This is a genomic window from Cellulomonas sp. Marseille-Q8402, from assembly GCF_965119525.1.
Window position 1 is genome coordinate 1,708,616 of record NZ_CBCPLX010000001.1, and the last position, 454,303, is coordinate 2,162,918.

Consider the following 454,303-nt stretch of genomic DNA (forward strand, 5'->3'; position numbering starts at 1 on the left):
CCGCTGCCCTCGGTGAACGCGTCGAGGACGGCGAACGAGTCGTCCTCGTCCGCGGTCCAGCCGAACACGTTGCCGCCCAGGTTGAGCGGCAGCACGTCCAGGTCGGTGGTGCCGATGCGAGCCATGGTCCTCCTCCGTCGGTGGGCACCGGCCGGGAGGACGGCGCCGCGGGTCGCGCACGGCGGTCGCGCCGTCGGGCCGCCTCCGTCCGTCCTATCCCACCGCGCGCCGCCGCGCACGGCGGGACCGGCGGGGCGGGGCCGGGCCGGCGGGGCGGGGCGGGGCGGGGCCGGCGGGCGGGCGGGACCGGCGGCGCCGGGGTCAGAGCGGGTACGCGGCGTACAGGTTCGCGATGTCGGCAGCGGGCCCGGTCACCCGGAACACGGTGGTGCCGTTGCTCCAGGCGGCGACGCCCGTGCCGTCGCCGGCGTCGACGACCGTGACGGTGCCGGTGGGCTGCCCGTCGACGAGGACCTCGCCCTGCACCAGCACGGCGGGCGCCCCGGCGGATGCCGTCGGGCCGGCGGTCGGCTCGGCGGTGGCCGCGTCCGGCGCGGGCGCCGCCGGCAGGCCCGCGGTCACCGCCGCGAGCACCGCGGCGGCCTCCTCCGGCGTCTCCCACTGGCCCGCCTGGACGGTGACGGTCCCGTCGGCGCCGTCCGAGTACGTCTCGGCGTACGCCTCGACCGCGTTCTGCGCGATCCACTCCGGGTCGTCGGCGGACGCGGACAGCGCGTACTGCAGGACGGTCGCGGGCAGCGCCGTGGCGAAGGGCGTCGTCGCCGCGCGGGCGACCGGCGCGGCGGTCGCCGTCGGGGACGGCAGCACGACGTCCGGCGGAGCAGCGGCGGTACCGCCGTCGTCGCGCGTCGCCCACCAGGCCGCACCGGCGCCGCCGAGCACCAGCACGGCGGCGATCACGGCGGCGAGGACCACGGTCCGGCGGCGCCCGCGGGCCGGCGGCGGAGATCCCGCGTCGGGTTCCGCGCCCTCGGCGGTGCCGGTCGGCTCGGGGTCCGGGGCGGCGGCGGCCAGCGCAGCCTCGGCGCGCTCGAGCGCCGAGGTGCGGGCGTCGGCGTCCCCGGCGGCGAGCGCCGCCTCCGCCCGGGCGAGGGCCGCGGCACGGGCCTGCGTGTCGACGGGCTCCACCGGGGCGTCCGGCGCGGACCCGTCGGCGGCGGCGTAGCGCCGGCTGCGGCGGTCCGGCAGCGGAGGCGTCGGGGGTGCGGCGGGCGTCGGGGGCGCGGCGGGCGTCGGGGGTGCGACGGGCGTCGAGGGCGCGGCGGGCGTCGAGGGTGCGGCGGGCGTCGGGGGCGCGGCGAGCGTCGGGGGCGCGGCGCGCTCGGGGCTCACGGGAGCCGCCTCGGTCGGCGACGTCGGCTCGCTGCGCAGGGTCGGCCACTGCGGCCGCTCGCTGCCGAACCGCCCGGTGTCACTCATGCACGAACTCCCCTGCCGACTGCGTGGTCCGGGCCGCGCGGCAGTCCCGCACGGTCCCGGAGGTTCCGCGGCAGCCTACTGGCCGCAGCGCCGACGACGGTGGACCCCGCACGTCGCGCCTCCACCCTAGCCCCCGCCCCCCGCCCCGCCCCCACCCGCGAGGTCGTCATTCCTGCCCGAGGTCGTCATTCCTGCGGGACGACCTCGTGCGCGGATGACGACCTCGCGGGGCAGGCGGGCGGCGCAGCCGGGCGGCCCAGCGAGGCAGGCGGGCGGGGCGGGCCCGGTCAGTCGTGGGGGGTGGGGGTGGGGCGGACCGTGTCGGCGCGGGTGAGGCGGACCGCCTCGCCGAGGTCGGCGGCCTGCGCGACCCGCATGCCCTCCGGCGCCTGCCCGGGCTCGAGCGAGCCCGCCGGCACGACCGCGTGGGTGAACCCGAGCCGGGCGGCCTCCGCCAGCCGGCGCACGGTGCCGGTGACGGGCCGGATCTCCCCCGCCAGCCCGACCTCCCCGATCGCGACGAGCCGCGGCGGCAGCGCGACGTTCTCCCGGCTGCTCACCGTGGCGAGCGCGAGCGCGAGGTCGGCGCCCGGCTCGACCACCCGGGCGCCGCCGACGGTCGAGACGTACACGTCCTGGTCGCCGACCTTCAGCCCGGCCCGCCGCTGCAGCACGGCGAGGACCATCGCGAGCCGGCTGCCGTCGACGCCGCTGGTCGTCCGTCGGGGGTTGGACAGCATGCTGGGCGCGACCAGCGCCTGCACCTCGGTGGCGAGGGGACGCCGCCCCTCGAGCGTCACCGTGACGCAGGTCCCCGGCACGTGGTGCCGCTCGTGCGAGACGAACAGCCCGGACGGGTCCGCGAGCCCGACGATGCCCGACTCGGTGAGGTCGAAGCAGCCGACCTCGTCCGTCGGGCCGAACCGGTTCTTGGTGGCGCGCAGCAGACGCAGGCGCGAGTGCCGGTCGCCCTCGAACTGGCACACGACGTCGACGAGGTGCTCGAGCGTCCGGGGTCCGGCCACGGAGCCGTCCTTGGTGACGTGCCCGACGAGGACCACGGGGAGCCCGCGCTCCTTCGCCGCCGCGATGAGCGAGGCCGCGACCTCACGCACCTGCGCCACGCCGCCGGGCGACCCCTCGACTGCGGACGACGCCACCGTCTGCACCGAGTCGAGCACCAGCAGGTCCGGCTCGGTCTGCGCGAGGTGGCCGAGGATCGTCCCGAGGTCGGTCTCCGCCGTCAGCAGCAGGGTGTCCGCGAGCGCGCCGATCCGCTCGGCGCGCAGCCTCACCTGCCCCGCCGACTCCTCGCCCGTCACGTAGAGCACGGTCCGGCCGCCGGTGGCGACGCGCGCCGCGACGTCGAGCAGCAGCGTGGACTTGCCGACGCCCGGCTCCCCCGCGAGCAGCACGACGGCGCCCGGCACGAGCCCGCCGCCGAGCACCCGGTCCAGCTCCCCGACGCCGGTCGGCCGGGACCGGGCGATCTCGACGTCGATCTCCGCGATCGGCCGGGCCGCACCGCGCAGCGGGACCATCACGGCGGTCCGCGGCGCCGCGCCGCCGGGGCCGGTGTCCTCGGTGACCGAGCCCCACGTCTGGCACTCCCCGCACCGGCCGACCCACTTGGAGGTGGTCCACCCGCACTCGGAGCAGCGGAAGGCGGGGCGCGTGGCCCGGGCGGAGGGGGTGGTCGTCACGCCGGCCACGCTAGCCGCCGGCACCCACACGACCGTGACCGCATCGCAACGTCCGCTGCGCGCGTGCGGACCGACGCGCGGGGGCCGGTCCCCGTAGGATCGCGCCGTGCCCACCACCACGCCGCCCGACGACCTGCTGCGGCACACGCTGGCCGCGGTCGCGCCCGGCACCGAGCTGCGCGACGGCCTCGAGCGCATCCTCCGCGGCCGCACCGGCGCGCTCATCGTGCTGGGCCTGGACGCGACGGTCGAGAGCATCTGCTCGGGCGGGTTCGAGCTCGACGTCGAGTTCTCCGCCACCCGGCTGCGCGAGCTCGCGAAGATGGACGGCGCGATCGTCATGGACCCGGCCAGCCGCCGCATCGTGCGCGCCGCCGTGCAGCTGCTGCCGGACCCGACCATCTCGACCTCGGAGTCCGGCACCCGGCACCGCACCGCCGAGCGGGTCGCCAAGCAGACCGGCCTGCCCGTCATCTCGGTGTCGGCCTCCATGCGGATCATCGCCCTGTACGTCGGCGACCAGCGGCACGTGCTGGAGAACGCCGACGCGATCATGTCCCGCGCCAACCAGGCGCTCGCCACGCTCGAGCGGTACAAGTCCCGGCTCGACGAGGTCAGCGGCACGCTGTCGGCGCTCGAGATCGAGGACCTGGTCACCGTCCGCGACGTGTGCGTCGTCGTGCAGCGCCAGGAGATGGTGCGCCGGATCTCCGAGGAGATCGCGGGCTACGTGGTCGAGCTCGGCACCGACGGCCGCCTGCTGTCCCTGCAGCTCGACGAGCTCACCGGCGGCATCGGCTCCGACAGCGAGCTGGTCATCCGCGACTACCTCGACTCCTCGCGGCGCGACGCCGACACGATCCAGACCTCGCTGGCGGCGCTCGACTCCACGGAGCTGCTCGACCTGGCGCTCATCGCGCGCGAGCTCGGCCTGCCCGGCGGCGTGGAGATGCTCGACGCCGCCACCGGCCCGCGCGGCTACCGGCTGATGTCGAAGGTCCCGCGCCTGCCCGCCGCGATCGTCGACCGCCTGGTCGGGCACTTCAGCGGCCTGCAGAAGCTGCTCGCGGCCAACATCGACGACCTCATGGCCGTGGACGGCGTCGGCGAGCAGCGCGCGCGGGCGGTGCGCGAGGGGCTGTCACGGCTCGCGGAGTCCAGCATCCTCGAGCGGTACGTCTGAGGCGCCGGCCTCACTCCAGCCCGAACACCACCGGCTCGGTGCTGACCCCGGCCAGCGTGAGCACCGCCTGGTACGTGCCCGGCAGCGCCTCGGCCTGGCCGGTGGCGCAGCCCTCGGCGGAGCGCACGCGGTCCCACTGCACCTGACGCTCGTCGGCCTGGTCCGGCGCCAGGAGCAGCTGCAGCGGGTCGGCGGCCGCGCAGTCGGTGCTCGCCCAGATCCGGTCGCTGCCCGACGTCACGAGGATCTGCCGCTGCGCCTCGCCGGCGTCGACCAGGCAGGCGGCGTCGCCGGTGTTGGTCAGGGTGAGCGTGAAGGTGGGCAGCGCGCCCGCGGGGTACGTCGTGGCGTCCGCGGCCAGGGCGACCGACAGCGACGCGGGGTCGCAGGCCGGCGTCCCCGTGCTGGTGTCCTCGTCCTCGGGCGCGGGGGTCTCGGAGGTGGTCGGCGGGGGTGCCGCGTCGCCGTCCTCGTCGCCGCTCGGCAGCAGGGCCCGCACGCCCAGAACCAGGAGCACGACGACCGCCGCCGCGACGACCAGGACCACGGTGCGCCGGATCCAGTACACGCGCGGGGGCAGCGAGCCCTCCGGCCGCAGCACGCCCATGTGGTCCGTCCCTCCGCTCGATCGCCGGGGCCACCGTAGCCCGCGGCCCCTGCGCCGGGAGGGAGCCGCGCCGCCGGGATTCGGCGGGGCCCCGGCCACCGGGTGAGGATGGGCGCCGTGCTGCCCTCCGACCCCCTGCCCGTGCGCGACGACGTGCGCGACACCGTCGTCGCGTGGTTCGGCGAGCACGCCCGCGACCTGCCGTGGCGGGCGCCGGACCGGACGCCGTGGGGCGTGCTGGTCAGCGAGGTCATGCTGCAGCAGACGCCGGTGGTCCGGGTCGAGCCGGCGTGGCGGGCCTGGCTGGCGCGCTGGCCGCAGCCGGCCGACCTGGCCGCCGCGAGCCCGGCGGACGTGCTGCGCGCCTGGGACCGGCTGGGCTACCCGCGCCGTGCGCTGCGGCTGCAGGAGTGCGCGCGCGCCGTCGTCGAGCGGCACGGCGGGGTCGTGCCGAGCGACGAGGACGCCCTGCTGGCGCTGCCGGGCATCGGGTCGTACACGGCGGCGGCGGTCCGGGCGTTCGCGTTCGGGCTGCGCTCGGTGGTCCTCGACACGAACGTGCGTCGCGTCCTCGCCCGGGTCGCGGAGGGGGTCGCGCTGCCCGCGCCCGCGCTGACGGTCGGCGAGCGGCGGCTGGCCGAGACGTTCGTGCCGCCCGACGACGCGGGCGCGGCCCGGTGGGCGGCGGCGTCGATGGAGCTCGGTGCCCTGGTGTGCACCGCCCGGGCGCCGCGCTGCGAGGCGTGCCCCGTCGCCGACGCGTGCGCCTGGCGGCAGGCGGGCTCGCCGCCGGACGTGCACGCGCTGCGACGGCGGACCCAGGCGTGGGCCGGCACCGACCGGCAGGTCCGCGGCCGGATCATGGCGCTGCTCCGCGAGGCGCTCGAGCCGGCGCCGGCGGACGCCGTCGCCGCGGTGTGGGCCGACGACGGGCAGCGGGACCGGTGCCTGGCCTCGCTGCTCGCGGACGGCCTCGTGGAGCAGGTGCCCGGCGACGACGTCCCGCGCTACCGGCTCCCCGCCTGACGGGTCAGGCGAGGTCGACGATCATCCGCGTGTTGCCGAGCGTGTTCGGCTTCACGCGCGCGAGGTCGAGGAACTCCGCCACGCCGTCGTCGTGCGAGCGCAGCAGCTCCGCGTAGACCTCCGGCGGGACGGCGGCGCCCTCGATCTGCCCCCAGCCGTGCGCGGCGAAGAAGTCGACCTCGAAGGTCAGGCAGAACAGCCGGCTGAGCCGGAGCTCACGGGCGCGCTCCGTCAGCGACTCGAGCAGCGCGTGCCCGACGCCGCGGCCGCGCCACTGCCGTGCGACGGCCAGCGTGCGGATCTCCGCCAGGTCCTGCCACATCACGTGCAGAGCGCCGCAGCCGATCAGGCTGCCGTCCTCGGCCTCCGCGACGTGGAACTCCTGCACCGACTCGTAGTAGCCCACCCACTCCTTGGCGAGCAGGATGCGCTCGTCCGCGTACGGCTGCACCAGGTCGCGGATCCCGCGGACGTCGGCGGGCAGCGCGGGGCGGACGCGGTAGGACAGGGACGACGGTGCGGCGGGGTCGGTCACGACGTCAACCTACGTCGTGCACCTGCGCCGACGCCCCGCGGGCCCGGTCGCCGGACAGCGCGGCGGCCGGGGCGTCGTCGAGCACCTCCCCGAGCACGCGCGGGTGCGGGACCAGCTCCGCCCCGTCCGCACGCGCCCGGTCCAGCGCGGCGCCGGCCAGGCCGAGCACGCGCAGCGCGGCGTCGGCGACCAGCGGGGCGAGCTCCTGCACCGCGGCCGTCCCGCCGGTGCGGCGCGCGGTGATCACGCTCTCCACCAACCCGAACACCAGGGTGGCTTCCGCCGGCGGGTCGGTGTCGGGCCGGCCGAGGACGGCAGCGACCAGGGCGTCGTAGCGCGCACGCAGCTGCGCGCGCTCCGTCCGGAACTCGACGAACGCGTCCCCCTCGACCTCGGGCAGCTGCATGAGGCCGCCGATGTTGACCGGCCCGTCGGCGAGCCAGCGCGCGTCCGCGTCGCAGAGCGCCCAGAGCCGCGCGGCGGGGTCGCCGGGCGCGTCGAGGAGCATGTCGGCCAGGTCGAGCGACGGCCGGACGGTCTCCAGCAGCAGGGTGCGCAGCAGCACGTCCTTGCCCCGGAAGTGGTGGTAGATCGACGCCTGCTTGACGCCGGCGCGCTCCGCGATCGCGTACGTCGACGTCGCGGTGTAGCCCACGCTGCTGAACAGGGCCGCCGCCGCGGACAGGACGTCGCCGCGGGTGTCGCGGTCCGCGCCGGCGCGGGGGCGTCCGGGTCGCGTCGTCGCGCGTCCAGAAGGAGCCGTCATGCGCGCGGACGCTAGCAGCCGCAGGTCACCGGCTCGTTTCGCGCTGCGCGATCTCCAGCAGCCGCACCGCGGTGCGCTCGTCGACCACGAGGTCGGTCATGGTCCCCGCCCGCAGCGCGGCGAGCAGCGGGACCGCCTTGTTGTCCCCGGCGACCGCGCACAGCCGCCGGGGGATGCGCCGCAGCTGGTCGGGCGACGGCCCGGTCGCGCGCGCGTTCAGCGGCACGTCCCGCCAGGAGCCGTCGGCGCGCAGGAACACGGTGCACACGTCGCCCACGACCGCCTGGTCGTGCAGCAGCTCGACGTCGTCGTCGTCCAGGTACCCCGCGGAGTAGACGTGGCTGGGGACCGAGCCGGTGACCGAGCCGACCGAGAACAGCGCGATGTCGACGCGGGCCTGCTCGTCGAGGACGCGGCGCACGGACCGCTCGCGCCACATCGCCTGCTTGGTCTCGGGGTAGTCGAAGAAGGCCGGCACCGGGAAGTGCCGCACGGTGGCGCCGAACGCGGTGCCGAAGGACGCGATGAGGTCGCTCGCGTACTCGATCCCCGAGGTGCGCGTGTTGGCGGCCCCGTTGAGCTGCACGACCACGCTGCCGTGCGTGACCTTCGGCTGCAGCCGGCGCGACACCGCCGCCAGCGTGGTGCCCCACGCGACGCCCAGGATCATGTCGGAGTCGAACCACGAGGCCAGCAGCCGGGCGGTGGCCCGGGCGACCTGGTCGAGGGTGTCGACCTGCTCCCCCGAGTCGGGCACCGGGACGACGTAGGTGTCGATGCCGAACGCCGCGGAGATGGACCGGCCCAGGCTCGGCGCGCGGGTGCTCGACGGGCGCAGCGTGATCTCGACGAGTCCCGTCTCGCGCGCACGCTTCAGCAGCCGCGACACGGTGGAGCGCGACGTGTGCAGGTGCCGCGCGATGACCTCCATCTTCACGTCCTGCAGGTAGTACATGGACGCCGCGCGCAGCACGTCCTGCTCCCGGTCTGCCATCAGCCGCGACCTCCTCGTCGTCCGGCCCCCTGGGACCACAGTCCTGCACATTCGTGCACTGCGGTTGCGCGTTCGTTCGCGTGGTGGAGACGATAGCGGACAGACAGGACCGAGGTCCCAGTCTGCGGCGATCAACGGTGGCCGGGACAGGGGCACCGGCCGAGCCGCGAGACCGCGATGGAGCTGGACATGAGGACCGCAGCACTGACCCCCCGACTGCGTGACGACGCGCTGGCCACCCTGAAGGCGACCACGGACGGCGGGCCCGAGCTCGACGTCCTGGTCATCGGTGGCGGCGTCACCGGTGCGGGCATCGCGCTCGACGCCGTGACCCGCGGCCTCTCCACCGCCGTCGTCGACGCGCAGGACTGGGCCTCCGGCACCTCGAGCCGGTCCAGCAAGCTGGTGCACGGCGGCCTGCGCTACCTGCAGATGCTCGACTTCCACCTGGTCCGCGAGGCGCTCACCGAGCGCGACCTGCTGATCAGCAGCCTGGCCCCGCACCTGGTCAAGCCCGTCCCGTTCCTCTACCCGCTCGAGAAGCGGGTGTTCGAGCGGGCCTACGTCGGCGCCGGCATCGCGCTCTACGACACGCTCGCCAGCGTCGGCGGCCGCAAGCGCGCCATGCCGCTGCACCAGCACGTGACCCGCAAGGGACTCGAGCGCAAGTTCCCCGACCTGCGCCACGACGCCGCCGTCGGCGCGGTCCAGTACTGGGACGCCAACGTCGACGACGCCCGCCTGGTGTCGACCCTGATCCGCACGGCCGCCTCCTACGGCGCGCACGCCGCGTCGCGGACCCAGGTCGTCGGCCTGACCACCACCTCGGGCGGCGCGGTCACCGGCGCCGAGCTGCGCGACCTCGAGACCGGCGAGCAGTTCACCGTCCGCGCGCGGTCCGTCATCAACGCCACCGGCGTCTGGACCGAGCAGACCGAGGCGCTCGCGGGCACCGAGGGCGGCCTGCGCGTGCTCGCGTCCAAGGGCATCCACATCGTCGTGCCGCGCGACCGGATCGCCGGCAACGTCGGCCTGATCCTGCAGACCGAGAAGTCGGTGCTGTTCGTCATCCCGTGGTCCCGCTACTGGGTGATCGGCACCACCGACACCCCGTACGAGCAGGACCTGACGCACCCCGTCGCGACGAGCGAGGACATCGACTACGTCATCGACCACGCCAACGCCGTGCTGTCCCGGCCGATCTCCCGCGAGGACATCATCGGCACCTGGGCGGGCCTGCGCCCGCTGCTGCAGCCGGGCACCAAGGAGGGCACCTCGTCCTCGAAGGTCTCGCGCGAGCACACCGTCGCCTCCCCGACCCCGGGCCTGACGGTGATCGCCGGCGGCAAGCTCACGACCTACCGCGTCATGGCCAAGGACGCCGTCGACTTCGCGATCGGCTCCCGCGCCACCACGCTGCCGTCGATCACCGAGCGCATCCCGCTGGTCGGCGCCGAGGGCCTCGAGGTCCTGCAGCGCCAGGCCCGCGACATCGGCAGCCGGTACGGCTGGGACCGCGGCCGCATGGACCACCTGCTGCACCGCTACGGGTCCCTGCTGGGCGAGCTGCTCGAGCTGGTCGACGCCGAGCCGGGCCTCGGGCAGCCGCTGGCCGGCGCCCCCGCCTACATCGGCGCCGAGATCGCGTACGCCGTGACGCACGAAGGCGCCCTGCACATCGACGACGTGCTCATGCACCGCACCCGCCTGAACTACGAGCAGGCGGACAAGGGCGTGGGCGCGCTGGACGAGATCGCCGACATCGTCGCGCCGCGGCTCGGGTGGGACGACGCGACCCGCGCCCGCGAGATCGACGCCTACCGGCAGCGTGCCGAGGCCGAGGCCGCCGCCGCCCGGCAGCCCGACGACGCCGCCGCGCAGGCCGCGCGCGACGCCGCCGAGGACCTCGCGCCGCTCGTCCCCCTCGGCACGGCGCCCGTCCGTGCCGGTCACAAGCCTGGTTCCTCGCACCAGACCCCTGCCGCCAACCCGCCGGCAGGGACATGATCGGGTAGTGACGCGGTCCCCCGACCGCGCTCCGGTCCGCCGGAGACCCAGCGAGACATGACAACGACGTCCGTCTAAGTGAAAGAGGTCGACCGTGGAGTCCATCTCAATCGGAGAAGCAGTCCTCTCCGAGTTCCTCGGCACCGCCACCCTGCTGCTCCTGGGTGCCGGTGTGGTCGCCAACGTGATCCTCCCCAGGACGAAGGGGAACGGCGGCGGCTGGCTGCTGATCAACTTCGGGTGGGGCCTCGCGGTGTTCACCGCGGTCTACGTGGCCTTCAAGTCCGGCGCGCACCTGAACCCCGCCGTCACCCTCGGCATCTGGGCCGCGGGCAAGGACGAGTTCGCCCCCGGCATCGAGGTCACCGCCGCCAACGGGTTCCTGTACATCGCGGCGCAGTTCGCCGGCGCCGCGGTCGGCGCGACGATCGCGTACCTCACCTACAAGAAGCACTTCGACGAGGACGCGGACCCGGGCATCAAGCTCGCCGTCTTCTCCACCGGTCCCGAGCTGCGCTCCTACGGGTGGAACTTCCTCACCGAGGTCGTGGGCACCTTCGTGCTGGTCTTCTGGGTGGTCATCAGCGGCAACACGCCCGCCCAGATCGGCCCGCTCGGGGTCGCCCTCGTCGTGGTGGCGATCGGCGCCAGCCTCGGTGGCCCCACCGGGTACGCCATCAACCCCGCCCGTGACCTCGGCCCCCGCATCGCGCACGCGCTGCTCCCGATCCGGGGCAAGGGCTCCTCGGACTGGAGCTACGCCTGGGTGCCCGTCCTCGGCCCGGCCGTCGGCGGCATCCTCGGCGGCCTGCTGGCGATGGCCATCGGCTGGGTCGCCTGACCGCCTGACCCGGGTGCCCGCCCCCTTCCCCTGCGGGGGCGGGCACCCCACCACCCGCGGCGCCCGGCGCCGCACCGGATCTCCTCGCGGCCGCGTGCCGCACCGTCCTTGGCAGCGCCGCCCCCGCGGTGCCGCACCCCGCCCTCCGGCGGGACCGTTCGACGCGAAGGAAGACTCATGTCCGAGCAGTACGTCATGGCGATCGACCAGGGCACGACCTCGACCCGGGCGATCATCTTCGACCACGGCGGTCAGATCGTCGCCACCGGCCAGACGGAGCACCAGCAGATCTTCCCCCGGGCGGGCTGGGTCGAGCACGACCCGAACGAGATCTGGACGAACACCCGCGAGGTCGTCAGCCTCGCCCTGTCGCGGGCCAACAAGACCTACTCCGACATCGTCGCCGTCGGCATCACCAACCAGCGCGAGACCGCCGTGGTCTGGGACCGGACCACCGGCCAGCCCGTCTACAACGCGATCGTCTGGCAGGACACCCGCACCCAGAAGATCTGCGACGACCTCGCGGCCCTCGGCGGCGGCGCCGAGCGCTACAAGGAGCGCGTGGGCCTGCCGCTCGCCACCTACTTCTCCGGCCCCAAGATCCGCTGGATCCTCGACAACGTCGAGGGGGCCCGCGAGAAGGCCGAGCGCGGCGACCTCGCGTTCGGCAACACCGACTCCTGGGTGCTGTGGAACATGACCGGCGGCGTCGACGGCGGCGTCCACATCACCGACGTCACCAACGCGTCGCGCACGATGCTCATGAACGTCGACTCCCTCACCTGGAACGAGGAGATCGCGGCGGAGATGGGCGTGCCGCTGTCGATGCTCCCCGAGATCCGCTCCTCCTCCGAGGTCTACGGCCACGGACGCCAGGGCGGCTTCGTCCCGGGCGTGCCGATCGCCGGCATCCTCGGCGACCAGCAGGCGGCCACCTTCGGCCAGGCCTGCTTCGAGGTCGGCACCGCGAAGAACACCTACGGCACCGGCAACTTCATGCTGCTGAACACCGGCACCGAGCCCGTCCAGTCCAAGAACGGCCTGCTCACCACCGTCGCCTACAAGATCGGCGACAAGCCGCAGGTGTACGCGCTCGAGGGCTCGATCGCCGTGACCGGCTCCCTGGTGCAGTGGCTGCGCGACAACCTGGGCATGTTCACCGACGCCCCGGACATCGAGTACCTGGCGAGCAAGGTCGACGACAACGGCGGCGCGTACTTCGTGCCGGCGTTCTCCGGCCTGTTCGCCCCGCACTGGCGCTCGGACGCCCGCGGCGCGCTGGTCGGTCTCACCCGGTTCGTCAACCGCAACCACATCGCCCGCGCGGCGCTGGAGGCCACCGCCTTCCAGACCCGCGAGGTGCTCGACGCCATGAACGCGGACTCCGGCGTCGACCTGACCGAGCTCAAGGTGGACGGTGGCATGACCGCCAACAACCTGCTCATGCAGTTCCAGGCCGACATCCTCGACGTCCCGGTCATCCGCCCGAAGGTCGCCGAGACGACCGCGCTCGGCGCCGCGTACGCCGCCGGCATCGCGGTGGGCTTCTGGGAGGGCGAGCAGGACGTCATCGACAACTGGGCCGAGGGCGCCCGCTGGACCCCGGACCTCGGGGCCGACGAGCGCGACCGGCAGTACCGGCTGTGGAAGAAGGCCGTGACGAAGACCCTCGACTGGGTCGACGACGACGTGCGCTGACCTCGCGCGCGCCGCACGGCCCCTGCACGACGACGGCCCCGTCCCTCCCGCACGGAGGGACGGGGCCGTCGTCGTGCGGCGCGGGCCGGCTCAGCGGTCGACGCGCGCGCTCCCGCCGCCCGCCAGCTTCAACACCTCGGCCTTCGACGCCATCGTCGTGTCCCCCGGGGTGGTCATGGCGAGCGCGCCGTGCGCCGCCCCGTACTCGACGGCGGTCTGCAGCGGCTGCCCGTCGAGCAGCCCGTAGACCAGCCCGGACGCGAACGAGTCGCCGCCGCCGACCCGGTCGAGGATCTCCAGCCCGGGCCGGTGCGTCGCCTGCACGAACCCGGACTCCCGGGACCAGGCGATGGCGCCCCAGTCGTTGACCGTCGCGGACCGGACGGTGCGCAGGGTGGTCGCGATGACCTGGAAGTTGTCGAACTCGGCCGCCACCCGGTCGATCATCGCCGCGAACGAGTCCACCTCGATCGCCGAGATGTCCTCGTCGACGCCCTCGACCTCGAAGCCGAGCGAGGCGGTGAAGTCCTCCTCGTTGCCGATCATCACGTCGACGTGCCGGGCGATCTCCCGGTTGACCTCCTGCGCGCGCGCCCGTCCGCCGACCGACCGCCAGAGGCTCGGCCGGTAGTTGAGGTCGTAGGACACGACCGTGCCGTGCCGCTTCGCCGCGGTGACGGCCTCCAGGACGGTGGCCGCCGCGGTGTCCGACAGGGCCGCGTAGATGCCACCGGTGTGCAGCCAGCGGACGCCCAGGTCGCCGAACAGGTGGTCCCAGTCCACGTCGCCCGGAGCGAGCTGCGACGCCGCGGTGTGCCCGCGGTCCGAGACGCCGACCGCGCCGCGCACACCGAAGCCGCGCTCGGTGAAGTTGAGCCCGTTGCGCACCTCGCGGCCGATGCCGTCGTAGGGCACCCAGCGGATGTACGCCGTGTCGACGCCGCCCTGCAGCACGAGGTCCTCGACCAGCCGGCCGATCTCGTTGTCCGCGAGCGCCGTGACCACCGCGGTGCGCAGCCCGAAGGCGCGGCGGAGGCCGCGGGCGACGTTGTACTCGCCGCCGCCCTCCCAGGCGCGGAACTGGCGGGCGGTGCGGATCCGGCCCTCGCCGGGGTCGAGCCGGAGCATCACCTCGCCGAGCGAGACGGCGTCGTACCGGACGTCGGCGGCGGGGCGGTCAGGGACGCAGGCGGGTCGCCAGGGCGACGGCGTCGGCGACGAGCGCGCGGACACCCGCGAGGTCACCCGCCCGGACCCGGTCGCGGGGCACCATCCACGAGCCGCCGACCGCGGCGACGCACCCCAGGGCCAGGTACTCGTCGAGGTTCCCCGGGCCCACTCCCCCGGTGGGCACGAAGCGCAGGTCCCCGAACGGCGCGGCGAGCGCCGCGATGGCCTTGCTGCCCCCGGAGGTGCCGGCGGGGAAGAACTTCACGGTGCCGAGGCCGAGCTCGAGCGCCGCCTGCACCTCGGTGGCGGTCACCGCGCCGGGCAGCACGGGCACGCCGTGCTCCTGGGCCCGTTCCACGACCGCGCGCGCGGTCCCGGGCGACACCAGGTACTGCGCGCCGGCGGCGACGGCCTGGTCGACCTGCTGCGGGGTGACCACCGTGCCCGCGCCCACGAGGACGTCGCCACGGTCGGCCATCGCGCGGATGGCGTCCGGCGCCGCGGCGGTGCGGAAGGTGATCTCGGCGACGGGCAGACCGCCGTCCACCAGCGCCTGCGCCAGGGGCCCGGCGTCGGCCGGCTCGTCGAGCACGACCACCGGGACGAGCCGGTGCGTGGCCAGCCGGGTGAGGACGTCGGACATCGGTGGACTCCTTCGTTCCGCTGTGCGCAACGCCTGCTGCGCTCTCCGCAACGCATCGTGGCACGACGAGGTCCAGGCGGGCAACACGCAGACGCGCGGCGACCCGGGCCGGGACCACCGGGCGGGCGCCCGCCGTCGGGCCGGGAGGCCTCAGGTCCGGCCCGGCGCCGGGCCCTGGTGCGGTGTCAGGCCGGCGGGAGCGTCAGCCCGGCGGGCAGCAGCGCGGGGACGACCGCGCGCACGCGGGCGTGCAGCTCGGCCCGGTGCCGCGGGGTCATCCGGTCGGCCGGGGCGGTGACGCTGAGCGCCGCCACCGGCCGGCTGCCCCGCAGCAGCGGCACCGCGAGGCACGCGATGCCGGGCTCGTTCTCCTCGACCTCGATCGCGTAGCCCCGGTCCCGGGCGTCCGCGAGCTCGGCAGCGACGTGGTCGGCGTCCACCCGTCCCGGGGGCTGCACGGCCGCGACGTACCCGTCGAGCGTGGCGCGCGGCGTGCCCGCGAACGCGAGCATCGCGCGGCCCAGCGCCGTGGTCGCCGCCCAGTTCCGGCGACCGACGGCGGACCAGACGCGGACCGGGCGCTCGGGCTCGACCTTGTCGAGGTACACCACCTGGACGCCGCTGAGGACGCCGAGGTGCACCAGCTCGTCCGCCGCGGCGCACAGCGCGACCAGCGCGCCGTGCAGCCGGGCGGGCAGGTCGTCCTCGGCGAAGTAGCGGTCGCCGAGCCCGACGGCCGCCGGGCCGAGCCCGTACCGGCCGGTCACCGGGTCCTGCACCACGTAGTCCCGGTGCCGCAGCGCAGCGAGCGAGCGGTGCACGGTCGTCTTGTGCACCCCGAGCGCGGCCGACAGGTCCGCGAGCATCACGCCCCCCGGGCCGGCACCGGCCACCGCGTCGAGGGTGCGGAGGGCGCGGTCCACGCTCTCGACCGGGGAGGTCGCCGCCGTCTCGTCCGCCACGGCGCCCACCCTACGGCGCAGCCGTCAGCCCCCGAGCGCGGAGATGAGCACCTTGGCCACCTCGAAGTAGATGATCAGGCCCGTCCCGTCGACGATCGTGGTGATCATCGGCGCCGACACGACGGCCGGGTCGATGCCCACCCGCCGCAGCACGAGCGGCAGCACGGACGCGACGAGCGCCGACCACAGCACGATCGCGGCGACCGTGACGGCGACGGTCAGCGACACCTCGGCTCCCACGCCGAGCGTCCACGCCCGCACCCAGCCGATCGCCGCGATGGTGGCGGCGACGAGCATGCCCGTGGAGACCTCCGTGCGCAGGACCCGGCCGACATCGCGGAGCCGCACCTCACCGACGGCCATCGCCCGGATCAGGGTCGTCGTGATCTGGGTGCCGACGTTGCCGCCCGTGCCGATCAGCAGCGGGATGAACGCCGCGAGCGCGATCACGCTCTCCAGCTCGTCCTCGAACGCCCGCAGGACCGACCCGGTGTACGCCTCGGCGACGAACAGCACGAGCAGCCAGCCGACGCGCTTGCGCCACAGCAGCCACGGGGACGCCCGGAGGTACGGCACGTCGAGCGGCTCCGCGCCGCCCTGCCGCACCGCGTCCTCGGTGGCCTCGCGCTCGACGATGTCGGCGACGTCGTCCGGGGCGAGCACGCCGAGCAGCCGCCCGTCGGCGACGACGGGGAGAGCCGCGAGCCGGTGGTCGTGCAGCAGCCGCGCGGCCTCCTCCTGGTCGGCGTCCGGCGCCACCTGCGCCACGTCGTCCCGGAGCAGCGTCGCCACCGGACGGTCCGGGGCGGCCAGGACGAGGTCCCGGAACGACACGACGCCGAGCAGCGCGCTCCCGGCGCCGTCGGCCGGCTCGGCGGTCACGTAGACCTCGCCGGTCCGCGCCGCCGACGCCGACTGCGCCCGCACCGCGTCGACCGCCTCCCGGACCGACATCCCCGGGCGGACGGTGACGACGTCCGGGTTCATCCGGGCAGCGGCCGACCCGGCCGGCCAGGCGAGCAGGCCGCGGACCACGGCCGACCGCGCGACGGGCATCGCGACGAGCACCTGGGCGCGCTCGTCGTCGGCGAGGACGCGCAGCAGCACAGCGGCCTCGTCCGGGTCCATGCTGCCGACGAGGCCCGCCGCCACCGCGGGCGCGACCACGTGCAGGACCTCGGCCGCCTCGTGCGGGCCGAGCGACCCGAGCAGGTCGGCGGCAGTGGCCGGGTCGAGCAGCCCGACGAGGGCGCGGACCTGGCCGTCGGACAGCTCGGCGAGCTGGTCCGCCCGCTCCCGCTGGTCCGGGGTGGCGTGCAGCCACGCCTGGACGGCGCGCCGGGTGCCGGCGGCGACGACGTCGTGCAGGTCGAGGTCGGCGAGGTCGGCGGCGGGGATGACGCCCTCGGGGCGCCGGCGCAGGGGGAGGGCAGTGGTTCGACGGGTCATGACGCACTCCTGACGGGGCGGGCCACGTGGGGCGTGACGTCTCCACGGCACGGCACGGCGCACCGGCGCGGCGGGCCCGGCCCGGGTGGTGCGGCACCGTCGGCGGCACGCGACCGCGGCGTGCCGGCGGCACGGGCGGCGCGCGCCGGGGCGGCACGGCACGGATCGGGCGGGCTGGTCACGACCGGACGCGACCCCGGGCGCGCACACGGCAGGCGGGGAGGCGGTGCGGGGACGTCACGAGCACGACGGCCGGTGACGGGGTGACAGGTGGGTGCGCCGCCGGGGGGCGGCGCCGGTGCTCCGTCGACGCCGCGACGTCCGGCTCGCGCGGGCCCGTCGCCCGGTGCCGGGCGGCTCAGGCCCGCGCGCGCAGCACGACGGGCGTCGACGGATGCCGACTGCTGGCGGTGTCGTCCATCGCGTCCACCTCCTCGACGTCGTGCCGGTCCGGGCCGGTCGGCCCGCCGGGAACCCTAGACCCGGCGGAGGCGCCTGCCAACCCCGCGTCCCGGCGTCGGACGAGGGGCCGTGCGCCTGTGGACGACGCCTGAGGGGTCGGTGGCCGCGGCTAGGGTGGACGGCGTGACGCAGGCATGGGACGACGAGTGGCCGCTGCCCGACGAGCCGCCGTACGACCCGGCCGAGGAGCCGCCGTACGAGCCCGGCCCGGGCGTCCCGCGAGCGGTGGACCGCCCCGGTGCCGCCGCGACGGGACCGGGGGTCGGTGACGCCCGCGACGCGGCGGCGCACGGCGACCCCGCCGCCGCCCGGCCCGTCGCCCACCCCGCGCACGACACCACCACCGGCCGCGCGCCCCTCGACGTGCTGCGCGAGGTCTGGGGCTACGACGCGTTCCGCGGCGAGCAGGCCGAGATCATCGACACGGTCGTCGCCGGCGGGGACGCCCTCGTCCTCATGCCGACCGGCGGCGGCAAGTCGCTCTGCTACCAGGTGCCCGCGCTGGTCCGCGAGGGCACCGGCGTGGTGGTGTCGCCCCTGATCGCGCTCATGCAGGACCAGGTCGACGCGCTGTCCGCGCTCGGCGTGCGGGCCGGCTTCCTCAACTCCACGCAGGACCTCGGCCAGCGCCGGGCCGTCGAGCGCGCGCTGCTCGACGGGGAGCTCGACCTGCTCTACCTGGCCCCCGAGCGGCTCCGCGTCCCCGAGACCCTGGCGCTGCTCGACCGCGCGCGCATCAGCCTGTTCGCGATCGACGAGGCGCACTGCGTGTCCCAGTGGGGCCACGACTTCCGTCCCGACTACCTCGGCCTCTCGGTCGTGCACGAGCGCTGGCCCGGCGTGCCGCGGATCGCCCTGACCGCGACCGCGACCGCCGCGACCCGCACGGAGATCGCCGATCGGCTCGAGCTCACCGGCGCCCGGCAGTTCGTCGCCTCGTTCGACCGGCCCAACATCCAGTACCGGATCGCCCCGAAGGCCAGTCCCCGCCAGCAGCTGCTCGACCTGGTCCGCGCCGAGCACGCCGGCGACTCGGGCATCGTCTACTGCCTGTCCCGGAACTCCGTCGAGCAGACGGCCGAGTTCCTGTCCGCCCAGGGCGTGCCCGCGCTCCCGTACCACGCGGGGCTCGACCGCCAGGTGCGTGCGCGCAACCAGTCCCGGTTCCTCCGCGAGGAGGGGCTCGTCATGGTGGCCACCATCGCGTTCGGCATGGGCATCGACAAGCCCGACGTCCGGTTCGTGGCGCACCTCGACCTGCCGAAGTCCGTGGAGGGCTACTACCAGGAGACCGGCCGCGCCGGTCGTGACGGGCAGCCGTCGACCGCGTGGCTCGCGTACGGCCTCCAGGACGTCGTGCAGCAGCGCCGGATGATCGACACCTCCGAGGGCGACGCCACCCACAAGCGGCGGCTGTCCCAGCACCTCGACGCGATGCTCGCCCTCTGCGAGACCGTGACCTGCCGGCGCGTGCAGCTGCTCGCCTACTTCGGGCAGGAGGCGGAGCCCTGCGGCAACTGCGACACCTGCCTCGACCCGCCGCAGACCTGGGACGGGACCGTCGCCGCGCAGAAGCTGCTGTCGACGGTGGTCCGCCTGGAGCGCGAGCGGAACCAGCACTACGGCGCCGGGCACCTCGTCGACATCCTGCTCGGCAAGCGGACGTCGCGGATCGAGCAGCTCGGGCACACCGAGCTGTCGACGTTCGGGCTCGGCTCCGACCTGACGGACGCCCAGTGGCGCGGGGTGGTCCGGCAGGTGCTGGCGCAGGGTCTGCTCGGGGTCGACGCCGACGGGTACGGCACGCTGCGGCTGACCGAGGAGAGCGCCGCGGTCCTCCGGGGCGACCGGCCCGTACCGCTGCGCCAGGAGACCCGCGCGCCCGGCCGCAGCCGCTCCTCCGGCTCCGGCTCGACCCGCCGCGGTTCCAGCGCCGCGGCGGCCGCGACGACCGAGCTCGGCGACGACGCGGCCGCGCTGTTCCAGCGGCTGCGCGCGTGGCGCGCGACGACCGCGAAGGAGCAGGGCGTGCCCGCCTACGTCGTGTTCCACGACGCGACCCTGCGCGACATCGCCACCGCCCGGCCCACCGACCTCGACGCCCTGTCGCAGGTCAGCGGCATCGGCGCGGCCAAGCTCGAGCGCTACGGACCCGGCGTCGTCGCGACCGTCGAGGGCCGGCCGGTGCCGGCGCCCGACGACGCCGCGGCCGACGCGGTGGCGGGCGGCACCGACGCCTGATGCTCGCCGTCCTGTCCGCGCTCGGCACGATCGCCGTCGTCGTCGGTGCGGGCTGGTTCGTCGGGCGCACCGGCGTCCTCGGCGACGGCGCGCAGCGCGTGCTCGCCGCGACCGCCTTCACCGTCGCGACACCCGCGCTGCTCATCGACACCCTGGGCCGCGCCGACCTCGGCCTGCTCGTCTCCCGCTCCGCCCTGGTCACGGTCGCCACCACGACCGTCGTCGCCCTGGTCGCCGCCGCGGTGCTCGGCCTGGTGCGGCGGCGCCCCGCCGGCGACGTGGTGGTCGGCGTCCTCGCGTCGTCCTACGTCAACGCCGGGAACATCGGCATCCCGCTGACCGCGTACCTGCTCGGCAGCATCGTCAGCGTCGTGCCGCCGACGCTCTACCAGCAGCTGGTGCTCGGGCCGATCGCGATGATCGTGCTCGACGCCCGGCGGCGCGCGCAGGACACCTCCGTCGCCGACCCGCTCGCACCCAGCCGGTTCCGCACGCTGCGCACGGTGCTGCGCCGCACCCTGCGCAACCCGGTGATCATCGGCACGCTGACCGGGCTCGTGCTCGCAGCCCTGCCGTGGACGCTGCCCGAGGTCGTCTTCCAGCCGCTCGAGCTGCTGGGCGCGGCCGCTCCCCCGCTGGCCCTGCTGACGTTCGGCATGTCGCTCGCGGTCCCGCGGGTCCGGGCCGAGCAGGCACCGCGCGGCGACGTCGCCCTCGTCGCCGTGCTCCGCGCCGTCGTGCACCCGGCGCTCGCCATCGGGCTCGGCACCCTGCTCGGGCTGGAGGGCGACGCGCTGCTCGCCGTCGCCGTGGTCTCGGCGCTGCCGACCGCGCAGAACGTGCTGGTCTACGCCATCCAGTACCGGCAGGGCACGGCGCTCGCCCGGGACGCGGGCCTCGTCACCACGGTGCTGGCGGTCCCGGCGCTGCTCGTCGTCGCCGCCGTCCTCGGCTGACCCCCGCGACCTGGGACGCGCACCCTCCCCGGCCCGCGCGCGGCTGGCATCCGGTCCCCGCACGTCGGCCCCTGCGCGTCAGCCCCTGCGCGTCGAGATCGGTGGTTCCCGTCGAGATCGGGCCCTGGAACCACCGATCTCGCCGGAAGGCACCGATCTCGGCGCTGGCGGGGCGGGACACCAGGCCGCTGAGGTGCGGGCGCGCCGCGCCGGGGCGCGGGGTCAGCGGCGGGCGTCGGCGGCGGCCACCGCGGCGTCGAGCGCGGCCAGGTACGCCGCCGGCGCCTCACGTCGGATGTTGTGCCCGACGCCGGGCACCGGGACGTGCGTCAGCAGGTCTCCGAGCAGCTCCCCCGCCCGGGTCGCCTGCCGGGGGCTGACGACGCCGTGTCCCGGCTCGGCGGTGAGCAGCGTGACCGGCACCTGGACCTCCGCGAGCGCCTCGACCCAGTCGCGGCCGGCCCAGTCGTGCGGCACGTCGGCCAGGCGCGGGTCGAGCCGGCTCTTCGCGTCGGCCCAGCCGCGGATCTCGTCGTCGGACCAACCGGGGTTCTCGACGCGGCCGCGCGCGGCGATCTCGTCCACCGTGCGTCCCGCGACGGCGGCGATCGCGGGGCCGAGCCAGGCAGGTCGGCCGCCGGGCGGGTCGTCGCCCTCGGCCGGTTCCGCCGCCACGCCCACGAGCGACGCGTCGTCGGCGGCGAGCCGTCCGGAGTCGCGCCAGGCGGGGTCCTCGAGCACGAGCCCGGCGACGAGCTCGGGCGCCGTGAGCGCGAGCTCCTCGGCGGTGACGCCGCCCATCGAGTGCCCGACGAGCAGCGCCGGCCCGAGGTCGAGCGCCCGCAGCGCCTCGGCGGCGTCGGCCGCGAGCGCCGCGATCGTGAACGGCTGCTCGGGCAGCGGGGTGCCACCGTGTCCCCGGGCGTCGAGCGCCACGACCGGCCGGGTGCCGGCGTACCGGGGCAGGAGCGTCGGCCAGCAGGACGAGGAGTCGGTGAGGCCGTGCAGCAGGACGACCGGCACGCCCGCGCCCGTCGTCACCGGCGCGCGGTCCCGTCGACGGCGTGCGGCTCGATCGCGGCGATCTCGTCCTCCGTGAGCGGCGCGGAGGTCAGCGCGGCCACGTTGTCCTCGAGCTGGGCGACGGACGAGGCGCCGATGATCGCCGAGGTGACCCGCTGGTCCCGGAGCACCCAGGTCAGCGCGAGCTGCGCGAGCGTCTGGCCGCGGCTCTCCGCGATCGCGTTCAGCGCCCGGGCGCGGCTCAGGTAGGTGTCGTCGATCGTGTCCGCGGACAGGAAGTGGCTGGTCGCGGCGCGCGAGCCGGCGGGCACCTCGCCGGAGAGGTACCGGCCGGTCAGCAGCCCCTGCTGCAGCGGGGAGAAGACGATCATGCCGACGCCCAGGTCGCCCACGGCGTCCAGCAGCGACTCGGACTCGCCCTCGGCCACCTGCTCGACGTGCCGGTTGAACATCGAGTACGAGGGCTGGTGGATCAGCAGCGGGGTGCCCAGCTCGGCCAGGATGCGCGCGGCCTCGCGGGTGCGGGACGGCGAGTAGTTCGAGACGCCCGCGTACAGCGCCTTGCCGCTGGTGACGGCGGTGTGCAGCGCGCCCATGGTCTCCTCGAGCGGCACGGACGGGTCCGGCCGGTGCGAGTAGAAGACGTCGACGTAGTCGAGGCCGAGGCGGGTCAGGGACTGGTCGAGCGAGGACAGCAGGTACTTGCGCGAGCCGCCGTCGCCGTACGGCCCGGGCCACATGTCGTACCCGGCCTTGGACGAGATCACGAGCTCGTCGCGGTACGGCCTGAGGTCCTGCGCGAGGTGCCGGCCGAAGTTCGCCTCGGCGGAGCCGTAGGGCGGGCCGTAGTTGTTCGCGAGGTCGAAGTGCGTGATCCCGAGGTCGAACGCGCGGCGGATGACGGCGCGCTGCGTCTCCATCGGCGTGGTGTCGCCGAAGTTGTGCCACAGGCCCAGCGAGAGCGCGGGCAGGTCCAGGCCGCTGCGGCCGGTCCTGCGGTAGGGCATGGCCTCGTACCGGTCGGCTGCGGCGCGGTACTCGGGGCTCGTCGGCATCGTCGTCCTCTCGCGGGTGGCGGGCCCCCTCGGACCCACCGCAGAGGTTATCCCCCGCCGCCGACGTCGGCGCAGGTGGCGAGGCCGCGGGCGGAGACGACGCGCGTGCGGTGAGAGGATCGCCGGGTGCTGCACGTCGTCTTCTTCGAGCCCCGCATCCCAGGCAACACCGGCAACGCGATCCGCCTGGCGGCCGCCACGGGGGCGACGCTGCACCTCGTGGAGCCGCTCGGCTTCGTGATGGACGAGCCGCGCCTCAAGCGGGCGGGCCTGGACTACCACGACCTCGCGCACGTCGTCGTGCACCCGGACCTGGACACCGCGATGGCGGCGCTCCCGGGCCGGGTGTTCGCGTTCACCACGCACACGGAGCAGCGGTTCACCGAGGTCGCCTACCAGGACGGGGACGCGCTGCTGTTCGGGCCGGAGCCGACCGGGCTGCCGCCCGAGGCGCTCGACCACCCGGGCGTCACGGCGCGGCTGCGCATCCCGATGCTGCCGGGCCGTCGCTCGCTCAACCTCACCAACGCGGCCTCCACCGCTGTCTACGAGGCGTGGCGGCAGCTAGGCTTCCCGGGCGGGATCTGACAGCTCGTCGGGTCGGGTCCCACATGCCGGAACCCGACGTGCAGCGTGGCGCGTCCTTCGGCATTGTCGCGCGGGTCTCACCGTCGACCGAGGGAGCTCCCCGGTGCCCATCACCCAGCGCAGCGTGCTGCGTCGCAAGTCCGTCGAGCACGCGCTCGCGACCACCGACGACCCGGACCGGTCGCTCAGACGCGACCTGACCGCGTGGGACCTCGCGGTCCTGGGCGTGGCGGTCGCGGTCGGAGCGGGGATCTTCTCGGTCGGCGCGACCGCCGCCGCGAACTACGCCGGGCCGGGCGTGATCATCTCGTTCCTGATCGCGTCCGTCGTGTGCGCGCTGGCGATCATGTGCTACGCCGAGTTCGCCTCGACGCTGCCCGTCGCCGGGTCCGCGTACACGTTCTCGTACGCCACGGCCGGTGAGCTCGTCGCGTGGATCATCGGGTGGGACCTGATCCTCGAGATGCTGCTGGCGGCGGCCGTGATCGCCAAGTTCTGGGGCGTGTACCTGGCCGACGCGTTCTCGCTGTTCGGCATCGACATCCCCACCACGCTGGAGCTCGGCCCGGTCGACCTCGAGTGGGGCCCGGTGCTCGTGGTCGCGGTCTTCACGACGCTCCTGGCCGTCGGCACGAAGCTCAGCACGCGCATCAACAGCGTCTTCACGATCATCAAGGTCGGCATCACGCTGTTCGTCATCGTCGCCGGGTTCTTCTACGTGCGCGCCGAGAACTACACGCCGTTCATCCCGCCGTCGCAGCCGGCGGAGTCGACGTCGGGCCTGCACCAGCCGCTGTTCTCGTTCCTGTCCGGGTTCGACCCCTCGACGTACGGCGTGATGGGCATCCTGTCCGGCGCGGCCCTGGTGTTCTTCGCGTTCATCGGCTTCGACGTCGTCGCGACCACCGCGGAGGAGACCAAGAACCCGCAGCGCGCCGTGCCGCGCGGCATCCTCGGCGGCCTGGCCATCGTCACCGTGCTCTACATCCTGGTCACGGTCGTCGTCACCGGCATGGTGTCCTACACCGACCTGGCCGCCGCCGAGTCGCCGTCCCTGACCACGGCGTTCGTCCTGGTCGGTGCCGACTGGGCCGGCAAGGTCATCTCGATCGGCATCCTCGTCGGTCTGACCTCCGTGATCATGGTGCTGCTGCTGGGCCTGACCCGCATCGTGTTCGCGATGAGCCGCGACGGCCTGCTGCCCCGTGGCATCTCCCGCACCTCGCACAGGTACAAGACCCCGATCCGCCTGCAGGTCGGCACCGGCATCGTCGTCGCCCTGATCGCCGGGCTGTCGCAGGTCGAGCTGCTCGAGGAGATGATCAACATCGGCACGCTGTCGGCGTTCGTGCTGGTCAGCTTCGGCATCCCGATCCTGCGCCGCACCCGCCCCGACCTCGAGCGCGGGTTCAAGGTGCCGTGGTCGCCCGCGCTGCCGATCTTCTCCGGCGTCGCGTGCCTCTGGCTGATGTCGAACCTGACGACGCTGACCTGGCTGCGGTTCGCGGCCTGGCTCGCCGTCGGCCTGATCATCTACGCGGTCTACTCCTACCGGCACTCCCGGGTCGGCCGCGGCGAGACCCCCGACCCCGCCGAGGACCTGCCGGCCCCCGCCGGCGGGCACTGACCGACGGCGCACGCGGGTGGGCACCGGCGGGCCGCTGACGGACCGGCCACGGTTCCACGCCGAGTCGGTACCCGAGTGGCGGGCCTGGCTCGCCGCGCACCACGCCACGTCCACCGGGATCTGGCTGGTCCGGTGGAAGCCGGGCTCGGGCCGGCCCACGTTCGGCTACGAGGAGATGATGCTCGAGGCCCTGGCCGTCGGGTGGATCGACGGCCAGGCCTGGGCGCCCGACCCGGGCACGACGATGCAGTGGTTCACCCCGCGACGCCCGCGCAGCGGCTGGTCCGGGCCGAACAAGGAGCGGGTCGCACGGCTGGAGGCCGCCGGGCTGATGCAGCCCGCCGGTGCCGCGGCCGTCGCCGCCGCCCGCGCCGACGGGTCGTGGACGCTGCTCGACGACGTCGAGGCGCTGGTCGTCCCGGAGGACCTGGCGGCGGCGCTCGACGCCCTGCCCGGCGCCCGCGCGCACTGGGACTCCTCCAGCCGCAGCGCCCGGACGGCGGTGCTGCGACGCCTGGTCGACGCGCGGCGCGACGCGACCCGGGCGGCGCGGGTGGCCGAGGCGGCGCGGCAGGCGGCGGAGGGCGCGCGGGACCCGCGGTGACGTCGGGCCCTCAGGCGCGCGGCGGCTCGGGGTCCGGGCGGGACGGGGCCGCCGCGAGGTCCGCCGCCACCCGCGCGCGCAGCTCCGCGACGATGCGGGCCTCGGCGTCGTAGTACGCGAGCCCCCAGTCGGCCACCATCGCGGGGTACCGGACCTCGTCCCGGTCCCCGAGCAGGTCCCGCACCCCGGCGAGGTCCCCCCGCCGGTCCGCGAGCGCCGCCAGGTAGTCGTCGAGCATCGCGCCGACCGTCGCGGGGTCGGTGAGGTGGCCCATCAGCAGACGCAGCGCGACCGGGTGCTTGAGCACCGGGAAGTCGGCCGGCGTCGCGGTGAGCCACTCGCGCAGCACGCGGTCCCCCGCGTCCGTGATCGCGTACCGGGTGGTGCGCCGGCCGGGCGGCCCCGCGAGGTCGGGCAGCGCCGCGACCAGACCGGCGGTCACGAGCCGGTTCACCTCGGAGTACACCTGGCTCATCGCCGGCGCGACCCAGTAGTACCGCAGCGTCCGGTCGGCCCGCTGCTTCAGCTCGTACGCCGTCACCGCCGTGTCGGTGCGTCCTGCGAACATCAGCAGACCGAGCAGCGCGTACCCCGTCGGGCTCAGCGCGTGCGACGGTTCCGGGAGGTCCCCGGATCCGTCGGACGAACCCGTTGCCGTCGCCATGTCCGTCAACCTACGCTGAGACGCGTTGTTCCTACTAGGAATAGCGGCTCGCCCCTCGTCGGGCGACCTGGTCCTCGTGCCACCGCCGGCCGAGCAGCGCACCATCGCCACCGCTCCACCTCGCCCCACCCGGTGCCGTGCGGCGCCGGTCCCCGACGAGAGGCAGGCACCATGACGACCGCGATCGAGACCGAGGGCCTGGTCAAGCTGTTCAAGGACACCCGGGCCGTGGACGGCATCGACCTCCAGGTCGCCGCCGGCGGCGTCCACGGCTTCCTCGGGCCGAACGGGGCCGGGAAGACCACCACGATCCGGATGCTCGCCACGCTGCTGCGCCCCGACGCCGGCTCGGCGCGCGTGCTCGGCCGGGACGTCGTCCGCGACGCCGGCGAGGTCCGCAGCCGCGTCGCCCTGACCGGGCAGTTCGCGTCCGTCGACGAGGACCTCACCGGGCTGGAGAACCTGGTGCTGGTCGCCCGGCTCTACGGGTTCTCGCGGCCGGGTGCGCGCGCCCGGGCCGGCGAGCTGCTCGACGCGTTCGGGCTGGCCGACGCCGCGGACCGGCAGGTGAAGAAGTACTCGGGCGGCATGCGCCGGCGCATCGACATCGCCGCGAGCATCGTCGTGACGCCCGAGCTGATCTTCCTGGACGAGCCGACGACCGGGCTCGACCCGCGCAGCCGCAACCAGGTGTGGGACATCGTGCGCGCGATGGTGTCCGCGGGGACGACGGTGCTGCTGACCACGCAGTACCTCGACGAGGCGGACCAGCTGGCCGACCGGATCTCCGTGATCGACGCGGGCAAGGTGATCGCCGAGGGCACGCCCGGCCAGCTGAAGTCGTCCGTCGGCGCCAGCGCCCTGCACGTGCGGCTGCTCGACCCCGACGACCGGCCGCGGGCGCGCGCGGTGCTGGAGCGCGCGCTGGGGACCGCCGTGGTCGAGGACCCGGACCCCGCCGCCCTGACCGCCAGCGTCGACTCCTCGGCCCCGGCCATGCGCGGGATCGCGGCGCTCGAGGCCACGGACGTGCCGGTCGCGCAGTTCTCGCTCGGGCAGCCGTCGCTGGACGAGGTGTTCCTCGCACTGACCGGTCACCCGGCCGAGACCACCGGCACCGACGACGACGCGGACGCCCGCGACGCGACCTCGAGGGGGGCGGCATGAGCATCGACGAGACCCGGACCGCGACCACCACCGTCGGCACCGACGCCGTCGCGGCCGACGCCGTCCGCGGGGTCCTGGCGTCCGGCGCCCGCCCGGCACGACCGGCGGGGTGGACCACCTCGCTGACCTTCGGCTGGCGGGCCCTGCTGAAGATCAAGCACGTCCCGGAGCAGCTCTTCGACGTCACGGTCTTCCCCGTGATGATCACGCTGCTGTTCACCTACCTGTTCGGCGGGGCGATCGCGGGCAGCGTGGACGACTACATCCAGTTCCTGCTGCCGGGCATCCTGGTCCAGGGCGTCGTGATGATCACCATGTACACCGGCGTCACGCTCAACACGGACATCCAGAAGGGCGTGTTCGACCGGTTCCGCTCGCTGCCGATCTGGCGGCCGTCCGCGCTGGTCGGGATGCTGCTCGGTGACGCCGTGCGCTTCACCATCGCGTCGGTGGTGATCCTCACGCTCGGCCTGGTGATCGGGTTCCGGCCGGCCGGCGGCCCGCAGGGCGTCGTCGCCGGGGTCGCGCTGCTGCTGCTGTTCGCCTTCTCGTTCGGCTGGATCTGGACGTTCTTCGCGCTCGTGCTGCGGACGCCGAACGCCGTGATGGGCGCGAGCATGCTGGTGATCACGCCGCTGACGTTCGGCTCGAACATCTTCGTGGACCCGGCCACGATGCCGGACTGGTTGCAGGCTTTCGTCGAGGTCAACCCGGTGTCCGACCTGGTGACGGCGGTCCGCGGGCTGATGGGTGACGTCCCGGCCGGTGCCGAGGTGCTGACCGTGGTGGCGTGGAGCGTGGGCCTGGTCGCCGTGTTCGGGCCGCTGACCATGCGGCGGTACGCGCGCTGAGGCTCCCCCGGCGGCGACGTACGGTGGGCGACGCCCCCGCAGCGCCGCCCCGAGGAGTCGCCCGTGTTCACCACCCGTCCTGAGCTGCTCGGCACGCACGGCATGGTCGCGTCGACGCACTGGCTGGCCAGCGCCGTCGGGCAGTCCGTCCTGGAGGCCGGCGGCAACGCGTTCGACGCCGCTGCCGCGGCCGGGTTCACGCTGCAGGTGGTCGAGCCGCACCTGAACGGGCCGGGCGGCGACGCCCCGATCATCGGGCACCGGGCCGCGGACGGGCACACGTTCGTCCTGGCCGGACAGGGGACGGCACCCGCCGCCGCGACCATCGCGGCGTACACCGACCAGGGCCTGGACGTCGTGCCCGGCACCGGGCACCTGGCCGCCGTCGTCCCGGGCGCCTTCGGGGCGTGGCTCGACCTGCTCGCGCGGTACGGCACCCTGCCGCTGGCCGACGTCCTGGGCCCGGCCATCGGGTACGCGCGGGACGGCTACCCCCTGCTGCCGTCCGCGGTGCGCACCATCGCCACCGTGGAGCGCCTGTTCGCGGAGCACTGGCCCACCTCCGCGGAGGTCTACCTGCCGGGCGGCCGCGTCCCGGGGGCCGGCGCCCGGTTCCGGAACCCCGCGCTGGCCGGCACGTACGCCCGCGTGCTCGCCGAGGCCGCGGCCGCCGGCACGGACCGGCTGGCGCAGATCGAGGCAGCCCGGCGCGCGTTCTACGAGGGCTTCGTCGCCGAGGCGATGACCGACTACGTCCGCACGCCGGTGCTCGACTCGTCCGGGGAGGCGCACGCCGGGCTGCTGACGGCCGACGACCTCGCCGCCTGGCGCGTCGCCGAGGAGCCCACCGTCGCCGTCGACTTCGCGGGCGTGCAGGTGCACAAGACCGGTGCGTGGGGGCAGGGGCCGGTGCTGCTGCAGCAGCTGCGGCTGCTCGAGGCGCTCGGCGTCGCCGACGCGGACCTCGGCTCGGCGGACCTCGTGCACACGGCGCTCGAGGTCACGAACCTCGCGTTCGCGGACCGCGAGGCCTGGTACGGCGACCCGGCCGACGGCGACGTGCCCCTGGACGCGCTGCTGTCCGACGCGTACACCGCCGAGCGCGCGCGGCTGGTCGGGCCGACCGCCGCCGACGGCGTGCGCCCCGGCTCCCCCGCCGGCCGCGCCCCGCGGCTCGCGCGGGTGTTCGGCGAGCCCGCGCCCGGCGGCGCGCCCGTGTGGCCCGGCCGCTACGAGGACGACCTCCCCGCCGGCGCGCGGGCGGCGGGGACGGGCGAGCCGACCCGGGGGCCCGCGATCGACGTCCGGCCGACCGGCGAGACCCGCGGCGACACGTGCCACGTCGACGTCGTCGACCGCTGGGGCAACCTGGTGTCCGCGACGCCGTCGGGCGGCTGGCTGCAGAGCTCCCCGGTCGTCCCCGGCCTCGGGTTCGGGCTGCCGACCCGCGCGCAGATGTTCTGGCTCGAGCCCGGGCTGCCGTCCTCGCTCGCGCCCGGGCGCCGGCCGCGGACCACGCTGAGCCCCGGCCTGGTGCTGCGGGACGGCGGCGGGTTCGCGTTCGGCACGCCCGGCGGGGACCAGCAGGACCAGTGGACGATCCCGTTCCTGCTGCACCACCTGATCGGCGGGCTCGACCTGCAGGCCGCCATCGACGCCCCGGGCTGGCACTCCACGCACGTGCCGTCGTCGTTCCACCCGCGCACCAGCACCCGGCACGGTGCCGAGGTCGAGTCCCGGCTCGGCGCGGACGTCCTGGCCGAGCTCGCCCGGCGCGGGCACGCGGTGCACGACGCCGGGCCGTGGGCGCTCGGCCGGGTCAGCGCGGCGGGCGTCCGCCCCGACGGCCTCCTCCACGCGGCCGCCAACCCCCGCGGCATGCAGGGCTACGCCGCCGGCCGCTGACGCCCCGGCCAGGCTGCCCGACTGCCCGCCGGGTGGAGAGCTCTGCCCGACACGCCCCGGCGTGTCCGGCAGAGTCCTCCACCCGGCGCCCCGCGGGGCCCGGCAGCGCGCGGCGATCCCCGTGATCGTCGTCACGTCCAGCACGGAACAAGTTGCCCCACGCAACCGTTGTGATAGTTTGCCTGCTGCAACCAACGAAAGAGGACCCCGTGCCGAGCACCCCCGCGTACCGCGCGCTGATCGATGCGATCGCGCGTCTGCAGCGCGTGCAGCGCGAGGTCGCCACCGAGATGGCGCGCGACCTCGACTGCCCGCGCGCCGCCCTGAGCCTGCTCTGGCTGCTGGACAAGAAGGGCGAGATGGGCACCGGCGACGTGGCGCAGCACCTGCACGTCGACATCTCCGTCGCCAGCCGCCAGATCACGGCGCTGGTCGACTCCGGGTACGCCGAGCGCAGCACGCCCGACGCCCCGGGCACCGACCGCCGGGTCCGCACGGTCCGGCTCACCGAGCGCGGCAACGCGTTCACCGCGGAGACCAAGCAGGCGCTCGACCAGCGGGCCGCCGCCATGTTCGGTGGCTGGGGGGTCGACGAGCTGGTCGCCGCCGCCGCGCAGATCGAGCGCGTGGCCGACACGGTCGCCGGGTTCGACGCGACACCGACCCCCGACGAGCGGACGCTGGAACCCGAGCTCGCCGCCACGACCACCTGACGGGCCCTGCCGGCCCCCGCACCCGCGAGGCCCGGCCCACGCACCCGCGTCCGACCCGGACGCACCGCACCACCTTCACGTCCGCCGACGGCGCCGGGCACCCGCACCACCGGTCGAAAGCAGAGAACACCCATGAGCAGCACCACCCGGGCCGAGAGCCCGAACCCGACGGCGAGCACCGCCGCCGCAGGCCCCGCGCCTGCGATGAACCACCGGCAGGTGATGGAGGCCCTCTCCGGCATCCTGCTCGGCATGTTCGTGTCCATCCTGGCCACGAGCGTCGTGTCGAGCTCCCTGCCCAAGATCGTCAGCGACCTGAACGGGTCGCAGTCGTCCTACACCTGGGTCGTCACCGCGACCCTGCTGACGACGACCATCACCACGCCGATCTGGGGCAAGCTGGCCGACCTGCTCGACCGCAAGCTGCTCATCCAGCTCGCGCTGGTCATCTCCGTGCTGTCCTCCGCGGCCGCCGGCTTCTCGCAGAGCGTCGGCTTCCTCATCGGGATGCGCGCGCTCCAGGGCATCGGCGCCGGCGGTCTCACCGCCCTGGCCACGGTCCTGCTCGCTGACATCCTCAGCCCGCGCGAGCGCGGCAAGTACATGGGCCTCATGGGCGGCATCATGGGCATCGGCATGGTCGGTGGCCCGCTGCTCGGCGGCGTCATCACCGACAGCCTGAGCTGGCACTGGAACTTCTTCGTCGGCCTGCCGTTCGCGGTCGCCGCGATCATCGTGCTGCAGCGCACGCTGCACCTGCCCAAGCGCGCCCGCAAGGTCGTCACGATCGACTACTGGGGCGCCGCGCTGATCTCGGTCGGGATCGCCACCCTGCTGCTCTGGGTCACCTTCGCCGGCAACAACTTCGACTGGATCTCCTGGCAGACCGCCGTCATGGTGATCGGCGCCCTGGTCGTCCTGGCCGTCGCGGTGGTCGTCGAGACCAAGGTCGCCGACCCGATCATCCCGATGCACCTGTTCAAGAACCGCACCGTCGTGATGTCGGTCGTCGCGTCCGTCGCGGTCGGCGTGGGCATGTTCGGCACGTCGGTCTTCCTCAGCCAGTACATGCAGGTGGCCCGCGGCAAGACGCCGACGGAGTCCGGTCTGCTCACCATCCCGATGATCCTCGGCCTGTTCATCTCCTCGACGATCAGCGGCCGCCTCATCACCAAGTACGGCCGCTACAAGGGCTTCATGATCGCCGGCGCGATCGCGCTGACGGCGGGCCTGGCGCTGATGGGCACCATCCGGTTCGACACGAGCTTCGTGCTGGTCAGCCTGTACATGTTCGTCATGGGCGCGGGCGTGGGCATGCTCATGCAGAACCTCGTGCTGTCCGTGCAGAACATCCTGGACGTCTCCGAGGTCGGCTCCGGCACGGCGACCATCGCGTTCTTCCGCACCCTCGGCGGCGCGATCGGCGTCTCGGCGCTCGGCGCGGTGCTGGGCAACCGGATCACGTCCTACCTCATGGACGGCCTGGTCGCGGCGGGCATCGACCCGGCCGCGCTGGGCGGCGGCACCACCTCGGTGCCGGACGTGTCGACGCTCCCCGAGCCGATCAAGGGCATCGTGGAGTCGTCCTACGGCCACGGCATCGCCGACCTGTTCCTCATCGCGGCGCCGCTCGGCATCATCGCCCTGATCGCCGTGCTGTTCCTCAAGGAGGTGCCGCTCGGCCAGCGGTCCGGCGTCGAGCAGCTGCTCGACCAGGACCAGACCGACGACACGGTCGTGGCGGAGGCCGGCACCCCCGGCGCGCAGCAGGCGATCGGCCAGCAGGCCGAGTCCGAGCGGTCCGAGCGCACCGAGGCCGGGCACCGCGCCTGACCCCGCCCCGCACCACCCGCACGACACGCGAGAGGCGCCCGACGGTCACGGACCGCCGGGCGCCTCTGCCGTCGGTGGACAATGGACGCCGTGAGCACAGCGGACACCCCGAACGACCCCGTCGCCCGCGTCGAGTCCGAGCTGGGTCTCCTGCTCCGGCGTGCGCGCGCCTCGGCCGAGCGCCTGGCCCGCCTCGTGCACCCCGACCTGGAGCCGTCGGCGTACCCGCTGCTGGTGCGCATCGAGCGGGAGCCCGACGTGCGGGCCAGCGAGCTGGCGGAGCACATCGGCGTCGGACGCGGCACGATGTCGCGCCAGCTGGGCCGGCTGGAGCAGCTCCGCCTGATCGAGCGCCGCCCGGACCCCGAGGACTCCCGCGGGCAGCTGATCCGGGTGACGGACGAGGGCGCGCGCCGCGTCGACGCCGCCCGGCAGGCCCGTCGCGGCTACCTGGGGACCGCGCTCGGCGCGTGGTCGGACGACGAGCAGGCCCTGCTGGCGGACCAGCTGCACCGGCTCAACGACGCCCTCGCGGCGGCGAGCACGCAGGCGCGCGCCCTGGAGAGCCCGGCCGGCTAACCGGCTAGGCCCAGGTCAGGGCCCAGGTGCTCCGGCGGCGGGCGATCGCGGCGACGGCGTCCACGCGGCCCGGCGTCCAGCGCGCGGGCATCGCGGTGAACACGTCGGGCACCGACTCGTCGGCGAGGACGAGCGCGTCGTAGGGCGCCGGCTCGCGCACGACGACGGTGCCGGGCACGACGAGCACGCCGCGGACCGACACGGGGGTCCCGACGGCGGCCCGCAGCAGCGAGCCGGCGCGCGCGGCGGTGAGGCGGACGTCGCGCAGGTCGACGACGCCCTGCCCGTCCGCGGACAGGTGCCGCCCGTCCAGCACGTAGCGCTCGGGGCCGGCGAGGCCCGCGGGCCGCTCGGCGACGGCGAACGCCCCGGGCGGGCCGACCAGCAGGTGGGCGACGACGGTGCCCTGGCGGCCGACGGGGACGTCGTGAAGCACGTGCCAGCCCGCGAGGATCAGGCGGTCCAGCCGGTCGCACAGGGTCTCGTGGGCGCCCCGGGGCTCGGCGTCCTCGCGGGGGCTGACCAGGTCGTCGGCGCGGTGCCTGCCGCGCGGCGCGGGTGCCTCGGCGGGCTCGGGCGCCGGGGCGACCGCGGGGGCGGCCTCGTCCGGGTCGCGCCGGGCACGCCGGCCACGGGGGCGGGCGGGGTCGTCCGCGGGGCCGACGGCCGGCCCCTCGGCGGGCAGCACGGCCGAGGCCGGCAGCACGAGCTCGGGCAGGTCGGCCCGCAGGTAGGCCTGCGCGGCGCCGCGCACCGCCTCCTCGAGGCCGCTGCCCTCGAGGGCGGCAGCGTCGGCCTCCAGGGCCACCTCGCCGGTGGCCAGGTCGACGCTGCCGAGGGGGGCTCCGGTGTCGGCCGTGACGTAGAGCCGGTCGGCGCCGTAACGGCGCCACCGGCGGACGATCAGAGCCTGCTCCACGTCCGGGTTATCGGCACGCCGGGCCCGTCCCTGAAGCATCCGCGCTCCCCTCCCCCACATGGGGGTCAGCCTACGGCGGGGGCGAAGCTCAGCGAGACCGAGTTCATGCAGAACCTGTCACCCGTCGGGGTCTGCGGCGCGTCGTCGAAGACGTGCCCCAGGTGCGAGCCGCAGCGGGCGCAGCGCACCTCGGTGCGGACCATGCCCAGGGTGCGGTCCTCGATCAGCTCGACCTTGTCGCCGGCCAGGGGCGAGAAGAAGCTCGGCCACCCGCAGTGGGAGTCGAACTTGGTCTCGGAGCGGAACAGCTCGTTGCCGCAGGCGCGACAGCTGTAGACGCCCTCGCGCTGCTCGTCGAGCAGCTCACCGGTCCAGGGACGCTCGGTCCCGGCCAGCCGCAGCACCTGGAACTCGGCCGGGTTCAGCTCGACCTTCCACTGCTCCTCGTCCTTGCTGACCTCGTAGGTCCTCTGCTCCGTCATCGCGGCACTCCTCTCACGCGGGGCGCCCCGGCCGGTCGGCCGCGGCACACTCCCGCGACACCGAGAACGCAGGCGGGGGGCGCCGTGTTCCTCACCCCCGACCATGCCGCCGGAGCCGGGGCGGCGCGACCTCGCGCCGCCGCGGCTCCGGGAGCGGGCAGGGTCCTACTGGCCCGCGCGTGCCCCGGCCGAGCGACCACGGCCACCGCGGTGCCGGCGCCGGCCGTCGGCGCCACCGGCCGCGCCGGCGCCGCCCGAGCGGGCACCGCCGCCGCTGCGCTGGCCGCCGGTCGACGCGCCGCCCGCGGCGGAGCCGCCGCCGGACGGGGCGTCGCCGCCGGAGCTCCACCGGACCATCGAGCCGCCCAGCGCGGGCACGCCCTGGCCACGGCCGCGACCGCCGCCGGAGCCCGAGCGCCCGCGCCCGCCGCCCTCGGCGGGACGGCCGCCCTGCTCGGCACGGCCACCGGCCGACCCGGCGCCACCGCGGCGGCGAGCGCCACCGCCGGCACCCGCGCCGCCGCGCGCCGCGCCCGCGGACCCGGTGCCACGGGAGCCGGCCGGGCGCTGCCGCGACGGGCTCTGCACGGCGGGGGCCGCGGACGGTGCGACGCGGGCGGCGACCTCGCCGACCAGGGCCGCGACGACCGGCGACCCGGCCGCGACGCGCTGCGGCGTGACGGTGATCTTGGCCTTGCGGGTCAGGTCGCGGACGTCGCCGGCCTGCTCGGGCAGCTGCACGGTGACGACGTCGCCGCCGGAGCCCGCGCGGGCCGTGCGGCCGGAGCGGTGCAGGTACGCCTTGTGCTCGGCCGGCGGGTCGACGTGCACGACGAGCTCGATGTCGTCGACGTGGATGCCGCGCGCCGCGATGTCGGTGGCGACGAGCACCCGGACCTCGCCGGACGTGAACAGCGCGAGGTTGCGCTCACGCGCGCCCTGGCCGAGGTTGCCCTGCAGGTCGACGGCGGGGATGCCGTCCTGCGTCAGCTGCTTGGCGAGCTTCTTGGCCTGGTGCTTGGTGCGGGTGAACAGCACGCGGCGCCCGGCGCCGGAGGCGAGCTCGGTGACGACGGCCTTCTTGACGTCCGCGTCGGGGACGACGAGCACGTGGTGCGTCATCGTGGAGACGGCGGCGGCGTCGGGGTCGACCGAGTGCGTCGTCGGCTTGTCGAGGTAGCGCTTGACCAGGGTGTCGACGCCGTTGTCCAGCGTGGCGGAGAACAGCAGGCGCTGGCCGCCGCGCGGCGTCTTGTCGAGCAGGCGCTTCACGACCGGCAGGAAGCCGAGGTCGGCCATGTGGTCGGCCTCATCGAGCACGGTGATCTCGACGGAGTCGAGCGAGCACAGGCCCTGCTTGATGAGGTCCTCGAGGCGGCCCGGGCAGGCGACGAGGACGTCGATGCCGCCGTTGAGCGCGCTGACCTGGCGGCTCTGCGCGACGCCGCCGAACACGGTGGTCGACGTCAGGCCGGCGACGGTCGCCAGCGGCTCGACGGTCGCGTGGATCTGGGTGGCGAGCTCACGCGTCGGCGCGAGGATCAGGGCGCGCGGGCGGGCCTTGGCGCGCTGCGCCTTGGAGTCCGACAGGCGGGCGACGACCGGCAGCGCGAACGCCACGGTCTTGCCGGAGCCGGTGCGGCCGCGGCCGAGCACGTCGCGGCCGGCGAGGGTGTCGGGCAGCGTGGCGGCCTGGATCGGGAAGGGGTCGGTGATCCCCCGCTGGGCGAGGGACTTCGCGAGCGAGGACGGCACACCGAGATCGGTGAAGCTGGGCATGGCTGAGGCGCCTTTCCGGCGTTGGGTCGTGGTCCTGCCGTCGTTGCGCGAGGGCGGCGACCGGCGCCGGCGGCTCAGTCAGGCGAGCTTCTGCTGGCGGCGCAGGGCGCCCTGCGTGCGCAGGACGTAGGAGAACAGCTCGTCCGTCTCCCGCGGGGAGGTCTCGACGAACTGGCAGCCGTAGTGCGTCCCACTCCGTGATGGCTGGGCGCGGACGACGACCGCCTGCAGCCAGAACGCAGCCGACAGCTCGGGGAAGACGAACCTCACCGTGCTGCCGGGGGGCAGCTCGGTCTGACTCATCATACGCATCCCGTGCGCGGAGACGTCGAGCACCGTGAACTTGAACGGGAACTCGTCGCCCTCGACGGTCGCCTCGGCGGGCTCGTCGGCGGGCTCGTCACCCGCGCCGTCCTCGTCCTCGACCGGCTCGGCGCGCCGCGCGAAGCCCTCGCACTCGACGGTGACCGCCACCCGCGCGACGGCCCGCTTCTGCAGCGTGGACAGCAGCTCGACGCCGGTGAACGCCACGGTGTCGGCGGTGATCCGGGCGACGTCCCCCAGGTACACGCACTCCCCGCGGGCGTCGTCGAGGACACGCAGCGTGTACGTCTCCCCCTCCGCGACGCCGCGCACGATGCCCTCGGTGCCCGCCCAGAGCACCCCGTCCTCGAACGTGCGGACGTAGCCGCTCAGGACGGTGTGCCCGTCGTGCTCGACGGAGCAGAGGGCGAGCTCGTGCATGGGGGTCCATCCTGGAGAGGGGCAGGCCGGGGGCGGGTGGAGGTTATCCCGCAGACCGACGCCCCGACGTGAGCCGAACGGGTACGCGCACCGTGTCGGGCGACTTCTCACCCGGCCCGCTGACCAGCCAGTTGAAATCAGACGAAACGCCGCAACGCGGATCTTCTCGCCATATCGGTCATCACGCCCCTACTCTCTGCCCAGGCCGTCCGGACCGCGGCGGCCGGACCTGCGAGCACTCGAGGCCCCGAGCTGCCGACCGCACGCCGCCGCTGGCCGCTGACGCGCTACTTCGCCGTCGTCAGTGTCGTCGCCATGCTCGCGCTCGGCGTCACCCTCGTGCTCGTGACGTCCAACGTCATGCAGGACCAGGCCCGCCGCGACGGCATCACCCTCGCGCGCAGCATCGAGTCGTACGCCACGGCGAGCGTCCCCGACGAGGCGTTCACCGTCGGCGTGCTCGGCCCGCAGGAGGCGGACGGCGTCACGGACCAGGTCGACGGGTTCCGCGAGCTGCGGCGCCTGCGCCTGTGGACGGTCGACGGCACGCTGCTGTACGACTCCCTCGCCGACAGCACCGGCTTCCCCGACGGCGACCGGCTCGACGCCGCGACCCGGCAGCGCGAGCCCGTGGCGCAGGTCGTGACCGAGGTGCGCGGCGCGGACTTCGGCGGCACCGAGACCACGCTGCTGGACGTGTACGTGCCCGTCCAGCACGGCGGGGTCGTCGTCGGCGCGGCCGAGGTCATGCTCGACTACCAGGGCACCTCCGACGCCGTGGCCTCGGCGACCCGCACGGTCACCCTCGTGGTCGTCGGCGGCCTGATCCTGCTGTGGCTGCTGCTGTTCCGCACCGTGTGGAACGCCTCGCGCCGGCTGCAGACGTCCGCCCTGGAGAACGCCCGGCTGGCCCTGCTCGACTCCCTCACCGGCCTGCCGAACCGCCGCATGCTCGCCGACCGGCTCGAGCGCGCGATCGACGGCCACCAGCAGACCGGCACCACCGTCGCTCTGGCGCTGCTCGACATCGACCGGTTCAAGGACATCAACGACTCCCTCGGCCACGACCGCGGCGACGAGCTGCTGCAGCAGGTCGCCGAGCGGCTGCGCGGATCGCTGCGCGAGGACGACGTGGTCGCGCGGCTCGGCGGCGACGAGTTCGCCATCCTGCTGCCCGACGTCGTGTCCGTCGCCGACGCCGACGCGGCCGCCCGCCGGGTGCGCGCGCTGTTCGTCCCGCCGTTCCCGCTCGGCGACCTCGCGCTGCACGTCGACACCTCGATCGGCGTGGCGTGCCTGCCGGACCACGCCGACGACGCGTCGTCGCTGATGCGGATGGCCGACGTCGCCATGTACACCGCCAAGACGCACCGGCTCGGCGTCGCGGTGTACTCCCCGGAGGAGGACGACTCCTCCCCCGCGCGGCTGGTGCTGCTCGGCGACCTGCACCGCGCGCTGGGCGTGGACGACGAGCTGCGGCTGCACTACCAGCCCAAGATCGACCTGCGCACCGGCCGCACCGTGGGCCTCGAGGCGCTCATGCGCTGGCAGCACCCCACGCGCGGGATGCTGCCGCCGGACCTGTTCATCCCGCTCGCGGAACAGTCCGGCCTCATCCACGACCTCACGCGGTACGCGCTGCGCGAGTGCATCGCCCAGCTCGCCGCCTGGAACGCCGACGGCGAGCCGGTGCCGGTCGCGGTGAACCTCTCCGCGCACGACGTCACCTCGCACGCCGTCGCCGAGGTCATCGAGGAGCTGCTGGCCCAGCACGGCGTGCCGCCCGAGCTGCTCGAGGTGGAGATCACCGAGACCGCCCTGGTCAGCGACCCCTCGCGCGTGGTGCCCGTGCTGCAGCGGCTCGGCGACGCCGGGGTGCGGGTGTCGATCGACGACTTCGGCATCGGCAACACGTCGATCTCCCAGCTGCGGGACCTGCCCGTGCACGGCCTGAAGATCGACCGGCTGTTCGTCGCGGACATGGCCGGCACGGGCCGCGAGGGCTCCGAGGTCATCGTCAAGGCGATGGTCGACCTCGCGCACTCGTTCGGCCTGCAGGTGGTCGCGGAGGGCGTCGAGGACGCCGCCACCGCCGAGGCGCTGCGCCGGCTGACCGTCGACCAGGCGCAGGGCTACCTGTACTCGCCGGCCGTCGCGGCGAGCCGGCTGCGCGCCGAGGACCTGCCCCGTGACCGGGCGTCGCGACACGCCGTCACGTGATTCACTCCAGAAACGGGCAGATCACCTCAAGGTGCGCGACCATCTGACCGATAGCCACCCGTACGACCACTTTTCCGCTCACCCGTGAGGATGACGAACCGGCGATGGACGAGCTGCTCCGCGAGATGATCACCCCGCCGCCGCCGCGGCGCGACCCCGCCCGCCAGCGGCGGCTGATCGCGACCGTGTCGATCCTCGGCCTGGCCGGGCTCGGGATGACCTCGCTCGTGACCTCCGCGATCTTCACGGACAACGACGACACCGGCCGCTCCGGCATCATCACCGGCTCCGTCGACATCGAGGCCGGCGAGGACGCCGCGTTCACGCTGCCGTCCGGCAACCTGGCCCCCGGCGACGAGATCTACAGCCCTGTCACGGTCTCCAACGCCGGCTCGCTCGCCCTCGTGTACGGCGTGCAGTACTCCGCGACCGACGCCGACCCCGCCGGGCTCGCGTCCGCGCTGTCACTCGACGTGTTCGCCGTGCCCGCCGCCTCGTGCTCCGAGGCGGGCCTCGCCGGCGCCGCCACGATCGGCACCGGCGGCCCCGGGCTCGCGTCCGCGTTCACGGACATCGTCGCCGGCACCCGGCCGCTGAGCGCCGCCGGGACCGAGGACCTGTGCGTGCGGGTCTCGCTGCCGCTGGAGCTGGGCGACGCCTTCCAGAACACCCGCACCGACCTGGCGCTGCGGTTCGTCGCCCAGCAGGACCCGGACGACCCGCACCGCTCCTGAGACCGCGTGAGGCGCTGACACCGACGATGACCACGAGGCCGGCCCCGGCGGTCGAGCGACGGGCACCGCACCCCGAGCGGCCCCGGCACGCGACGCCGACCACCGCGCGCCGGCGCGTCCTGCGCACGGCGCTGTGGACCGTCATCGTCGTCTGCGGTCTCGCGTACGCCGGGTCGCTGGCCGTGCCGCTGTGGTTCCAGGCCAACGGCCAGCGGCTGCTCATCGTCACGTCCGGGTCGATGTCGGGGCCGGAGCAGGGCTCGTTCGACGCCGGCGACGCCGTGGTGATGCGCCGGATCGACGACCCGTCGCAGCTGCGGGTCGGCCAGGTCGCGACGTTCTGGCCCGCGGGCAGCGACCAGCTGGTCACGCACCGGATCATCGCGCTGCGGAACCTGCCGGTCATGCAGCAGGACGCGGCCACGGGGAAGATGGTGCAGACCGTCGACCCCGCGTCCGGCGAGCCGCTGACCCGGCCGTACATCTTCACCAAGGGCGACGCGAACGCCGAGCCCGACAAGAACGCCACCCCGCTGTCCCAGGTGCGCGGCATCATCCTGCACGTCTACCCGCGCTGGGGCTGGGTGCTCGACTGGGCCGGGTCCGCCCAGGGCCGCGCGACGATGCTCGCGCCGCCGCTCGCCGCCCTCGCCACGCTCGAGGTCCTGTCCCTGCTGGACGACCGCCGCGCCCGCCGGGCCGCCGGCGAGCGTCGCACCGCCCGCGAACGGCACGACGATGCGCTCCTCCTCGGCTGACCGCCGCGCCGGCGGCGACGGGCCGGTGCTGGGGCGCTGGGGCCGCCTCGTGCTCGGCGCGCTGCTGGTCGGCGCCGCGCTGCTCGGGCCTGCGGTCGGCTTCGCGTCCGCGCAGTTCGGCGACAGCGCCGACGTGACGATCACGATCTCGGTCTCCCCCACCGACACGCCCGCGTCCCCCGCGTCCCCCGCCCCCACGGCCACCCTCGACGCACCCGCCGACCTCCCCTGACGACCCCGCGCCGGGACCGCCCGTCGGGAGCACTCGTCGAGATGGCACTTCCCGCCTGCGCGCACCGCCGCCGGCTCAGGCAGGAGCCTGCCATCTCGGTGCGGGACCGTGCGGGTGCGGGCGGGACCGGGCGGGTGCGGGCGGGCGCGGCGCGGGTAGCGTCGGGAGGACGATGCCGGGCAGGGAGCCGTTCGCCGACCGGGCGCAGGCGGGAGCCGCGCTCGCGGGGCGGCTCGCGGCCTACGCGAACCGGCACCACGGGGAGCGGGGACACCGGCCCGCGCCCACCGTCGTGCTCGCGCTGCCCCGCGGCGGGGTGCCCGTCGCGGCGCCCGTGGCCGCGGCCCTGGACGCGCCGCTCGACGTCCTGGTCGTGCGCAAGCCTGGGCCTCCCGGGACAGCCGGAGCTCGCGATGGGCGCGCTGGCGGGGATCGACGGCACGGTCGACGTGGTGCTGAACCAGCGGGTGCTGGCGGCCGCGCAGGTGCCGGCCGACGCGTTCGACGCGGTGCGCGCTGCCGAGCTGGTGCGCCTGCGGCGGCGCGAGGCGGCCTTCCGCCGCGACCTGCCTGCGCTGCCGGTGACGGGCCGGACGGTGGTGGTCGTCGACGACGGCGCGGCGACGGGGTCGACGGTGCGGGCGGCCGTCGCGGCGCTGCGCCGGCGGCATCCTGCGCACGTGGTGGTCGCGCTGCCGGTGTGCCCGCCGGACACCGCCGCCGCCGAGCCTGGCGCAGGAGGCGGACGAGCCTGGTGTGCCTGCGCGTGCCCGTGCGGTTCCGCGCGGTCGGGCTGGAGTACCGGGACTTCGACCCGCCGTCGGACGCGGAGGTCGTCGCGCTGCTCCGCGCGGGCGCGTCGGCCGAACCCGATCGCCCGCTGCGCCACGCGGTACGCCAGCACCGATACGCGGCGCCCCGCCCGGCCCGGCAGGTTGGACAGGCCTGCCCGAGCACCGTCCAGCGCACCTTCCGGTACAGCCAGAAGTCCTGCTGCCGCAGGCTCCGACCACAGCCGGTCGCGCTCGGCCAGCGACTCGCGCGTCCCGGCGCGGATCAGCAGGATCGATGACACGGTGCAGATCAGCCCGACGTAGTGCAGCCGGTACGCCCGCAGCCGCCGGTCCGTGACCCGCACCTGGGAGACGTGGTCGAGCATGAGCCGGTTGACCCGCGCCTGCTGGTCCATCCGGCGCAGCATGACGGCCTCCTGCACCGACTGGTCCGCCCGGCCGATGAAGTACCGGTACAGGTCGACGTCCAGGTAGTGCAGCGTCCGGACGTGCGCGAGCGGCACGAGGGCGTAGAGGTTGTCGACGTAGAACGTGTGCGCGGGCAGCCGCAGCCCGGCGGCCCGCAGCACCGCGGTCCGGTAGGTCAGCGCGTGCATCATCAGGTACTGGCGCTTGCCGAAGCCCCGGGTGGCGGACCAGCCCACCGTGCGATCCGCCGGCAGCGCACCGCGGTACCGGACCACGGTCTTGGTGCGCTTGCCGACCTTCTCGTAGACGAAGTTCGAGACCAGCAGGTCGACCTCGCGGCCCTCGGCGACGAACCCGCGCAACGTCGCCAGCACCTGGTCGAGGGCGTCGGGGTCGAGCCAGTCGTCGGCGTCCACGACCTTGAGGTAGGTACCCCGGGCGTGCTCCAGGCCGGTGTTGATCGCCGACCCGTGACCGCCGTTGGGCTGCCGGACCAGCCGGACCAGCCCGGGGTGGGCGTCGACGTACTCCTGCGCCACCGCGGCGGTGCCGTCGGTCGACCCGTCGTCGACGACGACCACCTCGACGTCCGGGTGCACGCCGGCCAGCGGGTCCAGCGCCCGGCGGAGGTACGCCTCCGCGTCGTACGCGGGGACGACGACCGACAGCACCGGGCTCGCGGACGGGCTCACGCCGAGCGGACCTCCGTGCGCTCTGCCCCCTGGGCCGCGGGGGCCTCGGGGGTCTGCTTGAAGATGACCTTGAAGATCGGGAAGAACACCCAGAACGAGATCGCCGCGTTGATGATCATCGTGACGACGTCCGCGAGGGTCTCGCCGGTGCCGCCCAGGCCCCAGGTGTCGATGAACAGGTCGTAGATCGGCGCCTTGTACAGGCCCTGCAGCGCCGCCGCCACGAGGGTGATGACCACGTACGCGATGGCGTACCAGGTCGCCGCCTTGGCGATGGAGCCTGGTGGACTTGAACGTGATGGTGCGCTGGGCGAAGAAGTTGATGATCTGGGCGATCAGCAGGGTGATCTGGACCGCCAGGAAGTATGCCAGCCCGCCGCCGCCGGCCGGGAGCGCGCCCGCGGCGTAGTCGAACACGAAGTACTGCGAGCCGTCCGGGTTGGACCCGACGGGCCAGACCTGGAACGTGGTGTCGACCAGCGAGGTCATGCCGAACACCCACTTGAGCAGCGGCATCAGCGCGAGCCTGCAGCACGGTGATGCCGTTGCTCAGGACGAAGAACACGACGAACTGCGCGAGACCGGGGCGGTTCTGCGCGAACCGGCGCCACGCGTCCTTCAGGCGGGTGAGCATGCGAGGGATCTCTCTTCCGTGGTGCTGGGGTCAGGCGTCGCCGCGGAGCGCGCGGGCGGTGCGGCGGTCGGCGCGGCGGTTGCGGACGAACCCGCAGATCGTGGCGCCGGCGCCGGCGAGGAACTGGCCGTTGACGATCCGGACGATGCCGTCGACCATCTCGGCGCTGACCGCGCCGCCGGTCATCTTCCCGATCGCGCGGAACGGCATGTTGAGCAGGAACAGGATGTTCAGGTCCGGCTTGCCCCGACGGTCGGCCCGGTCGCGCAGGAACGCGAGCACCCGGTACGCGAGCCGGGCCAGCGGGGAGCGGGCGGTCTGCATCCGGCCCAGGGCGTCGTTCACCCCGAGCGGACCGGACCACGCGGCGGTCGGGACCGGCCGGCCGAGCAGGGCCGCGAAGTCGGCCTCCGGCACGTCCCGCACGTCGCCGGTCCGGTACCGCGCGGGCGCCGGGTCGTCGGTGACGGCCGGGATGGTCCCGGTCACGGCGACCGTGGCGGACAGCGGCAAATCGTCCACGTGCGCGCCGGCCAGCACGGCGAACTCGCCCTGCTCCACCTGCCAGGCGCCCGTGCGCACGTCCCAGTGCCGGAACGCGCGGTCACCCAGCGGCACCGTGACCGTGGTGGACTCCCCCGGCGCGCGGCTCGACCCGGGCGAACCCGGCCAGCGTGCGGTCCGGACGGTGCACGCCCGGGCTGAGCCGGCGCACGTAGACCTGGACGACGTCCGCGCCGGCGACCGGGCCGGTGTTGGTCACGGTGACGGTCGCGGCGTCCGGGGTGGCGACCAGACCGCTGTACGCGAACGTCGTGTACGACAGGCCGAACCCGAACGGGAACGTCACCGGCACGCCCGCGGTCGTGTAGTACCGGTACCCGACGAACAGGCCCTCGCGGTACTCCGCGGTGCGCTGCCGACCGGGGAACGTGTCCGCGGTCGGGGTGTCCGCCAGCCGCACCGGGACCGTCTCGGCCAGTCGGCCCGAGGGGTTCACCACCCCCGTCAGCACGTCGAGCAGCGCCCCCGCCCCGGACTGCCCCGCCAGGTACCCGTGCACCACGGCGCGCGCCGAGCCGAGCCACGGCATCTCCACCACCCCGCCCGCGCTCAGCACCACCACGACGTTCGGGTTCACCGCGGCGACGGCCTCGAGCACCTCGGTCTGCGCGGCGTGCAGGGTCAGGGTCGACCGGTCCAGGCCCTCGGACTCGGCGATCTCGTCCAGCCCGAGGAGCAGCAGCACCACGTCGGCGCCGCGGGCGGCCTCGACAGCCGCGTCCCGGAGCGCCGCGTCGGGGGTGCCGTCCCGGCGGAAGCCGGCGGCGAAGGCGGTCAGGCTCCAGCCCGGACTCCCCGATCACGTCGAGCACGGAGTCGAGGCGCGTCGGGTTCACCGCGGACGAGCCGGCGCCCTGGTAGCGCGGCGTGCGGGCGAAGTCGCCGATCACCGCGACGCGGGCGCCGGCGGCCAGCGGCAGCAGCGACCGGTCGTTCTTCAGCAGCACCGCCGACCGGCCGGCGACCCGGCGCGCGAGCGCGTGGTGGGCGTCGAGGTCCACGGCGGGCGCGGTGCCGGGCTCGCGCGCGTCGGCGACCAGGCGCAGCACCTCGGCGGCCCGGGCGTCGACGTCGGCCTCGGACAGCCGGCCCGTGCGGACGGCCTCGACGATCTGGCGCACCGAGTCCAGGCCGGCCGCCGGCATCTCCAGGGTGCCGCCGGCGCGCACGGCCTCGACGACGTCGTTGGAGCCGCCCCAGTCCGAGACGACCAGCCCGTCGAAGCCCCACTCCTCGCGCAGCACCGTGCCCAGCAGGAACGGGTCCTCGTGCGCGTAGGTGCCGTTGACCCGGTTGTACGCCGACATGATCGTGCGCGGACGGGCCTCCTCGACCACGATCCCGAACGCCGTCAGGTAGATCTCCCGCAGCGTGCGCTCGTCGACCACCGAGTCCGACGCCATCCGCCGCAGGCTCCTGGGAGTTGGCCGCGTAGTGCTTGGGGCTGGCCGCGACGCCCTGCGACTGGATGCCGCGGACGTACCCGGCGGCCATCCGACCCGCCAGCAGCGGGTCCTCCGAGAAGTACTCGAAGTTCCGCCCGCCCAACGGCGACCGCTTGATGTTCAGGCCCGGACCCAGCAGCACGTCCACGTCCTGCGCCGCGGCCTCCGCACCCAGCGCCCGCCCGACCTCCTCGGCCAGCACCGGGTCCCAGGTGCTCGCGACCGCCGCGGCGGTCGGGAAGCAGGTGGCGGGCTGGGACTCCGCGATCCCGAGGTGGTCGGCCGCACCGGTCTGCTTGCGCACCCCGTGCGGGCCGTCCGCCAGCCACAACGACCGCACCCCGCGCCGCGGCAGGTCGTGCGTCTCCCACACCGACTTCCCCGTCAGCAGGGCAGCCTTCTCCAGCAGGGTCAGGTTCTCGATCATGACTTCCTCGACGGTCGGGCACGGTGGTGCAGGTGCGCGTGCACCGGGATTGCGGGTCGGAGCCGTCGGGCCGGCAGCGGTGGGCGCTGCCGGCCCGACGGGTCGCCGCGACGGGCGTTCAGCGGCGGTCAGTGCCCCGCGGAGACCGCCGGGGCGTCGGCGGAGAGGGCGTCCGGCTCGTCGGTGGCCTTCCGGTGCCGGAGCACCCGCCGGGTCACCAGCAGCCCGCCGGCCAGCACGAGCAGGCCGATCAGGACCGTCGCGCCGATCTGGATGTAGACCCACGTGGGCGGCGTGTAGGTGACGGTCGCGCCCGGCGCCAGCCCGTTCATCGCGTTCGAGTTGGCCACCGTGAACAGGATGTTGTGGGTCGCCTCCCGGATGTCGCTGACCGCCTTCGCCGAGTCGGTGTCACCCAGCGACTTCGACGGCTGGAAGGTCAGGGTCAGGTCCGTCCCCGCGCTGATGCTCTGGTTCGGGTTCATGTACGGGTACAGGTTGAAGTCCGAGATGGCGAAGCCCTCGAAGCCCCACTCGCCGCGCAGCACGTCCGTCATCAGCGCTTCGGAGCCGCCGGCCCAGGTGGCGCCGATGCGGTTGAACGAGCTCATGATCGCGGTGGCGCCGACCGTGGTCTCCTCGACCGTGCCGTCCGTGCCGGCCACGTACTGGACGTCCATCGAGATGTTCTTGACGGCGATCTCGAACGGCTTGAGGTAGAGCTCGCGGATCGTCTGCTCGGTCGCCCAGGTCGCGATGCCGTTGTTGACCCGGTTGGTCTCCTGGTCGTTCATCGCGAAGTGCTTGAGCGTCGTGTAGACGCCCTTCGTGGCCGCCCCGTTCGCCACCGACGTCGCCAGCACGCCGGACAGGAGCGGGTCCTCGGAGTAGTACTCGAAGTTGCGCCCGGCGAACGGCGAGCGGTGCAGGTTCATCGCCGGGGCGTACCAGCCGTTGATGTCCTTGAACATCGCCTCGTTCCCGAGCATCTCGCCCATCGCCGCCCCCAGGTCGACGTCCCAGGTCTGCGCGATGAGGAACTCCGACGGGTAGGCCACGCCGTTGATGGAGGAGTTGATGAACGAGCTGAAGCCGGCGGGGCCGTCGGGCTCGGTGGTCTGCGGCTTGCCGATCGAGCCGATCGCCGCCGTCTGGTAGGCGCCGTTCAGCAGCATGTCGGTCATGTCGCCGACGGACAGCGAGTCGAGCAGCTCGTCCCACTGCGGGTCGTCCTTGGGCAGCCCGCGCAGGTCGATCAGCGACAGGTCCGTGCCGGCCCCGGTCGTGGGCATGTCGCCCTCGAAGGCCTCGGCCGCCGCCGCCACGTCCCAGGCGGCGAAGCCGTCGGCGACCGCGTCGCTCGCGACGAGCTGGTCGGCGGTGGGCGCCGTCGGGAACGTGCCCGCGAAGTCCGCCCGGGACATCGCGAGGACCTTGCCGTCCTGCGGCTCGGTGCTGAACTGCGCCGAGACGTCGTCGAACTGGTTGGTCACCTCGGTCAGGTCGGTCGACCGGTGGTTGTCGCCGGAGTACACGACGTCGGAGTCGACGGTGTAGGTGATCGGCTCGGTGCCCGGGGCGGGGGTGTGCGAGTCGGTGCGCACGGAGAGGCTGTAGTCGCCGGCCTCGAGGACGTAGGCCGCGGCGTCGGCGTAGTCGTAGGACGCCATGTCCTCGACGGCCAGCTCCAGCGTGACGGACTCGGTGGCGCCCGGCTCGATGACGCCGGTCTTGGCGAAGTCGCCCAGGACGACCTCGGCCTTCTCGATGCCGCCGTCGGTGTACGGCGCGGTGTAGTACAGCTCCACGACGTCCTTGCCGGCGCTGTCGCCGGTGTTGGTGACCTCCACGGTGACCGCGACGGTCCCGTCCACGTCACCGGCCTCGGTGCCGGTCACCGCCCAGCTGAAGTCCGTGTAGCTCAGGCCGTAGCCGAACGGGTAGACGACCGCGTCGTCGTAGTCGAGGAAGCCCTCGGCCGCGGCGGTCTCGTAGTAGCGGTAGCCGACGTAGATGCCCTCGGCGTAGTTCACGAACGGCGCGTCCGACGTCACCGTGGCGTTGGACGTCGCCGTCTCGATGGAGGAGACCGGGTACGACGCCTCGATGTTCTCGTAGAGGAAGCTGCCGAAGTTCACGTAGGTGGGGTCGGCGGTGAAGTCCGCGGCCCACAGGTCGGCGGTGCGGCCGGAGGGGTTCACGTCACCGCTGAGGATGCCGCCCAGCGCGTTCAGGCCCGTGGCGCCCGGCGAGCCGGCCAGCAGGATCGCGTCGACGTCGGGGTCGTCCTGCAGCGCGCCCATCTCGAGGGTCGTCGAGGCGTTGACCACGACGACGACGGTCTCGAAGCTGGCCTCGGCCAGCGCGACGAGGTCCTTCTCGTCCTGGTTGAGCTCGAGCTGGTGCTGGCCCTCGACCGCGTTCTCGTCCCAGTCGGACATGTCCTGCGTGAGGTCGCCGCCCTCGCCGCCCGGGCGGCCGATGTAGATCACCGCGGCGTCGGCGTAGTCGGCGAACGACGCGGACTGGGCCTCGTAGCCGGCGACCGGCATCTCGCCGATCGTGTAGGTGGAGATGTCGGGACGGTCCATCTCGATGAACCCGCGCGGGTTCTCGGCCGCGAAGGCCTCGATCGCGCCGAACACCTGGTCGTTGACCTCGAACCCGGCGTTCTCCAGGCCGGCGCGGGCGGTGACCGCGGAGGTCGTGTCGACCGAGCCGGAGCCGGCGCCGCCGAAGACGGGGTCCGCGGCCGCACGGCCGAGCATGGTGACCTTCGCGCCCGCGGCCAGGGGCAGCGCGTCGGCCTCGTTCTTGGCCAGGACGATGCCGGCGCCGGAGATCTCCTCGACGAGCGCCTTCGCCGCCTCGTCGACCTCCTCGATGCTGCCGAAGTCCGACGTGTAGTACTCGGTGTCCCAGTCGGCCGACTCCTCGGCGTTCGTGAACTCGTAGGTGCCCGACCCGAACTGGGAGGCGACCCAGCCGCCGGCGACGACGAGCGCGACGTTCGCGACCACGGTCAGCACCGTCACCACGGACAGCACGGGGACCCAGACCCACAGGTACTTCTTGTTCGACATCGGCTTCTTCGCCCTGGCGTTCACTGCATTCCTCCTCGAGTGCTGATCGGCGATCAGGCTAGGTGCGCGATCGGGGCCGTCCGGCGCGGCCGGACGATCGGTCGGTTCTGCGGCACGGACTGTCGAGCGCCCGCCTCGTGCACGGCAGCGAGGCGGGCGCTCCGGACGGTCCTGCTACTCCGTCACCTCGGTGATGGTGCCGTCCTGGTCGATCTGCCAGGTCTGGCCGGTAGCCGCCGAGTCGCCCTCGATCGTGTAGCTGCCGCCGTCGATGTCGATGGTCCCCTGGATGCGGGACGCGGCGTCCGAGAAGGTGTAGGGCACCACCAGCAGGCCGTACTTCACGGTCGGCGCCGTCACGTCGCTCGCCAGCATGACCTGGGCCCAGCTGTCGTCCTCGGCCAGCGCGTCGGCCACGGCCGTGCGGGCGTTCTCGAGGTCCTCGGCGATGTCGACGTCCTGCGTCTGGCTCTCGGCGGCGTCGCCGCCCGAGCCGGTGTCGTCGCTGCTGCAGGCCGTCAGGCCGAAGGCGCCGGTGAGGGCGACGAGCACCCCGAGGCCGGTGGTCAGAACCTTGCGCTTCACTTCTTCGCTCCTTGGTGAGATCTGGCCCCGGGCCCACCCCGCGGCCGGTGCCCGCGGGTGGCCGGCGACGGGGAGCCGCCGGCCACCTGCGGGAGGGACTAGCCGGCGATCGGCCCCGCGTAGCCCAGGCCGAAGCCGAAGGTGTACGTGCTGCCCGCCGAGTCCACGTACGGCTCGGTGTCCTCCTGGACGTCCTCGAGCTGCTTCTCGACCGCGTCCATCGAGGCCGGGAAGGCGATCGGCAGGCGGCCCTGCGGCTCGGAGAGGCCGATGGCGGTCTCGATGAGCGCCTGGTCGCTGACGCCGAAGCCGACGAGGATCGCGTCCGAGTCCGCCTCGAACTCGGACGGGACGGTCGGGTTGGTCGCCTTGAGGACGGTGATGACCGGGATGTCCTTGCCGGACGCCTCGACGGCGGCCACGGCGCGCTCGAACGCGTCGAGGTCCGACTCGTTCGCGGTCCGCGACGTGCTGCCGAAGTAGGACCGGTTCTCCTGGGTACCGTCCGGGAGGAGGTCGCCCGAGATCGAGACCTGGCGGACGTGCTCGCCGTCCGCGGTGTACGGCCGGTACTGCAGCGACAGCGGGTACCACTCGCCGGTCTCGGTGTCGTGGCCGGAGTTGGCGAAGACGGCGCCGCTCTTCGGGCTGCTCATGCCGACCAGCACCAGGTCCACGTCGGACAGGTCGGGAGCCGTGTAGCTCGTGACCTTGCCGTCCGCGTCCTCGACCGCCTCGTCCGTGAGGACCGTGCCGAAGTACTGCTCGGCGATCTCGACGGTCAGGCCCGGGCCCTCGGTGTACTCGCCGGGACCGAACAGGCCGGTGAACCCGGTGTTGTAGGACCGCGGGATGTAGACGGTCTTGTCCTTCCAGGACTCCGCGTCGGAGGCGGCGACCGTCTCGCCGTCGTTCTTCAGCATCACGACCGAGTCGAGCTGGGCCTGGTAGCCGGCGTCCAGCTTGTCCTGGCTCGCGACGATCTCCTGGGACTGCTCGAGGTCCAGGTAGGCGTTCTCGTACAGCCCCGGCTGGAACAGCATGGTCAGCACGCGGGTGCCGGTCTCCTGGAAGCGCGTGTCGGCGTCGACCTCCTGCTCGCCGGCCTCGTAGGCCGCCTGCCACATGTCGTACGCCGCGAGCACGGGCTCGACCGCGTTGTTGCCGCCGAACATGTCGACGCCGTTCTGCAGGATCGCGTAGTGCCGCTCCTCGACCGTCAGGTCGTCGGCGCCCCACGCGGTGCCGATCATCGCGTCGGGGTCGGTGCTGCCGCCGGCGGTCACGCCCCAGTCGGTGACGACCACGCCGGTGAAGTTCTCCCGCAGCATGCCGGTGCGGAACGAGTCGTACGCGCTGCCCGTGCGGTCGCCGCCGTTCAGCGGCTCGCCGTTCGCGTCCAGCGCGATCGAGTACGCCGTCATGACCGCCGCGGAGTCCATCGCGCCGAGGAAGACCTCGGCGTGCGCGTCGTAGTTGTCACCCGGGTACACGCCGTACTTGCCGGCCTCGGTGTGCGCCTCGCGGCCGCCCTCGCCCGGTCCGTCGCCGGCCCAGTGCTTGATCATCGCGTTGACCGACTCGGTGCCCCAGCCCTCCTCGCCCGGCGTCGCCTGGAAGCCGTCGACGTACGCCGCGGCCATCTGGGTGGCGAGCTCGACGTTCTCGCCGAACGTGCCGTCGACGCGCAGCCAGCGCGGCTCGGTCGCCAGGTCGATCTGCGGGCTCAGCGCCGTCCCGATGCCGAGGGCCCGGTACTCCGCCGACACCATGGTGGCGAACTCGTTCATCGTCTCGACGTCGAACGTCGCGGCCAGGCCCAGGTTCGAGGGCCAGCGCGAGATGTCGCCCGAGGCGTTGTAGTTGCCGCCGCTCTCCGCGGTCGACCGGGGGTCCGAGCTGAAGTTCACCGGCACGTACGGCTCGTCCTCGGTCGCGAGCGACTCGGCGTACTCCTGCAGCTGGTTGGACCAGGTGACGTTCGCCTCGACGTCGTTCGGGCCCGCGTTGAGCACGTTCCGGAGCCGCGACTCCGCCATGTACTCCTTCTGGGCGTCGGTCAGGCCGTCGGCGGGCGAGCGCTCGTGCGAGCTGAACAGCATGAGGCCGGCGATCTGCTCGACCGAGAGCTGCTGCGCCAGGTCCGCGGCGCGGTCCTCGGCGGCCTCGCGCCAGTCCTCCCAGACGTCGATCTCGCCGTTCGCGTTCATGTCCTTGAACGCGTACTCCTGGCCGTCGACCTCCTCGGTGAGCAGCTCGACGCCGCTGTCCTTGCCGTAGGAGAGCACGGGGCCGTCGCCCGGGTTGGTGACGACGACGAAGTCGGTCGTGCCGTCCGAGACCTCGCGGGTGGTGAAGGTGTCGCCCGCCGAGCTGTCCTCGTCCGAGGCGTCGGGCGAGCAGGCCGTGAGTGCGAACAGAGCCAGGCCCGCCACCGCAGCGGCACCCTTGACGTACATCGCCTTGCCGTCGCGCCGTCGCGACGTGGTGGTTGTCTTCATCGACCTTCCCTAGTCATCTAGCGGCCCTGCGTGCGCGCCGCCGGCGCCCGTCGTCGGGCGGGTCGGCGGTCCGTGCGCGACGCAGCGCACCTGCGAACCGATCGCGACCCGTGACGCGTGACGTCCTCGTCCTGCAGCCGCGCCGCCAAGTTAGCGACGCGCCCGGAGCCGCCGAGGGGCTCGTGCACGGACTGTCGGTTCGGGTCCACAAACGGTCCCGGAGGTCACGGACGGGTCACGCCGCACGCCGTGGCGGAGCACGATCTGTCGGTTCCGGAGCACGTTCTGTCGTGGTCGTCGGCCGTCGCCCACGGGGCTCCGCGCGGGTCCTACACTCGGGGCGCTCACCTCGCCACAGGCCGCTCGGCCCTGCCCCGGAAGGGCTCTCGCATGGACCTGCTCGTCGTCGGCGCCGGGCTGTTCGGCCTCACGGTGGCCGAGCGCGCGGCCCAGGCCGGCCTGTCCGTGACCGTGGTCGACCGGCGGCAGCACCTCGGCGGGAACGCGCACAGCAGCGTCGACCCCGAGACCGGCATCGAGGTGCACCGGTACGGGTCGCACATCTTCCACACGTCGAACGAGCGCGTCTGGCAGTACGCCCGCCGGTTCACGGACTTCACCGGGTACCGGCACCGCGTGTACTCCACGCACGCCGGCACCGTGTACCCGCTGCCGATCAACCTCGGCACGCTCAACCAGTTCTTCGGCACCGCGATGGGGCCGGACGCCGCGCGGGCGATGGTCGCCGCCCAGGCCGCCGAGGTCGACGGCGACACGGCGACCAACCTCGAGGACAAGGCCGTCTCGCTCATCGGCCGCCCGCTCTACGAGGCGTTCATCCGCGACTACACCGCGAAGCAGTGGCAGACCGACCCGCGCGAGCTGCCCGCCTCCGTCATCGCGCGGCTGCCGGTCCGCTACACCTACGACAACCGGTACTTCGCCGACACCTACGAGGGTCTGCCCGCGCACGGCTACGGGCCGTGGTTCGAGGCGATGGCGTCGCACCCGCGGATCGACGTGCAGCTGGGCACCGACTTCTTCGACACCACGCACGGGCTCAGCAAGGCCGCCGCGCGGGGGCAGCTGCCGATCGTGTACACCGGCCCGGTCGACCGGTACTTCGACCACGACGCCGGGCCGCTCGCGTGGCGCACCCTCGACCTGGAGACCGAGACCCTTCCGGTCCGGGACTTCCAGGGCACGAGCGTGATGAACTACGCCGACCTCGACGTGCCGTGGACCCGGGTCCACGAGTTCCGCCACTACCACCCCGAGCGCGAGGACCGGCACGCCCAGGACCGCACCGTCGTCATGCGCGAGCGGTCGCGGTTCGCCCTCCCCGGGGACGAGCCCTACTACCCGGTCGCCACTCCCCAGGACCGCGAGCGGCTGCGCGCCTACCGCGACCTGGCCGCCGACGAGCCCGACGTGCACTTCGGCGGCCGGCTCGGGTCGTACCTCTACCTGGACATGCACATGGCGATCGCGTCGGCGCTGTCCTGGTGGGACAGCGACGCGGCACCCGGGCGCGTCCGCTCGGTCGCCACCGCCTGACCCGGGTCAGCGCCGCGCGAGCTCCGCACCCCGGTGGTCCGGCATCGGCAGCAGGATGCGGAGCACGAACCAGTGGTCCTCGGCGTTCACGGTCATCGAGCCGCCGTACTTCTCGGCCGTGTAGCGGATCGACTTCAGGCCGTACCCGTGGCGGTCGCGGTCGGACCGCCGGGTCACGATGTGGCCGTCCTCGGTGCGCAGCTCCCCCGTGAAGTAGTTCTCGAACGTCACCATGACGAACCGGTCGCGCGCGTACAGGGCGACCTTGATCAGCCGCTTCTCGGAGTCCGGCACCGCCATGACGCCGTCGATGGCGTTGTCCAGCGCGTTGCCGAACACCGCCGAGACGTCCATCGCGGACATGAAGTCGAGCGCCGCGCCGTCGGCGACGTACGTGAGGTCGATGCCGCGCTCGGCGCACTCCAGGCTCTTGGTCGTGAGGATGACGTCCAGCACGCCGTTGCCGGTGTCCGCCTGCGCCGCGTACCCCGAGACGCTCGCCTCCAGGCTGTCCAGGTAGTCCGCGCGCAGCGCCGGGTCGCCCTCGGCCCGGATCACGCCGATCTGGTGCTTGAGGTCGTGGTACTTGCGGTTGACGATCTCGATGCTGCGCTTGGACTGCAGGTACTGGCCGTGCTGCCGGCGCAGCATCTCGTCGATCGCCTTCACCTCGGCGCGCGCCCGGTGCTGCAGCCGCTGCCCCTGCTGCGCGTAGAGCGCGACGAACCCGCACAGGTCGACGAGCGTGCGGATGTAGAAGATCTCCAGACCCAGCCGGCCGCTGAACGGCGTGTTCGCGTTGAGGAAGCTGATGTTGCTCATGAAGAACGTCACCAGCGCGATCGCGATCGCCGACGCCAGCTCCCCGTGCGTGACGTCGAGCGGCTGCGCCGGCCGGAAGTGCCGCGCCTCGATGAGGTACGCCCCGACGAACGCCACCACGTACGCGCCCACCCCGAACGCCACCTGCCACCCGGTGCCCGGCCGCCCCTCGGCCAGGAAGAAGAAGCAGTGGATCTGCCAGTGCGCCGCGGCGACCAGCTCGGCCAGCACCAGCGCCCGCGCCGCGAAGTAGCCCGCGTCCCGCGCCGAGACCCGGGCCGCCGTGACGATGAAGCCGAACATGGCGGCCACCGCCGCGGCCATGCCCAGCGACCACAGCGCCAGCGGCAGCCGGTCCGCCAGCTCCTGGACGCCCACCAGCACGACCAGCGCCACGCCCGCCACCAGCACCAGCCGGGCGACGGGCAGCCGCTGCCGCCGCAGCAGCACGTAGACCAGGCAGGCCGCCCACTCCGCCAGCCCGGTGAGCACCCGGGGGATGTCCGGCAGCGTCTCGATGATCACGCGCTCCGCGCCCCGAGGTAGTCGGTGAGCGCGGCGAGGAACGCCTTCTTGCGGGGCCGGCTGATCAGCAGGTCGTGCCCGCCGACCATGAGCGCGCTGCTGCCCTGCACCCCGAGGACGTGCCGCAGGTTGACCAGGTAGCCGCTGTTGCTGCGGAAGAACGACTTGCCCTCGAGCTCGGCCTCCAGCCCCTTGAGCGGGCCGACCACCGAGTACTTCCCGTCGACGGTGTGCACCGTGGTGCGGTGCTTCGCGCTCTCGAGGAACACGATGTCGTCGGTCGCCACCCGGGCCAGTCCGCCGTCGACGGCGAGCAGCAGGTAGTCCGCCGAGCGGCGGCGCAACCGGGCCACCGACTTCTTGATCTCCTGCGAGAACGCGAAGTACGGCACCGGCTTGAGCACGTAGCTCAGCGCGTCGACCTCGTAGCCGCGGATCGCGTACTGGGTCATGTTGGTGATGAAGACGATGACGACGTCGCGGTCCACCTGGCGGATCCGCTGCGCGGCGCTGAACCCGTCCAGCTCGGGCATCTCGACGTCGAGCAGCAGGATGTCGAAGTCCGGGCGGTAGCCGGCGACCACCCGCGCACCGTCGGAGAACGTGCTGACGGCGAACGTCTCGCCGTGCTCCCGCTCGTACCTGCGGAGGTAGTCCACCAGGAGCGCCGAGCTCGCTCCGTCGTCCTCGACGATGCCGATCCTGATCACGATGTGCGTTCCCCGGGGTCTGCGTCCCCGCGGGCGCGGGGCACGTCGTCCGCGCCGGAGCGGTGCCACGGCCGCGCGATCCCCTGGTCGCGGCCGCGTCTCCGGCGGGTCGCGCCGATGCTAGGCGATGCGCGCCTGACGTGTCATCCGCCCTGTCCGAGCCCGCCGCAGGCCGTCAGGCCGGCCAGGCCGCGAGCAGGTCCTCGGCCGTCCACGCAGCGGCGAGGCCGGCGCCGGGCTCGACGCCGCCCGGGCACACCGCCACGAGCGACGTGCCGGCACCGACCCCGGGGACGACCACGGCATCCTGCTCCAGCGCGGCGACCTCGCTCGCGCGCACGGGTGCGTGCGTCCGCCACTTCACGGTGCCGACGAGCCGGACCGGCCCGGGTGCCCCTGCGGTGCCGACCAGGTCGATCTCCGGCGCGTTGCTCCGAGGCCACCAGCCACCGACCGTGGTCACGTCGGGCCACCCTGCATCCGGCAGCAGCCGCTGGAGGGCCTCCCGGACGACGGGCTCGACCGCACGGCCCCGCCATGCGCCATAGCCGCGCTCCACCCGGGCCAGCGCCGGCGCGGGCTGCGCACGGTCGACCTCCCCCAGCGCCGGCTCGACGAACGCCAGCCAGAACCGGAGCGCGGGGTCGGCGATCCGGTACCGCCGGTTCCGGGGAGCGCTCGCCGTCGACAGCGGCTCGTCCACCGCGACGACCCGCTTGTCGCCGAGCATGCGCAGCGCGGAGCTGAGGCTCGCCGCGTTGAGCGGGGCGCCGCGGGCTGCACCCTGGATGCCGCTGAACGTCCGCTCGCCCCTGCCGCCGATCGCCGTGAGCACCTGCCGCGCCAGCGACCCCTCGCCGAACTCGGCATCCAGCACCCGGGTCCCGGACACCACGAGGGCACTGGTCGACGACGCGAACGACTCGCGCAGGAACTCCGTCGAAGTCGCTCCATAGTGAAGTGCGCCATAGTGAAGCTCGCCCTGGTGCGCCTCACGTCGGGACGGCCATCGCCTCCTCCGCCTCGACCTCGCCGTCCACCGCGCGGACGATGGCCGCGGCCAGGTCGTCCGGACGGCTCAGCTGGGGCCAGTGACCGGTCGGCAGCTCGACGATCGTCACGTCCCGCACCCGCGCCAGCTCGCGCACGTAGGGGTGGTCCTTGGCCATGAGGTCGCGCAGCACCTGCTCCGGCATCGTCGAGGTGATGAGCGTGACCGGGACGTCGTACCGGCGCTCGTCGTGCAGCCGCTGCGCACCGTTCGCGACCAGCGGCGGCACGGAGACGGCGCGGGCGCGGAAGTCGGCGCGGATCTCGTCGGTGAGGCCCTCCAGCTCCTCCTCCTCGAAGACGCCCCAGTCGGGCAGCGGGACGACGCCGTCGACCAGCGGCAGCTCGTCGTTGACGACGCCGCCGTCGGCCAGCGGGCCGCTGTCCACGTAGATCACCTGCTCGACCCGGTCCGGCCGGGCGTCCGCCACGGCGTGCGCGACCGCGCCCCCGCCGCTGTGCCCGACGACCACGAACGGGCCGTCCATGCCGTCGACCAGCTCCACCACCGCGGCCGCCTGGTCCGCGAGGGTGATGCCGGCCACCTCCGCCGCCGCGCCGCCGGCACCCAGGGGCGTCACGGGGTGCGGGGTGTGCCCGGCGGCCGTGAGGGCCGCGGAGACCGGCGCCCAGGAGGACGCGTCGAGCCAGAAGCCAGGGATGAGGACGACGTTCATGGTCCGACCGTAGACGTGACCTGTGACACACGCGAGAGTCGGCGGCTCCGGTAGGTCGCGGGCGTCCGACCCGACCGGCGCGGTCGGCGGCACCCGCGCGTGCTCCTCGCGCCCGCGCCGCGCGGCGCGTACCTGGAGGTCCCGCTGCCCGCGGTGGACGTCCACCCGTTCCTGCTGGCCGGGGCGATCACCCACGACGCCGAGCACCCGGCGGCAGGGCGGGAGATCGCGGACGGCTCGGCGCGCACCCGGCTGCTGGACCGACGGCGGCCGGTCGGCTGATCGAAACGCGACCGATTGGTAGTTGACACTTCAAGCGTATGGTGGAGGCATCTACCACGCACCCGGGGGTCGTCCCGGAGGAAGAAGCCACAGCCATAAAGGCCCTGCAGTACCGCGAGATCGGATCCCGTCCCGAGCTGGTCGAGGTCGACCGGCCCACCCCCGGACCCTCGGAGGTGCTGCTGCGCGTCACCGCCGCCGGCGCCTGCCACTCCGACGAGTTCATCATGGGCACCTCCGCGGAGGACTACTACTTCAAGCCGGTGCCGCTCACCCTCGGGCACGAGGTCGCGGGCGTCGTGGCGGAGGTCGGCGCGGGCGTGCACGGCGTCGAGGTCGGCGAGAGCGTCCTGGTGTACGGCCCGTGGGGCTGCGGCCGCTGCTACGCGTGCGCGTCGGGCGAGGAGCAGAACTGCGAGCAGGGCATGCGCGCACCCGGCATCTTCAGCGACGGCGGCATGGCCGAGTACATGATCGTCGACGACGCCCGGCACCTCGTGCCGCTCGGCGACCTCGACCCGGTGCAGAACGTCTCCCTCACCGACGCCGGGCTCACCCCGTACCGCGCCGTGAAGTCCGCGCTCCCCCGCCTGACCCCGGGCACCACCGCCGTCGTCATCGGGTCCGGCGGCCTCGGCCACGTCGCCATCCAGATCCTCAAGGCGCTGACCCAGAGCACCGTCGTCGTGCTGGACGTCGCGGAGGACAAGCTGGCCTTCGCGCGCGAGGTCGGCGCCGACCACGCCTTCCTGTCGAACCCGGACGCGATCGAGTCCGTCAAGGGCCTGACCCGCGGGCTCGGCGCCGACGTGGTCTTCGACTTCGTCGGCATCCAGCCGACCGCGGACCTGGCCGGCGGGATGGTCCGCGTCGGCGGCGACGTCGTGGTCGTCGGCGTCGCGTCCGGCGCCGTGCGCATCGGGCAGACCACCGTGCCGCTCGACGTGAACGGCCGCGCCATCAACTGGGGCTCGCGCACCGAGCTCATGGAGGTCGTCGAGCTCGCCCGGCGCGGCGCGATCACCATCCACGTCGAGGAGTTCCCGCTCGACCGGGCGACCGAGGCCTACGAGCGCCTGCACGCGGGCACGATCCGCGGCCGCGCCGTGGTGGTCCCGGGGCGCTGACCCGCCCCACCCGCCGCGCCACCGCCCGCCGAGCACGCAGCCGGCACGTCGAGCGCGCCCTCCCCGGGGTCCGCGCTCGACGTGCCGCGCTCGGCGCGGACGTCAGCCCGCGATCGTGAAGCCGGCGGCGCCGTCGGGCTCGGCGGCGTGCTCGTCGACGCGCTCCACCCCGGCGAAGCGGGGGCCGCGCCGCGCCCAGGCGGTCAGCGCCGCGACCGCGTCGTCGGGGCCGGACACCAGGGCCTCCACGGTGCCGTCGCCGCGGTTGCGCACCCAGCCCACGACGCCGAGCCGCTCGGCCTCCGCCGCCATCGAGGCGCGGAACCCCACCCCTGGACGGACCCGTGGACGACGAGGCGGCGCGCGGTCATCGCCCCAGTGTGGCGCTCGCGTCCCGGCGCCGCAGCGGACACGATGGCCGGGTGACCCGACCCGATCCGCACCTCGAGCGCCCCGTCCGCCCGCTCGGCCGGGGCGCCGCCGTCGTGGCGACGGCGTTCGCGGTGTCGGGCGTGGTGCACCTGGTGCGGCCGCAGGTGTTCGAGCCGATCGTGCCGCGCGCCCTGCCGCACCCGCGCGACCTCGTGCTCGTGTCCGGGGTCGCGGAGCTGGCGTGCGCCGCGGGCCTGGTGCTGCCCGGCACCCGCCGCGCCGCCGGTGCCGCGAGCGCCGCGCTCCTCGTCGCCGTGTTCCCCGCCAACGTGCAGATGGCGGTCGACGCCGTCCGCGGGGCGACCGCCGACCGGTCCGGACCCCGTCTGGCACGCGCGGCCGTGACCCTGGCGCGGCTGCCGCTCCAGTGGCCGCTGGTCCGCTGGGCGTGGGCCGCGGGGCGCTGACCGGGCCCGGGCGGGCCGGACGCGTCCGGTGGTCCCGCCGTGCGGGCGGGCCGGTCCATCCCCCTGCGCGGGACCGGCCCACCCCTCTCGTCAACCGGCGACCGGCCGGTTGCTGCGGATCAGGCCGCGCGGGTCGACCGCCGCCTTGATCGCCCGGAGCCGCTCGAGCGCGGCGGCCGGGTAGGCCCGCCGGATCGACTCGTCCCGGTCCAGGAACGTGAGCGGCGCCGTCCCCGTGCTCCACGGCGCGAACGTGGTGAACAGCTGGTCCAGGGCCGCGTTCACGACGGGCGCGAGCTCCGGCACCGGGACGATCGAGAGGCCGGTCAGCAGGTACGGCTCCGGGGCGGCGCCCGCGACGGACGGCACCCGCTCGCGCGCGAGCGCGCCGCCGGTGTGCCGGACCTGCACCTGCATCAGCGCGGTGCCGCTCCCGGCGCCCGCGACCGCGATCAGGGTGTCGACCGCGGCGTCGTCGAACGCGTGCAGCCGGACGCCCGCGAGCACCGCCGGCACCGGGTCGACAGGCTCTTCCGCGAGCAGGCCGACCTCCCCCGGGGCGAGCGGGCGGAACGTGTCCCGCACGACGGGTCCGGCCGCACGGACGGGGGCGAGCAGGCGCTCGGCCTCGGCGGCGTCGCCCAGGTACGTCGCCATCACGAGCACGAGCGACAGCCCGCGGAGCTCGGCCGGGATGAACGGCGCGTCCGGCAGGTGCATGATGCTCGCCCAGGTGGTGAGCTCGTCGGGCGCGTCGGCCGTGATCTCGCGGAACGCCCCCAGCACGGGCCGGGCGACCTCGGCCGGGAACGCCAGCAGGCCGCCGTAGATCTGCGGTGCGGGCAGCAGCTCGAGCTCCATCGCGGTCACCAGCGCGAAGTCGCCGCCCCCGCCGCGCAGGGCCCACAGCAGGTCCGCGTCCTCGGGCCGGTCGCCGCTCACCCAGCGGTGGTCGCCCGCCGCGTCCACGACCTCGACGGCGCGGACGGACGCCGCCCCGGGCCCGAAGGCGCGGCTGAACCAGGACAGGCCGCCGCCGAGGCAGTAGCCGACCACGGTGACGTCGCCGTTGGACCCGATCAGGCCGGTCAGCCCCGTGCCGTCGAGCGCGGTCTGCAGGTCGCCCCACCGCACGCCGGCCCCGACGCGCGCGACACGGGCGTCCGCGTCCACCCAGATGTCGTCGAGCGCCGCCGTACGGACGACGACCGTGCCGTCGAGCGAGCTGCTGGCGCCGTGCCCGTTCGGCTGCGCGCTCACGGGGACGCCGTGCGCGGCGGCCCAGCGGACGGTGGCCGCGACGTCGTGGGCGTCCGCGGCCACGACGAGGGCGGCGGGCTGCTGGTCGACCAGGCGGTTCCAGGGCAGCCGCGCGGTGTCCCACCCGGGGTCGGCGGGGCCGAGCACGGTGCCGCGGACGGCACCGCGGAGCTCGTCGAGGACCGCGGCGTCGAGGGCTTCGGAGGGTCGGATCTCAGTGGTCATGCCGACGAGCGTCCTCGCGCTCCCGGGCACCGGGTATCCCACGAATGTGGTGGGCCGCGTCCCGCAGCACGTGGGGGCAGATATCACCACAAAATGGGGGTTACGGGACAGCCCCCGGAGCGGGACCATCAGGAGCATGGGGACCCTGCGGACCGAACCGGTGCAGCGCGGGCTCGACGCGCTCGCCCGGTCGGGGCTCGACTGGCGCGAGTTCGTGCACGGTGCCATCGACCTGCTCGGCGCGGCCGTCCCGCACGACGCCGCGTGCATCGGCCCCGTCGACCCCGAGACCGGGCTGCTGACCGGCTCGGTCAAGCAGAACATCGGCGACGAGCTCGACGCCGAGTTCCTGCAGCACGAGTACGTCACCGACGAGGTCAACCTGTTCCGGGCGCTGTCCCGCCGCGAGCACCCGGTCGGCATCCTGGCGGACGACACGGGCGGCGACCCGCGACGCAGCAGCCGGCACCGGGACATGTTCGTCCCGCACTGGTCCCTCGACCACGAGATGCGCGCCTCCGGGCTGGTCGACGGGCGCGCCTGGTCCGCCATCGCCCTCTACCGCAGCGGCGAGAGCAGCGGGTTCAGCCCGGCCGAGGCCGACTTCCTGGCGCGCGTGGCCCGGACCATCGCCGTCGGGGTGCGCGCGGGCCTGGTCACGGCCGCCGCGGCGCAGCCCCGCCCGCCGGTCACCGGGCCCGCCGTGCTCGTCATCGAGCCGGACAACACGGTCAGCCGGCTCAGCCCCGCGGCGGAGGCGCGCGTCGCGGAGCTCGGCGGCACCGGCTGGGACGCGCTGCCGACGCCCGTCGCCGCGATCACCGCCGCCGCCCGGGCGCTCGCGGACGGCCGGTTCGACTCCGTGCCGCGGCTCCGGGTCCGCACCCCGGCCGGCCAGTGGCTGGTCGTGCACGCCGCACCGCTGGCCGGGCGCGACGGGTCGGACCGGCAGGTCGTCGTCACCCTCGAGGAGGCGCGCCCGCCGGAGATCGTGCCGCTGGTCGTCGCCGCCTTCGGGCTCACCGGGCGGGAGCGGGACGTCGTCGCCGGCGTGCTCCAGGGCGAGAGCACGCAGGAGATCGCCCGGGCGCTGCACCTGTCGCCCTACACGGTGCAGGACCACCTCAAGGCGGTCTTCGACAAGGCCGGCGTCAGCAGCCGGCGCGAGCTGGTGGCGCGGGTCTACTTCGACCACTACGCACCGCGGTTCGCCACCGACCTCGCGCCGAGCGGGTGGTACGTCCCGGCGTGAGCCTCAGGCGTCGTCGCGGCGCAGCGGCACGCCGAGGATCGTCGGGTGCGGGGCGGGCAGCGTGTCCAGACCGTCCGGCACCGGCGGGATCCCGCCCTCCGGCTCGGGCCCGACCCACACCCGCCACGTCGCGCCGTCGAGCAGCAGCAGGCCGGGGGCGACCAGCCGCGCACGCCGCCCGGCCGCCGCACGCCGGGCACGGAGCGGCGGCGCGTGCTCCTCGGGGACGAACCCGACCAGCTGGTTGCGGCAGAGGACGACCAGCGCGTCACCGCGGCCGGCGTCCACGACGAGGTCGACCGGGACGGTCCGGCCCGTCGCCCGCTCGGCGGCGGCGAGCACGCCGACCAGCGCGGTCTGCAGCGCCCGGGCCTCCGCGGCGTGGAACCCCGCCGTGACCTCGGCGGCGACGTGCGGGGTGCGGAACGGGTTCACCACGCCAGCGTGCCACGCCCGCGCGCGTCGGGTCGTCAGTCCGGCACCAGCCCCAGGCGCCGCGCCGCCGGCACCGCCCGCAGCACTGCGCGCGCCGCAGGCCCGCCGGTCGCCACGAGCAGGTCCACGTGGTCGCGGGAGTCCGGGAAGATCCGCGCGCCCGTCGCGTAGCGGGAGTCGAAGGCGGGGTCGAAGAAGGGCGCGTCCGTGGTCGCGAACAGGTAGGTCATGCTCGCGATCCGGCCGACCGAGCCGGGGCTGAAGCGCCGGTGCCGCTCGGCGTAGGCGTCGAGGAAGCCGAAGTACGCCGACCCCGAGCGCAGCGCGTAGCCCATCCACAGCGTCTCGCCGCCCGCCGCGAGCCGGACCAGCAGCAGGTCCTTGTCGCGCCGGAACCGCGCGGTCACGTCGCGGAACCACCGCTCGGCGACCGGGTCCAGCGCGAGGGCCGCACCGCCCTGGCCGGCGTCGCCCTTCCAGCCCGCGGCCTGCAGCGCGATGAACGCGTCGTCCCCCGCGGGGTCGGCGCTGACGTCGTGCAGCTCGAGCGGCCCGCCCGCCTCGCGCGCCAGCCCGCGGACGCCGCGGCGCATGTTCCGGCGCTCGTCGGTCGCCATGTGGTCCCACGACAGCGGCGGGTCGACGACCGGACCCGGCCCCTCGGGGACGGGCAGCACCGTGACGCGCTCCCGCGGGGCGAACGCGCTGACGGCGCGACGGCGCTCGAGGACGGCGACCCCAGTGGTCGCGACGACCTCGTCGAGCGCGCGCGCCACCGGGCCGTCGGCCGGCACGTGCTGCAGCTGGAGCAGGCCCGGCAGCCCCAGCGACGTCATCCCGCGCAGCAGCGCGGTCAGCGCCTCGACCTCGCGGCCGGCCCGGACCAGCGGGTGGTGCCGGTCGGCGTGCCAGGTCATGAACGCGGAGCCGGTGGTCACGGCGCGCAGGGGCAGCCGGCCGGCGAGCGGCCGGGTGGTGATCGCGAGCGCCGCCAGCCACACCTCCCCCTCCTGCACGACGACGAGGCGCAGGTCGGCCGCCTCGTCCCCGCGGTCGCGGGCGGGGACGAGGAACCGCGGGTCCAGGTACATGTTGGGCTCGACGGCGTGCACGGCCAGCGCGTGCCAGCGTCTCGCGTCCTCGTCGGTCACCTCGGCCAGCGTGAGCAGTCTGATCTGCACGTCGTCCTCCCCTGGGCGCCACGGCCTGACGTCGCTCGATGCCGGGAACGCTAGGGGCGGACGGTGTCCGATTTGTCCCACTTCGGGGGTGAACCGCATCCCGACCGGCCGGCCGGGTCGCCGGATCGGCGCGCACCCTCCGCGTCGGCGCTGATCACCGGCGTACGGGCCGGCCCGCGAGACGGCCCGCAGTGGGGGCGCGCCGCGCGGGTTCCCCCGATCGGCGGTCACCCGGACGGCCCAGCGACCGCCACGGCTACAGCGACATCTCCGACACCCGCTCCGCCAGGATGATCCGCGCCGCCGCCTCGATCAGCGCCAGGTGCGAGAAGGCCTGCGGCACGTTCCCGAGGTGCCGCGACGTCTCGACGTCGAACTCCTCCGCGTACAGCCCGAACGGTGACGCGACCCGCAGCAGCCGCTCCATCAGGTCGGACGCCCGCTGCTCCTCGCCCACCACCATGAGGGCGGACACGAGCCAGAACGAGCAGATGACGAAGGTGCCCTCGCGCCCCGCCAGCCCGTCGTCGGTCTCGTCCGTGCGGTAGCGGAGCACGAAGCCGTCCTCGCTCAGCTCGTCCGCGATCGCGAGCACGGTCGCGTGGAGACGCTCGTCCGACCCGGGCAGCAGGCCGAAGTGCGCGGCGAGCAGGGACGAGGCGTCGAGCGCGTCCGTGTCGTAGTGCTGACGGAGCACGCCGCGGTCGCTCACCCCGCGCGCGAGGATGTCCGCCTTGATCTCGGCGGCCGTCTCGGCCCAGCGCTGCTGCAGCCGCGGCTCCCCCCAGACGGCGGCGAGCTGGGCGGCGCGATCCATCGCCACCCAGCACATGATCTTGGACGACACGTAGTGCTGCGGGGCGCCCCGGGCCTCCCAGATGCCCTGATCCGGCTCCTGCCAGACCGCGGTGGCCCGCTCGGCCTGCGCCTCGACGACCGGCCAGAGCCGCGCGGGCAGCCGCTGGCTGCGCCGGGTGTGCAGCAGGATCGAGTCGAGGACCGAGCCGTAGACGTCGTTCTGCCGCTGGTCGAACGCGCCGTTGCCCACACGCACCGGGTGCGCGTTCTGGTAGCCGCTGAGCTCGTCCCGCGTCGACTCGGTGAGGTCCCGCCGGCCGTCGATGCCGTACATGATCTGCAGACCGCCGTCGGCGTTCGGCTCGACGTCGGCGATGAACTGCATGAACTCGTCGGCCTCCCAGTCGAGCAGCAGGTAGTGCAGCGCCTGCAGCGTGAACGTGGAGTCGCGGACCCAGGTGTAGCGGTAGTCCCAGTTGCGCTCGCCGCCGGGCGTCTCCGGCAGCGACGTGGTGAGCGCGGCGACCGTCGCCCCGGTCGGCATGTACGTCAGGCCCTTGATCACCAGGGCGGACCGCTCGACGTACGGGCGCAGCCGGTGGTCCGGGATCCGGGCGCGGCCGAGCCAGCGCCGCCAGAACTCACGCGTCGCGGCGATCCGCGCCGTGGCGTCGGCGGCGTCCACGGGACCGTCGAGCGTCGCCGCCCAGGACAGCGCGCAGTAGACCGTCTCGCCGGCGACCAGCGCGTGCCGCCCGCGCACCGCCGCGCCCTCCAGCCCCAGCGCCAGGTCGGTCCGCAGCCGCAGCGCGGTGCCGGGTCCCGCGGCGTCGGCTGCCGCCCCCGACTCCTCGACCGTCCACGGCACGCGCGTCCGGCCGTAGTCGAACACGGGCTCGCACACCAGCTCGACCTCCACGGACCCGTCCAGGCAGGTCGCCGTCCGGACGAGCAGGTGCTCGGCGTCGTCGTCGGCGGGCGGCCGGGTGTGCGGGGTCGTGTCGTCCGGGCCGGTGCGCGGCGCCATCGTGAGCGCGTCGCGGACCTCCAGCCAGCCGCTCGGGGTGTGCCACGTCGTGACCAGCACGTTCGTGCCGGGGTCGTAGGCCCGCGACGTCGGCACGTTGATGCCGTACGGCGCGAACCGGAAGTACCCGGCGCCGCGGTCCAGCAGGCTGCCGAAGACGCTCGGGCTGTCGAACCGCGGCGCGCACAGCCAGTCGACCGATCCGTCCGGGGCGACCAGCGCGCCGGTGTGGCAGTCGGAGAGGAACGCGTACTCGGCGATGGGCGGGAACGGCGATGCCAGCGACTCGTCCACGAGGACCCCCGGTGCGACGGGCGGCCGCGGGCCGGCTGCCTCCTGACCGAGCCTCCCGGCGCGGGGGCGGGGACCACCTCACCCGGGCGGGGTAGCCGGGTCCCCGGTCTCACCAGACCGTGCGTGACGGCGCGCCGAGGTGGTCGAGCAGCGTGGCGATGTCGTCGTCTCAGCCGAGCACCGTCCGCCGCCACGCCCGGTGGTACCGCGCCTCGCGCGGGCCGTCGGCGTCGCCGAGCTCGACCGCCGCGTGCCGCGCCCAGTGCGGGTCCCGCAGCATGCCGCGGCCGAGCAGCACCGCGTCCGCCTCGCCGCGGCGGAGCACGTCCTCGGCGTGGGCGGGGTCGTCGATCAGCCCGACCGCCGCGGTCGGCACCCCGGCGGCGCGCACGGCCGCCGACCCCGGCACCTGGTAGCCGGGTGCCGGGCGGTAGTCCGCGCCGGGGACGAGCCCGCCGGACGAGCAGTCGACCAGGTCGGCCCCGGCCTCGACGAGCCGCACGGCCAGGTCGGCGGAGTCGGAGGCCTCGAGACCGCCGGGGGCGACGTCGGAGACCGACAGCCGGACCAGCAGCGGCATGCCGTCGGGCAGCACGGCCCGCACGGCGTGGACGGTCGTCAGGAGCAGCGCCTCGCGGGCCGTGGCCGACCCGCCCCACGCGCCGCCGCGGTCGTTGGTCACCGGGGACAGCAGCTCGTGCAGCAGGTAGCCGTGGGCGCCGTGCAGCTCGACGACGTCGAACCCGGCCGCGACCGCCCGGCGGGCGGCGTCGGCGAAGGCCCGGACGACGGCGCGCAGGTCCGCGTCGGAGGCGGCGCGCGGCGCGGCGTAGTCGCCGAACGGCTCGTCGCTCGCGCCGACCGTGACCCAGCCGCCGTCCTCGACCGGCACGGAGCCGGCCGGGTCGGTGTCGCCCGGCAGGCCGCGGTAGTGCCCGGCCTTGCGACCGGCGTGCGCGAGCTGGACGCCGATCACGCCGCCGCACGCGTGCACGGCGTCGGTGACGGTCCGCCAGGGGGCGACGTGGTCGTCGGACCAGAGGCCGGCGTCCTGCGGGGTGACCCGCCCCTCGGGGAGGACGGCGGTCGCCTCGGTGAGCACCAGGCCGGCGCCGCCGAGCGCGAACTGGGCGTAGTGCGCGACGTGCCAGGAGCCGACGACCCCGGGGGCGGCCGGGTCCTCGCAGGCGTACATGCACATCGGCGACACCCACGCGCGGTTGCGCAGGGTGAGGTCCCGCAGGGTCAGCGGGGTGAACAGGTGGCTCATGCGCGCCTCTCGCGGATCAGGACGGTGACGGACCCCAGCAGCAGGACGCCGCCGAGCGCGGCGATCCAGGCGCCGAGCGTCGCGATGCCCCCGTCGGGGCCGTGCCCCGCGTCCAGGGCGCTCGCCACCACGACGGACGCCAGGGCGGCGCCGATGTACTGGGCGGTGCGGTACAGGCCGCTGGCGATGCCGGCGTGCTGCTCGGCGACCGCCTCGTGCAGGACGAGCTGGTTGCCCAGGTTGTTGAACCCGTTCGGCACTCCCATGAGCACGCCGAGCAGGACGATCAGCCAGACCGGGGCGCCGGCGTCGACCGCGGTGAGGGCCACCAGGCCGGCGGCCACCATCGCCGCGGCGCCGACCACCAGCAGCACCCGGGGCCGCAGCCGCGCGCCCAGCCGGGTGGCGGCGATCGTCGACAGCACGCCGACGCCGAACACGGGGAACATCAGCAGCCCCGCCTGCGCCGGGTCCATCCCCCGCTCGCGCTCGAGCCACTGCGGCAGGCCGTAGAAGATCGCGTAGAACGAGACGAAGGTCAGCACGGCCCGGACGCAGGTGCGCCACACCCCCGGGCTGCGCGCCAGCAGCCGCACGTCGAGGAACGGCCGGTCCGACCGGGCGGACCACGCCACCAGCAGCGCCAGCAGCGCGGCGGCCCCGACGAACCACCACCACTGCGGGCTGCCGTCGAGCGACAGCAGGCCGACCATCAGCGGGACGAGGGTGCCGACGAACAGCAGCAGGCCGACCGGGTCGAGCGAGCGCAGCACCGCGCGGGCGCCGGTGCGCGGCAGCGGCGGGTCGGCGGGGACGACGCGCAGGACCCAGAACGCGGCGTTGGCCACGATCGGGACGTTGACCCAGAAGATCCCCTCCCAGCCCCACAGCGCCACGATCGGGCCGCCCACGGTCGGCCCGAGCGCCGCGGTGGTCTGCCCGCACAGGGCGACGACGCCCAGCGCCGACGCCGGCTGCGCCGCGAGCCGGCGGGCCTCGCGGCGGATGACGGCCATCGCCGTCGGGAACTGCATCGCCGTGCCGATGCCCAGCAGGACGCGGTCGGCGATCAGCCAGCCGACGGACGGCACGAACGGCCCGGCGACCGAGGCGACCAGCGCGATCACCAGGCCGGTGACGTAGACGCGGCGCGGCCCGAACAGGTCGGCCAGCCGGCCGCCGGTGGGCGACGCGACCGCCGCCGACAGGTACAGCGCGGAGACCACCCAGGCCAGCGCGCCCGGGCCGGCGCCCAGGTCGCGGCCGATGGACACCAGCGCGACCGCGAGCACGGCCGAGTTCAGGCCCTGCAGGATCGTGCCGGAGCCCAGCGCCCAGCCCAGCGAGGGCGGCAGCGGCCGGGCGGCCTCCACGGTGGTCATCGCAGCGCCGGCACGTCGCCCGGCAGCACCAGCAGCACGTCCGGGTGCCCGGCGAGGTGCTGCAGCACCCGCTCGGCCACGTCGGCGAAGCACGCCTGCCCCAGCACCCAGCCGAACCAGCTCAGGCCGAGGTACCGGGCGCCGACCACGTCGGCGTCGGCGACCAGCGCGTCGACGGTGTCGAGGAGCAGCCGCTCGTAGTCGCCGAACGGCAGGCCACGGGCGTAGAGCGCGAACACGTCCTCGGTCTCCAGCGAGAACGGCACCGCGGTCAGCCCGGCCGCGGCGTCCACCAGGGACAGCGGCCGCTCGTCGACCGGCCAGTCGCCGAACCAGGTCAGCCCGGCGTCGCGCAGCACGGCCGTCGTGCGCGGGGTCGTCCCGCGCTCCGGGGAGAACCAGCCGGTGACGGGCCGGCCCGTCGCACCGGCCACGGCGGCCACCGACGACCGGACGTACTCGCGCTCCTCCGCCTCCGTCATCGCCGGGTCCAGGACGATGTTCGCCGCCCGGCCCCGCGCGACGACCTCGCCGGCGCGCTCGGCGACCAGCGCCGCGAGCCCGGGCCGGGTCGCGACGCCCGCGGCGTCCAGCGCGACCGCGACGGGCACGCCCGCGTCGGCGGCGATGTCGAGCAGCCGCCAGATCCCGACGGTCTGCCCGAAGTCCCACTGGGACAGCCGCGCCACCTGCCCGTGCCGGGGCTCGCCGGTCTCGCGGCCGACGCCGCCCTGCATCGCGAGCGGCTTGTGCGCGCCCTCCGGCACGACGTCCACGTAGGTCGGCGCGTGCAGCAGCACGCTGACCGCGAGCTTCTTGCCGTCCGGCAGCGCCCACGGCGCGCGGAGGTGGTCGCCGGTGCGGGCCAGCGTGGGGGCGAACACGGTCGCCCCCGTGTTGTCGACGATCATCGGGTGGCCTCCCCCGCCAGCTGCTGCGCGTGCGCGAGCTGCGCGTCGTAGTGGTGCTCGAGGTAGTGGTCGGCGATGTCGCCGGCGCGGGTCACCCAGAGCCGGTCGTCACCGCGCACGACCTCGAAGATCTCCGCGAGCGCGCGCTGCATGTGCGGCTGCCCGGACAGGAACGGGTGCGTCGCGATGCACGCGACGCGCGCCTGGCCGTCGCGCTCGGCGTCCCGGACCAGGCGGCCGATCTGCGCCTTCACCATGTCGACGAAGTACGACGGCGGGTAGTGCTTCGCGTGCAGCAGCGGGACGTCGTTGAGCATGTAGGAGTACGGCATCGACACCAGCCGCCCGCCGGAGCGGGTGCGCAGCGGGCGCGGCTGCTCGTCGTGGATCCAGTCAGCGTGGTAGGTCATGCCGTGCTCGGCCATCAGGTCGGCCGTGAGGTCGGTGCCGGAGATCTTCGGCCCGAGCATCCCCTTCAGCGACGCGCCGTAGTACGTGCGGGTCAGCTCCTGCGACTGCGCCAGGAACGCCGACTCCGCGGCCTCGTCCAGGTCGTAGACCGGCCGCAGGTTGGAGATGCCGTGGCTCATCACCTCCCAGTCGCGCTCCCGCATGGCGTCCCGGATCTCCGGGTCGTCCTCCAGGAGGGTCAGGCTGAGCGACACCGTCGACGGCATCGCGTAGGCGTCGACGGTCCGCAGCATCCGCCAGAACGCGACGCGGTTGCCGTAGTCCCGGTGCATGTAGTGCTGCACGTCCGGCGCGGCCACCCGGCCGGCGGGGCTGCCGCCGCCCGGGGGCACGTAGTCGTAGTGCTCGACGTTCGGCGCGTGCCAGACGGCGACCAGCTTCCCGTCGGGCCAGGTGACCTGCGGGCGACCCGGCAGCGGGGCGTAGACGAGCCGCCCGTCGGTGCCGAGGGCCGTCATCGGGCGAGCTCGGCGAACCGGCCGAGCATGTGGTCCAGGGACACGACGTCGCCGAACCGGTCCTGCATGTCCCACAGGCTGGCCTCGCGGGACAGCACCCGGAAGTCGTCGCAGCACTCCTCGACGACGCTCACCCGGTAGGACCGGTACGCGGCGTCCACGACGGTCGCGCGCACGCAGCCGCTGGTCGAGGTGCCGATGACCACCAGCTCGTCGACGTCGAGCTCCTCGAGCAGCCCGTCCAGCTTCGTCTTGTAGAACCCCGAGGCGACCGTCTTCTCGACGACGTGGTCCGTCGGCGCCGCGGGGACCGCGCTGCTGATCTCGGTCCACGGGTCGCCCCGGCGGCACCGCTCGGTGAGCGAGGACCGCACGCGCTGCGCGAGCATCCGGTCGTCGAGGTCGTCCAGGACCATCACCAGGTAGATGACGGGCACCCCGGCGGCGCGGGCGGCCTCCAGGAGCGTCTGCGCGTGGGCCAGCGTCACCGCGGTCTCCGGGCCGATGTGCTCGTGCTCGGTGAAGGCGCGCTGGAAGTCGACCACCACGACGGCGGGCCGCTCGCCGTGGCCGACCTTGGTCCGGTCGGCCCGCAGGGTGCGGACGCGCTCGACCTCGGCGTTCCAGTCGGTCATGTCATTCCTCTCGTCGGGGGCCGGCGGGCGCGGTCGGGCGCGGGCCGGCGCACGCCGTGGCGGGGACACCACGGCGGGGTGGATCGGGTCGGGGGTCAGCCGCCGAGGTAGGCGGCGCGGACGCGCTCGTCGGTCGCGAGCTCGGCACCCGTGCCCTCGAGCACGACGGAGCCGGACTCCATGACGTAGCCGCGGTCGGCGAACTCCAGCACGTGCGAGGCGTTCTGCTCGACGATGAGGATGCTGACGCCGCGGTCGCGGATCGCCTCCACGGCACCGAACACGTCGGCGGTGAGCTTGGGCGACAGGCCGGTGGACGGCTCGTCGAGCATCAGCAGCTCCGGGGCGCCCATGAGCGCGCGGGCGATCGCGAGCATCTGCTGCTGGCCGCCGGACATCGTCTCGGCCAGCTGGGTGCGCCGCTCCCGCAGGATCGGGAACAGGTCGAGCACCCACTCCTTCTCGAACCCCGGCCGGCCGAGCCGGGCGCGGGCGCCCATCGCGAGGTTGTCCTCGACCGTCAGGGAGCCGAACAGCGCCCGGTGCTCGGGCACCAGCATCAGGCCGCGGCGGGCCAGCTCGTGCGAGCGGCCGTAGCCGACCTTCTCCCCCTTGAAGGTCACGGACCCGCCCTGCAGCTTGATCTCGCCGACGGCGCTCTTGAGGGTGGTGGACTTGCCGGCGCCGTTGGCGCCGACCAGGGCGACGACCTCCGCCACGCCCACGGTGAGGCCGACCCCGTGCAGGATCTCCAGCCCGTGGTAGCCGCTGCGGACGTCCGTGATCTCGAGCATGGGCTCAGGCACTGCGGGTCTCCTTCCCGAGGTACGCCTCGACGACCTTCGGGTCGGACAGCACGGTGTCCGCGTCCCCGCGGGCCAGCACGGCGCCCTGGTCCATCATCACGACGTGGTCGGACAGCCGGCGGACGGCGGCCATGATGTGCTCGATGAACACCATGGTCGTGCCCTCCTCCCGGCGCACGGTCTCCAGCAGGTCGAGCACCGGCGCCCGCTCGGCGGGCACCAGCCCCGCGAGCACCTCGTCCAGCAGCAGCACGCGCGGCCGCATGGCGAGCGCCCGGGCCAGCTCGAGGCGCTTCTGCATGCCGGCGGGCAGCGAGCCCGACCGGCGCGCGGACCACTCGGTGAGGCCGGTGCGCTCGACGGCCCGCGCGGCGTCCCGGTGCACGTCCGCGCCGCGGGCCCCGCGGCTCATCGCCGCGATCTCGACGTTCTCCTGCACGGTCATCGTCGCGAACGGCCGCATCAGCTGGAACGTGCGGACCATGCCGCGCCGGGCCAGCTGGTGGGCGGGCAGCCCGGTGATGTCCTGCCCGTCGAGGCGCACGGTGCCGGACGTGGGAGGGAACGCGCCGGTGATGCAGTTGAACAGCGTGGTCTTGCCCGCGCCGTTCGCGCCGATGATGCCGAGGATCTGCCCCTCGTCGACGCTGATGTCCACCCCGCGCAGGGCCTGCAGCCCGCGGAACGACTTGGTGACGGCCGTGGCCTCGAGGACGGTCACTGCTTCCTCCTGCGGCTGACGATCGTCCCGACGATGCCCTTGGGCAGCAGCGTGACGACGAGGACGAGGATGACGGCGTACAGGATGATGTCGAGCCCGCCGTGGCCCGCGATCCAGTCGAGCGCCGGCGGCGGGTTGCGCAGGAACCCGGCGACCAGGTCGGACAGCGGCGCCATCACGACGGCGCCCACCACCGGGCCCCAGATGGTCCCGGTGCCGCCGACGACCGCGGTGATGATCGCGTCGTTGGAGGTGTGCGCCCCGAAGGCGATCGAGGGGTCGACGAACATGTAGTACTGCACGTAGAACATGCCGGCGACGGACGTGATCGCGGCCGAGATCGCGACGGCGACCAGCTTGTGCCGCAGGACGTCGATGCCGAGCGCCGCGGCGGCCATGTCGTCGTCGCGGACCGCGAGCGTGAACCGCCCGGTCCGGCTCTGCACGAACACGATCGTCACCAGCACGCACGCCACCAGCAGCAGCAGGCCGATCCAGTAGTACCAGGGCGACCCGGCCGGGAACTGGAAGCCCGCGAACGAGCTGCCCTGCTGCACCGGGATCGTGAAGCCGACCGTGCGGTGCAGCGGCTCCGAGCCCTGCACGAACAGGCGCAGCGCCTCGGCGAACGCGAACGTCGACATCGTGTAGTAGGCGCCGGTCAGCTTGTACCTCAGGGCCAGGTAGGAGATCCCGACGCCCGCGGCGGCGGCCAGCACCATGCCGAGCAGCAGGCCGATCCACGGGCTGATCCCGAGGACGACGACGCAGTACGAGGTCGCGTAGGCGCCGATGCCGAAGTAGGCGGCGTGGCCGAACGAGAACATCCCGCCGAACCCGGCCATGACGTTCCAGCCGACGCCCATGATCGCGAAGATCAGGACCCGGTTGGCGATCGCCATGTGCGAGGTGGTGAGGAAGAACGGCAGCGCGGCGCCGAGGACGAGCAGCGCGAGCAGCAGGACGTAGTCCAGGCGGCCGCCGCCGAGCGGACGGCGGCGCGGCGCCGTGACGTCACCGGTCAGCGCGGGGGCCTGGGTGGCCGTGGTGGTCATGCGGACCTCCCGAACACGCCTCGGGGCCGCACGAACAGCACGACCAGGAACACGACGAACACGGCGAGCAGCGGGCTCTGGCTCGGCAGGATCAGCCCGGCCAGCTGCTCGGTGAGTCCGACGACCAGGCCGCCGACCAGCGCACCGGGCACGTTGCCCATGCCGCCGAGCACCACGACCACGAACGCCGTGAGGTTGAAGATCGCGCCGGTGGTCGGCTCGATGGTGGTGAACGGCGCGACCAGCACGCCCGCGGCGCCGGCGGCCATCGCCCCGAGCCCGAAGGTCAGGACGTAGATCCAGCGGATGTCGATGCCGACCAGCCGCGCGCCCTCCGGGTTCGCGGCGACGGCGCGGATCTCGGTGCCGACGCGGGACCGCTGCAGCAGCAGGGCCAGCAGGGCCACGATCACCAGCGCGCCGACGAACGCGTAGATCCGGGACAGCTCGACCGTCGCGCCCAGCACCCGCACGCCGGTGTTGCCCGGCAGGGCCACCGACCGCGGGTTGGGCCCGAACACCATCAGCAGCACGTTCTCGATCGCCAGCGCCAGGCCGATCGTGATGAGCAGCTGGATCTGGATCGGCGCCTTCATCACCGGGTTCAGCAGGCCGGCCTGCAGCAGCGCGCCCAGCAGGAACATCGCGGGCATGACCACGACGAGCGCCACGTACGGGTGCATCCCGAGGTCCTGCACGCAGACCATCGCCAGGTACAGCGCGAGCGCGACGAGCGCGCCGTTCGCGAAGTTGATGATGTGCAGCACGCCGTAGATGAGCGTCAGGCCCATCGCGACCAGGCTGTAGATGCCGCCGGTGAGGACCCCCGTGACCAGGGCCTGCGTGAGGACGGCGCCGGAGCCGGCACGGACGCCGGCGACGACGGCCACCACGAGCAGGACGGCGGCGGTGACCAGGAGGACGCGGGACTTCTCGGACAGCCGGACGCGGCGCTTCGCGTCGGCGGACGTGCCCGGGGGCGACGTGTCCGTCGCAGGCAGCGTGGTGGTCATGAGGCTCCCTGGGTGGAGTCGGTGGTGCGGTGCGGGGGCGGCGGGCCCGGGGCGAGACGGCGCCCCGGGCCCTGCCGCCGGTCGGGTCAGGAGCCGGCGGGCGCGGCCGGGAACCGGTACGCGGCCTCGGCGAGGTCGTTCGGGAACACCTGCTTGATCGCGGCGTCCTGCACCTGCATCACGGCGATGCCGGCGTTGGTGTTCTGCCCGGTCTCGTCGAACTCGACGGGGCCGGTGGAGACGGTCAGCGGCTGGTAGTCGCTCGCCGCGATCGCGTCGCGGACGGCCGTCGGGTCGGCCGAGCCGGCCTCCTCCAGGGCGCCGGCGATCACCATGACGGCGTCGTAGGTGAGCACCGCCGACGTGCGGATCGGCTCGCCGTAGGTCTCCTCGTACAGCTCGGCCAGCTCGACCGCGTCGGGGTTCGTGACGTCCCAGTGGTAGTTGGCGTCGAAGTAGCCCTCGCCGCCGCCCGGGGCGTCCGTGGTGAACGCCGGCTGGTCGTACGCGCCGTTGGCCACGCCGAACACGGCCTGCAGGTCGGGCTTCACCGTGTCCACCGCCTGGGCGACGAGCAGGCTGTCGCGGTAGTAGCCGGCGACGGCGAGCACGTCGGCGCCCGAGGCGGCGACCTGGCTGATCTGCGTCGTCATGTCGCTGACCGACGCGGCGTCGTAGCTGATCACCGGGTCGACGGTCAGGCCGGCGGCCTCCGCCTCCGCGAGGAAGCCCTCGTAGACCGCGGCGCCGTAGTTGCCCTGCTCGTACAGGAAGGCGACCTTCTCGACCGGCGTGCCGGAGTCCTCGGCCAGGGCCGCGAGGGACTCGGCGCCCCGCTCGCCCATCAGGCTCGCGTTCGGCTGCATGCGGAACGAGTACTGGTAGCCCTGCTCGAGGATCTCGTCGAGCGCGGACACGTCCATCACGAACGGCACCTGGTTGCGCTCGGCCACCGAGGCGACGTTGGCGCTGGTCCCGCTCTGGAACGTGCCGACCAGCGCGACGGCGCCGTCCTCGATCAGGCGGGTGGCCTCGCTCTGCCCGGTCTCGGGCGTGCCCTGCGTGTCGGCGGCCTCGAGCACCAGCTCGGCGCCGCCGAGCGACTCGATGCCGCCCGCCTCGTTGATCGCGTCGACCGCGAGCTGCGCGGCGTTCGACATCTGCTGGCCGTCCGCCGCGTTGGCGCCCGTGAGCGGGTGGAGGGCGCCGATCAGGACCTCGTCCACGGCCTCCCCCGTCGCCGTCTCGCCGCCCCCGGCGGCGCTGACCGCCGAGCCGGAGCAGGCGGCCAGCGTGAGGGCGAGACCGGCGATCCCGGCGCCGGACCAGGCGCGCATCCTGTGGTTCACGTCGACTCCCGAAGACTTGGGTTCCGTTCACCGGAACAGGGTCGCGGCAGTGGGTGGCTGCCGCTCGATGCGATGAACCTAGGCAGGAAGCGGTGCAGGAGGGTTGCGAGCACGTTAACTCTGTGTTGCGCAGGCTCAGGATGCGCGAGGGGCGTTCCGTTCACCGGAACAAGTCGCTACGCTCGGCAGCACCCGATGGAGAGGAACGCGGCGTGGACCTGCAGGATCCCCGGTCGTCGACGACCCAGCGCGTCGCGCACGTGCTGCTCGCACTCGGCGGCGACGACCCCTGGCTGGGCGTGACCGACCTGGCCCGGCGGCTCGACCTCAGCAAGGCGGTGGTGCACCGCATCCTGCAGTCGCTGCTCGACACCGGGCTCGTGCGCTACGACGAGGAAGGCCGACGGTACGCGCTCGGCCCGGCCGCCGTGTCCCTCGGCCGCACCGCGGGACGGCGCACCGAGATCGTCGAGGCCGCCGGACCGCTGCTCGCCCACCTCAGCCAGGTCACCGGCGAGACCACCACCCTCGCCGCGCGCGTGGGACACGGCCGCGTCTACGTCGACCAGGTCGAGTCCACCCAGCACATCCGGATCGCCATCCGCATCGGCGAGCACCAGGCGCTGACCAACGGCGCGAGCGGGCTGAGCATCCTCGCGTACCTGCCCGAGGCCGACGTCGACCTGGCGCTCTCCGTGCCGCTCCCCCGGTTCACCGCGCGCACCGTCGTCGACCCCGACGCGATCCGCGAGCGCCTCGCCGAGATCCGCGCGCGCGGCTGGGCGTCGACGTCGTCCGAGCGCGTCCCGCACTCGAGCAGCATCGCGGCACCCGTGCTCGACGCCGCCGGCGAGGCCGTCGGGTCCCTGTCCGTGGCGTACCTCGACTCCCGGTTCCCGGACGAGGACGTGCCCGAGGTGGCGCGGCTGGTCACCGACGCGGCGCGGCGCGCGGGTGAACGGCTGCAGGCGCTGCACCGGGGCTGAGCCGACGCCGCTACCGTGCGTGCGGACCCCGACGACCGAGCAGGAGCCCGCCGTGCACCACCCCGCCGACGACCGTGACGAGCTGACCTTCCTGCGCCTCGACCCCGAGGCGGCCGGGCGCCCGGCCGGGACGTGGCGTCGCTCGGCCGGCGTGCTCGCCCCCGCGCGCACGACGTGGCGGCAGCGCCCGGTCCGTGCCGGCCGCGGCGCGGGCGTCGCGCTGGAGAGCCGCGAGCACGGCGTCGACCTGTCGCTCTCCCGGGCGGGGTTCCGGTACGTCGCGGTGCCCCTGGTCGACCTGCGCACGTCGTCCTCCCAGCCGTCCGCGCTGCTGCGCGCGCTCGCCGACGACCTCGGGCGGTCCGGCACGCACGATGCGCCGAAGGTCGCCGAGACCCTGCTCGCGCACGCCCGGTTCCTCGACTACGACGACCACGGCCTGCGGGCCTCGCCGCTCGGCGTCCACGCGGGGCGACCGGGCCGGTCGCGGGGCGGCGCCCTCCTGGACCTGCTCGGCTGGTTCTGACCGAGTCCGCGAGCCCACGACCGCGCGGTCGGACCACCCAAACCCCCACCCCACCGCACAGGTCACGCCTAGAGTCGGGGCAGCCCACCCGTCCGACCGGCCGCAGCCGTGCGCGCCGGCCCGCCCGAGGAGTCCCATGGAGCTCGCAGGAACCGCCGTCATCGTCGCCGTGGCCGTCGTCGTGGTGGTGCTCGTCGCGATCGTCGGCGCGATCTACGCCAAGGTCCGGTTCAAGATCGCGACGCCCGACGAGGCGCTGATCATCACCGGCCGCAAGAGCGGCAAGCCCGTCATCAACCCGGAGACCGGCGACGAGACCACCGACCTGTCCGGCCAGCGCGTCGTGATCGGCGGCGGCACGTTCGTCAAGCCGATCTTCGAGCAGGTCGTGCGGCTGTCGCTGGCCTCGCAGAGCTTCTCGGTCGCGGCCGAGGACGCCACGACCAAGAGCGGTGTCGGCGTGACGCTGCGGTCCATCGCCGTGGTCAAGGTCGGGGGCACGGAGCGCATGGTCCGCGCGGCGGCCCAGCGGTTCGCCGGGCGCAGCCAGGAGCAGGTCATCGAGCAGCAGACGTCCGAGGTGCTGGTCGGTGTGCTCCGGACGATCGCGGGCACGCTGACGGTCGAGTCGATCCTGTACGAGCGCCAGGACTTCTCCAAGGAGGTCAAGGACATCGCCGTGCCGATGCTGGCCGAGCGCGGCCTGATCCTGGAGAACTTCGAGATCCAGACCGTCGAGGACTCCGGCGAGTACATCCGGAACCTCGGCCGTCCGCGCGCCGCCGCCGTCGCCCGCGACGCGGAGATCGCCGAGGCGCAGGCCCGTCAGGAGAGCACCGAGCGCTCCAACGAGGCCGCGGTGCAGATCGCCGAGTCGAACAAGGCGCTGTCGCTGCGCAACGCGCAGATCGCGCAGGAGACGGCGACCGCCCAGGCCGAGGCCGAGGCCGCCAAGGAGCGCGCCGAGGCCGAGGCGCAGCAGGAGGTCCTGGTCCAGCAGGAGCAGGTGGCGCTGCGGCGTGCCGCGCTGCGCGAGCAGGAGCTGCAGACCGAGGTCCGCAAGCCGGCCGAGGCCCGCAAGTACGAGGCCGCGCAGGAGGCCGACGCGCGCAAGTACGCGTCCGAGCAGGAGGCCGAGGCTGCGAAGACCACGGCGATCCGCAAGGCCGAGGCCGAGGCGCAGCGGACCACCGCGCAGGCCGAGGCCGAGGCGTCCGCCGCCCGGTCCCGTGCCGAGGCCGCCCTGATCGAGCAGCAGCGTCGCGCCGAGGGTGCGCTCGCGCTCGCCAAGGCCGACGCCGACGGCATCCAGGCCCGCGGCGAGGCCCAGGCCGCCGCCGAGCGCGCCCAGGGCGAGGCCCGCGCCGCCGCCATCAAGGCCGAGTCGGACGCCTACCAGGCGTTCCCCGAGTCGGCGCGGCTGCAGATGGTGCTCGACGCGCTGCCGAAGGTCGCCCAGCCGTACGCCGACGCGCTCGGCAGCATCGACGGCATCACGATCATCGACAAGGACGGTGCCGGGCGGCTGCCCGGGCAGGTGTCGACCGGCATCCAGGAGCTGACGACGATGCTCAAGGCGCAGACCGGCGTCGACCTGCTCGAGCTGCTCCGCGGCGTCGGCGGGAACGCCCCGGCGGCGCGCGGGGGGCACGACGTGCCCACCCCGAGCCACGCACCGGCGGCCGTCGACTCCACCGACGGCCGCACGAGCTGAGCTCCCGGCCCCCAGCCGACCGCCGAGACTGCAGCAGGTGCGGGGTTCCCGGGTCGGGAACCCCGCAACCGCTGCAGTCTCGGCGCCGTCAACCGGGCGGCTCGCGGTCAGTGCAGGGCCTTGAGCCCCACGACCCCGCCGACGATCATCGCGAGGAACACGATCTTGAGCAGCGAGACCGGCTCGGTGCCGGTGACCATCGCGTAGACGACGGTCAGCACCGCGCCGATCCCGACCCACACCGCGTAGGCGGTGCCGACGGGTAGGTCACGCATCGCGTAGGCGAGACCGCCCATGCTCGCGACCAGCGCGACGCCGAACACGATGGTCGGCCCGAGGCGGTGGAACCCCTCGGACTTGCCGAGGGCGGTGGCCCACACGGCCTCGAGGACACCGGAGAGGACGAGGACGATCCAGGACATGACGGACTCCCACGGGCCGTCTTGTCGCGCACCGGGTACGGCACCCCTCGTCCGGGAGCCCGGCTGCCGGGCTCGACGTCCAGGCTCTCACCGGGCGGCGGCGGGGGCAACGCCCGGCCGTGGTGACCTCGGGCACCACCGCCGGCGGTCAGCTGCGACGGCCGGCGGCCGCGGCCCGGCGGCCGATGAGCTCGGCCGCACCCGCACCGGTGGCCGCTCCCGGGAGGCGGTCAGCCCTGGGGCGTCCCGGCGACGTCCAGCAGCCCGCGCATCCGGCACGCCAGGTGCAGGCCGAGGCGCGCCTCGGGGTCCCGCAGGTCCACGCCCAGCACCTCGGTGAGCCGCTGGACCCGGTAGGTCACCGCGTTCGGGTGCAGGTGCAGCGCGGCGCCGGCGTGCTTCGGCGAGCACTGGTGGTCCAGGTACGCGGTGAGGGTCCGGACGGCGGTGGCGGCGCGCGCCGGGCCGAGGGCGTCCACGGGGGCGAGCAGCTCGTCCATCACGCGGCGGCTGAGCGGGGAGGCGTGCAGGTCGGCCAGCACGCGCCGCAGCCCGGTGGTGTCGATGACCGTGAGCACGCCGGGGCGGCCCGTGCGCAGCGCGAGCTCGGCGGCGGAGCGGGCCTCGACCGAGGACTGCCGGATCCCGCCGAGGCCGCGCTGGTCCGTCCCCATGCCGACGTGCACCACGGCGTGCTCGTCGGCGACGAGGCGCGCGACCGCCGCCTCGACGTCGGCCCGGGCGGCACGGACCAGCACCCGGCCGTCGCCGCCGTCGTCGTCGCTGGCGAGGAGCAGCAGGCTGCCGCCGACCCGGACCACGTGCCACCAGGTGTCGGAGGGGTGCATCAGCTCGAGGCAGATCATCTCGGCGCTGGACAGCAGCCGGCGGCGCTCGGCGATGGGCGGGTCGCCCTCCCCGTCGTGCCGGGGGCGCAGGTCGAGCCAGAACGCGACGTGCGTGCTGTCGACGGGCAGGCCGATGCTGCGGGCCTGCTCCGTCAGCCCGACGAGGTGCGTGGGCTCGGCGACCACGATCTGCGCCAGCAGCTCGGCGCGGGTCTGCGACGGCGCGAACCGCCGCTCGAGCGTGCGCCGCACCAGCCGGCCGACCGCCGCGGCCACGGACGGGAGGACCAGGTCGGCCGCCCGGTCGGCGCCGACGCACCGCAGGGTGCCGACCACCCGGTCGCCGACCAGGACCGCGCCGGGGTCGGCGGGCCCCGTGTCGCCCGGCCGGGTCGCGGGGCCGTCGTGCAGCTCGACCGCGCGGCCGAGCGCGTCCCCGACGGCCGACAGCAGCGCGCCCACCCCGCCGTCGTCGTCGGCCGACCCGTCGTCGCCCGCCTGCACGCGCGCCAGCACGTCGAGCACGGCCTCCGCGCGCGCGACCGTGTCCGAGGTGCCGCCCCGCACCGTGCGGTTCAGCCAGACGATCAGCCCGTTGACGTCCGCGGTGCCGGGCACGGCCAGCAGGGGCAGCCCGGCGCGCTCCGCGATCCGCGCCGCCGTCACGGGCACCCGCTCCGCGCCGACCAGGACCAGTCCGGCGTGCGCGCGCTGGGCCGAGCGCCGGACGGCGACGTCGAGCTCGTACGGCTCGATGTGGCTCAGGGCGCTCGCCATCAGCACCACGAGCGCGCCGGGCCCGGGTCCGGCGACGGACGCCAGGTCGCCGACGGTCGCCACCTCGCGGACCTCGGGCGCGCCGTCCCCACCGCCACCGCCACCACCGAGCACCCGCAGCCCGTGATGTGCGCCACGCGCCACCAGCTCCTCCACCGTCGTCACGGGTCGAATTGTGTCCTGATCACAAGTTCCGCTCAAGACCTGTGATGAGACGACATTGAGGTGCTCAGGGCGCCATCGCAGACTTCGATCCGTGAGCGTGTTCTCCCCCATCCAGACCATCGACGCGGAGTCGGTCGGCGCCCTCGGGCGCGGCTGCGCCGTGCTCAGCACCGGCGGAGGCGGCGGCGTCGAGACCGGCCTGCTGGCCGCCGGCCACGCCCTCGAGCAGCACGGCCCCGTCGAGGTGGTCCAGCTCGGCGACGTCGCCCCGGACGCCCTCGTCGTCCCGCTGTCGGGCATCGGCGCCCCCACCGTGTCGGCCGAGATGATCCCCGACGCGGACGACGTGCTGCGCCTGCGGGACGCCGTCGAGGAGCTGACCGGCCGCGAGGTCGCCGCCGTGATGTCCTCCGAGATCGGCGGCTCCAACGGCGTGCAGCCGGTCGCCTGGGCCGCACGCCTCGGCGTGCCGCTGGTGGACGCCGACGGCATGGGCCGCGCGTTCCCCGAGGTCCAGATGATCTCGATGTACGTCGCGGGCCTGCCCGTGAACTCGATCGTGCTCGCCGACACCCTCGGCAACGTCACGACGATGAAGCCGGTCGACGGCCTCTGGGCGGAGCGGCTGGCCCGCGCGGTCGCCGTCGCAGCCGGCTCGCACGCCCTGATGGCCGACTACCTGCTGGACGGCGCGCAGCTCGACGGCGCCGTGATCCCCGGGACCGTGAGCCAGGCGGTCCGCCTGGGCCACGCCACCGAGGGCGCCGAGGACCCGCTGGCCGCCCTGGTGGAGGCGCTGGGCGCCCGGGTGCTGGTCACCGGCAAGATCATCGACATCGAGCGCCGCACCGGCGGCGGGTTCGTCCGGGGCTCCGTCGTGATCGACGGCCTCGGCGACGACCGCGGCCGCCTGGTCCGTGTCGAGATCCAGAACGAGAACCTCGTCGTCCTGGACGAGGGCACCCTGCTCGCCTCCGTGCCGGACCTGATCACGGTCGTCGACACCGCGAGCGCCCGCGCCATCCAGACCGAGAACCTGCGCTACGGCCAGCGCGTCAGCGTCCTGGCCTGGGCGTGCCACCCGCTGTGGCGGTCGGAGCGCGGGCTCGAGGTCGTGGGCCCGCGGGCCTTCGGCTACGACCTGGACTACGTCCCCGTCGAGGAGATCGGAGCCGTCCGTGGCTGACCTGCGGCAGCGCCCCCTGCGCATCGGCATCGACGTCGGCGGCACCAACACCGACGCCGTCGTGCTCGACGAGCACGGCACCGTCCTCGCCTGGACCAAGCAGGCGACCACCCGCGACGTGACGTCCGGCCTGCAGGCCGCGGTCGGCGCGGTGCTCGAGCAGATCGGCGGGGACCGCGAGCGCGTCGGCCGCGTCATGCTCGGCACGACGCACGCGACCAACGCGATCCTGGAGCGCCGCGGCCTCGGCCGGGTCGGCGTGATCCGGATCGGCGCCCCGGCGACGACGGCCGTGCCGCCGTTGCACGCCTGGCCGAAGGAGCTGCGCGACGCCGCCCTGGTGGACGCCGTCGTGGTCCGCGGCGGGCACCTGATCGACGGCTACCCGATCGCGCCGCTCGACACCGAGGCGATCCGCGCATTCGTCCGGAAGCACCGCGAGGCCGCCGACGCGTTCGCCGTCACCGGCGTGTTCAGCCCGGCGTTCCGGGACCAGGAGCTCGAGGTCGCGCAGATCGTCGCGGCCGAGGCCGGCGCGGACGTGCCGGTGTCGCTCAGCCACGAGATCGGCTCGCTCGGCCTGGTCGAGCGGGAGAACGCGACCGCGCTGAACGCCGCGCTGTACGGCGTGGCCCGGGACGTGACCGACGCCCTCGACCACGTGGTCCGCGCGCACGGCCTGGACGTCGTGACGTACTTCGCGCAGAACGACGGCACCCTGATGGCGCCCGACTACGCCGCCCGGTACCCCGTGCTCACCATCGGCTCCGGCCCGGCCAACTCGCTGCGCGGCGCCGCGTACCTGTCCCGCGTGCAGGACGCCGTGGTGATCGACGTCGGCGGCACGTCAAGCGACCTCGGCGTCCTGCTGAAGGGCTTCCCCCGCGAGTCGGCGCTGGCCGTGGACATCGGCGGCGTGCGGACGAACTTCCGGATGCCCGACATCCTCGGCATCGCGGTCGGCGGCGGCACCCGCGTGCGCGGCACCGCCGACGAGGTGCGGATCGGCCCGGACTCCGTCGGCTACGCGCTGCCGCAGCACGGGCTGGCGTTCGGGGGTGGCACCCCCACGCTGACGGACGGCGGCCTGGTGGCCGGGCGGACCACGATCGACATCGCGGACGCCGCGCGCGTCGGCGACGACGACCGCGCGCTGCTCGCCGCCGGCCTGGCCGCCGCGGACGAGGCGATCGCCGAGGCCGTGGACATGGTGACCATGGGCCGCTCCGAGCAGCCGCTGGTGGCGGTCGGCGGCGGCGCGTTCCTGGTCCCGGACGACGTGCCCGGCGTGGCGGCGGTGCTCCGCCCGGAGTTCGGCCAGGTCGCGAACGCGGTCGGTGCCGCCATCGCGCTCGCGTCCGGCCGCTGGGAGGCGATCGTCCCCGCCGGCGCCGGCCGCACCGAGGCGCTCGACGAGGCCAAGTCCGTCGCGTGCCGCCGGGCGATCCAGGCCGGTGCCGACCCCGAGCACGTCGAGGTGGTCGAGCTGACCGAGGTCCCGCTGTCCTACCTCCCCGAGCCCGCGGTCCGCGTCCAGGTCAAGGCCGCCGGCCCGCTCGGCCAGCTCTAGCCCCCTCCCCTCCCCCGAAGAACGGAGCACCCTCCCGTGCGACGCATCCTGACCGCCACCGGCGCGGTCGCCGTCCTCGCCCTGGTCGCCGCGTGCGGCGGCGGGCAGACCCGCGGCGGCGGCGAGACCGCCGCGGCCTCGGCCTCCGACGACACGTTCACGTTCGTCACCAACACCGAGATCGTCACCGAGTGGGACCCCGCGCTGTCCTACTCCAACGAGATCCGGTCGATGGAGAACGTCTACGAGTCGCTGACCCGCTACGACGCCGCGACCGAGACCGTCGAGCCCCTGCTCGCCACGGACTGGACCTCCTCCGAGGACGGCACCACCTGGACGTTCACGCTGCGCGACGACGTCACCTTCCACACCGGCCGCGCGCTCGACGCGACCGCCGCGAAGCAGGCGATCGACCGCACGATCGAGAAGGCCGGCGGCGCCGCGTACATCTGGGACGCGGTGGACTCCGTCGAGGCGTCGGACGCGACCACGCTGGTGTTCCACCTGGCCTACGCCGCGCCGATCGACCTGATCGCGTCCTCCGCGTACGCCGCGTACATCTACGACACCGAGGCGGCGGGCGACGACCCCGCCGCGCTCGACGCGTGGTTCGCCGAGGGCAACGACGCCGGCACCGGCCCGTACACCGTCGGCGAGTGGGCCAGCGGCCAGGAGTACGAGCTCACGCTGACGGCCGACGACGACTACTGGGGCGGCTGGGAGGACGGGCAGTACACGACGGTCGAGTACCGCGTGACCCCGCAGACCACCACCGCGTGGCAGCTGCTGCAGAACGGCGAGGTCGACTTCGTCGAGACGCTGAACCCGGAGATCTTCGCCCAGGCGGAGTCGACCGACGGCGTCGCCACCTCGGAGACCGGCTCGTTCCAGAACCTGCTGGCCCTCTACAACACCGCCGACGGCCCGATGGCCGACGTGCGGGTGCGCCAGGCCGTGCAGCTCGCCACCGACACCGCCGGCCTGGTCGACGCGCTGGACGGCGCGGGCGTGGCGGCCCAGGGCGTCGTCCCGGACGGTCTGATCGGGTCCGGCGCGGGCATCAGCACGGAGCAGGACCTCGACGCGGCGCGCGACCTGCTCACCGAGGCCGGGTACGGCGACGGCGACCCGCTGACGCTGACCCTGACCTACGCGCAGGGCGACGACAACCAGCAGCTCTACGTCACGCTGCTGACCTCGGCCCTCGCCGAGATCGGCGTCACCCTCGACGCGCAGCCGCTGCAGTGGAACGCGCAGTGGGACCAGGCGCGGACCGGCGACCGCCAGGACGTCTTCGTCATGTACTGGTACCCGGACTACGCCGACGCGTACTCGTGGTTCGTCAACGTGTTCCGCTCCTCCGCCGAGCCGTACTTCAACCTGTCCTACCTGGCCGACCCCGAGGTCGACGCGATGATCGACGCGCTCCCCTCGCTCACCGCCACGGACACCGACGCCGCGCAGGCCGCCTACGAGCAGCTGCAGCAGCGCATCGAGGTCGAGGACGCCGCCGTCACCACGCTGTGGACCGACACCTACCAGCGCGCGTTCCGCGACGACGTGCAGGGCTACACCGACAACCCGGCGTACCCGAACGTCGTCTTCGTGCACGAGCTGAGCCACTGACCGTGACGGCCCGTCACCTGGTGCGCCGCCTGGCGCAGTCCGCCGTCGTCGTGCTCGGCGTGGTGGTCGTGAGCTTCCTCGTCGCGCGGGCGGTCCCGGGTGACGCGGCCGTCTCGGCGACCGGCGCGCGGGCCAGCGCGTCGGAGCTCGCCGCCGCCCGGGAGCGGCTGGGCCTGGACCAGCCGCTCCCGGTGCAGCTGTTCCGCTACCTCGGCGACCTGGTCCGCGGCGACCTCGGCACCAGCCTGCACACCCGGCAGCCGGTCGCGTCCGACCTCGGGTCGGCGCTGCCGGCGTCGCTGGAGCTGGTCGGCGCCGCGATGCTGCTGGCCGTGCTGCTCGGGATCCCGCTCGGCGTCCTCGCCGCGCGGTACCGCGGTGGCAGCCGGGCCGGCGGGGTCGACGTGTCGGTCCGCGTCGGCTCGGTGCTCGCCGTGTCCGCACCGGTGTTCCTGCTGGCGCTCGTGCTGCAGCTCGTGTTCGCGACCCGGCTCGGCTGGTTCCCGACGGCGGGCGAGTACACGCGCTCGCTGGACACCACCAGCCCGCTGAGCGTCTGGACCGACATCACCGTCGTCGACGCCCTCATCACCGGGAACTGGGCGATGCTCGGCAGCGTGCTGCACCACCTGGTGCTGCCGGCGCTGGCGCTCGCGGCCTACCCGACCGGCGTCATCGCGCAGATGACCCGCGCCGCGCTGCTCGAGGAGGCCGCGCAGGACCACGCGCGCATGGAGCGGGCGCTCGGCTTCGGCCGGCTCGCCGTGCTGGTCCGGTTCTCGCTGCGGGCCGCGTCGGCCCCCGTGCTGCAGCTGATCGCGCTGGTGTTCGCCTACGCGCTGGTCAACAGCTTCCTGGTCGAGTCCATCTTCAACTGGCCCGGCCTCGGCTCGTACACGGCGACCGCCATCTCCTCGGTCGACACCCCCGCCATCGCGGGCGTCACGCTCACCGTGGCCCTGGTCTACGTGGTCCTCAACCTCGCCGTCGACCTCGCGCAGACGGCGCTCGACCCCCGGGTGCGTGTCGCATGAGCCTGCACCCCGCCCCCGTCGTCGAGACCGCTCCGTCCCCGGCCACGCCCGCGTCGCGGGTGCCCGGCTCCGGCGCCCTCGCCACCCGCCTGGGCCGCCTCGTCGGCCGCGACCGGCTCGCCGCCGCGAGCGCCGTCGTGCTGGTGGTCGTCGTGCTGCTGGCCGTGCTGGCCCCGTGGGTCGCGCCGTTCCCCGGCGACGGCACCACGGCCACGCACCCCGCCGACCGGCTGCTCGCGCCCGGTGCCACGCACTGGTTCGGCACCGACCAGGTGGGCCGCGACGTGCTCAGCCGCGTGCTCTACGGCGCGCGCACCTCGCTCGGCATCGCCGCGGCGGTGCTCGCGATCTCGGCGGTGGTCGGCGTGACCCTCGGCGTCGTCGCGGGCTTCGCCGGCGGCTGGCTGCGCGACGTCATCATGCGGGTGACCGACGTGTTCCTCGCGTTCCCCGCCCTGCTGCTGTCGCTCGCGCTCGCCGCGATCCTGCGCCCGAGCGTGCCGACCACGATCATCGCCATCGCCGCCACCTGGTGGCCCTGGTACGCCCGGCTGGCGGCGTCGGTGGCGCAGTCCGTGCGCACCCGGCCCTACGTCGACGCGGCCCGTTGCCTCGGCGTCCACCCGGTGCGGATCGTCTGGCGGCACGTGCTGCCCAACTCGCTGACCCCCGTGCTGGTGCAGCTGTCGCTGGACGCCGGCGGCATCATCCTGACCGCCGCCTCGCTGTCCTACCTGGGCCTCGGCGCGACCGAGCCGACCAGCGAGTGGGGGCTCATGGTGCAGTCCGGCCAGTCGCTGTTCACGACGCACTGGTGGGTGGCGGCGTTCCCCGGCCTGGCGATCCTCGTGACCGCGTTCTGCTTCAACATGCTCGGCGAGGGCCTGCGCGACGCGCTCGACCCGCGCTCGGACGGAGGCCGCCCGTGACCGCCGCAACCGCTCCCGTGGTCAGCGTCCGGGACCTCGTCGTGCGCTACGGCGACCGCGTCGTGTCGGCCGTGCCCGCGCTCGACGTGCACCCCGGCCAGTGCGTCGCCGTCGTCGGTGAGTCGGGCTCCGGCAAGTCGACCCTCCTGCTCGCCGCGCTGGGGCTGCTGTCCGGGACCGCCGCCCGCGTCGACGGGTCGGTCCTCGTCGGCGGCACCGACGTCCTCCGGGCCTCCGAGCGCGTGCTGCGCGACCTGCGCGGCTCCGCGATCTCCCTGGTGCTGCAGAGCCCGCAGGGCTCGCTCAACCCCACGATGCGGCTCGGCCGGCTGCTCCGGCACGCCCTGCGCCGGCACGGCATCCGGGGCGCCGAGGCCGCGCGCCGCACCACCGAGGCGCTCGAGGCCGTCCGGCTCCCCGCCGACATCGTGGACCGGTACCCGCACGAGGTGTCCGGCGGCCAGGCGCAGCGGTTCGCGATCGCCACCGCCGTGGCCCTCGGCGCGCCCGTCATCGCGGCCGACGAGCCGACCAGCGCCCTCGACGTCACCGTCCAGGCCGAGATCATGGCCGTGCTCGACCGGCTGCGCCGGGAGCAGGGCACCGCCGTGCTGCTCGTCTCCCACGACCTCGCGCTGGTCTCGACCGTCGCCGACCACGTCGTCGTCATGCAGGACGGCGCCGTGGTGGACGCCGGCGACGTCGACCACGTCCTGCACCGGTCGACCGTGCCCTACACCCGCGCGCTGCTGGACGCCGTGCCCCGGCTCGGCCACGCCCGCCCCACCCCCGCAGACGAGGCCGCCGATGTCTGAGCACCCCCTGATCGAGCTCGCCGGCGCCGACCTGGCGTACGGGAGGCGCACCGTCGTGCACGGCCTCGACCTCGCCGTGGCCCCCGGCGCGTCCGTCGCCCTGATCGGCGAGAGCGGCTCCGGCAAGTCCACCGCCGCCCGCGCCGCGCTGGGCCTCCTGACGCCCGTCGCCGGCGAGGTCCGGTACCGGGGCACCCCGCTGGGCCGGCTCGACGCCGCCGGGCGGCGGGACTACCGCGCCGCCGTGCAGCCCGTGTTCCAGGACGGCCCCGAGACGCTCGACCCGCGGCAGCGCGTCGGGTCGGCCGTCGCCGAGGGCCTGGGGGTGCCCCGCGCAGAGCGGGCGCGCGCCGTCGCCGGCCTGCTGGCCGACGTCGGCCTCGACCCTGCCCTCGCCGCCCGCCGGCCGCACGAGCTCTCCGGCGGGCAGCGGCAGCGCGTCGGCATCGCCCGCGCCCTGGCCGCCGAGCCCCGGCTGCTCGTGCTCGACGAGCCCACCTCGGCGCTCGACGTCACCGTGCAGGCCCGGATCCTCGACCTGCTCGAGCGGCTCCGGGCCGAGCGGGGGCTCGCCCTGCTGCTCATCACGCACAACCTCGCGGTCGTGGACCGGCTGTGCGACGACGCCGTCGTCCTGGAGGCGGGGCGGGTCGTCGAGCGCGGGCCGGCGCGCCAGGTGCTCGAGGCGCCGGCCCACCCGTACACGGCGCGGCTGCGGGCCGCGGTGCCGGAGCTCGGGGGGACGCTGCCCGCGGCCTGACGACCGTGCCGGCGCGCTCGCTACCCTGAGGGCCGCGACGAAACCGCCGATCCCGGTGGACGCGCGGCGAGAGGCGGTGGTCGGATGGCGGGCGCGACGCGGCCGGCGCACCCGTCCCCCGCGTCGCTCGGCCTGGTGATGCTCGGTGGCGCCGCAGGAGCCGCGAGCCGCTACGGCCTGACGCTCGCGGTCGGCGCGTCCGCGTGGCCGTGGGCGACGTGGCTGGTGAACCTGAGCGGGGCGTACCTGCTGGCCCTGCTGACCGGGGTCCTCACCGCGCGCGGCGCGGACGCCGGGCGCCGGGCGGCGATCCGCCTCCTGCTGGGGACCGGCTTCCTCGGTGCGTACACGACGTACAGCGCCCTGGCCGTCGACACCGAGCGGCTCGCGGCGGAGGGCCGGTGGGCCGCGGCGGTCGCCTACGCCCTGTCGACGGTGCTGCTGGGCCTCGCGGCGTCGTTCGCGGGGCTGCGGACGGCCGCTGCGCTCGCCGACCGGAGCCGTGCCCGCGCGGGGCAGGGGGTCGCCTCGTGATGGTGGTGGCAGTCGCCCTGATGGGCGGGCTCGGCGCCGTGACCCGGTACCTGGTGGACGGCATGCTGCGCGCCCGGTCCCGCACCGCGGTGCCCCTCGGCACGATGGTGGTCAACCTGTCCGGGGCCTTCGCGCTCGGGGTGATCACCGGGCTCGTCGCCCACGGTGCCGCCGCGGCGCTGGCGACGGTCGCCGGCACCGGGTTCCTGGGCGGCTACACGACGTTCAGCACGACGTCCCTGGAGACGGCGCGGCTGCTGGAGGACCGCCGCTGGCTCGCGGCGTTCGTCAACGCGGCGGGGATGCTGGTGGCGGCCGTCGCGCTGGCGGCCGCCGGCTTCGCCCTGGGCCACGCGCTCTAGCCGACCGCGCAGACGGGTGGCCCTCGACGAGCCGCGGGATCTTTTCCGCCGGATGCCCCGTTGAGCACGATATCCACCCATACGCTGGGCACCAGGCGCTCGACCGTCCTCCGGTCGACCACGAGGAAGAGGACGCGCATGACCCAGGACCCGTCGGCCGCGCAGGGTGTCGCCCCGCTCGCACCCCCCGCCCCGCTGGCCGCGCCGGTCACGCTCACGGCGCCGGACCCGGTCGCCCCGGTCGCCGCCACCGCCGCGCCGAAGCTCGCGCCGGCCGTGGACCCCGCGCTGCTGCCCGGCCTGGACGCCAAGGTCGACGGCTACCTGACCAGCCTGGTCGCCGCCCCGGCGGCGTCGCCCGCGTTCGCGGCGCAGGCGGCCGACGTGCGCACGATGGGCGACGCGGAGATCCGGCACGCCGCGAACTCCTCCAACCGCCTGCTGCAGACGCCGGTCCGGGCGATCACGGAGGGCGGGCTCGCCTCCGGCTCCAAGGTCGGGAACACGCTGCTCGACCTGCGGCGCACCGTCGAGGACCTGGACCCGTCGGGCCTCAAGGGCGCGCGCAAGCTGCTCGGGTTCATCCCGCTGGGCGACAAGGCGGTCGACTACTTCCGCAAGTACCAGTCGGCGGAGCAGCACCTGAACGCGATCCTGCACGCGCTGCGGGACGGCCAGGACGAGCTCCGCAAGGACAACCAGGCGCTGAACATGGAGAAGGCCGAGCTGTGGGCCACCATGGGCAAGCTCAACCAGTACGTGTACGTGGCCGAGCGGCTCGACGCGCGGCTGTCCGCGCAGATCGCCGACCTCGAGGCGACCGACCCCGAGCGCGCCCGCGCGCTGCGGGACGACGTGCTGTTCTACGTCCGCCAGAAGCACCAGGACCTGCTGACCCAGCTGGCGGTGTCGATCCAGGGCTACCTGTCGATCGACATCCTGCTGCGGTCGAACCTCGAGCTGATCAAGGGCGTCGACCGCTCGGCCACCACGACGGTCGACGCGCTGCGGACGGCCGTGATCGTGTCGCAGGCGCTGTCCAACCAGCAGCTCGTGCTGAACCAGATCACCGCGCTGAACAGCACCACCTCAGGGCTGATCGAGCGCACGTCGCAGATGCTGCGGGACAACGCCGGCCGCATCCAGGAGCAGGCGGCGTCCGCGACGATCGGGCTGCCGCAGCTGCAGGCGGCGTTCACGAACATCTACGCGACGCTCGACTCGATCGACACGTTCAAGGCGCAGGCGCTCGACTCGATGGCGGCGACCGTCGGCACGCTGCAGACCGAGGTCGACAAGGCGCAGGGCTACCTGGCGCGGGTGCAGCAGCACGACGAGCGCGCGGCGGCGGGCGGGGTCCTCGACCTCGGTCAGTCCGGCCGGTGACCGCACGGGGCCGGTGCCCGGGAGCGGGCAGGAAGGGGCGGGCGTGGGGCTGAGCGGCTTCTTCGAGCGCCTGACCGGCCGCGCGCCCGAGCAGCCGACCACGCCGGCGCTGCCGCCCGCGCCCACGGCGGACGACCTGCTGGCGGCCCTGGACCGGGTCGAGGCGATGGTGGCGGCCGGGGCCGCGCCCGCGCCGGTCGCGTCGCGGGTGCACCGCGTCGTGCGGGTGGTCCGGGACACGGTGCCGCGCCTGGACCGGCTCGGCGCCGGGTCGGAGGAGGCGTACCACGTGATGGCGACGGCCACCGACTACCTGCCGGACGCCGTGGGGCACTACCTGCGCCTGCCGCGCGAGTGGGCGAACTCCCGCCCGGTGGAGAACGGCCGGTCGTCGCTGATGGTGCTGATCGACCAGCTGGACCTGCTGGGCCGCACGATGGACCAGGTGCTGGACGCGGTGAACCGGTCGGACGCCGTCGCGCTGGTGGCGCACGGGCGGTTCCTCGCGGAGAAGTTCGGCCCGCGCTCGGACGGCGGCGCGCTGGACCTGACCCCGGGGGCGATCGCGTGACCGCGCCGCTGCGCGAGGCGCTGGCCGCCGTCGGCGCGGTCGCCGTGCGGGCCGGGCTCGACCCGGAGCCCTCCCTCGCCGAGGCCCGCGCGCTGGCCGCCGCGGTGGCCGAGGCCTCCCCCGGCGCGAGCGCCGACTGGCTCGCCGCCACGGGCGGCGACGGCGGCACGCAGGCGTTCTTCGACGCGGCGTCCCGCGCCCGCCGCTGGCGTGCCGCGCCGACGACGGTCCTCGGCGCGCTGGTCGCGGCGGGCTCGGACCACGCCGGCGCGTACGCCCGGGCGCTGGTCGACGTGGCCACGGCCGCGGGCACGCTCGGCCGGCCGACCGCCTCGGTCGTCGGCCGCGCGACGCTGACGGGCGCCGCCCAGCTCGCGGCCGCCGGGGTGGTCCCGGGACCGCCGGTGCCCCAGCCGGCCGCGCCCGGGGGGCCGCGCGCCGAACCCGCCCGGCCCGCCGAGCCCGCCACCCCTGCCGCCGGGAGATCCGTCGAGGAGCTGCTCGCGGAGCTCGACGCCCTGGTCGGCCTGGCCACCGTCAAGCAGGAGGTCCACCGGCAGGCGGCGGTGCTGCGCGTGGAGAAGCTGCGCACCGCGGCCGGGATGCGCGCGCCGACGATGTCCCGGCACCTGGTGTTCGTCGGCAACCCGGGCACCGGCAAGACCGTCGTCGCCCGGTCCGTGGCCGGGATCTACGCCGCGCTCGGGCTGCTGGCCGAGGGGCACCTGGTCGAGGTGGACCGGGACGACCTGGTCGGCGGCTACCTCGGCCAGACCGCGATCAAGACGACCGAGGTCGTCGAGCGCGCGCGCGGCGGCGTGCTGTTCGTCGACGAGGCGTACACCCTCGCCCGCGACGACTACGGGCGCGAGGCGATCGACACGCTGCTCAAGGCCATGGAGGACGACCGCGGCGAGCTGGTCGTCATCGTGGCGGGCTACCCGCGCCCGATGGCCGGGCTGCTCGACTCCAACCCGGGGCTGCGCTCCCGGTTCCGGACGACCCTCGCGTTCGACGACTACACCGACGACGAGCTGGTGGCGATCTTCACGCGCATGGCGGCCGCCGCCGACTTCGAGGTCGACGACGCGACCCGCGACGCCCTGCGCGGCCTGCTCGCCGCGGCCGCCCGCGACGAGGGATTCGGGAACGCGCGGTTCGTCCGCAACGTCCTGGAGGACGCGATCGGCCGCCACGCCTGGCGGCTGCGCGACGTCGCCGACCCCACCCCGGAGCAGCTGCGGCTGCTCGACGCCGCCGACCTCAGCCCCGAGCGTGCCCCCGAAGGAGACCCCGCGTGACCACCACGGTCCCCACGACGGCGCCACCGCCGACCGTCCCCGGGGCGCTGACCGCCCCCGGCACCGCCGTCGCGCCGGCGGCGCCGCACGTCGTCGCGCCCACGAGCCCCGAGGAGCTCGCCGCGGCGACCGCGGCCCGCCACGGTCGCAGCACGCCCGCGCAGATGGGGCTGGTCGCGGTCGCCCTGGTCGTGCTCGGGCTGCTGGTCTCGCTCGGCGCGGGCTGGGCGTTCCGGACGGCCGACGGCGCCCTCGGCCGGGCCGACGCGAACGCCGCGCAGCTGATCCGGCTGCAGGAGCTGCAGACCCGCCTGGTGCGGGCGGACGCCGACGCCACCAACGCGTTCCTCGTCGGCGGGCTGGAGCCGGCCGAGCTGCGCACGGACTACGACGAGGCGATGCGCACCGCGACGGCGCTGGTCGCCGAGGCGGCGCGGGCCCAGCCCGCGGACGGCACGGTCCTGGCGCAGCTGAACACCGCGGTGCTCGACTACGCGAACGACGTGGAGCGCGCCCGCTCGGCCAACCGGCAGGGCCTGCCCGTCGGGTCGCAGTACCTGCGGAACGCCTCCGCCGGCCTGCGCGCCGACGCGCTGCCCGCGCTCGACGCGCTGATCGACGCGAACTCCGCCCGCGTGGAGCACGAGCTCGCCGCGGCCCGCACCACGTGGCTGCTCGCGGTCGGCAGCGGCGTCGCCGGGCTGGCCGGGGTCGTCGTCGCGTCCGTGTGGCTCGCGCGCCGCACCCACCGCCGGGTCAACCCGCCGCTGGCGGCCGCCGGCCTCGTCCTGCTCGTGCTGACCGTCGGCTCCGGGATCGTCCTGCTCTCCGTGTCGTCCCAGGTCCGCGACGTCAGCGACACCGACTACGCCGCGGCCGACGCGCTGTCGACGGCGCGGCTCGGGGCGTACGACGCCAAGGCCAACGAGTCGCTGACGCTGATCGCCCGCGGCAGCGGCGCGGCGTTCGAGGAGGCGTGGGTCGCCTCGGCGGACCAGGTCGACGCCGCCCTGGACGCGGCGACCGGGTCGGGCGTCGTCGGCCAGGAGGTGCCGACCGCGTGGGCGGCCTACGCCGACCAGCACGCGGGGATCCGGCAGCTCGACGACGACGGCGACTGGGAGGCCGCCGTCGCCGCCGCGACCGACCGGGCGGAGGGGTCGTCGAACGCCGCCTTCGCCGCGTTCGACGACGCGTCCGCCGCCGCGCTGGACCGGGCGGGCGACGCCACGTCCGACGCGCTCGACCGCACGGGCCGCGGGCTGGTCCTGGGGCTCTGGCTGTCCGTCGCCGCGGGCCTGGCCGTGGCCGTCCTGTCCTGGAGCGGGATCTCCCGCCGGATCGAGGAGTACCGGTGAGCCGCACCCTCCGCCCCGCCCGCCGGCCCCGCGCCGGCCTGCTCGCCCTCGCGCTCTCGGCGCTGGTCCTGTCCGGGTGCACCGGTGGCGGCGTCTACGCCGAGACCACCGTGCCCGCGCCGTCGGCCCCGGCCGAGGACGCCGCCCCCGCGGCACCCGCCCCGGCCCCCGCCGAGTGCGCGGACCCGCTGGCGTCGTACGCGCCGACCGGGCCGGCGTCCCCCGCCACGATCCCGGCGGGGTCGACGATGGCCGAGATCCGCGACCGTGGCCGCCTCGTGGTCGGCGTCTCGGCGGACTCGCTCCTGCTCGGCGCGCGCAACCCCGTCAGCGGGCAGGTCGAGGGCTTCGACATCGACATGGCCCGCACGGTCGCCGCCGCGATCTTCGGCGATCCGTCGCGGATCGAGCTGCGCGTCATCACCGCCGCGGACCGCATCCCGTCGCTCGAGGACGGCAGCGTCGACCTGGTCGCCCGCAACATGACGATCACCTGCGACCGGTGGACGCAGATCGCGTTCTCCGCCGAGTACTACCGGTCCGGCCAGAAGGTGCTGGTCCCGCTGGCGTCCGACGCCACGTCGCTCGCGGACCTGGCCGGCGCGCGGGTGTGCGCGCCTGCCGCGACGTCGAGCCTGGCCAAGCTGGCGGACTTCCCCGAGGTCGAGGCCGTCCCGGCGTCCACGCACACGGACTGCCTGGTGAAGTTCCAGCAGGGGGAGGTCGACGCCATCACCGGCGACGACACCGTGCTCGCCGGGCTCGCCGCGCAGGACCCGTACGCGAAGGTCGTCGGCTCTGCCTTCACGGCCGAGCCGTACGGGCTCGGGATGAACGCCGAGGACGTCGACCTGGTGCGGTTCGTGAACGCCGCGCTGGAGCAGGCGAAGGCCGACGGGTCGTGGGCCGCGTCGTACGACACCTGGTTCGCCCCGTCGCTCGGCGCGGCCCCCGCGCCGCCGGCCCCGGTCTACGGCCGGTGACCTCCACCGTGGCCGGCGCCGCCGTGGCCGCCCCCGACGCCCCGGCCGGCTGGGGCCGCCCCGTCACGCCCGAGGCGATGGCGCGGTACCTGGACGAGATGGCCGTGTGGCGCAACCAGCGCCGCCGCGAGCTCGACGTGCTGGACGAGGCGGCGCTGACCGTCGCCGACCCGGCCGTGACCGGCGACGTCACGCTGGCGATGGCGATGTGGCAGTCGGCGGCCACCCGCGTCGAGGAGCTGGTGCGGGTCTGGGACGGCGGGCGGGTCGGCGCCGTCGAGCTCGCGCGGCTGTCCACGATGGTCTGGGGCCGGACCTCCGCCGAGGGCGGCGTGTCCCTCCCCGAGGCGTGCCGGCTGTCCGACGCCGTGACCGCGCAGCTGCGGCACCGGCTGGCCCTGACCACCGGGGCGGCCGACGTCACCGCCCGCCTGACGGACCTGCGGGCCGGCGTCGAGCGGATCCGCGACCTGCTGGCCGGTGCGCGAGGTGCCGCGGCCCTCGCGGACGCGGCACGGCTCGAGCGCCTGGACCGGCGCCTGACCGACGTGGTCGAGCGCGCCCGCCGCGGCGCGGACGTCGGCGGCCTGCTGGGCCCGCTCGGCACGGACGTCGCGACGTGCGAGCGCGACCTCATCGTGGCCGCCGCCCGGGCCCGGGACGACGCGCGCGACCACGCCCGGGCGGTGCAGTGGCGCGGCGAGCTCGCCGGCCGGGCCGCGCAGGTGCGGGCCCTGGTCGCGGAGTGCGTGGCGCAGGTGACGCCGGCCCCGGTGCTGGGCGTGCCCGACGTCGACGCCCTCGGGCCGGTCCCCGACGACCCGCAGGCCGTGGACGCGTACCTCGAGCGGCTCGGCACCGTCGAGCGCGCGCTGGCGCACGTCGCCGACGTCTACGGGGCCCCGGTCGCCGAGCTGGCCGGCCTGCGCGGGCTGCTCGAGGCGTCCGACGCCCAGGCCGCGGCCCGGGGCGCCGCGGCCCTGCCGGAGGTCACGGCGCTCGCGCGGGTCGGTGCCCAGGTGGCCGGCACACCGCCGGTGGACCTGGTCCGCCTGCGCGGCATCGTCAGCGCCTACCGGGTGCTGATCGAGACGCCCCGGCCGGCGCGGCCCGCGCCGGAGACCAGTGCGATCCCGGTGCGCGCGGTCCCAGCGGCACCCCCGTCGTCCCCGTCGTCCCCGTCGTCCCCGAACGTCCCTGGACGGAGCTCATGAACTGCACCCAGCCCGGCTGCCCGGGAACGATCGTCGACGGCTACTGCGACGTCTGCGGGACGCCCGGAGGCGAGGCCGCGGGCGCCACGGGTGCCGGGGGCGCCGCCGGCACAGCGGGCGTGGACGAGGCCGTGTCCACCCGGACCTCCAGCCAGCGCCTCGGCTCCACCGCCATCGGCTCCGCCCGCACGGGCCGCACCGGCTCGACCCGCCGGGTCGGGACGTCGTCCACGCGGCTGCGCTCCGCGCGCCTGGGCGCGGGCCTCACCACGGTCGCACCCGCCCCCGCCGTCGACGCGGCCACCGCGATCCTGGTGGACCCCGAGGTCGCGGAGCACAAGCGGTTCTGCCCGTCGTGCGGTGCGGCCGTCGGACGGTCCGTCGCCGGGCGCCCGGGCCGCACCGAGGGCTTCTGCCCGAAGTGCCGCAACCCGTACTCGTTCGCCCCCAAGCTGCAGGCCGGGGACCTGGTCGGCGGCCAGTACGAGGTGGCGGGCGCGCTGGCGCACGGCGGCCTCGGCTGGATCTACCTGGCCCGCGACAAGAACGTGTCCGACCGCTGGGTCGTGCTCAAGGGCCTGCTGAACTCCGGGGACGCCGACGCGATGGCCGCGGCGATCGCGGAGCGGCAGTTCCTCGCGCAGGTCGAGCACCCGCGCATCGTCGAGATCTACAACTTCGTCTCGCACGAGGGCGCCGGCTACACGGTCATGGAGTACGTCGGCGGTCACTCGCTGAAGTCGCTGCTCAAGGACCGGATGGAGGCCGCCGGGGCGTACGACCCGTTCCCGCTCGACCAGGCCATCGCCTACGTCCTGGAGATCCTGCCCGCGTTCGAGTACCTGCACGACCTCGGCCTGGTCTACTGCGACTTCAAGCCGGACAACCTGATCCAGATCGGCGACGACGTGAAGCTGATCGACATGGGCGGCGTGCGGCGGCTGGACGACGAGGACTCCGCGATCTACGGCACGGTCGGCTACCAGGCGCCCGAGGTCGCCGAGGTGGGGACGTCCGTCGCCTCCGACGTCTACACGCTCGGCCGGACGCTGCTGGTGCTGGCGATGGAGTTCCGCGGCTACCAGTCGACCTACGTCGCCTCGCTGCCCCCGGTCTCGGAGACGCCGCTGTTCCAGGCGTACGACTCCTTCTACCGGCTGGTCGCCAAGGCGTGCGCGCCCGACCCCGACGACCGGTTCGGGTCCGTCGCGGAGCTCCGGGTCCAGCTGCTCGGGGTGCTGCGCGAGGTCGTCGCGACGTCGGCCGGCGTGACCGCCGCGCGCGACGCCGTGCCGTCGCTGCTGTTCACCGCGCCCGACACGGCCGCGGCGGCGCTCACCTGGCGCGAGCTGCCCGACCTGCGGCCGGACGTCACCGACCCGCAGCTGCCGTGGCTGTCGACGGTGGACATCGACGACCCGGCGCGGCGCCTGGCCCACCTGGACGCGCACGCGGAGCGCACCCCGGAGGTGCTGCTCGCGATCGCCCGGGCGGGGCTGGACGCCGAGTCGTACGACGCCGTGGCCGCCGCCACCGACGAGCTGCTCGCCGCCGACCCGTGGGACTGGCGCGCGGTGTGGCTGCAGGGCCTCGCGCACCTGGCCCGCGGCGAGGGCGACGCGGCCCGGTCCGCGTTCAACGCCGTCTACGGGCAGGTGCCCGGCGAGCTCGCACCGAAGCTGGCCCTCGCGCTGGCGTGCGAGGCGTCGGGCGAGCCGGAGATCGCCGAGTCCCTGTACGCGACGTGCGCCCGCACGGACGGCGCCTACGTGCCCGCCGGCGCGTTCGCGGTCGCGCGGCTGCGGGCCGGGCGCGGCGACGTCCGCGGCGCGGTCGCGGCCCTCGACCTGGTACCGGCGACGTCCCGCGCCTACCCCGACGCGCGGCTGCTGCGGGCCCGGCTCCTGGCGGCGTCCGGCGACGGGCTGCCCGCGCTCGCCGAGGCGCTGGCCTCGCTCGACGGCGTCGGGGTCGACCCCGGCGACCGCTCGTGGCTGACCGTCCGCACGCTGACCGCCGCCCTGGAGCAGGTGGCGGCGCACGGCGAGCAGCAGGCGGTCGCGCTCGGGCCGTGGACCGCGACGGAGGACTCGCTGCGGGACGGGCTCGAGCACACGTACCGGTCCCTCGCGCAGGCGACCAGCAGCGCGGCGGAGAAGGTCGTCCTGGTCGACGCCGCGAACGGCGTGCGCCGGTGGACGTCGCGGTGAGCGCCGTCGGGACGGATCGCGCGTGCCTGGCGTGCCGGACCCCGGCGGCCGCGGACGCGACCTTCTGCGAGGAGTGCGGCGCGGAGCTGCCGCAGGCGCCCACGGAGGACGCCGGCGCCGCCGCGCACGTCCCCGTCGCGACCGGGACCTCCGCGACGGTGCCGCTGCGCGCGGTGGCGGCGGCGCACGCCGCGGTCGCCCAGGTGCAGCAGACGTGCGCCGACCCCGCCTGCGGCGGCCCGGTCCAGGACGGGTACTGCACCGTCTGCGGCACCCCGGCCCGGCGGCCGCGCGACCACATGACGGCGCAGCCCGCGCCGTGGGTGGCAGCGGTGTCCGACCGCGGGGTCCGGCACCACCGCAACGAGGACGCGATGGCGCTGGCCGCCGACGCCCGGCCCGGGTCGTGGGCGGCGCTGGTCGTCTGCGACGGGGTGTCGTCCTCCGAGAGCTCCGACGTGGCGTCGCTCGCCGCCGCCTCCGCGGCCCGCGACGTGCTGGCGCGCGAGCGCAGCACCGGGCTCGCCTCCGGCCGTGCCCTGGCCACGCTGTCGCAGGCGCGGCTCACTGCCGCCGGCGCCGCGGCGGCGAAGGCCGTCGCCACCGCGACGCCGCACGACCACGGGGAGTCGCCGCCGTCGTGCACGTTCGTGGCGGCGCTGGTCGAGGGCACGACCGTCACCGTCGGCAACGTCGGGGACTCGCGCGCGTACTGGCTGCCCGACGACGGTGAGCCGGAGGGCCTGACCGTCGACGACTCCGTCGCAGCCGAGCAGGTCGCGGACGGCGTCCCGCGCGAGCAGGCGGAGAACGGGCCGATGGCGCACGCCATCACCCGGTGGCTCGGCGTGGACGCGCACGACCAGGCACCGACGCTCACCCGCGTCGAGGTCGCCGGGCCCGGCTGGCTGCTGCTGTGCTCCGACGGCCTGTGGAACTACTGCTCCGCGGCCGGCGACCTGGCACGGCTGGTCGGCGAGGTCGTCGCGGCGACCGGCCCGGGTCCCGCCGCGGTGGCGGCGGCTCTGGTGAACTGGGCGAACGAGCAGGGCGGCAAGGACAACACCACGGTGGCGCTGGCGCGGCTGGCCGTCACGACCGACGAAGGAGAACCCGCATGAGCCCCAGCTTCACCGCTGCGGTCTACCAGAACGAGTACCTGGCAGACGGGTCCACGGACGTCCACGCCATCGTCACCGTCGAGTGCTCCGGAGCCGGCCAGGCCGGCCAGTCCGGGGGCGAGGCCGCCGAGGCGGTCATCGTCGACTGCTCCGGCTCCATGGGTGACGACGGCATCCGCGCCGCCCAGCAGGCCGCGGCCGCCGCGCTGGACCACGTCACCGACGGCACCTGGTTCGCGATCATCGCGGGCAGCCACGTCGCGCAGCTGCTGTACCCCGACCCGCGCGAGGCCCTGCTGGTCCGGATGTCCGACCGCACCCGCGCGCAGGCGAAGCAGGCGCTCGGCCTGCTGCGCGCCGAGGGCGGCACCGCGATGGGCACCTGGATCGAGCTCGCGGGGCGCGTGCTCACGTCCGTGCCGAGCGTGGGTCAGCGGCACGCGGTGCTGCTGACCGACGGCAAGAACCAGCACGAGACCCCGGCCGAGCTGGACGCCCGGCTGCGCGGCGCAGTCGGCCTGTTCCAGGCCGACTGCCGCGGCGTCGGCGCCAGCTGGGAGGTCGGCGAGCTGCGCCGCATCGCGCAGGCGCTGATGGGGACCGTCGACCTCATCCCGCAGCCCGACCAGATGGCCGCCGAGTTCGCCACGATCATGCAGGCGTCGATGGCCCGCGGCGTCGCAGCGGCGGACCTGCGGGTGTGGGCGCCGCAGGGCGGGCAGGTGCTGTTCGTCCGGCAGGTCGCCCCGACCGTCGAGGACCTCACCCCCCGGCGCACCGAGGTGAACCCCCTCACCGGCGCCTACCCGACGGGGTCGTGGGGCGACGAGTCGCGCGACTTCCACGTCGCCGTCCGGCTGCCCGCCTCCCGCGGGCTGGGCCAGGAGCAGCTCGCCGCGCGCGTCCAGCTGGTGATCGGCGACGAGATCCAGGCCCAGGGGCTGGTCAAGGCCAAGTGGACCGACGACAGCGCCCTCTCCGCGAAGATCAACCCGGAGGTCGCGCACTACACCGGGCAGACCGAGCTCGCGCAGGCGATCCAGGACGGCCTCGCCGCCAAGGCCGCGGGCGACGACCGCACCGCGACCGCCAAGCTCGGCCGGGCCGCCCAGCTGGCCGCCGAGACCGGCAACGAGGAGGCGACCTCGAAGCTGCGCAAGGTGGTCGAGATCGACGAGCCCGCCACCGGCAAGGTCCGGCTGAAGAAGGCGGTCGACAAGCTGGACGAGATGGCCCTGGACACCGCGTCCACCAAGACCACGCGGGTGAAGCGGTGAGCGCCACCTGCCCCCAGGGGCACGCCTCGGAGTCCACCGACTACTGCGACGTGTGCGGGGCACCGATGGGCGCGGCCCCGGCCGCCGCTGCGCCGTCGCCCGCTGCCACGCCCGGCGCGGCACCCGCCGGCGCGGCACCCGCCGGCGCCGAGCTGCCGTGCCCGAACTGCGCGCTGCCCAACGCGCCCGGCGCGCTGTTCTGCGAGGCCTGCGGCTACGACTTCACCACCGGCGTCCTCCCCCGCACCGCCGCGCCGGCGCCGGGCGACCGGGCGCCGGAGGTGAACGCGGCGGCCCCCGACCCGGCGATCAGCGGCGGCCCGTCCGTGGCGCCGGCCGTCCCGCTGGAGTGGGTGGCCGAGATCTGGGTCGACCCCGACTGGTACGCCGAGCAGGACGCCGCCGAGCCGTGCCCGTCCCCGGGCCTGCCGGTCGTGGTGCCGCTGACCGTCCGCTCGCTGCTGATCGGGCGCGCGTCCCGGTCCCGCGGCATCCACCCGGAGGTCGACTGCGACGGCGACGACGCGGTGAGCCGCCGGCAGGCCCAGCTGACCACCGACGGGAGCCGCTGGTTCGTCGAGGACCTGTCGTCGTCCAACGGCACCTACGTCGGCACCGCGTCCGGCCCGATGCCGACCCAGCCGCTCCCGCCGGGCCAGCGCCGGGAGCTCGCGGAGGACGACCGGGTCTACGTCGGCGCGTGGACGCGCATCGTCGTCCGCCGCGCCACCCCGGAGGAGCGCGCCTGACCCGTCGACGTGCGTCGAGGGTGCAGGAACCAGCGGGCAGAACGCCCCGATCGGCTGGGTTCCTGCACCCTCGACGCACCCCAGCGAAGCGGGCAGGTCAGTCCAGCCAGACGACGATGCCCGTGACCCCGCCCAGGACCGAGCCGACCCCGGCGCGGACCGCGGCCGCGGCGCGCTCGGGCGTGAACGTCGACGCGTCGTACGTGGACGCGCTGCCGAGCCCCTCGCCGCGGTAGGACGCCCCCGTCCAGTCGACGGCCGTGACGTTGGCGGTGGGTTCCGCGATCTCCGCGCCGACCACCAGGAACTGCTGGTCGAGGTGGCTCGGCGTGACCACGGCGAGGGGGTCCACCAGGTCGTCGCCCGCGCTGATCACCAGGTCGGCGCCCAGCCCCGCGGCCTCGTCGACGGCGGGCACCAGGTCGGCGGGCGTCTCGGGCTCGATGACCCGCAGGTCGACGTCCTCGGCGTCCGCCCACTCCCGCACCGCCGTGGCGAGCGTGCGGGTCGGCTCGTCGTCCCCGCGGGTCAGCATCACGACGCGGTAGCCGTCGCGCGGGCCGATCGTGTCCCACGACCCGGCCTCGGGAGCGATCGTCGCCTCCGGGGTCGGCGTCTCCCCGGGTGCGAGGAACCCGGAGGTGAGCTCCCCGACCGCCACCGGGCCGTCGTGCGGCTGCGACCAGTCGGCGCCGCCGCAGCCCGCGAGCAGCCCCGCGGCGAGCACCGCCGGCACGGCCGGGAGCAGCGGGCGGAGCGGGCGGGGACGGCGCACGGGACGACCTCCGGGGGCGGGTGACGACGGGGAGCGGGGCGGTTCTTCCTACCTCACGCACCGGCGCGGACCACGGGCCGGGAGCCACTGGGCGCCGATCGTTCCGCGGCTGTTCGCCCGCCGGGCGACGCCCGTTCACGCGGCACGGACAGATTGCCCGAGCCAACGACCGAGGAGCCGTCCTGATGCCACGCCCCGCCCGCCCGTCCCCGTCCTCCCGGCGCGCCCGGCGCCCGCTGGCGGCCCTCGCGCTGCTCGCCGCCGCCGTGGCCACCGCCGCGCCCGCGTCGGCGCACGGGTTCACCTCCGTCGTCTTCGCGGACGTCACCTCGCCCGAGCAGGGCGTCGTGCGCACCGAGCTCGGGCTCGAGTACGACCTGCTGGTGGTGTCCGCCGCGGACGCCGAGCAGGACGACCCGCTGTTCCAGGACGGCACACCGGCGTTCGAGGGCGGCGACCCCGAGGAGCAGGCCGCCGCGCTCGAGGCGCACGCGGACACCGTGCTCGCCTACGTCGGCGGCCGGTTCACCGTCGCGGACGCCACGGGCGCCACCTGTGAGCCGGGCTGGGACGGCGAGGTCCGCATCGAGCAGCGGGAGGGCGTGCCGTACGCGTTCCTGGCGGTCGACCACGCCTGCGCCGGCGCAGGCCCGCACGAGGTGACCAGCACGCTGTTCGCCGACGACGAGGGCTACGTCACCGGCACGACGACCGTCGTGACGTACGAGCTGGACACCGCCTCCGGCAGCGCCGCGCTGGACGCCGGCACCCCGTCGTTCTCCACTGCGCAGACCTGGACCGAGCGGTTCTCCGAGTTCTTCGTGCTGGGCGCCGAGCACCTGCTGTTCGGGCTGGACCACATCCTGTTCCTGCTCGCGGTGATCGTCGGCTCCCGGCGCCTGCGGGAGATCGTCCTGACGGCCACCGCGTTCACCGTCGCGCACTCGATCACGTTCGTGCTGGCGGCGACCGGGCTGGTGCACGTGAGCGGCGCCGTGGTCGAACCCGTGATCGCGCTCTCCATCGCCGTCGTCGCCGGCTGGCACCTGTGGCGGATCCGCGACCGCGGCGACCACGCGGGCGACCTCGTCCCGGGCGCCGGACCCCTGGGGCTGGACCGGTCCGGGTGGGTGCGCGTCGCCGTGGTGCTGGTCTTCGGCCTGGTGCACGGGCTCGGGTTCGCCGGGGCGCTCGGGATCGACGAGCCCTGGTCGTGGACGCTGCTCTGGTCGCTGCTGGTGTTCAACGTGGGCATCGAGGCCGTCCAGCTGGCGATCATCGCCGTGGTGTTCCCCGTGCTGGCGCTGCTGCGGCGCCGCGCGCCCGCGGCCGGCACCTGGGTGACGGGCGCGGTGGCGGCCGGGGTCGCGGGCATGGGCCTGATCTGGTTCGTGCAGCGGGTCCTCGGCGTCTGACCGGCCCCTGACGAGTCGGTTGCCTGCACTGACCAGGTGTTCCGGCCGGTGCCACGCCCCGGCCGGCTCCCGTTCACCCGGCCGTCACCCGTCAGGAGCAGATTCGCCGTCGCCTCCCCCGGTTGACCGATTTCTCCCACTTCGGATCACAGAGAACGGACGACTCATGTCCCCCAGCACGACAGCACCTCACGCGCGCGCCCGGCGCGCGTCGGTGCGCCTCGCGGCGGTGGCGCTCGGCGCGGCCGTCGCCCTCGGCGGCTTCGCGGCGGTCCCGGCGTCCGCCGCGGACACCACCTACTCGGGCCTCGTCCTCGGTGTCGGCGCCGACGAGACCCAGCGCATGGTCACCTGGTACACCTCGGACGACAGCAACCAGGTCGTCCAGCTCGCGCCGACCTCGAGCGTCGTCGCCGGCGAGCTCCCGGCCGGCTCCCCGACGTTCGCGGCCACCGGCACGGCGAACATCGCGAGCAGCGGCGGGTTCAACCGGCACGCCACGATCACCGGCCTGAAGGAGAACACCGCGTACTCCTACCGGGTCGGCTCGGAGGGCGCCTGGTCGCAGGCCTACTCCTTCCGCACCCAGTCCTTCGAGGGCGACTACGACTTCCTGTTCCTCGGCGACCCGCAGATCGGCTCGTCCGGCGACGTCGCGAAGGACCAGGCCGGCTGGCAGGACACGCTCGACGTCGCGCTCGCCGCGAACCCGCAGGCGGAGATCCTCGTCTCCGGCGGCGACCAGGTGGAGACCGCCAACACCGAGACGCAGTGGGACGCGTTCCTCGCGCCCGACCAGCTGCGGCAGGTGCCCTTCGCCGCGACCATCGGCAACCACGACGTCGGCGGCAAGGCCTACGAGCAGCACCTGACCACGCCGAACACCGACCGCTCCGCCGCGTACTACGCCAACGGGCAGCCGACGTCGAACACCTCCGGCGGCGACTACTGGTACATCTACAAGGACGTCCTGTTCATCGACCTGAACAGCAACTCCTACGCGACCTCGCAGGGCGGCGGCGGCGACGCGGCGCACGTGCAGTACGTGACCGACGTCGTCGACCAGCACGGTGCCGACGCCAAGTACACCGTGCTCGTCTACCACCACTCGATCTACTCGGCCGCGGCGCACGCCAAGGACGCCGACAACAAGGTGCGCCGGGTGGACTTCCCGACCACGTTCTCCGAGCTCGGCGTCGACCTGGTGCTGCAGGGCCACGACCACGTCTACACCCGCAGCTACCTGATCAAGAACGGCGAGAAGGCCGACGCGACCGAGCAGCCCGGGCAGGACGAGGTGTTCGCGGGCCCCGGCGGCGTCCTCTACGTGACCGCCAACTCGGCCTCGGGCTCCAAGTACTACGACATCACCGCGCCGGACAGCAGCGGCACCTCCGGCGCCGGCAACGGGGCGGACCCGCTCGACCCCGACAGCTACTGGTACAACTCGGTGCAGAACCAGGAGCACGTGCGCTCCTACGTCAAGGTCCAGGTGCGCAGCGACGAGCTGGTCGTCGAGAACCTGCGCAGCGGCACCTGCGACGCGCCGAACGCGGCCGTCGAGCGCGGCAACGTCGCGTGGTGCGGCCCGGACAGCGGCGCCACCGCGGCGCAGCCGGTCGGCTCCGTCGTCGACGCCGTGACCGTGCACCCGTACCAGGGCGAGGGCCAGGAGATCCAGGTCGCCGTGCCCGACGCCGTCCCCGGCGAGTTCGGCTGGACGATCGACGGCTACAACGGCCTGGTGGACCTCGGCACCGCGGTCGACAACGCCGGCGAGTACTTCGAGGCGACCGGCGCGATCAACCCGATCGCCGTCACCGACACCCGCCGGTCGCAGTCGCCGTGGTCGATCTCGGCCTCGGTCGGCGACTTCCACGACGGCGACAAGACCTTCAGCGGCTCGGCCCTCGGCTGGACCCCGAAGGTCGTCGAGGCCGGGGCCGGTGCCCGCGCCGGCGCCCCGGTGGCCTCCGGGTTCGACGGCGGCACCGGCCTGTCCGTCTCCCGCGCCCTCGGTGCGGCCGACCAGGGTCACGAGAACGGCACCGCGAAGCTCGGCGCCGACCTGGACCTGAAGATCCCCGGCGACGTCGCGAAGGGCACGTACCGCGCGACGCTCACCATCACGGCCCCGAGCAGCTGACCTGAGCCCAGGTGCGTCCCGGTGGGGGCGGGTGCCGTCCGGCGCCCGCCCCCGCCACCTCCCCCGCTCCCGACCCGAGGTCCCCATGTCCGCACACCGCCGCCCGCTGGTCCGCGCCGCGCTCGGCGCACTGCTCGTCCTCCCGGCCGTCGCCCTGACGACCGCGGGCCCGGCTGCCGCCGCCGACGACGACGTCACGTGGACCGTCCGCACCGCGTCCAACGACTTCGGCTCCGACCGCACCGGCTTCACCTACGCCGTCGAGCCCGGCGCCTCCGTGGACGACGCGCTCGTCGTCGCCAACCACGGGGACGAGCCCCTCGACCTCGCCGTCTACGCCGCGGACGGCTACACCACCGACGCCGGCCAGTTCGACGTGCTGACGGCCGGCACCGACTCGGCCCACCTCGGCACCTGGCTGCAGACCGCTGCCGACTCCGTGACGATCGAGCCGGGCGCCACCGCCGAGCTGCCGTTCACGGTCGCCGTGCCCGCGGACGCCACCCCCGGCGACTACGCCGGCGCGGTCGTGACGTCCCTGACCCAGCCCGACGAGGCCGACGGCATCTCCGTCGACCGGCGCCTCGGCATCCGCGTCGACCTGCGCGTCGGCGGCGAGCTCGCGCCCGCCCTGGCCGTCGAGGACCCCCGCGTGACGTACACCGGTACGCCGAACCCCGCCGGCACCGGCGACGCCACCGTGACCTACACGCTGCACAACACCGGCAACACGGTGATCTCGGCGCAGCAGACCGTCGCCGTCAGCGGGCCGTTCGGCTGGTTCCGCGCCGCCGCGGCGGACGTCCCGACGACGCCGGAGCTGCTGCCCGGCGACCGCTGGGAGGTCAGCGTGCCCGTCGACGGCGTCGTCCCGTCCGTCCGGCTCGGGGCCGACGTCACCGTCGTCCCCGTGATGACGGACGCCGCGGGCTCCACCTCGGCGATCGCGGCCGTCGACGCGGCGGCACGCACCTGGGCGGTGCCGTGGGCGGCGCTCGTGCTGCTGCTGCTCCTCGTCGGCGCGGTCGTCCTGGCACGCCGGCTGGCCGTCCGGCGGCGGCGGACGCGCGCGGCCCGGGAGGAGCAGCGGGTCGAGGAGCGCGTCGCCGCGGCGTTGCGCGAGCGCGAGGACGCCGGCACCCGGTCGGGCGCCTGAGCCGGAGGTCGCGTGAGATGCTGCCCGGGCCGGGGACGAGCCGCTGGGCGGCCGGACGACGAGGAGACGCACCGATGGCCGGGCACCGCATCTTCGCGACGAGCTTCGCGAGCATCTACCCGCACTACGTCGCCAAGGCGGAGCGCAAGGGCCGCAGCAAGGCGGAGGTGGACCAGGTCATCACCTGGCTCACCGGCTACGACGACGCCGCGCTCGAGAGGGTGCTCGACGACGGCACCGACCTCCAGACGTTCTTCGGGGAGGCACCGGGGATGAACCCGAACGCCACCCTCATCACCGGGGTGATCTGCGGTGTGCGGGTCGAGGAGATCGAGGACCCCCTGATGCAGCAGATCCGGTACATGGACAAGCTGGTCGACGAGGTCGCGCGCGGCAAGAAGATGACGTCGATCCTGCGCGCCTGACCCCACCCGCCGCCGTCCGCTGCGGCCGGGTGACACCACGTCGCGCACCGGTGACGCCGGGCGACACCACGGGGGGTTGCGGTGACACCATCGATGGTGTCATGATGGCGTCATGGACCTCACGCGCTACGTCGACGACCTGCAGCACCGCCTGGCCACCGCGGCCGACGCCGCCGGGGACGACGCCCGGCAGCTCGCCCAGCGGCTGACCGCGCCGCTGGACGCCGCCGTCCGCCTGGTCCTGCTCGACGCCCTGTCGGCGGCGGCCGGCGAGATCTCCGCCGACCTCGCCCCGGGCTCCGTGGACGTCCGCCTCCGCGGCGGCGACCCCGAGTTCGTGGTCGACGCCCCCGCCGTCCGCGAGGCCCCGGCCGCTCCTGCAGCAGCCGCCGCACCCGCCCCCGCGCCGGTCCCGGGCTTCCCGGTCGCCGACGCCGACGAGGGCACCACCACCCGCACCACGCTGCGCCTGCCCGACAGCCTCAAGGCGCAGGTCGAGGTCGCCGCCGCCCGCGACGGCCTCTCCGTGAACTCCTGGCTCGTGCGGGCGGTCGCCGCCGCGCTCGAGCCGACCGCCGACCGGCCGGCCCTCCAGGCCCGCCCCGAGCAGCGCGGCACCCGCCTCACCGGCTGGGTGCGCTAGCCCGCACGCCGCACCTCCCGCACCACGTCGCACGGCGCCCCACGACGCCGTGACACCACCCACGACACCACTGCCCTGGAGCCGTCATGCCCACGTTCGCCGCACCCACCCCTGTCCCGGTCGTCGTCGACCTGCTCGTCGGCAACCTGCACGTCGTCGCCGGGGAGCGGGACGACGTCGTCGTCACCGTCCTGCCCGCCGACCCCACCAAGCAGCGTGACGTCCGCGCCGCCGAGGAGGTCCGCGTCGACCGCGTCGGCGACCAGATCACGATCACCGGCCCGCGCTGGAAGCAGTACCTGCCGTTCAACGCCGGGACGCCCGCCGTCACGGTCGAGCTGCCCGCGCGGTCGGACCTCACCGGGACCGCCGGCTCGCTGTACGCCGAGGGCCCGCTCGGCGCGGTCTCCCTGACGGTGAACGCCGGCAACGCCCGGGTCGACGAGGCCACCCGCCTCGACCTCAAGGCCTCGGCCGGCTCGGTCACCGTCGGGCGGACCACCGGCGCGACGACGGTCAAGGCCAGCGCGGGCTCCGTGCGGATCGCCGAGATCACCGGCGACGCCACGGTCCGGGCCAGCAACGGCACCACCACGGTCGGCGTCGTCACCGGGACGCTGCACGTCGCCGGGGCGCACGCCGACGTCGCGATCGGCAGCGTCCGCGGCACCCTCACCGCCAAGGCCGCCTCCGGCGGCATCCGCGTGGAGCGGGTCGAGTCGGGGACCGTCGCGCTCACCACGTCGTACGGCTCGATCGAGGTCGGCGTGCGCGAGGGCACCGCGGCCTGGCTCGACGTCGCGTCGGACCACGGCACGGTCCGCAACGAGCTCCGCCCGACGGAGGGACCCGTCGTCGACGAGGCCACCGCCGAGATCACGGCCAGCACCGGCTACGGCGACGTCCTCGTCCGCCGGCCCTGACCAGCACGCCCACCCACCCGAAGAGATCGTGAGAGGACCACCCCATGACCAGCGACCTCGCCGTCGACGTCCGCGGCCTGCGCAAGTCCTACGGCGACCAGATCGTCCTCGACGGCGTCGACCTCGCCGTCCGGGCGGGCACCGTCACCGCCCTGCTCGGCCCCAACGGCGCCGGCAAGACCACGACCGTGGGCATCCTGTCCACGCTGCTGCGACCCGACGGCGGCACCGCCCGCGTCGCCGGGCACGACGTCGCCACGGAGCCGGACGCGGTCCGGGCCGCGATCGGCGTCACCGGCCAGATGTCCGCCGTCGACGACCTGCTGACGGGCGTCGAGAACCTGCGGCTGATGGCCTCCCTGCACCACCTCGGCCGGCACGCCGGGCGCGAGCGCGCCGACGCGCTGCTGGCGCAGTTCGGCCTGGTCGAGGCGGCCCGCAAGCCGGTCTCGACGTGGTCGGGCGGCATGCGCCGCAAGCTCGACCTGGCGATGACGCTGGTCGGGTCGCCCGCGGTCGTGTTCCTCGACGAACCCACCACCGGCCTGGACCCGCGCAGCCGCCGGACCCTTTGGGACGAGGTGCGCGCGCTCGTCGCGGCCGGCACCACGATCCTGCTCACCACGCAGTACCTCGAGGAGGCCGACCGGCTGGCCGACCGCGTCGCCGTGCTGGACGGCGGCCGCATCGTCGCCGAGGGCACCTCCGAGGAGCTCAAGTCCGCGCACGACGCCGGGTCCCTCGACGACGTCTTCCTCCGCCTCACGGAGCCCAGCACCGACACCAGCGAACCCACCGGCACCACCGACACGAAGGAGGTGGCCTGATGACCACCGCGACGATCACCCGCCCCGCCGCCACCACCACCGGCGGCCGCCCGCTGGCCGACACGCTGACCATGCTGCGCCGCAACCTCCTCCGGGCCGTGCGGTACCCCGGGCTGACCGGCTTCACGGTCGCCATCCCGATCGCGCTGCTGCTGCTGTTCGTCTTCGTGTTCGGCGGGGCGTTCGGCGCCGGCGTGGCCGACGGCGTCACCCCCGGCGCGGACGGGCGGGCGGCGTACCTGGACTACATCACCCCGGCGATCCTGCTGTTCGCCGTCGTCGGCGCGGCGCAGAGCGTCGCGATCACCTCGGCGATGGACGCCACCAGCGGCATCATGGCCCGGTTCAAGACCATGGCCATCTCCCCCGGCTCGGTCCTCGGCGGCCCGGTGCTCGGGACCGTCGTCCAGGGGATCGTCGCCACGGCGATCGTCCTCGGCCTGGCCGTGGCGCTCGGGTTCCGCCCGGACGCCGGGCCGCTGGGGTGGCTCGCCCTGGTGGCGCTGCTCGTGCTGGTCACGTTCGCGATGAGCTGGCTGTGCGTCGCGATGGGCCTGTCCGCGCCGTCCGTCGAGACGGCGTCGAACACCCCGATGCTGCTGACCGTGCTGCCGTTCCTGGGCAGCGGGTTCGTGCCGGTCGACACCATGCCGACCGCGGTGCAGTGGTTCGCGGAGTACCAGCCGTTCACGCCGATCATCGAGACGACGCGCAGCCTGCTCGCGGGCACGGCGCCGGAGACCTCGACGACGCTGCTGGCCCTCGGCTGGACCGCGGTGATCGCGGTCGGCGGCTACGCCTGGTCCCGGTCGCTGTACCGCCGCGAGCGCCGCTGACCCGCGGCTCCGACCACCACGACGACCCCGGCCCCCACGGGCCGGGGTCGTCGGCGCGTCAGCGCGCGAGGTCGCGGCGGCGGAAGCCCGCGAACCCGACGGCGAGGAGCGCCGCGGTCACCAGGGTGATCCACCCGAGCCCGGACCAGTCCGGGTCACCGCCCGTGATCGTCGGCACGTGCCAGAACGGGCTGATGCCCAGCACCCGGTCGTCGAGGCCGAACGTCGGCCCGAGCAGGGTGAGCACGAACGAGACCAGCACGCCGGCCCACGCCACGAGGCCGACGACGGGCCGGGCACCGACGACGGCCGCGGCCACGGCGACGACCGTCCACACGGCCGGTGCGGTCGCGAGGGCCTGGCCGAGCGCGTCGGAGAACGTCACGCCGATGTCGGCCGAGGCGGCCGTCGCGGCGACGAGCGTGCCGGCGACGACCACGCAGAGCGTCGACGTCGTGAGGGCGAGGACGACGTTGCTCGCGAAGTGGCGCGGGCGTGCGACGGCGGCGGCCAGGACGGGCTCGACGCGGTCCGCCAGCTCCTCGGCGCGGAGCCGGAGCAGCACCTGGACGCCCGGGACCGTGGCGAGGATGCCCACCAGGCCGATGACGGTCCGCACGAACGCAGCGGTCAGCTGCTCGGGACCGACGGCACCGGCGGCGAGGACCTGCTGCACGCCGGAGTCGCCGGCGAGCAGGTCGTCGACCGAGGTCACGAAGTACCCGAACACGATGCCGAGGCCGAGGAACGCGATGGTCCAGGTGAGGACCGGCCCGCGGTTCATCCGGACGGTCAGGCCCCAGGTGGTGCGCGTCGTGCCGCGCGCGGGCCCGGGGCGCTGGGCGACGGAGCCCTGGCCGAAGTCGCGCCGGCCCTGCAGGACGAACGCCACCGCCACGACGAGGACCGTGAAGGCGACGGCGAGCAGCAACGGGAGCCAGTGGTCGCCGCCGGCGGGACGGGTCTGGAGCGTCCAGCCGAGCGGATTGAGCCACAGGGTCCAGGCCGGGGCGTCGAGCGAGGCGCACAAGCCGCGCAGCAGGAACAGCACCCCGAGGGCGCCCACGGCCAGCGAGCTCGCGGTGCGGGCGTCCGAGCCGAGCTGCGCGGTCACGGCGGCGACGGCGGCGAACATCCAGCCGCTGGCGGTGAAGGTCGCGCCGAGCAGCATCGAAGCCGCCCAGCCGCCGCCGCACAGGCCGGTGACCACGCCGGCGACCAGGCCCGCGACCAGCGAGCCGATCACGGCGACGCCGACGCCGGACATCAGCCGGGTGGCGCGGCCCATCACCCCGGAGGCGAGCAGCTCGGCCTGGCCCGAGTCCTCCTGCGCGCGGGTGGCACGGGTCACGGCGAAGACCGCGCCGAGCGCGACCAGGAACCCGCCGAGCGCCAGGCTGCGCCAGGCGTTGAAGCCGTCGACGGTGGTCAGGTCGTACGCGGGGCCGAAGATCAGACCGAGCGCCGGGTTGGCGCCGATCGCCCCGGACAGGGCCTGGCGGTCGGCCTGCGCCGGGAACACCACCGGGTAGATCAGGACCGACGACGCGGACAGGGCGGTGACGATCAGGACCCAGGGGGCGAACAGCCGCCCGTCGTGCTTCAGGGAGGTGCGCAGCAGCGGCGCGGTGCCGGTCAGCGCGGTGGCCGCGCTCACCGCTCGGCCTCGGCGTACAGGCTGAGGAACAGGCTCTCCAGGGACGGCGGGGCGACCGTGAGCGAGGTGATCCCGGCCGGGCTCAGCGTGTCCATCGCCTCGCCGATCCGGCCGGACTCCACGGTGGCGGAGAACCGGTCGCCGTCGACGTGCACGTCGGCGAACAACCCGTCCGCGGGCAGCGTGGGCGCGCGGTCGAGGGTGGCGTGGATCGTCGTGCGGGTCCTCCCGCGCAGGTCGGCGAGCGTGCCGGACCGCACGACGCGCCCCTCCCGGATGATGCTCAGCCGGTCCGCCAGCGTCTCGACCTCGGCCAGGACGTGGCTGGACAGCAGCACCGTGGTGCCGCGCTGCTTGGCCTCGGCGACCACCTCCTGGAACACGTTCTCCATCAGCGGGTCCAGGCCGGAGGTGGGCTCGTCGAGGACCAGCAGCTCCACGTCCGAGGCCAGCGCCGCGACGATCGCGACCTTCTGCCGGTTGCCCTTGGAGTACTGCCGGCCGCGCTTGGTGGGATCGAGCTCGAACCGCTCGACCAGCTCGGCGCGGCGCCGCTCGTCCAGGCCGCCGCGCAGCGCGCCCAGCAGGTCGATCGCCTCCCCGCCGGTCATCCCGGGCCAGAGGGAGACGTCGCCCGGCACGTAGGCGAGCCGGCGGTGCAGCGCGACGACGTCGGTCCACGGGTCGCCGCCGAGCAGCCGCACCGTGCCGCCGTCGGCCTTGAGCAGGCCGAGCAGCACCCGGATGGTCGTCGACTTCCCGGCGCCGTTCGGCCCGAGGAACCCGTGGACCTGGCCACGCTCCACCCGCAGGTCCAGGCCCGTGAGGGCGGAGAACGTCCCGTAGGACTTGGTCAGGCCCTCGATGTCGATCACTGCCGTCGTCATGGGGCTTCCTCACGTCACGGGCACCCGGCCGTCGGGCTCTCCCCAGTTAACTCCTCACGTGAGGAAATCCACAAGCGTGGAGTAACCTGGCCCGATGGCGACGGACTCCCCCCGGCAGCGGCCCACCGGCCGGCGCGCGGGCGACAGCGGCACGCGGGACGCGATCCTGGACGCGGCGTCGGCCCTGTTCGCGGACCGCGGCTACGACGGCGCCTCCCTGCGCGCCATCGCCGCCGCGGCCGGCGTCGACCCCGCGCTGATCCGGCACTTCTTCGGCGAGAAGGAGACGCTGTTCGCCGCCGTCGTCGCCGACCGCACCACGATCCCGGAGCGGATCGGCGCGGCCGTCGCCGGCGACCCGTCCACCGCGGGCCGGGCCGTCACGGACACCTACCTGCGGCTCTGGGAGGAGCCGGGCACCGGGGCGATCCTGCGCGCGCTCGTGCGGTCGGCCACGACGTCCGACGGGGCCGCGCGCATGCTGCGCGAGGTGCTGCTGGGCCGCGTCCTCGGGCAGGCGGGGGTGAGCCCCGAGCAGCTGACCCAGGTCGCCCTGGCCGGCTCGCACCTGCTCGGCGTCGCCGTCGCGCGGCATGTCGTCGCCCTGCCGCCGATCACGGCGCTGAGCCACGAGGAGCTCGTCGACCAGGTCGCCCCGACGATCCAGCGGTACCTGACCGGCACGCACGGGGCGACCTCGGCCTCCCTCAGCCCAGCCGGTCCAGCGCGAGGTTGAGCTCCAGCACGTTCACCCCCGCCTGCCCGAGGTAGCCGAGGTCCGGACCCGTCGTGGCGGCGCGGACCAGGGCGCGGACCTCGTCGGCGGGCAGGCCGCGCTCGCGGGCGACCCGCGGGACCTGCAGCTCCGCGTACGCCGGGCTGATGTGCGGGTCGAGGCCCGACCCGGAGGCGGTCAGCGCGTCGACCGGCACGTCCGCCGGGTCGACGCCCTCGAGCGCGGCGACGGCGGCGCGGCGGTCCTCGACCGCCGCGACCAGGTCCGGGTTCTCCGGGCCGAGGTTCGACCCGGACGACGCGGCGGCGTCGTACCCGTCCCCGGCCGCCGAGGGCCGGGGCTGCACGTACTGCGGCAGCGGGGCGCCGTCGGCGTCGCTGAACGACTGCCCGATCAGGGACGACCCGACGACCGTGCCGCCGGCGTCCGAGACGAGCGAGCCGTCGGCCCGCGCCGGCAGCAGCCGGCCCAGGCCCGTGACGAGCAGCGGGTACGCGATCCCGAGGACCACGGTGAGGACGAGCAGGGCGCGCAGGGCGACGAGCGCGTGCGGCCAGGTGGTACGAGGCGAGCTCATGGTGTCCTTCTCGGTGTCAGAATCCGGGCAGCAGGCTGACGACCAGGTCGATCAGCTTGATCCCGAGGAACGGGGCGACGACGCCGCCCAGGCCGTAGACCAGGAGGTTGCGGCCGAGGATGCTCGTCGCGGCGGCGGCGCGGTACCGCACGCCGCGCAGCGACAGCGGGATGAGCACGACGATCACCAGCGCGTTGAAGATGATCGCCGAGAGGATCGCCGAGGCCGGCGAGCTCAGCTGCATGAGGTTCAGCGTCGCGAGGCCCGGGAAGACCCCGGCGAACAGCGCCGGGATGATCGCGAAGTACTTGGCCACGTCGTTCGCGATGGAGAACGTGGTCAGCGCGCCGCGGGTGATGAGCAGCTGCTTGCCGATCCGGACGATGTCGATCAGCTTGGTCGGGTCCGAGTCGAGGTCGACCATGTTCCCGGCCTCCTTGGCGGCCGAGGTGCCGGTGTTCATCGCGACGCCCACGTCGGCCTGCGCGAGCGCCGGGGCGTCGTTGGTGCCGTCGCCGGTCATCGCGACCAGGTGCCCGCCCTCCTGCTCGCGCTTGATGAGCGCGAGCTTGTCCTCCGGCGTGGCCTCGGCGAGGAAGTCGTCGACCCCCGCCTCGGCCGCGATCGCCCGCGCGGTGAGCGGGTTGTCACCGGTGACCATCACCGTGCGGATGCCCATGGCACGCAGCTCGGCGAACCGGTCGGCGAGGCCGTCCTTCACGACGTCCTTGAGGTGGACGACGCCGAGCGCCCGGCCAGTGCCCGACCCGTCCCGGGTGGCGACCACCAGCGGCGTGCCGCCGTCGGACGAGATCCGCTCGACGTGCGCGTCCAGCTCGCGGCGGGTGCCGTCGGGCAGGGCGCCGCCCTCCTCGAGCCACGCGACCACCGCGCTGCCGGCGCCCTTGCGGATCTGCGTGCCGTCCGGGAGGTCGACGCCGCTCATCCGGGTCTGGGCGGTGAAGGGCACCACCTCGGCGCCGGGGGGCAGTGCCGCGACGTCGTCCGCCACGTCGCGCCCCGCCGCGAGCTCGACCACCGACCTGCCCTCCGGCGTGGGGTCGGCCGCCGACGCCCGGGCCGCCGCGCGGACCAGGTCGTGCGCGCCGACCCCGGTCAGGGGCAGCAGGTCGACGGCCCGCCGGTTGCCGTAGGTGATGGTGCCGGTCTTGTCGAGCAGCAGGGTGGTCACGTCGCCGGCGGCCTCGACCGCGCGGCCCGACATCGCCAGCACGTTGCGCTGCACCAGCCGGTCCATGCCGGCGATGCCGATGGCGGACAGCAGCGCCCCGATCGTCGTCGGGATCAGGCAGACCAGCAGCGCGACCAGCACCGGCACGCTCACCGACGCCCCGGCGTACCCGGCGATCGGGTCCAGCGTGAGCGCGACCACGACGAACACGATCGACAGCGACGCCAGCAGGATGTCGAGCGCGACCTCGTTCGGCGTCTTCTGCCGGGCCGCTCCCTCGACCAGGGCGATCATCCGGTCGACGAACGTCTCGCCGGGCTTGGACGTGATCCGGACGACGACCCGGTCGGACAGGACCCGGGTGCCGCCGGTGACCGCGGACCGGTCGCCGCCCGACTCGCGGACCACGGGCGCGGACTCCCCGGTGATGGCCGACTCGTCGACCGACGCGATGCCCCAGACGATGTCGCCGTCGCCGGGGACCAGCTCCCCCGCCGTCACGACGACCACGTCGCCGAGGGCGAGGTCGGGCGAGGCGACGGACCGGGTCCGGGCGCGCTCGGCGCCGGGGTCGCCGGCCGGGTCGTAGCCGTCGACGACCGTGGCGGTGGTGCTGGACCGGGTCTGGCGGAGGCTGTCGGCCTGCGCCTTGCCGCGGCCCTCGGCGACGGCCTCGGCCAGGTTGGCGAACAGCACGGTGAGCCACAGCCACACCGCGATCGCCGCGGTGAACGTGACGGGGGTGGCCGTGCCGCCGGACGGCTCGGGGCCGCCGGTGAACGGCTCGACGACGGCGAGCACCGTCGTCAGCGCGGCGCCGACCTCGACGACGAACATCACGGGGTTGTGCCACATCAGGCGCGGGTCGAGCTTGCGGAACGCGCCGGGCAGCGCGTCGCGGACCTGCGCGACGCCGAACGGGCGCGTCGTGGATGCGGTGGCGGGTGCGTCGGCGACGGGCGCCGGCAGGGTGGTGGTGCTCATCTCAGGTTCACAGACCTTCCGCCAGGGGACCCAGCGCGAGAACGGGGAAGTAGGTCAGGGCGGTCACGACGACGCAGACGCCCACGAGGAGGCCGACGAACTGCGGCCGCGCCGTCGGGAGCGTCCCGGCGGTGGCCGGCACCGTGCCCTGCGCGGCGAGCGAGCCGGCGAGGGCGAGGACCAGCACGATCGGCACGAACCGGCCCAGCAGCATCGCGACGCCGAGCGCCGTGTTGAACCACGGCGTGTTCGCGGTGAGCCCGGCGAACGCCGAGCCGTTGTTGTTCGCCGCGGACGTGAAGGCGTACAGCACCTCGGAGAAGCCGTGCACGCCGGGGTTCCAGATCGAGGTGGCCTCGACGTCGGCGCGCACACCGGGGACGGCGAACGACAGCGCGGTGCCGGCCAGCACGAGGACGGGCGTCACGAGGATGTACAGCGAGGCGAGCTTGATCTCGCGCGGGCCGATCTTCTTGCCCAGGTACTCGGGGGTCCGGCCGACCATCAGGCCGCCGACGAACACCGCGAGGACGGCGAGCACGAGCATGCCGTAGAGCCCGGACCCGACGCCCCCGGGGGCGACCTCGCCGAGCATCATGTTGAGCATCGGGAACAGCCCGCCGAGCGCGGTGAACGAGTCGTGCATGCCGTTGACGGCGCCGGTCGAGGTCAGCGTGCTGACGCTGCCGAACAGCGTGGTCGCGGCGATGCCGAACCGCTGCTCCTTGCCCTCCATCGCGCCGCCCGCCAGCTGCGGGGCGGTGCCCGCGCCACCGGCCTCGACCACCGTGAGCAGCGTGAGGCTGACCAGGAAGATCGCGGCCATCGCCCCGAGGATCGCGTAGCCCTGGCGGGCGCTGCCGACCATGCGGCCGAACGTGCGCGGCAGGCTGAACGGGATCGCCAGCATCAGGACGACCTGGAACATGCTGGTCCACGGCGCGGGGTTCTCGAACGGGTGCGCGGAGTTGGCGTTGAAGAACCCGCCGCCGTTGGTCCCGAGCAGCTTGATCGCCTCCTGGGAGGCGACCGGCCCGCCGGGGATCGACTGCGTGCCACCCGCGAGGGTGGTCACCTCGGTGAAGCCGGCCCAGTTCTGGATCACGCCGCCCGCGATCAGGACGACCGCGGCGAGCACGGACAGCGGCAGCAGGACCCGGAACGTGCCGCGGGTCAGGTCCACCCAGAAGTTGCCGATGGTCCCGGCCCTCCGCCGGGCGAACCCGCGCACGAGGGCGACGGCGACGCCCGTGCCGACCGCCGCCGAGACGAAGTTCTGCACCGCGAGCCCGGCCGCCTGCACGGTGTACCCGAGGGTCACGTCCGGCGAGTACGACTGCCAGTTGGTGTTGGTCACGAACGAGACGGCCGTGTTGAACGCCAGGTCCGCCCCGACGGCGGGCATGCCCAGGTCCCAGGGCAGCCAGGTCTGCGCCCGCTGCAGCAGGTAGAGGAGCAGCACGCCGACCGCGGAGAACGCGAGCAGGCTGCGGACGTACGAGCGCCAGGACTGCTCCGCGCGCGGGTCGACGCCCATCAGCCGGTACAGCCCGCGCTCGACGCGCCAGTCCGTCGCGGACGTGTAGACGTGGGCCAGGTAGTCGCCGAGGGGCCGGTAGAGCGCCGCCAGCACGGCGACGACCGTCAGCACCTGGGCGACGGCCATCCAGGCGGCCATCAGAACCGCTCCGGCCGGACGAGCGCCCACACGAGGTACGCGACGGCCGCGACGCCGAGGACCGCGGCCAGGAGGTCGAGGACGATCACAGCTTCCCGACCCCCGTGGCGAGCGCGCTCACGAGCGCGAACAGGGCGAGGACGCCCAGGACGAACACCAGGTCCAGCACCAGCAGACTCCCGACGTGGGACGTGCCGCGCCGGCCGGGCGGTCGGGGCGGCGACCCCCGCTCAGGAGGGCCGCTGCCCATCACAGCCCCGCCTGCGGGCGGCGGCGACGATCCTCACGGTTCCCATACGCCCCGGCGCGCGTTCCCTACGGATCCCGTGCGCCCGCGCGCCGTGCGCCGCGCCCGCGCCCTGCGCCGGGCCCGCCGCCGTGCGCCGGGCCCGCCGAGGTTGCAGAAGTCCGCGGACAAATCGCCCGAACCGCCGTGGTTTCTGCACCCTCGACGCCACACGACGCGCGGGGGCGCGGGTGCGCGGGAGCGCGGGGCGCGGAGCGCGGGCGCGGGGGTCAGCAGCTCAGCGCGGCGGCGTCCGGCTCGACCTCGACGGGGTGCAGCTCGGGGCGTGCGCGCAGGAACTGGGCCGGCCGGGCCAGCGCTCCGCCCGACCAGGGGACGTCGGCCGAGACCTCGACGACGAGCGGGGCGATCTTGGTCGCGATGGCGGAGGTGACGCCCCCGGGGGCGCCGACCGGCCGGATCTGCCGCCCGAGCGCGAGGCCCGCGGCCAGCCCGAGGGAGCGCGACCGGCCCACCGGGACGAGCTCGCCCGCGACCGGCAGCGCCAGCAGCAGCGCGCCGGGCTGGCTCGCCGACCCCGTCACCGCCGTCGCCACGAGGTCCACCGCGGAGCGGTGCTTGACCTTGCGCCAGTCGCGCGTGCCCGGACGGTAGAGCTGCTCCAGCCCCTTGGCCACCAGCCCGTCGGCGCCCGCCCCGGCGAGGTCCCGGAACCAGCGCGCCGCGACGTCGACGTCGCCGGTGAGGGGCGAGGTCGACAGCGGCCCGGTCCAGCGGTCGGCGACCTGGTCCAGCGCCATGCGGCGCTCGATGAACGGGTAGCCGCGCAGGTCCACGTGCTCGCGCTGGATGAGGTCGAACGCGATGAACCCCGCCGGCACGTGCGCGGCCAGCGCCGCGGGCGCCGGCGACCCGACCCGCCGCTGCAGGGCGCCGAAGTCCACGCGGCCGTCGCGCCAGACGACCAGCTCCCCGTCCAGCACCGTGCCCGGCGGGACCTGGGCGGCCACGGCGGTCGCCACCTCGGGGAACGCGGTCGTGAGGTCGACGCCCTGCCGCGAGCGGAGCATCGTCCGCGGGCCGTCGGCCAGCGCGAGCATCCGCATGCCGTCCCACTTGGGCTCCCACGCGGTCCCGCCGGGCAGGCCGACGGTCTCCTGCAGGTCGTGGGCGACGCGTGCCAGGGCGAGGCCGCTGGGATCCTCCGGCGTACGGGGCACGGCGGTGACCTTACGCCCGTTTTTGTCCGAAACGCCCTGGTTTGCCGTTTTTCCTTCGACCGAGTGGTCCACGGCCGCGCCGGCGGCCGCTCACCCCGCCGGGATGACGTCCGCCGGGCACCACCCGACCTACCGTCACGGCAGTGCGCCGCCCGGCTCCGGGCCCGCCGCGAGGAGGTCGGATGAGCGAGCCGGAGGCGGGGCAGGAGGCGGGGCAGGAGACGCCGCGGCGGACGCGGCTCCGGGACGTCACCGCGCTCGCCGTGCTCACCGTCACCGCCGTGCTCACGGCGTGGAGCGGGTTCGAGTCCAGCAAGTGGGGCGGGGAGATGTCGATCGCTTTCTCGCGCGCCTCGTCCCAGCGGATCGAGGCGACGCGCTGGAGCGCGACGGCGGACGCCGCGCGGGGCTACGACCTCCAGACCTTCGCCCTCTGGCTGGAGGCGGTGGCGCAGGAGGACGACGAGCTCGCCACGTTCGTCGAGCAGCGGTTCGCCGAGCGGTTCCGCCCCGCCTTCGACGAGTGGGTCGCCGCGCGGCCGCTGCTGGACCCGGACGCCCCGCCGAGCCCGTTCGCGCTGGAGTCGTACCAGCCGCCCGGGACCGCGGAGGCGGCGGCGGCCGACGCCCGGGCCGACGAGTACTTCGCCCAGGCGCTGCGGAACAACCAGCGCGGCGACGACTACACGCTGCTCACGGTGCTGTTCGCGCTGGTCCTGTTCTTCGCCGCCATGTCCGAGCGGGCGCGCCGGGCGCTGTCCCGGCACGTGCTGCTGGGGCTCGCGGGCGTCCTGTTCCTGCTCGGCGTCGTCCTGCTGGCGACGTTCCCCAAGATCGTCTGAGGTCCCCGTGCCCCGCAGCCGGCTCTACCCCTCCCTGTCGGGCTACCGGCGCGCCTGGCTCGGCACGGACCTGCTCGCGGGCCTCACCGTCTGGGCCGTGCTGGTCCCGGAGTCGCTGGCCTACGCCACGATCGCGGGCGTCGACCCGGTGGTCGGGCTCTACGCCGCGGTCCCGTCGCTCCTGCTGTACGCGGCCGCGGGCAGCTCCCGGCACCTGGTCGTCGCGCCGATGTCGGCGACGGCAGCGCTGTCCGCGGGCGTCGTCGCCGCGTTCCGGCCCGGGGACGACGCGGCCTTCTGGGCGCTGACCACGGCCACCGCCCTGGTGACGGGTGTGCTCTGCGTGCTCGCCGGGGCGCTGCGCGCCGGCTTCCTGGCGTCGTTCATCTCGGAGCCGGTCCTCAAGGGCTTCATCGTCGGGCTGGCGCTGGTCATCATCGTGGGCCAGGTCCCCGCGCTGCTCGGCGTGCCCAAGGGCGAGGGGAGCTTCGTCGAGAAGGCGGTCGACGTGGTGCGGCGGCTGCCGGACACGGACCCCGTGACCGCGGTCCTCGGGGCGGCGTGCCTGGCGATCCTGCTGCTGGTGCGCCGGTTCGCCCCCCGGGTGCCCGGGGCGCTGGTCGTGGTCGCGCTCGGGATCGTGGCCGTGCTGACCCTGGGTCTGCAGGACGGCGGCGTCGCGGTGGTCGGCCCGATCGAGGCGGGGCTGCCGCCGCTCGGCCTGCCCGACGTGGACCTCAGCACCTACGGCGACCTGGTCGGCCCGGCCGCCGGCGTGATGCTCGTGGGGTTCGCGGAGGCGCTCGGCGCGGCCAAGACCTACGCCGCCCGCGCGGGCTACGACGTCGACGCGAACCGCGAGCTGCTCGGCATGGGGCTGGCCAACCTCGGCTCCGGGCTGGCGTCCGGCATGGTCGTCAACGGCAGCCTGTCCAAGACCGCGGTGAACGGCGGGGCCGGTGCCCGCAGCCAGCTGTCCGGGATGTCGGCGGCGGTGCTCACCCTCGCGACGCTGCTGTTCCTGACCCCGGTGTTCGAGTCGCTGCCCGAGGCGACGCTCGCGGCGGTCGTCATCGCGGCCGTCGTCGAGCTGGTCGACGTCCGGACCCTGCGCCGGCTGTGGGGGCTGGCGGGGGCGTCCGGCCGGCGGCTGTACGGCAACGTCGCCCGGTTCGACGCCTACGCCGCGCTCGCCGCGCTGGTCGGGGTGCTGGTGCTCGACACCCTGCCCGGGCTGGTGGTCGGGGTGGTCATCTCGCTCGTGCTGCTGCTGGCGCGGGCCTCGCGACCGCACGTCGCCACGCTCGTCAAGTCGCCCGACGGCACCTGGGTGGACGAGGAGCGCCGCTCCGTCCGCGGCAAGGCGCCCGGCAGCTCCGTGCCCGGCGTCCTGGTGGTCCGGGTGGAGTCGGGCCTGTTCTTCGCCAACGCCGACACGGTGCGCGCGGTCGTGCGCACCCTCGCCGCGGACCGGCAGGCGCGCCTGGTGGTGCTCGACGCGCGGACCGTGCCGTTCGTGGACAGCGCGGCCGCCGGCATGCTCGGGCTGCTGCGACGGGACCTCGACCGCGCGGGCGCGCGGCTGGTCGTCGCCGAGGACGTGGGCCAGGTCCGCGACGTCCTGCGGGCGGTCGCCGACGACGAGGACGGCCCGCTCCCCCGCTACGACACCGTCGACGCCGCGATCGCGGCGCACCTGCGGGAGCCCTGAGCCCGCGGACCTCATCCCTCCCGAGTGATGTCCGCCGACGTCGCCGTCGTGACGCTGGGACCAGCCGTCGCGCCCGCGCGGCACCCCGCACCCAGGAGAGCCGGCCATGCCCGTCCACCCCACCGTCGCCGCCCAGCACGCCGAGCAGCTCGGCACGCTCCCGTTCGCGGACACGCGTGACCTGGCCGACGCCGACCGCGGGTTCCTGGGGACGATCGACCCGCCGGTGGTCCGGGACGCCGACGGCCGGGTCGTCTGGGACGCGGCCTCGTACGACTTCGTCACCGGCGACGCGCCGGAGTCGGTGCACCCGAGCCTCTGGCGGCAGAGCGCGCTGGTCCGCCGGCACGGCCTCTACGAGGTGGTGCCCGGGATCTACCAGGTCCGCGGGTTCGACCTGTCCAACATCACGTTCGTCGAGGGCGAGCGCGGCGTCCTGGTGATCGACCCGCTCATCTCCACCGAGACCGCTGCGGCTGCGCTGGCGCTGTACCGCCGCCACCGCGGGGACCGGCCCGTCACCGGGCTGCTGTACACGCACAGCCACGTGGACCACTTCGGCGGAGCCCGGGGCGTCACGACCCAGGAGGCCGTGGACGCGGGCGAGGTCGTCGTCCTGGCTCCCGAGGGGTTCGTCGAGAACGCCGTGGCCGAGAACGTGTACGCCGGCACCGCCATGGGCCGGCGCGCGGGCTACATGTACGGGACGGCCCTGGACCGCGGGCCGGAGGGCGGCGTGGGCGCCGGCCTCGGGCAGGCCACCTCGACCGGCACGGTCTCGCTGATCGTCCCCACCCTGACGGTCACGCGGACGGGCGAGCAGCACACCGTCGACGGGATCACGATGGAGTTCCAGATGGCGCCCGGCTCCGAGGCGCCGGCGGAGATGCACGTGCACTTCCCGGACCGGTCCGCCCTCTGCATGGCGGAGAACGCGACCCACACGATGCACAACCTGCTGACCCTGCGCGGGGCCCTGGTCCGCGACCCGCGGTCGTGGTCGCGCTACCTCACGGAGGCGATGGCGCTGTTCGGCGACCGCTCGGACGTGGTGTTCGCCTCCCACCATTGGCCGACGTGGGGACGTGAGCAGGCGCTCGAGTTCATCGGGCTGCAGCGGGACCTGTACGCCTACCTGCACGACCAGACCCTGCGGCTGCTGAACCGCGGGCTGACCGGCCCGCAGATCGCCGAGGCCGTCCGGCTGCCTCCCGCGCTGGAGCAGGCCTGGCACGCGCACGGCTACTACGGGTCGACCAGCCACAACGTGAAGGCGGTCTACCAGCGCTACATGGGCTGGTACGACGGCAACCCCGCCCACCTGTGGTCGCTGCCCGTGCCCGAGTCGAGCCGCCGCTACGTCGCGTGGATGGGCGGGGCGGACGAGGTCGTCGCGCGGGCCCGCACCGCGTACGACGACGGCGACCTGCGGTGGGTGGTCGAGGTGCTCGACCACGTCGTCCAGTCGGAGCCGGACCACGCGGACGCCCGCGCCCTGCTCGCGGACGCGCACGAGCAGCTCGGGTTCGGCGCCGAGAACGGCACCTGGCGGTCCGAGTACCTCGCGGCGGCGTACGAGCTGCGGCACGGGTCGTTCGGCACCCCGACGGAGACCGGGTCGGCGGACCTGGTGGGCCGGCTCACCGTCGCGCAGCTGCTCGACAGCCTGGCGATCCGGGTGGACGGCCCCCGGTGCTGGGGCGAGCGGATCGAGCTGGACCTGGACCTCGGCGACGACGAGCCCCTGCGCGTGAGCCTGCACCACGGCGTCCTCGTGCACGGCGGCCGGCGGGGCGCCGCACCCGACGCGACGATCCACCTGACGCCGGCGCAGCTGACGCAGGTCGCGCTCGGGCTGCTGCCTCCCGACGGCCTCGCGGCCGCCGGGGTGCGGACGGACGGGGACGGCACCGCGCTGCCCCGGCTGCTCCGCGCGCTGCAGTCACCGGACCCCGACTTCCCGATCGTCACGCCCGCCACCTCGCGATGACGTCCACCCCCACCGATCTGCCGAGCAGGAGCCGACGATGATCATCTTCCTGATCCGGGTCGCGATCTTCCTGGGGTCCGCCGCCCTCGGGCTCTGGGTGACCTCCCTGGTCCTCGACGGGTTCCACCTCACCGTGAGCGGGTTCCTCGCCGCGGTCGTGGTCTTCACCGTCGCCCAGTCGGTGCTGGCGCCGTTCATCGCGTCGGTCGCCAAGCGGTACGCCGGCGCGTTCCTGGGCGGGGTCGGCCTGGTCTCGACCTACGTCGCGCTCCTGATCGCCACGACCTTCACCGGCGGGATCGAGATCACCGGCGGCGCGGCGACGTGGATCGCGGCGGTCGTCCTCGTGTGGCTGATCACCGCGCTGGCGACCTGGCTGCTGCCGCTGGCCTTCCTGCGCAAGCGGCTGCAGGCCCGGGGCGCCGGGAGCTGACGGCGCCGCCGGTCAGACGCGGACGACCGGGGGCAGCCGGTAGCTGCCGTCGAGCACCGCCGGCCCGGGGACATACATGCGCAGCACGGGACGGAACGCACCCGAGGGTGCCGGCAGCCAGTTCGCGACGTCGGCGGGCCGGGCGCGGCTCATGGTGAGGGTGACGCCGCCGTCGGGGTCGCGCACCAGCCCGGGGGTCCTGTCGCCGACGGAGTACCGGTCGATCTCGTTGCCGACCAGGAAGAAGTCGGGGACGTCGTACATGGTCACCGACCAGAACCCGTCGACGGGCGGCGGCGGCGACAACGTCAGCGTGTACGTCAGCTCGCCCGACAGCGGCTCCCCCCGGTCGTCGACGTAGGTCATCACGTACGCGGCCTCGTAGGCGTGGTTCCCCCACAGGCCGCCCAGCGCCGCCGCAGCGCGCTCGACGACGCGGAGCCGGGGGTCGTCGATGATGAAGGCCGGGTCGTCGACCGCGCCCACCTCGAAGAAGTCGGCGTTGTAGTCGAAGGCGTGCAGGGTCAGGTGCCAGCCGTTCACCACCGGGCTGTGCCCGGAGGTCAGCGTCGAGGCGACCAGGGCCCGCCCGGCGTCGTGGCCCTTGCGGAGCGCGTCCCGCAGCTCGGGGTCGAGCTCACCCACGGGGACGTCACCGGTCAGCCCGAGCGGCGCCAGGGCCTCCTGCCGGCCGCGGTCCCGCGCCGCGGGCGGGAACGCGCGGGACCAGACCCGGTACCGCTCCCAGAAGTCGAGGGCCGCGTCGCCGGTGCCCGGCACCTCGGGGACGCCCGCCGCCGGGCCACTGTCACCCGCTACCGGGGTGAGCGTGGTGGCGTCCTGCAGCGCGTGCACCGCCGGCAGGTCCTCGGCACCGGCCACCGCCCAGCGCCCGACGATCGACGCGACGCGGGTCGGGAACCGGATCACCGTGGCGTCGCCGAGGTCGGGCCCGTCCCAGTCCGGCGCCACGAGCAGGAACGTGCCGGCCGCCGTCCCCGTGGCGCGCTTGCCGACGTAGGCGAAGTTGTCCGTCCAGGCGTCGACCATCTGGAGCACGTAGTAGCGCCCGGCGGTGTCCGGGACGCTGAGCCGCACCGGCCCCGACCCGACGTCGACCTGCGCCATGGAGTACAGCGTGTCGTTGTTGATCGTCACGAACGTGTCGGCAGGTCCAGCCAGCTGCCGCGCGTGCCCGAAGGTGTTCCACCGGGCGCCGGGCACCGAGCCCACCCCGGTGGTGGCGTAGCGGAGCACCTGGTCCAGGTCGAAGACCAGCGGGAACGCGTACACGTATCCCTCCGTCGCCAGGTCGTGCAGCCCGTCGTGCTCCATGTCGCACCCCTCGCGGTCATCGTCGGCCAGCCGGCCGGCCCGCCGGTCCGACCGTCTCCCGCACCCCCGGACCGCGCCTCACCCGTGAGGGACGAGCGCGCCGCCCGGACCGCGCGCCGCCGACGGGGTCGCAGTCACCTCGTCCGGGTGAGGTGGCCCGGCGTCCCGGCGGCGACGCTGACCAGGCACGGACGGACCGGTGACGAGGAGACGACGATGGCGACACTCAGCGCGTGGAAGTTCGAGACCCCCGGCGGCGCGGACCAGGCCGAGCAGGCCCTGCTCGCGCTGCAGAAGCAGGAGCTCATCCAGGTGCACGACGCCGCCACGGTGTCGTGGGAGCCGGACCGCAAGAAGCCGAAGACCCGGCAGGCGAACAACCTCACCGCTGCGGGTGCCCTCGGCGGGACGTTCTGGGGGATGCTGTTCGGCCTGCTGTTCTTCGTGCCGCTCCTGGGCGCCGCGATCGGCGCGGCCGCCGGTGCCCTGGGCGGGGCGCTCACCGACGTCGGCATCGACGACGACTTCATCGACTCAGTCCGCAGCAAGGTCACGCCCGGCACCTCGGCGCTGTTCGTGCTGTCGTCCGGCGCCGTGACCGACCGCGTCATCGACGCGCTCAAGGAGCAGGGCGTCCACGGCGAGCTGATCCACACCAACCTGTCCGAGGACGAGGAGCAGAGGCTCCGGGCCGCCTTCGACGAGAACGTCTGACGCCCGGCCACCGGGTCCTCGACCGTGGGTGAGGCGATCGGCCAGTCGCTGCCCGTCGCCGTCGGCGTGCTGGTCAGCCCGATGCCGGTCGTCGCGGTCGTGCTGATGCTCGTCACGCCGCGTGCCCGCTCGAACGCGGCCGGGTTCCTGCTCGGCTGGGTCCTCGGGATCGCGGCGCTCGGCACCGTCGTGGTGCTGCTGGCGGGTGCGGTGTCCGGCGACGCCGACGGGACCCCGACGTGGCTGGCGGTCGTGAAGCTCCTGCTGGGCGTCCTGCTCCTGCTGGTGGCGGTGCGGAGCTGGCGGGGACGTCCCCGCGGCGGGGCGGTGCCGCCGGTCCCCGGGTGGATGCAGGCGATCGAGTCGTTCACCCCGGTGAAGGCGTTCGGGCTGGCCGTCCTGCTCGGCGTCGTGAACCCGAAGAACTTCCTGCTCGTGGTGTCGGGTGCCGCGTCGATCGCCGCGGCGACCACCGACACCGCCGGCCGGCTCGTCGCGCTGGGGGTCTTCGTGGTCGTGGCGTCGCTCGGCGTCGCCACCCCGCTCGTGGTCTACCTCGCGACCGGGCCGCGGGCGGCCGGGCTGCTGGACGACCTGAAGACCTGGATGGTGCAGAACAACGCGGCCATCATGGCGGTCCTGCTGCTCGTGATCGGCGCGAAGATGCTCGGAGACGGGATCGCCGCGCTCTGATGGCCGTCAGGAGGGGGCCGCGGGCGCCGTCCACCACACGTCGCGCCGTCCCCCGGCGTGGGCGAGCGCAGCGACCAGGAGCGCGAGCCGGCGCGGCTCGACCGACATCATCTCCCCGAGCCGGATCGCGGGAGCGTCGTCGACGCCGGACAGCGAGGCGGCGAACAGCAGCACCCGCCGCTCCCCCGCGGACATCGGCTCGACGAACGCCGACACGGCCGCGAAGTCGATCCACACCGCGTCGGACGGGTTCGCGTCGGACGGCTCCCGCCGGACCCACGGGTCCTGGGCACGCGCGAAGCCCGCACGGATCAGCAGCTCGGTCGCGGCCTCCAGCGGGAAGAGCCCCCGGGCCCACGCCCGCAGCCTCGGGTGCAGGTCGCCGCCGTCGTCCGACCCGCCGGTGCCACCACCCCGCCCCGTCGCGCCGCTCGGGATCACGCGAACCGGATCTCGTCGACGAGGTCCTGGACGTCCGCGGCCCGGTCGGCCTCCGTGGACCGCGCGACGAGCGCCTCGGCCTCACGCCGTTCGCGCTGGTCCGCGAGCGTGCGGTCGATGTCGCGCAGCAGCTCGGCGAGCTCGTGCGCCAACCCGCCGCGCAGCTGGTCCAGGTTGGTGCTGCCGATGAGCAGACGCCGGTCGGCCACGTCGAGCGTGACCCTCGGGTACCCGGCGTCCGCGAGCCGCCGCACGCTCTCGGGCGCCTGGATCGCCAGCCGCTCAGCGCCGCTCACCTGGCGCGAGAACACGGCGGGCACCGTGTAGAGCGTCGGGGCGTCCGGGGTGCCGAGCGTCGCGGGCAGCCCGCCCGACAGCACCGACGTCAGCCGCAGCTGCTCCTCGCCGCCGTCGACGGCGGCGCCGCGGGCGGACCGGGCGCTCATCGTCGCGCCGCGGTCGAGCCGCTGCTCATCCGTCGCCGGAGCTGCCCGATGCGCAGGGCCCCCGACATCAGCACGACCAGCCCGACGGCGAGTCCGGAGATGAGGAGGGCGAGCGCCAAGGGCGCCGTCCCGCTCATCCCGAGGAACGAGACCGCCACCGGGCCGGTGTTCTGCAGCATGAACACGACCAGCGCGATGAGCAGCAGCACGCCGACGCAGATGCCGAACCATGCCGCGCTGGCCCGGGTGCCCGAGCTGCGGGCGCGGCCGCCACCGTGAGATTCACGGCCGCGAGGTGACGAGGATTCCGGAGCGTTCTGGACGGGCATGACGCCCTCCGATGCTGGATCCGGGTCGTCACCTCACGAAGAGGCCCTCGACACCGGGCTGCTTCTCACTCTACGCCGCCCGGTGGAGGAGCGAGGTCACGCTGCCCACGCCGGGTCGAACTCCGGGTGGCCCGCGTACACCGAGGCCATCGCCCGCAGGATGCGGTCGCCGACGTAGTGGATCCCGCTGTCGTGGCGCGAGTCCGCCTCGCGCTCCATGTCGACCGTCTGGTCGAGGCCGGTCGCCTCGTCGGCGAGGACCACGACCTGCCGCTTGACCCGGCACTCGACCAGCACCCGCGCCGGGTCGGCGAGCTCCGCCAGGGCCGGGCCCGCGTCGACCTGCCGACCGGGGACGTGCTGCCGGGGGCTGCGCCCGGCATCGGTCAGCGCGCGCTCGGCCGTGCGCTCGTCCTCGGCGATCCGTGCGAGGAGGAAGGTGGTGAGCGTCATGGGCTGATCATGCCGCGCGGGTGAGGAGCCGTGCGGCACGCGGTGGCATCGTCGGCAGTCCTGGACCACGCCGGCGGCAGGGGGCCCCGATGCGGAGAGGCACCGCCGTGCTCGGCATCGCCGCGCTCCTGGCCGGTGCCGTCGTCCTGCCGATCGCGCCTCCAGCCGTGGCGGCGTCGCCGCCGGACACCACCGACACCGGTGACCCGCCACCCCCCGCGGACCCGACGACGCCGCCCGGCCTCGAGCAGCCACCACCGGTCCCCGACGACAGCGTCGTCGCGATGCCCCCGCTTGCCTCGCCCGCCATCGTGCCGGACGCGAACACCGTGCCGATCGCGTGGGCCGGCACTCCGGACCAGCGCCCGGCCGACGACGCGCTGCTGACGCTCCAGGCGGCCGTGACCTCCGCCCCGGCGGGCGGCACGGTGTCGTTCGACCCCGGCGGCTACGCGTTCACGGGCGCGATCACGGTCCCGCGAGCCGTGACGCTCGCCAGCAGCGCCCCGTCGGTGCTCTACACCCGGATCACCGTGACCGGCGGCGGCCTGGCCCTGGCGGACGACGTCGTCGTCGGTGCCGCGAGCACGGGCGCGGTCGTCACCGTCACGACGTCGGGAGCGGTGCTGTCCGGCCTCACGATCCGCAACCCGACCCCGGTGCTGCGGCCCACGGGGGTGCAGCTCGGGGCAGGCGTGACCGGCGTCGTCCTCGACGGGCTGGACGTGGACGGCGCGGGGCAGGCCTCGTCGTACGGCGTCAACCTGACGACGGGCGCCGCCACGCTCGCCGACGCCGCGATCACCGGCGTGAGCACGGGGGTCACCGCCACCGCCGCGTCCACCGCGAGCGGCATCGTCGTGGACGGCGGCAGCATCGCGGCCACCACCTCCGGTCTCTCGCTCGGCACCGCGACCGCGCCGCAGGTGCGCGGCGTCGAGGTCACCGGGCCGGCGGGTGCCGGCACCGGCGTGGACCTGGCCCGGTCGACCGGAGCGGTCGTCGACGCGGTCACCGTGCGGGGCTTCGCCCGCGGCATCGGCAGCGCGCCGACGGCGACCGGCGCCGGGCCGGCGATCACCGGCGTCGTCGTCGACGGCAGCAGCCGCGAGGGGATCGCGCTCGGGGCCACGACCGGCGCGCGGGTCACCGACGCGGTGATCACGCTGGCCGGCGCCGCCCAGTCCACCGGCGTCCTCGTCCTGCTCGCGAGCGGGGTGGTGATCGACCGGCCCACGATCGCGGGCGCGATGTACGGCATCACCACCCACGCGACCAACACGGGGACCGGGCCCACGATCACCCGTCCCCGGATCACGGCCTTCGGCGGGATCACCCTCGGCTCGACCCAGGGTGCGGTCGTCACCGGCGCGGTGCTGGACAACGGCACCTGGGGGCCGGCGGGGACCGGCATCAACCTGGTGAACGCCGGCCGCGTCACCGTCGCGGACGTGACCGCCACCGGCTTCCTGTACGCCATCGGCTCGCAGTCCACCGTCGACCCGGTCTCGGACCGGGTCGACATCGCGATCTCCGACCTCGTGGTCGACGGCGCACCGGGCGCCTCCAGCGGCGTCTACCTGCTCGGGGTGCGGAACGCCACGATCTCCCGGGTCACGGCCGAGCTCACCGGTGCCGCGCTGGTCATCCACCTGTCCGTGGGCGTCCGCGCCCAGGACGTCGAGGTGACCGGCCGCGCGGGCCCGACGTCGGTCACCGGCGCGGCGATCCTGCGCGCGTACGGGTCGCAGGACGTCGACGTCGACCGCGCCTCGATCGACGCCGGCTCGTACGGGTTCTTCTACTCCGGCACCGACGGCTCGGACGTGACCGACGCGTCGGTCGCGGGCGTGGTCGAGTACGGCTTCTACGGCCGCAGCGTCGCGAACCTGGACATCAGCGCGACGACGTTCACCGGGGTCTCGGCGGTCGGGCTGCTCGTCGTCACCGACCCCGACGACGGCATCAGCCACGACATCGCGGTGCACGACACCGTCATGGCCGGGAACGACGCGGGCATCCAGGTGCTGCAGGGCACCACCCGCGTGCGGATCGAGCGCAACACCGTCAGCGGGCAGCAGGACTTCGTGACCGCGGGCCCCGCGCACGGCCTGCTGGTCGCGGACAACGCCGTCGAGCAGACCGGCAGCCCCGGCGCCGCCGCGATCACGGTCGCACCGCTGTGGGCCGACGGGGCCGACCCCGGGTCGTCCTCGTCCTCCGACGTCGTGATCGCCGGCAACGTCTTCACCGGCGGCGGGACGTGGCTCCAGGTGGGGACGGCGGACCCGGGCGACGCGACGGCCGCCCGCCGCACGCTGCGCGACGACGTGCTGGTCACGGGCAACACCTTTCCCCGGGGCACCACGGCCGTCCGCACCTTCCCGAACGCCGTCGTGGGCGACGACACCGCCCCGGCCACGCGGGCGCTCCCGGGCGGCGGACCGGTCGCGGTGGACGCCCGCGACCACGACGACCCGAACGACTGGGGCTCGGCGTGCGGGCCGACCGGTCTGCTCGACGGCGCTCCGTCCTACGACGGCGGCGGCGCGGAGGTGCTCGAGCTCACCGAGGCACCCGTCCTGTACCCGATGACGTGCATCGACCTGTCCCTCACCGAGGCCCTCGACACCGGTCCGGTCCGACCGGGCGACCTGGTGAGCTGGACCCTCGCGCCCCGGAACGCCGGCCCACGCGTGGCGCCCGCCGGGTGGACGATCACCCAGCTGCTCCCCGACGGGGTCGAGCTGGTCGCGATGACGGGTGCCGGCTACGTCGTCGAGGGGGCCACCGCCACGGCCACGGTCGACCTGCCGCTCGACGGTGCCGGCCCGCCGCTGACCGTCACCGTGCGGATGGTCGCCGCACCACCGGGCGGGTCGACGGTGCGGAACGTGGCCTACGTGGCGCCGGCACCGGACGCCGACCTGGACGGGGACGGCGTCGTGGACGCGGTCGTCGAGCCGCTCGGCCCGCTCGTCGTGCCCACGATCGGCACCGACACCGACGCCACGGCCACCGACAACGACGCCCAGGGCGTGTGGACCGCGGTCGGGGACGCGGCGTCGCCCGCCCCCGGAGGTGGCGGTGACGACCGCGGGACCTCCGGCGAGGTCCTGGCCTTCTCGGGCGTGGACGCGCTGCCGCTCGCGCTCCTCGCGCTCGTGCTCCTGGGCGCCGGCCTCGTCGCGGTGGCGCAGCGGCCCCGCGGCCGTGACGGGGACGCGCCACCGGGGTGAGACGCACTCCGCAGCCCCGGTGCGGTGCCGTCACCCGGCGGCGGGGTCGTCCGCCGCGCACCGGAACCCGAGGTGCGACGTGGCGCTGTCGTCGCTCTGCGGCGACCGCGCCGCGGGCCGGTACCGGAGGCAGTACTCCGGGGCGCACAGGTGCGAGCCGCCCTTGGTCACCCGCACCACCCGGGGGGACGTCGTCGACGACAGCAGGTCCGGGCGCCGCCCGCGCTCCACGCCCCCGACGGCGAGCGGAGGGACGTGCCGGGGGGTGAACACGTCGGACGTGCGCTCCCAGACGTTGCCGATCATGTCGAGGAGCCCGTACCCGTTCGCCGGGTAGGCGCCGACGGGGGACGTCCCGCCCCACCCCTCCGACCGGTACGGGAACGCGCCGAGCCAGGTGTTGGCCATGCGCTGCCCGCCGGGCGCCGGCTCGGAGCCCCAGGCGTACGTCGCGGCCTCCAGCCCGCCGCGCGCCGCGCGCTCCCACTCGGCCTCGGTCGGCAGCCGCCGCCCCGCCCACGCGGCGTACGCCGCGGCGTCCTCGTAGGCGACGTGCACCACGGGGTGGTCGGGCAGCTCCTCGACTCCGGACCCCGGGCCCCGCGGGTCCCGCCAGGAGGCACCCGGCTGCCAGCGCCACCACTGGCGCCAGTCGCCCAGGTCGACCGGCCCGGACGTCGGGGTGAACACCACCGATCCCGCGACGAGGTCGGCCGGGTCGGCGTCCGGGAAGTCCGCCGGGTCGGGGTCGCGCTCGGCCAGGGTCACGTGCCCGGTGTCCGCCACGAACGCGGCGAACTGCGCGTTGGTGACGGGGTGCCGCTCGATCGCGAACGGCGCGACGAGGCGGTCGTGCGCCGGTCCCTCCTCGGGATAGCCGGCGTCGGACCCCATGCGGAACGTGCCGCCGGGAACCGGGACGAGCTCGGTGAGCGCCACGTCGCCAGCATAGGGACCGGGCCTGCGGGACCCCGGTGCGGCCGCCGGCGCGACCGTCGCGGCCCGCTCGCGCTCGCTGCGGCCCTGCTCGGTGCCGGCTCGCCGCGCGGCGGGTGCCGCTGCGGCGCGCGGATCAGGCGGGGCAGCAGGCCGGTGCCGCGTGCGGGTTACACCTGGCGTCCATCACTCCTCCTCGGCGGCCGGCTTGCGGGCGCGGACGATCGCGCCGTGCATCCCGTCGGCGACGGGGTGCGTGAACCGGACCTCGGCGTCGACGAACCCCGCCGCCGCCAGCCCGTCGAGGTACTCGCTGCGGGACAGCGCTCCGGCGATGCAGCCGACGTACGAGCCGCGCTCGCTGCGCTGCTCCGGCGTCAGGTCGTCCTCCGCCACGACGTCGGAGATGCCGACGCGGCCACCGGGCATCAGCACCCGGAACGCCTCGGAGAGCACCGCGGGCTTGTCGGTCGACAGGTTGACCACGCAGTTGGAGATCACGACGTCCACGGTGGCGTCGTCCAGCGGCAGGTCCTCGATCGTGCCCTGACGGAACTCGACGTTGACCGCGCCGGCCCTCGCGGCGTTCGCGCGGGCGAGGTCGAGCATCTCCTCGGTCATGTCCACCCCGTACGCGAAGCCGGTGCCGCCGACCCGACGGGCCGAGAGCAGCACGTCGATCCCGCCGCCCGATCCCAGGTCCAGGACGCGCTCGCCCTCCCGCAGCTCCGCGACCATCAGCGGGTTGCCGCACCCGAGCGAGGCGGCCAGCGCCTCCGCGGGTACCGCAGCCGCGTCCTCGGCGCCGTACAGCGTGGCGCCGAACCGCGCGTCGACCACCAGGTCCTGCGGGCCGCAGCCGCCACCGCCGCCGCAGCAGCCGGCGTCACCGCTGCCCTGCACCGCCGCCTGCGCGTACCGGGACCGGACCTGCTCACGGATGTCCTGCACCATGACTCCTCCAAGGGATCGATCACCGTCGATGCGATGAGACTGGCAGCAGGCATCGGCGGCTGTCAACATCGACAACGGTCGATGTCTGCGCGAGGATGTGGTCATGGCCCTGGACCTGCTCCCCGTCGGCACCGCGGCGTCGACCACCTGCTGCAGCCCCGTCACCGGCACCACGATGTCCCCGGAGGACGCCGACCGGACCGCCCGCACGCTCAAGGCGCTGGCCGACCCCGCCCGCCTCCGGCTGCTGTCGATCATCGCCGCGCACGAGGGCGGCGAGGCGTGCGTCTGCGATCTCACCGAGCCCGTCGGGCTGTCCCAGCCCACCGTGTCCCACCACCTCAAGGTGCTGACCGAGGCCGGGTTCGTGATCCGCGAGAAGCGGGGGGTCTGGGCGTACTACACGATCGTCCCGAGCGCCGTGGAGCAGCTCACCCGGCACCTCGGGGAGCACCTGGCGGGACCGGCGACCGCGTGACGGCGACGGGCACGGACGTGCGGGTCGCCCCGATGACCGAGGCGCACGCCGAGGCCGTCCTGCGCATCTACCGGCACGGCATCGACTCGGGGCTGGCGACGTTCGAGTCCGACGTGCCGGGCTGGGCGGAGTTCGACGCCGGTCACCTCCCCGAGCACCGCCTGGTCGCGCTCGGCGAGGGCGACGCGGTGCTCGGCTGGGTCGCCGTGTCCCCGGTCTCGGGGCGGTGCGTGTACTCCGGCGTGGTCGAGCACTCGATCTACGTGGACCCGTCGGCGCACGGCCGGGGCGTCGGCCGGACCCTCCTCCAGGGGCTCTTCGCCTCCGCCCGGGACGGCGGGGTCTGGACCGTCCAGTCGGGCGTCTTCCCGCAGAACACCGCCAGCCTCGCCCTGCACGCGGCAGCCGGGTTCCGGGTGGTCGGGACCCGTGAGCGGCTCGGGTTCATGCGCCACGGTCCGCTCGCCGGGTCCTGGCTCGACGTCGTGCTGCTCGAGAAGCGGCTGTAGCCGGAGCGCCCTCCCCCGCGGTGTCGCCGGCCGGCCCCCGTGACCAGACCGGTACGGTCGCGTGACCGTCCCGTGCTGTTCCCGCAGGTCACGGACCCGCGAGCATGCAGTCCTCAGACGATGGAGGCTCACATGCGCGGTCGGTGGTCGACGGATGCTCGTCCCGGGTCCTGGGGGCGCGCACGGGAGCGTGCGGTCGCCGCGGCGGCCGTGCTGGCGGTGCTGGGGGCGCTCGGTGCCTGCGGAGCGGGCGGGTCGAGCGACGCCTCCTACGGGCAGGAGGTGGCGCAGCACGACGCCCTCGCCCCCGAGGAGTGGCGGGACGTCCCGACCACGCCGCAGGAGGAGTACGACGACTCCCCGGAGCAGCCGTTCCAGGAGGTGACGACCAGCCCGCTGTCGACGTTCGCCTCCGACGTCGACACCGCGTCCTACAGCAACATGCGCCGGCAGCTGACGCAGGGGGTCGAGCCGGAGGGCGTGCGGATCGAGGAGCTGGTCAACTACTTCGACTACGACTACCCGGCCCCCGAGCCGGACGCGGCCGACCCGTTCACCGTGACGACGCAGGTCGCCGACGCGCCGTGGGCGCCGGAGCACCAGCTCGCGATGATCGGCGTGCAGGCGACGGACGCCGTGCCGACCAGCCGGGGCAACAACATCGTCTTCCTGCTCGACGTGTCCGGGTCGATGGACGAGCCGAACAAGCTGCCGCTGCTCGCCGAGTCGTTCGGGCTCCTGGTGAAGCAGCTCGACGAGGACGACACCGTCTCGATCGTGACGTACGCCGGCAGCGACGCGGTGCTGGCGGACTCGGTGCCGGGGAGCGAGCGCGACGAGCTCGTGCGGATCCTGCGCGAGCTGCGCGCCGGGGGGTCGACCGGAGGGGCCGCGGGCCTGCAGACCGCGTACGAGCTCGCGGCCGAGAACTTCATCGAGGGCGGGAACAACCGGGTCGTCCTGGCGACCGACGGGGACTTCAACGTCGGGCCGTCGACCCCCGAGCAGCTGACGGGGCTGATCGAGGAGCACGCCGCCACCGGTGTGCACATCTCGGTCCTCGGGTTCGGCATGGGCAACCTCAAGGACAGCACGATGGAGGCGATCGCCGACCACGGGAACGGCAACTACGCCTACATCGACACCATCGACGAGGCGCGCAAGGTCCTCGTCGACGAGTTCGACTCCACGATGTCCGTCGTCGCCCAGGACCTCAAGATCCAGGTCGAGCTCAATCCCGCGTCCGTCTCGCGGTACCGGCTGCTGGGCTACGACAACCGCCGCCTGGAGGACGAGGAGTTCGACGACGACGCCGAGGACGCCGGAGACGTCGGCGCCGGGCACTCGGTCACGGCGTTCTACGAGCTGGTGCCGGCGGACGACGAGGACGGTGCCGACGGTGACGACGACCTCGACTACCAGGACCGCGCGACGGCGGGCTCCAGCGACTTCCTGACGGTGCACGTCCGCTACAAGGACCCCGGAGCGACGGAGAGCACGGAGGTCGTCGTCCCTGCCGGAGCGGACACGTACACGCGCTCCCCCACCAGCGACTTCAGGTTCGCCTCCGCCGTCGCGGAGTTCGGCCTGGTGGCGAGCGGGTCCGAGTACGCCGACGGAGCGGACCCGGCCCGCGCCCGCGACCGCGCCCGAGCCGCGCTCGGGGAGGACCCCTACGGGTTGCGCACGGAGTTCGTCGGCCTCGTCGAGGAGTACGGGCGGATCGCGGGCTGACCGGCCGGCCGGCGCGCACGGCGGCGCGCCGCCGGCCGGAACGGTCCGCCCCTCGGGCGCCCCGCGTCAGGTCGCCGGCAGGTACGCCCCCGCCGCGATGTCCTCCAGGAGCGTCGGCCCGGTCGGCTCCCAGCCGAGTCGCTCGCGGGTGAGCGCGCTGGACGCCGGCGCGTCGAGGGCGAACAGCCCGCCGATCCAGCCGAAGTGCGCAGCCGCGTCGGCGGGATCGACGGAGCGCACCGGAACGCCGAGCGCGGCGCCGATCGCCGCAGCGACGTCCCGCGTGGGCACCCCCTCCTCGGCGACCCCGTGCACGGCCGTGCCGGCCTCGGCCTTCTCCAGCGCGAGCGCGACGAGCCGTCCGACGTCGGAGCGGTGCACGGCGGGCCACCGGTTGGCACCGGCACCGACGTGGGCGGAGAACCCGCGCTCGCGGGCGACCTCCACCAGCCGGGCGACGAACCCGCGGTCCCCGGTGCCGTGCACGGTCGGCGCGAACCGCAGCGCGACCGGGCGCACGCCGCGGTCGGCGAGCCCGAGCGCGAGGGCCTCGCTGGCGCCGCGCGGGGCGTCGGGTCCCGCGTCGGGCGACCGCTGGTCCTCCGTCAGGACACGCCCGGGCGCGACCCCGGCGATCCCGGCGGCGAGCAGCAGCGGCCGACCGGAGCCCGCCAGGACGTCGCCGAACGCCTCGACGGCTGCGCGCTCGGTGCGGCCGGCGCCCGCGTAGTCGGTGAAGTCGTGCTTGAACGCGAGGTGCACGACCGCGTCGGCGTCCTCGGCCCCGGCGCGCAGCGAGCCGAGGTCGTCGAGGTCCCCGCGCCGGACGGCGGCCCCGCTCGCCGCGAGCGCCGCGGCGGAGGCCTCGGACCGGGCGAGGCCGACGACGTCGTGCCCCGCGCCGAGCAGCTCGGGCACGACGGCCGAGCCGATGAAGCCGGATGCACCGGTGACGAACACGCGCATGGGAAGCCCTCCTGAAGGCGCACCCCGGCAGACCGGGTGCGATGGTAATGTCAGTTGCTGACATCAAAGACGATACGTCAGATGTCAGCGGCTGTCATCACTACACTGATCGCCATGGGACGCTGGGAGCCGGACGCGCGCGGGCGGATGGCGCAGGCCGCGCTCGCGCTCTACGCCGAGCGCGGGTACGAGCAGACGACGGTCCAGGACATCGCCGAGCGCGCCGGCGTCACCGAGCGGACCTACTTCCGGCACTTCGCGGACAAGCGCGAGGTGCTGTTCGACGGCTCGCACACGCTCGAGCGGCTGACCGTCGAGGGCGTCCGGGAGGCCCCCGACGACCTCGGCCCCCTGGCGGTGGCCGAGCACGGCATGCTGCGCGGCTGCGCCGCCCTCGCGGACCGGTACGAGCACGCCCGGACCCGCGCTTCGGTCGTCGCGGCCAACCCGAGCCTGCAGGAGCGCGAGCTGCTCAAGATGGCGCAGCTGCGGTCGGCGGTCGCCGAGGCCCTGCGCGAGCGCGGCGTGACCGAGCCGACCGCGTCCCTCGCCGCTGAGTCGGTCGTCACCACCTTCGGGACCGGGTTCGCCGCCTGGGTCGCGACCGACGACGGCACGCCCGGGCTGACCGAGCACGTCGCCTCGGCCCAGGCGGCGCTCCGCGCCCTCGTCGTCGCGGGCTGACCGGGGGCGGCCCGAACCGAGCCAGGAGGCCCCGCGCGCAGGGCGCCGGCCTCGTGTTCCGGGCGCGCTGATCGCGACCATCGCCGACTGAGCGGAGGTCACCGGGTGATCTCCGCCCCGCGTCGACCAAGCCCCGGTTCCTGTCACGACGACGCTGCACGCGGTGGCTGCCCCGAGGTGTGGTCGACCGGCCACGTGTCCCGCTCGCGGCCGCCTTACGCTGGCCCCGTGACCAGGGAGCCGACGCGCGCGGCGGTGCTGCCGCTCGCCGTGGCGGCCACGCTCGGTGCGCTCGCGCTCGCGGCGACCGTCACGCAGTCCCCCGCCGAGCCGGCGCTGCACTGGGCGGCCGACGCCGCCGCGGGTGTCGGTGCGGTCGCGCTGCTGGCCCTGCGCCGCCGGCACCCGGTCGCCGTCGCGGTGCTCGTCGTGCTGGCGTCGGCAGTCGCCTCGTCCGTGTTCGGCGCCACGCTGGTGGCGATCGTGTCCCTGGCGACCCGGCGGCGGTGGCGGTCGGTGATCGGGGTGGGGCTGCTGCTCGTCGCCGTCACGGTCGGGGACGACCTGCTGGCCGGGCGGACCGACCTCGTCTGGGGGCGGAGCGCGCTGGTCGTGGCCGTCTACTCGGCGCTCGCCGCGGCGGGCGCGTACCTCGGCAGCCGGCGCGACCTGCTGGCGGCCCTGCGGGAACGCGCGGCCTCGGCGGAACGGGAGCGTCAGGCGGCGGAGCAGGCGCAGGCCGCCCGCGTCGAGCAGGCGCAGGTGGCGGAGCGGACCCGGATCGCCCGCGAGATGCACGACGTGCTCGCGCACCGCATCTCGCTGGTGGCCCTGCACGCGGGGGCGCTCGCGTTCCGGTCGGACGTCCCTGAGGCGGAGCGGGCCGCGACCGCCGCGGTGGTGCGGGACAACGCCAACCTGGCGCTGGCGGAGCTGCGGCAGGTGCTGGGGGTGCTGCGGGCCGGGTCGGGCGACGGTACGCCCGAGGCGCCGCAACCCACGCTCCGCGCACTGGACGAGCTGGTCGCCGAGGCCTCGGCCGCGGGCGGGGTCCCGGTCGACGTGACGATCCCCGACGCGACCCGGTCGGCGCTCGGGCTCCTCCCGGCGCCGCTCGGGCGGGACGCGTACCGGATCGTGCAGGAGGGGCTGACGAACGCCCGCAAGCACGCCCCGGGCGCGCCGGCGCGGGTGGCGGTCGGCGGCGGCCCCGGCGGTCTGCTGACCGTCGAGGTGCGCAGCGGTGCCCCGACGCGTCCGCCGGCCGGCGTCGAGGGGTCCGGCACCGGGCTGGTCGGCGTGGCCGAGCGGGTCCGCCTGGCCGGTGGGCGGCTGGACCACGGGCCGGACGACGACGGCGGGTACCGGCTGCGCGCCGTGCTGCCCTGGGACGAGGAGGAGCAGGATGGCTGAGACCCCGATCCGGGTGCTGCTGGCGGACGACGAGGAGCTCGTGCGGACCGGTCTGCGCCTGGTGCTCGGCGCGGACCCGGCGGTCGAGGTGGTCGGCGAGGCGCAGGACGGCGAGGAGGCAGTGCGTCTGGTCGCCCGCACGGAGCCGGACGTCGTCCTGATGGACATCCGGATGCCGCGGATGGACGGCCTGGCGGCGCTGCGCCGGATCCGGCAGGACCGCCCGGGCCTCGCCGTCGTCGTGCTCACGACGTTCGACACCGACGACATGGTGCTGACGGCGCTGCAGGACGGCGCGACCGGGTTCCTGCTGAAGAACACGTCCCCGCCCGACCTCGTCGCGGCGGTGCGGGCGGCCGCCGCGGGCCGGCCGATCCTGTCCCCGTCGGTCACCGCCCAGCTGATCCGCGCGGTCGGCAGCGGACCGGACCGGGTGGCGACCGCCGACGCGCGCGGGCGGCTGACGGCGCTGACCGAGCGGGAGCTCGAGGTCGCGCGCGCCGTGGCACGCGGGCTGTCGAACGCGGACATCGCCGCCGAGCTCTACATGAGCGTCGGCACGGTGAAGACGCACATCGGGCACCTGTTCGACAAGCTCGGGCTCGACAACCGCGTGCAGGTCGCCCTGCTCGTGCGCGACGCCGAGGGCTGACCTCGCTGCGACGAAAGTCGCAGCGAGCGGCGGACGGCGGTGCGATCCGGGTCCTGCGGGCGCAGGACCACGCTCGTCTCATGACCACCTCGACCGGCACCCACCCCGTCCGCAGCACCTCCCCCGCGACCCGCGGCGTCGCGCGGGCGCTGCTCGTCACCGGCGCGGCGCTCGCGCTGCTGCCGGGCGCCGCCGCGCTGGCGGGCGCCGCCGAGCCCGACGACGGGTGCACCCAGGTGTCCGCCGAGGCCCTCGGCCGGGACGACGGGCAGGTGTCCGTGCCGATCGGCGACACCGGTGTGACCCTGGTGCGGCACCGCGACCAGGTGTGGGTCGAGGGCGGCACCGCGCGGGTGCGGAGCCTGACGACCACCTCGGCGGACGAGAGCACCCACGCCGGCGAGGTGGTCGGCGGCCGGCTGGGCGGCGAGGTGTTCCTCGCCGGGTACCTCGCCGTCACCGTCTGCGTGGACCCGGCGGTGACGACGACCGAGGTCGTGCCGCCGACCGAGGTCGTCCCGCCCGGTGACCTGGTCCCCCCGACCGACCAGGTCCCGCCGAGGGACGTCGTCCCGCCGACCGAGGTGGTGCCGCCCGCCGAGGTCGTGCCGCCCGCCCAGGTCGTGCCGCCGACGGTCGAGCCGCCCACGGGTACGGTGACGCCGCGCCGCGTGGCGGCCGGCACCGGGGCGTCCACCACGACCGCGCCGACGCACGCCCCCGACGCTCCGCGCGTCCCGGGGTCCGGGCCGGTCACCGCCCACGCCGCCGGCGCGGTCACGGCGGCGACGCCGCAGCACCGCACGGCCGCCGAGCACGCGGCCCCCCGCCTCGCGCTGACAGGGGCGTCGGTCGCACCCGTGGCGGCCGTGGGCGTCGCGCTGACCGCGGCAGGCGCGCTCCTCCTCCTCGGGGCCAGGAGCGCCCGCTGATCCCCACCAGCCGCCGGTCTCGCCGCCCCCGCGCGACCGGCACCAGAGCAGCCCCCGGTCGCCCCTGCGGCCGGGGGCTGCTCGCCGTCCCCACGGACTCGGGCCGCCTCAGCGAGCCGGTGTCCTGACACACCCGCGGCGGCGACGGGCCAGGTCGGCGACCGCCACGACGACGGCACCCGGCGCCCCGGCAGCGGCGATGGTCATGAGGTCACCCGGGTCCTCGGACGCCCGGCACCCGGCGGCGCGGCCGCAGTCCACGACGACGACCGCCGGCGGCGCGACGGCCCCGTAGCCCGCCGACCCCGCGACCCAGATGCCGCCGAGCACCGCAGCAGACCGCAGCGCCCTCCGCCACGACACGCTCACGACGCCGACGTCCGCGCCAGGACGAACGCGACCACCCCGACCAGCGCCGGAGGGAGCGGGACGAGCGGGGACCGCACGCCCGGGGCGAGCACCAGGGTGACGGTGCCCAGCAGGCAGAGCGCCGCGAGCAGGTCGAGGGCGATCCGCGTGGAGCGGGAGCGAGGCATGGGGCATCCGATCGTCGAGGGTCGGCGCCACGGTCCCGCCCGGAGCCCGGGACCGGGATCCGACCCAGGTCCGGCGGTCCGTCGGCCGGAAGGCCGACGGAGGTCCCGTGCGGCGTCCGGTCCGGTGATGCGGGCACGGACGCGGACGAGCGCCTGCGGTGCCCGCGGTGGCCGCTGGCGGGCCGCCGGCACGGGACTCTGCTGCGACTTCGGTCGCACCTTGTCCGGGACGATGGTGGCTGGGAGGGCCCCCGCCCCCGGGTATGTGCTGGATCCATGACGATCGACCGGCCCGGGCGTGCACGACGGGCACCCGCGGCTCTCGGGGGCCACCACGACGCGGACCAGGGCGGACGGCTCCCGCGGCGCGGAAGCCGTCGCTCTGCGGGATCACCGTGGCTCGTGGATGATGCGCGTGGCGCACAGCCCCTCCACAGGCAGCAGAACGCCTCGCCGCTCCACCGCACGCAGCTCGGCACCACGCAGGTCCAGGACACGCAGCCAGGAGCAGGGGGAACGATGACGACGGTCCAGATCCAGCCGGCACGGGTGCCGGTCGAGCACCGGTGGTGCGGGCTGGACCGCCGGTCCGTGCCGTACGCGGCGGTCGGCCTGGCGGTGCTCGCGCTGTGGGCGCGGGTGCTGCCGTGGGTCGCCGCGAAGCACGTGCTCACCGCCGCCCTGGATCTGGCGCACGACCTCAGCGAGATCGCCGGGGCCGACACCCCCGCGGTCGAGCGGTCCCGGGCGGAGATCGCGCGGTTACGTGGCGACGACGGGCAGGGAGGTACGCCGTGATCGAGGTCGTGGGGCTCACCAAGCGGTACGGCGACACGGCCGCCGTGGCGGACCTGACCTTCACCGCCGCGGGCGGCCGGGTCACGGGACTGCTGGGCCCGAACGGAGCCGGCAAGTCCACGACGATGCGGATGATCCTCGGCCTGCACCGCCCGACCAGCGGCACGGTGCGCATCGAGGGCCGGGCGTTCGTCGACGACCCCGCGCCGCTCACCACCGTCGGCGCGATGCTGGACGCGCACGCCGTGCACCCGGGCCGCACCGGGCGCAACCACCTCCAGGCGCTGGCTGCCACGCACCACCTGCCGGCCCGGCGGGTGGAGGAGGTGCTCGAGCTCACCGGCATGTCCGCGCCGGCGGGCCGCCGGATCGGGACGTACTCGCTGGGGATGGTGCAGCGCCTGGGCATCGCCGCTGCGCTGCTGGGCCGCCCCCGGGTCCTGGTGCTCGACGAGCCGGTCAACGGCCTCGACCCCGACGGCGTGCACTGGGTGCGCCAGCTCGTGCGCGGGCTCGCGGCGGGCGGGACGACCGTGCTGCTGTCCAGCCACCTGATGAGCGAGATGGCCCAGACCGCCGACGACGTCGTGGTGCTCGGCCGCGGCCGGCTGGTCGCGGCCGGCCCGATCGACGAGGTCGTGGCCGCCGCGACGGGCCGGAGCGTGCGCGTGCGGCTCGCCGGCGGGGAACCGGCGTCGGGGCTCACCGCCGCCGTCACCGCCGCCGGGGGCACCGTGGCCGCGCAGGACGGGGCCCTGGTCGTCACCGGCCTGGACAGCGAGCAGGTGGGCCGGGCCGCCGCCACGACCGGCACGGTCCTGGCGGAGCTGACACCGCAGCGCGCCTCGCTGGAGGACGCGTTCTTCGAGCTGACCAAGGACGCCGTGGAGTACCGCACGCAGGGAGAGCAGCGATGACCACGACGACCGAGAGCCGCGTCCGCCTGGACTTCGGCGGGCTGCTGCGTGCCGAGGTGATCAAGGCCCGCGGCCTGCGCTCGACGCGGTGGTTGCTCGCCCTGGTCGTGCTGCTCCCGGTGGTGATCGCCGCGATCGTGGCCGCCAGCACCGACACCGCCGGCGCGGCGCACGCGGACCTGACCGCCGCCGCGCTGTCCGGCGTGACCTCGATCAGCTGGGTGCCCCTGCTGCTGACGCTGCAGCTCGGGACCGTCATCGGGACCGCGGAGTACGAGCGCGGGGCGGTGCAGACCACCTTCGCCGCGGTACCGCGCCGCACGCCGGTGGTGCTCGCCAAGGCGGTGCTCGTCGCGGCCGCGCTGCTCGTCGCGGTCCTGGTGACCGACGTGATCTCCTACCTGGTCGGTGCCGCGCTTCTCGGCGGGCAGGAGCCGGCGGGCCTCGGCGATCCCGGGGTCGTGCGCGTCCTGGCCGGTACCGCCCTGTACGCGGCCGCGGCGGGCACCATCGCGATGTGCCTGGGGATGGTCGTCCGGTCCAGCATCGGCGCCTTCGCGGCCACGCTCGGGTTCCTGTACGTGCTGCCCGCGCTCCTGCAGGCCGTCCCGGTCGAGGTGGTCGGCTGGTTCGCCCGGACCATCCCCGGTCCGGCGTCCACGCCGCTGGAGCTGCCCGGGCACCCGGACGGGCAGCTGACCTTCGGCGCGGCGCTGGTCGCGGTCGTCCTGTGGACCGCCGCCTGGATCGTCCTGACCTGCGTGGTGGTGCGCCGCCGCGACGTGTGACGGCTCACCGCCACCGAAGAAGAGGATCACCCGCAGGATGCCGACGCCCCGGGACCACCCACGAGAGACGAGCGCCACCATGACTCCCACCCCTGCCGTGGACGAGGCGGCGGCGCACGGGACGCGGCACGCACGACACGCACGCGGTGCCCGCGTCCTGGCCGTGCTCACGATCGCCCTGGCCGCCGTGGTCCCGGTCGTCGCGCCGGCGTCGGCGCCGAGCGCGCTCGCCGCTCCGGCGGACGACTGCGCGGCGCCGACCCGGACGGTCGCCGGTGGCGGCTGGACCCCGGTCGCGGTGAGCCCGGGCGAGGTCGTCCGGGTGACCGGCCGGTTCACGGCGGGCGTCGAGCGGCTGCCCGCCGGCGGGACCCTCTGCATCGCGGCCGGCGCCGTGCTCGCACCGGCGTACCTCAACGCCGCGGCCGGGGTGCTGCGCGTCGACCCCGGCGGCACCGCCCAGCTGCCCTGGGTGTCGGTGTCGCCCGGGTTCGTGCTGGACAACGGCGGCACGACGACCTTCCAGGGTCTGAACGTCAACGGTCCCGCGACCCTCGGCAACGCGGCCGGGGCGTCCCTGACCGTGACGTCGTCGTTCGTGCCGTCCGCCGGGACGATCGTGAACGACGGCACCCTGGACCTGCCGGGCGGGCTGATCCTCAACCCGGCCGCGGAGCTCACCAGCACCGGGCGGCTGACCGTCGGCGGCTCCGCCACGATCGACGGCACCTTCGTCAACACCGGACGCGCCCGGGTCGCCCAGGCGCTGACCCTCAACGGGTCCGGGTCGCTGACGAACGGCTGCGTCCTCGAGGTCGGGGGTGCGCTCGACCACTCCGGCGGCCCGGCGAGCAGCACCGGCCTGGTCGTCGTCGGCGGGACGTTCAGCACCAACGGGACGTGGCGCCAGTCGAGCACTGCGGCACTCTCCGCGGGCGCGCTGCTCGACGACGGTGCCGTCACCGGGTTCGGGCGGTACGTGTTCGCGGGCTCGACGAGCGTGCAGGGCCGCTTCACCGGCGACTCGGCGACCGCGCCGATCGCCGTGGACGTCCCGGGCACCGGGTTCGACGTCGCCACCGGCACCGTGGCGAACGTCGCGTTCACCGACCTCACCCTGCCCGCACCGGCCGACTACCCGGCCCCGGACTGCGCGGGCGCGGCGCCGGTGGCCTCCGCCGACGCGCGGGTCGGCATCACGGGCCCGGCCGTCGCCCAGCCGGGCAGCACGATCAGCTACCCCGTCACGGTCACCAACGACGGCCCGTCGCCCGCCACCCGCGTGCGGGTGGTGCAGACGCTGCCCGCCGCCCCGAGCGGCGAGCTCACGGACGTCGCCGCCGACCAGGGAGGCGTGGTCGCGGGCGGGACCGTCACCTGGGACCTCGGCACCCTCGCCCCCGGTGCGTCCCGCACGCTGACGGTCACCGGCACGGTCCCGGCGTCGGGCTTCCTGTCCACCACGGTGCGCGTCTCCACGACGACGCCCGACCCGGACCCCTCCGACGACGTGGCCGGCACCAGCACCGAGATCGACGTCCCCGTCGTCCAGCCCCCGCCCACGGCCGGTGCGGTCCGGTACGAGGGCGAGGGCGGCGTCCCGGTGCTCGGTGCGCTCACCGGCGCGCCCGGCGCACCGGGCCTGCAGGTGCGGTTCGCCGTCACCTCCCCGGCCCAGTCGGGTGCTGTGGCCCTCACCCCCGACGGCCTGTTCGCCTACCTGACGCCCGAGGACTTCGCGGGGACCGACACGTTCACCTACGAGGTCTGCGACAACCAGGTCCCCGAGCGCTGCACCGGCGGCGGCACCGCCACCGTGGTGCTGCACCCGCGAGCATCCCCGGACGAGACCAGCACCGGCCGCGACCAGCCCGTGGCCGTCCCGGTCGTCGCCAACGACTCCGGCGGCACCCGGCTCGCTGCGCTCGCCACCCCGCCGACCAACGGCACCGTCTCCGTCGACCCGGCCACCGGGGTCGCGACCTACACCCCGGACCCCGGCTTCGTCGGTGACGACACCTTCGAGTACCGGGCGTGCGCGGTCGGCGACCCCACGGACTGCGTGACCGCGCCCGTGCTGGTGCACGTGCTCGCCGTGAACCGCGCGCCGCAGGCGTTCCTGGCCTCGCTGGCGACGACCGTCGACGCCCCCGTCGCGGGCCCGGTCGAGGTGACGGACCCCGACGGCGACCCGACCACGGTCACCACGGTGTTCGCCCCCGTGCTCGGCACGTCCGCCCCCGACCCCGCCGGCACGCGGTACGTGCCGCCGGCCGGCTTCGCCGGGACGGACCTCTACGCCTACGTCGCCTGCGACGACGGCGAGCCGACGCTCTGCTCGACCGGGCTCGTCGGCGTCCGCGTCGACCCCGTGGCCGGCGACGACTCGGCGTCGACCACCACCGGGACCGCCGTCGCCGTCGACGTGCTGGCCAACGACCGCGGCACGGTGCTGCCACCCGAGGTCCGAGCCGCCCCCGCGCACGGCACGGCGACCCTCGCGGGCCGCGGCCTGACGTACACCCCCGCCGCCGGGTTCACCGGTACGGACACCTTCACCTACCGCGCCTGCGCGGTCGACGGCTCCGACGCCTGCGCCGAGGCGACCGTGGTCGTCACCGTCGCGGCCGTGGGCGGTCCCCCGACCGGCACGCCCGGTCCCGGGGCGCCCGTCGTCGTCGACCCGGGACCCGCCGGCCCCGGCTCCGTCGATCCGGGCGCGCCGCGGGCCACGGACAGCCGGCCGCTGGCCAGCACCGGCGCGGACGCCGCCCGGACCGCCTTCCTCGGCGTGCTGCTCCTCGTCGCCGGCTCCGTCGTCACGGCCGGCACGGCCGCCGCGTCCCGGCGGCGCACCCGCTCATGACTGCCACCCCCCGAGAGAGCGAGCTCATGCCCCGTCCTGGAACCCGCACCCCCGTCCGCCCCCGCGTCTGGATCGGCCTGCTCATCTGGTTCGCCTACCTCGTCCTGGTCTTCGTGGTCCAGCGCGCCAGCGGCATCCGGTACGACACCTGGAACGACAGCGCCCGGAACCTGTTCCTCGGCGGCGGGCTGTCGCTCATCGTCGCGACCGTGGCCCTCGTGATCACCACCAGCCTGCTCGGCTGGTGGCGACCCGCGCTGCGCGACGAGCACCGCAGCCGGCACCGGTGGCCCCTCGTCGCCCCGGCGCTCGCCGCCGTCGCGCTCCTGATGAACCTCGGCGGGACGGACTGGGACGCCTACTCCGGTGCCTTTCTCGGCGCGTCCCTGGTGCTCCTGCTGGTCGGGTTCACGGAGGAGCTGGTCAACCGCGGGCTGCTGCTGACCGCGCTGCGGAGCCGGCTCACGGAGGTCTGGGTCTGGTTCTGGACCTCGCTGCTGTTCGCCGTCGGTCACTTCATCAACGTGGCCCTGGGGGCGTCGGCGGCCGCCACGGTCCCGCAGGTCCTCGCGGCCTTCCTCGCCGGGACGATCTTCTACGTGCTGCGTCGCACGACCGGGTCCCTGATCGGTGCGATGGTCCTGCACGGCCTGTGGGACTTCTCCGTCTTCGCCACCGGTGTGGGCGAGGCCGGCGGCCTCGCGGGGGCCGCGACCGTGGTCTACCTCCTCGCGGGGTTGATCGCCCTGGCCTCGGTCGGCTTCGTCATCAGGGACGCGCAGCCGGCACGGGACGCGACGCCTGGAGGGAGCACGCACGGGCCGGAGGTGTTCATCCAGCGGGGATGACGTCCCGCCACCGCACCCGCCCTACGGTCGTGCTCGTCCAGGCCGCCGGTGGCGGCCACCGAACCCGGGGGACGCGGGATGCCGAGCGACGCTCTGCTGCGAGCCCTGCGCCGTGGCGCCCGCGGACTGCGACGCCGGCCCTGGCGTGCCGACGTCCCCGCCGGCGTCGTGCTCGGCGTCGAGAGCGTCCCGGACGGGCTGGCCGGCGGCCTGCTCGCGGGCGTCAACCCGGTCTGGGGCCTGTACGCCTACATGGTGGGCGTCACGGCGGGGGCGGCGACCACGAGCTCGGCGTTCATGGCCGTCCAGGCGACCGGGGCGATGGCGGTCGTGGTGGCCGACGTGCCCCAGGTGCACGCGCCCGCGCCCGATCCCGACACCGCGTTGTTCACGCTCTCGGTGCTGACCGGGGTCATCATGCTCACCCTGGGCCTGGCCAGGCTCGGGTCCGCCGTGCGGTTCGTGCCGCACGCGGTGCTGACCGGCTTCGTCAGCGCGGTGGCGGTGAACATCGTGCTCGGTCAGCTGGACGACTTCACCGGCTACGAGGCGGAGGGGTCGAACCGGCTCACCTCGACGCTGGACACCGTGCTGCACGTCGGGTCCTTCGCCTGGGGGACGGTGCTCGTCGGCGTCGCCACGATCGCGCTGATCGTGCTGCTGGAGCGGACAGCGCTGCGTGCACTCGGCCTGGTGGTGGCCGTCGCCGCGACGAGCGGTGTCGCCGGCGCGCTGCGCACCTGGACGGGGGCGGAGGTCGCCGTCCTGGCCGACGTCACCGACGTGCCCGCCGCCCTGCCGTCGGTCAGCGTCCCGGACGTGGGTCTGGTGCTCACGCTGCTGGTCCCCGCCGCGTCCCTGGCGTTCGTCGGGCTGGTCCAGGGGGCGGCCATCAGCGCGACCGTCCCGAACCCGGACGGGCGGTACGGCGACGCCTCGGGCGACTTCCGCGGGCAGGGGGTCGCGAACATCGCCTCCGGGCTGCTGCACGGCATGCCGGTCGGGGGGTCGATGTCCGCCACCGCCCTGGTCACCACGGCAGGTGCCCGGAGCCGCACGGCGCTCGTGGTCGCCGGCGCCACGATGGCGGTCGTCATCCTGCTCCTCGCGGACGCCGTGGCGTACGTCGCGATGCCTGCGCTGGCCGGGCTGCTCATCGTGATCGGCGCCCGAAGCCTGCGGCCCGCCGCGATCGCGCTCGTCTGGCGGACCGGCCCGGTGCAAGCCACGGTCATGGTGACGACGTTCGCGCTCACGGTGCTCATCCCGCTGCAGTACGCGGTGCTGGTCGGCGTGGGGATCTCGGTCATCCTGCACGTCGTGCGCCAGTCCGGCGCGGTGCGGGTGCGGCGGTGGGAGCTGACCGCGGACGGCGGTGTGGTGGAGAGCGACCCGCCGCGCACGCTGGGCCCGGACGAGACCGTGGTGCTCCGCCCGTACGGGAGCCTGTTCTTCGCGGCCGTGCCGGTGCTCGAGGCCCAGCTGCCCCGGGTCGAGGACGGCTCGCGCCGCTCGGCGGTCGTGATCAGCCTGCGCGGGAAGGAGCAGCTCGGCAGCACCTTCCTCACGGTCGTCAGCCGGTACGCCACCCAGCTCGACTCCGTCGGGAGCGTGCTGCTCCTGGCGGGCGTGTCGCCCGACGTGCGGCGGCAGCTGGACGCCCTCGGCGACGCGGTCGCCGTCGCCCCGCAGCACGTGCTCGACGCGGAGCCCACGCTCACCGCCTCCACCCGCCGCGCGGTCCGGCTGGCCGACGAGTGGCGCCGGTGGGCGTAGGGACGAGGGACGCGAGCGGCTCGCCGACCGACGGCTCGGCTGCGGCATCGACGTGTGTCAACATAGAGAGATGTCGAATCAGCGCCTCGCCCGCAGCGCGGCGGGCGTCGGCGTCGTCGCCGACGAGGCCTGCGCGGCGCAGCCCTCACCCGCCGATCACGCGATGGGCCTGGACGCCGCGACCCAGGTGGCCGGCACCCTCAAGGCGCTCGGCGATCCCCTCCGCCTGCGGATGCTCTCGCTCATCGCGACGTCCCCGACCGGCGAGGCCTGCGTCTGCGACCTGGCCACCGTGGCCGAGGTGTCGCAGCCCACCGTGTCGCACCACCTCAAGCTGCTCAAGGAGGTCGGCCTGCTCACCTCGGAGCGGCGCGGCACCTGGGTGTACTACCGCGTGCAGCCCGCGCTGCGCGGCGCGGTCACGACGCTGCTGGACACGTTCGCCCCCGTCGCCGCCGAGGCGCGGCACCTGTCCCCGCTCACCGGGCTGACCGACGCGGAGACCGCGCTGACCCGGATCGCCGACCGGCTGGCCACCGCGTTCCCCGGCCGCGACCCCGCCGCGATCCTGACGGTGGTGCGCGAGTCCTACACCGGCCTGGCCCGGTCGTCGGCGGTCCGCTCGCACCTCGTGGTGAGCACCGAGCGGTTCGCCCGGCAGCGCCTCGCCGACGCCGAGCGCGCGATCACGGCCGCCGCCACCACCCACCGCCCCCAGGTGCTGTTCGTCTGCGTCGCCAACGCCGGCCGGTCCCAGCTGGCCGCCGCCCTGCTGCACCACTACGCGGGCGACGCCGTCGTCGTGCGGTCCGCGGGCTCCGCGCCCGCCGGCGAGGTGCACCCCGGGGTACGCCCCCTGCTGGCCGAGCTGGACGCCGACGCCGAGGCGTTCCCCAAGCCGCTGACCGACGACGCCGTCCGGGCCGCCGACGTCGTCGTCACCATGGGCTGCGGCGACACCTGCCCGATCCTTCCGGGCACGCGCTACGAGGACTGGGTCGTCGGCGACCCCGCCCTCGCCTCCGACACCGGCGTGCGCGCCATCCGCGACGAGATCGACCGCCGCGTGCGCACCCTGCTCGCCGACCTGCTGCCCGACCTCGACCTGACCACCGCCTGACTCCTGAGGAGACCCCCGTGAGCGAGTCCACCAAGCCCTCCGCCCTGTTCGTGTGCGTGCACAACGCCGGCCGCTCCCAGATGGCCGCCGGCTACCTGCGCCACCTGTCCGGCGGCGCCGTCGAGGTCCGCTCGGCGGGCTCGATGCCCGCCGACCAGATCAACCCGGTCGCCGTGGAGGCGATGCTCGAGGAGGGCATCGACATCCGCACCGAGCGACCCCAGGTGCTCACCACCGACGCCGTGCAGGCCTCCGACGTGGTCATCACCATGGGCTGCGGCGACGTGTGCCCGATCTTCCCCGGCAAGCGCTACGAGGACTGGGCGCTCGAGGACCCGGCCGGGCAGGGCCTCGAGTCCGTGCGCCCCATCCGCGACGAGATCCGCCGTCGCATCGAGGTCCTGCTCGGCGAGCTCGGCGTCGCGCCCGTCACCGCCTGACGCGGCCCGGACGGGTGCGGCCGCCCGCGGGGCCTGTCGGCGGACCTCGCCACGCTGGTCGTGAAGAGCGTCGTCGAGCGGCCGGTACCGCTCTGGTCCCTCGAGTCCGGCGTGCGGTGTCCTGGCGTCGCGTCGTCGGCGCACCGGATCCGGCGACTACTCCGCGGACCAGTCCGGCGGGCGGGCGCGCTCGCCGGCGGACAGCGCGCGGGCGGCGGCGAGCGCGCTCGCGCGCAGCAGCGGTTCCACACGCGCGACCGGCAGCCCGTCCGCGGGCAGCAGCATGCCGACCGCCGCGACGACCCGGCCGTGCCGGTCGCGGACGGGCACGCCCACGGAGACCACCGGAGAGGTGGGGCGCCGGACGACCGCGACGTCGGTCCGGCGCACCTCCGCAACCTGGGACCGCACCTCCGCGGCGGAGGGCCGCGGGCACTCGTAGAGCGGCCAGCGGTAGGTGCCGCGCGCCAGCATCTGCTCCAGCAGACCCCCGCCCGCTGCGGACAGCAGCACCATGCCGGCCGCCGTCGGGACCAGGGGGATGTGGCCGCCCAGGTGGTAGTGGATCGGCAGCGGCTCGCGTCCGTCGCGACGGTCGAGGACGACGGCCTCCTCACCGTCCCGGACGACGAGCTGGACGTGCTGCCGGGTCACGGCGACCAGGTCGTCGAGCAGCGGCGCCACCGCGCCCCGCAGGGACACCGTCGGCTCCGCGAGGGAGGCGATCTCCCAGAGGCGCAGCCCCACGCCGAACGCGCCGGTGCCCTCGCGGACCAGCAGGCCCAGCTCGACCAGCTGGCCGGCGAGGCGGCTCGCGGTGCTCAGCGGGAGGTCGGCCCGGACCGCGAGCTGCCCGAGGGTCAGGTGCCGGTGCTCGGCGTCGAACGCCTCGAGCAGCCGCACGGCGCGCCGCAGCACCGCCTCGCCGTGCGGGGGGCGCCGACCGCGGGGGGCGCCGGCGTGCTCGGACCCGGGCTCGCCCACGCGCCACCTCCTGGTTCCGGCTGCGACTTCTTCCACTCAATGGAAGCGCTGCAGCGCCGGGTGTGTCCACCAACGCACCCTCGTCGCCGGGACCCCCCTCCCGGGCGCGGCGGCCGCCGTCACGCCGTCAGTCGACGAAGGAGTCGCCGTGCACGATCTCGGAGCCCAGCCCACCGCTGCGCCGCTTCCCGTCCCCACCGGCCCGGCCCTCACCGGGCCTGCCGTCCCCGCGCCTGCTGCAGCACCCGCCTCGCCGGCCCGGACGGGTGCGCTGTTCCACACGCTGCTGGCGGTCGGCGCGTTCTCGGTGAACGCCGCTCTGCTGACGGCCACGATCCTCACGCTGTCGCTCAAGGCCTCCGCGATCGACCCGGCCCGGGCGACGACGATCCTGTCGGTCACCGCCACCGTCGGCGCCGTGTTCACGATCGTCGGCTACCCGCTGGTCGGCCGGCTGAGCGACCGGACCACCGGCCGGTTCGGCCGGCGACGGCCGTACCTCGTGGGCGGCGCGGTCCTGCTCGCCGCGGGCGCTGCGCTCATGGTCCAGGCGGCGTCGACGCCCGTGCTCGTGGCGGCCCACGCCCTGCTCAGCACCGGCTACGTCACGTCGCTGGTCGCCGCGTCCGCCCTGGTGCCCGACCAGGTCCCTGCCGAGCGGCGCGGTCCGTCCTCGACCATCGTCGGGCTCAGCACGCCCATCGGCGCGCTGCTCGGCCTGTTCATCGCCCAGCTCGTGCAGCCGAACCTGACCGCGATGATCCTGCTGCCGGCGGGTCTGGGTGTGGTGGGCAGCCTGGCGCTCGCCCTGGGCGTCCAGGACGCACCGCTCGCCCCCGGGAAGCGCCCCGCCTTCGCGCTGCGCGACCTGGTCGGCACGTACTGGGTGAACCCGCTGCGCGCCCCGGCGTTCGCCTGGGCCTGGACCAGCCGGATCCTGATCTTCCTCGGCGTCTCCGCGGTCAACGCCTACCAGGCGTTCTACCTGATCATGGTCCAGCACGTGGACCCGGCCGAGGTCGCGGGGAAGATCTTCCTGGCCACCGTGCTGCTGACCGGTGCCTCGCTCGCGGTCGCGCCGCTGGCCGCACGGATCTCCGACCGCACCGGGCGCCGCAAGCCGTTCGTGCTCGCCGCCGCCGTCGTGTTCGCGGTGGGTCTCACCCTGGTCACCACTGCCGGGTCCTTCGCCGCGTTCCTCGTCGCCGTCACCGTGATGGGCGTCGGCCAGGGCGTCTACCTGGCCGTCGACTTCGCCCTCGTCACCCAGGTCCTGCCCGACCCGGAGAACCCGGCCAAGGACCTCGGCCTGATGAACCTCGCCAACACCCTGCCGTCGTCGATCGTCCCCGCCGTCGCGCCCGCCCTGCTGGCGATCGGCGCCGGCGCCGGGCAGCAGAACTTCACGGCGCTGTTCGGGTTCGGCGCGATCGCCGCCGTCCTCGGCGCGCTCGCCATCCTGCCGATCCGCGGCGCCCGCTGACCCTCCCACCCCGACTCCGAGGAGCCACCGCATGGACCCCCTCTACCCCGCGTCGTTCCTGTGGGGCGCCGCCAGCGCCGGCCACCAGGTCGACGGGCACGACGACGCGAGCGACACCTCGTTCCTGGAGCAGGTCGAGCCGACCGTGTTCGCCGAGCCCAGCGGCGCCGCCTGCCGCAGCTGGGACCTGTGGCCCCGCGACCTCGACCTCGTCGCGGCGATGGGCCTGACCTCCTACCGGTTCTCGGTCGAGTGGGCGCGCACCGAACCCGAGGACGGCGTGGTCGACGTCGCGGGGCTGGACCACTACGACGCCATGGTCGACGGCTGCCTGGCCCGCGGGCTCGCCCCCGCGGTGACGCTCAACCACTTCACGTCGCCGCAGTGGTTCGCCCGCGCCGGCGGCTGGCTGCACCCCAACGCACCGGCGCGGTTCGCCGACCAGTGCGCCCGGGTGATGCACCGCATCGGGGACCGCGTGGCGTTCGCCGTCACGCTGAACGAGCCCAACCTCCCCGCGACCCTGGAGTGGGGCGGTCTGCCGGAGTTCGTGGTCGACCTCCAGCGGGAGACCCTCGCCGCCGCCTCCCGTGCCGCGGGCGTGCCGCGGTTCCGGGCGGCGAACGTCGTGGTCCCGGAGGAGCGCCGGGCGATCGAGGACGGCCTGGCCCGGGGGCACGCCGCCGCCCGGGACGCCGTCCGCGCCGCGGCGCCCGGCGTCCCCGTCGGGCTGTCGCTCGCCGTGATCGACGACGTCGCGCTGGACGACGAGGGCGCCGCCCTGCGGGACCGCAAGCGCGCGGACTGCTACGAGCGGTGGTTCGACGTCGTGCAGGACGACGACCTGGTCGGCGTGCAGAACTACGAGCGGATGGCGCACGACCGCACCGGGGTCGTCCACGCAGCGGAGTCGGGCGTGGTGAACCAGATGGGCACCCCCGTGGTCCCGGACTCGCTCGGCGGGGCGGTGCGGTACGTGCACGCCGCGACCGGCCTCCCCGTGGCGGTCACCGAGCACGGCATCGCCACCCAGGACGACAGCGTGCGCGCCGCGTTCCTGCCCGCGGCGCTCGAGAGCCTGGACGCCGCCGTCGCCGACGGCGTGCCTCTGCTCGGCTACTACCACTGGACGCTGCTCGACAACTTCGAGTGGATCTTCGGCTACCAGTACCAGCTCGGGCTGCACACCGTCGACCGCACCACCGGCGAGCGCCGAGCCAAGCCGAGCGCCCGGGTGCTCGCCGAGGCGGTCGCGCGACGCCGGGCCGCTGTCGTCGTCGGCTGACGACGACGTCGGGGACGCGACGAGGATCGCCGGACGGGTGTCCGCGTCCGGGCGCGCTCATCGGTCGACCACCGAGGGGCTGCCCCACACCGACGGCGCTCCGCGGACGCGGTACCTTCGACCTCGTCGCCGCCGGCGCGTCACCACGCTCCGGCCGGCGGCGCGGGAGCTCCCCGAGGGATCCGCTGCACGATCCCCTGGCCTCCCGGGCCTCTAGCTCAACTGGCAGAGCAGCGGACTTTTAATCCGCGGGTTGTGGGTTCGATCCCCACGGGGCCCACCTCGATCCGGCCGCGTCCCTCGGCTGGTCGAGCTGTCGACGTACGTCGACATCCGACGCCGTGTCAGCGTACGTAGACACCGGTCGTGATGTCCGCGTACGGCTCCGTCACCCGCTTGCGAGACCGGCTGACCGAGCTCGGGGGGCACCTGCGCTCCGTCGTCGACGGCTGGGTGGGAACGGCGGCGCGCTGACGCGCCCAGCCGCAGCCTGTTCAGGCGACGCCGCCCCGCCACTCCTCCCGCAGAAGCCCGTACGCGTACGAGTCGAGCCACCGCCCGTCCCGGTGCAGGGAGTCGGCCCGGAACGTCCCCTCGCGCCGCATCCCGATCCGCTCCATCAGCCGCCACGACGGTGCGTTGTCCGCGAAGCAGATCGCGGTCACGCGGCGCAGCCCGAGGTCGGTGAAGCACGCCTCGACCAGCCGCCGCACGGCCTCGGTGGCGAGCCCACGGCCCTGCACCTCGGGCCCGAAGGCCCACCCGAGCTCCGCCTGGGTGCGCGCCGCGTCCGCCGCGACCTCGGCCTGGCCCCAGCCGTCCTCGACCCGCAGCAGCAGGTCGCCGACCACCGCGCCGTCGACCTCGACGACCACGGTCGGCGCCAGGTTCTCCGGCTGGAGCAGGCGGGTGGTGAACGCCGTCTCGTCCTCCGGCAGCGCGGTGAGCCACCGGGCGACCTCGGGCAGCCGCCGGTAGCGGAACACGGCGGGCGCGTCGTCCGGGGTCGCCGGCCGGAGGACGAGGCGCTCGGTGGTCAGCGGCCAGGAGATCTCGGGGTGGGGTGCGCTCACCCCGGCAGGCTAGCGGCGCACCCCGCCCGCGGATCAGTACGCGATGCGCCCCGTCCGGTCGTGGAACTCCCCCGTGGGCCCGTCCGGCCCGAGCAGGGCGAGCGCCACCGTGGCGTCCGTCCCCTCGGTGACGGTCTGGTGCCCGGAGTTCCCGTTGAGGTCGGTCGCGGTGTACCCGGGGTCGCTGGCGTTGACCCGGAACCCCGGCAGGTTCTTGGCGTACTGCACGGTCAGCGCGATGACGGCGGCCTTCGACGCCGCGTACGGGACGGCCGGGACGGGGTGCTCGTCCCGGCCCGCGGTGGTGAGGAACCGCGGCCAGCCGACACCCGAGGCGACGTTGACGACGACGGGGTGCGCCGACCGGCGCAGCAGCGGCAGCGCGGCCTGCGTCACCCGGACGATCCCGAGCACGTTGGTGTCGAGCACGGCCTGCACCGCGGCGGCGTCCAGGTCGTCGACGCCGAACGAGGTGCCGACGATGCCGGCGTTGTTCACGAGCACGTCGAGCGCCGGCAGGCCCGCGAGCGCCGCGTCGACGCTCGCCTGGTCCGTGACGTCGAGCTGCACCGGGTGCGCCCCGAGGTCGTGGGCGGCGGCGCCGTTCGCGAGGTCGCGCATCCCGGCGTAGACGGTGTGGCCGGCCTCGACGAGCCGGCGGGTGGTCTCCAGCCCGAGGCCCTTGTTGGCCCCGGTGATCAGTGTGGTGGTCATGGGCCCAGGCTGCGCCCGGCTCGCGCGGTCCCCCAGGCCCCGGTCGACGGTGGGACCGGCAGTACCACCGTCGCGGGGCGCGCGCGGGCGAGGATGGGGCCGTGAACGAGTTCGCGAGCGTGCTCCGGTCGTGGCGGGACCGGATCGGGCCCGCCGACGTCGGCATGCCGGCCGGCACGGGCCGGCGGGCGCGCGGCCTGCGCCGGGAGGAGCTCGCCACGCTGGCCGGCGTCAGCGTCGACTACATCGTGCGGCTCGAGCAGGGCCGCGCGACCCACCCGTCGCCGCAGCTGCTCGGCGCGCTCGCGCGGGCCCTGCGCCTGACCGACGCGGAGCGCGACCACCTGTACCGGGTCGCCGGCGCGGCCCCTCCCGACCGCGGGGTCGTCCCGGTCCAGATCGCCGCGGGGGTGCAGCGCGTGGTCGACCGCCTGCCCGACGTGCCGCTGGCGGTGTTCACGGCGACCTGGGACATCCTGCTGTGGAACCCGCTGTGGGCCGCGCTCGGCAGCGACCCGGCCGGGTACGCCGGCATCGAGCGCAACCTCGCCTGGCGGCACTTCACGACCGGGCACCCCGGGGTCGAGTTCGACGACCAGCACGAGGAGGACTTCGCCGCGGACCTCGCGGCCGACCTGCGCGCCGCGGTCGGGCGGTACCCGGGCGACCGGCACCTCGCGCGGCTGGTCGCCCGGCTGCGCGCGGAGGCGCCGGACTTCGAGCGGCGGTGGGCGACCGCTCGGGTCGCGGAGCACCGGTCGAGCCGCAAGACGATGACCCGCACGCCGGTCGGGCCGATCACGCTCGACTGCGACGTCCTGTCGGTGCCCGGCAGCGACCTGCGGATCGTCGTCTACACGGCGGCACCCGGGAGCGAGGACGCGCAGAAGCTGGACCTGCTGCGCGTCACCGGCACCCAGACGCTGAGCCCGGACGCGGCCGACAGCCTGTCGACGCCTCGGGACAGGTTGTGCCGCGAGCCGCTCGACGCGCCCGCCGATCGGTTTTCCTGACCTCGGCCCCGGGACGGTCCGGGCGCCGAGGGAGGGGACGTCGCGATGATCCGCCGCATCCGCAGCGCCTGGCAGCGCTTCGCCGAGAACCGCCCCGGCGTGGCCGAGCTGGTCGTCTTCACGCTCATCAGCCAGGGCATGACGGTCCTGCAGCTGGCGCTGATGCCGGTGTTCAAGTGGGTGTTCAACCAGACGCCGCTGGTCGACACCGCGCTCCAGGTGCTCCCGGTGAGCACCAACGCCGACGGCAGCACGTTCTTCGTCTTCGACTACCCGGCCGGGACGCTCCCGCTGGGCGGTGGCGGCCTCGCCTACTTCCTCGCGGTGCAGCTGACCCTCGCCGTCGCGCAGGTGATCAACTTCTTCCTGCAGCGCACCGTCACGTTCAAGTCCGACAGCAACATCTGGCGCGCGGCGGCCTGGTACGCGTTCGCGTACGTCGTCATCACGTTCGTCGCCGCCTGGCTGCAGGGCTTCTACAAGGACCCGATCTACCAGTGGCTGATCGAGCGCTCGCCGAGCACGGGCGAGACCGTCGCCGACGTCGTCACGATGATCATCAACGCGCTGATCTCGTTCGTCGTGTTCTTCCCGATCCTCAAGATCATCTTCCGGCGCGAGCCGGGGGACGGCCCGGGGGACGCGGGCAGCGGCGCGCAGGCCCCGGTCGCCGTCGGCGCGCGCTGACCGCCCGGCGTCGGCCGGTCAGCCGACGCTCAGGCGGTCGAGCATCAGGTCCGCCTCGTCGAGCACCTCGCCCGCGGCCCACGCCATGTCCCGCTTCGACTCCGTGATCGGCCGCAGCACCTCGGCCTCCACCAGCCGCTCCACGGCGACGTAGGCGCGCGCCGGGGACACGCCGGTCAGGCGTGCGACGTCCGCGGCATCGACCACGGGCCGGCTGATCAGCAGCGGCAGCAGCGCGGAGACCGCGGAGCCGGCACGCGGATGCACCCGCTCGCGCCACTCGCCGGGAAGGGCGACCAGCCGCTGGGCCGAGACGGCTGCCGCTTCGGTCGCCCGGCCGGCCGCCTCCGCCAAGTAGGACGCGAAGGGCTCCACGTCGCCGGTGCGGTAGCCGTTGACCAGCCCGAAGTACTCCTCGCGGTCGGCGACGATCGCCGACGCCACCGGGACGGCCATCGCGTGGGTGACCCCGCGGTACCGCCACACCGCGTTGATGAGCGAGCGGCCGATGCGTCCGTTGCCGTCGGTGAAAGGGTGGATGGACTCGAACTGCGCGTGCGCCACGGCCGCCTGGACGACCGGGTCGAGGTCGGTACGACGCAGGAAGGCGATGAGGTCGTCCATGAGCCCGGGCACGCGGCCGGGGACCGGGGGGACGTGCACGGCGCCGCGCGGTGACCGGTTGGACCCGCCGATCCAGTTCTGGACCGTGCGCAGCGTGCCCGCGTCCCACTTCTCCTCCGGGTCGTCCGCCATCAGGAGCCGGTGCGCGGCGAGGACGTCCGCCAGCTCGACGCCGTCGCGCGCACGGGCGACGAGGAGCGCGAGTCCGTCGATGGCGCCCTTCACGGTGCGGGCCGTCCTCGGCGCGCGGATCCCGAACTGCGCGCGCGCGAGCTGGTCGACCGTCGTCAGCTCCTCCTCGATCTGGGACGAGGCGATGGCCTCCGTCCGGAGCAGGAACGGCTCGAGCGCCGCGACCTGGCCCGCGAACGAGCGCTCGAGCACCCCGACCTCGACCCGCACCCGCCGGCATGTCTCCAGCAGCGACGCCGAGGGCGCCAGGCGGACGTCGGCGATCAGCGGCGGCACGGTCGCGGCGTACTCGTCGATCTCCGCGCGGCGGCCGCTCCGCGACGTCCAGGGCAGCGCCTCGTGCGCGTGCGGCGGGACGACGGCGCCCGGCTCGACGGCCATGCAGCCCTCCTGAGCGAGACGATCGGACGCGCTATTCTCGCTTAACGCCACAAGCGAGAGCAAGCAGCGCGCTGTTCTCGCTTACAGGGTGCACCACTCTCCCCCGCCTCCCCAGGATGATGGACGCAGCCGCACCGTCCGCGAGAACCCTGGAGCCCCGCCGTGCCCGACCCGCACCCCGACCCGAGCGGACCGCCGGACCCCGCGATGCTCGCCTTCGCCCGCCGCATGCAGGGCGAGTTCGCGCGGATGCAGATGGAGCACCAGTTCGCGGTCGACGAGGTCCTCACCAAGGTGTCGATCCTGCGCACCGAGTTCCTGCACCTGCACCAATACAACCCGATCGAGCACGTCGGCTCCCGGGTGAAGTCGCCGGCGAGCATCCTGGACAAGGCGCTGCGACGGGACCTGGAGCTCACGCCGGCGGCCATCCGCGCCGGCATCACCGACATCGCCGGCGTGCGGATCACCTGCAGCTTCATCGCCGACACGTACCGGATCCTCGACACGCTGACGTCGCAGTCGGACGTGCGGGTGCTGAAGGTCAAGGACTACATCGCGCACCCCAAGGACAACGGCTACAAGAGCCTGCACGCCCTGGTCGAGATCCCGGTGTTCCTGTCGACCGGCCCGGTCCCGGTGACCGTCGAGGTGCAGATCCGGACCATCGCCATGGACTTCTGGGCCAGCCTGGAGCACAAGATCTACTACAAGTACGACGGCGAGGTGCCCGGGCATCTGGCAGCCAGCCTGGCCGACGCGGCGGAGGTCGCCGAGCAGCTGGACCGGCGGATGGAGCAGCTGCACGCCGAGGTCCGCGGCGCCGACACGACGCCGGAGCCGGCCGGCAGCGGGCTCGCGGGCGTCGACGACCACCTGCTGCTGCGGCTGTGGGCGCGGGCCCGGGAGCGCGGCGCGGCGGAGTAGGGCTCAACGACGCCGCAGCACGAGGGCGACCCCCGCGACGGTCGACCCGATCCCGCCCATCACCATGTCGCCGACGGTGTCCCGGTAGGCGACGTGGATCGTCGGGTCCGCGTAGGTGTGCCCCAGGTACTCCCCGACCTCCCAGAGCACGCTCAGCGCCAGCCCGACCGCGGTGGTCACGGCGACGGACCCCACCCGGGCCGCCGCGCCCGGCGGCAGCCCGCCGACGGGATCGGCCACCGCGCCGGTGCGCCGGGCGAGGAGGAGGTGCGCGACCGCGGCGATCAGTCCCGTGACGACCAGGTGCATGACGACGTCGAGCCAGGACACCGCCTCGTAGAGGTCGAGCGCGCCCGCCCACGCGGCGGCGAGCAGGCCCACGCCGTAGGCCGCGTCCAGGTGAGGGTCGACCCGGACGAGCACCGGCACCACGAGCCCCGCGAGCACCAGGGCGAACAGCGCCGCGTCCACCGGTCCGCGCGCCGCGAGCGCGAGCACGACGCAGGCGGCGCCGACCACCCGCACCACGCCGCCCGGTCCCCGCAGGAGCAGCCGGGCGACCCCCCGGGCCGACCGGTCCGGTGCCCCGGCCGGGCCGTCTGCTCGCGCCCGCATGCCTGCTGCTCCCGTCATGCCCGCCCTCAGTCGCCCTTGACGTTCACGAGCTGCCGCAGCGTGTGCCGGACCTCGACCAGGTCGGCGGAGTCGGCCATCACCTGGTCGATGTCCTTGTACGCGGCGGGTATCTCGTCCAGGAACGCGTCCGTGTCCCGGTACTCGATCCCGGCCATCGCCTCGCGCAGCTGCGCGCGGGTGAACCGGCGGCGGGCGGCGGTGCGCGAGTAGGCGCGGCCGGCCCCGTGCGGGCTGGAGCACAGCGACTGCGGCTCGCCCTTGCCGACGACGACGTACGAGGCCGTGCCCATCGAGCCCGGGATCAGGCCGGCGTCCCCGGCTTGCGCGCGGATCGCGCCCTTGCGGGACACCCACACCGAGCGGCCGGCGTGCTCCTCCCGCTCGGTGAAGTTGTGGTGGCAGTTGACCCGCTCGGCCTCGACGACGTCCTCGCCCACGAAGGCGGACACCGCCGCGACGACCCGGTCCATCATCTCCTCGCGGTTCAGCAGGGCGAAGTCCTGCGCCCAGCGCAGCTCGCGGATGTAGGCGTCGAAGGCCTCGGTGCCCTCCTCGAGGTACGCCAGGTCCCGGTCGGGCAGGTCGGTGCGCGCCTTCCGGCACCGCTCGACGGCCACCGTGATGTGGTGCTGGGCGAGTCGGTTCCCGACCCCGCGCGAGCCCGAGTGCAGGAACAGCCACACCCGGCCGTCCTCGTCGGCGCTCACCTCGATGAAGTGGTTGCCGGACCCCAGGGAGCCGAGCTGCTTGCGCCACGCGGGCGTGTACGCGCCCGGGTCGAACCCGGCCGCCTGCGCCGACTCCTCCAGGGTCGCGACGCGCACGGCTGCGGAGTCGGTCAGCCGGCGGTTGGCGGCGCCGGCGGACAGCGGCACCCGCTGCTCGATGTCGACCCGGAGCGCGGACAGCGCCCCGGCCGACCGCAGCCGGTCCGCCGTCCACTGCGTGCGGACGGCGATCATGCCGCAGCCGATGTCGACGCCGACCGCCGCGGGGACGATCGCGCCGAGCGTCGGGATGACGCTGCCGACGGTCGCCCCCTTGCCGAGGTGGGCGTCGGGCATGAGCGCGACGTGCGGGTGGATGAACGGCAGCTCCGACGTCCGGACGGCCTGCTCGCGGGTCATCGGCTCCAGCAGGGAGGCCCAGCTGAGCAGCCGGTCGGTGATCCGTTCGGGCGCCATGGGACCGATCGTCGCAGCCGGCCGGCGCCACCGCTCGGGCAGCCGGCCGGACGTCGCCCGTCAGACCGCCGGGTCGTCCGCGACGGGCGGCTCCGCGGGGCCGGACGCGCTGTTCGGCGGCGACCCGAGCCGGGACGCCATGTGCCCGCCGAGGTAGCCGCTCACGCCCAGCACGGCTCCGGCGCCGAGCGAGACGGCGACCCCGAGCCCCCGGCGCCCGCCGCGACGCAGCAGCCACGACGCCCCGTACAGGGCCAGCGCGACGTCGTTGAGGGCACCGTGCACCGTGCCGACCCGCTGGGTGCGCCGGTCGGACACCGCCCAGTCGGCGACCCCGGTGGCGATCGTCGGCACCGCGGACAGCACCCCCAGCCCGAGCAGCCGGTCGGCCGCGCGCTGCCGGCCCGGGTCCGCGGGGCCGGCCAGGTCGAGCACCGTCGAGCTCACCCAGAACCCGATCGGGACGTCGGTCATCAGCGGGTGCGCGGCGTGGCCGAGCGGCTTGCCGTGCAGCAGCCCCGCCAGCCGCGGGCTGGAGCGCAGCGCGGAGAGCACCGCGGGCCGCAGCCGGTCGATCGTCGTGTCGAGGCCGGTGGCCTGCTCGAGGCGGCGGGTGGCGCGCAGCGGCGCGCTCTCGTCGAGGTGCATCGGGTCCCCTCGGGTCGGGTGGCGGGTCCGTCGTCCGTCGAGCATCGCCCCGCCCGGCCCGGCCCGCACGGCGAGCGGCGCCGCCGCAGGGGCCCAGCGGGGCCACCTCCGGATGCGCGCCGAGCAGGGCCGACGCATCCTGGTCGCGCAGGACGCGCGTCGAGCCCAGGCGCCTGACGCAGAGCGCAGACCCCGGGCCGGTGACCCGAGCACCGGGGCCGCGCGTGACACCGGGGGTACCCATGTCCTCAACCGTTCCGGCCCGTCCGTCCGACCGCACGACGGTCCGCCAGCCGCACCAGTGGCTCGCCCTGGTGATCGGCGTCGTCTACCTGGTCGTCGGCCTCGCCGGCTTCCTGGTCACCGGGTTCGACGGCTTCACGGAGCACGACCACTCGCAGACGCTGCTCGGCTTCGCGATCAACCCGCTGCACAACATCGTGCACATCGTCATCGGCCTGCTCGGCATCGCGCTGTGGAGCACCCCGAGCAAGGCCCGCACCTACGGGTGGCTGCTGTTCATCGGGTACGGCGCGACGTTCGTGTACGGCCTGGTCGTGGCGAACCGGCCCGAGTGGAACGTCCTCAACATCAACGGCGCGGACAACGTCCTGCACATCGTCTCCGCGCTCGCCGGTCTGGCGATCGCCCTGTGGCCCCGTCGCGACCGCGCCGCCCGCGCGCCCCGCGCCTGAGCGGCGCCCCGGGTCGGCACGCACCGACCAGGACCGCGCCGGTGGCCTCCGCCGCCGGCGCGGTCCTGCGCGCCCTGGTCGCGCTCGTCCGCACCCTCCGCCCGAGCCCGCGACCGCTGCACCCGCGCGGAGTGGTCCGGCGCGGGACGCTCGTGCTGGACGACAGCGGCGCCCCGGGCGCGCGGGAGCTCGGTGCTCCGTACGTGGCGACCGCGCTCGCCCGCGTGTCCCGGGCGGCGGGCCTCCCGCGGCCGCTCCCCGACGTGTTCGGGGTGGCGGTGCGCTGGCAGCGCGACGGCCGCCCCCAGGACCTCCTGCTCTCGGGCACCGGGCTGGGACGGCTGTCGCGCTTCCTCCTGGTCCCCCGCCGGCACCCGCTGGCCGGCCCGCACGGCACGCTGATGCCGTTCCTCGACGACGAGGGACGCGCCGTGCTCGTCGCCGCCGTGCCGATGCCCGACACCCCCGACGACGGCAGCATCGACCTCATCCTGCTGTCGGCCCGGCCCGGCGGGGAGTGGCAGCGGTGCGGCCGCCTGCTCTGCCCGGCCCGTCCCGGCGACGCCGACGACCCGGACCTGCGGTTCGACCCGGTGCTGCACGCGCCCGGGGACCTGCGCGTGCCGGCCTGGGCGGCGCGGCTGCGACGGCCGTCCTACCGCACGGCCCGCGGAAGCTGATCCGCCCCGATCATTGTGCACCGACAGGTTCACTGTTACGGTGAACCACATGGTTCAGCAACAGCACCTGGACGAGGTCTTCGCGGCCCTGTCCGACGCGACTCGGCGCGGCGTCCTCGCCCGCCTCGGTGAGGGCCCCGCCACCATCGGGCAGCTCGCCGAGCCCTACGGCATCACCCTCACCGGCATGACCAAGCACGTGCGGGTGCTCGAGGACGCCGGGCTGGTCGCCACCGAGAAGGTCGGGCGCGCACGGCAGTGCCGCCTGGGCACCGAGCGGCTGGACGACGCCATGTCCTGGATCGCGTTCTACCAGCGCCTCTGGGAGCGCCGGCTCGACGGCCTGGAGGCCTTCTTCACCCTGCAGCGCGGCCTGCGCGACGACGACGACCCCGACGACGGGTCGACCACCACGGAAGGACCTCCCTCATGACCACCGACGCCACCGACCTCGAGCTCCGCGCCACGCGGGTGCTGCCCGCCACGCCGGAGGAGGTCTTCGACGCCTACACCGACGCGGAGAAGCAGCGGATCTGGTTCGCGATCCTCGACACCGAGCCCGGCATCGTCGAGATCGAGGTCGACCTGCGGGTCGGCGGCCGGCAGGTCGCCGTCTGGGGGCCGAACCGCGACGAGCTGTACCGGGAGACCCAGACGTTCCTGGAGATCGACCGGCCGCACCGGCTGGTCACGGAGTCCGTGGGCAGCAGCCCCGACGGGCAGACGATGACGACGCACATCGTGCTCACCTTCGAGGCCGTCGACGGCGGCACGCTGATGAGCGTCGTGCAGAGCGGCTTCCCGACGCCCGAGCTGCGCGACTTCTTCGCGGAGCACGCCTGGGTCGGGGCGTGCGACCGGATCGAGGCGTTCCTCACGCGCGCCTGAGCCGCGGACGACCGACGCGCGGTGCCCTGCGGGGTGCCGCGCGCCGTCGCGCTCAGCGGCGGTCGGCGTCCGCGCCGTAGCGGAGGCCGTCGACCACCAGGTCGAGCAGCCCGCGCACGCGCTCGGCCCAGCGGTCGGAGTCGGGCACGTTCCACACCCCGCCCATGGCGAGCATGACCTGCTCGCCGTCGACGTCCGGGCGCACGGAGCCGTCGGCACGCCCCGCGTCCAGCAGCACGTCGATCGCCGCGATGATCCGGGTCCGGGTGTCGGCGAACAGCGAGGAGTCCGAGCCGACGGTGGCCCGCAGCGCGGCGCCCATCCCCCGCTTGGCCACGGCGTAGCGGACGAACCGGCCCATCCAGTCGCGGAGCGCGTCCACCGCGGGCCGGTCCTCCCCGAGCAGCGCGGGGGCCGCGTCGCACAGCTCGGTGACCTCCTGCCGGTAGGCCGCCTCGACCAGCGCGCCACGCTCCGGGAAGTGCCGGTACAGGGTCCCGATCCCGACGCCCGCGCGCTGGGCGATCGTCTCCAGGGCGACGTCGCCGTCCTCCGCGAGCGCGGCGGCGGCGACCTCGAGCAGGCGGGCGCGATTCCGCGCGGCGTCGGCGCGCAGCGGCTTGCCGGCGGTGGCGGGTGCGGCGGTCATCTCAGGTACCCCTTGCGATCCGGAGGATCCTCCGGTTAGAGTCGTGGAGCGAAACGGAGGCTCCTCCGTTCCAGGGTACGCCGCCCCCGACCACCCGTCGACGCCGGCGCCGCGCCCCGCACGACGACCTCACGGAGGCACCCATGGCCAGCACCTTCCACGGCCTCACGTTCGACGCCTACGACGCCCACGCGGTCGCCCGGTTCTGGGCCGGTGCGCTCGGGCGGGACGTCGCCCCCGGCGCGAGCCCCGAGCACGCCGAGCTGCTCGACGACGCGGGCGCCCCCCGCCTGGTGTTCGACCGGGTGGGCGCGGGCGGCGTCGTCCGCAACGCCCTGCACCTCGACCTCGTCACCACCGACCTCGAGCGGGAGTCCGAGCGCCTGGTGCGGCTCGGTGCCCGCCGCGTGGGCACGGTCGCCGGCGCGGCCCGCTGGGTCCGCCTGACCGACCCCGAGGGCAACGCGTTCGACCTGATCCCCGCAGCCTGAGGCGACCACCCGTCCGGGTGAACCTCCCCGTTCACGGGTCCCCGCCCGGAGGCGAGGCTGTCCGATTCGCCCTAGTTTGCCGCTGCCGCCGCAGATGACGGCGGGAACAGCGCACACCCGTGCCGCGGACAGACAGGGGAACGCCATGACCAGCCCGTACGGACAGAACCCGACCGGCCCGACCAGCCCGGCCGGTCCGGTCGCGACCACCGGCACGCCGGTGCTGTCGATCATCACCTTCGTGCTCTCCGCCATCGCGGTGCTGTTCCTGCCGATCGTGTTCGGCATCGCGGGGATCGTCACCGGCATCTTCGCCGTCGTCCGCAAGGAGCGCCTCGGCAAGATCGCCCTCGTGGTGGCCGTCGTCGCCACGGTCGTCGGCTTCGCCCTCGGGGCGCTCGTGATGAGCCAGGTGTCCTGACACCACCCCGCTCGGACGACCCCTCGCGGCGCTCCCACCAGGGCCTCGAACCCGTTCCGGATGCGGACCGGGTGATCCCGTGGGACGGTCTTCCCCGTTCGAACTGCAACTTTGGAGGTGCCAGATGGGTTTCTTCGCTTTCCTGCTGCTGGGGCTGATCGCGGGTGCGATCGCGAAGGCGATCCTGCCCGGACGCCAGGCCGGAGGCTGGTTCGTGACGCTGCTGCTGGGCGTCGTCGGCGCCCTGCTGGGCGGGTGGCTCGGCAGCGTGCTGCTCGACGCGCCGCTCGAGGAGTTCTGGTCCATCCAGACCTGGCTGCTGGCGATCGCCGGCTCGATCATCGTCCTGCTGATCTACGGCGCGCTGACCGGCCGCAAGGGCGCTCGCGCCTGACCTGCTGACCGCAGGTCGTCCGGACCCGGTCCGGCGGCGGTGGGACACCGCCGCCGGGCCGTCTGCCGGGCACCAGCCCCCGCCGGTGGGACACCGGCAGGGGCGCCCGGTACGACAAGGGCCCGCACATCCGTACGACGGATGCGCGGGCCCTCGTTGCGTGCGGGGCGGGCTCGGTCAGCCCTGCGGCGCGAGCGTGAAGCCGGGGCTGCCGGCGGCCGACGGGTCGGCGTCCAGCGTGAGGTCCGCGAGCAGCGTGGACGTCTGCTGCGGGACGAAGACCGTCGCACCCGCGGCGTCGATGACCTCGTCGCCGGGGACGGCCTCGGGCACGAGCGCGAGCTCGAACGACCCGAGCTGCTGCTCGGACTCCGCGATGCGCAGCCCGCCCGACTCGGGGAGCCCCGCACGGGAGGCGAGGTCGCGGACGGCGGTGCTGGCGTTGTCGGTCAAGGTGAGCACGAGTGCTCCTCTCGGTTGCCGGTGGCGGCCGCAGCACCGGGGCGCCGCGACCATCGGACCACTCCACCGTCGGCAGGGATCGCCGCGGACGCAACCGCACGTCCGGTGGGCGAGACCCGGCAGGTCCGCTGGGCGGAGCCCGCTGGACACCCGCCCCCGCGTCCCGCACGCTCCTCCCCCGGCGGCTGCCCCCTCCCGCGACCTGCACGCCGCGGGTCAGCGCCGGCGCGGCGTCCGCGGGTCGACCGGGGCGCTGCGGACGGAGCGGCGCGTCGGGGGCGCGGGCTGATCCTCGGGGTCGACCTCGGGCTGCGCCTCCGTGGCGGCCGTCTCCGCCGCGGTGGCCGGGTCCGCGTTCTCCACCGGGCCCGCGGTGTCCACGGGGCTCACCGGGTCCGCGTAGGCCGGCAGCACCATCGTCCCCCGGTCCGCGGCGGCCACCGGCTCGTCCGTCGGCGTCCCCGCGGGTCCCGCCGCGTCGACGGCGGTGCTCGTGCCCGTCGACGTCGGCACCGTCCCGGTCGCCGGGCCCGCGACCGGAGCCGGGACCGCAGCGCCCTCGCCGGTCGAGCCCGCCGCCCGGGCCTCCGCCCCCGCGCCCGCTGCGTGCGAGGTCGCGAGTGGCACCGCCGCCGTCCCGGGACCTGCGCCGTCGGCCCCGCGCCGGCCGCCGGACGAGCGCCCGGGTGCGCCGTCCTCGTCCTCGTGGCGCGACTCGGCGGCGTGCTCCTCGCGCTCGGCGATGACGTCCTGCCCGGGGCCGGCGAACGACCCGGCGCGCTGCATCGCCTCCACGCTGCCGGTGAACAGGCGGGCGTCCAGCTGCCCGGTCTCGGTCGGCGGCTCGACCGCCCGGTGCGACCCGGTGGCGGGACGGGCCGGGGCGGCCTCGACGACCGGCAGCCGCGTGCCCTTGGTGGTCTCGATGCGGGTCCGCGGCAGGCCCTGCGGAGCGGAGCCCTGCAGGTAGGTCACGAGGCCCTCGCGCAGGTAGCAGCGCAGGTCGAACAGCGTGGGCGCGTCGACCGCGCTCGCCAGCGCTCGCAGCCGGACCATGCCGTTCACCGCGTCCGTCACCTGCAGGATCCCGACCCGGTGGTCCCACAGGTCGGTGGCCTGCAGCAGGCGGTTGAGCTCGGCGCGCAGCTCGTCCACCGGCACCTGCCAGTCGACGTCCATCTCGACGGTGCCGAGCAGCTCGGCGGCGCGGCGGGTCCAGTTCTCGAACGGGGTCTGGGTGAAGTAGGTCGACGGCAGGATGAGGCGGCGGTCGTCCCAGATGTGCACGACCACGTAGGTCAGCGTGATCTCCTCGATCCGCCCCCACTCCTCCTCGACGATCACGACGTCGTCGACCCGGATGCCGTCGGTGAACGCGATCTGCAGACCCGCGAACACGTTGGCCAGCGAGCTCTGCGCGGCCAGACCGGCGACGACGGACAGCACACCGGCCGACGCGAGCAGGCTGGCGCCGAACGCGCTGACACCGGGGAACGTCAGCAGCACGGCCGCGAGGCCGACGACGACGAGGATCGCGACGGTGATCCGGCGCAGCAGCTGGATCTGGGTGCGCACCCGCCGCGCGTGCCGGTTGTCCTTGACGTCGACCCGGTAGCGGGAGAGCGCAGCGTCCTCGACGACGAACGCCAGCGTGCCCACCAGCCAGGTGGCGGCGGCGATGAGCGCGATGAGCAGCACGTGGCCGAGCGCGCCCATCCAGTCGTTCGACTCCCACATCGCACCCGGCACGGACAGGCGCAGGGCGACCCACACCGCGATCACGATCAGGACCGCGCGCAGCGGGCGCTTGGCCCGGCGGGCCAGGTCGGCGGCGACGAACGACTTCTTCGCGAGCGAGCGGACCAGGGCGCCGAGGACGACGGCGACCAGGAGGGCGACGAGGACGGCACCGACCACCGAGAGCACCGGGACGAGGACGTCCTGGGCGGTGTCGACGGGGTCTTCGGAGACGGCAGCAGAGATCACCGAGCCATCGAACACGTCCCGTCCCGCGGCCACCACCCCAGCGGGGGCGGCGCGCGGAGCCTGCGCACGACCTGCACACGGGGTGCGCGTGCTGCCGCCGTGGCCGGTCCCGGGTGCGCAGCGCGTCCCCGCCCGTCAGCATGGGCGCACGGAACCGACGCCTCCAGGGAGGACGACCGTGCCGACCAGCCGCAGCCCGCGGGTGTGCGTCCTCGCCCCCACGCCGATCCTCACCGTCACGCTGGAGAGCGGGTCGGACGACGGCTCCCCGGAGCTGCACGTGCACCCCGGCGGCCAGGGGCTGTGGGTCGCGCGCATGGCGTACTCGCTCGGCGCGGACGTCGTGGTGTGCGGCCCGTTCGGCGGGGAGACGGGCACGGTGCTCGGTCACCTGGCGGAGGTCGAGAACCTGCGGGTGCGCCGGGTGTCCTACGCGGGCGGCAACGGCGCGTACCTGCACGACCGCCGGGACGGCGAGCGGAACGAGCTCGCGTTCATGCCGCCGGCCCGGCTCGACCGGCACGAGATCGACGACCTCTACGGGACGGTCCTGGTCGAGGCGCTGGACGCCGACGTCTGCGTGATCACCGGCGCGTACCCGTCCCCGCTGCTGCCGCCGACGTTCTTCGGCCGCCTGGTCGGCGACCTGCGCGCGGCGGGCGTGAAGACTGTCGCCGACCTGTCCGGCAAGGCCGCGATCGAGGTCGCGAGGGCCGGCGTCGACGTGCTGAAGATGTCGCACGAGGAGCTGGTCGAGGCGGGCCTGGCCGACGACGACTCCGTCGAGTCGCTGCGCGAGGGCGCGCGCCGGCTGCTGCGCCCCGACCCCCCGCTGCCCGAGGGGCACGGCGACGACCACCCGGACGACCCCGTCGACGTCGACGTCGACGCCCCCGGGCAGGTCGGCGCGATGCTGGTGTCGCGCGCCGCCGACCCCGCGCTGCTGGTCACGGCGTCCGGCGTCTCGGAGGTCGTCGCCCCCTCGGTGACCACCGTCGACCACCGCGGCGCGGGCGACTCGATGACCGCGGGCACGGCCGTCGGGGTCGGGCGCGGGCTCCCGCTCACCGAGGCCGCCCGGCTGGGTGCGGCGGCAGGCGCGCTGAACGTGACCCGGCGGGGGCTGGGGTCCGGGCACCGGGAGCAGATCGAGCGGTTCGCCGAGCAGGTCACGGTGCGTGAGGTCGGCTGACGCCGGCCGACGAGAGGAGTGGTGATGCGGGTCCTGGTGACGAACGACGACGGGATCGAGTCCCCCGGGCTGGCGGTGCTGGCGCGGGTGGCGCTGCAGGCGGGCGCCGACCAGGTGGTGGTCGCCGCGCCGGCGCGGGACTCCAGCGGGGCGAGCGCGGCGCTGCTGGGCGCCGAGCAGGACGGCCGGCTGATCGTCGACCGCACCGACGCGCCCGGCCTGCCGGGCGGCGTGGAGTCGTTCGCGGTGCGGGCCGCGCCGGCGATGATCGCGTTCGTCGCGGCGCACGGCGGGTTCGGCCCGAAGCCCGACCTGGTGCTGTCCGGCGTCAACCGCGGCGCCAACACCGGGCACGCGGTGCTGCACTCCGGCACCGTGGGCGCGGCCCTCTCCGCGGCGACGCACGGCATCGCGGGGCTGGCCGTGTCGATCGCCGACGCGCGACCGCAGCACTGGTCGACCGCCGGGGTGTTCACCGCGCACGTGCTCGAGTGGATGCTCGACCAGCAGCGACGGCCCGACCGGGTGATCAACCTCAACGTCCCCGACCGGCCCCTGGCCGACGTCCGGGGGCTGCGGCGCGCCCCGCTGGCCGCGTTCGGTGCCGTGCAGGCGCGCGTGCACGAGGTCGAGCACGGCAACCTCATGCTCACCTACTCGGAGCTCGCCGCGTCGCAGGAGACGGAGACCGACGCGGGCCTGCTGCTGCGCGGCTGGGCGACGGTCACGCAGCTGCACGCCCCGGCGTTCGACGCCGACGCCACGCTGCCGGAGCTGCAGGGCCCGCTGGGGCCGCCGGAGGTCTGACGAGCCGGCGGGCGGAGGGGCTCAGGACGTCAGCGCGATCGCGATCAGCAGCATCGTCACCAGGAAGCCGACGACGAGGTTCAGCCAGAGGAACGTCCGCCACCCGGCGTTCGCCCGCTCGCAGTCGGCGTCCCGCACCGACCAGAACCGGGCCGTGCTGACGGCGTACGCGACCGGCAGCACCGCGGCGAGCCACCCCGGCCACGGCAGGGCCAGCAGCACGGCCGCGGCCAGCACGTACCCGACGGTCGCGGCGACCACCGTGGCGTGCGCCCCGAGCACCGTCGCCACCGACGCGATCCCGCCCTCGCGGTCCGCGCGGACGTCCTGCACGGCGCCGAACGCGTGCGACGCCATGCCCCACAGCACGAAGGCCACCAGCACCGGCCACACGGTCCGCGCGCCGAGGTCGGCCCCGACCAGGACGAGCGCGTAGAGCAGCGGTCCGACGAAGTGCATCGCCGAGGTCGCCGAGTCCAGGACCGGGCGCTCCTTGAACCGCAGCACCGGGGCGGAGTAGGCGACGACCAGGAACACGACCAGCAGCAGCGTGAGCCCGGCCGCGAGCGAGCCGACGGCCAGCAGGTACACCAGGAACGGCAGCACCGACAGCCCGCTGGCCCACAGGATGCGCCGGTGCACGGCCCGCGCGGCCGACGGGTCGACCAGGCCGCCCTCGATGCCGCCCTTGCGGGGGTTCCGCAGGTCGGAGGCGTAGTCGAACACGTCGTTCACGCCGTACATCAGCAGGTTGTAGGGGATCAGGAAGAACAGCGTCCCGATGACGAACGTCGCGTCGACCCGGCCCTCGGTGGCCAGCAGGTAGCCGGCGGCGAACGGGTAGGCGGTGTTGATCCACGAGAACGGCCGGCTGGCCGCGAGCACCTGCTTCACGCGACGTCCTCCCGGCCCGCCGCGGCACGCCGGGCCGAGCGCCGGGCCGACCGGTCCTCCAGCACGGTCCAGAGCACGGGCATCGCGAGCGCCGCGGCGATCGCGTAGGCGAAGTCCTCCAGCGGAGCCCCCCACAGGTAGACGCCGAGGATCTTGTCCTCGTCGAAGACGTACAGGTCGGCGGCGATCATCAGGGTGTCGAACACCATGGTCAGCACGCACAGCACGAGCGCACCGCCGACGACGGGTCCCGGCCGCAGCCGTCGCAGCACCGGCCAGGACACGGCGAGCAGCACCGCGAGCACGATCGCGTTCATCACGATGTTGGTCACCGGCCCGCCTCCCGCACCGGCGTCGCGCGCCGGGCGGCCAGCAGCCGGTCCAGCCCGCGCCACGCGAGCAGCGCGTTGTAGCAGAGCAGCGTCAGGAACACGGCCTCCTCGACCGGCAGGTCCGGGGCGAGCAGCAGCCCGGTCATGTGCGGGCTCTCGCCGCGCGCGAAGATCCCGAGCAGCAGCCCGGCCACGTCCCAGAGCAGGAACCCGACGACGCCGACGACCAGGCAGAGCGCCGCGGTGCGGGGACGGTCCCAGAAGGCGAGCTGCCACCGCCGGTCGATGATCGCGAGGCCGCCGAGGGCCACGAGCAGGGCGCCGAGGTACGCGAACCCGGTCACCCGTGCTCCGCCCACGTGCCGCGCGGCCGCGCGGCCTCGAGGAACCCGGGCCGCAGCGGCGTCGGCAGCGGCCGGGGCGAGGTCTCGCCGAGCAGGCGCTTGGCGACGAGCTCCGCGCTGATCAGGCACATCGGCAGCCCGACGCCGGGCACGGTGCCGCCGCCGACGTGCAGCAGGTTCGGCACGCGCGCCGAGCGGTCGGCGGGCCGGAACATCGCGCTCTGCGCGAGCGTGTGCTCCATGCCGAGCGCCGTGCCGCGCCACGCGGAGAAGTCGCGCGCGAAGTCCGCCGGCCCGACGACCTTCCGGGTGACCACCCGGTCGCGCAGCCCGGGGATCCCCGCCCAGCGCCCGACCTGGTCGAGGTACCGGTCGGCGTACGAGTCGAGCTCGGCGCGCCCGGCCTCCCCCGCCCCGATGCCGGGGTCGGCGGGGAACGGCACGAGGACGAACAGGTTCTCGTGCCCGGCGGGTGCGGCGTCGGGGTCGGTCGCGGTGGTGCGCGAGACGTAGAGCGAGGCGACGTCGGGCACCCGCAGGTCCTCGGGCCGCGCCGTGCGGCCGGGCCCGAGGATGTCGTCGAAGTTCCCCGGCCAGTCCCGGGTGAAGAACAGCGAGTGGTGCGCGAGCTCCGGCAGCTCCCCGCGGACGCCGGCCATCACCAGCAGCGCGGAGATGCCGGGGGTGCGGTCGTCCCACCACGGCTCGGGCAGGGTGCGGTGCGGCTCCGGCAGCAGCTGCGTCTCCGTGTGGAACAGGTCCGCGCCGGACACGACGACGTCGGCCGGCACGACCTCGCCGGAGGCGAGCCGCACACCGCGCGCGACGCCCGTGCGCCGCGGGTGCCGCAGCGACCGCGCGGCGTCGTCCACCTCGACCGCGACCACCTCGGCGCCGGTGCGGATCTGCACGCCGTGGCCGCGGGCCAGCTTCTCGATGGCCGCGATGACCGTGTACATGCCGCCGCGCGGGTACTGCACGCCGTCGACCAGGTCGAGGTGGCTCATCAGCGAGTACAGCGCCGGCACCCGGTACGGCGAGGAGCCGAGGAACACCGCGTGGTAGCCGAGCACCTGGCGCAGCACGGGGTGGTCGGTGGTGCGGGCGACCTTCTGCGCGAGCGTCTGCGTCAGCAGCCCGGCGAGCGTCGCCGAGCGCCGCGCGACGTCCGCGGTGATCGCGCGGTCGGGGCGCTCGAACGTCGTGTAGAGGAAGTGGTCCAGCGCCGTGCGGTAGGCCTCGGACGACTCGGCGGTGTACCGGCGGAACGCCTCGCCCGCACCGGGCTCCATCGCCTCGAACGTCGCCCAGTTGGTCCCGGGGTCGGCGACGACGTCGAACGGCTCCGACGGGGCACCCGGGGCCGTGGGCTCCGGGAACAACCGGTACGCGGGGTCCAGGCGCACCAGGTCGACGTGGTCCTCGATCCGCTCGCCGAGCAGCGCGAAGAAGTGCGCGAACACCTCGGGCATGAAGTACCAGGACGGCCCGGTGTCGAACCGGAACCCGTCCAGCTCCAGCGTGCCGGTGCGTCCGCCGACGCGGTCGTGCCGCTCCAGCAGCGTGACGTCCGCGCCGCCCCGCGCGAGCAGGGCCGCGGTCGCGAGGCCGCCGATCCCGCCGCCGACCACGACCACCCGTCCCGTCACGCCCTGCCTCCGTCGTCCGTCGTCCGGGCCGGCGCGCCGCCGGCCACCTTCTCCCGTGCCGCGTCGACGACCTGCGCGCCCACCGTGCGTGCCAGCACCGCCACCTTGCGCGGCGTGCTCACGCGCACCCGCGTGGCCAGCACCTGCGCCGGCGGGGTGGCCGCCAGGTCGGCGAGCAGCCGGTCGTACAGCGCCAGCGTGGCCGCCACGGCCGTCCGTGCCCGGCGCGGCAGCCGGGGCAGCGCGGCGCGGGCCCGCGCCAGGTCGTCGGCGATCTCCTCGAGGATGCCCGTCAGCTGGGCGTCCGTCGGGCCAGCCGGGCCGACGCCCGGGAAGTAGCACCGGCCGAGCTCGCCGGAGTCGGCTCCGAGGTCGCGCAGGAAGTTGATCTTCTGGAACGCCGCGCCGAGGGCCCGCGCCCCGTCGACGGTCGCGTCGTCGGGCCGGCGCACCGGCTCGCCCGGGGCCCGGTCGGCGTTGAGGAACACCTGCAGGCACATCAGCCCGACCACCTCGGCGGAGCCGTAGACGTAGCGCAGGTACGACTCGCGGTCGTGCACCCGCACCGTCAGGTCCGCCCGCATCGAGGCGAAGAACGGGTCCACCTGGTCGGCCCCGATCCCGACCCGCCGGGCGGTGCGGGCGAACGCGTGCACGACCAGGTTCGTCGAGTACCCCGAGGCCATCGCGCGGGTGGTCTGCGCCTCGAGCTCGTCGAGCAGCGCGGCGGCGTCGTCCCCGCCGCGCGTGTCGACCACCTCGTCCGCGATCCGGACCAGCGCGTAGACGGCCTCGATGTCCCGCCGGGCGCGGGGCCCGAGCAGGCGGGTGCCCAGGCCGAACGACGTCGAGTACCCCGCGAGGACCGCGCGGCTGGCCCGGGCCGCCGTGCGGTCGTACAGCGCGGCTCCCGCGACCCGGACCGGGGTGCGCACCGCCGTCACGCGGCCACCCCGGCCGTCGCCTCGACCAGCGCGGTCAGGTAGCGGGCGAGCGGCTCGGGCAGGCCGTCCTCGGCCGCCTGGCGGGCCGTGCGCACGGCGTCGGCGCGCACCAGGCGCGCCTCGTGGAGCGCACCCGACGCCTCGATGACCCCGCGGACGCGTGCGGCCTCGTCCTCGGTCAGGCCGGGCCGGCCGACGGCGCCGTCCAGCACCGCGCGCTGCGCGACGTCGGCCCGCAGGTACGCGAGCCGCAGGAGCTCGGTCCGCTTGCCCTCGCGCAGGTCCGACAGCACCGACTTGCCCGTCACCTCCGGGTCGCCGAACACGCCGAGCTCGTCGTCGAGCAGCTGGAACGCCACGCCGAACGCCGTGCCGAACCGGTCCAGCACCCCCAGGACGCCGTCGTCGGCGCCCGCGAGGACCGCACCGGCCGCCAGCGGGCCGCAGCAGGAGTAGACGGACGTCTTGAGCTCGGCCACCCGCAGGGCGTCGACCGCGGTGGGGCCGTGCAGGGCTCCGGTGACGTCGAGCAGCTCGCCCGCCACCGTGGTGTCGACCGCCCGGGCCAGCTGCTGGATCACGCGCAGCCGCAGCTCCGCCGCCACGGGCGCGGACGCCACCAGGTCGAAGGACGCGGCGATGGCCAGGTCGCCGCCGAGCAGCCCGGCCGCCAGCACGGGGTCCTCCGCCGCCGGGCCCTCGACGCCGCGCGCGGCCAGCCGGCGCCGGGCGGTGCCGGTGACGTTGGGGCGCCCGCGGCGGGTGTCGTCGTGGTCGAGGACGTCGTCGTGCACGAGCATCGCCGTGTGCAGCATCTCCTGCGCGGCGGCGACCGGGGCCACGGCGGCCAGGTCCGTGCCACCGAGGCCGAGGTACGCGGCGACGGCGAGCCGCGGGCGCATCAGCCGGCCGCCGCCGATCTGCTCGCCGACCGCGCGCCAGAGCGCCGCGTGCTCGACCGCGAGATCGCGCGCGCGGGACCGGCGGTCCGCCGCGTCGTCGACCAGGAGCCGGCGGACGACGTCGACGCCGTCCTCCACCCGGGTGGCGAGATCGTCCCGCCCGGCGGACGCTGGGCGGGCACCACCGAGCGCGGCAGCGCCGAACGGGCCGTCGCCGGCGTGGGCGCGCGCCGCGGGGGCGTCCGCGACCAGGCCGGCGGTACCGGTCGTGTCCGCGTGGTTGTGGGCGCTGTGAGTCCTGCGCACGGCGTCCTCCCGGGTCTCGAGTAGATGCTCAGCATACTGAGCATCTGGCACGGCACCACCGGAGCGGCGGCCCGGCGGCCACGGCGCCGCACCTGCGGTGCACTCTGCCCCATCGCACGCGCGCGCACGACCCCGCACGCCGCACGAACCGGGACGAGCCGGGCAGCGCGGCGCGGCGATCGAACAGGAACCACCGAGACCGACCAGAAAGCACCAGATCCGGGCTAGGCTGGCGGCATGACGTGGATGGTGACCGGAGGCGCGGGGTACATCGGCTCGCACGTGGTGCGGGCCTTCGGGCAGGTCGGGATCCCGGCCGTCGTGCTGGACGACCTGTCGTCCGGGCACCGGGAGTTCGTCCCCGACGACGTCCCGTTCGTGACGGGCTCGATCCTCGACACCGCGCTGGTCACCGACGCGCTGCGCGAGCACGGCGTCACGGGCGTCGTGCACCTCGCCGGGTTCAAGTACGCCGGCGTCTCCGTGCAGCGCCCGCTGCACACGTACGAGCAGAACGTCACCGGCACGGCGCACCTGCTGCAGGCCATGGAGGCCGCCGACGTCCACCGGATCGTCTTCTCGTCCAGCGCCGCCGTGTACGGCACGCCCGACGTCGACCTGGTCACCGAGGACACCCCGACCGCGCCCGAGTCGCCCTACGGCGAGTCCAAGCTGATCGGCGAGTGGCTGCTGCGCGACCAGGCGCGCGCCACCGAGCTGCACCACACCTCGCTGCGCTACTTCAACGTGGTCGGCTCGGGCACGCCCGAGCTCGCCGACACCAGCCCGCACAACCTGTTCCCGCTGGTGCTCGACGCCCTCGCCGAGGGCCGGACCCCGCGGATCAACGGCACGGACTACGCCACGCCGGACGGCACCTGCGTCCGCGACTACGTGCACGTCGCCGACCTGGCGACCTCGCACGTGGCGGCGGCCCGCGCGCTGTCCGAGGGTCGCGAGCTGCAGCGGGTCTACAACCTGGGCTCCGGCGACGGCGTGTCCGTGCGGGAGATCATGACCGCGATGGCGCAGGGCACGGGGATCGACTTCGAGCCCGAGCTCGCCCCCCGCCGCCCCGGCGACCCCGACCGCATCGTCGCCTCCGGCGAGGCTGCCGCGCGCGACCTCGACTGGGTCATGCGCCACACGCTGACCGAGATGGTCGCGAGCGCCTGGGAGGCGCGGCAGGCCCGCTGAGGGCCCTCGACGACCGGGGTCGGAGCCCCCCTGCGCCGACCCCGGTCCTTCCTCACCGCCCCAGGCGGGACAGACCCTCCGCGAGCACGTCCTCGGACCCCGCGTAGATGCCCTCGGCCCGCGGCCAGTGGACGACGACGTCGGTGAACCCGAGGTCCGCGGCGCGCTCGACGCCCTCCACGAGCGTGTCCGCCGACTCCAGCGAGAACACCGGGGCGCCGTCGAGGTTCAGGTACAGGTCCGGCACCACCCCGCCGGGCGCCAGCCGTGCCGCGGTCTCCCGCAGCTGCTCGACCATCCCCGCGAGCCCGGCCCACCACGCCTCCTGCGCCGCCGCGACCGGGCCCTCGGTCTCGCCCGGCTCGAACGTCGGCCCGTAGGTCGCCCAGCCCTGCCCGTACCGCGCCGCCAGCGCCATCGCCCGCGGCCCGTTGGCGGCGACCACGAACGGCGTCCGCGGCCGCGCCAGCGTGCCGGGGTGCATCCGCGCGTCGTGCGCCTCGTAGAACGTGCCCTCGTGGTCCGTGACCGGGTGCGTGAGCAGCCGGTCCAGGAGCTCCACGAACTCCTCGAACCGGCGGGTGCGCTCGCCGCGCGTGGGCGCCGGCCCGAGCACCCCCGCGTCGAAGCCCTCGCCACCTGCGCCGAGCCCCAGCAGGAACCGGCCCTCCGCGATGTCGTCGAGACCCATGACGTCCTTGGCGAACGGCACCGGGTGCCGGAAGTTCGGGCTGGCGACCCACGTGCCCAGCCGGATCCGCTCCGTCACCGCGGCGGCGGCCGCCAGCAGCGGCACGGTGGCGAACCACGGCTCGCCGGCGAGCGAGCGCCACGCCAGGTGGTCGTAGGTCCACGCGTGGTCGAACCCGTACTCCTCCGCCCGGAGCCAGGTGTGCCGGGCCTGGGCCCAGCGCTCCTGCGGGAGGATCACCACGCCGAGACGGGTGCGGGCGGGTGCTGCGGACGAGGTCGCGTCGGTCACGTCCGCCAGCGTAGGGGGCGTGCTCACGCGTGCGTCCGCGCCTCCCGGGACTCCGGCGGCTCGAGCTGGAACGTGCAGTGCTCGACGTCGAAGTGCCCCGACAGGCAGCGCCGCAGGTCGCCCAGCACGCGCCCGGACTCGCCGCGGGCCAGCACGTCCGCCGGCACCTCCACGTGCGCCGAGAGGACGGGCACCCCGGAGGTGATCGTCCACGCGTGCAGGTCGTGGACGCCGAGGACGCCCGGGACGCCGCAGATGTGCGCGCGCACCGCGTCGAGGTCGACCCCGGCCGGCGTGGCCTCGAGCAGCACGATCCCGACGTCGCGGAGCAGGCTCCAGGCGCGCGGGGCGATGAGCAGGCCGATCACGACCGACGCGAGCCCGTCCGCGGCGGCGAACCCGGTGGTCAGGACGACGACCGCGGCCGCGATCACCGCGACCGACCCGAGCAGGTCGCCGAGCACCTCGAGGTAGGCGCCGCGCACGTTGAGCGACTCCTGCTGCCCGGGTCGCAGCAGGGCCAGCCCCACGCCGTTGGCGACGAGGCCGACCACGGCGACGCCCAGCATCAGCCCGGCCTCGACCTCGCCGGGGTCGGCCACCCGGCGCACGCCGCCGACGACCGCCGCCACGGCGACGACCACGAGGACCAGCGCGTTGGCCAGCGCCGCGAGGATCTCCGCGCGCTGCCAGCCGAAGGTGCGCCGGGCGGTGGCGGGACGGCCCGCCAGCGACGTCGCGACGAGCGCCAGCGTCACGCCGGCGGCGTCGGTCAGCATGTGCCCCGCGTCGGCGACGAGCGCGACCGACCCGGACAGCAGGCCGCCGACGACCTCCCCGACCATCACGGTGAGCGTGATGGCGAGCACCGCCACCAGGCGGCCGCGGTGCGCCTGCGCGGCGGTCACCCCGTGGTCGTGCCCGTGCTGCCCCATCGTCGTCCTTCCGTCCGCGCGACCACCCGCTCGGCGGCGCCCAGCAGCTCGTCCAGCTCGGGGTCGGCCAGCGCGTACCGCGTCGCCCGGCCCTCCGGCGTGGCGACCACCAGCCCGGCCGACCGGAGCGTCGCCAGGTGCGCGGAGACCGTCGACTGCGCGAGGCCCAGGGCCCCGGTCAGGTCGACGACCCGCCGCGCGCCGTCGGCGAGCAGGTGGACGAGCGACAGCCGCGTCGGGTCGGCCAGCGCGTGCAGGACCCGGACGACGTCGGCGTGCGCGTGCGCGCCGCCGGGGACGCCGTCGTGGTCGTGCAGCGCGGGCTCGACCCGTGAATCATCGTTGTTCACCGATGTTATCGCCCTTCGATGCTCAGAGGAAGACTACGCCCACCCGAGCGCGTGCAGCCGGTCGTCGTCGATGCCGAAGTGGTGGGCGATCTCGTGCACCACCGTGACCGCGACCTCCTCGACGACCTCCTCGCGGTCCTCGCAGATCGCCAGCGTCGGGAGCCGGAAGATCGTGATCCGGTCCGGCAGCGAGCCGGCCGCCCAGAACTCGCCGCGCTCGGTGAGCGGCACCCCCTCGTACAGCCCGAGCAGGTCGGGGTCGTCCTGCGGCGCCTCGTCCTCCACGAGCACCACCACGTTGTCCATCTGCGCCGCGAGCTCGGGCGGGATGCGGTCCAGCCCGTCCCGCACGGCGTCCTCGAAGTCCTCGCGCGTCATGTCCACCACGGGGTCATCCTCGCCGATTTGGAGGATCCCCGGACGTACCCGTAGAGTCATCACCGGTCTGAAGACGCCTCGACGTCAGGGGCGAACAAGCCCCCATCGTCTAGCGGCCCAGGACCCCGCCCTTTCACGGCGGTAGCACGGGTTCGAATCCCGTTGGGGGTACGAGCAGTGCATGTGGAAGAATAGGTCTCACAACGAGGCCCCGTAGCGCAGTTGGTTAGCGCGCCGCCCTGTCACGGCGGAGGTCGCGGGTTCAAGTCCCGTCGGGGTCGCTCGATCACACCGGTCCATCTGGGCCGGTGTTGTCGTACCAAGGCTCTGTAGCTCAGTTGGTAGAGCGTTCGACTGAAAATCGAAAGGTCACCGGATCGACGCCGGTCGGAGCCACCACCACCCGAAGTCCCGTTCGCCCCCGGCGAGCGGGACTTCGTCGTTCTCGGACCTCGTCGTCCCGCGCGACCTCGTCCGGACGGCGACGGGCCGAGCCCGCTGCCGGTGCGCCCGGGGTCAGACCGGGTCGAACTCCGTGACCCGGGTGCGCCAGTACTCGGCCCCGTCGCGCGTCCGGGTGACCAGGCCCGCCTCGACCAGCTCGCGCCGCAGGCCGACCGGGTCCCGCGCGACCTCGCCGATCCGGTCGGTCAGCGTGCGCTCGGGCACGGGCTCCTCCATCGGGAGCACCCGCTGCGCCAGCCAGCGCAGCAGCAGGTCCCGGTCCGCGCGCCGGCGCGGCAGGTTCTCCACCCGCCCCCGCACGAGGAACCGCTCCGGACCCGTCTGCCGCCCGCGCGCCTCGTCCTCCACGTCCACGCAGGCAGCCTAGGCACCCGGGCGAGCGGTGGCGACGTGCCGGGCGTGCGGCGATGCTGGCGACGAGGGGAGCGGGAACCGGTGCGCGCGCCGGGCCGTTCCCCCGGGGGACGTCGACGAGAGGTGAGCACCATGGGCTTCCTGGACCGGCTGCTGGGCCGTGAGCCCCGGCAGCAGCGCTACGCGCCGGAGCCGGCGTACGGTGCGCCCGCGGCTCCGGCCGACCCCGACCAGGCCGCGATCGAGCGGTACCGCTACCTGCTGCGCACCGCGCCGCCGGACGCGATCGAGCAGGCGCACGCCGAGGCGTTCGCCCAGCTGACGCCCGAGCAGCGCCGGCAGGTGCTGGACGGGCTGTCCGCCGAGGTGCCGGCAGCGGAGCGCTCGACGGACGACGACCCGCGCTCGCTCGCGCGGATGGCGACCCGCGCCGAGCTGCGGCAGCCGGGCACGCTCGAGCGGAGCTTCGGCCGGGGTGGCTTCGGCGGCGGGGCCGGCGTCGGGATGGGCGGCATGATCGCCGGCTCGCTGCTGGCCAGCGTGGCCGGCGCCTTCGTGGGCACGGCCATCGCCGACAGCCTGTTCGACCTGTCCGACGGGGGCGGCGACGCCGCGGAGGGCGACGCGGGGGCCGAGGGCGGGGACGCCGGCTTCGACGGCGGCGGCGACGTGTCGGCCGACGGCGGCGGCTGGGGCGGGGACTTCGGCGGCGGGGACTTCGGGGGTGGCTTCGGCGGCGGGGACTTCGGCGGCGGAGACTTCTGACCCCGTCCGCGCGCCCTCATCCGCGGGGGATGACTGCCCCCGGCGCAGGGGCGCGCGGCCGGTCCCCCTGCCCTACCGTGTCGTCATGGCACCGGGCCGGGGGCCGAGCTCACGGCGCATGTCCGTCACGAAGGCGGTCGCGCTGCTGGTGGCGTTCGTGCTGACGGCGGTCCTCGGGGTCTGCTCACCGCCGCGCTGGTGCTGCCGACGGTGGCGGTCGCGGACGGGACGACGGACCTCGCGGTCGAGGCGTTCGAGGACCTGCCGACCGAGCCTGGAGCGCCAGCCGCTGTCCGAGCGGTCGACGGTGCTGGCCGCGGACGGCACGACGGTGCTGGCGACGTTCTGGGCGGAGAACCGGCAGGTCGTCCCCCTGGACGCGGTGGCCGAGCCCATGCGCGAGGCCGTCATCGCGATCGAGGACAAGCGGTTCTACCAGCACGGCGGCATCGACCCCGAGGGCATGCTGCGGGCGCTGGTCCGCAACCTGCAGCACCCGCAGCGCACCGAGGGCGCGTCGACGCTGACGCAGCAGTACATCAAGAACGTGCTGATCGAGCAGGCGGTCCGCGAGGGCGACCACGCCGCGGCGGAGGCGGCCCGTGAGGCGGAGGGCGCCGAGGGGTACGCCCGCAAGCCTGCGGGAGGCCAAGGCCTGGCCATCGCGCTCGAGAAGGAGATGACCAAGGACCAGATCCTCGAGGGCTACCTGAACATCGCGCAGTTCGGCCTGAACACCTACGGCGTCCAGGCGGCGGCGCAGCGGTACTTCAGCAAGCCGGCGTCGAGCCTCACCGACCTGGAGGCCGCGACGATCGCGGGGGTCACGCAGAGCCCGACCGCGAACGACCCGGTGCGCAACCCCGAGACCGCCCAGCAGCGCCGCGACCTGGTGCTGCGGCTGATGCACGACCAGGGCTACCTCACGGCCGAGGAGCCTGGCCGCCGGCCTCGCGGTCCCGCTCGCCGCGACCCTGCGCGTGGACACCCGGCCGGTCGGCTGCATGGCGGCCGACGCGGTCGTGCGCGGGTCGGGGTACTTCTGCGACTACGTGACCAAGGTGGTCCGCAACGACCCGGCGTTCGGCGCGACCGAGGAGGAGCGCGTCGAGCGGCTGTACCGCGGCGGGCTGACGATCACCACGACGCTCGACCCGCGCGAGCAGACCATCGCCGACGAGGAGCCTCAAGAACGGCGTCCCGGTCGACGACCCGTCCGGCGTCGCCACCACGCTCGTCACGGTCGAGCCGGGGACCGGGCGCATCACCTCGATGGCGCAGAACCGCGTCTACAACAACACCCAGGAGCACGAGCGAGCGCGAGACCGCGGTCAACTACAACACCGACCACCGGTACGGCGGCGGCAGCGGCTTCCCGCCCGGGTCGACCTTCAAGCCGTTCACGCTGGCGCAGTGGCTGAAGGAGGGGCACAGCCTCAGCGAGCGGGTGAACGCGACGCGGTTCGCCTACCGGTTCGGCGAGTTCAGCGCCCCGTGCACCCGGCTCGACCCGCGCACGGAGTACCGGTTCGCCAACGCGGAGGGCCCGCGGTCCGGCGGCGTGATGTCGGTGCTGGACGCCACCAGGAACTCGGTGAACTCCGGCTACATCGCGATCGCCTCGCAGGTGGACCTCTGCGGGGTGTTCGACACCGCGACCGCGCTCGGCATCCACAAGGCGGGTGGCCAGTCCGGTGACGGCTCGTTCGACACGCTGCCCGCCAACGTCCTCGGCTCCAACTCGGTCGCCCCGCTGGCGATGGCGGCGGCGTTCGCCGGCTTCGCGTCGGGCGGCACGTACTGCACGCCCGTCGCGATCGCGGCGCGGTCGTGGACCGGGACGGCAACCCGCTGCCGGTGCCCGCGTCGTCGTGCACCCCGGGCGCGCTCGAACCCCGGATCGCGAACGCGGTCAACCACGCGCTGCAGAACGTGTGGTCCGGCACCGCGGCGACCGACCCGCCGCCGTTCCCGTCCGCGGGCAAGACCGGCACGACCTCGCACAACGAGCACACGTGGTTCGTCGGCTACACGCCCGTGCGCGCCACGGCGATCTGGGTCGGCCACGCGGACGCGATGCTGCCGATGCAGGGCGTCGTGATCAACGGGCGGTACATCCGGAACGTGTTCGGCTCCTCGGTCGCGGTGCCGATCTGGAAGGGCTTCATGACCCGCACCCTGGAGGGGCAGGCCGTGCCCGCGTTCGCCGCCGCCGGCCAGGACGAGGTGCTGGGTCGGCAGGTGCCGGTGCCCGGGGTGGTCGGGCGCGACGAGGGCAGCGCGCGCCGGGCGCTCGAGGCCGCCGGGTTCCGCGTCCAGGTGGCACCGCCGGAGCCCGGCGACGCCCCGCCCGGGACGGTCGTGCGGCAGAGCCCGTCGGACAGCACCGTCGTCGGGTCGACGGTGACGATCGTGCCGTCCGCGGGCCCCGCTGCCCCGCCACCGGCGGCACCACCCGCCGCTCCCCCGGCGGCGCCGCCGCCCTGACCCCGGCGGGCCACCACCGGGGGATGACGGCCCCTCCACCCCCAGGTGGACCGGGCACGGCGGAGAACCGGCCCCCGAGCCGACGCCCGCCGCGGCACCGCTCCGTAGCGTCGAGGGCATGGACACGACGCCCCTCACCAGCACCCCGGCCCGGACGCCCGAGCGCCGCCTGCTGGGCGTGCTCGCGGTGGCGGCGGGCGCCGTGCTCGCGCTCAGCGCCTGCGGCGGGGCGGTCGCCGGGGCCCTCGGGCAGGAGCCGACCGCACCGGCGACGACGTTCGCCACGGGCGCCGACGGGAAAGCCGGTGCCGCGCTGCCGGCGTGGGTGCCGGACGACGCGTCGGACGTGCGGCTCCAGGCCCGTCCGGGGGGCGCCGAGCGCATCGTCACCATGCGCGCCGACCTGGACGACCTCCCGGCGGACTGCGTGCCGGTGTCGGCCGAGCAGCCGCTCGCACCGCGCCCGGCCGACGCGGACCCCGCGGACTTCCGGCGGGTCTCGACGCTGCGCGCGGACTGGTGGCCGGCGGAGCAGGAGCAGGACGCGTCGATGATGTGCGGCGCCTGGTGGGTGGGTGAGCGCGACGGTGCGCTCTACGGGTTCACGCCGGAGCTGCGCCGGGTGTCGGTCGGCTGAGCGACCCGCGACACGCCGGGTCGGGGCTGGTCCGCGCGGCCCGGGCCGGGCCTCGGTTCAGGCGGAGACGGCCAGCGGGGCCGGCTCCTCCTCCAGTGCCACCACGACCAGCTCGCCGGTCTCCTCGTCGACCACGGTCACGGCACGGGCGCCGCAGACGCACACGACCTCGACGCCGTCGCCGTCCTCGAACCAGATGCACAGGTGTCGTCCGCTGCTCATGGTGACGACGGTACGCACGCCCACCGACACGGCCGCGCTCCGGTTCCCGCGTGTCGCGTCCTGCCCGCGGATCCCGCCCGGATCCCGGCGGTTCCCGCCCGGATCCCGCTCAGATGCCGGTGCACCGCGCCGATGGGAACCGGAGCACCCCGGGGGAAGGACCGCACCATGAGCCTCGACGGCATCGCGGCGATCAGCCAGCGCATCGCCGCCATCCAGGCGACCATCGGCTCGCTGCAGCCGGCGACCACCACGACGAGCACCGGCGGGGCGCAGTTCGCGCAGGCGCTCGCGCAGGCCGTCGACGCGTCGGCCGGCACCGGTGCCGCGGCGAGCACGGGCGAGCGGAACGCCGACGGGGTCCCCGTCGAGCTCGCCGCCTACGGCAACGGCCAGATCCCCGCCGACGCCCTGCACGAGGTGGGCGACACGGGCCACCGGCTGTGGGCGCCCGCCGCCGACGCCCTGCAGAGCGCGATCGCGGACGCCGCGCGCGACGGCGTCACCATCGGCATCACCGACTCGTACCGCTCGTACGAGTCGCAGGTCGACGTCGCCGCCCGCAAGGGCCTGTACTCGCAGGGCGGTCTCGCGGCGGTCCCGGGTACCAGCGACCACGGCTGGGGCATGGCGGTCGACCTGAAGCTCGACGACGCCGCGCAGTCGTGGATGCGCGCGAACGGCGCCCGGTACGGCTTCGTCGAGGACACCCCGCGCGAGCCCTGGCACTGGGCCTACGAGGGCTGAGCCCCGCGCTGGGTGGAGAGTCCTGCCCGACGCGCCAGAGCGTGTCGGGCAGGACTCTCCACTCGACGGTTCCGGACGGCGCTGGGTCAGTCGAGGATCGCGCGGGTGACGGCGACCTGCTCCGTCAGGACCCCGCCGATGGTCTGCTGCGTCTCGTTGATCCGCTCGACGACGCCGCCGATCTTGGCCAGCGACGTGATGACGCCGCTGACCTGCTGCTGGATCTTCTGCACCTTGTCCCCGACCTGCGTCGTCGCGGCGGCGGTCTCCTGCGCGAGCTCCTTGACCTCCCCGGCGACGACGGCGAACCCCTTGCCGGCCTCCCCGGCGCGCGCGGCCTCGATGGTGGCGTTGAGCGCGAGCAGGTTGGTCTGGGCGGCGATGCCCTGGATGACGGTGACGACCTGGCCGATCTCGGCGCTGGACTCCCCCAGCCCGGCCACCTCCCGGTTCGCCTCCTGGGTCAGCCGCTGGCCGTCGTGCGCGACGGTGGTGGCGGCCAGCACGTTGCGCTCGACCTCCTGGATCGAGGTGACCAGCTCCTCGCCCGCCGACCGCAGCTTGGTGGCGGCGGCGTGCCGCTCCAGGGCCTGGCCGACCAGGAACGCGGTGTTGCGCAGCGCGTCCCGGCGGCCGTCGGACAGCTCGAGCGTCTCGGTGGCGAAGAAGTCCATGGTCCCGGTGACCTGGCCGTCGACGACGATCGGCAGGCAGACGCCCGACTTCACGCCGACGCGCTGGGCGGCGGGCGCCCGCACGCAGTCGGTCAGCTCGCCGAGGTCCGCCACGAACACCAGGTCGCGGGCGCGCCACGCGCGGCCGGCCAGCCCGACGCCCTCGCGGAATGACGCGGCCCGCGTGACCTCGCGGAACTCGGCGCCGGCGTCACCCGACTCCTGCGCGAACCGCAGCGCCCGGGCCTGCGGGTCGACCCGCCAGTAGGACGCGTACGCCCAGTCGAACCCCTGCCGGATCGCGGTCAGCGCCCGGGTGAGCGCCTCCTCCGCAGACGGGGCGCTCGTGACCTCGTGGATCACCCGGCTCACGGCCTCGATGTCCTGCGCCGCGACGGCCTGGCGCTCCGCGACGGCCACCCGCTCGATCGCCTGGGACACCAGGACGCCGATGCTGCGCAGCGTGTCGAGCCGCTGGGCGGACGGGCTGAGCGTCTCGGTGGTGAAGAAGTCCATCGTGCCGGTGACGACGCCGGCCTCCAGCAGCGGGAAGCAGATGCCGGAGCGGACGCCGGCGCGCTGCGCGGCGGGCGCCCGCACGCAGTCGGTCAGCTCGCCGAGGTCCGCCACGAACACGAGGCCGCGGGTCCGCCAGGCGCGCCCGGACAGCCCGACGCCCTCCGTGAAGGACGCCGACCGCGTGACGCGGCGGAACTCCTCGCCGGCGTCGCCGGACTCCTGGACGAAGTGCAGGGCGCGGTCCGCGTCGACGCGCCAGTAGGAGCCGTACGCCCAGCCGAAGCGCTCCCGGACCACGTCCAGCGCGACGCGGACGGCGTCCTCGGAGGTGTGGGCGTCGGCCAGCGCGTGCACGACCGCGGTGACGGCGTCGTTGTTGGCCCGCGCCTCGGACAGCTCGGCGGCTGCGGGCGCGGACGTGGTGCGGGTACGGCTGAACACGTGTCTCCTCGTGGGATGGTCGGGCCCCTCGCCCCGACCCCATCGGCGCAGGCCGACCCGGACATGAGGGAATCAACCGGCCAGACAGGGTGATTACGGACAGACCCGCCCGGACCTCCGCGGAGAAAGACGTGCCCCGTCAGGAGCCCGGGGCGTCCTCGGGGCGCACGACGCGCGCGCCGAGGTCCCAGGGCTGGAACACCCGCTCGCTCTCGGTCCGGACGCGGGGGGCGCGCTCGGTCCGCACCCGCGGCGCCTGCTCGACGCCCGGGTCGTCGGCCTCGGCCAGCAGGGCCTCGTCGAGCCTGCGGTACCGGAACTCGGCCTCGCGACGGTGCCGCTCGATCCACATGGTCATCAGGTCGAAGACGTCGGCCTCGAGGTGCACCGGCCGGCGCTGCGCCTCCCGGCGCCGGCTGACCAGCCCGGCCTCCTCGAGCACGCGCAGGTGCTTGGAGACGGCCTGCACGGTGACGTCGTACGGCGCGGCGAGCTCCCCGACGGTCGCGTCGCCGGACGCGAGCCGGGCGACGATGTCCCGCCGCAGCGGGTCCGCGAGCGCGGAGAACACCTTCGACAACGGGTCGGCCACGCGTCCTCCAGATCAGGCGGGCGGGCGGCGCCGAGCGCGCCGCGGGCCCGCCCGCGAGGTTACCCGCGGGCGGGGCCGTCGCCCATGCGGCGCACACGGCGCACGCCGTCAGGGCGCCGTCGTGAGCGCCTGCTCCGGACCGACCGTCGTCCCGGCCGCGTTGGTCGCCACGACCCGGTACGCGTAGGTCGTCCCCGGCGCGAGCCCGGTCAGCGCCACCGTCCCGGCCCGCTCCCACGACGCGGCCGCGAACGCGACGTCGCCGCTGCGCGACCCCCAGGCCGGACCCCACTCGACGCGCACCGTCGTGCCGAGACCGTGCGGGTGCACCCGCAGCTGCGCGGTGGCGCCGGTCCGGCCGACCCCGGTGGCCGCGAGCGCCCGGACCTCCGGCGGCCCCGGGGTGTCGAACGTCCGGCTCACCGCGGTGGTCCCCGCCGTCGTCGTGGCCGTCGCCGTCCACCGGTACCGGGTCCCCGGCCGCAACCCGGTGAGGTCGTGCGCGACGGCCTGCGCCGACGTCGCGGCGGGCACCGCGCGGTCGACCCGGCCCACCTGCGCGCCGCCGTCGACGGCCCAGCTCAGCCGCACCGTACCGGGCAGGCCCTGCGGGTCGGCCCACGCCCGGAGCCCCGCCGTGGTGCCGGTGACGTCCCGCTCGGCGGCGGTCACGACCGGCGGAGCGGCGACGACGACCGCGCGGGAGTCGGTCGCGGTGCGGCCCGCGGCGTCCGTGACCGTGAGCCGCGCGGTGCGCGTGCCCGCCGCGTAGGTGTGCACGATCGCGGTGGGCTGCCCGGTCCCGCTGCGGACCGTGCCGTCACCCAGGTCGAGGCTCCACCGCACCACCCCCTGGCCGGTCGGCGCCCCGCCACCGGTGCTGCGTGACAGGTCGAAGGTCACCGCGAATGGTGCGGCACCCACGGTGCCGGACGGCAGCAGCGCCGCCACCGGCCGCGCGTACGCCGCCGGACCGCCGACGGCCGCGGCGTACGCGACGCGCGCGGACGCGGAGCCGGCGACCGCCCACGGGCACGTCCCGGTGCCCTCGAAGGACGAGGCGACGTCCAGCCCCGGCCACGCCCGGAGGTACGCCACGGCGTCCGTCAGCCACGCCGCGCGGCGCGCCGGGTCCGCGGGGTCGGCCGCCGTGCCGAACTCCGCCAGCAGCGGCGTCTTCCCGCGCGCCTCCGCCCACCGCCGGAACGGCCCGACGACCTCGGCGAGCGACCGCCACGCCGCCGGCTTGCCCGGCGCGCACCCGGACCAGTTGTAGGCATCCAGGCCGACGCGGTCGACGACGTCGTCGCCGGGGTAGGAGGCGTCGGCCCCCGCGGTCGACGGCGCGGACCCGAAGCTGCCCGGCGTGACGATCCAGGTCCAGCGCACGTCCGGCACGCCCGCGTCCCGGAACACCTGCACGTAGTGCCGCCAGGCGGCGCGGAACTCCGCCGGCGTGCCCCAGCCCTCCGCGATGTCGGCCTCGTGGTGCAGCGCCAGGTACACGGGCACGCCGAGCGCCGCGACGCCCGCGGCCTGCCGCCGGATGTCGGCGTCCACGTCCCCGCGGGCGATCGAGGCCCACGGCACCACCGACCCGTCCAGGCGGCGGGGCCAGATCGACAGCAGCGGCGTCCGGCCACGGGCGACCGAGTCGACGACCGGCTGCGCGGGCTGGGCGTCGTCCCAGCGGCTGTACCAGCGGTGCACGTCGAGGCGGCGGCCGATCGCGTCCTCGAACCCGGCGACCGCGGCGGCCGTGCCGGTGGCGGTCCCCCGGTCGACGTGCGCGCCGAGGCGGAAGCCGGGGTCGTCGGCCGGTGGGGCCGCCGCCGCGGGCCGGGCCCCGGCGAGGAGGACGACGACCGCGACGAGGACGGTCAGGGACGTGCGGGCGCGCGCGAGGGCACGCCCGTGGGACGGGTCGGACGGCATGGTGGGATCCCCCTGCTGGCGGGCGCGAGGTCGTCGACGCCCGGACTGCGGTACGACGTGCAGGTGCGTGCGCGGGGCACGGGTGCCGCGGCGGGCGGGGCCCGTGGCGGGATGGTGGCGCGATGGCGCGACGAGGCGGTGGCGCGGGCGGGTCCCGGCGTCGTCGACGCGGCAGGTCGCCGGTGGTGCGGTCAGCGACCGCACCCTCACCATCGTCAACGCGTGCCCGCAGGTGAGCGCTTCCCCGCGGCCGGTGTGCACCCCGTCACAACCCCGCCGCGCGCCTCGGCCGGCGCTCGACGGGCGAGCCCGCGGGACCGCCCCGATACTCGGGCGGGTGACCGACACCGACACCTCGACCGAGCAGCGCTCCCCCGGCCTGCGCCGCGCCGTGACCGGCCCGCTGCTGTTCCTGTTCATCCTGGGCGACGTCCTCGGCGCGGGCGTCTACGCGCTCGTCGGCGAGCTCGGCGCGGAGGCGGGTGGCGCCATCTGGCTGCCGCTGCTGGTCGCGCTGGGCATGGCTCTGCTGACCGCGGCGTCGTACGCCGAGCTGGTCACCAAGTACCCGCGAGCCGGCGGTTCGGCGGTGTACGCGCAGCGCGCCTTCGGCAGCCCGCTGGTGTCGTTCCTCGTCGGGTTCTGCATGCTCGCCGCGGGCGTGACCTCGGCCGCCGGCCTCGCGCTGGCGTTCGGCGGGGACTACCTGTCGGTGTTCCTGGACGTGCCGCCGGTACCGACGGCGCTGGTGTTCCTCGCGCTGGTCGCGGCGCTGAACGCGCGCGGCATCCGGGAGTCCCTGCGGGCCAACGTCGTCATGACGGTGATCGAGCTGAGCGGCCTGGTGCTGGTCGTCGTGCTCGGCGCCGTGGTGCTCGGCCGCGGGGACGGCGACCCGGGCCGGGTGCTCGAGCTCCCGGCGGAGACGTCGTGGGCCGCGGCGGTCCTGGGCGGGGCGCTGATCGCGTTCTACTCGTTCGTCGGCTTCGAGACCTCGGCCAACCTCGCGGAGGAGGTCACCGACGTCCGCCGGGTCTACCCGCGCGCGCTGTTCGGCGCCCTGCTCGCGGCGGGTGTCGTCTACCTGCTGGTCGGCCTGGTGGCGCCGGCCGTCGTCGCCCCGGAGGACCTCGCCGCGTCCAGCGGGCCGCTGCTCGAGGTCGTGCGCGTGGCGGGCGGGATCCCGCTCGAGGTGTTCTCCGCCGTCGCCCTCGTCGCCGTGGCGAACGGCGCGCTGCTCACGATGATCATGGCCAGCCGCCTCACCTACGGCATGGCCCGGGAGGGTCTGCTGCCGCCCGTGCTCGGCCGGGTCCTGCCGGGCCGGCAGACGCCGTGGGTCGCGATCGTGGTGACCACGGTCGTCGCCATGGTGCTGGCCGCTACGGGCGAGCTGGTGGACCTCGCGTCGACCGTCGTCCTGCTGCTGCTCTTCGTCTTCCTCAGCACCAACGTCGCCGTCCTCGTGCTCCGCCGCGACCGCGTGGCGCACGAGCACTTCCGGGCGTGGACGGCCCTGCCGGTGCTGGCGATCGTCACCTGCCTGGTGCTGCTCACCCAGCAGCAGGCGCGGCACTGGGCGCTGGCCGGGGTCCTGCTCGCCGTCGGGCTGGTGCTGCACCTGGTGACCCGGAAGGCGTCGCTCCGGGGCGCCCGCGAGGACGTCGGTACGCCCGCGGAATAGATCCGCGCTCCGGCCCGTTGGGGCGCAAGTACATGCAAACGCATCGACTTGAGGAGCGCGAGATGCAGTTCGGAGTCTTCACGGTCAGCGACATCACCCCTGACCCGCACACGGGCCGGGCGCCCGACGACACCGAGCGCGTCCGGTCGATCCTGACGATCGCCCAGCACGCGGAGGAGGTCGGCCTCGACGTCTTCGCGACCGGCGAGCACCACAACCCGCCGTTCGTGGCCTCGTCCCCGACGACGATGCTCGGCTACCTGGCCGGCCGCACGAAGGACATCGTGCTGTCGACGGCCACCACGCTGATCACCACCAACGACCCGGTCCGGCTGGCCGAGGAGTACGCGATGCTCCAGGTGATCTCCGACGGCCGGATGGACCTCATGATGGGCCGCGGCAACACCGGGCCGGTCTACCCGTGGTTCGGCCAGGACATCCGCCAGGGCATCCCGCTCGCCATCGAGAACTACGCGCTGCTGCGCCGCCTCTGGACCGAGGAGGTCGTGGACTGGGAGGGCAAGTTCCGCACCCCGCTGCAGGGCTTCACCTCCACCCCGCGGCCGCTGGACGGCGTGCCGCCGTTCGTGTGGCACGGCTCCATCCGCAGCCCCGAGATCGCCGAGCAGGCCGCCTACTACGGTGACGGCTTCTTCCACAACAACATCTTCTGGCCGATGAGCCACACCCGGCAGATGGTGCAGTTCTACCGCCAGCGGTTCGAGCACTACGGCCACGGCCGCGCGGACCAGGCGATCGTCGGCCTCGGCGGCCAGGTGTTCATGCGGAAGAACTCGCAGGACGCGGTGGACGAGTTCCGCCCGTACTTCGACAACGCCCCGGTCTACGGCCACGGCCCGTCGCTCGAGGACTTCTCGGCGCAGACCCCGCTCACGGTGGGCTCGCCGCAGCAGGTCATCGACCGGTACGCCGCCATGCGCCACGACATCGGCCACTACCAGCGGCAGCTGTTCCTCATCGACCACGCGGGCCTGCCGCTCAAGACGGTCCTCGAGCAGCTCGACATCCTCGGCGGCGAGGTCGTGCCCGTGCTCCGCAAGGAGATGGAGTCCGACCGCCCGGCCGACGTGCCGTCCGGCCCGCCGACGCACGCCGAGCGCGTCGCACAGGCCCGCGCCGCCGGCACTGTGCACGAGCAGTCCGTCGCGGCCGCCGACCACTGGACCGGGAAGACCGCCGAGGACGACACCGCGGCCGCCGACGCGGTCACCCGACAGGGCGCCGCGTTCGGCCTCTGATCGTCCAGCACCCCCGTCGGGTGGAAGGTCCCGACCGACACGCCGCCGGCGAGTCCGTCGGAACCTTCCACCCGGCACCCCACGCACGACTCACGCAGGACCTGAAGGAGCACCTCCCATGACCGAGCGCAGGATCGTCGCGCTGTCGGCCGGCCTCGGCCAGCCGTCGTCCACCCGCCTCCTCGCCGACCGGCTCGCCGAGGCGACCGCCACCGAGCTCGCCGACCGCGGCCAGCGACCCGAGGTCCGGGTCGTCGAGCTGCGCGACCACGCGCACGACATCGTCAACGCGATGCTGACCGGCGTGCCCAGCCCCGCGCTGGCCGAGGTGATCGAGGCCGTGACCGGAGCCGACGCGCTGATCGCCGTGACCCCGCTGTTCACCACCACCTACTCCGGCCTGTTCAAGTCGTTCGTCGACATCCTCGACAAGGACGGCATCGTCGGGCTGCCCGTGCTGCTCGGCGCGACCGGCGGCACGGCCCGGCACTCCCTGGCCATCGAGTACTCGATGCGCCCGCTGTTCACCTACCTGCGGGCCGACGTCGCGACCACCTCGGTGTTCGCGGCGACGGACGACTGGGCCACCGGCAGCACCGCCGGCGAGCCCAGCCCGCTGCCCGCCCGGATCCGCCGCGCGGGCGCCGAGCTCGCCGCGACCGTCGCCGCCCGCGGGCCGCGCGGCCCGCAGGACCCGTTCGCCGACGCCCCCTCGTTCGCCGACCTCCTGGGCGGCTGACCGTCCGGGTCGGGTGTGCCCGGCGGTCCGGCGGGTCAGCGGCGGGTCAGCGCCGGGTCAGCAGGACGACGGTCGCGTCGTCCTCCGACGCCGGGTCGCGCAGGCGGCCCACCAGGGCGTCGAGCGCACCCGGCTCCGGCCGGCCGGCCGCGCCCGCGACGCGGTCCAGCGTGACCCGCAGCGACTCGCCGCGCCGCTCCAGCACGCCGTCGGTGACCAGCAGCAGCGCGTCGCCCGGCCCGAGCGCGGTCCGCGACGACGGCGGCTCGCCGTCCAGCAGCCCGATCAACGGCGAGCCCTGCACCGGCTCCCACGCGGCCGCGCCGTCCGCCCGGACCACGAGCGGCGGCAGGTGCCCGGCCGTGGCGTACTCCACGTCGCCGGTCGTCGGGTCGAGCACCGCCAGCACCATGGTCGCCATCTGCCCCGGCAGGGTCCACCGCGCCAGCGCCCCGACCCGGGACAGCACGACCGCGGGCGGCGCCGAGTCGAGCAGGAAGGCCCGGGTCGCGTTGCGCAGCTGGCCCATCGCGGCGGCCGTCGGCAGCCCGTGGCCCGCGACGTCGCCGACGGTCAGGGCGAGCCGGCCGTCCGCGAGCGCGAGCACGTCGTACCAGTCGCCGCCGACCTCACCGGTGCCCGACGGCTGGTACCGGGCGTCGAGGGCCCAGCCCTCGACCACCGGCAGGCTCGTCGGCAGGAGCGTGCGCTGCAGCGCGCGGGCGGCGAGCACCTCGGCCTGACCGCGCCGGAACAGCGCCTCGACCAGGTGGCCGCGCAGGTCCGCCGCGTTGCCGGCGTGCCGGTCGTCCCACGGCGTCGAGCGGCCGCGCACCTGCTCCCGCCACAGGTCGAACGACTGCCGCGGGCCGAGCCGCGTCCCGGCACCGTCCGGCACCTCGATCATCTTGTGGTGCGGGTCGCCGCCCCAGTCGACGGTCCGCACGACCTCGTCCCGGAGCCAGACCACGGACCCGCCGTCGGGCAGCGCGAGCGCCAGCGCTCCGGCCACCCCGGGAACGGCCGGCGCGCCGGGCTCGGCGGGCAGCTGGTCGGTGGCGACCACCTGGTCCCCGATGCGCGCGGCCCAGGCGGCGAGCGCACGGCAGGCAGCAGCGTCCGGCACCCGGCCGCGCGTCACCAGGTCCCCTCCGGCGCTGACCACGACGCCGTCGGCGGGCACGAGCGTCAGCAGGTCGTCCGTGCGGGTCAGGGCCTGGGAGAGGCGCACGTCCTCGTCGCGGCTCGCGGAGACCAGCCGCGCGAGCACGCCGGAGGCCCGCCGCGACTCAGCGAGCAGGTCCTCCTCGACCTGCGCGACCAGACGCGCGGACAGCGCGACGCCGAGGAACTCGGCCGCGGCGCGCACGCCGTAGGAGGGGGCGTGCGGGCCCGCGTAGTGGTGGCAGGCCACCATGCCCCAGAGCCGGCCGTCGCGGAGCAGCGAGATGGACATCGACGCGCGCACGCCCATGTTGCGCAGGTACTCGCAGTGGATGGGCGAGACGCTGCGCAGGGTGGCGTAGGTCAGGTCCAGCGGCTGCCCGGTCAGCGGCACGTCCGTCGGCACGACCGGCACCGGCGTGTACTCGACGTCCGAGATCAGCCGGATCCAGCTCTTCTCGTACATCGCGCGCGCCTGGGGCGGGATGTCGGACGCCGGGTAGTGCAGGCCGAGGAACGGCTCGAGGTCGGCGCGGCGGGCCTCCGCGACCACCTCGCCGTTGTACTCGTCGTCGAACCGGTAGATCATCACGCGGTCGAACCCGGTGAGCCGGCGCACGTGCCGGGCCGCGACGTCGTACAGCTCGGTCAGCGCGCCGACGCGGTTCAGGTCGGCGATGGCGTCGCGGACGCTCTCGTAGGTGCTGCCGTAGGTCAGGGGCCGCGGGCCGTCGGCGACCTCGAGCTCGACGACGAACACCTCTCCCGGGTCGGACGCCGTCGCGGGCGGCGGTCGGTGCACCACCACGTCCAGCACGACGTCCCGGTCGCCGACCTCGACGTGGACCAGCCCGGGGTTGCGGGTGCGGTGGTCGGGCACGGCCGCCAGCTGCTCCAGCACCACGCGCGCGGCGGGCACCCCGAGCACGTCCGCGAGCGTGGCACCCAGCACCTGCTGCACGGGCCGGCCGAGGACCGTCTCGACGTTCGCCGAGCACTGCAGGACCACCGAGCCGGCGTCCTGCACCAGCAGCAGCACGCCGCGGGGCTGGACGGAACCCGGGATGTGGATGGGCTCGCGCGCGCAGCTGTCGAGGTCGACCGGGTCACCGGGTGCCATGAGCACGGGTTCCTGCACGCACATCCCCTTGCTCGATCGACCGGCAGACGTGTCGACCCTCGCAAACCGGGACACCACCTGGCAAGCGACCGGTGGCTAGGGTGGGCGGCGACGGGCGAGCGGAGCAGGACTGGAGTCGAGGAGGACGCCGTGACCGACGCCGAGGAGGAGCCGCGCAGGGCCGGGCTGTTCAGCCGGTTCGCCGAGCCGATCGCCGAGCGCACGCGCGAGCGCATCGAGCAGGTCGAGGACCGGGTCCGCCGGTCCGTGCAGGCCGAGGTGGACTCGGTCCTGAGGTCGGTGCGGGCCCGCGCCGTCGAGGTCCGGCCGAGCGCACTGGCGTTCGCCGTCGCCCTGCTGCTGACGGTCTTCGGCCTGGCCCTGCTGGTGACGGCCGCGGTCGTCGGCCTGTCCCTCGTGCTGGACCTGTGGCTGGCGGCGCTGCTCGTGGGCGTGGTGCTGATCGGCGTCGCCGCGGGCGTGGCGGCCTGGGGCCGGAGCCGGCTGCCCGAACCCGTCCGCACCCGGGCCGGCGGGACGACGCCGGCACGGGACGCCGAGGACCTCGTCCACCCCTGGACCGACTGACGCGGACCGGGCCCCGCGGTGCGTCCCACCTGCGCGGATCGCCCGGACGGGCCACACTGAGGCAGAACGCCTCCCCGTCCACGAAGGAGCACCGGATGACGACGACATCGGGCAGCGGGTCCGGCCCGGACCAGCAGTCGATCGGCCAGCTCATCAGCCGGCTCGGCGAGCAGGCCGCGCGGCTCGTGCGCGCCGAGATCGACCTGGCCAAGGCCGAGCTCGCGCAGAAGGCCAAGGCCGCGGGGATCGGCGCCGGCCTGCTGGCGGGCGCCGCGTTCTTCGGCTTCTTCACGTTCGCCGTGCTGGTGACGACCGCGATCCTCGCCCTGAGCGAGGCCGTCGCGCCGTGGCTCGCGGCCCTGATCGTCCTCGTCGTGCTGGCCGTGATCACGGCCGTGCTCGCGCTGATCGGCGTGAAGAGCCTGAAGAAGGGCACCCCGCCGACGCCGGAGAAGGCGATCGCGGGCATCAAGGAGGACGCCGACACCGTGTCCCGGTCCGTGAAGGAGGGTCTGCGCCGATGAGCGGAACCACGCCCCACCCGTCGATCACCGCCCTGGAGACCGAGGTCGCGCTGACCCGCGCCGAGCTCGCCGGGACCGCCGACGAGCTCGCCGCCCGGCTCAGCCCGCAGCGGCAGGTGGCCGACGCCAAGGCGAACGCCCGCAAGCTCGTCCGGGACGCCGTGGGCACCGACCCCGCCGCGGACCCGGCCAACCGGAACCGGGCCCGGGCGGTGCTGGCCGCCGGCGTCGGCGTGCTGGCCCTAGCCGTGGTGCTGATCGTCCGGCGCTGACCCGCTCCGGTCAGCCGCGCGACTCGTGCGCGAGCAGCGACCGCTTCACGTCGAGGCCGTAGTAGTAGCCGCCGAGCGCACCGCCGCTGCGCAGGACGCGGTGGCACGGGACGAACGGGGCGACGAGGTTCCGCGCGCAGGCCGAGCCCGCGGCGCGCACCGCGGCGGGGCTGCCGGCCGCCAGCGCCAGCTCGGCGTACGTGGCCGTGGTGCCCGGCGGGATCGCGCGCATCGCCGCCCACGCGCGCTGCTGGAACGGTCCTCCGGGCTGGGCGACGGCGACGGCGTCGAGCGCGGTGGCCTCGCCGTCGGCGTACCGGGCGGCCGCCTCGACCACGAGCGCTGCCCCGCCGGCGCGGGCCGCGACGTCCGCGGCGGTCAGCCGCTCGTGGCCCCGTGCCGCGAGGCCCAGCGGCAGCCGGGCGAGCATCGCGCCGAGCGGGGCGAACCCTGCGGCACGGACGACGCCGTCCTGCGTGAGGAGCACGGCCAGCTCGCCCGCGGGCGAGGGCAGCACCGTGGCGATCAGCGGCTCGGTCGCCGCGGGGGCGGGTGCCGCGGGGGCGACCGGGAGGTCGAGGGGCTGGACGTCGAGGGACATGCCCTCATCATGCGCCGCGCGCACCGCCGGGTTCTGGCGGGCATCGGACATCACGGCCCGGTCCCGGGTCCCCGGGCGCGCGGACGGCGTCGGCCGGCCGGCAGCGACGCCGGCCGGCGGGAGCTCGGCCCGAGCGGTCAGACGTCGTCGCCGCGCTGGCCGGGGATGCCGCCGAGCAGCTCGCGCACCTCGGTCTCGCGGTAGCGGCGGTGACCGCCGAGCGTGCGGATCGACGAGAGCTTGCCGGACTTCGCCCAGCGCGTCACGGTCTTGGGATCGACCCTGAAGAGGCTCGCCACCTCGGACGGCGTCAGCAGGATCTCGTTCTCGGTGTGGGGGGCGGACACGTCAGACCTCCGGGGTGGTGTTCTCGTGGAGACGGGTCGCCCGACCCGTCGCCATGGCTGTCAAGAACGTGGTCGACCTCGGCATCGACGCCGGGACTGCTCCCGACGGGGATGACGACGGCGACCTCATTGCGCTGAACCCCCCTTGCGCCCCCACCGCGACGACTCTGTCACGAGCGAACTCCACACAACTGGTACCTACGTCCTATCTCCGGACAAGCGGTAACTATTCGGACACTCTAGGTCGTAGCGGACATGACCGCGCGCCAGGGACCTGGGCCGAACGGGCGTACTGCACGCTCCGCGCCTCACCCGTTCGGGTCGCGGGGCCAGTCACAGCGCAGGACCGCACGGCCGCGACCTCCGGGTTCGCCACGGCCGGCCGAGCGGCTGCCGCCGGGCGGGTGACCCGTGGTCGCTCTCCGACCGGGCCGTCTCACCCGCCGGGGAGTGTCGAATGTCACACCGAGGGCCGCCGTGAGCGCGCCGTCCGGGTGCCGGAGCGCGGCCGCCCGCCGCCGGACGGCCCGTCCCGGGCGCACGGGGAGCCGTCCGAGCACGTGGCGGGCGCGGCGCCCCGATCCCGGTCGGCACCGCGCGGACCGTCGGGCGTCCGGACCCCCGCGCGAGCGGCCCGCGTCACTCCCGCGGCGAGTGGTCGGAATGCGTCAGGACCATGTACCGTTGCGACTCGAACAGACTATTCAGCATCCCGGGGCCGCACGTGTGAGCACGGAGCCGCCCCGCTTCCACGTTAGAGGGGGTCGATGCCATGGGGCGCGGCCGTCAGAAGGCTAAGCAGACGAAGGTGGCGCGGGAGCTGAAGTACTTCAGCCCTGACACCAACTACCGGGCCTTGGAGCAGGAGCTCACCGGGCACGGGAACGACCTCGTCACGGACAGCCGCCAGGACACCGACGACGAGGGTGACGAGTACCCCCCTCGCTGGGCGGACGAGCGCTGAATACCCGGGCCGGCAGCCGCGCACCGCGTGACACCGGCCCCGCCGCGGCTCCCGCGGCACCCTGACGTACCGCAGGTCCACCTCGCGCCGGTCACCGGTCGCGGGGTGGACCTTCGGCCGTCCGGGCACCGTCACGCCCGGCACCCCTCGCGGATCCGTCGCGCCCCGCGTCGTCCGGCAGCCGCGAGGTCGTCAGTCGTCGGCGAGGTCGTCACGTACGTGACGACCTCGCGCCGATGTGACGACATCGGCGAGCCCGCCGGGCGACCCGGCGGCCGGAGGTCAGGACGTGCGGTACGTGCCGCTCATCCGGACCGCGCCGCCCTGCACGCCCTTCGTCCCCGCGACCAGGTCCGGGCCCGCGTCGGCGTCCGCGTCGGCGAGCGCGCGCACCTCGCCGAGGTGCCAGGCGGTCATGCCGAGCTCGACCGCGTGCCGCTGCACCGCGTCGGCGGCCGCGGCGTCCACGATCGCGACCATGCCGACGCCGAGGTTGAGCGTGCGCTCCAGGTCGGCCCACGGCACCCCGCCGGCGGCCTGCACCAGCGAGAACACCGGCGGCAGCGTCCAGCCCGCGCGGGACACGTCGGCGACGAGGCCGGCGGGCAGCACGCGCGCGACGTTCGCCGCGAGGCCGCCGCCCGTGATGTGGCTGAAGCCGTGCACCGCTCCCCCGGCGCGCTCGACCAGCGCGAGGCAGTCGGACGCGTACACGCGGGTCGGCTCGAGCAGCTCGGCCCCGAGCGTCCGGCCGAGCTCCGGCACGTCGCGGTCCAGCGCCCAGCCGGCGTGCGCGACGACCCGCCGTACCAGCGAGTAGCCGTTGGAGTGCAGCCCGGACGACCCGAGGGCGATGAGGACGTCGCCTGCGCGGACCTTCTCCGGGCCGAGCAGCGCGTCGGCCTCGACCACGCCCGTCGCCGCGCCGGCGACGTCGTACTCGTCGGGCCCGAGCAGCCCCGGGTGCTCCGCGGTCTCGCCGCCGACCAGGGCCGTGCCGGCCACGGAGCAGGCCGCCGCGATGCCGCGGACCACGTCGGCGATCCGCTCGGGCACCACCCGGCCGCACGCGATGTAGTCGGTCATGAACAGCGGCTTCGCGCCCACGACGACGATGTCGTCCACGACCATGCCGACCAGGTCGAACCCGATCGTGTCGTGCACGTCCATCGCCTGCGCGATCGCGACCTTGGTGCCGACGCCGTCGGTGGAGGTCGCCAGCAGCGGGCGCCGGTAGCCGACCAGGGCGGAGGCGTCGAACAGCCCGGCGAACCCGCCGACCCCGCCGAGCACCTCGGAGCCGTGCGTCGCGCGCACCGCGTCCTTCATCAGCTCGACCGCGCGGTCGCCGGCCTCGGTGTCGACGCCGGCGCCGGCGTAGGTGATGCCCTCGGTCACGGGTGCTCCAGTGCGGTGGACGCGCCCGAGCCCGGGACGAGCGTCGCGAGCCCGTCCTCCGGAGCGCCGAGCGGCAGCTCGTTCTGCTCGAGCAGGTGCTTGCCGAGCCGGTCGGCCGACGGCAGCTCGATGGGGTACGTGCCGCTGAAGCACGCGGTGCACAGCTGCGAGGCGGGCTGCTCGGTGGCGGCGATCATGCCGTCCATCGAGATGTAGCCGAGCGAGTCGGCGCCGAGCGAGGCACCGATCTCCTCCACGGCCAGGCCGTTGGCGATCAGCTCCGCGCGGGACGCGAAGTCGATGCCGTAGAAGCACGGCCACTTGACCGGCGGGCTGCTGATCCGCACGTGCACCTCGGCCGCGCCGGCCTCGCGGAGCATCCGGATCAGCGCGCGCTGGGTGTTGCCGCGGACGATCGAGTCGTCGACGACCACCAGGCGCTTGCCGCGGATGACCTCGCGGAGCGGGTTGAGCTTGAGGCGGATGCCGAGCTGCCGCAGCGTCTGCGACGGCTGGATGAACGTCCGACCGACGTACGCGTTCTTGGTCAGGCCCTGGCCGAACGGGATGCCCGAGGCCTGCGCGTAGCCGACCGCCGCGGGGGTTCCGGACTCGGGGACCGGGATCACCAGGTCGGCCTCGACCGGGTGCTCCTTCGCGAGCTTCCGGCCCATCTCCACGCGCGCGGCGTGCACGGACCGGCCGGAGATCGACGTGTCCGGGCGGGCCAGGTAGACGTACTCGAAGACGCAGCCGGCGCGCTGCTGCTTCTCGGTGAACCGCTGCGTGCGCAGCCCGTCCGCGTCGATCGCGACCAGCTCGCCCGGCTCGATCTCCCGGACGAACGACGCGCCGACGATGTCCAGCGCCGGGGTCTCGCTCGCGACGACCCAGCCGCGCTCCAGCCGGCCCAGCACCAGCGGGCGGACGCCCTGCGGGTCACGCGCCGCGTACAGGGTGTGCTCGTCCATCCACACCAGGCTGAACGCCCCGCGGAGGCGCGGCAGCACCTCCAGCGCGGTGGCCTCGAGCGTGTGGTCCTGGTCGCCCGCGAACAGCGCCGTCACCAGGGCCGTGTCGGTGGTGTTGCCGCGCGCGAGCTCGCCGCGCCGCTGGGCGCCGTACCGCTCCGCGACCAGGTCGACCAGCTCGGCCGTGTTGGTCAGGTTGCCGTTGTGCGCCAGCGCGACCGTGCCGCCGGCCGTCGCGCCGAGCGTCGGCTGCGCGTTCTCCCAGGTGCTGCCACCCGTGGTCGAGTAGCGCGCGTGCCCGACGGCGATGTGCCCGTGCAGGGCGTTGAGCGCGGTCTCGTCGAAGACCTGGGAGACGAGTCCCATGTCCTTGTAGACCAGCAGCTGCTCGCCGTTGGACGTCGCGATGCCCGCGGACTCCTGTCCACGGTGCTGCAGGGCGTAGAGCCCGAAGTAGGTGAGCTTGGCGACCTCCTCGCCGGGAGCCCAGACCCCGAAGACGCCGCATGCGTCCTGGGGACCCTTCTCGTTCGGCAAGAGGTCGTGGTTGAGCAGTCCGTCTCCGCGGGGGGCCACGACTCCATGGTGACACATGCCACGCGAGGCACCGAGTCAGCGGCGGCGGTCGCGCTCCGCCCGGCGCACGCTCCGGCGGTCGGCCAGCAGCGCCAGCCCCGCACCCGCGAACCCGCCCACGACGGCACCGGCGAGCGCCGAGATGAACCGCGCGCTGCCCTGCCCCTCGAGGACGCTGATGAAGGCGGTGCCGTCCGCCTCCAGGCTGCTGGAGCCCGCCACCAGCAGCGCGGCGAGGAGGCCCAGCAGGGCCCCGACCAGCACGCCCGCGACGATGAACGCGCCGATCTTCGGGGCTCGGCGCACCTGCGCGGGCTCGGCGACCCGCGCCAGCTCGGCCTCGTCGGGCACCGGCGCCTCCCCGCCCGCGGGCACGCCGGCGGCGCCCGTCACGTCGTCGGGTCGCGGTTCTCTCGCATCGGCCACCCACCGATCCTAGGTGCCGCCGAGGTCGTCATCAGGGCACGAGGTCGTCCCGCAGGACGGACGACCTCGCGCACGTCTGACGACCTCGTGCGGGGTGGGGCGTGCCGGGGGCCTAGGGTCGAGCCGTGGGAACTGGCGACGACTCCGCGCCGCGGTACCCGGCCACCATCGCCGCGGCGGTCGAGCACGAGCTGGTGGTCAAGAGGTCCCGGTTCCTGGCCCGCGCCGAGCCCGTGGGCTCGGTCGCCGAGGCCGACGCCGTGGTCGCCGCGGTGCGCAAGCAGCACTGGGACGCCCGGCACCACTGCGTCGCGCTGGCCGTGGGGCCGCTCGCCGAGCAGCAGCGGTCCAGCGACGACGGGGAGCCGTCCGGCACCGCGGGGGTCCCGATGCTCGAGGTGCTGCGCCGCCGGGAGCTCACCGACCTGGTCGTGGTGGTGACCCGCTGGTTCGGCGGGGTGCTGCTCGGTGCGGGCGGCCTGGTGCGGGCCTACTCGACGGCGACGTCCGAGGCGCTGGACCGGGCGACGGTGCTGCGACGCAGCGCGGCCGTCCGCGTGACCGTCGACGCGCCGCACGCCGACGCCGGACGCCTGCACGGCGTGCTGCGGGACTGGGCCGGCGCGCACGAGGCGTCGCTGGCCGACGTCGCCTACGGGGCGACCGCCCGGTTCACCCTGCTGGTGCCCCCGGCGCGCCTCGACGCGTTCGACGCCGCGCTGGCGGCCGCCACCGCCGGCACCGTGCACGCGCACCGCGGCGACGTCGAGATCCGCACCCGCTGACGCGCGGGGTCAGCGGCGTCAGCGGGGTCAGCGGGGTCAGCGGGTACGGGTCGCCTGCAGCGGCAGCCACGCGGCCAGGTCGGCCCGCTCCCCCGACGCCGACACCTTGCCGTCCGCGACCGCCGCGCCCCAGGTGAGCGCGCCCGTCGCCAGCGCGAGCCAGGTCTGCGGGTCGGTCTCCACGACGTTGGGCGGCGTGCCGCGGGTGTGCCGCGGGCCCTCGACCGCCTGCACGGCGCCGTCCGGGGGCACCCGCACCTCGACGGTGTGCCCGGGCGCCACGTCGGCGAGCTCCTCGAGCGTGAACCGGACGGCGGTGCGGCGGGCGGCGGGGTCGGTCGGGTCGGCGCGCCAGGCGGCGACGGCGGCCCGGCCGACCGCGGGGTCGGTGCGGCGGCGCGGTGGCATGCCACCCATTCTCCCCGGTGCCGCCGGGGCTGCGCTCAGCGGGCCGGGCGACCCTGCTGCAGCCGGTGGTACGCGACCGTCGCCCGCCGGACCCGGTCCCGTTCGGCCGCGGCCAGCCGGGCGTCGGACCGACGCTCCTGGTAGGCCGCCTCGCGGGCCAGCCGGCGCCAGGAGTCGAGCCGCCGCGCGGGCAGCGAGCCGTCGGCGACGGCGGCCTGCACCGCGCAGCCGGGCTCGGTGCCGTGGGCGCAGTCGGCGAACCGGCACGCCGCCGCCAGCTCGGCGACGTCGGCGAACGTCGTCCCCAGCGCCGCCGCGTCCGCCACCAGCCCGACGCCGCGCAGCCCCGGGGTGTCGATCAGGCTGGCACCGCCGGGCAGCGGCACGAGCTCGCGGTGCACGGTGGTGTGCCGGCCGCGGCCGTCGGAGCGGCGGTCCCCGGTCAGCATCACCTCGGCACCGGCCAGCGCGTTCACCAGCGTGGACTTGCCCGCCCCCGAGGGCCCGACGACGACCAGCGTCCGACCCGGCCCGAGCAGGGCCCGCACCGGGTCCAGGCCCGTCCCCGCGGCCACGCTGACCACGTGCACGTCCACGCCGATCGCCGCCGCGCGGACCTCGTCGGCCATGCCGTCGGGGTCCGGCACCAGGTCGGCCTTGGTCAGCACCACGACGGGTGTCGCGCCCGACCGCCAGGCCAGCGTGAGCAGGCGCTCGACCCGCCCGAGGCTCGGGTCGGGGTCCAGGTGCTCCACCACCAGCACGACGTCGACGTTGGCGGCGAGCACCTGCTCCCGCGAGGTGCGGTCCGGCCCGTCACGGACGACCGCGGTCCGGCGGGTGGTGAGCGCGACCAGCACCGGCGAGCCGTCCGGGTGCGTGCCGAGCAGGACGCCGTCGCCGACGGCGGCGGGCACCGGCTCGCCCGGGCCCCCGTCAGTGCCGAGCAGCGGGACGAGCCCGTCGCCGGGCACGGGGACGCGGATCGGCTCGCTGGTCCCGGCGTGGTGCGCGCGCAGCACGAGCACCGCGCCGCGGTCGACGCGCACCACACGCCCTGCGGCGTCACGGTCGGGTTCCATGGCACCGACCGTAGGGACCCGGCGCGGCACCGAGCGACCGCTTTTCTGGTCGTCGTGCCCGTCGGGAAGGTCTGACGCAGCCGTCGGGGGCCGAGCGCCACGCCCCGACCGGGGCCGGTCCCGTCGCGGCGCGCGACGGGACCGCCCCGGTCGGCGCGGTCAGCCGAAGTAGCGCGGCAGCGTCGCCTCGAAGGCCTCGCGGGCCTCGGACAGCGGCAGCGTGAACAGCCCGGTGACCTCGACGGCCGGGGCGTGCACGTGGTCCTCGGGACGCTCCTGCGTCGGCGCGCCCGCACCGGGGCTGCACGTCTCGGCGGTGGCGCCGATCTTCAGCACCGGGACGCCCTGCGCGGTGCAGAGGTCCTCGAACCGGACCTCCTCGCTGCGCGGCACGGCCACGACCGCGCGGGCGGTCGACTCGGAGAACAGCGCCTCGAACGGGGTGACGCCGTCGCGCTCGCACAGCGCGGCGAGGTCGGCCTGCACGCCCACGCCGTAGCGCAACGAGCCCTCGACCAGCGCCTGCGCCAGGCCGCCCTCGGACAGGTCGTGCGCGGCGTCGACCAGGTCGTCCCGTGACGCGCGGACCAGCACGGTGGCGAGGCGGCGCTCGGCCTCCAGGTCGACCCGGGGCGGCGTGCCGCCGAGGTGCTGGTGCGCGACGTCGGCCCAGGCGGAGCCGTCGAGCTCGCCGCGCGTGGTGCCGAGCAGGTAGACGGACTGGCCGGGCGTGGTCCAGCCGGACGGGGTGGCCTCGGCGACGTCGTCGATCACGCCGAGCACGCCGACGACGGGCGTCGGGTGGATGGCGGAGTCGATCTTGCCGGGCTCGCCGGTGCCGTTGTAGAGCGAGACGTTGCCGCCGGTGACCGGGACGGACAGCGTGGCGCAGCCGTCGGCCAGCCCCTCGATCGCCTGCACGAGCTGCCACATGGACGCCGGGTCCTCGGGGCTGCCGAAGTTGAGGCAGTCGGTCACGGCCAGCGGGCGGGCGCCCGACGCGGCGACGTTCCGGTACGCCTCGGCGAGCGCGAGCTGCGCGCCGGTGTACGGGTCGAGCTTGGCGTAGCGGCCGTTCGCGTCGGTCGCGAGCGCGACGCCGAGGCCGGTGGTCTCGTCGACGCGGACCACGCCGGCGTCGTCGGGCTGGGCGAGGGCGGTGTTGCCCTGCACGAACCGGTCGTACTGGTCGGTGACCCAGGCCTTGGACGCGAGGTTCGGCGACGCGAGCAGCTCGAGCACCGTGGCGCGCAGGTCCTCCGGCGTCGCGGGCCGGGCGTACCGCTCGGCGCCCTCGGCGGTGCTGACGGAGTCGGCGACCAGGGCGTCCTGCCAGGTGGGACGCGAGTACGGCCGGTCGTAGACGGGGCCCTCGTGCGCGACGGTCTTCGGGTCGACGTCGACGATCCGCTGGCCGTGGTGGTCGATCGTCAGGCGGCCGGTGCCGGTGACCTCGCCGATCACGGCCGTCTCGACGTCCCACTTCCCGGTGATCGCCAGGAACGCGTCGAGCTTCTCCGGCGTGACGACCGCCATCATCCGCTCCTGCGACTCCGACATGAGGATCTCGCCGGCCGTCAGGGTGGGGTCGCGCAGCAGCACGGCCTCGAGGTCGACGTGCATGCCGCCGTCGCCGTTGGACGCGAGCTCGGAGGTCGCGCAGGAGATGCCGGCCGCACCGAGGTCCTGGATGCCCTCGACCACGCGGGCCGCGTAGAGCTCCAGGCAGCACTCGATGAGCACCTTCTCCATGAACGGGTCGCCGACCTGGACGCTCGGCCGCTTGGACGGCTTGGTGTCGTCGAAGGTCTCGGACGCGAGGATCGACGCGCCGCCGATGCCGTCGCCGCCGGTGCGGGCACCGAACAGGACGACCTTGTTGCCGACGCCCGAGGCGTTGGCCAGGTGGATGTCCTCGTGCCGCAGCACGCCGAGGCACAGGGCGTTGACCAGCGGGTTGCCCTGGTAGGACGCGTCGAAGACCAGCTCGCCGCCGATGTTGGGCAGGCCGAGGGAGTTGCCGTAGCCGCCGACGCCGGAGACGACGCCGTGCACGACGCGGGCCGTGTCGGGGTGGTCGACCGCACCGAACCGCAGCTGGTCCATGACCGCGACGGGCCGCGCGCCCATCGAGATGATGTCGCGGACGATGCCGCCGACGCCGGTCGCGGCGCCCTGGTACGGCTCGACGTACGACGGGTGGTTGTGCGACTCGACCTTGAAGGTGACGGCCCAGCCGTCGCCGATGTCGACGACGCCGGCGTTCTCGCCGATGCCGACCAGCAGGTGCTCGGTCATCTCCGGCGTGACGCGCTCGCCGAACTTGCGCAGGTGGTTCTTGCTCGACTTGTACGAGCAGTGCTCCGACCACATGACCGAGTACATGGCCAGCTCGGCGGCCGTGGGGCGGCGGCCGAGGATGTCGCGGATCCGCTGGTACTCGTCCTGCTTGAGGCCGAGCTCGGCGAACGGCTGCTCCTGGTCCGGGGTGGCCGCGGCGTTGTCCACCGTGTCGGACACGTGCCCGGACGGGGACCCGGAGGCGGGGTCGGCGGGCTGCTGCGAGGAGGTGGGCGCGCTGGTCATCGAATCCCTCGGGCTGGTGGCCCGGACGCGGCGGCTCAGGTGGCCACCCGCGTCGGGCGAGGCGGGCGTCAGCAGACGTGGCCAAGGTTACCGGCGCCCGGGGGCGGCGCTGACACGTGCGTCACACTGGGCGCCGTGACCTCCTCCCGCGTCCGGTTCGCCGCCGTGCTCACGGCGCTCGCGCTGCTGGCCGCGTGCTCGGCGTCCCCCGCCCCGGGTCCGACGACGCGGTCGCCGACCCCCGCGCCGAGCACCACCGCCTTCGTCACGACGGGCGGCACCGACGGCATGCGGGCCGACGGGCTGGTCGTCCGGGCGGGCGAGGCCGCGCTGTCCGTCTGGCCGCCGCTCGAGGAGGTCGCGGGCGTCCCGGACGAGGACGGCGCCGTCCCGCTGACCGCCGGGGTGCCTGAGGGCGAGGGCTGGGACAGCTCGGTCGTCACCGTCCTGTGGCTGGTGGCGCCGGAGGGCATGGCGCTCGAGCGCCTGGACGACGGCTCCGCCGTGCTGCGCGACGCGTCCGGGCGGGCGGCAGGGGCGGTGACCGCACCCGTGCTGGGGGGCGCGGCCGTGGGGTCGGGCCTGCGGGTGCAGGCGATCGGGTCGGACGGCGCGCTCGAGTGGCGGGTGACCCTGCCGGTGCGGACCGACGGCACCGTGGAGGAGCCTCCGGGCGGCACGGTGACCGCGACGTTCGCCGGCTCGGCCGTCCGCGAGGCCACCTGGCGCGACCTGGAGGACGAGGGCGGCCGCAGCCTCGCGGTCGTCCCGGCGACGTGGGCCCGCGGCGGCAGCCTCGCCGCGGAGGAGCTGGTGCGGGCCCAGCTCGGCGCCGACGCCGACAGCGCGACGATGCGGGACCAGCTCAGCTGCCACCTGATCGGCGCGCCGGACAAGGCGTCCTGGAACCTCGAGCCGTGGCGGCCCGACGTCGGGCTGCTCGGGATGATCGGCGCGCTCTGCAACCCGGAGTGACGTCCGCTCGCATGCCGGACCACCCGTCCCGGGTCGTGGTCGGTTGTTGCTACAGTCGCCGCCATCATGCTGACGACCCGCACCGCACGCCCCCGCGCCTGTCGACCCCTGTCGACCGCCGCGTGCTGTTGTCGTCGCTGAGCACCCTCGCGCGTCGCTGACGCGCTGAGCCGCCGGCACGCCCGGCCCCGCGGACCACGTCCGCCTCCCCCGCCGCACGTCGCTGCGCACCACCGCCGCGCACCCGCGTCGCGGGAATCACCGACCACCCGGTCGGGTTCCCCTCTCCTGCAGCACCCCTCGCCCGGTACGCCCGGGCACCTCCTCGGAAGGACACCACCCGTGAGATCCCGCCGCTCCCGCGCCCCCCTCGGGGCCGCCCTCGCCGTCGCCGCCGCCCTGGCGCTGGCCGCCTGCGGCTCCGGCTCCGGCTCGGGCAGCTCCGCCGACGGCTCCGCCGGTGCCGCCGACGCGTCCGCCGAGATCGTCATCGGCTCCACCAACGAGCCCACCGGCCTGGTCCGCAACGTCGGCGGCTCGTCCGGCGTCTCGCAGACCATGACCCGCAACGTCTACGAGGGTCTGACCTCGGTCGACGTCGACGGCCAGGTCATCCCGACGCTGGCCGAGTCCTGGGACGTGTCCGAGGACGGCCGCACCTACACGTTCCACCTGCAGCCGGACGTGACCTTCCACGACGGCACGCCGCTGACCGCCGACGACGTGGTGTGGAGCATCTCCGAGGCGATCGGCCCGGAGTCGAAGTCGGCGCGCAAGAGCGACCTGCTGGTCATCCAGCAGGCCACGGCCGTCGACGACGCCACGGTGCAGCTGGACCTGTCGCGACCCTCGCAGGGCCTGACGTTCTACCTGGCCTCGGTCACCGTGGTGAAGGACGGCGACACCGAGCTGACGACGGACAACGGCACCGGCCCGTACCGGTTCGTCGAGTGGGTGCAGGGCGACCACCTCACCATCGAGAAGAACGACGGCTACTGGGGCGAGCCCGCGCAGAACGCCGGCGTGACGTTCCGGTTCTTCCAGGACACCACCGCGCTGAACAACGCGCTGCTCACCGGCGACCTGGACCTGGTCATCGCCGAGGACTCCCCGGACCAGCTCGTGCAGTTCGAGGACGACCCGGACTTCACCATCACCGAGGGCACCTCGACGACCAAGCAGATCTGGGCGTTCAACGACCGCGAGGCGCCGTTCAGCGACGTCCGCGTGCGCCAGGCGCTGTACAAGGCGATCGACCGCGAGGCGATCCTGTCGGCGGTCTGGGACGGCTACGGCCAGGTCATCGGCTCGATGGTCCCCCCGACCGACCCGTGGTTCGTCGACCAGGCCGACGTGCACGGCTACGACCCGGACGCCGCGCAGGCGCTCCTCGACGAGGCCGGCGTCACCGACCTCGCGATCTCGGTCGACTACATCCCGGACGACACCACCGAGGCGATCCTCGCGCTGCTGACCAAGGACCTCGCGGCCGTCGGCGTGACGCTCACCCCGAACCCGATCGACGACGCCACCTGGTACCAGAAGGTCTACACGGACCACGACTTCGAGACCACGCTCATGGGCCACGTGAACCCGCGCGACGTGCTCTGGTACGCGAACCCCGACTTCTACTGGGGCTACGACAACCCGCAGGTGCAGGAGTGGGTGACCGCCGCCGACCAGGCCGCGACCGAGGCCGAGCAGGTCGACCTGCTCACCCAGGTGAACGAGACGATCGGCGAGGAGGCGGCGTCCGCGTGGCTGTACCTGGACCCGCAGATCCGCGTCGCCCGCTCGGACGTCTCGGGCTTCCCGGTCGACCAGGTCACCGAGTCGTTCTACGTCGCCGACATCGTCCGGGAGTCCTGAGACCGTGCGTGCCGCGCTGCTGCGGGTCGGCGCCCTGCTGATCTCCCTGCTCCTGGCGAGCGTGGTCGTGTTCGTCGTGCTCCGGCTGCTGCCGGGCGACAGCGCGGGCACCTCGCTGGGCGTGGGCACCACCGCGGACCAGCTCGAGCAGCTGCGCAGCGAGCTCGGGACGGACCAGCCGGTGGTGACGCAGTACGTGCAGTGGCTGGGGCAGGTGGTCCGCGGCGACCTCGGCACGTCCTTCGTGTCGCGGCTGCCGGTCGCGGACCTGATCGCGCAGAAGCTGCCGATCACGGTGCCGCTGAGCCTGTCCGCCTTCGTCCTGGCCGTGCTCGTGTCGGTGCCCCTCGGCGTCATCGCCGCGGTGCACCGGCGCGGGCCCGTCGGGGTGGCGGTCTCGGCGGTGTCCCAGCTCGGCGTCGCCGTGCCCGTGTTCTGGGTCGGCGTGCTGCTGGTGCTGGTGTTCGCGCTGCAGGCGGGCGTGCTGCCCGCCGGCGGCTTCCCGCGGACCGGCTGGGACGACCCCGCCGCCGCCGTCCGGTCGCTCGTGCTGCCGGTGGTGACGGTCGCGATCGCCATGTCGGCGGTCATGGTCCGGTACGTGCGGTCGGCGACCCTCGACGTCCTCGACCAGGACTACCTGCGCACGGCGCGCTCGCTCGGCTACGGCCGCTGGCGGGCACTCGCCCGGCACGGGCTGCGCAACGCCGCCGTGCCGGTGGTGTCGATCCTCGGCATCGAGCTCGCGACCTCGCTGCTCGGCGCCGTCGTCATCGAGAACGTGTTCGCGCTGCCCGGGCTCGGCACGCTGCTGCTCGACTCCGTGACGTCGCGCGACCTGCCCGTGGTGCAGGCGCTCGTGCTCGCGCTGACGGGGGTCGTCCTCGTGACCAGCACGCTGGTGGACCTGGGGCAGCGCGCCATCGACCCGCGCCTGCGGCTGAGCCGGGAGGTGGCCGCGTGACCGAGCTCGCCACCACCACGACCGCGCCCGACGCGATCGCCCCGGGTCCCGCCACCGAGCCGCGCACCCGGCGCCGGGGCCTGCCGCCGTCGCTGGTCGCCGGGGCCCTGCTCGTGGGGGTCGTCGCCCTGGTCGGCCTCGTCTCCCTGGTCTGGACCCCCTACGCGCTGGACGACACCGGCACGGGCGACCGCCTGGCCGGCCCGAGCGCCGCGCACTGGGGCGGCACCGACCGCCTGGGGCGCGACCTGCTCAGCCAGCTGATGACCGGCGCCGGCAACGCGCTGGTCGTCGCCGCCGCGTCGATGCTGGTCGCGGCCGTGCTCGGCGTGCTGGTCGGCGTGCTCGCGGGTGCCACCCGGCGCTGGGTCGACGTCACGCTGCTGTCCGCGGTCGACCTCCTCATCGCCTTCCCGACGCTGCTGCTGGCCATGCTGATCGTCACCGTGCGCGGGGCGTCGCTGTCGTCGGCCGTCTGGGCCATCGGCATCTCCGGGTCCGCGGTCATCGCCCGGGTCACCCGGGTGAACGTCGCCCGCGTGCTGCGGGAGGACTACGTCACCGCGGCCACCGCGTCGGGGACCGGCTGGTGGGGCGTCGTGCTGCGGCACGTCGTGCCCAACGTCTGGCCGACGCTGCTGGTGCAGCTGATGCTGCTCGGCGGCGGCGCGGTGCTGGCGGAGGCCTCGCTGTCCTACCTCGGGCTCGGCGCCCCGCCGCCGAACGCGTCCTGGGGGCGGCTGCTGCACGAGGCGCAGTCCACGATGCTCGTCCAGCCGTGGGGCGCGATCCTGCCCGGGCTCGCGATCGTCGTCACCGTGCTCGGCCTGAACCTGCTGGGCGACGGCATCCGCGAGCGCACCGACCCGAACCTGCGAGGCGACCGATGAGCCCCCTGCTGTCCGTCGAGGACCTCACCGTCACCACGTCGGGCGGCCGCGCCCTGCTCGACGGGGTGTCCTGGTCGCTGGACGCCGGCGGGCGGCTCGGCGTGGTCGGCGAGTCCGGCTCGGGCAAGTCGATGACCGCCCTCGCCGTGCTGGGCCTGCTCCCCGAGGGCATGCGGGCCACGGGCCGCGTGCTGCTGGACGGCACCGACCTGCTGACGCTCCCGCCCCGCCGGCTCGCGAAGGTCCGCGGCGCGCAGGTCGCGATGGTGTTCCAGGAGCCGCTGACCGCGCTCGACCCGCTGATGACCGTCGGCCGGCAGATCACCGGGCCGCTGCGGCTGCACCGCGGCCTGCGCGGGTCCGCCGCCCGGGACGAGGCCGCCCGCCTGGCGCGGCTCGTGCACCTGGACGACACCGAGCGGATCCTCGGCTCCTACCCCTGGCAGCTGTCCGGCGGGCAGCGGCAGCGCGTCGCGCTGGCGATGGCGCTCGCCTGCGAGCCGCGGGTGCTGCTGGCCGACGAGCCGACCACCGCGCTGGACGTGACGGTCCAGGCCGAGGTGCTCGACCTGCTGGACGACCTGGTCGACCGCACCGGGGTCGCCCTCGTCCTCGTCACGCACGACCTGCCCGTCGTCGCCCGCGTCGCCCGGGACCTCGTCGTCATGCGCGACGGCCGGGTCGTCGAGCACACGTCCGTCGCGGCCGCGCTGGCCGGCGGCGAGGCGGCGTACACGCGCGAGCTGGTCGGGGCGGCGCGCGCCGTCACCGGGCTGCCGACCACCGGAGGAGACCGATGACCGCGCCCGTGCTCGAGGCCGCCGTGGTCACCCGGTCGTTCGGCGCCACCCGGGCCCTCGACGGCGTCGACGTCCGGGTGGAGGCCGGCCGCAGCCTGGGCATCGTCGGCGAGTCGGGGTCCGGCAAGTCGACCCTCCTGCGCCTGCTGCTCGGCCTCGACTCCCCCAGCTCCGGGGAGGTCCGCTACCGGGGCGAGCTCCTGGACCGCCGCGACCGCGGCCTGCTGCGCCGGCTGCGCGCCGACGTGCAGCCGGTGTTCCAGGACCCGCGGTCCTCGCTCGACCCGCGGATGCGGATCGGGGCCGTCGTCGCCGAGCCGCTGCGCTCGCTCCGCGTGCCCGGCGACCACCGGGCCCGGGTCGCGGCCGTGCTCGAGTCCGTCGGGCTGGACCCCGACGTCGCCTCCCGGTACCCCGCGCAGTTCTCCGGCGGGCAGCGGCAGCGCATCGCCATCGCGCGGGCGCTCGCGCCGTCGCCGTCGGTGCTGGTCGCGGACGAGCCGGTGTCGGCGCTCGACGTGTCCGTCCGCGGGCAGGTCGTCGAGCTGCTGCAGCGCCTCGCACGCGAGCAGGGGCTGACGCTGGTGCTGGTGTCGCACGACATCGCCGTGGTCGCCCGGCTCTGCGAGCAGACCGTGGTGCTGCACCACGGCCGCGTCGTCGAGCAGGGCGGGACGGCCTCGGTCCTGGCCACCCCCCAGCAGCCGTACACCCGGCGCCTCCTGGCGGCCGTCCCCCAGCTCCCCGTCCCCTGATCCCATCAGGTGGAGACTTCTGCCCGGACACGCCGCGCGTGTCGGGCAGAAGTCTCCACTCGGTGGTGGGGACCCGGGTCAGCGGGTGGGCTTGGGCTCCGGGACCGGGTCCGTGCCCGACGCGCGGGCCGCGCGCTGGAACTCCCGCGCCTCGTCCTGGCGCGCGGCCTCGGCGCCCGAGGCGATCTCGGCGCGCACGTGCTCGGGGCCGTACCCGAAGGCGTCGACCAGGTCCTGCGCGTGCGGCCGGAGCCGCAGCAGCAGCCGCTCGATGTACGACGTCACGGTGCGCGCGCGGCCCGCGGACAGCCGCCCGTTGACCAGGTACCAGGCGAGGTGCCGCTCGATGACGGTCAGCCCGAACAGGTCGCGGAGCCAGGTGAGCACCTGGCGGGTGCCGGCGTCGGGGACGGTGTCCAGCGCCCGGGTGAACGCCTCCCACTGCAGCAGCTCGGCGTGGGCGCGCGCGGCCTCGACCAGCTCGTGCTGGTGGGCGTCGAACAGCTGGGCGGCGACCTCCGGGGTGGCCCGGCGGGCCGGGCGCAGGGCCTGGGCGAGGTCGGCCACCATCGTGGCGACCCGGTCGGCCAGCAGGTCGCGCTGGGCGTGCGGGTCGCGGAGCTGGCCGGCGGAGCGCCGCACGTCGCCGGCGTCGACCAGGGTCTGCACCGCCCGGGCCAGCGGCATCCGGTGCAGCGCCGCGTCGGCCGCCTTGCCCGCCACGAGCCGGGCCAGCACCGCCGGGTCGCCCCCGACCTGCTGGCCGTACCGGGCGAGCAGCCGCTTGCCCACCAGCTGGTACAGCACCGTGTTGTCGCCCTCGAACGTGACGTAGACGTCGAGGTCCGCCCGCAGCGACGTGAGCCGGTTGGCCGTGAGGAACCCCGCGCCGCCGCACGCCTCCCGGCAGGTCTGCAGCGTGGTCAGCGCGTGCCAGGTCGACGTCGGCTTGAGGGCGGCGGCCAGCGTCTCCAGCTCCTCGCGCGACTCCGGGGTGTCGTTCGCGCCGGAGAACACCTCGTCGAAGGCGGTCAGCAGGTGCTCGTGCGCGAAGGTCCCGGCGTAGGTCTCGGCGAGCAGCGGCAGCAGCCGTCGCCGGTGCTCGGCGTAGTCGAGCAGGACGACCTCCTCCGTCGGCGACGGCCCGGCGAACTGCCGGCGCTGGTTGCCGTAGGTCACCGCCGTCACCAGGCCGATCTTGGCGGCGTTCACCGCGGCACCGTCCAGCGACACCCGGCCCTGGACCAGCGTGCCGAGCATGGTGAAGAACCGGCGTCCCGGGCTGGGGATCGGCGACGTGTACGTGCCGTCGGCGGCGACCGCGCCGTACCGGTCCAGCAGGTCGGTGCGCGGCACCCGGACGTGGTCGAACCAGAGCCGGCCGTTGTCGATGCCGTTCAGCCCGCCCTTGAGCCCGTCGTCCTCGCCGCCGACGCCCGGCAGGAACGCGCCGGTCTCCGGGTCGCGGATCGGGACGTAGAACGCGTGCACGCCGTGGTTGACCGGGCGACGGTCGTCCGGCCCCTGGGCCACCAGCTGCGCGAACACGACCGCGGCGGTGCCGTGCTGGCCCGCGTTGCCGAGGTAGTCCTTCCACGCCGCCCGGAACGGGGTGTGGACGACGAACTCCTCCCGCGCGGGGTCGTAGGTGGCGGTGGTGGCGATGCTGGCGACGTCCGAGCCGTGGCCGGTCTCGGTCATCGCGAACGCGCCCGGCACCGCGACGGACATGGCGTCGGGGAGGAACCGGTCGTGGTGGCTCGCGGTGCCGAGGTGCAGGATCGCGGACGCGAACAGGCCCCACTGCACGCCCGCCTTGATCTGCAGCGAGGGGTCGGCGGCGACCAGCTCCTCGAACCGCGCGAGGCTGCCGCCGTGGTCGTCCGCTCCGCCGAGCCGCGACGGGAACGCGCGCAGCACGTCGCCCTCGGCTGCCAGGGTGCGCAGCTGGTCGAGGACGCGCTCCCGGTGCTCGGCGACGGAGATGCCCTCGACCCGCTGGAACCGCTCCTGCGCGATGATCCCGCGGGCGCCCCGGCGCAGGTCGGCGTACCGGCCGAGCAGCACGTCCGTGAGCCGGCCGACGTCGACCCGGGGGTCGGCCGGCGCGCGGCGGGTGGCGTGGCCGGTGCCGGTCGGGCGCACGGTCGCGGTCGGCGTCGTCACCGCGGGGCCGGGGGTGGTGGCCGGGGTCGGTGCGGTCGTGGTCATGGACGATCTCCCTCGATCGGTGCGTCGTCGTCGACGCGGGTCCGTGCAGGTCCGTGCAGGTCGGTGCAGGTCCGTGCCAGTGCTGGTCCGTGCAGGCGCCGGTCAGCCCGGCGGGTCGGCGGGCCGGGCGGTGCGCTCGCGGGACAGGACGCCGACCGGGCCGGCCCAGAGCCAGGCGGCGACGCGGGTGGCGACGTCCTCGCGGTCGGCGCCGGGCTGGGCGGCGAGCCAGCGCTCCCCCGCACCGCGCACGAACCCGACGGCGCCCGCGGCCCAGAGCCGGGCCCACGCGGCGTCGTCGCCCGCGTCCGACTCCTCGACGCCCAGAGCCCGGACGAACGGCGCGGCGACCATCTCGGTCACGGAGTCGAGGAACGGCCCGACGGAGCCGCCGCGGGTCACGAACGTGTAGACGTGCGGCGACGACTCGATCATCGCGAGGTAGCTGTCGACCATCCCGCGCAGCGCGTCGCGCGGCGTGCTGGCCCCGGTGGCGGCGGCGTCCAGCGCGTCCCGGATGTCGGCCACCACCGCCGCGGCGACGGCGAGCTGCAGGCCGTCCTTGTCGGTGAAGTACCGGTAGACGATCGACTTCGACGTGCCCGCGGCCGCGGCGATGTCGTCCATCGACGCGTCCGGCCCCTCGTGGTGCACGACGCGGCGGGCCGCGCGCACCAGCTCGGCGCGGCGGGCCTCGCGGTGGTCCTCCCAGCGGGTGGACCGGCCGTCGTCGGGCCGCGCGGCACCGTCGGCCGTCGCCGTCGACGTCTCCCGGGTGATGGGGCTCACAGAACCGACGGTATCAGGTACTGTGAGTTTCGGGCACTGCCGCAAGGGACCGAAGTCCTGGTCTTCGCGGGAGCCGCCCGGGACTGCACCACCCAGCGACATCGACGACGATGCGGGAGGACCCCCCATGACAGCCACCCCCAGCCCGACGCCCGGCGCCACGCGCGCCGTGGTCGTCGGCGGCAACCGGATCCCGTTCGCACGGGCCGGCGGCGCCTACGCCCGCGTGAGCAACCTCGACATGCTCACGGCAGCACTCGACGGGCTGGTCGCCCGGTTCGGCCTGCAGGACGAGGTGCTGGGCGAGGTGGTGGCGGGCGCGGTGCTCAAGCACAGCCGGGACTTCAACCTCACCCGGGAGGCCGTGCTCGGCTCGCCGCTCTCCGCCCGCACCCCCGCGTACGACCTGCAGCAGGCGTGCGCGACGGGCCTCGAGGCCGTGGTGTCGATCGCGAACAAGATCCGGCTCGGCCAGGTGGAGTCCGGCGTGGCCGGCGGCGTCGACTCGGCGTCCGACGTGCCGATCGCCGTCAGCGAGGGCCTGCGGCGCACCCTGCTGCAGCTCTCCCGCGCGAAGACCCTCCCGCAGCGGCTGCAGGCCGCGTCCGCGCTCCGGCCGCACGACCTGAAGCCCGCGACCCCCCGCACCGACGAGCCGCGCACCGGCCTGTCGATGGGCGAGCACCAGGCGCTGACCACCGCGCAGTGGGGCATCGCCCGGCAGGCGCAGGACGAGGTCGCGCTGGCCAGCCACCACCGGCTCGCCGCCGCCTACGCCGACGGGTTCTTCGACGACCTGGTCACGCCGTACCGCGGCCTCGTCCAGGACCAGAACCTGCGCGCCGACACCTCGCTCGAGAAGCTCGCGAAGCTCAAGCCGGTGTTCGGCACGCGCCTGGACACCCCGGCGACGATGACCGCCGGCAACTCCACCCCGCTCACCGACGGCGCCTCGACCGTGCTGCTGGCGTCGGAGGACTGGGCCCGCGCCCGCGGCCTCACCCCGCTGGCCGCCGTGGTCGACGCCGAGACCGCCGCCGTCGACTTCGTGCACGGCGAGGACGGTCTGCTCATGGCGCCCGTGTACGCGGTGCCGCGGCTGCTCGCGCGGCAGGGGCTGACCCTGGCCGACCTCGACTACGTCGAGATCCACGAGGCGTTCGCCTCGACGGTGCTCACCACCCTCGCCGCGTGGGAGGACAAGGAGTTCTGCCTCTCCCGGCTCGGCCTCGACGACGCCCTCGGCTCCGTGGACCGCGAGCGCCTCAACGTGCACGGCTCCTCGCTCGCGGCCGGCCACCCGTTCGCCGCCACCGGCGGGCGGATCGTCGCGAGCGTCGCCAAGCAGCTGCACCGCCGTCGTGCGGAGCTGCTCGCCGCCGGCGAGGACCGCCCGGTCCGCGCCCTGGTGTCCGTCTGCGCCGCCGGGGGCCTCGGCGTCGCCGCGATCCTGGAGGCGGCGTGACCAGCACCGACCGCTACCTGGACCTCGTCAACGGCGGGGTCACCGCCACGCTCGCGAAGCAGCTCGGGCTGCCGCGCCCGGCCCGGCTGCACCGGCACCGCCCGGGGTCGCCGCTCGTGGACGGCCCCGTGCTGGTGCTCGGGACCGGCGGCGACGCCGACACGCTCGCGCAGTTCCTCGCCGGCACGTCGCCCGAGCACAAGGGCTGGGACCTCGACGTCCGCCGGCACGCCACCGAGGGCACCCGGTTCGCCGCGGTGGTGCTCGCGCTGACCGAGGTCGAGCACCCGCAGGACCTCGCGGAGCCGCTGCTCGCCCTGGCGCCGGTGCTGAAGACGCTGGCGTCGCACGGCCGCGTCGTCACCGTGTCCCGGCCGGCGACCCCCGACCAGGCGCCCGCCGTCGCCGCGGCCCGCCAGGGCGTCGACGGCGCGCTGCGGTCCGTCGCCAAGGAGCTCCGCGGGGGCTCGACGGCGAACGGCGTGGTCGTCGCCGACGACGTGCCCGTCACCGCGCCGGGCGTGCTGGGCGCGCTGCGGTTCCTGCTCTCCGCCCGGTCCGCGTACGTCGACGGGCAGCTGCTGCCGGTCGACTCCGCCGCCGGTGCGCTGCCCGCCGACTGGGAGCGGCCGCTCGAGGGACGGGTCGCCGTCGTCACCGGCGCCGCCCGCGGCATCGGGGAGGCCATCGCCACGACGCTCGCCCGCGACGGGGCCACCGTCGTCGCGGTCGACGTCCCGGCCGCCGGGGAGGCGCTGGCCGCCGTCGCCAACCGCGTCCGCGGCACCGCGCTCCAGCTCGACGTCACCGCGGCCGACGCCGGCGACCGGATCCTCGAGCACGCGCTCGCCCGGCACGGCCGGCTCGACGTCGTGGTGCACAACGCCGGCATCACCCGCGACAAGCTGCTGGCCAACATGACGCCCGACCGCTGGGAGTCCGTCATCGCCGTGAACATCGCCGCGCAGCTGCGCATCAACGAGGCGCTGCTCACCTCCGGCGACTTCACCGACGCCCCGCGGATCGTCTCGCTCGCCTCGACCTCCGGCATCGCCGGCAACCGCGGGCAGTCCAACTACGCCGCGTCCAAGGGCGGCGTCATCGGCATGGTGCAGGCGACCGCGCCGCTGCTCGCCGCGTTCGGCGGCACCGCGAACGCCGTCGCGCCCGGGTTCATCGAGACCGACATGACGGCGCGGATGCCCGCCCTCACCCGGCAGGTGGCGCGGCGGCTGTCGTCGCTGCAGCAGGGCGGCCTGCCGGTCGACGTCGCCGAGGCCGTCGCGTTCCTCGCGTCGCCGCAGGCCGGTGGCGTCGCCGGGCAGGTGCTGCGGGTGTGCGGGCAGAGCATGGTGGGGCGGTGACGGCCGTCGCCGCCCCCGGGACCCGCCGCGAGGTCGAGCTGCGCGAGCCGCCCGGCCTCGGCGCGCTCTACGCCCGGGCCGGGCTCGCGTCGGGCCGCGCGGCGGTCGGCGGTCCGCTGCGCCGCGCGCTCGGCGGGGCCCCGTCCGCGCCCCGGTCCCCCGTGCTGCCCGCCGTCCTGCACCGGCTCGACGACGTCCGGCCCGACCCGGGCGCCCTCACCGCCTACCAGCACCTGGTCGGCGAGCCGGCCGGCGACGTGCTGCCGGCCGGCTACGTGCACGTGCTCGCGTTCCCCGTCGCGACCGCGCTGATCGTGCGCGCCGACTTCCCGCTGCCCGCCCTCGGGATGGTGCACCTGGCCAACCGCGTCGAGCAGCGCGAGCCGCTGCGGGTGACCGACCTGCTGGACGTCCGGGCCTGGGCGCAGGACCTGCGGCCGCACCGCAAGGGCGCGCAGGTCGACCTGGTGACGGAGGTCCGGCGCGCCGGCTCCGCGCCGGGCGACGTCCCCGCGTGGCGCGGGGTGTCCACCTACCTCGCGCCCGGCGTCCGGCTGCCGGGCGCCGCGCCCGAGGAGGCGGCCCGGGCCGAGTTCGTCCCCCCGGCCCCGACCGGGCGGTGGGCCCTCGACGCCGGGACCGGCCGCCGGTACGCGGCGGTGTCCGGCGACGCGAACCCCATCCACCTCACGCCGCTCACGGCACGGGCGCTCGGGTTCCCGCGGGCCATCGCGCACGGCATGTACACCGCCGCGCGGGCGCTGGCCGACGTCGGCGCCCGGCGCGGTGAGGCGTACACGTGGGACGTGGAGTTCGCGGCACCGGTGCTGCTGCCCTCGTCGCCCGCGGTGCGGGTGGGACGTGGCGAGGACGGGAGCGGGTGGACGGTCGTGGCGTGGGACGGGAAGCGGGGGAAGCTGCACCTGTCGGCGGCGGTGCGACCGCTGGTGTGAGGTGTGCCGGCGTACGCGCGTCAGGTGAACAGCGACCGCCACATCTGCTGCACCAGCCCGCCGCGCGTGAGGCGCTTGTGCTCCTCGTGCCAGTACCGGGCGGACTCCAGCGAGAGCCGGATGAACTCCTGCTCGCGCTCCCGCGCGCGCCGGGCGTCGTCGTGCCCGCCGGTCCGGGGCTCGAAGCGGCTGAGCTCGAGGCGCCAGAGGGCCTCGTCCCGTGCGTCCTCCTCGGCGAGCGCCTGCCGGCGCGCCGCGCGTCCGCTCGGCCTCGTGGGCCGCCTGGTGATGTCGGTCCGGTCAGTCATGTCGGTGCTCCTGCTCGTCCTCGGACCCCCCGGGCCACGCTATCGCCGCGAGCGCGACGGTCACAGGGGTGGTTGCCGCACGCCCCAGCGCCGACATCACCGGAGCCACGTCCTGCCGCCGGTCGTCGTCGGCGCGCTCGACGGCCCAGCGGTACGCGTCCCACCAGTGGGCGAAGTCGCGGTCCTCGACCTGCGCAGCCCTCGCCTGCGCGATCGAGGCCTCGGCCCGCCGTCGCTCCTCGCGGGCCATCGTGACGTCCGCGCGGATCCGCGACCGGGCCGCCGTCAGCGCGAGCACCGCGGCGACGACCGCCGCGACCGCGGCTGCGCCGGGCGACAGCAGGAACGCACCCACCCACTCGGCCGGGCCGGCCGAGTGCGCACCCGCTGCGATGACGTCCCGCATCTCCATGCCAGCACGCTACGGCGGCGCGGACCGCCGGCGGCCGTCGTCCACAGGCTCGATCCGGGATGCCACCCTGGTCCCATGACCACCCCGCCCGAGGACACGCTGGAGCTCTACGCCGGACCGCTCGAGCCGGAGGGCGACTACGACCGCCTCCTGCTCGACGGCCACGACCTGGCGGGGGTCGACGCCGAGAGCAGCCGGTTCATCGAGTGCCTGCTGCGGGGCTGCGACCTCGACGGCGCGACGGTCGACCACGCGCACCTGGTGGACACCACGCTGGCGGACTGCCGCGCCGGCACGTTCCGCGCCCGGTCCGGGACGTGGCGGGACGTGACGCTGCGCGACTGCCGGTTCGGCGCGCTGGAGGCGTTCGGCGGCTCGTGGGACCGGGTGACCGTCGAGGGCGGCAAGATCGACTACCTCAACCTGCGGGACTCGCGGGTGCAGGACGTGCGGCTGGTCGGCTGCACCATCGGGGACCTGGACCTGGCGGGCGTGAAGGCCGCGCGCGTCCGGTTCGAGGGCTGCCGGATCGGCCGGCTGGACGTCACGCGGGCCCAGCTGCGGGAGGTCGACCTGCGTGGCGCGGACCTCGCCGGGCTCGACGGCACGGCGGGGCTGAAGGGCGCGACGATCAGCAACCAGCAGCTGCTGGAGCTGGCGGGGGCGCTCGCCGCGCACCTCGGCGTGACGGTGCGCTGAGGCGGTCCGGGCCGGCCTGCCCCCCGCTCGGGCCGACCCGGACCGCGTCTGCGGGGAGGCCTCAGTCCTCCACGGCCGGACCGCACGCGGCGGCGGCGGTCGCGGCGATGGTGTCGATGCCCGACACCGCCGGCCGCGGGCGGGTGTCCCCCGCCACGGTCCAGCAGCCGTCGACGACCTCGTACGCGGCGCGCGGGCCGTCGGTGACGAACGCCCGCAGGCCCGCGAGCAGCCGGTCGACCGTCTCGGCCGTGGTGCCGACGCCGACCGAGGCGCGGATCGCGCCGCCGGAGACGCCGACCCGCGCCAGCAGCGGGTGCGCGCAGAACCGCCCGTCGCGCACGCCGATGCCGTGCTCGGCGGACAGGTACGCCGCCACCAGCCCGGCGTCGTGGTCGCCCACGGTGAACGCGACGACGCCGACCGGGTCGCTGGAGTCCGACCACAGCCGCAGCACGCGCGCACCGGGGACGTCCGCGAGCCCGGCGACGAGGCGGTCCCGCAGCGCCTGCTCGTGCGCGGCGAGCGCACCGGCCGGCAGTGCGGCCAGGGTGTCGCACGCCTCGGCGAGCGCCACCGCGCCGAGCACGTTGGGCGAGCCGCCCTCGTGCCGGGCCGGCGCGGGCTGCCAGAGCGTCCGGTCGGTGCGGACGTCGCGCACCGCGCCGCCACCCGCGAGGTACGGGGTGCCCGTGTCCAGCCAGTCGCGCCGGCCGATCAGGGCACCCGCGCCGAACGGGGCGTACGTCTTGTGGCCGGAGAACGCGACGTAGTCGACGCCGCTGGCCGCGAGCGAGAACGCCCGGTGCGGCAGCAGCTGCGCGCCGTCGACCGCCACCCGCGCACCGGCCTCCTGCGCCAGCGCGACCACGGAGGCGATCGGCAGCGCCTCCCCGGTGACGTTGGACGCGCCGGTGACCGTGACCAGGGCGTACGGCTGCCGGGCGAGCTCGTCGCGCAGCGCCGTCAGCGTCGCGGCCACGGTCGGCGCGGCGGGCAGGATCGTCGCCGTCCGGCCGGACCCGCGCACGGAGCGGACCCAGGGCAGCAGGTTGGCGTGGTGCTCGACGTCGAGGACCAGGACCCGGCCGCCGTCCGGCACGCAGCCGGCCAGCAGGTTGAGCGCGTCGGTGGTGTTGCGCGTGATGACGGTGACGTCGTCCGCGCGTGCCCCGACGAACCGCGCGACCGCGGCCCGCGACGCCTCGTACAGCGCGGTGGACACCTGCGACAGGTACCCGGCGCCGCGGTGCACGGACGCGTACAGCGGCAGCACCTCGACGACGCGGGCGGCGACCTGCTCGAGCGCGGGTGCGGACGCCGCGTAGTCGAGGTTGGCGTACGGCACGGACCGGCCGTCGACCAGCGGGACGGGCGTGTCGCCGCCGACGACGGGCAGGAGAGCGGTCTGGGCCGGTGCACACGAGGTGGTTCCGGTGACGGACATGGGAGTACCCCCGAACGATCGGTGGGGAGCCCGTCACGGACCGGGCGACCCCGCGCTTGCCGGCCGCCGAACGGCGGTCGACCAGGTCGTCACCCGGGGCACCCCGCCGCGGAGGGAGGGTTGCCGGCCAGCGAGCCGGGGCTTGACGCTGGCGCTCATGACCTGCGTCGAGGATGGGACGGCCGCCGCGGACGTGTCAACCGCGGTCCACGGACCGGTCCGGGTGAACCGCGCCGCGGCGGTGATGGCGTAGCATCGCCGCACCATCCAGAGCGGCTGAGAGATCTGGCTCGACGACGCCGCAGCAACCCGCGGACCTGGGCAGTTGCCGGGCCCGGCCGAGGGTGCTTCCGCCAGAACCGATGGAGGACACGCATGACCGACACCGACGACCGCCTGCGCTACCGCCTGCTCACCGGGCCGGACGACCGCACGTTCTGCGAGCGGGTGAGCGCGGCGCTGGCCGAGGGCTACGAGCTGCACGGCAGCCCCGCCGCGACCTTCGACGGGCAGCGGGTGGTGGTGGCGCAGGCCCTGGTCCTGCCGGCCGCGACCTCCGGCAGCGCCCAGGTGCGTCCGCTGTGAGCGCGCCCTACGCGGGTGACCTCACCCCGCAGGAGGCCTGGGACCTGCTGCTGTCCGACGACCGCGTCGTCCTGGTGGACGTCCGGACCGAGGGCGAGTGGCAGTCGGTCGGCGTGCCCGACACCGCGGACGCCGGCGAGGGCCGCACGGCCTTCGTGCAGTGGACGGACGGGTTCGGCCGCCCCAACCCGCGGTTCCTCGACGAGCTCGCGGACGCCGGCGTGACGGCCGACGACCCGCGCCCGGTCGTGTTCCTGTGCCGGTCGGGTGTGCGCTCGGTCGCCGCGGCCAGCACCGTCACCGCCGCCGGCCTGGGCCCGGCGTACAACGTGCTGAGCGGGTTCGAGGGCGACGTCGGCCCCGACGGGCAGCGCGGGCACTGGGGCTGGCGCGCCGCCGGCCTGCCCTGGCGCGAGGCGTGAGCGGCGACGCCGGGACGGCTCCCGGCCCGGCGGCCTGGCGCGACGACCGCCTGCCGCTGGAGGGGCTGCGCCCGGACACGCTCGCCGTCCGCGGCGGCAGCGTGCGCACGCCGTTCCAGGAGACGTCCGAGGCGCTGTTCCTCACCCAGGGCTACGTCTACGCCCACGCCGCGGACGCCGAGGCGGCGTTCGCGGGCGAGGCCGACCGGTTCCTCTACTCGCGGTACGGCAACCCGACGGTGTCGACGTTCGAGGAGCGGCTGCGCCTGCTCGAGGGCGCCGAGGCCTGCTACGCCACCGCGTCCGGCATGTCCGCGGTGTTCACCGCCCTCGCCGCGCTGGTCCGCTCCGGGTCGCGCGTCGTCGCGGCGCGGGCGCTGTTCGGGTCGTCCGTGGTGATCTTCGACGAGATCCTCGCGAAGTGGGGGGTGCGCACCGACTACGTCGACGGCCACGTCCCGTCGCAGTGGGAGGAGGCGCTGGCGACCCCGGCGGACGTCGTGTTCTTCGAGACGCCGTCCAACCCGATGCAGGACCTGGTCGACATCGCCACGGTCAGCCGCCTCGCGCACGCCGCCGGCGCGGTCGTCGTGGTCGACAACGTGTTCGCCACCCCCGTGCTGTCCCGCCCGCTGCTGCTCGGCGCCGACGTCGTCGTGTACTCGGCGACCAAGCACATCGACGGGCAGGGGCGCGTGCTCGGCGGGGCGATCCTCGGCTCCGACGCGTTCGTGCACGGCCCGGTGCAGACCCTGATCCGGAACACCGGGCCGTCGTTGTCCGCGTTCAACGCGTGGGTGCTGCTCAAGGGGCTGGAGACGCTGTCCCTGCGCGTCCGGCACCAGACGGCCTCGGCGCTGACCCTGGCCGGCTGGCTGGAGCAGCACCCGGCGGTGGCGCAGGTCCGGTACCCGTACCTCCCGTCGCACCCGCAGCACGCGCTGGCGCTCGCGCAGCAGGACGGCGGCGGCACCGTGGTGACCGTCGACCTGCGGGTGCCGGACGGCGCCACGCCCGACGTCGCGAAGAAGTCGACGTTCGCGGTGCTGGACGCCCTGCGCGTCATCGACATCTCGAACAACCTCGGCGACGCCAAGTCGCTGGTCACGCACCCCGCGACGACGACGCACCGCAAGCTCGGGCCCGCCGGTCGCGCGGCCGTCGGCATCGCGGAGTCGACGGTGCGGCTGTCCGTGGGCCTCGAGGACGTCGCGGACCTGCGCGACGACCTGGACCAGGCGCTCTCCGCCCTGCGCGCCTGACCCGCCCGCGCCGGGCGGTCGCGGACCGCGTCAGGCCTGCGCACCGCCCGGCGCGCTCGGCACCGCGTCCGCCGGGTCCGGACGCCAGCGGCTCCACGCCGCGGCCGCGCACGCCGTCAGCGGCAGCCCGACCACCAGCGCCGACCACCCGAGCACCTCGGGCGCGAACGTGACCGCCACGCCGCCCCCGGAGGCGAGGAGCGCGCCGACCACCGTGGTCACGACGGCGCACCCGACGACGGCGACCGCCAAAGCCCGGCCCCGGCGCGCGTCACCCCGTGCCGGCAGCCGCCGGGCGACCGTCAGCACGAGCGCGCCGAGCAGCGTGAACAGCACGACGGCGGGGATCACCGCGATCACGTACATCAGCAGGGCGTAGCCCAGGAACCCGGCGCGGTACTGCGGGTCGGACTGCACCCACACCATCGCCACCAGCCACACCGCGGGCAGCACCGCGCCCAGCACCGCCCACTGCCACAGCCTCGTCATGGCCGACACGGTACCCAGGGCACGAGGCGCGCACGCCACCCGGCGCCGTCACGCGACCAGCGCGTGCAGCTCCTCCTCCACCGCCGCGCCACCGGCCAGCGGGTGCAGCACGACGCCGTCGACGCCCGCGCGCCGGGCGACCTCCACGACCTCGGCCAGCAACCGGCCCGCGGTCGTCACGACCCGCGTGTCCGCCGGCGCCCAGCTCAGGCCGGCGAGCGCGTCCAGGTACTCGAGCTGCGAGCGCTTGCGGCGGGCGGAGCGCTCGTCGTCCGCCAGCACCACCTCGAGGTCGAGCAGCACCCGCACCTCGGCGCGGTCGCGCCCGGCCTCCGCGAGCGCGTCCTCGACGAGAGCGGTGACCCGGGCCAGTGCCCCGATCGACGGCACCGCCGCCGAGAAGCCGAGCCGGATGACGTCCGCCGTGCGCGCGGCGACCGTGATCGCCGCTTCCGAGCCGGGCCGCGCCTCGACCGTCCGCACGCCGTACGCCGGCGTGCGGACGTGCACGACCGGGGCCGGGCCGAGCGGTCGCACGGCGGCGACCGGTGCGGCCTCGACGAGCCGGGAGCGGGGCGGGTGCGATCCCGGCTCCGTGCTTGCCGCAGGCTCGGCGACGAGCGATGCGGGTGCGGCCGGAGACGTGGACCTGCGGGCGGCCCGGCGCAGCGCGACGCGGGCGGAGGGCACGTGACGGGTGGCGACCGCGAGCGCGCGGTCCAGGACAGGCTGAGCAGCCATGCGGATGTGGTCCTCGGGACGAGGCGGGTGCGCAGCGAGGGCCGTCGGGCCGCGGGCGCGCGAGGTCGTCAGCTCAGCGACAACACACCCGGGTCAGGAACACGCGAGCACGATAGCCCGCGCGCCCCGGCCCGCGTCACCGGGTGTCCGGATGCCGGGCACGCGTGTCCGGAGCGGTTCCGCCGTGCGACCACGTGGCGGGTGGTCGCACGGCGGGACCGTGCCCTCAGTGGACGCGGCCTGCCCGCCGGGCGAGCACGCCGACCCCGAGGCAGAGCACGGCGAGGGCCGCCAGGGCAGCCACCCCGGCCCCGGTCACCGCGAGCGACGGAGCCTTCTCCGGTGCCGGGTCGCCGTCCGGATCCGTGACGCCGCCCGTGCCGTCGCCGTCACCCACGCCGGGCCCGCTCGGCTCGGGGCTGGGCTCGGGCTGCGGCTGCGGCTGCGGCTGCGGCTCGGGCTGCGGCTCCGGCTGGGGCTCGGGCTGCGGCTCCGGCTGGGGCTCGGGCTCGGGCTGCGGCTCCGGCTCCGGCTCGGGCTCCGGCTCCGGCTCGGGCTCGGGCTCCGGGCCCACCTCGTCGAGGAACTCGACCGTGGCGGTCGCGCCGACCGTCACCCCGTCGACGGTCGCGCTGACGGTCGCGACGCCCGCCGTCGTCGCGGTCAGGTCCACCTCGTAGCGGCCCGGCACGATCTCGGCCACCGCCGCGACGAGGTCGCCGTGCGTGCTCGCGATCTCCACGGCGGCACCCGGGAGCGGGTCCCCCGCGGTGTCGACCGCCGTCACGACGACGGTGGCAGCCGTGGCGCCGTCCGCGGGCACGCTCGCCGGTGCGGCCGTCAGGGTGGACGCGGCCCCGTCGACGCCGGGCAGCACCTCCCACGCGAAGGTGGTGTCGACGGCGAGGGCGCGGCGGGTCGCGGTGACCGTCACGTCGGTGGTGCCGGCGGCGGTCGGGATACCGCTGACCACGCCGGTGGCGGGGTCGATGGCGACGCCGGCCGGGAGCCCGGTCGCGGTGTAGGCGATCACGCCGTCGTCCGACGCGTCCGCCACGACCGGGACGGACACCTCCGCGCCCGCTCGACCGCTGACGGCGGGCACCGCCTCGACGGACAGGTGCACGTCGGAGAGACGCGCCAGCTTCCCGGGGCCCTCCTCGCCGACGTTGGTGAACTCGCCGCCCAGCAGCAGGTCTCCTCCGGCAGCCTCCGCAACGGCTTCCACGGACCCGGCCACGCCGGTGCCCAGGTCGGCCCGGAAGGTGGTGTCGAGCGCGCCGCTCGCGTCCAGCCGGACCAGGTGACCGGTGGTCTCCCCGCCGAACTCCGTGAACTCGCCGCCCACCAGGAGGTCCCCGTCTGCGAGGCGCTCGAGGCTCCGGACGATCGGCTGCGGCGAGGCGCCGCCCTGGATCGCCGCCTGGTACGCGGTGTCGACCGTCCCGTCGTCCTGCAGCCGCACCAGCCCGCCGCCGACGAACTCCGCCGGGGTCCCGAACAGCGTGAACCGCCCGCCGACCAGCACGTCGCCGTCGCCGGGGTCGGCCAGGGCGTACACCGCACCGGACCAGAACGCGCCGGCCATGGCGTCCTGGAACGCGGTGTCCACCTCGCCGTCCGCACCGAGCCGCACGAGTCCCCAGGCCTCGTGCCCGTCGAAGGTGAACTGGGCGTTGGCCCCGAGGAGCAGGTCACCGTCCTCGAGCTCGATCGCGGTCAGCACGCCGTGGTCCGACCCGCCCCCGATCGCGGTCTGGAAGGCGTGGTCCACGGTGCCGTCGGGGTTCAGCCGGACGACGCCCCCGGCGGGCTGCCCCGCGAAGGTGGTGAAGGCGCCGACGACGAGCAGGTCGCCGTCCGCCAGCTCGACGACCTCGTGGACCGACTGGTCCGTCGCGGCGCCGATCGCGTCCTGGAAGTCCTGGTCCACGGTGCCGTCGGGCGCGAGCCGCACGAGGTGCCCGGCCGGCTGGCCGTCGAACGTGGTGAAGGAGCCGCCCACCAGCACGTCGCCGTCACCCAGCTCGACGACCGTCTCCACGGCGCCGCCGGCGCCGGTGCCGATCGCCTCCTGGAACGCGAGGTCCACGGCGCCGTCGGCGTCGAGCCGCACGAGGTGCCCGGCCGGGAGGCCCGCGACCGCCGTGAAGCTGCCGCCCGCGAGGACGCCGCCGTCCTCCTGGGCGACGACGGCCAGGACGTTGCCGCCAGGTCCGGTGCCGAGGGCGGCGCGCGCCGACTGGTGCACGTCCCAGCCGTGCGCGGTCGGTGCGGCCGCCGCGGCGGCGGGGAAGCCGCCCAGTACGACGGCTCCGGCGACGAACGCACCGAGCGCGCGTCCGGTTCGGGGCATGACCATGGGCGGCGACCTCCTGGAGGGTGGGAGCAGCCGGCGTCAGGGAAGCGGACGCGTGTCAGCGTCCGGCCGGCAAGCCCCGAGCCTGGCGGCCGCGCGCTACTCATGGTGGTCGCGGCCGACCACTCAGCCGGCTCCGTGCTCGACGCCCACCGCGGGCCGCACCTGCCGTCACCAGCGACGATGCACGCAGCGGGTCCGGTACGCCGGCACCGCGCGCAGGGACCTCGCTAGGTGGACCGACCGCCCGCTGAGTGGTCGCACCCCGCGGCCCGCCCCGCTCCCCGGGCGCCTGAGTGGTCCCCGGGGATCAGGAGACGAGGGACCGCATCACGGACGTGAAGAACCGCAGGCCGTCGGTGCCGGACCGCGGGCCGCGCGCGCCGTCGGGGCCGAACCCGGCCTCCACAGCGTGCTCGGGGTGCGGCATGAGGCCGACGACGTTGCCCCGCGCGTTGCTGATGCCCGCGATGCCGCGGCGGGAGCCGTTGGGGTTCGCGTCCTCGTAGCGGAAGACGACGCGACCCTCGCCCTCCAGCTCGTCCAGCGTGCGCTCGTCGGCGACGTACTGGCCGTCCTGGTTCTTCAGCGGGATGGTGATGCGCTCGCCCTGCCGGTACTCGGCGGTCCAGGCGGTGTCGGCCGACTCGACGGACAGCACCTGCTCGCGGCAGACGAAGTGCAGGTGGTCGTTCTTGATCATCGAGCCGGGCAGCAGGTGCGCCTCGGTGAGGACCTGGAAGCCGTTGCAGATGCCGAGCACGGGCATGCCCTTGCCGGCGGCCTCGACGACCTCCCCCATCACGGGCGCGAACCGGCTGATCGCCCCGGCGCGCAGGTAGTCGCCGTAGGAGAACCCGCCCGGCAGGACGACGGCGTCGACCCCGCGCAGGTCGGCGTCGGCGTGCCAGAGGGCGACGGGCTCGGCGCCGGCGAGCCGCACGGCACGTGCGGCGTCGCGGTCGTCCAGGGTGCCCGGGAAGGTGACGACGCCGATCCTCGTCATCAGGCGAGGCCCTCGGAGAGCACGGTGCCGGCGGCGTCGGCCTCGGAGTCGGCGACGCGCACGACGTCCTCGATCACGGGGTTGGACAGGACCTGCACGGCGGCCTCGGCGGCGGCGGCGAGGACCTCGGCGGTCACCGGCCCGTCGACCTCGAGCTCGAACCGCTTGCCCTGGCGGACGGAGGTGAACTGGCCGAACCCGAGCCGGGGCAGCGCCCCGGCGACGGCCTTGCCCTGCGGGTCGAGGATCTCCGGCTTGGGCATCACATCGACGACGACTCGTCCCACGGGTGAGCTCCCTGGTTCGCGGCGGTGGGGATGGTCACAGCCTACCGACCCCGCGGGGCTGCTCGGTCCGGCGCTCAGGCGACGCGGACGATCCCGACGTGCGCGGCGCTGCCGTCGGTCAGGTAGGCCAGCACGGTGGCGTTGTCGGTGCGGGCCAGGTCCGGGGAGTAGCCGACGACGACGATCGCCCAGCCCCGGTCGAGCAGCGCGTCGAGCCAGGCGTCGTCGTGCTCCGCGACCAGCTCGGTCTCGTCGCCCACCCAGAGCGTGGCCCAGCCGCCGGCGGCGGTGAGGGAGGCGCGGTAGTCGTCGACCTCGGTCAGCGCCTCGGCGGTGTGCGTGCCGATGCCGAGCGCGGCGGTGAAGCGGTCGAGCCGGGCACGCACACCGGTGCCGTCCGCGCTCGGGTGCACGACCCAGCACGCGACGGGCCGGCCGTCGCGCGGGTGGTAGCCGAGCGCGGTCCGCGCGCTGATGCCGTGGGGGGCGAGGACTCGCAGGTCAGGGCACATGGTTGCCGGTGACGTTACGACCCGGTACGCGAGGGCGCGCGGCGACCCTGGGTGGTAGCACCCAGCCCCCGTTCGCGCGTCCACCCGTTCGGCGCACCCCGTCCGGTTGGGCCGCCGTCGGTCGGCAGGATCTCGACGCCGGACGGCAGTGCAGCCACTCCCGGACCCGGCCGGGCGCCCGCACGATGACCGGCATGGACATCGCCACCGACGCCGCCCTGCTCGTGATCGACGTGCAGCAGGGCTTCGACGACCCCGACTTCTGGGGTCCGCGGGACAACCCCGACGCCGAGCAGCACGTCGCCGCCCTCGTGGCCGCCTGGGAGCGCACGGGCCGCCCGGTCGTGCTGGTGCAGCACGCGTCGCGGAACTCGCCGCCGCTGTACGCGGACGCGCCCGGGTACGCGTTCAAGCCGGTCGTCGCCGACGTCGAGCCCGCGCTGCTGGTGCGGAAGTCCGTGAACTCGGCGTTCTACGGCGAGCCGGACCTGCACGCGTGGCTCGCCGCCGCCGGGATCCGGCAGCTGGTGCTCTGCGGCATCCAGACCAACATGTGCGTCGAGACGACGGCCCGGATGGCCGGCAACCTCGGCTACGACGTCCTCGTCCCGATGGACGCGACGCACACCTTCGACCTGGCGCACCCGGACGGCACGGTCCTGGCCGCCGCCGACCTGGCGCGGACGACGACGGCCAACCTGCACACCGGCGGGTTCGCGCGGGTGGTCACGACGGCGGAGCTGCTCGCGGACGCCTGAGGCGCGGGCTCAGAGCGCGCGGTGCGTCCAGCGGCCGCCGAGCAGCGTCCCCGCGACCGGCATCGCCCGCAGCAGCGGCCCCGCCCCCGCGGTCAACGGGTCGGCGTCGAGCACCACCAGGTCGGCGGGCGCCCCGACGGCGAGCTCGAGGGGCTGCCCGTCGGTCGACGACCGCAGGGCGGTGAGCAGGTCGAGCCGCTGCTCGGGGTGCCACGGCTCGCGGCCGTCCCGGGTGCGTTCGACGGCGGCGGACACGGCCAGCCAGGGGTCCAGCGGCGCGACGGGGGCGTCGGAGCCCATGGCGAGCCGCACGCCCGCGGCGGCCAGCGAGGCGAGCGCGAACGCCCGTCCGGTGCGGCCGGCCCAGTGCCGGTCGGCGACGTCGCGGTCGTCCATGGCGTGCTCGGGCTGCACCGACGCGACCACGTCGAGTGCGGCGAACCGCGCGACGTCCGCGTCGGTCAGCAGCTGGGCGTGCTCGACCGAGCCGCGGGCTCCGCTGGCCTCGAACGCGTCCAGGGCGAGCGTGTTGGCGTGGTCGCCGATGGCGTGGATGGCGCAGGTGAGGCCCTTGCGGTGGGCGTGCGCCATCAGCGGCACCAGGTGGTCGGTCGGCACCGCGAGGATCCCGTGCGCCTCCGGCCCGGACAGGCCCGGGTACGGGTCGTGGCAGTACGCGGTGCGGGTGTTGAGGGACCCGTCGGTGACGACCTTGAGCGGCCCCTGCTGCAGCAGCCCCCCGGTGCCGACCAGCACGTCGCCGGAGCGCAGCTCCGCGGCGAGCACCCTGTCGAGGTACGGCTCCCAGACGCCGGCACGCACCCGCAGCGCGTCGTTGCCCGCCGCGATGCGACGGCGCCAGGGCGTGAGGTTCTCGGTGATCTCGAGCTCGACGACGCCCACCACGCCGCGCTGGGCGGCGGCCCGTGACGCCTCCGCGACCCAGGCGTCCGCGACGTCGTCGGGCACGTGGTCGACCACGCTGGTGAGCGGCAGCCACTCCCCCTCGCGCAGCAGGCCGGTGGCGTGGTGGTCGACGCCGGCGTACCGCAGCCCGGCGGTGCTGAACCAGGCGCAGTGCAGGTCGGCGGACACCAGGATCACGGGGGTGTCGCCCACGGCCGCGTCGAGCACCGCCGCCGTCGGCACGTCGGGCCACAGCCCGTCGCGGAACCCGTAGCCGACCAGCGCCGTGCCGGGCGTCGGCGGGCGGTCGGCGAGCCGGTCCAGCACGATCCGGACGGCGTGCGCGGCGGAGGTCGCGGCGGACACGTCGAGCCGCTGCCGGGCGAGCGCCCACTGGGTCATGTGGGTGTGCGCGTCCCACAGCCCGGGCAGCACGGTGCGCCCGTCCAGGTCGACCTGCTCCACCCCGGCCCCGGCGGTGCGGGCGACGTCCGGTCCGACGGCCTGCACCCGCCCGTCGCGCAGCAGCACGTCGACGGTGCGGGCGGCACCCAGCAGGCGTGCGCGGGTGAGGACGAGGGGTGCGGTCACGGGGGTCTCCGGGGTGGGGTCCGGGCCGTCAGGCCCAGTCGGGGCGGCGCTCGAGCTCGGTCCGCATGGCGGCCGCGAGCGCCGGGTCGGCGTAGTGCGGGTCGGTCTCCAGGGCGGCGGCGACGCGCTCGGCGACCGCGCGCGGCTTGTCCTGGCTGAGCTTCGCCTTGGCCTGGAACCGGGTGACGCGCAGCCGGAAGCCGACGGCGCCGGGCGCGATCCGCCGGGCGTACCCCTCGACGTCCGGCATGCGCACCGGCTCGGGCATCGGCGCCTCGTAGTGGTCCACGGTCGCGCCCATGACGGCGTAGGAGTCCTCCGCGTCCAGCAGCTCGAGCGTGCCGTAGAGGTGCACGGCGACGTAGTTCCAGGTCGGCACCGCCGGGGTGTAGCCGTACCAGCCGGGCGACACGTAGCCGTAGGGGCCCTCGACGACGAGCAGGTGCTCGCGTGTGCCGTCCACCTGGTGCAGCAGCTCGTCCGGGCGGCCGAGGTGGCTGAGCACGTGCAGCGGCGCGGCCGGCACCTGGAACCGGTCGGGCAGGCCGTGGGCGTCGCGCCGCGGGCGGGCGACGGGGGGCGCGTCGGGGGCGCCCGCACCGCCGGGCAGCGGGACGTCGTCCGCCAGCAGCACCGGCACGTGGGAGGCGACCGGCCCGTCGTCCGTGACGCTGACCAGCGTCGCCCACCCGTGGCGGCGGACGACCTCGCGCACCTGCGCCTCGTCCGTGAGCAGGTAGTCGGTGGTGTGGATCACGGGGCTCATTCCACCACCGGGGACCGGTCCGGCGGCACCCCGCGGCGTGTGACGCGCACGTAAAAGTTTCATTTCCTACTGAACTTTCAGCAGCCCGGCTATTGAGTCCGACCACGTGGCAGGGGTTCACTGGCGGCACCGCAGCCGGCCCGGAGCCGTCGCTCCCGCGCACCGTCCCCACCCCCCGACGACGCCGCGACCGCCCGCCCGGCACACGCCGCACACCCGCAAGGCACCCGCGCGTTCCCCCCGCACTCTCCCCCGACTTCTCGGGCGGCCCCGTGCCGCCGACCCCCTGTGGAGGACCCATGAGAACGACCCGGTTCCGGCTCGCAGCCGGTGCAGCCGTGCTGGCCCTGGCGCTCACCGCGTGCAGCGGCGGCAGCGACGACGGCACGGACGACGCGGCGTCCGCGTCGGGCGGCGGCGCCATCCGCGTCGCCGTGACCGACCCGATCCAGCTGATCCCCGGCCGCCAGTCGATCGCCTTCGACTTCAACATGGCCGTCTGGTCCTCGCTGACGTGGGTCGACGAGGCCGGGGAGCTCTCGTACGTCGCCGCCGAGTCGGTGGAGTCGGACGACGCGACGACCTGGACGATCACCCTGAAGGACGGCTGGACCTTCCACGACGGGACGCCGGTCACCGCGCAGTCCTACGTCGACGCGTGGAACGCCGTGGCGTACGGGCCGAACGCGTGGGAGAACACCGGCCAGCTGGCCAACATCGTCGGCTACGCGGACCTGAACCCCACCGAGGGCGAGCCGGCGACCGAGATGTCCGGCCTGACCGTCGTCGACGACACCACCTTCACCGTCGAGCTGACCGGGCCCGACGGCCAGTTCCCGATGCAGCTGTCCCAGGCGCAGACGGCGTTCTACCCGATGCCCGAGTCCGCGTTCGACGACTTCGACGCGTACAACACGCACCCGGTGGGCAACGGCCCGTTCGAGGTCGCGACGGACTACGCCGAGAACGAGGAGATGACGGTCACGGCGTACGAGGACTACCAGGGCACCGAGCCGACGGTCGACGAGATCACCTTCGTCCCGTACACGGACACCACGACCGCCTACACCGACGTGCAGGCCGGCAACCTCGACATCGCGGGCGTCCCGGTCGCCCGCCAGACGCAGGCCGCCGCCGACTTCGGCGACCACCTGTACTCGTTCGAGGCCGCGGGCATCTCCTACCTCGGTCTCCCGCTGTGGGACGAGCGCTACGGCGACGTCCGCGTGCGCCAGGCGATCTCGATGGCCATCGACCGCGACACCATCAACGACGTCATCTACGGCGGCCTGTTCACCCCGGCCACCGCGCTGACCCCCGCCGTCGAGGCGGGCACGCCCGAGGGCATCTGCGGTGAGTACTGCGAGTACGACCCCGCGGCGGCCAAGGCCCTGCTCGACGAGGCCGGCGGGTTCGACGGCACCATCGACATCTACTACCCCGGCGGCTCCGGCATGGACGAGCTGTACACGGCCATCGCCAACCAGCTGCGCCAGAACCTGGGGGTCGACGCGGTCGCCACCCCGAGCACCGACTGGGCCGAGTTCGCCGACAACCGGACCGCCGGCACGATCAGCGGCCCGTTCTTCTCCCGGTGGGGCGCGCTGTACCCGAGCCAGCAGAACACCCTGCGGGCGTTCTACGTCGACGGCGGCGGCTGCCCCAACTGCATCCCGTACTACGAGCCCGAGGTCGCCGACCTGATCGCCGCGGCGGACGCCGAGACCGACGCGGCCGCGGCCGCCGACGCCTACGCCGCCGTGCAGGAGCGGATCATCACGGACTTCCCGGCACCCCCGCTGTTCTTCGAGACGTACTCCTACGTCACGTCGGACCGCGTCGCCGAGCTCCCCACCTCGGCCGTCGGCAACCCGACCTTCACCGCCGTCGTCCTCGCCGAGGGCGCATGAGCACGAGCACCACGCCGGCGGGCTCGCTCGAGGACGTCCTCGAGCGGGCCCGCCGGGTCGCCCCGATCGCCGGATTCCCCCCGGTCGACGAGCTGCTGGCCTGGTTCGGCACCCTCGCGGCCGATCACCCCGGCCTGGTGCGCGAGCGCCGGGTCGGCACCTCGCGGCTCGGCGAGCCGATCCCGATGTTCACCATCGGCTCCGGGCCGCGCCCGTTCCTGCTGTTCGCCGGCGTGCACCCCAACGAGCCGATCGGCTTCCGCACGCTGCAGCACCTCGCCTCCGAGCTGGTCGCGGACCCCGGGCTGCTCGCGACCTCCGGCGCCACCTGGCACCTGATCCCGTGCATCGACCCGGACGGCACCCGGCTCAACGAGTCGTGGTTCGCCGACCCGTCGGACCGCACCGCGTACTCGCGCGGGTTCTACCGGCCCGCGCCGGCCGAGCAGGCGGAGTGGACGTTCCCGTTCGCGTACAAGGACGCGTACTTCGACGACGTGATCCCCGAGACCCAGGCGCTGATGCGCGTGATCGACGAGGTCCGGCCGGAGCTCATGGTCAGCCTGCACAACGCGGAGCTGGGCGGCGTCTACTACTACCTGACCGAGGACGTCCCCGGCGCCGTGCCCGCGCTGCACGCCGTGCCGCGCGCGCTGGGGCTGCCGCTGGACGTCGGCGAGGCCGAGTCCCCGGCGATCCGGTCGATCGCCCCGGCGGTCTACCTGATGTCGAGCATGCGCGACGAGTACGACTACCTCGAGTCCCTCGGGATGGACGCGGCGTCGATGGTCGGCGGCGACTCCTCCTCGGCGTACGCGCGCCGGCACGGCACCGTGTCGCTGGTCGCGGAGCTGCCGTACTGGTCGCACCCGCTCGCCGACGACACGACCCCGACCTCGGCGGACTACGCCGACATCGTGCGGGCCAAGGGCGAGGCGATGGTGGAGCTCGGCGCCACCCTCGTGTCCCTGCTCGACGAGGCCCGGCCCGACATGACCATCCGCTCCCCGTTCCTGCGGGCCAGCGAGGCGTTCGTCCCCATGACGGGCGAGATGGGCCGGTCGGAGGTGCTGCGGGCCGACCGCCCGGAGCTGCGCCGCGCGGCCACGGCCGCGGAGGTGTTCAGCAACGAGGACGTCGTCCGGATGTTCCGGCTGCGCTGGGGCGGCATGCTGCTCCGGGCGCTCGACGCCGAGGTGCACGCCGGCCTCGCGACGGCCCGCATCCACCGCGTCGCCGAGCGCGCCCGCGCGGTCTACGCCGACTGGACGGCCGAGGCCGACTCGCTGACCGGCCTCGCCGTGCTGCCCGTCGAGAAGCTCGTCGGCGTGCAGTACGGCGCGACGCTCGCGATGTCGCACGTCCTGGCGGCGAGGGCAGCGCGGTGAGCCGGTACGCCCTGCGCCGCGCGGTCGAGCTGCTGATCGTGTTCCTGGGCGTCACGCTCGTCATCTACCTGATGGTGTTCGCGCTCCCGGGGGACCCGATCCGGGCCCTCGGCGGCGACCGGCCGCTGCCGGAGAACGTCGTGGCCGAGCTGCGCGAGCGGTACCACCTGGACGAGCCCGTCCTGCAGCAGTACGCCCGGTACATCGGCGGGCTGTTCCAGGGCGACCTCGGCACCAACTTCAGCGGGCAGTCCGTCGCCTCCCGCATGGAGTCCCGCTGGCCGGTCACGATCACCCTCGCGCTGACGGCCTGGGCCTTCGAGGTCGTCCTGGGCGTCGCCCTCGGCCTGTTCGCGGCCCTGCGCCACGGCCGGACCGGCGACCGCCTGGTCCTCGCCGGCACCATCCTGGCGACGAGCATCCCGGCGTTCGTCGTCGCGGTGACCGCCCAGCTGGTCTTCGGGGTGCGGCTCGGCTGGTTCCCCGTCGCGGGCACCGGCGAGGGCTGGCCGAACGCCTACCTGCTGCCCGCCGCCGTGATCGCCGTGTTCGGCCTCGCGTCGGTGACCCGGCTCATGCGCGGGTCCGTGGTGGACACGCTGCAGTCCGACTTCGTCCGCACCCTCCGGGCCAAGGGCCTGCGCGAGCGGCAGGTCGTCGGCGTGCACGTCATGCGCAACTCGGCCATCCCCGTGCTGACCTTCCTCGCGATCGACCTCGGCTTCCTGCTCGGCGGCACGGTCATCGTCGAGGGCGTGTTCAACCTGCCGGGCGTCGGGCAGCTGCTCTTCCAGGCGATCCGCGCGCACGAGGGGCCGACCGTCGTCGGCGTCTCCACCGCGCTGATCATCATCTTCCTGCTGACCAACCTGGTGGTGGACCTGATGTCGTCCGTGCTCGACCCGAGGATCCGCCATGAGTGACACCGTCGCCGCCACCGTGCCCGGCAGCACCATCGGTGCGCCCGGTGCCCCGGGTTCCCCCGCCGAGCCCGCCGGAGCCGCCCGCGGCGTCTGGCGGACCCTGCGCCGCCGGCCGCTGTTCTGGGCCTGCGCCGTCGTGCTCGTGCTCCTGGGGCTGATCGCCGTCGCGCCGTCGTGGTTCGCCGGCCTGTTCGGCCAGCCCGACCCCCGCGCGTGCGACCTGGCCGCGAGCGCGCAGCCCCCGGGCGGCGCGCACGTGTTCGGCACCGACGTCCAGGGCTGCGACGTGTACGCGAACGTCGTCTACGGCACCCGGGCCTCGCTCACCGTCGGCCTGCTCTGCACCGCCATCGCCCTGGTCGTCGCGCTCGTCGTCGGGACCGTCGCGGGGTTCTACGGCGGTATCGCCGACCGGCTGATCGGCCGGTTGACCGACGTGTTCCTCGGCTTCCCGTTCCTGCTCGGCGCCGTGGTGGTGCTGACCTCGATCGGCACCCGGTCCGCCGTGACGGTGGCGCTGGTGCTCGCGCTGTTCTCCTGGCCCACGATGGCGCGGCTGGTCCGCGGCTCCGTGCGCGCCGTCCGGGACGCCCCGTACGTCGAGGCCGCCCGGGCCATGGGGCTGCGGGACCGGCGGATCATCGCCCGCTACGTCCTGCCGAACTCCATCGGCCCGGTGCTCGCCGTCGCCACGACGATGGTCGGCGGCGTGATCGTGTCCGAGTCGACGCTGACGTTCCTGGGCCTCGGCCTGCGCGCGCCGTCGATCTCCTGGGGGCTGCAGCTGTCCAGCGCGCAGACGTACTTCCAGACCTCCCCGCACATGCTGCTGTTCCCGAGCATCTTCCTCACCGTGACCGTCCTCGCGATGATCACCCTGGGCGACGTCCTGCGGGACGTCCTCGACCCCAAGGGCCGCTGAGCCCGCAGTCCTTCGCGCACCACCCTCTGGAGGCCCGACACGATGTCCGACAGCACCACCACCGCCACCATCCGCGCCGCGGCGCCCTACCTCGCGTCCTGGGTCGACCAGCAGGCGTCGTTCCGGCGCGCGGTCGGGGTCCAGGTGGCGATCCGGTCGGGCGACGACGTCGTCCTCGACCACGTCTGGGGCACCGCCGACGTGACCACGGGCGAGCCGCTGCGCACCGACCACCTGTTCCGGATCGCCTCGCACTCCAAGTCGTTCACGGCGACCGCCGTCATGCGGCTCGTCGAGGCCGGGCGCCTGCGGCTGGACGACACGGTCGGGATGTCGGTGCCCGGGCTCGCGTCCTCGCCGCTGGCGTCCCGGACCGTCCGCGAGCTGCTGGGGCACCAGGCCGGCGTGATCCGCGACGGCGAGCACGGCGACTTCTGGCAGCTCGACGGCCCGTTCCCGGACCGCGAGACCCTCGTCGCGGAGCTGCTCGAGGCCGGCGAGGTGTTCGGCGCCAACGAGCACTTCAAGTACTCGAACTACGGCTACGGCATCCTCGGCCTGATCATCGAGGCGGTCACCGGCCGGTCCTACGCCGAGCACCTGCGCGCCGCCGTCCTCGAGCCGCTCGGCATGGCCGACACCGGCGCCGAGTACGACCCCGCGCTCGCCGACCGCTACGCCGGCGGGCACACCGCCCTGCTCGACGCCGACGACCGGCGCGAGCGCATCGACCACGTCGACACCCGCGCCCTCGCCGCGGCCACCGGCTTCTACTCGACCGCCCGCGACATGACGGCGTTCGGCGCGGCGCACTTCCTCGGCGACGACACCCTGGTCTCCGACGCCGGCAAGCGGCTGCTGCACCGCCAGGAGTCCGTGGTCAAGGCGTACGGCACCGAGATCGGCCGCTACGGCATCGGCCTGGACCTGCACACGATCGGCGACCGCGAGGTCGTCGGGCACTCCGGCGGCTACCCCGGCCACATCACCCGGACCTACATCGACCCGGAGGCGCGCCTCGTGGTCAGCGTGCTCACCAACGCCATCGACGGCCCCGCCGACCCGATCGCCGTCGGCCTGATCAAGCTGATCGACCTGGCCCTGAACCCGCCGGCCGACACCCCCGAGCCCGCGGCCGACGCCCGGCCGCTCGCCGAGTACACCGGCCGGTTCGGCGCCCTGTGGGGCGTCTCCGACATCGCCGAGCTCGGCGGCCGGCTCGTCATGCTGCGGCCGAGCGCGCCCGACCCCACCGCCGCCTACGAGGAGCTGACCGTCACCGGCCGCGACCGGCTGCGGATCAAGGCCGGCCCGGGCTTCGGGAACGTGGGCGAGGAGGTCGTCGTCGAGCGCGACGCCGACGACGCGATCTCCGCCGTGCGCGACGGGATGACCGCCTGGCCCCTCGCCGAGTTCCGCCGCCGCCGCACCGGCATGACGCGGCTCCGCGAGGCCGGTGCGCCGGTCGGGACGACCGTCGGGTGACCACCGTGAGCACCGACGGGTCCGACGCCGCACCCGACCTCGCCCTGTCCCCCGACGCGCTGCGCTGGATCGAGCAGTTCGCGCTGACGTGGGAGGGCTCGCACAGCCCGCGCATGGAGGGCCGGGTGGTCGGCGTCCTGATGATCGTCGACCGCCCGTACCTCTCCTCGCAGCAGATCGCGCACCTGCTCACCGCGAGCGCCGGCGCCGTGTCCACCGCGACCCGGCGGCTCGTCGAGATCGGGTTCATCCAGCGGCACGCCGTGGCCGGCGACCGGAACCACTACTTCCGCGTCGAGGACGACATCTGGGGCAGCTGGCTGGAGTCCGAGCGCAACTACCTGCCGCGGCTCCAGCGCGTGATCGACGAGGGGCTGGACGCCAGCCCCGCCGGGGACGAGGGGCCGCGCCGCCGGCTGCTCAACGCCCGCAACTACATGGAGTGGCTGGCGGGGTACCACCGCAAGATGCTCGCCGACTGGGAGGCCTACCGCGACGCGCAGGCCGGGACTGGAGAACCGTGACCACCGACCCGACCGTGCTGTCCGTGCGCGACCTGACCGTCACCTTCCGCGTCGACGGCGGCCGGTCGCCCGACGTGCACGCCGTCCGCGGCGTGTCCTTCGACCTGGCCCGGGGCGAGGTGCTCGCCGTCGTCGGCGAGTCCGGCTCCGGCAAGAGCGTGTCCTCGCTGGCGATCATGGGCCTGCTGCCCGGCTCCGCGCAGGTCTCCGGCAGCGCCCGGCTCGGCGACCTCGAGCTGGTCGGGCTGGACCGGCGGGCGCTGGCCGACGTGCGCGGGCGGCGGGTCGCGATGATCTTCCAGGACCCGTCCAACGCGATGGACCCGGTGTTCACCATCGGGTACCAGCTGCGCGAGACCCTGCGCCGGCACCTGCCGGGGCTGTCCCGCGCCGAGGCGCGGGCGCGCGCGGTCGAGCTCCTGCGCCTGGTCGAGCTGCCCGACCCCGAGGAGCGGCTGACGTTCTACCCGCACCAACTGTCCGGCGGCCAGGCGCAGCGGGTCATGATCGCGATGGCGCTGGCGTGCGACCCGGAGGTGCTCGTCGCCGACGAGCCGACCACGGCCCTCGACGTCACGGTGCAGCAGGAGGTGCTGGACGTCCTGCGCCGCCTGCGCGCGCGGACGTCCGCCGCCATCGTGCTGATCACCCACGACATGGGCGTCGTCGCCGACCTCGCGGACCGCGTCGTCGTGATGCGGCACGGCGAGGTGGTGGAGACCGCCGAGGTCGCCGGCCTGTTCGCCGCGCCCGAGGCCGACTACACCCGCACGCTGCTCTCGGCCGTCCCCCGCATCGGCACCCCGGAGCGGCCCACGGGCGCCGACGACCGCGAGCGCCCCGCGCTGAACGTCGAGCACCTGGTGGTCGAGTACCGGAACCGCCGCGGGCGCGTCGTCCGGGCGGTCGACGACGTGACCCTGCGCGTCCAGCCCGGGGAGATGCTGGCGCTCGTCGGCGAGTCCGGGTCGGGCAAGTCGACCCTCGGCCGCTGCGCCCTCGGCCTGGCGCCGCTCACCGCGGGCACCGTCGAGGTCGTCGGCACCCGGCTGGGCCGGGACACCCCGCGCGCCGTGCGGGCCGCCCGGACGCGGATCGGCGTGGTGTTCCAGAACCCCGCCGCCTCGCTGAACCCGCGGTACTCGATCGGGGAGTCCGTGGCCGAGCCCCTGAAGGTGCACGCCGGGCTCCGCGGCGCCGCCCTGGAGGCGCGCGTCGCCGAGCTGCTCGACAGCGTCGAGCTGCCCGCGGCGTGGGCGACCCGCTACCCGCACGAGCTGTCCGGCGGGCAGCGGCAGCGCGTGTCCATCGCCCGGGCCATCTCGCTGGACCCGGAGCTGCTGATCGCCGACGAGCCGACGTCGGCGCTCGACGTCTCCGTCCAGGCGACGGTGCTCGAGCTGTTCCGGTCCATCCAGCAGCGGCTGCGGTTCGCGTGCCTGTTCATCAGCCACGACCTCGCCGTCGTGGACGAGCTCGCCGACCGCGTCGCCGTCATGCACCAGGGCCGCCTCGTCGAGATCGGCGAGCGGAGCCGCGTCCTGGGCGCGCCCGAGGACCCGTACACGCGCCGGCTGCTGGACGCCGCCCCCGTCCCGGACCCGGCCGAGCAGGCGGCGCGACGGGCGGCGCGGCTGGCGTCCTGATCACCCGTCCGGCGCGTGATGCCGACCACACGACTGGATTTCCGGGGTCTGTACCACCAAGATGGCGACTTCGCCACAGGAACGCGTGCGACCGTCCGATGAGGACGGGACCACGGGGGGTGCGACTCCTGTGGCACCACGGCTCCGGACCCTCGGGGCCGTCCCGGGCTGCAGACCGTGCGGCTCACCGCCAGGAGGTACCCGCATGACCATCGAGATGACCCCCCTCGACGAGCTGCAGGCCGTCGTCGGACCGCTGCCCTGCGCCGCCCGCCCGCACTCCGGCCTCGTGCACCGCGACGGCCCCTGCCAGTGCTTCGTCGGCGGGCCCGCCCCCGAGCACGCCGCCCCCGCCCACGACGTCGCGCGCCTGCACCACGGCGCCGCGTAGCGGGACCCATCCGCGGCGCCGCCCGCTCCGAACCCTCGGTGACACCACCCCCGATGGGACGCAAGGAGCGATGATGCGACGCACCCGCAGCACCTACGCCGTGGCGGCGATGGCCGCCGGTCTGACCCTGAGCCTGACGCTCGCCGCGTGCAGCAGCGGCGACGACACGGCCTCGGGCAGCGACATGCCGTCCATGTCCGCCAGCACCGACCCCGGCACGGACCACAGCGCCATGGGCGCTGTCGAGCCCGTCAGCACCGGCGACCCGTTCGCCGACGCCCGCACCGCCGCGCAGCACATGCCGGAGACCGGCCTCACCCTCGCCACCGGCCTCGCCGCGGCGACCGGCACCGCCGGCGAGGTCGACTCCGACGCCGCCGCCCTGCGGTCCGGGCTCACCGCCCTCCTGCAGGAGCACGTCTACCTGACCGGCATCGGCGTCGCGACCGCCTACACCGCGGGCGCCGACTCCGACGAGTTCATGGCCGCGAAGGCCGCGCTCGACGGCAACACCGCCGACCTGGCCGACGCCGTCGGCTCGATCGCCGGCGAGGAGCAGGGCGCGGCGTTCCAGGCCCTCTGGGACGAGCACATCGGCTACTTCGTCGACTACGCCGTCGCCGTCAAGGGCGGCGACCAGGCCGCGGCCGACGCCGCGCAGGCCTCGCTCGCGGGCTACACCACCGACGCCGGGGCGTTCTTCGAGCAGATCAGCGCGGGCAACCTGCCCGCCGCCGCGGTGGCCGAGGCGCTCACCATGCACGTCACCACGCTGACCGCAGCGATCGACGCCCTCGCCGCCGGCGAGCCCACCGCGTCCGACACGCTCAAGGCCGCCGCCGACCACGTCGGCATGGACGCCGCCACCATCGCGACCGGCCTCGCCGCCGGCGCCGGCCTGTCCGGCGACGCGATGGACGACGCCTCCACCCTGCGGGCGAACCTGACCGCGATGCTCCAGGAGCACGTCTACCTGGCCTCCTACGCCGTGTTCACCGCGTACACCGCCGAGGGCGGCGTGGAGTCCCCGGCGTTCACCGCCGCGGCCGCCACGCTCGACGCCAACTCCGTCCAGCTCTCCGACGCCGTCACGTCCCTGGCCGGCGCGGAGAACGGCACCGCGTTCCTGGACCTGTGGCGTGAGCACATCGGGTTCTTCGTCGACTACGCCGTGGCAGACGCCACGGGCGACGAGGACGCCCGCCAGCAGGCCCTCATGGACCTGGACGGCTACCGCGGTCCCGCGGGCGAGTTCTTCGAGACGGTCAGCAACGGCGAGCTCCCGGCGGACGACGTCGCGGCGGGCCTCGGCATGCACGTCTCCACCCTCGCCGGCGCGATCGACTCGCTGGCGGCCGCGCTCGTGCAGTGACGAGCCCGGGGGCGGGCACGTGCGGCAGACTGTCGCAGTGCCCTCCCCCGGAACCCGCCCGCCCGCGCCCGTGACGGCCGACGAGGCCCTCGCACGGGTCGCGGCGGGCGACCTCGACGCGTTCACCGGGCTCTACGACACGCTGTCCCCCGCCGTGCACGGCACGGCTCTCGCCGTCCTCCGCGATCCCGACCACGCGGCGGAGGTCACCCAGGAGGTCATGGTGGAGATCTGGCGCACGGCGTCCCGCTGGGACGCCCGGCGCGGCTCGGCGCGCGCGTGGGCGACCACCATGGCGCACCGGCGGGCCGTCGACCGCGTCCGCTCCGTCCAGGCGCAGCGGACCCGCGACCAGGCCGTCCTCGACGGCGACCGGCCCCGTGAGCGCGACGTCGTCGCCGAGCAGGCCGAGGCCAACCTCGAGGCCGAGCGCGTGCGGCACTGCCTCGGCGGGCTCACCGACACCCAGCGCGAGGCGGTCGTCCGCGCCTACTACGACGGGCGTACCTACCGCGAGGTCGCCGAGGACCTGAAGGCCGCCCTGCCGACCATCAAGAGCCGGATCCGCGACGGCCTCATCCGCCTGCGCGACTGCCTGGGGGTGGCCGCGTGAGCACCCCGACCTCCCGGCCCGGCGACCGCCGGCCCGACGACGCCGCCACCCGCGAGCTCATCGGCGCGTGGGCCGTCGACGCCCTCGACCCCGCCGAGCGCGCCCTCGTCGAGGACCTGCTCGCCCGCGACCCCGACGCCGCCCGGGAGGCCCGGTCCCTGCAGGAGACCGCGGCCGTGCTCGGTGCGGCCGTCGCCGTGCCGGCGCCCGAGGACGTGCGGGCCGCCGTGCTCGCCGCCGTGGCGCGGACGGCGCAGGAGGCGGGGGACGCCGCAGCGCCGGCCCGGCCGCACACCGCTCCCGCGCACGCCGCACCGAGCCGCCCAAGCACGTCCAGCACGTCCAGCACCTCCGGCCCGCCCGCGGCCGGCACCCGCCCCGCCGGCCGGTCCGCGCGGCGCCCGCGCCGTCGCTGGCTCACCGCCGTCGCCGCGGTCGCCGTCGCGTTCGCCGTCGCCCTGCCCAGCACCATCGCCTGGCGCGAGTCCCAGCGCGCGGCCGAGGCGCAGGCCCGCGCCGACCGGCTGACCACCCTGCTCGCCGAGCCCGGCGCGCAGGTGCTGGCCTCCGAGGTCACCACGGGCGGCACGGCCGTCGCCGTCGTGACCGAGGCGTCCGCGCTCGTCACCGCCACCGGCCTGGACCGGCCCGGCGCGGGCGAGGTCTACCAGCTGTGGGTGATGCAGGACGGCGTGCCCGTCCCCGACGCCACCACCGGCACCTCCGACGGCACCCTCGAGATCAGCACCGACGCCTACCGCGCCGGGGACGCGCTCGCCCTCACCGTCGAGCCCGAGGGCGGCTCCGCTGCCCCGACCACCGAGCCCGTCGTGGTCCTCGCGCCCGCCTGACGTCCCACCCGCGACCGGCCGGCGCCGCCCCGTCAGGAGGCGGCGTCGGGCGCCGGGTGCGCCGTCCCGCGCGGGATCACCAGCGGCGTCCCCGCCAGCGGGTCCGGGATCACCAGGCACGGCAGGCCGAACACCCGTTCCACCAGCTCCGCCGTCACCACCTCCGCCGGCGGGCCCTGCGCGACGACCTCCCCGTCCTTCATCACCACGAGGTGCGTCGCGTACCGGGCCGCGTGGTTGAGGTCGTGCAGGACCGCGACCAGCGTCGACCCCTCCTGGTGCAGCCGGGCGAACAGGTCCATCAGCTCGATCTGGTGCGCGATGTCCAGGAACGTCGTCGGCTCGTCCAGCAGCAGGATGCCCGTCTCCTGCGCGAGCGCCATCGCCACCCACACCCGCTGCCGCTGCCCGCCGGACAGCTCGTCCACCGGCACGTCCGCGAGCTCCGCGACCCGCGTCGCCGCCATCGCCGACGCCACCGCGTGCCGGTCCGCGTCCGACTGCTGCCGGAACAGGTTCTGGTGCGGGTACCGACCGCGTGCCACCAGCTCCGCGACGGTGATGCCCTCCGGAGCCAGCGCGATCTGCGGCAGCAGCCCCACCCGGCGGGCCACCTCCTTGGTGTGCATCCGGTGGATCGACTCGCCGTCCAGCACCACGTCCCCGCTGCTCGGCCGCAGCAGCCGCGCCAGCGAGCGCAGCAGCGTCGACTTGCCGCACGCGTTGGGTCCCACGACCACGGTGAACGAGTCGTCCGGGATCTCCAGGCTGAGGTCCGTCGACACGGTCCTGCGCTCGTAGCCCAGCGTCGCCCGGTCGACCCGCAGCCGCTGCCCGCTCACCATCGTCGCCGCGCCTCCTGCACGATCAGACCCAGCAGGTACGCCCCGCCGAGCACCACCGTCACCACACCCACCGGCACCGCCGTCGGCAGCACGTGCTGCGCCACGACGTCCGCGGCCAGCAGCACCACACCACCCGTCAGCGCCGACGCCAGCAGCGGCAGGCCGGCCGACCCCGCCAGCCGCCGGGCGATCTGGGGCGCGGCGAGCGCCACGAACGCGATCGGCCCCGCGGTCGCCGTCACCGTCGCGATCAGCGCGATGCCGAGCACCACCACCGCCAGCCGCGCGGGCTCGACGCGCAGGCCGTGCGCACCCGCCGCGTCGTCGCCGAGCTCCAGCTGGCGCAGGGGACCGCGGACCGCCCGGACCAGCGGCGCGAGCACGGCCAGCACCACCAGCGCCGGCACCGCCTGCGGCCACCCGACCAGGGAGATCGACCCCGCTCCCCAGATCGACGCGGCCATCGCGACCTCGGTGTCCGCGCGCAGCAGCATCCAGACGTTCAGCCCGTGCAGCATCCCGGTCACGCCGATGCCGACCACGATCAGCCGGAAGCCCTGCACCCCGTCCCGGTACGCCAGCAGGTAGACCACCAGGGCCGTCAGCAGACCCGCGACGAGCGCGCCGACCGAGACGCCCACCGTGCCCGCGCCGATCAGCGTGGTCACCACCAGCACGCCGGTGTACGAGCCCGTGGAGAACCCGATCAGGTCGGGCGAGCCCAGCGGGTTCCGGGTCAGCGACTGGAACAGCGCCCCCGACACCGCGAGCGCCGCACCGAACACCAGCGCGACCAGCACGCGGGGCAGCCGCCACTGCGTCACGACCGTGCTCGCGAATCCCTGGTCGGACACGAGTGCCCGCACCACGTCGGGGACGCTCAGCGGGTAGTCGCCGAGCCCCAGCGCGAGGAGCGCCAGGAGGACGCCGGCGACGGTCAGCCCCGTGACCGCCACCCGGCCGCGCCGGCGAGCCGGAGCCGACGGCCGCGCCGCGCGCGCCGGCGGTCCGGCCGGCGGGCGCTCGGTCGCCGTGCCGCTCACAGCCCGCTCGCCTTCCGCCGCCGCACGAGCGCGATCAGCACCGGGGCCCCGACGAACGCCGTCACCACGCCGACGGGGAGCTCGCCCGGCCACAGCAGCACCCGCGCCGCCACGTCCGCCAGCAGGATCAGCACCGGCCCCGCCAGCGCGGACAGCCCGACGATCCAGCGCTGGTCCGGGCCGACCAGCCACCGCACGATGTGCGGCACCATCAGCCCCACCAGCGCGATCGGCCCGGCCATCGCCGTCGCCCCGCCCGCGAGGAGGGTGATCGCGACCACGGCCAGCACGCGCGTGCGCTGCACCGACGCCCCGAGCGCCGTCGCCAGGTCCTCGCCCAGCCCCAGCGTGTTCAGCGCACCCGCGACCACCGCCGCCACCGCCAGGCCGGCCAGGACGAACGGCAGCACCGGGAGGACCACGTTCCAGCCGCGGGACTGGAACGACCCCGACTCCCAGGTCAGCAGGACGGAGAACCGCTCCGGGTCGGTCAGCCGGAGCGCGCCGATCACGCCGGTGAGCACCGCGCTCAGCGCCACCCCTGCGAGGGTCAGCTGGGCCGGGCTCGCGTTCGACCGCCCCGCCGAGCCGACCAGGTACACGGCGACCGTCGCCACCAGCGCGCCCGCGAAGGCGAACCAGACGTAGCCCGACGGCCGCGTCACCCCCAGCAGCACCACACCCATCGCGACCGCGAACGCCGCCCCGCTCGACACCCCGAGGATGCCCGGGTCCGCCAGGGGGTTGCGGGTGAGCGCCTGCATCAGGGCCCCGGCCACCGCCAGCGCCGAGCCGACCAGCACCGCGAGCACCGTGCGCGGCAGCCGGAGGCCCACGACGGCCGCGTGGTCCGCGGGAGGCACGTCCTGCCCGGTCAGGGCGCCCCAGACCGTGCCGAGGCCGACCGGGCGCGACCCGACGGCCAGGCTCAGCCCGAGGGCGAGCGCGAGCAGCACCAGGAGAGCCGGCAGCGCCAGCCCGCGCCGAGCCGGCGCGGGGGCCGTCGTGCGGGACCTCCCGGCAGCGACGGCGGTCACCCGGGGTTCTCGCACGTCATGAGCTTAGGCTACCCTTCCCAGGCATCAGCCCGTCGTGACGCCCGGCACAAGGCGACCCGGGCATCATCCACGAAAGGCCTGCCATGAAGTCCATGCGCGTCGCCGCCGGCCTCGCAGCCGTCGCCGTCCTGGCGCTGAGCGCCTGCTCGTCCACCGACGACCCGGGCGACGGCTCCGAGGGCACCGAGACCACCGCCGCGGGCACGTCGGGCGAGGGCACCTTCCCCGCCACCGTCGACACGAAGTTCGGCGAGATCACCGTCGAGTCCCGGCCCGAGCGGATCGTCGCCCTCGGCTGGGGCGACGCCGAGACCGCCCTGTCCCTCGGCTACCAGCCCGTCGGCGCGTCCGACTGGCTGGCCTTCGGCGGCGACGGCGTCGGCCCCTGGGCCGAGGGCCAGTACGACGAGTCCCCGGAGATCATCGACACCCTCGAGCCGTCCTACGAGGCCATCGCGGCGCTCGAGCCGGACCTGATCCTCGACGTCAAGTCCTCCGGCGACCAGGACCGCTACGACCGCCTGTCCGAGATCGCGCCGACCGTCGGCGTGCCCGAGGGCGGCGACTCGTACCTCACCACCGGCCAGCAGCAGCTCGAGCTGATCTCCGGTGCGCTCGGCGTCCCGGAGAAGGGCGAGGAGCTCGCGGCCCAGCTGGACGAGACCTTCGCCCAGGCCCGCGAGGACCACCCCGACTGGGACGGCAAGACCATCGCCGCCGCCACCCGCACCTCCGAGGGCTGGGGCGCGTACATCGAGGGCGGCGACCGCGTCGACTTCCTGCAGAACCTCGGCTTCGTCCAGTCGCCGACCATCGCGGACCTGCCCGTGTCCGCGTCCGGGTTCTCCGTCGACATCTCCGCCGAGCAGCTCGACCTGCTCGACGCCGACCTGATCGTCGCCTTCCCGATCTACATCGAGACCACCGAGATCACCGACGACCCGCAGTGGCAGGCCATCCCGGCCGTCGCCGACGGCCGGGCGGTCGTGATCGACGGCGACCTGTCCTCCGCCTACTCGCTGGGCACCATCGGCGCGCAGCAGTACGCGCTGGACAACCTCGTCCCGCTGATCGAGGACGCCCTCGGCTCCTGAGCCGCACCGGTCCCGGCGGGGGCGTCGCTCACACCGTGAGCGGCGTCCCCGTCAGCCGTTCGTAGGCCTCCAGGTAGCGGGCCCGCGTCCGCGCCACCACGTCGGCCGGCAGCGTCGGGGGCTCGGCGTCGCCCGCACGGTCCCAGCCCGCACCCGCCGACACCAGCCAGTCCCGCACGTACTGCTTGTCGAAGCTCGGCTGCGGGCGGCCCGGCTCCCACGCGTCCGCCGGCCAGAACCGCGACGAGTCCGGGGTCAGCACCTCGTCGCCCAGGGTCACGGCGCCCGTCGTCGGGTCGGTGCCGAACTCGAGCTTCGTGTCCGCCAGGATGACTCCCCGCTCCCGGGCGATCTGCTCGGCCCGCGCGTACACCGCCAGGGTCAGGTCGCGGAGCTCCTCGGCCCGCGCCCGGCCCAGCTGCGCGGCCACGACGTCCAGGCTGACGTTCTCGTCGTGCTCGCCGAGCTCCGCCTTGGTGGCCGGCGTGAAGATCGGCTCCGGCAGCCGCGACCCGTCGACCAGGCCCGCCGGCAGCGGGATGCCCGTCACCGCACCGCCCGCGCGGTACTCCACCAGGCCGGACCCGGTGAGGTAGCCGCGCGCCACGCACTCCACCGGGAACATCTCCAGCCGCCGGCACACCATCGCGCGACCGAGCACCGCCTCCGGCACCTCCGGCGCGACGGCGCTCACCACGTGGTTCGGGACCAGGTCGGCGAGCTGGCCGAACCACCACAGGCTCAGCTGCGTCAGCACCACGCCCTTGTCGGGGATGCCCGGGCTCAGCACGTGGTCGAACGCGCTGACCCGGTCGCTCGCGACGACGAGGACCACGTCGCCGTGCGCCTCGGCCACCGCGGCACCCTCGTCCTGCGTGGTGTCGGGGACGTACAGGTCGCGGACCTTGCCCGAGTAGGTGTGCGTCCAGCCGGGCAGCGCAGGTGCGGTCATGCGCCCATCCTGCCAAAGCGCCACGGCATACTCGCCGGTATGGAGCTCCCCGTCGCCTGGTCCGTCCTGCTGCTCGTCGCCGGTCTGTGGAGCCTGCTCGTGTGGCCGCGGTTCGGCGCGCGCATCGTCAAGGACCCGCGCTCCCGCGACGCCCAGGGGCGGCCCACGCGGTTCCTCACCGTGCACCTGGTGCTGATCACCGTGTCGATGCTGCTCGGTGCGGCCGTCGCGCTGCTCGGCGTGCTCACGCTGGTCTGAGCCCGGCTCAGCCCTCCGCGGCCGCCTGCGCGATGTCCGACCGGTGGTGCGACCCGTCCAGCCCGATCCGCTCGACCCCGGCGTAGGCCGCCGCCCGTGCCGCGGCGAGGTCCTCGCCGACGCCGACGACCGACAGCACCCGCCCGCCCGCGGACAGCACGGCGCCGTCGGCACCCTCGGCGGTCCCCGCGTGCAGCACGTGCACGCCGGGCACGGCGTCGGCCTCGGCGAGCCCGGTCACCACGTCCCCGGTGCGCGGCGCCTCCGGGTACCCCGAGGACGCCACGACGACGGTCACGGCGGCCTGGTCGGACCACTGCAGCGGCGGCAGCGTGGCCAGCGCGCCGGTGGCCGCCGCGAGCAGCACCCCGGCGAGCGGCGTGCTGAGCCGCGCGAGCACGACCTGGGTCTCGGGGTCGCCGAACCGCGCGTTGAACTCCACGACCCGCATCCCCTGGCTGGTCATCGCGAGACCGCAGTAGAGGACGCCGACGAACGGGGTCCCGCGCCGGGCCATCTCGTCGACGGTGGGCTGGGCGACCCGGGCGACGACCTCGTCGACCAGCCCGTCGGGTGCCCACGGCAGCGGGGTGTACGCGCCCATGCCCCCGGTGTTGGGCCCGGTGTCGGCGTCGCCGACGCGCTTGAAGTCCTGCGCGGGCACGAGCGGCACGACGGTGGCGCCGTCCGAGAGCACGAAGAGCGAGACCTCGGGTCCGTCCAGGTAGTCCTCGACGACGACCCGGCCGCCCGGCCGCGCGAGGCAGGCGAGGGCGTGCTCGAGCGCGACGGCGCGGTCGGCGGTGACGACGACCCCCTTGCCCGCGGCGAGGCCGTCCTCCTTGACCACGTACGGCGCGCCGAAGGTGTCGAGCGCCGCGGCGGCGGCGGACGGGTCGGTGACGACGACCGGCTCGGCGGTCGGCACGCCCGCGGCGGCCATGACCTCCTTGGCGAAGGCCTTGGACCCCTCGAGCCGTGCCGCCTCGGCGCTCGGCCCGAACACGGGGACGCCCGCCGCGCGCACGGCGTCGGCCACGCCGGCGACCAGCGGCGCCTCGGGCCCGACGACGACGAGGTCCGCGCCGAGCGACGTGGCGAGCGCGGCGACGGCCGCGCCGTCCAGCTGGTCGACCGCGTGCAGGGTCGCGAGCGCGCCGATGCCGGGGTTGCCGGGCGCGGCGTGCAGCTCGGTGACCGCCGGGTCGCGGTGCAGGGCGAGGGTGAGGGCGTGCTCGCGGGCACCGGTCCCGACGACGAGGATCTTCACGCGCCCGACCCTACCCAGCGCGGCGGCGCCTCAGCCGAGCAGGTCGTGGATCGAGACGGTCGCCTCGCGGCCGGGGCCCACGCCGACGGCGGAGATCCGGCAGCCCGAGATCTCCTCCAGGTGCGTGAGGTACCGCTGCGCGTTGACCGGGAGGTCCGCCAGCTCGCGGGCACCGGAGATGTCCTCGGTCCAGCCGTCGAGGTACTCGTAAACCGGCTTCGCGTGGTGGTAGTCGCTCTGGTCGTCGGGCATCTCGTCGAACCGGCGCCCGTCGACGTCGTACGCCACCGCGACGGGGATCGTGTCCCGCCCGGTGAGGACGTCGAGCTTGGTCACGACGAGGTCCGTCAGGCCGTTGATGCGCGAGGAGTAGCGGGCGACGACGGCGTCGTACCAGCCGGTGCGGCGGGGGCGGCCGGTGGTCGTGCCGAACTCGCCGCCGGTCCGGCGCAGCCACTCGCCGTCCTCGTCGAACAGCTCGGTGGGGTACGGGCCCTCCCCGACACGGGTGGTGTACGCCTTGGCCACGCCGACGACCCGGTCGATGCGGGTCGGGCCGACGCCGGAGCCGGTGCACGCGCCGCCGGCGGTCGCGGAGGACGACGTGACGAACGGGTAGGTGCCGTGGTCGACGTCGAGCATCGTCGCCTGGCCGGCCTCGAACACGAGGGTCTTGCCCGCGTCGAGCGCCTGGTTGAGCACCAGCGGGGTGTCCGCGACGTACGGGCGCAGCCGCTCGGCGTAGGTGAGGAGGTCCTCGACGGTCTCGTCGACGGTGATGGCCCGGCGGTTGTAGACCTTCACGAGCAGGTGGTTCTTCTGGTCGAGGGCGCCCTCGACCTTCTGCCGGAGGATGTTCTCGTCGAACAGGTCCTGGATGCGGATGCCGACGCGGTTGATCTTGTCGGCGTAGGCGGGACCGATGCCGCGGCCGGTCGTGCCGATCTTCCGCTTGCCCAGGAACCGCTCGGTGACCTTGTCGACCGTGCGGTGGTACGGCGCGATGACGTGCGCGGCGGAGGACACGAGCAGGCGCTCGGCGGACACGCCGCGGGCCTCGAGGGCGTCGATCTCCTCGAAGAGGACCTCGATGTCGATGACGACGCCGTTGCCGATGACCGGCGTGACCCCGGGCGACAGGATGCCGGAGGGCAGCAGGTGCAGGGCGTACTTCTCGCCGTTGACGACGACGGTGTGCCCGGCGTTGTTGCCGCCGTTGAACTTCACGACGTAGTCGATCCGCGACCCGAGCTGGTCGGTCGCCTTGCCCTTGCCCTCGTCGCCCCACTGGGTCCCGAGCACCACGACGGCCGGCATGTGATCACCACTCCTACCCTGCCCGGCGACGGACGCCCCGCACTCCAGGCGAGCACGACGGCTCGGGTGCGGGTGGTCCGGGCACCGGACGGCAGGCGACCCCGGTACCTCCGGAAGATTACCGGAGCCGCCCGCCACCCGTCAGCGCGGCCCCGCACGGGCAGCGCCGACGACGCGGGTCAGCGCAGCGCGGACACCTCGGCGGCCGACGTGCCGGAGTCGACGAGGAACTGCGCGCAGCGCTCCGCCTCGTCCTCCTCGCCGATGGCCTCCGCGGCCTCGGCGAGCGCGAGGAGCGCCCGCAGGAACCCCTGGTTCGGCTCGTGGTCCGCCGGCACCGGCCCGCGACCCCGCCAGCCGGCGCGGCGCAGGGAGTCCAGGCCGCGGTGGTAGCCGGTGCGCGCGTAGGCGTAGGCGGCCACCGGGTCGCCCTCGTCGCGCAGGGCGCGCTCCGCGAGCAGCGCCCAGGCGAGGGAGGACGTGGGCACCTCGCGCGCGGCGTCGCGGAGGTCGCCGCCTCCGGTGAGGACGGCGCGGGCGTCCGCGTCGGCGCCCTGCGGCAGGCGGGTGGGCTCGGGCTCGAGCAGGTTGGGTCCGGTCATGCGCCCAGTCTCGCAGGCAGGCCGGCGTGCGCCCCCGTCCCCGGGTGGTTACAGTCGACGAGCCCGTGTCCGTCCCCGCCGGAGGCCCCCATGATCGAGATCGCCACCTCGGCGGCGACGACCACGCTCGTGATCGCCGGCGACCTCGACCTGGCCGAGCGCGACCAGTTCCCCGAGATCGCCGCCCGCGTCGTCGGTCTGCGCCGGCAGCTGCTGGTGATCGACATGTGCGGCGTGACGTTCATGGACTCGACGGGCGCGGCGTTCCTCATCTCCCTCGCGGACGCGAGCCGCAAGCGCGGCGGCGCGACGGTCCTGCGCGGTGCCGACCCGCGCGACCTGTTCGTCCTCGAGATCTGCGGGGCGCTGGACCTGTTCCGCATCGACGCCGACCACCGCTGCGCGGGCGACGACGCCGAGGCCAGCACCGAGGACGCCTCCGCCCCGGCCTGACGCGGCCTGACCCGGCCGGGCCTCAGCCCGCGTCGGTCCCCGCCACGGGCGGCTCCACGGGTCGCACGCGCGCCCACACGACCTTGCCCCCCCGGGACGGCCGCCAGCCCCAGTCGGCCAGGCGCTCGACGATGCGCATGCCGAACCCGCCGATCCGCCCGGGGTGCCCGTCGGTCGCGACGGGCGGCGTCGGGTTGGAGTCCTCCACCTCGATCCGCAGGCCGTCGCCGGTGTCGTGCAGCTGCAGCGTGACCCGGCCCCAGCCGTGCAGGACCGCGTTCGCGACCAGCTCGGACACGACCAGCTCGGCGTTCGCCGCGTCGCCCAGCTCCCAGGCGTGCGAGGTGCGCACCACGGCGTGCCGGGCGCGCGCGATCGACGCCGGCTCGCTCGGCAGCTGCCAGCGCCGGCTCCGGACGTTGCCGCCGTGCCCCGACGTGTCGGTCAGGTCGGGGATCCGGACGACGACCACGGCGACGTCGTCCTCCGGGTTGTCCGCGAGGCGGGCCAGCAGCTCCTCGCCGATGCCGGCCGCGTCGACGGCGGTGGCGCCGGCCGCGACGTCCCGCAGCGCGCGGACGCCGTCGAGCAGGGCCCGGTCACGGCGCTCGATGAGGCCGTCCGTGTAGAAGACGAGGACGTCGCCCGGCAGCAGGTCGTGCCGGGCGGTGCGGCGGGCGCCGTCCCCGAAGCCGATCAGCGGGCCTCCGGCGTCGTCGAGCAGGACCACCTCCCCGCCCCGCACCAGCAGCGCGGGCAGGTGCCCGGCGCGCGAGTACTCCAGGCTCCACACCGGGCAGTCGCCGTCGGTGCCCGCGCGGCGGGTCAGGGTGGTGAGCACCAGGCCCGCGGAGCGCGGGATCCGCATGCCGCCGACCAGCTGGTCGACGCGCTCGAGGACCGCACCCGGCTCGGTCACCTCGAAGGCGTAGGCCCGCACCACCGACCGCAGCTGGCCCATGGCGGCGGCGGCCTCGACGTCGTGCCCGACGACGTCGCCGATCACGACGCCGACCACGTCGGGCGCGATCTGCACGACGTCGTACCAGTCGCCGCCGACCTGGGCGTAGACGACGTTCGGCGCGTAGTACGACCAGACGTCGAGCCCGTCCACCTCGGCCTGCTCCGGCAGCATCGCCCGCTGCAGGGTCTCGGCGACCCGGTGCTCGCGGGCGTAGAGCCGCACGTTCTCCATGCCGAGGCCCACCCGGCGGGCGACCAGCGACAGGATGGTGCGGGTGCGTTCGTCCACGCCGCCGCGGGCCGGTGCGGGTCGGGCGTCCTCGGGCCGCGCGGGGGCCGGACGGGGCACGACCGCGAGCACGCCGAGCACCCGGTGCCGGCCCGGCAGCGGGACCACCGCGACGTGCCCGAGCCCGGCGCCGTCGGGCACCCGCGCGCGCAGGTCGGCGGCGAGCCACGCGGAGGCGGAGCCCGGCTCGTGCTCCGCGGCGGTGTCGAAGTCGACGACGGGGGCGCCCTCGCCCTCGCCGTCCAGCAGGCGCTGGACCAGGTCGCTCCCGGCCCGGCTGCCGCGCCGCGGGACGTACGTCGACGGCACGGCTCCGCGCGCCCCGGCGGCACCGTGCCGGCGGGCGCCCGCGCGCGACGAGCGGCTGCTCTCCATCCCGTCGGAGGCCTGCAGGCCCTCGTCGTCGACGTAGAAGCCGGCCCAGCCGACGACGCGCCGGGACAGCAGCTCGGAGATCGCCCGCAGCGCGTAGGGGTCGTCCAGGTCCATGACGAGGTCGGACACGGCGCCGATCAGCGCGAGGTCCTCGCTCTCCCGGCGCACGACCTCGACCTCGGCGGCGACGGCGGCGTCGCGGTCCACCTCGGCGGTCACGTCGACCAGGGCGGCCACCCAGTGCGTCGGCTCGGCGTCCTCGGCACCGCCGGCGTCCTGCGTCGCGTCGCCGGCCAGCACGGGCGTCACCACGGTGCGCGCCCAGAACCAGTCGCCGTCGGCCTTCCGCAGCCGGAGCAGCGCGGACGTCGCGCGCCGCGCGAGCACGGCGTCCCGCAGCTCGTGCAGGCCGGAGCCGTCCTCGGCCGCGAGGGCCACCAGGCCGGCCGCCGGCCCGGCGACGTCGTCGAGCGTGAGGCCGGTGGTCTCCGTGAACGCGGCGTTCACCCACACGACGGGCCAGTGGGGCTGCGCGGCCGCCACGAGGACCGGCATCCCGACGACCTGGCCGAGTGCACGGCCGATGGTGCTGAGGGTCTCCTCGGCGCCGTCACCGGGCGTGGAGTTGACCACCACCGCCTCCGATCGTCTAGCGTTCCCGACAGGTACCGGCGAAGCACCCACCGGGACCAGGCCGAAACCCGGCGCGGCCCACCGAGGCCGCCATCCGGATCGAAGGGAGCATCGTGCGCGACGGTAACAGCACCCCGCCGGGCGAGCGCGCCGGGGACCAGGGCTCGGAAGCCGCGGCCACCCCGACGGTACCGGCACCGCGCGACGCCCCGGGCGAACCGGGATCCGTGCACGTCATCCTGTCCCCCGACCGGACCACGATCGTGCTCTCGGGCGAGGTCGACGCCGACCTCGGGGCGGACCTCGCGCAGGCGACGACGGACGCGGAGCAGGCGGGCGTGCCCATCGAGGTGGACGCCCACCACGTGACGTTCATGGACTCCTCCGGCGTGGCGTTCCTCGCCCGGCTGGCCATGCGGACCCCGCACCGGGTGCGGCTGCTGCACGTGCCGCCGACCGTCCAGTTCCTCCTGGAGGTCACCCGGATCGGGGAGCTGCTCGACGTCGTCGAGGACGCCCCGCCGGCCGGCTGACGCCCCACGCGCACCCGCGCGACGCAGGCACCCGCACGACGCACGAGGGCCCGGTCACCACGCGGTGACCGGGCCCTCGTCGCGTCGTCGCGGGGTCAGCGGATGCTGTGGCCCGCCGAGCGCAGCTGCTGGCTCGCCTCGACGATGCGGGCGGCCATGCCGGCCTCGGCCAGCTTGCCCCAGGCGCGCGGGTCGTAGGCCTTCTTGTTGCCCACCTCGCCGTCGATCTTCAGGACGCCGTCGTAGTTGCTGAACATGTGGCCGACCACGGGACGCGTGAACGCGTACTGGGTGTCGGTGTCGATGTTCATCTTGATGACGCCGTTGTCGACCGCCTCGGCGATCTCCTCCGCCGTGGAGCCGGACCCGCCGTGGAAGACCAGGTCGAACGGGTCGGCCTTGCCGATCTGCTCGCCGACCGTCTTCTGGATCTCGGCCAGGATCGACGGGCGCAGCTTGACGGCACCCGGCTTGTACACGCCGTGCACGTTGCCGAACGTCAGGGCCGTCAGGTAGCGGCCCTTCTCGCCCGCGCCGAGGGCCTTGATCGTCGCCAGGCCGTCCTCGGCCGTGGTGTACAGCTTGTCGTTGATGGCGGCCTCGTGGCCGTCCTCCTCGCCACCGACGACGCCGACCTCGATCTCGAGGATCGTGCGCGCGGCCTGCGACAGCTCGAGGAGCTCGGCCGCGATGACGAGGTTCTCGTCCAGCGGGATGTCCGAGCCGTCGAACATGTGGGACTGGAAGGTCGGGTTCTTGCCGGCCTTGACCTCCTCGGCCTCGAGGGCCAGGAGCGGGCGGACCCAGGAGTCCAGGTTCTTCTTGACGCAGTGGTCGGTGTGCAGGGCGACGGTGATGCCGTAGCCCTTGGCGACCTCGGTCGCGTACGCGGCCAGCGCGCGGGTGCCCGAGACGCGGTCCTTGATGGTCGAGCCCGACGCGTACTCGGCGCCACCGACGGACACCTGCAGGATGCCGTCCGACTCCGCCTCGGCGAAGCCCTGCAGCGCAGCGGTGATGGTCTGGGAGGAGGTGATGTTCACGGCCGGGTAGGCGAACTTGCCCGCCTTCGCCCGGTCGATCATCTCGGCGTACACCTCAGGGGTGGCGATGGGCATCGCAGCGGCTCCAAAGAGAGTGGGGTTTTCGCTATCGCACCAAGTTTGGCACGTCCCCGGCGCGCGGCGTCCGGGACGTCCTGCCCACGGACGCCCGGACCGCTACGACGCCGGCGGCGGTCCCGCGTGCCGGACGGCCCACGCGTGCATCGCGATCGCCGCCGCGGCCCCCGCGTTGATCGAGCGGGTCGACCCGTACTGGTCGATGTGCAGCACGGCCTCGACGCCGGCGCGCGCGGCCTCGGACAGCCCGGCGGACTCCTGCCCGAACAGCAGCACGCACGCCCGCGGCAGCGGGTGGCCGTCGAGGGGGACGGAGCCGGGCACGTTGTCGACACCCAGCACGGGCAGCCCCTCGGCCCGGGCCCACGCGAGCAGGTCGTCGACGGTCGGGTGGTGGTGGACGTGCAGGTAGCGGTCGGTGACCATCGCCCCGCGGCGGTTCCACCGGCGGCGGCCGACCACGTGGACCCCCGCGGCGTTGAACGCGTTCGCGGTGCGGACCACCGAGCCGATGTTCAGGTCGTGCGCCCAGTTCTCGATGGCCACGTGGAACGGGTGCCGGCGGGTGTCCAGGTCGGCGACGACGGCCTCGACGGTCCAGTAGCGGTACCGGTCGGCGACGTTGCGGCGGTCGCCGTGCGCCAGGAGCTCCGGGTCGTACCGGGGGTCGTCGGGCCACGCGCCGGGACCGCCGGGCCAGGGTCCGACGCCGACCTCCTCGGGGTCGCGCAGGTCGTCGCCCACCTCAGACGAGCTCGATCGTCAGCGCGTCGGCCGCGGCCCTCGCCCGCGCACGCGCCTGCTCGACGTCCGCACCCCGGGCCACGGTCACCGCGACCCGTCGCCGGCCGGCGACGGCCGGCTTGCCGAACAGCCGCAGCTGCGCCGTCGGCACCGCGAGCGCCGCGTCGACGCCGGCGAACCGCGGGACGCCGGTGCCCTCGGCGAGCACGGCGCACGAGGCGGCCGGCCCGAGCGCGAGGACCTCGCCCGCCGGCAGCCCGAGCACCGCGCGCGCGTGCAGGGCGAACTCCGACAGGTCCTGGGAGGCGAGCGTGACCAGCCCGGTGTCGTGCGGCCGCGGCGACACCTCGGAGAACAGCACCTGGTCCCCCACGACGAACAGCTCGACGCCGAACACGCCCCAGCCGCCGAGCGCCCCGGTCACGGTCGCGGCGACCCGCTGCGCCTCGGCGAGGGTCGCCGCCGGCAGCGGCGCGGGCTGCCAGGACTCGCGGTAGTCGCCGTCGACCTGCACGTGCCCGATCGGCTCGCAGAACGTCGTGCCGCCGGCGTGCCGGACCGTCAGCAGGGTGATCTCGGAGTCGAACCGCACGAAGCCCTCGACGATCACCCGCACCGCGGCGCCGTGGTGCGCGGCGGCCCGGCCGCCCGACTGCGCGTACGCCCACGCGTGCTCGACGTCGTCGGCGGCGCGGACGACGGACTGGCCCTTGCCCGACGACGACATCACCGGCTTCACCACGCACGGCAGCCCGACCTCGGCCACCGCCGCCCGCAGCGCCTCGAGGTCGTCGACGAACCGGTACGGCGACGTCGGGAGGCCGAGCTCCTCGGCGGCGAGGCGGCGGATGCCCTCGCGGTCCATGGTCAGCGCGGTGGCGCGCGCGGTCGGGACCACGCGGACGCCGGCGGCCTCGACCTCGGCCAGCACCTGCGTCGCGATGGCCTCGATCTCCGGGACGACGACGTGCGGCTGCTCGGCGTCGAGCACCGCGCGCAGCGCCACCGGGTCGAGCATGTCGACGACGTGCGACCGGTGCGCGACCTGCATCGCGGGGGCGTCCGGGTACCGGTCGACGGCGACCACCTCGACGCCGAGCCGCTGCAGCTCGATCGCCACCTCCTTGCCGAGCTCGCCGGAGCCGAGCAGGAGGACGCGCGTCGAGCCGGCGGTGAGCGGGGTGCCGATGGTCACGGTGGAGGTCGTCACGGCGGCCATCCTCCCGCACGGGGGCCGCCCCGGATCCCCGCAGGACCCGCACGCGGTCCCGGGCCGCGGCCGGGGACGCGGCCGTACTCTGGTCCCCATGCCTGCGTCCGCCGCGCTCGTCTCCCTCGTCCCCGCCCTCGGGGCGCAGCCCGCGCTGCTCCCGGACTGGCTCGACGCGGAGCACCTGATCTCCTCGTTCGGGTCGTACGCGCTGATCGGCATCGTGCTCGTGGTGTTCATCGAGACGGGGCTGCTGTTCCCGCTCCTGCCCGGCGACTCGCTGCTGTTCACCGCCGGCGCCCTCGTGGCGCAGGACGCGCTCGACTTCCCGCTGTGGCTGCTGTGCGTGCTGCTGTTCCTGGCGGCGTTCCTCGGCGACCAGGTGGCGTACTTCATCGGGCACAAGGTGGGCCCCCGGCTGTTCCGGCGGCCGGACTCGCGCATCTTCAAGCAGCAGTACATCGACCAGACCTACGCGTACTTCGACAAGTACGGCGGCCGGACGGTGATCCTGGCGCGGTTCGTGCCGATCGTCCGCACGTACGCGCCCGTCGCCGCGGGCGTCGGCGGGATGCGGTACCGGACGTTCGTCTCGTACAACGTGGTCGGCGCCCTGCTGTGGGGCGTCGGGATCACCGTGCTGGGCTACGCGCTCGGCACCATCACGTTCGTCCGGGAGAACATCGAGGCGCTCGCCGTCCTCATCGTGCTGATCTCGGTGATCCCCGTCGCGATCGAGCTCTGGCGCGGTCGGCGTGCCGCGCGGCGCGACGAGCGCTACGACGAGCCCGAGGAGCGCGCCGCCGTCGAGCGGAAGGCCTTCGACCAGTGACCCGGCCCATCGTCTCCTGGCTGTCCGACATGGACGGCGTGCTCGTGCACGAGGGCATCGCCGTGCCGGGCGCCCCGGAGTTCGTCCGCGCGCTGCGGGACGGCGACCACCGGTTCCTCGTCCTGACCAACAACTCGATCTTCACGCCGCGCGACCTGCGCGCGCGGCTCGCGGCCGGTGGCATCGACCTGGCCGAGGAGTCGCTGTGGACGTCGGCGCTCGCCACGGCGCAGTTCCTGGTCGACCAGATGCCGAACGGCTCGGCCTACGTCATCGGCGAGGCCGGGCTCACGACCGCGCTGTACGAGGCGGGCTACACGCTGACGGCCGCCGACCCGGACTTCGTGGTGCTGGGCGAGACGCGGACGTACTCGTTCGAGGCGATCACGCGGGCGATCCGGCTGATCCAGGGCGGCGCGCGGTTCATCGCGACCAACCCCGACGTCACCGGGCCGAGCCAGGAGGGCGACCTGCCCGCCACCGGCGCCGTGGCGGCGATGATCACCGCGGCCACGGGCCGGCAGCCCTACTTCGTGGGGAAGCCGAACCCGATGATGATCCGGTCCGCGCTGAACCGGATCGACGCGCACTCCGAGACCACCGCGATGATCGGCGACCGGATGGACACCGACGTCGTCGCCGGGATCGAGGCCGGGCTGCGCACGTTCCTCGTGCTCACCGGGTCGACGCGCCCCGAGGACCTGGTGAAGTACCCGTTCCGCCCCACGCACGTCTACGACTCGATCGCGGACCTCGTCCCCCGCGTCCCGGAGTGGGCCCGCTCGGCGTGACCGGTCGTCGCCCGAGGTCGTCACCGGTGCACGAGGTCGTCCCGCAGGACTGACGACCTCGTGCCCGTGTCACGACCTCGACCACCACGGGCCTGTTCTCAGGCCAGGCCGAGGTCCCGCAGGTCGAAGAGGTAGTGGTACGGGACGCCCAGCGCCTCGATCTTCTCCTGGGCTCCGGTGGCGCGGTCGACGATCACGGCCACGCCGCGCACGTCGGCGCCGGCCTCGCGCGCGGCCTCGACGGCGGCGATCGGCGAGGCGCCCGTCGTGGAGGTGTCCTCCAGCACGACGACGGGCCGGCCGGCGATGTCCGGGCCCTCGATGCGGCGCTGCATGCCGTGCGCCTTGGCCTCCTTGCGGACCACGAAGGCGTCGAGGTCCTGGCCGCGGGACGCCGCGGCGTGCAGCAGGGCCGTGGCGACCGGGTCGGCGCCGAGCGTGAGGCCGCCGACGGCCTCGACCTCGGCCGTGCCCAGCCCGACCTCCTCGAGCCGGTCGAGCAGGACGTGGCCGATCAGCGGCGCGGCGCGGTGGTGCAGGGTCACGCGGCGCAGGTCGACGTAGTAGTCGGCCTCCCGTCCGGAGGACAGGGTGACCCGGCCGCGCACGACGGCCAGCTCGGTGATGAGGTCGCGCAGCTGCTCGCGCGGGGTCGGGGACATCGGGGAGTTCGTCACGCCCGCCAGGGTAGCGAGGCGCGCGCCTCCGTCAGTCCGCCCGACGGTCGGTGCGCGCCTCGGCCAGGCGCCGCACGGCACCCCGCGGCAGCGCCCGCAGCGCGCCGGACGCGACCCGGTACCGCAGGCTCGGGGTGGACAGCACCGCCCCGCGCCGGACGTCCGCGAGCGCCGTGGCGACGACCCGGTCCGGCGACAGCCACGCCAGCTGGGGGTAGGACTCCGCGCCGCGCAGGCCGGCGCGCTCGTGGAACTCGGTGTGCGTCAGCCCCGGCGACAGCACCGTGGCGGTGACGCCGGTCCCGGCGAGCTCGACGGCGAGGCCCTCGGTGAAGGTCCGTACCCAGGCCTTGTGCGCCGAGTACGTGCCGGACGCCATCAGCGCCGCCACCGACCCGACGTTGAGGATCGCCCCGCGGCCGCGCTCCACCATGGCGCCGGCGGCGGCGTGCGACAGCACGAGGACCGAGCGGACCATGAGGTCGAGCGCCCGCTCCTGCAGCGCGAGGTCACCGCCGACGAACCGCTCCCCCAGCCCGATGCCGGCGTTGTTCACCAGCAGGCCGACGGGGTGCTCCGTGGCACGGAGGCGGTCGGCGACCCGGTCCAGGTCGGCGCGGACGGTCAGGTCGGCGGGCAGGACCTCGGCGTGCACGCCCGCGGCGGCACGCAGCTGCGCGGCGAGCCGCTCGAGGCGCTCGCCGTCGCGGGCGACCAGGACGACGTCGTGCCGGGCGGTGGCCAGCTGCCAGGCGAACTCCAGCCCGAGACCGGCGCTCGCGCCCGTGATGAGTGCGGTTCCCATGCGCCTCACCCTACGGGTGTCGGGTCCGGCCGGTACGGTGCGGCACATGCGCCTCGCCACCTGGAACGTGAACTCCGTCCGCACCCGAGTCGACCGCGTCGTCGCGTTCCTGGAGCGCACCGGCACCGACGTGCTGGCGATGCAGGAGACGAAGTGCAAGGACGAGCAGTTCCCGCGCGAGGCGTTCGAGGCCGCCGGGTACGAGGTCGTGACCAGCGGGTTCAGCCAGTGGAACGGCGTGGCCATCGCCTCGCGCGTCGGCATCCACGACGTCGAGCACGCGTTCGGCGGCCAGCCCGGCTGGGGCGAGCACCCGGTCACCGAGGCACGGGCGCTCGGCGCCAGCTGCGGCGGCGTGCGGGTGTGGAGCCTGTACGTCCCGAACGGGCGCGAGGTCGGCGACCCGCACTTCGACTACAAGCTCCGCTGGCTCGCCGCGCTGCAGCAGGAGGCCGGCCGCTGGCTGGAGGAGAACCCGGCCCTGCCGGTCGCGCTGGTCGGCGACTGGAACGTGGCGCCGCTCGACACCGACGTCTGGGACATCGCGAAGTTCGCCGGCAGCACCCACGTCACCCCGGCCGAGCGCGAGGCGTTCGCCGCGTTCGCCGCCGCCGGCTACACCGAGGTGTCCCGCGAGCACCTGCCCGCCGAGCACACCTACACCTACTGGGACTACCAGCAGCTCCGGTTCCCCCGGAACGAGGGCATGCGGATCGACTTCACCTGGGCGTCGCCGACGCTCGCCGTCCGCGTGACCGACGTGTCGATCGAGCGGAACGAGCGCAAGGGCAAGGCGCCGTCCGACCACGTCCCGGTGGTGCTGGACATCGCCGACGCCGCCTGAGACCGGCGGGCCGGACCCGGCTCAGAGCGGGACGGTGAGCTGGTCCTGCACGTGGGCGCGGACCACCCCGGCCATGTCGGTGCCGGCGTCGTCGAGCAGCCACTGGACCTGCATGCCGTCCATCAGCGCGATCAGCTGGCGCCCCGCGGCGTCGGGGTCGACACCCGCCCGCAGCGCCCCGGACGCGGCCGCGCGCCGGTACGCCGTGCCGGCGGCGTGCAGGGCGCGCCGGTACCGGTCCTGGAAGTAGGCGTGCGCCGGGTGGTCGGCGGAGGTGGCCTCGGCGGACAGCACGGCGAACAGCTCGACGATGCCGCGCCGGGTCGTGTTGAGGGCGGTGAGCTCCACGAGGTGCCGCAGCGTGGTCACCCCGTCGGCGCCGTCGGCCTCGAGCCACTCGATGTCCGCCTCGTCGCGCTGCTCCAGCACGGCCAGCAGCAGCGACTCCTTGGTCGGGAAGTGGTGCAGCAGCCCGGGGTGGGAGATCCCGCAGCGTGCCGCGATCTCCCGCAGAGAGGCCCCGCGGTAGCCGACCTCGCCGAACATCGCCGTCGCCTGGTCGATGATCTCGCGCCGCTTCGCGCGGCCCTTCGCGTAACCGCGCTGCATCTCGACGGTCATCGTGCTGCCCCCTGCACCGGAACTCGAGCGCCGGCCGGCGCTGGCGCACAGGGTCTCACAGGCGAGGCGCAGCACCCGGCAGCAACCCCGACCAGTCGGTAGGGAATCCGCTAGGCTGCGGGGAACAGACCCACCGCACGAGGAGGTGCCCCGCATGTCCGTCGCATTCGACGTCGAGCGTGTCCTGGCCGAGCTGACCCTGGAGGAGAAGGCCGCGCTCACGTCCGGCTCCGACTTCTGGCACACCGACGGCGTCGAGCGCCTCGGCGTGCCGAAGGTCATGGTGACCGACGGCCCGCACGGGCTGCGCAAGCAGGCCGAGAGCGCCGACCACCTGGGCATCGGCAACTCCGTGCCCGCCACCTGCTTCCCGCCCGCCGCGGCGCTGGCGTCCACCTGGGACGTCGACCTGCTGGACCGGGTCGGGCGCGCGCTCGGCCGGGAGACCCGCGGCAACGACGTCGCGGTGCTGCTCGGCCCCGGCGTGAACATGAAGCGCTCGCCGCTGTGCGGGCGGAACTTCGAGTACTTCTCCGAGGACCCCGCGCTGGCGGGCGACCTCGGCGCCGCGCTCGTGTCCGGCATCCAGTCGCAGGGCGTCGGCACCTCGCTGAAGCACTTCGCCGCCAACAACCAGGAGACCGACCGCATGCGGGTCTCCGCCGACGTGGACGAGCGCACGCTGCGGGAGATCTACCTGCCGGCCTTCGAGCGCGTCGTCACGCGGGTGCAGCCGTGGACCGTGATGTGCTCGTACAACAAGATCAACGGCACCTACGCCTCGCAGGACCACTGGCTGCTGACCGAGGTCCTGCGCGACGAGTGGGGCTTCGAGGGCCTGGTCGTCTCCGACTGGGGCGCCGTCGTGGACCGCGTCGCCGCCGTCGCCGCCGGGCTGGACCTGGAGATGCCGGCCACCGGCGGGCGCACCGACGCGCTGGTCGTCGACGCCGTGCAGAGCGGCGCGCTGGACGAGGCCGTGCTCGACGTGGCCGCGCGCCGGGTGCTGCAGCTGATCGCCCGTGCCCAGCCCGCGCTGGCCGAGCCCGGCACGATCGACGCGGAGGCGCACCACGCGCTCGCCCGCGAGGCCGCCGCGGACGGCTCCGTGCTGCTGAAGAACGCGTCCGTCGACGGTGCCCCCGCGCTGCCGCTCAGCGCGTCCGCCGCCGCCGAGGCCGTCGTGATCGGCGAGTTCGCCCGCACCCCGCGCTACCAGGGCGCCGGCTCCTCGCAGGTGAACCCGACCCGCCTGGACGACGCGCTCACCGCCCTGCGCTCGGCCACCGGCACGGAGCTGCCGTTCGCGGCCGGGTTCTCCGTCGCCGGGGTCACCGACGAGGCCGACGACGCGGCGCTGCTGGACGAGGCCGTGGGCCTCGCCCGCGAGGCCGGCACCGTGCTGCTGTTCCTCGGGCTGCCCGCCCCCGACGAGTCCGAGGGCTACGACCGCACGCACCTGGGGCTGCCCGCCGACCAGGTCGCCGTGCTGCGGGCCGTCGCCGCGGTGAACCCGCGCGTCGTGGTCGTGCTCGCCAACGGCTCGGCGGTCGGCGTCGAGTGGCAGGACGACGCCGCCGCGGTGCTGGAGACCTGGCTCGGCGGCCAGGCCGGCGGCTCGGCCGTCGCCGACCTGCTGCTCGGCGTGCGGAACCCGTCCGGCAAGCTCGCCGAGACGATCCCGCACCGCGTCGAGGACACCCCCGCGTTCGGCAACTTCCCGGGCGACAACGGGCACGTCCGCTACGGCGAGGGCGTGCTCGTCGGCTACCGCTGGTACGACACCCGCCTGGTCGACGTCGCCTACCCCTTCGGGCACGGCCTGTCCTACACGACGTTCGGCTACTCCGACGTCACCGCGACCCTGTCCGGGGAGGGGGCCGCGTCCGCGATCGAGGTGACGGCCACCGTCACCAACACCGGCGCGGTGGCTGGCGCCGAGACCGTCCAGGTCTACGTCGGCGACCCCGAGGCGGCCGTGCTGCGCCCGACCCGCGAGCTCAAGGCGTTCGCCAAGGTCGCGCTCGAGCCCGGCGAGTCCCGCACGCTGACCTTCACGCTCGGCTCCCGCGACCTGGCGTACTGGCACCCGGCGCTGCGGCGCTGGGTCGTCGGCGGCGGCCGCACCGTCGTCGAGGTCGGCGCGTCGTCGCGCGACATCCGCGGCACCGCCGAGGTGACCGTGACGGGCGAGCCGCTGTTCGGCACGCTGTCCGCCGACTCCACCGTCACCGAGTGGCTGGCGCACCCGGTCGGCAAGCGGGTGCTCGGCGCGGAGTTCGAGTCGGCGACGGCCGCGCTGGACCCGACGATGCTCGCGATGCTCGGCGACATGCCGATGCGCGTCATCGCGAGCTTCGGCATGGGCGGGTTCGACGAGGCCGGCCTGTCGCGCATGGTCGCGGAGGCCGCGGCGGCCTGACCCGCTGCTCCGGCGACGGCACGGCCCGTCCCGCCTCGTGCGGGGCGGGCCGTGCTGCGTCGAGCGTGTCGAGTCGTCGACGTCGAGCATCCGGCTGAGCCGGCCCGACGAGCCCGGGCCCACGGGATCACGCGACGTGGACGCACGCACGCGGACCGACGCGACGGCCGCCGCGACCACCGCACCGCACGGGCCTTGCGTCCCGGTTGCCGGCCCGGCGCCGGTGGAAGGCTGGAGCCACGGCCGCGGCACCAGCGGCCGCACGGGCGAGAGGGGCTGGACATGGCAGGGCGACGGGTCGTCGTGGTCGGTGGCGGGTACGGCGGGACGCGGGTCGCGTCGCTGCTCGACGACGTCGCGGACGTGGTGCTGGTCGAGCCGAAGGACGCGTTCGTGCACGCGTCGGCGGCGCTGCGCGCGGCCGTGGACCCGGAGTGGGAGGAGCGGGTGTTCTTCCCCTACACCCGGCTGCTGGGACGCGGGCGGGTCGTGCAGCAGCGGGTCGAGCACGCGACGTCGACCGGCGTGCGGCTCGCGGACGGCACGGCGCTGGACGCCGACGTCCTGGTGCTGGCCACGGGCGCCGCGTACCCGTTCCCGTCGAAGTTCATCGAGACGGAGACGTCGGTCGCGCGGGCACGGCTCGCCCGGATGCGTGCGGGCCTCGAGCAGACCGAGCGGGTGCTGGTGGTCGGGGCGGGCGCGGTCGGCCTGGAGCTGGTCGGCGAGCTGCTCGACGCCTACCCGCACCTGCACGTCACGGTGGTCGACCAGGCGGACGACGCCCTGACCACCGGCGACTACCTCCCCGAGCTGCGGGCGGCGGTGCGCGCCCAGCTCGACGACCGCGTGGAGCTGGTGCTCGGGTCCCGGCTCGGCTACCTGCCGCCCGTCGACGTCGGGGTGCACGAGCCGTTCGTCGTCGACACGGAGGCCGGCGTGCGGGTCGAGGCGCAGATGTGGTTCCGCTGCTACGGCAACGCGCCGGCGAGCGACTACCTCGCCGGCGACCTGGCGGGGCTGCGGAACGGGCTCGGCGAGGTGCGCGTCGAGCCGACGCTCGCGCTGGTGGGCCACCCGGCGGTGTTCGCGGTCGGGGACATCACGGACGTGCCGGAGTCCAAGCGCGCGTCGGCGGCGCGGGCGCACGCGGAGGTGGTGGCGGCGAACGTCCGCGCGCTGCTCGAGGGTCGCGAGCCGACCGCGACGTACGCGCCGGCGCCGGAGCGGATCGTGCTGCCGCTGGGCCGCACGGGCGGGGCGTCGCAGGTGGTCGGCGAGGACGGGGTCCGCCGGGTGCTCGGCCCGGAGGAGACGAGCCGCATCAAGGGGGCGGACCTCTACTCGACGGCGATGGCGGAGCTGTTCGCCTGACGACCGGCCCGCGGCGGGTCAGCCCGCGGCGGCGGCGGTGCGCAGGTCGGCGACCAGCGCGGCGTACGCCTCGTCCCAGCCGTCCCGGCCCCGGAGCCGCAGCAGGGCGGACGGGTGCGCGGTGACCAGCACGGCGGCCCCGGGCGCGTCGGCCGGGTGCTCCTCGAGCACCCGGCCACGGACCTCGCCGATCGTCACGTCCCGGTCGAGCACCGACCGGGCGGCGGTGGCCCCGAGGCACACCACGACGCGCGGGCGGACGGCCGCCAGCTCGGCGGTCAGCCAGGGCCGGCACGCGCGGACGTGCCCGACGGCAGGGCTCTTGTGCAGCCGCTTCTTGCCGCGCTCGGTGAACCGGAAGTGCTTGACGGCGTTCGTCACGTAGACCTCGCCCGGGTCGATGCCGGCGTCGGCGAGGGCGTCGTGCAGCACCCGGCCGGCAGGCCCGACGAACGGCTCGCCCTCGCGGTCCTCGCGGTCGCCGGGCTGCTCGCCCACCAGGACGAGGCTGGCGCGGGGTGGACCGGCCGAGAACACCACCTGCGTGGCCGGTGCCCACAGCTCGCAGCCGCGGCAGCCCGGTGCCGCCGCGGCGAGCGCGTCGACGTCGGCGTCCGGCGGCACCCACTCCTGGGCGCCCGGGCGGTCCGGCGTCGCGCGACGCTCAGGCACGGCCCGCGAGCCTCCGGCGGCGCAGGCGGGTCCAGACGAAGCGGACCACGACGAGGACGATCGCCGCGTACACGGCGTAGTTGATGTAGTCCGAGTAGTGGCCGATGTCCTGCCACTGGGAGCCGAGGACGTAGCCGCCGACGATGAGCAGGCTGTTCCACACCAGGCTGCCGACCGCGGTGTAGAGCAGGAAGGTCGTCTGCGGCATGCGCTCGAGCCCGGCGGGGACCGACACGAGCGAGCGGACGACCGGCACGCACCGCCCGATCAGCACGGCCGTGCCGCCGTGCCGGTCGAACCAGGCCTCGGCGCGGTCGAGGTCCTCGACCTCCATGAGGGGGATCCGCTCGAGCCACCGGCGCAGGCGCACGCGGCCGAGCCAGGCACCGAGCCCGTAGAGCAGCCAGGCGCCGAGCACCGCGCCGGCGGTCGCCGCGACGATCGCCCACACCAGGCTCATCTCCCCCTGGCTCGCCACGTACCCGGCGACGGGCAGCACGACCTCGGAGGGGATCGGGGGGAACAGGTTCTCCAGCGCGACGACGATCCCGACACCGACCGGGCCCAGCGCGTCGATGACGCCGACGACCCAGCCCGCGAGGCCGGTGAGCTCCGCGGTGCCGGACTGCCCGGCGGCGAGGGCGGCCGGGGCGAGAGGTACGTTCATCGATCCCGATGCTCGCACGCCCCCGCCCGGCCGGCCCGCGGTCAGCCCCGGGTCAGCTCCAGCCCGCCGGCCTCGTCGGCGGACCGGGTCACGCGGACGGTGTCCCCGTCGTGCACCTCGCCGGCGAGCAGCAGCCGGGCGAGCCGGTCGCCGATCTCGCGCTGCACGAGGCGACGCAGGGGCCGGGCGCCGTAGGCGGGGTCGAACCCCTCGATGGCCAGCCACTCACGTGCGGCCGGGTCGACCTCGAGCACCAGGCGCCGGTCCCGCAGCCGGGCGGCGAGCGCCGCGACCTGCAGGTCGACGATCCGGGTGATCTCCTCCAGCGACAGGGCGTCGAACAGCACGATGTCGTCGAGCCGGTTGAGGAACTCCGGCTTGAACGCCTCGCGGACGGCGCCCATGACGGCCTCCCGGCGCCCGGCGGGGTCGAGCAGCGGGTCGACCAGGAACTGCGAGCCGAGGTTCGACGTCAGCACGAGGATGACGTTCCGGAAGTCGACCGTGCGGCCCTGGCCGTCGGTGAGCCGGCCGTCGTCGAGCACCTGCAGCAGGATGTCGAACACCTCGGGGTGCGCCTTCTCGACCTCGTCGAGCAGCAGCACGGAGTACGGGCGCCGCCGCACGGCCTCGGTGAGCTGGCCGCCCTCCTCGTAGCCGACGTAGCCCGGGGGCGCCCCGATCAGGCGCGCCACGGAGTGCCGCTCGGCGTACTCGGACATGTCGATCCGGACCATGGCGCGCTCGTCGTCGAACAGGAAGTCCGCGAGCGCCTTGGCCAGCTCCGTCTTGCCGACACCGGTCGGGCCGAGGAACAGGAACGAGCCCGTGGGCCGGTCGGGGTCGGCGATGCCCGCGCGGGAGCGGCGGACGGCGTCGGACACGGCCGCGACGGCGGCGCTCTGCCCGATCAGGCGCTCGCCGAGCACCTGCTCCATCCGCAGCAGCTTGGCGGTCTCCCCCTCCAGCAGCCGGCCGGCGGGGATGCCGGTCCACATCGCGACGACCTCGGCGATCTCGTCCGGGCCGACCTTGTCGGCGATCATCGGCGCCTCGCCCGAGGGCGCCGCGCCGGCGGACGCGCGCTCGCGCTCCTCGGCGGCGGCGATCTCCTGCTCGACGGCCGGGATCTCGCCGTACTGGATGCGCGCGGCACCGGACAGGTCGCCCTCGCGGAGCAGCCGGTCCGCGGTCGACCGCAGCTCGTCCAGGCGCGCCTTGAGGTCGCCGACCAGGTTGTGCCCCGCCTTCTCCTTCTCCCAGCGCGCGGTGAGCCCCGCGAGCTCCTCGCGGCGGTCGGCCAGGTCGGCGCGCAGCTTCTCGAGCCGCTCGCGGGAGGCCACGTCGTCCGCCTCGGACAGCACGACCTCCTCCATCTCCAGCCGGGTGACGGCACGCTGCAGCTCGTCGATCTCGACCGGCGAGGAGTCGAGCTCCATGCGCAGCCGGGACGCGGCCTCGTCGACCAGGTCGATGGCCTTGTCGGGCAGCTGGCGGCCGGTGATGTACCGGTCGGACAGCGCGGCGGCGGCGACGAGCGCGGCGTCGGCGATGGTCACCTTGTGGTGCGCCTCGTACCGCTCCTTCAGCCCGCGCAGGATCGCGACGGTGTCCTCGACGGACGGCTCGCCGACGAAGACCTGCTGGAACCGGCGCTCCAGCGCGGGGTCCTTCTCGATCCGCTCGCGGTACTCGTCGAGCGTGGTCGCGCCGACCAGCCGGAGCTCGCCGCGGGCGAGCATCGGCTTGAGCATGTTGCCCGCGTCCATGGCACCCTCGCCGCCGGCGCCTGCCCCGACCACGGTGTGCAGCTCGTCGATGAAGGTGACGACCTCGCCCTCGGACGAGGTGATCTCCTCCAGGACGGCCTTCAGGCGCTCCTCGAACTCGCCGCGGTACTTCGCGCCTGCGACCATCGCCGCGAGGTCCAGGGAGACCAGGCGCTTGCCGCGCAGGGACTCCGGCACGTCGCCGGCGACGATCCGCTGCGCGAGGCCCTCGACGACCGCGGTCTTGCCGACGCCCGGCTCGCCGATCAGCACGGGGTTGTTCTTGGTGCGGCGGGACAGCACCTGGATCACCCGGCGGATCTCGGCGTCGCGGCCGATCACCGGGTCGAGCCGGCCGTCGCGCGCGCGCTGGGTCAGGTCGACGCCGTACTGCTCGAGCGCCTTGTACGTGCCCTCGGGGTTGGGGCTGGTCACGCGGGCCGAGCCGCGGACGGACGGCAGCGCGGCGGCGAGCGCGTCCCGGGACGCGCCCTGCGCGCGCAGCGCGTCGGCGACGCCGCTCTGCCCGGCGGCCAGGCCCAGCAGCAGGTGCTCGGTGGAGACGTAGTCGTCGCCGAGCGTCCGCGCCTCGGCCGAGGCCGCCTCGATCGCCGACGACGTCGCGCGGGAGGCGGTGGGCTGCGCGACCGACGAGCCGCTCGCGGTGGGCAGGTTGACCAGCACGGCGCGCACCGCGCGGCCGAGCGCCCCGCGGTCGGCGCCGACCGCGTCGAGCAGGCCGTTCGCGACACCGCCCTCCTGGGCGAGCAGCGCGTTCAGCAGGTGGGCCGGGTCCAGCTGCGGGTTGCCGGCGGCCGACGCCTGCTGGATGGCGTCGCCGATGGCCTCCTGCGACTTGGTGGTGAGCTTCGCGTCCAACATCCCCTCCGTGCGGTGCGTGGTCCGTGTCCGTGTCGTCCGGCGGGTGCCCCACCGGTCCGTGCGGTACAACCCGGACGAAGTTGAGCCTATTCCGCTCAAGTCTCCGCGTCGACCGCCGCCGGGCGCACGGAGAGCGGGCGGGAGCGGTGCGGCGTGTCACACGACGAGTCACAGATCGTCATGACCCTGACATCTGTCACGACACGTTGTGACCATGTTCACGTCGGCGACCCGCGCCGGATACATGCACGACATGCGCGATCTCGCATCTGACCAGCAGCTCGACCCCGGGCCGGAAACCTCCCGGCATGTCCGACTTGCACGGCTGTGATCTGCGCATTTACGGTCAAACCGGACAGACAACGTGTGGCACATCTCACAAAAGGTGTCCGATTCACCCGATCGGAGTTGCGCCGCGCGGACTCGGCCCAACACTCTTGGACCACTCCGGTCGGCCACACATCCGGCCCACAGCATCGACCGTCACGACCATCGCCGCCCGCTCGAACGGGTGACACCCCGTCATCGTCCGCCGTCAGTCGAGTCATAGCGGACAGCGCTTCCACCGCCGGTCTTCCCGGGGAGGCGCTCTCCCTCTCAAGTCCTCCGCCGCGTCACCGTCGCCGCTGGCTCCCCCTCCAGTCCCAGCGCCGAGGTGAGCGATGTTCATCTTCATCCTGCAGATCCGGCACATGCTCGACGACCACGCCGAGCTGTACCTGTTCACGATCTTCTCCGGCCTCGTGTGGGCCCTCTGGCTCCTCAAGGTGGGCCTGTCCCGGCGGTACCGCCCGTGGACGGCCGAGCACCACGAGTCCACCAGCGTGATCGTCCCCGTCGTGGACGAGCCGCTCGACCTGTTCCGCGACGTGCTGACCCGCGTCACCGAGCAGCACCCCGACGAGGTCATCGTCGTCATCAACGGCAAGCGCAACCCCGACCTCGAGGCGGTCTGCGACGAGTTCGCTCCGCTGGTCCGCTGGGTGCACACCCCGATCCCGGGCAAGCGGAACGCGGTCAAGATCGGCACCGAGCTGTCGAAGTACGACATCACCGTGCTGCTCGACTCCGACACCGTCTGGACCCCGGGCACCCTGTCCGAGCTGGTCAAGCCGTTCAAGGACTCCAACGTCGGCGGCGTGACCACGCGCCAGCGCATCCTCGAGCCGGAGCGCTCCTGGATCACCCGCTGGGCCGACTGGCTCGAGAACTCGCGCTCGCTCTACTCGATGCCGGCGCAGTCGGTGCTCGGTCAGGTCGGCTGCCTCCCGGGCCGCACCATCGCGTTCCGCCGGCACATCCTCATGGAGGTCATGCACGACTTCATGACCCAGCGGTTCATGGGCGTGTTCCTCGAGGTCTCCGACGACCGCACCCTGACGAACCTCACGCTGAAGCAGGGCTACCGCACCGTCTACCAGCACACGAGCCTGGTCTACACGGACGCGCCGCTGCAGGTGAAGAAGCTCTTCAAGCAGCAGCTCCGCTGGGCGCGCGGCAGCCAGTACAACACCCTGCGGATGCTGCCCTGGATGCTCGGGCACGCCCCGATCCTGTCGATCTTCTTCCTGACCGACATCCTGCTGCCGTTCCTGCTCTTCGGCACGATCGCCGGCTGGATCTACCGCTCGGTCACGCACACCGGCGTCAACCTCTACGAGGCGATGCTGGAGACGTACGGCGCGCAGGCCGGCTGGTTCTGGGTCATCGGCCTGATGGTCGTGTCCTCGGTGCTGTCGATGGCGATCCGCCAGATCCGGCACCTGCAGGAGGTCCCGAGCGACTTCTTCCGGCTCCCGGTCTTCATCATCGTGTCGACCTTCTTCCTGATGCCGGTCCGCCTGCTGGGCTTCCTCCGGATGGCGCACGCCTCCGGCTGGGGCACCCGCGCCGGCGCCTACGCCGGTGGCGACCCGGGCCAGGACGAGTCGGGGACCCTCGAGGCCGAGCTGGGCCTCATGACCGGGACCGCCCCGGTGGACGTCGTCGACCGCGACGCCCACGGCGGGTTCCCGACGCAGCGCGACCACGCGACGGACCCGGGCACCCCGGTGCACGCGCACGTCTCCCCCGCCGCCCTCGCGGCCGGCGACGCGCCGCAGAACGCCCCGGCCCCCGCGGCCGTCCTGGCCGCGCCCGACCTGGCCGCGCCGGACCGGCAGGCCGCCCTCGCCACCCTCCCCGAGAGCTCGCGCCGGCAGGCCCGCACGGCTGCCCCCGCCCCCACCCGGAAGCGGCTCAACCCGCTCGCCGCGATCCCCTACGTGATCGCCGTGATCCTGTTCGCCCTGGAGGCACTCCTCTATGTCTGACGCACCGAACCCGCACACCGGCAAGGCCTGGTGGGCGCCGACGATGGGCCGGATGACCATGCGTGCGCGCATCGCGACCGCGACCATCGCCGTGGCCCTGCTGGCCATCACCCTCGTGGTGTGGAACACCCCGGCCGTGTCCTCGATCGTGGGAGCCGCGGCCGACGAGCCCACCGCCCAGGAGCTCGCGCTCCAGCGGCGCAACGCCGAGCTCGAGGGGCAGCTGCAGACCAGCCGCTCCCAGGCCGACGCCCTCCGGGACGTCCTGGCCGACGAGCAGGCCGCACGCAAGAAGGGCGAGGCGGACGGCGCCGCCGCCCAGGCCGAGCGCGAGGCGCAGGCCGCGGCCGAGGCTGCCGCCGACGCCGAGGAGAAGTCCTCGGGCAGCTCCACGTCGGGCAGCAGCTCGCGCTCCGGCTCGAAGTCGACGACCGGCTCCGGGTCGGGCAGCAAGAACGCCGGCTCCAGCAAGGGCGACGCCCCGAACAACCCGGGTACCCCGGTCGTCAGCAACCCGGGCGCCGCCCCGGCGACGCCGACCAAGCCGACGGCGCCGAGCAAGGCCGAGCTGCTCGACCCGGCCACCCGCTACTTCGGCATGTACACCGAGCAGGCGCCGTTCAACTGGGCCACGTTCGACGCTGCCGCGAACGACGTGGGCCAGTCGCAGAACATGGTCGGGTACTTCGGCGGCTGGGACGAGGAGTTCCGCGCGAACGCCGTCACCCGCGCCTGGGAGCGCGACCTGATGCCGATGCTCACCTGGGAGTCGCGCCCGATCGCCTCGAAGAACGACGTCGTGGACGAGCCGGCCTACAGCCTGCCGCGCATCCTCGCGGGCGACTTCGACGCCTACCTCACCACGTACGCGCAGGACATCGCCGCCACCGGCCTGCCGCTCGCGATCCGCCTGGACCACGAGATGAACTCGACCTGGTACCCCTGGGCCGAGCAGACCTCCTCGGGCCAGCCGATCAACGGCAACAACGTCGGCGACTACGTGAAGATGTGGCAGCACGTCCACGACATCTTCGAGGCGAACGGCGCCAACCAGTACGTCATCTGGGTCTGGGCGCCGAACATCATCAACAACCTGCCGGCCGCGTTCCAGAGCCAGGAGTTCCTCGCGAACCTCTACCCCGGGGACGGCTACGTCGACTGGGTCGGCGTGTCCGGCTACCAGCGCCCGCCGTACAAGACGGACAACAACTCGACGTTCGACTACACCTACGGCCGGACGCTCGACCAGCTCCGGGCGATCACGGACAAGAAGATCCTGCTGGCCGAGGTCGGAGCCTCCGAGATCGGCGGCACCAAGCCGGCCTGGGTGCAGTCCTTCTTCCAGGGCTTCGACCCCGGGGCCAACGACGACGTGATCGGGTTCGCCTGGTTCAACCTCGCGGTGACCACCTACGTCGACGGCAAGCTGGCGACCAACGACTGGCGGGTCGACTCGCGGGCCAACAGCCTCGAGGCGTTCCGCGCCGGGATCGCCGACCCGGCCCGCCGGTTCGGCGGGTCGGTGCTCGGCACCGCGGCCGCCGCGACGCTCGCCGCGCCCGCTGCCGAGCCCGCGCCGGAGCCGGCCCCCACCACGGCGCCCGCGCCCGCACCGACCGCTGAGCCCACGGCGACGCCGTCGCCCGCGCCCAGCGCCACCCCGAGCGCGGCGCCCAGCGCCACGCCGACCCCGACCCCGGCGGTGACCCCGTGACCCCGCAGCACCGCCGGACCCGCACCCCCCGCAGCCCGCGCCCCACCGTGAGGAGCACTCCCATGAACGACGCGTCCCTCTCCGCCGCCGCCCTCTCCGCCGACGACCTGGCCGCCACCGGCCCGGCCCTCGACCCGGAGACCGAGGGCACCGGCTCGCTCAAGATCAGCGTCTACGGCACCGGCTACCTCGGCGCCACGCACGCGGTCGCCATGGCCGAGCTCGGCTTCGAGGTCCTCGGCGCCGACATCGACCAGAGCAAGGTCGACGCGCTCGCCGCCGGCAAGGTGCCGTTCTACGAGCCCGGGCTCGACCCGCTGCTCGAGAAGCACCTGGCCACCGGCCGCCTGAAGTTCACCACCGACCTCGCGTCGGCCGCCGCCTGGGGCGACGTGCACTTCATCTGCGTGGGCACCCCGCAGATGAAGACCAGCCACGCCGCCAACCTGGCGTACGTCGAGTCCGCGGCGACCACCATCGCCCGCAACCTCACCAAGGACGGGCTGATCGTCGGCAAGTCCACCGTCCCGGTCGGCACCGCGGCCCGGCTCCGCGAGCTGATCGCGCCCGAGCTGCCCGCCGGCACGTCGGCGGAGCTGGTCTGGAACCCGGAGTTCCTGCGCGAGGGCAAGGCCGTCGAGGACACCCTGCACCCGGACCGCATCGTCATCGGGGGCACCAGCGACCGCGCCGAGGCCACGCTCCGCGAGGTCTACGCCGGCCCGATCGCCGAGGGCACCCCGGTCGTCGTGACCGACCTGCCGACCGCCGAGCTGGTCAAGGTCAGCGCCAACGCGTTCCTCGCCACCAAGATCTCGTTCATCAACGCGATCTCCACGGTCTGCGAGGCCGCCGGCGCCGACGTCACCGTGCTCGCCGACGCCCTCGGGCACGACGTGCGCATCGGCCGCCAGTTCCTCAACGCCGGGCTCGGCTTCGGCGGCGGCTGCCTCCCGAAGGACATCCGCGCCCTCATGCACCGCGCCAACGAGCTCGGTGCCTACCGCGCGTCCGCGCTGCTGCAGCAGGTCGACGAGATCAACATGGGCCAGCGCGAGCGCGTGCTGGACATGGCGGTCGAGGCCTGCGGCGGCTCGGTGCTCAACCGCCGGATCGGCGTCCTCGGTGCGGCGTTCAAGCCCGACACCGACGACGTCCGCGACTCGCCGGCCCTGAACGTGGCGGCCGCGCTGCACCTGCGCGGCGCCCAGGTCACGGTCTTCGACCCCGAGGCCGGCGACACCGCGCGCCGGTCCTTCCCGACGCTGTCGTACGCGACCTCCATCGAGGAGGCCGTCGAGGGCACCGACGTCGTGCTCGTGCTCACCGAGTGGGACGAGTTCGCGAACGCCGACGCCGACAAGCTGGCGCCGCTGGCCGCCACCGCCCGGGTGGTCGACGCGCGCGGCAAGCTGGACCCCACCCGCTGGCGCGAGGCCGGCTGGGAGTTCGCGGGTCTGGGCCGCACCGCCGCCTGACACGGCGGCCACGGGACGGGGGCGTCCCGGCGGGACGGCGCGCGGAGGGGGCGCCGGCCCGCTGGGACGCCCCCTTCGTCGTGCCCGGGGCACGCCGTGCACGACGGGGCACGACGGGGCACGACGAGGTGCTGGTCGGCTGTCGGTGGCCGGTGGTCTGATGGGTCCCGCGGGCACCGCCGCCCGCCCGGACGTGAGGGGACCACCATGACCGTGCGCGAGGAGCCCTGGCCCGACGGGACGCCCTGCTGGGCGGAGCTCGCCGTGCCGGACCTGGATCGTGGCCGGCGGTTCTACGCCGACCTGCTCGGCTGGGACTTCGCCGTCGGCTCCGAGGAGACGGGGTTCTACAGCGAGGGCCTGGTCGGCGGGCGGCGCGCCGCGGCCCTGAACGGCTACCGGCCCGACCCCACCGCCCCGGTGGCCTGGCTGACGTTCGTCGCCGCCTCGGACGCCGCGGGGACGGCCGGGCGTGCCGTCGCCGCCGGCGCCACGCCGCTGGTCGAGCCGATGGACGTCATGGGGTTCGGCCGGATGGCCGTGCTCGCCGACCCGACGGGGGCGCCGTTCGCGCTCTGGCAGGCCGGCACGTCGCTCGGCGCCGAGGTCGTGAACGAGCCCGGCTCGATGATCTGGAACGAGCACATGTCGGGGGCGTTCGAGAAGGCACGGGACTTCTACGCCGCCACGTTCGGCTACGGCGTCGAGGACCTCAGCGCCCCGGGCTTCGCGTACGCCACGCTCCAGCTCGGCGACCGGTCCGTCGGCGGCGTCGGGGCCGACGACGAGGCCGCGGGCTGGCAGGTGTACTTCGCGGTCGCCGACACCGACGCCACCGCCGCGACCGCCGAGCGGCTGGGCGGCGGGGTGTTCCTCGCGCCGCAGGACTCCCCGTACGGCCGGCTCGCCGGGATCACCGGGGCGTTCGGCGAGCGGTTCTGGCTGATGTCGACCGACGAGCCGAGCAGCCCGCCGGCCGGCTGAGCGGGCGTCCCCGCGCGACTACCCTCGACGCCGTGCCCGAGGACCCCGCTGCCGCCCCGACCGCGCCCGACGACGGCCCGGGGCCCGTGCGCACCGGCGACGCCTTCCAGCACGCCCGGAAGGCCGCCGGGGAGCCGGTCCGCACGTTCCACCCGCGCAAGGCCGCGCTCGGCCCGCGCCGCGCCGAGGCCCTGGACCGGCTGTGGCCGCGGTTCGGGTTCTCCGTCCACGACCCGGCGCTCGGGCTGCCGCCCACGGCACCGGACGGCACCCTCGACACCGCGGCCCTGTTCGGGCGCATCGCTCCCCTGGTGCTGGAGATCGGCTCCGGGATGGGCGACACCACCGCCGCGATGGCCGCCGGCGACCCGGGCCGGGACTACCTCGCCGTCGAGGTGCACCTGCCCGGCGTCGCGCACCTGCTGACGCTGGTCGACGACGGCGGGCTGACGAACGTCCGCGTGGCCCACGGCGACGCCCTCGACCTGGTGCGCCGCCTGCTCGCCCCCGGGTCGCTCGACGCGGTGCACGTGTTCTTCCCCGACCCGTGGCCGAAGGCCCGCCACCACAAGCGCCGGATCGTCGCGCCGGAGCACGTCGCGCTGCTCCGGGACCGGCTGCGCGTCGGCGGCACCCTGCACCTCGCCACCGACTGGGAGTCGTACGCCGAGCGGATGCTCGAGGTCGTCGCCGGGGACCCGGGCCTGACCAACGCGTGGGCCGGCTACGCCCCGCGCCCGGCGCACCGCCCGGTGACCAGGTTCGAGCAGCGCGGCCTCGAGGCCGGCCGCCCCTCCCGCGACGTCATCGCCACCCGCACCCGCTGACCCTCCCCCTCCCCCTCCCCCGGGGCCACGACCCCGCCCGCGACCCTTCGCCGAGGTAGTGCGTTCGCGGCGAGGTAGTGCGACGTCCCGCACTACCTCGCGCGGATCGCACTACCTCGGCGAGGTGGCGAGGGGGGCGGGGGCGAGGGCGAGGCGGGGGGGGTGGGGGTCAGGGGGTGGTGAGGGCGTCGATGCTCAGGACGCGGTCGGCGGTGCGGACGGCGCCGGGGCGGTGGGCGATGACGAGCACGGTGCGGCCCCGGGCGGCCTCGACCAGGGCGTCCTGGATCTCGGCCTCGGTGGCCACGTCGAGCTGGCTGGTCGCCTCGTCGAGCACGAGCACCGGCGCGTCGAGCAGCAGCGCGCGGGCGATCGCGACGCGCTGCCGCTGGCCGCCGGACAGCCGCTCGCCCATCTCCCCGACCCGGGTCTCGTAGCCGTCGGGCATGGCCGTGACCGCGTCGTGCAGGGCGGCGCGGCGGCAGGCCTCGACCAGCTGCTCGTCGGTGGCGTCGGGCGCGGCGAGCCGCAGGTTCGCGGCGAGGGTGTCGTTGAACAGGTAGGTGCTCTGCCCGACGACGGCCACGTTCCGGCGCAGGTCCTCGAGCGACAGGTCCCGGACGTCGACGCCACCCAGCAGCACCCGGCCGGCGTCGGGGTCCCAGGCGCGGGTCAGCAGGTTGACCAGCGTCGACTTGCCGGAGCCCGACGAGCCGACGACGGCGGTGGTGCTGCCGGCGGGGACGTGCAGGTCGAGGCCGGTGAGCACGGGCCGCCCGGGAGCGGGCGCACCGACCGCGCCCGGGTCGTCCGGGTCGGCGTCGGGTGCGGGGTAGGTGAAGCCGACACCCTCGAACCGGACGTCGAGCGGGCCGGACGGCACCGGCACCGGGTCGGCCGGCGAGGTGGTGGCCGGGGCGGCGTCGGTGATCCGCCAGATCCGCCGGGCCGCGGCGAAGGCCTGCTCCAGGTCGGGGGCGACGTCCTCGACGGCGAGCACCGGGGTGAACACCGCGAGCGCGAGCACGACGGCGACGGCGTAGGAGGACCAGCCGAGCGCGCCGGCCTCGACCCGGGCGGCACCGACCACCGCGACGACGACGACGGCCGCGACCATCAGCACGGCGTTCGCGGCGCGGCGCCGGGCGGTCCAGGTGGCGAGGCCGGTCAGCCCGGCGTCCACGTCCGCGGCGACGGCGGCCGCCTCGGCGCGGCGGCGACCGGCGGCGCCGAACGCCAGCACCTCGCGCACGCCCTGCAGCGACTCGGTGACGAGCTGCGCGAGCCGGCCGCGCGCCGCCCGCACCCGGGTCGCGGCGGCGGCGCTCGGGGTCCGGCCCCAGCCGGGGACGACGGCGCCGACCAGCACGAGGAACGGCAGCAGCACCAGCGCGAGCACCGGGTCGTAGCCGACGGCGAGCACCACGAGCACGGTCAGCGGGACGACGACCGCGGCGACGGCCGGGACCAGGGTGTGCGCGAAGAACACCTCGATCCGGTCGACGTCCTTGGTCGCGCGGTTGACCAGGTCGCCGGTCCGGCGGGACAGCACGCCGGCGGGCGACTGCGGCGCGAGGCGGTCGTAGAAGTCGACGCGCAGCATGGCCAGCGCACGGAACGCGACGGCGTGGCCGGTGAACTGCTCGAGGTAGCGGACCACGCCCTTGACCAGCGACAGGACGACCAGCGTCCAGACGACCGGGGCGATCGGCGCCGCCGGGTCGTCGGCGACGCGCGCGACGCCCCACGCGGACACGCCGAGCAGGGCGATGCCCAGCAGCTGGCCGACGACGCGGCAGACCAGGGACGCGGCGAGCGGCGGCAGCACGGGGCGGCCGAACCGGACGAGCCGGCGGGAGACCGCGGCGCGGGTCGGCGGGGTCCCGGGCGCGGACGCCGCGGCGGGGGTGCTCACGGGCGGGCCTCCTGCGTGGTGAGCGGGCCGGCCGCGGCGGACGCGGACAGGTCCAGCGCGCGGGCGTAGTAGGAGTCGATGCCGCCGAGGTGGTCGGGCGGCCCCTGCTCGACGATGCGGCCCTCGGCCAGCACCAGCACCTCGTCGGCACCGCGCACGGTGCTGAGCCGGTGCGCGACGACGACGACCGTCCGGCCCTCGCCTGCGCGGTCCAGGGCCTCGACCAGCGCCGACTCGGACGCGGCGTCGACCTGGCTGGTCGGCTCGTCGAGCAGCAGGACCGGGGCGTCCTTCAGCAGCGCGCGGGCGACGGCGAGCCGCTGCGCCTGGCCGCCGGACAGGGACAGCCCGCGCTCCCCCACCCGGGTCGCGAGCCGGTCGGGGAAGGACCGGACGTCGTCGGCGAGGTTGGCCTGGGCGAGCGCGTCCCAGAGGCGGTCGTCGTCCGCGTCGGGCGCGGCGAGTCGCAGGTTGTCGGCCAGCGTGCCGGTGAACAGGTAGGTGCTCTGCGCGACGACGGCGGTCTGCGCCCGCACCCAGTCGACGGGCACGGTGGTGGCGTCGTGGCCGCCCACCCGGACCTGCCCGCTGCCGGGCCGCAGGTGCGCCTGGACCAGCGCGGCGACCGTGCTCTTGCCCGAGCCGGACGGGCCGATCAGCGCGACCCGCGACCCGCGCGGCACGGTGAACGACACGTCGTCGAGCACCGGGCGGCCGCCGGGGTACGCGAACGAGACGTGCTCGAGCGCGACGGCCTCGGCCGGGACGGGCCCGGCGGCCGCGTCGGCGCGCAGCGTCGTCGTCGCCGGTGCGCGCACGCCCGGGGCGTCGCCCGCGGTGGCGGGCTGCGCGAGGACGGAGTCGATCTCCCGCACCGCGGCGCGGCCGCCCATGCCGACGTAGAAGAACTGCCCGACGCGGTCGAGGGGCTCCAGCAGCACCGTCGACACGAGCACGACCGCGATCGCCTGGCCGGGGGTGATCGCGCCGTCCCGCAGCCGGGCCATCGCGAGGCCGGCCGCGGCCGCCACCATCGCGAGCGAGAAGGAGGAGTCGATGACCAGCAGCACCAGCTGGTTGCGGGCGAGCAGGCTCATCACCATGCGCCGCAGCTGCTCGGCGGTGCGTGCGAGCTCGGCGCCCTTGGCGGACGCGCGGTTGAACGCCGTCGACGTCGGCAGGCCCTGGATCGCGTCGAGGAACTGCGCGGCGAACCGGCGGGCGGTCGTCCGGTACTGGACGGACACCCCGCGGAACGCCTTCTGGAACCCGCCGACCAGCAGCGGGATGGCGGGCAGGGCCAGGGCGAGCCAGCCGGCGACCACCCAGTCGACCGCCGCGCCGAGCGCGACCAGCGCGACGACCGGCACGGTCAGCGACGCGACGATCGGGAACTTGAAGGTGGCCTCGTAGGCGGACGCGCGCTCGACGCCGTCAGTGGCGGTCGACACGAACCGGCCCGAGCGCTCCTGCGTGCGGAACGCGACGCCGAGCCGGAACAGCTGGTCGAGCAGCACGTCCCGCCGCTCGGCCTCGCGCGGGCCGACCGCACCGAGGCTCACCCGCGGGCCCGCGAACGCCGCCGCCGCGAGCGCCACGACGCCGACGACGATCACGGCGAGCGCGCCCGCCGGGACGCCGTCGCCGGTGCGGGCGCCGTCGAGCACCGCTCCCAGCGCCAGGTACACCCCGGTGGTCCCGGCGGCGACGACCCAGGTCAGCACGGCAGGCAGCACGCTCACGCGGCGCGGCAGCGCGGGGGTCGGCACCTGCGGGGGCCCGACGGGGCCGGCGGCGGGCCGGCCGGGGTGCCCGCCGGGGTGACCTCCGGGCCGACCGCCCGGGTGACCCACCGGGTGCACGCCCGGCCGCGCGCCGGGGTGCCCGGTCGGTCGTGCGGCGTCCCCGGCGGGTCGTGGGGTCATGCGGGCTGTCCTCCGTCGTGCGGTCGCGCGGTCTCGGTGAGCACGATGCCACCAGGTCCGCCCGTGCCGCTCACCGGGAGCGCCCCGGGAGCGTCGGGTGCGACCGGGCTCACAGCGCGGGCCCGCGCGCGACGGCGGCGCAGCACGACGACGGTCACGACGCCGGCGACGACCACCAGCACCAGCGCGGCGAGCGCCCACGGCACCGCGACGACGGACGCGTCCGCCACGGACCGCGCGGTCGCACCGCCGCCGAGCCCGACGGCGGTCGCCACGGCGACCACCTCGACGTCGACGGACCCGAGGCTGCGCACGCCGTCGAGCACCACCTCGCGCTCGACGCTCGACCCGGGGAGCACCTCGACGGCCTCGTCGGCGGGCACGGCCTCGACGGTGCGCCGCGTGCCGGCCAGGCCGGCGACGGTGACGGCCTCGGTCGGCAGGATGCGGGCGTTGCCGGTGTTGCTGACCCGGTACCGCACGACGACGCTGCCGGCGCCGACCGGGTTCGCGGTGCCGTGGTGCTCGACGGACAGGTCCTCGACCGCCAGCGCGGGGGCGACCTCGCCGGCGACGCGCAGGTGCATCCGCAGGGCGAGCCGGCGGTCCAGCCGCACGGTCGAGGCGTCGTCGGCGCTGACGGCCGCGGTGATCACGCCCCCGCTGTGGTCGCCGGGGGTCGCGTCGGCGGGGACGCGGACGGTGAAGGGCACCTCGACGGAGGCGCCGGGGGCGAGGGAGACGTGCGGGAGGTCGAGGGCGACCCAGGTGCCGACGCCGGTGGACGGCTCGTCGGCGGGCAGCAGGTCGAGCTGGCCGCTGGTGGTCGTGCGGGCGTCGGCGGCGTAGACGTCGAGCTCCAGGGCGGTCTGGCCGCGGTTGGTGACGACGACGGCGTCGCGCACCTCCTGGCCGGGCTCGACCGCGTACGCGAAGTTGGCCCGCCCCGTGCCCTGGTCGCCGTCGGCGGGGACGACGCCCCAGGACAGCGCGGCGGGGTCGGCGGGATCGGTGGCGGCGGTGGCGGCGCCGGGGACGAGCAGGAGCAGCACCGCGGCGAGCAGCGCAGCCCCGAGGGAGCGGAGGGGGGTGGGGACGGGGGCGTCGGTCACGGTGCGATCAGCCGACCACGGTCAGGGTCAGGACCCCGCTGTAGTCGCCCGCCGGGGTGTCGAGCGGCAGGCGCAGGGCCAGGCCCGCGTCGACCGCCACGGTGCCCGCCGGGTGGCCGGCGGCGGCGGAGACGAGCGTGGACGCCGCGGACAGGCCGGAGCCGGTCCCGGCGGTGACGGGGGCACCGGCGACGGCGCCGACGGTGTTGCCGCTGAGCGCGGGGGTCCAGCCGAGCGCGGAGCCGTCGAAGGAGCCGGCGGTCCCGGAGAAGTCGGACACCGCGCCGTTCACGGTCCAGGCGTCGCCCGTCGCGCGGGTGTCGGACACCGTCACCTGCTTGAGCGCGCCGGCCGCCGAGAAGCCGCTGGCGTCCGCCACGGCGGTGCCGAGGCTGACGGCGCCCGCGCCGCCGCCGACGGACCAGGTGAGCTCACCCGGCTCCGGCTCGACGGGGGCGGTCGGGACGGTGACCTCGAGGTCGACGTCCTCGCCCGCACCCGTGCCCGGGTCCGTGCCGGGGTCGGTGCCCGGGTCGGTCGCGTCGACGGTCCACGCGACGCTCAGCGGCTGGGTGACCTTCTTCGGGTCGGCCGCGCCGCCCGAGGAGTACCAGTACGAGGTCTGGCCGGTCTTGCCCTGGAACGTCACGAAGGACTGCGGGAACGAGCCCCAGCTCGCGCCGGTCCGGACCTGCTCGCCGGAGGTCGGGGTGACCTCGACGCCCAGGTAGTCCGGGGTGACGGTGAAGCCGTCGGCGTCCACGCTCACGCCGGTCAGGTCCGCGAGCACGATCTGCTCGGGCGCGACCGGGACCCACTGCGACTGGTCCTCCATGGAGGTGCCGTAGCCCGACGCCGTGCCGGTCAGCTGACCGGTGCCGTCCGCCGCGACCGTGAGCACCGGGTCGCTGAACGTCCAGTACGTCATGCCGCCGTAGAACGCGACCGTGACGTCGCCGTCCCACGCGATCGACGCCGTGCCGGCAGCGACGTCCACCGTGCCGCTGCCGCCCGCGAACACCGCCTGGTTGAGCGTGCTGCTGCCGGCCGCGGGGCTCACCGCGGTGCCGGCGGGGCCGAGGCACTTGGTGGCCCAGGTCGGCTGCTCGTAGCCGCCCGCGGCGGTCGGCTTCTGGATCGTGACGTCGCCCGACGCCGACGAGTAGAACCCGTCCGCCTCGGTCCAGGTGCGGGACGACCCGGTGTTGCCGGCCTTGCCCGCGCTGAGGAAGTTGCAGCCGCCGAAGTACGCGCCGCCGCCGGTCTCCTGGTTCAGGGTCCAGCGCAGCTGGACGTCGTCGACGGTCGCCGGTGCCGCAGCGGCCGGCAGCGCGGTCACCAGCGCGGTCGTCGCACCCAGGGCGAGTGCCCCCAGGGCGGCCACGGCCCGCCGCGCTCGGTGACGGTTCGCATCCACCATCGTCAGTTCCTCTCGGTCGGTGCCGGGCGGGGGCCCGGCGGGGGTCCGGGCGCCGTGCGGCGCCGCGGGGGTCCGGCCCGGCGACTGCGCCGGCCCGGGAGTCAGCGCCACGGCAGGACGAGCCAGCCGCGGCGGAAGCCGATGACGGTGCCGGAGCCGGCGAGCAGCAGGCCGGTCAGCCCCCATGCGGCGCGGTCGCCGCCGGTGCCGGCCGCGGTCGCCGCGGGCACCAGGCTCGGCAGGTCGCGGCCGACGGTCAGCGCGGTCACGGCCGGGACGGCGGGCAGGCCGTCGGCGGCGGCGAGCACGCCGGCGCCGGCAGCGGTCGTCGCGCGGGGCACGACCCGGTTGCCCGCCGCGGTCAGCGACGCGGTGCCGGTGCCCGTGGCCGCCGGCCGCTCGTCCGCCGGGACCAGCGCCTGGTCCGCGTCGTAGGAGACGTAGAGCGGGGTCGCGGGCTTGCGGGCGTCGGCCGCGCCGCCGGTGGAGTACCAGTAGCCCGCCTGCCCGGTCCGGGTCTGGAAGTCGACGAACGACTGCGGGAACGCGCCCCAGTCGGCGCCGTCGCGCACCTGCGCGGTCCCCCCGGCGGGCACGCTCACGGTGACGCCGCGGTAGCGCGGGGTGCCCGCGAAGCCGCGCTCGTCGGCGCCGACGTCCACGCCGGTCAGCTCGGCCAGGACGATCGTGGTCGGGTCGAGCCGCTCCCACCGCGACTGGTCGGTCATCGACGTGCCGAAGCCGCCGGCGGTCGCGGTGAGGCGCGCCGAGCCGTCCGCCGCGACGGTCAGCACCGGGTCGGACGCCCACCAGTACGTCATGCCGCCGTACATCACGACGGAGAACGTCCCGGTCCACCGGACCGTCGCCGTGCCGGTGGCCGGGTCGACCCGACCGGTGCCGCCCTCGAGCACGACCTGCGTCTCCGTGCTGAGGCCGTTGCCCGTGGTGACGGTCCGCCCGTCGCGGTCCTGGCAGCGGTTCGCCCACGTCGCCGGGGCGTACGTGCCGTCCGCGCCGGGCTTCTCCACCCGCACGTCGTCCTGCACCGCGCGGTACAGCCCGTCGGCCGCCGACCAGACCCGGGCGCTGCCGGCGTCGCCGTCGGTGCCGGGCACGCCGGCCATGAGGAAGTTGCACCCGCCGAAGTACGCGCCCGAGCCCGTCTCCGTGTTCAGCGACCAGCGCAGGCTCGCGTCGGAGACGGTGAACGGCAGGCCCGAGCGGTCGGGGACGGTGACGGTGAGCTCCATCGCGTCGCCACCGGGGTCCGTGTCCGACGCCGCCGACGCCGCCGGGGCGAGCCCCAGGAGCAGGCCCGCGGTGGCGGCCGCGACCGCGAGGGCGCGCCTCACCGGTCACCGCCGGTCGTCGCGTGGGCCGGCGTCGGGGCCGGCGTCGGGGCCGGCGCGGGGGCCGGCGTCGGGGCCGGCGCGTGGGCCGGCGCGTGCGCGGGCGCGGGGCCGGTCGCGACCGGGACCCGCACGGGCGGGAGGGTCTGCGTGCGGTCCGCGCCGGCAGCGCCGGCCGCCGGCAGCGCAGAGGGACCGGCGCGCCGCCCGGCCCGCTTCCGGCGCAGGGCCGTGACGAAGGACAGCAGGACGACGACCAGCAGCAGCGCCCCGGCGCCGGCCACGGCGAGCTCCGGCGCGGACAAGCCCGTGACCACACCGAGCGCGCCGTCGTCGCCGTCGGACGCGGCGGACGCGTCGGCCGCGGCGACCAGGTCGGCGGCGTTCGCCTCGGCGGGGTCGCGGGTGACCGTGACCTCGACCTCGGGCGCCAGCCCCGACTGCGCGCCGGTCAGCTTGAGCACGTGGGTGCCGACCCGCAGATCCGACGGCAGCTGCAGCACGCCGGCGACCTCGCCGTGCGCCCCGGCGGTGAGCGGCCCGACCGACACGACGCCGGAGTCGAGCGTGCCGACCACCTGCTCGCCGGGCTCGAAGCCCTGCGCGGCGAACGTCATCGCGCGGCCCTGCACGGCGGTCGCGCGGTCCACCCCGAGCGAGGCGGGTGCGCGCTCGGTGGCGACCTCGGCGGCCGGTGCGCCGGTAGTGGTCTCCGGCGCGGCTCCGCCGGCGGCCGGTGCCGCGGCCCCGAACGTGATCGGCGTGAACGTCTCGTTGGACGGGTTCACGACGCCGTGCGCACCGAACGTGATCACGCCGCACTGCACCTGGGTGCAGTCGACCTCGGACTGCGCGCCCGACCGGTCCTGCGACACGAAGCGTGCGCCCGGGATCACCAGGTCGGTGGACCAGGTGCCGTCCGCGGCGATCAGCCCGCCGTTGGCGGCACCCGCCGTGTCGGAGCCGGGGAACGCGACGAACCGCTGGAACCCCTGGTTCTGCGTCGACTCGGTGTCCGGCGCGTACCGGTAGTCGGCGCCGGTCCGGCCACCCGCCGACGGCTTCCACGTGCCGCCCGCCGGGTCCGACACCCAGCCGAACACGACGTAGATGCCGCCGAACGCGCCGTCGATCGACTGGAACCCGGCACCGCTCACGCGCACGGTGCTCGGCCCGTCCGCGGACACGGTGCCGCCCGAGACGGTGACCGACGCGGCGGCCGCGGCGGGCCCTGCGGCGACGAGCAGGCCGGCGAGCGCGAGCACCGCGGTCGCCGCAGCCGTCAGCGCGCGGGCGACGGGGCCGGGTGCGGGGTGGGTCATCGGGCGGGCTCCGTCTCGTGCGAGGGGTCGGTCGTCGGGGTCGGCGCGGCGGACCGGTCGGGCAGCACCAGCGGCGCCCCGGTCCGCGGGTGCGGCACGACCTCGACCGGGTAGCGGTAGACCTCGGTCAGCAGCGGGCCGGTCAGCACGTCGCGCGGTGCGCCGAGCCCGCGCAGCCGCCCGCCGGCCAGCACGGCCACGCGGTCCGCGTAGGCGGCGGCGAGCGACAGGTCGTGCAGCACCGCGACCACGGCGTCCCCGGCGCGGGCCCGGTCGCGGGCGCGCTCCAGCAGCAGCTCCTGGTGCCGGATGTCGAGGGCGGCGGTCGGCTCGTCCAGCAGCAGCACGCGGGTGGCCTGCGCGCGGGCCCGGGCGAACGCGACGCGCGCCTTCTCGCCGCCGGACAGCGACGGGAACCGGCGGGCGGCGAGGTGCTCGACCTCGGCCTCGCCGAGCGCGGCGGCGACGGCGCGGTCGTCGTCGTCCTCCAGCTCGGTGCCGCGCCACGGGGAGCGGCCCATCCGCACGACGTCGGCGACGGGGAACGGGAAGGACAGCGTGTGCTCCTGCAGCAGCACCGCGCGGCGGCGGGCCAGGTCGGCGACCTTGAGCCGGCGGACGTCGGCGCCGGCGTACCGGACCTCGCCGCGGGTCGGCGTCAGGTCGCCGGCCAGCACGCCGAGCAGCGTGGACTTGCCCGCGCCGTTCGGCCCGACCACCGCCAGCACCTCGCCGGCGCGCACGTCCAGGTCGACGCCGTCGAGCAGCACCGCGCCCTCGACGGCGAACGCCACGTCGCGCGCGGCGACGGCGGCGGTCACGCCCAGCCCCCCGCCTGCCGGCGCGTGCGCCGGATCAGCCAGAAGAAGAACGGCCCGCCGACCAGGGCCGTGAGCATGCCGATCGGCAGGTCCGCGTACGCCACGGCGGTGCGGGCGACCAGGTCCGCGGCGACCAGCAGCACGGCGCCGCCGAGCGCGCTCAACGGGACGAGGGCCCGGTGCCCCGGCCCGACGGCCATCCGCACCAGGTGCGGCACGACCAGGCCGACGAACGACACGATCCCGCAGAACGCGACCGCCGCCCCGGTCAGCAGGGCGACCGCGACGATGCAGACAATCCGCAGCCGCTCGACGTCCACGCCGACGTGCCGCGCGGCCCGCTCCCCCAGCGACAGCAGGTCCAGCCGCCGGGCCACGAGCAGCGCCACGGCCAGCCCGACCACCACGAACGGCGCGACGACGGCCACGTACTGCCAGCGGGTGCCGTTCAGGCTGCCGAGCTGCCAGAACACGATCTGCTCGCGTGCCTGGGTGTCGCCGAGGAACGTGAGGAACGCGATGCCCGCGCCGCAGACGGCGTTCACCGCGACCCCGGTGAGCACCAGCGTGACCACCTCGGTGCGGCCGCCGGAGCGCGCCAGCAGGTAGACGGCCAGCGTCGTGACCAGCCCGCCCGCGAACGCCAGCGCCGCCGATGTGAACGGCCCGAGGAACGACAGCCCGAACACGATGCCGGTGCACGCCGCCAGCGCCGCTCCCGAGGACACCCCGACGACGCCGGGCTCGGCCAGCGGGTTGCCGAACACGCCCTGCATGACGGCGCCGGCCGTCGCGAGCGCGGCGCCGACCAGCAGCGACATGACGACCCGCGGGAACCGGATGGTCCACAGCGCGGCGTCGCCGTTCGGGTGGGCGGGCAGGGGCCCGACGTCCAGCCCGAGCCGGTGCAGCACCGACCCGAGCACCTCCGCGGGCGGCACCCGCAGGCTGGCCGGAGCCGGCGGACACGACCGCGATCACCAGCAGGGCGACGACCAGGCCGGCGGCGAGCAGGGCGACGCGGCGGGGCCGCGCGGGCGGCAGGGCGGGGGCCGGGCGCGCCGGACGGACCCCGGCCTCCGGCTCGCGCAGCGCGGTCACGAGGCGTCCGGCGCGTAGAAGGCACGCGCCAGGGCGTCGAGCGTGCTGCCCGAGGTCGGCCCGAACGAGAGGATCTGCGTGTCGGCCATGTCGACGACGCGGCGGTGCTCGCCGGCCGGGGTCTGCGCGACGGCCGGCAGCTGCTCCAGCAGCCCGTCGACCCCGCCGACCGACTCCAGGCCCTGGGTCATCACCAGCACCAGGTCGGGCTGCGCGGCGATCAGCCCCTCGTCGGTGATCGGGCGCATGCCGTCCCAGCCGATCTCCCCGGCGACGTCCACGCCGCCGAGCGCCGTGATCAGGGAGTCGGCGCCCGACCCGGACCCGAACATGTAGTAGACGCCGGCCTGGCCGCGCAGGTAGAGGAACACCACCCGCAGCCGGTCGGCGGGGTCCTGCGGCGCGAGCCGCGCGATCTGCGCGGTGACGTCGTCGATCTCGGCCTGCGTGCGTGCCGCGAGCACCGCGCCCTCCTCCGGCAGCCCGACGGCCGCGGCCACCGAGGCGATCAGCTCGTCGACGGTGTCCAGGCTGCGGTGCGCGTCGACCACGACGACGGGGATGCCCGCGTCCCGCATCTGCAGCACGGTGTCCCAGGGACCGAGCGTGGTGTCCGTGATGATCAGCGTCGGCGCGAGCTCGAGGATCGCCTCGCCGCTGAGCTCGTGCCCGTTGCTGGTGACGAGCGGCCGGTCGGCGATCTCCGGGAAGTCCGACGACACGTCGCGGCCCACGACGCTGTCCCCGAGGCCGAGCTCGAAGACGACGCGCGACGTCGACCCGTACAGGTCCAGCGCCAGGATCCGGCTGGTGTCCGTCACGGTGACCGCGGTGCCCTGCGCGTCGGTCACGGTCGCGGGGAGCACGGGCCGGGCGTCCTCGGTCACGGGCTCGACGGGCGTGGCGGCGGACAGCGCCGTCTGCTCCCCGACGTACGCGCGCGGGTCGTCCAGCGGCGTGAGCTCGCTCAGCGCGGGGCGGTCGTCGGCGACCGCCGCGGCGCCGCCGCCCGAGCCCGCCGCCACGCCGCACCCGGCGAGCACGGCCACGAGCACGGCCGTGACCAGCACCGGGACCGTCCGGCGACGGGTACGAGCACGGGACGCGAGGCCGGACGGACGGCGCGGGGACATGGCAGGCAGCTCCAGTGAGGGAAGGTAAGCAGAACCTAAGTTAGGAAACCCTCAGAAGACAAGACGCATCGGGACATCCGGGACATCTCGGATGCATCGACCGTGCCGCCGCGGCCTAGCCTGGGCCGGTGCAGACCGCCGACGAGAGCCGCCCCCGGCCCACCCCGCAGGAGCGCGCCGACCGGCTCAAGGAGCGGGTCTACGTCACGTTCGCGGCGCTCGCCGTGGTGATCACGCTGCGGTCGCACGGCGAGGAGACGACCGCCGCGGTCGCCGCGACGACGCTGCTGATCACGGTCGGGGGCACGCTGCTCGCGGTGCTGCTCGCCGACGTGGTGTCGCACCTCGCCGTGCACGCGGCGCTGCCGAGCGCCGCCGAGGCCCGGCACATGGTGGCGGTGTGCACCGGCGCGCTCGGCGTCCTGGTGCTGCCGATGATCTTCCTGGCGTTCGCCGGCGCCGGGTCGTGGGAGGTCGACGCGGCGCTGCGGGCGTCCACGATCGCGCTGGTCGTCAGCCTGGGCGTCGTCGCCCGGATCGCGGTCCGCCGCATCGCGGTGCCGCGCTGGCAGAAGCTGCTGGTCCTGGTCGCCGTCGTGGCGCTCGGGTTCGCCGTCGTCGGGCTGGAGCTGCTCGCGCACGGCGGCTGAGGCCGCCGTGCGCCGGGGGCGTCAGCCCTGCTGCGGGTCCTGCTGCGCCGGCTTCTCGGCGCGCTCGGCGGCGCGGGCGGCGTCGCGCTCGCGCAGGCGCTGCTCCTCGCGCTTCACCTCGGCCTGCGTCGCCCGCTCCCGGTGCAGCCACTCGGGGCTCTCGGCGATGATCGCGTCGATCTCCTCGGTGGTCAGCGGGTCGGTCAGGCCGTTGCGGGCGAGGCCGGACGTGGAGATGCGCAGCCGCGCGGCGACGACCGACCGCGGGTGCGGACCCGTGCGGCGCAGCTCCGTGAGCCACTCCGGCGGCGTGCGCTGCAGGGCGTCGAGCTCCTCGCGGGACACCGGACCGTCCTGGAACTCCGCGGGCGTCGCCGGCAGGTACACGCCGAGCTTGGCGGCCGCGGTCGTCGGCTTCATGGTCTGCGACGTGCGCGGACGGCGGGCGGGGGTCGCCGGGGTGGACGAGGAGTCGGAAGTCACCGCACCAGGATACGGACCCGGCGGCCCGGCTACGCTGGCGCCGATGTCCGAGCACCCCGAACCCCTCGCTCCGGAGGACCTCGCGCCCGAGGACCTCGCCCCCGCACCGCCGGAGCCGAGGCCGGCGGCGGCACCCCCGCGCGACGACCGGCCGGCCTTCCGGCTGCTGCTCGCCCCGGGCGTCGTGCCCGCGTCCTGGGTGCGGACGTGGCGCGAGCGGGTGGCCGACGTGCCGCTCGAGCTGGTGCACGCCACCGACGCCGAGGCCGGGCCCGCGCTGGCGGAGGGCCGGGCCGACGCCGCCCTGCTCCGGCTGCCCGTCGACCGGGACCTGCTGTCCGCGATCCCCCTGTACGTCGAGACCAGCGTCGTCGTGCTGCCGAAGGACCACGTGCTCACGGCGCTGGACGAGGTGCGCCCCGGCGACCTCGCCGACGAGACCCTGCTGGTCCCCGCCGACGACGTGCTGCGCTGGGCCGACCCGCCGGGCGAGCCGTCCGCGCTGCCGACGCCCGCGACGACCGAGGAGGCCGTCGCCCTCGTCGCCTCCGGCGTGGGGCTGGTCGTGGTGCCGCAGTCGCTCGCGCGGCTGCACCACCGGCGCGACGTCACCTACCGGCCGGTCACCGGCGCCCCGACGGCGCAGGCGGCGCTCGCCTGGCCCGCCGCCCACGACGGCGACCCGCTGGTCGAGGAGCTGATCGGCATCGTGCGCGGGCGCACCGCCAACAGCTCCCGCGGCCGGGGGGCGGCCGCTGCCGACACCCCGGCGCAGACGAAGGCGACGCCGACCAAGGGTCCCGCCTCGGGCGGCCGCGGCGCCGCTCCCGCGCGCGGCCGCGGCGGACGTCCCTCGTTCGGGTCCGGCGGCGGTCGCGGCCGGTCCCGCGGCGGGCGCGGGCGCTGAGGTGCACATGCCCGCCCCCGGGCTGCGGGTCACGGTGCTCACCGGCGCCGGCGTCTCGACCGGCTCCGGCATCCCCGACTTCCGCGGGCCCGAGGGGACGTGGACCCGGCACCCGGAGCAGGCCGAGCTGCTGGAGATCCGGCGCTACGTCGCCGACCCGGACGTCCGCCGCCGGGGCTGGGCGGCCTGGCGGGACCACCCTGCGCTCACCGCGCAGCCGGCCGCCGGGCACCGCGCCCTCGTCGACCTGGAGCGCGCCGGCCGGCTGCAGGCGCTGCTGACCCAGAACTTCGACGGCCTGCACCAGGCCGCCGGCTCCGACCCGGGCCAGGTGGTCGAGCTGCACGGCACGCTGCGCACCACCTCGTGCCTGGCGTGCGGCGCCCGGCAGCCGACCACCGACGTCCTCGCGCGCCTCGCCACCGAGCCCGACCCGCCGTGCACCACGTGCGGCGGTGTGCTCAAGCCCGACGTCGTCTACTTCGGCGAGCGGCTGCCGGACCGACCGCTCGAGCGCGCGATCGCGGCGGCGCAGGACGGCGACGTCTTCCTCGCGGTGGGGACCACGCTCACCGTCGAGCCCGTCGCGAGCCTCGCCGGGCTCGCCGCCGAGTCGGGCGCCGAGCTGATCGTCGTGAACGCCGAGCCGACCCCGTACGACCCGCTGGCGGACCGGGTCGTCCGCGAGCCCATCGAGCGGGCGCTCCCCGCCCTGGTCGCGGAGCTGCTCACGCGCGACTGACGCGCCGCCCGCACGCCCGCGGTGCCCGCCGTGCCCGCCGTGCCCGCCGTGCCCGCCGTGCCCGCCGGCGAGGTCGTCACTCCCGCACGAGGTCGTCACTCCTGCGGGACGACCTCGTGCCGGAGTGACGACCTCGTGCGGCAGGAGGTCGCGCGACGTCGGCCCGCGGCTTTGCTGTAGTGCGCAGGTACGTCTATGCTCCGCGTGGAGTAATCAAGAAGGAGCATGCATGGCCACCGGTCTCACCCCGCTCGCGGTCGCGGTCCTCGCGCTGCTGGTGGAGCGCGCCATGCACCCGTACGAGATGCACCAGGTCCTGCTGCACCGTGCCACCGACCGGATCGTCAAGGTCCGCCCGGGCTCGCTCTACCACGCCGTCGACCGGCTGCACCGCGACGGCCTGGTCCGCGCCGTCGGCACGGAGCGTGCGGGCAACCGCCCCGAGCGCACCACCTACGAGATCACCGCGTCCGGCCGCGACGCCCTGGCCGACCAGCTCGCCGCGATGATCTCCGCGCCCGTCAACGAGTACCCGCGGCTCCCGCTCGCGCTGGCCGAGGCGCACCACCTGCCGCGCGCCACCGTCCTCGAGCTGCTGCGGGACCGGGTGGCGCGGCTCGACCACGAGCTCGACGTGCTGCGCGGCGGCGTCGCGACCGTCACCGCGAAGCAGCTCCCGGCCCGCTACTGGGTCGACCTGACCTACCAGATCGCCGTGTACGAGACCGAGCAGCGCTGGGTCTCCACCTTCATCGAGGGCATCGAGTCCGGCGACATCGCCTGGTGACCCGGCGCGGCCCCCGCCACGCACCCTCCCCCGTCGTCCTCCGAGGAACCCCATGCCCAGCACCGTCCGACCCTGGCCTGCCCTCTGGGCACTGGTCGTCGGCTTCTTCATGATCCTGGTCGACACGACCATCGTGTCGGTCGCGAACCCCGCGATCATGTCGGGCCTCGGCACCGACATCGACGCGGTCATCTGGGTGACCAGCGCCTACCTGCTGACCTACGCCGCACCGCTGCTGGTGACCGGGCGGCTCGGCGACCGGTTCGGCCCGAAGCCCGTCTACCTGGTCGGGCTGACCGTCTTCACGCTCGCCTCCGCGGCGTGCGGGCTGGCGCCGTCGATCGGCTGGCTGATCGCCGCCCGTGCGTTCCAGGGCCTCGGCGCCGCGCTGATGACCCCGCAGACGATGGCCGTCATCACCCGGCTGTTCCCGCCGGACAGCCGCGGCAAGGCGATGAGCCTGTGGGGCGCCGTCGCCGGCGTCGCCACGCTGGTGGGGCCGCTGCTCGGCGGCGTGCTGGTCGACGGCCTCGGCTGGGAGTGGATCTTCTTCGTCAACGTGCCGGTCGGGATCGTGGCGTTCGTCCTCGCGTGGCGCCTGGTCCCGACCCTCGAGACGCACAGCCACCGGTTCGACGTGCCGGGCGTGGTGCTCAGCGCCGTCGGCATGTTCCTGCTGGTGTTCGGCATCCAGGAGGGCGAGTCGTACGACTGGGGGCTCATCGGCGGCTGGCTGCCGGTCTGGGGCCTGATCGGCGCGGGCGTGGTCGTGCTCGCGGTCTTCGTCTGGCACCAGGCCCGCACCCGCACGGAGCAGCTGCTCCCGCTCGGCCTGTTCCGGGACCGGAACTTCGCGCTGGCCAACGGCGCCATCAGCACCCTCGGGTTCTCGGTCACCGCGCTGTCGCTGCCGCTGGTCTTCTACTACCAGCTGGTGCTCGGGTTCTCCCCGACCCGGTCCGCGCTCATGCTCGCGCCGATGGCCCTGATGACGCTGGTCCTGTCGCCCGTGATCGGCCGCCGCGTCGACACCGCGAACCCGCGCACCATCGCGCTGACCGGCATGCTGCTGCAGGCCGCGGCGCTCGTCTGGTACTCGCTCTGGCTGACGCCCGATGCCGACCAGTGGGCCCGCCTGCTGCTGCCGAGCGCCCTGCTCGGCGTGGCGAACGCCTGCCTGTGGGCGCCGATCTCGTCGACCGCCACCCGCAACCTGCCGCGGCAGCAGGCCGGCGCCGGCTCGGGCGTGTTCAACACGACCCGGCAGATCGGCTCGGTGCTGGGCTCCGCGGCGATCGCCGCGCTGATCCAGTCGCGGCTGGTCGCCGAGCTCGGCGCCGAGGCCGCGGGGTCGACGGGCGCCGCCGAGGCCGCCGGCGCGCTGCCGGCCGTCCTCACGCAGGGGTTCAGCGACGCGATGGCCCAGTCGCTGCTGCTGCCCGCGGGCATCGCGGTGGTCGGCGCGGTGGTGGTGGCGTTCTTCGCACCCCCGCGCCGGGACGCGGCGCCCGGCCCTGCGCCGGTGCAGGTCGCCTCGGCGGAGGCCGTGCAGCACTGACCGCCTGACAACCCGACGGGCGCGCAACCGGCTGGTTGCGCGCCCGTCGCGTTGCCGACGCAGGTCCGGACCCCGTGCCGGCGCCCGCGCCGGCGGACGAGCGTGCCGACGGCCGGGCCGCCGCGGGGCCAGCCGCTAGGGTGCGGCGCATGGCTCGGGGTGCCCGCAGGGGGGCGGTGACGCTGCAGGAGGTGGCGCGCGTCGCCGGCGTGTCCCCGCGCACGGTGTCCAACGTCGTCACCGGGTTCCCGCACGTCGCGCCGCACACCCGGGCGCACGTCCAGGCCGTCATCGACGACCTGGGCTACCGCGCGAACGCCGCCGCCCGCTCGCTGCGCACCGGCCGCACCGGGCTGCTCGGCCTGGTCGTGCCGGCGCTGGACCAGCCGTACTTCGCGGAGCTGGCCCGCGCCGTCGTCCGCGAGGCGACGGCCGCCGGGTTCACCGTCGTCGTCGACCAGACCGACGGCGACCCGGGTCGGGAGCGCGAGCTGCTGCTCCGCGACCCGCGCGGGGCGATGTTCGACGGCCTCGTGCTGAGCCCGCTCGCGCTCACCGCGGCGGACCTCCTCGGCGCGGACCCGGACCGTCCGGTGGTGCTGCTCGGCGAGCGCACCGTCGACACGTCGTTCGACCACGTGCACATCGACAACGTCGCCGCCGCGCGGGAGGCGACCGCGCACCTGGTCGCGACGGGGCGGCACCGGATCGGGGCGATCGGGCTGCAGCACGACCCGCTCGCGCAGACCGGGGCGCAGCGCGAGCAGGGCTTCCGGCTCGCGCTGGCCGACGCCGGGCTGCCCGTCGACCCCCGCCTGCTGCGGCACGTGGACGGCTACGAGCGGTCGGCCGGGTTCGCCGCGATGTCCGCGCTCCTCGACGGCGACGTCCGGCCCGACGCGGTGTTCTGCTTCACCGACGTGCTCGCCGTCGGCGCCCTGCGGGCGTGCCTGACCCGCGGCGTGCGGGTGCCGCAGGACGTCGCGCTGATGGGCTTCGACGACGTCGAGGAGGCGCGGTTCGCGACGCCGTCGCTCAGCTCGGTCCGGCCGGACCGCGACGCGATCGCCCGGGTCGCCGTCGGCCGGCTCGTCGCGCGGCTCGAGGACGCGCAGGCGCCGGGCGCCCCGGAGGCACGGGACCTCACGGTGCCGCACGCGGTGGTCGTCCGGGAGTCCACCGGCGGCTGAGCCGCGCGACCTGTCCGCCCGACCCCGTGACGACGGGGTTTGCCACGTGGCAACATGGACGGCGGCAGCCACCCGCGAACCCCGAAGGACCGCCATGACGACGACGTCGGCCACCGACCGAGGCCTGCACCCCCGCCCCCAGCTCGTGCGCGACGGCCGCTGGTGGTCGCTCGACGGCACCTGGCAGTTCGGGTTCGACGACGCGGACGCGGGGCTCCGCGAGCGCCGGTACGCCGTCGGCGCCGCGGGCTTCGACCGCGAGATCCGGGTGCCGTTCCCGCCGGAGTCGACGGCGTCCGGCATCGCGGACCACGGCGACCACGCCGCGCTCTGGTACCGCCGCGCCCTGCCGGTGCCGGCCGCGGCCGACCTGGGCGGCGACCGGCTCGTGCTGCACCTCGGCGCGGTCGACCACGAGTCCGACGTGTGGGTCGACGGCCAGCACGCCGTCCGGCACGAGGGCGGCCAGACCACGTTCAGCGTCGACGTCACCGACCTGCTCGACCCCGCGCTCCCCGCCGACGGTCACGTCGTCGTGGTCCGCGCCACCGACGACCGCACCGACGTCGAGCAGCCGCGCGGCAAGCAGGACTGGCAGCCGGAGCAGCACGCGATCTGGTACCACCGCACGTCGGGCATCTGGCGCACGGTGTGGCTGGAGCAGGTCCCGGCCGTGGCCGTCGGCAGCCTGACCTGGCGGCCCGACGTGCCGGGCGCCTCGATGCAGGCCCACGTCCGGCTCCGCGCCACCGCCCCGGCCGGCACCCGGGTCCGGGTGCGGCTGTCCCGAGCGGGGGAGGTGCTCGGCGCCGCGGAGGTCCCGGTCCAGGGCTCGGACGCGACCGTGACCGTCGCCCTGCCGCGGCAGCAGAACGGGCAGGCCTACGAGCAGCTGCTCTGGTCGCCCGACTCCCCCGTGCTGCTGGACGCCGACGTCGTCCTGCTGGACGCCGCGGGCACCGAGCTGGACCGGGTCGACTCGTACTGCGGGCTGCGGTCGGTGGCGGTCGACGGCGACCAGCTGCTGCTCAACGACCGGCCGTTCTTCCTGCGCTCGGTGCTGGAGCAGGGCTACTGGCCGGAGTCGCACCTGACGCCGCCGAGCGTGCAGGCGCTGCGCGCGGAGGTCGAGCTGACCAAGGCGCTCGGGTTCAACTCGGTGCGGGTGCACCAGAAGATCGAGGACCCCCGCTACCTGTACTGGTGCGACGTCCTCGGCCTGACGGTCTGGTCCGAGACCGCGGGCGCGTACCGGTTCAGCGACGAGGCCGTCGCCCGGCTCACGCGCGAGTGGCTGGACATCGTGCGGCGGGACGTCTCGCACCCGTCGATCATCGCGTGGGTGCCGTTCAACGAGTCCTGGGGCGTGCAGCACGTCGCGCACGACCCGGCGCAGCAGGCGTACAGCCGCGCGCTGACCGACCTCACCCGCGCGCTCGACCCGACGCGGCCCGTGATCTCCAACGACGGCTGGGAGCACACGTCGTCCGACCTGCTGACGGTGCACGACTACGCCGACACCGGCGCGGTGCTGGACGAGCGGTTCCGGGACGCCGCGGCGGTGCGGGAGTCGCTGGCCGGGTTCGGGCCGGCGGGCCGGCGGATGTGGGTCGGCGGGCCGGCACCCGAGCCCGGCACGATCCCGGTGCTGCTGACCGAGTTCGGCGGCGTGTCCTACGCGCCCGGCGCGCCCGCGGGGTCGTGGGGGTACTCCGAGGCGCGGTCGACGGAGGACCTCGAGGCGCGGCTGACCGACCTGCTGGGTGCGGTGCGGTCGTCGACCGTGCTGCGCGGGTACTGCTACACCCAGCTGACGGACACCGGCCTGGAGACCAACGGCCTCTGCGACGAGCACCGCAACCCCAAGCTCCCGCTGGAGACGTTCCACCGCATCTTCGCGGGCTGAACCGGCGCGAGGGCACCGGGGGCAGGCTGCCGAGCCGGCCCCCGGTGCGGGCCACGGGCACGCGCCACCGCTCGTGACCTGAGCCACAGTCCCGCGGTTGCACCGGGTGCACGGTTGCACCGAGTGCACCCACCGCTTACGTTCTCTGCGTGACTCTCGACGCGGCATCGACCGACCGGAGGGCGGCCCTCAAGGCGCGCTCCCGCCGGGCGATCCTCGACGCCGCCGACGCGCTGATCCGCGAGCGCGGCGGCTCCCAGTTCAGCGTGGACGAGCTGGCCGAGCGCGCCGACGTCTCGCGCCGCACGGTGTTCAACCACTTCGGCTCGCTCGACGACGTCACGCTCACCATCTGCACGGAGCGGCTCAACGACGTCATCCACGAGGTGCAGGCCGTCGCCAGCGCCACCCCGGTCGGCGACGGCAGCCGGGCCTCGATGTTCGACGAGCTCGCCCTCACCCTGCGGGGCGCGGACCTGCCCGCCGCGATCACCTACCTCGCGGGCGTCCTCGCGCCGCTCGCGGAGGGGAACGACCCCCGCGCGCAGGCGCTCGCCCAGGAGGCGTTCTCCCGGGTCGCCGACCACCTCGCCGCCGAGCTGGTCCGCCGGCACCCGGCCGCCGAGGCGCTCGACGTCCAGCTGCTCGTCTCCTCCCTGGTGCACGGCGTCGCCGTGATCGCCCTGCACTGGGTCACCACCACCGACCCCGCCGCGCCCGGTGCGCGCGCGGCGTGGGACGCCCTCGTCGACCGGCTCATCCACAGCGTCCGAGCCGGGTACATGCCGGAGCACTGACGCCCCGCCACCCCCACCCATCCAGCGAGAGAACAGGGACCATGGCAGGACTCCTCTACCGAATCGGGCGCTTCTCCGCCCGCCGCGCCTGGGCCGTCGTCACGGCCTGGATCGTGGTGCTCGCCCTGTCCGTCGGCGCGTACCTGGCCTTCGGCGGCGCACTGACCTCTGCGGTCACGATCCCCGGCACCGCGACGGAGGAGGTGACCGACCAGCTCGCCGAGGAGTTCCCCGCCGCGAGCGGCGGCAGCGGCACCGTCGTGTTCCACACCGGCGGCGACGAGGCCTTCACCGACGAGCAGCGCACCGCGATCAGCGCCGCGCTGGCCGACGTGGCCGAGCTCGACGGCATCGCGGGCGTCACCGACCCGTTCCAGACCACGGCCGGCCTGGCTGAGCAGCAGGCGCAGGTCGACGCCGGCCGCGAGCAGATCGCGGCGGGCGAGGCGCAGCTCGAGGCGGGCGACGCCCAGCTCGAGGCAGGCCAGGCCCAGATCGACCAGGCGCAGGCCGCGCTCGACGCGCAGCGTGCCCAGGCCGAGGCGGCCGGCGCCCTCGCGCAGGTGCAGCCGCAGCTCGACGCCGGCCAGGCCCAGATCGACGAGCAGCAGGCCCAGCTCGACGCGGGCCGGCAGGCAGCCGAGCAGGGCCGCGCCGAGCTCGAGGCGCAGCGCACCCAGCTGGAGGACGGCGCCGCGCTGCTCGACCTCGCGAGCGAGATCCGGCAGGTCTCGTCGGACGAGTCGGCCGCCGTCGCGAACATCTCGTTCGAGGCCTCGCAGTTCGAGATCTCGACGGACACGCAGGACGCCGTCGTCGCCTCGCTGGAGGACGCCGACCTGGCCGGCGCCTCGGTGGAGCTGTCCAACAACCTGACCCAGGGCGTCCCGAGCGTGCTCGGCCCGGGCGAGGTCGCCGGCGTGGTCATCGCCGGCATCGTGCTCCTGATCATGCTCGGCTCGGCCGTCGCCGCCGCGCTGCCGATCGTGTCCGCCCTGGTGGGCGTCGCCGTCGGCGCGGTCGCGTCGCTGTCGCTGTCCGGCGCGGTCGAGATGCTGTCCGTCACCCCGGTGCTCGGCCTGATGCTCGGCCTGGCGGTCGGCATCGACTACTCGCTGTTCATCCTCAACCGGCACCGCCGCCAGCTGCGCGACGGGGTCGAGCTCGAGGAGTCGATCGGCCTGGCCAACGGCACCGCCGGCAACGCCGTCGTGTTCGCCGGCGCCACGGTGTTCGTCGCGCTGCTCGCGCTCAACGTCACCGGCATCCCGTTCCTCGGCCTGATGGGCTCGGTGGGCGCGTTCTGCATCCTCGTCGCCGTCCTCATCGCCATCACGCTGACCCCGGCGCTGCTGTCGCGGATCGGCCTGCGGGTGCTGCCCAAGAAGAAGCGCGCGACCGTCGGCCGCGAGGAGCCCGAGGCGGTCCCGACCACGCCGATGCGCACCGGGCGCGCCGTGCTCACGCTCGTCGCCGGCCTCGCGGCCCTGCTGGTCATCGCGATCCCGGCGCTCTCGATGCGCCTCGGCCTGCCGACCGGCTCCGCGGAGCCCGAGGAGTCAACGCAGTACCAGGCGTACTCCATCACCGCCGAGAAGTTCGGCGCCGGCGTCAACGGCCCGCTGCTCGTCGTGGCGGACCTCCCCGAGGCCGTGACCGCGGACGAGCTGGTCGGCGCGCAGGTCCGCGTCGGCGAGGAGCTCGCGGCGTTCGACGACGTCGTGGCGGTCGCGCCCATCGGCGCGAACGAGGCCGGCACCGTCCTGGCGTTCCAGGTGATCCCGACCGACGGCCCGGAGAGCGAGAGCACCGAGCAGCTGGTGCGCGACCTGCGGGACGCCTCGCCGCTGGACGGCGACGTGCGGCTCGGCGTCGCCGGCTCCACCAGCGCGAACGTCGACGTCTCGGAGAAGCTGGCGAACGCCCTGCCGGGCTACCTGGCGATCGTCGTCGGCCTGTCGCTGATCATCCTGATCATCGTCTTCCGGTCGATCTTCGTGCCGGTCACCGCGACCCTCGGCTTCGTGCTGTCGCTGTTCGCCGGCCTCGGCGGCGTCGTCGCGATCTACCAGTGGGGCTGGTTCGGCTCGGTGTTCGGCGTGCACGACCCGGCGCCGGTGCTCAGCTTCCTGCCGATCATCGTCACCGGCATCCTGTTCGGCCTGGCGATGGACTACCAGCTGTTCCTGGTGTCCGGCATGCGCGAGGCGTTCGCCCACGGGGTCGACCCGCGGGTCGCCGTCCGGCGCGGCCTGCACGCCGGGCGCGTCGTGGTCACGGCCGCGGCGATCATCATGGCGTCGGTGTTCGCCGGCTTCATGTTCGCCGAGTCCGCGATCATCCGGCCGCTCGGCTTCGGGCTCGCGTTCGGCGTGCTGCTCGACGCGTTCGTGGTCCGCATGCTGCTGATCCCGGCCGTCATGCACCTGGCCGGCAGGCACGCCTGGTGGATCCCGAAGTGGCTCGACCGGATCCTCCCCGACGTCGACGTGGAGGGCGCCTCGCTCGAGCGCAGCCACCCGCACCCCGTGCACCGCACGTCGGCCGACCCGTCGACCGAGGCCCCGACCGAGGGGCACGAGCCGGCCCACCGGGCCTGACCCGCGCCACCCGGCACCACCCGCACCACCCGCACCACCGAGTGGAGAGTTCTGCCCGACACGCCCCGGCGTGCCCGGCAGGACTCTCCACTCGGCGTCGAGGGGGCGGGGACGGGCCGTCAGGCGGGGCGGGACGGGGGTCGAGGGCGCGGACCGTGAGCCAGGCGGCGATCGCCGCGAGGACCGCCGCCGGGGACGTGTCCAGGCCGTCGCGGCCGACCATCAGCGCCGAGAACAGCACCGCCGACAGCAGCAGCCGGCTGGTCGCCGCCATCCCGGCCGCGACGCCCACCGCGATCGCCAGCGTCGGCGACACGTCGAGTAGCGTCACGGCCAGCCCCGCCAGCGCGACGCCGAGGAAGATCGCGGGGAAGATCGGCCCGCCGCGGAACCCGCCGCCCAGGGCGAGCGCGTAGGCCAGCGCCTTGGCGACCAGCAGCACGAGCACGACACCCGCCGACTCGCCCGCGACCAGCACGGGGATGGACGTCTGCCCGGAGAAGAGCACGTCCCGCGGGTCGGCGCCCAGCTCCCCCGCGAGCACCGCGACCGCGCCGGTCAGCAGGCCCGTGCCGAGCAGGAGCGGCAGCCGGCCGACCCGCACCTCCGTGGCGGCGACGGCCCGCGCGAGCCGGCGGACGGCCGTCACCGCGAGCGCGGCGAGCACGCCCACCGCGAGCGCCAGCAGCAGGTCCTCCAGCCGTTCGCCGTCGTACTCCGGGAGGCCGGGGACCGTCAGCCCGCCGGTCGGCAGGCCGGTCCAGTCGCCGAAGCCGGTCACCAGCAGGTAGGCGACGGCCGCACCGGCCAGCGGCGGGAGCAGCGTGGCCGCGGTGAGCGCACCGCCGGCGCCTTCCAGCAGCATCACGCCGGCGACCAGCGGCCCGCCGAACAACGTGGACATCGCCCCCGACGCACCCGAGGCGCCGAGGAGAGTGCCGGCCTGCCCGGTCACCCCGGCGCGCTGGGCGACCGCGATGCCGACGACCGTGCCCAGCCCGATCAGCGGCGCCTCCGGTCCCAGGACGAGCCCGAAGCCGAGGGTCGCGACCGCGGCCAGGGCGATGCCGGCGGCGTGCGCGGGCGGCGTGGGGCCCAGGTGCAGGCCGCTGAGCGGCGGGTGGCCGCCGTCCCCGGGCAGGCGGCGCGCGGCGGCGACCAGCGCGCCGCCGACGACCGGCAGCGCGAGCACCAGGTACCAGGGCGGGGCCGCCAGGCCGAGCGCGTCGGGCAGCCGGTCCCACAGGAGGGTCTGGAGCAGGTGCACCACCGCGACGAACGCGAACGCGATCAGCCCCGCGGGCAGACCGACCAGCGCGCCCAGCAGCGTGAGCCGCGCCAGGTCGCGCGTCGTCGGCACGGCTGCGGTCGCCGTCGGAACCGGGGCGGGCACGTCGCGACGCTACCGACGGCCTCCGGCGGGGCGCGCCACCCGCCCCGGGTGAGCGCCGAGCCCCGACGGCGGGAAGGCGGAGTGGACGGTTCGGACGGACACGCCGTCGGCGTGTCCGTCCGAACCGTCCACCGGGGCGTCAGTCCTGCGGGAGCCAGACCCGCATCGTCGACGGCCCGCGGTTGCCCCACGCGTGGTAGGCCACGAGCGGGACCTCGCGCGCGGGCGCCGCGGCGGAGTCCGTCCCGCCGGCGGGTGCGACGTAGGGCCAGTCCTCGTCGGCGGGCTCGACGGTCCGGGCGCGGACGGTCACCGTGCCGTCCTCGCGGGCCTCCGGCGCCGACCGGGTGTCCACCCGGACCAGGCCGACGTCCTCCCCCAGGTCCACCGACTCGAGCGCGTAGACCAGCGGCCCGGCCTCGACGGCGACCTGGCCCCGGACCGCGTCGACCCGCGGGTCCGCCTGCGTCCACCGCGGGGCGACGGGCAGGTCGAGGACGACCCGGCCGCCGGCCGCCGGACCCGGCACGGCGACGTACCCGGGCTCGGCGGGCCGGGCGCCGTCGCCGGCGTCGACCGTCGCCCCGGTGGCCCACGCCGGCACGCGCAGGGTCAGCGTCCAGGCAGCGGGCGCCTCCTCCACCTGCACCTCGACCCGCCCCGCGTGCGGGTAGCCGCTCGCGACGCGCAGCCGCACCGGTGCCCCGCCGACCGTCGTGCGCACCGTGCCCGGGGCGTACTGGTGCAGCTGGACGCCGTCGTCGTCGGCGCTGGCCACGTAGGCCGCCAGCGAGGCGACCGTGCGGGTCACGTTCGTCGGGCAGCAGGAGACGTGGAACCACGGCGCGCGCAGGCTGGACGACGCGCGGGGGCTGGCGACGTCGGGGTCGGGGACCTCGCCCGGGACCCGCTGCTGCAGCGGGTTCGTGTAGAAGAACGCGGTGCCCTCGGTGGACGGCGAGGCCGCCAGCACGTTGAACAGCGTGCGCTCGACGGCGTCCGCGTGCCGCGCGTCCCCGGACTGCAGCAGCAGCCGGTGGTTGGCCAGCACCGACGCGATCCCGGCGCACGTCTCGGCGTAGGCGCGGTCCGGCGGGAGCTCGAAGTCGAGGCCGAACGACTCGCCCTCGTGGTGGGCGCCCATGCCGCCGGTGAGGTAGGTGCGGCGGGCCAGCGCGGACCGGACCTGGCCGGCGACGGCGTCCAGCAGGGCGTCGTCGCCGTCCTCCACCGCGACGTCCGCGGCGCCGGCGGCCAGGTACAGCGCGCGGACGGCGTGACCGCGCAGCGTCGTCGCCGACCGCACCGGCTCGTCGTCCTGGAAGTAGGACCGGCCCAGCTCGATGTCGGCCAGCACGCCGTGCCCGCGCCGCTCGACGAACAGCCGCGCCTGGTCCAGGTAGCGGCGCTCGCCGGTGAGCCGGTAGAGCTCGACCAGCGCGGACTCGATCTCCGGGTGCCCGTCGACGCCCTGCCGGCCGTCGGGCCCGAACTCGGCGCACACGTGGTCCGCCGCACGGACCGCGACCTGCACCAGCTCGTCGTCCCCGTGCGTGCGGGCCCGGGCGACGCCCGCCTGGATCAGGTGGCCGATGCAGTAGAGCTCGTGCCCCCACTCGGGGTCGGACCAGCGCGCCCCCTGCCCGGGGCGGCCGAACATCGTCGAGATGTAGCCGTCCGGCTCCTGCGCGGCGGCGACCCGGGACGCGAGGGCGCGCAGGCGCCGGTCGAGGTCGGCGTCGCCGGTGCGACCGACCTCCCAGGACATGGCCTCGAGCAGCTTGTAGATCTCGGAGTCGGAGAACTCCCGGCCGCGGCGGGCGCCGGGCAGGGTGCCGGCCGCGGCGGCGTCGAAGTTGCCGGCCCAGCCCATCCGCTCGATCCAGCGCTCGGTGTGGTCGATCATCGCGGTGGCGTTGCGCTCCTGCAGCTCGCCCCAGAACCCGCCCTCGAGGCGGACCTCGTCGATGCCGAGCGGCTGCCAGCGGGCGGACGAGGGAGCGTGCGGACGGCCGTGCTGGGCGGCGCGGTCGACGGTGGTCTCGGTCAGGTCGGGCATCGTGGTCTCCAGTGCAGGACGAGCGGTGGTCACTTCACCGCACCGACGGTCAGGCCGTCGCGCAGCAGCCGGTACGTGGCGCTGAACACGACGAGGATGGGGATCGAGGTGAGCACGGCCAGCGCCATCAGGCCGGGCCAGTTGATGCCGAAGGCGCTCACCTGCTGCGCGAGCAGGGCGGACAGCGGGTACTGCCCGGGCGTCAGGTAGAAGTTCACGGCGTACAGGAACTCGCCCCAGGCCAGCAGGAACGTCAGGGTGCCGACCGTCGCGACGCCGTTGCGGGCGACGGGCAGCACGACCGACCAGAAGGTGCGGAGCATCCCGGCGCCGTCGATGGACGACGCCTCCTCGATCTGCGGCGGCACCGCCCGGAAGAACGGCCGCAGCAGCAGGGTGGCGAACGGGGCGAGCAGCGCGGCGTCGGCCAGCACCACGGCGGCCGTGGTGTCGAGCAGCCGCCAGCCGCTGAACGCCTCGAACAGCGGGATGACGGTGGCCGTCTGCGGCATCATCTGCAGCACGATCAGCAGGCCGAGCGCGAGGGTGGGCACCGGGCCGCGGGTGCGGGCCAGCCCGTAGGCCGCGGGGATCGCGATGAGCAGCACCAGGGCCGTCGCGCACGTCGCGATGGTCACCGACTGCAGCAGCGCCCGGGCGAGGTCGCCGCTCAGCGCCTCGACGTAGGCGGTGGTCACCGGGCGGAACAGGAACGTCCGGCCCGGGTCGAAGACGTCGTCGGACGACTTCAGGGACGTGATGAGGATCCACAGGATCGGCACCCCGTACATCAGGGTGAGCAGGGTCTTGGCGGCGACCGCCACCGGACCGGCCTTGACGTTCATCAGTCGGCCTCCTCGCGTCGGATGCTCCGGGCGTACACGACGGCCAGCACCAGCACGCCGACCACGGCGAGCGCGGAGGTGGCCGCGCCGAGCCCGTAGTCGTAGCGGACGAAGGCCTGCAGGTAGCCGAGGAACGGCAGGGTGTTGGTCGCGGTGCCGGGGCCGCCGTAGGTCATCACGTAGATGAAGTCGAACGACCGGAACCCGTAGACCAGGGTGAGGATCAGCAGCACCAGCGTGGTCGGGCGGACCGACGGCACCATGATGTGCCGGATCTGCTGCCACTTGCTGGCGCCGTCGAGCTGCGCGGCCTCGAACACCTCGGGGTCGATGGTCATCAGCGCGGCACGGAACACGAGCGTGTTGAACGGGATCACCGCGAACGCGTTGACGAACGCGACCGCGAACAGCGCCCAGTGCTGGTCGTAGAGGAACGGCACCGGCGTGTCGCGCAGGCCGGTGCTGAGCAGCACCGTGTTGATCAGGCCGGCGTCGTTGAGCAGGAACTTCCAGACGGACCCGTTGACCACCGGCGGCAGCGCCCAGACGAACACCATGAGCGCGAGCAGCCACGCCGACCACCGGCCGCTCGTGCGCAGCGCGATGGCGGCGCCGAACCCGACCAGCATGCCGAGCACGGTGACCACGACGACGAACACGAGCGTGCGGCTGATCGCCGGCCCGGTCTGGCCCGTCTCGAAGCCGCGGCGCACGTTGTCCAGGCCGGTGAAGACCCAGTCGGCGTTGAGGGTCGCGGCCGTGACCTGGCTGACCGCCATCCGGATCAGCTGGACGAGCGGGTAGATGCTGAACAGGCCGAGGAAGAGCGCGGCGGGCAGCAGGAACACGATCCGGTTGCCGCCGCGGCGGCGTCGGTGCGCCGCGGGGGCGGTGCCGGGCAGCGCCTGCCGCGCGGGCGCGGTGGTGCCGGTTGCGGACATGAGGACCTCGGGGGGTGCGGGGGCGGTGCCGGCGCCGTCGGGTGCCGGCACCGCCCGGTCGGGTGTCAGCCGAGCAGGCCGGAGAGCGTGGCGACGGCCTCGTCGGCCGCGTCCTGCGGGGACTTCTGGCCGCCGATCACGGCGGACCACGCCTGGCCGACGGTCAGCTGGACGTCGGCCACCGCGGCCGGCGGGATCACCGGGTCCGGGTAGCTGGCGCCGAAGTCGGCGATGGTCTGCGCGAACGGGTCGAGCAGCGCGTTGCCGGTCACCACGTCGGCCTGGGCCGTGTCGGCCCGCGACGGGATCGAGCCCACCAGGTCGGGCGCGAGCTCCTGGCCCTCGACGTCGAGGTAGGTGCTCTGCAGGTACTCCCACGCCAGGTCCGGGTCGTCGGCGTGCGCGCCGATGCCCTCGCCCTCGCCGCCCAGGTACACCTGGCCGGTGTCACCGAGCGGCAGCGGGGCGACGCCGTAGGCGAAGTCGGCGTCCGACTCGGCCGTGCCGATCTGCCAGTTGCCGTTCTGCGCGAAGGCCGTGTTCCCGGCGGCGAACTGCTGGAACGGGACCGTCTGGTCCCAGGTCACGGCCTCCTGCGTCAGCCAGCCGTTGTCGACCCACGACCGGACCCGCTCGAAGCCGGCGGCGAGCGCGTCGGCGTCCGGCTCCTCGTAGCTGAAGCCGGCGTCGCTGATCCAGGGGTAGGCCTGCCACTCGCCCTGCGACTGCGGCAGGCCGGACAGCGTGATGCCGCCGTAGCCGGCGTCCTTGGCCGCGGCCATGGCGTCCTCGAGCTCGTCCATCGTGGTGGGCGGCTCGACCCCGATCTCGTCGAGGATGTCCTGGTTGTACCAGAGGCCCAGCAGGTTCACGTAGCCCTGCACCGCGTACAGCTGGTCGTCGACGCTGTGCAGCACGGACTCCGGGAACTGGTCGGCGTCGGCGAACTCGGCCCAGCGGTCGTCCAGCGGGGCGAGCACGTCCGCGAGCGCGAGGGTCGCGGCCTCGGCGCCGTTGAACACCACGACGTCGGGCCCGGTGCCCGCACCGGCGGCGGAGACCAGCTTGGAGTTCATCTGGTCGTACGGGACGTAGACGTTCTCGACCGTCGCGTCGCTCTCGGACTCGAACTTCTCCTTGTACGCGTCCATGAGCGCGACCTGGTTGGGGTCGGAGAAGTAGTGCCAGACGGTGACGACGCCGTCGCCGCCGCCCTCCGCCCCGGAGGTCGATCCGCCGGCGTCGCCGCCGGCGGAGGTGCCACCCGAGCAGGCGGCGAGCCCGAGGGCGCCCGCGGCGGCCAGGGCGATCAGGGGTGTGCGTCGTGCCTTCATGCGGACCGGTCTCCTCGTCGAGTGCGGTCGGTGGCGGGCCTCGGTGCCCGACCATCGCTGGAACCGGGGTCTCGCCGAAAGTCGCCGAAACCCTTTTCGGTGACGCTAGCAGCGGACCGCACCGGTCGTCAACGGGGTGCCGGGGCGCATCGTTTTCGTCGTACGCTGACCGCCGTCGACCGCACGAGGGGGATCCATGAGCACCGACGCACCCGGGCGGCGCCAGGTCACGCTGCGCGACGTCGCGCAGCTCGCCGGCGTCTCCGTGGCGACCGCGTCCAAGGCGATCAACGGCAAGGCCGAGGTCAGCCCCGACACGCGCCGCCGCGTGCTCGACGTGGCGGAGCGGCTCTCCTTCACGCCCAACGCGCTCGCCCGGGCGATCCTCGACGGCCGCACGGGCACCGTCGGCCTCCTGACCCACGACCTGGAGGGCCGGTTCTCGCTGCCGATCCTCATGGGCGCCGAGGACGCGTTCGGCGCGGGCCGTGCCAGCGTCCTGCTCTGCGACTCCCGCGGCGACGCGATCCGCGAGCAGCACCACCTCGCCACGCTGCTCGGCCGGCGGGTCGACGGGCTGATCGTCGTGGGCTCGCAGACCGACGCCCGCCCGCCGCTCGGCCACGACCTGCCCGTCCCGGTCGTCTACACCTACGCCCCGTCCACCGATCCCGCGGACGTGTCGGTGGTCCCGGACAACGTCACCGCCGGCCGGATCGCGGTCGAGCACCTGATCGCCACCGGGCGGCGCCGGATCGCCCACGTCTCCGGGGACATCACCTACGCCGCCGCGACCGACCGCGCCGCGGGCGCCGACGCCGCGCTGGCCGCGCACGGGCTCGAGCGCGTCGGCCCGGTGCGGTACGGCTCGTGGTCGGAGGCGTGGGGCCGGTCCAGCGCGACGGCGCTGCTGGACCAGGACGTCGACGCCGTCGTCTGCGGCAGCGACCAGATCGCCCGCGGCGTGCTCGACGCGCTGCACGACCGCGGCGTGCGGGTGCCGGACGACGTCGCCGTCATCGGGTTCGACAACTGGGAGCCGATGATCGCCGGGTGCCGGCCCGCGCTGACCAGCATCGACATGAACTTCCAGGCCATGGGGCGACGCGCGGCCGAGCGGCTGTTCGCCTCGCTCGACGGCCGGGACGCCGGGGGCGTCGAGACCGTGACGCCCCGCGTGATCGTCCGCGAGTCCACCGGCGGCTGACGGATTCCTCGCTGCCGCCGCGCGTGTGAGAAAGTGCGATCCCCAGCCAGCCCGGAGGTCCAGCCGTGACGCAGTACCCGGAGCGCGACGAGGCCTACGCCTTCCTCGACGCCTACGCCCGCGAGGCCGCCGAGCGCGTCGGCGTGCCGACCGAGTGCAGCATCATCCTGCGTCGCCACCACCTGCTCGAGTACGTCGCGAGCAGCGCGCCCCGGGCCGCGCTCTGCGACGCCGTCGAGGTCGAGACGGGTGAAGGGCCGTGCGTCGTCGCGATCCAGCAGCTGCGCGGCGAGATCGTGACCGACGTGCTGGCGGAGGAGCGGTGGCCGGGCTGGAAGGCGGCCGCGGTCGAGCAGGGCTTCCGGTCGGCCGCCGCGCTGCCGGCGATGGTCGACGGCGACACGACGATCGCGCTGAACCTGTACGCGGACGCCGTCGACCCGTGGGACCGCGAGGCGCTGGTCGGCATGGACCGCCTGGTCCAGGAGGTCGCGGAGCTCATCCGCACGCGCGGCGTCTGACCACCCGCCCGCGCGGCCGAGCGCGGACGCGACGCCCGGACCGGCGGTGCGCCGGACCGGGCGGCGTCCGCGTCCGACGCCCTCAGGCCTGCAGCCGGTGCGCGAGCATCGACTTCGACTGCTCCGCCCCCTTGCGGCTCTCCGCCTGCGCCCTGCGGAAGAAGTCCGCCAGCTCCGTGTCGCCCGCCCGGTCGGCGTCCTGGATGTACTGCTCCAGCCGCAGGACGTTGCTCAGGCAGGCCTCCGCGAACCAGATGAGGTTGTAGTCCTTGTCCGGGGTTCCCGTGACGCTCCCGGTCTCGCTGTCCGACATGCTGACCCCCTCGTCGTGCCGACCACCGTCGCGCTCCACGCTAGACCCGGGGCGCGCAGGGCGCCCCCGGTCGCCGCACGGGACGGGCGTGCCTACCGTGGCGTGGTCAGCCCGTCCGCGGCCGCGCCGCCGCGGACTCCTGCCCGCACCCCCGGAGGCCGCGCGTGAGCACCCCCAGCCCCGACCCGGACCCGTCGAACACCCCCGGCCTCGAGCCCGGCGGCGGGGTCGCGCCCGGCGACACGCCGCCCGGGGAGTCCAGCACGTCCGGCGCGGCGTTCCAGGAGCCGGACCTGCCCGGGCGGCGGACCAACTGGGTGGTCTACGGGATCGTCGGCGCGGTGGTGGCCGTCGCCCTGCTGCTGTTCGTCGGCTACGTCGTGGGGCTGCTCGACTAGTCCGTCCTCACCGAGCACCCGGAGGTGCCGTGGCCGCCGACCGACGCCGGCACTGGCCGGTCGTGCTCGTGCTGGCCGTGCTGGCGGGCGCCTGCAGCCCGCCACCGGCGGCGGCACCCCCGGCGGCACCGCCGGCCACCGGCGTCGCGACCCCGGCCGGGTCGCCCGTCGAGGTCGCCACCGGCCTGGACGTGCCCTGGTCGGTGGCGTTCCACGGCGGCACCGCCCTGGTGAGCACCCGTGACCGCGGGGAGGTGCTGGAGCTGACCGCGGACGGCGGCACGCGGGTGGTCGGCACCGTCCCCGACGTCGCACCGGGCGGCGAGGGCGGGCTGCTGGGCATCGCGGTGGACGACGCGGACCGCCTGTACACGTACGCGACGACCCGGGCGGGCAACCGGATCGACCGGTTCCCGCTGACCGGCGTGCCGGGCTCGCTCGGCCTGGGCGCCCGCGAGCCGGTGCTCGAGGGCATCCCCGCGGCGGCGCACCACGACGGCGGCCGGCTCGCGTTCGGCCCGGACGGGATGCTCTACGCGACGACCGGCGACGCGGGCCGCCCGGCCGACGCGCAGGACCCGGGGTCGCTCGCCGGGAAGATCCTCCGGATGACGCCCGACGGCGACGTGCCGGACGACAACCCCCGCCCGGGCTCGCTCGTGCTCAGCCTCGGCCACCGGAACCCGCAGGGACTGGCGTGGGACGAGGACGGGACGCTCTACGCGACCGAGTTCGGCCAGGACACGTGGGACGAGCTGAACGTGATCACCCCGGGCGGGAACTACGGCTGGCCCGAGGTGGAGGGGATCGCCCGTGCCGAGGGGTTCACCGACCCGGTGCAGCAGTGGACGCCGGACGCGGCGAGCCCCAGCGGCATGGCCTACGTCGACGGCACGCTGCTGATCGCCAACCTCAAGGGCGCGGTGCTGCGCGCGGTCCCGACGGCGGACCCGGTCACGTCGCGGGACCTCCACGCCGGGGAGTACGGCCGGCTGCGGGACGTCGCGGTGGCGCCCGACGGCCGGCTGTGGGTCGTCACGGGGAACACCGACGGCCGCGGTGCCCCGGGGCCGTCGGACGACCGGGTGCTCGGCTTCGCCCTGGACGGCCGGGGCTGAGGACGCCCGGGACTACCCGGCGCCCGCCGGGGGTTGCACCGGGTGGACCTGACGACGACGGCGAGGAGCAGCGGCATGAGCGTGCAGCAGGCGGTACCGGCGGTCGACGTCGACGACCCGCGCACCCAGATCGAGGTCGGCGTGCTGCTGGCCAACGGCCGGCTGGCCGGCCGCCGGTTCGGCTCGCGGGCGGAGGCCGAGGCGTGGGCGCGGCCCGACGAGGGCGACCAGGTCGTCGAGTGGAACCTCGTGTGCGAGTGCGCGGTCTGACCTAGGAGCGGTCCACCTCGACGCGCAGCTCCGCGCGCCGCGGCCCGGCGACCCGCTGCCCGGCGACGTCGAGCACGTGCCCGTCGGGCACGTCCACGACGACCCGGCCGGATGCCTCCGCGGTGACCGCGAGGTCCCCTCCGGGCACCGGGACGACGGCGGCCGCCCACCGGAGGTCGCCGAGCGACGGCGACGCCACCGCGGTGCGCCAGCCCGCCGACGTCGGGCGCAGGCCCAGCACCAGCTCCGGCAGCGCGGCGACCGGCCCCGCGGCCCACCCGTGGCAGAGGCTCCGGCCGAACGGCCGCCCGTACATCGCCGTGTCCGGGCCCGCGCCGCCCGGCAGCTCCTCCCAGAACGTGAGCGCTCCCGCGTCGAGCATCGCGCCCCAGCGGTCGGCGATCCGGCGGACCGCCGCCGGCGCGTGCTCACCGGTCAGGGCCCGCAGCGCCAGCGCCGCCATCGAGGGCGTGCCGAACGTGCCGCCGAGGACCGTCCGCCGGGCCCCGTCCGGCACGGCGCCCTCGTACAGCCCCGCGTGCACGGCCAGGAGCGTCGCGTACGGGTCCGGGGCGCTGTCCCCGTCGACGTAGGTGCGCAGCGGACCGGCGGACCCGAGCAGCGGCCGCAGCCGGTCCGCCCGGGCGGCCCAGCCCTGAGCCGCGGGGTGGTCCGCGAGCGCGAGCACCCGCGCGCCGGCGGCGAGCGCCCACCACCACAGCACCTGCAGCGCGGTGGGGTCGCGGCCCTGCTCGTGCTGGACGCCCCAGTCGATGAACACGCCCGTGGGTGCGGCGCCCGGGAACACCTCGCCCGCGGGCCGGGGTCGCAGCAGCCCCCGTCCGTCGGTCTCCCCGGTGAGCCGCGTCAGCAGGTCGTGCACCGCCGGCGCCTGCGTCGCGAGGAACGCGTCGTCGCCCCAGTGCCGGTGGTGCAGCTCGTGCGCGACGACCCACCACAGCGAGTAGTCGGCGATGCCGTTGACGTGCGGCGTGCGCGGGTGACCCAGCGCGCGCAGGGAGTCGCGGACCACCGCGGCGTCGCCGAACCCGTAGGCGATCGGCGCCACCGCGAGCGCGAGGTCGCCCGCCCACGGCAGCCGGTCCCGCTTGATCCCGTCGACCAGCAGCCCCTGCAGGCAGCTGCGCAGCGTGAAGGCGCCCGTCGCCCAGATGCGGTTGAGGCGGTCGTCGTCGCACACGAACGCGCCGCGGCGGGGTGCGGCACGCAGGTGGAGCTCGGCCCGGACGTCCGGCGCGGTGACGCCGCGGACGGACACGTAGCGGAACCCGAGGCGGTGCCGGGTGGCCCAGGTGCCGTCGCCGCGCGGGTCGAGGTCGTACCGCGACTCGCCGTCGGCCGGGTCCGCCGTCGCCTCGGCCACCGTCTCCCCGGTCACGACCACGGGCTCCCCCGCCGCCGGCTCGACGCGCAGGACGACCCGGCCCAGGCCGGGCGCGGGTACGGCGTGCAGACCGGGCCGGACCTCCGTGAGGGGCACCTCGACGACGCCCTCACCGGTCGCGTGCGGCGGCAGGGGCCCGGCGCGCCGCGGCTCGGTGGGGGCCCACGCGCCGGTGTCCTCCGTCCGGCAGGTCCACGCACCGGGGACGGACCCGTGGCGGACCCCGACGGCCGCCGCCCCGTCGTCGGGCGACCCGACGTCCAGCTCGACGACGTCGCCGGTGCGGAGCGTCAGCACGACCGGCTCCAGCGCGGGCAGCGGGCGGTCGGCCTCCCCCGTCCGCAGCCGGGCGGGACCGGACGTCGACAGCCGGACGGCCCCGTCGCCCGTCGCGCGGAACCGGAACACCACCGAGGCAGCCGGCGGCGCCCCGGTGGCCGGGTAGTCGACGTAGCGGTGCGCGGCGGACGCCTCGGCCACCAGGTGCCGCAGCAGCCCGCGGGCGACGTCGCCGTCGCGGTGGTGCCACGTCACGTCCCCGGCGACGGGGACGTCGTCCGGGTACACGTCGGGGCCCGCGGCGCGCGCCCGGGCGAGGATCTCGCCCGTGGTCGCAGGGACCGGGGCGACGGCGGGCGGGTGGAGCACGGGCGTCCTCGCTGACGGGGGGTGGATTCGGCGGGGTGACGTGCATGAATCGCTTCAACACCGTCGCGCCGCATCGTCCTCGCACGGCCGCGACCCCGTCAAGCACGGTTCCGCCGCAGATTCGCCGGACTGCGTCCCCGGCTCCGCCGGACTGTTGACACCCCTCTCGGCCTGTTCTAGCCTCGCCGCAGCACTGAAACGGTTCAAGCACTCGCCGGGACGACGACGACCCGGCGCCTTTACGAGGAGGTAAAGCGTGAACGTGGGAACCCGGCTCTCAGCAGTGGGCGCGACGTCGCTCGCCGCCGCACTCGTCCTGACCGGATGCGGCGGGTCCGGCGAGGGCGGTGACGGCGGCGACGGCGAGGCCACGACGCTCTCCGTCTACATCGACAGCACGCCCTCCTCCGTAGAGCTCTGGAACGGCCTCATCGCGGCCTACGCCGAGGAGAACCCCGACGTCACGGTCGAGGTGGAGACGCACCCCGCCGGCTCGGAGGGCGACAACCTGATCAAGACCCGGCTGGCGACCGGGGAGATGAACGACCTGTTCTGGTACAACTCCGGCTCGCTGTTCCAGGCGCTCAAGCCGGACCAGAACCTCGTGCCGCTCACCGACGAGCCGTGGGCGGACACCCTCGACGACAACTTCACGACCGTCGTGTCCACGGACCAGGGCCTCTACGGCGCCCCGGTGGGCGCCTCGTTCGCCGGCGCGGTCGTCTACAACAAGGACATCTACGCCGACCTCGGCCTGGAGGTCCCCACCACGTGGGACGACTACATGGCCAACAACCAGGCGATCCAGGACGCCGGGCTGGTGGCGGTCGTGCAGACCTACGGCGACACGTGGACCTCGCAGGTGCCGGTGCTCGGCGACTTCTACAACGTGGAGGCGGCCGAGCCCGGCTGGGCCGAGGCGTACACCGCGGGCGACGCGAAGTTCGCCGACGAGCCCGCGCTGGCCGGGTTCGAGCACCTCGAGGAGGTCCAGGCCGCCGGCCTGCTGAACGAGGACTTCGCGTCCGCGACCTACGACGACGGCGTGCGGATGCTCACCGCCGGCGAGGCCGCGCACTACCCGATGCTCACGGGCAACGTCGCGAGCGCCATCGGGGAGAACTACCCGGAGGCGGCCGAGTCGATCGGCGTCTTCCCGCTGCCCGGCTCCGACGGCGACGCCAACGGGCTGACCGTCTGGATGCCGAACGGCACCTACATCCCGACGTCGACCGAGGGTGCCCAGCTGGAGGCCGCCAAGGAGTTCCTCGCGTGGCTGGTGTCGCCGGACAGCTGCGCCGTGCAGGCCGAGGTCTCGACGCTCGGCGGGCCGTTCGTGGTCGACGGCTGCGACCTCCCCGACGACGTGCCGGCGATCGTGTCGGACATGCAGCCGTACTTCGACAGCGGCGACACCGGCCTGGCGCTGGAGTTCCTGTCGCCGATCAAGGGCCCGGCCCTCGAGCAGATCACGGTCGAGGTCGGCTCCGGCATCCGCAGCGCGGCCGACGGCGCGGCCCTCTACGACGAGGACGTCGTGAAGCAGGCCCAGCAGCTCGGCCTGGACTGGTAGGACGGAGCCCGTCGCCGCACCCGACCGGGCCCGCACCGCACGCCGACGCGTCGGTGCGGGCTCTGCCGCCCTCGAAGGAGAGCCCATGACACTCGTGCGCCCCGCGCTCAGCGACGCCACCCGCGGTCGCCGCACCGGGACCGGACCGCAGCGGGCCGGCGCCCGCAGCCCCTACCCCACCTGGTTCTTCATCCCGGCCGGGGTCTTCTACCTGGTCCTGTTCGTCGTCCCGACGCTCGCGTCGTTCTACTTCGCGCTGACGCGCTGGGACCTGTTCGAGTCCGAGTTCATCGGCCTGGACAACTTCGTGCAGTTCTTCCGCGAGCCGGCGCTGGTGACGGGCTTCGTCAACACCTTCGTCTACGCCGTGCTCACCTCCGGGCTGAAGGTCGTGCTGGGCCTCGGGCTGGCGGTGCTGCTGACCTCGCAGATCATCGCCCGCGGCTACCTGCGGTCCGTGGTGTTCTTCCCGGTCCTGGTCAGCACCATCGGCGTCGGCGTCACCTTCAAGGTGCTGCTCGACCCGTTCGACGGCCTGGTCAACCAGGTGATCTCGTGGTTCGGCGCGACCGGCCCGGGCTGGCTCACCGACCCCGCCCTGGCCCTGTTCTCCGTCGCGCTGGTCGACGTCTGGAAGGGCGTCGGGCTGGCCACGCTCATCTACATCGCCGGCATCGTCGCGATCCCGCAGGAGTACTACGAGGCCGCCCGCGTGGACGGCGCGAGCGCCTGGCAGAACTTCCGGAGCATCACGCTCCCGCTCGCGCGGCCCGCCACCGTGACGGTCGTGCTGCTGTCGCTCATCGGCGGCCTGCGCTCGTTCGACCTGATCTGGACGATGACCCGCGGCGGCCCGGGCTTCACCAGCGACGTCATCGGCTCCGTGATCTACAAGCAGTACCAGGCGGGCTTCTACGGCCTGTCGACGGCGGGGAACGTCGTGCTGTTCGTCGTCATCGCCGTGATCATCTTCCCGCTCTCGCGCTGGCTCAACCGCAAGGAGGTGGAGTCGTGAGGCGCAAGGGCGTCGTCCTCGGGTCCGTCTCGATCGTGCTCAGCGCGATCGTGTTCGTGGTCCCGTTCGTGTTCATCCTCCTGACGGCCTCGAAGTCGCAGCAGGAGGCGTCGCTGCTGCAGTTCTCGCTGCCCACCGAGTGGGCGTTCGTCGAGAACATGCGGGCCGTGCTGGAGAGCAACGACTCGATCCTGGTGCGCGCGTTCTGGAACTCGACGGTGCTGACCGTCGCGTCCGTCGCGATCATGACCGTGCTGGCCGCGATGGTCGGCTACGTCGTGCAGCGCCGGCGCAGCCGCTGGAACCCGGTGGTCAACGGCCTCGTGCTGGCCGGCCTGATCATCCCGCCGGCGGTCGTCCCGACGATCTGGGTCCTCGACGGCATCGGCCTGTTCAAGACCATGGCCGGCCTGATCGCCGTGCACGTCGCGTTCGGGTTGTCGTTCTGCGTCCTGCTCTTCCGGGCGTTCGTCTCCACGATCCCCCGCGAGCTCGACGAGGCCGCGCTGATCGACGGCGCCGGGCCGACCCGGCTGTTCTTCTCGGTGATCTTCCCGCTGCTCAAGTCGGTGATGGTGACCGTGGTCGTGGTGCAGGCGGTGACGGTGTTCAACGACTTCACCTACGCCCTCTACTTCCTGCCCGGGCAGGACAACGCGACGGTGCAGCTGACGCTGTACAACTTCCAGTCCCAGGGCCTGAACCAGTGGAACCTGCTGTTCATGGACGTCCTGCTCATCACCCTGCCGCCGCTGGCGATGTACATCTTCTTCAACCGGCAGATCGTGGCCGGGATGACGTCCGGGGCCGTGAAGGGCTGACGCCGCGCCCGGTGGCCCGTGGGTACGATGAACCATTTCACTGCCCGCCCACGGGCACCTGCGGGAGGACGACACCGGGGATGAGCGCGAGGCCGGCACGGCGCGTGGCGCGCCTGACCGACGTGGCGGCGCGCGCCGGGGTGTCCACCGGCACCGTCTCCCACGTGCTCAACCACCCGCAGAAGGTCAGCCCCGCGACGCGGGAGCGGGTGCAGCAGGCCATCGCCGAGCTCGGGTTCGTGCGGGACGCCAACGCCCGGTCGCTCGCGCAGGGCGGGTCCCGGAGCATCGGCCTGGTCGTGATCGACCTCGGCAACTCGCTGTTCTCCGAGGCCGCCCGCGGTGCGCAGGCCCGCGCACGGGATGCCGGGCTCAGCGTGCTCATCACCGGCAGCGACGACGACTACGCCGTGCAGTCGGCGAACGTCGACACCTTCGACGAGGCGCGCGTCGCCGGGCTCCTCCTCGCGCCGATGCAGGACTCCGCCGAGCAGATGGCCCGGTTCACCGCCCGCGGTCGCCCGGTCGTGCTGATGAACTACGACCCCGGCACCGCCGACTCGTGCCGCGTCGTCGTGGACAACGAGCAGGTCGGCTACCTCGCCGCGATGCACCTCGCCGAGCAGGGCTGCCGGCGCATCGCCTACGTCTTCTCCCGGCCCGGTGCCCAGCCCGTCGCGCTGCGGCGGCAGGGCGTGCGGCGGGCGATCACGGCGCTCGGCGGAGAGGTGCAGTACGAGGAGGTCCTCGCGGACGAGCTGACCGCCGCCGACGGGGTGAAGGTCGCCGCGGCCCTCTCCGGCCGCGGCCCCGCCACCCGCCCCGACGGCATCATCGCCGTGACGGACCTGCTCGCCGCCGGCCTGGTCGGCGAGCTGTCGGCCCGCGGGATCGACGTGCCCGGCGAGATCGCCGTGCTGGGCTGCGACGACAACTGGTCCGCCCCCGACTGCGGGATGACCCTCACCACCGTGCGGATGCGCGCCTACGAGATGGGCGTCGAGTCGATGCGGCTGCTGCTGGAGGAGATGGCGCAGCCGCGGGACGAGCACGTGCACCAGCGCGTCGTGCTGACGCCGCAGCTCGTCCCGCGGATGTCGACCGCGCGCTCCTAGCGCCGGGCCACGCGCAGCGCGTGCCGCCCGTGGCCGACCTCGACGGGGTCGTGCCCCGGCAGCCGCACGACGCCGCGCGCGCCCACCGGGACCAGCACCTCCACGGCCAGCTCGCCGCCCTCCAGGCGCCAGTCGACGGCCGCCTCCCCGTACGGGGTCAGGTGCGTGGCGCCGGCGCTGGTGAACGAGCCGCCGGGGCGCGGCGCGAACGCGATGGTCCGGTACCCCGGCTCGGCCGGCGCCAGGCCGGCGACCACCCGGTGCAGCCAGTCCGCGACGGCGCCCAGGGCGTAGTGGTTGAACGACGTCATCTCCCCCGGGTTCACGGTGCCGTCGGGCAGCATGCTGTCCCAGCGCTCCCAGATGGTGGTCGCGCCCATCCCGACGGTGGAGAGCCACGACGGGTCCTCGGTGCACTCCAGCAGCCGGTACGCCGCCTCGACCTGGTCCCCCGTCGTGAGCGCCTCGGTCACCTGCGGGGTGCCGGCGAACCCGGTCGCGATCCGCCCGCCCGACTCCTCGACCAGGGCGGCGAGCCGCGCGGTGCCGGCGTCGCGCGCCGCCGCGTCGGGCCAGAGGCCGATCACCGTCGTCAGCGCCAGGGCCGTCTGGGTCTCCTGGTGGTCCGGCGACCGCGGGTCGAGGTAGGCGGCGGCGAACGCGGCGGCCGTCGTCGCGGCCAGCGTCTCCAGCCGGTCGGCCTCGGCTTCGTCGCCCAGCAGCCGGGCCGTCCCGGCGAGCGTGCGCGCCGAGTGCGCGAGGTAGGCCGTGGCGACCAGCTCGGGGCTGGTGGCGGCCTTCATCGGGTCGTCCGGCGGCGCGGTCGGGTCCAGCCAGTCGCCCAGCTGCGTCGTGCCGTGCACCAGGCCGTCGCGGGTGTGCTGCTCGCAGTGCCGGAGCCAGCGCAGCCCGCTGTCGTACTGCCGGCGCAGGACCTCGAGGTCGCCCGTGCGCTCGTGCAGCACCGCCGGGGTCAGCGTGGCGACGTCGCCCCACACCGCGACCGGGTCGTCGGCCAGGTCGGCCCAGGGGCCCTGCGGCGTGTACGGGATCCACAGCGGCAGCCAGCCGAGGTCCCGCTGCTCGGCGGCGAGGTCCTGCAGCCACGACGCGAGGAAACCGGTCACGTCGAACAGGAACGCCGCCGTCGGGGCGAAGACCTGCAGGTCACCGGTCCAGCCGAGCCGCTCGTCGCGCTGAGGGCAGTCGGTGGGCACGTCGACGACGTTCGACCGCAGGCTCCACACGACGTTCTCGTGCAGCCGGTCGACCTGGGCGTGCGACGAGCGGAACCACCCCGTGCGCTCCAGGTCGGAGTGCAGCACCCGCGAGACCACGTCGCCGGGCCGCAGCTCGCCCGGCCAGCCGGAGACCTCCGCGTACCGGTAGCCGTGCACGGTGAACCGCGGCTCCCAGGTGGCCGGCCCGTCGCCGGCGAGCGTGACGCGGTCGGTCGCGGCCGCCTGCCGCAGCGTGCGGGTGTACAGGTCGCCGTCCTGCAGCACCTCGGCGTGCCGGAGCGTCACCGTCGTGCCGCGCGGGCCGTCGACGGTGATCCGCAGCCGGCCGCTGTGGTTCTGCCCGAAGTCCAGCAGGTACCGGCCGACCCCGCGGCGCTCGACCGTGACCGGGTGCAGCTCCTCGACGGCCCGGACCGGCGGCCCGTCGGGGGCGACCAGCACGGCCGGGTCCAGCGGCTGCACGCGCACCGGGGTGGCGGCCGGGTCGTCGTGGCCCGGCGTCGACCACGCCGGGTCGTGCAGCCGGGCGTCGAACTCCTCGCCGTCGTAGAGGCTGCTCCACCGGATCGGGCCGCACGCCGCGGTCCAGGCACCGTCGCTCGCGACCGTCCGGCGCGCGCCGTCGGCCGTCGTCACCTCCAGCTGCACCAGTGCGGCCAGGTCGTCGCCGTACCGGTCGCGCCGCCCGCCCTCGAAGGCCAGCCGCCCGCGCCACCAGCCGTCGCCCAGCCACACGCCGATCGCGTTCCTCCCGGGGCGCACCAGGTCGGTCACGTCGAACGTCGCGTAGCGCAGGCGGTGGTGGTAGCTCGTCCAGCCCGGTGTCAGCTCCTCGTCACCGACCCGGCGGCCGTTGATCTCCGCCTCCGCGAGCCCGTGGGCCGACAGGTAGAGGCGGGCGCTGACGACGTCGCCGGGCAGGTCGACCTCGCAGCGGACCCGCGCCGGGCGCCGCAGGTCGTCGTGCGGCTCCACCCACGCCGGTCCCACGAACGACGCCGACCAGTCGCCGGGCTCCAGCAGCCCGGCCTCCGCCGTGCCGGGCTCGCTCCACGCCCCCCAGCCGTCGTCACCGGCGACCTGCACGCGGACCACGGCGCGCTCCCGCGACCGCAGCGGCCGCGCCGGCCACGGCACCAGCACCTGGTCCGGGCCGTCGAGGTCGTGGACGGTCGTCTCCGTCGCGTGGCCCGGGAGCCCGAGCGTCACCTCGACCCGGGCCGCCCGCTGGCGGTAGCCGGGCGCGGCCTCCGCCACCTGCCAGGAGAGGCGGGGGCGGACCTCCCCGATGCCGAGCCGGCCGGGTGCGTGGTGCTCGAAGCGCACCCTCGTCGCGGTGGGGGTGGTCTTCATCGGGGCGGTACTCCTGTCGATCGGCGGTGATCGGGGGCCCGCACGCCAGAGCGCGGACTGAAGCGTTTCAACTCCGCGCTCAGTCTCGGCGTGGCCCACCGCCCGCGTCAAGCGGCCGGCGGTCAGCCCGCCGGGGCGAGCACCAGGTCGACCTCGACGTCGTCGCCCGCCGCCAGCCCGGACTCCCGGCGACGGTCGCTGCTGAGCGGGAGGAGGCGCTGCCCGCCGCGGGTGCCGACGGTCGTGGTGTACGTGAACGACCCGATGGTCACGACGACCTTCGGTCGGCCGCCGCCGCCGAGCGCCGCCATCACCTCCTCCGGCACCGGGATGCCGGTGGTCGTGCCTCCGGTGGCGAGGATCGTGGCGCGGTAGCTCATGGGGGCCTCCAGGTGGCCGGTGCGGATCGGGACGGGGACCGGGCCGGCTCAGCGCCGGTAGGCGCGCACGGCGACCGCCACGAGCGCGACGACGGCGACGATCGCGAGCACCACGAGCGCGGCGGCCACGACGTGCCACGGCTTGAGCCCGAACACGGTCCCTCCAGGTCCCGACCGGCGGCCGACCTGCCGGCCGACCCGGTCCCGACGCTACAGCGACGCCCCGGCCGCGGTGCGAGTTCGCCGAGATCGGCGCTTCCCGCCGAGATCGCGCCCGGCCACCACCGACCTCGGCGCAGAGCCCTGTCTACGAGGTGTAGGCTGCACGACGAACCCTGTAGACAAGGAGCACTCCCGTGGCCGCACGTGCCGGACTGACCGTCGACGCCGTGACCGACGCCGCCGTCGACCTCGCGGACGCCGTCGGCCTCGAGCAGGTCACCGTCTCGGAGCTGGCCCGCCGCCTCGGGGTGCAGCCGGCGAGCCTCTACTCGCACGTCCGCGGCACGGACGACCTGCGCACCCGGATCAGCGTCCGGGCGCTCGAGGAGCTCGGAGACCGCCTGGCGCTCGCCCTGGCCGGCCGGTCGGGTCGCGACGCCGTCGGCGCGCTGGTCGAGGCCGTCCGCGGCTACGCCGACGCCCACCCCGGGCGCTGGGCCGCCACCCAGGTGCGGGTGGACTTCGCGCAGGCGGGCGCCGCGGGCACCCGGGTGTCGGCGCTGATGCGCGGCGCGCTGCACGGCTACGGGCTTCCCCCGGACGAGGAGGCGCACGCCGTGCGGCTGGTCGGCAGCACCGTCAACGGGTTCGTCCGGCTGCAGGCGAACGGCGGGCTCGACCACTCCACACCCGACCCGGAGGTGTCGTGGCGCCGGATGACCGACGCGCTCGACGCCGCCCTCCGGCACTGGCCCGCCCCCTGACCCCGCTACCGACGGATCGAGAACCATGACCACCCACGACATCCCCCTGACCGACGACCTGGTCCGCGGCGCCGCCGAGCTCGAGCGCACCGCCGACGGCGTCCGCCCGCACCGGCTGCCCGCGTGGGCCCGCCGCCAGTACCCGGACCCGCAGCTGATGATGGCCGAGGCGCAGCCGTCGGGCGTCCGCCTGGTGCTGCGCACCCGCGCGACGGTGCTCGCGCTGACCACCCGCCCCACGAAGATCGTCTACCTGGGCGCCCCGGCCCGGCCGGACGGCGTCTACGAGCTGGTCGTCGACGGCGAGCGCACGGCGGAGGGCGTCGTGCGCGGTGGCGACGCGCTCGAGATCGACCTGCGGACGGGTGCGCGCGCGGTCCGGCCCGGCGCGCCCGGCACCGTGACGTTCGCCGGCCTGCCCGACCGGGACAAGACCGTCGAGATCTGGCTGCCGCACAACGAGCTGACCGAGCTGGTGGCGCTGCGCGCCGACGCCCCCGCCGCGCCGGCACCCGCCGACGGCCGCCCGGTGTGGCTGCACCACGGGAGCAGCATCAGCCACGGGTCGAACGCCGCGACGCCGCTCGGCACCTGGCCGGCCGTCGCCGCGGCGGCCGCAGGGGTCGAGCTGGTGAACCTCGGGTTCGGCGGCGGCATGCTGCTCGACCCGATGACGGCCCGGACGGTGCGGGACACCCCGGCGGACCTGATCAGCGTGAAGATCGGCATCAACGTCGTGAACTCCGACGCCATGCGGCTGCGGGCGTTCGTCCCGGCCGTGCACGGGTTCCTCGACACGATCCGCGACGGGCACCCCGACGCCCCGCTGCTGGTGGTCTCGCCGATCCTGTGCCCGATCCACGAGCGCACCCCCGGCCCGGGAGCGATCGACCCGGCGTCGCTCGGCACCGGCACGGCCCGGTTCCTGGCGACCGGCGACCCGGCGGAGGTGCCGGCGGGCCGGCTCACCCTCGAGGTGATCCGGGAGCAGCTGGCGGGCGTCGTGGCGCAGCGGCAGGCCGACGACCCGCGGATCGCGTACCTGGACGGGCGCGAGCTGTACGGCCCGGCGGACGAGGCCGCGCACCCGCTGCCCGACGCGCTGCACCCCGACGCGGCGACGCACCGGCTGATGGGCGAGCGGTTCGCTCGCCTCGCGCTGGGTGCCGGCGCGCCGCTCGCCCGTCCGGAGGCCGTCAGGGCGTGACGCTGGTGTGGAACGTCGCCGCCATGTCCTCGTCCGTGCGGCCCTGGTCCGCCGCGCGGTCGAGGCGGGCGGCGAACGCCTCCGCACCGTCCAGGCGCAGCCCGCGCTCCCGGGCGGCCTCGACGATCAGGTGCGCGTCCTTCCGCGACGTGCCGACGGCGAAGGACGCCGGGCTGAGCCGGTCCTCGCGGACCAGGTCGGCCTTGGCCCGGAGGAACGGCGTGTCCAGCGGCCCGCCCGCGAGCACCTCGAAGAACCGCTCCGGGTCGACGTCGAGCGCGCCGGCGAGCCCGAGCACCTCCCCCGCGGCGTTGGCGACGGTGATGACCCAGCTGTTGACCACGAGCTTCAGCCGGGTGGCCGAGCCGGCGGCGCCGTCCTCGCCCGTCCACACCGTGCGGGCGCCGATCGCGTCGAGCACCGGGGCCACGACGTCGCGCCCGTCGACCGGCCCGGCGGCGATGACGACGAGCTTCCCCGCCTCGGCGGGCTGACGCGTGCCCGACACCGGCGCCTCGTAGTACGTCACGCCGAGCTCCCCGGCGAGCGCGGCGAGGGCCGGGGCGTCGTCGACGCCGACCGTCGTCGACTGCAGCCACGCCGCGCCGGGCCGCAGCCCGGGACCCGCCTGCCGGATCACCTCGGCGACGGCGGCGCCGTCGTGCAGCATCGTCAGCACGACCGCCGCGCCCGCGACGGCCTCCGCCGGCGTCGTGGCGACGGTCGCGCCGTCCTCGGCGAGCGGCTCGGCCTTCGCGGCGCTGCGGTTCCAGACCCGCACGTCGTGCCCCGCGCGCAGCAGGTTGCGGGCCATCGCCGCGCCCATGATCCCGGTGCCGAGCACCGCCACCGTGCGTGTGTCTCCCATGCGGCCATCCTCGCCCCGGAGCGACCGACGTGCCGCAGCGGCGCCGTCGGGTGAGACTGCTGGTCCGACGACGCGAGGAGGTCAGCGTGAGCGAGGGCAACGGCGTGCACACCGTCCACCGGGACGGCGCGTGGCGCAACGAGGTGGGCGGCGTGCAGGAGGGCGACTCCTACGGGACCAAGGAGCCGGCGGTCGCGGCGGGTCGCGAGATCGCGCTCACCCGGCAGCTCGAGCACCACGTGCACGGCCTCGACGGGCAGGTGCACGAGAAGAACAGCTACGGGCACGACCCCCGGAGCATCCCGGGCTGACGCCCGCGGGTCAGCCCGCGTCCGCGAGCGCCTGCTCGACCTGCGCGGTGTCCGCGTCGTCCCAGCCCTCGGGCGCGGCCACGGCCGCCCAGGCCGGCGCGAGCTGCCGGTCGTAGTTGTGCCCGTGCCCGTCCGGGACGGACTTGGCGTTGACCAGGTCGAACGTCAGCTGCCAGAACGAGACCACCGGGTACCAGGTCATCGTCGGGCCGCTGCGCCCGGACGCGGGCTCGGCGAGCCAGTCGGGGCGCTCCACCAGCAGCCCGGGCGCCCACCACACGATCGGGTCGGACCGGTGCTGCAGGTACAGGACCCGGGGGTCCTCCCACGGGGTCGCCGGGACGTCGACGTCGCCGTCCTCGTCGGCGAACCGGACGACCAGCCCGCTGGCGTACACCGGCAGGGTCTCCGGAGTGCCCGGGTCGCGGCGCTGGACCAGCGCGCGCCACACGTCGTTGGAGTTCGGCGGGCCGACCCACAGCACGGCGTCGGTGCGCTCGCGGATGTCCGCCAGCGACGTGTACACGCTCTCCGAGCCGTAGGACCCGAGGCTCTCGCCGTACGCCAGCAGCCGCGGGCGGTCGTCCTCGGGCAGCGCGCGGACCCGGGCCTCGACGGCGTCGAACAGGGCCTGCGCCTCCTCCGCCGCACGGCCGCGGTCGACCAGGAACGACAACCAGCTCGGCAGGTACGAGTACTGGGTGGCGACCGTCGCGGTGTCGCCCCCGTACATCAGCTCCACCGGCTCGACCGCCGCGGCGTTCACCCAGCCGCTGCCGGTGGTGGTCACCACGAGCACGACCGCGCGGTCGAAGGCGCCGGTCCGGTCCAGCTCGGCGACCGCCGTCGCGGCGCGGCCCTCGGCGTCCGGCGCGGTGTCGAGCCCGGCGTACACCCGGATCGGGTCCGCGACGGCGCCGGCCGGTGACCCCGCGAGCGTCTCCGCGGACGGCGCCTGCGCCACGAACCGGCGCCCCTCCCGGCCCAGGGTGTCCCAGGCGGCGAGCGACTCCGGCGACCCCGACCGCATCGGGTCCTGGGGCTGCTCGACCCCGGGGTGGTCCTCTGTGTTCGCCGCCGCGAACGCCTGGTCGGCCAGCGACAGCGCCCGCGCCAGCACGACGTCGTTCAGCACGACCACCAGCGCCAGCCCGACGAGCACCGCACCAACGGCACCGGCGACGACGCCCGGCAGCCGCAGCCGGCGGCGCAGGAACTGGGCGATCAGCCGGCTCAGCGCCCGGATGCCGCGCGCGATGCCGAGGAAGACCGCCGCGACGAGGACCAGCACCGGCGCCGCGCGCAACCAGCCCGACGTGGTCGTCGGCGGCATGCCCATCGCGTCCGTGAGCTCCCGCTGCCACTCCGCCGCCACCGACAGCATGACGAGCAGCGCGACGGCACCGGCGACGCACAGCCCCGGGACGAGCCACCGCTGCGCACCGGCCGGGGCCCGGTCGCCGACCGCGGCCTGGAACCCCCGCCATCGGGACGAGCGCCGGAGCAGCCACGCGACCACGACGCCCACGCCGTACCCGATGGCGCCCGACACGCCGGACACCAGCCCCTGGAACAGCCAGTCCCGCGGCAGCAGGGACGGTGTCATCGCCAGCATCGCGAAGGTGACGCCGACGACGAGGCCCCCGGGGTGCAGGGGGCGCGGCCGCGGGCGCCTGCGCCCGGGAGCTGCGTCGGTGGCCACGGGACGTGACGCTACCGGTGCGGCCGGCGGTCCCGCTGCGATGCGGAGCCGGCCGCGCCTGCCTACGGTCGTCGCATGCCCGACCGCGAGCACGACCTCGTCCTGCTGGGCGCGACCAGCTTCGTCGGCGCGCTGACCGCCGAGCACCTCGCCCGCTCCGCACCGCCGCACGCCCGGATCGCGCTCGCAGGACGGGACCACGGGCGGCTGGCAGCCCTGCGGGACCGGCTGCCCGGTCGGGCGGCGGACTGGCCGCTGGTCGTCGTCGACGTCGAGGACCGGCCCGCGCTGGACCGCGTCGCGGCGTCGACCACGGCGCTCGTCACCACCGTCGGTCCCTACGCGCGGCACGGCCTCCCGGTCGTCGAGGCCTGCGCCGGTGCCGGGACGCACTACGCCGACCTGACCGGGGAGCTGGGATTCGTTCGGGCCGCGGTCGACGCCGCCGACGCCCGGGCCCGGGCCACCGGCGCCCGGATCGTGCACGCCTGCGGGTACGACTCCGTGCCGTCCGACCTCGGCGTCCACCTGCTGCACCGCGCGGCCGCCGCCGACGGGGCGGGCGACCTGCTCGACGTGCACGCCCTGGCGACCGCGCGCGGCGGGGTCGGCGGCGGGACGGCCGCCTCCCTGCTGGACGAGGTCGAGGCGGTGCGGACCGACCCGGGGGTGCGCCGGCTGCACGCGGACCCGTTCGCCCTGTCGCCCGACCGGGACGCGGAGACCGACGCGCCGCAGCCGGCGCCGTTCCCGCCGCCGCGCCGGCTGGCCGGCCGCTGGGCCGCGCCGTTCGTGATGGCGCCGTTCAACACCCGGGTCGTGCGGCGGTCGAACGCCCTGACCGGGTGGTCGTACGGCCGCGACCTGGTCTACTCCGAGCACGTCGACGCCGGGAGAGGACCGTCGGGGCTCGCGTCGGCGGTGGCCGTCACGGCCGTCAGCGCGCTCGGCGCCGCCGCGCTCGCGCTGCCACCCACCCGCGCGCTGGTCGAGCGGCTGCTGCCCGCGGGCGGCGGCCCCGACGAGCAGACCCGGCGGGGAGGCTTCTTCCGGCACCGGTTCCTCGCCACCACGACCAGCGGGCGGGCGTACGCGGCGCGGGTGCAGGCCTCCGGCGACCCCGGCTACGCCGCGACGTCGGTGATGCTCGGCGAGGCGGCGCTGGCGCTCGCGCTCGACGGGGACGCACTGCCCGACCGGGCCGGCTCCCTCACCCCGGCGACCGCGCTGGGCGACGTCCTGGTCGAGCGGCTCCGCGGTCAGCTGTTCCGCCTCGACGCGATGGAGGTCGCACCGATCACCTGGTGACGACGCGCGACCGGCCCGCGCCGGCCGCGAGGTCGCCCTCCCGGCACGAGGTCGTCCCGCGGGACTGACGACCTCGTGCACAGATGACGACCTCGCGCCCCGGGCGTCCGCCGGGGTCAGTCGTCGTCGTCGGCGAGGACCTGGTTGACCCGCCCGTTCGCGGCCGCCAGGCTCTCGGGCTCCGCCTGGAACGACAGCACCGCGTCCATCGCCGGCTGCATGATCGACTGGATCTGCGCCCAGCTGGCCGTCACCGGCGGCAGGGTGCCGGTGCCGTCCTCGACGTGCACCGCGAAGGCCTCCGCGTCGACGCCGATCTCCTGGAACGCCGCGACGGCCCGGTCGGACGACTCCGTGATCGCCGGGAACACCCGCGCCTGGTCCGCGACGACGTCCTGGCACTCGCGGCTGGCCAGGTACTCGACCCAGCGCCACGCCTCGTCGGGGTGCGGCGTCCCGGCGTAGATGGCGTCGGACAGCCCGTTGTAGACGCTGGCGCGCTGACCGGAGGGACCCGTCGGGGTCGGCGCGATGCCCACGTCGACGCCCTGCAGCTCCGACATGGCGCGCGCGTTCCACGCGCCCTCGATGAGCGTGGCGTAGGCGCCCGAGCCCATCGACTCGATGGAGCCGATGCCCGACGTCGCGACGGCGAGCGAGGGCAGGTAGCCCTTCTCGATGAGCGACCGGTACCAGCCGACGGCCTCGGCGAACGCGGGGTCGTCGTACGCGAACTGCGTGGGCCACGGGTTCCGGTCGGCGTAGGTCCAGCCGTTGCTGAGCGCGAACGGCGCCCACTGGACCTGGCCGAACCCGCCGCCGCTCTCGTTGTAGCCCATGCCGTAGACGGCCACGCGCGTCTTGTCGAAGCCGGGCTCGTCACCGCGCACGCCGTTCTCGTCGACGGTGAGCCGCGCGACCAGCTGCTCGAAGGAGCCGCCGTCCTGCGGGTTCCAGTCCAGCTCCGCGAGGTCCTGCGCGGTGTACCCGGCCTCGGCTACGAGGTCCTCGTTGAAGTACAGCCCGACGCTGTCCCAGTCCTTCGGCAGCCCGTACAGGCCGCCCTCGGCACCGCGCCACAGGTCGACGAGCCCGTCCTGGTACTGCCCGAGGTCCAGCCCGGACTCGGCGACGCGGTCGGAGATGTCGAGGATCTGGTCGAAGCTCGCGTACTTGCCGAACTGCTGGGCGTGGTCGACGAACACGTCGGGCGCGCTCTCCGCCACCATCCGCGCGGTCAGCTGCGTCCAGTAGTCGTCCCAGCCGTACTGCTCGATGTTCACCCGGATGCCGGGGTTCTCGGCCTCGAAGGCCGTCGCGCACTGCTGGTAGCCGGGCACCTGGTTGGAGTCCCACATCCAGTAGGTGAGGGAGACGGGCTCCTGGCCCGTCCCCGCGCCGGCGCTCCCGGCGCAGCCGGCCAGCGCGAGCGTCGCGGCGAGCACGCCGGCGACGGTGCTGCGACGACGGCGGTCCTGGGTGGTCATGGCACGCACCTCACTTGATCCCGGAGAAGCCGATGGAGCTGACGATGCGCCTCCCGAGCGCCACGAACAGCAGGACGATGGGCAGCGCCGCGACGAGCGTGGCGGCCATCAGGCCCGCCCAGTCGGGGCTGCCCTGCGGCGTCTGCGACCGGAAGATGCCGAGCGCGACGGTCAGCACGCGGACGTCGTCGCTCTGCCCGACCAGCAGCGGCCAGAAGTACTCGTTCCACGCCGTGATGTAGGTCAGCACGGCGAGCGTCGTGAGGGGCGCGCCCGCCATGGGCAGGATGATCCGCAGGAACACCCGGGCCCGGCTCGCGCCGTCGAGCATCGCGGCCTCCTCCAGCTCCCGGGGGATCCCGAGGAAGAACTGCCGCAGGAAGAAGATCGCGAACGGCGTCATGAACACCGTCGGCAGGATCAGGCCGGGGAAGGTGTTGAGCAGCCCCAGCTCCTTGATCAGCACGAAGTTCGGGATCGCGGTGAAGATGCCCGGCACCATCAGCGCCGACAGGAAGATCGCGAAGACGGTGTCGCGGCCGGGCCAGCGCAGCCGCGCGAACGCGTACGCCGCCATCGCGGAGAAGAACACCTGGCCGAGCGTGATCGTCGTCGCCACGACGACGGAGTTGCGCAGGTACAGCCAGAAGTTGATCCGGCCGCCGGCGCCGCCCTGGGCGAGCGACTCCTCGAGCGTGCTCAGCCCGAACACGCGACGGAACGCGTCGAGCGTGAAGTCCGCCGGCAGCAGGCTGCCCGCGTCGGACGCGAGCGCCCGGTTGTCGGAGAACGCCGTGCGGAGCATCCAGTAGAACGGGAAGAGGGTGATCAGCAGGATCACGATCAGGCAGATCCAGCCCACGACGCGTCCCCAGGGCACGGGGCGGCGCGCGGACGGGCGGCGCCCGCCGGTGCGGGACCGGGACGGGGCGGCGAGGGGTGCGGTGGTCGTCGTCGACACGTCGGGCCTCCTCAGGCGTTGTCCGACTCGCCGGCGCGCAGCAGCTTGAGCTGCACCAGCGCCACGACGAGCAGGACGGCGAACAGGACGACGGAGAGCGCGGACGCGTACCCGAAGTCGAGCTGCGAGAACGCCAGGTCGTAGATGTAGAGGTAGATCACGCGGGTGGCGTTGACCGGTCCGCCGCCGGTGGTGACGGCGACCGTGTCGAAGATCTGGAAGGAGCCGGTCACCGTCACGACCAGCACGAGCGCGAGCACCGGGCGCAGCAGCGGCAGGGTGATCGAGCGGAACTGGCGCCAGGCCGACGCCCCGTCCAGCGCGGCGGCCTCGTAGACCTGCGGCGAGATGGTCTGCAGGCCGGCGAACAGCAGCAGCGCGGTGTACCCCATGTGCCGCCACACGTTGATCAGCGCGATGGTCGGCAGGGCGAGCGCGGGGTCCCCGAAGAACGCCTGCGGGTCCATGCCGATCTTCCCGAGCAGGACGTTCACGACGCCGATCTGGTAGTCGAGCATGAAGTACCAGACCAGGGCGACCACGACGTTCGCCACGAAGTACGGCAGCAGCGCGGTCCCGCGGATCAGGATCGAGCGGGTCATCCGCTGCAGCAGCATCGCCAGGCCGATCGCGATCACGGTCTGGATCACGATGTTGACCAGCACGTAGTACGCGGTGACGCCCATCGCGTTCCAGAACAGCGGGTCGTCGACCAGCCGCCGGTAGTTCTCCAGCCCGACGAACTCGGCCGGCGCCAGCACGGAGTAGTCCGTGAAGCTGAACCACAGGCCCCGCACCGCCGGCACGAGGTAGAACACCACGAAGCCGATCGTCGCCGGGATCAGGAAGATCATCGCCGTGCGCAGGTCGCCGCGGCCGCCCCCTGCGCGGCCTCGACGTCCGGGTGATCGACGGGCCGTGGGGACCGTCGGTGTCACGACTGCCATGTCGTCGCTCCTCTTCTCGCGCCGTCGCGAGCCGGGATGGGTGGTGGTGGGTCAGACGGCCGTCAGGTGCAGCAGGACCGACCGCTCCGGAAACTGGTTCGGGGCCTGGACGCCGACCGCGGCGAGCGTGCGGCCCGACAGGCGGGTGCCCGTCGACCACCAGGCCGGCAGCGCCTCGCCGTGCCCGGGGACCACCTGGTCGCCCGGGGCCAGCGGGCGGACGTCGTACGTCGCGTCCGGGTCCAGTCCCGGCAGGCGCACGCGCCCGGGCGGGGCCGAGACGCCGGTGGCGACCTGGACGACAGCGAACACGGCCTCGCGGCCGTCGGTGCCGACGACGCCGTGCACCCGCAGCGCGGGGTCCGGGTCGTCCGCCCGCACGGTGCGGCCGTGGTGCAGCAGGTCGCGGTGCGACCGGTACGCCTCCACCCAGCGGGCGACCTCGGCCTGCTCCGCCTCCGTCGCCGCGGTCAGGTCCCACTCGATGCCGAGGTGGCCGAAGAACGCGGTGGCACCGCGGAAGCTCAGCTCGTGACGCCGCCCGGTGGTGTGGGACACCGGCGAGCCGATGTGCGACCCGAGCATCTCCGGCGGGACCAGCAGGCCGGTGCCCGCCTCGATCACCTGGCGCTCGAGGGCGTCGATGCAGTCCGACGTCCAGATGCGCTCGGCCCGCTCGAGGATGCCGAGGTCGGCGCGGCCGCCGCCGCCGGAGCAGGACTCGAACTCCACGTCGGGGTGCCGCGCGCGCAGCGCGTCCAGCAGCCGGTAGGCCGCGAGGGTCTGGGCGTGCACCCCGGCCGAGCCGGTCCCGGTGTGGCCCGCCTCGACGAGGTCGCGGTTGTGGTCCCACTTCACGTAGCCGATGTCGTACGTCGACAGGATCGCGTCGATCTGCCCGAACACGTGGTCCCACGCCCCGGGGTGGCCGAGGTCGAGCACCTGCTGGTGCCGGGCCTCCGGCGGCAGCCGGTCGCCGGCCTGCAGGATCCACTCGGGGTGGCTGCGGGCCAGGTCGGAGTCGGGGTTGACCATCTCGGGCTCGAACCAGAGGCCGAACTCCATGCCGAGGCCCGTGACGTGGTCCACGATCGGGTGCAGGCCGTCGGGCCACACGTCCTCGTCGACGACCCAGTCCCCCAGGCCCGCGGTGTCGTCGCGCCGGCCGCGGAACCAGCCGTCGTCCAGCACGTACCGCTCGACGCCCGCGGCCGCCGCGGCGTCGGCGAGGGCCTTCAGCCGGTCGAGGTCGTGGTCGAAGTACACGGCCTCCCACACGTTGATCAGCGACTTCCGCGGCGTACGCGGGTGCTGCGGGCGCGAGCGCAGGTAGGCGTGGAACCGGTGCGACAGCTGGTCGATCCCGTCGCCGTAGGAGCCGTAGACCCACGGGCTCGCGTAGGACTCGCCCTGCGCCAGGCGGACCTCGCCGGCCAGCAGCAGCTCGCCCGCGCCGAGCACGCGCACCCCGGTGGGCATCGCCTGCTCGGCGAACGTGCGGGTGTTGCCCGACCACGCGACGTGCACACCCCAGACCTCGCCCGACCGGTAGCCGAAGCCCTGCCGTCCCGCGAGCAGCAGCAGCGTGCCGTCGTGGCTCCGCGCCCGGCGCGACTCCCGCAGGTGGGTACCGGCGACGAACGCGTGCCGCTGCGGGCTGCGCTCGCGCAGGTGCCGGCCGGTGAAGTCGAGGATCTCGTCCGCCTCGCGCGGGACCGGGAGCGCCACGTCCAGGCCGGCGACGGTGAACGTGCCGGAATCGTGGTTGGTCACCTCGGCGCGGGTCCGGACCAGGCCGTCGGGCAGCATCTCGAGCTCCAGCACCAGGCCCAGACGCGCCGCGGCGTCGGTCGCCCGCACCGTGAGCCGGTGCGCGACCGGGGTGCCGTCGCGCTCGGTGCCGTGCGCCAGGTCGACCTCGTCGACCTCGAAGGCGGTGGAGAAGTCGGCCCCCTCCCGGTGACCGGTCAGGCCCGGCGTGCCGAGCCAGCCCACCGACTGCTCCGGGAGCAGCGACAGCGGCACGGGAGCGTCGGGGGCGCCGGACGCGACCGGGGGGACGCTCGCCGCGCGCAGCGCGCGCAGCTCGTCGGCCGGGACCTCGCCGAGGTCGGCGCCCCAGTGCAGCGCCCGGGGCAGGCGGTCGCCGGACAGGTCCAGCACCAGGCTGACGCCTGCGGCGCGCAGGTGGAGGAGATCGTGGTGCTCGGCGGGGCGGGGTGCGGACGTCTGCGTCGGCATGTCGGGACCTCTTCGTCGGGAACGCGATAGTTCTACACCGGAAATATCTCCGGCGTCAACGGGCTTGGTTGCCGACTCTTGCGCCGACGTCTCCGAGTACTTCGTTGCACCGCTGAACCCTGACGGGCACCTTTGTTCTGCGACGGAATGGTCGGGCACACTGTCTGCGTGCCCCGACTGCCGGCAGGTCCCTGGGTCCCGCTCTCCGGGGCCGCGCACCGCGTCGCGCTCGAGGTGCTGCTCGACGGACCGCTGTCGCGCGCGGAGCTCGCGCGCCGCGTGGATCTCTCCCCCGGCAGCCTGACGCGCCTGACCAAGCCCCTGCTCGACGACGGGCTGCTGGTCGAGGTCGCCGCGCCGGCCTCCGGCCAGCGGATCGGCCGGCCCTCGCAGCCGCTGGACGTCGTGCCGTCGGCCCACCACTTCGTCGGCATCAAGCTCACGGGCGACTCCGCGCACGGCGTGCTGACGACGCTGCGCGCCGAGGTCGTCGCGGTCGCGGACCGGCCCCTGGCGGACCACCGGCCGGGAGGCGTCGCGGACACGGTCGCGGAGCTCGCCACCGAGCTCGTGGGCCGGTCACCGGACGGGGTCACCGCGGTCGGCGTCAGCCTGGGAGGTCACGTGACCGGCGCCGCCGACGTGGTGCGGGCGCCCTTCCTCGAGTGGGACGACGTCCCGCTGGCGGAGATGGTCCGGGCCCGCACGGGCCTGCCGACGGTCGTCGCCAACGACGTCACCGCCCTGACCGAGGCGACGCACTGGTTCGGTCACGGCCGCGGCGCCGGCACGTTCGCCCTCATCACCGTCGGCGCCGGTGTCGGGTTCGGTCTCGTCGCGCACGACCGGCTCGTCACGAACGACGACGCGTCGCTGGGGCTGATCGGCCACCACCCGCTCGACCCGGGCGGGCCGCCCTGCCCGCTCGGGCACCGGGGCTGCGCGACGGCCATGCTGACCATCCCCTCTCTCACCGCGCAGGTGTCCGTGGCGCACGGCCGGCCGGTGGGCTACGACGAGGCGCTCGACCTGGCCGTCGCCGGCGACCCCGCCGCACGCCGGGTGGTCGACGACGCGGGCACCGCGCTCGGCCGCCTGGTGGCGGTCGCGGCCAACTTCACGATGCCCGACCGCGTCGTGCTCGGCGGCGAGGGCGTCCGGCTCGCGGAGGTGGCGCACGACCGCGTGCTCGACGCGCTGCGCGCCGACCGCGACCCGCTGGCGTCGCTCCCCGTGATCGCGACGCAGTCGCCCGCGTTCACCGAGTGGGCGCGGGGTGCGGCAGTCATCGCGATCCAGACCTTCGTCCTCGGCGCCTGACTCGCCCGGCGCGGGCCGTCAGCGCGGGGCGCGGGGCAGGGGGCGGGCCTCGGGGTCGGAGAACTCGAGCGTGATCCGCAGGTACCGCAGCTCGCGGGAGTCGAGGATCCGGCCGGCCCCCGTGTAGTGGATGGTCTCGCCGTCGATCAGCTCCAGCTGGGCCATCGGCGCGTCGACCAGCAGCGTCTCCGTCGTGGCGTCCTCGACGCGCAGGCTCGCGGCGGTGCCCTCGATCCGCACGGTGTGGCCGCGCAGGTCGAGAGCCCGCAGCAGGGCGCGGGACTCGCCGTCGCGCAGCAGGATCCGGGTCGGTCGCAGCACAGGGGTCCTTCCGGCGCGGGGAGCGGACGGCGGGCGCACGTCGCTCGGTCTCCCGATCGGCAGGCGACCTGCGGGAACGAAGGACTTGAGTCCCACGTCACCCTGACGTGCGGCGTCGCGCGGAGAGCGCTTCACTGACGTCATGCTCCGCACCGTCCGCGGCGTCGCTGCTCTCGCTGCCGCCACCCTGCTCCTGACCGGCTGCGGGGGCGCCTTCCCAGCCGACCCCGACGGCACGCTCGAGCGCGTCACCGGCGACGTGCTGCGGGTCGGCGTCACCGCCAACGAACCCTGGACGGCAGCCGATCCCGGCGGGGAGCCGTCCGGGCTCGAGGTCGATCTCGCCGCCGAGTTCGCGGAGACGCTGGACGCCCGCGTCGAATGGACCGTCGGCAGCGAGGAGGACCTGATCGGCCGCATGGAGCGCCGCGAGCTGGACCTGGTCGTCGGCGGGTTCACCGGGACGTCGCCGTGGGGGGCGCAGGCCGCGCTCACCACGCCCTACACCACAGTGCCCGACGAGGAGGGGAAGCCCGAGCCGCACGTCATGGCGGCGCCGCTCGGCGAGAACGCGTTCCTCGTCCGGCTCGAGACGTTCCTCCTCGAGGAGCACGAGGACGTGCTGCCGTGACCGCCACCTTCGGGCACACCGAGCTGCCCGACGAGCAGGCCGACGCGCTGCGCCGGGCCGTCCGGCTCGCGTGGGGCACCATCGGCTTCCTGGTCGTCGGCGTCACGCTCGTCTACCTGGTGATGGGCAGCTCGCAGGCGATGAAGGCGGCGTGGACCGAGGACCTGCTGTCGTTCATCCCGCCGATCAGCTTCCTGGTGGCCATCAGGTTCGCCCGCCGGCGGCCGACGTCCGCGCACCCGTACGGCTACCACCGGTCGGTCGGCGTCGGGCACCTGGTCTCCGCGGCGGCCCTGCTCACGATGGGCACGTTCCTGGTCGTCGACTCCGGCACCGGGCTGCTCGCCGCCGAGCACCCGCCCGTCGGCGTGATGCACCTCGGCGGGCACGTCTTCTGGGCGGGCTGGCCGATGATCGGCGCGATGGTGCTCACCGGCATCCCGCCGGTCCTGCTCGGCCGGGCCAAGATGCCGCTCGCCCGCACGCTGCACGACCGGGTGCTCTACGCCGACGCGGACATGAACAAGGCCGACTGGATGACGGCGCTCGGCAGCATCGTCGGCATCCTCGGCATCGGCGCGGGGCTGTGGTGGGCCGACTCCGTCGCGGCGCTGTTCATCGCGGTGAGCATCCTGCGGGACGGCGTCACCAACCTGCGGGTCGCGTCCAGCGCGCTGATGGACGCGCGTGCGACCACCGTCGAGGGCGACGAGCCGCACCCCCTCACCGCGGAGGTCGACCGCTACCTCGGCGCGATCCCGTGGGTCGCGGCGGCCGGGTCACGGGTGCGCGACGAGGGGCACGTCTTCCACGTCGAGGCGTTCGTCGTGCCGCACGACGGGCGGTCCCCCGACCTGGCCGACCTGGCCGCGGCGCGCGAGGGGGCGATCGCGCTCGACTGGAAGGTGCAGGACCTGGTGGTGGTCCCGGTCGAGGAGCTGCCGGCGGACCTGCTGCCGGGGGTGCGGGCCGCTGAGGGGGAGCGGGCCGACGCAGGTGCCCCCGGAACCTGACGGCCCGACCTGGGCGCCGGACACCCGGCCTACCCGCCCGCGGCCGCCCGGTCCAGCACCGCCTCGTAGTCGTCGACGAGCTCCGGGCAGAGGTACCGGACCGCGTTGTCCCACAGCGGCCCCGCCGTGCCGTCGTCCTCGGCGAAGTACTGGCGGTACACGGCGACGGCGTCGTCGAGCCCCTCCGCGCCCACCGCGAGCGTCTGGCAGATGAACGCGCCCTGCTCGACGAGGACGGCGGCGATGCCGCTCGAGTCCCGGCCGAGGTCCTCGGCCACCGCCGCGACGAAGGCCTCCTGCGCCGCGGTGACGACGGGCGGCCCCTGGGGCGCCGGGGTGCCGGCGGCCGTGGTCGGGGCCGCGGTGGTCGTCGGGTCCGGGGCCTCGGTGGTGCCGCCGGTGCAGGCAGCGAGCAGCAGCACCAGCCCGCCCGCGAGCGCGGCGCCGACCCAGGACGACCTCATCCGGCCATCCTCCCCCACCGCGGGACCGCCGCTCACGCGGGGTGGACCGGCCGCAGCCGGAACAGGTACGGCTCCGGCATCCCGCGGGCGTCCATCGCGCCGATCACGCTGCCGTCGCCGGCCGCACGGAACGCGTCGACGACGGGCAGCTGGTCGTAGACGAGCGCCGCCGACACCACGCCGCGGTACCGGACCTCCCGCAGCCGTGCCCGCGGCCGGCGCGTGACGAGCAGCGGCCTGGCCACCGCGAAGGCCGCGTCCGCGGCGGCGGTCCGGAGCACCGGGGCCGCCCGCAGCACCAGGCCGAGCGGCACCAGGGCGGGGTCCACCCGGACGAGGCCGCGCCCGGCCCGGAACACCAGCGGGTCGACGTGCTCGTCGTCGACGAACCGCTTGCCGAACCAGCCGAGCCGCTCCAGCACCCCGTCGAGGGGGTGACCCGTCGGCACGCCCGACCCGCGCCACAGGCCGCGCAGGTCGGCGGTGCGGACGGGCGGCAGCGCGTCGTAGTCCGCGAGCGCGGCGGGGATCATCGGCGGCGGCCCGGGGTCATCCTCCTGACCCTAGGCGGAAGCGGCCGGACCCCGCGCGGGCCCGTGCCGTCCCGTCCCGTCCCGTCCCGTCCCGTCCCGTGCGACCCTCCTGGGATGAGCGACGACCCCCGACTCCCCCGCCAGGGCCTCACCTCGACGATGGTGTGGATCATCGCCGCGCTCGTGGTGGGCGGCGGCCTCACGCTCGCGGGCGTGCTGGCCGGGCAGCCGGTGCTGACCCTCGTGGGCGTGGGCGTGCTCGGCGTCTGCTCGACCGCCACCCGCGTCTGGTACCTGCGGCGGGGCCGGAACCGCTGACGACGGCGCTCAGCCCTGCCGGTCGGCCAGCTGCTGGGTGCCGAGGACGGCGAGCAGCTTCAGCTTGCCCTCCGCCTCGGACCGCGGCGGCGCGGTGAGCACGAGGAGCGCCTGGGACTCGTCCTCGGTGAACAGCGCCTGGCAGTCGACCTCGACCGGCCCGATCTCCGGGTGGATCAGCACCTTGTGGTCCTCGAACCGGCGGCTGACCTCGTGCGCCTTCCACAGCCGGGCGAACTCCGCGCTCCGCGCGGTCAGCTCGCGGACCAGGTCCCCCGCCTGCGAGCGCGGGCCCATCGACCCGTGCGCGGCCCGGAGCGACGCGACCTGCGCGCGGCCCTGCCGGTCGCGGTCCGCCTCCGGATAGCGCCACCGCTCCTGCTCCGGGTGCACGAACCAGCGGTAGATCGCGCTGCGCTCCCACCCGGCGAGGCCGGCTGCGTCGCCGAGCAGCGCCCGCGCCGGGTCGTTCTGCACCAGGGTCCGGCCGAGCGCGTCGAGGATGAACGCCGGGGTGTCGGTCAGGCGGTCGAGCACCCGCAGCAGACCCGGCGCCACGTAGTCCGCCGTCGACGCGCGGTCCGGGGCGCTGTGCCCCGCCACCCGGTACAGGTAGTCGCGCTCGTCGGGCGTCAGCCGCAGCGCCCGCGCGACCGACCCGAGCATCTGCGTGCTGGGCTGCGGGCCGCGACGCTGCTCGAGCCGCGTGTAGTAGTCGGTCGACATGACCGCCAGCTGCGCGACCTCCTCGCGGCGCAGGCCCGGGGCGCGCCGCCGCACGCCCGGGCTCAGCCCGACGTCGCCCGGACGGAGCGCCTCCCGGTGCCGGACGAGGAAGTCGGCCAGTGCGTCGCGATCCACCGGAGCAGTATCGACGCGCGCGGCCGCGCCGGACCAGGGATCGCGGATCCCCCGACACCCGCTCTCTGGCGGGCGCCGCGCGGCCGGCGAAGACTCGAACCATGCAGATCACCGGAAACACCGTCTTCATCCCGGGCGCGACCAGCGGCATCGGCCTGGCTCTGGCGCTCGCCCTCCAGGCCCGCGGCAACGAGGTCATCATCGGCGGCCGCCGCACCGAGCTGCTCGAGCAGATCACCACGGAGCACCCCGGGCTGCACGCCTACCGGATCGACACCACCGACGCCGAGAGCGTCGCGTCGGTCGCGAAGCAGGTGGTCGCCGAGCACCCGGAGCTCAACGTGCTGGTCCCGATGGCCGGCGTCATGCGCGTCGAGGACTGGACCCGCGCCGAGGGGTTCCTCGAGTCCGCCGAGCAGACCGTCACCACCAACGTGCTGGGGCCGATCCGGCTCATCGCCGCGTTCGTCGAGCACCTGCAGACCCGGCCCGACGCCACGATCCTCACCGTGTCCTCCGGCCTGGCGTTCACCCCGCTGGCGGCCACGCCGAGCTACAACGCGTCCAAGGCCGCGATCCACATGCTCAGCGAGTCGATCCGCCTGCAGCTGGCGGCCACGAGCGTGCGCGTCGTCGAGCTCGAGCCGCCCTCGGTCGCGACCGACCTCGTGCCCGGTCAGCGGGAGAGCGCCATCGCCATGCCCCTCGACGCGTTCGTCGCGGAGGTCGTCGGGCTGATCGAGTCCCAGCCCGACGCGACCGAGATCCAGGTCGAGCGGGTCAAGCTCCTCCGGTACGGCGAGGCACGCGGCGACTACGACCAGGTGGTCGCCACGCTCAACCAGAGCGACCCGCACGGGCGCTGACCGGCAGGGCGCCGACCGGCAGGGCGCCCCTACTCGTCCGCCGGCTCGTTCTTGCTCCGGATCACCAGCAGCGGGTCGGGCCTCCCGACCACCTCGGGGTCCTTGCCCTCGTAGTCGAACTGGTTCAGGAAGAACCGCATCGCGTTGATCCGGGCCCGCTTCTTGTCGTTGGACCGGATGATCGTCCACCGGGAGTGCCGCTTGTCGGTCCGGCGGAACATCTCCTCCTTCGCCTGGGTGTACTCCTCCCAGCGGTCCAGCGACGCGAGGTCCATCGGCGACAGCTTCCACCGGCGCACGGGGTCGAGCTGGCGGATCGCGAACCGGGTCCGCTGCTCGGTCCGCGACACCGAGAACCAGAGCTTGGTGACGTGGATGCCGGAGTCGACCAGCATCTTCTCGAAGGCCGGGGCCTGCGCCATGAACGTCTGGTACTCCTCGTCCGAGGCGAATCCCATGACGCGCTCGACGCCGGCGCGGTTGTACCAGGACCGGTCGAACATGACGATCTCGCCCGCCGTCGGCAGGTGCTGGACGTAACGCTGGAAGTACCACTGCCCGCGCTCGCGGTCGCTCGGCTTCGACAGCGCGACGACCCGGGCGGTGCGCGGGTTGAGGTGCTCGGTGAACCGCTTGATCGTGCCGCCCTTGCCGGCGGCGTCCCGGCCCTCGAACAGCACGATCGCGCGCTTGTCGTTGTCCTCGAGCCAGTACTGGAACTTCAGCAGCTCGACCTGCAGCCGGTACTTCTCGACCTCGTAGGCGTCCCGGTCCAGGAGGTGGTCGTAGGGGTAGCCCTCCTGCCACGTGTAGACCGGGTTGCCCTCGGGGTCGATCAGGTCGGGGTCGGGCGTGTGGCCGTCCCGCACCGTGTAGCCCGTGTCGCGCAGGTACTCGATGTACTCGCGCAGGTCGCGCGGCTGCTCGTCGGGAGCCATACCTCTCCTCGGGGCGTGGTGCGCCGGGGCGTGGACCCCCCGTCGTCGTGCCTCTCGGATACTCCGGCACCCGACCGGGGGCCGCAAGCGTGCTCGTCCGCTCGGCCGTCCGGGTGGCGTCCGCCGCACTCACCGGCGGACGACCCCGTGCGGCGTCCATGATGCGCAGCAGCTGACGCACCACGAGGAGGAACCGGCATGTCGCAGGTCGCCCAGACCCTCCGGCTCGCGTGGCAGCCGGAACCCGACGACTACCAGCAGGTCGCGCGCGTCCTGACCCGGCTGCGGCGCCGCGGTCGTACCGGGGCGCTGCTGATCGGGATCGCGCTCGTGAGCGTCGGTGGCGGGCTCCTGGTCCGGTCCGCGGGGACGGTGGTCGTGGGCGTCGTCCTCGGCGTTCTCCTGGTCGCCCCCGGCACGCACCGGCTGATGGCGCGCCGGCTGTGGCGCGGCGACCCGCACGCACGGGAGACCTGCACCGCGGACCTGACTCCGGGCACGGGGCTGCGGGTCACGCGGGGCGACGTCACCTCGGAGTCGCCGTGGACCGCCTGGGAGTCGGTGCTGGAGACGGACGCCCTGTTCCTCCTCCGGCGTCGCGGCGGCCCGCCGCTGCTGCTCGTCCTCGCCAAGCGCGGCGCACCCCCGGCCGACGGACCGGCCGACGGACAGGCACGGCTGCGAGAGCTGCTCACCGCGGAGCTCGGCGAGCCGGTCCGCGTCTGAGGTGCGCTCCTCGTGCCGAGCCGCCTCCCGGCTGCGACGATGCGAGACATGACTCCACGTCGCGGCTTCGTGGCCCTGCTCGCCGTCGCCGGCGCGCTGAGCGCCTGCAGCCCGCCGTCGCCCGGTGCCGCCGAGGACACCGCCCTCGCCTTCTACGCAGCCGTCGGTGCCGGGGACGGTGCCGCCGCGTGCGCGGTGCTCGCGCCGTCGGTGGCCCAGACGGTGTCCGAGGAGGAGGAGTCCACCTGCGCGGACGCCCTGACCTCCGGCGACATCGGCGCCGACCTGTCCGAGCGGGCTGCCGGCGTCCGAGCCGACGAGGCGCGGGTGGCCGGCCGCCAGGCGCAGGTCCACCTCGACGCCGACACCGTCTTCCTCGCGCGATCGGGGGACGGCTGGGTGGTCACCGCCGCCGGCTGCGACCCTCGCCCGCAGCGGCCCTACGACTGCGAGGTGGCGGCATGAAGGCGCCGCGCACCCTGTTCGTCGTCACGCTCCTCGGCGTGTTCCTGGCACTGGCGTTCTGCATCGTCCTGGCGGTGATGCACCGGTGAGGGCGCCGACGTGGGTGCGGGAGAACGGGCTGAGCCTCTTCTTCGGCGGCATCTTCCTGGCGGCGGTCGTCGGCCAGGCGGTCAGCGGGGTCGCGCTGTTCAACCGCGAGCAGCTCGCGGCCGGGCTGGACCCCGTGACGCTGGGGCAGTACCTCACCTCCTCCGCGTTCGCGGTCGACCTGACCGAGAACTGGCAGTCCGAGTTCCTGCAGTTCCTCCTCTACATCGGCGCGACGGTCTGGTTGCTGCAGCGCGGGTCACCGGAGTCGAAGCCCCTGGACAAGGCCGGGCGGGAGAGCGACGAGGAGCAGGAGGTGGGACCGCACGCGGACGCGGACTCGCCCTCCTGGGCGCGGCGGCCCGGCTGGCGCCTGAACGTGTACTCGCGGTCCCTCACGCTGGTGATGGGCGCGATCTTCGTCCTGTCCTGGTTCGTCCAGTCCCTCACCGGGTCCGTCGCCTACTCCGAGGAGCAGATGCGTGATCTCCAGGACGCCGTCACGTGGCCGGAGTACCTGACGCTGCCCGACTTCTGGAGCCGCACCCTGCAGAACTGGCAGTCCGAGTTCCTCGCGGTGCTGGCGATGGTGGTGCTGTCGATCTACCTGCGCGAGCGCGGGTCGCCCGAGTCCAAGCCGGTGGGCGCGCCGCACAGCGCCACCGGCGTCGAGTCCTGAGCGGGCGGCACCGCTGACAGACGTGCCCCGCGTACGCCAGGCTGGAGGCCTCCCACCGCAGGACCCGCCCGCCAGGAGGCGCCCCGTGCAGCTCACGTTCCTGTACCAGCCGGTGACGGACCTCGCCGAGGCGGTCGCCTACTACCGCGACGGACTCGGGTGGGAGGAGGCGTGGCGCGAGTCGGACGACACCGTCGCGCTGGCGATCCCCGACTCGGAGCCGCAGCTGATGCTCTCGACGGACCCGCAGCCGGCCGGGCCCATGTACCTCGTCGAGGACCTGACGGCGTGGCTCTCCGCGCACGCGGAGCTGACGGTCGTCGTCGCCCCGTACCCGATCCCGGGCGGCACCGTCGCGGGCGTCGCGGGACCCGGCGGGAGCGTGTTCTACGTCTTCGACATGCCGGAGACCTGACGGCGTCGTCGCGAGGCCGGCGGTCACCCCACCCGGAACCGCGTCACCAGGTCGTCCATCACCGCGTCCATCCGCGCGTCCACCTGCCGGCGCGCCGGGTCGGCGTCGTGCCAGGCGACGATCTCCCGCGCACCCTGCTCGAACCTGATCGTCGTCGCGAAGTCCGGCACCAGCCGGCGCAGCTTCGTGGTGTCGAAGACCATCGAGTGCGCCTTGTCGCCGAGCAGGCCCGCGCCCCACTCCGGGTCGACGGCGGCGACGGCGTCCGACGGGACGTGCACGACCCGCGGCTCGACGCCCGCCGCCGCGCCGAGCGCGCGGACGACCTGGTTCCAGGTCAGCACGTCGTCGGACGTGATGTGGAACGCCTCGCCCACGGCGCGGGGGTCGCCCAGCAGCGGCACGAACCCGCGCGCGAAGTCCTCGTGGTGCGTGAGCGTCCACAGCGAGGTGCCGTCGCCGTGCACGACGACCTCCCGGCCCTGCCGCATGCGCTCGACGGCCGTCCACCCGCCGTCGAGCGGGACGAGGGTGCGGTCGTAGGTGTGCGACGGGCGGACGACCGTCGCCGGGAAGCCGGAGTCGCGGTAGGCCCGGACGAGCAGGTCCTCGCAGGCGATCTTGTCCCGCGAGTACTGCCAGAACGGGTTGCGCAGCGGTGTCGACTCCGTCACCGGCAGCCGCTCCGGCGGCGTCTGGTAGGCCGACGCCGAGCTGATGAAGACGTACTGCCCGGTCCGGCCCGCGAACAGCTCGACGTCGGTGGCGACGTGCTCGGGCGTGAACGCCACCCAGTCGACCACGGCGTCGAACTCCCGGTCGCCGAGCGCAGCACGGACGGTCGCGGGGTCGCGGACGTCGGCCTGCACGACCTCCACCCCGTCGGGGAGCGGGCGGGTGGAGCTCGAGCCGCGGTTCAGCACCGTGACGTCGAGGCCGCGCTCGACGGCGAGGCGGGTGGAGGCGGAGCTGATGACGCCGGTACCGCCGATGACGAGGATGCGCTGGGCCATCGCTGCACCGTACGCCGCGGGCGGGCGGCCCGCCGGTCCGGGCCCGACCGGGCGACGGACGATCAGACCAGGGCTCGCGCCTTGATGACCTCGAACTGCTCCGGCGTGATCGCTCCGTCGGCGAGCAACCCCCGGGCAGCGGCGATCTCCTGCGCCGGCGACGTCCCGGCCACCTCGCGGATGTACGCGTCGGTGTGCTCCCGGTGCCGGCGGATCCCGTCGGCGGAGCGCTCGGCCATGCCCGTGCCGCGCGCGATCAGGTACACCAGCGCCGCGATCAGCGGCACGAGGACGAGGAACACCACCCACAGCGCCTTGGCGACGCCCGACAGCGCACGGTCCCGCACCAGGTCGCCGACCACCTGGAACAGGACCAGCAGGTAGGCGAGGAGGAAGAAGATCTCGAGGACGAGGACGAACGACTGCCACAGGGACATGGGGGCTCCGGTTCTGGGTGCTGCTGCTGGCGGACGAGGCGCTCGGTCCCCGCGGTGCGGGTCCCGGAGGCGCACAGGTCACGAGGTTCGCCCACCGGGCAGCACGCAGTGCGCCACCGCCGGCACCTACCCAGAAGGCACCGTCGAGGGTCCGAGACCACTCCACGGGCGGGCGGACCGCGCGTAGGGTCGCCGGCATGGCGGTCTCGTCGGCGCAGGCGCTGACCTGGCGCCTCGGCCGGCAGCACCTGGTCGAGGGCGCCGCGTCGGCGGGCGATGTCGTGCGCCGCCTCGGGGCGGTCCCGGCGTGGTCGGGCGACCCCGACCTCGCGGTCCGCCGGCGCCTCGCGGACCCGGAGCCCGGGGCGCTCGCCGCCGCGGTGCGGGACGGCACGCTGATCCGGACGTTCGCGTTCCGTGGCTCCACGCACCTGCTGGCCGCCGAGGACGCCGGCGTGCACCTGGTCCTCCGCTCGGCCGGCCGGCAGTGGGAGCTGCGGAGCTGGCAGGAGCACTACGAGCTGCGGCCGGCGGACTGGCCCGCGCTGCTCGACGCCGTCCGTGCCGCGGTCGCCGACGGGCCCGTCACCCGGGACCAGCTGGTCGCGTCGGTCACCGCCGTGCCGCGCTTCCGGCACCTCGGGCCCGGGCTGAGCCACCCCGGCATGACGCTGCTCAAGCCGCTGGCGTGGCAGGGGGCGCTCTGCTTCGGGCCGGGCGACGACGGCCAGGTCACCTTCGCCTCCCCCGCCGCGAGCCCGCGCTGGGGCGGCCTGCCCGACCTGGAGGACGCGGGGCGTCGCGCCGTCCTCGCGTACCTCGCCGCCTACGGGCCCGCGACCCGCGCCAACCTCCGCTACTGGCTGGTCGAGGGGCTGAGCGCCGGCCGACGGCGGGTCGAGCGCTGGACCGACGAGCTGGTCGGCGGCGAGGTCGTCGAGCTGGAGGTCGACGGCGAACCGGCGCTCGTCCGGCGGGAGGACGTGGCCGGTCTCGAGGCCACCGAGCGCACCACGGCGGTCACGCTGCTGCCCGGGCACGACCAGTGGGTGCTCGGGCCGGGCACCGCCGACACCCGCGTGGTGCCGGCCGCGCACCGGGCAGCCGTGACCCGGGGGGCGAACCTCGTGCTGCGCGCGGGGACGGTGGCCGGGACCTGGACGACCGCCGGGCGGGCGCTCGAGGTCACGTGGTTCGCCGCGGGCGCCGCGCCAGACGACGGCCTGGTGGCGGAGGCCGGGCGGCTGAGCGGGCTGCTCGGCCGGGAGCTCGACGTGCGGGAGTCGACGGCCTGATCCGCCCAGGGGCGCGGGACCAGCGCGGTCCCGCCCTGCCGCCGGACCGCAGCGCCCGGCGCGTGCGCACGCGTTGACACCCCTGGACGACGACGGCTACCTTCGCGTCACCGAAACCGGTTGCGAAACGATCTAGCAAGGGAGCTAGCCATGTCCAGCACACCTCGGTGGACCCGGGGCACCACCGTCGCCGCCGTCCTCGGCGCCGCGGGCCTCGCCCTGGCGGCGTGCGCGCCGTCCGCCCCCTCCGCCCCGACGGGCGCGGGCTCCGGCGCGTCGGGCGACGCGCACAGCATCACGGTCGGCATGGAGGCCGGCTCGCCGCACGAGGCCTTCTACCGCGAGATGGCCGCCGAGTTCACGGAGGAGACCGGCATCGACGTCGAGATCCTCGGCGTCCCGCACGACAACATGCACCAGCAGTTCCTGTCGGACGCCATCGCCGGCGGCGGCGCGTACGACGTCCTGACGGTCGACCAGCCCTGGATCGCCGAGTTCGCCGAGAACGGCTACCTGTCCCCGCTCGGCGACCGGCTCGAGGACGCCGACCGCGACGACTTCATCGAGCACACGCTGGACACGGTCAGCTACGACGGCGAGCTCTACGGCCTGCCGTTCCTGGTGCACAACCTGGTCACGTACTACCGGCCCAGCCTGCTCGAGGCGGCCGGCGTCGACGGGCCTCCCACGACCTGGGACGAGTACCGCGCGGCCGCGGCCGCCACCACCGACCCGGCGTCGGGCGTCTACGGCACCATGGTGCCGGGCAACCGGGACGGCGAGGTCGCCACCCGGTTCGAGAGCTACGTCCAGCAGGCCGGCGGCGACATCGTGGACGCGGACGGCGCGCCCGCGATCGACACCCCGGAGGCGCGCGAGGCCTTCGACCTCATGACGGGCATCCAGTTCGAGGACGGGTCCAGCCCGGAGGGCCTGCACGACCTGTCCGCGATGCAGGGCCAGTTCCTCGAGGGCAAGGTCGCCATGATCACCATCTGGCCGTACCTGTGGGCGCAGGCGACCGACCCGGCGCAGTCGAAGATCGCCGACGACGTCGCGGTGGCCCTCAACCCGGGCAACCCGGACCAGGTCGGCACGACGTTCTCGTGGGGCTTCGGGGTCTCCGCGTCCTCGGACGCGCAGGACGCCGCCTGGCAGTGGGTGCACTGGGCGACCAGCAGCGACGTGCTGGCGCGCAAGGCGACCGAGCAGCTCTCGCCCGTCCCCCGCACGTCGTCGATGGAGACGCTCGCCGCGTCGGACGAGCTGTCGCAGGCCGACCGGGACGCGCTGGCCGTGTTCTCCGAGTCGGTCGGGAAGAGCACCACGATGCCGATGACGCCGGCGTACGCGCAGTACCAGACCGCGATCGCGGAGGCCGTGTCCGCCGTCATGTCGCGGCAGCAGTCGCCCGACGAGGCGCTGGCGGCCGCCCAGTCCGAGATGGAGCGGGCAGCTGGCCGCTGACCTGCGTGGTGGCGGGCGGACGGGGACGCCCGCCCGCCACCACGCTCCTGCCGGTCCCCCCGTTTCCGCCCCCGGGGAGGACCGCCCGGTCGCCCGGCCGCGCGCCCGCCGCACCGGGCTGCTGTCCGGTCGCCGCCGGGCCGGGGTGCTGCTGACGCTGCCCGCCCTGCTCGCGCTCGCCGCGACCGCGCTGTACCCGCTGCTGTGGACGGTGTCCCTGAGCCTGCAGGAGTTCAGCGTGGCGGTCGGCGGCCCGGCGCCGACCTTCGCCGGGCTCGACAACTACGCGCGGGTGCTCGGCTCGCCGGCCTTCTGGACGGCGCTGACCCAGACCCTCGGCTACGTGGTCACCACGCTCCTGGTCGAGCTCACGATCGGCATCCCGATCGCGCTCGTGCTGCAGCGGGAGACCCGCGGCCGCAAGGCGATGCGGCTCGTGCTCGCGCTGCCGCTGATGATCGCGCCGGTCGTGGCGTCGATGGCGTGGAAGTTCCTGTTCTCTCCCGGGTACGGCCTGGTCAACGAGGGGCTCGCGCTCGTCGGGATCACGGGGCCCGCCTGGTTCGCCGACCCGTGGTTCGCCCGGACGACGGTGCTCGTCACCAACGCCTGGCTCGCCGTGCCGTTCGTCGTCCTGGTGCTGCTCGCCGGCCTGGCGAACATCCCGGGCGAGCTGAAGGAGGCCGCCCGGACGGACGGCGCCTCACCGTGGCAGACGTTCTGGCGGATCACGCTGCCGCTGCTGCGGCCGTCCATCCTCATCGTGCTCGTGATCCGGCTCGCGGACGCGTTCCGGGTGTTCGACGCGGTGTACGTGATGACCGGTGGCGGACCCGGCTCCTCCACGGAGGTGCTCAGCACCTTCCTGTACCGGCAGATGTTCACGGCCACCGACTTCGGCGGTGGCGCGGCGACGTCGGTGCTGTTCGTGATCGTCATCGGCATCAGCGCCGGTGCCGTCTTCCTCTGGCTGCGCCCGCGAGGTGAGCGATGACCGCCCTGACCCTGCCGGCCCGCCCGCCGCGGACCGCCCGCCGCGTCACGCGCGGCACCGCCACCGCGCTCGTCGCCGTGGCCGCGTCCTTCCTGTTCCTGCTCCCGGTGATCTGGGTGGTGACGACGTCGCTCAAGCCGGACGTGGAGATCTTCGCGATCCCGCCGTCGGTCCTGCCGCAGTCGCCGACCACCGCCCACTTCACCTCGGTCCTCGGGGACGAGACCGTGCTGCGGTTCTTCCGGAACAGCCTGGTCGCCGCAGGCGGCGCGACCGCCGTCGGGCTGCTGCTCGGCGTCCCCGCCGCCTTCGGCTTCGCCAAGTTCCGGTACCGCTTCTCGGGCGTGCTGCTCGGCTCGGTGCTCGTCACCCGGATGTTCCCGCCGGTCGCCCTGGCGCTGCCGTTCTTCCTGCAGTTCCGCCAGCTCGGGCTGATCGACACCCCGCTCGGCCTGGCGATCGCGTACCTGCCGATCGTGCTGCCGCTGATCATCTGGATGCTCGAGGGCTTCTTCCGCGAGCTGCCCGAGGAGCTGCTGGAGGCGGCGCGGCTGGACGGCACCGGGACGCTCGGCACCATCTGGCGGATCGTCCTGCCGATCTCGACCCCGGCCGTCGCGGTCGCGGCCCTGTTCGGGTTCCTCGCGGCGTGGAACGAGCTCGTCATCGCGCTGTCGCTGACCCGGACCCCCGACGCGCAGACCATGCCGGTCGGCATCGCCGGGTACATCACCCAGTTCCAGACCCTCTGGGGCGACATGACCGCGGCGGCGGTGGTCTACCTGCTGCCGGTCCTCGTCCTCACCCTGCTCTGCCAGCGGGGCATCATCTCCGGCCTCACCGCGGGCGCCACCAAGGGCTGAACGGCCCGGTCCCGCCCGCACCCCCACACGTCCGCGCGCCCTCGAGCGCGGCCCGAGCACCACCAGGAGCACCCCGTGATCGAGATCCGCACCACCGGCCCCGACGGCACGCACGGCATCGAGCTGTGGTCCGACCTCGCCGGCACCCCCGAGCGCCTGGTCGCCGCGCCGGCGCCCGTCGTCGTCGAGGTCCACACCGGCGACCCGGCCGACTGGCGGGGCGACCGCGTCCCCGCGCCCTACGACGAGACCGTGCGGGACGGCGCCGCCCTGCTCGGCACCGCCCGGCTCCGGACCGCCGCCGGCGACGTCGAGGTCGTGGACCGGTGGGTGGTCGAGGGCGACGCCGTCCGCGTCGACCGGCGGGTCAGGGTTCCCGCACCGGTGGCCGGGACCGCCGTCCGCGCCGTGCTCGACCTCGACGTGGTCGGCGCCGGGTTCGACGAGCGGACCCAGGTGTTCGCGCCGCCCGCGCTCTACGACCTGAACGACATCGACGGCGACGGTGTCGAGGACTACCTCGACACCCGCGAGCTCGTGTTCCGGGACGACCGGCTCACCGGGCTGGCCGTGCTGGCCTACGCCCCCGAGCGCGGGATCGGCGTGACGCTGGCGCGCCAGGACGTCCCGGCCCACGACGACGTGCCGGACCGCGAGCGCGGCCAGCAGGCCTTCGCGCAGCGCACCGACATCGGCTCGCTGGGGCTCCTCGACCGCCCGGGCGGCTGGTCGCTGACGGCGGCGTACCCCTTCGTGGAGCGCGCGCGGTCCCACGCGCTGACGGCGCAGGCCCGGGAGCCGTGGGGCGCCTTCTGGCCCGTCGACGGCGCCACCGACCTGACGGTGTCCTACGCCGTCGGCGTGGTCGGCGGCGCCACGGCCACGGACGCGCTGTGGGAGCTCTGGCGCGGACGCGTCGAGCACCTGCAGCCCCGGCGCGTCGACCTGCCCGTCCCGGTGGCGGACCTCACCGCCCTGCGCCTGGACGCGCTGATGCCGTACTACCGGGAGAACGCGACGACGGCCGGCTTCGTCACGAACTGCCACCCGCAGGACGGGCGCCAGCTCGGCGACGTGCTGCAGTACGGCTTCACCGGTCAGACGGTGCTGAACGCGCTGCACGTCCTCAACCACGCCTCCGAGATCGACGACCCCGACGCGCGCACCAAGGCGCTGCGGGCGGTCGAGAGCTTCGTCCGGCGCGCCGGGGGCTCCCCGCTCGGCCTGGTGCACACCCTCTACGACTTCGACTCCGAGCGGGACGCCAGCTGGTGGAGCGGCCTGCTGCTGCCCCTGGCGTACGCCGAGGAGGGCGCCGACCTCCAGGACCTCATGGGCCCGGTGCTCGAGCACATGGGCTACGCCGTCGACGCCCTGTCGGGCGCACCCGACGGGACGTACCTGCGCTGCGTCGCCGAGGAGCACCACGCCCTGCTCCGCGCGTACGCCGCCGAGCAGGAGCGCGGCTCGGTGCACGCCGCGTGGCTCGACGTCGCCCTGTCCTTCGGCGAGTTCCTGCTGGGCGCGCAGGAGCAGGACGGCTCCTGGCGCCGGGCGTACGGCTTCGACGGGACGGGCCTCGTGGAGCCGCGCGCGTGGTTCGGGCGGGCCGACCTCAACCAGAAGTCGTCGACCGCCACCGCGGTGCCGTTCCTGCACGAGCTGCACCGGGTCACGGGCGACCCCCGCTGGCGGGACGCCGCGGTGCGCGCCGCCCGGTTCGTGGCCGAGCACTTCGTCCGCGGGCTGAAGTTCAACGGCGGCATCCACGACTCGATCTACGCGCGCGCCCAGCTGGTCGACTCCGAGAGCATCCTGTTCTCCCTGCGGGCGTGCCTCGCGGCGGCCGAGATGACCGGCGACGACGACCTCCGCGCGGCGGCGGTCGACGCGGCGCGCGTGCTGGCGACGTGGGTCTACCTGTGGGACGTGCCGCTGCCGCCCGGCAGCACGATGGCGGGGTACGGGTTCCGCAGCACCGGCTGGAGCGCCTGCGACACCGCCGGTGCCGGCTACATCCACCCGTACGAGCTGCACGCCGTGCCCGACCTGTTCGAGGCCGCGCTGCTCGGGGAGGACGACGTGCTGGCCGAGGTCGCCGACCTCGTGCTGCACGGGTCCAACGAGACCGTCGCCACCCCCGGCCGCGACTGGGGCTACGCCCGGCCCGGCCTCCAGGAGGAGGGGCTGCTGGTCAGCTGGTGGCTCATCGACGACCCGATGTTCGTGGACACCGGGTTCGGCGGCCGCGGCAAGGGCGAGGGCAACAAGACGTGCCTGCCCTGGATCTCCGCCGTCGGCATCGACGCCACCGACGAGGTCCTGCGCCGCTACGGGACCACCGATCTGCGCACCTGCTGGAGCGACCGGCACCGCGCCGCCGTCGCGTCCCGCTAGGGTCGGCGGTCACAGGTGGTGGACGTCACGACTGCCGCGCCCGGGTCTCCCGGGCGCGGCCGCGACGCAGGTGACAGGAGCCGGCGGCCGATGGGTGCGGGGAGCAGCGACGTCGTGCAGCAGCGCGCGCCCGGCCGCGCCACCCTGGCGGACGTCGCACGCCGGGCGGGCGTGTCCAAGGGGACCGCGTCCAAGGCGCTCAACGGGCGCGGCGAGATCCGGCCGGAGACCCGGCAGCGGGTCCTGGAGGCGGCCGACGCCCTGTCGTTCACGCCGTCGGTGCTGGCGCAGAACCTCGCCAGCGGACGCACCGGCACCGTCGGCGTGCTGACCAACGACCTCGAGGGCCGGTTCGTCATCCCGATCCTCATGGGGGCGGAGGACGCCCTGGGGGCGGGCCGCATCTCGGTGATCCTCACCGACGCGCGCGGCGACGCCATCCGGGAGCAGCAGCAGCTGCGCACGCTGCTCGAGCGGCAGATCGACGGCCTGATCGTGGTCGGCGGCCCGCGCACCGACCCGCGCCCCTCGCTCGGGCAGGACCTCCCGGTCCCGGTCGTCTACGCGTACGCCCCCTCCGAGGACCCCCAGGACCTGTCGCTCGCCGCGGACAACGTGCAGGCCGGGCGCATCGCCGCCGAGCACCTGTGGGACACCGGCCGCCGGCGCATCGCCTACGTCGGCGGCGACCCCACGTACGCCGCGTCCCGGGACCGCGAGGCCGGCGCCGCGGCCGCGCTCGCCGACCGCGGCGCGGCGCTCCTCGGCGGCGGCGTGGCCTCCGGCAACTGGAGCGAACGCTGGGGCCGGGCGGCGACGGCCCGCCTGCTGGAGCAGCACCCCGACCTCGACGCGGTCGTCGCCGCGTCCGACCAGCTCGCGCGGGCCGCGCTCGACATCCTCCGCGACCACGGGCGCCGCGTCCCCGAGGACGTGGCGGTCGTGGGCCACGACAACTGGTCCCTGGTCGTGACCAACACCCGGCCGGAGCTGACGAGCGTCGACACCCGGCTGGAGCACCTCGGGCGGACGGCCGCCAGCCGGCTGTTCGCGGCGCTGTCGGGGGACGAGCTCGGGTCGGGGGTCGAGCTGCTGCCCGTGGAGCTCGCGGTGCGGGGCTCGACGGTGGCGGACGGCTGAGGGACGTGCCCGGGCTGATCAGGTTCCAGAGCGCGGTCCCCTCCCGCAGCGGACGGTTCCCGGGCGTGTTCGCGCTCGCGAACGCGCTGGCCCGCCAGGGACGCCTCTCCGCGGCCGACACCGCGTGGTGGCGCGCGGCCAACGCCCGGATGTCCGCGGCCTACGTCGACCCCTCGACCGTGTCCCCCACCTGCTACGACCAGCGGATCAACCCCGGGGCGCGCGCGTGGTTCAGGCTGCCGACGAGCGCGCCGCTCGAGATGACCCGCGAGTACCTCGGCCTGCTCAACCGGTACGGCGTCGAGTGGATGGAGCTCCGCACGACCAGCCCCGGGCGCATCACGTACGAGGACGCCGTGCAGGTCGTGGCCGTGCCGCGCACGGACGAGGCCGGCTCGGTCCGACGAGGCAGCGCACCCCCGCCGCGAGCCTGACGACGACGCGCCGATCGCCCCACCGGACCGTGACCTCGCGGGCGGTGTCCGCGACGAGCTCCGCCGCCGTCAGCTCGCCGTGCTCCCAGCGCAGCGCGACCGTCACGCCGCCGCGCGCCCGCAGGCCACGTACCGATCCCGTCCCCCAGGCGAGCGGCAGGGCGGGCAGCAGGTGGATCTCGCCCGCGTGCGACTGCAGCAGCAGCTCGGCGACGCCGGCGGTGAAGCCAAAGTTGCCGTCGATCTGGAACGGCGGGTGCGCGCAGAACAGGTTCCGGTACACGCCGGCGCGGTCGTCCTCGCCGTCCTCGGTCGCGTCCGCCGGACGCAGGAACTGCTCGATGGCGGCCGCGGCGGCCTCCCGGTCGCGCAACCGCGCCTGCAGGCACAGCCGCCACGCGAGCGACCAGCCGGTCGAGTCCGGCCCGCGCGCCGCCAGGGTCGCCGCCGCCGCCCGGGCGAGCTCCGGGTGCGCGTCCACGTCGAGCGTGGTGCCGGGGAACAGCCCGATCAGGTGGGACTGGTGGCGGTGCTCGGGTTCGGCGTCCGGGGCGTCGCCCGCCCACTCCGCGAGCCGACCGTCCGGCAGGACGCGGTAGGGCGCCAGACGCGGGATCGCGGCACGGACGCGGTCGAGCAGCGGGTCGTCGACGCCCAGGACCGTCGCGGCGTCGAGTGCGCGCCCGAGGAGCTCGCGGAGCAGCGCGACGTCGGCGGTGGCGCCCGCGGACAGCGAGGCCGGTCGGCCGTCGGGCAGCAGGTAGGTGTTCTCGGGGCTCGTCGACGGGCTCGTCGTCAGGCCGCCGCAGCCGTCCTCGACCAGCCACGACAGGGCGAACTCGACCGCCCCGCGCACCACGGGCCAGGACCGGGCGAGACGGTCCCGGTCGCCCGTGAACGCCCAGTGGTCCCACACGTGCAGGGCGAGCCAGGTGCTGCCCATCGGCCAGGCGGACCACGCCGGGTCGCCGTCGCCCTCACCGGCGGGCTCCGCGAACCCCCACACGTCCGTGTTGTGGTGCGCGACCCACCCGTCGGCGCCGTACAGGTCGCGGGCGACCCACCGGCCCTGCTCGGCGAGGCGGGGCAGCCAGTCGAGCAGCGGCTCGCCGCACTCCGCGAGGTGGACCGGGCCGACGGGCCAGTAGTTCATCTCGACGTTGATGTTGGTGGTGTAGTTCGCGCTCCACGGCGGGCGGGTGTGCTCGTTCCAGATGCCCTGGAGGTTCAGCGGGGTGGTGCCGGGGCGCGACCCCGCGATGAGCAGGTACCGGCCGTAGGCGAACGCCAGTGCCGCGAGCCCGGGGTCGTGCCGGTCCACGGAGCGCCGCACGCGGTCGTCGGTGGTGAGAGCACCGAGCTCGGGGTCGTGCGCGAGCTCGAGCTCGACGCGGTCGTACAGGGACCGGTGGTCGGCGACGTGGTCGGCCAGCAGGAGCGCGGCACCCCGCGCCTCAGCGGCGTCGAGCGTGGCGGAGGTGTCCAGGCGCAGCGCCTCGACGTCGCCGTGCGGACGGGCCGGGACGGTGCTGCGGGTGTCGACGTCCGTGGCGCACGCGATCAGCAGCAGCACGTCCCGGGCGCCGCTGATCGTGACGCGGTCGCCGTCGGACGACACGGTCCCGTCGCTCACGACCCGCAGGGCGGTGACCACGGTCCCGGACGCGCCGGGCGCGGGGTCGTGGACCACCGGGTCGGGGACGTCCTCGTGCGGGGGCGCGACCTCCGAGGGCAGCCGTTGCACGACGCTGAGCCCAGCCGGGACCGCGAGGGTCGTGGCGCCCGGGTGCGCGCCGAGCACGCTCACCTGCAGGTCCATCGGCGGCCCGTCCGGCGCCCGCCGGTGCACGACGACGACCTGGTCGGGGTGGCTGGCGAACGCGGACTGGCTGCGGTGCGCGCGGCCGGCGGTCCAGGCGTGGTGCGCGACGGCGTCGCCCAGGTCCAGCCACCGGAGGTAGTCGCGCACGTCGGTGCCCGCGTCGGGGTCGGCACTGGTGATGCGGACGTCCGCGACGGGCTGGTAGGCCTGGGTGTGCCCGCGCTGGAGCGCCCGCACCTCGCGCTCCGCGCCCGGGACGTCGCCGGCCCGGAGCGCGGCGCGGACGCGGCCGAGCACCTCGGGGCCGTCCTCGCGCGCGAGCGAGGGGTCGCCGGCCGCGGACGCGGGGGACCCGGACCAGGCGCTGTCCTCGTTCAGCTGGATCCGGTCGGTGGACACCCCGCCGAAGCACATCGCCCCGAGCCGGCCGTTGCCGATCGGCAGGGCGTCCGTCCACCGGCCCGCCGGGGAGTCGTCGCGCAGCACCGGCGAGGAGCGCGGGCGGACCTGCTGGGTCACCGGGGCGTCGCCAGCGCGTCCGCCGGGAGCGCGGGGCGGCGGGAGGGCGGCAGTGCCCTCGCCGCGGCCTCGTCCAGCAGCACGGTCACGCGCGGGTGCCGCTGGAGCACGGAGGCGGGGACCTCCGGCGTGACCGGTCCGGTGAGCGCGGCGGCGACGGCGTCGGCCTTGTCCGTTCCGGTCGCGACGAGCAGCAGGTGCCGGGCAGCAGTGATCGTGCCGATCCCCTGGGTCAGGGCGTGGCTGGGGACGGCGTCCGCGTCGCCGCCGAAGAACCGCGCGTTCGCGGCGCGGGTCCGGGGGGTGAGCGCGACGACGCGGGTGCGTCCGTCCGTCGGCGAGCCCGGTTCGTTGAACGCCAGGTGCCCGTTGTGGCCGATACCCAGGATCTGCAGGTCGGCGTACCCCGCGCGCTCCAGCCCGGCCTCGTAGGCGGCGGCCGCGGCCCGCGGGTCGTCGGTGGTCCCGTCAGGGACGTGCACCCGGTCGGGGTCGAGGCGGAGCGGGCCGGTCACGGTGCGACCCACGACCGCGCGGTACGACTCGGCGTGGTCGGCGGGGAGGCCGACGTACTCGTCGAGCGCCCACGCCTCGACCCCCGTCACGTCGAGCCCGTCGCGGACGTGCGCGGCCAGCTCGGCGTACAGCGGCTCCGGTGAGGAGCCCGTGGCCACGCCGAGCACGAGCCGGGGACGGCGACGGATCTCGGCGGCGACCACACCGGCCGCGCGAGCGCCCACCGCCGCCGCGTCGGGCAGGACCTCGAGCCTCACGCGGGGACCGCCTTGCTGCCGAGCCGGCCGTGGAAGTCGGGGAACACGTCCTCCTCCGGGCTGAGCCCGCGGGCGCGGGTCAGCTCGATCGCGAGCAGCTGCAGCGGGACGACCGCGGCCAGGTGGGCGGCCGCCCCGGCCGGGGGCAGCGCGATCCGTGCCTCGTCGGCACCGGTCGACGAGGTACCGCCCGCGATCACGTGGAGGGCGCGCCCGCCGGTCTCGACGACGAACCGCGCGAGGCGGTCGGCCCGGTCGGCCAGCTCGCCGCGTTCCCCCACGACCACCAGGAGGCTGCCGGGGTGCAGGCGGCGGTGCGGGCCGTGCAGGAACTCCTCGACGTCCCACACTCGGCGGGGACGCGCGCGGTCTCGAGGATCTTGAGGGCGCCCTCGTCGGCGACCGGGCGCCACGGTCCCCAGGTGACGACGTGCACGTCGGTCGGCGGGGGCGAGGCGACCAGCCCCGCCACCGGGCCGGCCGAGTCCGCGAGCGCCGCGGCCACGGCGTCGGGCACGCCCGCGAGGTCGGCGTCCCCGGCGCCGTCGAGGGCCCGGCCCAGCAGGTGCAGCGCCAGGACGGTGGCGGTGAAGCCCTTGGTCTTCGCCCCGACCGGCTCGGGCCCGCAGGCGATGTCGAGCGACGGGTCCGGACCGTCCGACGGCTCGCCGGTGACCAGGAGCGTGGCGGCGCCGGCGGCACGCGACCGGTCGAGGACGGCGCGCGTGCCGGTGCTGCGCCCGCTCTGCGAGACGCCGACGACGAGCAGGTCGGGGCCGAGCACGAGGTCGCCCGGGAAGTGCAGCGCGTCGGTGGGGACCAGGGCCCGCACCGGGCGGGAGAACGAGGACCGCGCGAGGCGCGACGCGTGGTGCGAGGTCCCCGACCCGACCAGCACCACGCGGGAGGTCCGGTCCGCTCCGGCGACCGCCAGTGCGTCGCGCACCGCCAGGGGGAGCGTCGCGAGCTGGTGCGCGAGCACCTCCGGCTGCTCGTGCGCGCAGGACTCCACGGTTCCGGCGGTCATGCCGATGCCTCCGTCGTGATCTCGATCCGCAGCGGCCGGTCGGTCCAGCCCCCGATCAGCACGCGTGTCCCGGGGACCCGGTCCTCGCCGTGCACGTAGGTGAAGAGCTCGCCGTCGTCGTACTGCGGCGGCAGCCCGGTCTCCTGACCCGTGACCTGCACGTGCAGCACCTCGTCGCCCGCCCGGAGCGTCAGGGTGCCGTCGCGCAGCCACCGCACGTCCGGGACCCCGGGGTGCGGCTCGCCGCCGGTGAGCTCGCCCGGCCCGAGCGTGAGCTCGGCGGCCAGCCGGGTCCGGGGGCCGTCGCAGCGGACGTCGACCGTCGCCCCGTCGTCCCGCAGGTCGACGGTGACGGTCGTGCCGAGGCGCAGGTCGCTGCGCTCGCGCCCGGGGAAGTCCATCTGCGCGAAGAACCGGCCCTCGTCCGTGAGCCGGTACGCGCCGTCCGCCCGCCGCAGGCCTGCGGCGAGCGGCTGGTAGTACCCGCTGACCGTCTCGCCGGTGAGCGACACCCGCTGCCCGTGCACCGCCAGGGCGCCGGGGCGGAACGCGCCGGTGTCGAAGAACGCGGGGGCCACGCGCAGGGCCAGCAGGCGTGCGGCACCCCGCCGGTGCTGCACCAGGGTGGCGGAGTTCGCCAGCCCGGAGGCGACGCGGCGGGTGCGGGCGTGGTCGGACCCGCCGAAGACCGTGGTCGTCGTGCTGCCGGAGCGGTGCCGCACCAGGCCGACGGTCGGCAGGACGACCGTGCCGTCGTCGGGCGGCACGGTCGCCGGGAGCACCGCGAGCCGCGCGGGGTCGACCAGGCCGTCGGTCAGCTCCCGCGAGCACTCCAGGCGGGGGTCGGCGCACGCGAGGGCCGCGAGCCGCGCGAGGCGCGCGTCGCCGTCCGTCACGGCGAACCGGCGGAGCTGGCCGGCGAACGCGTGCACCCGGAACGTCTCGCGCTGGTCCTGGCGACGGGAGTGGACGCTGACCACCTCGCCGTCGTCGTCGACCAGCGGCACGAGGGACAGCAGCGACGCGCGGACGGGCCCGAGCAGCGCGGGCCGGTCGAGCAGCCGGGCCAGCGTCAGCAGGGAGGGGTTGGAGACGTAGGCGGCGTAGTTGGGGCTGCGCTCGGAGTAGAAGCCGTCGGCGTCGATGTCGACGCCCTCGGCCAGCCACTCGTCGGCACGGGCGACGAGGCGGTCGTCGCCCGTGAGCCGGTGCAGGCCGGCCAGGGCCGCGGACAGCTCCCAGCGGTGGTTCGGGGTGTGCACGCCACCGACCAGCAGCGCCTCGACCGCGCGCTCCGCGACCGCCCGCAGCCGCCCCGCGACGTCGGCCGGACCCGGGCTGCCCTGCGCGTCGAGCAGCTCGAGGGTCAGGCAGAGGTCGTTGAACGTGAACGAGGAGTCCGGCGGCGACACCAGGTTGTCACCGTCGAACAGACCGGTCGGGCCCTGGGACCGCTCGAGGTGCGCCACGAGCGCGGTGGCGGTGACGGCGCGGTCCGGGTCCGGGGCGTCGACGAGGTCGGCCAGCACGAGGACCCGGACCGCGTGCATCGTGGCGCGGTGCGGCAGGGCGGGCGGGACACCGCCGCGGGTGGCGGCGAGCACCGCGTCCGCCTCGGCCAGGGTCCCGGCGACGAGGCGGTCGCGGTAGGGCGCGTCGAGCACGGGCGTCAGTCCTTGAGGCCGGAGTTGAGGTCGGCGCTCATCACGTAGCGCTGGGCGACGAAGAACAGGACCACCAGCGGGATGATCGAGATGATCGAGGCAGGCAGCAGCAGCGTCCAGTCGATGTTCTCGGCGCCGACCAGGCTGCGCAGGGCGACCTGCAGCGTGAACTGGTCGGGGTCGGCCAGCACGATGAGCGGCCAGATGTAGTCGTTCCACCGCCACTGGAAGCTGAAGATCGCCAGGGTGATCGCGATGGGCTTGGCCAGCGGCAGCATGATCCGGAAGAAGATGGCCAGCTCCCTGGCGCCGTCGATGCGGGCGGCGTCCAGCAGCTCGTCCGGGACGGTCAGGAAGAACTGCCGGAACATGAAGATGCCGGACGCGGTGATCACCGACGGCACGATGATCCCCGCGAGCGTGTTGTAGAGGCCCAGGTCGCGGATCACGGTGAACGTCGGGGTCAGGATGACCTCGGTGGGCAGCATCGTCGTCGCGAGGATGCAGACGAAGAGCGCGCTGAGCCACCAGGCGCGGTACTTCGCCAGGGCGTACCCCGTCGCCGCGCTGAAGAACACCGTGAGGACGGTCGTGAGGGTCGCCACGACGGCGGTGTTGCGGAAGTACAGGCCGAAGTCGACCCGCTCCCAGGCCCGCACGTAGCCGTCGAACGTCCAGGTCTCGGGCAGGAGGGTCAGCGGGAACCGGAACAGCTCCCCGCCGGGCTTGACCGAGCTGAGGAAGAACCAGACCAGCGGGAACAGGAACAGCAGGACGAGCACCGCGAGCGCGAGCGTGGACGGCAGCGAGCGCGCGACGCGGACGCGCAACGGGGCGCGGCGGTGGCGCAGGACGGGGCGGGCGGCGGGCACGGGTGCCGGCACGGTCTCAGAGGCCATCGCGGATCCTCTTCTCGAAGCGGAGCTGGATGAGGGCGACCACGAGCAGGATCACCATGAGGACCATCGAGACGGCGCTGGCGTAGCCGACCTGGGCGCGGTCGAAGCCGGTCTCGTAGATGTACTGCACGATCAGGCGGTTCTCGGTCCCGGGCCCGCCGCCGTTCAGCGCCTGGACCATGGCGAACTCCTTCATCGACCCGATCGTCGTCAGCAGCACGACCATGAACGTCGTCGGGGCGATGCCCGGCAGGGTGATGGCGCGGAACCGCTGCCACGCGTTCGCGCCGTCCAGCTGGGCGGCCTCGTAGTAGGACGTCGGGACGTTCCGGATGGCTGCGACGTACAGCAGCATGTTGAACGCCGTGTTCGCCCACGCGGACGCGACGATCACGACGACCATCGCGAGGTTCGCGTCGGAGCTCCACGCCAGCGGGTCGGCGCCGAGCCTCCCGAGCAGGTCGTTGACGATGCCGAAGCTCTCGCCGAACAGCCACCGCCACACGACGCCGGTGACGATCGGGGACACGAGCCACGGGATGAAGAACACGACCTTGGCGACGCTCGTGCCGCGGGCCCACCGGTTGGTGAGCAGCACCGCGATGCCCAGGGACAGGGCGACCGTCGCGGGCACGGCCAGGACCACGTACAGCGCGGTCCGGGTCAGCGCGGACCAGAAGTCCGAGTCGCCGGCCAGCTCGGCGTAGTTCTCCAGCCCCGTGAACTCCAGGTCGCCGATGCCGCGGTAGTCGGTGAACGAGTAGATGAGCCCGAGCGCACCCGGCCAGACGAAGAACACGGCGAACAGCACGATGACCACCGCGGTGAGCGCGAGCGGGGCGAGCGTGTGCTTGCCGTAGGGCCGACGGCGTCGGGGGCGGGGGCGGGCGCGGCGGCCAGGCCCGCGGCGGGGGTCGCGGGGCGGCGCGGTGCGTGGGCCAGGGTCATGCGGTCCTCCCGGGTCGGAGGGCGCCGGCCACCCGCGGGGTGACCGGCGCCCTGCGGGGTCAGTCGGCGTACGCCTCGGTGGTCTGCTCGCCGATCTCGCGCACGGTGGTGGCGAGGTCCTGCTCGCCGTTGAGGTACTTGACCGTCTCGTCCTTCAGCGGCTCGTACTCCAGGACCAGGCCCTCGTACCCGTTGCGCAGCGCGGTCGTGGCCTGGTCACCGGCGATCGGGTCGGATGCCTCGATCTCGGCGTAGTACATGTCGAACGCCTCGGCGTTGTCCGCGTACGCGACGTCCAGGCCCTCGACGGCCGGCAGGAAGCCGGAGATCTCCGAGAGCTCGGCGTAGTTCTCCTGGGTGTACATCCAGTCGATGAACGCCTGGGTCTCCTCCTCCACACCGGTGCCGTCGAACGCGACCATCCAGTTGGTGCCGAGGTTGGTGGCGCGGGTGGGCTGTGCCGGCATCAGCGCGGTGGTCCACTCGAAGTCCGTGATGTTCTGGGAGAAGTCGGTGATCTGCCAGACGCCCGAGTAGTACGCGGCGACCTGCCCGCTCTTGAACATCGCCGAGGGGTCCTCGCCGGACAGCCACACCGAGCGGGGCATCATCGAGTCGTCGTTCATCGCGGCGAAGTACTCGAGCGCCTCGGCGCCCTCCTCGTCCAGCGTCCAGGTGCCGTCCTCGTCCGGCTGCACGCCCTGGGACCCGAACTGGTACATGAACGAGCGCAGGCGGTGCGCCGAGCCGTCCATGACCATCCCGTACCGGGCGCCCGTCGCCGCCTGGACCTCCTTCAGGGAGGCGGTCAGCTCGTCCCAGGTCCACGGCTCGTCGTCGATGCCCGGGTAGGTCACACCGGCCTGGTCGAACAGGGACTTGTTGAGGAACACCCCGACGGCGGTGAGGTCGCTGGGCAGCGCGAGGATCTCGTCGTCGCTGTTCGGGACCAGCAGCGAGTCCATGACGTCGCGCTCCGTGGCGATGTCCGTGAGGTCGAGCAGCTCGGACTCCCAGAGCGGGTCGATCTCCGAGGCACGGGCGAGGGCGGGCAGGTCGCCGGCCTGCGCGCCGGACCGCAGCCGGGTGACGAGGTCGTCGTAGGGCACGTCGACGATCTCGACGTGCACCCCGGTCTCCTCCTCGTACTTGTCGGCCATGGCCTGGTAGCCACCGCCCTGGTTGGCGTCGCCGGAGAGCACGAACTCCAGGGTGACGGGGCCGTCGGAGGCGGCGTCGGAGCCACCGCCGCACGCGGTGAGGGTGAGCGCGGCGACGGCGATCGCCGACGTCGCGGTGAGGGAGCGAAGCTGCACGGTTCCTGACCTCTCGGGGAGCCCCGGGGTGAGCACGGCCGGGGCGGGGGAAGGACGGGCGGGGAGCGGAGCGGGTCGCGTCCTCGGGGTGACCGGTGGAGCGCGTGGTGGCCTTTGCTATCAGTGCGATGTCAAAGATTTCAAGGCGCTCGACGCCGTTCCGGCCCGGCGAAACACAGAATTTACGCGGCGACACACGCTGGGAACGTGCGCTCGGACGGCCCTTGCCGAAGTCCCGGAGGGATGGTTCTATCTCGCACTGATAGCAAAGTGTGGAGAGGGGATCGCAGTGGTCAGGAGCGCGGCACGCACCGCCACCACGCGCACGGTCACGGACATCAACCGGACCGCGGTCCTCGACGCGCTGTCCGAGCACGGACCCCTCTCCCGTGCGGGGCTGCGCCGCCGCACCGGCCTGTCCCCCGCCACCATCGACCGGCTGTGCGCCGCGCTCCTCGAGGAGCAGCTGGTGGTCCGCGCCGGGGTCGAGCGCTCCTCCGGCGGGCGCCCCTCCACCCTGCTGCGGTTCGCCGGGGAGACGCGGGTCATCGTCGCCGTCGAGGTCACCGCGACGGGCCCGCGCGGCATGCTGATGGGGCTCGACGGCTCCCGCGGCGACCGCCTCGAGCGCGGCACGCCGGCGGACGCCGACCCCACGGTGCGGCTCGACGAGCTGCTGCACCTCGTCGGTGACCTGATCGCCCGCGCGTCTGCCGCGGGGCGGACGTGCCTGGGCGTCGCCGTCGTGGTCCCCGGGGTCGTCGACGCCGGGGGCCGCGTCTCGAACTCCGCCGAGCTCGGCTGGCAGCAGCTCGACGTCGGGTCGATCGTCGGGCACCGGTTCGGGCTGCCCACCCTGGTCGAGAACGACGCGAACGCGATCGCGTTCGGCGAGTGGGCGCACGGGTCCGGCGAGGGCGTGCAGAGCCTGGTCGCGGTCGTGCTCGGCGTCGGCGTCGGGTCCGGCATCGTCTCCGACGGGACGCTCGTCCGCGGCGCGCGGTCGGGTGCCGGGGAGATCGGCTACCTGGTGGCCGACCGCTCGGCGTTCGGCCGGGTGTTCGCGCGGCAGGGCGACCTCGAGTCGCGGATCGGCGCCGTCCCCGCGCGCTACCCCGGTGACGGCCCGCTGGACGCCGCGGGGCTGCTCGCCGCCGCCGCGCAGGGCGACCCGGCAGCGACGGACCTGGCCGCGGAGCTGCTCGACCACCTCGCGTTCGCCGTCATCGCCCTCGCGACCGTCATCGACCCCGCGGTCGTCGTCCTGCACGGCCGGCTGCCGTCCGACGGCGGCTGGGTGGTGCACCAGCTCGAGCAGCGCCTCGCCGGTCGCATCCCGTTCCCGCCCACCATCCTCCGGTCCCGGCTCGGCACCGACGCGGCGCTCGCCGGCGTCGGGGAGCTCATGGCCCGCCGCACGAAGGGATCCGTCTACCTTGCCTGAGATCGCGCCCGGGCGGCTCGACCGCCCCCGCACGACCACCGCAGCGCGCACGGCGACGGTCGGCGTCGACGTCGGCGGCACCAAGACGCACGTGGCCGTCCTCGGCCCCGACGGGAGCCGCCGCGACGTCGTCGTCCCGTCCGCGAGCTGGCGCCGGGGCTCCTTGTTCACCGGCGCCGGCAACTTCGCGCGGCTGTCCACGCTCGTCGCGGACGTGCTGGCCGGCGACGCAGGCGGGGAGCGGGTCGCCTACGGGATGCACGGCGTCGACACCCCCGCGCAGCTCGCGCAGGCCACCGACGAGCTCGCCCGGTACGCGACCGGACGCGTCCGCGTCGTGAACGACGCCCAGCTGCTCGGACCCGCTGCCGGCCACCGCGAGTGCCTGACCCTCGTGGTCGGGACCGGGGCGGCCCTGCTCGGCACCGACCGCGACGGCGCCACGCTGAGCGCGGACGGGTACGGCGCCGTGCTGTCCGACACCGGCAGCGCACCGGCCCTGGTGCGGGAGCTCGTGCGCGCCGCACTGCGCGCCGGCGACTGGGGCTCGCCCGCAGCCGTCCTCGCCGACCCCGCGGTCCGCGCCCTCTGCGGCGCCTACGGTGTCGCGTCGCTGCAGGACCTCGCGCTGGCGGTGTCGCTGCAGCCCGCCCTCGCCTGGGGCGAGCACGCCCCGCTCGTGTTCGCCGCGTCCGAGCGCGGCTCGGCACTGGCCTCCGGCGTGCTGCGGGACGCCGCCGACGTGCTGGCACGCAACGTCGCGGCGCTGCGCCGCCGCGGGGCGGTCGGCGAGGTCGTCGTGGCGGCGGGCGGCGTGATCACCCAGCAGGAGGTCCTGCGCGACCTGCTGCGCGCACGGCTCGCGGACCATGCGCCCGGGTTGCGGCTCGAGGTGCTCACCTCGCCGCCGGTCGACGGCGCCCTCGTGCTCGCGGCCGCGCTGTGACCGGCGCGCCCGGGCTCCTCGCGGAGCTGTCCAGCACGGCGCCGGCACGCGGCACGGTGCAGCCCCGCGCGCACCTGACGTCGGACGCACCGCGGCAGTCGCTCGACGGCACGTGGCGCCTGCGCACCTGGCCCTCGCCGCGGCACGTCGCCGACGACGGCTGGACCGGACCGGAGCCGGACGAGACCGACCCGGCCGCGTGGTCCGACGTGCAGGTGCCAGGCCACTGGGTGCTGCAGGGGCACGGGGCGCCGGCGTACAGCAACCTGCAGCTCCCCTTCCCGGTCGCCCCGCCCCACCCGCCCGACGACAACGTGGTCGCCGACCACCGCCTCGTGCTCACCGTGGACGACGCGGTGCTCGCGCACCCGGCCGTCCTGCGGTTCGAGGGCGTCGAGGGCGCGGCGACGGTCTGGCTGAACGGCGTCGAGCTCGGCACCCTGCGCGGCAGCCGGCTCACGCACGAGCTGCCCGTCGACGGCGTCCTGCGCCCCGGCGTGAACGTGCTGGCCGTGCGGGTCGCCCAGTGGTCCGCGGTCAGCTACCTCGAGGACCAGGACATGTGGTGGCTGCCCGGGATCTTCCGGTCCGTCACCCTGCTCGCCCGCCCCGCCGGCGGTGTCCGGGACGTCTTCGTGCACGCCGGGTACGACCACCGCCACGGCTCGGGCGCGCTGCGGGTGGAGGTCGCCACGGAGGACGGCGACGCCGGCCCGGTGCTGCTCGACGTGCCCGCGCTCGGCCTCACGGGCGTCGCGGCGGACGTCGAGCACCACCTGCCCCGCGTGCGGCCGTGGTCCGACGAGGACCCGTACCTGTACGAGGCGACCGTCCGCACCGGCAGCGAGGCCGTGCGGCTGCGCATCGGGTTCCGCACCGTGCACGTCGAGGACGCCACGCTGCTGCTCAACGGCCGGCCCGTGCTGCTGCGCGGGGTGAACCGGCACGAGCACCACCCGGTCCGCGGGCGGGCGGTGGACGTCGAGGACGACCGCGCCGAGCTGCTGCTCATGAAGCGGCACAACGTCAACGCGATCCGCACCTCGCACTACCCGCCCCGCGCCGACCTGCTCGACCTCGCGGACGAGCTGGGCTTCCTCGTGGTGCTCGAGAACGACCTGGAGACCCACGGCTTCGAGCTGGTGGAGTGGCGGCGCAACCCCTCGGACGACCCGCAGTGGGGCCCGGCGGTCCTCGACCGCGTCGTGCGCACCGTCGAGCGGGACAAGAACCACCCGAGCGTGCTGCTCTGGTCGCTGGGGAACGAGGCCGGCACCGGCCAGAACCTCGAGGCCGCCGCGCGGTGGGTCGCGGCGCGGGACCCCGAGCGGCTCGTGCACTACGAGGGCGACTGGTCCTCGACGTACGTCGACGTCTACTCGCGGATGTACGCCACGACCGACGAGGTCGCGGCGATCGCCACGGAGCCGGCGGGCGGGTCCACCCCCGCCGAGCGGCACCGCCGGTCGCTGCCCTTCGTGCTGTGCGAGTACGCCCACGCGATGGGCAACGGCCCGGGCGGCCTGAGCGAGTACCAGGACCTGTTCGAGTCCCACCCGCGGCTGGCGGGCGGGTTCGTCTGGGAGTGGGTCGAGCACGCGCTGCTCGACCCGGCGGCACCGGCGACGCCCGACGGCGCCCCGAGGTGGCGCTACGGCGGCGACTTCGGCGAGGCGGTGCACGACGGGAACTTCGTCGTCGACGGCCTGGTGCACGCCGACCGCACACCGGGCCCTGCGCTCGCGGACCTCGCCCGGGTGTTCGCGCCCGTGCGCCTGTCCCTGTCCGGGGACGGCACGCTCCTGACCGTGCGGAACCTGCGGCACACCCGCGACACGGGCGACCTCGAGCTGGTGCGGTGGTCCGACGCCCCCGGCCACGGGCAGCCGGCGCCGGTCGACGTCCCCGTGGTCGCCGCAGGTGCCACGGCGCACGTCGTGCTGGACCCACCGCCGGCGGGGGCGACCGTCACGGTGTCGGCACGCACCCTGCAGGCCAGCCCGTGGGCGCCCGCGGGGCACGAGGTGTCCTGGACCCAGCACGTGGCGCCGGGCGCACCGGCCGCCGTGGCCGCGACCGTCACGCCGCGACCGGAGGGGCTGGTCGTGCGGCTCGGTCCCGCGGTGCTCGACGCCACCACCGGCATGCCGGTCCGCCTGGGCGACCTCGACCTGCACGACGTCGCGCTCGGCCTGTGGCGGGCACCCACCGACAACGACCGCGGGACCGGCTGGGACGAGCCGACGCTGCCGCCCGTGGCCGACCGGTGGGCCGCCGCCCGCCTGCACGACCTCCGCTCACGTCTGGTCTCCCTCGACGTCACCGAGGACGCCGTCGTCGTGCGGACCCGCGTCGGTCCGCCCGTCCTCGACGCCGGGGTGGACTGCACCTGGCGCTGGACGTCCGACGGCGAGCGGCTCGGCCTCGAGCTCGTCGTCGAGCCGTCCGGCGACTGGCCCTGCGACTGGGCGCGCGTCGGCGTCGACCTGCGGCTCGACGACGCCACCCGTGAGGTGCGGTGGACCGGGTACGGCCCGGGCCCGCAGTACCCGGACACCGGTCAGGGCGCGCGCTGGGCGTCGCACACCGCCGGCCGGGACGACTACGCCGTCCGCACCGTCCGGCCCCAGGAGCACGGCGCCCGCGTCCTCGACGAGGCCCTGGTCGTCACCGAGGGCACCGGTCCCGACCTGCACGTGCGCACCGAGCGGGCCGCGCTGACCGTCCGGCCGTGGTCCCGTGGCGTCGTCGCCGCCACGCAGCACGACGACGAGCTGCCGGCGGCGACGGCGACCCACGTGTCGCTGGACGCCGCGCGCTCCGGGGTGGGCACGGCGTCCTGCGGCCAGGGCGTGCTGCCCGAGCACCGGCTGCCGCCCTCGCGGCACGTCCTGCGCGTCGTGCTCTCGTCCCGCTCGTGAAGGAGACGCGAGACCTGCGACCCGCGGCACCGGCGCAGGCGGACCGGGCGTGGCGGCTGCGCGCGCTGGTCCTCGCCGCCTACTGCGTCAACGGCTTCAGCCTGTCGGCGTGGAACGTGCGGCTGCCGGCGATCGCCGACCAGGTCGGCCTGGACGCCGGCGGTCTCGGGCGGTTCCTCATGGCCAACGCGCTCGGCACGCTCGTCACGATCCCGCTCGCGGGCCGGTGGGTGCAGCGGGTGGGTGCGACCCGCGCGTACACCGCCGCGACCCTCGGGTTCGTCGTCGCGTACGCCGGTCTCGCCGCCGCCCTCGCCGCCCGCTCCCTCGCCGGCCTGCTCGCGGCCGCCGCCCTCCACGGCGCCGCGTTCGCCCTGACCAACGTGCCGCAGGCGGTGCTGGGCACCGAGGCCGAGCGGCGCGTCGGGCGCACGATCCTGCCCCAGTTCCACGCCGCCTACTCGATCGCCGCAGCGGGCGGCGCCGCACTGGGCGGGCTCGCGGCCGGCGTCGGCCTGGGTCCCGCCCCGCAGCTCCTCGTCCTCGCGGCGCTGGCGGCACTGGCCCGGACCGCCGTCGCCCTCGGCCTGCGGCGCGACGCACCCCGCCCGGCGCACGGCGTCCGCGTCGACGACGGACCCGCCGCGGCGGCGCCACCTCCACGCCGGCGACGGGGCGGCGTGTGGGTCGAGACCTCGACCCTGCTGCTGGGGACCGTGGTGTTCGGCGCCGCCCTGTCCGAGGGCGCCGCCAACAACTGGATGGCCCCGCTCGCGGTGGCGGAGCTGGGGGTGGACGAGGCGCGCGCCGCGATGTTCGTCTCCGTGTTCCTGGTCGCGCAGACGGCCGGCCGGCTCGCCGGCGGGCGGCTGGTCGACCGGCTCGGCCGGTCCGCGACGCTCGTGACGTCGGCGCTCGTGTCGGCCGTCGGCGTCGTCGCCGTGAGCACCGCCCCGGCGCTGTGGGTGGCCTGGGCCGGGGCAGCGGTGTGGGGCACCGGGGCCGCGCTCGCCGTGCCGGTCGCCGTGAGCATCGCGGCCGGGCTCGGCCGCCCGGCCGAGCGCATCGCCGCGGTGACGTCGCTGTCCTCGTTGGCGAACGTCGCCGGACCACCGCTCATCGGGGCGGCCGCGGACCTGGTGGGTCTGCCGTGGGCGGTCGGCGCGGTCGGCGGCGTGCTGCTGGCCGGTGCCGTCGCCGCGCGGGCCGTCCGCCGGTTCGCGTGAGCACCGCCCGGGACGCCGCCCTGCTCGGCATCGACGCACCGGCGGCGTCCGGACCGCCCGACCCCGCCCTCCTCTCGGCCGTCGCGGACGCGCTGCGGACGGGATCGACCGCGCCGGCCGTCCCGCCCGGGACGCCGGTGGCGGAACTCCTGCCGGTCCTCGTCGCCCTCGTCCCTGCCGCCCTCGACAGGTTCGCCGCAGCCGGGGTCCCCCCGGACCTCACCGCCGCGACCCTGCTCGACGTCGGCCGCAAGGTCCGGACCTACGGGACCGGCACGAGCACCGGCTGGCTGGTCGGCCTGCTGCGCGCGGACGTCGTCGGGATCGGCCGGTTGCAGTTCGCCCGTCTGCCGGAGGACGGGGAGCACGCCGTCCACGTGCCCGAGACCGGCCCGCTCGAGCCGGCGCTGGTCGACGACGCGCTCACCCGGGCTGCGGACTGGTTCGGCTCCGGGGCGTTCAGCTGCCGATCGTGGCTGCTCGACGACCTGCTGCCCGGCGCCCTGCGCCCGACGAGCAACATCGTGCAGTTCGCCCGCCGGTTCACCGTGCGCGACCCGGCCGCCCGACCCCCGACCGGAGGGGGCGCCACGGAGGCCGACCACCTCGTGGTGCGGTTCGTGTTCCGCCGGCCGCTGGACGAGGTGCTCGACCCACGGACCACCGTCCCGCGAGGAACCGTGCAGGAGCTGGTCGCCGGGACCCTGCGTGCGGGCGGGCACTGGACGGAACCGCGTGGTTCGCTGCGGGTGCGCTGAGGGCGCTCCCCACGAGCCCCCGGCACCACTCCGCTGAGCCGGCTCGCGGAGCAAGCCGAGAGGGCACGTCAGCCCTCCGCCTCGTCGACCAGCCGACCCGCGTGCGCGAGGTCCGCCGCCGCCGCCCCGTCGGTGATGCCGGCCGCCTCCGCCAGCGTCGCCCGCGCCGCGTCCACCCGGCCCAGCCGCACCAGCAGCTCCGCGCGGTAGGCCAGCGCCCGCACCCGGTCGGCCGGCGGGGCGTCCGGGTGCCGGGTCAACCCGGCGTCGAGGGCGCGCAGCGCCTGGGCGTCGTCGCCCCGCGCGTCACCCTGCCGGGCCGCGACCTCCACCGCGCGCGCCAGCCCGGACGACGCGGGCTCCGGCTCCGCCCCGTCCGCCGCGTCCGCCGCCCGGTAGATGCGCAACCAGTTCCCCCCGACGTCGACCACCGTGAAGCCCGTCGCGGTCCCCTGCTTGCGGCGGGGGCGCAGCATCCGCGGGATCCCCGCCGCCGGCACACGCCCGAACCGCTCCCGCAGCCCCGCGGCGAACTGCGCGTGCAGCGCCTCCGCGTCCGGCACCGTCACGATCACGCTGCCCAGCGACGTCGCCGGGTCGAACCCCTCGACGGCCGACAGGTGGATGCCGAGGTCCTCGAGCTCGACGACGGCGCACGGGTACGGCCGCAGCTGGACGAACGTGCGGCGGAACCCCAGGGCCTCGTAGAACGTGATCGCCTCGTCGAGGTCGGGGTACGTCAGGATCGGGTACATGCGCTCGCCGGCCATGCGTCATGGTCCCGCGTCGGGGTCGCGGCGGGCGGAGCCGGTGGCAGGGGCCGGCCCGTGACGATCCGGGCGCTGCGGACCGGCGTCCCACTGCACTGGATCCAGACCGGGCATGCAGAAACCCCCGCCCGGGGTGACCCGGACGGGGGTTGTGCGCTGTGCGCCCGGAGGGACTCGAACCCCCAAGGAGCCTGACCCGCTTCTCCGGACACCTGATCTGAGGCGATGATCGTCTCGGAGAGGAGTCCTGGATGCCTGCAGCCAAGCCGCCGGAGTTCCGGCGTCGAGCAGTGGATCTGGCCCGTTCGGGTCAGCAGCCGGTCGCGAAGGTCGCGTCCGATCTGGGTATCAGTGAGTCGTGCTTGCGGCGGTGGATGGCCCAGGACGACGTCGACGCCGGTCGCCGTGAAGGTGTGAGCAGCGACGAGCGGCGTGAGCTGGTCGAGCTGGTCGAGCTGCGGCGTCGCAACCGGGTGCTGGAGATGGAGGTCGAGATCCTCAAGCGGGCCTCCGCCTACTTCGCAAGGGAGAACGTCCTCCCACTATGAGCGCCCGGCTGGACCAGGAACTGGCTGCTGACGAGGTGCCCGTCGCGCTGACCTGCCGGGTGCTCGGGATCTCGCGTTCTGGTCTGTATGAAGCTGCTGGCCGGGCGCCCAGCGCCCGGGTCGTCGCCGATCAGGCGTTGACCGCGACGATCGTGGCCATCCATCACGACTCCCGCGCGACCTACGGCGCTCCGCGGGTCCACGCCGGGGCGGACATGAGCACGGAGAGCCCCAGGGGCGGGAACTTCATCATGGTGTGCTCCACCTCGTTCGCCTTCGGGTACCGCAACGGTGCGAGCTACCAGGAGCGCCTGTTCACCGCTGACCACTGCGGTGCTGGCCCGTCGCCGACCTGGCACACCGGCAGGAGCCTGTCCAACCCCGAGATCGGGAACATGGCCTACGTGGCCACGAACACCGACATCACCTCACTGGCGGGCAAGGACTACGCGCCGTACATGTACCACGGCGACAACAACTCCAACAGCGCCGTCGCGATCCGCGGCTACGTGACCCCGATCGTCGGCGGCTTCATGTGCTACTCCGGTGCTCCCAGCGGCTCGGTGTGCGGCAACGAGATCACCCACACCGGGGTCGCCGCGTCCTACGGCTACAACGGGCTCACCCGCACCGTGCAGTACCAGGGCACGCCTGCGCTGGGGAACGGGGACTCCGGTGGTCCGGCGTACGCGGTGACCTCCCAGGGATACGCGTACGCGATCGGCGTGATCAGCGGGATGTCCAACGCGAGCAGCACTTGCACCGGCGACCCGGGCAGCAGCTCGCGCCAGTGCAGCGCGATCGGGCTGTTCGCGCCGGTGGCGTCGCACTTCGCCATGAACGAGTTCGACTACCTGCAGACCGTCCCGCTGCCCTGAGTCGTTCAGGTGCCGGAGCACGCGGAGGCGTCCGCGTGCTCCGGCACCGCGCACAACTCGTCGAGGAACGCTGCCGGCTCCGCACCGGTCGGCAACGCCTCGGGGAGCTCCGCGGCAGCATCCAGCCACTCGTCCCGCGACGAGCACGCCTCTAGCGTCCGCTGGGAGGCCCGCTCCACCGAGAAGTTCTCGTCGCCGGCGCGAGCCGCGCTCAGATCAGAGAAAGCGGCCTGGCAGGTCGTCAGCTCCAGGATGGGGTGCTCGGCGCTGTCGCCCGGCCCGCCGCAGGCAGGAAGCGCGAGCAGGGTCAAGCCGGCGAGGGTCGCCGAGATCAGGCGCCAGCGGACTGGCACCGCACTTCGGTCGGGCCACGACATGCCAGGAGTCTCGCATTCCTGGGTACCCGGCCCGGGGCCCGACCCGGTCACGATCTGATGACACCCAACGGCCCGACGGAGCTCGTACCCCGAGTCGCCGCGCGGATCGCCCAGACCGCGGTGGCCTCGCACCGGATCAGGCCGCGCCTCGAGGCCCGCGACCGTCCGCCGCTGGAGGGTGGACGGCGGACGGGCTAGCGACGCCGACTGCCGAGCACCCAGCCCGTCAGCAGCGCCGTCGTCGACCACGCCAGCAGCCCGCCTCGAGCCCGGTTCGCGATCCTCGTCAATCCCAAGACGGTGCCTCACGGCACATCGCTCACCGATGCCGACGTACGGGCGATGCGATCTCAGTTCGAAGCTGAGACGGGTCTCAGCACGTCCACCAAGGACCCAGACTCGAATGAGCCAGGGACGCCGAGGTGGGTCGCCGAGATGTTCAAGGAGGCGCGCACGCTCTAACCGAGGCGCCTCGCGGGCTGAGCCCGCCTCGCACACGTCAGCGCCCCTACCCGGCTCTGGCTGGGTGGGGCGCTTCGTTGTTCGGGTTCACGCGTGCTGTTCGCGCCGGTGCTTCATGGAGCTGCGCTGGGCGAGCCACTGTGCGTCGTCGTCATCGCTGACGTGTCCGCACGAGCAGGTGAACCAGTAGATCGCTTTGCCCGCCTCGTAGTCGGAGTGCACCTCAACCACGGCACGGTCGTCAGTCACGGCCGCCACTCCTCGCGGTAGTCGGGATGGTCCGCGTAGGGCAGGGCGAGCAGTTCGAGGATCGGCCCGGAGTAGTCGTAACCGATCCGGTCGTGCTTGGTGATCGTCCCGACGATCCGCCGCTTCGCCTCGCACTCGGCGCGCGCCCGCGCCTCGCTCATCGTGATGAGCGGGAGACCTCCGGTGTGCTCCGTCACCCACGGGTCCGAAGCGGAGAGCAGCAGCCACGGTTCCACCTCGGTCTTCCGGCGCCCCCGATCCGTGTGGAGGTCGGCGTTCATCACCGCTGCCTCGTCTTCGGCGATGCGCTCGAGCAGGAACTCCGGCAAGGTCGTCATGGTCACCGTCTCCCGTCGCGGATCTGGTAGATGCGCTCCCGGCGGAGATCGCTGACGAGCGCGATGTCACTGACGGGGAACCCGTCGTCGAGCGCCTTGCGGATGGCCTCGTCGCGGGCATCGCGGGCCTTGGTGGCGCGCTTCTCGGCCTCGAACAAGGCGTCCCGCGCGCGGATGACCGGCCAGAGCCCTTCGGGCACTTCGAGGTCTTCGCTGATGGTGGAGGGGCCCTCGTTGTCCATGCAATGACGGTAGTAGCGCGCTACACACACACCTACGCCCCGTGCGGCGTTGGCACCTGGTCGCCATGAGCGAGGACGACCGGCCCGGCCCTGCACGCGGCCGCGGACGTGCGGCGGCGCGCAATCATGGGCGCATGGCCGACCGCCTCTTGACCACGAAGGAAGTTGCCCACCTGCTCGCCGTGACTATGTCGTGGCTGAACCAAGCAGCGTCGTCCGGCGAGATACCGGCCTACCGGGTCGGGTCACACTGGCGCTTCGACGTCAATGAGCTCGGTCTCTGGCTCACCCTGCAGGGCAACGACGCCGCGAGTTCGTCGATTGGGCCCAACCGGAGCGTCCTCCCCCCTCCGATGCCCGGACGCAGCAACCCACCCCCGAAGCCGATCGTGGATCTCGAGCGAACTACTTCTGCCATGGACGTCGCTGGTGAGCTCGACGTCCCAGTGGAGACGGTTCGTCGGTGGGTCAGCGAGGGCATCTTGCCGGGCGCTCGAGCAGGTCGCTCGTGGCTGGTCGACACCGTGGCATTCCAAGAGTGGAAGGTGATGCTCGCGGCTCGCGGACAGCCGGTGCGCGGCGATGCCCGCTCGATCCGGGACCGGATACTCAGCGAGCTGCTGCACCGGATGGGCATCCTCCAGACCGCCGGGTCCTGGCAGCGGCATGGCGGGAAGCTGCCCACTTGGGCCGAGGCCGTGCTGGACCCGCGCCAGCACGGTCAAGCCCAGTGATCTCGCCGCCCCGGTTGTCGCGATCCGCACCTGCGCCCGTCACCGATACCTGCGCGACCACTCCCGCTCTCGCGGGCTCTCGGTGGGCAGGGACTGCACCCACTCGTCTAGGTCCGCGGCTCGGAGAACGATTCGCCCACCCCTATCACCGGCTCGATGCGCAGTCAGGTAGATCTGCGCGAGGTCTTGTGTGCACCGCTGTGTGCACCCGCTGGACATGCGAACGGCCCCTCACCGCTAAAGTGCTGGTGAAGGGCCGTTCTGCACTGTGCGCCCGGAGGGACTCGAACCCCCAACCTTCTGATCCGTAGTCAGATGCTGGGTGTGTTCGTGCCCTGAGCCAGGGGCAATGCGGGGTGATTCGAACGCGTCCACCAGGACCTCCGTCGGCCATGTGTAGGTTCTAACCCACAACCGTCCTCCTGCACCCGTCGTCTCGTCAACACCTGGACGACGGTCCGCAGTGTGTCCCACAGCGCCACAGGGCTCCCGCGTGATCAATCCTGCCGGAGGCGTCGGTTCACCTCGTGCAGGTAGAACAGGTCACTGTGTCGGAGGTCTGCACGAGCCTTTCCGCGTGCGCCGGCCGCCTTGATCCCGTCGTGGAGGAGGGCCGCCACGGCGGGTGTGACGCCGCCGACGGCTTCGAGGGTCGCGTCGATTCCGGCGATCGGCTGCATCCCCATCATCAGGACACCGGAGCTCGCCACCCCGAGGCTGATCGCCTTCGGGCTGGCCGAGATCTGCCGACCGAGCTCCCTGATGAACGAGTGCTCGTGCAGGCCGTCGCGCAGCTCGTCGAGCGTGGGCGCGACCTCGTTCCGCCAGAGATCGTCGATCTCGACGGCCGAGTCCTCGTCGTACGCCTGAGCCTACAGCTTCTCCGCCAAGTTCGTCACCGCGCGCCGGTATCGCCCCAGGGCCGCGGACAGGTCTGCCCGTAGCGAGAGCACGTCGTTCATGTCGGAGTCCGGGAACGACGGCAGCCGAGCGACCAGCCCGCCGCCGACAGCGGCCTGGCGTGCGTGCACCAGGCCCATCCGGTGCGGCTCGACGTGCCCTTCCCGGACGAGCGAGCGGGCGAGCGAGGCCGATGAGTCGTCGAAGAGCGCGTGGACGCTCGAGTCGCGAAGAACGCCTTTGAGTTGCTGGACGTAGGCCTCGAGGACAGCATCCGTGTCGCCGTCGCCCACACCCAGCGGGTGCAGCGTGACCAGACCGAGCTTGATCGGGTCGTCGAGCTCCCGCAGCCCGGAGTCATCCACCAGGCTCGTGGCGATGTCGCGCAGCTGAGAGGTGGCTTGCTGGAACCCCGCGGCCTGCACCTGGAGGCCATCGAGGAACTCGTCCGTTGCGTGCTTACCCAGTGCCTTGCGCACGGCCTGCGGCGGCATCTCGCTGAGCATGAGCATGCCTTGCGTGATCTGCTGGAAGTTCTCCGGCAGACCCGAGCCCCCGACGTGGCGCAGCGCGTCCGGGTCGAGCGACCCGAGGAGGGCAAGCGCGTCCGCGGTCGTCGCGGTCGAGAGCGTCCCGGCACCGGACACGAGCGCCGCACCGGCACTGACCAGCTCGACATGGTCGGCGTAGAGAAGTGCTGACTTGACCAGAGCAACGTCGTGATCCAACTTCACCGGTGCACCCCGAGTTGAGCGGGGCTGGGTGACGACGACCACCCGGAGCTGCGCGCCAGCGGCGACGAAGCGGACCGGCTTCGGACGATTGCGCCTGCTCAGTCGGCGCGATGGCTTCCCCATGAGCGGAGTTTGCCAGTTTCGAGCCTCAACGAGATGAGATCGCGCCTCGTGCCTCGGAATCGAGCCGCTGGAGCGCTGCGTGGGGTGTGACCGGACGCGGAGGTCGAGGGGCCCGAGCACGGGGTCGACGTCAGCGAGCCCTGTACTCCGCGTCGGTGACGTGCTCGAGCCACGTCGTTGTCGTGGTGGCGTCGTCCGCGCTCTCGAGCATGGCGAGGTGCTCCATCCAGCACTCGGGCGTCGCGCCGTGCCAGTGCTCCTCACCCGGCGGCGTGTAGACGGTCTGGCCCGGGTGCACCCGGAGCACCTGCCCGCCGCGGGTACCGACGAGAGCGGTGCCCTGGGTGACGCGCAGGTACTGGCCGCGGGCGTGGGGGTGCCAGGCCGTGCGGGCACCCGGGGCGAAGCGCACGGTGGCGACGGACATCCGCTGGTCGTCCTCATGGGGCACGGCGACCATGTCCACCCAGACGTCTCCGGTGAACTGCTCGGGCGGGTTCTTGGCGGTGGCGGGGTTCGGGTCGATCTGCATCAGGCGAACAGCTCCTTCGCGAGGGTCAGGGCGGACACCGCGCGGGGCCAGCCGGCGTAGAACGCCACGTGGGTGATCGCCTCGACGATCTCCTCCTGAGTCAGGCCGTTGTCCAGGCCCATCGGGATGTGTCCGCGCAGCTGCTCGATGTTGCCGGCGCTGACGAGGCTGCTGATGGTGATGAGCGAGCGGTCGCGCGGCGACAGCTCGGGGCGCGCCCACACCTCGCCGAACAGCACGTCGTCGGTGAGGTGCACGAACGTGGGGGCGATGTCGCCCACCATGCGCTGCATCGGGGAGTCGGTCATCTGGTTCTCCTTCGTGGTCGAGAGGGCGTCCCGAAGTCCAGGGCGTCCTCGGCACCTGCGCCGTTGCGCAGCGCCGGGCTCGTCATCCTCGCGCGGGCACCAGCCGCAGCGTCCCGGCGTAGCTCGACGGTCCGGTGATCGCCCCCACGGGACCGGGCCCGTACCGGTCGTACTTCGCGTGCAGGGCCGCGTCGACCCGCGGGTGCACCTCGGCATCCGGAGTCTCGAACCGCACGTCGGCGCGGACGCCGCCGGCCTCGATCCTGCCCGAGCCGGACGCCTGGGCGCGGCGGAACCACGGGTTGTCGACCCCTCGCGCCGAGCGGACGTAGACGTCCGAGCCCTCCTGGGTGACCCAGATGGTCACGAAGGGCCGCAGGGTGCCGTCCGGACGACGCGAGGCGATGCGCAGCTCGGTGGCCGCGGCGATACGGGCGAGCTCGTCGGCGGTCCAGCTGGCGGTGTCGGACATGGGTGCTTCCCTCCGGTGGTGGAGCAGGGTTGGCGCCAGGCCACCCGCGTGATGTCGCAGGTGGCCGAGCGGCGCCGTGTCAGGGGGCGACCATCGCCTTCAGCGCCTCGCGCGCGTCCATGGCGGCGTAGCCGCTGGGGGGCCTCGTCGAGCGTCACAGTCCGGTGCCACACAAGGCCGGGTTCGATCGTCCCGTCGAGGACAGCCAACCCCGGACGGGGCGCGGGCGGGAGACCCTGTCGGTACGGGTACTGGCAGCACCCCCCGGGCAGCACCGAGCCGTCCGCGCGGTGCTGCGTCAGCGCCTGTGCGTTCCCGGCGCTGGGGAGACGTCATCGCGGACGTCGTCCGTAGCCGACCAGCTGGCCAGAAGGTCCAGGGCGTGCTGGGACGGCGAGCCGGGCTCGGCGCCGAAGACGAACAGGGCGAGGCCCGGGTCGGCGGGCAGCTCGAGCCCCTCGAAGAACAGGTCGAGGTCCCCGACGACCGGGTGGTGCAGGCGCTTGGTACCGGTGCGGTGCAGCCGCACGTCGTGCGTGGCCCACAGCTCACGGAACTCTTCGCTGCGGGTGCTGAGCTCGCCGATCAGGTCGGTGAGGGCCGTGTCGTAGGGGTCGCGTCCCGCGGCGGCGCGCAGCACCGCGACGATCTCGCGCCCGGTGCCCTCCCAGTCCCGGTAGAACTCGGCGGCGCGGGGGTTCAGGAACCGGAACCGTGCGGCGTTCACCGGGCGCACGGGGTCGTCGAACAACGGCGCGTTCAGCGCCCGCCCGAGGCGGTTCGTCGCCAGGATGTCGCCGCGCCCGTTGGTGACCCACGCGGGCGCGAGCTGGCTGTCGAGCACGTGCTGGAGGGCCGACCGCACCCGCGGCGGGGGCGTCGCGCGGCGCCGCAGGGTCGCGCCGTCACCGGCCACGCGCGCCAGGTCGAGCAGGTGGGCGCGCTCGGCCGCGTCCAGGCGCAGTGCGCGGGCGAGTCCGTGCAGCACGTTCTCCGACACCCCTCGGAGGTTCCCGCGCTCGATCTGCGTGTAGTACTCCACGGAGACCCCGGCGAGCAGCGCCACCTCGTCACGGCGCAGGCCCGGGACGCGACGTGCGCGTCCGTAGTGCGGCAGGCCGACCTCGTCAGGCGTGATGCGCCCACGGCGGGAGACGAGGAAGTCACGCACCTCGCTGCGGTTGTCCATGACGCCACGCTACGAGCCGCCGGCCCGCGGGAGGCAGTGGCTGCCAGAACCCCCTTCCGTCGGGCCCGACCCGGCAGGTGCGTCCGGATCGGGCCCGCCGGCTCACGCCAGGACGTCGAGGCCGGAGGAAGCGGGCAGCACCACGGGCGCGGGTGCCGGTGCCGCGACCGGGCGCGGGGACGCGGTCGCCAGCGGTGCGGAGTACCCGGCGGCGCCCACCGAGCTGATCGAGCAGGACATGGTCGTCTCCTCTCGAGCCGCGGCGGTTCCGCGGGCTCATCCGGGTGTTCGGCCACCTGAACCCGCTCCGGAGCAGAAGTGGGGGGTGCTGGGACTACCTCCTTGGCGACAGGCCGCTCCTGCGGGGGGACTGCCGTGGCCGGTACTGGCAGACACTCCCTCGCGCGTCGAGCGCCTGGTTCGCTGACGCGGCCAGGTCGTCGACAGCCAGGAGTACGTGCGTGAGCAAGCAGGACCGGTCCACCCTCCCCCGGCTGGAGGGGACGCCGGCGTTCGTGGCGGCGACCACCGCCCTGGTGATGGTGTTCCTCGCATCGGGCACACCCGTCCCGCTCTACAACACCTACCGCGAGGCCGACGGCATCACCGACGGCGGACTCGCGATCACCACCGTGTGCTACCTCGCGGTCACGGCGCTGTCGTTGCTGGTGCTCGGGCGGCTCTCCGACCACGTGGGGCGGCGCCCGGTCGCCGCAGCCGCTGTCGTCGTGGCCGCGGCGGGATGCCTCGTGCTGATGCACGTCGACCGGCTGGAGGTCCTCCTGGCGGGCCGGATGCTGCAAGGCCTGGCCTGCGGGATCGCGTCGAGCGCCCTCGGATCGTTCGTCGTCGACACCGCCCCCGCCCGCCCCGGCGGCCTGGCGGCGATCGTCACCAGCAACACCCCGCCGTTCGCCATCTCGCTCGGGGCACTGCTGTCCGGTGCCCTGGTCCAGGTGGCTCCCGCTCCGCGTGTCCTGACGTACGCGATCGTCTGCGTCGGCCTGACGGTGTGCCTCGTGCTGATCCTGCTCTGCCGGGAGCCGGGCGCGAGGACGCCCGGGGCGCTCGCCTCGCTCGTGCCGCGCGTCGCCGTTCCCGCCGGTGCGGGCGCCGCGTTGTTCACGACCGGCGCGGCCCTGGTCGCGACCTGGTCGCTGAGCGGTTTCTACCAGGCGTTCTCCCCGGCCGTCACGGCCGACCACCTCGGCACGACGAACACCGTCGTCATCGCCGTCGTGTTCTCCTCGGTGGTCATCCTCGGCCCGGTCGGCGGGACGCTGACACGGCGGCTGCCCGAACGCACCGCGATGACCGTCGGACTCGTGCTGTTCTGCGCGGCGGCGACCGGTGCCGTCCTCTCGCTGCACGCCGGGGCGATCGTGCCGTTCCTGCTCGCCTCCTACCTGGCGGGACTCGCACAGGGTGCCGCGAACTCGGCCGGCATGCGGTCGGTCCTGGGCCGCACCGGTGCGGGCGACCACGCCGGGGTCCTCGCCACGGTCTTCCTCGTCTCCTACGCCGGCGCAGCCGGCCCCGGTCTGGCCGCGGGCCGGCTCACGTCCGTGCTCAGCGTCGACCAGATCGCCGACGGCTACCTGGTGCTGGTGCTCGTCGCCTCCGCGGTCGCCCTCATCACCGCACGCAGCTCGCTGCGGACCCGGGGCCCCCGGTGACCGCGGGAGGAACGCCCACCACCGCGCTCATCGTGGGCGGCTCGCTGTCGGGCCTGATGGCAGCGCTCGGGCTGGCGCGGCTGGGAGTCGAGGTGACCGTCCTCGAGCGCTCGACCGCCGACCGGCGCAGTGGGGCGGCGCTCGGCAACGCCGAGGGCAACCTGCACCGGTTGTTCGGCCCGACCGGCCTGGCCGGTGCGGAGGCGCAGGCCGCCCTCGACGGCAGGCCCGCGAGCCTGCAGACCTGGCAGCAGGCCAACGACCTGCTGCAGGCCGCCGCGTCGGCCGACCCGCGCGTGACGATCCGGCACGAGATGACGGTCGCCGACGTGGGTCAGGACGCGGACAGCGCCTGGGCCCGGACGACGACGGGCAGGACGTACCGCGCGGACCTGCTGCTCGGCGCGGACGGGCACCGCAGCGTGGTCCGCCGTGCCGTGGCCCCGCGCGCCCCGAGCGCGCAGTACGCCGGGTACGTCATCTGGCTCGGCATCGCGCACGAGAGCGAGCTCGGGTCGGTCGCGCGGTGGCCGTCGAACCTGGACATCCTCGACGCCGGTGCCGACTGCCTGCTCGGGTACCCCCTCGACGGCGAGGACGGGTCCCGGGAGCCCGGCGCCCGCCGGCTCGGCTGGGCATGGCTCGACCCTCGCCGCACCGCGTTGCTGGAGGCGACCGGCTGCGTCCGCGACGGGGAGGTGCAGCACTCGATGCGCGCCCGTGACGTGCCGGACGACGTGCTGGGCGAGCTCGTACGGGAGGCCGGACGGTGGGCGTCGCCGTGGCGGGACGCCGTGCGCGCGAGCCTGCGCCGGCGGGGCGTCACCGGGACACCGGTGGCCGAGTACCTGCCCGAGCAGCTGGCGGCAGGGCGCATCGCGATCGTCGGGGACGCGGCGCACGTGTCCACGCCGATGACCGGTCGGGGGTTCACCCAGGCCCTCGACGGCATCGAGGTCCTGGTGGCGGAGCTCGCCGACCCGGGCACCGGCGGAGTCGTCGACGCCCTGGCCGCCTACGAGCGACGCTGCCTCGACCGGGCCCGGCAGCTGGTCCTCTCCGGCATGTCGTTCAGCAGGTCGTTCGCTCTCGAGGACCCGCACGGCTGACCCCGCCGGGCCTGCGTACGGATCAGCCCGCCGCCTGCTCCCGGATCTGCTCCAGGGCGTCGTTGAACCCCAGCGTCGTCCCGCTCGACCCGGCCAGGTAGTCCAGCTCGATCTCGTCCAGGGGCCGTCCCACGACGACGTCGGCGACCGCCTCGGCGAACCGTTCCTGCAGGTCGAGCGACGTCTCGTTGGTGGCCGTCGGGGTGACCTCCACGTCGGCGACCGCGTCGTCGCGCAGGGTCACGTCCACGACGATGTGCGAGGGCAGCCCCCCGTACCAGCCCGTCGCCGTGTACTCGCCGTCGCGGTACCGGTCCTGGTCGGCCGTCGACGGGCTCGCCTCGGGCGGAACGGTGGTCGGAGTCGCGGTCGTCGCGTCGGCCCGGTCGCGTTCGGCCGGCCCGCACCCTCCGAGGCCGACCACGCCGGCCACGCCGGCGGCGGCCAGCCCGGTCGCCTGCCACGGGGATCGTCTCGTCGCGTCTCGCATCCTCCGACGCTACGGAGGTGCCCCGGCTCGAGGCAGGGGCTGGCAGTACCCCGCAGGGAGGGCGGTACTACCAGCCCCTGCCTGCCACCAGCACCGCGCCGTAGCGTTCCGGTCATGGACACCACGGAGCAGGTGCGGGAGTTCCTCACCACCCGCCGCGCGCGGCTGACGCCCGAGCAGGCCGGGCTGCCGGCCTGGGGCGGGCACCGCCGCGTCACCGGGCTGCGCCGTGAGGAGGTCGCCATGCTCTCCGGGATGAGCGTGGACTACTACACGCGCCTCGAGCGCGGGAACCTCACGGGGACGTCCGAGCAGGTGCTGTCCGCGCTCGCCGACGCCCTGCAGCTGGACGAGGCCGAGCGCATGCACCTGGCCGACCTGGCGCGTGCGGCCAACGCCGGACCGTCGCGGCGCGCACCGCGAGCGGCTCGTCCGCCTCGCGGAGCCGTGCGTCGGGAGGTGCAGTGGATGCTCGACTCGATGCAGGGCGTGCCGGCCATGGTGCGCAACGACCGCCGGGACATCGTGGCGACGAACACCCTCGGCCGGGCGCTCTACAGCGAGCTCTACCGCGACCCCGTCCGCCCGGTGAACCTGGCACGGTTCACGTTCCTCGACCCGCGCGCACGGGACTTCTTCGTGGACTGGGACCGCTCCGCCGCCGACCTGGCCGCCAGCCTGCGGACGGTGGCCGGCCGCACACCGCACGACCGCGCGCTGAGCGGCCTGATCGGTGAGCTGACGACCCGCAGCACCGAGTTCTCGCGCATGTGGGCGGCGCACGACGTCCGGCTGCACCGCAGCGGCAGCAAGCGCATGCGGCACCCGGTGGTCGGCGAGCTGACCCTGACCTACGAGTCCATGGACCTGCCCGGCGACCCCGGGCACTCGCTGATCGTCTACACCGCCGAACCGGCCAGCACCTCGGCGGCGAACCTCCTGCTCCTCGCCGGCTGGGCCGAGCAGAACACGGCCGACGCCCCGCAGCCCGGCCAGGACGACCGCACGGCCACCCGGGCCTGAGCTGCTCGCGACGGGGGTTCTGCCGGTACCCCGAACCGCCGCCACTGCCACAGCCTGCTCGCCGGTGCTGTGCTGGGTACCGCGGGATCCTCCCGCGGTACCGCACGGCCTCGGCTCACCACTCGCCGTCGTGACCGCACCACCGACGAAGGGCACCTCACCATGACCCAGTCCGCCACCCCCGACCGCGTCGCCGTCATCACCGGGGCCTCCTCCGGCATCGGCGCCGCCACCGCCCGCGCCCTCGCCGCCGCCGGCTACCGGGTCGCGCTCCTGGCTCGCCGCCTCGACCGCATCGAGGCCCTCGCCGCCGAGATCGGCGACCGGGCGCTGCCGATCCAGGCCGACGTCACCGACCGCGACGCCCTCGTCGCCGCGGCCGAGCGGGTGCGCACCGAGCTCGGTGGCGCCGACGTGCTCGTCAACAACGCCGGCACGATGCTCCTCGGCCCCTTCGGCCCCGACCAGCGCGAGGACTACCGGGCGATGGTCGAGGTGAACCTGCTCGGCGCGATCACCACCACCGAGGTGTTCCTCGACCAGCTCACCGACGGCGGCGGAGACCTGATCAACATCTCCTCGGTGGCCGGGCGCACCGCCCGCGCCGGCAACGCCGTGTACGCCGCGACCAAGTGGGGCATCAACGGCTGGTCGGAGTCCCTGCGCCAGCAGCTGCTCCCGGACGTGCGGGTCACCCTCATCGAGCCGGGTGTGGTCGCCACCGAGCTGCCCTCGCACATCACCCACGAGGCGACCCGTGAGGCCGTCCAGCAGGGGTACGACGTCGCCACGGTGACCCCCGAGGACATCGCCGAGGTCATCGCGTTCGTCCTCGCCCGGCCGCGCCACCTCGCGATCAACGAGGTCCTGCTCCGCCCCGCGGACCAGCTGGGCTGACGCGCACCGTGCCCCGGTCCGGCGTCGTCACCGCCGGCCCACCTCCCCGGCGCTGAGGGGTACTGGCAGCACATGGCTCCCGCCGGAGCGCGCCCGTAGCGTCGAGGAGATGGACCCTGGACAGACCGCCGGCGAGTTCCTGATGAGCCGCCGGGCCCGGCTGGCGCCGTCCGACGTCGGCCTGGCGGCGACACCGGGGTGGCGGCGGGTCCCCGGTCTCCGCCGGGACGAGGTCGCTGCTCTGGCCGGGGTGTCCGCGGAGTACTACGCACGCCTGGAGCGCGGAGCGATCGGCGGCGCGTCCGACGCGGTGCGGGACGCGGTCGCGGTCGCGCTGCGGCTGGACGAGGCCGAGCGCCAGCACCTGCACGACCTCGCACGCTCCGCGAGCCGGCCCGGGCGCGGGGGGCGAGGTCGGCGGCGCCCAGCTCGGGTGTCGGCGTCGCTGCAGCGGGTCCTCGACACGCTGGGGGCCCCCGGGTATGTGCGCGACGGCCGGCTCGAGGTCGTCGCGGCGAACCCGCTGGCACGGGCCCTGCACGCCCCGGTGTACGACTTCGCGGCCGAGACCGGTGCACCGGTGAGCCTCGCCCGGTTCGCGTTCCTGAGCCCGGGCGCCAGCTCGTTCTACCCGGACCGGGACCGCGTCACACGCTCGTGCGTGGCGGCGCTGCGTGGCGCGCTTGGTCGCGACCCCGACGACCGGGAGCTGCTCGCCCTGGTCCACGAGCTGGCGTCTCGCTCTTCGCGGTTCACCGAGCTGTGGGCGACGCACGACGTGCACCTGCACCGGACCGGGGTCAAGCGTCTCCGGCACCCCGACGTCGGCGTGCTGGCGCTCGACTTCGACGTGCTGCACCTCGCCGCGGAGCCCGACCTCACCCTGGTCCTGTACAGCGCCGCGCCAGGGACTCCCGCCGCCGCGGGTCTGGCACTGCTCGCGGAGAGCGTGACCGCCGAGCGGGAGCACGCCGAGCCGCCGCCCGGTCGGTGAACCGGCGGGCCGCTCGGCGGATTGCCGGTCAGTCCGCGTCGGTGCTGAGGGTCAGCTCCTCGAACCGCTCGACGTCCTCGGCCTCGGCCTGCGTCCGCGCCCGGTAGCCCTCGAGCGCGTCGCTGCCGAGCAGCAGCAGCTGCGGCGGGCGCCGGTCCTGCACGACCTGGAGGATCGCCCGCGCCGCCTTGGCCGGCTCCCCGCGCTGCGGCGACAGCCCGGCACCGCCGTCGCGGCCGAGCACCGCGTCGTACGCGTCGATCTCGACGTCGGAGCGCTGCGCGGACCGGCCCCGGAAGTCGGTCCGGAACGACCCCGGCTCGACGACGACCACGCGGACGCCGAACTGCTCGACCTCCCGCCGCAGCGACCCCGACAGTCCCTCGAGGGCGGCCTTCGCGGCCGAGTAGTACCCGCCTCCGGGGATCGTGGTGCGGGCGCCGACCGAGGAGACGTTGACGATCGTCCCGGCGCCGGCAGCACGCATCGACGGCAGGACGGCACGGATGAGCGCGGCGGGGCCGAAGACGTTCGTCGCGAACAACCGGTCGACCGCCTCGGGCTCGCCCTCCTCGACGGCCGCGACGTACCCGTAGCCGGCGTTGTTCACGAGCACGTCCACGCCGCCGAACGCCTCGCGCGCCCGCCGGACCGCCTGCTGGACGGACTCCGGGTCGGTCACGTCGAGCCGGACGGCGGCCGCGTCCTGCGGGTACCGGTCCACGAGGTCCTGCACGACGTCGGTGTCCCGGGCGGTGGCCACGACGCGGTGCCCGGCGGCGAGGACCTCCTCCGCGAGGGCTCGTCCCAGTCCGCTCGAGGTGCCTGTGATCAGCCACGTCGTCATGCGCGCGGTCTCCTTCTGGTCGTGGTCAGGCGGTCGGGAAGTCGGTCGCGGCGCTGGTGGCCTCCCAGGCGTCGATCTCCGCGAGACGCCCGGTGAGCTCCTCACGGACGACGGCCAGGGCGTCGCTGCCCAGCAGCAGCCGGAACGGCGGGTCGCCGGCGGCGACGACGTCGACCACGGTCTCCGCCGCCCGCGCCGGGTCGCCCGGCTGCGTGCCGTGGGTGCGGTCGTTCTCCTTGCGGCGCAGGCCGGCGGTGCCGGCGTAGTCGTCGATCACCCGGCGCGACTGCAGCAGGGAGGCGCCGGAGAACTCGGTGCGCAACGCTCCCGGCTCGAGAACCAGGACGTGGATGCCCAGGGGCCCGACCTCCCGGGCGAGCGCGTCGGAGACGGACTCCAGCGCGGACTTGGTCGCCGAGTAGTAGCCAGAGGCCGGGTTGGACCGCGGCGCACCGATGGACGAGACGTTCACGATGGTGCCCGAGCGGCGCTCGCGCATCTGCGGCAGGACCGCCTTGACCAGGTCGACGGGTCCGAAGAAGTTGGTCGCGAACAGCTCGGCGACCTCGTCGCCCGCGGCCTCCTCGACGGCGGCCCGGAACCCGTGGCCGGCGTTGTTGACCAGGACGTCGATCGCGCCGAACCGCTCGGTGGCCGCGGCGACGGCCGACTCCACCTGCGCGTGGTCCGCGACCTCCAGGGGCAGGGCGAGGGCGGTGTCCGGGAACTGCGCGACGACCTCGGCGACGCGTTGCGGGTCGCGGGCGGTCACGACGGCGTTCCAGCCGCGACGCAGGACGGCGAGGGCGAGCTCGCGGCCGAGGCCGGTCGAGCAGCCCGTGATGAACCAGGTGGGCATGGGTGGCTCCTCTCGCCGGCCATCGTCGCTCGCCACGACGACGCGAGGCAGGGACTGCCATTACCCCGTACGGGAGCGCCGGGCGCACGCCGGCTCAGGGGGCGGGAGCCTCGACACCCGTGGCCGCCAGGACCGGGGCGGGCAGCCGGTCACCCTGAACCTCGATTTGCAGCAGGTCCGCGTCCAGCGCGGCCATGTCGTCCTCGGACAGTGCCACGTCCTCGGCCCCGAGGTTCTCCAGCAGGTGCGCCGTGCGGGTCGCGCTGGTGATGGGCACGACCCACGGCCGGCGGGCCAGTAGCCAAGCCAGCGCGAGCTGCGCGGGGGTGGCGCCGGTCCGCACCGCCCAGTCCTGCAGCACCTGCACCACCGCCATGTTGGCCGGCATGTTCTCCGTGCTGTTGCGGGGCACCATCGCGCGGAAGTCGCCCTCGCTGAACCGGGTGTACGGGTTGATGGCCCCGGTGGCGAACCCCGCGCCGAGCGGAGTGAACGGCACGAACCCGATGCCGAGCTCCTCGCACAGTGGCAGCACCTCGCCCTCCGGCCCTCGCCAGAGCACGGAGTACTCGTTCTGGATGGCGGTCAGCGGCTGCTCCGCGTGCGCGCGCCGGACCGTCTGCAGTCCCGGCTCGGACAGCCCCCAGTGCAGCACCTTGCCGTCCGCGATCAGCTCACCCACGGCACCGGCGACGTCCTCGATGGGAACCTGCGGGTCGACCCGGTGCTGGTAGAGCAGGTCGATGCGGTCGGTGCGCAGCCGTTCGAGCATGCCGTCGACCGCGGCGACGACGTGCTCGGGCCGGCTGTTCAGGCCGCCGGTGCGCTCGCCGGTGGCGGGGTCGATGTCCCAGCCGAACTTGGTCGCGATGACCACGTCGTCGCGGACGCTCTCCAGCGCCTCGCCGACGATCGCCTCGGACTCGAACGGCCCGTACGCCTCGGCCGTGTCGAACAGCGTCACGCCCTGCTCGGCCGCGCTGCGGACGATCGCCACCATGTCCTCGCGGCTGCTGACCGGGCCGTAGAGGTTGCCCGGCATCGTCTGGCAGCCCAGGCCGATGGCGGAGACCTCGAGGGATCCGAGCGTGCGCCGGGTGGTGAGGGTGACCGCGTCACCGACGCTGCCCGCAGGGCGCCGTGCGGACGCGCCCGCGGCGGACGTCGCATCCGCGGGCGGCGCAGCCTCGGAGGTGCAGGCCCCGAGCGTACTGAGCAGCGGGACGGACGCGGCACCGAGCGCGGCACCGCGCAGGAACCCGCGTCGGTCCAGGGAGGATCGCGGGGATCGGGCGTCGTTCACGGTTCAAACCTCTCGTCGCTGGATCGGCGCTCGTCCCGACGCTACGTTCGGGCTCGCCCAGGAACCACGCCCTGTGAGTACGCGGCTGGGTGCGGCCAGGGGGGTACTGACAACATCTCGCTCCCCTTCGCGCGCGCTCGTAGCGTGGACGGCATGACACAGACACTGACGCTCAACAACGGAATCGAGATCCCCGCGATCGGCTTCGGGGTCTTCCAGACGCCGCCGGACGAGACCGTCTCCTCGGTGTCCGAGGCACTGCGGGTGGGCTACCGGCACATCGACACCGCCGCGGCCTACGGCAACGAGCGCGAGGTCGGGCAGGCGATCGCCGCCTCCGGCGTCGACCGCTCCGAGGTGTTCATCGAGACGAAGATCTGGATCAGCGACTACGGCTACGACGCCACGCTGCACGCGTTCGACAAGAGCGCCGGCAAGCTCGGCGTCGAGCAGATCGACCTGCTGATCCTGCACCAGGCCCTGCCGTCCGACTTCGAGCTGACCATCGGCGCCTACAAGGCGCTGGAGCAGCTGCTCGCCGACGGCAAGGTCCGCGCGATCGGCGTCTCGAACTTCATGCCCGAGCACCTGAGCACGCTGCTCGAGCGCACCGACGTCGTCCCGGCCGTGAACCAGGTCGAGGTCCACCCGTACTTCACGCAGCCCGACGTCCAGGCCGCGGACGCCGCCCACGGCATCCTGACCCAGGCCTGGTCGCCGATCGGCGGCATCACGTCCTACCGCGGCGACGACAGCAAGCGGACCTTCGACGACCCGGTGATCCTGGGCATCGCCGAGCAGTACGGCAAGTCCGCCGCCCAGGTGATGCTGCGCTGGCACCTGCAGCAGGGCCGTTCCGCCATCCCGAAGTCCGTGAAGCCGGCGCGCATCGCGGAGAACTTCGACATCTTCGACTTCGAGCTGACCGCCGAGCAGCTGACCGCGATCGACGCCCTCGACACCGGAGTCCGTGGCGGCCCGGAGCCGGCCGACATCCGGCTGGACAACTTCGGGATGCCGATCCCCGAGGCCTGAGCCTCACCCCCGTGACATCGCACGCCGGTCCCGCCGTCGCACACGCCGACAGCGGGACCGGCGCGTCTCGTCCCCACCTGGACCGGAGCCCGATGCCCGCCGCGACGCCGCCCCGCCTGACGCTCAACAACGGCATCTCCATGCCGGCCCTCGGGCTCGGCGTGTTCCAGGTCCCCCCTGAGCGCACCGCCCACGCCGTGTCAGCGGCGCTCTCGACGGGCTACCGCCTCGTCGACACGGCCGCGGCCTACTTCAACGAGCGGGAGGTCGGCGACGGGATCCGTCGCGCGGACGTACGCCGCACCGAGGTGTTCGTGACGACGAAGCTCTGGATCAGCGACTACGGCACCGACCGGACGCGCCGTGCCCTCGAGGACAGCCTCGACCGCCTCGGGCTCGGCTACGTCGACCTGTACCTGCTGCACCAGCCGCTCGCGCGCGACTTCAGCCGCACGGTCCGGGCCTACCTGACCGCTCAGCAGCTCCTCCGAGAGGGACAGGTGCGCGCGATCGGCGTCGCCAACTTCATGCCGGAGCACCTGACCCGCCTGAGGCGCGAGGTGGACGTGGCTCCCGCGGTGAACCAGGTCGAGGTCCACCCGCTGTTCGCCCAGCGCGACGTGCAGCAGGCCGACGGGGAGGCCGGGACGGTGACGCAGGCGTGGTCCCCGCTCGGCGGTGTTCGGACCTACGGCGCACGTCGGGGGTCGCGAGCCACCCTGCTCGCCGACCCTCGTGTCGTCGCCATCGCGTCCGCACACGGACGGACGCCCGCGCAGGTCGTCCTGCGCTGGCACCTGCAGCAGGGGCGAGCGGTGGTCCCGAAGTCGGTCCGCGCGGAACGCATCGCCGAGAACGCCCGGATCTTCGACTTCCAGCTCTCCCCCGACGAGATGGCGACAATCGACGCCATGGAGACCGGAGTGCGCGGCGGGCCGGACCCCGCCCGGGTCTCCCGCCGGAGCGTGCCCCTGACGATCGGACGCGGCCTCGGGTGGCGCGTGCGCCGCGGCGTCGTCGCGGCGGCTGCCCGTCGTCCTCCGCGGCCATGACCCGCGGGCACCGTCGCGCCCCGTGACCGCCGGGGCGTCCCGGCCCTCGAGGTGGTCACCGTCGAGCCGGGCCCGTCCGGTCCGTCACCTGCCGGGGAGGATGCGCCCGAGCCACTCGTCGACGGCCGGCCCAGCGTCGGCCGCCTCTTCCCCGCGCACGGCCAGCCCCTCGCCGAGCACCGCACCGGGGGCGAGCTGCCGGTACACCTCCATCGTGCGACCCAACCCGCTGACCGCGTAGGTCACCACCGGCAGCACCGTCGTGCCCGACAGGTCCACGCCGTCGACGAAGGTCGACATGATCATGGGCGGCCGCACGTTCCAGATCGGGCTGGCGAGGATCACCGCCGCGTACCGCGTGGGGTCCGGCAACGGGGTCGCGATGCGGGGCCGCGCGTCGGCGTCCTGCTCGCGGACGTTGCGGGCGACGGTCTCCTCGTAGTCGTCCGGGTACGGCTCGGCCGCCTCGATGCGGAACACGTCGCAGTCGACACGGTCGGCGATCACGTCGGCCAGGATCTCGGTGCTGCCGGGCTCCACGTGCCGCCGCCCTCCGTACCAGTAGTTCTCGCCGGGTCGGGAGAAGAACGCCAGCAGGACGCCGGCGGAGCTCGTGGACGACACGAGGGACGGTCCCGATCGCGGGCTCACGCGTCCTGTCCCGCCTCGACGAGGTCGAGCTCGGGGGCCCGGGCCGCGGTGCGCCGCCGCGGCACCACCAGGACGAGTGCCGCGACCAGTGCCAGGGCGAGAAGCACCGCACCCGTGCGTAGCCCCGCCGACGCCTCCGCGGCGATGCCCGCAGGCGATGAACCGGCGGCGCCGCTCGACGAGGCCACCGCGACCATGACGCTGACGCCGAGTGCGCCACCCAGCTGGTGCGCGACGTTCACCAGCCCGGAGGCCGCGCCGGCGTCGGCGGCCGGCACCTGGTGCACGCCCGCAGCGGTCAGCGGCGCGAACCCCAGGCCCTGCCCGGCGCCGAGCAGCAGCATCGGCAGCGCGACAGCCGTCCAGTAGCCGCTGGTGGCGTCGACACCGCTGATCCACACCATGCCCGCCGCCGTGACCGCAAGACCGGCTGCGAGCAGCGCGCCGTTGCCGAACCGCCGGGTCAGCCGGGGCACGGTCAGCGCCACCGCGAACTGGACGAGCGTCATCGGCAGGAACGCCGCCCCGGCCTGCAGCGGGCTGAAGCCGAGCGTGCCCTGCAGGTACTGGCTGATGAAGAAGAAGTACCCGAAGATCGCACCGGCGAACAGCAGCCGCGATAGGAACGCGCCGACCCGGACCCGGTGCGCCAGCACCCGCAACGGCAGGATCGGCTGCTTCGCCCGCGCCTCGACGAGCGCGAAAGCGGCCAGCACGAGCACGCCGACGGCGACCAGCGCCAGGGCAGCGGGGTCGGACCAGCCGCGGTCCGCGGTCCGGGTGATGCCGTACACCAGCGCGGTCATGCCCAGCGTCGAGGTGATCGCCCCGAGCACGTCGAGCCGCCCGCCGCCCGCCGTCGCGCGCGGGACGACCCGCAGCGCGGCGACGGCGAGCACGACACCGATGGGCACGTTGATCAGGAACCCCACCCGCCACGACAGCAGGTCCGCGACGAGCCCGCCGACGACGAGACCCGCGCTCGCGCCGATCCCCGCCGTGGTGCCGTACGCGGCGACCGCGCGCGTGCGCTCGGGACCTTCGGGGAACGTCGAGGTGAGCAGGGCCAGCGAGGTCGGGGCCAGCACCGCCGACCCGACCCCCTGGACGGCGCGCGCCGCCAGCATCATCTCCGGGCTGGACGCCAGGCCGATCGCGAGCGACGCCAGCGCGAAGACCGTCAGCCCCACCAGGAACATGCGGCGTCGGCCCAAGATGTCCCCGGCGCGGGCGCCGAGGAGGAGCAGACCGCCGAACACCAGCGCGTAGGCGTTCTGCACCCAGGACAGCCCCGAGGTGCTGAAGCCGAGGTCCGCGCGGATGCTCGGCAGGCCGGTGAACACGATCGAGTTGTCCAGCACGATCATGAAGTAGCTGACGAGGACGATCGCGAGCACGGCTCGTGCGCGGACGGGGACGTGCACGACGGTGCGGGGGTCGGGTGCCATGCCTTCAGTGCACGACATCGCGGCCGCGCGGGGCAGTGGCGCTCGTTCCGGGTACTGGCAGAACCTCCCACGCCGTTCCCGCGCCTCAGGCACCCGAGAACCACCGCAGCCCGTTGTAGGTGTACTCCGTCGCGGCGACCCCGTCGTGCGCGTACCCGTCCTTGACTCGGAAGGCGAAGTTCCCCTCGCGCTCGTCGTCACCCTCGACGAAGAAGGGAGAACGTCGCATCAGCGCCACCCTGTCCTCGTCGAAGGGATGGGCGAAGTCCTCCGTCCCGGTGATGACCCAGACGAAGAAGTCGCCCGGGTCGCGCCCGTCGGCGGCGGCCAGCACGCGGTCCATGTCCAGCGACGTCCCGCAGCTCATCGGCAGGAAGTACCGGAAGGCGTCCGAGGCGTGCTGGAAGGTCCGCCAGGTGGCGACGGCACCCATGGAGAAGCCACCGAAGCCCCGGTGATCGCGCGAGGCCGCCAGCGCGTCCGGCGACGCGCTCTCGGCGTGTGTCGAGTATCGGCTCTCGACTGCCGGGACCAGGTCGCCCAGCAGCTCGTGGTGGTAGTTCTCGGTGAGCGTCAGCGCGAGGGAGAAGCTCGCGCTGTCCTCGGGGCTGGTGTTGTTGTACGTGGGGCACACGATGATCAGCGACGCGATCTGCCCGGCAGCGATCGCGTTGTCGAGGACATGTGTGAACGGGGATGGGTCGTCCGGCGTCCCGAGCGTGGCGGTCTCGTCGGCCCATCCGCCGTGCATTAGGTAGAACACGTCGTAGGCGGTGTTCTCGGTGTACCCGTGCGGCAAGTAGACGATGGCGCGCTTGGTCAACGGCTGTGTCTGCTGCTCGTAGGTCATCGACTCGTAGGTGGCGTAGTCGAGCTGGACGAGAGTGCCCTGCCGCTGGGAGGGCGACCAGTACTCCTGCGGGATGCTCTCCAGCTCGGGCGGGATCGGGTGGGTTCCGGTGGCCGCTCCGGACGGGGTCGGGCTCGGGGGGCGCGTCGTCCTCACGGGCTCCGGCCCGCTCGGGTCGCAGGCCGCGAGCGCGCGCAGGACGACGGCGCCGGCACCCGCGGTCAGCGCCCCGCGCAACAGGGCGCGCCTGCTGAGCGGGGGATCCTGGTTCACCACGGTCTGCCTCTTCGCCTCCGCACCGCGTCGCGGTGGTCTGCAGGCGACGCTACGGGCGTGCTCCGGCGCGAGGGAGGTGCCGGCAGTACCCCGCCTGGGCGGGCGGGAGGCGGCTCCGTGCAGCCCGCTGGCGTCGCGCGGTCAGGCTCGACCGGCACGTCAGCCCTCCGCCTCGTCGACCAGCCGACCCCGCGTGCGCGAGGTCCGCCGCCGCCGCCCCGTCGGTGATGCCGGTCGCCTCCGCCAGCGTCGCCCGCGCCGCGTCCACCCGGCCCAGCCGCACCAGCAGCTCCGCGCGGTAGGCCAGCGCCTGGGCGTCGTCGCCCCGAGCGTCACCCTGCCGGGCCGCGACCTCGCCCGGTCCGTGCCGGGCGCCTGTCCGCCGGGACGGCGGTCTGCGCGAGCGGGTGCGCGCCGGCACGTCAGGCGGCGGCGACGGGCTCGCCCGGGGCATGCCGTGAGTGTCAGCTCGCCGGCACCAGCTCCTCGTCGTCCGACGTGGTCCGCCGGAACAGCCGCCGGTACTTCCGGAGCTTGACGACCACGAGCGTGAGCAGCAGGAGCCCGATCACCACGTCGACGAGGTAGGCCGCCAGCGCCCAGGACTGCAGGCCCAGGTCGAACGCGAGCCGGTGGAAACCGCTGAGCTCGCTGATCTCGCCACCGACCGGCGCGAGCCGCTGCGTGCGCTCGGCGTCCGTGAACATCGCGTTGCTGTTCGCGACCGTGTAGAGGATGTTCTTCACCGCGGCGCGCAGGTGCACCACGTCGGACGCCTCCTCGGTGCGGGTCGGCGCGGCACCGAACATGCCCAGGGTGGACAGCATCAGGTCGTTGCCGTTCGCGACGGCCTGGTCGGCGTCCATGTACCCGTAGTCACCGAAGTAGTCGGTGATCACCATGCCGTCGAAGCCCCACTCCTCCCGGAGGACCGTGTCGAGCAGCTCGGGGCTGCCCCCGGCCCACTGCCCGCCGATGTAGTTGTAGGCGGACATGACCGCGGTCGCACCGCCGTCCTTCACGGCGTCCTCGAACGGCTTGAGGTAGATCTCGCGGAGCGTCTGCTCGTCGGCCCACGTCATCAGGCGCGAGTTCCGGTAGGTCTCCTGGTCGTTGAGCACGAAGTGCTTCACGTAGGCGTACAGGCCGTTCTCCTCGGCCCCCGACACCTCGGCAGCGGCCATCACGCCGGACAGCACCGGGTCCTCGGAGTAGTACTCGAAGTTCCGGCCGGCGAACGGGCTGCGGTGCAGGTTCATCCCGGGCGCGTACCAGCCGTTGACGCCGAGCTCGAGCGCCTCGTAGCCGACCGTGCGGCCGCGCTCCTGCGCCAGCTCGGCGTTCCAGGTCGAGGCGATGACCATGGCGGTCGGGTACGCGCCGGCACGCACCGAGGCGCCCATGAAGCTGCTCAGACCCTGCGGACCGTCGATGTCGTTCGTGCGGGCCTTGCCGACCGACTCGACGGGCTCGGTCTGGTAGCCGCCGAACGTGATGAGGTTGGTCATCTCCGGCACCGTCAGCTGGTCCAGCAGCGCGTCCCACGCCGGGTCGCCGTACGCGACGCCGGTGAGGTCCGCGAGCTCCACGCCGTTGTCCGCGCCGGTCGCCGGCATCACGGCGTCGGGGTCGCTCGGGAGCTCGACGACGACGGCGGCGCGCTCGGCGCCGGTCATCTCGCGGTCGACGGCCGGCTCGAGCGCGGACTCCCGGTTGGCGAAGCCACCGGCGCGCGAGAGGACCTCGAGCTCGCCGCGGGCGTCCGCGAAACGGGTGGTCGCCGCGACCTGGTCGGTGGAGCGTGGGTTCGCTTCGCCGTACGTCACGGTCTCCTCGACCGTGTACCGGGCGGTGGCGAGCACGCGGTGCGCGTCGGCCATGAGCCGGAGCTCGTAGGCGCCCTGCTCGAGCACGTAAGCACCGGCCCCGTCCTGGTCGAAGGACGCCAGGTCCTCCAGCGCGAACGTGAGCGTCAGCGTCTGGGAGGCGCCGGGCTCGAGGAGACCGGTCTTGCCGAACGCGGTGAGCTGGACGTGGGACTTCTCGATGCCACCCTCCGTGTAGGGCGGGCCGGCGTACAGCTGCACGACGTCCTTGCCGGGGACGCCACCGGTGTTGGTCACGATGACGTCGACCTGCCCCTGCCCGTCGGTGACGGTGAGGTCGCCGAGCTGCTGGTCGAACGTCGTGTAGCTCAGCCCGTACCCGAAGGGGTACTGCACGGCGCGCTGGTAGCCGCCCTCGTCGCCGAGGAAGGAGGTCTCGTAGAACCGGTACCCGACGTAGATGCCCTCGGCGTAGTCGAGGAACTGGTAGCCCGGGGCGGTCGCGGGGTCACCGGAGTAGGACGTCGGGACGTCCCCGGAGTCGACGTCCTCGGATCGGAGGTAGGAGTGCGCGCCGAAGTTCGCGGCGCTCGGGTGCTCGGACAGGTCCCGGGTCCACGTGTCGACCGTGCGCCCGGACGGGTTCACCGCACCTGTCAGCATCTCGCCGACGGCCCGGAAGCCCGATTCGCCCGGCCCGCCGATCCACGCCACGGAGTCGACCGCGAGCTCGTCCACCCACCCCAGCTCGAACGTGTTGCCGGTGTTCAGCAGGACCACGACGTCGGCGAACTCGTCGGTCACCCGCTCGAGCATCGCGCGCTCCCGGTTGCTGAGCTCGAGGTAGTGCTTGTCCGCGTCGACGTCGTCGGCGTACTCGGAGCCGCTGACGCCGACCTCCTGGACGCGTCCGTCGGGCAGCTCGCGGCTCTCGATCGCGTCGGACCCGCCGGCGAGGCTGCGGGCCAGGTCCGCACCCTCGCCGCCGGACCGGGAGATCATCACGACCGCGGTGTCGGAGAACGCCTGCGCGTCCTCGAAGATCCCGGCGTCGTCGTACTCGTCCAGCGTCGGCTCGGGCACCGTCCAGTCCTGAGCGCGGATCGCGATGGTCGGGCGCGTCGTCCGGTACGCACGGTAGAACTCGGCCAGGTCGGCGTTGTACTCGATGCCGGCGTCCTCCAGGCCGGTCAGCAGGTCGACGGCCACCTCGGGGTCGACCGCACCGGAACCGGTCCCGCCGTACACCGGGCTGGTCGAGGACCACCCGAAGACGTTGACCCGACGGGCCTCGCCCGTGAGCGGCAGCACCGCGTCGTCGTTCTTCAGCAGGACGCCGCCCTCGGCCTGGATCCGCTCGGTCAGGTCGCTGCTGGCCCGGGTCACGGCCTCGCTGCGCTGGACCGCGGGGCGGAAGTAGTTGTCCAGGACGGTCCGGAACTGCCCGAAGGCCGCGATGTTGACGCCCACGGTCAGGACCACGACCAGTGCGACGACGATGCTCCACCGGACGACGAAACGCCTCTTGGTGACGTGCTTGCGCTCTCCCACGGTTCCTCCGCTTCTCCTGCCGCGCCGTGGGTGCGCACCCGGCCCCGGCGGGATCGTCCCCGCCGGCGCTCCCGGCACGAGCCCTCGTCGTCGGTGATCCGGAGCCGCAGTCGTCTGCCGCGGCTCGGGTGCCGGCGCGCCGGGACCGCCACGTCCCCGCTGTGCGCCGCACCCTCGTTCGAGACTCAGCGCGCTCGAGCAGGACGACGTCGTTCCTGCCGGCCGCGCTGCGACGAACTCCAGCGCACGCGCGAGCACGCGTGGCGCCGGGATGCACGATCCGTCGTCGCGACCGCACGATCCGTCAGCGGCGAGGGTGCTCCTCCAGACCGGTACTGGCAGCCCCTCCCTCCCGGAGGGCGCGCTCGGGTTTCCTGTGCTGGGTGATCCCTGCGACGACGCCGGCGGACGCCCCGACTCGATGAGGAGACGAGCCACCGTGACACCGATGTCGACGCGGTCCGCCGCAGTGCCCCGCCTGACGCGTGTCGGCGTCGTGGAGGACGACGACGCGGACCGCGACCGGCTCCTGGGGCTGCTGCGCCGCTACCAGTCCGAGCACCCGGTCTCGTTCGACGTCCGCACGTTCCGGGACGGACGTGACCTGGTCCGCGCGTACCGTCCTGGCTTGGACGTCATCGTCCTCGACGTGCAGATGGAGCACCTCGACGGCCTGGAGACCGCCCGGCGGATCCGCGAGCTCGACGCGGACGTCATGCTGATCTTCGTCACGCACATGACGGCGTACGCCACCCGCGGGTACGAGGTCGACGCGCTCAGCTACCTGGTCAAGCCGGTCCCCTACTTCGCCCTGGCGCACGAGCTCACCCGTGCCGCTCGCCGGGCGCTGCGCGCGGCCGGGCGGTCCGTGCTGCTGCCGACCAGCGCAGGCGCGGCGCGGGTGCGCGCCGCCGACGTGATCTACGCGGCGAGCACCCGGCACCGCATCGAGGTGCACACCGTCGACCGCTCGTACGCCTTCAGCGGCACGCTCAAGGCCCTGGAGCGGGACCTGGGCACCGGGGGCGACTTCTTCCGCTCCAACAGCTGCTACGTCGTGAACCTGCGGCACGTGGCCGAGATCGGTCCGACGAGCTGCGTGATGACGAACGGTGCCGAGCTGGCGGTCAGCCGGTCCCGGCGGAAGACGTTCCTCGAGGCGCTGACCGACCACGTGGGCCGGTCCCGGCTCGCCGTACCGAGCGGTCGCACCTCCGCCTGATCACCACGGTGGTACCTGTCGCCCTGCACGTCGATGCGGCCGCGGCAGCATCGATCCCGTCGCTCCGACGGGCGACCCACATGGTCCCGGAGGGGCGCGGCCAGCCGTCGGCGCGACGGGACGCCGGCCGCGGCGGCGGGATGGCGGTGCCAGCTCGGTCACGCCGTAGCTCGCGTCGTCGGGGTTCGCGTACCTGTTCCTCACCCACGACCTGGCCGTGGTGCGGCAGATCGCCGACTCGGTCGTCGTGATGCAAGGTGGCAGGGTGGTGGAGCACGCGCCGACGGACCAGGTCGTCGACAGCCCGCGGGAGCAGTACACGCGGGACCTGCTCGCGGCGATCCCGGGTGCCGGCCTGGCGAGCGCGACCGACGCCCGGTGAGTCCGCGACGCGTCGCCGGCCTCCGGCAGCAGCGGCGACCACCGCCCGGCCGAGCAGGTCGTCGATCCGCCGGGGCGGGGCGGATGGCGGAGGTGCACCTCGAGGAGGAGGCGGCCGCCCGCCGGGAGGAAGGCGACGCGCCGCGACGCCCGCGCGCCAAAGCGAGCTGGCTGCGCCGCGGGTGGCCCGTGCCGGCGGCCGCCGCACTCGGGCTCGTCGCCTGGCAGGCCGGATCGGCGGCGCAGGACCGGGCCGCCCTCGAGCGGCTGCGGGAGACGCCGGGGGTGATCGCCGAGACGGTGACGCCACCGCTCGACGCGATCCCCTGGGGTTCCCGGGACTCGTTGCCGGTCCTGGTGAACGGCGTCGGCACCGAGGACGGCCTCGTCGCCGGGGCGGTCACCGACGGCGCACGGGTGGCGGTCACGGCGGTCGAGCCGGCGACCGGCACTGAGGCGTGGCGCGTCGATCTGCCGTCCGCGGACGGCGGTACGCCGGCAGCCGCACCGTCCTGCAGCAGCGGAGGTGGCGAGCAGGGCAGGGCGACGCTGTGGTGCGTCGTCACGGGCTCGTCCGCCCCGGAGCCCGGCGGGACCAGCACGCGACTCGTCGGGATCGACCTGTCGGCTGGAGCCGTGACCAGCGAGCGCGCACTCGGCGCCGGCACGGAGTCGGTGATCGCCGGCGAGGCCCTCGTGGTCGCCACCGAAGACGGCGACGTGCTCGACGTGGTCGCCACCCACCTGACCACTGGTGCGCCCCGGTGGCACGCACGAGTCCCCGACCGGTTCGGTCCGAACCCGCCCGGCAGCCGGCTCTCGGCCTCCGGACGCCACGTCCTGCTCGACGGGGCGTCGGGGGACCACGCGCTCGACGTCGACACCGGCGCCGTCCGGGCTAGCGCCCCGGAGCTCGTGGTCGCGCGAGGCGATCGGCTCGTCGAGATCCGGTCGGGCACACGCTCCGCGCTGCCGGACGGCGACGGGACCAGCACGCCGCCGACCTGGGGCCGGCCGCGGTTCATCGGACCGGACGACGGCACCGTCCCGGACGTGCTGCTGCTCGACGCGCTCGACGGCAGCTCCGGAGGACGTCTGCGCGCGCTGGACGCGGGCACCGGCGAGGTCCGCTGGGAACGCCCCGGTCACGGGCGCTCGCAGACGAACCTCGTCCTCCTCCAGGGGGTGCTGTACGGCAGCAGCAACAGCACCGTGTGGGCGGTGGACGCCGCCACCGGTGCCGAGCTCTGGTCGACCGAGGGCGGATCGCCGGCGGGCGACCAGCTGATGACCGACGGCGTCACGCTCCTGCGCAGCGAGCGCGCTCCCGGCTCCGGGCGGCGCGAGCTGGCCGCGTACGAGCCCGGAACGGGCGAGCGGATCTGGGCGGCGGCCGTCCCGGAGGACATCCTCGCGGTCCGCGCGGAGGGAGGGGTCCTGATCGGGCAGAGCGAGACGGGGTCCTTCGCCCTCGGCTGACCGGGCGCCCGGGAATCTTCGACCACGTGCCCTACCAGGGGGCGCGGCTGCCGTCCCACGACCACAGCGCTCCGGTCGGCCCGTCATCCGGCAGCAGCGCGAGGCGCACCGCGCCAGTCGCGGCCTCGACCGGGTCGCCTCCCACCGACATCCCGGGCAGGAGGTTCGTGCGGCAGTCCGGGCGCCAAGGCGTTGACCTTGACCTGCGGACCGAGGGCCTGTGCGGTCAGGAGGGTGATCGCGTTGACCGCGGTCTTCGAGCTCCGGTACGCGAGGCCGCCACCCTGGACCTGCTCCCAGTCGAACTGCGGGTTGGGGCCGCTGTTCCAGGTGAGCGACCCGGTGCCGCTGGAGATGTTGACGATCCGAGGGTGCGCGGACCGCCGGAGTGCGGGCAGGAAACCCTGCGCGACAGCCACGAGCCCGAAGACGTTCGTCTCGTACGCGGTCCGCAGCTGCTCCAGCCCCGTGCCGACGATGTCCTCGGCGCCGGGGTTGATCCCCGCGTTGTTGACCAGGATGTCCAGGTCGCCCACGAGGTCCACCGCGGCAGCGATCGACGCGGGCTGCGTGACGTCGAGCGCCACGACGCGCGCCGTGCCGCCCAGCTCGACGGCAGCGCGCTGCCCTCGCGCCAGGTCCCGCGCACCGATCCACACCTCGACTCCGTGCTCGAGCAGCTGCCGGGCGATCTCGAACCCGATGCCGCTGTTCCCTCCGGTCACCAGTGCTCTCAGACCCGAGCCCGGCAGCGCCGACCGGGGAAGTACTTCGCTCGCGTCCATCGACGTGTCCTTTCCAACTCCAACGATGCGGTTGGAGAATACCGACGCGATCGGCCAACCGCAACGACGCAGTTGGTAACCTCACGCGATGGCCTGGGACACCGAGGGGACACGGCGCCGGCTCCGCGAGGCCGCGTTGACCGAGTTCGCCGCACACGGCTTCGACGGCACGACTGTCGCCGCCATCGCCACGCGCGCCGGCGTCAACAAGGAGCGGCTCTACAGCTACTTCGGTGACAAGCGCGCGCTGTGGGAGCTCGTGCTGTCGACCGAGCTCGAGCGCCTGGCTGCCGCAGTCGAGATCACCGGTGCCGGCCTGGACGATGTCGGGGAGTTCGCCGGCGCGACGTACGACTACCACTCCACGCACACCGAGCTGGGTCGACTGCTCCAGTGGGAAGGGCTGCAGGACGGCCGCCCCGCTCAGCTGGAGGCGCGTACGGAGCACTACCGGGAGAAGGTCGATCGATTCGCCGCGGCCCAGCGCGAGGGCCTCCTGGACGACGGCCTCGACCCCGCGCACCTCGTGTTCGCGCTGATCGCTCTCGCCGCGTGGTGGAGCACCGTGCCGCAGCTCGCCGAGATGATCACCGGCTCGGGGACCGACGACCAGGGCGAGCGGATCCGGCGCCGCCGGTTCGTCGTGGAGGCGGCGCGACGGCTCGCGTCGCCGACGCGTCCCTGACGCGGGGTCCGGTCCCGACCGGGCGCGTCCGCCTCCGTCGCCGAGCTCGACCGAGCACGAGACGAGACGCTCGCGTCTGCTCGCCTCGGACGTCGCGCGTCATCCGCCTCGTCCACGACCGACGTCGAGAGGTGTTCGCGAACCCGGTTCCAGTGGTACCTGTCTCGTGGAGGAACGACGGGGTTGGCTGTTCCACGTGGATACGAGGCATCCGCTCGAGCGGTGGTGGCAAGAGCAGGAGGTGGTGCTGCGACCGGGTCGAGCACGACCGGTCGCGCGGCGTCGCGCCCGTCAGGCCGGCGAGACGAGTCAGGCTGTGGACACCGGCACCGGTTCCGCTCCGGATCCCGGCAGCGACGAGACGTAGTGCGCCCACGCTTCCGCCGTGCGGACGGCATCGGAGCCGCTGCGTCGCCGGACCCAGCGACGCCGGGTTCACGACGACGTCGGCGCTGAAGCTATGCACCTGTGCCGACGCGAAGTCGACGTCCAGCCCGTCGCTCAGCTCGTCGCTCGTCACGGCGGCCCGGATCTTGGCGCACCACCACTCGTGAGCTCGCCGGTTCCACTCGTCACGCGCCTCGCGGGGGCGAACGTCGTGGATGGCCCGCCCCCGGAGGCTCACATCGAGGGATCGCCACGGAGAAGCAGGAACCCCCGCCCAGGGTTACCTGGACGGGGGTTGTGCGCTGTGCGCCCGGAGGGACTCGAACCCCCAACCTTCTGATCCGTAGTCAGATGCTCTATCCATTGAGCTACGGGCGCGTGGCCCCCGGAAGGGCCGCAGACGAGAATACAGGTCCGAGGCCCCGACCCCAAACCGGGCCCGCGTCGCCCCCGTCACACCCCGTCGAGGTCACCGCGGCACGACCCCGTGCTGGTACGCCCAGACCACCGTCTGCAGCCGATCCCGCGTCCCGATCTTGGCCATCGCCCGCCCGAGGTGCGACTTCACCGTGCTGGTCTCCACGACGAGCTCGCGTGCGATCTCCGCGTTCGACAGCCCGCGTGCGAGCAGCTCGACGATCTCGGTCTCGCGGGCGGTGAGCCGGTCGACCAGGCCGGCCGAGCCGCCCGTCCCCACGGCGACCGGTGTGCGGCGTGCGAACTCGGCGATGACGCGGCGGGTGACGCTGCCGTCGACCATGCCGTCGCCGGCGGCGAGCCGGCGGACGGCGGCGACGAGGTCGTCGGGCTCGGTGTCCTTGAGCACGAACCCGCTGGCGCCGGCCTCGAGCGCGCCGAACACGTACTCGTCGAGGTCGAAGGTCGTGACGACGAGCACCGCGGGCACGGACCCGGCTCCCGCGAGGATCTCCCGCGTCGCCGCGAGCCCGTCGCCGCCGGGCATCCGGACGTCCATGCACACGACGTCGGGGGCGAGCCGGCGCACCTCGGTGACGGCGGACCGCCCGTCGCCCGCCTCCCCGACGACCTCGATGCCCCCGGCCTGCTCGAGAATGACGCGGAACCCCGCCCGGACCACCGCCTGGTCGTCGACCAGCACCACGCGGATCATGCGCGCTCCCCCTCGACCCGTGCCGACGTCCCCGACGTCCCCGCCACGCGGTCGCGCGGCACAACGATGCGCACGGACCACCCGCCGTCGGGCGTGGGACCGGCGGACAGCGTCCCGCCGACCAGCGCCGCCCGCTCCCGCATCCCGACGAGCCCGACGCCTTGACGACCGCCCGCGGGAGGAGGGGCCGCCGGCGCCACCGCGTTCCGCACCTCCAGCACCACCTCGGCGTCGTCGACGCGCAGCCGCACGCCCACCGTGGCGCCGGGGGCGTGCTGCCGGGCGTTGGCCAGCGCCTCCTGCGCCACCCGGTACAGCGCGACGTCGGCGAGCGGGCCGAGCGCGGCCTCGCCGCCGGTGCGCTCGAGGTCCACGCGGGCGCCCAGCCCCTGGGCCGTCGCGACGAGGTGCTCGAGGTCGGCGACGCCCGGGACGGGTGCGTGGCCGTCGCTCGCGTCGGGCCCCTCGCGCAGCACGCCGACCACCAGGCGCAGGTTGTCGAGCGTCTCCTTGCCCTGCGCGCGGATCCACGCGGCGCCGGCCTTCGCGGCGGCGGGATCGGGGTCGACGAGCCGCTCGACGGCCGCCGCCTGGACGACCATGCCGGAGAGGTGGTGGGCGGCGACGTCGTGCAGCTCCCGCGCCATCCGGGCGCGCTCGGCCACGACGGCGGCGCGGGCGGTCGCGTGCTGCGCCCGGACGGCCTCGGCCGCCCGCAGCCGGACGAGCTCGAGGTAGCGGCGGCGGGTCGCGACGGAGGACCCGACCAGGGCCGCGACCGGGTAGCTGACGGCCGAGCCGAGCAGGTGCAGGAGCAGCAGCGGCCCCAGCGGGCCGGGGCCGGGCGCGGCCAGCGCCGAGCCGACGGTCTCGACGACGACGGCGACCGTGGTCACCGCGAGCGCCCGGCGGGTCGGCAGCAGGGTCCCGATCGTGTAGCCGGCGACGAGCGGTGCCAGCCCGCGGATCGACAGGTCGGTGGGGACGGACGCCACGACGCCGATCTGCGCGAGCACCACCAGCGCCAGCGTGAGGACGGGCCGGGTCCGGCGCAGCGCGAGCACCACGGCCTGCGCGGAGCCGAGCGCGACGAGGGCGCCGCGGTGCGTGACGACCACGTCCTCGCCGGCGGCGGCCGGGCTGACCAGCAGCACGAGCATCGCGAGGGTCACCACGAGGACGACCCCCGCGAGCGCGGCGTCCCGCGCCGGCACGCCGACCACCCCGAGGCGGGTGAGCAGCGCGTCGACGCGGGACGGTCGCGGCGGGGTGACGTCGTCGACCGGGTTGCCGTCCATGCGACGCATCCTCCCAGCCTCCGTGAGCGCGGTCGTCGGGACGTCGCGCGCAGGTGCCGTCCGGCGGTGGCACCTGTGGTCGCAGGCGGTCCGCCTCAGAGCGCCCGCGCGAGCGCCCGCCCGACGGTCCGGCCGGTGAACAGGCAGCCGCCGAGGAACGTCCCCTCGAGCGCCCGGTACCCGTGCGCGCCGCCGCCGCCGAAGCCCGCCGCCTCCCCGGCCGCGTACAGCCCGGGCACCGGCTCGCCGTCCCGGTCCAGCGCGCGGCCGTCGAGGTCCGTCTGGATGCCGCCGAGCGTCTTGCGGGTGATGACCCGGAGCCGCACGGCGATCAGCGGCCCGGCGGCGGGGTCGAGCACCCGGTGCGGGCGGGCGACGCGCAGCAGCCGGTCCCCGCGGTACCGGCGGGCGTTCCGGATGCTCAGCACCTGCGCGTCCTTGGCGTACGCGTTCCGCACCTGGGCGTCCCGCTCCCGCACCTGCCGTTCGATGCCCGCCGGGTCGAGCAGCGGCTCGTCGGTGAGGGCGTTCATGCCGGCGACGAGCTCGGGCAGGGTCCCCGCGACGACGAAGTCCTCCCCGCGGGACTTGAACGCCTCGACGGGTCCGGGGGCGCCGCGGCCGAGCCGGGTGCGCAGCAGCAGCCGGTAGTCCCGGCCGGTGATGTCGGGGTTCTGCTCCGACCCGGACAGCGCGAACTCCTTCTCGATGATCCGCTGGGTGAGCACGAACCAGGAGTGGTCGTAGGGCTGCAGGTCGGGGTCGGTCCGCAGCAGCCGCAGCGTGCCCACCGTGTCGTGCCCGGGCAGGCCCGGCGACGGCAGCCGCCGCCCGAGGGCGTCGAACCAGAGCGACGAGGGCCCGGGCAGGATCCGGATGCCGTGGCCCGGCCACACCGGGTCCCAGTTCGCGATGCCCTCCGTGTAGTGCCACATCCGGTCGCGGTTCACCAGGCGCACGCCTGCGGCGTCGGCGATGTCGAGCATCCGGCCGTCGACCGAGGCGGGCACGCCCGTGAGCATCGTGCGCGGCGGCGTGCCCAGGCGGTCCGGCCACCACCGGCGCACCAGCTCGTGGTTGCCGCCGATGCCACCGGTCGCGAGCACGACCGCCGAGGCCGTGAGCGTGAAGCCGCCGACCGGGGTGCGGTTGCTGCGGACCCCGCGAGGCGAGTCGTCGGGGGCGAGGACGGTCCCCTGCACGCCGGTGACGACGCCCGCGGTCCGGACCAGCCCGTCGACCTGGTGCCGGAACCGCAGCGTCAGCCGTCCGTCCGCGGCGGCCGCGCGCACCCGGTCGGCGAACGGCTCGCTGATCCCCGTCCCGGTCCCCCACGGCACGTGGAACCGCGGCACGGAGTTGCCGTGCCCGCCGGGCAGGCCGTCGCCGCGCTCCGCCCAGCCGACCACCGGCGTGAACCGCACCCCGCGCTCGTGCAGCCACGGCAGCGCGTCACCGGCGGCGAACTCGACGAACGCCCGGCCCCAGCGCACGCCCCACGCGTCCTCGGGCAGGTCACCGTCCAGGCGGTCCCAGCCGGCGCTGCCCCGCCAGTCCCGCCACGCCAGGTCGAGGGAGTCCCGGACGCCGAACCGGCGCTGCATCGGGCTGTCCACCAGGAAGATGCCGCCCAACGACCAGTACGCCTGCCCGCCGAGGTCGGCCGGGCCCTCCTGGTCGACCAGCACCACGCTCCGGCCGGCGCGCACCAGCTCGTCCGCCGCGACCAGCCCGGCCAGCCCGCCGCCCACCACGATGACGTCCGCGTCCACGTGTGCCCCTCCGCACCCGGGCGCACGCCCCGTCGCGGCGCCGGTGCGAGCGACTGTAGCGGCGGCGGTGACGCGTCCGGGGACGCGACGAGGGCCCGGTCGTGATGACCGGGCCCTCGTGGAAGCGGAGACGGTGGGATTTGAACCCACGGAAGGGTTGCCCCTTCACGACCTTAGCAGGGTCGCGCACTAGACCTGGCTATGCGACGTCTCCAGACTGCGCCACAGTACCGGGCACCCGCGGCGTCCGCCAAAAGCGCGGGTGAGCACCGCGGACGTCAGCGCTCGAACCCCCACTCGCGGTCGGTGAGCATCCGCGCGACGGCCAGCCCGACGGACAGGGCGACGACCACCAGCCCCGCCTGCACCCCGTACGCCAGCGCCTGCGTGGTGTCGCCGTTCGACAGGGAGAACACGGAGCGGTAGGCCGAGACCCCCGGCACCATGATGACGACGGCCGGGACGGACACCGTGATGCGCGGGACCCTGAGCCGCGGGGCCAGGTACGCCGCGAGCAGCCCGACGAGCAGCGCCGCGCCGGCCGCCCCCGCCTGCGGGGCGACGCCCTCCGGCACGTACAGCCGGCCGGTGTTCGCGACCATGCCGACCGCGGCGGCGCCGAGCGCCATCCGCCAGGGGCTGTTGAACATCAGCGCGAAGCCCAGCACGCCCACGAAGCTCGCGAGCATCCGCAGCGGCAGCAGCGCCGCCGGGGCGATCGCCTGCGCGACCTCCACGTCCGGCGACAGCCCGACGGCGATCGAGACGCCCCAGACCGCGAGCGCCGCGGACGTGAGGATCATCAGCGCGTAGGTCAGGCGGGCCAGCCCCGCCGAGAAGTCGAGCCTGGCCAGGTCCAGCCCGCCGGTCACCAGCGGGAACCCCGGCACGAGGAACAGGACGGCGGACACGTACCCGGCGGCGTGCCGCACCTCGGTGGCCCCCGACCCGTGCAGCACCGACACCAGCCCCAGGTACGCGAGGCACGCGAGCGCGGCGGCGACCATCGTCACGCCGAACTGGTTGAGGCCGCGGTGCAGCAGCAGCCGGCGGGTGAGCTGGCCGAGCCACGCCGCGACGAACGCCCCGGCCATCTCGACCGGTCCGCCGTGGTTGAGGAACGCGAACGCCGCGCAGGCGACCGCCGCCCACAGCGCGTTGACCACGACGGGGTAGAGCGGCGGCTTGCGCTCGATGCGGTCGAGCTCGCCGGTGATCTCCTCGACCGTCGCCCGGCGGCCCGATGCGGCGAGCGAGCCCGCCAGGGTCTCCAGCTCGGCGAGCCGGTCGGCGTTGATCCCGACCGAGCGGACCTCGGCGACCTCCGTGCGGAAGCTGGCCCCGCGGTGCGACGTGGCCGTGATCTCCGTCAGCGTGACGTGCGCGGCGTGCCGCTCGATGCCGATCGCGTGGGCGACCCGGGCCATGGACGACTTCACGCGGTAGGAGCCGGTGCCCGCGGACAGGCTGAGACGCCCCACGCGCAGGGCGACGCCGGACTGGCGGATGAGCTCGAGCTCGTCGTCTGCTGGCTGGGTCGGCACGCGCACCATGATGGCGGTCGGCGGCGCGCGGGTGCGGGACGTCCGTCCGGTCCCCTCGCCACGGCCGCCGCCCCTGGGTACCGTGTGCGGACCTGCTGGTCGGGGGATCCGCGGGTCGGGGCGACGGACCGGGGGCACGGTGCGCACGACGACGTCAGGCAGTGCGGCGCGACGACGGTGGGCGGCGGCCGCCCTGGGCGGGCTGCTGCTCGGGCTGCTGGCACCCCTCGCTCCCGCCTCGGCCGCACCCGCGGACGACTGCGCGAGCCCCACCCGGACCGTCACGGGATCCGCGTCCGGAGCCGCGCTGGACGTCGCGGCCGGGGAGGTGGTGCTGATCGCGGCCGGCGCCCAGGTCGGAGGTGTGAACACGCTGCCGGCCGGCGCGACGCTGTGCGTGGCGGCGGGTGCGACGCTGGCGCCGGCGTACGTCAACAACGCCGCGGGGACGCTGTACGTGGCCCCGGGGGGCACCGCGACCATGCCGTCGATCGCCGTCGACGCGGGCTTCGTCCTCGACAACGCGGGGACGGCGACGTTCGCCGGCCTCGCCCTCAACGGACCCGGGACGGTGACCAACCGGGCGGGTGCGACCCTCACCGTCACCGGGGCGTTCACCCCCGCGGCGGGCACGATCGTCAACGAGGGCACGCTGGCGCTCCCCGGCGGGGCGACGCTGAACTCCCCGGTGTCCCTCGTCAACGACGGCACGCTGACCGCGAGCGGCACGACCATCGTGAACGGCCCGTTCCGGAACGCCGGGACGGCCACGCTCGACGGTGACCTCGTGGTCAACGGCTCCGGCACGCTCACGAACCTGTGCGTCCTCACCGCCACCGGCGGGCTGACCAACAATGGCCCGGGCTCCAGCAGCACCGGGCTCGTCGCGCTGGGCAGCGGGTTCGTCAACCAGGGCACCTGGCGCCAGGCCCCCACCGCCGCCCTCACGGCGACGACGCTGTCCGACGACGGGTCCGTCACCGGGTTCGGCCGGTACGTGTTCAGCGGCAGCACGAGCGTGCAGGGCGGGTTCGACGGCGACACCCCGCTGGTGCCGATCTTCGTCGACGTGCCCGGCACGACGTTCCCCGGCACCGGCGCCGGCTCCGTGACCAACGTGGACGTGCGCGATCTCGTCGTCCCGGGCCCCGCCGACTACCCGGCGCCGGACTGCGCGGACCCCGTGGGCCCGGCTGCGGCCGACGTCCAGGTCAGCAAGACCGGCCCCGCGTTCATCGGCCCCGGTGGCGTCTTCAGCTACACGATCACCGTGACCAACGCCGGGCCGGACGCCGCCGCCGGCGTGACCGTCACCGACGCGCTGCCGCCCGAGCTGACCGGCGTCACCGCGTCGGGCGGCGGCGTGGTCGCCCCGCCGGCCGTCACCTGGTCGCTCGGGACGCTCGCGGTCGGCGACACGGTCACCCTCACCGTGACCGGCACCGCCCCGGACGACGGTGAGCTCGTGAACTCGGTGAGCGCCACGGCCACCACCCCCGACCCGGACGCGTCCAACAACGACGGCACCGCCGACTCCGAGACCGTCGTCACGGAGGTCACCCCCGGCACGGACGTGGTCGCCCCGCCGACCGCCGACGACCTGCTGCGGGAGACCGTCGTCGGCCGGCCGGTCGTCTCGACGGTGACGGGCAGCAGCACCGACCCCGACCTGCAGCTCCGGTTCAGCCGGCTGACGTCGCCGGCGGACGGCGCGCTCCTGCTGCTCCCGGGCGGCCGGTTCGCCTACCTGCCGGCCGCCGGGTTCGTCGGCACCGACTCCTTCACGTACCAGGTGTGCGACAACCAGGTCCCGCAGCAGTGCAGCGCGCCCGCGACGGTGACGCTCATCGTCCACCCGCTCGCGGTCGACGACGAGACGACCACCCTGGTGGACCAGCCGGTCACCGTCGACGTCCTGGCGAACGACCCCGACGGCGCCCTCCTCTCCACGGACCTCGCCGACCTGGCCGACCACGGCCTGGTGTCCGTCGACCCCGCCACCGGCACCGCCCGCTACACACCGGGCCCGGGGTACCTCGGCACCGACTCCTTCACGTACCGGGCGTGCGCACCGGCCGACCCGGCCGACTGCGCCTCGGCCGTCGTGACGGTGCACGTCGTGCCGGACAACCTCCCGCCCGCCGCACCGCCGCTCGCGCTGGAGACCACGGTGGGCACGCCGGTGTCCGGCGACCCCGCCGTGAGCGACCCGGACGGCGACGCCGTCACGCTGACGTCCGTCTTCCCCACCGCCGCGGGCGGGACCGCCGGGCTCGCGGGCGGCACCCTGACGTACACGCCGCCGCCGGGCTTCGCCGGGCAGGGCGTCTTCCAGTACACGGTCTGCGACGACGGCATCCCGGTGCTGTGCAGCACCGGCCTGGTCACCGTGCTGGTCGACCCCGTGGCGGTCGACGACGACGCCACGACCCCGGCGGGCACCCCGGTCCCGATCGACGTCGTCGCCAACGACCAGGGCACCGTCCTCCCGCCGGACGTCACCACGCCGCCCGCGCACGGCACCGCCGAGCTGGTGGACGGGGTGCTCGTCTACACGCCCGCACCGGGCTTCACCGGCACCGACACCTTCGCCTACCGGGTGTGCGCCGCCGACGTGTCGCCGGCCTGCGCCGAGGCGGTCGTCACCGTGGTGGTCACCGGTGCCGGCGACCCCGACGACGGCGGCACCGGGAGCGGCGGCACCGGGGGCGACCCCGGCGGCCCCACGCGGGACGGCACGCTGCCCCGCACCGGCGCCGAGAGCGGCCCGCTCGCGGCCCTGGCCCTCGGCCTCGCCGCGGCGGGTGCCGCGCTCCGGGCTGCGACGACCCGGCCGCGGCGGGCCCGCCGCACCGCGCGCTGACCGCCCGCCCGATACTGGACCGGTGACCGCCCCCACCCGCTGCCCCTGCCTGAGCGGCCTGCCGTACGACGAGTGCTGCGGGCCGCTGCACCGCGGCGAGCGCCCCGCCCCCACGGCCGAGGCGCTCATGCGCTCCCGGTACAGCGCGTTCGCGGTCGGCGACGCCGGCTACCTGCTGGCGTCGTGGCACCCGAGCACCCGCCCGGAACGGCTCGACCTGGACGACGACGTCCGCTGGTACCGGCTGGACGTCCTCGCCACCGCTGCCGGCGGGCCGTTCGACGACGCGGGAACCGTCGAGTTCCGCGCGTACCACCGCGGGCCGGACGGCCGCGGGTCGCTGCACGAGGTCAGCCGGTTCGTCCGGGACGCAGGGGCCTGGCGCTACGTCGACGGTGACGTGGCGCCAGGCTGACCTGCGCTACTCGGCGGCTGCCCGGACCCGGACCCGCCGAACGGCGACCCCGGCGGCGATCAGCAGCGCGGCGATGCCGGCGAGGCCCGCCACTGCCGGACCGGTCACGGCGAGTGCACCGCCGCCGTCGCCGGCCTGGGTTCCGTCGCCCGAACCGCCGCCGGTGCCGTCGGTGCCACCGCCCGTGCCGCCGTCGGTGCCACCGCCCGTCCCGCCGTCCGTGCCGCCGTCCGTGCCGCCGTCACCCCCGGCGGCGACGTCGGTGGAGACCGACGCGTGCGCCGGGGCCACCGGCTCAGCGCCCTCCGGGGCCTGCCCGGTCGCCGTCGCGGTGTTCGTCACGGCGCCTGCGTCCGCGTCACCCGCCGTCACGACGTACGCCGCGTCACCGTCGCACGCAGCGGTGTCGCCGGGCGCGAGCGCCGCGGTCGTGCACGCCGACGCCCCGACCAGGTCGTCCTGCACCGCGACGTCCGCGAGCGTCAGCGAGCCGAGGTTGCGGACCTCGAACGCGTACCGGATCCCGTCCCCCGCCACCGCGGGCGTCCCGCCCTCGGGCTCGGCGCGCACCGTCAGGCCCAGCGCCGCGCTGGCGCCCGACGTCGGCACGACGACGGTCACCTCGCCGGAGGCCACCTCCGCCCCGGAGGACGTGCGCGCGGTCGCGGTGCCGGTGGCGGAGACTGCACCGGCCAGCAGGTCGGACTCGGTCACCGGGTAGCCCGGACTCGCGCTGCACGCGGTCGTCTCGCCCGGCGCCAGCGCGTCGGCGACGCACGTGGCCGGCCCCACGACCGACACGGAGGCGTTCGGGTCGTCCAGGGTCACCGTTCCCGCGTTGGTCACGGTGAGGTCGTACCGGAGCTCGTGCCCGACCTGCACGGGGCTGCCGGCCGGCAGCACGGGCTGCATCTCCAGGTCGAGCCGGGCGACGGCCTCGACGGTCGGGGTGCTGACCGACACCTCGGGTCCGGACACGGTGGCACCGGGCGGGGCGACTCCCACGGCCCACGCGGTGTTCGTCACCGAGCCCGCCGCCAGGTCCTGCTCCGTCACGACGTACCGGTCGGTCGCCGTGCACGGGGTGTCCTCGCCGGGCGCCAGGTCGGCCTGCGTGCAGGTCACCTCCCCCGCGAGGGGATCGACCACCCGGACGTCCGTCAGCGGGTCCGTGCCGGTGTTCTGGACCTCGAACGTCCAGCCGATCGTCTCGCCGACGCCGGCCAGTCCGTCGCCGTCCACGTCGTCCAGGTCGGCGTCCTTGGTGGTCACCAGGTCGGGCGTGGCCGAGCCGATCGGGATGACGAGGACCGCGTGCGCCGGGGTGACCGGGTCCGCACCCTCCGGGACCGACGCGGTAGCCGTGGCGTCGCTGGTGGCGGCACCGGCTGCGACGTCCGCCGCCGTCACCACGCGGTCGGCCACCGCGGCGCAGGTGGTGGTGCCGTCCACGGCCAGCACGCCCGGCGGGCAGTCCACGTCTCCTGCGGCCGTGTCGGTGACCGTCACCTCGGTGAGCGGGACGTTGCCGGTGTTCGTGACGTCGTACGTGTACGCGATCGTGTCGCCCGCCTGCACGCCGTCACCGCCGTCGTCGACGACCGCCGAGGACGACAGCGTCAGCGCGCCCGAGCCGGTCACGGGCACGGTGACGACGTCCGAGGTGTGCTCCACGGGACCGATCGCGCTCTCCGCGGTCACGCTCGCCACGTTGCTCAGCTCACCGGCCACGACGTCATCGCGCGTCACGACGAGGGACGTGAAGCAGCTCCGCGACGCACCGGCCGACCCGGCCGGGTTGATCACGGCGATGGTGCAGACCGGGTCGCTCGACACCTGCGGGTCGACGACCACCACGTCGGTGAGCGCGGACTCGTCGGTGTTCGTGACGACCAGCTCGTACGGCACGGTGTCGCCTTCGCGGTACGCCGCCGCCGGCACGCCCGACACCTGCTTCTCCAGGTGGACGGCGCCGAGCGGCTCGACCGTCCGGATGGTCAGGTCGGAGATCAGGTGGGTCGCGTACGCACTGCCCGAGGAGGCCGCGAACCCGGCCTTGTAGGTCACCGGCGGCGCCTGCTCCATCTGGCGCCGTAGGACCTCCTGGTACGCCAGCCGCGTGCCGGTGAAGTCGATCTCGACGGTCACGGTGGGGAGCACGTCCGGGCTGACGGTGACTCGCACGGAGCGCCGCGCCTGCTCGGGGGAGGTGGTCTGCACCGGGAGCGCCCGGTCCTCCCACGCCAGCGCCGTGGTCGCGAGCCAGCAGTAGCCCACGACGCCGTCCCCCGGCCCGCGCAGCGTCACCGAGTTGCCGACCTTGTCGACGTGCGGCGAGACGGCGTCGCAGCCCTGGCGCGTGCCCCCGGGGTCGACGGCGAAGTTGCCGAAGGGGTCGAGGCCCAGCCCGAGGTAGCCACCGGCCACCCCCGGGAACATCCCCGACTGCGAGTAGCCGAGCGACCCGCCGTGCTGCCCGACGTTGGTCAGCTCCCGGGCGCCGTCGGTGAGGAAGAAGCCGATGCCGTCACCCATCGAGCTGGGGTACGTGTCCCGGTACTGGTACTGGTCGAACTCCGCGACCAGCCCCGCCGACGCGGGCACCGGCCGGTCGAGGACGACACCGCCCTTCGCGCTGCGCACGGCGTCCGTGAGCTGCAGGTACCCGGGGTGCGCCCCGGTGGCGGGTGCGTCCACGGCGCTCGCGCACGGACCGAGGTCCGACCCCGTGGTGGGCGCCGCGACGGCCGCGGTCAGGCACGCGTCGTCGAGCCCCCGGAGCAGCGGGTCGGCGACGCTCTGCTGCCGGAACGTCTGGTCGAGCAGCAACGACCCCTGGCCGGCGGCCACGGCCGCCGGGGCTGCTGCGAGCGCACCGCCCGCCAGCACCACGGCGAGCGCCGTCCCGAGCGCGCGACTCACCGTTCGTGACCTGTGCCTCATACGTCCGACCCCGTTCCTCGCACCGGCCGCCGCCCGGGTCCGCGAGCAGCGGCGTGCCCGCACCTCGTGGGCGGGACACGGAGGCGATGCAATCGGACCGGCACCCGGGCTGAGTGGCGCGCGCGGCGTCCCACGGGGGCGCACCGGCAGATTGGGTAGCCGCTGGGTGGCGCGGCCGAGCCCGTCAGTGAGACTGATGAGTGGCACGGGGTCGCGGGATTCACCCGCTCGCGGGCAGCGGCCGGGCGCGCACCGGCCGATCGGGAGGGAAAGCCATTACCCGACCGAGGACCCACCATGCCCCGTCCCCGCCCGCGCGCCTCGCGGACCCTGACCGCCACGATCCTGCTCGCGAGCGCCGCGCTGCTGGCGGTCATCGGACTGGCCCCGGCCCCGGTCGCCGCAGCAGCCGTGAGCACGTCCGACCGGCTCACGACCGGCCAGTCGATCGGTGCCGGCGCGTCGCTGGTCGCCGCCGGCAGCGAGCACCGGCTGACCGTCGGCACGGACGGCGACGTCACCGTGCGGCTCGGGTCCGGCCCGGTGCTCTGGCACACCGGCACCACCGGCAACCCCGGTGCCCGGCTCGTGCAGGCGACGTCGGGGGCCCTCGAGGTCCGTACCGGGTCCGGCACGGTGCTGTGGACCACCGGCGCGGCCTCCCCGGGTGCACGGTCGATCATCAAGCCCGACGGCGTGCTCTACTCGGTCGACACCGCCGGCCGGCTGGTGTGGAAGTCGACGACGGACGGTCCTGCGCTGAAGACGACCGGCACCGACCGGGTGCCCTCGGGCGGCCTGGTGCTGGCGGGCGAGTCGATCGCGTCCGGCGACGTGCGGCTGACGATGGGCGTCGACGGCGACCTGGTGCTCACGCGCGCCGGCACCGTCGCGTGGCGCACCGGCACCGCGACGCGCGGCGCCCTCGCCCGCGTGACCACGGCCGGCGAGCTGCAGGTCGTGGCCGGCGACACCGTGCTCTGGTCGTCCGGCCCGGCGAGCGCCGCGTCCGCCGGCGCCCGGCTGGTCGTCAAGGACCACGCCCGGATCTACCTGGTCTCGACGGCCGGCACCAGCCTCTGGTCGTCGCCGGCCCCGACCGCCGAGCGGGTCCCCGCCGTGGTGACGCTGCCCCTGCCCGCCGCGCTCCCCGTCCCCACCCGCCCCGGTTCCGGCGGCGGCACGCGGCCCGACACCGGCACCGGCGAGCGCGTCTACCGGACCGTCCTGTCCGCGGCGCCGCAGTACGCCGACCCGACGTCCGAGCCTGGCCCGGGCCGTCACGAGCGCCGCGGCGGACGGCCGGACCACCGACGCCGCGCTGCTCGCCAAGGCGGCGGGCGGCGGCAGCGGCCGCTGGCTCGGGACCGCCGACGGCACGTCCACCGTGCGCGCCTACGCCGCGGCCGCGAAGGCCGCCGGCCGGACGCCGGTGTTCGTCACCTACGCCATCCCGAACCGGGACTGCGGCGCCTACTCCGCAGGCGGGTTCGGGAGCGCCGCCGAGTACCGCGCCTGGGCGGACGCCGTCGCCGCCGGCCTGCGGGGGTCCGCCGCCGTCGTCGTCGTCGAGCCCGACGCGCTGCTGCACCTCGAGCGCTGCGGCGACCGCGACGAGCGGCTCGCGACGATCCGGTACTCCGTCGAGGCGTACGTCGCCGCGGGCGCGGAGGTCTACCTCGACGCCGCCAGCAGCAACAGCCTTCGGGTGGAGCGCCGAGCAGCCTGCGCGACATGGCCCTCCGGCTCCGCGCCGCCGGCGTCGACCGCGCCGCCGGCTTCTCCACGAACGTGTCGAACTTCCAGCGCACAGACCACGAGGTCGCCTACGGCACGTACCTGTCGGCCCTGCTCGGCGGCAAGGCGTTCGTCGTCGACACCTCCCGCAACGGCAACGGACCCCTCGCCGGCCCCGACGGCACCGTGTGGTGCAACCCCGACGGGCGCGCGCTCGGCCCCGCGCCGGCAGCCACCGGCACCGGCCCGCACGTCGCGAACCTGTGGATCAAGACCGTCGGCCGCTCGGACGGCACCTGCAACGGCGGCCCGGCCGCCGGCGCCTACTGGGAGTCGTACGTGCTCGGCCTCGCGGAGCGAGCCGCCTGGTAGCGCCGGCACGGGCTCCACGTGCGGGCTGCCCGGCCGGCCTGACTCCCGACGCCAGCCTCCGCGTTCCGGCACAGGCGTAGCGGTCGAGCGACCGCCGGCCGCGGAGTCCTCCTGAGCACGGTGGACGCCGGGTGCACCCAGTACGCCTGCCGACGACTCCCCCAGCCCCCCTCTCTGGGACGACCGCAGCAACGCCGGCTCCGGCACCGCGTGACGCCGCCTCTGGCCCCCCGTCCGCACACGTCGACGCCCGACGCGCTCGGTGACATCGGTCCCTGCGCCGGGCTGTGCGCCGGGCGTCCTGCCCAGGCTCGTCGTCGAGCCCCGCTGGTCGTCGAGCCCCGCTCGTCGTGGAGATCGGGTGCTTGCGTCGAGATCGGTGCATGTCAGCACCGATCTCGGGAAGCACCGATCTCAGCACGACGTCACCGAACAACGCGCTGGACTGCGGGGGTCGCTGCTCCGTCTGCCGTTGCGGTGCGTGCCGTCGCACGCGTGGGTGCCGCGTCGTCGTCGTACGTCACGTCCGCTCGCACGCCGGGTTTCCGTGGCCGGACGGGCACCGGCCCCGGGCTCGTGTCGGGTCGGAACCCGGCTGCGACTCGGGACCGGTTCGGGTCGGGCTCGGCCTCGTGCATCGTCCGGGAACGACGAAGAGCCACCCCTCGCGGGGTGGCTCTTCGTGAATGATGTTCCGGCGGCGTCCTACTCTCCCACACCCTGGCGAGTGCAGTACCATCGGCGCTGAAGGGCTTAGGCTTCCGGGTTCGGAATGGGACCGGGCGTTTCCCCTTCGCTATGACCGCCGTAACTCTGTCGAACTGTCAAGCACACGGGCCTGCACCGGTGTGGGTGCAGGGGTGCTCGTGGTTCGGGAACCGCACAGTGGACGCGTAGCAACAAAAAGTGTTGTGGTGAAGTTGTCGGCTTATTAGTACCGGTCAGGCCTGGCAGTCTTGCGTCCTGCCTTCCACATCCGGCCTATCTACCCGGTGGTCTAGCCGGGAGCCTCTCACCCCTCGAGGGGGCGTGGAAACCTCATCTTGAAGCAGGCTTCCCGCTTAGATGCTTTCAGCGGTTATCCCTTCCGAACGTAGCCAACCAGCCGTGCTCCTGGCGGAACAACTGGCACACCAGAGGTTCGTCCGTCCCGGTCCTCTCGTACTAGGGACAGCCCTTCTCAAGTTTCCTGCGCGCGCAGCGGATAGGGACCGAACTGTCTCACGACGTTCTAAACCCAGGCTCGCGTACCGCTTTAATGGGCGAACAGCCCAACCCTTGGGACCTACTCCAGCCCCAGGATGCGACGAGCCGACATCGAGGTGCCAAACCATGCCGTCGATATGGACTCTTGGGCAAGATCAGCCTGTTATCCCCGGGGTACCTTTTATCCGTTGAGCGACGGCGCTTCCACAAGCCACCGCCGGATCACTAGTTCCGACTTTCGTCCCTGCTCGACCTGTCAGTCTCACAGTCAAGCTCCCTTGTGCACTTGCACTCGCCACCTGATTGCCAACCAGGCTGAGGGAACCTTTGAGCGCCTCCGTTACATTTTAGGAGGCAACCGCCCCAGTTAAACTACCCATCAGGCACTGTCCCTGATCCGGATCACGGACCGAGGTTAGATATCCAGAGCGACCAGAGTGGTATTTCAACGTTGACTCCACCGACACTGGCGTGCCGGCTTCACAGTCTCCCACCTATCCTACACAAGCCGCACCGAACACCAATACCAAACTATAGTAAAGGTCCCGGGGTCTTTCCGTCCTGCTGCGCGTAACGAGCATCTTTACTCGTAGTGCAATTTCGCCGAGTTCGCGGTTGAGACAGCGGAGAAGTCGTTACGCCATTCGTGCAGGTCGGAACTTACCCGACAAGGAATTTCGCTACCTTAGGATGGTTATAGTTACCACCGCCGTTTACTGGGGCTTAAATTCTGCGGCTGACCCGCCTTGCGGCTGACCCGTCCTCTTAACCTTCCAGCACCCCATTAACGGGCAGGCGTCAGTCCGTATACATCGTCTTGCGACTTCGCACGGACCTGTGTTTTTAGTAAACAGTCGCTTCTCCCTGGTCTCTGCGGCCCTCCACGCTTCCCGGGCAAGCCGGTACACGCTTCAGGCCCCCTTCTCCCGAAGTTACGGGGGCATTTTGCCGAGTTCCTTAACCACGATTCTCTCGATCGCCTTGGTATTCTCTACCTGACCACCTGAGTCGGTTTAGGGTACGGGCGGCTAGAACCTCGCGTCGAAGCTTTTCTCGGCAGCATAGGATCACCCAATCATCCAGCATACGCTGTCACCATCGGTTCTCAGGCTATGTGAGTGGCGGATTTGCCTACCACTCGCCCTACGGCCTTGGACGTGGACTACCATCGCCACGCTGGGCTACCTTCCTGCGTCACTCCTGTTAATACGCTTACCTACTACCGGATCGGGTCACGCGCTCCCCGCCGCGGTGACTCCCGAAGGAGTCGGTGCGGCGGCTCGGGCGTTTAGCATCACCGGGCTCGGTATGGGCGGTTCTTCGCCGGTACGGGAATATCAACCCGTTGTCCATCGACTACGCCTGTCGGCCTCGCCTTAGGTCCCGACTTACCCAGGGCGGATTAGCCTGGCCCTGGAACCCTTGGTCATTCGGCGGACGGGTTTCTCACCCGTCATTCGCTACTCATGCCTGCATTCTCACTCGTGTGGCGTCCACCACTGGGTTACCCCGCAGGCCTTCACCCGCCACACGACGCTCCCCTACCCATCCACACGGCTGGACCACGAAGGCCTGCCTGAAATGTGAATGCCACAGCCTTCGGCGGTATACTTGAGCCCCGCTACATTGTCGGCGCGGAATCACTTGACCAGTGAGCCTATTACGCACTCTTTCAAGGGTGGCTGCTTCTAAGCCAACCTCCTGGTTGTCTGTGCAACTCCACATCCTTTCCCACTTAGCATACGCTTAGGGGCCTTAGGCGGTGGTCTGGGCTGTTTCCCTCTCGACTACGGAGCCTTATCCCCCGCAGTCTCACTGCCACGCTCTCACTTACCGGCATTCGGAGTTTGGCTAACGTCAGTAACCTGGTGGGGCCCATCGGCTATCCAGTAGGCTCTACCTCCGGCAAGAAACACGTGACGCTGCACCTAAATGCATTTCGGGGAGAACCAGGTATCACGAAGTTTGATTGGCCTTTCACCCCTAACCACAGGTCATCCCCCCGGTTTTCAACCCAGGTGGGTTCGGTCCTCCACGCGGTCTTACCCGCGCTTCAACCTGCCCATGGCTAGATCACTTCGCTTCGGGTCTAGAGCACGCGACTGTATCGCCCTATTCGGACTCGCTTTCGCTACGGCTTCCCCACACGGGTTAACCTCGCCACGTACCACTAACTCGCAGGCTCATTCTTCAAAAGGCACGCCGTCACCCCTGCTAGGGAGGCTCCGACGGATTGTAGGCACACGGTTTCAGGTACTATTTCACTCCCCTCCCGGGGTACTTTTCACCTTTCCCTCACGGTACTTGTCCGCTATCGGTCACTAGGTAGTATTTAGGCTTAGCAAGTGGTCTTGCCAGATTCACACGGGATTTCTCGGGCCCCGTGCTACTTGGGATCCCCTTCGGGAGGCCACGTCATTTCGTCTACGGGGGTACCACCCTCTGTGCCGGGCCTTTCAATGCCCTTCGACTATAACGCGGCTTTCTGACTCCCTGACGACTCGGCAGAATCATCTGAAAGGTCCCACAACCCCGTACACGCAACGCCTGCCGGCTTGACACGCATACGGTTTGGCCTGATCCGCTTTCGCTCGCCACTACTCACGGAATATCTCTTCCTGCCGGTACTGAGATGTTTCACTTCCCGGCGTTCCCTCCACACACCCTATATATTCAGGTGCGGGTCACACGACATGACTCGTGCGGGGTTTCCCCATTCGGACATCCTCGGATCACGGTTCGTTTGCCAACTCCCCGAGGCTTATCGCAGGCTACAACGTCCTTCTTCGGCTCCTAGTGCCAAGGCATCCACCCTGTGCCCTTAAAAACTTGACCACAAAGACATTACTTTAAAAGATGCTCGCGTCCACTGTGCAGTTCTCAAACAACGAACGATCCCCGAGTCTCGCGCCGGCGCCTACCCACCATCACAGCAGTGAGCGGTTCGACCGACCGACCGGGCCCGTCATGAAGCAACACCCCCAAAGCGGGCTGTTCCCTCAGGACCCAACAGCGTGCCCAGGCGACCCGGCGAGATCAGCGGTGCGAGGTTCCGACCACCCGAAGGCGGAGTACTGACGCGATGCCGACCCCACGAGGAGTCGCCGTAGTTGATGTTCCACCCGTGAGCACCACCCCGAACGCGTACGGTCCGGGCCTGGTCTCTGCACACCCACACACGAAGCGCAGGTGCCAGAAGCCTCCTTAGAAAGGAGGTGATCCAGCCGCACCTTCCGGTACGGCTACCTTGTTACGACTTAGTCCCAATCGCCAGTCCCACCTTCGACGGCTCCCCCCACAAGGGTTGGGCCACCGGCTTCGGGTGTTACCGACTTTCGTGACTTGACGGGCGGTGTGTACAAGGCCCGGGAACGTATTCACCGCAGCGTTGCTGATCTGCGATTACTAGCGACTCCGACTTCATGGGGTCGAGTTGCAGACCCCAATCCGAACTGAGACCGGCTTTTTGGGATTCGCTCCACCTCGCGGTATCGCAGCCCTTTGTACCGGCCATTGTAGCATGCGTGAAGCCCAAGACATAAGGGGCATGATGATTTGACGTCATCCCCACCTTCCTCCGAGTTGACCCCGGCAGTCTCCTATGAGTCCCCGGCATGACCCGCTGGCAACATAGGACGAGGGTTGCGCTCGTTGCGGGACTTAACCCAACATCTCACGACACGAGTGACGACAACCATGCACCACCTGTACACCGACCTTGCGGGGCAACCATCTCTGGAAGTTTCCGGTGTATGTCAAGCCTTGGTAAGGTTCTTCGCGTTGCATCGAATTAATCCGCGCATGCTCCGCCGCTTGTGCGGGCCCCCGTCAATTTCTTTGAGTTTTAGCCTTGCGGCCGTACTCCCCAGGCGGGGCACTTAATGCGTTTGCTGCGGCACGGAACTCGTGGAATGAGCCCCACACCTAGTGCCCAACGTTTACGGCATGGACTACCAGGGTATCTAATCCTGTTCGCTCCCCATGCTTTCGCTCCTCAGCGTCAGTTGCGGCCCAGTGACCTGCCTTCGCCATCGGTGTTCCTCCTGATATCTGCGCATTCCACCGCTACACCAGGAATTCCAGTCACCCCTACCGCACTCTAGTCTGCCCGTACCCACTGCAAGCCCGAGGTTGAGCCTCGAGTTTTCACAGCAGACGCGACAAACCGCCTACGAGCTCTTTACGCCCAATAATTCCGGACAACGCTTGCGCCCTACGTATTACCGCGGCTGCTGGCACGTAGTTAGCCGGCGCTTCTTCTGCAGGTACCGTCACTTGCGCTTCTTCCCTGCTGAAAGAGGTTTTACAACCCGAAGGCCTTCATCCCTCACGCGGCGTCGCTGCATCAGGCTTGCGCCCATTGTGCAATATTCCCCACTGCTGCCTCCCGTAGGAGTCTGGGCCGTGTCTCAGTCCCAGTGTGGCCGGTCGCCCTCTCAGGCCGGCTACCCGTCGTCGCCTTGGTAGGCCTTTACCCCACCAACAAGGCTGATAGGCCGCGAGTCCATCCCTGACCGATAAATCTTTCCAGACGCTTCAGATGCCCGAGCGTCTCGTATCCGGTATTAGACCTCGTTTCCAAGGCTTATCCCAGAGTCAGGGGCAGGTTACTCACGTGTTACTCACCCGTTCGCCACTGATCCACCCAGCAAGCCTGGGCTTCACCGTTCGACTTGCATGTGTTAAGCACGCCGCCAGCGTTCGTCCTGAGCCAGAATCAAACTCTCCGTTAATGTCTACATGGCAACCACCACCCGAAGGCGGCGATCCACCGACACACGAGACGACCACCCCCACGCTGACGAAGGGATGATCAGTTCAAAATGGCTGTGCGGGCCGACCCAGACGGAGCAGGGCCGAACCCACGACACCAACAAAGCACACCAACTACGAACCACCACCCCGAACGAGGCGACGACCCGAGCCGATGCACCGATATGGCATCAACTACTTAGGCACACTGTTGAGTTCTCAAAGAACAGACGCGCATCCCCCACTCACCCTTGCGGGCTCCTGGCCGGAGGCTCGTTCTCAAATCTACCAGAGCTTCTGGTCCGTTCAGCCGTGGTTTCCCTCGGCCTCGCGTTCCTCCACTCTATCAGAGCTTTCGTCCCGTCCTGCCGTTCTTGCGATCCGACGTGACGTTCCTCGACTCTACCAGAGCTTCTGGATCACCTTTGCCGGAGACATTCATTCCGGCTGCGGTCCTTCCACTCTACCGCGCTTTCCTGGTCGTCAGCGCCGGCGTTCATTCCGACATTGCTGATCCGAGAGCCCGGCCCGGCACGACCGTGGGGACGCCGAAGCGTCCTGCCGATCGTGCTGGGGGTGGCTACCCCTCGGGACCAGCCTCCGAGTCGAAGCTCGGTGTCTGTTCCTCCCGTCAGGGCAACCTGGAGAACATTACGGCAGCGGCCCACGGCCGTCAACTCCGCAGGTCGCGGGCCAGGTGGTGCGGATGAGCTGGCCGATACGCCGGGTTCTGTCCCCGCTCGAGGTTGCCCTCGCGCGGGTGGCGACCATCCATCTACGACGTACGTTGCCGCACGCCTCCAGCGGCCTACCCGGGAGCTCGGGCGAGCAGCCCTCGAACGCTCCCTGTCTGGCCTTGCTCCGGGTGGGGTTTACCGAGCCGCACCGGTCGCCCGGCACGCTGGTGGTCTCTTACACCACCGTTTCACCCTTACCGCCGCACGGCCCGGAGGCCGTCCGGCGGCGGTCTGCTTTCTGTGGCACTGTCCCGCGGGTCACCCCGGGTGGGCGTTACCCACCACCCTGCCCTGTGGAGCCCGGACGTTCCTCGGCGAGCCCGAGGGCTCGACGCGGCCGCCTGTCCAGCTCATCCGCGCCGGTCACACTACACCGGCACCTCGACGCGGCGCCGGTGCTCGCGGAGGGCGTGGGATTCGAACCCACGAGGACGGGGTTGTCCCGCCCCAACGGTTTTCAAGACCGTCGCTTTCGGCCGCTCAGCCAGCCCTCCCGTACTGCGCCGCGACCCTACCAGCGGGGTCCCGGCGCCCGTGGGCGAGGAGCTCAGGGCAGGATCGCGTCGACGTACCCGCCGTCCACCCGCAGCGCGCCACCCGTCGTGGCCGACGCGAGCGGCGAGGCCAGGTAGACGACCATGTTCGCGATCTCCTCCGGCTCGATGAGCCGCTGCAGCAGCGACTGCGGCCGGTGCAGGCGCATGAACTCGCGCTGGGCCTCGTCCCACGGCAGGTCGCGGTCGACCAGGGAGTAGACGAACTCCTCGACGCCGCCCGTGTGCGTCGGCCCGGCGATCACCGAGTTGACGGTCACCCCCGTGCCGGCGGCCTCCTTGGCGAAGCCGCGGGACACGGCCAGCAGCGCCGTCTTGGACATCCCGTAGTGGATCATCTCGGCCGGGATCACCACCGCGGAGTCGCTGGCGATGTCGAGCACCCGGCCCCAGCCGCGGGCCGACATGCCCGGCAGGTACGTGCGGATCAGGCGCACCGCCGCGAGCACGTTGACCTCGAAGTAGCGGCGCCACTCGTCGTCGGTGATCTCGAGCGCCGGCCGGGCGCCGAAGATGCCGAGGTTGTTCACGAGGACGTCGACGTCGGGGACGACGCCGAGCACCGCGGCCACGCCGTCGTCCGTGGTGACGTCCCCCGGCGCGGCCAGGAACGTGCCGGTCACGCCCTCGGCCGCGGACAGCTCCGCGACGGCGGACTCGACCGAGCCGGCGCTGCGGCCGTTCACCGCCACCCGGGCACCCGCCCGGGCCAGCCCGAGGGCGATGGCCGCCCCGATGCCCTGCGTGGATCCGGTCACGAGCGCCGTCCGCCCGGCGAGGTCGATCTGCGTCATGCGCCCGACGCTAGGGCAGTCCGCCGGCGGCCGCACGAGCCACGGCCCGTCACGCGGCGGCGTCCCACCAGCGGTCGGGCAGCCCGGGCGAGACGATCTCCAGCCCGTGCATCGCGGCGACCGCGACCAGCCGCCGGTCGTAGGACGCGAAGGCGGTGACCTCCGGGTGCGCGACGGCGACGCCGAGGTGCAGGGACGCGAACGGCGACAGCACCGCGGTGGACATCGCCGCGGTGCCGACGGCCTGGTCCGAGTACCGCACGACCTCGATGGCGTCGACCACGCCGTGGACGCGCGCGCGGACGTGCGCCGGTGCCGTGGCGACCGCGTGGCGCAGCTCGCTCAGGGACAGCGACGTGACGAGGAGGTCCGCCTGGTGCTGCTCCGCCCACCGCTGCCAGTCCACCGAGTGGTCCGGGGTCGGGAGGTAGCGCACCAGGGCGGAACCGTCGGCGTAGACCCGCACGTCCCGAACCTTAGCGGGACGTGCGGGCCGACGAGGTCACGCGTTGCGGAGCCGCTCCATGGCGAGCTGCACCAGCGAGATCAGCGTCTGCTTGGTGGCCGTCCGCGAGCGGGCGTCCGTGTAGAGCACCGGGACGTGCGCCGGGATGGCGAGCGCCTCGCGCACGTCCTCCAGGCGGTGCTTGGCCACGCCGTCGAAGCAGTTGACGCCGACGACGAACGGGATCCCGCGCGACTCGAAGTAGTCGACGGCGGGGAAGCACTGGTCCAGGCGGTCCGTGTCGACCAGGACGACCGCACCGATCGCACCGCGCACCAGGTCGTCCCACATGAACAGGAACCGGTCCTGGCCCGGGGTGCCGAACAGGTACAGCCACAGGGAGCCCGGCAGCGCGATGCGGCCGAAGTCCATGGCGACCGTCGTCGACGTCTTGCGCTCGGACTGGCCGCCCGCGTCGTCGACCCCGACCGAGTGCTCGGTCATCGCGGCCTCGGTGTTCAGGGGCTCGATGTCGGAGATCGACCCGATGAACGTGGTCTTGCCGACGGCGAACCCGCCGGCGACGACGATCTTGACGACGGTGGGCGCGGCGCCGAGCTCGCCCGAGTCGCCCGAGGGACGGGCGGTGGGCACGGCGTGCTGACCCGTGGTGGTCGCGCCGGCCACGGCGTCAGAGGGCGGAAATGCCATTGAGAACACTCTCCAGGACGCTCAGGGACAGGGCGGGCGACTCACCGGTGGTGCTGTCGACCGGGGCGGACGTGTGGACGCGCACGAACCCGGCGTCGGCCAGGTCGGACACGACGACGCGCGTGACGCCCAGGGGCAGGTGCAGCAGCGCCGACAGCTCCGCGACGGAGATGTAGCCGTGCGACGCGTGCTGCAGGATCGCCCGCTTCTCGGGCGTGAGCCCCTGGCTCGAGACGCCGGCGGGCAGCATCTCGACCAGTGCCTCGAGGGGGTAGTCGGACCGCTCGGACCGCACCCGGCCACCCGTGAGGGCGTACGGACGCACGGTCCTGGTCTCGAACTCGCTCTCGCTCATCGGCTTACCTCACACGCTGGGAGCGCGCACGGCGCCGTCGATGGGCAGGCTGCCCCGCATCTCGCTGATCAGCTGCGGGGTGAGCGTGGCCTCGGTCCGCGAGACGAGCATCGCCATCTCGTAGCCGATCAGGCCGACGTCGCAGGTGGCGTCCGCCACGACCGCGAGCACGGACCCGTTGGACACGCTCATGAGGAAGAGGAACAGGTTGTCCATCTCCACGATGGCCTGGCGCACGTCGCCGGCGCGCAGCTGGCGCGCCGCCCCGCGGGTCAGGCTCGACATGCCCGCGACGATCGCCGCGAGCTGGTCGCCGCTGGTGCGGTCGAGCTGCTCGGACATCGCCATGAGCAGACCGTCGGCCGACACCACCAGCGTGTGCCGGGTGCCGGGCACGGTCCGGACGAAGTTGTCCAGGAGCCAGCCGAAGTTGGCTGCCTCGGTGCTGAGGGTGGTCACACATCCTCCTGACGTGATGCAGGCGCTGCTGCGGCTGCGGGGACGGGTGTCACCATGACGGCGACGGCGGGACGGGCTGGTGGTCGGACTCGCTGCGGGACGGCTCCGGCTGGTCGCCGGTCTGCCCCTGGTCGGGCTCGCCGTGGGCGCGACGCCCCCGGCGGGTCCCGGACTGGAAGCTCGACAGCCGGTCGCGCAGGCCGTCGGCGTCACGCGCCGTGGTCTGCCCGGGGTCGGGCTGCGAGATCTCGGGTGCCGCCGGGATGGCGGTCGGCACGCGGCGGGTCAGCGAGCCGCCGGCGGGCACGTCGACCTGCGGCCGGTACGCGGACAGCTGGCTCAGCTCGCTCAACGCCTGCTCCTGGATGTCGGCTCGCAGGGCGAGCATCGCCGCGGCCTCCGACCCCATGGAGCCGGGCCGCTGACCGGGCTCGGCCGCCGGCTGCGCGGGCTGCGCCGAGGTGGCCGGCTGGGCCGACCACGACGGTGCGGGCGTCGGCTGCGGGACGGTGCCGCCGTCCGGCGACCAGGACGACGCCCACGCGCTGATGTCGCGGTGCGGACGACGGTCGGCCGCGGGGGCCGCGCCGGGCTCCGGCACGGGCGGCGGGATCTCGCCACGGGTGCGGGTCGGGAGCGGGTTGCCGGCGGGCGGAGCCGTCGGCGCCGAGGCCCAGGCGGGCTGCTCGGAAGCCGAGGCGACGGCGGGCTCCGTGAGCGCAGCGGGCGCCGGCGACCACACGGGCTCGGCCGGAGCCGCGGACCACGCGGGCGCGGTGGGCTGCGCCGGGACCGGACCGGCGGGCGGCGCGGAGAACGGCTGCGGCGCGCCGTGGCCGGGGTAGGCCCCGGCCGCTGCCGGTGCCGCCGGCGAGCCCCAGCCGGGCGCGTCGGTGGCCTGCTGCGACGTGCCCCACTCGCTCGCGGGGGCGGCCGACCAGGTCGGCTCGGCGGGGGCCACCGGGCTCACCGGCTCGGTGGACGGCGCCCACGCGGCCGACGGGTTCCAGACCTGGCTCGCGGCGGGCGCGATCGGGACCTGCGGCGCGGGGGCCTCGACCGGCGCCGCCGGCACGGCCGGGACCGGCGCACCCGCCGGGGAGGACGTGGCGGGCCAGGCCGGCTGCGCCGGGGACGCCGTCGGCGCAGCGGCCTGCTGCTCGGCGGGCGCGGTGTCGGCGGCCTTGCGGCGGAAGGAGAAGAACGAGCGCTTCTGCCGGGTGCGCCGGGCGGGCTCGGGCTGCTCGTCGCCCTGCAGCAGGGTCGCGAAGTCGGGGAGGGCCGGGGCGGGCTGCTGGGCGACGGGCGACGGCTGCGCGAACGGAGCCGGCGGGGCGAACGCAGCCGGCGGCGCGGCCGGTGCCGCCTGCGGCGCGAAGGCCGCGGGCTCGGCGACGGGCGCCGGCAGCGGCGCCAGCGGGGCGCCGAGCTGCTGCGTGTCGTCCGCGCGCCCGATCGGGGCGCCGCGCGTGGGCAGCGCCGGCTGGGCGGGCTGGGCGAGGTCCGCGACCGGCATGGCCTCGGCCGACCACGCGGCGGGGGCCTCCGCGGCTGCGGCCGGCGCCCAGAGCGGCTCGGGCTGAGCCTCGGCCTCGGCCACGGCGGGCCGGGACTCGGGCTCGGCGGCGGGTGCGGGCTGGCCCCAGGCGCTCCAGGCGTGCTGGTCGGCGGGCTCGTCCGGGACGAGACCGGGCACCACGAGGGTGGCGGGCTCGGCCTCGGGCGTCGCCTCCGGCTCCGGCTCGGCCTCGGCGACCGGCGCGGTCTCCTCCGCGACCGGCGCGGTCTCCTCCGCGACCGGCACGGCCGGGCGGACGACCGGCAGGCCGGCGGTCAGCGGCGCGGACAGCGCGTCGAGGTGGGCGTGGTCCTCGGCCGTGATCTCCGGCTCGTGGTCGAGCGGGCCGGCGAGCGAGGCCGTCGCCTCGACGGCGGGCGCCTCCTGGTGGACCGGCGCGGCCTCGGGCTCGACGGCGGGCGCGTCGTCGGCGACCGGCTGGTCGTCGGCTGCCTGCACGACGGCGTCCCGGCCGCGGAAGCTGGAGAACAGGCCGCCGCGCGGGCCGTCCGGCAGGGCCGGGACGGGCGCCGGGTCCTCGGCGGGCGGTGCCGGGGTGCGGCTGGGCAGGCCGCCGCGGGTGGGCAGCGAGCCGCGGGACGGCAGCGACGCCGGGGCGTCGGGGGCGGGCGCGACCATCGGCGTCCACCCGGAGGCCTCGGCGGCGATCTCGGGCGACAGCGTGGTCTCGGTCGGTGCGGGCAGGACGACGTCCTGCTCGGTCGGCAGCTCCGAGCGCGCGGCGGGCGCCGCCGGGGCGTCGGCGGTGCGACGGCGCGGCAGGCCGGTCCCCGTGGCGCCGTCGGTGAGGGCGGCCAGGTCGACCGGCACCGCGACGGGCGCCTCGACCTCGGGCAGTGCGCCGGTGGTGGGCGCGGCGGACCGCTGGGGCGCACCGTGGCCGCCGGCGAGCGCCGGGTCGTTGGCCGTGAACAGGCCGACGGGGAACCGGACGACGGCGGCGGTGCCGGACACCTCGCCGACCGCGCGCTCGAGCACGACCTGGGCGCCGAGGCGCTGGGCCAGGCGCGCCACCACGAAGAGGCCGAGGCGCTGGGCGCCGAGGGCCTCGGTGGGCGACGTCGAGGCGATGGTGGAGTTCGCGGCGGTGATCTCGTCGGGCGACATGCCGAGGCCCTGGTCGACCACGCGGACCACGACGTGGTCGCCGTCGACGTCGGTGTGCACGATGACGGGCGTCCCGGGCTCGGAGAACAGCGTCGCGTTCTCGAGCAGCTCGGCCAGCAGGTGCGCCGCGGCCAGGGCGTTGAAGCCGTGCATGAGCGGGTCGGCGCGCAGCTCGAGCTGGACGCGGTCGTACTGCTCGATCTCGGAGGAGGCGGTGCGCACCACGTCGGACAGCGGCATGGCCTCGCGCAGGCGGCGGCCGGAGTCGATGCCGGCGAGCACCAGCAGGGACTCCGCGTTGCGGCGCATACGGGTGGCGAGGTGGTCCAGGCGGAACAGGTTCGCCAGCGTCGCCGGGTCCTCCTCGGCGCGCTCCAGGGAGTCGATGAACGCCAGCTGGCGGCCGAGCAGCACCTGGTCGCGGCGGGCGACGTTCACGAACATCTCGGCGATGGAGCCGCGGAGGGCGGCCTGCTCGCGCGCCACCTGGATGGTGGTGGCGTTGACGTCGTTGAACGCCTGGGCCAGGCGGCCGACCTCGTCCTGCGACTCGACGGGGATGTCGGCGAGCGTGAGGTCGGGGCTCTCACCCGGGACCGCCACCTGCTCGACCAGGCGGGGCAGCTCCTCGCGGACCGTGCCGGCGGCCGCGGTGAGGCGGCGCATCGGGACGACGATCCCGCGGGCGACGATGAACGCGATCACGATCGACAGCGCGGCGGCGGCCAGGGTGCTGCCCGCCGTGATGAAGGCCTGCTCCTGCGCCTGGGTCGCGATGACGTCCGCGCGCTCCGAGGCGGAGGTGAGCAGGTCGGTGGCCACCGGCCGGAGCGCGGCGAGCTCGGCGTTGACCAGGCCGTTCCACCGGGTCTGGTCGAGCGCGGAGACCGTCAGCTCGTTGCCGGACACCAGCGACAGCTGCATCGCCGTGAGGTCCGCGTCGCGCGACGGGAGCTGGATGCCGTCGACGCGCAGGTTGTTGGTGATCGTGCGGGCCTCGGAGCGGGCGTTGTCCTGCACCGCGAACAGCGACGCCAGCTCGCGGACCTCGGTGGCGTCGGTGCCGTCGGTCTCGAGGACCTCGACCGCGACCGGCTGCGAGCGCAGCACCTGCTCGATCGTGTCGGCGATCGCGCCGTAGCCGGACAGCCGGGAGGCCAGGGACCGCTCGGAGAGCGTCTCGGCGACGACGACGGGCACGTCGTTCTCGGCGGAGACGATGTCGGTGTAGTTGCTGTCGACCAGGGACCCGGGGATCGAGCCCGAGTCGATGCGGCCGCGGATGTCCGCGAGGCGCACCTGCTGGTTCCGCGAGTCGTCGACGGCCTGCGCGACGCGGGGATCCAGCGAGGACAGGCTCACGCCGTCCAGGGCCGCGTCCAGCGCGGCGACGGCCTGGTCGGTCGCGGCCCGCGACACCTCGAGGTTGCCGCTGCTGGGCTGGTCGTTCACGAGCTGCAGCGACAGGGTGCGCTCCTGCTGCAGCGCCTCGGCGGTGCGGGCGTACTGCGGCAGGACGTCGACGACGCTGCGGACGGTGGCGGCGGTGCGGGCCTCGCTCACCGACTGCGTGGTGATGTAGGCCGCGGTGAGCAGCAGGACGAGCACGGGCACAGCGAGGACCGCCAGCACCTTGGCGCGGATGCCGAGCCTGCGCAGCATGTCGACCTGCCTCCCGATCCCTCGTCGTCCAGCCCGGCTCGTTCGCACGTCCGGACCCGCGTGCCCGTCGAGGGCGCCCGTCCGAACCTCATCGGCGCCCCCGCGCCCCGACATGAGCGCAACGGACGGTTTCATCCACCCTGTCCTGCGAGGACACCTGCGAGGACACCCGCGGGACCCGGTGCGTAGGCTCGCACGATGCAGGTGGTCGCGGTCAAGACAGCGGGTGGTCCGGAGCAGCTCCGGGTGGTCGACCGCCCGGATCCCGAACCGGGTCCGGGCGAGGTGCTGGTGCGGGTGGCGGCCGCGGGCGTGAACCGCGCGGACCTGCTCCAGCGGGAGGGCCGGTACCCGCCGCCGCCGGGCGCGCCGGAGTGGCCCGGCCTGGAGATCTCGGGCGTCGTCGCAGGTCACGGGCCCGGCGCGGACGCCGTGGCGTGGCCGGTCGGGGCCCGCGTCGCGGCCCTGCTGCCGGGCGGCGGCTACGCCACGGCGGCGACCGTGCCGACCGGGTTGCTGCTGCCCGTGCCGGACGAGGTCGACCTGGTGGACGCGGCCGGTCTGCCGGAGGCGCTGCTCACAGCGTGGACGAACGTCGTCGACGCCGGGCGGCTGGCCGCGGGCGAGGTGCTGCTGGTCCAGGGCGGTTCCGGCGGCGTCGGCTCGGTGGCGGTCCAGCTGGGCGCGGCGCTCGGCGCGCACGTCGTGGCGACAGCCGGCGGGGCGGAGCGGGCCGCGCGGTGCCGCGAGCTCGGTGCCCGCACGGTCGTCGACCACCGCACCGAGGACGTGGTCGCGGCCGTCCGCGCGGCGACCGGCGGCCACGGAGCGGACGTGGTGCTGGACGTGCTCGGCGCGGGCGGGCTCGCGACCAACCTGGAGGTGCTCGCCACCGGCGGCCGGCTCGTCGTGATCGGCACCCAGCGCGGGTCCCGGGGCGAGATCGACCTGGGCCTGCTCATGGCCCGGCGGGCCAGCGTCATCGGCACGACGCTGCGCGCCCGCCCGCTCGCGGAGAAGGAGCGGATCGTCGCCGACGTCCGGGCGCACGCGTGGCCGATGCTCACCGACGGCCGGCTGCGGCCCGTCGTGCACGCGCGGCTGCCGCTCGCCGACGCCGGTGACGCCCACCGCCTGCTGGACTCCGGCGAGGTGTTCGGCAAGGTCCTGCTCGTCCCCTGACCACCGCGGGCGGCTGGTGACGGCGGGCCCGACGCGAGAGGATGGCGCGCATGAGCGACCACACGCCCGGACCGCAGGACCCGCGCCTGGTGGTGGTCGGCGGCGACCCGGCCGGCAGCCAGGACGCCCCCGAGGACGGCGGGCCCGTCACCGTGGGTCAGCCGGCCAAGGTGATGCGCATCGGCACGATGATCAAGCAGCTGCTGGAGGAGGTGCGCAGCGCACCGCTCGACGAGGCGGCCCGCGCGCGCCTGGCCGAGGTGCACGAGCGCTCGCTGCACGAGCTGGAGGACGGGCTGTCCCCCGAGCTCATCGACGAGCTGCACCGCATCACGCTGCCGTTCGCCGACGAGCAGACCCCGAGCGACGCGGAGCTGCGGATCGCGCAGGCGCAGCTGGTCGGCTGGCTGGAGGGCCTGTTCCACGGCATCCAGACGGCGCTGGTGGCGCAGCAGATGGCGGCGCAGGCCCAGCTGACGCAGATGCGGCGTGCGCTGCCCGGGGGCCCGGGCGTGCCCGGTGCTGCCGCCGGCGGTCCGGGCGCCCCGGGGGCCGAGCCCGGGCCGGGGCAGTACCTCTAGCCGGACGACGGCTCAGCGCCCGGCCGACCGCGAGCGAGCGAGGACCGGCGTCGTCGCGTGCCGGTCACACCGGTGCGATCCCGAGCCGGTCGAGGTTCCAGCCCGAGCCGTCGACCTGCAGCCGGATCCGCTGGGAGCCGGCGCCGAGCCGCACGGTGGTGGTGACGTCCGTCCAGCTCTGCCAGCCGCCCGTGGCGGGGACGGAGACCGGCGAGCTCGACGCCGGCGAGACGACGCGGAGTGCGCCGGGCGAGCCACCCGGGCTCGCGACGCGCAGCGTCACCCGGTACGTCCCCGCCGCGGGGGCGACGACGTCGTACTGGACGAAGTCCCCGGGGTCGGTCCAGCCCAGGTTCACGCCGCCGCCCGTGCTCGGCTCCGACTGCAGGCCGCCCGCCTGCACGTAGCCCTCTGCCTCGATCGTGCTCGGCACGGTGGGGGTCGCCCGGGGCGCCGCGGCGGCTCGCAGGACGTCCTGCAACCGGGTGTTGGGGACGAAGCCGGAGGTGGCGAAGCGTGCCCACGTCGCGGCGATCGTCTCGGGCGTGTCGGCGGCGAGGTCGGGGACGGGGCCGGCGTTGTCCTGGAAGAGGCCCCAGTGGCCGCCGCCGCGCACCTTGTAGGTCCAGGTGCTCCACGCGGCGTGGATCCCGTTCAGCCCGGTCAGCCACCGGCTGTAGAGGTCGTCGAACTCCCCCATGTGGAACTCGCCCGCGTACACCGGGACCTGCCAGAGCGCGCGGTACTGCGAGAGCCGGGCCAGCTCGTCGTCGACGAACTGCTGCATCGCCGCGTGGTCGCCGGTCGCCGAGAACCGGTAGTGGTGGGTCTGGTACATCACGTTGGTCCAGCCGTAGCTGGACGGCGGCAGGGCGTTCTCCCACGTGTAGAAAGCGGCGACCACGACGACGTGGTCCGGGTCGACCGCCCGGACGGCGTCGTAGAGCCGGTCGTACAGGTCGAACTTCTGGCGGGTCTGCTCCGCGGACTCCCCCGCACCCATGGTGACGAGCGGCTCGTTGAGCAGGTCGTAGGCCGCGACGGTCGGGTTCCCGGCGTAGCGGGCGGCGATGCGCTGCCAGATGCGCACGGTCCGCTCCTGCTGGACGGCGTCGGACCACAGCGCGTTGGACCCGGCCTGCCCGCAGGAGTGCCACGGGCACGCGGCGCCCGGGGCCCCGTGCAGATCGAGGACGACGTAGATCCCCCGCTCGCCGGCCTCGGCGAGGAGCCAGTCCAGGCGTCGGAAGGCGTCCTGGTCCGGCCGCATCGTCCCGTCCGGTCGCATGAGGACCTGCCAGTCGACGGGGACGCGCACCATGTTCATGCCCACCCCGCGGATCACGTCCAGGTCGGACTCCTGGAGCCAGGCGTCCTGGTAACCGGCGACCAGCGAGTCGGCCACCGCGGTCCCGAAGCGCTCGGTGAGCACGCGGCGGGTGTTGTACTCGTCCGACACGTACGCGTGGAACTCGCTGATCGACCACCACCGCCGGGCCGGGTCGGCCTCCGTGATCGCGACCTGGACGTAGCGGGCCGTCTGGTAGTCGGTGTGCACGGTGCTCTTCTGCCCGGTGCCGCGGCCCCACCCGACGTCCCACCACGACCTGCCGTCGTGCGACGCCCGCACCACGAAGCCGGGCGGGACGTCGCCGGTGCTCGACCCCGCGTCGAAGGACACCTCGTCGAAGGTGCGCGCCGCCCCGAGGTCGACGGTGAAGGTCTGCCCGACGGTCTGCTCGCGACCGCTGGACCACCGGGTGGACGGGTCGCCGTCGAGTGCGCGTGCAGGCCAGTCTCCCGACCCGGTCGCGTCCGCCGACGCGGTCCAGCCGGTCCGCGCGAGGGGCGCTTCGCCGGCCGGTGACATCCAGCCCTCCTGGAGCAGCCACCCGCCGAGGTTGGTGCCCCGGAGGTCGACGACGTCCCCGGTGCCGCCGGCGTCGCGCAGCACCGTGCCCGACACCTTGAGCGACCGCCGGTCGGCGGTCGCCGGCGGCCCCGGCGAGGGGTCCGGTGCCGGCGCGGGACCGTCCAGGTAGATGTCGCAGTCGATGATGAAGAGCCCCCCGGTGGTCACGCCGAGCGATCCGGCGGGCGTCACGCCGGGCCCGGAGGCGTCGGCGACGGGGCCGACGACGAAGCCCTGCGGCACGGCCTCGACCCGCACCCGCTCGGCCCCTGCGGAGAGGACCACCTGGTCACCGTCCGGGCCGCTGAGCCTGACGTCGACCGCCGACGCGTGGCCGGCCCGCGGCGACGCGGACGCCCCGTCCGGGCAGGACGCCGGGTCGCAGGGGTCGCCCGGCTGCAGCACCTGCGTGACGGTGAGGTCGAGCAGCACGCCGGTGGCGCCCTCCGGGACGTCGGGGACCGGGACCGTCGCCGTCGTCCCCGGCTCGAGGACGTCCGGCACGGTCAACGGCACCGGAGCCACGGGCACGGCAGCAGCACCGGCACCAGCACCGGCACCGGACGGGGCGCCGCCTCCACCCGCCGGCACCTGGCCCGCCGGCACCTGGCCCGCCGGCACCTGGCCCGCCGGCGCCGTCTGCGCGTTCTCCGGAGCCGGGCCGGCTGCCGTCGGCCCACCGTCACCGGTCAGCACGAGGGTGGCGCTCAGGCCCGCGAGGACGACGGTGGCCGCCGTGGCGCGGGCTCGTGCGCCGGTCAGCCACGACCCCGGCGGAGTGGTCGGGGTGTCGCGGCGGGTGCGCGCGTGGACGAGCGGTCGGTGCACGGGGGGTCCTCCTGAGCGCGGTCGACGACGAGCCGACGGAGGACAGGTCGGCCGCTGCCCGCGCTACCTGAGCGGAACCGTGGGTGAGGAGGAGGTGATGCCGGGCCGCTACCGGTCCGCGGCGGGCGCGCGCCGGGTCGCGGTCAGCACGATCGCCACCGACACGCACGCGAGCCCGACGACCTCCCACCCGTGCGGCCACTGCCGCAGGGCGACCGCGCCGACGACCGCCGCGGTGGCGGGCAGCATCGCGAGCAGCACGGCGAACGTCGCCGCGGTGACCCGGCGCAGCACCACCTGCTCGATGGCGTAGGGCACGACCGAGGACAGCACCGCGATGCCCACCACCGCCGCCGCGAGGCCCGCGTCGTGCAGCACCGGCGCCGCCGGCCCGGCCAGGAACGGCGCGCCGACGACCGCACCCGCGGCCATGCCGACGGCCAGCGAGGTGATGCCGTCGGGTCCGCGGTCGCCGTCCGGGCGCGCGCTCTGCGCGACCCGGCGGCCGAGCAGGATGTAACCCGCCCAGCACGCCGCGGCGATGCCGATGGCCACCAGCCCGCGCACGGAGTCCTCGCCGCCGGTGCGCAGCTCGACGCCCGCGAGCGCCACCACCCCGGCCGCGGCGACGACGATGCCGAGCCGCTCCCGCCAGGTGCGTCCGGTGACGGCCGCCACGGCGACCGGGCCGAGGAACTCGATCGCCACGGCGGTGCCGAGCGGCAGGACGTCGATGGCGACGTAGAACGACACGTTCATCGCGGCGAGGACGACGCCGAACGCCACGGCCGCCACGAGCTCGGCCCGGGTCCACCGCACCCGCCACGGCCGGCGCCACGCGAGCAGCACGACGGCGGCGACGGCGATCCGCAGCCACGCCACCGTCGGCGACGCGATCACGGCGAACAGCGCCACCGCGAGCGCCGCACCGCCGTACTGGGCCAGGCCGGAGACGAGGAACAGCGCGGGGGCGGGGACACGGCCGAGCGGCGTCGCCGGCCCCGCGGCCCGCGTGCCGTCCTGGGCTTCCCGTGCAGTGCTCACCGGAGCGCACTCTACGGCCGCCCGCGCGGGACGGCCGTCGAGCGCGCTCCGGCGGACGGGTCAGCCCTTGACGGACCCCGCGAGGAGCCCGCGGACGAAGTACCGCTGCAGCGAGATGAACACGATCAGCGGCACGATCATCGAGATGAACGCCCCGGCGGTGAGCACGTGCCAGTCGCCGCCGCGGCTGCCCGCCATCTCGGCCACCGCCACCGTCAGGGGCCGGGACCCCGTGTTCGCGAACGTGAGGCCGACCAGCAGGTCGTTCCACACCCAGAGGAACTGGAAGATGCCGAACGCCGCGATCGCCGGGACGAGCAGCGGCAGGAGCACCTGGAAGAAGATCTTCACGTGCCCGGCGCCGTCGACGCGGGCCGCCTCGACCAGCGAGGCCGGGATGTCCTTCATGAAGTTGTGCAGCAGGAAGATCGCCAGCGGCAGCCCGAAGATCGAGTGGGACAGCCAGACGGTCCAGAACGACCCGGCGACGCCGGCCCGCACGTAGTCCGTCAGCAGCGGCACCAGCGCCACCTGGAGCGGCACGATCTGCAGCGCGAACACCGCGACGAACAGGAACGACCGGCCCTTGAAGTCGATCCACGCGAACGCGTACGCCGCGAGCAGCGCGATGGTGATCGGGATGATCACCGCGGGGATCGTGATGACGAACGAGTTGACGAAGAACGTCGACAGGTTCGCGCCCGAGCCGAAGAGCGCCTGGTCGTAGTTGTCGAGCGTGAACTCGGCCTCGCCCGTGAAGATCCCGCCGAAGACGGTCCACCAGCCGGAGCGGCGGATGTCGAGCTCGGGCCGGAACGAGGTGACGAGCAGGCCGACCGACGGGACGGTCCACAGGATCGCGATGACGATCGCGAGGAACGACGCCCAGGGCGACGAGAGCTTGCCCTTGGTGGCGACGGCGCGCTTCTCGAGGCGGCTGAGCCGGCGGGAGCCGCCGGCACCGGCGCCGGCGGCGGTGTCGTCGACCGCCTGCGGGATCGCGCCCGTCGGGGGCAGCGGTGTGGTGGTCATCGGATCTCCTCCGACTTGCGCAGCTGCCGGACGTTGTAGACGACGATCGGGATCACGAGGATGAAGAGGATCACCGCGAGCGCGGAGCTGAGCCCCTGGTTGTTCTGCCGGAACGCCTGCGTGTAGAACTCATTCGCGATCACCTGGGTGTCGAACTGCCCGCCCGTCATCGTGCGGACGATGTCGAACACCTTGAGCGTGCCGATGGCGATCGTGGTGAGCACGACCACGAGCGCCGGCCGGATCGACGGCACCGTGATGAACCGGAACATCTTCATCCCGTGCAGGCCGTCCAGGCGGGCCGCCTCGACGATGTCGTCGGGGATGGCCTTGATCGCCGCGGACAGCACGGTCATCGCGAACCCGGTCTGGATCCACACCATCACGACGATGAGGAACAGCGTGTTCATCGGCGCGTTGATGAGGAACTGCTGCGGCTCCAGCCCGACCCAGACGAGGAGCTGGTTGAGCAGGCCGGTCTGCTTCACGCCGGGCTGGTCCGGCTTGAACTCGTAGACGAACTTCCAGATGATCGACGCGCCGACCATCGAGATCGCCATCGGGATGAAGACCAGCGCCTTCGCCAGCCGCTCGAACCGCGTGCGGTCGACCAGCACCGCGTACACGAGGCCGATCAGGGTCGACCCGACCGGCACCAGGATCACCCAGATCGCCGTGTTGGCCAGGACGTTCTGGAACTGCCCCTCCGTGAGCGCGCGCTGGTAGTTGTCCACCCCGACGAACTCCGCGCCGCGGCGGTCGAAGAACGAGTTGTAGACGGTGATGAGCGCGGGGCGCACGAGCCCCCACGCGAGCAGCAGCAGGGCGGGGCCGGCGAACGCCGCCGCCACCACCCACCGGGGGATCCTCTTGGGTCGGTCGACCAGGAAGAGGATCGCCCCCATCACGACGACGAACAGGAGGATCGCCACGCCCATGAGCGCGAACTTCTCCCCCACCGTGTCGGCTTGCGTCAGCCAGTCCATGTGCCCTCCCGAGCCACGCCGGACCGCCCGGCCGGACGGGTGCTGCCCCGTCCGGCCGGGCGTGCCGGCCGCCGATCAGTCCGTACCGAGCCCGTCGACCCGGGCGCTCAGGACGCGGCCGGCCACGACTCCTCGATCTGGTCGGTGACCTCCTGCGTGGAGGACCCCGTCAGCCAGTTGACGATCCCGGTCCAGAACGTCCCGGCACCCACCTCGCCCGGCATCAGGTCGGACGCGTCGAACCGGATGACCGAGTTCGGGTCGGAGAGGATCTCGGCCGACAGCTTGTCGAAGTCGGTGGCGAGGTTCTCCGGGTCGAGCCCGTTGTTCGCGCTGACCCAGCCGCCCATCGGGGTCGTCTTGGCCTTGGTGTTGGCCCAGTCCGCGCTGGACAGGTACGTCTGGAACGCCTGCACCTCGGGACGGTCGTCGAACGCCGCCACGAACTCCGCGCCGCCCAGGACCGGCTTGATGTCGGTCTGGTTGGTCGGCAGGTAGAACGCGTAGACGTCGCCGTCCTCGGCGACCTCGGTGCCCTCCGGCCACTGCGTGGCGTAGAAGTTGGCCGCGCGGTGCATCCAGCAGGTGCCGTCGAGGATCGGGAAGCCCGCGTCCGTCCACGGCGTGGTGGCGATCGAGTCGACGCCGCCGAGGCCCGCGTTCACGAACTCGTCGTTCTTGAGCACCTCGCCCGCGGTGTCGAACGCGTCGACGATCTGCGGGTCGTTGAACGGGATCTCGTGGGTGTACCACTGGTCGTAGACCTCGGGGCCGGCGGTGCGGAGCACCACGTCCTCGATCCAGTCCGTGCCCGGCCAGCCGGTGGCGTCACCGGACTCGACGCCCGCGCACCACGGCATGGCGCCGTCGTCCACGATCTGCTGGGACAGGTCCATCATGTCGTCCCAGGTCTCGGGGACCTCGTAGCCGGCGTCCTCGAACATGCTCGGGGAGTACCAGACGAACGACTTCGCGTTGGCACCGAGCGGGGCGGCGTAGAACGTGCCGTCGACCGAGCCGTACTCCTTCCAGCCCTCGGTGAAGAACTCGTCGACGTTGGCCGACGTGGCCTCCGGTGCCGGGACGATGGCGTCCGGGAAGTCCTGGACGATCGTCTTCAGCAGGCCGGGCTGGGGCAGGTACGCGATGTCGGGGGCGTTGCCCGCCTGGATGCGGACGAGCAGCTGCGCCTCGAACTCGCGCGAGCCCTCGTACTCGACGGTGACGCCGGTGCACTCCTCGAACGGGTCGTAGGAGTCCTCCTGCGTCTGCTGCTCCGGCTCGACGATCGACGTGTAGATCGACACCGTCGTGCCCTCGAGGTCACCGAACTCCTCGTACGGGGCGCAGTCGATCTCGCCCGAGGCGCCGGTGTCGCCACCGGTGTCGGTGGCGTCGTCCCCGGAGTCTCCCCCGCCGGAACATGCCGCGAGCGCGAGCGCCAGCCCGAGCCCGCCGGCGATCGCGGCCGTGCCGCGACGACGAATCCTGGTCATGCGTGCCTCCACCTCGTCGTGGTTGCTCAATGGCCGGAGCGGTACGCCCCGGCGCGTGGACCCTATGCAAGCGTTTACATGCCGTGCGGCACAACCGATTCCGGCGTCGGAGTTGTCACGATTTGGTCACGTACGACTCCGGTGGACCCCCGGTCGACCAGCACCGTCGGGAAGATCACCTCCCGCGGCACCGGTGCGCCGGTGATCATCTCGAGCAGCATGGACGCCGCCGTGACCCCCTGGTCGTGCGCGCTCTGCGCCATCGTGGTCAGCCCCAGGTGCTCCCCCATGTCGTGCCCGTCGACCCCGACGACGGAGACGTCGCGCGGCACCCGGAGCCCCCGGTCCCGCACCGCGAGGATCGCGCCCATCGCCATCTCGTCCGACGCGGCGAACACCGCGGTGACGTCCGGCCGGCGGTCCAGGAGCGCGTGGGTCGACGCCCGGCCGCCCGCGACGTCGAAGTGCCCGTGCACCTCCAGCCCCGCGTCCGGCAGCCCGCGGGCCCGCAGCTCGGCCCGCCATCCCTCCGCGCGCCGGAGCGCCGGCGACCAGGGCAGCACGTCGTCCGGCTCGCCGCTGAGGTGCGCGATCGCCCGGTGCCCGAGGTCGGCGAGGTGCGCCACCGCCCGCCGCGCCGTCGCGACGTCGTCCAGGCCCACGGTCACGTGACCCGGCGCCCCGGCGCCGACGAACACCAGGGGGTACCCGAGGTCCTCCAGCGCCGCGACCTCGGACGGCTCCAGCGGCAGCCCGACGACCAGCACGCCGTCGACGCGCCGGCGCAGCACGTCCGGGTCGAGGCTCCGGCGGCGCACCTCGCGCGACACCTCGAACGTGTAGAGCAGGGCGTCGAAGTCCTCGACCCGCAGCGCGCGCTCCGCGCCCTCGATGACGTTGGCGAAGAACCAGTGCGCCACCCACGGCGTGATCAGGCCGATCGTCCGCGTCCGGCCCGAGGCGAGCGACGACGCCGAGGGCGAGGGGACGTAGCCGAGCTCGTCCGCGGCACGCTGCACGCGCTCGCGGGTCGCCGCCGTGACGTTCGGCAGGCCGCGCAGGGCGCGCGACACGGTCGCGGTGGACACCCCGGCCGCCCGGGCCACGTCGACGATGCCGTGCGCCATGGCGGGGATTGTGCTCCGCCGGAGCGGGCCGGGTCCACCCTCGGGCAAGGGCTTGCCCGCGTGGGAGCGCGACCGCGGCGCGCCGGTCGGCGTGTCGGGCCGCGGGAGCGTGCGGGCGGTCAGCCCGCGACGTGGCCGACGCTGCGGAGCACCGCGACCGCGCCGTCGTCGGCGATGGTGCCGGTCACCTCGTCGGCCGCCGCGAGCACGTGCTCCGGCGCGTGCCCCATCGCCACGCCGCGCGCGGCCCAGCGGAGCATCTCGACGTCGTTCCCGCCGTCGCCCACCGCGACCGTGGCGAACGGCTCGACGCCGAGCGCGCGCCGCAGCTCCTCGAGGGCGCTGGCCTTCGACACCCCGCCGGGCGTCAGGTCGAGCCAGGCGCTCCACCCGACGGCGTACGACACCTGGTGCAGGCCGACCCGCTCGACCAGCTCGTGGAACTCCTCGGGCGTGCTGCCCGGGTCGCGCACCACCACGCGGGTCGCGGGCTCGGCGACCAGCTCGTCGAACGGGAGCACCCGCTGCTCGCCGGTCAGCTCGTGGTCGGGGAACGGGCGCGAGACGCGGAACCCGAGCCCCAGGTCCTCGACGGCGAACAGCGCGTCGGGCAGCTCCAGCTGGAGCACCCGCAGCGCCGGCTCGGGGTCGAAGGTCGTCGTGCTCGTGACCTCGTAGCCGCCCTCGGCGGCCGGGTCGAGGCGCGCGGTGACGGCGCCGTTGGAGCACACCACCCAACCCTCGGTCAGCCCGAGGTCGAACGCCACCGGCACCGCGCTGCGGACGCCGCGGCCCGTCGCGAGGACCACGTGCGCCCCCGCGTCCCGGAGCGCGGCGACGGCCTCGCGCACCGCGGGCGACAGCACGCCGTCGTACGTCATCAGCGTGCCGTCGACGTCGAGGGCGACCAGCGTGCCGGCCGCGGTGCGCGGGTGGCTCATCGCGACGCGCCCCCGGCCCGCACGACCGGCTCGAGCACCTCGAGGCCGCCGAGGTAGGGCCGCAGCCCCTCGGGGACCCGGACCGAGCCGTCGGCCTGCTGGTGGTTCTCCAGGATCGCGACGATCCACCGCGTCGTCGCCAGCGTGCCGTTCAGCGTGGCGACCGGGCGCACCTCGCCGTCGGCGGTGCGCTCGCGGATGCCGAGCCGGCGGGCCTGGAACGTCGTGCAGTTGGACGTCGACGTGAGCTCCAGGTAGCGCTCCTGGCTGGGCAGCCACGCCTCGCAGTCGAACTTGCGGGCGGCGCTGGACCCGAGGTCGCCCGCCGCCGTGTCGATGACGCGGTACGGCAGGCCGGCCAGCGCCAGCATCTGCTCCTCCCAGCCGAGGATGCGGCGGTGCTCGTCCGCGGCGTCCTCGATGGTCGTGTACGAGAACGCCTCGACCTTGTGGAACTGGTGCACGCGGATGATGCCGCGGGTGTCCTTGCCGTACGACCCGGCCTCGCGCCGGTAGCAGGCCGACCAGCCCGCGTAGCGCCGCGGGCCCGCCGACAGGTCGATGATCTCGTTCGCGTGGTAGCCCGCCAGCGCGACCTCGCTGGTGCCGACCAGGTACAGGTCGTCGGCCTCCAGGCGGTAGATCTCGTCCGCGTGCGCGCCGAGGAACCCGGTGCCCGCCATGACCTCCGGCTTGACCAGGGTCGGCGTGATCACCGGCGTGAAGCCGGCCTGCAGCGCCAGGTCGACGGCCGCGTTCAGCAGCGCCAGCTCCAGCCGGGCGCCGACGCCGGTCAGGTAGTAGAACCGGGCGCCGGACACCTTCGCGCCGCGCTCCGTGTCGATCGCCTGCAGGCCCTCGCCGAGCTCCAGGTGGTCGCGGACGGCGAAGTCGGCGCCGTACTCGGCCGCGAAGTCGCGCGGGGTGCCCTCGTGCCGCAGCACGACGTAGTCGTCCTCGCCGCCAGCGGGCACGCCGTCCTCGACGACGTTGCCGATGCGGCGGGCCAGCTCCGTGGCGAGCGCCTCCGCCGCGTCGGCGTCGGCCTGCAGCGCCTTGACCTGCTCCGCGAGCTGCTTGCCCTGCGCGAGCAGCGCCTGCTTCTCCTCGCCCTGCGCGGACGCGACCTTCTTGCCGAGGGCCTTCTGCTCCGCGCGGAGCGTCTCGAAGTCCGTCAGGGCCGCGCGGCGGCGGGCGTCCGCGTCGAGCACCTGGTCCACCAGGCCCGGGTCGTCACCGCGCGTCACCTGGCTCGCCCGGACGACGTCGGGGTCCTGCCGCAGCTGCTTGAGATCGATCACCAGGCGAGCCTACCGACCGCCGCGCGCACGCCCCTGCAGCCGCGGCGGTCGACGGGTGAGGCCGGGGGCATGGGCAGCGGTGCGGGTTCGCCCGTAGATTCGTCACATGACGTGGGAGGGATGGCTGGCCGTCGCCGCCGCCGTGCTGTCGGTGGCCGCCCTCGTCGTCGGGATCGCCGCCTGGCGGGCGACCGCCGCCGAGCGGCAGGCGGGCCGGGCGGGGCGCATCCTGGGCACCGTCGCCGGGCCCGTGGACCCGGCGACCGCGACGTCGGCCGAGCCGGCGCCGCGCGGGCCGCTCGTCGCGTTCGTCGCGAACCCGACCAAGCCGGGCGTGCCCGACCTGCGCGTCGCCGTGCGGCGGGCCTGCGCCGAGCAGTACCTGCCCGAGCCGCTCTGGCTGGAGACGACCCTGGAGGACCCGGGCATCGGCCAGACCAAGGACGCGGTCGGCCGCGGCGCGGACATCGTCGTGGCGCTGGGCGGCGACGGCACCGTGCGCGCGGTCGCGGAGGCGCTGGTCGGCACGCGGGTGCCGATGGGCCTGGTCCCGGTCGGCACCGGCAACCTGCTGGCCCGCAACCTGGACATCCCGATCGGCGACCCGCTCGCGGCGCTGCAGATCGCGCTCGACGGCACGGACCGGACGATCGACGTGGGCTGGCTCCGGGTGCTGGCCTTCGAGTCCGACGTCGACGACGACATCGCCGAGGCGGCCGACGACCTGCCCGCCGACACCGACGTGCCGCGCGACCACATCTTCCTGGTCATCGCGGGCGTGGGCTTCGACGCGGCGATGGTCGCGGACGCCGACGACGACCTCAAGGCGCGGGTGGGCTGGATGGCCTACTTCGTCGCGGGCATCAAGCACCTGCACGGCCGCCGGCTGCGGGCGATGGTGCAGCTGGACGACCAGCCGGCGACCCCGGCCCGCGTGCGCAGCCTGCTGGTCGGCAACTGCGGCCGGCTCCCGGGCGGCATCACGCTGCTGCCGGACGCCGAGCTGGACGACGGCTGGCTCGACGTCGCGGCGATCGACACCCGCGGCGGCGTCGCCGGCTGGGCGCAGCTGCTGGGCGAGGTGGTGCTGCAGGGGGTCGGCGTCCGCAACCAGCTGCCCGCCAAGATCGGCCGGATCGACCACGCGCGGGCCCGCGAGGTGCACCTGACCGTGTCGGGCGGCGAGTACGTGCAGGTGGACGGCGACGTGATCGGCCAGGCGACGGAGCTGGCGGCGCGGGTCGACCCGGGCGCGCTGGTCGTGCGGGTCGCGCGGACCTGAGTCAGACGCTCGCGCCGCCGCGCACCGCGCGCAGCCAGTCCCGGGCGGTGCGGAAGTCGTCGTCGGCGGTGCCGATGTGCACGTCGGCGGCCTGGCCGTCGGCCCGGGGGTACGACCCGAGGTAGCGCACCTGCGGGCAGACGCGGTGCAGGCCCATGAACGCCTCGCCCATCCGCTCCTCGGCGATGTGCCCCTCGGCGTCGATGGAGAACGAGTACCGGCCGAGCGAGTCGCCGATGGGCCGCGACTCGATCCTCGACAGGTTGACCCCGCGCGCGGCGAACTGCTCGAGCATGGTCAGGAGGGCGCCGGCCTCGTTGCTGGGCAGGTGCACGACCAGCGTGGTCTTGTCGGCACCGGTCGGCGCCGGCACGTCCCCCGGCCGGCCGACGACGACGAACCGCGTGACGGCGTGCGGGTTGTCCGCGACGCCCTCGGCGAGCACGTGCAGGCCGTAGTGCGGGACCGCGGCCGGCGGGACGAGGGCGGCGTCGAACCCGAGGTCGTCCCCGGCGCCGGGCGACGCGAGCTGCGCGGCGGGGGCGGTGTTGGACGCGGCGGCCACGTGCACGCCGCCGGGCACGTGCTCCCCGAGCCAGCGGCGGCACTGCACCCAGGCGTGCGGGTGCGCGGCGATCCGCCGGACGTCCGCGAGCGCCACGCCGGGCCGGCCGACCAGGGTGAAGCCGACGGGCACGAGCACCTCGCGCTGCAGCACGAGCGCGCTGCCGACGGCGAGCGCGTCGAGGGTCGCGGTGACGCCGCCCTCGATGGTGCTCTCGATGGCGACGACCGCGTGGTCGGCGGTCCCGGAGCGCACCGACTCGATGGCGCTCACGACGTCGGCCTGGGGCAGGTACTCGGCGTCCTCGGGGCGCACCACCTGCCGGAGGGCCACCTCGGTGAACGTGCCCGCCGGACCGAGGTAGGCGTAGCGGGGACGCGACATCGGCGGGCTCCTCGTGCTGGGGCGGGTGGGCGCGGGCGGACGCATGTGGTTGCCGCGTGCGCGCGCTGTGCGGCGCGCGTGCACGTGCCGGGCAGGTGCCGGCGGGGCACGGTGGCCACGACTCGTCCGAGAGTAGTGCGCCCGTACGCTGGACCGGTGCCCCTGTCCACGCCCGCGTCCCGCACGCCCGCAGCCGCCGCCCGCCCCGTCCGACTGGTCGCGGGCACCCTGGCGGCGCTGCTGACGGTGGCGCTCGGCTGGCTCGCGGCGGCGCCCGGGGCCGCCGCCGCCGACGAGGCACCGGCCGCCACGGCACCGGTGGTGCTGGTCGGCGTGACGGGGCTGCGCTGGGACGACCTGGGCTCGCTGACCACGCCGGCGCTGTGGGAGCTGTCCCGCGAGGCCGCGGTCGGCACCACGGTGGTCCGCAGCGTGCGGTCGTTCACCTGCCCCGCGGCGGGCTGGCTGGCGGTCTCCGCGGGCGGCCGCGCGGACGACCTGTCGGTGGCCGACGGCACCTGCCGCACGCTGCGGGACCCGCTGGCCAACGGCGCGACGCCGGGCTGGGCGGACTACGTCCAGGCGACGGACGAGTCCTCCTACGACTCCCGGCTGGGGCTGCTCGGCGACACGGTGGCGGCGGCCGGGGTGCCGGCGACGGGCGTCGGACCGGGTGCGGCGATCGCGCTGGCGGACGCGGACGGCATGCCGGTGGGCGACCACGTGCGCTCGCCGGCGGACCGCGCGGGGCTCGAGGACGCGGTGGCCGCGGCGCTCGAGACGTCGCAGCTGGTCGTGGTCGACGCGGGCACGGTGCGCGACCCGGGCTACCAGACGCGCGGGCGCTCGGAGGCGGACGCGGTGACGCCGTCGGACGAGGAGCAGGACCAGCCCGACCTGTCCGGGACCGACGTGGTGATCGAGCCGACCCGCGCGGAGCAGGTCCAGCAGATCGACGCCCGGATCGGCGCCGTGCTCGACGCGGTCGGGGACGCCGACGACGGCGCGACCGTGCTGGTGCTGTCCCTGGCCGACTCCAGCCGCCGCGCGCACCTGCAGCTGGCCGCCGCCCTGGGCCCGACGGCCGACGGCGGGACGTACGCGGGCGGGACGATCGGCTCGTCGTCGACCCGGCAGACCGGGTTCCTGCAGGCGACGGACGTGACGCCGACGCTGCTGGAGGCGCTCGGCATCCGGGACCAGGCACCCACGGGGGCGCTGGTGGGCTCGCTCGTGCGGCACGCCCCGGACGACGCCACCGCGGGCGAGCGGGTGGCGTACCTCATCGACCAGAACCGGCACGCGCAGGCGGCCAAGCCGCTGGTCGGCGGGTTCTACGTGTGGTGGGTGGGGCTGAACCTGGCGCTGTACCTCATGGTGATGGTCGGGCTGAACGCCCGGGTGCGCGGGTGGTGGGCCGGGCTGGTGCACCGGCTGTGGCGCCGCCCGACCCGCGCCGAGCACCCGCGGCGCGTGCTGCACGGCCTGCGGGTGGCCGCCGTCGCGGTGGCGGCGGTGCCGGTGTCGACGTTCCTCGCGAACCTGCTGCCCTGGTGGCGCGCCGGCTCGCCGCCCTGGGCGCTGACCGGCGCGGTGGCGCTGTTCTCCGGCGCGATCGTCGCGGTGACGCTGCTGCCGCGGTGGTGGCGCGGGCGCCTGCTGGCCCCGCTCGGCGTCGTCGGCGGGATCACGGCTGTCGTCCTGGCGGCGGACGTCGCGACCGGCGCCCGGCTCGCGCTCGACTCGATGATGGGCCCGGGCTCGCTGGTCGCCGGACGGTTCTACGGCTTCGGCAACCCGGCGTTCGCCCTGTTCGCCACGGCGATGATCCTCACGACGGTCGCGCTGGCGGACCCGCTGCTGCGGGCGGGCCGACGCGGGCGGGCCGTCGCGGTGATCGCGGCGATGGGGCTGGCCGCGGTGGTGATCAACGGGACGCCGTCGATCGGCGCGGACTTCGGCGGGCCGCCCGCCCTGGTGCCCGGCTTCGCGATCCTCGCGCTGCTCGCGGCCGGGGTCCGGCTGACCTGGCGCCGGGTGCTGGCGGTCCTCGCCGCGGGCGCGGTGACCGTGGTGAGCATCGCGGTCGCCGACTGGCTGCGGCCGCCGGACGAGCGCACGCACCTCGGCGCCTTCATCGAGACCGTGCTGGACGGCGGGCTGTGGACGGTCCTGCTGCGCAAGGGCGAGACGAACCTGCGGATCCTGTTCGGCAGCGAGCAGACGCTGCTCGCGATCGGCGGCCTGCTGCTCGTCGTGCTGCTGGTCGGGCGCCCGGCGCGCTCGGCGGTCAGCGCGCCGGACGGCGGCCCCTACGCCTGGCTGTCGGGCGGCGCGCCGCTGCGCCGGATCGCGACGGACGCCCCGATGCTGCTCAAGGGCCTGATCGCGCTGGCCGTCACGCTGGGCATCGGGTTCGCGCTGAACGACTCGGGCGTGGTCGTGCCGGCGACGGGGATCGGGCTGGCGGTGCCGCTGCTCGCGGCGTCGTGCGCGACGTGGATGCTGCTGCAGCAGGGCGCCGGTCAGCGCGGCCCGGGCAGCCTCGCGCCGACCATCCCCGGCAGCACCGGCCCGGGCACGTCCACGGGCCGCACGGCGTCGGTGAACGCCCCGGGCCGGCCGAACAGGTAGCCCTGCGCCAGGTCGCAGCCGAGGGAGCGCAGCGCGGTGTAGCGCGGCTCGTCCTCCACGCCCTCGGCGATGACGTCGGCGCCGAGCGACCGCCCGAGGGCCACCACGGCCTCGACGATGCCGGCCGCGCGCGACCCCGCGGCCCCGGAGCCGCCGAGCTCCTGCACGAACGACTGGTCGATCTTCAGCAGGGTCACCGGGTAGTCGTGCAACCGGGACAGCGACGAGTAGCCGGTGCCGAAGTCGTCGATGGCGACGCCGACGCCGAGCTCGCGCAGCGCGCGCAGCATCGGCACCGCCCGGGCGTCGTCCGCGAGCGCGCTCTCGGTGACCTCGATGCCGAGCCAGCTGGACGGGGCGTCGTGCCGCGCGAGGACGTCGACCACGAGCGTGACCAGGTCGGCGCGGTCCTGGCCGGGGCCGAACTGCCGCGGGGACACGTTGACCCACGCGCGCAGGTCGCTGCCGGTGGCGCGGTTGTGCGCGACGACCTCCCCGAGCGCCCGGTCCAGCGCCCAGGCGCCGAGGTCGCCGATCAGGCCGGTCTCCTCGGCGACCGGGATGAACTCCGCCGGCGACACGGGTCCGCGCGTGCGGCTGGTCCAGCGCATCAGCGCCTCGACGCCCTCGACCCGCCCGGTCACCAGGTCGACCTCGCCCTGGTACACCAGGGAGAGCTCGCCCTCCTCGCAGGCGCGGCGCAGGTCGGCGGCCATCGTCAGGCGCTGCCGGGCCTGGTCGGCGCCGTGCTCCTCGTACCACTGGTGGCAGCCGCCGCCGGCCGCCTTGGCGCTGTACATGGCGACGTCCGCGGAGCGGAGCAGCTCGTCCCAGGGGATGGTGCCGGGCTCGGCGTGCACCACGCCCACGCTGCACCCCACCGCGAACTCCTCGTCGTGCAGCGCGAACGGCTCGTCGAACGCCGCGACCAGGCGCAGCGCCGCGGCCTCGGCGACGGCCGGGGTGGCGTCCGGCAGCAGCACCACGAACTCGTCGCCGCCGAGACGGGCGGCGGTCGCCCGGTCCGGGAGGTCCGCGGCGACCCGGGTCGCGGCCCGCTGGAGCAGCTCGTCGCCGACGGCGTGGCCGTAGGAGTCGTTGACCAGCTTGAACCGGTCCAGGTCGAGCAGCAGCAGCGCGGTCCCGGCCCGGGACGTGGTGAGCGCGGCGACGGCCCGCTCGCGGGCGACGTCCCGGTTGGCCAGCCCGGTGAGCGGGTCGTGGGTGGCGGCGTGCGTGAGCCGGTCCTGCGCCTCGCGGAACCGGGTGACGTCCCGGGCGACGACCAGCACGGCCTCGACGGTGCCGTCGGCGCCCGCCTCGGGGACGGCGCGCACCTCGTACCAGCGGCCGCCCGAGTGCGCGGACATGCTGATCAGCCGGCGCGGGTCGGTGTCGACGTCGACACCGGCCCCGCCGATGGCCAGCATGTGGTGCGCGAGCGCCCGCACGGCGTCGGCCACCGGGGACCGGCCGGCCAGCTCGGCGACGGTCGAGCCGAGGTCCGCGTCCGTGACGTGGGCGGCACCGCGCATCGCGGCGTTGACGAACTGCAGGCGCGCGTCCGCGTCCACCCGGGCGAGCGCGTCGGGGGTGTTCCGGGTGATCGACTCGAGGTCCTGCGTCCGGGCCGCCAGGGCGCGGGTCCGGTCGGCGGCGAGCTCGACCGCGCGGCCCTCGGCCGCGGCCCGGGAGGCGATCAGGCCGACGACGAGCCCGGTCAGCAGGACGCCGCCCACCAGCGGGATCCACGACAGCGGCGCGGGCACGTCCCCGCCGGCCGCGACGAGGGTCCAGGTGCGCCCCACCACCGGCACGTCGAGCGTCGGGGCGGCGGCGTCCACGACGGTGCGGTCCGCGCCCTCCTCGCCGGCGAGCGTGCCGAGCACGGCACCGCCGTCGCGGACCACCGTGGCGTCCCGCGGCCGCGTGACCACGGCGTCGAGCAGCGGGGCGACCCGGAAGGTCGTGAGCGTCCACCCCAGGAGCCGGCGTTGCCGCTCCCCGCGGTCCTCCGGCGCGCGGGTGCCGTCGTAGACGGGGACGGCGACGACGACCTCCGGCCCGCGGGCCTGCGCCGCGCCGGGCGCGC

417 protein-coding genes, 7 tRNA genes, 3 rRNA genes, 1 other RNA gene, 9 pseudogenes and 3 riboswitches (2 of these 440 cut by a window edge) are annotated in these 454,303 nt (G+C 74.7%); of the genes and pseudogenes, 216 read left to right on the forward strand and 221 right to left on the reverse strand.

All coding sequences use genetic code 11. From position 1 onward, the window contains the following. From ACWPWW_RS07755 to radA, 3 genes are all read right to left on the reverse strand, one after another. A protein-coding gene (locus ACWPWW_RS07755) for an aldo/keto reductase (RefSeq protein ID WP_454049744.1) crosses the window boundary here: on the reverse strand, positions 1-125 show its beginning. Its footprint begins 811 nt before the window's first position; 125 of the gene's 936 nt are visible here — the first part of the coding sequence; it begins with the start codon at positions 123-125; its stop codon lies beyond the left edge, outside the window. 196 nt (positions 126-321) lie between these two features. Then, positions 322-1,440 carry a hypothetical protein gene (locus tag ACWPWW_RS07760; protein WP_454049745.1) on the reverse strand — a complete coding sequence of 373 codons (1,119 nt, stop codon included), beginning with the start codon at positions 1,438-1,440 and terminating at the stop codon, positions 322-324. Positions 1,441-1,727: 287 nt separating this feature from the next. Beyond that, on the reverse strand, positions 1,728-3,143 hold the full coding sequence (radA, locus tag ACWPWW_RS07765; RefSeq protein ID WP_454049746.1) for a DNA repair protein RadA: 1,416 nt from the start codon (positions 3,141-3,143) through the stop codon (positions 1,728-1,730). A 106-nt stretch (positions 3,144-3,249) separates the two neighbouring features. Between radA and disA the strand changes: the two genes are divergently transcribed. Beyond that, positions 3,250-4,326: a DNA integrity scanning diadenylate cyclase DisA gene (gene disA / locus ACWPWW_RS07770; protein WP_454049747.1), complete on the forward strand. Its 1,077-nt coding sequence runs from the start codon at positions 3,250-3,252 to the stop codon at positions 4,324-4,326. Positions 4,327-4,336: 10 nt separating this feature from the next. Here disA and ACWPWW_RS07775 read toward each other — a convergent pair whose 3' ends face one another. Beyond that, complete coding sequence (locus ACWPWW_RS07775; RefSeq protein ID WP_454049748.1) at positions 4,337-4,933, reverse strand: hypothetical protein; 597 nt, start codon at positions 4,931-4,933, stop codon at positions 4,337-4,339. 108 nt (positions 4,934-5,041) lie between these two features. Here ACWPWW_RS07775 and ACWPWW_RS07780 point away from each other — a divergent pair, with 108 nt between their 5' ends. Continuing rightward, a complete protein-coding gene (locus ACWPWW_RS07780) occupies positions 5,042-5,959 on the forward strand; it encodes an A/G-specific adenine glycosylase (protein ID WP_454049749.1) in 918 nt (305 codons plus the stop codon). A gap of 4 nt (positions 5,960-5,963) precedes the next feature. Here ACWPWW_RS07780 and ACWPWW_RS07785 read toward each other — a convergent pair whose 3' ends face one another. The 3 genes from ACWPWW_RS07785 to ACWPWW_RS07795 are packed head-to-tail and all read right to left on the reverse strand — an operon-like array spanning position 5,964 to position 8,257. Then, positions 5,964-6,494 carry an amino-acid N-acetyltransferase gene (locus ACWPWW_RS07785; protein WP_454049750.1) on the reverse strand — a complete coding sequence of 177 codons (531 nt, stop codon included), beginning with the start codon at positions 6,492-6,494 and terminating at the stop codon, positions 5,964-5,966. Between the two features lie 4 nt (positions 6,495-6,498). Next, a complete protein-coding gene (locus ACWPWW_RS07790) occupies positions 6,499-7,260 on the reverse strand; it encodes a TetR/AcrR family transcriptional regulator (protein WP_454049751.1) in 762 nt (253 codons plus the stop codon). 25 nt (positions 7,261-7,285) lie between these two features. Continuing rightward, positions 7,286-8,257, reverse strand: coding sequence for a sugar-binding transcriptional regulator (locus tag ACWPWW_RS07795; RefSeq protein ID WP_454050418.1), 972 nt, complete (start codon positions 8,255-8,257; stop codon positions 7,286-7,288). Positions 8,258-8,443: 186 nt separating this feature from the next. Here ACWPWW_RS07795 and ACWPWW_RS07800 point away from each other — a divergent pair, with 186 nt between their 5' ends. From ACWPWW_RS07800 to glpK, 3 genes are all read left to right on the forward strand, one after another. After that, positions 8,444-10,261 carry a glycerol-3-phosphate dehydrogenase/oxidase gene (locus ACWPWW_RS07800; protein ID WP_454049752.1) on the forward strand — a complete coding sequence of 606 codons (1,818 nt, stop codon included), beginning with the start codon at positions 8,444-8,446 and terminating at the stop codon, positions 10,259-10,261. 94 nt (positions 10,262-10,355) lie between these two features. Continuing rightward, entirely contained in the window at positions 10,356-11,102 is a 747-nt protein-coding gene (locus tag ACWPWW_RS07805; RefSeq protein ID WP_454049753.1) for an MIP/aquaporin family protein, read from the forward strand. Positions 11,103-11,279: 177 nt separating this feature from the next. Next, positions 11,280-12,800 (forward strand): glycerol kinase GlpK, encoded by a 1,521-nt coding sequence (glpK, locus tag ACWPWW_RS07810; protein WP_454049754.1) that lies wholly within the window; start codon positions 11,280-11,282, stop codon positions 12,798-12,800. A 90-nt stretch (positions 12,801-12,890) separates the two neighbouring features. Here the strand turns inward: glpK and ACWPWW_RS07815 are convergent, their stop codons facing one another. From ACWPWW_RS07815 to mgtE, 4 genes are all read right to left on the reverse strand, one after another. Next, positions 12,891-14,033: a sugar kinase gene (locus tag ACWPWW_RS07815; RefSeq protein WP_454049755.1), complete on the reverse strand. Its 1,143-nt coding sequence runs from the start codon at positions 14,031-14,033 to the stop codon at positions 12,891-12,893. Next, entirely contained in the window at positions 13,978-14,613 is a 636-nt protein-coding gene (gene eda / locus ACWPWW_RS07820; protein WP_454049756.1) for a bifunctional 4-hydroxy-2-oxoglutarate aldolase/2-dehydro-3-deoxy-phosphogluconate aldolase, read from the reverse strand. The genes ACWPWW_RS07815 and eda overlap by 56 nt, the downstream gene beginning before the upstream one ends. Positions 14,614-14,798: 185 nt before the next feature. Continuing rightward, on the reverse strand, positions 14,799-15,575 hold the full coding sequence (locus tag ACWPWW_RS07825; protein ID WP_454049757.1) for an IclR family transcriptional regulator: 777 nt from the start codon (positions 15,573-15,575) through the stop codon (positions 14,799-14,801). 24 nt (positions 15,576-15,599) lie between these two features. Further along, positions 15,600-17,024, reverse strand: coding sequence for a magnesium transporter (mgtE, locus tag ACWPWW_RS07830; protein ID WP_454049758.1), 1,425 nt, complete (start codon positions 17,022-17,024; stop codon positions 15,600-15,602). Between the two features lie 585 nt (positions 17,025-17,609). On the opposite strand from mgtE, the gene recQ reads away from it, so the two are divergent. Beyond that, positions 17,610-19,727 carry a DNA helicase RecQ gene (gene recQ, locus ACWPWW_RS07835; protein ID WP_454049759.1) on the forward strand — a complete coding sequence of 706 codons (2,118 nt, stop codon included), beginning with the start codon at positions 17,610-17,612 and terminating at the stop codon, positions 19,725-19,727. After that, entirely contained in the window at positions 19,727-20,683 is a 957-nt protein-coding gene (locus ACWPWW_RS07840) for an AEC family transporter (RefSeq protein ID WP_454049760.1), read from the forward strand. The genes recQ and ACWPWW_RS07840 overlap by 1 nt, the downstream gene beginning before the upstream one ends. 222 nt (positions 20,684-20,905) lie before the next feature. On the opposite strand, the gene ACWPWW_RS07845 is transcribed toward ACWPWW_RS07840, so the two are convergent. Next, positions 20,906-21,724, reverse strand: coding sequence for an alpha/beta hydrolase (locus ACWPWW_RS07845; protein ID WP_454049761.1), 819 nt, complete (start codon positions 21,722-21,724; stop codon positions 20,906-20,908). Further along, positions 21,721-22,761 carry an aldo/keto reductase gene (locus ACWPWW_RS07850; RefSeq protein ID WP_454049762.1) on the reverse strand — a complete coding sequence of 347 codons (1,041 nt, stop codon included), beginning with the start codon at positions 22,759-22,761 and terminating at the stop codon, positions 21,721-21,723. The genes ACWPWW_RS07845 and ACWPWW_RS07850 overlap by 4 nt, the downstream gene beginning before the upstream one ends. A 126-nt stretch (positions 22,762-22,887) precedes the next feature. Between ACWPWW_RS07850 and ACWPWW_RS07855 the strand changes: the two genes are divergently transcribed. The 3 genes from ACWPWW_RS07855 to ACWPWW_RS07865 all read left to right on the forward strand — a co-directional run bounded on the left by ACWPWW_RS07855 (position 22,888) and on the right by ACWPWW_RS07865 (position 25,580). After that, on the forward strand, positions 22,888-23,349 hold the full coding sequence (locus tag ACWPWW_RS07855; RefSeq protein WP_454049763.1) for a tRNA (cytidine(34)-2'-O)-methyltransferase: 462 nt from the start codon (positions 22,888-22,890) through the stop codon (positions 23,347-23,349). A 103-nt stretch (positions 23,350-23,452) separates the two neighbouring features. Then, on the forward strand, positions 23,453-24,976 hold the full coding sequence (locus tag ACWPWW_RS07860; RefSeq protein ID WP_454049764.1) for an APC family permease: 1,524 nt from the start codon (positions 23,453-23,455) through the stop codon (positions 24,974-24,976). A gap of 16 nt (positions 24,977-24,992) precedes the next feature. Further along, complete coding sequence (locus tag ACWPWW_RS07865; RefSeq protein WP_454049765.1) at positions 24,993-25,580, forward strand: YdeI/OmpD-associated family protein; 588 nt, start codon at positions 24,993-24,995, stop codon at positions 25,578-25,580. Positions 25,581-25,590: 10 nt separating this feature from the next. On the opposite strand, the gene ACWPWW_RS07870 is transcribed toward ACWPWW_RS07865, so the two are convergent. Next, positions 25,591-26,244 carry a PadR family transcriptional regulator gene (locus tag ACWPWW_RS07870; protein ID WP_454049766.1) on the reverse strand — a complete coding sequence of 218 codons (654 nt, stop codon included), beginning with the start codon at positions 26,242-26,244 and terminating at the stop codon, positions 25,591-25,593. Between the two features lie 171 nt (positions 26,245-26,415). Here ACWPWW_RS07870 and ACWPWW_RS07875 point away from each other — a divergent pair, with 171 nt between their 5' ends. From ACWPWW_RS07875 to ACWPWW_RS07900, 6 genes are all read left to right on the forward strand, one after another. Next, on the forward strand, positions 26,416-27,411 hold the full coding sequence (locus ACWPWW_RS07875) for an ATP-binding cassette domain-containing protein (protein ID WP_454049767.1): 996 nt from the start codon (positions 26,416-26,418) through the stop codon (positions 27,409-27,411). After that, positions 27,408-28,262 (forward strand): ABC transporter permease, encoded by an 855-nt coding sequence (locus ACWPWW_RS07880; RefSeq protein ID WP_454049768.1) that lies wholly within the window; start codon positions 27,408-27,410, stop codon positions 28,260-28,262. The genes ACWPWW_RS07875 and ACWPWW_RS07880 overlap by 4 nt, the downstream gene beginning before the upstream one ends. 102 nt (positions 28,263-28,364) lie before the next feature. Further along, entirely contained in the window at positions 28,365-30,167 is a 1,803-nt protein-coding gene (locus ACWPWW_RS07885) for a gamma-glutamyltransferase family protein (protein ID WP_454050419.1), read from the forward strand. 209 nt (positions 30,168-30,376) lie between these two features. Beyond that, positions 30,377-30,880, forward strand: coding sequence for a MarR family winged helix-turn-helix transcriptional regulator (locus ACWPWW_RS07890; protein WP_454049769.1), 504 nt, complete (start codon positions 30,377-30,379; stop codon positions 30,878-30,880). 132 nt (positions 30,881-31,012) lie between these two features. After that, the gene (locus ACWPWW_RS07895; RefSeq protein ID WP_454049770.1) at positions 31,013-32,713 is read left to right on the forward strand and encodes an MFS transporter; all 1,701 of its coding nucleotides are present in this window, start codon (positions 31,013-31,015) and stop codon (positions 32,711-32,713) included. 90 nt (positions 32,714-32,803) lie between these two features. Next, on the forward strand, positions 32,804-33,292 hold the full coding sequence (locus tag ACWPWW_RS07900; protein ID WP_454049771.1) for a MarR family winged helix-turn-helix transcriptional regulator: 489 nt from the start codon (positions 32,804-32,806) through the stop codon (positions 33,290-33,292). Between the two features lie 4 nt (positions 33,293-33,296). Here the strand turns inward: ACWPWW_RS07900 and ACWPWW_RS07905 are convergent, their stop codons facing one another. The 4 genes from ACWPWW_RS07905 to ACWPWW_RS07920 form a co-directional block, all read right to left on the reverse strand. Next, positions 33,297-34,211 carry an NERD domain-containing protein gene (locus tag ACWPWW_RS07905; protein WP_454049772.1) on the reverse strand — a complete coding sequence of 305 codons (915 nt, stop codon included), beginning with the start codon at positions 34,209-34,211 and terminating at the stop codon, positions 33,297-33,299. Positions 34,212-34,276: 65 nt separating this feature from the next. Further along, a complete protein-coding gene (gene msrB / locus ACWPWW_RS07910) occupies positions 34,277-34,693 on the reverse strand; it encodes a peptide-methionine (R)-S-oxide reductase MsrB (protein WP_454049773.1) in 417 nt (138 codons plus the stop codon). A 165-nt stretch (positions 34,694-34,858) separates the two neighbouring features. Further along, the gene (locus ACWPWW_RS07915; RefSeq protein WP_454049774.1) at positions 34,859-36,472 is read right to left on the reverse strand and encodes a DEAD/DEAH box helicase; all 1,614 of its coding nucleotides are present in this window, start codon (positions 36,470-36,472) and stop codon (positions 34,859-34,861) included. 78 nt (positions 36,473-36,550) lie between these two features. Continuing rightward, positions 36,551-37,216 (reverse strand): PilZ domain-containing protein, encoded by a 666-nt coding sequence (locus tag ACWPWW_RS07920; protein ID WP_454049775.1) that lies wholly within the window; start codon positions 37,214-37,216, stop codon positions 36,551-36,553. A 315-nt stretch (positions 37,217-37,531) separates the two neighbouring features. Here ACWPWW_RS07920 and ACWPWW_RS07925 point away from each other — a divergent pair, with 315 nt between their 5' ends. The 5 genes from ACWPWW_RS07925 to ACWPWW_RS07945 all read left to right on the forward strand — a co-directional run bounded on the left by ACWPWW_RS07925 (position 37,532) and on the right by ACWPWW_RS07945 (position 42,257). Further along, positions 37,532-39,436 (forward strand): putative bifunctional diguanylate cyclase/phosphodiesterase, encoded by a 1,905-nt coding sequence (locus ACWPWW_RS07925; RefSeq protein WP_454049776.1) that lies wholly within the window; start codon positions 37,532-37,534, stop codon positions 39,434-39,436. Positions 39,437-39,540: 104 nt separating this feature from the next. Then, complete coding sequence (locus ACWPWW_RS07930; protein ID WP_454049777.1) at positions 39,541-40,170, forward strand: hypothetical protein; 630 nt, start codon at positions 39,541-39,543, stop codon at positions 40,168-40,170. A gap of 26 nt (positions 40,171-40,196) precedes the next feature. After that, positions 40,197-40,928: a signal peptidase I gene (locus ACWPWW_RS07935; RefSeq protein ID WP_454049778.1), complete on the forward strand. Its 732-nt coding sequence runs from the start codon at positions 40,197-40,199 to the stop codon at positions 40,926-40,928. Then, the gene (locus ACWPWW_RS07940) at positions 40,909-41,160 is read left to right on the forward strand and encodes a hypothetical protein (RefSeq protein ID WP_454049779.1); all 252 of its coding nucleotides are present in this window, start codon (positions 40,909-40,911) and stop codon (positions 41,158-41,160) included. Before ACWPWW_RS07935 ends, ACWPWW_RS07940 begins: the two co-directional genes overlap by 20 nt. A 413-nt stretch (positions 41,161-41,573) precedes the next feature. Next, a complete protein-coding gene (locus tag ACWPWW_RS07945; protein ID WP_454050420.1) occupies positions 41,574-42,257 on the forward strand; it encodes a phosphoribosyltransferase family protein in 684 nt (227 codons plus the stop codon). A gap of 476 nt (positions 42,258-42,733) precedes the next feature. Here ACWPWW_RS07945 and ACWPWW_RS07950 read toward each other — a convergent pair. After that, positions 42,734-43,054, reverse strand: a pseudogene (locus ACWPWW_RS07950) (glycosyltransferase family 2 protein); the annotation flags it as partial. Further along, entirely contained in the window at positions 43,051-43,293 is a 243-nt protein-coding gene (locus ACWPWW_RS07955) for a hypothetical protein (protein WP_454049780.1), read from the reverse strand. The gene ACWPWW_RS07955 and the pseudogene ACWPWW_RS07950, both read right to left, overlap by 4 nt. On the opposite strand from ACWPWW_RS07955, the gene ACWPWW_RS07960 reads away from it, so the two are divergent. Further along, positions 43,286-43,594 carry a hypothetical protein gene (locus ACWPWW_RS07960; protein ID WP_454049781.1) on the forward strand — a complete coding sequence of 103 codons (309 nt, stop codon included), beginning with the start codon at positions 43,286-43,288 and terminating at the stop codon, positions 43,592-43,594. The genes ACWPWW_RS07955 and ACWPWW_RS07960 overlap by 8 nt on opposite strands. Positions 43,595-43,718: 124 nt before the next feature. Here the strand turns inward: ACWPWW_RS07960 and ACWPWW_RS07965 are convergent, their stop codons facing one another. The 7 genes and pseudogenes from ACWPWW_RS07965 to ACWPWW_RS07995 all read right to left on the reverse strand — a co-directional run bounded on the left by ACWPWW_RS07965 (position 43,719) and on the right by ACWPWW_RS07995 (position 52,293). Next, the gene (locus tag ACWPWW_RS07965) at positions 43,719-44,306 is read right to left on the reverse strand and encodes a hypothetical protein (protein ID WP_454049782.1); all 588 of its coding nucleotides are present in this window, start codon (positions 44,304-44,306) and stop codon (positions 43,719-43,721) included. After that, positions 44,293-44,940 (reverse strand): glycoside hydrolase family 3 C-terminal domain-containing protein, encoded by a 648-nt coding sequence (locus tag ACWPWW_RS07970; RefSeq protein ID WP_454049783.1) that lies wholly within the window; start codon positions 44,938-44,940, stop codon positions 44,293-44,295. The genes ACWPWW_RS07965 and ACWPWW_RS07970 overlap by 14 nt, the downstream gene beginning before the upstream one ends. A gap of 157 nt (positions 44,941-45,097) precedes the next feature. Continuing rightward, positions 45,098-45,655: pseudogene (locus tag ACWPWW_RS07975) on the reverse strand (glycoside hydrolase family 3 N-terminal domain-containing protein); the annotation flags it as partial. A 22-nt stretch (positions 45,656-45,677) separates the two neighbouring features. Beyond that, positions 45,678-46,124, reverse strand: a pseudogene (locus ACWPWW_RS07980) (glycoside hydrolase family 3 N-terminal domain-containing protein); the annotation flags it as partial. 128 nt (positions 46,125-46,252) lie between these two features. After that, the gene (locus ACWPWW_RS07985) at positions 46,253-49,231 is read right to left on the reverse strand and encodes a glycoside hydrolase family 3 C-terminal domain-containing protein (protein ID WP_454049784.1); all 2,979 of its coding nucleotides are present in this window, start codon (positions 49,229-49,231) and stop codon (positions 46,253-46,255) included. 150 nt (positions 49,232-49,381) lie between these two features. Continuing rightward, on the reverse strand, positions 49,382-49,792 hold the full coding sequence (locus ACWPWW_RS07990) for a hypothetical protein (protein WP_454049785.1): 411 nt from the start codon (positions 49,790-49,792) through the stop codon (positions 49,382-49,384). 98 nt (positions 49,793-49,890) lie between these two features. After that, complete coding sequence (locus tag ACWPWW_RS07995; protein ID WP_454049786.1) at positions 49,891-52,293, reverse strand: glycoside hydrolase family 3 N-terminal domain-containing protein; 2,403 nt, start codon at positions 52,291-52,293, stop codon at positions 49,891-49,893. 390 nt (positions 52,294-52,683) lie between these two features. On the opposite strand from ACWPWW_RS07995, the gene glf reads away from it, so the two are divergent. Further along, on the forward strand, positions 52,684-53,850 hold the full coding sequence (glf, locus tag ACWPWW_RS08000; RefSeq protein ID WP_454049787.1) for a UDP-galactopyranose mutase: 1,167 nt from the start codon (positions 52,684-52,686) through the stop codon (positions 53,848-53,850). A 6-nt stretch (positions 53,851-53,856) separates the two neighbouring features. Here the strand turns inward: glf and ACWPWW_RS08005 are convergent, their stop codons facing one another. The 4 genes from ACWPWW_RS08005 to ACWPWW_RS08020 all read right to left on the reverse strand — a co-directional run bounded on the left by ACWPWW_RS08005 (position 53,857) and on the right by ACWPWW_RS08020 (position 57,634). Continuing rightward, on the reverse strand, positions 53,857-55,197 hold the full coding sequence (locus ACWPWW_RS08005; RefSeq protein ID WP_454049788.1) for an ATP-binding protein: 1,341 nt from the start codon (positions 55,195-55,197) through the stop codon (positions 53,857-53,859). After that, positions 55,194-55,907 (reverse strand): LytR/AlgR family response regulator transcription factor, encoded by a 714-nt coding sequence (locus ACWPWW_RS08010; RefSeq protein ID WP_454049789.1) that lies wholly within the window; start codon positions 55,905-55,907, stop codon positions 55,194-55,196. Before ACWPWW_RS08010 ends, ACWPWW_RS08005 begins: the two co-directional genes overlap by 4 nt. 175 nt (positions 55,908-56,082) lie before the next feature. Continuing rightward, the gene (locus tag ACWPWW_RS08015) at positions 56,083-56,802 is read right to left on the reverse strand and encodes a DUF234 domain-containing protein (protein WP_454049790.1); all 720 of its coding nucleotides are present in this window, start codon (positions 56,800-56,802) and stop codon (positions 56,083-56,085) included. Between the two features lie 97 nt (positions 56,803-56,899). Then, positions 56,900-57,634: an alpha/beta fold hydrolase gene (locus ACWPWW_RS08020; RefSeq protein WP_454049791.1), complete on the reverse strand. Its 735-nt coding sequence runs from the start codon at positions 57,632-57,634 to the stop codon at positions 56,900-56,902. A 99-nt stretch (positions 57,635-57,733) separates the two neighbouring features. Here ACWPWW_RS08020 and ACWPWW_RS08025 point away from each other — a divergent pair, with 99 nt between their 5' ends. Both ACWPWW_RS08025 and ACWPWW_RS08030 read left to right on the forward strand, forming a co-directional pair. Then, positions 57,734-57,916 carry a hypothetical protein gene (locus ACWPWW_RS08025; protein ID WP_454049792.1) on the forward strand — a complete coding sequence of 61 codons (183 nt, stop codon included), beginning with the start codon at positions 57,734-57,736 and terminating at the stop codon, positions 57,914-57,916. Positions 57,917-58,011: 95 nt separating this feature from the next. Beyond that, positions 58,012-59,043 (forward strand): NAD(P)-dependent alcohol dehydrogenase, encoded by a 1,032-nt coding sequence (locus tag ACWPWW_RS08030; protein WP_454050421.1) that lies wholly within the window; start codon positions 58,012-58,014, stop codon positions 59,041-59,043. Between the two features lie 102 nt (positions 59,044-59,145). On the opposite strand, the gene ACWPWW_RS08035 is transcribed toward ACWPWW_RS08030, so the two are convergent. Then, entirely contained in the window at positions 59,146-59,373 is a 228-nt protein-coding gene (locus tag ACWPWW_RS08035; RefSeq protein WP_454049793.1) for an acylphosphatase, read from the reverse strand. A 92-nt stretch (positions 59,374-59,465) separates the two neighbouring features. Between ACWPWW_RS08035 and ACWPWW_RS08040 the strand changes: the two genes are divergently transcribed. After that, a complete protein-coding gene (locus ACWPWW_RS08040; RefSeq protein ID WP_454049794.1) occupies positions 59,466-59,882 on the forward strand; it encodes a DoxX family protein in 417 nt (138 codons plus the stop codon). 90 nt (positions 59,883-59,972) lie between these two features. On the opposite strand, the gene ACWPWW_RS08045 is transcribed toward ACWPWW_RS08040, so the two are convergent. Next, complete coding sequence (locus ACWPWW_RS08045; RefSeq protein ID WP_454049795.1) at positions 59,973-61,367, reverse strand: FAD-binding oxidoreductase; 1,395 nt, start codon at positions 61,365-61,367, stop codon at positions 59,973-59,975. Between the two features lie 136 nt (positions 61,368-61,503). Between ACWPWW_RS08045 and ACWPWW_RS08050 the strand changes: the two genes are divergently transcribed. Next, positions 61,504-62,619 (forward strand): helix-turn-helix transcriptional regulator, encoded by a 1,116-nt coding sequence (locus tag ACWPWW_RS08050; protein WP_454049796.1) that lies wholly within the window; start codon positions 61,504-61,506, stop codon positions 62,617-62,619. A 3-nt stretch (positions 62,620-62,622) separates the two neighbouring features. On the opposite strand, the gene ACWPWW_RS08055 is transcribed toward ACWPWW_RS08050, so the two are convergent. The 13 genes from ACWPWW_RS08055 to ACWPWW_RS08115 form a co-directional block, all read right to left on the reverse strand. Beyond that, positions 62,623-63,054 (reverse strand): hypothetical protein, encoded by a 432-nt coding sequence (locus ACWPWW_RS08055; RefSeq protein ID WP_454049797.1) that lies wholly within the window; start codon positions 63,052-63,054, stop codon positions 62,623-62,625. Positions 63,055-63,089: 35 nt separating this feature from the next. After that, complete coding sequence (locus ACWPWW_RS08060) at positions 63,090-64,235, reverse strand: GNAT family N-acetyltransferase (protein WP_454049798.1); 1,146 nt, start codon at positions 64,233-64,235, stop codon at positions 63,090-63,092. A 256-nt stretch (positions 64,236-64,491) separates the two neighbouring features. Continuing rightward, positions 64,492-66,354, reverse strand: coding sequence for a glycoside hydrolase family 15 protein (locus ACWPWW_RS08065; protein ID WP_454049799.1), 1,863 nt, complete (start codon positions 66,352-66,354; stop codon positions 64,492-64,494). Between the two features lie 169 nt (positions 66,355-66,523). Further along, positions 66,524-67,624: an NADH:flavin oxidoreductase/NADH oxidase gene (locus tag ACWPWW_RS08070; RefSeq protein ID WP_454049800.1), complete on the reverse strand. Its 1,101-nt coding sequence runs from the start codon at positions 67,622-67,624 to the stop codon at positions 66,524-66,526. Beyond that, on the reverse strand, positions 67,621-69,006 hold the full coding sequence (locus ACWPWW_RS08075; RefSeq protein ID WP_454049801.1) for an MFS transporter: 1,386 nt from the start codon (positions 69,004-69,006) through the stop codon (positions 67,621-67,623). The genes ACWPWW_RS08070 and ACWPWW_RS08075 overlap by 4 nt, the downstream gene beginning before the upstream one ends. Further along, a complete protein-coding gene (locus ACWPWW_RS08080; protein ID WP_454049802.1) occupies positions 69,003-69,917 on the reverse strand; it encodes a hypothetical protein in 915 nt (304 codons plus the stop codon). Before ACWPWW_RS08080 ends, ACWPWW_RS08075 begins: the two co-directional genes overlap by 4 nt. Continuing rightward, the gene (locus ACWPWW_RS08085) at positions 69,914-70,846 is read right to left on the reverse strand and encodes a polysaccharide deacetylase family protein (RefSeq protein WP_454049803.1); all 933 of its coding nucleotides are present in this window, start codon (positions 70,844-70,846) and stop codon (positions 69,914-69,916) included. The genes ACWPWW_RS08080 and ACWPWW_RS08085 overlap by 4 nt, the downstream gene beginning before the upstream one ends. After that, positions 70,843-71,481: a cysteine hydrolase family protein gene (locus ACWPWW_RS08090; RefSeq protein ID WP_454049804.1), complete on the reverse strand. Its 639-nt coding sequence runs from the start codon at positions 71,479-71,481 to the stop codon at positions 70,843-70,845. Before ACWPWW_RS08090 ends, ACWPWW_RS08085 begins: the two co-directional genes overlap by 4 nt. Positions 71,482-71,576: 95 nt before the next feature. Further along, complete coding sequence (locus tag ACWPWW_RS08095) at positions 71,577-72,287, reverse strand: ABC transporter ATP-binding protein (RefSeq protein ID WP_454049805.1); 711 nt, start codon at positions 72,285-72,287, stop codon at positions 71,577-71,579. Continuing rightward, positions 72,280-73,008: an ABC transporter ATP-binding protein gene (locus ACWPWW_RS08100; protein ID WP_454049806.1), complete on the reverse strand. Its 729-nt coding sequence runs from the start codon at positions 73,006-73,008 to the stop codon at positions 72,280-72,282. The genes ACWPWW_RS08095 and ACWPWW_RS08100 overlap by 8 nt, the downstream gene beginning before the upstream one ends. Beyond that, entirely contained in the window at positions 73,005-74,063 is a 1,059-nt protein-coding gene (locus tag ACWPWW_RS08105) for a branched-chain amino acid ABC transporter permease (RefSeq protein ID WP_454049807.1), read from the reverse strand. The genes ACWPWW_RS08100 and ACWPWW_RS08105 overlap by 4 nt, the downstream gene beginning before the upstream one ends. Next, entirely contained in the window at positions 74,060-75,076 is a 1,017-nt protein-coding gene (locus ACWPWW_RS08110) for a branched-chain amino acid ABC transporter permease (RefSeq protein WP_454049808.1), read from the reverse strand. Before ACWPWW_RS08110 ends, ACWPWW_RS08105 begins: the two co-directional genes overlap by 4 nt. 86 nt (positions 75,077-75,162) lie before the next feature. After that, positions 75,163-76,425 (reverse strand): ABC transporter substrate-binding protein, encoded by a 1,263-nt coding sequence (locus ACWPWW_RS08115; RefSeq protein ID WP_454049809.1) that lies wholly within the window; start codon positions 76,423-76,425, stop codon positions 75,163-75,165. Between the two features lie 212 nt (positions 76,426-76,637). On the opposite strand from ACWPWW_RS08115, the gene ACWPWW_RS08120 reads away from it, so the two are divergent. The 3 genes from ACWPWW_RS08120 (at position 76,638) to ACWPWW_RS08130 (ending at position 79,651) form a co-directional block, all read left to right on the forward strand. Then, positions 76,638-77,411, forward strand: coding sequence for an IclR family transcriptional regulator (locus ACWPWW_RS08120; protein ID WP_454049810.1), 774 nt, complete (start codon positions 76,638-76,640; stop codon positions 77,409-77,411). 19 nt (positions 77,412-77,430) lie between these two features. Next, a complete protein-coding gene (locus ACWPWW_RS08125) occupies positions 77,431-77,937 on the forward strand; it encodes a hypothetical protein (protein WP_454049811.1) in 507 nt (168 codons plus the stop codon). Between the two features lie 136 nt (positions 77,938-78,073). Next, entirely contained in the window at positions 78,074-79,651 is a 1,578-nt protein-coding gene (locus tag ACWPWW_RS08130) for an SPFH domain-containing protein (RefSeq protein WP_454049812.1), read from the forward strand. A gap of 107 nt (positions 79,652-79,758) precedes the next feature. Here the strand turns inward: ACWPWW_RS08130 and ACWPWW_RS08135 are convergent, their stop codons facing one another. Further along, positions 79,759-80,073 carry a DMT family transporter gene (locus tag ACWPWW_RS08135; RefSeq protein ID WP_454049813.1) on the reverse strand — a complete coding sequence of 105 codons (315 nt, stop codon included), beginning with the start codon at positions 80,071-80,073 and terminating at the stop codon, positions 79,759-79,761. Between the two features lie 10 nt (positions 80,074-80,083). After that, positions 80,084-80,150: riboswitch (guanidine-III (ykkC-III) riboswitch) on the reverse strand. Between the two features lie 153 nt (positions 80,151-80,303). Beyond that, positions 80,304-81,863 carry a PucR family transcriptional regulator gene (locus ACWPWW_RS08140; RefSeq protein ID WP_454049814.1) on the reverse strand — a complete coding sequence of 520 codons (1,560 nt, stop codon included), beginning with the start codon at positions 81,861-81,863 and terminating at the stop codon, positions 80,304-80,306. A gap of 91 nt (positions 81,864-81,954) precedes the next feature. On the opposite strand from ACWPWW_RS08140, the gene ACWPWW_RS08145 reads away from it, so the two are divergent. The 19 genes from ACWPWW_RS08145 to ACWPWW_RS08235 all read left to right on the forward strand — a co-directional run bounded on the left by ACWPWW_RS08145 (position 81,955) and on the right by ACWPWW_RS08235 (position 102,849). After that, positions 81,955-83,049, forward strand: coding sequence for a DUF917 domain-containing protein (locus tag ACWPWW_RS08145; protein WP_454049815.1), 1,095 nt, complete (start codon positions 81,955-81,957; stop codon positions 83,047-83,049). Then, positions 83,042-84,619 carry a hydantoinase/oxoprolinase N-terminal domain-containing protein gene (locus ACWPWW_RS08150; RefSeq protein ID WP_454049816.1) on the forward strand — a complete coding sequence of 526 codons (1,578 nt, stop codon included), beginning with the start codon at positions 83,042-83,044 and terminating at the stop codon, positions 84,617-84,619. Before ACWPWW_RS08145 ends, ACWPWW_RS08150 begins: the two co-directional genes overlap by 8 nt. A 36-nt stretch (positions 84,620-84,655) precedes the next feature. Continuing rightward, on the forward strand, positions 84,656-86,245 hold the full coding sequence (locus ACWPWW_RS08155) for an ABC transporter substrate-binding protein (RefSeq protein ID WP_454049817.1): 1,590 nt from the start codon (positions 84,656-84,658) through the stop codon (positions 86,243-86,245). 2 nt (positions 86,246-86,247) lie between these two features. Next, complete coding sequence (locus ACWPWW_RS08160) at positions 86,248-87,279, forward strand: ABC transporter permease (protein ID WP_454049818.1); 1,032 nt, start codon at positions 86,248-86,250, stop codon at positions 87,277-87,279. Further along, positions 87,276-88,208, forward strand: a complete 933-nt coding sequence (locus ACWPWW_RS08165) for an ABC transporter permease (RefSeq protein ID WP_454049819.1) — start codon at positions 87,276-87,278, stop codon at positions 88,206-88,208. Before ACWPWW_RS08160 ends, ACWPWW_RS08165 begins: the two co-directional genes overlap by 4 nt. After that, complete coding sequence (locus tag ACWPWW_RS08170; protein WP_454049820.1) at positions 88,205-89,023, forward strand: ATP-binding cassette domain-containing protein; 819 nt, start codon at positions 88,205-88,207, stop codon at positions 89,021-89,023. Before ACWPWW_RS08165 ends, ACWPWW_RS08170 begins: the two co-directional genes overlap by 4 nt. Further along, positions 89,016-89,783: an ABC transporter ATP-binding protein gene (locus tag ACWPWW_RS08175; RefSeq protein WP_454049821.1), complete on the forward strand. Its 768-nt coding sequence runs from the start codon at positions 89,016-89,018 to the stop codon at positions 89,781-89,783. The genes ACWPWW_RS08170 and ACWPWW_RS08175 overlap by 8 nt, the downstream gene beginning before the upstream one ends. An 84-nt stretch (positions 89,784-89,867) precedes the next feature. After that, the gene (locus tag ACWPWW_RS08180) at positions 89,868-90,317 is read left to right on the forward strand and encodes a fluoride efflux transporter FluC (RefSeq protein ID WP_454049822.1); all 450 of its coding nucleotides are present in this window, start codon (positions 89,868-89,870) and stop codon (positions 90,315-90,317) included. Continuing rightward, positions 90,317-90,679, forward strand: coding sequence for a fluoride efflux transporter FluC (locus ACWPWW_RS08185; protein ID WP_454050422.1), 363 nt, complete (start codon positions 90,317-90,319; stop codon positions 90,677-90,679). Before ACWPWW_RS08180 ends, ACWPWW_RS08185 begins: the two co-directional genes overlap by 1 nt. Before the next feature lie 138 nt (positions 90,680-90,817). Next, complete coding sequence (locus ACWPWW_RS08190) at positions 90,818-92,065, forward strand: toxic anion resistance protein (RefSeq protein ID WP_454049823.1); 1,248 nt, start codon at positions 90,818-90,820, stop codon at positions 92,063-92,065. Between the two features lie 43 nt (positions 92,066-92,108). Beyond that, a complete protein-coding gene (locus tag ACWPWW_RS08195) occupies positions 92,109-92,636 on the forward strand; it encodes a hypothetical protein (protein WP_454049824.1) in 528 nt (175 codons plus the stop codon). Further along, a complete protein-coding gene (locus ACWPWW_RS08200) occupies positions 92,633-93,937 on the forward strand; it encodes an AAA family ATPase (RefSeq protein ID WP_454049825.1) in 1,305 nt (434 codons plus the stop codon). The genes ACWPWW_RS08195 and ACWPWW_RS08200 overlap by 4 nt, the downstream gene beginning before the upstream one ends. Continuing rightward, a complete protein-coding gene (locus tag ACWPWW_RS08205) occupies positions 93,934-95,295 on the forward strand; it encodes a hypothetical protein (protein ID WP_454049826.1) in 1,362 nt (453 codons plus the stop codon). Before ACWPWW_RS08200 ends, ACWPWW_RS08205 begins: the two co-directional genes overlap by 4 nt. Continuing rightward, on the forward strand, positions 95,292-96,278 hold the full coding sequence (locus ACWPWW_RS08210; protein ID WP_454049827.1) for a glutamate ABC transporter substrate-binding protein: 987 nt from the start codon (positions 95,292-95,294) through the stop codon (positions 96,276-96,278). The genes ACWPWW_RS08205 and ACWPWW_RS08210 overlap by 4 nt, the downstream gene beginning before the upstream one ends. Further along, positions 96,275-97,492: a hypothetical protein gene (locus ACWPWW_RS08215; RefSeq protein WP_454049828.1), complete on the forward strand. Its 1,218-nt coding sequence runs from the start codon at positions 96,275-96,277 to the stop codon at positions 97,490-97,492. Before ACWPWW_RS08210 ends, ACWPWW_RS08215 begins: the two co-directional genes overlap by 4 nt. Beyond that, positions 97,489-99,702 (forward strand): tetratricopeptide repeat protein, encoded by a 2,214-nt coding sequence (locus tag ACWPWW_RS08220; RefSeq protein WP_454049829.1) that lies wholly within the window; start codon positions 97,489-97,491, stop codon positions 99,700-99,702. Before ACWPWW_RS08215 ends, ACWPWW_RS08220 begins: the two co-directional genes overlap by 4 nt. Continuing rightward, the gene (locus ACWPWW_RS08225; RefSeq protein ID WP_454049830.1) at positions 99,699-100,823 is read left to right on the forward strand and encodes a PP2C family protein-serine/threonine phosphatase; all 1,125 of its coding nucleotides are present in this window, start codon (positions 99,699-99,701) and stop codon (positions 100,821-100,823) included. Before ACWPWW_RS08220 ends, ACWPWW_RS08225 begins: the two co-directional genes overlap by 4 nt. Continuing rightward, entirely contained in the window at positions 100,820-102,100 is a 1,281-nt protein-coding gene (locus ACWPWW_RS08230; protein WP_454049831.1) for a VWA domain-containing protein, read from the forward strand. The genes ACWPWW_RS08225 and ACWPWW_RS08230 overlap by 4 nt, the downstream gene beginning before the upstream one ends. After that, positions 102,097-102,849, forward strand: coding sequence for an FHA domain-containing protein (locus ACWPWW_RS08235; protein WP_454049832.1), 753 nt, complete (start codon positions 102,097-102,099; stop codon positions 102,847-102,849). The genes ACWPWW_RS08230 and ACWPWW_RS08235 overlap by 4 nt, the downstream gene beginning before the upstream one ends. A gap of 97 nt (positions 102,850-102,946) precedes the next feature. On the opposite strand, the gene ACWPWW_RS08240 is transcribed toward ACWPWW_RS08235, so the two are convergent. Further along, complete coding sequence (locus ACWPWW_RS08240; protein WP_454049833.1) at positions 102,947-103,624, reverse strand: hypothetical protein; 678 nt, start codon at positions 103,622-103,624, stop codon at positions 102,947-102,949. A gap of 185 nt (positions 103,625-103,809) precedes the next feature. Here ACWPWW_RS08240 and ACWPWW_RS08245 point away from each other — a divergent pair, with 185 nt between their 5' ends. From ACWPWW_RS08245 to ACWPWW_RS08280, 8 genes are all read left to right on the forward strand, one after another. Continuing rightward, a complete protein-coding gene (locus tag ACWPWW_RS08245) occupies positions 103,810-105,039 on the forward strand; it encodes a HupE/UreJ family protein (protein ID WP_454049834.1) in 1,230 nt (409 codons plus the stop codon). A gap of 166 nt (positions 105,040-105,205) precedes the next feature. After that, on the forward strand, positions 105,206-107,185 hold the full coding sequence (locus ACWPWW_RS08250) for a fibronectin type III domain-containing protein (protein WP_454049835.1): 1,980 nt from the start codon (positions 105,206-105,208) through the stop codon (positions 107,183-107,185). An 85-nt stretch (positions 107,186-107,270) separates the two neighbouring features. Beyond that, entirely contained in the window at positions 107,271-108,341 is a 1,071-nt protein-coding gene (locus ACWPWW_RS08255) for a WxL protein peptidoglycan domain-containing protein (protein ID WP_454049836.1), read from the forward strand. Positions 108,342-108,415: 74 nt separating this feature from the next. Beyond that, entirely contained in the window at positions 108,416-108,766 is a 351-nt protein-coding gene (locus tag ACWPWW_RS08260) for a DUF2200 domain-containing protein (RefSeq protein WP_454049837.1), read from the forward strand. A gap of 112 nt (positions 108,767-108,878) precedes the next feature. Continuing rightward, complete coding sequence (locus tag ACWPWW_RS08265; RefSeq protein ID WP_454049838.1) at positions 108,879-109,409, forward strand: histidine kinase; 531 nt, start codon at positions 108,879-108,881, stop codon at positions 109,407-109,409. Between the two features lie 86 nt (positions 109,410-109,495). After that, entirely contained in the window at positions 109,496-110,332 is an 837-nt protein-coding gene (locus tag ACWPWW_RS08270) for a DUF4097 family beta strand repeat-containing protein (protein WP_454049839.1), read from the forward strand. A gap of 44 nt (positions 110,333-110,376) precedes the next feature. After that, positions 110,377-111,159: an ABC transporter ATP-binding protein gene (locus tag ACWPWW_RS08275; RefSeq protein ID WP_454049840.1), complete on the forward strand. Its 783-nt coding sequence runs from the start codon at positions 110,377-110,379 to the stop codon at positions 111,157-111,159. Continuing rightward, positions 111,159-111,995, forward strand: a complete 837-nt coding sequence (locus tag ACWPWW_RS08280; RefSeq protein ID WP_454049841.1) for an ABC transporter permease — start codon at positions 111,159-111,161, stop codon at positions 111,993-111,995. Before ACWPWW_RS08275 ends, ACWPWW_RS08280 begins: the two co-directional genes overlap by 1 nt. A 58-nt stretch (positions 111,996-112,053) precedes the next feature. On the opposite strand, the gene ACWPWW_RS08285 is transcribed toward ACWPWW_RS08280, so the two are convergent. Both ACWPWW_RS08285 and ACWPWW_RS08290 read right to left on the reverse strand, forming a co-directional pair. Continuing rightward, the gene (locus ACWPWW_RS08285) at positions 112,054-113,652 is read right to left on the reverse strand and encodes an ABC transporter permease (RefSeq protein WP_454049842.1); all 1,599 of its coding nucleotides are present in this window, start codon (positions 113,650-113,652) and stop codon (positions 112,054-112,056) included. Beyond that, the gene (locus tag ACWPWW_RS08290) at positions 113,649-114,539 is read right to left on the reverse strand and encodes an ABC transporter ATP-binding protein (RefSeq protein WP_454049843.1); all 891 of its coding nucleotides are present in this window, start codon (positions 114,537-114,539) and stop codon (positions 113,649-113,651) included. The genes ACWPWW_RS08285 and ACWPWW_RS08290 overlap by 4 nt, the downstream gene beginning before the upstream one ends. Positions 114,540-114,633: 94 nt before the next feature. Here ACWPWW_RS08290 and ACWPWW_RS08295 point away from each other — a divergent pair, with 94 nt between their 5' ends. Further along, on the forward strand, positions 114,634-115,275 hold the full coding sequence (locus tag ACWPWW_RS08295) for a TetR/AcrR family transcriptional regulator (RefSeq protein ID WP_454049844.1): 642 nt from the start codon (positions 114,634-114,636) through the stop codon (positions 115,273-115,275). Here the strand turns inward: ACWPWW_RS08295 and kdpC are convergent. From kdpC to ACWPWW_RS08325, 6 genes are all read right to left on the reverse strand, one after another. Beyond that, on the reverse strand, positions 115,247-115,852 hold the full coding sequence (gene kdpC / locus ACWPWW_RS08300) for a potassium-transporting ATPase subunit KdpC (RefSeq protein WP_454049845.1): 606 nt from the start codon (positions 115,850-115,852) through the stop codon (positions 115,247-115,249). The two genes, ACWPWW_RS08295 and kdpC, sit on opposite strands and share 29 nt — an antisense overlap. Before the next feature lie 16 nt (positions 115,853-115,868). Further along, a complete protein-coding gene (kdpB, locus tag ACWPWW_RS08305; protein WP_454049846.1) occupies positions 115,869-118,028 on the reverse strand; it encodes a potassium-transporting ATPase subunit KdpB in 2,160 nt (719 codons plus the stop codon). A 7-nt stretch (positions 118,029-118,035) separates the two neighbouring features. Next, complete coding sequence (kdpA, locus tag ACWPWW_RS08310; RefSeq protein WP_454049847.1) at positions 118,036-119,706, reverse strand: potassium-transporting ATPase subunit KdpA; 1,671 nt, start codon at positions 119,704-119,706, stop codon at positions 118,036-118,038. Beyond that, the gene (locus tag ACWPWW_RS08315; protein ID WP_454049848.1) at positions 119,706-119,795 is read right to left on the reverse strand and encodes a potassium-transporting ATPase subunit F; all 90 of its coding nucleotides are present in this window, start codon (positions 119,793-119,795) and stop codon (positions 119,706-119,708) included. Before ACWPWW_RS08315 ends, kdpA begins: the two co-directional genes overlap by 1 nt. Further along, positions 119,792-119,959: a hypothetical protein gene (locus ACWPWW_RS08320; protein ID WP_454049849.1), complete on the reverse strand. Its 168-nt coding sequence runs from the start codon at positions 119,957-119,959 to the stop codon at positions 119,792-119,794. The genes ACWPWW_RS08315 and ACWPWW_RS08320 overlap by 4 nt, the downstream gene beginning before the upstream one ends. Before the next feature lie 263 nt (positions 119,960-120,222). Then, a complete protein-coding gene (locus tag ACWPWW_RS08325; protein ID WP_454049850.1) occupies positions 120,223-121,173 on the reverse strand; it encodes an ATP-dependent DNA ligase in 951 nt (316 codons plus the stop codon). 182 nt (positions 121,174-121,355) lie between these two features. Between ACWPWW_RS08325 and ACWPWW_RS08330 the strand changes: the two genes are divergently transcribed. From ACWPWW_RS08330 to ACWPWW_RS08345, 4 genes are all read left to right on the forward strand, one after another. Then, positions 121,356-122,015 carry a hypothetical protein gene (locus ACWPWW_RS08330; RefSeq protein ID WP_454049851.1) on the forward strand — a complete coding sequence of 220 codons (660 nt, stop codon included), beginning with the start codon at positions 121,356-121,358 and terminating at the stop codon, positions 122,013-122,015. A 7-nt stretch (positions 122,016-122,022) separates the two neighbouring features. Beyond that, positions 122,023-123,726, forward strand: a complete 1,704-nt coding sequence (locus ACWPWW_RS08335) for a SulP family inorganic anion transporter (protein ID WP_454049852.1) — start codon at positions 122,023-122,025, stop codon at positions 123,724-123,726. 106 nt (positions 123,727-123,832) lie between these two features. Continuing rightward, positions 123,833-125,716 carry an alkyl/aryl-sulfatase gene (locus tag ACWPWW_RS08340; protein WP_454049853.1) on the forward strand — a complete coding sequence of 628 codons (1,884 nt, stop codon included), beginning with the start codon at positions 123,833-123,835 and terminating at the stop codon, positions 125,714-125,716. A gap of 37 nt (positions 125,717-125,753) precedes the next feature. Then, on the forward strand, positions 125,754-126,149 hold the full coding sequence (locus ACWPWW_RS08345; RefSeq protein WP_454049854.1) for a hypothetical protein: 396 nt from the start codon (positions 125,754-125,756) through the stop codon (positions 126,147-126,149). Between the two features lie 12 nt (positions 126,150-126,161). Here the strand turns inward: ACWPWW_RS08345 and ACWPWW_RS08350 are convergent, their stop codons facing one another. Continuing rightward, a complete protein-coding gene (locus tag ACWPWW_RS08350) occupies positions 126,162-127,484 on the reverse strand; it encodes a DUF1254 domain-containing protein (protein WP_454049855.1) in 1,323 nt (440 codons plus the stop codon). A gap of 216 nt (positions 127,485-127,700) precedes the next feature. Here ACWPWW_RS08350 and ACWPWW_RS08355 point away from each other — a divergent pair, with 216 nt between their 5' ends. Both ACWPWW_RS08355 and ACWPWW_RS08360 read left to right on the forward strand, forming a co-directional pair. Next, the gene (locus ACWPWW_RS08355; protein WP_454049856.1) at positions 127,701-128,198 is read left to right on the forward strand and encodes a DUF1269 domain-containing protein; all 498 of its coding nucleotides are present in this window, start codon (positions 127,701-127,703) and stop codon (positions 128,196-128,198) included. 24 nt (positions 128,199-128,222) lie between these two features. Beyond that, on the forward strand, positions 128,223-128,891 hold the full coding sequence (locus ACWPWW_RS08360) for a GAP family protein (protein WP_454049857.1): 669 nt from the start codon (positions 128,223-128,225) through the stop codon (positions 128,889-128,891). A 6-nt stretch (positions 128,892-128,897) separates the two neighbouring features. Here ACWPWW_RS08360 and ACWPWW_RS08365 read toward each other — a convergent pair whose 3' ends face one another. From ACWPWW_RS08365 to ACWPWW_RS08380, 4 genes are all read right to left on the reverse strand, one after another. Further along, a complete protein-coding gene (locus ACWPWW_RS08365; protein ID WP_454049858.1) occupies positions 128,898-129,332 on the reverse strand; it encodes a hypothetical protein in 435 nt (144 codons plus the stop codon). Then, positions 129,329-129,778, reverse strand: coding sequence for a hypothetical protein (locus ACWPWW_RS08370; protein WP_454049859.1), 450 nt, complete (start codon positions 129,776-129,778; stop codon positions 129,329-129,331). The genes ACWPWW_RS08365 and ACWPWW_RS08370 overlap by 4 nt, the downstream gene beginning before the upstream one ends. Beyond that, entirely contained in the window at positions 129,775-129,987 is a 213-nt protein-coding gene (locus ACWPWW_RS08375) for a DUF1049 domain-containing protein (protein ID WP_454049860.1), read from the reverse strand. Before ACWPWW_RS08375 ends, ACWPWW_RS08370 begins: the two co-directional genes overlap by 4 nt. Positions 129,988-130,203: 216 nt before the next feature. After that, positions 130,204-130,560 carry a DUF6221 family protein gene (locus tag ACWPWW_RS08380; RefSeq protein WP_454049861.1) on the reverse strand — a complete coding sequence of 119 codons (357 nt, stop codon included), beginning with the start codon at positions 130,558-130,560 and terminating at the stop codon, positions 130,204-130,206. 89 nt (positions 130,561-130,649) lie between these two features. On the opposite strand from ACWPWW_RS08380, the gene ACWPWW_RS08385 reads away from it, so the two are divergent. Then, positions 130,650-133,799 (forward strand): beta strand repeat-containing protein, encoded by a 3,150-nt coding sequence (locus ACWPWW_RS08385; RefSeq protein WP_454049862.1) that lies wholly within the window; start codon positions 130,650-130,652, stop codon positions 133,797-133,799. Positions 133,800-133,829: 30 nt separating this feature from the next. Here the strand turns inward: ACWPWW_RS08385 and ACWPWW_RS08390 are convergent, their stop codons facing one another. Both ACWPWW_RS08390 and arsM read right to left on the reverse strand, forming a co-directional pair. Then, positions 133,830-134,693, reverse strand: a complete 864-nt coding sequence (locus tag ACWPWW_RS08390; protein WP_454050423.1) for a formylglycine-generating enzyme family protein — start codon at positions 134,691-134,693, stop codon at positions 133,830-133,832. 228 nt (positions 134,694-134,921) lie between these two features. After that, on the reverse strand, positions 134,922-135,689 hold the full coding sequence (gene arsM / locus ACWPWW_RS08395) for an arsenite methyltransferase (protein WP_454049863.1): 768 nt from the start codon (positions 135,687-135,689) through the stop codon (positions 134,922-134,924). 103 nt (positions 135,690-135,792) lie between these two features. Here arsM and ACWPWW_RS08400 point away from each other — a divergent pair, with 103 nt between their 5' ends. The 3 genes from ACWPWW_RS08400 (at position 135,793) to ACWPWW_RS08410 (ending at position 138,410) form a co-directional block, all read left to right on the forward strand. Further along, positions 135,793-136,167 (forward strand): ArsR/SmtB family transcription factor, encoded by a 375-nt coding sequence (locus ACWPWW_RS08400; protein WP_454049864.1) that lies wholly within the window; start codon positions 135,793-135,795, stop codon positions 136,165-136,167. Between the two features lie 32 nt (positions 136,168-136,199). After that, positions 136,200-136,676: an N-acetyltransferase family protein gene (locus ACWPWW_RS08405; protein ID WP_454049865.1), complete on the forward strand. Its 477-nt coding sequence runs from the start codon at positions 136,200-136,202 to the stop codon at positions 136,674-136,676. 132 nt (positions 136,677-136,808) lie between these two features. Next, positions 136,809-138,410 carry a vWA domain-containing protein gene (locus ACWPWW_RS08410; protein ID WP_454049866.1) on the forward strand — a complete coding sequence of 534 codons (1,602 nt, stop codon included), beginning with the start codon at positions 136,809-136,811 and terminating at the stop codon, positions 138,408-138,410. Positions 138,411-138,476: 66 nt separating this feature from the next. Here ACWPWW_RS08410 and ACWPWW_RS08415 read toward each other — a convergent pair whose 3' ends face one another. Next, on the reverse strand, positions 138,477-139,376 hold the full coding sequence (locus ACWPWW_RS08415) for an SDR family oxidoreductase (protein ID WP_454049867.1): 900 nt from the start codon (positions 139,374-139,376) through the stop codon (positions 138,477-138,479). Between the two features lie 114 nt (positions 139,377-139,490). On the opposite strand from ACWPWW_RS08415, the gene ACWPWW_RS08420 reads away from it, so the two are divergent. From ACWPWW_RS08420 to ACWPWW_RS08435, 4 genes are all read left to right on the forward strand, one after another. Then, a complete protein-coding gene (locus tag ACWPWW_RS08420; RefSeq protein WP_454049868.1) occupies positions 139,491-140,060 on the forward strand; it encodes a TetR/AcrR family transcriptional regulator in 570 nt (189 codons plus the stop codon). Between the two features lie 228 nt (positions 140,061-140,288). Next, a complete protein-coding gene (locus ACWPWW_RS08425; RefSeq protein WP_454049869.1) occupies positions 140,289-141,473 on the forward strand; it encodes a sensor histidine kinase in 1,185 nt (394 codons plus the stop codon). Beyond that, positions 141,466-142,125: a response regulator gene (locus ACWPWW_RS08430; protein WP_454049870.1), complete on the forward strand. Its 660-nt coding sequence runs from the start codon at positions 141,466-141,468 to the stop codon at positions 142,123-142,125. Before ACWPWW_RS08425 ends, ACWPWW_RS08430 begins: the two co-directional genes overlap by 8 nt. An 80-nt stretch (positions 142,126-142,205) precedes the next feature. Continuing rightward, positions 142,206-143,057 (forward strand): hypothetical protein, encoded by an 852-nt coding sequence (locus ACWPWW_RS08435; RefSeq protein WP_454049871.1) that lies wholly within the window; start codon positions 142,206-142,208, stop codon positions 143,055-143,057. 108 nt (positions 143,058-143,165) lie between these two features. Here the strand turns inward: ACWPWW_RS08435 and ACWPWW_RS08440 are convergent, their stop codons facing one another. Together ACWPWW_RS08440 and ACWPWW_RS08445 are read right to left on the reverse strand one after the other, a co-directional pair. After that, a complete protein-coding gene (locus ACWPWW_RS08440; protein WP_454049872.1) occupies positions 143,166-143,426 on the reverse strand; it encodes a hypothetical protein in 261 nt (86 codons plus the stop codon). Next, the gene (locus ACWPWW_RS08445; RefSeq protein WP_454049873.1) at positions 143,423-143,593 is read right to left on the reverse strand and encodes a hypothetical protein; all 171 of its coding nucleotides are present in this window, start codon (positions 143,591-143,593) and stop codon (positions 143,423-143,425) included. Before ACWPWW_RS08445 ends, ACWPWW_RS08440 begins: the two co-directional genes overlap by 4 nt. A gap of 519 nt (positions 143,594-144,112) precedes the next feature. Here ACWPWW_RS08445 and ACWPWW_RS08450 point away from each other — a divergent pair. From ACWPWW_RS08450 to ACWPWW_RS08485, 8 genes are all read left to right on the forward strand, one after another. Then, positions 144,113-144,391 (forward strand): hypothetical protein, encoded by a 279-nt coding sequence (locus ACWPWW_RS08450; RefSeq protein WP_454049874.1) that lies wholly within the window; start codon positions 144,113-144,115, stop codon positions 144,389-144,391. Continuing rightward, positions 144,388-145,308 (forward strand): ABC transporter ATP-binding protein, encoded by a 921-nt coding sequence (locus tag ACWPWW_RS08455; protein ID WP_454049875.1) that lies wholly within the window; start codon positions 144,388-144,390, stop codon positions 145,306-145,308. Before ACWPWW_RS08450 ends, ACWPWW_RS08455 begins: the two co-directional genes overlap by 4 nt. Next, entirely contained in the window at positions 145,305-146,096 is a 792-nt protein-coding gene (locus ACWPWW_RS08460; RefSeq protein WP_454049876.1) for a hypothetical protein, read from the forward strand. Before ACWPWW_RS08455 ends, ACWPWW_RS08460 begins: the two co-directional genes overlap by 4 nt. A gap of 79 nt (positions 146,097-146,175) precedes the next feature. Continuing rightward, positions 146,176-148,962, forward strand: coding sequence for an Ig-like domain-containing protein (locus ACWPWW_RS08465; RefSeq protein WP_454049877.1), 2,787 nt, complete (start codon positions 146,176-146,178; stop codon positions 148,960-148,962). Next, positions 148,959-149,810, forward strand: coding sequence for a CPBP family intramembrane glutamic endopeptidase (locus tag ACWPWW_RS08470; protein ID WP_454049878.1), 852 nt, complete (start codon positions 148,959-148,961; stop codon positions 149,808-149,810). Before ACWPWW_RS08465 ends, ACWPWW_RS08470 begins: the two co-directional genes overlap by 4 nt. A gap of 78 nt (positions 149,811-149,888) precedes the next feature. Further along, positions 149,889-151,586 carry a SulP family inorganic anion transporter gene (locus ACWPWW_RS08475; protein ID WP_454049879.1) on the forward strand — a complete coding sequence of 566 codons (1,698 nt, stop codon included), beginning with the start codon at positions 149,889-149,891 and terminating at the stop codon, positions 151,584-151,586. Positions 151,587-151,656: 70 nt separating this feature from the next. Then, complete coding sequence (locus ACWPWW_RS08480; protein ID WP_454049880.1) at positions 151,657-152,706, forward strand: metalloregulator ArsR/SmtB family transcription factor; 1,050 nt, start codon at positions 151,657-151,659, stop codon at positions 152,704-152,706. A gap of 17 nt (positions 152,707-152,723) precedes the next feature. After that, a complete protein-coding gene (locus tag ACWPWW_RS08485; RefSeq protein ID WP_454049881.1) occupies positions 152,724-153,146 on the forward strand; it encodes an arsenate reductase ArsC in 423 nt (140 codons plus the stop codon). Positions 153,147-153,302: 156 nt separating this feature from the next. Here ACWPWW_RS08485 and ACWPWW_RS08490 read toward each other — a convergent pair whose 3' ends face one another. Continuing rightward, positions 153,303-154,130, reverse strand: a complete 828-nt coding sequence (locus tag ACWPWW_RS08490; protein ID WP_454049882.1) for an IclR family transcriptional regulator — start codon at positions 154,128-154,130, stop codon at positions 153,303-153,305. Positions 154,131-154,278: 148 nt separating this feature from the next. Here ACWPWW_RS08490 and ACWPWW_RS08495 point away from each other — a divergent pair, with 148 nt between their 5' ends. The 3 genes from ACWPWW_RS08495 (at position 154,279) to ACWPWW_RS08505 (ending at position 157,178) form a co-directional block, all read left to right on the forward strand. Next, entirely contained in the window at positions 154,279-155,613 is a 1,335-nt protein-coding gene (locus tag ACWPWW_RS08495; protein WP_454049883.1) for an MFS transporter, read from the forward strand. A 31-nt stretch (positions 155,614-155,644) separates the two neighbouring features. Next, positions 155,645-156,898 carry a family 1 glycosylhydrolase gene (locus ACWPWW_RS08500; protein ID WP_454049884.1) on the forward strand — a complete coding sequence of 418 codons (1,254 nt, stop codon included), beginning with the start codon at positions 155,645-155,647 and terminating at the stop codon, positions 156,896-156,898. Between the two features lie 207 nt (positions 156,899-157,105). Next, a tRNA-Lys gene (locus ACWPWW_RS08505) sits at positions 157,106-157,178 on the forward strand. Positions 157,179-157,392: 214 nt separating this feature from the next. On the opposite strand, the gene ACWPWW_RS08510 is transcribed toward ACWPWW_RS08505, so the two are convergent. Beyond that, positions 157,393-157,971, reverse strand: a complete 579-nt coding sequence (locus tag ACWPWW_RS08510) for a GNAT family N-acetyltransferase (RefSeq protein WP_454049885.1) — start codon at positions 157,969-157,971, stop codon at positions 157,393-157,395. 33 nt (positions 157,972-158,004) lie between these two features. Then, entirely contained in the window at positions 158,005-158,685 is a 681-nt protein-coding gene (locus tag ACWPWW_RS08515; protein WP_454049886.1) for an SDR family NAD(P)-dependent oxidoreductase, read from the reverse strand. Between the two features lie 101 nt (positions 158,686-158,786). Between ACWPWW_RS08515 and ACWPWW_RS08520 the strand changes: the two genes are divergently transcribed. Both ACWPWW_RS08520 and ACWPWW_RS08525 read left to right on the forward strand, forming a co-directional pair. After that, positions 158,787-159,698, forward strand: coding sequence for a helix-turn-helix transcriptional regulator (locus ACWPWW_RS08520; protein ID WP_454049887.1), 912 nt, complete (start codon positions 158,787-158,789; stop codon positions 159,696-159,698). A gap of 45 nt (positions 159,699-159,743) precedes the next feature. Then, entirely contained in the window at positions 159,744-160,385 is a 642-nt protein-coding gene (locus ACWPWW_RS08525; protein WP_454049888.1) for a hypothetical protein, read from the forward strand. Positions 160,386-160,403: 18 nt separating this feature from the next. On the opposite strand, the gene ACWPWW_RS08530 is transcribed toward ACWPWW_RS08525, so the two are convergent. Then, positions 160,404-161,582, reverse strand: a complete 1,179-nt coding sequence (locus tag ACWPWW_RS08530) for a Fic family protein (RefSeq protein ID WP_454049889.1) — start codon at positions 161,580-161,582, stop codon at positions 160,404-160,406. 162 nt (positions 161,583-161,744) lie between these two features. On the opposite strand from ACWPWW_RS08530, the gene ACWPWW_RS08535 reads away from it, so the two are divergent. Then, positions 161,745-162,509 (forward strand): GTP pyrophosphokinase, encoded by a 765-nt coding sequence (locus tag ACWPWW_RS08535; protein ID WP_454049890.1) that lies wholly within the window; start codon positions 161,745-161,747, stop codon positions 162,507-162,509. Positions 162,510-162,512: 3 nt separating this feature from the next. Here ACWPWW_RS08535 and ACWPWW_RS08540 read toward each other — a convergent pair whose 3' ends face one another. Genes ACWPWW_RS08540 through ACWPWW_RS08550 form a run of 3 tightly spaced genes read right to left on the reverse strand, consistent with a single transcriptional unit; the run spans position 162,513 to position 164,977 of the window. Then, the gene (locus ACWPWW_RS08540) at positions 162,513-163,142 is read right to left on the reverse strand and encodes a hypothetical protein (RefSeq protein ID WP_454049891.1); all 630 of its coding nucleotides are present in this window, start codon (positions 163,140-163,142) and stop codon (positions 162,513-162,515) included. Between the two features lie 8 nt (positions 163,143-163,150). Then, positions 163,151-164,329: an RtcB family protein gene (locus ACWPWW_RS08545; RefSeq protein WP_454049892.1), complete on the reverse strand. Its 1,179-nt coding sequence runs from the start codon at positions 164,327-164,329 to the stop codon at positions 163,151-163,153. A 60-nt stretch (positions 164,330-164,389) separates the two neighbouring features. Continuing rightward, positions 164,390-164,977 (reverse strand): DUF2231 domain-containing protein, encoded by a 588-nt coding sequence (locus tag ACWPWW_RS08550; RefSeq protein ID WP_454049893.1) that lies wholly within the window; start codon positions 164,975-164,977, stop codon positions 164,390-164,392. Positions 164,978-165,219: 242 nt separating this feature from the next. Here ACWPWW_RS08550 and ACWPWW_RS08555 point away from each other — a divergent pair, with 242 nt between their 5' ends. From ACWPWW_RS08555 to ACWPWW_RS08570, 4 genes are read left to right on the forward strand one after another with little or no spacing between them, the layout of a single operon-like run. Then, the gene (locus ACWPWW_RS08555) at positions 165,220-165,672 is read left to right on the forward strand and encodes a DUF4383 domain-containing protein (RefSeq protein ID WP_454049894.1); all 453 of its coding nucleotides are present in this window, start codon (positions 165,220-165,222) and stop codon (positions 165,670-165,672) included. Between the two features lie 41 nt (positions 165,673-165,713). Then, positions 165,714-166,352, forward strand: a complete 639-nt coding sequence (locus tag ACWPWW_RS08560) for a hypothetical protein (protein WP_454049895.1) — start codon at positions 165,714-165,716, stop codon at positions 166,350-166,352. Between the two features lie 49 nt (positions 166,353-166,401). Next, positions 166,402-166,785 (forward strand): ArsR/SmtB family transcription factor, encoded by a 384-nt coding sequence (locus ACWPWW_RS08565; RefSeq protein WP_454049896.1) that lies wholly within the window; start codon positions 166,402-166,404, stop codon positions 166,783-166,785. Then, the gene (locus ACWPWW_RS08570) at positions 166,782-167,240 is read left to right on the forward strand and encodes an SRPBCC family protein (RefSeq protein WP_454049897.1); all 459 of its coding nucleotides are present in this window, start codon (positions 166,782-166,784) and stop codon (positions 167,238-167,240) included. The genes ACWPWW_RS08565 and ACWPWW_RS08570 overlap by 4 nt, the downstream gene beginning before the upstream one ends. Before the next feature lie 52 nt (positions 167,241-167,292). Here ACWPWW_RS08570 and ACWPWW_RS08575 read toward each other — a convergent pair whose 3' ends face one another. Beyond that, positions 167,293-167,889, reverse strand: a complete 597-nt coding sequence (locus ACWPWW_RS08575; RefSeq protein ID WP_454049898.1) for a TetR/AcrR family transcriptional regulator — start codon at positions 167,887-167,889, stop codon at positions 167,293-167,295. A gap of 143 nt (positions 167,890-168,032) precedes the next feature. Here ACWPWW_RS08575 and ACWPWW_RS08580 point away from each other — a divergent pair, with 143 nt between their 5' ends. The 3 genes from ACWPWW_RS08580 to ACWPWW_RS08590 all read left to right on the forward strand — a co-directional run bounded on the left by ACWPWW_RS08580 (position 168,033) and on the right by ACWPWW_RS08590 (position 169,195). Beyond that, a complete protein-coding gene (locus ACWPWW_RS08580; protein ID WP_454049899.1) occupies positions 168,033-168,380 on the forward strand; it encodes a VOC family protein in 348 nt (115 codons plus the stop codon). Positions 168,381-168,525: 145 nt separating this feature from the next. Beyond that, positions 168,526-168,801, forward strand: coding sequence for a hypothetical protein (locus ACWPWW_RS08585; protein WP_454049900.1), 276 nt, complete (start codon positions 168,526-168,528; stop codon positions 168,799-168,801). Positions 168,802-168,925: 124 nt separating this feature from the next. Beyond that, positions 168,926-169,195, forward strand: coding sequence for a GlsB/YeaQ/YmgE family stress response membrane protein (locus tag ACWPWW_RS08590; RefSeq protein WP_454049901.1), 270 nt, complete (start codon positions 168,926-168,928; stop codon positions 169,193-169,195). 177 nt (positions 169,196-169,372) lie between these two features. Here the strand turns inward: ACWPWW_RS08590 and ACWPWW_RS08595 are convergent, their stop codons facing one another. Next, positions 169,373-169,657 carry a Fe-S cluster assembly protein HesB gene (locus ACWPWW_RS08595; RefSeq protein WP_454049902.1) on the reverse strand — a complete coding sequence of 95 codons (285 nt, stop codon included), beginning with the start codon at positions 169,655-169,657 and terminating at the stop codon, positions 169,373-169,375. 216 nt (positions 169,658-169,873) lie between these two features. Then, the gene (locus ACWPWW_RS08600; RefSeq protein ID WP_454049903.1) at positions 169,874-171,643 is read right to left on the reverse strand and encodes a mechanosensitive ion channel domain-containing protein; all 1,770 of its coding nucleotides are present in this window, start codon (positions 171,641-171,643) and stop codon (positions 169,874-169,876) included. A 178-nt stretch (positions 171,644-171,821) separates the two neighbouring features. Between ACWPWW_RS08600 and ACWPWW_RS08605 the strand changes: the two genes are divergently transcribed. Beyond that, positions 171,822-172,835, forward strand: a complete 1,014-nt coding sequence (locus ACWPWW_RS08605) for a 1-phosphofructokinase family hexose kinase (protein WP_454049904.1) — start codon at positions 171,822-171,824, stop codon at positions 172,833-172,835. A 24-nt stretch (positions 172,836-172,859) separates the two neighbouring features. Next, positions 172,860-173,642: a 5'/3'-nucleotidase SurE gene (surE, locus tag ACWPWW_RS08610; RefSeq protein ID WP_454049905.1), complete on the forward strand. Its 783-nt coding sequence runs from the start codon at positions 172,860-172,862 to the stop codon at positions 173,640-173,642. Between the two features lie 21 nt (positions 173,643-173,663). Here the strand turns inward: surE and ACWPWW_RS08615 are convergent, their stop codons facing one another. Genes ACWPWW_RS08615 through ACWPWW_RS08640 form a run of 6 tightly spaced genes read right to left on the reverse strand, consistent with a single transcriptional unit; the run spans position 173,664 to position 179,013 of the window. Further along, on the reverse strand, positions 173,664-174,536 hold the full coding sequence (locus tag ACWPWW_RS08615) for a prenyltransferase (protein ID WP_454049906.1): 873 nt from the start codon (positions 174,534-174,536) through the stop codon (positions 173,664-173,666). Next, on the reverse strand, positions 174,533-174,868 hold the full coding sequence (locus ACWPWW_RS08620; RefSeq protein WP_454049907.1) for a lycopene cyclase domain-containing protein: 336 nt from the start codon (positions 174,866-174,868) through the stop codon (positions 174,533-174,535). The genes ACWPWW_RS08615 and ACWPWW_RS08620 overlap by 4 nt, the downstream gene beginning before the upstream one ends. Further along, positions 174,865-175,212 (reverse strand): lycopene cyclase domain-containing protein, encoded by a 348-nt coding sequence (locus tag ACWPWW_RS08625; protein WP_454049908.1) that lies wholly within the window; start codon positions 175,210-175,212, stop codon positions 174,865-174,867. Before ACWPWW_RS08625 ends, ACWPWW_RS08620 begins: the two co-directional genes overlap by 4 nt. Next, positions 175,209-176,861, reverse strand: coding sequence for a phytoene desaturase family protein (crtI, locus tag ACWPWW_RS08630; RefSeq protein ID WP_454049909.1), 1,653 nt, complete (start codon positions 176,859-176,861; stop codon positions 175,209-175,211). Before crtI ends, ACWPWW_RS08625 begins: the two co-directional genes overlap by 4 nt. After that, positions 176,858-177,805 carry a phytoene/squalene synthase family protein gene (locus tag ACWPWW_RS08635; RefSeq protein ID WP_454049910.1) on the reverse strand — a complete coding sequence of 316 codons (948 nt, stop codon included), beginning with the start codon at positions 177,803-177,805 and terminating at the stop codon, positions 176,858-176,860. The genes crtI and ACWPWW_RS08635 overlap by 4 nt, the downstream gene beginning before the upstream one ends. After that, the gene (locus ACWPWW_RS08640) at positions 177,802-179,013 is read right to left on the reverse strand and encodes a polyprenyl synthetase family protein (protein ID WP_454049911.1); all 1,212 of its coding nucleotides are present in this window, start codon (positions 179,011-179,013) and stop codon (positions 177,802-177,804) included. Before ACWPWW_RS08640 ends, ACWPWW_RS08635 begins: the two co-directional genes overlap by 4 nt. Positions 179,014-179,250: 237 nt before the next feature. Here ACWPWW_RS08640 and galE point away from each other — a divergent pair, with 237 nt between their 5' ends. Further along, positions 179,251-180,210: a UDP-glucose 4-epimerase GalE gene (gene galE / locus ACWPWW_RS08645; RefSeq protein ID WP_454049912.1), complete on the forward strand. Its 960-nt coding sequence runs from the start codon at positions 179,251-179,253 to the stop codon at positions 180,208-180,210. A gap of 52 nt (positions 180,211-180,262) precedes the next feature. Here galE and ACWPWW_RS08650 read toward each other — a convergent pair whose 3' ends face one another. The 4 genes from ACWPWW_RS08650 to ACWPWW_RS08665 are packed head-to-tail and all read right to left on the reverse strand — an operon-like array spanning position 180,263 to position 182,855. Next, positions 180,263-181,192, reverse strand: a complete 930-nt coding sequence (locus ACWPWW_RS08650; protein ID WP_454049913.1) for an LLM class flavin-dependent oxidoreductase — start codon at positions 181,190-181,192, stop codon at positions 180,263-180,265. Positions 181,193-181,215: 23 nt separating this feature from the next. Continuing rightward, positions 181,216-182,127: a cation diffusion facilitator family transporter gene (locus tag ACWPWW_RS08655; RefSeq protein ID WP_454049914.1), complete on the reverse strand. Its 912-nt coding sequence runs from the start codon at positions 182,125-182,127 to the stop codon at positions 181,216-181,218. Further along, on the reverse strand, positions 182,097-182,477 hold the full coding sequence (locus ACWPWW_RS08660; RefSeq protein WP_454049915.1) for an ArsR/SmtB family transcription factor: 381 nt from the start codon (positions 182,475-182,477) through the stop codon (positions 182,097-182,099). Before ACWPWW_RS08660 ends, ACWPWW_RS08655 begins: the two co-directional genes overlap by 31 nt. Positions 182,478-182,510: 33 nt before the next feature. After that, positions 182,511-182,855 (reverse strand): metallopeptidase family protein, encoded by a 345-nt coding sequence (locus tag ACWPWW_RS08665; protein ID WP_454050424.1) that lies wholly within the window; start codon positions 182,853-182,855, stop codon positions 182,511-182,513. Positions 182,856-182,953: 98 nt separating this feature from the next. Between ACWPWW_RS08665 and ACWPWW_RS08670 the strand changes: the two genes are divergently transcribed. The 3 genes from ACWPWW_RS08670 (at position 182,954) to ACWPWW_RS08680 (ending at position 183,254) form a co-directional block, all read left to right on the forward strand. Continuing rightward, positions 182,954-183,026, forward strand: a tRNA-Glu gene (locus ACWPWW_RS08670). 36 nt (positions 183,027-183,062) lie between these two features. Then, positions 183,063-183,136, forward strand: a tRNA-Asp gene (locus ACWPWW_RS08675). A gap of 42 nt (positions 183,137-183,178) precedes the next feature. Beyond that, a tRNA-Phe gene (locus ACWPWW_RS08680) sits at positions 183,179-183,254 on the forward strand. Positions 183,255-183,371: 117 nt separating this feature from the next. On the opposite strand, the gene ACWPWW_RS08685 is transcribed toward ACWPWW_RS08680, so the two are convergent. Next, entirely contained in the window at positions 183,372-183,674 is a 303-nt protein-coding gene (locus tag ACWPWW_RS08685; RefSeq protein WP_454049916.1) for a DUF2087 domain-containing protein, read from the reverse strand. 132 nt (positions 183,675-183,806) lie between these two features. Between ACWPWW_RS08685 and ACWPWW_RS08690 the strand changes: the two genes are divergently transcribed. From ACWPWW_RS08690 to ACWPWW_RS08705, 4 genes are all read left to right on the forward strand, one after another. Further along, the gene (locus tag ACWPWW_RS08690; RefSeq protein ID WP_454049917.1) at positions 183,807-184,439 is read left to right on the forward strand and encodes a hypothetical protein; all 633 of its coding nucleotides are present in this window, start codon (positions 183,807-183,809) and stop codon (positions 184,437-184,439) included. A 118-nt stretch (positions 184,440-184,557) separates the two neighbouring features. Beyond that, positions 184,558-186,540: a transglycosylase domain-containing protein gene (locus ACWPWW_RS08695; RefSeq protein ID WP_454049918.1), complete on the forward strand. Its 1,983-nt coding sequence runs from the start codon at positions 184,558-184,560 to the stop codon at positions 186,538-186,540. Beyond that, complete coding sequence (locus ACWPWW_RS08700) at positions 186,477-186,926, forward strand: PASTA domain-containing protein (protein ID WP_454049919.1); 450 nt, start codon at positions 186,477-186,479, stop codon at positions 186,924-186,926. The genes ACWPWW_RS08695 and ACWPWW_RS08700 overlap by 64 nt, the downstream gene beginning before the upstream one ends. Before the next feature lie 118 nt (positions 186,927-187,044). Beyond that, the gene (locus ACWPWW_RS08705) at positions 187,045-187,563 is read left to right on the forward strand and encodes a hypothetical protein (RefSeq protein ID WP_454049920.1); all 519 of its coding nucleotides are present in this window, start codon (positions 187,045-187,047) and stop codon (positions 187,561-187,563) included. 57 nt (positions 187,564-187,620) lie between these two features. Here the strand turns inward: ACWPWW_RS08705 and ACWPWW_RS08710 are convergent, their stop codons facing one another. Next, entirely contained in the window at positions 187,621-187,785 is a 165-nt protein-coding gene (locus ACWPWW_RS08710; RefSeq protein ID WP_454049921.1) for a hypothetical protein, read from the reverse strand. A gap of 168 nt (positions 187,786-187,953) precedes the next feature. On the opposite strand from ACWPWW_RS08710, the gene ACWPWW_RS08715 reads away from it, so the two are divergent. After that, the gene (locus tag ACWPWW_RS08715) at positions 187,954-188,532 is read left to right on the forward strand and encodes a M15 family metallopeptidase (RefSeq protein WP_454049922.1); all 579 of its coding nucleotides are present in this window, start codon (positions 187,954-187,956) and stop codon (positions 188,530-188,532) included. Positions 188,533-188,618: 86 nt separating this feature from the next. On the opposite strand, the gene ACWPWW_RS08720 is transcribed toward ACWPWW_RS08715, so the two are convergent. The 4 genes and pseudogenes from ACWPWW_RS08720 to ACWPWW_RS08735 all read right to left on the reverse strand — a co-directional run bounded on the left by ACWPWW_RS08720 (position 188,619) and on the right by ACWPWW_RS08735 (position 192,693). Then, positions 188,619-189,038, reverse strand: coding sequence for a methyl-accepting chemotaxis protein (locus ACWPWW_RS08720; RefSeq protein WP_454050425.1), 420 nt, complete (start codon positions 189,036-189,038; stop codon positions 188,619-188,621). Positions 189,039-189,125: 87 nt separating this feature from the next. Then, positions 189,126-190,166, reverse strand: a pseudogene (locus ACWPWW_RS08725) (GAF domain-containing protein); the annotation flags it as partial. 139 nt (positions 190,167-190,305) lie between these two features. Beyond that, positions 190,306-190,758 carry an ArsR/SmtB family transcription factor gene (locus tag ACWPWW_RS08730; RefSeq protein WP_454049923.1) on the reverse strand — a complete coding sequence of 151 codons (453 nt, stop codon included), beginning with the start codon at positions 190,756-190,758 and terminating at the stop codon, positions 190,306-190,308. Positions 190,759-190,866: 108 nt separating this feature from the next. After that, positions 190,867-192,693: a PKD domain-containing protein gene (locus ACWPWW_RS08735; RefSeq protein WP_454049924.1), complete on the reverse strand. Its 1,827-nt coding sequence runs from the start codon at positions 192,691-192,693 to the stop codon at positions 190,867-190,869. Between the two features lie 337 nt (positions 192,694-193,030). Here ACWPWW_RS08735 and ACWPWW_RS08740 point away from each other — a divergent pair, with 337 nt between their 5' ends. The 3 genes from ACWPWW_RS08740 (at position 193,031) to ACWPWW_RS08750 (ending at position 196,375) form a co-directional block, all read left to right on the forward strand. Further along, positions 193,031-194,377: an APC family permease gene (locus ACWPWW_RS08740; protein WP_454049925.1), complete on the forward strand. Its 1,347-nt coding sequence runs from the start codon at positions 193,031-193,033 to the stop codon at positions 194,375-194,377. Between the two features lie 62 nt (positions 194,378-194,439). Further along, the gene (locus tag ACWPWW_RS08745; RefSeq protein WP_454049926.1) at positions 194,440-195,636 is read left to right on the forward strand and encodes an LLM class flavin-dependent oxidoreductase; all 1,197 of its coding nucleotides are present in this window, start codon (positions 194,440-194,442) and stop codon (positions 195,634-195,636) included. 118 nt (positions 195,637-195,754) lie between these two features. Next, positions 195,755-196,375 (forward strand): FMN reductase, encoded by a 621-nt coding sequence (locus ACWPWW_RS08750; RefSeq protein WP_454049927.1) that lies wholly within the window; start codon positions 195,755-195,757, stop codon positions 196,373-196,375. Positions 196,376-196,421: 46 nt separating this feature from the next. On the opposite strand, the gene ACWPWW_RS08755 is transcribed toward ACWPWW_RS08750, so the two are convergent. Continuing rightward, positions 196,422-198,683, reverse strand: coding sequence for a SpoIIE family protein phosphatase (locus ACWPWW_RS08755; protein WP_454049928.1), 2,262 nt, complete (start codon positions 198,681-198,683; stop codon positions 196,422-196,424). A gap of 126 nt (positions 198,684-198,809) precedes the next feature. Here ACWPWW_RS08755 and ACWPWW_RS08760 point away from each other — a divergent pair, with 126 nt between their 5' ends. The 3 genes from ACWPWW_RS08760 to ACWPWW_RS08770 all read left to right on the forward strand — a co-directional run bounded on the left by ACWPWW_RS08760 (position 198,810) and on the right by ACWPWW_RS08770 (position 200,043). Beyond that, positions 198,810-199,247, forward strand: a complete 438-nt coding sequence (locus ACWPWW_RS08760; protein ID WP_454049929.1) for a phage holin family protein — start codon at positions 198,810-198,812, stop codon at positions 199,245-199,247. Between the two features lie 95 nt (positions 199,248-199,342). After that, a complete protein-coding gene (locus tag ACWPWW_RS08765) occupies positions 199,343-199,771 on the forward strand; it encodes a phage holin family protein (protein WP_454049930.1) in 429 nt (142 codons plus the stop codon). After that, the gene (locus ACWPWW_RS08770; RefSeq protein WP_454049931.1) at positions 199,768-200,043 is read left to right on the forward strand and encodes a DUF3618 domain-containing protein; all 276 of its coding nucleotides are present in this window, start codon (positions 199,768-199,770) and stop codon (positions 200,041-200,043) included. The genes ACWPWW_RS08765 and ACWPWW_RS08770 overlap by 4 nt, the downstream gene beginning before the upstream one ends. Positions 200,044-200,053: 10 nt before the next feature. Here the strand turns inward: ACWPWW_RS08770 and ACWPWW_RS08775 are convergent, their stop codons facing one another. Both ACWPWW_RS08775 and ACWPWW_RS08780 read right to left on the reverse strand, forming a co-directional pair. Beyond that, positions 200,054-200,644 carry a methylated-DNA--[protein]-cysteine S-methyltransferase gene (locus tag ACWPWW_RS08775; protein ID WP_454049932.1) on the reverse strand — a complete coding sequence of 197 codons (591 nt, stop codon included), beginning with the start codon at positions 200,642-200,644 and terminating at the stop codon, positions 200,054-200,056. 137 nt (positions 200,645-200,781) lie between these two features. Then, positions 200,782-200,991 (reverse strand): BldC family transcriptional regulator, encoded by a 210-nt coding sequence (locus ACWPWW_RS08780; RefSeq protein WP_139405057.1) that lies wholly within the window; start codon positions 200,989-200,991, stop codon positions 200,782-200,784. 772 nt (positions 200,992-201,763) lie between these two features. On the opposite strand from ACWPWW_RS08780, the gene ACWPWW_RS08785 reads away from it, so the two are divergent. Beyond that, positions 201,764-201,955 carry a DUF3073 domain-containing protein gene (locus ACWPWW_RS08785; RefSeq protein ID WP_454049933.1) on the forward strand — a complete coding sequence of 64 codons (192 nt, stop codon included), beginning with the start codon at positions 201,764-201,766 and terminating at the stop codon, positions 201,953-201,955. Between the two features lie 282 nt (positions 201,956-202,237). Here ACWPWW_RS08785 and purM read toward each other — a convergent pair whose 3' ends face one another. The 3 genes from purM to ACWPWW_RS08800 are packed head-to-tail and all read right to left on the reverse strand — an operon-like array spanning position 202,238 to position 205,326. Then, positions 202,238-203,353, reverse strand: coding sequence for a phosphoribosylformylglycinamidine cyclo-ligase (purM, locus tag ACWPWW_RS08790; RefSeq protein WP_454049934.1), 1,116 nt, complete (start codon positions 203,351-203,353; stop codon positions 202,238-202,240). Further along, the gene (gene purF, locus ACWPWW_RS08795) at positions 203,350-204,900 is read right to left on the reverse strand and encodes an amidophosphoribosyltransferase (protein WP_454049935.1); all 1,551 of its coding nucleotides are present in this window, start codon (positions 204,898-204,900) and stop codon (positions 203,350-203,352) included. The genes purM and purF overlap by 4 nt, the downstream gene beginning before the upstream one ends. A 36-nt stretch (positions 204,901-204,936) precedes the next feature. Then, positions 204,937-205,326, reverse strand: a complete 390-nt coding sequence (locus tag ACWPWW_RS08800) for a histidine kinase (RefSeq protein ID WP_454049936.1) — start codon at positions 205,324-205,326, stop codon at positions 204,937-204,939. A gap of 125 nt (positions 205,327-205,451) precedes the next feature. Between ACWPWW_RS08800 and ACWPWW_RS08805 the strand changes: the two genes are divergently transcribed. Next, positions 205,452-206,111, forward strand: a complete 660-nt coding sequence (locus tag ACWPWW_RS08805; RefSeq protein WP_454049937.1) for an IMPACT family protein — start codon at positions 205,452-205,454, stop codon at positions 206,109-206,111. A 36-nt stretch (positions 206,112-206,147) separates the two neighbouring features. On the opposite strand, the gene ACWPWW_RS08810 is transcribed toward ACWPWW_RS08805, so the two are convergent. The 3 genes from ACWPWW_RS08810 to purL form a co-directional block, all read right to left on the reverse strand. Further along, the gene (locus ACWPWW_RS08810) at positions 206,148-206,519 is read right to left on the reverse strand and encodes a sterol carrier family protein (protein ID WP_454049938.1); all 372 of its coding nucleotides are present in this window, start codon (positions 206,517-206,519) and stop codon (positions 206,148-206,150) included. A gap of 35 nt (positions 206,520-206,554) precedes the next feature. Beyond that, on the reverse strand, positions 206,555-207,601 hold the full coding sequence (gene rsgA, locus ACWPWW_RS08815; RefSeq protein ID WP_454049939.1) for a ribosome small subunit-dependent GTPase A: 1,047 nt from the start codon (positions 207,599-207,601) through the stop codon (positions 206,555-206,557). 159 nt (positions 207,602-207,760) lie between these two features. Continuing rightward, complete coding sequence (gene purL, locus ACWPWW_RS08820; protein WP_454049940.1) at positions 207,761-210,187, reverse strand: phosphoribosylformylglycinamidine synthase subunit PurL; 2,427 nt, start codon at positions 210,185-210,187, stop codon at positions 207,761-207,763. A 135-nt stretch (positions 210,188-210,322) separates the two neighbouring features. On the opposite strand from purL, the gene ACWPWW_RS08825 reads away from it, so the two are divergent. The 6 genes from ACWPWW_RS08825 to ACWPWW_RS08850 all read left to right on the forward strand — a co-directional run bounded on the left by ACWPWW_RS08825 (position 210,323) and on the right by ACWPWW_RS08850 (position 216,440). Further along, complete coding sequence (locus tag ACWPWW_RS08825) at positions 210,323-211,162, forward strand: DUF2599 domain-containing protein (protein ID WP_454049941.1); 840 nt, start codon at positions 210,323-210,325, stop codon at positions 211,160-211,162. A gap of 342 nt (positions 211,163-211,504) precedes the next feature. Beyond that, positions 211,505-213,031, forward strand: coding sequence for an ABC transporter substrate-binding protein (locus ACWPWW_RS08830; RefSeq protein WP_454049942.1), 1,527 nt, complete (start codon positions 211,505-211,507; stop codon positions 213,029-213,031). Positions 213,032-213,035: 4 nt separating this feature from the next. Next, positions 213,036-213,995, forward strand: a complete 960-nt coding sequence (locus ACWPWW_RS08835; RefSeq protein WP_454049943.1) for an ABC transporter permease — start codon at positions 213,036-213,038, stop codon at positions 213,993-213,995. After that, on the forward strand, positions 213,992-214,885 hold the full coding sequence (locus ACWPWW_RS08840) for an ABC transporter permease (RefSeq protein WP_454049944.1): 894 nt from the start codon (positions 213,992-213,994) through the stop codon (positions 214,883-214,885). The genes ACWPWW_RS08835 and ACWPWW_RS08840 overlap by 4 nt, the downstream gene beginning before the upstream one ends. Beyond that, positions 214,882-215,685, forward strand: coding sequence for an ATP-binding cassette domain-containing protein (locus tag ACWPWW_RS08845; RefSeq protein ID WP_454049945.1), 804 nt, complete (start codon positions 214,882-214,884; stop codon positions 215,683-215,685). The genes ACWPWW_RS08840 and ACWPWW_RS08845 overlap by 4 nt, the downstream gene beginning before the upstream one ends. Then, positions 215,682-216,440, forward strand: a complete 759-nt coding sequence (locus ACWPWW_RS08850) for an ABC transporter ATP-binding protein (RefSeq protein WP_454049946.1) — start codon at positions 215,682-215,684, stop codon at positions 216,438-216,440. The genes ACWPWW_RS08845 and ACWPWW_RS08850 overlap by 4 nt, the downstream gene beginning before the upstream one ends. Positions 216,441-216,518: 78 nt before the next feature. On the opposite strand, the gene ACWPWW_RS08855 is transcribed toward ACWPWW_RS08850, so the two are convergent. Together ACWPWW_RS08855 and ACWPWW_RS08860 are read right to left on the reverse strand one after the other, a co-directional pair. Further along, entirely contained in the window at positions 216,519-218,651 is a 2,133-nt protein-coding gene (locus tag ACWPWW_RS08855) for an acyl-CoA dehydrogenase family protein (protein WP_454049947.1), read from the reverse strand. A 102-nt stretch (positions 218,652-218,753) separates the two neighbouring features. Next, the gene (locus tag ACWPWW_RS08860) at positions 218,754-219,440 is read right to left on the reverse strand and encodes a TetR/AcrR family transcriptional regulator (RefSeq protein ID WP_454049948.1); all 687 of its coding nucleotides are present in this window, start codon (positions 219,438-219,440) and stop codon (positions 218,754-218,756) included. Positions 219,441-219,567: 127 nt separating this feature from the next. Here ACWPWW_RS08860 and ACWPWW_RS08865 point away from each other — a divergent pair, with 127 nt between their 5' ends. Genes ACWPWW_RS08865 through ACWPWW_RS08875 form a run of 3 tightly spaced genes read left to right on the forward strand, consistent with a single transcriptional unit; the run spans position 219,568 to position 223,222 of the window. Continuing rightward, on the forward strand, positions 219,568-220,905 hold the full coding sequence (locus ACWPWW_RS08865) for an acetyl-CoA C-acetyltransferase (protein WP_454049949.1): 1,338 nt from the start codon (positions 219,568-219,570) through the stop codon (positions 220,903-220,905). Beyond that, positions 220,902-222,269 carry a 3-oxoacyl-ACP reductase gene (locus ACWPWW_RS08870; RefSeq protein ID WP_454049950.1) on the forward strand — a complete coding sequence of 456 codons (1,368 nt, stop codon included), beginning with the start codon at positions 220,902-220,904 and terminating at the stop codon, positions 222,267-222,269. Before ACWPWW_RS08865 ends, ACWPWW_RS08870 begins: the two co-directional genes overlap by 4 nt. Continuing rightward, positions 222,266-223,222, forward strand: coding sequence for a MaoC family dehydratase (locus ACWPWW_RS08875; RefSeq protein WP_454049951.1), 957 nt, complete (start codon positions 222,266-222,268; stop codon positions 223,220-223,222). The genes ACWPWW_RS08870 and ACWPWW_RS08875 overlap by 4 nt, the downstream gene beginning before the upstream one ends. A gap of 20 nt (positions 223,223-223,242) precedes the next feature. On the opposite strand, the gene ACWPWW_RS08880 is transcribed toward ACWPWW_RS08875, so the two are convergent. Further along, positions 223,243-223,530, reverse strand: a complete 288-nt coding sequence (locus ACWPWW_RS08880; RefSeq protein ID WP_454049952.1) for a hypothetical protein — start codon at positions 223,528-223,530, stop codon at positions 223,243-223,245. After that, positions 223,523-223,942 carry a hypothetical protein gene (locus ACWPWW_RS08885; RefSeq protein ID WP_454049953.1) on the reverse strand — a complete coding sequence of 140 codons (420 nt, stop codon included), beginning with the start codon at positions 223,940-223,942 and terminating at the stop codon, positions 223,523-223,525. The genes ACWPWW_RS08880 and ACWPWW_RS08885 overlap by 8 nt, the downstream gene beginning before the upstream one ends. A gap of 75 nt (positions 223,943-224,017) precedes the next feature. Here ACWPWW_RS08885 and ACWPWW_RS08890 point away from each other — a divergent pair, with 75 nt between their 5' ends. Continuing rightward, the gene (locus ACWPWW_RS08890) at positions 224,018-224,641 is read left to right on the forward strand and encodes a pentapeptide repeat-containing protein (RefSeq protein WP_454049954.1); all 624 of its coding nucleotides are present in this window, start codon (positions 224,018-224,020) and stop codon (positions 224,639-224,641) included. Between the two features lie 61 nt (positions 224,642-224,702). Here ACWPWW_RS08890 and ACWPWW_RS08895 read toward each other — a convergent pair whose 3' ends face one another. Further along, positions 224,703-226,088 (reverse strand): aminotransferase class V-fold PLP-dependent enzyme, encoded by a 1,386-nt coding sequence (locus tag ACWPWW_RS08895; RefSeq protein WP_454049955.1) that lies wholly within the window; start codon positions 226,086-226,088, stop codon positions 224,703-224,705. Positions 226,089-226,135: 47 nt separating this feature from the next. Further along, positions 226,136-226,251: riboswitch (SAM riboswitch) on the reverse strand. Between the two features lie 97 nt (positions 226,252-226,348). Continuing rightward, a riboswitch (SAM riboswitch) is annotated at positions 226,349-226,457 on the forward strand. Between the two features lie 6 nt (positions 226,458-226,463). Here ACWPWW_RS08895 and ACWPWW_RS08900 point away from each other — a divergent pair. The 3 genes and pseudogenes from ACWPWW_RS08900 to ACWPWW_RS08910 all read left to right on the forward strand — a co-directional run. Continuing rightward, positions 226,464-226,652, forward strand: a pseudogene (locus ACWPWW_RS08900) (DUF1737 domain-containing protein); the annotation flags it as partial. 17 nt (positions 226,653-226,669) lie between these two features. Further along, entirely contained in the window at positions 226,670-227,095 is a 426-nt protein-coding gene (locus ACWPWW_RS08905) for a rhodanese-like domain-containing protein (RefSeq protein ID WP_454049956.1), read from the forward strand. Continuing rightward, positions 227,092-228,357, forward strand: coding sequence for an O-succinylhomoserine sulfhydrylase (locus tag ACWPWW_RS08910; protein ID WP_454049957.1), 1,266 nt, complete (start codon positions 227,092-227,094; stop codon positions 228,355-228,357). Before ACWPWW_RS08905 ends, ACWPWW_RS08910 begins: the two co-directional genes overlap by 4 nt. Before the next feature lie 30 nt (positions 228,358-228,387). Here the strand turns inward: ACWPWW_RS08910 and ACWPWW_RS08915 are convergent, their stop codons facing one another. The 6 genes from ACWPWW_RS08915 to ACWPWW_RS08940 all read right to left on the reverse strand — a co-directional run bounded on the left by ACWPWW_RS08915 (position 228,388) and on the right by ACWPWW_RS08940 (position 233,751). Next, entirely contained in the window at positions 228,388-228,846 is a 459-nt protein-coding gene (locus tag ACWPWW_RS08915) for a hypothetical protein (protein ID WP_454049958.1), read from the reverse strand. Between the two features lie 48 nt (positions 228,847-228,894). Then, entirely contained in the window at positions 228,895-229,587 is a 693-nt protein-coding gene (locus ACWPWW_RS08920) for a hypothetical protein (protein ID WP_454049959.1), read from the reverse strand. Positions 229,588-229,813: 226 nt separating this feature from the next. Continuing rightward, the gene (locus ACWPWW_RS08925; RefSeq protein ID WP_454049960.1) at positions 229,814-231,949 is read right to left on the reverse strand and encodes an invasin domain 3-containing protein; all 2,136 of its coding nucleotides are present in this window, start codon (positions 231,947-231,949) and stop codon (positions 229,814-229,816) included. 307 nt (positions 231,950-232,256) lie between these two features. Then, complete coding sequence (purQ, locus tag ACWPWW_RS08930; RefSeq protein WP_454049961.1) at positions 232,257-232,952, reverse strand: phosphoribosylformylglycinamidine synthase subunit PurQ; 696 nt, start codon at positions 232,950-232,952, stop codon at positions 232,257-232,259. Then, the gene (gene purS / locus ACWPWW_RS08935; RefSeq protein WP_454049962.1) at positions 232,952-233,239 is read right to left on the reverse strand and encodes a phosphoribosylformylglycinamidine synthase subunit PurS; all 288 of its coding nucleotides are present in this window, start codon (positions 233,237-233,239) and stop codon (positions 232,952-232,954) included. Before purS ends, purQ begins: the two co-directional genes overlap by 1 nt. A gap of 74 nt (positions 233,240-233,313) precedes the next feature. Then, positions 233,314-233,751 (reverse strand): hypothetical protein, encoded by a 438-nt coding sequence (locus tag ACWPWW_RS08940; RefSeq protein WP_454049963.1) that lies wholly within the window; start codon positions 233,749-233,751, stop codon positions 233,314-233,316. 194 nt (positions 233,752-233,945) lie between these two features. Here ACWPWW_RS08940 and ACWPWW_RS08945 point away from each other — a divergent pair, with 194 nt between their 5' ends. Then, positions 233,946-234,509, forward strand: coding sequence for a cysteine hydrolase family protein (locus ACWPWW_RS08945; RefSeq protein WP_454049964.1), 564 nt, complete (start codon positions 233,946-233,948; stop codon positions 234,507-234,509). A gap of 9 nt (positions 234,510-234,518) precedes the next feature. Here ACWPWW_RS08945 and ACWPWW_RS08950 read toward each other — a convergent pair whose 3' ends face one another. Beyond that, positions 234,519-236,006, reverse strand: coding sequence for an amidohydrolase (locus ACWPWW_RS08950; protein ID WP_454049965.1), 1,488 nt, complete (start codon positions 236,004-236,006; stop codon positions 234,519-234,521). 28 nt (positions 236,007-236,034) lie between these two features. Further along, the gene (locus ACWPWW_RS08955; RefSeq protein WP_454049966.1) at positions 236,035-236,763 is read right to left on the reverse strand and encodes an FMN-binding negative transcriptional regulator; all 729 of its coding nucleotides are present in this window, start codon (positions 236,761-236,763) and stop codon (positions 236,035-236,037) included. Between the two features lie 308 nt (positions 236,764-237,071). Here ACWPWW_RS08955 and ACWPWW_RS08960 point away from each other — a divergent pair, with 308 nt between their 5' ends. The 11 genes from ACWPWW_RS08960 to ACWPWW_RS09010 all read left to right on the forward strand — a co-directional run bounded on the left by ACWPWW_RS08960 (position 237,072) and on the right by ACWPWW_RS09010 (position 248,797). Beyond that, entirely contained in the window at positions 237,072-238,682 is a 1,611-nt protein-coding gene (locus ACWPWW_RS08960) for a peptide ABC transporter substrate-binding protein (protein ID WP_454049967.1), read from the forward strand. Beyond that, positions 238,679-240,070, forward strand: coding sequence for a M14 family zinc carboxypeptidase (locus ACWPWW_RS08965; protein WP_454049968.1), 1,392 nt, complete (start codon positions 238,679-238,681; stop codon positions 240,068-240,070). Before ACWPWW_RS08960 ends, ACWPWW_RS08965 begins: the two co-directional genes overlap by 4 nt. Next, entirely contained in the window at positions 240,067-240,993 is a 927-nt protein-coding gene (locus ACWPWW_RS08970) for an ABC transporter permease (RefSeq protein WP_454049969.1), read from the forward strand. The genes ACWPWW_RS08965 and ACWPWW_RS08970 overlap by 4 nt, the downstream gene beginning before the upstream one ends. Beyond that, positions 240,986-241,915: an ABC transporter permease gene (locus ACWPWW_RS08975; protein WP_454049970.1), complete on the forward strand. Its 930-nt coding sequence runs from the start codon at positions 240,986-240,988 to the stop codon at positions 241,913-241,915. The genes ACWPWW_RS08970 and ACWPWW_RS08975 overlap by 8 nt, the downstream gene beginning before the upstream one ends. A 42-nt stretch (positions 241,916-241,957) precedes the next feature. Continuing rightward, the gene (locus ACWPWW_RS08980) at positions 241,958-243,400 is read left to right on the forward strand and encodes a serine hydrolase domain-containing protein (RefSeq protein ID WP_454049971.1); all 1,443 of its coding nucleotides are present in this window, start codon (positions 241,958-241,960) and stop codon (positions 243,398-243,400) included. A 5-nt stretch (positions 243,401-243,405) separates the two neighbouring features. Beyond that, positions 243,406-243,924, forward strand: a complete 519-nt coding sequence (locus ACWPWW_RS08985) for a GbsR/MarR family transcriptional regulator (RefSeq protein ID WP_454049972.1) — start codon at positions 243,406-243,408, stop codon at positions 243,922-243,924. Then, on the forward strand, positions 243,921-245,570 hold the full coding sequence (locus ACWPWW_RS08990; protein WP_454049973.1) for an ABC transporter ATP-binding protein: 1,650 nt from the start codon (positions 243,921-243,923) through the stop codon (positions 245,568-245,570). Before ACWPWW_RS08985 ends, ACWPWW_RS08990 begins: the two co-directional genes overlap by 4 nt. A 205-nt stretch (positions 245,571-245,775) precedes the next feature. Continuing rightward, a complete protein-coding gene (locus ACWPWW_RS08995) occupies positions 245,776-245,961 on the forward strand; it encodes a hypothetical protein (protein ID WP_454049974.1) in 186 nt (61 codons plus the stop codon). A gap of 73 nt (positions 245,962-246,034) precedes the next feature. Beyond that, positions 246,035-247,333, forward strand: a complete 1,299-nt coding sequence (locus ACWPWW_RS09000) for a hypothetical protein (protein ID WP_454049975.1) — start codon at positions 246,035-246,037, stop codon at positions 247,331-247,333. A gap of 37 nt (positions 247,334-247,370) precedes the next feature. After that, positions 247,371-247,946 (forward strand): ECF RNA polymerase sigma factor SigK, encoded by a 576-nt coding sequence (sigK, locus tag ACWPWW_RS09005; protein WP_454049976.1) that lies wholly within the window; start codon positions 247,371-247,373, stop codon positions 247,944-247,946. Further along, positions 247,943-248,797 (forward strand): anti-sigma factor, encoded by an 855-nt coding sequence (locus ACWPWW_RS09010; RefSeq protein WP_454049977.1) that lies wholly within the window; start codon positions 247,943-247,945, stop codon positions 248,795-248,797. The genes sigK and ACWPWW_RS09010 overlap by 4 nt, the downstream gene beginning before the upstream one ends. A 32-nt stretch (positions 248,798-248,829) precedes the next feature. On the opposite strand, the gene ACWPWW_RS09015 is transcribed toward ACWPWW_RS09010, so the two are convergent. Genes ACWPWW_RS09015 through ACWPWW_RS09025 form a run of 3 tightly spaced genes read right to left on the reverse strand, consistent with a single transcriptional unit; the run spans position 248,830 to position 251,722 of the window. Continuing rightward, positions 248,830-249,642, reverse strand: coding sequence for an ABC transporter ATP-binding protein (locus ACWPWW_RS09015; protein ID WP_454049978.1), 813 nt, complete (start codon positions 249,640-249,642; stop codon positions 248,830-248,832). Further along, entirely contained in the window at positions 249,636-250,685 is a 1,050-nt protein-coding gene (locus ACWPWW_RS09020) for a FecCD family ABC transporter permease (RefSeq protein WP_454049979.1), read from the reverse strand. Before ACWPWW_RS09020 ends, ACWPWW_RS09015 begins: the two co-directional genes overlap by 7 nt. After that, complete coding sequence (locus tag ACWPWW_RS09025) at positions 250,682-251,722, reverse strand: FecCD family ABC transporter permease (RefSeq protein WP_454049980.1); 1,041 nt, start codon at positions 251,720-251,722, stop codon at positions 250,682-250,684. Before ACWPWW_RS09025 ends, ACWPWW_RS09020 begins: the two co-directional genes overlap by 4 nt. A gap of 104 nt (positions 251,723-251,826) precedes the next feature. On the opposite strand from ACWPWW_RS09025, the gene ACWPWW_RS09030 reads away from it, so the two are divergent. Beyond that, positions 251,827-252,837, forward strand: a complete 1,011-nt coding sequence (locus tag ACWPWW_RS09030; RefSeq protein WP_454049981.1) for an iron-siderophore ABC transporter substrate-binding protein — start codon at positions 251,827-251,829, stop codon at positions 252,835-252,837. 28 nt (positions 252,838-252,865) lie between these two features. Here the strand turns inward: ACWPWW_RS09030 and ACWPWW_RS09035 are convergent, their stop codons facing one another. Further along, a complete protein-coding gene (locus tag ACWPWW_RS09035; protein ID WP_454049982.1) occupies positions 252,866-253,789 on the reverse strand; it encodes a phosphoribosylaminoimidazolesuccinocarboxamide synthase in 924 nt (307 codons plus the stop codon). Between the two features lie 39 nt (positions 253,790-253,828). Between ACWPWW_RS09035 and ACWPWW_RS09040 the strand changes: the two genes are divergently transcribed. After that, the gene (locus ACWPWW_RS09040; RefSeq protein ID WP_454049983.1) at positions 253,829-254,047 is read left to right on the forward strand and encodes an SCO4848 family membrane protein; all 219 of its coding nucleotides are present in this window, start codon (positions 253,829-253,831) and stop codon (positions 254,045-254,047) included. A gap of 7 nt (positions 254,048-254,054) precedes the next feature. Here ACWPWW_RS09040 and purD read toward each other — a convergent pair whose 3' ends face one another. From purD to ACWPWW_RS09055, 3 genes are all read right to left on the reverse strand, one after another. Beyond that, positions 254,055-255,317, reverse strand: a complete 1,263-nt coding sequence (purD, locus tag ACWPWW_RS09045) for a phosphoribosylamine--glycine ligase (RefSeq protein ID WP_454049984.1) — start codon at positions 255,315-255,317, stop codon at positions 254,055-254,057. A 30-nt stretch (positions 255,318-255,347) separates the two neighbouring features. Then, positions 255,348-256,634 carry an adenylosuccinate synthase gene (locus tag ACWPWW_RS09050; RefSeq protein WP_454049985.1) on the reverse strand — a complete coding sequence of 429 codons (1,287 nt, stop codon included), beginning with the start codon at positions 256,632-256,634 and terminating at the stop codon, positions 255,348-255,350. A 179-nt stretch (positions 256,635-256,813) separates the two neighbouring features. Then, positions 256,814-257,236, reverse strand: coding sequence for a DUF3151 domain-containing protein (locus ACWPWW_RS09055; RefSeq protein WP_454049986.1), 423 nt, complete (start codon positions 257,234-257,236; stop codon positions 256,814-256,816). Positions 257,237-257,326: 90 nt separating this feature from the next. Here ACWPWW_RS09055 and ACWPWW_RS09060 point away from each other — a divergent pair, with 90 nt between their 5' ends. Further along, positions 257,327-257,689, forward strand: a complete 363-nt coding sequence (locus ACWPWW_RS09060) for an STAS domain-containing protein (protein ID WP_454049987.1) — start codon at positions 257,327-257,329, stop codon at positions 257,687-257,689. A gap of 22 nt (positions 257,690-257,711) precedes the next feature. Here ACWPWW_RS09060 and ACWPWW_RS09065 read toward each other — a convergent pair whose 3' ends face one another. Next, complete coding sequence (locus tag ACWPWW_RS09065; RefSeq protein ID WP_454049988.1) at positions 257,712-259,952, reverse strand: SpoIIE family protein phosphatase; 2,241 nt, start codon at positions 259,950-259,952, stop codon at positions 257,712-257,714. A gap of 110 nt (positions 259,953-260,062) precedes the next feature. On the opposite strand from ACWPWW_RS09065, the gene ACWPWW_RS09070 reads away from it, so the two are divergent. Beyond that, positions 260,063-260,482 (forward strand): STAS domain-containing protein, encoded by a 420-nt coding sequence (locus tag ACWPWW_RS09070; RefSeq protein WP_454049989.1) that lies wholly within the window; start codon positions 260,063-260,065, stop codon positions 260,480-260,482. 95 nt (positions 260,483-260,577) lie between these two features. On the opposite strand, the gene fbaA is transcribed toward ACWPWW_RS09070, so the two are convergent. The 3 genes from fbaA to purT form a co-directional block, all read right to left on the reverse strand. Further along, positions 260,578-261,600 (reverse strand): class II fructose-bisphosphate aldolase, encoded by a 1,023-nt coding sequence (fbaA, locus tag ACWPWW_RS09075; RefSeq protein WP_454049990.1) that lies wholly within the window; start codon positions 261,598-261,600, stop codon positions 260,578-260,580. Positions 261,601-261,702: 102 nt separating this feature from the next. Then, entirely contained in the window at positions 261,703-262,347 is a 645-nt protein-coding gene (locus ACWPWW_RS09080; RefSeq protein ID WP_454049991.1) for a TrmH family RNA methyltransferase, read from the reverse strand. 1 nt (position 262,348) lies between these two features. Continuing rightward, positions 262,349-263,557, reverse strand: coding sequence for a formate-dependent phosphoribosylglycinamide formyltransferase (purT, locus tag ACWPWW_RS09085; RefSeq protein WP_454049992.1), 1,209 nt, complete (start codon positions 263,555-263,557; stop codon positions 262,349-262,351). 97 nt (positions 263,558-263,654) lie between these two features. Here purT and ACWPWW_RS09090 point away from each other — a divergent pair, with 97 nt between their 5' ends. Both ACWPWW_RS09090 and ACWPWW_RS09095 read left to right on the forward strand, forming a co-directional pair. After that, positions 263,655-264,389 carry a VTT domain-containing protein gene (locus ACWPWW_RS09090; protein WP_454049993.1) on the forward strand — a complete coding sequence of 245 codons (735 nt, stop codon included), beginning with the start codon at positions 263,655-263,657 and terminating at the stop codon, positions 264,387-264,389. After that, positions 264,386-265,180 (forward strand): HAD-IIA family hydrolase, encoded by a 795-nt coding sequence (locus ACWPWW_RS09095; RefSeq protein ID WP_454049994.1) that lies wholly within the window; start codon positions 264,386-264,388, stop codon positions 265,178-265,180. The genes ACWPWW_RS09090 and ACWPWW_RS09095 overlap by 4 nt, the downstream gene beginning before the upstream one ends. A gap of 98 nt (positions 265,181-265,278) precedes the next feature. Here the strand turns inward: ACWPWW_RS09095 and pyrE are convergent, their stop codons facing one another. Both pyrE and ACWPWW_RS09105 read right to left on the reverse strand, forming a co-directional pair. Beyond that, on the reverse strand, positions 265,279-265,842 hold the full coding sequence (pyrE, locus tag ACWPWW_RS09100; RefSeq protein ID WP_454050426.1) for an orotate phosphoribosyltransferase: 564 nt from the start codon (positions 265,840-265,842) through the stop codon (positions 265,279-265,281). Between the two features lie 46 nt (positions 265,843-265,888). Continuing rightward, a complete protein-coding gene (locus ACWPWW_RS09105; RefSeq protein ID WP_454049995.1) occupies positions 265,889-266,662 on the reverse strand; it encodes an SDR family NAD(P)-dependent oxidoreductase in 774 nt (257 codons plus the stop codon). 46 nt (positions 266,663-266,708) lie between these two features. Here ACWPWW_RS09105 and ACWPWW_RS09110 point away from each other — a divergent pair, with 46 nt between their 5' ends. Further along, the gene (locus ACWPWW_RS09110; protein ID WP_454049996.1) at positions 266,709-267,506 is read left to right on the forward strand and encodes an exodeoxyribonuclease III; all 798 of its coding nucleotides are present in this window, start codon (positions 266,709-266,711) and stop codon (positions 267,504-267,506) included. A gap of 21 nt (positions 267,507-267,527) precedes the next feature. On the opposite strand, the gene ACWPWW_RS09115 is transcribed toward ACWPWW_RS09110, so the two are convergent. Then, positions 267,528-268,127, reverse strand: a complete 600-nt coding sequence (locus ACWPWW_RS09115; protein ID WP_454049997.1) for a TetR/AcrR family transcriptional regulator — start codon at positions 268,125-268,127, stop codon at positions 267,528-267,530. 154 nt (positions 268,128-268,281) lie between these two features. On the opposite strand from ACWPWW_RS09115, the gene ACWPWW_RS09120 reads away from it, so the two are divergent. Both ACWPWW_RS09120 and ACWPWW_RS09125 read left to right on the forward strand, forming a co-directional pair. Further along, positions 268,282-270,549, forward strand: coding sequence for an aryl-beta-d-glycosidase (locus ACWPWW_RS09120; RefSeq protein ID WP_454049998.1), 2,268 nt, complete (start codon positions 268,282-268,284; stop codon positions 270,547-270,549). A 282-nt stretch (positions 270,550-270,831) separates the two neighbouring features. Further along, positions 270,832-271,923, forward strand: a complete 1,092-nt coding sequence (locus ACWPWW_RS09125; protein ID WP_454049999.1) for an FAD-dependent oxidoreductase — start codon at positions 270,832-270,834, stop codon at positions 271,921-271,923. A gap of 18 nt (positions 271,924-271,941) precedes the next feature. On the opposite strand, the gene ACWPWW_RS09130 is transcribed toward ACWPWW_RS09125, so the two are convergent. Genes ACWPWW_RS09130 through clpB form a run of 3 tightly spaced genes read right to left on the reverse strand, consistent with a single transcriptional unit; the run spans position 271,942 to position 275,910 of the window. Continuing rightward, positions 271,942-272,595: a UdgX family uracil-DNA binding protein gene (locus ACWPWW_RS09130; RefSeq protein WP_454050000.1), complete on the reverse strand. Its 654-nt coding sequence runs from the start codon at positions 272,593-272,595 to the stop codon at positions 271,942-271,944. After that, positions 272,588-273,262, reverse strand: a complete 675-nt coding sequence (locus tag ACWPWW_RS09135; protein WP_454050001.1) for a DedA family protein — start codon at positions 273,260-273,262, stop codon at positions 272,588-272,590. Before ACWPWW_RS09135 ends, ACWPWW_RS09130 begins: the two co-directional genes overlap by 8 nt. A 41-nt stretch (positions 273,263-273,303) precedes the next feature. Then, positions 273,304-275,910 (reverse strand): ATP-dependent chaperone ClpB, encoded by a 2,607-nt coding sequence (gene clpB, locus ACWPWW_RS09140; RefSeq protein ID WP_454050002.1) that lies wholly within the window; start codon positions 275,908-275,910, stop codon positions 273,304-273,306. 665 nt (positions 275,911-276,575) lie between these two features. On the opposite strand from clpB, the gene ACWPWW_RS09145 reads away from it, so the two are divergent. The 5 genes from ACWPWW_RS09145 (at position 276,576) to trmB (ending at position 283,228) form a co-directional block, all read left to right on the forward strand. After that, positions 276,576-278,225 (forward strand): glycosyltransferase family 2 protein, encoded by a 1,650-nt coding sequence (locus ACWPWW_RS09145; protein WP_454050003.1) that lies wholly within the window; start codon positions 276,576-276,578, stop codon positions 278,223-278,225. After that, positions 278,218-279,939, forward strand: coding sequence for a glycosyl hydrolase (locus ACWPWW_RS09150; protein WP_454050004.1), 1,722 nt, complete (start codon positions 278,218-278,220; stop codon positions 279,937-279,939). Before ACWPWW_RS09145 ends, ACWPWW_RS09150 begins: the two co-directional genes overlap by 8 nt. A gap of 62 nt (positions 279,940-280,001) precedes the next feature. Further along, positions 280,002-281,417 carry a UDP-glucose dehydrogenase family protein gene (locus ACWPWW_RS09155; protein ID WP_454050005.1) on the forward strand — a complete coding sequence of 472 codons (1,416 nt, stop codon included), beginning with the start codon at positions 280,002-280,004 and terminating at the stop codon, positions 281,415-281,417. A 207-nt stretch (positions 281,418-281,624) separates the two neighbouring features. After that, on the forward strand, positions 281,625-282,401 hold the full coding sequence (locus ACWPWW_RS09160) for a VOC family protein (RefSeq protein ID WP_454050006.1): 777 nt from the start codon (positions 281,625-281,627) through the stop codon (positions 282,399-282,401). 32 nt (positions 282,402-282,433) lie between these two features. After that, positions 282,434-283,228, forward strand: coding sequence for a tRNA (guanosine(46)-N7)-methyltransferase TrmB (gene trmB, locus ACWPWW_RS09165; RefSeq protein WP_454050007.1), 795 nt, complete (start codon positions 282,434-282,436; stop codon positions 283,226-283,228). A gap of 169 nt (positions 283,229-283,397) precedes the next feature. Here trmB and cydC read toward each other — a convergent pair whose 3' ends face one another. The 9 genes and pseudogenes from cydC to ACWPWW_RS09210 all read right to left on the reverse strand — a co-directional run bounded on the left by cydC (position 283,398) and on the right by ACWPWW_RS09210 (position 295,329). Then, positions 283,398-285,143: a thiol reductant ABC exporter subunit CydC gene (gene cydC / locus ACWPWW_RS09170; RefSeq protein WP_454050008.1), complete on the reverse strand. Its 1,746-nt coding sequence runs from the start codon at positions 285,141-285,143 to the stop codon at positions 283,398-283,400. Continuing rightward, positions 285,140-287,068, reverse strand: coding sequence for an ABC transporter ATP-binding protein/permease (locus tag ACWPWW_RS09175; protein ID WP_454050009.1), 1,929 nt, complete (start codon positions 287,066-287,068; stop codon positions 285,140-285,142). The genes cydC and ACWPWW_RS09175 overlap by 4 nt, the downstream gene beginning before the upstream one ends. After that, the gene (locus ACWPWW_RS09180) at positions 287,065-288,180 is read right to left on the reverse strand and encodes a WxL protein peptidoglycan domain-containing protein (protein WP_454050010.1); all 1,116 of its coding nucleotides are present in this window, start codon (positions 288,178-288,180) and stop codon (positions 287,065-287,067) included. The genes ACWPWW_RS09175 and ACWPWW_RS09180 overlap by 4 nt, the downstream gene beginning before the upstream one ends. Before the next feature lie 7 nt (positions 288,181-288,187). Next, the gene (locus ACWPWW_RS09185) at positions 288,188-289,564 is read right to left on the reverse strand and encodes a hypothetical protein (RefSeq protein WP_454050011.1); all 1,377 of its coding nucleotides are present in this window, start codon (positions 289,562-289,564) and stop codon (positions 288,188-288,190) included. Positions 289,565-289,701: 137 nt separating this feature from the next. After that, on the reverse strand, positions 289,702-290,955 hold the full coding sequence (locus ACWPWW_RS09190) for a hypothetical protein (RefSeq protein ID WP_454050012.1): 1,254 nt from the start codon (positions 290,953-290,955) through the stop codon (positions 289,702-289,704). Further along, on the reverse strand, positions 290,952-292,274 hold the full coding sequence (locus ACWPWW_RS09195; protein ID WP_454050013.1) for a hypothetical protein: 1,323 nt from the start codon (positions 292,272-292,274) through the stop codon (positions 290,952-290,954). Before ACWPWW_RS09195 ends, ACWPWW_RS09190 begins: the two co-directional genes overlap by 4 nt. After that, on the reverse strand, positions 292,271-293,095 hold the full coding sequence (locus tag ACWPWW_RS09200; protein ID WP_454050014.1) for a heme ABC transporter ATP-binding protein: 825 nt from the start codon (positions 293,093-293,095) through the stop codon (positions 292,271-292,273). Before ACWPWW_RS09200 ends, ACWPWW_RS09195 begins: the two co-directional genes overlap by 4 nt. Continuing rightward, a pseudogene (locus ACWPWW_RS09205) lies at positions 293,092-294,094 on the reverse strand (FecCD family ABC transporter permease). Before ACWPWW_RS09205 ends, ACWPWW_RS09200 begins: the two are co-directional and overlap by 4 nt. A 98-nt stretch (positions 294,095-294,192) precedes the next feature. Then, positions 294,193-295,329: a heme/hemin ABC transporter substrate-binding protein gene (locus ACWPWW_RS09210; RefSeq protein WP_454050015.1), complete on the reverse strand. Its 1,137-nt coding sequence runs from the start codon at positions 295,327-295,329 to the stop codon at positions 294,193-294,195. 128 nt (positions 295,330-295,457) lie between these two features. On the opposite strand from ACWPWW_RS09210, the gene ACWPWW_RS09215 reads away from it, so the two are divergent. After that, a complete protein-coding gene (locus tag ACWPWW_RS09215) occupies positions 295,458-295,979 on the forward strand; it encodes a hypothetical protein (RefSeq protein WP_454050016.1) in 522 nt (173 codons plus the stop codon). Between the two features lie 21 nt (positions 295,980-296,000). On the opposite strand, the gene ACWPWW_RS09220 is transcribed toward ACWPWW_RS09215, so the two are convergent. Next, entirely contained in the window at positions 296,001-296,399 is a 399-nt protein-coding gene (locus ACWPWW_RS09220; RefSeq protein WP_454050427.1) for a DUF5997 family protein, read from the reverse strand. Between the two features lie 106 nt (positions 296,400-296,505). Between ACWPWW_RS09220 and ACWPWW_RS09225 the strand changes: the two genes are divergently transcribed. From ACWPWW_RS09225 to ACWPWW_RS09260, 8 genes are all read left to right on the forward strand, one after another. Continuing rightward, positions 296,506-297,369 carry a LysR family substrate-binding domain-containing protein gene (locus tag ACWPWW_RS09225; protein WP_454050017.1) on the forward strand — a complete coding sequence of 288 codons (864 nt, stop codon included), beginning with the start codon at positions 296,506-296,508 and terminating at the stop codon, positions 297,367-297,369. Between the two features lie 7 nt (positions 297,370-297,376). Next, the gene (locus tag ACWPWW_RS09230; RefSeq protein ID WP_454050018.1) at positions 297,377-298,111 is read left to right on the forward strand and encodes an SIR2 family NAD-dependent protein deacylase; all 735 of its coding nucleotides are present in this window, start codon (positions 297,377-297,379) and stop codon (positions 298,109-298,111) included. A 229-nt stretch (positions 298,112-298,340) separates the two neighbouring features. Further along, positions 298,341-298,898: a PadR family transcriptional regulator gene (locus tag ACWPWW_RS09235; protein WP_454050019.1), complete on the forward strand. Its 558-nt coding sequence runs from the start codon at positions 298,341-298,343 to the stop codon at positions 298,896-298,898. Positions 298,899-298,950: 52 nt separating this feature from the next. After that, positions 298,951-300,456 (forward strand): DHA2 family efflux MFS transporter permease subunit, encoded by a 1,506-nt coding sequence (locus ACWPWW_RS09240; protein ID WP_454050020.1) that lies wholly within the window; start codon positions 298,951-298,953, stop codon positions 300,454-300,456. Positions 300,457-300,632: 176 nt separating this feature from the next. Continuing rightward, the gene (locus ACWPWW_RS09245; RefSeq protein ID WP_454050021.1) at positions 300,633-301,646 is read left to right on the forward strand and encodes a LacI family DNA-binding transcriptional regulator; all 1,014 of its coding nucleotides are present in this window, start codon (positions 300,633-300,635) and stop codon (positions 301,644-301,646) included. 94 nt (positions 301,647-301,740) lie between these two features. Next, on the forward strand, positions 301,741-303,552 hold the full coding sequence (locus ACWPWW_RS09250; RefSeq protein WP_454050022.1) for a glycoside hydrolase family 2 protein: 1,812 nt from the start codon (positions 301,741-301,743) through the stop codon (positions 303,550-303,552). Positions 303,553-303,701: 149 nt separating this feature from the next. Then, positions 303,702-304,349: a TetR/AcrR family transcriptional regulator gene (locus ACWPWW_RS09255; RefSeq protein WP_454050023.1), complete on the forward strand. Its 648-nt coding sequence runs from the start codon at positions 303,702-303,704 to the stop codon at positions 304,347-304,349. A gap of 41 nt (positions 304,350-304,390) precedes the next feature. After that, a complete protein-coding gene (locus ACWPWW_RS09260) occupies positions 304,391-306,949 on the forward strand; it encodes an MMPL family transporter (protein ID WP_454050024.1) in 2,559 nt (852 codons plus the stop codon). Between the two features lie 172 nt (positions 306,950-307,121). Here ACWPWW_RS09260 and ACWPWW_RS09265 read toward each other — a convergent pair. The 5 genes and pseudogenes from ACWPWW_RS09265 to ACWPWW_RS09285 all read right to left on the reverse strand — a co-directional run. Next, positions 307,122-308,342, reverse strand: a pseudogene (locus tag ACWPWW_RS09265) (chloride channel protein); the annotation flags it as partial. A gap of 139 nt (positions 308,343-308,481) precedes the next feature. Then, a complete protein-coding gene (locus ACWPWW_RS09270; protein WP_454050025.1) occupies positions 308,482-310,401 on the reverse strand; it encodes a glycoside hydrolase family 127 protein in 1,920 nt (639 codons plus the stop codon). Positions 310,402-310,430: 29 nt separating this feature from the next. After that, positions 310,431-311,246 carry a carbohydrate ABC transporter permease gene (locus ACWPWW_RS09275; protein WP_454050026.1) on the reverse strand — a complete coding sequence of 272 codons (816 nt, stop codon included), beginning with the start codon at positions 311,244-311,246 and terminating at the stop codon, positions 310,431-310,433. Further along, positions 311,246-312,187, reverse strand: coding sequence for a carbohydrate ABC transporter permease (locus tag ACWPWW_RS09280; RefSeq protein ID WP_454050027.1), 942 nt, complete (start codon positions 312,185-312,187; stop codon positions 311,246-311,248). Before ACWPWW_RS09280 ends, ACWPWW_RS09275 begins: the two co-directional genes overlap by 1 nt. Before the next feature lie 65 nt (positions 312,188-312,252). Then, positions 312,253-313,521: a sugar ABC transporter substrate-binding protein gene (locus tag ACWPWW_RS09285; protein WP_454050028.1), complete on the reverse strand. Its 1,269-nt coding sequence runs from the start codon at positions 313,519-313,521 to the stop codon at positions 312,253-312,255. 196 nt (positions 313,522-313,717) lie between these two features. Between ACWPWW_RS09285 and ACWPWW_RS09290 the strand changes: the two genes are divergently transcribed. Together ACWPWW_RS09290 and ACWPWW_RS09295 are read left to right on the forward strand one after the other, a co-directional pair. Next, positions 313,718-314,728, forward strand: a complete 1,011-nt coding sequence (locus ACWPWW_RS09290; protein ID WP_454050029.1) for a LacI family DNA-binding transcriptional regulator — start codon at positions 313,718-313,720, stop codon at positions 314,726-314,728. 65 nt (positions 314,729-314,793) lie between these two features. Further along, positions 314,794-315,249 (forward strand): GAF domain-containing protein, encoded by a 456-nt coding sequence (locus ACWPWW_RS09295; protein WP_454050030.1) that lies wholly within the window; start codon positions 314,794-314,796, stop codon positions 315,247-315,249. 82 nt (positions 315,250-315,331) lie between these two features. Here ACWPWW_RS09295 and ACWPWW_RS09300 read toward each other — a convergent pair whose 3' ends face one another. Next, positions 315,332-315,562, reverse strand: coding sequence for a hypothetical protein (locus tag ACWPWW_RS09300; protein WP_454050031.1), 231 nt, complete (start codon positions 315,560-315,562; stop codon positions 315,332-315,334). Between the two features lie 164 nt (positions 315,563-315,726). Between ACWPWW_RS09300 and ACWPWW_RS09305 the strand changes: the two genes are divergently transcribed. From ACWPWW_RS09305 to ACWPWW_RS09315, 3 genes are all read left to right on the forward strand, one after another. Further along, on the forward strand, positions 315,727-315,960 hold the full coding sequence (locus ACWPWW_RS09305) for a DUF6480 family protein (RefSeq protein ID WP_454050032.1): 234 nt from the start codon (positions 315,727-315,729) through the stop codon (positions 315,958-315,960). Between the two features lie 29 nt (positions 315,961-315,989). Then, entirely contained in the window at positions 315,990-317,078 is a 1,089-nt protein-coding gene (locus ACWPWW_RS09310) for a PQQ-dependent sugar dehydrogenase (RefSeq protein WP_454050033.1), read from the forward strand. A 75-nt stretch (positions 317,079-317,153) separates the two neighbouring features. After that, positions 317,154-317,348, forward strand: coding sequence for a hypothetical protein (locus ACWPWW_RS09315; RefSeq protein WP_454050034.1), 195 nt, complete (start codon positions 317,154-317,156; stop codon positions 317,346-317,348). A 1-nt stretch (position 317,349) separates the two neighbouring features. On the opposite strand, the gene ACWPWW_RS09320 is transcribed toward ACWPWW_RS09315, so the two are convergent. Continuing rightward, the gene (locus ACWPWW_RS09320) at positions 317,350-319,401 is read right to left on the reverse strand and encodes an alpha-L-rhamnosidase-related protein (RefSeq protein ID WP_454050035.1); all 2,052 of its coding nucleotides are present in this window, start codon (positions 319,399-319,401) and stop codon (positions 317,350-317,352) included. A 256-nt stretch (positions 319,402-319,657) separates the two neighbouring features. Here ACWPWW_RS09320 and ACWPWW_RS09325 point away from each other — a divergent pair, with 256 nt between their 5' ends. From ACWPWW_RS09325 to ACWPWW_RS09340, 4 genes are all read left to right on the forward strand, one after another. Next, entirely contained in the window at positions 319,658-320,974 is a 1,317-nt protein-coding gene (locus ACWPWW_RS09325; protein ID WP_454050036.1) for an ABC transporter substrate-binding protein, read from the forward strand. A gap of 85 nt (positions 320,975-321,059) precedes the next feature. Beyond that, positions 321,060-321,989: a carbohydrate ABC transporter permease gene (locus tag ACWPWW_RS09330; RefSeq protein ID WP_454050037.1), complete on the forward strand. Its 930-nt coding sequence runs from the start codon at positions 321,060-321,062 to the stop codon at positions 321,987-321,989. After that, positions 321,986-322,810, forward strand: coding sequence for a carbohydrate ABC transporter permease (locus ACWPWW_RS09335; protein ID WP_454050038.1), 825 nt, complete (start codon positions 321,986-321,988; stop codon positions 322,808-322,810). Before ACWPWW_RS09330 ends, ACWPWW_RS09335 begins: the two co-directional genes overlap by 4 nt. 80 nt (positions 322,811-322,890) lie before the next feature. Continuing rightward, entirely contained in the window at positions 322,891-323,925 is a 1,035-nt protein-coding gene (locus ACWPWW_RS09340; protein ID WP_454050039.1) for a LacI family DNA-binding transcriptional regulator, read from the forward strand. Here ACWPWW_RS09340 and ACWPWW_RS09345 read toward each other — a convergent pair. Both ACWPWW_RS09345 and ACWPWW_RS09350 read right to left on the reverse strand, forming a co-directional pair. Then, positions 323,922-326,519: a family 78 glycoside hydrolase catalytic domain gene (locus ACWPWW_RS09345; RefSeq protein WP_454050040.1), complete on the reverse strand. Its 2,598-nt coding sequence runs from the start codon at positions 326,517-326,519 to the stop codon at positions 323,922-323,924. The genes ACWPWW_RS09340 and ACWPWW_RS09345 overlap by 4 nt on opposite strands. A 122-nt stretch (positions 326,520-326,641) precedes the next feature. Next, positions 326,642-326,899 carry a DUF1905 domain-containing protein gene (locus ACWPWW_RS09350; protein WP_454050041.1) on the reverse strand — a complete coding sequence of 86 codons (258 nt, stop codon included), beginning with the start codon at positions 326,897-326,899 and terminating at the stop codon, positions 326,642-326,644. A 356-nt stretch (positions 326,900-327,255) separates the two neighbouring features. Between ACWPWW_RS09350 and ACWPWW_RS09355 the strand changes: the two genes are divergently transcribed. Beyond that, positions 327,256-327,825 carry a TetR/AcrR family transcriptional regulator gene (locus ACWPWW_RS09355; protein ID WP_454050042.1) on the forward strand — a complete coding sequence of 190 codons (570 nt, stop codon included), beginning with the start codon at positions 327,256-327,258 and terminating at the stop codon, positions 327,823-327,825. A 25-nt stretch (positions 327,826-327,850) separates the two neighbouring features. Next, positions 327,851-329,032 carry a GDSL-type esterase/lipase family protein gene (locus ACWPWW_RS09360; RefSeq protein ID WP_454050043.1) on the forward strand — a complete coding sequence of 394 codons (1,182 nt, stop codon included), beginning with the start codon at positions 327,851-327,853 and terminating at the stop codon, positions 329,030-329,032. Here the strand turns inward: ACWPWW_RS09360 and ACWPWW_RS09365 are convergent. Continuing rightward, positions 329,022-329,900 carry an NAD(P)-dependent oxidoreductase gene (locus ACWPWW_RS09365; protein ID WP_454050044.1) on the reverse strand — a complete coding sequence of 293 codons (879 nt, stop codon included), beginning with the start codon at positions 329,898-329,900 and terminating at the stop codon, positions 329,022-329,024. The two genes, ACWPWW_RS09360 and ACWPWW_RS09365, sit on opposite strands and share 11 nt — an antisense overlap. An 86-nt stretch (positions 329,901-329,986) precedes the next feature. Between ACWPWW_RS09365 and ACWPWW_RS09370 the strand changes: the two genes are divergently transcribed. Beyond that, a complete protein-coding gene (locus ACWPWW_RS09370) occupies positions 329,987-330,211 on the forward strand; it encodes a DUF2188 domain-containing protein (RefSeq protein ID WP_454050045.1) in 225 nt (74 codons plus the stop codon). Between the two features lie 10 nt (positions 330,212-330,221). Here ACWPWW_RS09370 and ACWPWW_RS09375 read toward each other — a convergent pair whose 3' ends face one another. Then, positions 330,222-331,913: an alpha/beta hydrolase gene (locus ACWPWW_RS09375; protein WP_454050046.1), complete on the reverse strand. Its 1,692-nt coding sequence runs from the start codon at positions 331,911-331,913 to the stop codon at positions 330,222-330,224. Positions 331,914-331,988: 75 nt separating this feature from the next. Between ACWPWW_RS09375 and ACWPWW_RS09380 the strand changes: the two genes are divergently transcribed. After that, complete coding sequence (locus tag ACWPWW_RS09380) at positions 331,989-333,221, forward strand: saccharopine dehydrogenase family protein (protein WP_454050047.1); 1,233 nt, start codon at positions 331,989-331,991, stop codon at positions 333,219-333,221. Positions 333,222-333,337: 116 nt separating this feature from the next. Here the strand turns inward: ACWPWW_RS09380 and ACWPWW_RS09385 are convergent, their stop codons facing one another. The 4 genes from ACWPWW_RS09385 to ACWPWW_RS09400 are packed head-to-tail and all read right to left on the reverse strand — an operon-like array spanning position 333,338 to position 338,857. Beyond that, the gene (locus ACWPWW_RS09385) at positions 333,338-334,708 is read right to left on the reverse strand and encodes an ABC transporter substrate-binding protein (protein ID WP_454050048.1); all 1,371 of its coding nucleotides are present in this window, start codon (positions 334,706-334,708) and stop codon (positions 333,338-333,340) included. A gap of 10 nt (positions 334,709-334,718) precedes the next feature. Then, the gene (locus ACWPWW_RS09390; protein WP_454050049.1) at positions 334,719-335,669 is read right to left on the reverse strand and encodes a carbohydrate ABC transporter permease; all 951 of its coding nucleotides are present in this window, start codon (positions 335,667-335,669) and stop codon (positions 334,719-334,721) included. An 11-nt stretch (positions 335,670-335,680) separates the two neighbouring features. Next, on the reverse strand, positions 335,681-336,616 hold the full coding sequence (locus ACWPWW_RS09395; protein WP_454050050.1) for a carbohydrate ABC transporter permease: 936 nt from the start codon (positions 336,614-336,616) through the stop codon (positions 335,681-335,683). A 51-nt stretch (positions 336,617-336,667) separates the two neighbouring features. Continuing rightward, the gene (locus ACWPWW_RS09400) at positions 336,668-338,857 is read right to left on the reverse strand and encodes an alpha-galactosidase (protein WP_454050051.1); all 2,190 of its coding nucleotides are present in this window, start codon (positions 338,855-338,857) and stop codon (positions 336,668-336,670) included. Between the two features lie 168 nt (positions 338,858-339,025). On the opposite strand from ACWPWW_RS09400, the gene ACWPWW_RS09405 reads away from it, so the two are divergent. Next, complete coding sequence (locus ACWPWW_RS09405) at positions 339,026-340,177, forward strand: ROK family transcriptional regulator (RefSeq protein ID WP_454050052.1); 1,152 nt, start codon at positions 339,026-339,028, stop codon at positions 340,175-340,177. A gap of 18 nt (positions 340,178-340,195) precedes the next feature. On the opposite strand, the gene ACWPWW_RS09410 is transcribed toward ACWPWW_RS09405, so the two are convergent. Beyond that, positions 340,196-340,498: a hypothetical protein gene (locus ACWPWW_RS09410; RefSeq protein WP_454050053.1), complete on the reverse strand. Its 303-nt coding sequence runs from the start codon at positions 340,496-340,498 to the stop codon at positions 340,196-340,198. 142 nt (positions 340,499-340,640) lie between these two features. Here ACWPWW_RS09410 and ACWPWW_RS09415 point away from each other — a divergent pair, with 142 nt between their 5' ends. Both ACWPWW_RS09415 and ACWPWW_RS09420 read left to right on the forward strand, forming a co-directional pair. Continuing rightward, positions 340,641-341,129, forward strand: coding sequence for a substrate-binding periplasmic protein (locus ACWPWW_RS09415; protein WP_454050054.1), 489 nt, complete (start codon positions 340,641-340,643; stop codon positions 341,127-341,129). Continuing rightward, complete coding sequence (locus ACWPWW_RS09420) at positions 341,126-342,142, forward strand: cation transporter (RefSeq protein ID WP_454050055.1); 1,017 nt, start codon at positions 341,126-341,128, stop codon at positions 342,140-342,142. The genes ACWPWW_RS09415 and ACWPWW_RS09420 overlap by 4 nt, the downstream gene beginning before the upstream one ends. Before the next feature lie 29 nt (positions 342,143-342,171). On the opposite strand, the gene ACWPWW_RS09425 is transcribed toward ACWPWW_RS09420, so the two are convergent. Next, positions 342,172-342,606, reverse strand: coding sequence for a hypothetical protein (locus ACWPWW_RS09425; RefSeq protein ID WP_454050056.1), 435 nt, complete (start codon positions 342,604-342,606; stop codon positions 342,172-342,174). 32 nt (positions 342,607-342,638) lie between these two features. Then, positions 342,639-343,139 carry a GXWXG domain-containing protein gene (locus ACWPWW_RS09430; protein ID WP_454050057.1) on the reverse strand — a complete coding sequence of 167 codons (501 nt, stop codon included), beginning with the start codon at positions 343,137-343,139 and terminating at the stop codon, positions 342,639-342,641. 114 nt (positions 343,140-343,253) lie between these two features. Between ACWPWW_RS09430 and ACWPWW_RS09435 the strand changes: the two genes are divergently transcribed. Next, positions 343,254-343,457 (forward strand): hypothetical protein, encoded by a 204-nt coding sequence (locus ACWPWW_RS09435; protein WP_454050058.1) that lies wholly within the window; start codon positions 343,254-343,256, stop codon positions 343,455-343,457. Positions 343,458-343,466: 9 nt separating this feature from the next. Here the strand turns inward: ACWPWW_RS09435 and ACWPWW_RS09440 are convergent, their stop codons facing one another. After that, entirely contained in the window at positions 343,467-344,318 is an 852-nt protein-coding gene (locus ACWPWW_RS09440; protein ID WP_454050059.1) for a helix-turn-helix transcriptional regulator, read from the reverse strand. Positions 344,319-344,419: 101 nt separating this feature from the next. On the opposite strand from ACWPWW_RS09440, the gene ACWPWW_RS09445 reads away from it, so the two are divergent. Further along, positions 344,420-345,184: an SDR family oxidoreductase gene (locus ACWPWW_RS09445; RefSeq protein ID WP_454050060.1), complete on the forward strand. Its 765-nt coding sequence runs from the start codon at positions 344,420-344,422 to the stop codon at positions 345,182-345,184. Between the two features lie 29 nt (positions 345,185-345,213). Here the strand turns inward: ACWPWW_RS09445 and ppk2 are convergent, their stop codons facing one another. Further along, positions 345,214-346,122: a polyphosphate kinase 2 gene (gene ppk2 / locus ACWPWW_RS09450; RefSeq protein ID WP_454050061.1), complete on the reverse strand. Its 909-nt coding sequence runs from the start codon at positions 346,120-346,122 to the stop codon at positions 345,214-345,216. 198 nt (positions 346,123-346,320) lie between these two features. Here ppk2 and ACWPWW_RS09455 point away from each other — a divergent pair, with 198 nt between their 5' ends. The 4 genes from ACWPWW_RS09455 (at position 346,321) to ACWPWW_RS09470 (ending at position 348,494) form a co-directional block, all read left to right on the forward strand. After that, complete coding sequence (locus ACWPWW_RS09455) at positions 346,321-346,848, forward strand: hypothetical protein (RefSeq protein WP_454050062.1); 528 nt, start codon at positions 346,321-346,323, stop codon at positions 346,846-346,848. A gap of 48 nt (positions 346,849-346,896) precedes the next feature. Further along, the gene (locus ACWPWW_RS09460) at positions 346,897-347,313 is read left to right on the forward strand and encodes a hypothetical protein (protein ID WP_454050063.1); all 417 of its coding nucleotides are present in this window, start codon (positions 346,897-346,899) and stop codon (positions 347,311-347,313) included. An 85-nt stretch (positions 347,314-347,398) separates the two neighbouring features. Further along, positions 347,399-348,079 (forward strand): DUF6766 family protein, encoded by a 681-nt coding sequence (locus ACWPWW_RS09465; RefSeq protein WP_454050064.1) that lies wholly within the window; start codon positions 347,399-347,401, stop codon positions 348,077-348,079. An 85-nt stretch (positions 348,080-348,164) separates the two neighbouring features. Then, positions 348,165-348,494, forward strand: a complete 330-nt coding sequence (locus ACWPWW_RS09470) for a VOC family protein (protein WP_454050065.1) — start codon at positions 348,165-348,167, stop codon at positions 348,492-348,494. Positions 348,495-348,517: 23 nt separating this feature from the next. Here the strand turns inward: ACWPWW_RS09470 and ACWPWW_RS09475 are convergent, their stop codons facing one another. Both ACWPWW_RS09475 and ACWPWW_RS09480 read right to left on the reverse strand, forming a co-directional pair. Continuing rightward, positions 348,518-349,507: an SDR family oxidoreductase gene (locus ACWPWW_RS09475; protein ID WP_454050066.1), complete on the reverse strand. Its 990-nt coding sequence runs from the start codon at positions 349,505-349,507 to the stop codon at positions 348,518-348,520. Positions 349,508-349,569: 62 nt separating this feature from the next. Beyond that, entirely contained in the window at positions 349,570-349,944 is a 375-nt protein-coding gene (locus ACWPWW_RS09480) for a PLDc N-terminal domain-containing protein (RefSeq protein WP_454050067.1), read from the reverse strand. A 197-nt stretch (positions 349,945-350,141) separates the two neighbouring features. Here ACWPWW_RS09480 and ACWPWW_RS09485 point away from each other — a divergent pair, with 197 nt between their 5' ends. The 7 genes from ACWPWW_RS09485 to ACWPWW_RS09515 all read left to right on the forward strand — a co-directional run bounded on the left by ACWPWW_RS09485 (position 350,142) and on the right by ACWPWW_RS09515 (position 358,534). Then, positions 350,142-351,239, forward strand: coding sequence for a DNA glycosylase AlkZ-like family protein (locus ACWPWW_RS09485; RefSeq protein ID WP_454050068.1), 1,098 nt, complete (start codon positions 350,142-350,144; stop codon positions 351,237-351,239). A gap of 150 nt (positions 351,240-351,389) precedes the next feature. Next, the gene (locus tag ACWPWW_RS09490; RefSeq protein ID WP_454050069.1) at positions 351,390-352,706 is read left to right on the forward strand and encodes an ABC transporter substrate-binding protein; all 1,317 of its coding nucleotides are present in this window, start codon (positions 351,390-351,392) and stop codon (positions 352,704-352,706) included. Between the two features lie 145 nt (positions 352,707-352,851). After that, on the forward strand, positions 352,852-353,700 hold the full coding sequence (locus ACWPWW_RS09495; protein WP_454050070.1) for a carbohydrate ABC transporter permease: 849 nt from the start codon (positions 352,852-352,854) through the stop codon (positions 353,698-353,700). Then, positions 353,697-354,563: a carbohydrate ABC transporter permease gene (locus ACWPWW_RS09500; RefSeq protein ID WP_454050071.1), complete on the forward strand. Its 867-nt coding sequence runs from the start codon at positions 353,697-353,699 to the stop codon at positions 354,561-354,563. The genes ACWPWW_RS09495 and ACWPWW_RS09500 overlap by 4 nt, the downstream gene beginning before the upstream one ends. A gap of 75 nt (positions 354,564-354,638) precedes the next feature. Then, positions 354,639-356,960, forward strand: coding sequence for a hypothetical protein (locus ACWPWW_RS09505; protein WP_454050072.1), 2,322 nt, complete (start codon positions 354,639-354,641; stop codon positions 356,958-356,960). A gap of 90 nt (positions 356,961-357,050) precedes the next feature. After that, the gene (locus ACWPWW_RS09510; protein ID WP_454050073.1) at positions 357,051-358,100 is read left to right on the forward strand and encodes a LacI family DNA-binding transcriptional regulator; all 1,050 of its coding nucleotides are present in this window, start codon (positions 357,051-357,053) and stop codon (positions 358,098-358,100) included. 5 nt (positions 358,101-358,105) lie between these two features. After that, positions 358,106-358,534 (forward strand): hypothetical protein, encoded by a 429-nt coding sequence (locus ACWPWW_RS09515; protein WP_454050074.1) that lies wholly within the window; start codon positions 358,106-358,108, stop codon positions 358,532-358,534. Here ACWPWW_RS09515 and ACWPWW_RS09520 read toward each other — a convergent pair. The 8 genes from ACWPWW_RS09520 to ACWPWW_RS09555 form a co-directional block, all read right to left on the reverse strand. After that, positions 358,440-360,875, reverse strand: a complete 2,436-nt coding sequence (locus tag ACWPWW_RS09520) for a glycoside hydrolase family 95 protein (RefSeq protein ID WP_454050075.1) — start codon at positions 360,873-360,875, stop codon at positions 358,440-358,442. The two genes, ACWPWW_RS09515 and ACWPWW_RS09520, sit on opposite strands and share 95 nt — an antisense overlap. Continuing rightward, positions 360,872-361,648, reverse strand: coding sequence for a glucosamine-6-phosphate deaminase (locus tag ACWPWW_RS09525; RefSeq protein WP_454050076.1), 777 nt, complete (start codon positions 361,646-361,648; stop codon positions 360,872-360,874). Before ACWPWW_RS09525 ends, ACWPWW_RS09520 begins: the two co-directional genes overlap by 4 nt. Then, on the reverse strand, positions 361,645-361,848 hold the full coding sequence (locus ACWPWW_RS09530) for a hypothetical protein (protein ID WP_454050077.1): 204 nt from the start codon (positions 361,846-361,848) through the stop codon (positions 361,645-361,647). Before ACWPWW_RS09530 ends, ACWPWW_RS09525 begins: the two co-directional genes overlap by 4 nt. Next, positions 361,845-362,675 (reverse strand): SIS domain-containing protein, encoded by an 831-nt coding sequence (locus tag ACWPWW_RS09535; protein ID WP_454050078.1) that lies wholly within the window; start codon positions 362,673-362,675, stop codon positions 361,845-361,847. Before ACWPWW_RS09535 ends, ACWPWW_RS09530 begins: the two co-directional genes overlap by 4 nt. Beyond that, positions 362,672-364,339 carry a hypothetical protein gene (locus ACWPWW_RS09540; RefSeq protein ID WP_454050079.1) on the reverse strand — a complete coding sequence of 556 codons (1,668 nt, stop codon included), beginning with the start codon at positions 364,337-364,339 and terminating at the stop codon, positions 362,672-362,674. Before ACWPWW_RS09540 ends, ACWPWW_RS09535 begins: the two co-directional genes overlap by 4 nt. A gap of 5 nt (positions 364,340-364,344) precedes the next feature. Beyond that, a complete protein-coding gene (locus ACWPWW_RS09545) occupies positions 364,345-365,238 on the reverse strand; it encodes a carbohydrate ABC transporter permease (protein WP_454050080.1) in 894 nt (297 codons plus the stop codon). Beyond that, positions 365,228-366,058 carry a carbohydrate ABC transporter permease gene (locus ACWPWW_RS09550; RefSeq protein ID WP_454050081.1) on the reverse strand — a complete coding sequence of 277 codons (831 nt, stop codon included), beginning with the start codon at positions 366,056-366,058 and terminating at the stop codon, positions 365,228-365,230. Before ACWPWW_RS09550 ends, ACWPWW_RS09545 begins: the two co-directional genes overlap by 11 nt. Positions 366,059-366,245: 187 nt before the next feature. Beyond that, complete coding sequence (locus ACWPWW_RS09555) at positions 366,246-367,502, reverse strand: ABC transporter substrate-binding protein (protein ID WP_454050082.1); 1,257 nt, start codon at positions 367,500-367,502, stop codon at positions 366,246-366,248. A 289-nt stretch (positions 367,503-367,791) separates the two neighbouring features. On the opposite strand from ACWPWW_RS09555, the gene ACWPWW_RS09560 reads away from it, so the two are divergent. From ACWPWW_RS09560 to ACWPWW_RS09580, 5 genes are read left to right on the forward strand one after another with little or no spacing between them, the layout of a single operon-like run. After that, positions 367,792-368,946, forward strand: coding sequence for an ROK family protein (locus ACWPWW_RS09560; protein WP_454050083.1), 1,155 nt, complete (start codon positions 367,792-367,794; stop codon positions 368,944-368,946). After that, positions 368,939-369,892, forward strand: coding sequence for an N-acetylglucosamine kinase (locus tag ACWPWW_RS09565; RefSeq protein ID WP_454050084.1), 954 nt, complete (start codon positions 368,939-368,941; stop codon positions 369,890-369,892). The genes ACWPWW_RS09560 and ACWPWW_RS09565 overlap by 8 nt, the downstream gene beginning before the upstream one ends. Further along, entirely contained in the window at positions 369,889-372,813 is a 2,925-nt protein-coding gene (locus ACWPWW_RS09570; RefSeq protein WP_454050085.1) for a glycoside hydrolase family 2 TIM barrel-domain containing protein, read from the forward strand. The genes ACWPWW_RS09565 and ACWPWW_RS09570 overlap by 4 nt, the downstream gene beginning before the upstream one ends. After that, positions 372,810-374,039, forward strand: coding sequence for an MFS transporter (locus ACWPWW_RS09575; protein WP_454050086.1), 1,230 nt, complete (start codon positions 372,810-372,812; stop codon positions 374,037-374,039). The genes ACWPWW_RS09570 and ACWPWW_RS09575 overlap by 4 nt, the downstream gene beginning before the upstream one ends. Then, positions 374,036-374,797 carry a hypothetical protein gene (locus ACWPWW_RS09580; RefSeq protein WP_454050087.1) on the forward strand — a complete coding sequence of 254 codons (762 nt, stop codon included), beginning with the start codon at positions 374,036-374,038 and terminating at the stop codon, positions 374,795-374,797. The genes ACWPWW_RS09575 and ACWPWW_RS09580 overlap by 4 nt, the downstream gene beginning before the upstream one ends. Positions 374,798-374,865: 68 nt before the next feature. On the opposite strand, the gene ACWPWW_RS09585 is transcribed toward ACWPWW_RS09580, so the two are convergent. Further along, a complete protein-coding gene (locus ACWPWW_RS09585; protein WP_454050088.1) occupies positions 374,866-375,567 on the reverse strand; it encodes a hypothetical protein in 702 nt (233 codons plus the stop codon). Positions 375,568-375,818: 251 nt separating this feature from the next. Here ACWPWW_RS09585 and ACWPWW_RS09590 point away from each other — a divergent pair, with 251 nt between their 5' ends. Together ACWPWW_RS09590 and ACWPWW_RS09595 are read left to right on the forward strand one after the other, a co-directional pair. Beyond that, positions 375,819-376,115 (forward strand): transposase, encoded by a 297-nt coding sequence (locus ACWPWW_RS09590; RefSeq protein ID WP_454050089.1) that lies wholly within the window; start codon positions 375,819-375,821, stop codon positions 376,113-376,115. After that, a complete protein-coding gene (locus ACWPWW_RS09595; RefSeq protein ID WP_454050090.1) occupies positions 376,112-376,993 on the forward strand; it encodes a hypothetical protein in 882 nt (293 codons plus the stop codon). Before ACWPWW_RS09590 ends, ACWPWW_RS09595 begins: the two co-directional genes overlap by 4 nt. Positions 376,994-376,998: 5 nt before the next feature. On the opposite strand, the gene ACWPWW_RS09600 is transcribed toward ACWPWW_RS09595, so the two are convergent. From ACWPWW_RS09600 to ACWPWW_RS09615, 4 genes are all read right to left on the reverse strand, one after another. Then, positions 376,999-377,370: a hypothetical protein gene (locus ACWPWW_RS09600; RefSeq protein ID WP_454050091.1), complete on the reverse strand. Its 372-nt coding sequence runs from the start codon at positions 377,368-377,370 to the stop codon at positions 376,999-377,001. A 549-nt stretch (positions 377,371-377,919) separates the two neighbouring features. Then, positions 377,920-378,081, reverse strand: coding sequence for a hypothetical protein (locus ACWPWW_RS09605; protein ID WP_454050092.1), 162 nt, complete (start codon positions 378,079-378,081; stop codon positions 377,920-377,922). Then, a complete protein-coding gene (locus ACWPWW_RS09610; protein WP_454050428.1) occupies positions 378,078-378,419 on the reverse strand; it encodes a DUF6221 family protein in 342 nt (113 codons plus the stop codon). The genes ACWPWW_RS09605 and ACWPWW_RS09610 overlap by 4 nt, the downstream gene beginning before the upstream one ends. 2 nt (positions 378,420-378,421) lie before the next feature. Beyond that, positions 378,422-378,661, reverse strand: a complete 240-nt coding sequence (locus ACWPWW_RS09615) for a hypothetical protein (protein ID WP_454050093.1) — start codon at positions 378,659-378,661, stop codon at positions 378,422-378,424. A 134-nt stretch (positions 378,662-378,795) separates the two neighbouring features. On the opposite strand from ACWPWW_RS09615, the gene ACWPWW_RS09620 reads away from it, so the two are divergent. Beyond that, positions 378,796-379,395 carry a helix-turn-helix domain-containing protein gene (locus ACWPWW_RS09620; protein ID WP_454050094.1) on the forward strand — a complete coding sequence of 200 codons (600 nt, stop codon included), beginning with the start codon at positions 378,796-378,798 and terminating at the stop codon, positions 379,393-379,395. A gap of 497 nt (positions 379,396-379,892) precedes the next feature. Here the strand turns inward: ACWPWW_RS09620 and ACWPWW_RS09625 are convergent, their stop codons facing one another. From ACWPWW_RS09625 to ACWPWW_RS09655, 7 genes are all read right to left on the reverse strand, one after another. Further along, a complete protein-coding gene (locus ACWPWW_RS09625; RefSeq protein ID WP_454050095.1) occupies positions 379,893-380,084 on the reverse strand; it encodes a hypothetical protein in 192 nt (63 codons plus the stop codon). A gap of 183 nt (positions 380,085-380,267) precedes the next feature. Beyond that, the gene (locus ACWPWW_RS09630; RefSeq protein WP_454050096.1) at positions 380,268-381,152 is read right to left on the reverse strand and encodes a hypothetical protein; all 885 of its coding nucleotides are present in this window, start codon (positions 381,150-381,152) and stop codon (positions 380,268-380,270) included. Between the two features lie 130 nt (positions 381,153-381,282). Next, the gene (locus ACWPWW_RS09635; protein WP_454050097.1) at positions 381,283-381,684 is read right to left on the reverse strand and encodes a (R)-mandelonitrile lyase; all 402 of its coding nucleotides are present in this window, start codon (positions 381,682-381,684) and stop codon (positions 381,283-381,285) included. Then, the gene (locus tag ACWPWW_RS09640) at positions 381,684-381,992 is read right to left on the reverse strand and encodes a carboxymuconolactone decarboxylase family protein (RefSeq protein ID WP_454050098.1); all 309 of its coding nucleotides are present in this window, start codon (positions 381,990-381,992) and stop codon (positions 381,684-381,686) included. The genes ACWPWW_RS09635 and ACWPWW_RS09640 overlap by 1 nt, the downstream gene beginning before the upstream one ends. Positions 381,993-382,074: 82 nt before the next feature. After that, on the reverse strand, positions 382,075-382,464 hold the full coding sequence (locus ACWPWW_RS09645) for a DUF2255 family protein (RefSeq protein WP_454050099.1): 390 nt from the start codon (positions 382,462-382,464) through the stop codon (positions 382,075-382,077). 298 nt (positions 382,465-382,762) lie between these two features. After that, on the reverse strand, positions 382,763-383,653 hold the full coding sequence (locus ACWPWW_RS09650; protein ID WP_454050100.1) for a helix-turn-helix domain-containing protein: 891 nt from the start codon (positions 383,651-383,653) through the stop codon (positions 382,763-382,765). A 102-nt stretch (positions 383,654-383,755) separates the two neighbouring features. Further along, a complete protein-coding gene (locus tag ACWPWW_RS09655; RefSeq protein WP_454050101.1) occupies positions 383,756-383,893 on the reverse strand; it encodes a hypothetical protein in 138 nt (45 codons plus the stop codon). A 221-nt stretch (positions 383,894-384,114) separates the two neighbouring features. On the opposite strand from ACWPWW_RS09655, the gene ACWPWW_RS09660 reads away from it, so the two are divergent. Beyond that, complete coding sequence (locus ACWPWW_RS09660; protein ID WP_454050102.1) at positions 384,115-385,329, forward strand: MFS transporter; 1,215 nt, start codon at positions 384,115-384,117, stop codon at positions 385,327-385,329. Further along, positions 385,326-386,438 (forward strand): FAD-dependent monooxygenase, encoded by a 1,113-nt coding sequence (locus ACWPWW_RS09665; protein ID WP_454050103.1) that lies wholly within the window; start codon positions 385,326-385,328, stop codon positions 386,436-386,438. Before ACWPWW_RS09660 ends, ACWPWW_RS09665 begins: the two co-directional genes overlap by 4 nt. 22 nt (positions 386,439-386,460) lie before the next feature. Here ACWPWW_RS09665 and ACWPWW_RS09670 read toward each other — a convergent pair whose 3' ends face one another. Next, on the reverse strand, positions 386,461-386,928 hold the full coding sequence (locus ACWPWW_RS09670; protein ID WP_454050104.1) for a hypothetical protein: 468 nt from the start codon (positions 386,926-386,928) through the stop codon (positions 386,461-386,463). Between the two features lie 114 nt (positions 386,929-387,042). Here ACWPWW_RS09670 and ACWPWW_RS09675 point away from each other — a divergent pair, with 114 nt between their 5' ends. The 3 genes from ACWPWW_RS09675 to ACWPWW_RS09685 all read left to right on the forward strand — a co-directional run bounded on the left by ACWPWW_RS09675 (position 387,043) and on the right by ACWPWW_RS09685 (position 389,842). Continuing rightward, a complete protein-coding gene (locus ACWPWW_RS09675) occupies positions 387,043-387,951 on the forward strand; it encodes a helix-turn-helix transcriptional regulator (RefSeq protein WP_454050105.1) in 909 nt (302 codons plus the stop codon). 162 nt (positions 387,952-388,113) lie between these two features. Further along, positions 388,114-388,848, forward strand: coding sequence for an SDR family oxidoreductase (locus tag ACWPWW_RS09680; RefSeq protein WP_454050106.1), 735 nt, complete (start codon positions 388,114-388,116; stop codon positions 388,846-388,848). Positions 388,849-388,957: 109 nt separating this feature from the next. Next, complete coding sequence (locus ACWPWW_RS09685; protein WP_454050107.1) at positions 388,958-389,842, forward strand: helix-turn-helix transcriptional regulator; 885 nt, start codon at positions 388,958-388,960, stop codon at positions 389,840-389,842. A gap of 28 nt (positions 389,843-389,870) precedes the next feature. Here the strand turns inward: ACWPWW_RS09685 and ACWPWW_RS09690 are convergent, their stop codons facing one another. The 3 genes from ACWPWW_RS09690 to ACWPWW_RS09700 all read right to left on the reverse strand — a co-directional run bounded on the left by ACWPWW_RS09690 (position 389,871) and on the right by ACWPWW_RS09700 (position 392,611). Beyond that, positions 389,871-390,689 carry an oxidoreductase gene (locus tag ACWPWW_RS09690; RefSeq protein WP_454050108.1) on the reverse strand — a complete coding sequence of 273 codons (819 nt, stop codon included), beginning with the start codon at positions 390,687-390,689 and terminating at the stop codon, positions 389,871-389,873. Positions 390,690-390,714: 25 nt separating this feature from the next. After that, the gene (locus ACWPWW_RS09695; RefSeq protein WP_454050109.1) at positions 390,715-391,548 is read right to left on the reverse strand and encodes an oxidoreductase; all 834 of its coding nucleotides are present in this window, start codon (positions 391,546-391,548) and stop codon (positions 390,715-390,717) included. A gap of 94 nt (positions 391,549-391,642) precedes the next feature. Beyond that, positions 391,643-392,611 carry an aldo/keto reductase gene (locus ACWPWW_RS09700; protein ID WP_454050429.1) on the reverse strand — a complete coding sequence of 323 codons (969 nt, stop codon included), beginning with the start codon at positions 392,609-392,611 and terminating at the stop codon, positions 391,643-391,645. A gap of 393 nt (positions 392,612-393,004) precedes the next feature. Here ACWPWW_RS09700 and ACWPWW_RS09705 point away from each other — a divergent pair, with 393 nt between their 5' ends. Both ACWPWW_RS09705 and ACWPWW_RS09710 read left to right on the forward strand, forming a co-directional pair. Further along, positions 393,005-393,886, forward strand: coding sequence for an aldo/keto reductase (locus tag ACWPWW_RS09705; RefSeq protein ID WP_454050110.1), 882 nt, complete (start codon positions 393,005-393,007; stop codon positions 393,884-393,886). A gap of 92 nt (positions 393,887-393,978) precedes the next feature. Then, positions 393,979-394,938 (forward strand): aldo/keto reductase, encoded by a 960-nt coding sequence (locus tag ACWPWW_RS09710; RefSeq protein WP_454050111.1) that lies wholly within the window; start codon positions 393,979-393,981, stop codon positions 394,936-394,938. 84 nt (positions 394,939-395,022) lie between these two features. Here the strand turns inward: ACWPWW_RS09710 and ACWPWW_RS09715 are convergent, their stop codons facing one another. From ACWPWW_RS09715 to ACWPWW_RS09730, 4 genes are all read right to left on the reverse strand, one after another. Beyond that, complete coding sequence (locus tag ACWPWW_RS09715; protein ID WP_454050112.1) at positions 395,023-395,562, reverse strand: flavodoxin; 540 nt, start codon at positions 395,560-395,562, stop codon at positions 395,023-395,025. 23 nt (positions 395,563-395,585) lie between these two features. Next, complete coding sequence (locus ACWPWW_RS09720) at positions 395,586-397,037, reverse strand: MFS transporter (RefSeq protein WP_454050113.1); 1,452 nt, start codon at positions 397,035-397,037, stop codon at positions 395,586-395,588. 85 nt (positions 397,038-397,122) lie between these two features. After that, positions 397,123-398,160: an alpha/beta hydrolase gene (locus ACWPWW_RS09725; RefSeq protein ID WP_454050114.1), complete on the reverse strand. Its 1,038-nt coding sequence runs from the start codon at positions 398,158-398,160 to the stop codon at positions 397,123-397,125. Between the two features lie 467 nt (positions 398,161-398,627). Beyond that, a complete protein-coding gene (locus ACWPWW_RS09730; RefSeq protein WP_454050115.1) occupies positions 398,628-401,540 on the reverse strand; it encodes a glycoside hydrolase family 3 protein in 2,913 nt (970 codons plus the stop codon). A 448-nt stretch (positions 401,541-401,988) separates the two neighbouring features. On the opposite strand from ACWPWW_RS09730, the gene ACWPWW_RS09735 reads away from it, so the two are divergent. From ACWPWW_RS09735 to ACWPWW_RS09745, 3 genes and pseudogenes are all read left to right on the forward strand, one after another. Further along, complete coding sequence (locus ACWPWW_RS09735; protein WP_454050116.1) at positions 401,989-402,762, forward strand: LytR/AlgR family response regulator transcription factor; 774 nt, start codon at positions 401,989-401,991, stop codon at positions 402,760-402,762. 181 nt (positions 402,763-402,943) lie between these two features. Next, positions 402,944-403,144, forward strand: a pseudogene (locus ACWPWW_RS09740) (ABC transporter ATP-binding protein); the annotation flags it as partial. A gap of 83 nt (positions 403,145-403,227) precedes the next feature. Next, on the forward strand, positions 403,228-404,622 hold the full coding sequence (locus ACWPWW_RS09745; RefSeq protein ID WP_454050117.1) for an outer membrane protein assembly factor BamB family protein: 1,395 nt from the start codon (positions 403,228-403,230) through the stop codon (positions 404,620-404,622). Between the two features lie 83 nt (positions 404,623-404,705). Here ACWPWW_RS09745 and ACWPWW_RS09750 read toward each other — a convergent pair whose 3' ends face one another. Then, the gene (locus tag ACWPWW_RS09750; RefSeq protein ID WP_454050118.1) at positions 404,706-405,407 is read right to left on the reverse strand and encodes an SDR family NAD(P)-dependent oxidoreductase; all 702 of its coding nucleotides are present in this window, start codon (positions 405,405-405,407) and stop codon (positions 404,706-404,708) included. Positions 405,408-405,495: 88 nt separating this feature from the next. Here ACWPWW_RS09750 and ACWPWW_RS09755 point away from each other — a divergent pair, with 88 nt between their 5' ends. Then, positions 405,496-406,092 (forward strand): TetR family transcriptional regulator, encoded by a 597-nt coding sequence (locus ACWPWW_RS09755; protein ID WP_454050119.1) that lies wholly within the window; start codon positions 405,496-405,498, stop codon positions 406,090-406,092. A 692-nt stretch (positions 406,093-406,784) separates the two neighbouring features. On the opposite strand, the gene ACWPWW_RS09760 is transcribed toward ACWPWW_RS09755, so the two are convergent. From ACWPWW_RS09760 to ACWPWW_RS09785, 6 genes are all read right to left on the reverse strand, one after another. Next, a tRNA-Arg gene (locus tag ACWPWW_RS09760) sits at positions 406,785-406,857 on the reverse strand. 91 nt (positions 406,858-406,948) lie between these two features. Next, on the reverse strand, positions 406,949-407,611 hold the full coding sequence (locus ACWPWW_RS09765; RefSeq protein WP_454050120.1) for a response regulator: 663 nt from the start codon (positions 407,609-407,611) through the stop codon (positions 406,949-406,951). Further along, positions 407,608-408,909 carry a sensor histidine kinase gene (locus tag ACWPWW_RS09770; protein ID WP_454050121.1) on the reverse strand — a complete coding sequence of 434 codons (1,302 nt, stop codon included), beginning with the start codon at positions 408,907-408,909 and terminating at the stop codon, positions 407,608-407,610. The genes ACWPWW_RS09765 and ACWPWW_RS09770 overlap by 4 nt, the downstream gene beginning before the upstream one ends. Before the next feature lie 95 nt (positions 408,910-409,004). Continuing rightward, entirely contained in the window at positions 409,005-410,681 is a 1,677-nt protein-coding gene (locus tag ACWPWW_RS09775) for an FAD-binding dehydrogenase (protein ID WP_454050122.1), read from the reverse strand. A 125-nt stretch (positions 410,682-410,806) separates the two neighbouring features. Beyond that, a tRNA-Ser gene (locus tag ACWPWW_RS09780) sits at positions 410,807-410,895 on the reverse strand. Positions 410,896-410,959: 64 nt separating this feature from the next. Continuing rightward, positions 410,960-412,225, reverse strand: a complete 1,266-nt coding sequence (locus ACWPWW_RS09785; protein WP_454050123.1) for a threonine/serine ThrE exporter family protein — start codon at positions 412,223-412,225, stop codon at positions 410,960-410,962. A 139-nt stretch (positions 412,226-412,364) separates the two neighbouring features. On the opposite strand from ACWPWW_RS09785, the gene ACWPWW_RS09790 reads away from it, so the two are divergent. Both ACWPWW_RS09790 and ACWPWW_RS09795 read left to right on the forward strand, forming a co-directional pair. Further along, positions 412,365-415,088, forward strand: a complete 2,724-nt coding sequence (locus ACWPWW_RS09790) for an Ig-like domain-containing protein (RefSeq protein ID WP_454050124.1) — start codon at positions 412,365-412,367, stop codon at positions 415,086-415,088. A gap of 22 nt (positions 415,089-415,110) precedes the next feature. After that, positions 415,111-415,503 carry a YchJ family protein gene (locus ACWPWW_RS09795; protein ID WP_454050125.1) on the forward strand — a complete coding sequence of 131 codons (393 nt, stop codon included), beginning with the start codon at positions 415,111-415,113 and terminating at the stop codon, positions 415,501-415,503. A gap of 6 nt (positions 415,504-415,509) precedes the next feature. Here the strand turns inward: ACWPWW_RS09795 and ACWPWW_RS09800 are convergent, their stop codons facing one another. Further along, entirely contained in the window at positions 415,510-418,425 is a 2,916-nt protein-coding gene (locus tag ACWPWW_RS09800; protein ID WP_454050126.1) for a DUF7507 domain-containing protein, read from the reverse strand. Positions 418,426-419,767: 1,342 nt separating this feature from the next. On the opposite strand from ACWPWW_RS09800, the pseudogene ACWPWW_RS09805 reads away from it, so the two are divergent. Continuing rightward, positions 419,768-420,100 (forward strand): annotated as a pseudogene (locus ACWPWW_RS09805) (glycoside hydrolase family 6 protein); the annotation flags it as partial. 80 nt (positions 420,101-420,180) lie between these two features. Continuing rightward, on the forward strand, positions 420,181-420,555 hold the full coding sequence (locus tag ACWPWW_RS09810; RefSeq protein ID WP_454050430.1) for a glycoside hydrolase family 6 protein: 375 nt from the start codon (positions 420,181-420,183) through the stop codon (positions 420,553-420,555). Between the two features lie 692 nt (positions 420,556-421,247). On the opposite strand, the gene rrf is transcribed toward ACWPWW_RS09810, so the two are convergent. From rrf to ACWPWW_RS09865, 11 genes are all read right to left on the reverse strand, one after another. Next, positions 421,248-421,365: ribosomal RNA gene (rrf, locus tag ACWPWW_RS09815) — 5S ribosomal RNA — on the reverse strand. A gap of 101 nt (positions 421,366-421,466) precedes the next feature. Further along, a 23S ribosomal RNA gene (locus ACWPWW_RS09820) occupies positions 421,467-424,596 on the reverse strand. Between the two features lie 373 nt (positions 424,597-424,969). Next, positions 424,970-426,494 (reverse strand): 16S ribosomal RNA (locus ACWPWW_RS09825). The 16S, 23S and 5S rRNA genes sit together here, the layout of an rRNA operon. 722 nt (positions 426,495-427,216) lie before the next feature. Further along, positions 427,217-427,603, reverse strand: an RNA gene (gene rnpB / locus ACWPWW_RS09830) — RNase P RNA component class A. A 49-nt stretch (positions 427,604-427,652) separates the two neighbouring features. Then, positions 427,653-427,744, reverse strand: a tRNA-Ser gene (locus ACWPWW_RS09835). Between the two features lie 53 nt (positions 427,745-427,797). After that, positions 427,798-428,598 carry an SDR family NAD(P)-dependent oxidoreductase gene (locus ACWPWW_RS09840; protein ID WP_454050127.1) on the reverse strand — a complete coding sequence of 267 codons (801 nt, stop codon included), beginning with the start codon at positions 428,596-428,598 and terminating at the stop codon, positions 427,798-427,800. 49 nt (positions 428,599-428,647) lie between these two features. After that, on the reverse strand, positions 428,648-429,064 hold the full coding sequence (locus tag ACWPWW_RS09845) for a hypothetical protein (RefSeq protein ID WP_454050128.1): 417 nt from the start codon (positions 429,062-429,064) through the stop codon (positions 428,648-428,650). A 36-nt stretch (positions 429,065-429,100) separates the two neighbouring features. Then, positions 429,101-429,754: a GTP-binding protein gene (locus ACWPWW_RS09850; RefSeq protein ID WP_454050129.1), complete on the reverse strand. Its 654-nt coding sequence runs from the start codon at positions 429,752-429,754 to the stop codon at positions 429,101-429,103. After that, positions 429,735-430,109, reverse strand: a complete 375-nt coding sequence (locus ACWPWW_RS09855) for a DUF742 domain-containing protein (RefSeq protein WP_454050130.1) — start codon at positions 430,107-430,109, stop codon at positions 429,735-429,737. Before ACWPWW_RS09855 ends, ACWPWW_RS09850 begins: the two co-directional genes overlap by 20 nt. A gap of 9 nt (positions 430,110-430,118) precedes the next feature. After that, the gene (locus ACWPWW_RS09860) at positions 430,119-430,568 is read right to left on the reverse strand and encodes a roadblock/LC7 domain-containing protein (protein WP_454050131.1); all 450 of its coding nucleotides are present in this window, start codon (positions 430,566-430,568) and stop codon (positions 430,119-430,121) included. A gap of 49 nt (positions 430,569-430,617) precedes the next feature. Continuing rightward, entirely contained in the window at positions 430,618-434,916 is a 4,299-nt protein-coding gene (locus ACWPWW_RS09865) for a nitrate- and nitrite sensing domain-containing protein (protein ID WP_454050132.1), read from the reverse strand. Positions 434,917-435,114: 198 nt separating this feature from the next. Between ACWPWW_RS09865 and ACWPWW_RS09870 the strand changes: the two genes are divergently transcribed. Together ACWPWW_RS09870 and ACWPWW_RS09875 are read left to right on the forward strand one after the other, a co-directional pair. Continuing rightward, positions 435,115-436,098 (forward strand): NAD(P)H-quinone oxidoreductase, encoded by a 984-nt coding sequence (locus ACWPWW_RS09870; RefSeq protein WP_454050133.1) that lies wholly within the window; start codon positions 435,115-435,117, stop codon positions 436,096-436,098. A gap of 41 nt (positions 436,099-436,139) precedes the next feature. Continuing rightward, a complete protein-coding gene (locus tag ACWPWW_RS09875) occupies positions 436,140-436,679 on the forward strand; it encodes a bacterial proteasome activator family protein (protein ID WP_454050134.1) in 540 nt (179 codons plus the stop codon). Positions 436,680-436,743: 64 nt separating this feature from the next. Here the strand turns inward: ACWPWW_RS09875 and ACWPWW_RS09880 are convergent, their stop codons facing one another. From ACWPWW_RS09880 to serS, 8 genes are all read right to left on the reverse strand, one after another. Next, positions 436,744-439,419 carry a cellulase family glycosylhydrolase gene (locus ACWPWW_RS09880; RefSeq protein WP_454050135.1) on the reverse strand — a complete coding sequence of 892 codons (2,676 nt, stop codon included), beginning with the start codon at positions 439,417-439,419 and terminating at the stop codon, positions 436,744-436,746. Between the two features lie 108 nt (positions 439,420-439,527). Continuing rightward, positions 439,528-440,382, reverse strand: a complete 855-nt coding sequence (locus ACWPWW_RS09885; protein ID WP_454050431.1) for an EamA family transporter — start codon at positions 440,380-440,382, stop codon at positions 439,528-439,530. Positions 440,383-440,523: 141 nt separating this feature from the next. After that, on the reverse strand, positions 440,524-441,495 hold the full coding sequence (locus ACWPWW_RS09890) for a carbohydrate ABC transporter permease (RefSeq protein ID WP_454050136.1): 972 nt from the start codon (positions 441,493-441,495) through the stop codon (positions 440,524-440,526). Continuing rightward, positions 441,492-442,481: a carbohydrate ABC transporter permease gene (locus ACWPWW_RS09895; protein ID WP_454050137.1), complete on the reverse strand. Its 990-nt coding sequence runs from the start codon at positions 442,479-442,481 to the stop codon at positions 441,492-441,494. The genes ACWPWW_RS09890 and ACWPWW_RS09895 overlap by 4 nt, the downstream gene beginning before the upstream one ends. Positions 442,482-442,588: 107 nt before the next feature. Beyond that, a complete protein-coding gene (locus tag ACWPWW_RS09900; RefSeq protein ID WP_454050138.1) occupies positions 442,589-443,977 on the reverse strand; it encodes an ABC transporter substrate-binding protein in 1,389 nt (462 codons plus the stop codon). A gap of 74 nt (positions 443,978-444,051) precedes the next feature. Beyond that, entirely contained in the window at positions 444,052-445,104 is a 1,053-nt protein-coding gene (locus ACWPWW_RS09905; RefSeq protein WP_454050139.1) for a LacI family DNA-binding transcriptional regulator, read from the reverse strand. A 119-nt stretch (positions 445,105-445,223) separates the two neighbouring features. After that, complete coding sequence (locus tag ACWPWW_RS09910) at positions 445,224-446,045, reverse strand: HAD family hydrolase (protein WP_454050140.1); 822 nt, start codon at positions 446,043-446,045, stop codon at positions 445,224-445,226. Next, a complete protein-coding gene (serS, locus tag ACWPWW_RS09915) occupies positions 446,042-447,346 on the reverse strand; it encodes a serine--tRNA ligase (protein WP_454050141.1) in 1,305 nt (434 codons plus the stop codon). Before serS ends, ACWPWW_RS09910 begins: the two co-directional genes overlap by 4 nt. Before the next feature lie 106 nt (positions 447,347-447,452). On the opposite strand from serS, the gene ACWPWW_RS09920 reads away from it, so the two are divergent. Then, positions 447,453-448,628: a diacylglycerol/lipid kinase family protein gene (locus ACWPWW_RS09920; protein WP_454050142.1), complete on the forward strand. Its 1,176-nt coding sequence runs from the start codon at positions 447,453-447,455 to the stop codon at positions 448,626-448,628. A gap of 1 nt (position 448,629) precedes the next feature. Here the strand turns inward: ACWPWW_RS09920 and pheA are convergent, their stop codons facing one another. Beyond that, positions 448,630-449,577 (reverse strand): prephenate dehydratase, encoded by a 948-nt coding sequence (pheA, locus tag ACWPWW_RS09925; RefSeq protein ID WP_454050143.1) that lies wholly within the window; start codon positions 449,575-449,577, stop codon positions 448,630-448,632. A 156-nt stretch (positions 449,578-449,733) separates the two neighbouring features. On the opposite strand from pheA, the gene ACWPWW_RS09930 reads away from it, so the two are divergent. Next, the gene (locus ACWPWW_RS09930) at positions 449,734-452,211 is read left to right on the forward strand and encodes a hypothetical protein (protein ID WP_454050144.1); all 2,478 of its coding nucleotides are present in this window, start codon (positions 449,734-449,736) and stop codon (positions 452,209-452,211) included. On the opposite strand, the gene ACWPWW_RS09935 is transcribed toward ACWPWW_RS09930, so the two are convergent. Then, positions 452,103-454,303 carry the 3' portion of a bifunctional diguanylate cyclase/phosphodiesterase gene (locus tag ACWPWW_RS09935; RefSeq protein WP_454050145.1) on the reverse strand. It continues 589 nt past the right edge of the window, so the window shows 2,201 of its 2,790 coding nt (coding positions 590-2,790); its start codon lies off the right edge, out of view — the gene reads right to left on this strand; its stop codon occupies positions 452,103-452,105. The two genes, ACWPWW_RS09930 and ACWPWW_RS09935, sit on opposite strands and share 109 nt — an antisense overlap.

Coding starts and splice junctions, on each gene's coding strand:
- ACWPWW_RS08390 (WP_454050423.1), bottom strand. CDS start 134,693: ATGGGGTCCGACGCCGGCTATCCCGAGGAGGGACCGGCGCACGACCGC.
- ACWPWW_RS09240 (WP_454050020.1), top strand. CDS start 298,951: ATGCCCAGCACCGTCCGACCCTGGCCTGCCCTCTGGGCACTGGTCGTC.
- ACWPWW_RS08410 (WP_454049866.1), top strand. CDS start 136,809: ATGCGCGGTCGGTGGTCGACGGATGCTCGTCCCGGGTCCTGGGGGCGC.
- ACWPWW_RS09745 (WP_454050117.1), top strand. CDS start 403,228: ATGGCGGAGGTGCACCTCGAGGAGGAGGCGGCCGCCCGCCGGGAGGAA.
- ACWPWW_RS08255 (WP_454049836.1), top strand. CDS start 107,271: ATGTCCGCACACCGCCGCCCGCTGGTCCGCGCCGCGCTCGGCGCACTG.
- ACWPWW_RS09380 (WP_454050047.1), top strand. CDS start 331,989: ATGCCCGACCGCGAGCACGACCTCGTCCTGCTGGGCGCGACCAGCTTC.
- ACWPWW_RS09585 (WP_454050088.1), bottom strand. CDS start 375,567: ATGGCCGGCGAGCGCATGTACCCGATCCTGACGTACCCCGACCTCGAC.
- ACWPWW_RS08380 (WP_454049861.1), bottom strand. CDS start 130,560: ATGACGCTCACCACCTTCCTCCTCGCACGGATCGCCGAGGACGAGCGC.
- ACWPWW_RS09105 (WP_454049995.1), bottom strand. CDS start 266,662: ATGGGAACCGCACTCATCACGGGCGCGAGCGCCGGTCTCGGGCTGGAG.
- ACWPWW_RS08895 (WP_454049955.1), bottom strand. CDS start 226,088: ATGTCCGTCACCGGAACCACCTCGTGTGCACCGGCCCAGACCGCTCTC.
- ACWPWW_RS07780 (WP_454049749.1), top strand. CDS start 5,042: ATGGGCGCCGTGCTGCCCTCCGACCCCCTGCCCGTGCGCGACGACGTG.
- ACWPWW_RS08920 (WP_454049959.1), bottom strand. CDS start 229,587: ATGGCTGCTCAGCCTGTCCTGGACCGCGCGCTCGCGGTCGCCACCCGT.
- ACWPWW_RS09445 (WP_454050060.1), top strand. CDS start 344,420: ATGCAGATCACCGGAAACACCGTCTTCATCCCGGGCGCGACCAGCGGC.
- ACWPWW_RS09865 (WP_454050132.1), bottom strand. CDS start 434,916: ATGCTGCGCAGGCTCGGCATCCGCGCCAAGGTGCTGGCGGTCCTCGCT.
- ACWPWW_RS09875 (WP_454050134.1), top strand. CDS start 436,140: ATGGCGCGCATGAGCGACCACACGCCCGGACCGCAGGACCCGCGCCTG.
- ACWPWW_RS07775 (WP_454049748.1), bottom strand. CDS start 4,933: ATGGGCGTGCTGCGGCCGGAGGGCTCGCTGCCCCCGCGCGTGTACTGG.
- ACWPWW_RS08555 (WP_454049894.1), top strand. CDS start 165,220: ATGTCCTCAACCGTTCCGGCCCGTCCGTCCGACCGCACGACGGTCCGC.
- ACWPWW_RS08220 (WP_454049829.1), top strand. CDS start 97,489: ATGAACTGCACCCAGCCCGGCTGCCCGGGAACGATCGTCGACGGCTAC.
- surE (WP_454049905.1), top strand. CDS start 172,860: ATGCGGGTCCTGGTGACGAACGACGACGGGATCGAGTCCCCCGGGCTG.
- ACWPWW_RS09145 (WP_454050003.1), top strand. CDS start 276,576: ATGTTCATCTTCATCCTGCAGATCCGGCACATGCTCGACGACCACGCC.
- ACWPWW_RS09060 (WP_454049987.1), top strand. CDS start 257,327: ATGATCGAGATCGCCACCTCGGCGGCGACGACCACGCTCGTGATCGCC.
- ACWPWW_RS09040 (WP_454049983.1), top strand. CDS start 253,829: ATGGAGCTCCCCGTCGCCTGGTCCGTCCTGCTGCTCGTCGCCGGTCTG.
- galE (WP_454049912.1), top strand. CDS start 179,251: ATGACGTGGATGGTGACCGGAGGCGCGGGGTACATCGGCTCGCACGTG.
- ACWPWW_RS09430 (WP_454050057.1), bottom strand. CDS start 343,139: ATGATCCCCGCCGCGCTCGCGGACTACGACGCGCTGCCGCCCGTCCGC.
- ACWPWW_RS09595 (WP_454050090.1), top strand. CDS start 376,112: ATGAGCGCCCGGCTGGACCAGGAACTGGCTGCTGACGAGGTGCCCGTC.
- ACWPWW_RS09135 (WP_454050001.1), bottom strand. CDS start 273,262: ATGAACGTACCTCTCGCCCCGGCCGCCCTCGCCGCCGGGCAGTCCGGC.
- ACWPWW_RS09510 (WP_454050073.1), top strand. CDS start 357,051: ATGGGTGCGGGGAGCAGCGACGTCGTGCAGCAGCGCGCGCCCGGCCGC.
- ACWPWW_RS09225 (WP_454050017.1), top strand. CDS start 296,506: ATGTCCGAGCACCCCGAACCCCTCGCTCCGGAGGACCTCGCGCCCGAG.
- ACWPWW_RS09395 (WP_454050050.1), bottom strand. CDS start 336,616: ATGGCAGTCGTGACACCGACGGTCCCCACGGCCCGTCGATCACCCGGA.
- ACWPWW_RS07920 (WP_454049775.1), bottom strand. CDS start 37,216: ATGCACGAGCTCGCCCTCTGCTCCGTCGAGCACGACGGGCACACCGTC.
- ACWPWW_RS08580 (WP_454049899.1), top strand. CDS start 168,033: ATGGCCAGCACCTTCCACGGCCTCACGTTCGACGCCTACGACGCCCAC.
- ACWPWW_RS09315 (WP_454050034.1), top strand. CDS start 317,154: ATGAGCGTGCAGCAGGCGGTACCGGCGGTCGACGTCGACGACCCGCGC.
- ACWPWW_RS08110 (WP_454049808.1), bottom strand. CDS start 75,076: ATGACCACCACGCTGCCTGCGACGGACACGTCGCCCCCGGGCACGTCC.
- ACWPWW_RS08755 (WP_454049928.1), bottom strand. CDS start 198,683: ATGTGCGTGCAGGAACCCGTGCTCATGGCACCCGGTGACCCGGTCGAC.
- ACWPWW_RS07925 (WP_454049776.1), top strand. CDS start 37,532: ATGCTCGCGCTCGGCGTCACCCTCGTGCTCGTGACGTCCAACGTCATG.
- ACWPWW_RS08655 (WP_454049914.1), bottom strand. CDS start 182,127: ATGGGGCAGCACGGGCACGACCACGGGGTGACCGCCGCGCAGGCGCAC.
- ACWPWW_RS08575 (WP_454049898.1), bottom strand. CDS start 167,889: ATGACCGCCGCACCCGCCACCGCCGGCAAGCCGCTGCGCGCCGACGCC.
- ACWPWW_RS09235 (WP_454050019.1), top strand. CDS start 298,341: ATGGCCACCGGTCTCACCCCGCTCGCGGTCGCGGTCCTCGCGCTGCTG.
- ACWPWW_RS08540 (WP_454049891.1), bottom strand. CDS start 163,142: ATGACGGGAGCAGCAGGCATGCGGGCGCGAGCAGACGGCCCGGCCGGG.
- ACWPWW_RS09490 (WP_454050069.1), top strand. CDS start 351,390: ATGTCCAGCACACCTCGGTGGACCCGGGGCACCACCGTCGCCGCCGTC.
- ACWPWW_RS07945 (WP_454050420.1), top strand. CDS start 41,574: ATGGGCGCGCTGGCGGGGATCGACGGCACGGTCGACGTGGTGCTGAAC.
- ACWPWW_RS09110 (WP_454049996.1), top strand. CDS start 266,709: ATGCGCCTCGCCACCTGGAACGTGAACTCCGTCCGCACCCGAGTCGAC.
- ACWPWW_RS08290 (WP_454049843.1), bottom strand. CDS start 114,539: ATGACGACGGCAGTGATCGACATCGAGGGCCTGACCAAGTCCTACGGG.
- ACWPWW_RS09275 (WP_454050026.1), bottom strand. CDS start 311,246: ATGAACGTCAAGGCCGGTCCGGTGGCGGTCGCCGCCAAGACCCTGCTC.
- eda (WP_454049756.1), bottom strand. CDS start 14,613: ATGTCCGACGTCCTCACCCGGCTGGCCACGCACCGGCTCGTCCCGGTG.
- ACWPWW_RS09330 (WP_454050037.1), top strand. CDS start 321,060: ATGACACTCGTGCGCCCCGCGCTCAGCGACGCCACCCGCGGTCGCCGC.
- ACWPWW_RS09220 (WP_454050427.1), bottom strand. CDS start 296,399: ATGAAGCCGACGACCGCGGCCGCCAAGCTCGGCGTGTACCTGCCGGCG.
- ACWPWW_RS09000 (WP_454049975.1), top strand. CDS start 246,035: ATGCGACGCACCCGCAGCACCTACGCCGTGGCGGCGATGGCCGCCGGT.
- ACWPWW_RS09905 (WP_454050139.1), bottom strand. CDS start 445,104: ATGGCGCACGGCATCGTCGACGTGGCCCGGGCGGCCGGGGTGTCCACC.
- ACWPWW_RS07895 (WP_454049770.1), top strand. CDS start 31,013: ATGAGCAGCACCACCCGGGCCGAGAGCCCGAACCCGACGGCGAGCACC.
- ACWPWW_RS08080 (WP_454049802.1), bottom strand. CDS start 69,917: ATGATCGTCGACAACACGGGGGCGACCGTGTTCGCCCCCACGCTGGCC.
- ACWPWW_RS08350 (WP_454049855.1), bottom strand. CDS start 127,484: ATGGAGCACGACGGGCTGCACGACCTGGCGACGGAGGGATACGTGTAC.
- ACWPWW_RS09115 (WP_454049997.1), bottom strand. CDS start 268,127: ATGACCGTCGAGATGCAGCGCGGTTACGCGAAGGGCCGCGCGAAGCGG.
- ACWPWW_RS09125 (WP_454049999.1), top strand. CDS start 270,832: ATGGCAGGGCGACGGGTCGTCGTGGTCGGTGGCGGGTACGGCGGGACG.
- rsgA (WP_454049939.1), bottom strand. CDS start 207,601: ATGGAACCCGACCGTGACGCCGCAGGGCGTGTGGTGCGCGTCGACCGC.
- ACWPWW_RS09345 (WP_454050040.1), bottom strand. CDS start 326,519: ATGAAGACCACCCCCACCGCGACGAGGGTGCGCTTCGAGCACCACGCA.
- ACWPWW_RS08250 (WP_454049835.1), top strand. CDS start 105,206: ATGTCCCCCAGCACGACAGCACCTCACGCGCGCGCCCGGCGCGCGTCG.
- glpK (WP_454049754.1), top strand. CDS start 11,280: ATGTCCGAGCAGTACGTCATGGCGATCGACCAGGGCACGACCTCGACC.
- ACWPWW_RS08915 (WP_454049958.1), bottom strand. CDS start 228,846: ATGACGAGGCTGTGGCAGTGGGCGGTGCTGGGCGCGGTGCTGCCCGCG.
- ACWPWW_RS09250 (WP_454050022.1), top strand. CDS start 301,741: ATGACGACGACGTCGGCCACCGACCGAGGCCTGCACCCCCGCCCCCAG.
- ACWPWW_RS08710 (WP_454049921.1), bottom strand. CDS start 187,785: ATGAGCAGCGGACGACACCTGTGCATCTGGTTCGAGGACGGCGACGGC.
- ACWPWW_RS08070 (WP_454049800.1), bottom strand. CDS start 67,624: ATGAGCCACCTGTTCACCCCGCTGACCCTGCGGGACCTCACCCTGCGC.
- ACWPWW_RS09480 (WP_454050067.1), bottom strand. CDS start 349,944: ATGTCCCTGTGGCAGTCGTTCGTCCTCGTCCTCGAGATCTTCTTCCTC.
- ACWPWW_RS09425 (WP_454050056.1), bottom strand. CDS start 342,606: ATGAGGTCGTCCTGGGTCGGCGCCGCGCTCGCGGGCGGGCTGGTGCTG.
- ACWPWW_RS09675 (WP_454050105.1), top strand. CDS start 387,043: ATGGACACCACGGAGCAGGTGCGGGAGTTCCTCACCACCCGCCGCGCG.
- ACWPWW_RS08135 (WP_454049813.1), bottom strand. CDS start 80,073: ATGTCCTGGATCGTCCTCGTCCTCTCCGGTGTCCTCGAGGCCGTGTGG.
- ACWPWW_RS09030 (WP_454049981.1), top strand. CDS start 251,827: ATGAAGTCCATGCGCGTCGCCGCCGGCCTCGCAGCCGTCGCCGTCCTG.
- ACWPWW_RS09365 (WP_454050044.1), bottom strand. CDS start 329,900: ATGGGAGACACACGCACGGTGGCGGTGCTCGGCACCGGGATCATGGGC.
- ACWPWW_RS08995 (WP_454049974.1), top strand. CDS start 245,776: ATGACCATCGAGATGACCCCCCTCGACGAGCTGCAGGCCGTCGTCGGA.
- ACWPWW_RS09890 (WP_454050136.1), bottom strand. CDS start 441,495: ATGACCACCACACCGCTGCCCCCGACGGGCGCGATCCCGCAGGCGGTC.
- ACWPWW_RS08750 (WP_454049927.1), top strand. CDS start 195,755: ATGACCGAGCGCAGGATCGTCGCGCTGTCGGCCGGCCTCGGCCAGCCG.
- ACWPWW_RS08810 (WP_454049938.1), bottom strand. CDS start 206,519: ATGCCACCGCGCCGCCGCACCGACCCCGCGGTCGGCCGGGCCGCCGTC.
- ACWPWW_RS09755 (WP_454050119.1), top strand. CDS start 405,496: ATGGCCTGGGACACCGAGGGGACACGGCGCCGGCTCCGCGAGGCCGCG.
- ACWPWW_RS09720 (WP_454050113.1), bottom strand. CDS start 397,037: ATGGCACCCGACCCCCGCACCGTCGTGCACGTCCCCGTCCGCGCACGA.
- ACWPWW_RS08585 (WP_454049900.1), top strand. CDS start 168,526: ATGACCAGCCCGTACGGACAGAACCCGACCGGCCCGACCAGCCCGGCC.
- ACWPWW_RS07760 (WP_454049745.1), bottom strand. CDS start 1,440: ATGAGTGACACCGGGCGGTTCGGCAGCGAGCGGCCGCAGTGGCCGACC.
- ACWPWW_RS08775 (WP_454049932.1), bottom strand. CDS start 200,644: ATGTCCCTCGACGTCCAGCCCCTCGACCTCCCGGTCGCCCCCGCGGCA.
- ACWPWW_RS07840 (WP_454049760.1), top strand. CDS start 19,727: ATGCTCGCCGTCCTGTCCGCGCTCGGCACGATCGCCGTCGTCGTCGGT.
- ACWPWW_RS09300 (WP_454050031.1), bottom strand. CDS start 315,562: ATGTCGGACAGCGAGACCGGGAGCGTCACGGGAACCCCGGACAAGGAC.
- ACWPWW_RS09535 (WP_454050078.1), bottom strand. CDS start 362,675: ATGACCGCCGGAACCGTGGAGTCCTGCGCGCACGAGCAGCCGGAGGTG.
- ACWPWW_RS09160 (WP_454050006.1), top strand. CDS start 281,625: ATGACCGTGCGCGAGGAGCCCTGGCCCGACGGGACGCCCTGCTGGGCG.
- ACWPWW_RS08420 (WP_454049868.1), top strand. CDS start 139,491: ATGGGACGCTGGGAGCCGGACGCGCGCGGGCGGATGGCGCAGGCCGCG.
- ACWPWW_RS08850 (WP_454049946.1), top strand. CDS start 215,682: ATGACCGCGCCCGTGCTCGAGGCCGCCGTGGTCACCCGGTCGTTCGGC.
- ACWPWW_RS08940 (WP_454049963.1), bottom strand. CDS start 233,751: ATGTGCCCTGACCTGCGAGTCCTCGCCCCCCACGGCATCAGCGCGCGG.
- ACWPWW_RS08500 (WP_454049884.1), top strand. CDS start 155,645: ATGGACCCCCTCTACCCCGCGTCGTTCCTGTGGGGCGCCGCCAGCGCC.
- ACWPWW_RS08180 (WP_454049822.1), top strand. CDS start 89,868: ATGGCGGGCGCGACGCGGCCGGCGCACCCGTCCCCCGCGTCGCTCGGC.
- ACWPWW_RS07880 (WP_454049768.1), top strand. CDS start 27,408: ATGAGCATCGACGAGACCCGGACCGCGACCACCACCGTCGGCACCGAC.
- ACWPWW_RS07885 (WP_454050419.1), top strand. CDS start 28,365: ATGGTCGCGTCGACGCACTGGCTGGCCAGCGCCGTCGGGCAGTCCGTC.
- ACWPWW_RS09710 (WP_454050111.1), top strand. CDS start 393,979: ATGCCCGCCGCGACGCCGCCCCGCCTGACGCTCAACAACGGCATCTCC.
- kdpA (WP_454049847.1), bottom strand. CDS start 119,706: ATGGCCGCCTGGATGGCCGTCGCCCAGGTGCTGACGGTCGTCGCCGTG.
- ACWPWW_RS08460 (WP_454049876.1), top strand. CDS start 145,305: ATGACCACGACGACCGAGAGCCGCGTCCGCCTGGACTTCGGCGGGCTG.
- ACWPWW_RS07940 (WP_454049779.1), top strand. CDS start 40,909: ATGCGCTCCTCCTCGGCTGACCGCCGCGCCGGCGGCGACGGGCCGGTG.
- ACWPWW_RS09650 (WP_454050100.1), bottom strand. CDS start 383,653: ATGGACAACCGCAGCGAGGTGCGTGACTTCCTCGTCTCCCGCCGTGGG.
- ACWPWW_RS09090 (WP_454049993.1), top strand. CDS start 263,655: ATGCCTGCGTCCGCCGCGCTCGTCTCCCTCGTCCCCGCCCTCGGGGCG.
- ACWPWW_RS07875 (WP_454049767.1), top strand. CDS start 26,416: ATGACGACCGCGATCGAGACCGAGGGCCTGGTCAAGCTGTTCAAGGAC.
- ACWPWW_RS08190 (WP_454049823.1), top strand. CDS start 90,818: ATGACCCAGGACCCGTCGGCCGCGCAGGGTGTCGCCCCGCTCGCACCC.
- ACWPWW_RS09850 (WP_454050129.1), bottom strand. CDS start 429,754: ATGGCATTTCCGCCCTCTGACGCCGTGGCCGGCGCGACCACCACGGGT.
- ACWPWW_RS08045 (WP_454049795.1), bottom strand. CDS start 61,367: ATGACCACTGAGATCCGACCCTCCGAAGCCCTCGACGCCGCGGTCCTC.
- ACWPWW_RS08165 (WP_454049819.1), top strand. CDS start 87,276: ATGAGCCTGCACCCCGCCCCCGTCGTCGAGACCGCTCCGTCCCCGGCC.
- ACWPWW_RS08385 (WP_454049862.1), top strand. CDS start 130,650: ATGCGGAGAGGCACCGCCGTGCTCGGCATCGCCGCGCTCCTGGCCGGT.
- ACWPWW_RS09290 (WP_454050029.1), top strand. CDS start 313,718: ATGAGCACCGACGCACCCGGGCGGCGCCAGGTCACGCTGCGCGACGTC.
- ACWPWW_RS09545 (WP_454050080.1), bottom strand. CDS start 365,238: ATGGCCTCTGAGACCGTGCCGGCACCCGTGCCCGCCGCCCGCCCCGTC.
- ACWPWW_RS09735 (WP_454050116.1), top strand. CDS start 401,989: ATGTCGACGCGGTCCGCCGCAGTGCCCCGCCTGACGCGTGTCGGCGTC.
- ACWPWW_RS08550 (WP_454049893.1), bottom strand. CDS start 164,977: ATGCACCTCGACGAGAGCGCGCCGCTGCGCGCCACCCGCCGCCTCGAG.
- ACWPWW_RS09615 (WP_454050093.1), bottom strand. CDS start 378,661: ATGGACAACGAGGGCCCCTCCACCATCAGCGAAGACCTCGAAGTGCCC.
- fbaA (WP_454049990.1), bottom strand. CDS start 261,600: ATGCCCATCGCCACCCCTGAGGTGTACGCCGAGATGATCGACCGGGCG.
- ACWPWW_RS08975 (WP_454049970.1), top strand. CDS start 240,986: ATGAGTGACACCGTCGCCGCCACCGTGCCCGGCAGCACCATCGGTGCG.
- ACWPWW_RS08925 (WP_454049960.1), bottom strand. CDS start 231,949: ATGGTCATGCCCCGAACCGGACGCGCGCTCGGTGCGTTCGTCGCCGGA.
- ACWPWW_RS09770 (WP_454050121.1), bottom strand. CDS start 408,909: ATGGACGGCAACCCGGTCGACGACGTCACCCCGCCGCGACCGTCCCGC.
- ACWPWW_RS09765 (WP_454050120.1), bottom strand. CDS start 407,611: ATGATCCGCGTGGTGCTGGTCGACGACCAGGCGGTGGTCCGGGCGGGG.
- ACWPWW_RS09635 (WP_454050097.1), bottom strand. CDS start 381,684: ATGCAGATCGACCCGAACCCCGCCACCGCCAAGAACCCGCCCGAGCAG.
- ACWPWW_RS09175 (WP_454050009.1), bottom strand. CDS start 287,068: ATGACCCCACGACCCGCCGGGGACGCCGCACGACCGACCGGGCACCCC.
- arsM (WP_454049863.1), bottom strand. CDS start 135,689: ATGGTGCAGGACATCCGTGAGCAGGTCCGGTCCCGGTACGCGCAGGCG.
- ACWPWW_RS08885 (WP_454049953.1), bottom strand. CDS start 223,942: ATGGAGATGCGGGACGTCATCGCAGCGGGTGCGCACTCGGCCGGCCCG.
- ACWPWW_RS08260 (WP_454049837.1), top strand. CDS start 108,416: ATGGCCGGGCACCGCATCTTCGCGACGAGCTTCGCGAGCATCTACCCG.
- ACWPWW_RS08355 (WP_454049856.1), top strand. CDS start 127,701: ATGGCGACACTCAGCGCGTGGAAGTTCGAGACCCCCGGCGGCGCGGAC.
- ACWPWW_RS09455 (WP_454050062.1), top strand. CDS start 346,321: ATGTCGCAGGTCGCCCAGACCCTCCGGCTCGCGTGGCAGCCGGAACCC.
- ACWPWW_RS09670 (WP_454050104.1), bottom strand. CDS start 386,928: ATGCGAGACGCGACGAGACGATCCCCGTGGCAGGCGACCGGGCTGGCC.
- ACWPWW_RS08185 (WP_454050422.1), top strand. CDS start 90,317: ATGGTGGTGGCAGTCGCCCTGATGGGCGGGCTCGGCGCCGTGACCCGG.
- ACWPWW_RS08770 (WP_454049931.1), top strand. CDS start 199,768: ATGAGCGGAACCACGCCCCACCCGTCGATCACCGCCCTGGAGACCGAG.
- ACWPWW_RS08400 (WP_454049864.1), top strand. CDS start 135,793: ATGGCCCTGGACCTGCTCCCCGTCGGCACCGCGGCGTCGACCACCTGC.
- ACWPWW_RS09050 (WP_454049985.1), bottom strand. CDS start 256,634: ATGCCGGCCGTCGTGGTGCTCGGGACCCAGTGGGGCGACGAGGGCAAG.
- ACWPWW_RS09655 (WP_454050101.1), bottom strand. CDS start 383,893: ATGTCCTGCTCGATCAGCTCGGTGGGCGCCGCCGGGTACTCCGCACCG.
- ACWPWW_RS09620 (WP_454050094.1), top strand. CDS start 378,796: ATGGCCGACCGCCTCTTGACCACGAAGGAAGTTGCCCACCTGCTCGCC.
- ACWPWW_RS09705 (WP_454050110.1), top strand. CDS start 393,005: ATGACACAGACACTGACGCTCAACAACGGAATCGAGATCCCCGCGATC.
- ACWPWW_RS08435 (WP_454049871.1), top strand. CDS start 142,206: ATGACCACCTCGACCGGCACCCACCCCGTCCGCAGCACCTCCCCCGCG.
- ACWPWW_RS08020 (WP_454049791.1), bottom strand. CDS start 57,634: ATGAACGTCGTCCTCATCCCTGGCTTCTGGCTCGACGCGTCCTCCTGG.
- ACWPWW_RS08245 (WP_454049834.1), top strand. CDS start 103,810: ATGCCACGCCCCGCCCGCCCGTCCCCGTCCTCCCGGCGCGCCCGGCGC.
- ACWPWW_RS08450 (WP_454049874.1), top strand. CDS start 144,113: ATGACGACGGTCCAGATCCAGCCGGCACGGGTGCCGGTCGAGCACCGG.
- ACWPWW_RS09685 (WP_454050107.1), top strand. CDS start 388,958: ATGGACCCTGGACAGACCGCCGGCGAGTTCCTGATGAGCCGCCGGGCC.
- ACWPWW_RS09350 (WP_454050041.1), bottom strand. CDS start 326,899: ATGAGCTACCGCGCCACGATCCTCGCCACCGGAGGCACGACCACCGGC.
- ACWPWW_RS07935 (WP_454049778.1), top strand. CDS start 40,197: ATGACCACGAGGCCGGCCCCGGCGGTCGAGCGACGGGCACCGCACCCC.
- ACWPWW_RS09645 (WP_454050099.1), bottom strand. CDS start 382,464: ATGTCCGACACCGCCAGCTGGACCGCCGACGAGCTCGCCCGTATCGCC.
- ACWPWW_RS09400 (WP_454050051.1), bottom strand. CDS start 338,857: ATGCCGACGCAGACGTCCGCACCCCGCCCCGCCGAGCACCACGATCTC.
- mgtE (WP_454049758.1), bottom strand. CDS start 17,024: ATGACCCGTCGAACCACTGCCCTCCCCCTGCGCCGGCGCCCCGAGGGC.
- ACWPWW_RS08370 (WP_454049859.1), bottom strand. CDS start 129,778: ATGAGCGCCCGGTCCGCCCGCGGCGCCGCCGTCGACGGCGGCGAGGAG.
- ACWPWW_RS08695 (WP_454049918.1), top strand. CDS start 184,558: ATGTCCGTCACGAAGGCGGTCGCGCTGCTGGTGGCGTTCGTGCTGACG.
- ACWPWW_RS09415 (WP_454050054.1), top strand. CDS start 340,641: ATGCTCCGCACCGTCCGCGGCGTCGCTGCTCTCGCTGCCGCCACCCTG.
- ACWPWW_RS09600 (WP_454050091.1), bottom strand. CDS start 377,370: ATGTCGTGGCCCGACCGAAGTGCGGTGCCAGTCCGCTGGCGCCTGATC.
- ACWPWW_RS08980 (WP_454049971.1), top strand. CDS start 241,958: ATGTCCGACAGCACCACCACCGCCACCATCCGCGCCGCGGCGCCCTAC.
- ACWPWW_RS08270 (WP_454049839.1), top strand. CDS start 109,496: ATGCCCACGTTCGCCGCACCCACCCCTGTCCCGGTCGTCGTCGACCTG.
- ACWPWW_RS08960 (WP_454049967.1), top strand. CDS start 237,072: ATGAGAACGACCCGGTTCCGGCTCGCAGCCGGTGCAGCCGTGCTGGCC.
- ACWPWW_RS08430 (WP_454049870.1), top strand. CDS start 141,466: ATGGCTGAGACCCCGATCCGGGTGCTGCTGGCGGACGACGAGGAGCTC.
- ACWPWW_RS09150 (WP_454050004.1), top strand. CDS start 278,218: ATGTCTGACGCACCGAACCCGCACACCGGCAAGGCCTGGTGGGCGCCG.
- ACWPWW_RS09900 (WP_454050138.1), bottom strand. CDS start 443,977: ATGACCAGGATTCGTCGTCGCGGCACGGCCGCGATCGCCGGCGGGCTC.
- ACWPWW_RS07790 (WP_454049751.1), bottom strand. CDS start 7,260: ATGACGGCTCCTTCTGGACGCGCGACGACGCGACCCGGACGCCCCCGC.
- ACWPWW_RS09910 (WP_454050140.1), bottom strand. CDS start 446,045: ATGAGCCACCCGCGCACCGCGGCCGGCACGCTGGTCGCCCTCGACGTC.
- ACWPWW_RS07870 (WP_454049766.1), bottom strand. CDS start 26,244: ATGGCGACGGCAACGGGTTCGTCCGACGGATCCGGGGACCTCCCGGAA.
- ACWPWW_RS08445 (WP_454049873.1), bottom strand. CDS start 143,593: ATGCCTCGCTCCCGCTCCACGCGGATCGCCCTCGACCTGCTCGCGGCG.
- kdpB (WP_454049846.1), bottom strand. CDS start 118,028: ATGAGCACCACCACCCTGCCGGCGCCCGTCGCCGACGCACCCGCCACC.
- ACWPWW_RS09120 (WP_454049998.1), top strand. CDS start 268,282: ATGTCCGTCGCATTCGACGTCGAGCGTGTCCTGGCCGAGCTGACCCTG.
- ACWPWW_RS08515 (WP_454049886.1), bottom strand. CDS start 158,685: ATGACCACCACACTGATCACCGGGGCCAACAAGGGCCTCGGGCTGGAG.
- ACWPWW_RS08665 (WP_454050424.1), bottom strand. CDS start 182,855: ATGACGCGCGAGGACTTCGAGGACGCCGTGCGGGACGGGCTGGACCGC.
- glf (WP_454049787.1), top strand. CDS start 52,684: ATGGACCTGCTCGTCGTCGGCGCCGGGCTGTTCGGCCTCACGGTGGCC.
- ACWPWW_RS08415 (WP_454049867.1), bottom strand. CDS start 139,376: ATGCGCGTGTTCGTCACCGGTGCATCCGGCTTCATCGGCTCGGCCGTC.
- ACWPWW_RS09610 (WP_454050428.1), bottom strand. CDS start 378,419: ATGACGACCTTGCCGGAGTTCCTGCTCGAGCGCATCGCCGAAGACGAG.
- ACWPWW_RS08340 (WP_454049853.1), top strand. CDS start 123,833: ATGCCCGTCCACCCCACCGTCGCCGCCCAGCACGCCGAGCAGCTCGGC.
- ACWPWW_RS09590 (WP_454050089.1), top strand. CDS start 375,819: ATGCCTGCAGCCAAGCCGCCGGAGTTCCGGCGTCGAGCAGTGGATCTG.
- ACWPWW_RS08130 (WP_454049812.1), top strand. CDS start 78,074: ATGGAGCTCGCAGGAACCGCCGTCATCGTCGCCGTGGCCGTCGTCGTG.
- ACWPWW_RS09385 (WP_454050048.1), bottom strand. CDS start 334,708: ATGACCACCCAGGACCGCCGTCGTCGCAGCACCGTCGCCGGCGTGCTC.
- ACWPWW_RS09640 (WP_454050098.1), bottom strand. CDS start 381,992: ATGACCGACTCCCCGATGCAGCGCATGGTGGGCGACATCGCCCCCACG.
- ACWPWW_RS08545 (WP_454049892.1), bottom strand. CDS start 164,329: ATGGCGCCCGAACGGATCACCGACCGGCTGCTCAGCTGGGCCTCCCTG.
- ACWPWW_RS09035 (WP_454049982.1), bottom strand. CDS start 253,789: ATGACCGCACCTGCGCTGCCCGGCTGGACGCACACCTACTCGGGCAAG.
- ACWPWW_RS07800 (WP_454049752.1), top strand. CDS start 8,444: ATGAGGACCGCAGCACTGACCCCCCGACTGCGTGACGACGCGCTGGCC.
- ACWPWW_RS07915 (WP_454049774.1), bottom strand. CDS start 36,472: ATGCCCAGCTTCACCGATCTCGGTGTGCCGTCCTCGCTCGCGAAGTCC.
- ACWPWW_RS07995 (WP_454049786.1), bottom strand. CDS start 52,293: ATGAAGACAACCACCACGTCGCGACGGCGCGACGGCAAGGCGATGTAC.
- ACWPWW_RS09260 (WP_454050024.1), top strand. CDS start 304,391: ATGGCAGGACTCCTCTACCGAATCGGGCGCTTCTCCGCCCGCCGCGCC.
- ACWPWW_RS08050 (WP_454049796.1), top strand. CDS start 61,504: ATGGGGACCCTGCGGACCGAACCGGTGCAGCGCGGGCTCGACGCGCTC.
- ACWPWW_RS08590 (WP_454049901.1), top strand. CDS start 168,926: ATGGGTTTCTTCGCTTTCCTGCTGCTGGGGCTGATCGCGGGTGCGATC.
- ACWPWW_RS08715 (WP_454049922.1), top strand. CDS start 187,954: ATGAGCCTCGACGGCATCGCGGCGATCAGCCAGCGCATCGCCGCCATC.
- ACWPWW_RS08075 (WP_454049801.1), bottom strand. CDS start 69,006: ATGACCACCGTGGAGGCCGCCCGGCCGCTGCCGCCCTCGCTGGGCTGG.
- ACWPWW_RS09475 (WP_454050066.1), bottom strand. CDS start 349,507: ATGGCCCAGCGCATCCTCGTCATCGGCGGTACCGGCGTCATCAGCTCC.
- ACWPWW_RS08330 (WP_454049851.1), top strand. CDS start 121,356: ATGAGCGAGCCGGAGGCGGGGCAGGAGGCGGGGCAGGAGACGCCGCGG.
- ACWPWW_RS08570 (WP_454049897.1), top strand. CDS start 166,782: ATGACCACCGACGCCACCGACCTCGAGCTCCGCGCCACGCGGGTGCTG.
- ACWPWW_RS09210 (WP_454050015.1), bottom strand. CDS start 295,329: ATGTCCCCGCGCCGTCCGTCCGGCCTCGCGTCCCGTGCTCGTACCCGT.
- ACWPWW_RS09810 (WP_454050430.1), top strand. CDS start 420,181: ATGGCCCTCCGGCTCCGCGCCGCCGGCGTCGACCGCGCCGCCGGCTTC.
- ACWPWW_RS09280 (WP_454050027.1), bottom strand. CDS start 312,187: ATGTCCGCAACCGGCACCACCGCGCCCGCGCGGCAGGCGCTGCCCGGC.
- ACWPWW_RS09460 (WP_454050063.1), top strand. CDS start 346,897: ATGACTCCACGTCGCGGCTTCGTGGCCCTGCTCGCCGTCGCCGGCGCG.
- ACWPWW_RS07930 (WP_454049777.1), top strand. CDS start 39,541: ATGGACGAGCTGCTCCGCGAGATGATCACCCCGCCGCCGCCGCGGCGC.
- ACWPWW_RS09340 (WP_454050039.1), top strand. CDS start 322,891: ATGAGCGCGAGGCCGGCACGGCGCGTGGCGCGCCTGACCGACGTGGCG.
- ACWPWW_RS09870 (WP_454050133.1), top strand. CDS start 435,115: ATGCAGGTGGTCGCGGTCAAGACAGCGGGTGGTCCGGAGCAGCTCCGG.
- ACWPWW_RS08280 (WP_454049841.1), top strand. CDS start 111,159: ATGACCACCGCGACGATCACCCGCCCCGCCGCCACCACCACCGGCGGC.
- ACWPWW_RS09920 (WP_454050142.1), top strand. CDS start 447,453: ATGACGTGGGAGGGATGGCTGGCCGTCGCCGCCGCCGTGCTGTCGGTG.
- ACWPWW_RS08845 (WP_454049945.1), top strand. CDS start 214,882: ATGAGCCCCCTGCTGTCCGTCGAGGACCTCACCGTCACCACGTCGGGC.
- ACWPWW_RS08105 (WP_454049807.1), bottom strand. CDS start 74,063: ATGACCACCACGGCCACCCAGGCCCCCGCGCTGACCGGTGACGTCACG.
- ACWPWW_RS09840 (WP_454050127.1), bottom strand. CDS start 428,598: ATGACGCAGATCGACCTCGCCGGGCGGACGGCGCTCGTGACCGGATCC.
- ACWPWW_RS09750 (WP_454050118.1), bottom strand. CDS start 405,407: ATGGACGCGAGCGAAGTACTTCCCCGGTCGGCGCTGCCGGGCTCGGGT.
- ACWPWW_RS09680 (WP_454050106.1), top strand. CDS start 388,114: ATGACCCAGTCCGCCACCCCCGACCGCGTCGCCGTCATCACCGGGGCC.
- ACWPWW_RS08530 (WP_454049889.1), bottom strand. CDS start 161,582: ATGGCCGTCGAGCCGGGCGCCGTCGTCCCGCCGCACGCGCACGAGGCG.
- kdpC (WP_454049845.1), bottom strand. CDS start 115,852: ATGAGCTCGCCTCGTACCACCTGGCCGCACGCGCTCGTCGCCCTGCGC.
- ACWPWW_RS08855 (WP_454049947.1), bottom strand. CDS start 218,651: ATGACCACGACCGCACCGACCCCGGCCACCACCCCCGGCCCCGCGGTG.
- ACWPWW_RS09855 (WP_454050130.1), bottom strand. CDS start 430,109: ATGAGCGAGAGCGAGTTCGAGACCAGGACCGTGCGTCCGTACGCCCTC.
- ACWPWW_RS09500 (WP_454050071.1), top strand. CDS start 353,697: ATGACCGCCCTGACCCTGCCGGCCCGCCCGCCGCGGACCGCCCGCCGC.
- ppk2 (WP_454050061.1), bottom strand. CDS start 346,122: ATGGCTCCCGACGAGCAGCCGCGCGACCTGCGCGAGTACATCGAGTAC.
- ACWPWW_RS08295 (WP_454049844.1), top strand. CDS start 114,634: ATGGCGACGGACTCCCCCCGGCAGCGGCCCACCGGCCGGCGCGCGGGC.
- msrB (WP_454049773.1), bottom strand. CDS start 34,693: ATGACGGAGCAGAGGACCTACGAGGTCAGCAAGGACGAGGAGCAGTGG.
- purL (WP_454049940.1), bottom strand. CDS start 210,187: ATGACCAGCGCGCCCACCTCCTCGCAGCAGCCCGCCGACCCCGCCTCC.
- ACWPWW_RS09690 (WP_454050108.1), bottom strand. CDS start 390,689: ATGACGACGTGGCTGATCACAGGCACCTCGAGCGGACTGGGACGAGCC.
- ACWPWW_RS09270 (WP_454050025.1), bottom strand. CDS start 310,401: ATGCCCGACCTGACCGAGACCACCGTCGACCGCGCCGCCCAGCACGGC.
- ACWPWW_RS08475 (WP_454049879.1), top strand. CDS start 149,889: ATGCCGAGCGACGCTCTGCTGCGAGCCCTGCGCCGTGGCGCCCGCGGA.
- ACWPWW_RS09360 (WP_454050043.1), top strand. CDS start 327,851: ATGACCACCCACGACATCCCCCTGACCGACGACCTGGTCCGCGGCGCC.
- ACWPWW_RS09195 (WP_454050013.1), bottom strand. CDS start 292,274: ATGACCCACCCCGCACCCGGCCCCGTCGCCCGCGCGCTGACGGCTGCG.
- ACWPWW_RS08765 (WP_454049930.1), top strand. CDS start 199,343: ATGACGACGACATCGGGCAGCGGGTCCGGCCCGGACCAGCAGTCGATC.
- ACWPWW_RS09895 (WP_454050137.1), bottom strand. CDS start 442,481: ATGGACTGGCTGACGCAAGCCGACACGGTGGGGGAGAAGTTCGCGCTC.
- ACWPWW_RS08945 (WP_454049964.1), top strand. CDS start 233,946: ATGGACATCGCCACCGACGCCGCCCTGCTCGTGATCGACGTGCAGCAG.
- ACWPWW_RS08275 (WP_454049840.1), top strand. CDS start 110,377: ATGACCAGCGACCTCGCCGTCGACGTCCGCGGCCTGCGCAAGTCCTAC.
- ACWPWW_RS09485 (WP_454050068.1), top strand. CDS start 350,142: ATGGCGGTCTCGTCGGCGCAGGCGCTGACCTGGCGCCTCGGCCGGCAG.
- ACWPWW_RS08735 (WP_454049924.1), bottom strand. CDS start 192,693: ATGCCGTCCGACCCGTCCCACGGGCGTGCCCTCGCGCGCGCCCGCACG.
- ACWPWW_RS09285 (WP_454050028.1), bottom strand. CDS start 313,521: ATGAAGGCACGACGCACACCCCTGATCGCCCTGGCCGCCGCGGGCGCC.
- ACWPWW_RS09155 (WP_454050005.1), top strand. CDS start 280,002: ATGAACGACGCGTCCCTCTCCGCCGCCGCCCTCTCCGCCGACGACCTG.
- ACWPWW_RS08465 (WP_454049877.1), top strand. CDS start 146,176: ATGACTCCCACCCCTGCCGTGGACGAGGCGGCGGCGCACGGGACGCGG.
- ACWPWW_RS08525 (WP_454049888.1), top strand. CDS start 159,744: ATGATCCGCCGCATCCGCAGCGCCTGGCAGCGCTTCGCCGAGAACCGC.
- ACWPWW_RS09625 (WP_454050095.1), bottom strand. CDS start 380,084: ATGATGGGGATGCAGCCGATCGCCGGAATCGACGCGACCCTCGAAGCC.
- ACWPWW_RS09015 (WP_454049978.1), bottom strand. CDS start 249,642: ATGGTGAGCGGGCAGCGGCTGCGGGTCGACCGGGCGACGCTGGGCTAC.
- ACWPWW_RS08175 (WP_454049821.1), top strand. CDS start 89,016: ATGTCTGAGCACCCCCTGATCGAGCTCGCCGGCGCCGACCTGGCGTAC.
- ACWPWW_RS08890 (WP_454049954.1), top strand. CDS start 224,018: ATGACCACCCCGCCCGAGGACACGCTGGAGCTCTACGCCGGACCGCTC.
- ACWPWW_RS08705 (WP_454049920.1), top strand. CDS start 187,045: ATGGACACGACGCCCCTCACCAGCACCCCGGCCCGGACGCCCGAGCGC.
- ACWPWW_RS08880 (WP_454049952.1), bottom strand. CDS start 223,530: ATGACTGACCGGACCGACATCACCAGGCGGCCCACGAGGCCGAGCGGA.
- ACWPWW_RS08690 (WP_454049917.1), top strand. CDS start 183,807: ATGGGCTTCCTGGACCGGCTGCTGGGCCGTGAGCCCCGGCAGCAGCGC.
- ACWPWW_RS08345 (WP_454049854.1), top strand. CDS start 125,754: ATGATCATCTTCCTGATCCGGGTCGCGATCTTCCTGGGGTCCGCCGCC.
- pyrE (WP_454050426.1), bottom strand. CDS start 265,842: ATGTCCCCGACCCCGCGCGAGCAGCTGCGCGACCTCATCACCGAGCTG.
- ACWPWW_RS08965 (WP_454049968.1), top strand. CDS start 238,679: ATGAGCACGAGCACCACGCCGGCGGGCTCGCTCGAGGACGTCCTCGAG.
- ACWPWW_RS08085 (WP_454049803.1), bottom strand. CDS start 70,846: ATGACGGCCCTCGGCACCGACGGGCGGCTCGTCTACGCCCCGCTGCCG.
- ACWPWW_RS08470 (WP_454049878.1), top strand. CDS start 148,959: ATGACTGCCACCCCCCGAGAGAGCGAGCTCATGCCCCGTCCTGGAACC.
- ACWPWW_RS08230 (WP_454049831.1), top strand. CDS start 100,820: ATGAGCCCCAGCTTCACCGCTGCGGTCTACCAGAACGAGTACCTGGCA.
- ACWPWW_RS09630 (WP_454050096.1), bottom strand. CDS start 381,152: ATGGGGAAGCCATCGCGCCGACTGAGCAGGCGCAATCGTCCGAAGCCG.
- ACWPWW_RS08785 (WP_454049933.1), top strand. CDS start 201,764: ATGGGGCGCGGCCGTCAGAAGGCTAAGCAGACGAAGGTGGCGCGGGAG.
- ACWPWW_RS08405 (WP_454049865.1), top strand. CDS start 136,200: ATGACCGAGGCGCACGCCGAGGCCGTCCTGCGCATCTACCGGCACGGC.
- ACWPWW_RS08865 (WP_454049949.1), top strand. CDS start 219,568: ATGACAGCCACCCCCAGCCCGACGCCCGGCGCCACGCGCGCCGTGGTC.
- ACWPWW_RS08090 (WP_454049804.1), bottom strand. CDS start 71,481: ATGACCGACTGGAACGCCGAGGTCGAGCGCGTCCGCACCCTGCGGGCC.
- ACWPWW_RS09230 (WP_454050018.1), top strand. CDS start 297,377: ATGCCCGCCCCCGGGCTGCGGGTCACGGTGCTCACCGGCGCCGGCGTC.
- ACWPWW_RS07960 (WP_454049781.1), top strand. CDS start 43,286: ATGACCACGTACGCGATGGCGTACCAGGTCGCCGCCTTGGCGATGGAG.
- ACWPWW_RS09695 (WP_454050109.1), bottom strand. CDS start 391,548: ATGCCCACCTGGTTCATCACGGGCTGCTCGACCGGCCTCGGCCGCGAG.
- ACWPWW_RS08480 (WP_454049880.1), top strand. CDS start 151,657: ATGTCGAATCAGCGCCTCGCCCGCAGCGCGGCGGGCGTCGGCGTCGTC.
- ACWPWW_RS08565 (WP_454049896.1), top strand. CDS start 166,402: ATGGTTCAGCAACAGCACCTGGACGAGGTCTTCGCGGCCCTGTCCGAC.
- ACWPWW_RS08745 (WP_454049926.1), top strand. CDS start 194,440: ATGCAGTTCGGAGTCTTCACGGTCAGCGACATCACCCCTGACCCGCAC.
- purQ (WP_454049961.1), bottom strand. CDS start 232,952: ATGACGAGGATCGGCGTCGTCACCTTCCCGGGCACCCTGGACGACCGC.
- ACWPWW_RS07850 (WP_454049762.1), bottom strand. CDS start 22,761: ATGCCGACGAGCCCCGAGTACCGCGCCGCAGCCGACCGGTACGAGGCC.
- pheA (WP_454050143.1), bottom strand. CDS start 449,577: ATGTCGCGTCCCCGCTACGCCTACCTCGGTCCGGCGGGCACGTTCACC.
- ACWPWW_RS09055 (WP_454049986.1), bottom strand. CDS start 257,236: ATGACCGGACCCAACCTGCTCGAGCCCGAGCCCACCCGCCTGCCGCAG.
- ACWPWW_RS09435 (WP_454050058.1), top strand. CDS start 343,254: ATGAGCGACGACCCCCGACTCCCCCGCCAGGGCCTCACCTCGACGATG.
- ACWPWW_RS08265 (WP_454049838.1), top strand. CDS start 108,879: ATGGACCTCACGCGCTACGTCGACGACCTGCAGCACCGCCTGGCCACC.